422 protein-coding genes, 18 tRNA genes, 1 other RNA gene, 1 pseudogene and 1 riboswitch (2 of these 443 running past the window's edge) are annotated in these 461,373 nt (G+C 62.1%); of the genes and pseudogenes, 269 read left to right on the top strand and 173 right to left on the bottom strand.

What is annotated here, in order from left to right:
- The 5 genes in view from dxs to ACR9WD_RS10015 are tightly spaced (at most 55 nt apart) and all read left to right on the top strand, a layout consistent with a single transcriptional unit that may run on beyond the window.
- Positions 1 to 1,429: the 3' portion of a 1-deoxy-D-xylulose-5-phosphate synthase gene (dxs, locus tag ACR9WD_RS10035; RefSeq protein WP_038991906.1), read on the top strand. It extends 539 nt beyond the left edge of the window; only the last 1,429 of its 1,968 coding nucleotides appear in the window; the start codon falls outside the window, past its left edge; it ends in the stop codon at positions 1,427 to 1,429.
- Positions 1,426 to 2,016, top strand: coding sequence for a DUF402 domain-containing protein (locus ACR9WD_RS10030; protein WP_434922024.1), 591 nt, complete (start codon positions 1,426 to 1,428; stop codon positions 2,014 to 2,016). The genes dxs and ACR9WD_RS10030 overlap by 4 nt, the downstream gene beginning before the upstream one ends.
- Before the next feature lie 55 nt (positions 2,017 to 2,071).
- Positions 2,072 to 2,641, top strand: coding sequence for a hypothetical protein (locus ACR9WD_RS10025; protein ID WP_038991854.1), 570 nt, complete (start codon positions 2,072 to 2,074; stop codon positions 2,639 to 2,641).
- A 6-nt stretch (positions 2,642 to 2,647) separates the two neighbouring features.
- A complete protein-coding gene (locus ACR9WD_RS10020; RefSeq protein ID WP_121866992.1) occupies positions 2,648 to 3,139 on the top strand; it encodes a GNAT family N-acetyltransferase in 492 nt (163 codons plus the stop codon).
- Between the two features lie 21 nt (positions 3,140 to 3,160).
- Positions 3,161 to 3,496 (top strand): hypothetical protein, encoded by a 336-nt coding sequence (locus ACR9WD_RS10015; protein WP_121866991.1) that lies wholly within the window; start codon positions 3,161 to 3,163, stop codon positions 3,494 to 3,496.
- Here the strand turns inward: ACR9WD_RS10015 and ACR9WD_RS10010 are convergent.
- Positions 3,493 to 3,762, bottom strand: coding sequence for a hypothetical protein (locus ACR9WD_RS10010; protein ID WP_162989298.1), 270 nt, complete (start codon positions 3,760 to 3,762; stop codon positions 3,493 to 3,495). The genes ACR9WD_RS10015 and ACR9WD_RS10010 overlap by 4 nt on opposite strands.
- A gap of 173 nt (positions 3,763 to 3,935) precedes the next feature.
- Positions 3,936 to 5,363 carry an argininosuccinate synthase gene (gene argG / locus ACR9WD_RS10005; RefSeq protein ID WP_038991851.1) on the bottom strand — a complete coding sequence of 476 codons (1,428 nt, stop codon included), beginning with the start codon at positions 5,361 to 5,363 and terminating at the stop codon, positions 3,936 to 3,938.
- Positions 5,364 to 5,498: 135 nt separating this feature from the next.
- Here argG and ACR9WD_RS10000 point away from each other — a divergent pair, with 135 nt between their 5' ends.
- Positions 5,499 to 6,473 carry an aldo/keto reductase gene (locus ACR9WD_RS10000; protein WP_121866988.1) on the top strand — a complete coding sequence of 325 codons (975 nt, stop codon included), beginning with the start codon at positions 5,499 to 5,501 and terminating at the stop codon, positions 6,471 to 6,473.
- 73 nt (positions 6,474 to 6,546) lie between these two features.
- On the opposite strand, the gene ACR9WD_RS09995 is transcribed toward ACR9WD_RS10000, so the two are convergent.
- A complete protein-coding gene (locus ACR9WD_RS09995) occupies positions 6,547 to 7,020 on the bottom strand; it encodes a Rieske (2Fe-2S) protein (protein WP_434922023.1) in 474 nt (157 codons plus the stop codon).
- A gap of 995 nt (positions 7,021 to 8,015) precedes the next feature.
- Here ACR9WD_RS09995 and ACR9WD_RS09990 point away from each other — a divergent pair.
- Positions 8,016 to 9,707, top strand: a complete 1,692-nt coding sequence (locus ACR9WD_RS09990; protein ID WP_066144462.1) for a sodium:solute symporter family protein — start codon at positions 8,016 to 8,018, stop codon at positions 9,705 to 9,707.
- Positions 9,707 to 9,838 carry a putative transporter small subunit gene (locus ACR9WD_RS09985; protein WP_038991847.1) on the top strand — a complete coding sequence of 44 codons (132 nt, stop codon included), beginning with the start codon at positions 9,707 to 9,709 and terminating at the stop codon, positions 9,836 to 9,838. The genes ACR9WD_RS09990 and ACR9WD_RS09985 overlap by 1 nt, the downstream gene beginning before the upstream one ends.
- Positions 9,839 to 10,023: 185 nt before the next feature.
- On the opposite strand, the gene ACR9WD_RS09980 is transcribed toward ACR9WD_RS09985, so the two are convergent.
- The 8 genes from ACR9WD_RS09980 to msrB form a co-directional block, all read right to left on the bottom strand.
- Entirely contained in the window at positions 10,024 to 12,147 is a 2,124-nt protein-coding gene (locus tag ACR9WD_RS09980) for a 3-hydroxyacyl-CoA dehydrogenase NAD-binding domain-containing protein (RefSeq protein ID WP_434922022.1), read from the bottom strand.
- 10 nt (positions 12,148 to 12,157) lie between these two features.
- Complete coding sequence (locus ACR9WD_RS09975; protein ID WP_434922021.1) at positions 12,158 to 13,408, bottom strand: thiolase family protein; 1,251 nt, start codon at positions 13,406 to 13,408, stop codon at positions 12,158 to 12,160.
- Positions 13,409 to 13,567: 159 nt separating this feature from the next.
- Entirely contained in the window at positions 13,568 to 14,818 is a 1,251-nt protein-coding gene (locus ACR9WD_RS09970; protein ID WP_038991842.1) for a ribonuclease D, read from the bottom strand.
- A gap of 46 nt (positions 14,819 to 14,864) precedes the next feature.
- Positions 14,865 to 15,503 carry a DUF3000 domain-containing protein gene (locus tag ACR9WD_RS09965; protein ID WP_038991840.1) on the bottom strand — a complete coding sequence of 213 codons (639 nt, stop codon included), beginning with the start codon at positions 15,501 to 15,503 and terminating at the stop codon, positions 14,865 to 14,867.
- Between the two features lie 61 nt (positions 15,504 to 15,564).
- A complete protein-coding gene (locus tag ACR9WD_RS09960; RefSeq protein ID WP_073706059.1) occupies positions 15,565 to 16,626 on the bottom strand; it encodes a threonine aldolase family protein in 1,062 nt (353 codons plus the stop codon).
- 81 nt (positions 16,627 to 16,707) lie between these two features.
- Positions 16,708 to 17,412, bottom strand: coding sequence for an SDR family NAD(P)-dependent oxidoreductase (locus ACR9WD_RS09955; protein WP_233125264.1), 705 nt, complete (start codon positions 17,410 to 17,412; stop codon positions 16,708 to 16,710).
- A gap of 22 nt (positions 17,413 to 17,434) precedes the next feature.
- Positions 17,435 to 18,820, bottom strand: a complete 1,386-nt coding sequence (locus ACR9WD_RS09950; protein ID WP_038991835.1) for a DUF6421 family protein — start codon at positions 18,818 to 18,820, stop codon at positions 17,435 to 17,437.
- Between the two features lie 151 nt (positions 18,821 to 18,971).
- Positions 18,972 to 19,415: a peptide-methionine (R)-S-oxide reductase MsrB gene (gene msrB / locus ACR9WD_RS09945; RefSeq protein WP_073706060.1), complete on the bottom strand. Its 444-nt coding sequence runs from the start codon at positions 19,413 to 19,415 to the stop codon at positions 18,972 to 18,974.
- Between the two features lie 62 nt (positions 19,416 to 19,477).
- On the opposite strand from msrB, the gene ACR9WD_RS09940 reads away from it, so the two are divergent.
- Entirely contained in the window at positions 19,478 to 20,701 is a 1,224-nt protein-coding gene (locus tag ACR9WD_RS09940) for an alpha/beta hydrolase family protein (protein ID WP_038991831.1), read from the top strand.
- Positions 20,702 to 20,792: 91 nt separating this feature from the next.
- Here the strand turns inward: ACR9WD_RS09940 and ybaK are convergent, their stop codons facing one another.
- The 3 genes from ybaK to ACR9WD_RS09925 are packed head-to-tail and all read right to left on the bottom strand — an operon-like array spanning position 20,793 to position 22,706.
- The gene (gene ybaK / locus ACR9WD_RS09935) at positions 20,793 to 21,296 is read right to left on the bottom strand and encodes a Cys-tRNA(Pro) deacylase (protein WP_434922020.1); all 504 of its coding nucleotides are present in this window, start codon (positions 21,294 to 21,296) and stop codon (positions 20,793 to 20,795) included.
- 58 nt (positions 21,297 to 21,354) lie between these two features.
- On the bottom strand, positions 21,355 to 21,795 hold the full coding sequence (locus tag ACR9WD_RS09930; RefSeq protein WP_121866983.1) for a SufE family protein: 441 nt from the start codon (positions 21,793 to 21,795) through the stop codon (positions 21,355 to 21,357).
- A complete protein-coding gene (locus tag ACR9WD_RS09925; protein ID WP_073706062.1) occupies positions 21,792 to 22,706 on the bottom strand; it encodes a sulfurtransferase in 915 nt (304 codons plus the stop codon). The genes ACR9WD_RS09930 and ACR9WD_RS09925 overlap by 4 nt, the downstream gene beginning before the upstream one ends.
- A 215-nt stretch (positions 22,707 to 22,921) precedes the next feature.
- Here ACR9WD_RS09925 and zapE (ACR9WD_RS09920) point away from each other — a divergent pair, with 215 nt between their 5' ends.
- Positions 22,922 to 23,962, top strand: a complete 1,041-nt coding sequence (gene zapE, locus ACR9WD_RS09920) for a cell division protein ZapE (protein WP_141358309.1) — start codon at positions 22,922 to 22,924, stop codon at positions 23,960 to 23,962.
- Positions 23,963 to 23,986: 24 nt separating this feature from the next.
- Here the strand turns inward: zapE (ACR9WD_RS09920) and ACR9WD_RS09915 are convergent, their stop codons facing one another.
- The 9 genes from ACR9WD_RS09915 to ACR9WD_RS09875 form a co-directional block, all read right to left on the bottom strand.
- On the bottom strand, positions 23,987 to 25,174 hold the full coding sequence (locus tag ACR9WD_RS09915) for a benzoate/H(+) symporter BenE family transporter (protein ID WP_434922019.1): 1,188 nt from the start codon (positions 25,172 to 25,174) through the stop codon (positions 23,987 to 23,989).
- A 157-nt stretch (positions 25,175 to 25,331) separates the two neighbouring features.
- Positions 25,332 to 25,541: an antitoxin gene (locus ACR9WD_RS09910; RefSeq protein ID WP_038991825.1), complete on the bottom strand. Its 210-nt coding sequence runs from the start codon at positions 25,539 to 25,541 to the stop codon at positions 25,332 to 25,334.
- A gap of 240 nt (positions 25,542 to 25,781) precedes the next feature.
- Positions 25,782 to 25,854: transfer RNA gene (locus ACR9WD_RS09905), tRNA-Gly, on the bottom strand.
- Between the two features lie 15 nt (positions 25,855 to 25,869).
- Positions 25,870 to 25,945: transfer RNA gene (locus ACR9WD_RS09900), tRNA-Gly, on the bottom strand.
- Positions 25,946 to 25,990: 45 nt separating this feature from the next.
- Positions 25,991 to 26,062: transfer RNA gene (locus ACR9WD_RS09895), tRNA-Val, on the bottom strand.
- Positions 26,063 to 26,116: 54 nt separating this feature from the next.
- Positions 26,117 to 26,189 (bottom strand) — tRNA-Gly (locus ACR9WD_RS09890).
- Between the two features lie 45 nt (positions 26,190 to 26,234).
- Positions 26,235 to 26,306: transfer RNA gene (locus tag ACR9WD_RS09885), tRNA-Val, on the bottom strand.
- A gap of 27 nt (positions 26,307 to 26,333) precedes the next feature.
- Positions 26,334 to 26,404, bottom strand: a tRNA-Cys gene (locus ACR9WD_RS09880).
- Positions 26,405 to 26,458: 54 nt separating this feature from the next.
- A tRNA-Gly gene (locus ACR9WD_RS09875) sits at positions 26,459 to 26,531 on the bottom strand.
- Between the two features lie 191 nt (positions 26,532 to 26,722).
- On the opposite strand from ACR9WD_RS09875, the gene ACR9WD_RS09870 reads away from it, so the two are divergent.
- The 13 genes from ACR9WD_RS09870 (at position 26,723) to hisF (ending at position 37,971) form a co-directional block, all read left to right on the top strand.
- On the top strand, positions 26,723 to 27,565 hold the full coding sequence (locus ACR9WD_RS09870) for a cytochrome (RefSeq protein ID WP_246857049.1): 843 nt from the start codon (positions 26,723 to 26,725) through the stop codon (positions 27,563 to 27,565).
- Positions 27,566 to 27,658: 93 nt separating this feature from the next.
- On the top strand, positions 27,659 to 28,222 hold the full coding sequence (gene def / locus ACR9WD_RS09865) for a peptide deformylase (RefSeq protein ID WP_190263712.1): 564 nt from the start codon (positions 27,659 to 27,661) through the stop codon (positions 28,220 to 28,222).
- 3 nt (positions 28,223 to 28,225) lie between these two features.
- Positions 28,226 to 29,158, top strand: a complete 933-nt coding sequence (fmt, locus tag ACR9WD_RS09860) for a methionyl-tRNA formyltransferase (RefSeq protein ID WP_434922018.1) — start codon at positions 28,226 to 28,228, stop codon at positions 29,156 to 29,158.
- Complete coding sequence (locus ACR9WD_RS09855) at positions 29,155 to 30,678, top strand: RsmB/NOP family class I SAM-dependent RNA methyltransferase (protein ID WP_434922017.1); 1,524 nt, start codon at positions 29,155 to 29,157, stop codon at positions 30,676 to 30,678. The genes fmt and ACR9WD_RS09855 overlap by 4 nt, the downstream gene beginning before the upstream one ends.
- 29 nt (positions 30,679 to 30,707) lie before the next feature.
- Positions 30,708 to 31,370 (top strand): ribulose-phosphate 3-epimerase, encoded by a 663-nt coding sequence (gene rpe / locus ACR9WD_RS09850; protein ID WP_434922016.1) that lies wholly within the window; start codon positions 30,708 to 30,710, stop codon positions 31,368 to 31,370.
- Positions 31,371 to 31,411: 41 nt separating this feature from the next.
- A riboswitch (FMN riboswitch) is annotated at positions 31,412 to 31,549 on the top strand.
- 115 nt (positions 31,550 to 31,664) lie between these two features.
- A complete protein-coding gene (pnuC, locus tag ACR9WD_RS09845; RefSeq protein ID WP_038991902.1) occupies positions 31,665 to 32,366 on the top strand; it encodes a nicotinamide riboside transporter PnuC in 702 nt (233 codons plus the stop codon).
- Between the two features lie 13 nt (positions 32,367 to 32,379).
- Entirely contained in the window at positions 32,380 to 33,420 is a 1,041-nt protein-coding gene (ribD, locus tag ACR9WD_RS09840; protein WP_038991817.1) for a bifunctional diaminohydroxyphosphoribosylaminopyrimidine deaminase/5-amino-6-(5-phosphoribosylamino)uracil reductase RibD, read from the top strand.
- A 34-nt stretch (positions 33,421 to 33,454) separates the two neighbouring features.
- Complete coding sequence (locus ACR9WD_RS09835; RefSeq protein WP_121866975.1) at positions 33,455 to 34,078, top strand: riboflavin synthase; 624 nt, start codon at positions 33,455 to 33,457, stop codon at positions 34,076 to 34,078.
- On the top strand, positions 34,078 to 35,325 hold the full coding sequence (locus ACR9WD_RS09830; RefSeq protein WP_066138870.1) for a bifunctional 3,4-dihydroxy-2-butanone-4-phosphate synthase/GTP cyclohydrolase II: 1,248 nt from the start codon (positions 34,078 to 34,080) through the stop codon (positions 35,323 to 35,325). The genes ACR9WD_RS09835 and ACR9WD_RS09830 overlap by 1 nt, the downstream gene beginning before the upstream one ends.
- A gap of 35 nt (positions 35,326 to 35,360) precedes the next feature.
- Positions 35,361 to 35,852 carry a 6,7-dimethyl-8-ribityllumazine synthase gene (ribH, locus tag ACR9WD_RS09825; RefSeq protein ID WP_066138867.1) on the top strand — a complete coding sequence of 164 codons (492 nt, stop codon included), beginning with the start codon at positions 35,361 to 35,363 and terminating at the stop codon, positions 35,850 to 35,852.
- A gap of 72 nt (positions 35,853 to 35,924) precedes the next feature.
- Entirely contained in the window at positions 35,925 to 36,188 is a 264-nt protein-coding gene (locus ACR9WD_RS09820; protein WP_038991810.1) for a phosphoribosyl-ATP diphosphatase, read from the top strand.
- A 142-nt stretch (positions 36,189 to 36,330) separates the two neighbouring features.
- Entirely contained in the window at positions 36,331 to 37,179 is an 849-nt protein-coding gene (hisG, locus tag ACR9WD_RS09815; protein WP_038991809.1) for an ATP phosphoribosyltransferase, read from the top strand.
- 21 nt (positions 37,180 to 37,200) lie between these two features.
- Complete coding sequence (hisF, locus tag ACR9WD_RS09810) at positions 37,201 to 37,971, top strand: imidazole glycerol phosphate synthase subunit HisF (RefSeq protein WP_121866973.1); 771 nt, start codon at positions 37,201 to 37,203, stop codon at positions 37,969 to 37,971.
- A gap of 54 nt (positions 37,972 to 38,025) precedes the next feature.
- On the opposite strand, the gene ACR9WD_RS09805 is transcribed toward hisF, so the two are convergent.
- The 4 genes from ACR9WD_RS09805 to ACR9WD_RS09790 form a co-directional block, all read right to left on the bottom strand.
- Positions 38,026 to 38,940: a hypothetical protein gene (locus ACR9WD_RS09805; protein ID WP_190263708.1), complete on the bottom strand. Its 915-nt coding sequence runs from the start codon at positions 38,938 to 38,940 to the stop codon at positions 38,026 to 38,028.
- Positions 38,940 to 39,578, bottom strand: a complete 639-nt coding sequence (locus tag ACR9WD_RS09800; RefSeq protein WP_285672990.1) for a DUF6318 family protein — start codon at positions 39,576 to 39,578, stop codon at positions 38,940 to 38,942. Before ACR9WD_RS09800 ends, ACR9WD_RS09805 begins: the two co-directional genes overlap by 1 nt.
- Before the next feature lie 242 nt (positions 39,579 to 39,820).
- Positions 39,821 to 40,456, bottom strand: a complete 636-nt coding sequence (locus ACR9WD_RS09795) for a hypothetical protein (protein ID WP_434922015.1) — start codon at positions 40,454 to 40,456, stop codon at positions 39,821 to 39,823.
- Positions 40,457 to 40,558: 102 nt separating this feature from the next.
- Positions 40,559 to 41,200 (bottom strand): TIGR03085 family metal-binding protein, encoded by a 642-nt coding sequence (locus tag ACR9WD_RS09790; protein WP_038991805.1) that lies wholly within the window; start codon positions 41,198 to 41,200, stop codon positions 40,559 to 40,561.
- Between the two features lie 134 nt (positions 41,201 to 41,334).
- Here ACR9WD_RS09790 and hisI point away from each other — a divergent pair, with 134 nt between their 5' ends.
- The 12 genes from hisI (at position 41,335) to pyk (ending at position 56,722) form a co-directional block, all read left to right on the top strand.
- Complete coding sequence (hisI, locus tag ACR9WD_RS09785; RefSeq protein ID WP_038991804.1) at positions 41,335 to 41,736, top strand: phosphoribosyl-AMP cyclohydrolase; 402 nt, start codon at positions 41,335 to 41,337, stop codon at positions 41,734 to 41,736.
- A gap of 103 nt (positions 41,737 to 41,839) precedes the next feature.
- A complete protein-coding gene (locus ACR9WD_RS09780) occupies positions 41,840 to 43,411 on the top strand; it encodes an anthranilate synthase component I (RefSeq protein ID WP_073706070.1) in 1,572 nt (523 codons plus the stop codon).
- Positions 43,408 to 43,998, top strand: a complete 591-nt coding sequence (locus tag ACR9WD_RS09775) for a Trp biosynthesis-associated membrane protein (RefSeq protein ID WP_066138853.1) — start codon at positions 43,408 to 43,410, stop codon at positions 43,996 to 43,998. Before ACR9WD_RS09780 ends, ACR9WD_RS09775 begins: the two co-directional genes overlap by 4 nt.
- A 158-nt stretch (positions 43,999 to 44,156) precedes the next feature.
- Positions 44,157 to 44,405: an HGxxPAAW family protein gene (locus ACR9WD_RS09770; protein ID WP_066138850.1), complete on the top strand. Its 249-nt coding sequence runs from the start codon at positions 44,157 to 44,159 to the stop codon at positions 44,403 to 44,405.
- 1 nt (position 44,406) lies between these two features.
- Entirely contained in the window at positions 44,407 to 45,231 is an 825-nt protein-coding gene (gene trpC / locus ACR9WD_RS09765; protein ID WP_066138847.1) for an indole-3-glycerol phosphate synthase TrpC, read from the top strand.
- A gap of 110 nt (positions 45,232 to 45,341) precedes the next feature.
- Complete coding sequence (trpB, locus tag ACR9WD_RS09760; RefSeq protein WP_038991799.1) at positions 45,342 to 46,673, top strand: tryptophan synthase subunit beta; 1,332 nt, start codon at positions 45,342 to 45,344, stop codon at positions 46,671 to 46,673.
- On the top strand, positions 46,674 to 47,456 hold the full coding sequence (gene trpA, locus ACR9WD_RS09755) for a tryptophan synthase subunit alpha (protein WP_038991798.1): 783 nt from the start codon (positions 46,674 to 46,676) through the stop codon (positions 47,454 to 47,456).
- The gene (gene lgt / locus ACR9WD_RS09750; RefSeq protein ID WP_434922014.1) at positions 47,456 to 48,472 is read left to right on the top strand and encodes a prolipoprotein diacylglyceryl transferase; all 1,017 of its coding nucleotides are present in this window, start codon (positions 47,456 to 47,458) and stop codon (positions 48,470 to 48,472) included. Before trpA ends, lgt begins: the two co-directional genes overlap by 1 nt.
- A 121-nt stretch (positions 48,473 to 48,593) precedes the next feature.
- On the top strand, positions 48,594 to 48,806 hold the full coding sequence (locus tag ACR9WD_RS09745; RefSeq protein ID WP_149597043.1) for a hypothetical protein: 213 nt from the start codon (positions 48,594 to 48,596) through the stop codon (positions 48,804 to 48,806).
- A gap of 236 nt (positions 48,807 to 49,042) precedes the next feature.
- Positions 49,043 to 53,662 (top strand): glutamate synthase large subunit, encoded by a 4,620-nt coding sequence (gltB, locus tag ACR9WD_RS09740; RefSeq protein ID WP_369826758.1) that lies wholly within the window; start codon positions 49,043 to 49,045, stop codon positions 53,660 to 53,662.
- Positions 53,655 to 55,124, top strand: coding sequence for a glutamate synthase subunit beta (locus ACR9WD_RS09735; RefSeq protein ID WP_073706074.1), 1,470 nt, complete (start codon positions 53,655 to 53,657; stop codon positions 55,122 to 55,124). The genes gltB and ACR9WD_RS09735 overlap by 8 nt, the downstream gene beginning before the upstream one ends.
- An 86-nt stretch (positions 55,125 to 55,210) precedes the next feature.
- Positions 55,211 to 56,722 (top strand): pyruvate kinase, encoded by a 1,512-nt coding sequence (gene pyk, locus ACR9WD_RS09730; RefSeq protein ID WP_128470122.1) that lies wholly within the window; start codon positions 55,211 to 55,213, stop codon positions 56,720 to 56,722.
- 185 nt (positions 56,723 to 56,907) lie between these two features.
- Here the strand turns inward: pyk and ACR9WD_RS09725 are convergent.
- Positions 56,908 to 56,992: transfer RNA gene (locus tag ACR9WD_RS09725), tRNA-Leu, on the bottom strand.
- Positions 56,993 to 57,181: 189 nt separating this feature from the next.
- On the opposite strand from ACR9WD_RS09725, the gene ACR9WD_RS09720 reads away from it, so the two are divergent.
- The 4 genes from ACR9WD_RS09720 to ACR9WD_RS09705 all read left to right on the top strand — a co-directional run bounded on the left by ACR9WD_RS09720 (position 57,182) and on the right by ACR9WD_RS09705 (position 60,206).
- The gene (locus ACR9WD_RS09720; RefSeq protein ID WP_052253823.1) at positions 57,182 to 57,799 is read left to right on the top strand and encodes an ANTAR domain-containing response regulator; all 618 of its coding nucleotides are present in this window, start codon (positions 57,182 to 57,184) and stop codon (positions 57,797 to 57,799) included.
- Between the two features lie 290 nt (positions 57,800 to 58,089).
- Positions 58,090 to 59,322, top strand: a complete 1,233-nt coding sequence (locus ACR9WD_RS09715) for an inorganic phosphate transporter (RefSeq protein WP_038991795.1) — start codon at positions 58,090 to 58,092, stop codon at positions 59,320 to 59,322.
- Positions 59,319 to 59,567, top strand: coding sequence for a hypothetical protein (locus ACR9WD_RS09710; RefSeq protein WP_073706076.1), 249 nt, complete (start codon positions 59,319 to 59,321; stop codon positions 59,565 to 59,567). Before ACR9WD_RS09715 ends, ACR9WD_RS09710 begins: the two co-directional genes overlap by 4 nt.
- Before the next feature lie 93 nt (positions 59,568 to 59,660).
- Positions 59,661 to 60,206 carry a dihydrofolate reductase family protein gene (locus ACR9WD_RS09705; RefSeq protein ID WP_434922013.1) on the top strand — a complete coding sequence of 182 codons (546 nt, stop codon included), beginning with the start codon at positions 59,661 to 59,663 and terminating at the stop codon, positions 60,204 to 60,206.
- A 79-nt stretch (positions 60,207 to 60,285) separates the two neighbouring features.
- Here the strand turns inward: ACR9WD_RS09705 and ACR9WD_RS09700 are convergent, their stop codons facing one another.
- Complete coding sequence (locus ACR9WD_RS09700; protein ID WP_149597041.1) at positions 60,286 to 60,768, bottom strand: hotdog fold thioesterase; 483 nt, start codon at positions 60,766 to 60,768, stop codon at positions 60,286 to 60,288.
- A gap of 85 nt (positions 60,769 to 60,853) precedes the next feature.
- On the opposite strand from ACR9WD_RS09700, the gene polA reads away from it, so the two are divergent.
- The 5 genes from polA to ACR9WD_RS09675 all read left to right on the top strand — a co-directional run bounded on the left by polA (position 60,854) and on the right by ACR9WD_RS09675 (position 69,090).
- Positions 60,854 to 63,466 (top strand): DNA polymerase I, encoded by a 2,613-nt coding sequence (gene polA / locus ACR9WD_RS09695; protein ID WP_434923207.1) that lies wholly within the window; start codon positions 60,854 to 60,856, stop codon positions 63,464 to 63,466.
- Between the two features lie 68 nt (positions 63,467 to 63,534).
- Complete coding sequence (locus tag ACR9WD_RS09690; RefSeq protein ID WP_244213627.1) at positions 63,535 to 64,443, top strand: polysaccharide deacetylase family protein; 909 nt, start codon at positions 63,535 to 63,537, stop codon at positions 64,441 to 64,443.
- Between the two features lie 70 nt (positions 64,444 to 64,513).
- Positions 64,514 to 65,827 (top strand): GNAT family N-acetyltransferase, encoded by a 1,314-nt coding sequence (locus ACR9WD_RS09685; RefSeq protein WP_434922012.1) that lies wholly within the window; start codon positions 64,514 to 64,516, stop codon positions 65,825 to 65,827.
- Between the two features lie 219 nt (positions 65,828 to 66,046).
- Positions 66,047 to 67,522, top strand: coding sequence for a 30S ribosomal protein S1 (rpsA, locus tag ACR9WD_RS09680; protein ID WP_038990737.1), 1,476 nt, complete (start codon positions 66,047 to 66,049; stop codon positions 67,520 to 67,522).
- A 383-nt stretch (positions 67,523 to 67,905) separates the two neighbouring features.
- Positions 67,906 to 69,090: a hypothetical protein gene (locus tag ACR9WD_RS09675; RefSeq protein ID WP_434922011.1), complete on the top strand. Its 1,185-nt coding sequence runs from the start codon at positions 67,906 to 67,908 to the stop codon at positions 69,088 to 69,090.
- A gap of 28 nt (positions 69,091 to 69,118) precedes the next feature.
- Here ACR9WD_RS09675 and ACR9WD_RS09670 read toward each other — a convergent pair whose 3' ends face one another.
- The 3 genes from ACR9WD_RS09670 to ACR9WD_RS09660 all read right to left on the bottom strand — a co-directional run bounded on the left by ACR9WD_RS09670 (position 69,119) and on the right by ACR9WD_RS09660 (position 72,733).
- On the bottom strand, positions 69,119 to 70,819 hold the full coding sequence (locus ACR9WD_RS09670) for an HNH endonuclease signature motif containing protein (protein WP_434922010.1): 1,701 nt from the start codon (positions 70,817 to 70,819) through the stop codon (positions 69,119 to 69,121).
- Positions 70,820 to 70,880: 61 nt separating this feature from the next.
- Positions 70,881 to 72,062: a class I SAM-dependent methyltransferase gene (locus ACR9WD_RS09665; RefSeq protein WP_434922009.1), complete on the bottom strand. Its 1,182-nt coding sequence runs from the start codon at positions 72,060 to 72,062 to the stop codon at positions 70,881 to 70,883.
- Positions 72,059 to 72,733 carry an IMPACT family protein gene (locus tag ACR9WD_RS09660; RefSeq protein ID WP_121866961.1) on the bottom strand — a complete coding sequence of 225 codons (675 nt, stop codon included), beginning with the start codon at positions 72,731 to 72,733 and terminating at the stop codon, positions 72,059 to 72,061. Before ACR9WD_RS09660 ends, ACR9WD_RS09665 begins: the two co-directional genes overlap by 4 nt.
- 25 nt (positions 72,734 to 72,758) lie before the next feature.
- On the opposite strand from ACR9WD_RS09660, the gene coaE reads away from it, so the two are divergent.
- From coaE to ACR9WD_RS09635, 5 genes are all read left to right on the top strand, one after another.
- Complete coding sequence (coaE, locus tag ACR9WD_RS09655) at positions 72,759 to 73,355, top strand: dephospho-CoA kinase (protein ID WP_083515455.1); 597 nt, start codon at positions 72,759 to 72,761, stop codon at positions 73,353 to 73,355.
- Positions 73,356 to 73,357: 2 nt separating this feature from the next.
- A complete protein-coding gene (locus ACR9WD_RS09650; RefSeq protein ID WP_038990743.1) occupies positions 73,358 to 73,606 on the top strand; it encodes a hypothetical protein in 249 nt (82 codons plus the stop codon).
- A 72-nt stretch (positions 73,607 to 73,678) separates the two neighbouring features.
- A complete protein-coding gene (gene uvrB / locus ACR9WD_RS09645; protein ID WP_434922008.1) occupies positions 73,679 to 75,766 on the top strand; it encodes an excinuclease ABC subunit UvrB in 2,088 nt (695 codons plus the stop codon).
- Positions 75,767 to 76,012: 246 nt separating this feature from the next.
- Positions 76,013 to 77,044, top strand: coding sequence for a TerC/Alx family metal homeostasis membrane protein (locus ACR9WD_RS09640; protein WP_223308732.1), 1,032 nt, complete (start codon positions 76,013 to 76,015; stop codon positions 77,042 to 77,044).
- Between the two features lie 110 nt (positions 77,045 to 77,154).
- Positions 77,155 to 77,622 (top strand): MarR family winged helix-turn-helix transcriptional regulator, encoded by a 468-nt coding sequence (locus tag ACR9WD_RS09635; protein ID WP_121866959.1) that lies wholly within the window; start codon positions 77,155 to 77,157, stop codon positions 77,620 to 77,622.
- Positions 77,623 to 77,702: 80 nt separating this feature from the next.
- On the opposite strand, the gene ACR9WD_RS09630 is transcribed toward ACR9WD_RS09635, so the two are convergent.
- On the bottom strand, positions 77,703 to 78,989 hold the full coding sequence (locus ACR9WD_RS09630) for an alpha/beta fold hydrolase (protein ID WP_434922007.1): 1,287 nt from the start codon (positions 78,987 to 78,989) through the stop codon (positions 77,703 to 77,705).
- Complete coding sequence (locus ACR9WD_RS09625) at positions 78,989 to 79,477, bottom strand: GNAT family N-acetyltransferase (protein WP_038990749.1); 489 nt, start codon at positions 79,475 to 79,477, stop codon at positions 78,989 to 78,991. Before ACR9WD_RS09625 ends, ACR9WD_RS09630 begins: the two co-directional genes overlap by 1 nt.
- Before the next feature lie 62 nt (positions 79,478 to 79,539).
- On the opposite strand from ACR9WD_RS09625, the gene ACR9WD_RS09620 reads away from it, so the two are divergent.
- Together ACR9WD_RS09620 and ACR9WD_RS09615 are read left to right on the top strand one after the other, a co-directional pair.
- On the top strand, positions 79,540 to 80,292 hold the full coding sequence (locus ACR9WD_RS09620) for a metal-dependent hydrolase (protein ID WP_434922006.1): 753 nt from the start codon (positions 79,540 to 79,542) through the stop codon (positions 80,290 to 80,292).
- A gap of 51 nt (positions 80,293 to 80,343) precedes the next feature.
- Positions 80,344 to 81,294, top strand: coding sequence for a phosphotransferase (locus ACR9WD_RS09615; RefSeq protein WP_083586596.1), 951 nt, complete (start codon positions 80,344 to 80,346; stop codon positions 81,292 to 81,294).
- A gap of 15 nt (positions 81,295 to 81,309) precedes the next feature.
- Here the strand turns inward: ACR9WD_RS09615 and ACR9WD_RS09610 are convergent, their stop codons facing one another.
- The 3 genes from ACR9WD_RS09610 to ACR9WD_RS09600 all read right to left on the bottom strand — a co-directional run bounded on the left by ACR9WD_RS09610 (position 81,310) and on the right by ACR9WD_RS09600 (position 84,563).
- Entirely contained in the window at positions 81,310 to 81,501 is a 192-nt protein-coding gene (locus tag ACR9WD_RS09610) for a hypothetical protein (protein WP_434922005.1), read from the bottom strand.
- A gap of 72 nt (positions 81,502 to 81,573) precedes the next feature.
- Positions 81,574 to 82,029 carry an NUDIX domain-containing protein gene (locus ACR9WD_RS09605; RefSeq protein WP_434922004.1) on the bottom strand — a complete coding sequence of 152 codons (456 nt, stop codon included), beginning with the start codon at positions 82,027 to 82,029 and terminating at the stop codon, positions 81,574 to 81,576.
- A 2-nt stretch (positions 82,030 to 82,031) separates the two neighbouring features.
- Positions 82,032 to 84,563 carry a DEAD/DEAH box helicase gene (locus ACR9WD_RS09600; protein WP_434922003.1) on the bottom strand — a complete coding sequence of 844 codons (2,532 nt, stop codon included), beginning with the start codon at positions 84,561 to 84,563 and terminating at the stop codon, positions 82,032 to 82,034.
- Between the two features lie 77 nt (positions 84,564 to 84,640).
- Here ACR9WD_RS09600 and ACR9WD_RS09595 point away from each other — a divergent pair, with 77 nt between their 5' ends.
- Positions 84,641 to 85,432, top strand: coding sequence for a methyltransferase domain-containing protein (locus ACR9WD_RS09595; RefSeq protein ID WP_121866953.1), 792 nt, complete (start codon positions 84,641 to 84,643; stop codon positions 85,430 to 85,432).
- A gap of 114 nt (positions 85,433 to 85,546) precedes the next feature.
- The gene (locus ACR9WD_RS09590; protein ID WP_073706088.1) at positions 85,547 to 85,984 is read left to right on the top strand and encodes a GNAT family N-acetyltransferase; all 438 of its coding nucleotides are present in this window, start codon (positions 85,547 to 85,549) and stop codon (positions 85,982 to 85,984) included.
- A gap of 23 nt (positions 85,985 to 86,007) precedes the next feature.
- On the opposite strand, the gene ACR9WD_RS09585 is transcribed toward ACR9WD_RS09590, so the two are convergent.
- Positions 86,008 to 86,667, bottom strand: coding sequence for an MBL fold metallo-hydrolase (locus ACR9WD_RS09585; RefSeq protein WP_434922002.1), 660 nt, complete (start codon positions 86,665 to 86,667; stop codon positions 86,008 to 86,010).
- A gap of 79 nt (positions 86,668 to 86,746) precedes the next feature.
- Between ACR9WD_RS09585 and ACR9WD_RS09580 the strand changes: the two genes are divergently transcribed.
- The 15 genes from ACR9WD_RS09580 (at position 86,747) to secG (ending at position 102,283) form a co-directional block, all read left to right on the top strand.
- Positions 86,747 to 87,124, top strand: a complete 378-nt coding sequence (locus ACR9WD_RS09580; RefSeq protein ID WP_038990756.1) for a GntR family transcriptional regulator — start codon at positions 86,747 to 86,749, stop codon at positions 87,122 to 87,124.
- A gap of 305 nt (positions 87,125 to 87,429) precedes the next feature.
- Positions 87,430 to 87,693, top strand: coding sequence for a hypothetical protein (locus ACR9WD_RS09575; RefSeq protein ID WP_434922001.1), 264 nt, complete (start codon positions 87,430 to 87,432; stop codon positions 87,691 to 87,693).
- Positions 87,694 to 87,820: 127 nt separating this feature from the next.
- The gene (locus ACR9WD_RS09570) at positions 87,821 to 88,555 is read left to right on the top strand and encodes a hypothetical protein (RefSeq protein ID WP_434922000.1); all 735 of its coding nucleotides are present in this window, start codon (positions 87,821 to 87,823) and stop codon (positions 88,553 to 88,555) included.
- A 285-nt stretch (positions 88,556 to 88,840) separates the two neighbouring features.
- Complete coding sequence (gene uvrA / locus ACR9WD_RS09565) at positions 88,841 to 91,711, top strand: excinuclease ABC subunit UvrA (protein ID WP_434921999.1); 2,871 nt, start codon at positions 88,841 to 88,843, stop codon at positions 91,709 to 91,711.
- Between the two features lie 86 nt (positions 91,712 to 91,797).
- On the top strand, positions 91,798 to 92,502 hold the full coding sequence (locus ACR9WD_RS09560) for an HAD hydrolase-like protein (RefSeq protein ID WP_223308731.1): 705 nt from the start codon (positions 91,798 to 91,800) through the stop codon (positions 92,500 to 92,502).
- Complete coding sequence (locus tag ACR9WD_RS09555) at positions 92,503 to 93,174, top strand: lysophospholipid acyltransferase family protein (RefSeq protein ID WP_038990762.1); 672 nt, start codon at positions 92,503 to 92,505, stop codon at positions 93,172 to 93,174.
- A 3-nt stretch (positions 93,175 to 93,177) separates the two neighbouring features.
- A complete protein-coding gene (uvrC, locus tag ACR9WD_RS09550; RefSeq protein WP_434921998.1) occupies positions 93,178 to 95,121 on the top strand; it encodes an excinuclease ABC subunit UvrC in 1,944 nt (647 codons plus the stop codon).
- A gap of 9 nt (positions 95,122 to 95,130) precedes the next feature.
- Positions 95,131 to 96,024 (top strand): RNase adapter RapZ, encoded by an 894-nt coding sequence (gene rapZ, locus ACR9WD_RS09545; RefSeq protein WP_038990765.1) that lies wholly within the window; start codon positions 95,131 to 95,133, stop codon positions 96,022 to 96,024.
- A 5-nt stretch (positions 96,025 to 96,029) separates the two neighbouring features.
- A complete protein-coding gene (locus ACR9WD_RS09540; protein WP_073706096.1) occupies positions 96,030 to 97,055 on the top strand; it encodes a gluconeogenesis factor YvcK family protein in 1,026 nt (341 codons plus the stop codon).
- Between the two features lie 27 nt (positions 97,056 to 97,082).
- A complete protein-coding gene (whiA, locus tag ACR9WD_RS09535) occupies positions 97,083 to 98,063 on the top strand; it encodes a DNA-binding protein WhiA (RefSeq protein ID WP_038990767.1) in 981 nt (326 codons plus the stop codon).
- A gap of 61 nt (positions 98,064 to 98,124) precedes the next feature.
- Entirely contained in the window at positions 98,125 to 98,754 is a 630-nt protein-coding gene (locus ACR9WD_RS09530) for a superoxide dismutase (protein WP_038990769.1), read from the top strand.
- 183 nt (positions 98,755 to 98,937) lie between these two features.
- The gene (gene gap, locus ACR9WD_RS09525; protein ID WP_423298902.1) at positions 98,938 to 99,945 is read left to right on the top strand and encodes a type I glyceraldehyde-3-phosphate dehydrogenase; all 1,008 of its coding nucleotides are present in this window, start codon (positions 98,938 to 98,940) and stop codon (positions 99,943 to 99,945) included.
- Positions 99,946 to 99,961: 16 nt separating this feature from the next.
- The gene (locus ACR9WD_RS09520; protein ID WP_141357748.1) at positions 99,962 to 101,191 is read left to right on the top strand and encodes a phosphoglycerate kinase; all 1,230 of its coding nucleotides are present in this window, start codon (positions 99,962 to 99,964) and stop codon (positions 101,189 to 101,191) included.
- 2 nt (positions 101,192 to 101,193) lie between these two features.
- Positions 101,194 to 102,009, top strand: coding sequence for a triose-phosphate isomerase (tpiA, locus tag ACR9WD_RS09515; protein ID WP_423298901.1), 816 nt, complete (start codon positions 101,194 to 101,196; stop codon positions 102,007 to 102,009).
- Between the two features lie 22 nt (positions 102,010 to 102,031).
- Complete coding sequence (gene secG, locus ACR9WD_RS09510) at positions 102,032 to 102,283, top strand: preprotein translocase subunit SecG (RefSeq protein ID WP_038990774.1); 252 nt, start codon at positions 102,032 to 102,034, stop codon at positions 102,281 to 102,283.
- A gap of 67 nt (positions 102,284 to 102,350) precedes the next feature.
- Here the strand turns inward: secG and ACR9WD_RS09505 are convergent, their stop codons facing one another.
- From ACR9WD_RS09505 to tkt, 9 genes are all read right to left on the bottom strand, one after another.
- Positions 102,351 to 103,046 (bottom strand): potassium channel family protein, encoded by a 696-nt coding sequence (locus ACR9WD_RS09505; RefSeq protein WP_210416629.1) that lies wholly within the window; start codon positions 103,044 to 103,046, stop codon positions 102,351 to 102,353.
- Positions 103,039 to 104,400 (bottom strand): TrkH family potassium uptake protein, encoded by a 1,362-nt coding sequence (locus ACR9WD_RS09500; protein WP_149597018.1) that lies wholly within the window; start codon positions 104,398 to 104,400, stop codon positions 103,039 to 103,041. Before ACR9WD_RS09500 ends, ACR9WD_RS09505 begins: the two co-directional genes overlap by 8 nt.
- 193 nt (positions 104,401 to 104,593) lie before the next feature.
- Positions 104,594 to 105,574: an NAD(P)/FAD-dependent oxidoreductase gene (locus ACR9WD_RS09495; protein ID WP_434921997.1), complete on the bottom strand. Its 981-nt coding sequence runs from the start codon at positions 105,572 to 105,574 to the stop codon at positions 104,594 to 104,596.
- Between the two features lie 93 nt (positions 105,575 to 105,667).
- Positions 105,668 to 106,408, bottom strand: coding sequence for a 6-phosphogluconolactonase (gene pgl, locus ACR9WD_RS09490; protein ID WP_038990777.1), 741 nt, complete (start codon positions 106,406 to 106,408; stop codon positions 105,668 to 105,670).
- Positions 106,398 to 107,339, bottom strand: a complete 942-nt coding sequence (locus tag ACR9WD_RS09485) for a glucose-6-phosphate dehydrogenase assembly protein OpcA (RefSeq protein WP_434923206.1) — start codon at positions 107,337 to 107,339, stop codon at positions 106,398 to 106,400. The genes pgl and ACR9WD_RS09485 overlap by 11 nt, the downstream gene beginning before the upstream one ends.
- Complete coding sequence (gene zwf, locus ACR9WD_RS09480) at positions 107,336 to 108,856, bottom strand: glucose-6-phosphate dehydrogenase (RefSeq protein ID WP_434921996.1); 1,521 nt, start codon at positions 108,854 to 108,856, stop codon at positions 107,336 to 107,338. Before zwf ends, ACR9WD_RS09485 begins: the two co-directional genes overlap by 4 nt.
- Positions 108,857 to 108,863: 7 nt before the next feature.
- Complete coding sequence (locus ACR9WD_RS09475; RefSeq protein ID WP_121866942.1) at positions 108,864 to 110,438, bottom strand: glucose-6-phosphate isomerase; 1,575 nt, start codon at positions 110,436 to 110,438, stop codon at positions 108,864 to 108,866.
- Positions 110,439 to 111,542, bottom strand: coding sequence for a transaldolase (gene tal / locus ACR9WD_RS09470; protein ID WP_149597016.1), 1,104 nt, complete (start codon positions 111,540 to 111,542; stop codon positions 110,439 to 110,441). It lies immediately after the preceding gene.
- A gap of 18 nt (positions 111,543 to 111,560) precedes the next feature.
- Complete coding sequence (gene tkt, locus ACR9WD_RS09465) at positions 111,561 to 113,675, bottom strand: transketolase (RefSeq protein WP_434921995.1); 2,115 nt, start codon at positions 113,673 to 113,675, stop codon at positions 111,561 to 111,563.
- Between the two features lie 802 nt (positions 113,676 to 114,477).
- On the opposite strand from tkt, the gene ACR9WD_RS09460 reads away from it, so the two are divergent.
- Entirely contained in the window at positions 114,478 to 115,425 is a 948-nt protein-coding gene (locus tag ACR9WD_RS09460) for a heme o synthase (RefSeq protein ID WP_434921994.1), read from the top strand.
- An 811-nt stretch (positions 115,426 to 116,236) separates the two neighbouring features.
- On the opposite strand, the gene ACR9WD_RS09455 is transcribed toward ACR9WD_RS09460, so the two are convergent.
- The 3 genes from ACR9WD_RS09455 to ACR9WD_RS09445 all read right to left on the bottom strand — a co-directional run bounded on the left by ACR9WD_RS09455 (position 116,237) and on the right by ACR9WD_RS09445 (position 118,920).
- A complete protein-coding gene (locus ACR9WD_RS09455) occupies positions 116,237 to 117,088 on the bottom strand; it encodes a COX15/CtaA family protein (protein WP_434921993.1) in 852 nt (283 codons plus the stop codon).
- A 117-nt stretch (positions 117,089 to 117,205) separates the two neighbouring features.
- Positions 117,206 to 117,970, bottom strand: a complete 765-nt coding sequence (locus ACR9WD_RS09450; protein ID WP_434921992.1) for an ABC transporter permease — start codon at positions 117,968 to 117,970, stop codon at positions 117,206 to 117,208.
- Positions 117,967 to 118,920: an ABC transporter ATP-binding protein gene (locus ACR9WD_RS09445; protein WP_149597013.1), complete on the bottom strand. Its 954-nt coding sequence runs from the start codon at positions 118,918 to 118,920 to the stop codon at positions 117,967 to 117,969. Before ACR9WD_RS09445 ends, ACR9WD_RS09450 begins: the two co-directional genes overlap by 4 nt.
- A 190-nt stretch (positions 118,921 to 119,110) precedes the next feature.
- On the opposite strand from ACR9WD_RS09445, the gene ACR9WD_RS09440 reads away from it, so the two are divergent.
- From ACR9WD_RS09440 to ACR9WD_RS09415, 6 genes are all read left to right on the top strand, one after another.
- Complete coding sequence (locus ACR9WD_RS09440) at positions 119,111 to 119,896, top strand: helix-turn-helix transcriptional regulator (RefSeq protein ID WP_434921991.1); 786 nt, start codon at positions 119,111 to 119,113, stop codon at positions 119,894 to 119,896.
- Entirely contained in the window at positions 119,893 to 121,353 is a 1,461-nt protein-coding gene (sufB, locus tag ACR9WD_RS09435) for a Fe-S cluster assembly protein SufB (protein WP_038990787.1), read from the top strand. The genes ACR9WD_RS09440 and sufB overlap by 4 nt, the downstream gene beginning before the upstream one ends.
- A gap of 2 nt (positions 121,354 to 121,355) precedes the next feature.
- Entirely contained in the window at positions 121,356 to 122,636 is a 1,281-nt protein-coding gene (sufD, locus tag ACR9WD_RS09430; RefSeq protein WP_083515452.1) for a Fe-S cluster assembly protein SufD, read from the top strand.
- A 61-nt stretch (positions 122,637 to 122,697) separates the two neighbouring features.
- A complete protein-coding gene (sufC, locus tag ACR9WD_RS09425) occupies positions 122,698 to 123,456 on the top strand; it encodes a Fe-S cluster assembly ATPase SufC (protein WP_038990788.1) in 759 nt (252 codons plus the stop codon).
- A gap of 10 nt (positions 123,457 to 123,466) precedes the next feature.
- Positions 123,467 to 123,811: a metal-sulfur cluster assembly factor gene (locus ACR9WD_RS09420; protein ID WP_038990789.1), complete on the top strand. Its 345-nt coding sequence runs from the start codon at positions 123,467 to 123,469 to the stop codon at positions 123,809 to 123,811.
- 183 nt (positions 123,812 to 123,994) lie between these two features.
- A complete protein-coding gene (locus tag ACR9WD_RS09415) occupies positions 123,995 to 124,339 on the top strand; it encodes a metal-sulfur cluster assembly factor (RefSeq protein WP_434923205.1) in 345 nt (114 codons plus the stop codon).
- Position 124,340: 1 nt separating this feature from the next.
- On the opposite strand, the gene ACR9WD_RS09410 is transcribed toward ACR9WD_RS09415, so the two are convergent.
- The 6 genes from ACR9WD_RS09410 to ACR9WD_RS09385 form a co-directional block, all read right to left on the bottom strand.
- On the bottom strand, positions 124,341 to 125,522 hold the full coding sequence (locus ACR9WD_RS09410) for a thiolase family protein (protein ID WP_434921990.1): 1,182 nt from the start codon (positions 125,520 to 125,522) through the stop codon (positions 124,341 to 124,343).
- Positions 125,519 to 126,961: a class I adenylate-forming enzyme family protein gene (locus tag ACR9WD_RS09405; protein ID WP_434921989.1), complete on the bottom strand. Its 1,443-nt coding sequence runs from the start codon at positions 126,959 to 126,961 to the stop codon at positions 125,519 to 125,521. Before ACR9WD_RS09405 ends, ACR9WD_RS09410 begins: the two co-directional genes overlap by 4 nt.
- A 4-nt stretch (positions 126,962 to 126,965) precedes the next feature.
- The gene (locus tag ACR9WD_RS09400; RefSeq protein WP_038990792.1) at positions 126,966 to 127,547 is read right to left on the bottom strand and encodes a biotin transporter BioY; all 582 of its coding nucleotides are present in this window, start codon (positions 127,545 to 127,547) and stop codon (positions 126,966 to 126,968) included.
- Between the two features lie 43 nt (positions 127,548 to 127,590).
- Positions 127,591 to 128,196, bottom strand: coding sequence for an energy-coupling factor transporter transmembrane component T family protein (locus ACR9WD_RS09395; RefSeq protein ID WP_038990793.1), 606 nt, complete (start codon positions 128,194 to 128,196; stop codon positions 127,591 to 127,593).
- Positions 128,193 to 128,882, bottom strand: a complete 690-nt coding sequence (locus tag ACR9WD_RS09390; protein ID WP_038990794.1) for an energy-coupling factor ABC transporter ATP-binding protein — start codon at positions 128,880 to 128,882, stop codon at positions 128,193 to 128,195. The genes ACR9WD_RS09395 and ACR9WD_RS09390 overlap by 4 nt, the downstream gene beginning before the upstream one ends.
- Before the next feature lie 149 nt (positions 128,883 to 129,031).
- Complete coding sequence (locus ACR9WD_RS09385) at positions 129,032 to 129,748, bottom strand: LysE family translocator (RefSeq protein WP_073706111.1); 717 nt, start codon at positions 129,746 to 129,748, stop codon at positions 129,032 to 129,034.
- A gap of 156 nt (positions 129,749 to 129,904) precedes the next feature.
- Between ACR9WD_RS09385 and ACR9WD_RS09380 the strand changes: the two genes are divergently transcribed.
- Positions 129,905 to 130,351, top strand: a complete 447-nt coding sequence (locus ACR9WD_RS09380; RefSeq protein ID WP_038990796.1) for an Lrp/AsnC family transcriptional regulator — start codon at positions 129,905 to 129,907, stop codon at positions 130,349 to 130,351.
- Here the strand turns inward: ACR9WD_RS09380 and ACR9WD_RS09375 are convergent.
- Positions 130,348 to 131,565, bottom strand: coding sequence for an MFS transporter (locus ACR9WD_RS09375; protein WP_434921988.1), 1,218 nt, complete (start codon positions 131,563 to 131,565; stop codon positions 130,348 to 130,350). The two genes, ACR9WD_RS09380 and ACR9WD_RS09375, sit on opposite strands and share 4 nt — an antisense overlap.
- Before the next feature lie 288 nt (positions 131,566 to 131,853).
- Between ACR9WD_RS09375 and ACR9WD_RS09370 the strand changes: the two genes are divergently transcribed.
- Positions 131,854 to 133,536, top strand: coding sequence for an FAD-binding dehydrogenase (locus tag ACR9WD_RS09370; protein WP_434921987.1), 1,683 nt, complete (start codon positions 131,854 to 131,856; stop codon positions 133,534 to 133,536).
- Positions 133,537 to 133,641: 105 nt separating this feature from the next.
- On the opposite strand, the gene ACR9WD_RS09365 is transcribed toward ACR9WD_RS09370, so the two are convergent.
- Positions 133,642 to 133,715 (bottom strand) — tRNA-Arg (locus tag ACR9WD_RS09365).
- A gap of 159 nt (positions 133,716 to 133,874) precedes the next feature.
- Between ACR9WD_RS09365 and ACR9WD_RS09360 the strand changes: the two genes are divergently transcribed.
- The 3 genes from ACR9WD_RS09360 to ettA all read left to right on the top strand — a co-directional run bounded on the left by ACR9WD_RS09360 (position 133,875) and on the right by ettA (position 137,053).
- Positions 133,875 to 134,717 carry a CPBP family intramembrane glutamic endopeptidase gene (locus ACR9WD_RS09360; RefSeq protein ID WP_434921986.1) on the top strand — a complete coding sequence of 281 codons (843 nt, stop codon included), beginning with the start codon at positions 133,875 to 133,877 and terminating at the stop codon, positions 134,715 to 134,717.
- Between the two features lie 90 nt (positions 134,718 to 134,807).
- Positions 134,808 to 135,257, top strand: a complete 450-nt coding sequence (locus ACR9WD_RS09355) for a single-stranded DNA-binding protein (RefSeq protein ID WP_066138692.1) — start codon at positions 134,808 to 134,810, stop codon at positions 135,255 to 135,257.
- A gap of 113 nt (positions 135,258 to 135,370) precedes the next feature.
- Entirely contained in the window at positions 135,371 to 137,053 is a 1,683-nt protein-coding gene (gene ettA, locus ACR9WD_RS09350; protein ID WP_038990800.1) for an energy-dependent translational throttle protein EttA, read from the top strand.
- Positions 137,054 to 137,121: 68 nt separating this feature from the next.
- Here ettA and ACR9WD_RS09345 read toward each other — a convergent pair whose 3' ends face one another.
- Positions 137,122 to 137,628, bottom strand: coding sequence for a flavin reductase family protein (locus ACR9WD_RS09345; RefSeq protein WP_073706114.1), 507 nt, complete (start codon positions 137,626 to 137,628; stop codon positions 137,122 to 137,124).
- A 133-nt stretch (positions 137,629 to 137,761) separates the two neighbouring features.
- Between ACR9WD_RS09345 and soxR the strand changes: the two genes are divergently transcribed.
- Positions 137,762 to 138,268 (top strand): redox-sensitive transcriptional activator SoxR, encoded by a 507-nt coding sequence (gene soxR, locus ACR9WD_RS09340; RefSeq protein WP_121866922.1) that lies wholly within the window; start codon positions 137,762 to 137,764, stop codon positions 138,266 to 138,268.
- Between the two features lie 111 nt (positions 138,269 to 138,379).
- Positions 138,380 to 140,116, top strand: a complete 1,737-nt coding sequence (locus ACR9WD_RS09335) for an MOSC domain-containing protein (protein WP_254590035.1) — start codon at positions 138,380 to 138,382, stop codon at positions 140,114 to 140,116.
- Between the two features lie 31 nt (positions 140,117 to 140,147).
- Here ACR9WD_RS09335 and ACR9WD_RS09330 read toward each other — a convergent pair whose 3' ends face one another.
- Complete coding sequence (locus tag ACR9WD_RS09330) at positions 140,148 to 141,041, bottom strand: acyl-CoA thioesterase (protein WP_038990804.1); 894 nt, start codon at positions 141,039 to 141,041, stop codon at positions 140,148 to 140,150.
- Positions 141,042 to 141,230: 189 nt separating this feature from the next.
- Between ACR9WD_RS09330 and ACR9WD_RS09325 the strand changes: the two genes are divergently transcribed.
- Positions 141,231 to 141,875, top strand: coding sequence for a hypothetical protein (locus ACR9WD_RS09325; RefSeq protein ID WP_038990861.1), 645 nt, complete (start codon positions 141,231 to 141,233; stop codon positions 141,873 to 141,875).
- A 56-nt stretch (positions 141,876 to 141,931) separates the two neighbouring features.
- Here the strand turns inward: ACR9WD_RS09325 and ACR9WD_RS09320 are convergent, their stop codons facing one another.
- From ACR9WD_RS09320 to pepN (ACR9WD_RS09310), 3 genes are all read right to left on the bottom strand, one after another.
- Positions 141,932 to 142,450, bottom strand: coding sequence for a globin (locus tag ACR9WD_RS09320; protein WP_302487377.1), 519 nt, complete (start codon positions 142,448 to 142,450; stop codon positions 141,932 to 141,934).
- A gap of 12 nt (positions 142,451 to 142,462) precedes the next feature.
- Positions 142,463 to 142,939, bottom strand: a complete 477-nt coding sequence (locus ACR9WD_RS09315; protein ID WP_038990805.1) for an OsmC family protein — start codon at positions 142,937 to 142,939, stop codon at positions 142,463 to 142,465.
- 78 nt (positions 142,940 to 143,017) lie between these two features.
- Positions 143,018 to 145,573, bottom strand: a complete 2,556-nt coding sequence (gene pepN / locus ACR9WD_RS09310) for an aminopeptidase N (protein ID WP_434921985.1) — start codon at positions 145,571 to 145,573, stop codon at positions 143,018 to 143,020.
- Between the two features lie 289 nt (positions 145,574 to 145,862).
- On the opposite strand from pepN (ACR9WD_RS09310), the gene ACR9WD_RS09305 reads away from it, so the two are divergent.
- From ACR9WD_RS09305 to ACR9WD_RS09245, 13 genes are all read left to right on the top strand, one after another.
- Complete coding sequence (locus tag ACR9WD_RS09305) at positions 145,863 to 146,336, top strand: ribose-5-phosphate isomerase (RefSeq protein ID WP_038990807.1); 474 nt, start codon at positions 145,863 to 145,865, stop codon at positions 146,334 to 146,336.
- Positions 146,337 to 146,338: 2 nt separating this feature from the next.
- Complete coding sequence (locus tag ACR9WD_RS09300; protein ID WP_434921984.1) at positions 146,339 to 147,307, top strand: Fpg/Nei family DNA glycosylase; 969 nt, start codon at positions 146,339 to 146,341, stop codon at positions 147,305 to 147,307.
- A 186-nt stretch (positions 147,308 to 147,493) separates the two neighbouring features.
- Positions 147,494 to 147,564: transfer RNA gene (locus ACR9WD_RS09295), tRNA-Gly, on the top strand.
- Between the two features lie 662 nt (positions 147,565 to 148,226).
- Positions 148,227 to 148,301, top strand: a tRNA-Pro gene (locus ACR9WD_RS09290).
- 142 nt (positions 148,302 to 148,443) lie between these two features.
- Positions 148,444 to 148,518, top strand: a tRNA-Pro gene (locus ACR9WD_RS09285).
- Positions 148,519 to 148,660: 142 nt separating this feature from the next.
- Positions 148,661 to 148,735: transfer RNA gene (locus ACR9WD_RS09280), tRNA-Pro, on the top strand.
- A 156-nt stretch (positions 148,736 to 148,891) separates the two neighbouring features.
- A tRNA-Pro gene (locus ACR9WD_RS09275) sits at positions 148,892 to 148,966 on the top strand.
- An 86-nt stretch (positions 148,967 to 149,052) separates the two neighbouring features.
- Complete coding sequence (tig, locus tag ACR9WD_RS09270) at positions 149,053 to 150,384, top strand: trigger factor (protein ID WP_038990810.1); 1,332 nt, start codon at positions 149,053 to 149,055, stop codon at positions 150,382 to 150,384.
- Positions 150,385 to 150,607: 223 nt separating this feature from the next.
- Positions 150,608 to 151,231: an ATP-dependent Clp protease proteolytic subunit gene (locus ACR9WD_RS09265; protein ID WP_255209556.1), complete on the top strand. Its 624-nt coding sequence runs from the start codon at positions 150,608 to 150,610 to the stop codon at positions 151,229 to 151,231.
- Between the two features lie 47 nt (positions 151,232 to 151,278).
- Entirely contained in the window at positions 151,279 to 151,938 is a 660-nt protein-coding gene (locus ACR9WD_RS09260; RefSeq protein ID WP_038990812.1) for an ATP-dependent Clp protease proteolytic subunit, read from the top strand.
- Positions 151,939 to 152,107: 169 nt separating this feature from the next.
- Positions 152,108 to 153,400, top strand: a complete 1,293-nt coding sequence (gene clpX, locus ACR9WD_RS09255; RefSeq protein ID WP_038990813.1) for an ATP-dependent Clp protease ATP-binding subunit ClpX — start codon at positions 152,108 to 152,110, stop codon at positions 153,398 to 153,400.
- A 42-nt stretch (positions 153,401 to 153,442) separates the two neighbouring features.
- Complete coding sequence (locus ACR9WD_RS09250; protein WP_434921983.1) at positions 153,443 to 154,051, top strand: mycothiol-dependent nitroreductase Rv2466c family protein; 609 nt, start codon at positions 153,443 to 153,445, stop codon at positions 154,049 to 154,051.
- A 927-nt stretch (positions 154,052 to 154,978) separates the two neighbouring features.
- Entirely contained in the window at positions 154,979 to 155,986 is a 1,008-nt protein-coding gene (locus ACR9WD_RS09245; RefSeq protein ID WP_141355209.1) for a trypsin-like serine peptidase, read from the top strand.
- 319 nt (positions 155,987 to 156,305) lie between these two features.
- On the opposite strand, the gene valS is transcribed toward ACR9WD_RS09245, so the two are convergent.
- Positions 156,306 to 158,924, bottom strand: a complete 2,619-nt coding sequence (gene valS, locus ACR9WD_RS09240; protein ID WP_434921982.1) for a valine--tRNA ligase — start codon at positions 158,922 to 158,924, stop codon at positions 156,306 to 156,308.
- Between the two features lie 144 nt (positions 158,925 to 159,068).
- Here valS and ACR9WD_RS09235 point away from each other — a divergent pair, with 144 nt between their 5' ends.
- The 12 genes from ACR9WD_RS09235 (at position 159,069) to ACR9WD_RS09180 (ending at position 170,713) form a co-directional block, all read left to right on the top strand.
- On the top strand, positions 159,069 to 159,500 hold the full coding sequence (locus ACR9WD_RS09235; protein ID WP_223308728.1) for a methyltransferase family protein: 432 nt from the start codon (positions 159,069 to 159,071) through the stop codon (positions 159,498 to 159,500).
- Between the two features lie 58 nt (positions 159,501 to 159,558).
- Entirely contained in the window at positions 159,559 to 160,323 is a 765-nt protein-coding gene (locus tag ACR9WD_RS09230) for an SDR family oxidoreductase (protein WP_434921981.1), read from the top strand.
- 30 nt (positions 160,324 to 160,353) lie between these two features.
- Positions 160,354 to 161,094: a sirohydrochlorin chelatase gene (locus ACR9WD_RS09225; protein ID WP_434921980.1), complete on the top strand. Its 741-nt coding sequence runs from the start codon at positions 160,354 to 160,356 to the stop codon at positions 161,092 to 161,094.
- A gap of 67 nt (positions 161,095 to 161,161) precedes the next feature.
- The gene (locus ACR9WD_RS09220; RefSeq protein ID WP_434921979.1) at positions 161,162 to 162,862 is read left to right on the top strand and encodes a nitrite/sulfite reductase; all 1,701 of its coding nucleotides are present in this window, start codon (positions 161,162 to 161,164) and stop codon (positions 162,860 to 162,862) included.
- Positions 162,859 to 163,581, top strand: a complete 723-nt coding sequence (locus tag ACR9WD_RS09215) for a phosphoadenylyl-sulfate reductase (RefSeq protein WP_434921978.1) — start codon at positions 162,859 to 162,861, stop codon at positions 163,579 to 163,581. Before ACR9WD_RS09220 ends, ACR9WD_RS09215 begins: the two co-directional genes overlap by 4 nt.
- An 11-nt stretch (positions 163,582 to 163,592) precedes the next feature.
- Complete coding sequence (gene cysD, locus ACR9WD_RS09210; RefSeq protein ID WP_434921977.1) at positions 163,593 to 164,516, top strand: sulfate adenylyltransferase subunit CysD; 924 nt, start codon at positions 163,593 to 163,595, stop codon at positions 164,514 to 164,516.
- 1 nt (position 164,517) lies between these two features.
- Positions 164,518 to 165,813: a sulfate adenylyltransferase subunit 1 gene (locus ACR9WD_RS09205; RefSeq protein WP_434921976.1), complete on the top strand. Its 1,296-nt coding sequence runs from the start codon at positions 164,518 to 164,520 to the stop codon at positions 165,811 to 165,813.
- The gene (locus ACR9WD_RS09200) at positions 165,800 to 166,897 is read left to right on the top strand and encodes an ABC transporter substrate-binding protein (protein WP_434921975.1); all 1,098 of its coding nucleotides are present in this window, start codon (positions 165,800 to 165,802) and stop codon (positions 166,895 to 166,897) included. Before ACR9WD_RS09205 ends, ACR9WD_RS09200 begins: the two co-directional genes overlap by 14 nt.
- On the top strand, positions 166,897 to 167,640 hold the full coding sequence (locus ACR9WD_RS09195; RefSeq protein ID WP_038990827.1) for an ABC transporter ATP-binding protein: 744 nt from the start codon (positions 166,897 to 166,899) through the stop codon (positions 167,638 to 167,640). The genes ACR9WD_RS09200 and ACR9WD_RS09195 overlap by 1 nt, the downstream gene beginning before the upstream one ends.
- On the top strand, positions 167,612 to 168,469 hold the full coding sequence (locus tag ACR9WD_RS09190; RefSeq protein WP_038990828.1) for an ABC transporter permease: 858 nt from the start codon (positions 167,612 to 167,614) through the stop codon (positions 168,467 to 168,469). The genes ACR9WD_RS09195 and ACR9WD_RS09190 overlap by 29 nt, the downstream gene beginning before the upstream one ends.
- Positions 168,462 to 169,241: a uroporphyrinogen-III C-methyltransferase gene (gene cobA, locus ACR9WD_RS09185; protein ID WP_434921974.1), complete on the top strand. Its 780-nt coding sequence runs from the start codon at positions 168,462 to 168,464 to the stop codon at positions 169,239 to 169,241. Before ACR9WD_RS09190 ends, cobA begins: the two co-directional genes overlap by 8 nt.
- A gap of 17 nt (positions 169,242 to 169,258) precedes the next feature.
- A complete protein-coding gene (locus ACR9WD_RS09180) occupies positions 169,259 to 170,713 on the top strand; it encodes an FAD-dependent oxidoreductase (protein WP_073706128.1) in 1,455 nt (484 codons plus the stop codon).
- A gap of 231 nt (positions 170,714 to 170,944) precedes the next feature.
- Here ACR9WD_RS09180 and ACR9WD_RS09175 read toward each other — a convergent pair whose 3' ends face one another.
- The 5 genes from ACR9WD_RS09175 to helR form a co-directional block, all read right to left on the bottom strand.
- Positions 170,945 to 171,397: a DUF2871 domain-containing protein gene (locus ACR9WD_RS09175; RefSeq protein ID WP_038990831.1), complete on the bottom strand. Its 453-nt coding sequence runs from the start codon at positions 171,395 to 171,397 to the stop codon at positions 170,945 to 170,947.
- A complete protein-coding gene (locus ACR9WD_RS09170; RefSeq protein WP_434921973.1) occupies positions 171,390 to 173,492 on the bottom strand; it encodes an MMPL family transporter in 2,103 nt (700 codons plus the stop codon). The genes ACR9WD_RS09175 and ACR9WD_RS09170 overlap by 8 nt, the downstream gene beginning before the upstream one ends.
- A 111-nt stretch (positions 173,493 to 173,603) precedes the next feature.
- The gene (locus ACR9WD_RS09165; protein ID WP_434923204.1) at positions 173,604 to 174,224 is read right to left on the bottom strand and encodes a response regulator; all 621 of its coding nucleotides are present in this window, start codon (positions 174,222 to 174,224) and stop codon (positions 173,604 to 173,606) included.
- Positions 174,218 to 175,465, bottom strand: coding sequence for a sensor histidine kinase (locus ACR9WD_RS09160; RefSeq protein WP_073706131.1), 1,248 nt, complete (start codon positions 175,463 to 175,465; stop codon positions 174,218 to 174,220). The genes ACR9WD_RS09165 and ACR9WD_RS09160 overlap by 7 nt, the downstream gene beginning before the upstream one ends.
- 31 nt (positions 175,466 to 175,496) lie before the next feature.
- A complete protein-coding gene (gene helR, locus ACR9WD_RS09155) occupies positions 175,497 to 177,656 on the bottom strand; it encodes an RNA polymerase recycling motor ATPase HelR (protein ID WP_434921972.1) in 2,160 nt (719 codons plus the stop codon).
- A 449-nt stretch (positions 177,657 to 178,105) separates the two neighbouring features.
- Between helR and ileS the strand changes: the two genes are divergently transcribed.
- The 4 genes from ileS to ndk are packed head-to-tail and all read left to right on the top strand — an operon-like array spanning position 178,106 to position 183,606.
- Positions 178,106 to 181,366: an isoleucine--tRNA ligase gene (gene ileS, locus ACR9WD_RS09150; RefSeq protein WP_434921971.1), complete on the top strand. Its 3,261-nt coding sequence runs from the start codon at positions 178,106 to 178,108 to the stop codon at positions 181,364 to 181,366.
- Positions 181,367 to 181,422: 56 nt separating this feature from the next.
- Positions 181,423 to 182,718, top strand: a complete 1,296-nt coding sequence (locus ACR9WD_RS09145) for a bifunctional folylpolyglutamate synthase/dihydrofolate synthase (RefSeq protein ID WP_434923203.1) — start codon at positions 181,423 to 181,425, stop codon at positions 182,716 to 182,718.
- On the top strand, positions 182,718 to 183,149 hold the full coding sequence (locus ACR9WD_RS09140; RefSeq protein ID WP_038990837.1) for a DUF4233 domain-containing protein: 432 nt from the start codon (positions 182,718 to 182,720) through the stop codon (positions 183,147 to 183,149). Before ACR9WD_RS09145 ends, ACR9WD_RS09140 begins: the two co-directional genes overlap by 1 nt.
- A 40-nt stretch (positions 183,150 to 183,189) precedes the next feature.
- Positions 183,190 to 183,606, top strand: coding sequence for a nucleoside-diphosphate kinase (gene ndk, locus ACR9WD_RS09135; RefSeq protein ID WP_038990838.1), 417 nt, complete (start codon positions 183,190 to 183,192; stop codon positions 183,604 to 183,606).
- Positions 183,607 to 183,669: 63 nt separating this feature from the next.
- Here the strand turns inward: ndk and ACR9WD_RS09130 are convergent, their stop codons facing one another.
- The 4 genes from ACR9WD_RS09130 to ACR9WD_RS09115 form a co-directional block, all read right to left on the bottom strand.
- Positions 183,670 to 183,861: a hypothetical protein gene (locus ACR9WD_RS09130; protein ID WP_038990840.1), complete on the bottom strand. Its 192-nt coding sequence runs from the start codon at positions 183,859 to 183,861 to the stop codon at positions 183,670 to 183,672.
- 353 nt (positions 183,862 to 184,214) lie between these two features.
- Complete coding sequence (locus tag ACR9WD_RS09125; protein WP_121866906.1) at positions 184,215 to 185,516, bottom strand: AI-2E family transporter; 1,302 nt, start codon at positions 185,514 to 185,516, stop codon at positions 184,215 to 184,217.
- A 254-nt stretch (positions 185,517 to 185,770) separates the two neighbouring features.
- A complete protein-coding gene (locus ACR9WD_RS09120) occupies positions 185,771 to 186,358 on the bottom strand; it encodes a GNAT family N-acetyltransferase (RefSeq protein ID WP_073706135.1) in 588 nt (195 codons plus the stop codon).
- 269 nt (positions 186,359 to 186,627) lie between these two features.
- Complete coding sequence (locus ACR9WD_RS09115) at positions 186,628 to 187,251, bottom strand: vitamin K epoxide reductase family protein (RefSeq protein ID WP_190263625.1); 624 nt, start codon at positions 187,249 to 187,251, stop codon at positions 186,628 to 186,630.
- Positions 187,252 to 187,857: 606 nt separating this feature from the next.
- Between ACR9WD_RS09115 and ACR9WD_RS09110 the strand changes: the two genes are divergently transcribed.
- From ACR9WD_RS09110 to ACR9WD_RS09040, 15 genes are all read left to right on the top strand, one after another.
- Complete coding sequence (locus ACR9WD_RS09110; protein ID WP_434921970.1) at positions 187,858 to 190,695, top strand: Rne/Rng family ribonuclease; 2,838 nt, start codon at positions 187,858 to 187,860, stop codon at positions 190,693 to 190,695.
- A gap of 227 nt (positions 190,696 to 190,922) precedes the next feature.
- Complete coding sequence (gene rplU, locus ACR9WD_RS09105; protein ID WP_073706138.1) at positions 190,923 to 191,231, top strand: 50S ribosomal protein L21; 309 nt, start codon at positions 190,923 to 190,925, stop codon at positions 191,229 to 191,231.
- A 49-nt stretch (positions 191,232 to 191,280) separates the two neighbouring features.
- On the top strand, positions 191,281 to 191,535 hold the full coding sequence (gene rpmA, locus ACR9WD_RS09100; protein ID WP_013349162.1) for a 50S ribosomal protein L27: 255 nt from the start codon (positions 191,281 to 191,283) through the stop codon (positions 191,533 to 191,535).
- A 124-nt stretch (positions 191,536 to 191,659) separates the two neighbouring features.
- Positions 191,660 to 193,249, top strand: coding sequence for a GTPase ObgE (gene obgE, locus ACR9WD_RS09095; RefSeq protein ID WP_073706139.1), 1,590 nt, complete (start codon positions 191,660 to 191,662; stop codon positions 193,247 to 193,249).
- 3 nt (positions 193,250 to 193,252) lie between these two features.
- Positions 193,253 to 194,410, top strand: coding sequence for a glutamate 5-kinase (gene proB / locus ACR9WD_RS09090; protein ID WP_038990846.1), 1,158 nt, complete (start codon positions 193,253 to 193,255; stop codon positions 194,408 to 194,410).
- A gap of 16 nt (positions 194,411 to 194,426) precedes the next feature.
- Positions 194,427 to 195,713 carry a glutamate-5-semialdehyde dehydrogenase gene (locus tag ACR9WD_RS09085; RefSeq protein WP_038990847.1) on the top strand — a complete coding sequence of 429 codons (1,287 nt, stop codon included), beginning with the start codon at positions 194,427 to 194,429 and terminating at the stop codon, positions 195,711 to 195,713.
- A 118-nt stretch (positions 195,714 to 195,831) separates the two neighbouring features.
- A complete protein-coding gene (locus tag ACR9WD_RS09080) occupies positions 195,832 to 196,044 on the top strand; it encodes a hypothetical protein (protein ID WP_038990848.1) in 213 nt (70 codons plus the stop codon).
- A 2-nt stretch (positions 196,045 to 196,046) separates the two neighbouring features.
- Positions 196,047 to 196,652, top strand: coding sequence for a nicotinate-nucleotide adenylyltransferase (gene nadD / locus ACR9WD_RS09075; protein ID WP_073706141.1), 606 nt, complete (start codon positions 196,047 to 196,049; stop codon positions 196,650 to 196,652).
- A gap of 82 nt (positions 196,653 to 196,734) precedes the next feature.
- Positions 196,735 to 198,117: a hypothetical protein gene (locus ACR9WD_RS09070; protein ID WP_434921969.1), complete on the top strand. Its 1,383-nt coding sequence runs from the start codon at positions 196,735 to 196,737 to the stop codon at positions 198,115 to 198,117.
- A gap of 57 nt (positions 198,118 to 198,174) precedes the next feature.
- Entirely contained in the window at positions 198,175 to 198,555 is a 381-nt protein-coding gene (gene rsfS, locus ACR9WD_RS09065; protein ID WP_121866901.1) for a ribosome silencing factor, read from the top strand.
- 72 nt (positions 198,556 to 198,627) lie between these two features.
- Positions 198,628 to 198,700 (top strand) — tRNA-Ala (locus tag ACR9WD_RS09060).
- Between the two features lie 109 nt (positions 198,701 to 198,809).
- Complete coding sequence (locus tag ACR9WD_RS09055; RefSeq protein ID WP_434921968.1) at positions 198,810 to 200,540, top strand: HNH endonuclease signature motif containing protein; 1,731 nt, start codon at positions 198,810 to 198,812, stop codon at positions 200,538 to 200,540.
- A gap of 179 nt (positions 200,541 to 200,719) precedes the next feature.
- Positions 200,720 to 201,739, top strand: a complete 1,020-nt coding sequence (locus ACR9WD_RS09050) for a magnesium and cobalt transport protein CorA (protein ID WP_337445787.1) — start codon at positions 200,720 to 200,722, stop codon at positions 201,737 to 201,739.
- Positions 201,740 to 201,761: 22 nt separating this feature from the next.
- Positions 201,762 to 202,403 (top strand): GyrI-like domain-containing protein, encoded by a 642-nt coding sequence (locus tag ACR9WD_RS09045; RefSeq protein ID WP_434921967.1) that lies wholly within the window; start codon positions 201,762 to 201,764, stop codon positions 202,401 to 202,403.
- A complete protein-coding gene (locus ACR9WD_RS09040) occupies positions 202,394 to 203,068 on the top strand; it encodes a DNA alkylation repair protein (protein ID WP_434921966.1) in 675 nt (224 codons plus the stop codon). The genes ACR9WD_RS09045 and ACR9WD_RS09040 overlap by 10 nt, the downstream gene beginning before the upstream one ends.
- A gap of 37 nt (positions 203,069 to 203,105) precedes the next feature.
- Here the strand turns inward: ACR9WD_RS09040 and ACR9WD_RS09035 are convergent, their stop codons facing one another.
- The 3 genes from ACR9WD_RS09035 to ACR9WD_RS09025 all read right to left on the bottom strand — a co-directional run bounded on the left by ACR9WD_RS09035 (position 203,106) and on the right by ACR9WD_RS09025 (position 206,260).
- Entirely contained in the window at positions 203,106 to 204,482 is a 1,377-nt protein-coding gene (locus ACR9WD_RS09035; RefSeq protein ID WP_434921965.1) for an amino acid permease, read from the bottom strand.
- Positions 204,479 to 205,543: a histidinol-phosphate transaminase gene (gene hisC, locus ACR9WD_RS09030; RefSeq protein WP_190263616.1), complete on the bottom strand. Its 1,065-nt coding sequence runs from the start codon at positions 205,541 to 205,543 to the stop codon at positions 204,479 to 204,481. The genes ACR9WD_RS09035 and hisC overlap by 4 nt, the downstream gene beginning before the upstream one ends.
- Before the next feature lie 207 nt (positions 205,544 to 205,750).
- Positions 205,751 to 206,260, bottom strand: a complete 510-nt coding sequence (locus ACR9WD_RS09025; RefSeq protein WP_073706152.1) for an Lrp/AsnC family transcriptional regulator — start codon at positions 206,258 to 206,260, stop codon at positions 205,751 to 205,753.
- 135 nt (positions 206,261 to 206,395) lie between these two features.
- Between ACR9WD_RS09025 and ACR9WD_RS09020 the strand changes: the two genes are divergently transcribed.
- From ACR9WD_RS09020 to ACR9WD_RS09005, 4 genes are all read left to right on the top strand, one after another.
- Positions 206,396 to 207,244: an SDR family NAD(P)-dependent oxidoreductase gene (locus ACR9WD_RS09020; RefSeq protein WP_434921964.1), complete on the top strand. Its 849-nt coding sequence runs from the start codon at positions 206,396 to 206,398 to the stop codon at positions 207,242 to 207,244.
- Positions 207,245 to 207,319: 75 nt separating this feature from the next.
- Positions 207,320 to 208,195: a VOC family protein gene (locus ACR9WD_RS09015; RefSeq protein WP_434921963.1), complete on the top strand. Its 876-nt coding sequence runs from the start codon at positions 207,320 to 207,322 to the stop codon at positions 208,193 to 208,195.
- A 9-nt stretch (positions 208,196 to 208,204) separates the two neighbouring features.
- A complete protein-coding gene (locus ACR9WD_RS09010) occupies positions 208,205 to 209,203 on the top strand; it encodes an epimerase (protein ID WP_434921962.1) in 999 nt (332 codons plus the stop codon).
- A gap of 9 nt (positions 209,204 to 209,212) precedes the next feature.
- Positions 209,213 to 209,839 (top strand): pentapeptide repeat-containing protein, encoded by a 627-nt coding sequence (locus ACR9WD_RS09005; RefSeq protein WP_141355240.1) that lies wholly within the window; start codon positions 209,213 to 209,215, stop codon positions 209,837 to 209,839.
- On the opposite strand, the gene ACR9WD_RS09000 is transcribed toward ACR9WD_RS09005, so the two are convergent.
- Positions 209,823 to 210,743 (bottom strand): LysR family transcriptional regulator, encoded by a 921-nt coding sequence (locus tag ACR9WD_RS09000; protein ID WP_073706157.1) that lies wholly within the window; start codon positions 210,741 to 210,743, stop codon positions 209,823 to 209,825. The genes ACR9WD_RS09005 and ACR9WD_RS09000 overlap by 17 nt on opposite strands.
- A 78-nt stretch (positions 210,744 to 210,821) precedes the next feature.
- On the opposite strand from ACR9WD_RS09000, the gene ACR9WD_RS08995 reads away from it, so the two are divergent.
- The gene (locus ACR9WD_RS08995; RefSeq protein ID WP_434921961.1) at positions 210,822 to 212,549 is read left to right on the top strand and encodes an FAD-dependent oxidoreductase; all 1,728 of its coding nucleotides are present in this window, start codon (positions 210,822 to 210,824) and stop codon (positions 212,547 to 212,549) included.
- Positions 212,550 to 212,666: 117 nt separating this feature from the next.
- On the top strand, positions 212,667 to 213,299 hold the full coding sequence (locus ACR9WD_RS08990) for an AmiS/UreI family transporter (protein WP_121866889.1): 633 nt from the start codon (positions 212,667 to 212,669) through the stop codon (positions 213,297 to 213,299).
- Here ACR9WD_RS08990 and ACR9WD_RS08985 read toward each other — a convergent pair.
- The gene (locus tag ACR9WD_RS08985) at positions 213,296 to 214,978 is read right to left on the bottom strand and encodes an ABC-F family ATP-binding cassette domain-containing protein (protein ID WP_121866888.1); all 1,683 of its coding nucleotides are present in this window, start codon (positions 214,976 to 214,978) and stop codon (positions 213,296 to 213,298) included. The two genes, ACR9WD_RS08990 and ACR9WD_RS08985, sit on opposite strands and share 4 nt — an antisense overlap.
- Before the next feature lie 70 nt (positions 214,979 to 215,048).
- On the opposite strand from ACR9WD_RS08985, the gene ACR9WD_RS08980 reads away from it, so the two are divergent.
- Complete coding sequence (locus ACR9WD_RS08980; RefSeq protein ID WP_434921960.1) at positions 215,049 to 215,951, top strand: hypothetical protein; 903 nt, start codon at positions 215,049 to 215,051, stop codon at positions 215,949 to 215,951.
- A 151-nt stretch (positions 215,952 to 216,102) separates the two neighbouring features.
- Positions 216,103 to 218,655, top strand: coding sequence for an esterase-like activity of phytase family protein (locus ACR9WD_RS08975; protein ID WP_434921959.1), 2,553 nt, complete (start codon positions 216,103 to 216,105; stop codon positions 218,653 to 218,655).
- Between the two features lie 67 nt (positions 218,656 to 218,722).
- Here the strand turns inward: ACR9WD_RS08975 and ACR9WD_RS08970 are convergent, their stop codons facing one another.
- Together ACR9WD_RS08970 and ACR9WD_RS08965 are read right to left on the bottom strand one after the other, a co-directional pair.
- Entirely contained in the window at positions 218,723 to 219,070 is a 348-nt protein-coding gene (locus ACR9WD_RS08970) for a hypothetical protein (protein WP_038991245.1), read from the bottom strand.
- 116 nt (positions 219,071 to 219,186) lie between these two features.
- Positions 219,187 to 219,969 carry a hypothetical protein gene (locus tag ACR9WD_RS08965; RefSeq protein ID WP_143181009.1) on the bottom strand — a complete coding sequence of 261 codons (783 nt, stop codon included), beginning with the start codon at positions 219,967 to 219,969 and terminating at the stop codon, positions 219,187 to 219,189.
- 59 nt (positions 219,970 to 220,028) lie between these two features.
- Here ACR9WD_RS08965 and ACR9WD_RS08960 point away from each other — a divergent pair, with 59 nt between their 5' ends.
- Entirely contained in the window at positions 220,029 to 221,090 is a 1,062-nt protein-coding gene (locus ACR9WD_RS08960; protein WP_121866884.1) for a PLP-dependent cysteine synthase family protein, read from the top strand.
- Here ACR9WD_RS08960 and ACR9WD_RS08955 read toward each other — a convergent pair.
- Entirely contained in the window at positions 221,087 to 221,443 is a 357-nt protein-coding gene (locus ACR9WD_RS08955) for a cupin domain-containing protein (RefSeq protein ID WP_073706164.1), read from the bottom strand. The two genes, ACR9WD_RS08960 and ACR9WD_RS08955, sit on opposite strands and share 4 nt — an antisense overlap.
- A 119-nt stretch (positions 221,444 to 221,562) precedes the next feature.
- Here ACR9WD_RS08955 and ACR9WD_RS08950 point away from each other — a divergent pair, with 119 nt between their 5' ends.
- The 7 genes from ACR9WD_RS08950 (at position 221,563) to nrdF (ending at position 229,617) form a co-directional block, all read left to right on the top strand.
- Positions 221,563 to 222,324, top strand: coding sequence for a YggS family pyridoxal phosphate-dependent enzyme (locus ACR9WD_RS08950; protein ID WP_434921958.1), 762 nt, complete (start codon positions 221,563 to 221,565; stop codon positions 222,322 to 222,324).
- A 160-nt stretch (positions 222,325 to 222,484) separates the two neighbouring features.
- Complete coding sequence (poxB, locus tag ACR9WD_RS08945) at positions 222,485 to 224,209, top strand: ubiquinone-dependent pyruvate dehydrogenase (protein ID WP_121866883.1); 1,725 nt, start codon at positions 222,485 to 222,487, stop codon at positions 224,207 to 224,209.
- Positions 224,210 to 224,283: 74 nt separating this feature from the next.
- On the top strand, positions 224,284 to 225,021 hold the full coding sequence (locus ACR9WD_RS08940) for a YggS family pyridoxal phosphate-dependent enzyme (RefSeq protein ID WP_038991236.1): 738 nt from the start codon (positions 224,284 to 224,286) through the stop codon (positions 225,019 to 225,021).
- A 512-nt stretch (positions 225,022 to 225,533) separates the two neighbouring features.
- Positions 225,534 to 225,764 (top strand): glutaredoxin-like protein NrdH, encoded by a 231-nt coding sequence (gene nrdH, locus ACR9WD_RS08935; protein ID WP_013349130.1) that lies wholly within the window; start codon positions 225,534 to 225,536, stop codon positions 225,762 to 225,764.
- 43 nt (positions 225,765 to 225,807) lie between these two features.
- Positions 225,808 to 226,293, top strand: coding sequence for a class Ib ribonucleoside-diphosphate reductase assembly flavoprotein NrdI (gene nrdI / locus ACR9WD_RS08930; protein WP_073706167.1), 486 nt, complete (start codon positions 225,808 to 225,810; stop codon positions 226,291 to 226,293).
- Entirely contained in the window at positions 226,290 to 228,428 is a 2,139-nt protein-coding gene (gene nrdE, locus ACR9WD_RS08925) for a class 1b ribonucleoside-diphosphate reductase subunit alpha (protein WP_038991232.1), read from the top strand. The genes nrdI and nrdE overlap by 4 nt, the downstream gene beginning before the upstream one ends.
- Positions 228,429 to 228,642: 214 nt before the next feature.
- Positions 228,643 to 229,617: a class 1b ribonucleoside-diphosphate reductase subunit beta gene (nrdF, locus tag ACR9WD_RS08920; protein ID WP_073706168.1), complete on the top strand. Its 975-nt coding sequence runs from the start codon at positions 228,643 to 228,645 to the stop codon at positions 229,615 to 229,617.
- Positions 229,618 to 229,741: 124 nt separating this feature from the next.
- Here the strand turns inward: nrdF and ACR9WD_RS08915 are convergent, their stop codons facing one another.
- Complete coding sequence (locus tag ACR9WD_RS08915) at positions 229,742 to 231,133, bottom strand: IS30 family transposase (protein ID WP_434921957.1); 1,392 nt, start codon at positions 231,131 to 231,133, stop codon at positions 229,742 to 229,744.
- Here ACR9WD_RS08915 and ACR9WD_RS08910 point away from each other — a divergent pair.
- Positions 231,091 to 232,521: an MFS transporter gene (locus ACR9WD_RS08910; RefSeq protein ID WP_434921956.1), complete on the top strand. Its 1,431-nt coding sequence runs from the start codon at positions 231,091 to 231,093 to the stop codon at positions 232,519 to 232,521. The two genes, ACR9WD_RS08915 and ACR9WD_RS08910, sit on opposite strands and share 43 nt — an antisense overlap.
- Positions 232,522 to 232,572: 51 nt before the next feature.
- Positions 232,573 to 233,787, top strand: coding sequence for an FAD-dependent oxidoreductase (locus ACR9WD_RS08905; RefSeq protein ID WP_434921955.1), 1,215 nt, complete (start codon positions 232,573 to 232,575; stop codon positions 233,785 to 233,787).
- A 68-nt stretch (positions 233,788 to 233,855) separates the two neighbouring features.
- Here the strand turns inward: ACR9WD_RS08905 and ACR9WD_RS08900 are convergent, their stop codons facing one another.
- Positions 233,856 to 234,059 carry a cold-shock protein gene (locus ACR9WD_RS08900; protein ID WP_013349123.1) on the bottom strand — a complete coding sequence of 68 codons (204 nt, stop codon included), beginning with the start codon at positions 234,057 to 234,059 and terminating at the stop codon, positions 233,856 to 233,858.
- Positions 234,060 to 234,735: 676 nt separating this feature from the next.
- Positions 234,736 to 235,671 (bottom strand): NAD(P)/FAD-dependent oxidoreductase, encoded by a 936-nt coding sequence (locus ACR9WD_RS08895; RefSeq protein ID WP_434921954.1) that lies wholly within the window; start codon positions 235,669 to 235,671, stop codon positions 234,736 to 234,738.
- Positions 235,672 to 235,764: 93 nt separating this feature from the next.
- On the opposite strand from ACR9WD_RS08895, the gene ACR9WD_RS08890 reads away from it, so the two are divergent.
- Together ACR9WD_RS08890 and ACR9WD_RS08885 are read left to right on the top strand one after the other, a co-directional pair.
- A complete protein-coding gene (locus ACR9WD_RS08890) occupies positions 235,765 to 236,322 on the top strand; it encodes a helix-turn-helix domain-containing protein (protein ID WP_367651317.1) in 558 nt (185 codons plus the stop codon).
- A 72-nt stretch (positions 236,323 to 236,394) separates the two neighbouring features.
- Positions 236,395 to 237,213: a thioesterase family protein gene (locus ACR9WD_RS08885; RefSeq protein ID WP_073706172.1), complete on the top strand. Its 819-nt coding sequence runs from the start codon at positions 236,395 to 236,397 to the stop codon at positions 237,211 to 237,213.
- Here the strand turns inward: ACR9WD_RS08885 and ACR9WD_RS08880 are convergent.
- Positions 237,210 to 237,878: a uridine kinase family protein gene (locus ACR9WD_RS08880; protein WP_073706173.1), complete on the bottom strand. Its 669-nt coding sequence runs from the start codon at positions 237,876 to 237,878 to the stop codon at positions 237,210 to 237,212. The two genes, ACR9WD_RS08885 and ACR9WD_RS08880, sit on opposite strands and share 4 nt — an antisense overlap.
- Positions 237,879 to 237,919: 41 nt before the next feature.
- Here ACR9WD_RS08880 and ACR9WD_RS08875 point away from each other — a divergent pair, with 41 nt between their 5' ends.
- A complete protein-coding gene (locus tag ACR9WD_RS08875; protein WP_434921953.1) occupies positions 237,920 to 238,657 on the top strand; it encodes a lipoate--protein ligase family protein in 738 nt (245 codons plus the stop codon).
- 62 nt (positions 238,658 to 238,719) lie between these two features.
- Here ACR9WD_RS08875 and ACR9WD_RS08870 read toward each other — a convergent pair whose 3' ends face one another.
- Positions 238,720 to 238,998: a mycoredoxin gene (locus tag ACR9WD_RS08870; RefSeq protein ID WP_038991221.1), complete on the bottom strand. Its 279-nt coding sequence runs from the start codon at positions 238,996 to 238,998 to the stop codon at positions 238,720 to 238,722.
- 126 nt (positions 238,999 to 239,124) lie between these two features.
- On the opposite strand from ACR9WD_RS08870, the gene ACR9WD_RS08865 reads away from it, so the two are divergent.
- Entirely contained in the window at positions 239,125 to 239,853 is a 729-nt protein-coding gene (locus ACR9WD_RS08865) for an SOS response-associated peptidase (RefSeq protein WP_073706176.1), read from the top strand.
- Here the strand turns inward: ACR9WD_RS08865 and ACR9WD_RS08860 are convergent.
- The 3 genes from ACR9WD_RS08860 to ACR9WD_RS08850 form a co-directional block, all read right to left on the bottom strand.
- Complete coding sequence (locus tag ACR9WD_RS08860) at positions 239,850 to 240,374, bottom strand: hypothetical protein (RefSeq protein ID WP_073706177.1); 525 nt, start codon at positions 240,372 to 240,374, stop codon at positions 239,850 to 239,852. The genes ACR9WD_RS08865 and ACR9WD_RS08860 overlap by 4 nt on opposite strands.
- 100 nt (positions 240,375 to 240,474) lie before the next feature.
- Positions 240,475 to 241,104 (bottom strand): MBL fold metallo-hydrolase, encoded by a 630-nt coding sequence (locus ACR9WD_RS08855; protein WP_038991218.1) that lies wholly within the window; start codon positions 241,102 to 241,104, stop codon positions 240,475 to 240,477.
- Complete coding sequence (locus ACR9WD_RS08850; RefSeq protein ID WP_038991217.1) at positions 241,104 to 242,189, bottom strand: S-(hydroxymethyl)mycothiol dehydrogenase; 1,086 nt, start codon at positions 242,187 to 242,189, stop codon at positions 241,104 to 241,106. Before ACR9WD_RS08850 ends, ACR9WD_RS08855 begins: the two co-directional genes overlap by 1 nt.
- A 587-nt stretch (positions 242,190 to 242,776) precedes the next feature.
- On the opposite strand from ACR9WD_RS08850, the gene ACR9WD_RS08845 reads away from it, so the two are divergent.
- The 3 genes from ACR9WD_RS08845 (at position 242,777) to ACR9WD_RS08835 (ending at position 247,269) form a co-directional block, all read left to right on the top strand.
- Positions 242,777 to 243,085 (top strand): DUF6504 family protein, encoded by a 309-nt coding sequence (locus ACR9WD_RS08845; RefSeq protein ID WP_233125289.1) that lies wholly within the window; start codon positions 242,777 to 242,779, stop codon positions 243,083 to 243,085.
- Positions 243,086 to 243,121: 36 nt separating this feature from the next.
- A complete protein-coding gene (locus tag ACR9WD_RS08840; RefSeq protein WP_434921952.1) occupies positions 243,122 to 246,577 on the top strand; it encodes a DNA polymerase III subunit alpha in 3,456 nt (1,151 codons plus the stop codon).
- 83 nt (positions 246,578 to 246,660) lie between these two features.
- Complete coding sequence (locus tag ACR9WD_RS08835; RefSeq protein ID WP_038991214.1) at positions 246,661 to 247,269, top strand: nucleotidyltransferase family protein; 609 nt, start codon at positions 246,661 to 246,663, stop codon at positions 247,267 to 247,269.
- A gap of 6 nt (positions 247,270 to 247,275) precedes the next feature.
- On the opposite strand, the gene ACR9WD_RS08830 is transcribed toward ACR9WD_RS08835, so the two are convergent.
- Together ACR9WD_RS08830 and ACR9WD_RS08825 are read right to left on the bottom strand one after the other, a co-directional pair.
- Positions 247,276 to 247,716: a VOC family protein gene (locus tag ACR9WD_RS08830; RefSeq protein WP_038991213.1), complete on the bottom strand. Its 441-nt coding sequence runs from the start codon at positions 247,714 to 247,716 to the stop codon at positions 247,276 to 247,278.
- A gap of 239 nt (positions 247,717 to 247,955) precedes the next feature.
- Positions 247,956 to 249,533: an MFS transporter gene (locus ACR9WD_RS08825; RefSeq protein WP_434921951.1), complete on the bottom strand. Its 1,578-nt coding sequence runs from the start codon at positions 249,531 to 249,533 to the stop codon at positions 247,956 to 247,958.
- 79 nt (positions 249,534 to 249,612) lie between these two features.
- On the opposite strand from ACR9WD_RS08825, the gene ACR9WD_RS08820 reads away from it, so the two are divergent.
- The 6 genes from ACR9WD_RS08820 (at position 249,613) to ACR9WD_RS08795 (ending at position 256,349) form a co-directional block, all read left to right on the top strand.
- Complete coding sequence (locus tag ACR9WD_RS08820) at positions 249,613 to 250,260, top strand: winged helix-turn-helix domain-containing protein (RefSeq protein WP_073706182.1); 648 nt, start codon at positions 249,613 to 249,615, stop codon at positions 250,258 to 250,260.
- A gap of 108 nt (positions 250,261 to 250,368) precedes the next feature.
- Complete coding sequence (gene thrS / locus ACR9WD_RS08815) at positions 250,369 to 252,384, top strand: threonine--tRNA ligase (RefSeq protein ID WP_190263601.1); 2,016 nt, start codon at positions 250,369 to 250,371, stop codon at positions 252,382 to 252,384.
- 23 nt (positions 252,385 to 252,407) lie between these two features.
- Positions 252,408 to 252,974 (top strand): HIT family protein, encoded by a 567-nt coding sequence (locus ACR9WD_RS08810; protein ID WP_121866869.1) that lies wholly within the window; start codon positions 252,408 to 252,410, stop codon positions 252,972 to 252,974.
- A gap of 820 nt (positions 252,975 to 253,794) precedes the next feature.
- A complete protein-coding gene (gene pdxS / locus ACR9WD_RS08805; protein WP_066138509.1) occupies positions 253,795 to 254,697 on the top strand; it encodes a pyridoxal 5'-phosphate synthase lyase subunit PdxS in 903 nt (300 codons plus the stop codon).
- A gap of 182 nt (positions 254,698 to 254,879) precedes the next feature.
- Positions 254,880 to 255,761 (top strand): class II glutamine amidotransferase, encoded by an 882-nt coding sequence (locus tag ACR9WD_RS08800; protein WP_434921950.1) that lies wholly within the window; start codon positions 254,880 to 254,882, stop codon positions 255,759 to 255,761.
- A gap of 27 nt (positions 255,762 to 255,788) precedes the next feature.
- Positions 255,789 to 256,349: a dihydrofolate reductase family protein gene (locus ACR9WD_RS08795; RefSeq protein WP_434921949.1), complete on the top strand. Its 561-nt coding sequence runs from the start codon at positions 255,789 to 255,791 to the stop codon at positions 256,347 to 256,349.
- Positions 256,350 to 256,422: 73 nt separating this feature from the next.
- Here the strand turns inward: ACR9WD_RS08795 and ACR9WD_RS08790 are convergent, their stop codons facing one another.
- Positions 256,423 to 257,190 (bottom strand): GNAT family N-acetyltransferase, encoded by a 768-nt coding sequence (locus tag ACR9WD_RS08790; RefSeq protein ID WP_038991188.1) that lies wholly within the window; start codon positions 257,188 to 257,190, stop codon positions 256,423 to 256,425.
- A complete protein-coding gene (locus tag ACR9WD_RS08785) occupies positions 257,190 to 259,202 on the bottom strand; it encodes a M3 family metallopeptidase (protein WP_254590101.1) in 2,013 nt (670 codons plus the stop codon). The genes ACR9WD_RS08790 and ACR9WD_RS08785 overlap by 1 nt, the downstream gene beginning before the upstream one ends.
- 283 nt (positions 259,203 to 259,485) lie before the next feature.
- Between ACR9WD_RS08785 and ACR9WD_RS08780 the strand changes: the two genes are divergently transcribed.
- Complete coding sequence (locus tag ACR9WD_RS08780; RefSeq protein WP_434921948.1) at positions 259,486 to 260,484, top strand: CapA family protein; 999 nt, start codon at positions 259,486 to 259,488, stop codon at positions 260,482 to 260,484.
- A gap of 5 nt (positions 260,485 to 260,489) precedes the next feature.
- On the opposite strand, the gene ACR9WD_RS08775 is transcribed toward ACR9WD_RS08780, so the two are convergent.
- Positions 260,490 to 261,125, bottom strand: a complete 636-nt coding sequence (locus ACR9WD_RS08775) for a DUF6226 family protein (protein ID WP_434921947.1) — start codon at positions 261,123 to 261,125, stop codon at positions 260,490 to 260,492.
- Between the two features lie 41 nt (positions 261,126 to 261,166).
- Positions 261,167 to 262,000 (bottom strand): aldo/keto reductase, encoded by an 834-nt coding sequence (locus ACR9WD_RS08770; protein WP_434921946.1) that lies wholly within the window; start codon positions 261,998 to 262,000, stop codon positions 261,167 to 261,169.
- A 158-nt stretch (positions 262,001 to 262,158) separates the two neighbouring features.
- Between ACR9WD_RS08770 and pdxT the strand changes: the two genes are divergently transcribed.
- The 9 genes from pdxT (at position 262,159) to ACR9WD_RS08725 (ending at position 271,805) form a co-directional block, all read left to right on the top strand.
- Positions 262,159 to 262,770 carry a pyridoxal 5'-phosphate synthase glutaminase subunit PdxT gene (pdxT, locus tag ACR9WD_RS08765; protein ID WP_121866860.1) on the top strand — a complete coding sequence of 204 codons (612 nt, stop codon included), beginning with the start codon at positions 262,159 to 262,161 and terminating at the stop codon, positions 262,768 to 262,770.
- 3 nt (positions 262,771 to 262,773) lie between these two features.
- The gene (locus ACR9WD_RS08760) at positions 262,774 to 263,532 is read left to right on the top strand and encodes a YebC/PmpR family DNA-binding transcriptional regulator (RefSeq protein ID WP_121866859.1); all 759 of its coding nucleotides are present in this window, start codon (positions 262,774 to 262,776) and stop codon (positions 263,530 to 263,532) included.
- A gap of 3 nt (positions 263,533 to 263,535) precedes the next feature.
- Positions 263,536 to 264,135 (top strand): crossover junction endodeoxyribonuclease RuvC, encoded by a 600-nt coding sequence (ruvC, locus tag ACR9WD_RS08755; protein ID WP_434921945.1) that lies wholly within the window; start codon positions 263,536 to 263,538, stop codon positions 264,133 to 264,135.
- A gap of 107 nt (positions 264,136 to 264,242) precedes the next feature.
- Positions 264,243 to 264,860: a Holliday junction branch migration protein RuvA gene (gene ruvA, locus ACR9WD_RS08750; RefSeq protein ID WP_190263592.1), complete on the top strand. Its 618-nt coding sequence runs from the start codon at positions 264,243 to 264,245 to the stop codon at positions 264,858 to 264,860.
- Positions 264,861 to 264,886: 26 nt separating this feature from the next.
- Positions 264,887 to 265,936: a Holliday junction branch migration DNA helicase RuvB gene (gene ruvB, locus ACR9WD_RS08745; protein ID WP_434921944.1), complete on the top strand. Its 1,050-nt coding sequence runs from the start codon at positions 264,887 to 264,889 to the stop codon at positions 265,934 to 265,936.
- Between the two features lie 187 nt (positions 265,937 to 266,123).
- Complete coding sequence (gene yajC / locus ACR9WD_RS08740) at positions 266,124 to 266,534, top strand: preprotein translocase subunit YajC (protein WP_223308723.1); 411 nt, start codon at positions 266,124 to 266,126, stop codon at positions 266,532 to 266,534.
- A 60-nt stretch (positions 266,535 to 266,594) separates the two neighbouring features.
- Positions 266,595 to 268,337 carry a protein translocase subunit SecD gene (gene secD / locus ACR9WD_RS08735; RefSeq protein WP_434921943.1) on the top strand — a complete coding sequence of 581 codons (1,743 nt, stop codon included), beginning with the start codon at positions 266,595 to 266,597 and terminating at the stop codon, positions 268,335 to 268,337.
- Positions 268,330 to 269,298 (top strand): protein translocase subunit SecF, encoded by a 969-nt coding sequence (gene secF / locus ACR9WD_RS08730; protein ID WP_038991171.1) that lies wholly within the window; start codon positions 268,330 to 268,332, stop codon positions 269,296 to 269,298. The genes secD and secF overlap by 8 nt, the downstream gene beginning before the upstream one ends.
- Before the next feature lie 239 nt (positions 269,299 to 269,537).
- On the top strand, positions 269,538 to 271,805 hold the full coding sequence (locus ACR9WD_RS08725; RefSeq protein WP_038991313.1) for a RelA/SpoT family protein: 2,268 nt from the start codon (positions 269,538 to 269,540) through the stop codon (positions 271,803 to 271,805).
- A 27-nt stretch (positions 271,806 to 271,832) separates the two neighbouring features.
- On the opposite strand, the gene ACR9WD_RS08720 is transcribed toward ACR9WD_RS08725, so the two are convergent.
- On the bottom strand, positions 271,833 to 272,456 hold the full coding sequence (locus ACR9WD_RS08720) for a hypothetical protein (RefSeq protein ID WP_434921942.1): 624 nt from the start codon (positions 272,454 to 272,456) through the stop codon (positions 271,833 to 271,835).
- Between the two features lie 60 nt (positions 272,457 to 272,516).
- Positions 272,517 to 273,875, bottom strand: a complete 1,359-nt coding sequence (locus ACR9WD_RS08715) for a DUF349 domain-containing protein (RefSeq protein WP_073706199.1) — start codon at positions 273,873 to 273,875, stop codon at positions 272,517 to 272,519.
- 143 nt (positions 273,876 to 274,018) lie between these two features.
- Here ACR9WD_RS08715 and hisS point away from each other — a divergent pair, with 143 nt between their 5' ends.
- The 4 genes from hisS (at position 274,019) to ACR9WD_RS08695 (ending at position 278,817) form a co-directional block, all read left to right on the top strand.
- Positions 274,019 to 275,341 (top strand): histidine--tRNA ligase, encoded by a 1,323-nt coding sequence (hisS, locus tag ACR9WD_RS08710; protein WP_434921941.1) that lies wholly within the window; start codon positions 274,019 to 274,021, stop codon positions 275,339 to 275,341.
- Positions 275,342 to 275,430: 89 nt separating this feature from the next.
- Positions 275,431 to 277,230, top strand: a complete 1,800-nt coding sequence (gene aspS / locus ACR9WD_RS08705) for an aspartate--tRNA ligase (protein ID WP_121866854.1) — start codon at positions 275,431 to 275,433, stop codon at positions 277,228 to 277,230.
- A gap of 146 nt (positions 277,231 to 277,376) precedes the next feature.
- Positions 277,377 to 278,495 carry a hypothetical protein gene (locus ACR9WD_RS08700; protein WP_434921940.1) on the top strand — a complete coding sequence of 373 codons (1,119 nt, stop codon included), beginning with the start codon at positions 277,377 to 277,379 and terminating at the stop codon, positions 278,493 to 278,495.
- Positions 278,488 to 278,817 carry a PadR family transcriptional regulator gene (locus ACR9WD_RS08695; protein WP_434921939.1) on the top strand — a complete coding sequence of 110 codons (330 nt, stop codon included), beginning with the start codon at positions 278,488 to 278,490 and terminating at the stop codon, positions 278,815 to 278,817. Before ACR9WD_RS08700 ends, ACR9WD_RS08695 begins: the two co-directional genes overlap by 8 nt.
- Here ACR9WD_RS08695 and dtd read toward each other — a convergent pair.
- Positions 278,814 to 279,251, bottom strand: a complete 438-nt coding sequence (gene dtd, locus ACR9WD_RS08690) for a D-aminoacyl-tRNA deacylase (RefSeq protein WP_073706204.1) — start codon at positions 279,249 to 279,251, stop codon at positions 278,814 to 278,816. The genes ACR9WD_RS08695 and dtd overlap by 4 nt on opposite strands.
- An 89-nt stretch (positions 279,252 to 279,340) precedes the next feature.
- On the opposite strand from dtd, the gene ACR9WD_RS08685 reads away from it, so the two are divergent.
- The 28 genes from ACR9WD_RS08685 (at position 279,341) to ACR9WD_RS08550 (ending at position 307,877) form a co-directional block, all read left to right on the top strand.
- Positions 279,341 to 280,747 (top strand): replication-associated recombination protein A, encoded by a 1,407-nt coding sequence (locus tag ACR9WD_RS08685; RefSeq protein ID WP_022875202.1) that lies wholly within the window; start codon positions 279,341 to 279,343, stop codon positions 280,745 to 280,747.
- Between the two features lie 187 nt (positions 280,748 to 280,934).
- Positions 280,935 to 281,558, top strand: a complete 624-nt coding sequence (gene rpsD, locus ACR9WD_RS08680) for a 30S ribosomal protein S4 (RefSeq protein ID WP_038991153.1) — start codon at positions 280,935 to 280,937, stop codon at positions 281,556 to 281,558.
- Positions 281,559 to 281,683: 125 nt separating this feature from the next.
- A complete protein-coding gene (locus ACR9WD_RS08675; RefSeq protein WP_038991152.1) occupies positions 281,684 to 282,055 on the top strand; it encodes a DUF948 domain-containing protein in 372 nt (123 codons plus the stop codon).
- A gap of 80 nt (positions 282,056 to 282,135) precedes the next feature.
- A complete protein-coding gene (locus ACR9WD_RS08670; protein ID WP_038991150.1) occupies positions 282,136 to 282,345 on the top strand; it encodes a hypothetical protein in 210 nt (69 codons plus the stop codon).
- A gap of 19 nt (positions 282,346 to 282,364) precedes the next feature.
- Positions 282,365 to 285,055 carry an alanine--tRNA ligase gene (alaS, locus tag ACR9WD_RS08665; RefSeq protein ID WP_434921938.1) on the top strand — a complete coding sequence of 897 codons (2,691 nt, stop codon included), beginning with the start codon at positions 282,365 to 282,367 and terminating at the stop codon, positions 285,053 to 285,055.
- Entirely contained in the window at positions 285,048 to 285,521 is a 474-nt protein-coding gene (gene ruvX / locus ACR9WD_RS08660) for a Holliday junction resolvase RuvX (protein WP_190263585.1), read from the top strand. Before alaS ends, ruvX begins: the two co-directional genes overlap by 8 nt.
- 45 nt (positions 285,522 to 285,566) lie before the next feature.
- Complete coding sequence (gene mltG / locus ACR9WD_RS08655; protein ID WP_434921937.1) at positions 285,567 to 286,988, top strand: endolytic transglycosylase MltG; 1,422 nt, start codon at positions 285,567 to 285,569, stop codon at positions 286,986 to 286,988.
- A gap of 65 nt (positions 286,989 to 287,053) precedes the next feature.
- Positions 287,054 to 287,902, top strand: coding sequence for a shikimate dehydrogenase family protein (locus ACR9WD_RS08650; RefSeq protein ID WP_434921936.1), 849 nt, complete (start codon positions 287,054 to 287,056; stop codon positions 287,900 to 287,902).
- 29 nt (positions 287,903 to 287,931) lie between these two features.
- Positions 287,932 to 289,131, top strand: coding sequence for a chorismate synthase (gene aroC, locus ACR9WD_RS08645; protein WP_038991142.1), 1,200 nt, complete (start codon positions 287,932 to 287,934; stop codon positions 289,129 to 289,131).
- 13 nt (positions 289,132 to 289,144) lie between these two features.
- Positions 289,145 to 289,633, top strand: coding sequence for a shikimate kinase (locus ACR9WD_RS08640; RefSeq protein WP_038991140.1), 489 nt, complete (start codon positions 289,145 to 289,147; stop codon positions 289,631 to 289,633).
- Between the two features lie 80 nt (positions 289,634 to 289,713).
- Entirely contained in the window at positions 289,714 to 290,805 is a 1,092-nt protein-coding gene (gene aroB, locus ACR9WD_RS08635) for a 3-dehydroquinate synthase (RefSeq protein ID WP_066138477.1), read from the top strand.
- A 4-nt stretch (positions 290,806 to 290,809) separates the two neighbouring features.
- The gene (locus tag ACR9WD_RS08630; protein ID WP_038991136.1) at positions 290,810 to 291,340 is read left to right on the top strand and encodes a tetratricopeptide repeat protein; all 531 of its coding nucleotides are present in this window, start codon (positions 290,810 to 290,812) and stop codon (positions 291,338 to 291,340) included.
- Positions 291,341 to 291,450: 110 nt separating this feature from the next.
- Positions 291,451 to 292,011, top strand: coding sequence for an elongation factor P (gene efp / locus ACR9WD_RS08625; protein WP_038991131.1), 561 nt, complete (start codon positions 291,451 to 291,453; stop codon positions 292,009 to 292,011).
- Positions 292,011 to 292,421 (top strand): transcription antitermination factor NusB, encoded by a 411-nt coding sequence (nusB, locus tag ACR9WD_RS08620; RefSeq protein ID WP_434921935.1) that lies wholly within the window; start codon positions 292,011 to 292,013, stop codon positions 292,419 to 292,421. The genes efp and nusB overlap by 1 nt, the downstream gene beginning before the upstream one ends.
- A 110-nt stretch (positions 292,422 to 292,531) precedes the next feature.
- Positions 292,532 to 293,122, top strand: a complete 591-nt coding sequence (locus ACR9WD_RS08615) for a DUF664 domain-containing protein (RefSeq protein ID WP_434921934.1) — start codon at positions 292,532 to 292,534, stop codon at positions 293,120 to 293,122.
- Positions 293,123 to 293,356: 234 nt separating this feature from the next.
- Positions 293,357 to 293,926 carry a bifunctional pyr operon transcriptional regulator/uracil phosphoribosyltransferase PyrR gene (gene pyrR / locus ACR9WD_RS08610; RefSeq protein WP_198934341.1) on the top strand — a complete coding sequence of 190 codons (570 nt, stop codon included), beginning with the start codon at positions 293,357 to 293,359 and terminating at the stop codon, positions 293,924 to 293,926.
- The gene (locus tag ACR9WD_RS08605; RefSeq protein ID WP_204722202.1) at positions 293,923 to 294,885 is read left to right on the top strand and encodes an aspartate carbamoyltransferase catalytic subunit; all 963 of its coding nucleotides are present in this window, start codon (positions 293,923 to 293,925) and stop codon (positions 294,883 to 294,885) included. The genes pyrR and ACR9WD_RS08605 overlap by 4 nt, the downstream gene beginning before the upstream one ends.
- Before the next feature lie 11 nt (positions 294,886 to 294,896).
- Entirely contained in the window at positions 294,897 to 296,201 is a 1,305-nt protein-coding gene (locus tag ACR9WD_RS08600) for a dihydroorotase (RefSeq protein WP_434921933.1), read from the top strand.
- Positions 296,194 to 296,700, top strand: a complete 507-nt coding sequence (locus tag ACR9WD_RS08595) for a hypothetical protein (RefSeq protein WP_083586605.1) — start codon at positions 296,194 to 296,196, stop codon at positions 296,698 to 296,700. Before ACR9WD_RS08600 ends, ACR9WD_RS08595 begins: the two co-directional genes overlap by 8 nt.
- Positions 296,701 to 297,870 carry a glutamine-hydrolyzing carbamoyl-phosphate synthase small subunit gene (carA, locus tag ACR9WD_RS08590; RefSeq protein ID WP_066138470.1) on the top strand — a complete coding sequence of 390 codons (1,170 nt, stop codon included), beginning with the start codon at positions 296,701 to 296,703 and terminating at the stop codon, positions 297,868 to 297,870. It begins immediately after the preceding gene.
- Positions 297,870 to 301,148, top strand: coding sequence for a carbamoyl-phosphate synthase large subunit (gene carB / locus ACR9WD_RS08585; RefSeq protein ID WP_038991121.1), 3,279 nt, complete (start codon positions 297,870 to 297,872; stop codon positions 301,146 to 301,148). The genes carA and carB overlap by 1 nt, the downstream gene beginning before the upstream one ends.
- Entirely contained in the window at positions 301,141 to 301,983 is an 843-nt protein-coding gene (gene pyrF, locus ACR9WD_RS08580; protein WP_073706210.1) for an orotidine-5'-phosphate decarboxylase, read from the top strand. The genes carB and pyrF overlap by 8 nt, the downstream gene beginning before the upstream one ends.
- Positions 301,984 to 302,130: 147 nt before the next feature.
- Positions 302,131 to 302,466, top strand: a complete 336-nt coding sequence (gene mihF, locus ACR9WD_RS08575) for an integration host factor, actinobacterial type (protein ID WP_013349055.1) — start codon at positions 302,131 to 302,133, stop codon at positions 302,464 to 302,466.
- Positions 302,467 to 302,469: 3 nt separating this feature from the next.
- Positions 302,470 to 303,036: a guanylate kinase gene (gmk, locus tag ACR9WD_RS08570; RefSeq protein ID WP_038991117.1), complete on the top strand. Its 567-nt coding sequence runs from the start codon at positions 302,470 to 302,472 to the stop codon at positions 303,034 to 303,036.
- A gap of 8 nt (positions 303,037 to 303,044) precedes the next feature.
- Positions 303,045 to 303,305, top strand: a complete 261-nt coding sequence (rpoZ, locus tag ACR9WD_RS08565) for a DNA-directed RNA polymerase subunit omega (protein ID WP_038991115.1) — start codon at positions 303,045 to 303,047, stop codon at positions 303,303 to 303,305.
- Positions 303,306 to 303,401: 96 nt separating this feature from the next.
- Positions 303,402 to 304,628, top strand: a complete 1,227-nt coding sequence (gene coaBC, locus ACR9WD_RS08560) for a bifunctional phosphopantothenoylcysteine decarboxylase/phosphopantothenate--cysteine ligase CoaBC (protein WP_038991114.1) — start codon at positions 303,402 to 303,404, stop codon at positions 304,626 to 304,628.
- A gap of 76 nt (positions 304,629 to 304,704) precedes the next feature.
- The gene (gene metK / locus ACR9WD_RS08555; protein ID WP_038991113.1) at positions 304,705 to 305,910 is read left to right on the top strand and encodes a methionine adenosyltransferase; all 1,206 of its coding nucleotides are present in this window, start codon (positions 304,705 to 304,707) and stop codon (positions 305,908 to 305,910) included.
- 5 nt (positions 305,911 to 305,915) lie between these two features.
- Entirely contained in the window at positions 305,916 to 307,877 is a 1,962-nt protein-coding gene (locus tag ACR9WD_RS08550; protein WP_190263579.1) for a primosomal protein PriA, read from the top strand.
- Between the two features lie 15 nt (positions 307,878 to 307,892).
- Here ACR9WD_RS08550 and ACR9WD_RS08545 read toward each other — a convergent pair whose 3' ends face one another.
- On the bottom strand, positions 307,893 to 308,768 hold the full coding sequence (locus ACR9WD_RS08545; RefSeq protein WP_073706212.1) for an alpha/beta fold hydrolase: 876 nt from the start codon (positions 308,766 to 308,768) through the stop codon (positions 307,893 to 307,895).
- A 10-nt stretch (positions 308,769 to 308,778) separates the two neighbouring features.
- Positions 308,779 to 309,786 carry a sugar-binding transcriptional regulator gene (locus ACR9WD_RS08540; RefSeq protein WP_073706213.1) on the bottom strand — a complete coding sequence of 336 codons (1,008 nt, stop codon included), beginning with the start codon at positions 309,784 to 309,786 and terminating at the stop codon, positions 308,779 to 308,781.
- 106 nt (positions 309,787 to 309,892) lie between these two features.
- Here ACR9WD_RS08540 and ACR9WD_RS08535 point away from each other — a divergent pair, with 106 nt between their 5' ends.
- The 3 genes from ACR9WD_RS08535 to glpK are packed head-to-tail and all read left to right on the top strand — an operon-like array spanning position 309,893 to position 313,898.
- Positions 309,893 to 311,572 carry a glycerol-3-phosphate dehydrogenase/oxidase gene (locus ACR9WD_RS08535; RefSeq protein WP_190263578.1) on the top strand — a complete coding sequence of 560 codons (1,680 nt, stop codon included), beginning with the start codon at positions 309,893 to 309,895 and terminating at the stop codon, positions 311,570 to 311,572.
- Positions 311,573 to 311,631: 59 nt separating this feature from the next.
- Complete coding sequence (locus tag ACR9WD_RS08530) at positions 311,632 to 312,360, top strand: MIP/aquaporin family protein (RefSeq protein ID WP_038991305.1); 729 nt, start codon at positions 311,632 to 311,634, stop codon at positions 312,358 to 312,360.
- Positions 312,361 to 312,377: 17 nt separating this feature from the next.
- Positions 312,378 to 313,898 carry a glycerol kinase GlpK gene (gene glpK, locus ACR9WD_RS08525; protein WP_073706215.1) on the top strand — a complete coding sequence of 507 codons (1,521 nt, stop codon included), beginning with the start codon at positions 312,378 to 312,380 and terminating at the stop codon, positions 313,896 to 313,898.
- A 113-nt stretch (positions 313,899 to 314,011) separates the two neighbouring features.
- Here glpK and ACR9WD_RS08520 read toward each other — a convergent pair whose 3' ends face one another.
- Positions 314,012 to 315,886, bottom strand: coding sequence for an HNH endonuclease signature motif containing protein (locus tag ACR9WD_RS08520; protein WP_190265134.1), 1,875 nt, complete (start codon positions 315,884 to 315,886; stop codon positions 314,012 to 314,014).
- A gap of 287 nt (positions 315,887 to 316,173) precedes the next feature.
- Here ACR9WD_RS08520 and leuS point away from each other — a divergent pair, with 287 nt between their 5' ends.
- From leuS to holA, 5 genes are read left to right on the top strand one after another with little or no spacing between them, the layout of a single operon-like run.
- A complete protein-coding gene (gene leuS, locus ACR9WD_RS08515) occupies positions 316,174 to 318,663 on the top strand; it encodes a leucine--tRNA ligase (protein WP_121866838.1) in 2,490 nt (829 codons plus the stop codon).
- A 9-nt stretch (positions 318,664 to 318,672) separates the two neighbouring features.
- Entirely contained in the window at positions 318,673 to 319,611 is a 939-nt protein-coding gene (locus ACR9WD_RS08510; RefSeq protein WP_434921932.1) for a DegV family protein, read from the top strand.
- A gap of 15 nt (positions 319,612 to 319,626) precedes the next feature.
- Positions 319,627 to 320,274, top strand: coding sequence for a helix-hairpin-helix domain-containing protein (locus ACR9WD_RS08505; protein ID WP_434921931.1), 648 nt, complete (start codon positions 319,627 to 319,629; stop codon positions 320,272 to 320,274).
- Positions 320,271 to 322,538, top strand: coding sequence for a ComEC/Rec2 family competence protein (locus tag ACR9WD_RS08500; RefSeq protein WP_434921930.1), 2,268 nt, complete (start codon positions 320,271 to 320,273; stop codon positions 322,536 to 322,538). The genes ACR9WD_RS08505 and ACR9WD_RS08500 overlap by 4 nt, the downstream gene beginning before the upstream one ends.
- Before the next feature lie 34 nt (positions 322,539 to 322,572).
- Positions 322,573 to 323,565 (top strand): DNA polymerase III subunit delta, encoded by a 993-nt coding sequence (holA, locus tag ACR9WD_RS08495; protein WP_434921929.1) that lies wholly within the window; start codon positions 322,573 to 322,575, stop codon positions 323,563 to 323,565.
- A gap of 177 nt (positions 323,566 to 323,742) precedes the next feature.
- Here holA and rpsT read toward each other — a convergent pair whose 3' ends face one another.
- On the bottom strand, positions 323,743 to 324,003 hold the full coding sequence (gene rpsT, locus ACR9WD_RS08490; protein WP_038991103.1) for a 30S ribosomal protein S20: 261 nt from the start codon (positions 324,001 to 324,003) through the stop codon (positions 323,743 to 323,745).
- 170 nt (positions 324,004 to 324,173) lie between these two features.
- Entirely contained in the window at positions 324,174 to 324,743 is a 570-nt protein-coding gene (locus tag ACR9WD_RS08485) for a type II toxin-antitoxin system PemK/MazF family toxin (protein WP_434921928.1), read from the bottom strand.
- Between the two features lie 112 nt (positions 324,744 to 324,855).
- Here ACR9WD_RS08485 and lepA point away from each other — a divergent pair, with 112 nt between their 5' ends.
- Positions 324,856 to 326,703: a translation elongation factor 4 gene (gene lepA / locus ACR9WD_RS08480; protein ID WP_038991100.1), complete on the top strand. Its 1,848-nt coding sequence runs from the start codon at positions 324,856 to 324,858 to the stop codon at positions 326,701 to 326,703.
- Positions 326,704 to 327,933: a radical SAM family heme chaperone HemW gene (gene hemW, locus ACR9WD_RS08475; RefSeq protein WP_434921927.1), complete on the top strand. Its 1,230-nt coding sequence runs from the start codon at positions 326,704 to 326,706 to the stop codon at positions 327,931 to 327,933.
- A gap of 16 nt (positions 327,934 to 327,949) precedes the next feature.
- Here hemW and ACR9WD_RS08470 read toward each other — a convergent pair whose 3' ends face one another.
- Positions 327,950 to 328,351 carry a DUF4870 domain-containing protein gene (locus ACR9WD_RS08470; RefSeq protein ID WP_434921926.1) on the bottom strand — a complete coding sequence of 134 codons (402 nt, stop codon included), beginning with the start codon at positions 328,349 to 328,351 and terminating at the stop codon, positions 327,950 to 327,952.
- A gap of 91 nt (positions 328,352 to 328,442) precedes the next feature.
- Complete coding sequence (locus ACR9WD_RS08465) at positions 328,443 to 329,312, bottom strand: DUF3097 domain-containing protein (RefSeq protein ID WP_434921925.1); 870 nt, start codon at positions 329,310 to 329,312, stop codon at positions 328,443 to 328,445.
- Positions 329,313 to 329,439: 127 nt separating this feature from the next.
- On the opposite strand from ACR9WD_RS08465, the gene hrcA reads away from it, so the two are divergent.
- From hrcA to ACR9WD_RS08450, 3 genes are all read left to right on the top strand, one after another.
- Positions 329,440 to 330,453: a heat-inducible transcriptional repressor HrcA gene (gene hrcA, locus ACR9WD_RS08460; protein WP_038991095.1), complete on the top strand. Its 1,014-nt coding sequence runs from the start codon at positions 329,440 to 329,442 to the stop codon at positions 330,451 to 330,453.
- Between the two features lie 66 nt (positions 330,454 to 330,519).
- Positions 330,520 to 331,644 carry a molecular chaperone DnaJ gene (dnaJ, locus tag ACR9WD_RS08455; RefSeq protein ID WP_038991094.1) on the top strand — a complete coding sequence of 375 codons (1,125 nt, stop codon included), beginning with the start codon at positions 330,520 to 330,522 and terminating at the stop codon, positions 331,642 to 331,644.
- Between the two features lie 3 nt (positions 331,645 to 331,647).
- Positions 331,648 to 332,421 (top strand): 16S rRNA (uracil(1498)-N(3))-methyltransferase, encoded by a 774-nt coding sequence (locus ACR9WD_RS08450; RefSeq protein WP_434921924.1) that lies wholly within the window; start codon positions 331,648 to 331,650, stop codon positions 332,419 to 332,421.
- Between the two features lie 352 nt (positions 332,422 to 332,773).
- Here ACR9WD_RS08450 and ACR9WD_RS08445 read toward each other — a convergent pair whose 3' ends face one another.
- Positions 332,774 to 333,685, bottom strand: coding sequence for a GerMN domain-containing protein (locus ACR9WD_RS08445; RefSeq protein WP_141355314.1), 912 nt, complete (start codon positions 333,683 to 333,685; stop codon positions 332,774 to 332,776).
- A gap of 310 nt (positions 333,686 to 333,995) precedes the next feature.
- Between ACR9WD_RS08445 and ACR9WD_RS08440 the strand changes: the two genes are divergently transcribed.
- The 4 genes from ACR9WD_RS08440 to era are packed head-to-tail and all read left to right on the top strand — an operon-like array spanning position 333,996 to position 337,740.
- Positions 333,996 to 335,024, top strand: a complete 1,029-nt coding sequence (locus tag ACR9WD_RS08440) for a PhoH family protein (protein ID WP_038991092.1) — start codon at positions 333,996 to 333,998, stop codon at positions 335,022 to 335,024.
- Positions 335,021 to 335,494: an rRNA maturation RNase YbeY gene (gene ybeY / locus ACR9WD_RS08435; protein ID WP_434921923.1), complete on the top strand. Its 474-nt coding sequence runs from the start codon at positions 335,021 to 335,023 to the stop codon at positions 335,492 to 335,494. Before ACR9WD_RS08440 ends, ybeY begins: the two co-directional genes overlap by 4 nt.
- Before the next feature lie 4 nt (positions 335,495 to 335,498).
- On the top strand, positions 335,499 to 336,785 hold the full coding sequence (locus ACR9WD_RS08430) for a hemolysin family protein (protein ID WP_434921922.1): 1,287 nt from the start codon (positions 335,499 to 335,501) through the stop codon (positions 336,783 to 336,785).
- The gene (gene era / locus ACR9WD_RS08425; protein ID WP_073706229.1) at positions 336,778 to 337,740 is read left to right on the top strand and encodes a GTPase Era; all 963 of its coding nucleotides are present in this window, start codon (positions 336,778 to 336,780) and stop codon (positions 337,738 to 337,740) included. Before ACR9WD_RS08430 ends, era begins: the two co-directional genes overlap by 8 nt.
- A gap of 84 nt (positions 337,741 to 337,824) precedes the next feature.
- On the opposite strand, the gene ACR9WD_RS08420 is transcribed toward era, so the two are convergent.
- Complete coding sequence (locus ACR9WD_RS08420; protein WP_434921921.1) at positions 337,825 to 338,997, bottom strand: FAD-dependent monooxygenase; 1,173 nt, start codon at positions 338,995 to 338,997, stop codon at positions 337,825 to 337,827.
- Positions 338,998 to 339,295: 298 nt separating this feature from the next.
- Between ACR9WD_RS08420 and leuA the strand changes: the two genes are divergently transcribed.
- The 3 genes from leuA to ACR9WD_RS08405 all read left to right on the top strand — a co-directional run bounded on the left by leuA (position 339,296) and on the right by ACR9WD_RS08405 (position 342,838).
- Entirely contained in the window at positions 339,296 to 341,038 is a 1,743-nt protein-coding gene (gene leuA / locus ACR9WD_RS08415) for a 2-isopropylmalate synthase (protein WP_066138379.1), read from the top strand.
- A 247-nt stretch (positions 341,039 to 341,285) separates the two neighbouring features.
- The gene (gene recO / locus ACR9WD_RS08410; protein WP_066138376.1) at positions 341,286 to 342,035 is read left to right on the top strand and encodes a DNA repair protein RecO; all 750 of its coding nucleotides are present in this window, start codon (positions 341,286 to 341,288) and stop codon (positions 342,033 to 342,035) included.
- Complete coding sequence (locus ACR9WD_RS08405) at positions 342,032 to 342,838, top strand: isoprenyl transferase (RefSeq protein ID WP_073706233.1); 807 nt, start codon at positions 342,032 to 342,034, stop codon at positions 342,836 to 342,838. Before recO ends, ACR9WD_RS08405 begins: the two co-directional genes overlap by 4 nt.
- 5 nt (positions 342,839 to 342,843) lie before the next feature.
- Here the strand turns inward: ACR9WD_RS08405 and ACR9WD_RS08400 are convergent, their stop codons facing one another.
- Positions 342,844 to 343,971 carry an alpha/beta hydrolase gene (locus ACR9WD_RS08400; RefSeq protein ID WP_434921920.1) on the bottom strand — a complete coding sequence of 376 codons (1,128 nt, stop codon included), beginning with the start codon at positions 343,969 to 343,971 and terminating at the stop codon, positions 342,844 to 342,846.
- On the opposite strand from ACR9WD_RS08400, the gene ACR9WD_RS08395 reads away from it, so the two are divergent.
- Positions 343,942 to 345,006, top strand: coding sequence for a quinone-dependent dihydroorotate dehydrogenase (locus ACR9WD_RS08395; protein WP_073706234.1), 1,065 nt, complete (start codon positions 343,942 to 343,944; stop codon positions 345,004 to 345,006). The genes ACR9WD_RS08400 and ACR9WD_RS08395 overlap by 30 nt on opposite strands.
- A gap of 405 nt (positions 345,007 to 345,411) precedes the next feature.
- Here ACR9WD_RS08395 and ACR9WD_RS08390 read toward each other — a convergent pair whose 3' ends face one another.
- The gene (locus ACR9WD_RS08390; RefSeq protein WP_038991084.1) at positions 345,412 to 346,005 is read right to left on the bottom strand and encodes a DUF3043 domain-containing protein; all 594 of its coding nucleotides are present in this window, start codon (positions 346,003 to 346,005) and stop codon (positions 345,412 to 345,414) included.
- A 69-nt stretch (positions 346,006 to 346,074) separates the two neighbouring features.
- Here ACR9WD_RS08390 and ACR9WD_RS08385 point away from each other — a divergent pair, with 69 nt between their 5' ends.
- The 6 genes from ACR9WD_RS08385 to ACR9WD_RS08360 all read left to right on the top strand — a co-directional run bounded on the left by ACR9WD_RS08385 (position 346,075) and on the right by ACR9WD_RS08360 (position 352,109).
- Complete coding sequence (locus ACR9WD_RS08385; RefSeq protein WP_434921919.1) at positions 346,075 to 347,484, top strand: M20/M25/M40 family metallo-hydrolase; 1,410 nt, start codon at positions 346,075 to 346,077, stop codon at positions 347,482 to 347,484.
- Positions 347,485 to 347,617: 133 nt separating this feature from the next.
- Positions 347,618 to 347,992 carry a HesB/IscA family protein gene (locus tag ACR9WD_RS08380; RefSeq protein ID WP_038991082.1) on the top strand — a complete coding sequence of 125 codons (375 nt, stop codon included), beginning with the start codon at positions 347,618 to 347,620 and terminating at the stop codon, positions 347,990 to 347,992.
- A 214-nt stretch (positions 347,993 to 348,206) separates the two neighbouring features.
- On the top strand, positions 348,207 to 349,088 hold the full coding sequence (gene ctaC / locus ACR9WD_RS08375; protein WP_434923202.1) for an aa3-type cytochrome oxidase subunit II: 882 nt from the start codon (positions 348,207 to 348,209) through the stop codon (positions 349,086 to 349,088).
- A gap of 2 nt (positions 349,089 to 349,090) precedes the next feature.
- Positions 349,091 to 350,809, top strand: a complete 1,719-nt coding sequence (gene ctaD / locus ACR9WD_RS08370; protein ID WP_434921918.1) for an aa3-type cytochrome oxidase subunit I — start codon at positions 349,091 to 349,093, stop codon at positions 350,807 to 350,809.
- Positions 350,810 to 350,811: 2 nt separating this feature from the next.
- Positions 350,812 to 351,213, top strand: coding sequence for a cytochrome c oxidase subunit 4 (locus tag ACR9WD_RS08365; RefSeq protein WP_038991079.1), 402 nt, complete (start codon positions 350,812 to 350,814; stop codon positions 351,211 to 351,213).
- A 113-nt stretch (positions 351,214 to 351,326) separates the two neighbouring features.
- Positions 351,327 to 352,109 (top strand): GntR family transcriptional regulator, encoded by a 783-nt coding sequence (locus tag ACR9WD_RS08360; RefSeq protein ID WP_038991078.1) that lies wholly within the window; start codon positions 351,327 to 351,329, stop codon positions 352,107 to 352,109.
- 739 nt (positions 352,110 to 352,848) lie between these two features.
- Here ACR9WD_RS08360 and qcrB read toward each other — a convergent pair.
- From qcrB to ctaE, 4 genes are all read right to left on the bottom strand, one after another.
- Positions 352,849 to 354,516 (bottom strand): cytochrome bc1 complex cytochrome b subunit, encoded by a 1,668-nt coding sequence (qcrB, locus tag ACR9WD_RS08355; RefSeq protein ID WP_121866823.1) that lies wholly within the window; start codon positions 354,514 to 354,516, stop codon positions 352,849 to 352,851.
- A gap of 2 nt (positions 354,517 to 354,518) precedes the next feature.
- Positions 354,519 to 355,568, bottom strand: coding sequence for a cytochrome bc1 complex Rieske iron-sulfur subunit (gene qcrA, locus ACR9WD_RS08350; RefSeq protein ID WP_066138349.1), 1,050 nt, complete (start codon positions 355,566 to 355,568; stop codon positions 354,519 to 354,521).
- Between the two features lie 70 nt (positions 355,569 to 355,638).
- Entirely contained in the window at positions 355,639 to 356,433 is a 795-nt protein-coding gene (qcrC, locus tag ACR9WD_RS08345; RefSeq protein ID WP_073706237.1) for a cytochrome bc1 complex diheme cytochrome c subunit, read from the bottom strand.
- 76 nt (positions 356,434 to 356,509) lie between these two features.
- On the bottom strand, positions 356,510 to 357,148 hold the full coding sequence (gene ctaE, locus ACR9WD_RS08340) for an aa3-type cytochrome oxidase subunit III (RefSeq protein WP_038991074.1): 639 nt from the start codon (positions 357,146 to 357,148) through the stop codon (positions 356,510 to 356,512).
- Positions 357,149 to 357,435: 287 nt separating this feature from the next.
- Here ctaE and trpD point away from each other — a divergent pair, with 287 nt between their 5' ends.
- A complete protein-coding gene (trpD, locus tag ACR9WD_RS08335; RefSeq protein WP_434921917.1) occupies positions 357,436 to 358,503 on the top strand; it encodes an anthranilate phosphoribosyltransferase in 1,068 nt (355 codons plus the stop codon).
- An 84-nt stretch (positions 358,504 to 358,587) separates the two neighbouring features.
- Here the strand turns inward: trpD and ACR9WD_RS08330 are convergent, their stop codons facing one another.
- A complete protein-coding gene (locus tag ACR9WD_RS08330) occupies positions 358,588 to 358,869 on the bottom strand; it encodes an Lrp/AsnC family transcriptional regulator (RefSeq protein WP_066138340.1) in 282 nt (93 codons plus the stop codon).
- A 164-nt stretch (positions 358,870 to 359,033) separates the two neighbouring features.
- On the opposite strand from ACR9WD_RS08330, the gene ACR9WD_RS08325 reads away from it, so the two are divergent.
- Positions 359,034 to 359,630, top strand: a complete 597-nt coding sequence (locus tag ACR9WD_RS08325; protein WP_038991298.1) for a sigma factor-like helix-turn-helix DNA-binding protein — start codon at positions 359,034 to 359,036, stop codon at positions 359,628 to 359,630.
- Positions 359,631 to 360,173 (top strand): hypothetical protein, encoded by a 543-nt coding sequence (locus ACR9WD_RS08320; RefSeq protein WP_434921916.1) that lies wholly within the window; start codon positions 359,631 to 359,633, stop codon positions 360,171 to 360,173.
- Here the strand turns inward: ACR9WD_RS08320 and ACR9WD_RS08315 are convergent.
- On the bottom strand, positions 360,162 to 360,536 hold the full coding sequence (locus ACR9WD_RS08315; RefSeq protein ID WP_434921915.1) for a DUF3054 domain-containing protein: 375 nt from the start codon (positions 360,534 to 360,536) through the stop codon (positions 360,162 to 360,164). The two genes, ACR9WD_RS08320 and ACR9WD_RS08315, sit on opposite strands and share 12 nt — an antisense overlap.
- 149 nt (positions 360,537 to 360,685) lie before the next feature.
- On the opposite strand from ACR9WD_RS08315, the gene ACR9WD_RS08310 reads away from it, so the two are divergent.
- Positions 360,686 to 361,666: an arsenic resistance protein gene (locus ACR9WD_RS08310; RefSeq protein WP_434921914.1), complete on the top strand. Its 981-nt coding sequence runs from the start codon at positions 360,686 to 360,688 to the stop codon at positions 361,664 to 361,666.
- A 334-nt stretch (positions 361,667 to 362,000) separates the two neighbouring features.
- Here the strand turns inward: ACR9WD_RS08310 and ACR9WD_RS08305 are convergent, their stop codons facing one another.
- Both ACR9WD_RS08305 and ACR9WD_RS08300 read right to left on the bottom strand, forming a co-directional pair.
- The gene (locus tag ACR9WD_RS08305) at positions 362,001 to 362,495 is read right to left on the bottom strand and encodes an SRPBCC domain-containing protein (RefSeq protein ID WP_434921913.1); all 495 of its coding nucleotides are present in this window, start codon (positions 362,493 to 362,495) and stop codon (positions 362,001 to 362,003) included.
- Positions 362,496 to 362,666: 171 nt separating this feature from the next.
- On the bottom strand, positions 362,667 to 363,029 hold the full coding sequence (locus ACR9WD_RS08300) for an ArsR/SmtB family transcription factor (RefSeq protein WP_073706241.1): 363 nt from the start codon (positions 363,027 to 363,029) through the stop codon (positions 362,667 to 362,669).
- A 319-nt stretch (positions 363,030 to 363,348) separates the two neighbouring features.
- On the opposite strand from ACR9WD_RS08300, the gene zapE (ACR9WD_RS08295) reads away from it, so the two are divergent.
- From zapE (ACR9WD_RS08295) to ACR9WD_RS08270, 6 genes are all read left to right on the top strand, one after another.
- Entirely contained in the window at positions 363,349 to 364,401 is a 1,053-nt protein-coding gene (zapE, locus tag ACR9WD_RS08295; RefSeq protein ID WP_434921912.1) for a cell division protein ZapE, read from the top strand.
- Positions 364,398 to 365,039, top strand: a complete 642-nt coding sequence (gene def / locus ACR9WD_RS08290; protein ID WP_038991065.1) for a peptide deformylase — start codon at positions 364,398 to 364,400, stop codon at positions 365,037 to 365,039. Before zapE (ACR9WD_RS08295) ends, def (ACR9WD_RS08290) begins: the two co-directional genes overlap by 4 nt.
- Complete coding sequence (locus ACR9WD_RS08285; protein ID WP_434921911.1) at positions 365,039 to 365,890, top strand: putative RNA methyltransferase; 852 nt, start codon at positions 365,039 to 365,041, stop codon at positions 365,888 to 365,890. The genes def (ACR9WD_RS08290) and ACR9WD_RS08285 overlap by 1 nt, the downstream gene beginning before the upstream one ends.
- A gap of 104 nt (positions 365,891 to 365,994) precedes the next feature.
- Complete coding sequence (locus tag ACR9WD_RS08280) at positions 365,995 to 366,471, top strand: NfeD family protein (protein ID WP_038991063.1); 477 nt, start codon at positions 365,995 to 365,997, stop codon at positions 366,469 to 366,471.
- A gap of 53 nt (positions 366,472 to 366,524) precedes the next feature.
- Positions 366,525 to 367,463 carry an SPFH domain-containing protein gene (locus tag ACR9WD_RS08275; protein WP_073706243.1) on the top strand — a complete coding sequence of 313 codons (939 nt, stop codon included), beginning with the start codon at positions 366,525 to 366,527 and terminating at the stop codon, positions 367,461 to 367,463.
- Positions 367,464 to 367,647: 184 nt separating this feature from the next.
- A complete protein-coding gene (locus tag ACR9WD_RS08270) occupies positions 367,648 to 367,995 on the top strand; it encodes an RNA polymerase-binding protein RbpA (protein WP_038991059.1) in 348 nt (115 codons plus the stop codon).
- 255 nt (positions 367,996 to 368,250) lie between these two features.
- Here ACR9WD_RS08270 and ACR9WD_RS08265 read toward each other — a convergent pair whose 3' ends face one another.
- From ACR9WD_RS08265 to ACR9WD_RS08190, 16 genes are all read right to left on the bottom strand, one after another.
- On the bottom strand, positions 368,251 to 368,979 hold the full coding sequence (locus tag ACR9WD_RS08265; RefSeq protein ID WP_121866819.1) for a polyprenol monophosphomannose synthase: 729 nt from the start codon (positions 368,977 to 368,979) through the stop codon (positions 368,251 to 368,253).
- 410 nt (positions 368,980 to 369,389) lie between these two features.
- Positions 369,390 to 370,994, bottom strand: coding sequence for an amidohydrolase (locus ACR9WD_RS08260; RefSeq protein WP_038991056.1), 1,605 nt, complete (start codon positions 370,992 to 370,994; stop codon positions 369,390 to 369,392).
- A 55-nt stretch (positions 370,995 to 371,049) separates the two neighbouring features.
- The gene (locus ACR9WD_RS08255; RefSeq protein ID WP_073706245.1) at positions 371,050 to 373,848 is read right to left on the bottom strand and encodes a DEAD/DEAH box helicase; all 2,799 of its coding nucleotides are present in this window, start codon (positions 373,846 to 373,848) and stop codon (positions 371,050 to 371,052) included.
- A 28-nt stretch (positions 373,849 to 373,876) separates the two neighbouring features.
- Positions 373,877 to 374,743: a twin-arginine translocase subunit TatC gene (tatC, locus tag ACR9WD_RS08250; protein ID WP_038991052.1), complete on the bottom strand. Its 867-nt coding sequence runs from the start codon at positions 374,741 to 374,743 to the stop codon at positions 373,877 to 373,879.
- A gap of 9 nt (positions 374,744 to 374,752) precedes the next feature.
- Positions 374,753 to 374,968 (bottom strand): Sec-independent protein translocase subunit TatA, encoded by a 216-nt coding sequence (tatA, locus tag ACR9WD_RS08245; protein WP_022875116.1) that lies wholly within the window; start codon positions 374,966 to 374,968, stop codon positions 374,753 to 374,755.
- A gap of 31 nt (positions 374,969 to 374,999) precedes the next feature.
- The gene (locus tag ACR9WD_RS08240) at positions 375,000 to 375,314 is read right to left on the bottom strand and encodes a hypothetical protein (RefSeq protein WP_143181014.1); all 315 of its coding nucleotides are present in this window, start codon (positions 375,312 to 375,314) and stop codon (positions 375,000 to 375,002) included.
- 45 nt (positions 375,315 to 375,359) lie between these two features.
- On the bottom strand, positions 375,360 to 377,366 hold the full coding sequence (locus tag ACR9WD_RS08235) for a helix-turn-helix transcriptional regulator (RefSeq protein WP_434923183.1): 2,007 nt from the start codon (positions 377,364 to 377,366) through the stop codon (positions 375,360 to 375,362).
- Between the two features lie 93 nt (positions 377,367 to 377,459).
- The gene (locus ACR9WD_RS08230) at positions 377,460 to 377,855 is read right to left on the bottom strand and encodes an FKBP-type peptidyl-prolyl cis-trans isomerase (protein WP_066138294.1); all 396 of its coding nucleotides are present in this window, start codon (positions 377,853 to 377,855) and stop codon (positions 377,460 to 377,462) included.
- 16 nt (positions 377,856 to 377,871) lie between these two features.
- Entirely contained in the window at positions 377,872 to 378,807 is a 936-nt protein-coding gene (locus ACR9WD_RS08225) for an FKBP-type peptidyl-prolyl cis-trans isomerase (protein WP_158024652.1), read from the bottom strand.
- A gap of 121 nt (positions 378,808 to 378,928) precedes the next feature.
- Positions 378,929 to 380,302 (bottom strand): Pup--protein ligase, encoded by a 1,374-nt coding sequence (gene pafA, locus ACR9WD_RS08220; RefSeq protein ID WP_073706248.1) that lies wholly within the window; start codon positions 380,300 to 380,302, stop codon positions 378,929 to 378,931.
- A gap of 78 nt (positions 380,303 to 380,380) precedes the next feature.
- Complete coding sequence (locus ACR9WD_RS08215; RefSeq protein WP_038991046.1) at positions 380,381 to 380,566, bottom strand: ubiquitin-like protein Pup; 186 nt, start codon at positions 380,564 to 380,566, stop codon at positions 380,381 to 380,383.
- Between the two features lie 67 nt (positions 380,567 to 380,633).
- The gene (gene dop, locus ACR9WD_RS08210; protein WP_073706249.1) at positions 380,634 to 382,250 is read right to left on the bottom strand and encodes a depupylase/deamidase Dop; all 1,617 of its coding nucleotides are present in this window, start codon (positions 382,248 to 382,250) and stop codon (positions 380,634 to 380,636) included.
- On the bottom strand, positions 382,247 to 383,956 hold the full coding sequence (arc, locus tag ACR9WD_RS08205; protein WP_369826762.1) for a proteasome ATPase: 1,710 nt from the start codon (positions 383,954 to 383,956) through the stop codon (positions 382,247 to 382,249). The genes dop and arc overlap by 4 nt, the downstream gene beginning before the upstream one ends.
- A 148-nt stretch (positions 383,957 to 384,104) precedes the next feature.
- Entirely contained in the window at positions 384,105 to 385,163 is a 1,059-nt protein-coding gene (locus ACR9WD_RS08200) for a tRNA (adenine-N1)-methyltransferase (RefSeq protein ID WP_038991044.1), read from the bottom strand.
- 42 nt (positions 385,164 to 385,205) lie between these two features.
- On the bottom strand, positions 385,206 to 386,333 hold the full coding sequence (locus tag ACR9WD_RS08195; protein WP_121866810.1) for a site-2 protease family protein: 1,128 nt from the start codon (positions 386,331 to 386,333) through the stop codon (positions 385,206 to 385,208).
- Positions 386,330 to 387,043 carry an HAD family hydrolase gene (locus tag ACR9WD_RS08190; protein ID WP_434923182.1) on the bottom strand — a complete coding sequence of 238 codons (714 nt, stop codon included), beginning with the start codon at positions 387,041 to 387,043 and terminating at the stop codon, positions 386,330 to 386,332. The genes ACR9WD_RS08195 and ACR9WD_RS08190 overlap by 4 nt, the downstream gene beginning before the upstream one ends.
- Before the next feature lie 83 nt (positions 387,044 to 387,126).
- Between ACR9WD_RS08190 and ACR9WD_RS08185 the strand changes: the two genes are divergently transcribed.
- The gene (locus tag ACR9WD_RS08185) at positions 387,127 to 388,035 is read left to right on the top strand and encodes a proteasome assembly chaperone family protein (protein WP_434923181.1); all 909 of its coding nucleotides are present in this window, start codon (positions 387,127 to 387,129) and stop codon (positions 388,033 to 388,035) included.
- 32 nt (positions 388,036 to 388,067) lie between these two features.
- Here ACR9WD_RS08185 and mshC read toward each other — a convergent pair whose 3' ends face one another.
- The 3 genes from mshC to ACR9WD_RS08170 all read right to left on the bottom strand — a co-directional run bounded on the left by mshC (position 388,068) and on the right by ACR9WD_RS08170 (position 390,570).
- Positions 388,068 to 389,330 carry a cysteine--1-D-myo-inosityl 2-amino-2-deoxy-alpha-D-glucopyranoside ligase gene (gene mshC / locus ACR9WD_RS08180; protein WP_434923180.1) on the bottom strand — a complete coding sequence of 421 codons (1,263 nt, stop codon included), beginning with the start codon at positions 389,328 to 389,330 and terminating at the stop codon, positions 388,068 to 388,070.
- Between the two features lie 127 nt (positions 389,331 to 389,457).
- Positions 389,458 to 390,282: an undecaprenyl-diphosphate phosphatase gene (locus tag ACR9WD_RS08175; RefSeq protein WP_073706253.1), complete on the bottom strand. Its 825-nt coding sequence runs from the start codon at positions 390,280 to 390,282 to the stop codon at positions 389,458 to 389,460.
- Positions 390,283 to 390,360: 78 nt separating this feature from the next.
- Entirely contained in the window at positions 390,361 to 390,570 is a 210-nt protein-coding gene (locus tag ACR9WD_RS08170; protein ID WP_423300087.1) for a hypothetical protein, read from the bottom strand.
- 44 nt (positions 390,571 to 390,614) lie between these two features.
- Here ACR9WD_RS08170 and ACR9WD_RS08165 point away from each other — a divergent pair, with 44 nt between their 5' ends.
- A complete protein-coding gene (locus ACR9WD_RS08165) occupies positions 390,615 to 390,848 on the top strand; it encodes a DUF5703 family protein (protein WP_038991036.1) in 234 nt (77 codons plus the stop codon).
- A gap of 33 nt (positions 390,849 to 390,881) precedes the next feature.
- On the opposite strand, the gene ACR9WD_RS08160 is transcribed toward ACR9WD_RS08165, so the two are convergent.
- From ACR9WD_RS08160 to ACR9WD_RS08140, 5 genes are all read right to left on the bottom strand, one after another.
- Positions 390,882 to 392,021, bottom strand: coding sequence for an acyl-CoA dehydrogenase family protein (locus ACR9WD_RS08160; RefSeq protein WP_434923179.1), 1,140 nt, complete (start codon positions 392,019 to 392,021; stop codon positions 390,882 to 390,884).
- A 47-nt stretch (positions 392,022 to 392,068) separates the two neighbouring features.
- Positions 392,069 to 393,385, bottom strand: coding sequence for a M20/M25/M40 family metallo-hydrolase (locus ACR9WD_RS08155; protein ID WP_423300085.1), 1,317 nt, complete (start codon positions 393,383 to 393,385; stop codon positions 392,069 to 392,071).
- An 84-nt stretch (positions 393,386 to 393,469) separates the two neighbouring features.
- Positions 393,470 to 394,444 (bottom strand): TAXI family TRAP transporter solute-binding subunit, encoded by a 975-nt coding sequence (locus ACR9WD_RS08150; protein WP_434923178.1) that lies wholly within the window; start codon positions 394,442 to 394,444, stop codon positions 393,470 to 393,472.
- On the bottom strand, positions 394,434 to 395,870 hold the full coding sequence (locus ACR9WD_RS08145) for a sensor histidine kinase (RefSeq protein ID WP_434923177.1): 1,437 nt from the start codon (positions 395,868 to 395,870) through the stop codon (positions 394,434 to 394,436). Before ACR9WD_RS08145 ends, ACR9WD_RS08150 begins: the two co-directional genes overlap by 11 nt.
- On the bottom strand, positions 395,867 to 396,535 hold the full coding sequence (locus ACR9WD_RS08140) for a response regulator transcription factor (RefSeq protein WP_434923201.1): 669 nt from the start codon (positions 396,533 to 396,535) through the stop codon (positions 395,867 to 395,869). Before ACR9WD_RS08140 ends, ACR9WD_RS08145 begins: the two co-directional genes overlap by 4 nt.
- Positions 396,536 to 396,777: 242 nt before the next feature.
- Between ACR9WD_RS08140 and ACR9WD_RS08135 the strand changes: the two genes are divergently transcribed.
- From ACR9WD_RS08135 to ACR9WD_RS08115, 5 genes are all read left to right on the top strand, one after another.
- Positions 396,778 to 398,058 carry an Nramp family divalent metal transporter gene (locus ACR9WD_RS08135; protein WP_423300082.1) on the top strand — a complete coding sequence of 427 codons (1,281 nt, stop codon included), beginning with the start codon at positions 396,778 to 396,780 and terminating at the stop codon, positions 398,056 to 398,058.
- An 80-nt stretch (positions 398,059 to 398,138) separates the two neighbouring features.
- Positions 398,139 to 398,780 (top strand): NADPH-dependent F420 reductase, encoded by a 642-nt coding sequence (locus ACR9WD_RS08130; RefSeq protein WP_423300081.1) that lies wholly within the window; start codon positions 398,139 to 398,141, stop codon positions 398,778 to 398,780.
- A 111-nt stretch (positions 398,781 to 398,891) separates the two neighbouring features.
- Positions 398,892 to 399,056: an FAD-binding protein gene (locus ACR9WD_RS08125; protein ID WP_434923176.1), complete on the top strand. Its 165-nt coding sequence runs from the start codon at positions 398,892 to 398,894 to the stop codon at positions 399,054 to 399,056.
- A gap of 15 nt (positions 399,057 to 399,071) precedes the next feature.
- Positions 399,072 to 399,230: a hypothetical protein gene (locus tag ACR9WD_RS08120; protein ID WP_434923175.1), complete on the top strand. Its 159-nt coding sequence runs from the start codon at positions 399,072 to 399,074 to the stop codon at positions 399,228 to 399,230.
- A 3-nt stretch (positions 399,231 to 399,233) separates the two neighbouring features.
- The gene (locus ACR9WD_RS08115) at positions 399,234 to 400,394 is read left to right on the top strand and encodes an FAD-dependent oxidoreductase (RefSeq protein ID WP_434923174.1); all 1,161 of its coding nucleotides are present in this window, start codon (positions 399,234 to 399,236) and stop codon (positions 400,392 to 400,394) included.
- A gap of 78 nt (positions 400,395 to 400,472) precedes the next feature.
- On the opposite strand, the gene ACR9WD_RS08110 is transcribed toward ACR9WD_RS08115, so the two are convergent.
- Positions 400,473 to 400,557, bottom strand: a tRNA-Leu gene (locus ACR9WD_RS08110).
- 510 nt (positions 400,558 to 401,067) lie between these two features.
- Here ACR9WD_RS08110 and ACR9WD_RS08105 point away from each other — a divergent pair.
- The 3 genes from ACR9WD_RS08105 (at position 401,068) to ACR9WD_RS08095 (ending at position 403,942) form a co-directional block, all read left to right on the top strand.
- Positions 401,068 to 401,589 (top strand): DUF2127 domain-containing protein, encoded by a 522-nt coding sequence (locus tag ACR9WD_RS08105; RefSeq protein WP_434923173.1) that lies wholly within the window; start codon positions 401,068 to 401,070, stop codon positions 401,587 to 401,589.
- A 114-nt stretch (positions 401,590 to 401,703) separates the two neighbouring features.
- Positions 401,704 to 402,684 (top strand): alpha/beta fold hydrolase, encoded by a 981-nt coding sequence (locus ACR9WD_RS08100; protein ID WP_434923172.1) that lies wholly within the window; start codon positions 401,704 to 401,706, stop codon positions 402,682 to 402,684.
- Between the two features lie 64 nt (positions 402,685 to 402,748).
- A complete protein-coding gene (locus ACR9WD_RS08095; protein ID WP_434923171.1) occupies positions 402,749 to 403,942 on the top strand; it encodes a glycosyltransferase in 1,194 nt (397 codons plus the stop codon).
- A gap of 74 nt (positions 403,943 to 404,016) precedes the next feature.
- Here ACR9WD_RS08095 and ACR9WD_RS08090 read toward each other — a convergent pair whose 3' ends face one another.
- The 3 genes from ACR9WD_RS08090 to ACR9WD_RS08080 are packed head-to-tail and all read right to left on the bottom strand — an operon-like array spanning position 404,017 to position 407,505.
- The gene (locus ACR9WD_RS08090) at positions 404,017 to 404,871 is read right to left on the bottom strand and encodes a MaoC family dehydratase (RefSeq protein WP_073706263.1); all 855 of its coding nucleotides are present in this window, start codon (positions 404,869 to 404,871) and stop codon (positions 404,017 to 404,019) included.
- Between the two features lies 1 nt (position 404,872).
- On the bottom strand, positions 404,873 to 406,210 hold the full coding sequence (locus ACR9WD_RS08085; protein WP_434923170.1) for a 3-oxoacyl-ACP reductase: 1,338 nt from the start codon (positions 406,208 to 406,210) through the stop codon (positions 404,873 to 404,875).
- Positions 406,210 to 407,505, bottom strand: coding sequence for an acetyl-CoA C-acetyltransferase (locus ACR9WD_RS08080; protein WP_434923169.1), 1,296 nt, complete (start codon positions 407,503 to 407,505; stop codon positions 406,210 to 406,212). The genes ACR9WD_RS08085 and ACR9WD_RS08080 overlap by 1 nt, the downstream gene beginning before the upstream one ends.
- Positions 407,506 to 407,580: 75 nt before the next feature.
- Between ACR9WD_RS08080 and ACR9WD_RS08075 the strand changes: the two genes are divergently transcribed.
- Positions 407,581 to 408,240: a TetR/AcrR family transcriptional regulator gene (locus ACR9WD_RS08075; protein ID WP_121866796.1), complete on the top strand. Its 660-nt coding sequence runs from the start codon at positions 407,581 to 407,583 to the stop codon at positions 408,238 to 408,240.
- A 51-nt stretch (positions 408,241 to 408,291) separates the two neighbouring features.
- Positions 408,292 to 410,307, top strand: coding sequence for an acyl-CoA dehydrogenase family protein (locus ACR9WD_RS08070; RefSeq protein ID WP_434923168.1), 2,016 nt, complete (start codon positions 408,292 to 408,294; stop codon positions 410,305 to 410,307).
- A 93-nt stretch (positions 410,308 to 410,400) separates the two neighbouring features.
- Here ACR9WD_RS08070 and ACR9WD_RS08065 read toward each other — a convergent pair whose 3' ends face one another.
- A complete protein-coding gene (locus tag ACR9WD_RS08065; protein WP_233125271.1) occupies positions 410,401 to 410,877 on the bottom strand; it encodes a VOC family protein in 477 nt (158 codons plus the stop codon).
- A 59-nt stretch (positions 410,878 to 410,936) separates the two neighbouring features.
- Here ACR9WD_RS08065 and ACR9WD_RS08060 point away from each other — a divergent pair, with 59 nt between their 5' ends.
- The gene (locus ACR9WD_RS08060) at positions 410,937 to 411,506 is read left to right on the top strand and encodes a GNAT family N-acetyltransferase (protein ID WP_434923167.1); all 570 of its coding nucleotides are present in this window, start codon (positions 410,937 to 410,939) and stop codon (positions 411,504 to 411,506) included.
- Here ACR9WD_RS08060 and ACR9WD_RS08055 read toward each other — a convergent pair.
- Positions 411,503 to 412,437 (bottom strand): annotated as a pseudogene (locus tag ACR9WD_RS08055) (dihydrodipicolinate synthase family protein). The gene ACR9WD_RS08060 and the pseudogene ACR9WD_RS08055 overlap by 4 nt on opposite strands.
- Positions 412,438 to 412,729: 292 nt before the next feature.
- Positions 412,730 to 413,290 (bottom strand): hypothetical protein, encoded by a 561-nt coding sequence (locus ACR9WD_RS08050; protein ID WP_434923166.1) that lies wholly within the window; start codon positions 413,288 to 413,290, stop codon positions 412,730 to 412,732.
- A gap of 126 nt (positions 413,291 to 413,416) precedes the next feature.
- Between ACR9WD_RS08050 and pepN (ACR9WD_RS08045) the strand changes: the two genes are divergently transcribed.
- Positions 413,417 to 416,065, top strand: coding sequence for an aminopeptidase N (gene pepN / locus ACR9WD_RS08045; RefSeq protein WP_434923165.1), 2,649 nt, complete (start codon positions 413,417 to 413,419; stop codon positions 416,063 to 416,065).
- Positions 416,066 to 416,195: 130 nt separating this feature from the next.
- Here the strand turns inward: pepN (ACR9WD_RS08045) and ACR9WD_RS08040 are convergent, their stop codons facing one another.
- Complete coding sequence (locus ACR9WD_RS08040) at positions 416,196 to 417,251, bottom strand: lipoate--protein ligase family protein (RefSeq protein ID WP_434923164.1); 1,056 nt, start codon at positions 417,249 to 417,251, stop codon at positions 416,196 to 416,198.
- 170 nt (positions 417,252 to 417,421) lie between these two features.
- Here ACR9WD_RS08040 and ACR9WD_RS08035 point away from each other — a divergent pair, with 170 nt between their 5' ends.
- Positions 417,422 to 419,020, top strand: coding sequence for a DUF222 domain-containing protein (locus ACR9WD_RS08035; RefSeq protein ID WP_434923163.1), 1,599 nt, complete (start codon positions 417,422 to 417,424; stop codon positions 419,018 to 419,020).
- A gap of 431 nt (positions 419,021 to 419,451) precedes the next feature.
- On the opposite strand, the gene ACR9WD_RS08030 is transcribed toward ACR9WD_RS08035, so the two are convergent.
- The gene (locus ACR9WD_RS08030; protein WP_038991006.1) at positions 419,452 to 419,709 is read right to left on the bottom strand and encodes a type B 50S ribosomal protein L31; all 258 of its coding nucleotides are present in this window, start codon (positions 419,707 to 419,709) and stop codon (positions 419,452 to 419,454) included.
- A gap of 146 nt (positions 419,710 to 419,855) precedes the next feature.
- A complete protein-coding gene (locus tag ACR9WD_RS08025; RefSeq protein WP_434923162.1) occupies positions 419,856 to 420,287 on the bottom strand; it encodes a TrmH family RNA methyltransferase in 432 nt (143 codons plus the stop codon).
- 200 nt (positions 420,288 to 420,487) lie between these two features.
- Here ACR9WD_RS08025 and ACR9WD_RS08020 point away from each other — a divergent pair, with 200 nt between their 5' ends.
- The 6 genes from ACR9WD_RS08020 to ACR9WD_RS07995 all read left to right on the top strand — a co-directional run bounded on the left by ACR9WD_RS08020 (position 420,488) and on the right by ACR9WD_RS07995 (position 429,081).
- Positions 420,488 to 421,078 (top strand): recombinase family protein, encoded by a 591-nt coding sequence (locus tag ACR9WD_RS08020; RefSeq protein ID WP_434923161.1) that lies wholly within the window; start codon positions 420,488 to 420,490, stop codon positions 421,076 to 421,078.
- A 47-nt stretch (positions 421,079 to 421,125) separates the two neighbouring features.
- Complete coding sequence (locus ACR9WD_RS08015; RefSeq protein WP_434923160.1) at positions 421,126 to 422,670, top strand: N-6 DNA methylase; 1,545 nt, start codon at positions 421,126 to 421,128, stop codon at positions 422,668 to 422,670.
- Complete coding sequence (locus ACR9WD_RS08010; protein WP_434923159.1) at positions 422,667 to 424,160, top strand: type I restriction-modification system subunit M; 1,494 nt, start codon at positions 422,667 to 422,669, stop codon at positions 424,158 to 424,160. Before ACR9WD_RS08015 ends, ACR9WD_RS08010 begins: the two co-directional genes overlap by 4 nt.
- Entirely contained in the window at positions 424,157 to 425,326 is a 1,170-nt protein-coding gene (locus ACR9WD_RS08005) for a restriction endonuclease subunit S (RefSeq protein ID WP_434923158.1), read from the top strand. The genes ACR9WD_RS08010 and ACR9WD_RS08005 overlap by 4 nt, the downstream gene beginning before the upstream one ends.
- The gene (locus ACR9WD_RS08000) at positions 425,326 to 428,262 is read left to right on the top strand and encodes a type I restriction endonuclease subunit R (RefSeq protein WP_434923157.1); all 2,937 of its coding nucleotides are present in this window, start codon (positions 425,326 to 425,328) and stop codon (positions 428,260 to 428,262) included. Before ACR9WD_RS08005 ends, ACR9WD_RS08000 begins: the two co-directional genes overlap by 1 nt.
- A 141-nt stretch (positions 428,263 to 428,403) precedes the next feature.
- Entirely contained in the window at positions 428,404 to 429,081 is a 678-nt protein-coding gene (locus ACR9WD_RS07995; protein WP_434923156.1) for a hypothetical protein, read from the top strand.
- A 610-nt stretch (positions 429,082 to 429,691) separates the two neighbouring features.
- On the opposite strand, the gene ACR9WD_RS07990 is transcribed toward ACR9WD_RS07995, so the two are convergent.
- From ACR9WD_RS07990 to ACR9WD_RS07965, 6 genes are all read right to left on the bottom strand, one after another.
- The gene (locus tag ACR9WD_RS07990; protein ID WP_434923155.1) at positions 429,692 to 430,672 is read right to left on the bottom strand and encodes a caspase family protein; all 981 of its coding nucleotides are present in this window, start codon (positions 430,670 to 430,672) and stop codon (positions 429,692 to 429,694) included.
- Positions 430,673 to 430,683: 11 nt separating this feature from the next.
- Positions 430,684 to 431,055, bottom strand: coding sequence for a TIR domain-containing protein (locus ACR9WD_RS07985; RefSeq protein ID WP_434923154.1), 372 nt, complete (start codon positions 431,053 to 431,055; stop codon positions 430,684 to 430,686).
- A gap of 177 nt (positions 431,056 to 431,232) precedes the next feature.
- On the bottom strand, positions 431,233 to 433,467 hold the full coding sequence (locus ACR9WD_RS07980; RefSeq protein WP_434923153.1) for an AAA family ATPase: 2,235 nt from the start codon (positions 433,465 to 433,467) through the stop codon (positions 431,233 to 431,235).
- Positions 433,468 to 433,624: 157 nt separating this feature from the next.
- Positions 433,625 to 434,542: a TrmH family RNA methyltransferase gene (locus ACR9WD_RS07975; RefSeq protein ID WP_434923152.1), complete on the bottom strand. Its 918-nt coding sequence runs from the start codon at positions 434,540 to 434,542 to the stop codon at positions 433,625 to 433,627.
- Between the two features lie 4 nt (positions 434,543 to 434,546).
- Complete coding sequence (locus ACR9WD_RS07970; protein WP_432651890.1) at positions 434,547 to 435,344, bottom strand: sulfite exporter TauE/SafE family protein; 798 nt, start codon at positions 435,342 to 435,344, stop codon at positions 434,547 to 434,549.
- A 28-nt stretch (positions 435,345 to 435,372) separates the two neighbouring features.
- Complete coding sequence (locus ACR9WD_RS07965; protein WP_434923151.1) at positions 435,373 to 436,158, bottom strand: ABC transporter ATP-binding protein; 786 nt, start codon at positions 436,156 to 436,158, stop codon at positions 435,373 to 435,375.
- Between the two features lie 189 nt (positions 436,159 to 436,347).
- On the opposite strand from ACR9WD_RS07965, the gene serB reads away from it, so the two are divergent.
- Together serB and ACR9WD_RS07955 are read left to right on the top strand one after the other, a co-directional pair.
- Entirely contained in the window at positions 436,348 to 437,268 is a 921-nt protein-coding gene (gene serB / locus ACR9WD_RS07960; protein ID WP_434923150.1) for a phosphoserine phosphatase SerB, read from the top strand.
- A 224-nt stretch (positions 437,269 to 437,492) separates the two neighbouring features.
- Positions 437,493 to 439,178, top strand: a complete 1,686-nt coding sequence (locus ACR9WD_RS07955; RefSeq protein ID WP_434923149.1) for a VanW family protein — start codon at positions 437,493 to 437,495, stop codon at positions 439,176 to 439,178.
- A 158-nt stretch (positions 439,179 to 439,336) separates the two neighbouring features.
- Here the strand turns inward: ACR9WD_RS07955 and ACR9WD_RS07950 are convergent, their stop codons facing one another.
- Together ACR9WD_RS07950 and ACR9WD_RS07945 are read right to left on the bottom strand one after the other, a co-directional pair.
- Positions 439,337 to 440,086 (bottom strand): SDR family oxidoreductase, encoded by a 750-nt coding sequence (locus ACR9WD_RS07950; protein WP_038991001.1) that lies wholly within the window; start codon positions 440,084 to 440,086, stop codon positions 439,337 to 439,339.
- Between the two features lie 34 nt (positions 440,087 to 440,120).
- Positions 440,121 to 440,879, bottom strand: coding sequence for a beta-ketoacyl-ACP reductase (locus ACR9WD_RS07945; protein ID WP_174520595.1), 759 nt, complete (start codon positions 440,877 to 440,879; stop codon positions 440,121 to 440,123).
- A 179-nt stretch (positions 440,880 to 441,058) separates the two neighbouring features.
- On the opposite strand from ACR9WD_RS07945, the gene ACR9WD_RS07940 reads away from it, so the two are divergent.
- From ACR9WD_RS07940 to ACR9WD_RS07930, 3 genes are read left to right on the top strand one after another with little or no spacing between them, the layout of a single operon-like run.
- Positions 441,059 to 441,475 carry a DUF3099 domain-containing protein gene (locus ACR9WD_RS07940; RefSeq protein ID WP_157801634.1) on the top strand — a complete coding sequence of 139 codons (417 nt, stop codon included), beginning with the start codon at positions 441,059 to 441,061 and terminating at the stop codon, positions 441,473 to 441,475.
- Positions 441,475 to 441,720, top strand: a complete 246-nt coding sequence (locus tag ACR9WD_RS07935; protein ID WP_038990998.1) for a hypothetical protein — start codon at positions 441,475 to 441,477, stop codon at positions 441,718 to 441,720. Before ACR9WD_RS07940 ends, ACR9WD_RS07935 begins: the two co-directional genes overlap by 1 nt.
- Positions 441,721 to 442,629 carry an SURF1 family cytochrome oxidase biogenesis protein gene (locus ACR9WD_RS07930; RefSeq protein WP_141355441.1) on the top strand — a complete coding sequence of 303 codons (909 nt, stop codon included), beginning with the start codon at positions 441,721 to 441,723 and terminating at the stop codon, positions 442,627 to 442,629.
- 75 nt (positions 442,630 to 442,704) lie between these two features.
- Here ACR9WD_RS07930 and ACR9WD_RS07925 read toward each other — a convergent pair whose 3' ends face one another.
- The 7 genes from ACR9WD_RS07925 to mptB (ACR9WD_RS07895) all read right to left on the bottom strand — a co-directional run bounded on the left by ACR9WD_RS07925 (position 442,705) and on the right by mptB (ACR9WD_RS07895) (position 451,229).
- Positions 442,705 to 443,151 (bottom strand): hypothetical protein, encoded by a 447-nt coding sequence (locus tag ACR9WD_RS07925; protein ID WP_434923148.1) that lies wholly within the window; start codon positions 443,149 to 443,151, stop codon positions 442,705 to 442,707.
- Between the two features lie 69 nt (positions 443,152 to 443,220).
- The gene (locus ACR9WD_RS07920; protein WP_038990995.1) at positions 443,221 to 444,822 is read right to left on the bottom strand and encodes an ABC-F family ATP-binding cassette domain-containing protein; all 1,602 of its coding nucleotides are present in this window, start codon (positions 444,820 to 444,822) and stop codon (positions 443,221 to 443,223) included.
- Between the two features lie 150 nt (positions 444,823 to 444,972).
- Positions 444,973 to 446,076 carry a GTP pyrophosphokinase gene (locus ACR9WD_RS07915; RefSeq protein ID WP_066138183.1) on the bottom strand — a complete coding sequence of 368 codons (1,104 nt, stop codon included), beginning with the start codon at positions 446,074 to 446,076 and terminating at the stop codon, positions 444,973 to 444,975.
- A gap of 82 nt (positions 446,077 to 446,158) precedes the next feature.
- Entirely contained in the window at positions 446,159 to 446,929 is a 771-nt protein-coding gene (locus tag ACR9WD_RS07910) for a DUF2637 domain-containing protein (RefSeq protein WP_052253742.1), read from the bottom strand.
- Positions 446,930 to 447,060: 131 nt separating this feature from the next.
- The gene (locus tag ACR9WD_RS07905) at positions 447,061 to 448,164 is read right to left on the bottom strand and encodes a VanZ family protein (RefSeq protein WP_434923147.1); all 1,104 of its coding nucleotides are present in this window, start codon (positions 448,162 to 448,164) and stop codon (positions 447,061 to 447,063) included.
- A gap of 57 nt (positions 448,165 to 448,221) precedes the next feature.
- Entirely contained in the window at positions 448,222 to 449,703 is a 1,482-nt protein-coding gene (mptB, locus tag ACR9WD_RS07900; protein ID WP_073706291.1) for a polyprenol phosphomannose-dependent alpha 1,6 mannosyltransferase MptB, read from the bottom strand.
- On the bottom strand, positions 449,703 to 451,229 hold the full coding sequence (mptB, locus tag ACR9WD_RS07895) for a polyprenol phosphomannose-dependent alpha 1,6 mannosyltransferase MptB (RefSeq protein ID WP_254590209.1): 1,527 nt from the start codon (positions 451,227 to 451,229) through the stop codon (positions 449,703 to 449,705). Before mptB (ACR9WD_RS07895) ends, mptB (ACR9WD_RS07900) begins: the two co-directional genes overlap by 1 nt.
- Before the next feature lie 212 nt (positions 451,230 to 451,441).
- Between mptB (ACR9WD_RS07895) and orn the strand changes: the two genes are divergently transcribed.
- Both orn and ACR9WD_RS07885 read left to right on the top strand, forming a co-directional pair.
- Complete coding sequence (gene orn / locus ACR9WD_RS07890) at positions 451,442 to 452,053, top strand: oligoribonuclease (protein WP_073706293.1); 612 nt, start codon at positions 451,442 to 451,444, stop codon at positions 452,051 to 452,053.
- Between the two features lie 159 nt (positions 452,054 to 452,212).
- Positions 452,213 to 452,288, top strand: a tRNA-His gene (locus ACR9WD_RS07885).
- An 83-nt stretch (positions 452,289 to 452,371) separates the two neighbouring features.
- Here ACR9WD_RS07885 and ACR9WD_RS07880 read toward each other — a convergent pair.
- Positions 452,372 to 452,935: a DapH/DapD/GlmU-related protein gene (locus tag ACR9WD_RS07880; protein WP_434923146.1), complete on the bottom strand. Its 564-nt coding sequence runs from the start codon at positions 452,933 to 452,935 to the stop codon at positions 452,372 to 452,374.
- A 331-nt stretch (positions 452,936 to 453,266) separates the two neighbouring features.
- On the opposite strand from ACR9WD_RS07880, the gene ACR9WD_RS07875 reads away from it, so the two are divergent.
- The 3 genes from ACR9WD_RS07875 (at position 453,267) to def (ACR9WD_RS07865) (ending at position 455,771) form a co-directional block, all read left to right on the top strand.
- A tRNA-His gene (locus ACR9WD_RS07875) sits at positions 453,267 to 453,342 on the top strand.
- Between the two features lie 683 nt (positions 453,343 to 454,025).
- Positions 454,026 to 455,174: an acyl-CoA dehydrogenase family protein gene (locus ACR9WD_RS07870; RefSeq protein ID WP_434923145.1), complete on the top strand. Its 1,149-nt coding sequence runs from the start codon at positions 454,026 to 454,028 to the stop codon at positions 455,172 to 455,174.
- A 24-nt stretch (positions 455,175 to 455,198) separates the two neighbouring features.
- The gene (gene def, locus ACR9WD_RS07865; RefSeq protein WP_434923144.1) at positions 455,199 to 455,771 is read left to right on the top strand and encodes a peptide deformylase; all 573 of its coding nucleotides are present in this window, start codon (positions 455,199 to 455,201) and stop codon (positions 455,769 to 455,771) included.
- A gap of 26 nt (positions 455,772 to 455,797) precedes the next feature.
- Here def (ACR9WD_RS07865) and ACR9WD_RS07860 read toward each other — a convergent pair whose 3' ends face one another.
- From ACR9WD_RS07860 to rnpB, 4 genes are all read right to left on the bottom strand, one after another.
- Complete coding sequence (locus tag ACR9WD_RS07860; RefSeq protein WP_434923143.1) at positions 455,798 to 456,844, bottom strand: winged helix DNA-binding domain-containing protein; 1,047 nt, start codon at positions 456,842 to 456,844, stop codon at positions 455,798 to 455,800.
- A 143-nt stretch (positions 456,845 to 456,987) separates the two neighbouring features.
- Positions 456,988 to 457,614 (bottom strand): hypothetical protein, encoded by a 627-nt coding sequence (locus ACR9WD_RS07855; RefSeq protein ID WP_434923142.1) that lies wholly within the window; start codon positions 457,612 to 457,614, stop codon positions 456,988 to 456,990.
- Positions 457,615 to 457,845: 231 nt separating this feature from the next.
- Positions 457,846 to 459,303, bottom strand: coding sequence for a glyceraldehyde-3-phosphate dehydrogenase (locus ACR9WD_RS07850; protein WP_432651888.1), 1,458 nt, complete (start codon positions 459,301 to 459,303; stop codon positions 457,846 to 457,848).
- A 234-nt stretch (positions 459,304 to 459,537) separates the two neighbouring features.
- Positions 459,538 to 459,893: RNase P RNA component class A (gene rnpB, locus ACR9WD_RS07845), an RNA gene on the bottom strand.
- Between the two features lie 133 nt (positions 459,894 to 460,026).
- Between rnpB and ACR9WD_RS07840 the strand changes: the two genes are divergently transcribed.
- Positions 460,027 to 460,815, top strand: a complete 789-nt coding sequence (locus ACR9WD_RS07840) for a YaaA family protein (RefSeq protein ID WP_285676025.1) — start codon at positions 460,027 to 460,029, stop codon at positions 460,813 to 460,815.
- 61 nt (positions 460,816 to 460,876) lie between these two features.
- Here the strand turns inward: ACR9WD_RS07840 and ACR9WD_RS07835 are convergent, their stop codons facing one another.
- Together ACR9WD_RS07835 and ACR9WD_RS07830 are read right to left on the bottom strand one after the other, a co-directional pair.
- Positions 460,877 to 461,263, bottom strand: coding sequence for a VOC family protein (locus tag ACR9WD_RS07835; RefSeq protein WP_149596867.1), 387 nt, complete (start codon positions 461,261 to 461,263; stop codon positions 460,877 to 460,879).
- A 12-nt stretch (positions 461,264 to 461,275) separates the two neighbouring features.
- On the bottom strand, positions 461,276 to 461,373 hold the 3' portion of the coding sequence (locus tag ACR9WD_RS07830) for a Nif3-like dinuclear metal center hexameric protein (protein ID WP_038990966.1). The gene runs 856 nt beyond the window's last position; only the last 98 of its 954 coding nucleotides appear in the window; the start codon falls outside the window, past its right edge — the gene reads right to left on this strand; the stop codon is at positions 461,276 to 461,278.

Below are 461,373 nucleotides of genomic sequence, written 5' to 3'. Positions count from 1 at the left end.
CCCGACCATCGGCGGCCTGGCCAACCAGCTTTCCGGCCTGCGCCAGCAGCTGGACAAGTTCCGCACCCACCCCGCGTACGAGAACGCCATGGACAAGCTCAAGGTCAAGCTCAAGGGTTCGGGTCCCATCGGCGACTTCACCTACAAGTCGCTGCACGCCACCAAGAAGGGCATCAAGGACTGGTGGGCACCGCAGGGATTGTTCGAAGACCTTGGCCTGAAGTACATCGGCCCCATCGATGGCCACAACCAGCGTGCCGTAGAAGAGGCGCTGCAGCAGGCGAAGCAGTACGCCGGCCCGGTGCTGGTGCACGCCCTGACCGAGAAGGGCCATGGCTACGCCCCGGCACGCGCCGATGAAGCCGACCAGTTCCACGCTGTTGGCGTAATCGATCCGGTCACCGGACTGCCAGTGTCCAAGCCCAGTGCGCAAAGCTGGACGAGCGTCTTCGGCGAGGAAATCGCCGCCGTGGCCAATGAGCGCGAGGACATCGTGGCGATCACCGGCGCCATGCTGCAGCCGGTGGGCCTGAAGAAAATGTCCCAAGAGCACCCCGACCGCGTGATCGACGTTGGCATCGCCGAACAGCACGCCATGACCACCGCGGCAGGCCTTGCCTTCGGCGGCCTGCATCCTGTCGTCTGCGTCTACGCGACCTTCTTGAACCGCGCCTTCGACCAGCTGCTGATGGACGTGGCCCTGCACAAGGCCGGAGTCACCATCGTGCTGGACCGTGCAGGAGTCACCGGCCCGGACGGCGCCAGCCACCATGGCATGTGGGATATGGCGCTGACCCAGATCGTGCCGAACCTGCACCTGGCCGCACCACGCGATGCGGACCGCCTGCGCGAAGAACTGCGCGAAGCCCTGGATATCGACGATGCGCCGAGCGTCGTGCGGTTCTCCAAGGGCTCGGTGGGAGAGCCGGTGGAAGCCGTGGATCGCCTGCCTGATGGCGTGGACGTGCTGGCCCGGCTGGGGGACCGGTCGGCGCCGGATGTCCTGATCGTTTCTGTCGGTGCCATGAGCGAGCTGTCGCTGGATGTTGCCCAGCGCCTGAACAGCCAGGGTGTGTCGGTCACCGTCGTCGACCCGCGCTGGGTTCTGCCGATGCCGAAGTCGGTGATTTCCCTGGCTGCCCGCCACCGCATCGTGGTGTGCATTGAGGACGGCGTGCGTGCCGGAGGCGTCGGTTCGCGCCTGCGCACCGAGATGCGTGCCGCAGGGGTGGACACCGCGTTGAACGAAGTGGGCCTGCCTACGGAATTCCTGGCTCACGGCACCCGTGGAGAGGTGCTTGAACGCGTCGGATTGACCGCCAAGCAGGTAGCCCGCGATACGCTCGCACAGGTGCTCGGTACCAAGGTGCCTTTCGCCCGCCCGCTGCCTGGCCAGGACCTTCCCACCGGACAGATCCCGAAGCTGTGAGCACCTTGAGAGGTTGCCCGGCAGATCTGCCCCGCAGCCCTGAGAACATCGGCTTCGGCGCGCTCGTTGTCGCGCGCGCGTGGAAGTTCGACGGGAGTCCGCACTGGGTTGTCCCGGGCTTCTACCTTGGACAGGACGAATTCGGCCACTGGCTGCATCAGCCAGCCGGTTCCCTGGTCGCCCGTCCAGGAACCGCCCACCTGGCTGCCACCAGTGCGTTGTGCCTGATCCCGCATCGCGGCGACTGGATTGCCACGATGTATTCGGATGCCGCAGAAGATTTCGACGTCTACATCGACCTTTCCAGCAATGTCGGTTGGCTGCAGATGAAATGCGATGCCTGGGAGGTCAATTCCATTGACCTGGATCTGGATGTCATCCGCTCGCGGAGCAAAGGCACGTTCCTTGACGACGAGGACGAATTCGCAGATCACGCGCTGTCGATGGGATATCCGCAAAAGCTCCAGGATTCAGTTCGCGATACCAGCGAGAAGCTCTTGGAATCCGTGGCGAAGAATTCGCCTCCGTTCAACCATGCACATCGGGAATCATGGTTAGCTAAAGTCGCGGACCTCGCGACAGCCTGAAGCTGTCCAAGAATTCCATACTTGAATGATTCACTGACCTGAAAAGGGAAAACCTATGGCGATTGTTCGCACCTACCGTTTGGATGAGAAGAACGTACTGCATTTCCGCGAAGCGTGGTTCCAGCAGTTCGAGAACGAAGAACTGGGCCAGTTCGTGATCAACCACGGCTCCGTTGGCCATATGTCGCAAACCAGCGATGTGCAGGACGTCGACAACGATCGCGCGGACGAGTTGTTCGCCGGCTTCATGGAAGCCTGCGCAGAAGCTGGCTACAAGGAAATCGAAGCGGAAGACCAGTCGTGGGTGATCGTCCAGTATGCGCTGAAGTCGGCCAACGGCACCGAGCGTGACCACTACCTTGAAAAGAAAGCCAAGGAAGCATTGACCGGCCACCTGGCCTGGCGCGGACTGGGCACCGTGGAATCCAGCGATTTCGGCAACCGCAAGCTGAACATCAGGGTACTCTCTCCAGCGCCAAAACTGGCAGTTGCGGCGATCAAGACGTGCATCCGCGAAGCGAAGCTGGACTTCACCAAGATGAGCATCGGCGTCGCACCCTACGCTGAAGTGAACAAGCTGAAGATGGCCCACCCAATGCCGTCAAAGCCCATGTCCATCGACTAGCCGCAGATGGGACTGGGCATTCCCGCGCCGCAACCGATGCGGGCAGTGGACTACCCGGCCATCCGCAGGCTGTCCCAAAGCTTGGGGCGCCATGCAGAACCTGAACTGTGGGGGAGCGGAGAGTGCCAGCTGGTCATCAAGAACCTGGATGGCCAACTGCTTGGCTGGTCCCGTGCCCATTGGTGGGAACCAGCTGATGCCACAGCTCCAGCTGGTTATTACCTGGCTGGGATCGAGGTTGCCCGCGGATGCCGGCACCGGGGAGCGGGTCGGAGCCTGACGGAAGCACGGCTGGACTGGATTGCCCAGCGCGCTTCGAGCGCATGGTGCGTGGTCAATGCGCAGAACGCCGCGTCATTGGCGCTCCACCGCTCCCTGGGCTTCGAGGAAGTGGCCCGGGCTGCGCAGCTGGGTACCGTGGTTTTCAGCGGCGGCAGCGGCGTGCTGCTGTCCAAGGATTTGGTGTCTTCGCGCAGTGCAGCGAAGGCGCAGGTTTGAACGAGCAGGATACAAGGAGAAATGATTCCACAAGAAGACCGGGACGAAACCCCTGGCGCTCAGCGTAAGGCGCCGCGGATGGGCGCAACCCGCACACCGCTGCACCTGGTGTTCCAGGCCTGCGTTGGCGTCATTATCGGCATCGGCATCACCTCGCTGTTCTCCGGGGCCGGCCACGCGCAGCTGGCTCTGGCTGGCGTCATCGTGGTGATCGCAGCCTGGATCGTCGAGCAGGGTTTCCGCCTGCCAGCACCGAACACCACTTCCGGCGCCCGCATCCGGCTGGTGCTGCGCCTGGTCTCGCTGGTCGGCTTCACCATCGCGGTCAGCCCGCTGCTGCAGCTGATCGAGGCCTAGCCTTGGGGCGTCGGGCGCTCCAAGCTCCAGCGCACGTTGCGTCCGATGCTGTGGCCTGCTGCCCAGGTGCTGATCGGGTTCGCTGCTGGGATCGTGCTGGCCAAGACGATGACGCAGCCCGAGGAGCAAATCGCGTTGATCGCCACCGTCATCACGCTGGTTACCTGGTTGACGGATGAAGCGGTGAAGCTGAGGGCCAAGGACACCCGTGTGGGAACTGTGGTGCACGGAATCCTCAGGTTCCTCCCGCTGGTCGGGTTCATCATGGCCCTGCACTCCCTGGCCGCGCCCAACGGCCTGGCCCCTCTAAGCCCCTGCCGCCCGGCTGCAAACCGGGCAGTGCTCTGGCCTCCTGCACAAGAAAAAGCTCGGGCGGATCCTTCCAGTCAAGGAAGGACCCGCCCGAGCTTTTCAGCGCTTGGGGCGTGAGCCCGCGAGCTTAGTCGGTGCCTGCGTCGAAGGCAGCAGACTCGATAGCGCGGTCGGTAGCCAGATCGTCGCTGTCGACCTGGGTAGCGTTCACGATCGCGTCGGCTCCGCCGGCTTCCAGCGAGCCGACCAGCTTGGCGGTGGTGCCGCCGACCAGTCCCATGTTGGCGTACTGTTCCAGGCGGCCTCGGGAGTCGGCGATGTCCAGGTTGCGCATGGTCAGCTGTCCGATGCGGTCAACCGGGCCGAAGGCTGCATCTCCTACGCGCTCCATGGACAGCTTGTCCGGGTGGTAGCTCAGGTTCTCGCCCTCGGTGTTGAGGATGGTGTAGTCGTCGCCGCGGCGCAAGCGGATGGTCACGGTACCGGTGATGGCCGAGCCGACCCAGCGCTGCAGCGATTCGCGCAGCATCAGGGCCTGCGGGTCCAGCCAGCGGCCTTCGTACATCAGGCGGCCCAGGCGGCGGCCTTCGTTGTGGTAGCTGGCCACGGTGTCTTCGTTGTGGATCGCGTTGACCAGGCGTTCGTAGGCGATGTACAGCAGCGCCATTGCAGGTGCTTCGTAGATGCCGCGGGACTTGGCCTCGATGATGCGGTTCTCGATCTGGTCGCTCATGCCCAGGCCATGGCGGCCACCGATGATGTTTGCTTCGTTGACCAGGGCCACCGGATCGGTGAATTCCTTGCCATTGATGGCCACCGGGCGGCCGGCGACGAAGGAAATCGAAACGTCTTCGGTCTTGATCTCGACGTTTTCGTCCCAGTACTTCACGCCCATGATCGGCTCAACGGATTCGATGGAGCTGTCGAGCAGTTCCAGGGTCTTCGCCTCATGCGTCGCGCCCCAGATATTGGCGTCGGTCGAGTAGGCCTTTTCAGCCGAGTCGCGGTATGGGAAACCGTGTTCCTGCAGCCATTCGGACATTTCCTGGCGGCCGCCGAGTTCTGCAACGAAGTTCGGATCCAGCCATGGCTTGTAGATGCGCAGCTTCGGGTTGGCCATCAAGCCGTAGCGGTAGAAGCGCTCGATGTCGTTGCCCTTGTAGGTCGAACCGTCGCCCCAGACGTCCACGCCATCTTCGCGCATGGCGCGAACCAGCAGGGTGCCGGTGACGGCGCGGCCCAGCGGGGTGGTGTTGAAGTAGGTCTTGCCGCCGGTGCGGATGTGGAAAGCGCCGCAGGCGAGTGCTGCGAAGCCTTCTTCAACCAAGGCAGGCTTGCAATCAACCAGGCGGGAGTTCTCTGCACCGTACTCCAGCGCACGGCCAGGTACTGCATCGATATCTGGCTCGTCGTACTGGCCGAGGTCGCCAGTGTAGGTGTAAGGAATGGCGCCCTTGTCGCGCATCCAGGCTACTGCGACCGAGGTGTCGAGGCCACCGGAGAACGCGATACCGACGCGCTCGCCTACAGGGAGATTGGTAAGAACTTTAGACATGTTTCCATCCTAATGGATAAATATGCAATGCAGTGAATTGTGCCGTGAAATGTTGAGCACATGTACCTACCAGATAGCCTAGGGGTATAACGTCGCTCAGTGAAGCGGATGAGCAAACCAACAGATGAGGTGTCCATGGAATTCCGTCAGCTAGGCCGCAGCGGCCTGAGCGTTTCCGTCGTCGGGCTAGGCTGCAACAACCTTGGCCGCGCAGGTACTGCAACGGAATCCCAGGAAGGAACCGACGCAGTGATCAAGGCGGCCCTCGATGCGGGCATCACGCTCTTCGACGTCGCGGACATCTATGGCAAGGAACCGGGGCTTTCCGAAATCCGCCTCGGCAAGGCGCTGGGTCCTGCACGCAAGGACATCGTGCTGGCCACCAAGTTCGGCATGGATATGCAGGGCGTGAACGGACCGGACTTCAACGCACGAGGCTCGCGCCGCTATATTGTCAGAGCGGTCGAAGCGTCGCTCAAGCGACTGGGAACTGACTACATCGACCTGTACCAGTTCCATACGCCGGATGCGAAGACCCCTATTGAGGAAACCTTGCGGGCCCTGGATGATCTGGTGTCTAGCGGCAAGGTTCGCTATATCGGCCATTCGAACCGCTCCGGCTGGCAAATTGCCCAGGCGGAGTACGTCGCCCGTGAGTTGGGAACCGAACGCTTCATTTCGGCGCAGAACCACTACAACCTGATTGACCGCCGCGCGGAACTCGAAGTGCTGCCGGCTGCTCGTGAATTCGACCTGGGTGTTTTGCCCTATTTCCCGCTCGCGAACGGGCTGCTGACCGGCAAGTACTCCAAGGGGCATGCCCCGGAGGGCACCCGCCTGACGCATGCTCGCCAGCACCTGGTGGAAACCAGCGATTTCGAGCAGCTGGACCGGTTCAATGCCTTCGCTGCCGAACGGGATCTGACGCCGGTCGAATTGGCGTTCTCGTGGCTGGCCGGGCAGTCGCCTGTGGCCTCGGTGATTGCGGGCGCTACTCGTCCCGAGCAGATACGCGCCAACGCCGCTGCCGTTCGCTGGGTTCCGACGGAGACCGAGCGGGCCCAGATGGACGAGCTCTTCCCGGGTCCGGAAAAGGTTGCCTTGTTCTAGCGGCATCTGGGCCAAGCGCGAAGGGCTGAACCCTGTGGGGTTCAGCCCTTCGCGCTTGATTAGAGCTGGGAAACTACTCTGCGGCGGTGACGTAGGCGATGATGTCGTCGCCTTGAATTGCCGCAGCGTATCGTGGCAAGGCAGCGATAGCTGGACCATCGGTTACGGTTCCGTCAGCGGGTGCAAATCGTGAGCCGTGGCAGGCGCAGTAGAAATCTTCTTTGCTGGATTTAGGGGTTACCGCGCAACCCTGATGGGTGCAAACGTTCGAGTACGCCAATACGGTCTTATCATCCTTGCGGAAAAGCAGAATGCCGACATCCTTTCCGGACGGATCCTTGGCCGGTGCCAAGGCGCGTGATCCAACGGGCAGATCCTTCGTCTTCATGAGCGCCTGTCCTTCGCCGGTTGGTTCCGGGATCGGCAATGCCTCGGGGGTGTCTGCTTCAGAATGTCCATCACCGCAGGCGGTCAAAAGAGCGGCGGAACCAAGTGCTGCCGAAGCGCACATGAATGTGCGGCGGGCTGGTCGGGCAATGTCAGTCATGATCCCATTCTGGCAGAGATCTCTGTGCTGGCGCTAAGTGCCGAACGCCCGTGCTTGGCGATCGCCGCGTTCGTGGAATGCAACCGGCAAAGGCGCTGTTCATTTGCCGTTCACCTATCCGGCTATCGAACCTTATGCATATTTATGCATCAGCGTCGAATTCACAGCGTGGGCCGTTGGGGGCCGGTCTCGTTGGATGCGGCTTGAGCCCTGTGTTAGGCCCATGGTTAGTAATCTAGGTGGGGTTTTCCTGCGCGTGGAGCTTCGTCGCAATGCCGCCTCGCAGTTGGGCTGGAAGTGGCCAAATCTAGATATTTTCCTGCTGAGGTTTCCTGTTTTTGTGCGCGACGTTACGCGCGAATGAACGCCGTCTGGTAATTGATGCAGGAGATGGATTGATTTGAATGGCTTGGTTCGCGCTTGGCGGGCTGGTCGGCTGGCTCACTGCCTGGCGGCTGATAGTTCGGATATCTTTGCATTCATGCTAATATTTGGATAGCTAGTTGAAGCTAACATTTTCGGAGAGTGCTTTAACTGTTCACCTGTCAGGCATATTGACGCCGACCGAGATACTCCGCGCGGTGATCGCGTGTTGAGTTCCAGGTAGCAGTCCTCCGATGGAAAACAGGCGGTATTCGCCAATGCGAATGCCACGCCTGTACTGACCCGAAGCGCCGTTACGCGCAAGGCTGGATAGCCGCAAGCGAGATGCAGGCGAGCCAGGGGTCTGGATTCACGTTGTGAAGCCAAAACACCAGGTTCTGGAGTGAATCCAGAAGGTGGTGCTCCCCGTTACCAGGGATGAACGATACGAATGAGAAACGAACGAAACTTGAGTGTAGGGAAGTGATTCATGGGCCCAGGGGCTTGTGCGCGTCAGCTGAAATTTACCCCTTGCGATGACATCTCGCGGGAAGACGTGCAGGACAAGTCGCCGGTTGAGCAAATAGCTCCCGGCGCGGATCTCATCACTGTCTAAAAGAGGGAGGTGGCGCGTGGATAACGAAATCGTGCAATTCAGCGCCCTAACTGTTGTCTTGCTTTTGGTGCTCTTCTACGGAGGAACCTTTTTAATTTCCACCCGGATCGGGAAAAAGAAGGAAAACGCCGACGATTACATGACGGCGGGAAATAAAATCGGATTCGGCATTTCTGCTGCGAGTATGACCGCGACGTGGATTTGGGCTTCGTCGATGTATGCCTCGGCCACGTCCGGCTACACCTACGGAATCTCCGGCCCCATCCACTACGGTCTCTGGGGTGCGTTGATGATTCTGTTCATCTACCCATTCGGCAAGCGGATCCGCAAGGTCGCGCCACGCGCGCACACCCTCGCCGAGGTCATGCACGCACGCCACGGCCGCTCCAGCCAGCTGATGCTGGCTGGATCCAATATTGTCGGTTCGGTCATCTCCCTGATGTCCAACTTCATTGCCGGCGGCGTATTGATCTCGATGCTCTCGCCCTTCAACTTCATCCAGGGCGTGCTGGCCGTCGCCGGTGGCGTTCTGCTCTACACCCTGTGGTCCGGGTTCCGTGCTTCGGTGCTGACCGACTTTCTCCAGGTCGTTGCGATGCTCGGCGCCGTGGCGATTATCGTGCCAGTCATCTTCTTTGCCGCAGGCTTTCCGGCCGCGTTCGAAACCGGCGCAAGCAACCTGACCCCGCAGCAGTCCAACTTCTTCTCTTCCGAAGCATTCCTGGGCCAGGGCGCACCGTATATTGCCGCGGTACTGGCCTACGCAATCGGCAACCAGACCATTGCCCAGCGTCTGTTCGCAGTGCGCGAGGACCTGATCAAGCCGACGTTCATCACCGCAACCGTCGGATACGGCGCGATGGTCATCGGCGTGGGCATGCTCGGTGTGCTGGCCCTGTACCTCGGATTCGAGCCTTCCGGTGGCGACATGAACAACCTCATTCCTGAGATGGCAGCCAGCTACCTGCCCGGTGTTCTGCTGGCGCTGTTCTTCATCATGATTATTGGTGCGCTGTCGTCCACAGCCGACTCTGACTTGGCGGCACTGTCTTCGATCATGATGGCTGACGTATACGGGCAGAACGTCGCCGGCAAGGACAAGGCTGATCCGAAGAAGATGCTGCTCATTGGACGTGCGACCATGGTCGTTGCCACGGCCCTGGCAGTCGCTTTCGCGAGCATGCAGCTGAATATCCTGGACCTGCTGGTCTTCGTTGGTGCCCTTTGGGGCGCACTGGTATTCCCGGTTTTGGCCAGCTTCTACTGGAAGAAGGTCACGAACAAGGCCTTCACCGTCTCGGTACTGGTTGCCCTGGCGATCTTCATCCCGGTTCGCTTCGAACTGATCCCAATCAACGGCATCACCGGATTCCTGATCGAGTTGCTCGCGGTGATTGGCATCGGCGTGGTCCTGGCATTGATGAGCTTCGGCTTCTTCGGCCTGCGCGTCGCCAAGATTGTCGGAGTCGTGGCCATCCTGGTCAGCGCTCCGTTCGCCTTCGGTTTCCTCCGCGATTACACCACCTTGAGCGCGTCGCTGGTGGCCTATTCGGTCAGTACCATTGTCTGCTACCTCATGTCCTTCAGATCCAAGATGGAATTCGACTTCGATGTGATCGCGATACGCACCGGCGACTTCGACGTAGTTGAGGCGCAAGCCGAAACCGCAGAAGCCGGACGCGACGCACAGAGCCTGGGAGGCAAATAATGACGGCGTTTTTCTTGAGCCTGTATGTGCTGGTATGGCCAGCGATCGTGGCAGGAGTGCTGTTCTTCATCAGCAGGGGTTTCATCCAGGAATGGCTGGAAGCCCGTCGCAACGGCGAGGACATCATCTAGCTGCTAGCAGGCGCAGCTCCTCAGAACGCGCGAACCCCGTACAGCGGATCCAGCTGTACGGGGTTCGCGCATCTTCAAGACAGCAAAGAGCCGAGACCAGCTTCCCGATGGGGAAGAGTCTCGGCTCCTTGCCTGGTTCCAGCGCCCAGGGAAAAGCGATGCAACCAAAAACGGCCGGTTGGGTACTAGCCGTTGAACTTCTTGCCGTTGACGCGTTCGGAGGCGCCAACCTGGTCAAGATACGGGGTAATGCCGCCCAGGTGCATCGGCCAGCCGGCACCGGTGATCATGCACAGGTCAACGTCGGCGGCTTCGGCAACGACGCCTTCATCCAGCAGCAGTCCGATTTCTTCGGCCAGCGCGTCCTGGACACGGGCCAGGATCTGTTCTCCGGTCGAGGGCTGATCGCCGAAGGACATCAGCTTTTCAGCTTCAGGGTTGAGCACCTGGTTGCCTGCCTCGTCCTTGACCCAGAGGGTTGTGATCTTTGCATCGATCAGCTTCTGCAGATTCTCCGAGATGGTGAAGCGATCGCCGAAAGCGGCGTTCAGCGACTCGTTGACGTGCTGCGCGACCGGCAGGCCCACCATGGCCAACAGGGTCAGCGGGGTCATCGGCAGGCCCATTGGGGCCAGTGCCGAGTCAGCTGTCTTCGCGTCGGTGCCCTCATCGAAAGCTGCCTGGACTTCGCTCATCAGGCGAAGCAGTACGCGGTTGACCACGAACGCGGCGGAATCCTTGGTTTTCACCGCGGTCTTCTTCAGCTTATTGCCCAGCACGAACGCGGTGGACAGCGCGGAATCGCTGGTCCATTCGGTAGCGGCGATTTCCAGCAGCGGCATCACTGCGACCGGGTTGAAGAAGTGGAAGCCGACCAGGCGTTCTGGGTGCTCAAGGTCGCGCCCCATCTCGGTGACCGAGAGCGAGGAGGTGTTGGTCGCCAGGATGCACTCGGGGGAGACCACTGCCTCTACCTCTGCGAAAACCTGCTTCTTCACGCTCAGTTCTTCGAAGACTGCCTCGATGACGAAATCGGCATCGGCGAATGCCTCCTTGGTGACCGAGCCGGTAACCAGGGCCTTGGTGCGGTTCACCGCATCCTGGCTCATCCGGCCCTTGGCGTGCAGCTTGTCGATCTCGCCGTGGATGTAGGCCAGTCCCTTGTCCACCCGCGATTGATCCAGATCGGTGATCACCACCGGCACGTTCAGCCGGCGGACGAACAGCAGGGCCAGCTGGCTGGCCATCAGGCCGGCGCCGACGACGCCCACCTTGGTGACCGGGCGGGCGAGCTTGGGATCCGGTGCGCCGGCCGGACGCTTTCCGCGCTTCTGGACCAGGTCCAGGAAGGCGTACACGGTGTTCTGGAACTGCGGGGTGCGCATCAGCCCGGTCAATGCCTCGACCTCAAGGGCGGCCGACTCCTGCTGCGAGATGGCCAGGCCCCGGCGGAAGACCTCAAGCACCTTGTACGGCGCGGGGGCCGCGCCGGAAAGCTTTGCGTCGACGAACTTCTCGGCGGCATCGGCCGCCTCAAGCCAGCGGCGGGCAACTTCGGGATCGCTGGGGTCAACGGCGTTGGGGCGCTTGACCTCGGTGGTTCCGGAGATGACGCCGTCAGCGAAGGCAATTGAATGCTCGATGAAGTCGGCCGATTCGAATAGGGCATCGGCAACGCCCATCTTCGCGGCGGCCGGACCGGAGAGCGTACGGTTGTTGTTTAGCGGGTTCTCGATCATGACCTTCAGCGCGTTCTCCGGGCCGACCAGGCGTGGCAGGCGGTAGACACCGGCCCAACCCGGGATCAGGCCGAGGAAGCCTTCCGGCAAGCCCAGTGCGCCGGCGGTGGTGCTGACCGTGCGGTAGTTGCAGGCCAGTGCGATTTCCAGGCCGCCGCCGAGCGCCAGGCCGTTGATGAAGGCGAAGGTGGGGACGCCCAAATCGGCAAGCAGCTCATAGGTGTAATGGCCCAGCGAAGCCATGGCCGTGGCCTGGCTCGGTTCGCTCAGGCGGGTGACGGCCGACAGGTCGGCGCCGGCGATCAGGAAGAATGGCTTGCCGGTGATCGCCAGTGCGTGGATCTCGCCGTTCTTCGCGCGTTCTGCCTGGACTTCAAGCGCAGCGCGCAATTCCAGCAGGCCGTTGGGCCCGAGCGTAGTCGGCTTCTTGTGGTCCAGCCCGTTGTCCAGGGTCAGCAGCGCCATGGTCTTGCCGCTGGGCAGTGCCACATCCTTCACGTAGGAGTGGGTGACGGTCTCGTCGTGCATCAGCTGCGCGACAGCCTGGAAATCTTTGCTCAATGCAGTCATTGTCTCTTCCTTATGCCTTGCTGCCGAAGTCCGCGTGGTTTGGATTTTCCCAGATCACTGTGCCGCCCATGCCCAGGCCGATGCACATCGTGGTGATGCCGTAGCGCACCGAGTGGTCCTCGGAGAACTGGCGGGCCAGCTGGGACATCAGGCGCACGCCGGAGGAGGCCAGCGGGTGGCCCACCGCGATGGCCCCGCCGTAGCGGTTCACCCGCTCATCGTCTTGGTCGATTCCGTAGTAGTCGAGGAAGGAGAGCACCTGGACGGCGAAGGCCTCGTTGATTTCGAACAGGCCGATGTCGTTGATGCCCAGGCCGGCCTTGGCCAGGGCTTTTTCGGTGGACGGAACCGGTCCGTAGCCCATCACATCCGGTTCCACTCCGGAGAAGGCGAAGGAGACCATGCGCATCTTCGGTTCCAAGCCCAGTTCGCGCACTGCGGCGCCACTGGCCAGCAGGGCGGCGGTGGCGCCGTCGTTCAGGCCGGCTGCGTTGCCTGCGGTCACGCGTCCGTGGGCGCGGAATGGGGTGCGCAATTCGGCCAGCGATTCCATGGTGGTTCCCGGCCGCGGAGGTTCGTCAACCGTGTTCACGGCCCAGCCTTCGCCCGGGCGCTTGGCGGCCACGGGGATCAGGTCCGCCTGGATCTGCTGGTTCTCGTAGGCCTTGGCCAGCTTTGCCTGGGATGCGACGGCGTAGCGGTCGGCGCGTTCCTTGGTGATCGCCGGGAAGCGGTCGTGCAGGTTCTCTGCGGTATTGCCCATGTTCAATGCCTGAGGGTCGACGATGCGCTCGGAGAGAAAACGCGGGTTCGGGTCGGCTCCGGCGCCCATGGGGTGGTTGCCCATGTGCTCCACGCCGCCGGCGACGACAACGTCGTAGGCGCCGAAGGCGATGCCGCCTGCGGTCGCGGTCACCGCTGTCATGGCCCCGGCACACATGCGGTCGATGGCGAAGCCGGGCACGGACTGGGGGATGCCGGAGAGCAGGCCGACGGTGCGGCCCAAGGTCAGGCCCTGGTCGCCGGTCTGCGTGGTTGCGGCGATGGAGATTTCGTCGATTTTCTCGGCGGGTACTTCAGGGTTGCGTTCCAGCAGGCCGAGTACCGCCTTGACGGCAAGGTCATCGGCGCGGGTACCGTGGTAGATTCCCTTGTCGCCGGCTTTGCCGAACGGGGTGCGTACCCCGTCGATGAAGACGACATCGCGGTCGTCGAGCGATGGGTGCGCGCTGTTGCGCACGGTCGAAGCGTTGGCAGTCACCGTCGGGCTCCTTGGGTTGGTTCATGCTGCCCGTGGAGTACAGGGCAGTGGCCAGCATCACTGTGACCTGAACCATACGTTACTCAGGAGTAACTTGAAGTGCAAGTTGCCGATCCCCGCGAATCGGTGAACCTTCGGCGAATTACTCTGTGGATCCGCTCAGGCCTGCTTCAATGCCGCGGCCAGCTTGTCCGAAAGCAGTTCACGCTGCCATTGGCGGGCACCGAGATTTTCCAGCATGTCCGCCACACTGGCTTCGCTGATCCGCGCCGGTGCATTCCAGCACACCTCGCGCAGGTACTTAGGAGTCAGCAGATTCTCGCCGGGGATGTTCCACTGCTCGCTCACGTCATTGACCACTTGCTTGGCAGCTTCCAAGCGGTTCGCGGCATCAGGGTTCTTCTCGGCCCAGGAGCGGGGGTGCGGCAGACCGTTTTTGGGTGCCCGCAGATCGGGCAGGTCGCGGGTGCTGTTGCCGCGCTGGATGGCATCGACCCAGCGCGCGGCATCGCGCTTGGCATTGCGTGTGTGGAACCCCGGAATCTGCAAGAGCGCCGGAACGCTGGTGGCGCGCTGCTCCACAGCTGCCATGATGGCGCGATCCGGGATCAGCCGGCCTGGGGCCACGTCGCGGCTCTGGGCCAGGGATTCGCGCGAGATCCACAGTTCGCGGGCTACCGCGAGGTTGCGGCGGCTCTTGAGCTTATGAATGCCGGATAATTTCCGCCACGGCGTTTCTGCCGGGACAGGGTCGGGCAACGTGCGCTCATGCTCGAATTCCTGTCGGGCGAACTCCAGCTTGCCCTGCTCTTCGAGCACCTGGGCGATGGCCTGGCGCAGCTCTTCGAGGACTTCCACATCCAGAGCGGCGTAATTAAGCCACGATTCGGGTAGCGGGCGGGTGGACCAGTCGACGGCCGAATGCTCCTTGGCCAACTGCAGCCCGAGCAATTCGCCGACCATCGTGCCCAGGGAAACTCTGGGGAATCCTGCGAGGCGGCCAGCCATCTCGGTGTCGAACAGCGAGGTCGGTGACATGCCCAATTCATGCAGGCAGGGCAAATCCTGGGTGGCGGCATGCAGGATCCAGGGCTGCTGGTTGACGAACTCGCGCAGCGGCGCCAAGTCATCCAAGGTCTCCGGATCGATCAGCCATGTTCCTGAGCCGTCTCGGCGGATCTGCAGCAGGAAGGCGCGCTGGCCATAGCGGAACCCGCTGGCTCTTTCGGTATCCACGGCCAAGTCGCCGGTGCCCGCTTCCAAGGCACGTACTGCACGGCGCAACGCTGGTGCGGTGTCGATGACTTCGGGGATCCCGTCGCGCGGTGCGGCCAGCGGTGTCAGAACCGGCGCGGCAGCCTCTGCGGCGGGAGTGGATGATGCGGGAGCGGAAGAGTCAGAATTCGGCATGATGCTTCCATTCTAGGACTAATCGGCGCCACCGCAGCGATGATCGCTAGCTCAGGCGGCGGTGGGGCAGTTGCTGCACACCTTCGGGCAAGGGCGGCAGTCCGGCAAAAGTGCAGACCATATCTGCCCACGCGCTCAGGTGCGCGCCGAGATGATCCGAGTCCGGCGACCATGAAGCGCGCAGCTCGATATCGATGTGGTCTTGTTCCCCGGCTAGATTGCCGAAGGACTCGGAAATCACGCGGGTCGCGGTGCCGCCTGCTGAATGGTAGGCGGCGTCGCGCTCGCGCAGAGCTTCTTCGAGCCACGACCACGCGACCGAAGCCAGCATGGAATCCTGGCCCATTTCATGATCCAGCCGGGCGCGAATATAGGTGACGATGCGGAACTGGCCATTCCATAGTTCTTGGCCCGCCGGGTCGAAAAGGAGAATGAAGCGACCGGTGGCAAGCTGCTCGGCTGGTTGCAGGAACGGGGTGCGGCCGATTTCCTGGCCCTGGGGTCCGTGTCCGGGGGCAACCACATCCATCACATCGCCGCTGAGCGCCAGCGCGAAAGGAGCCAGCCTGCCGGGGGCCGGGATTTCGGTGAATTTCAGTTCCTTGCGCACCTTGGCATGCGACAACTCGTCAAGGGCCTTGGCAAAGGCCTTCGGAATGGCGGAAGCAGGGCGATCATTGGTCACAATTTGAGTCTAAGCGTGCCGTACCCGCGCATGGGTACGGCACGCCGACCGGGACTGCATGCTATGCGGCGGCGTAGGCGCCCATCAGCTCGCGCAGCTTCGCGATGAACGCGGCAACATCTTCCTCGGTGGTGTCGAAAGAGCACATCCAGCGCACCTGGCCGGCCGCGCGGTCCCAGTCGTAGAAGCGGAAGTGCTCGCGCAGCTGATCGCTGACTTCGGTAGGCAGCTGGGCGAAGACGCCGTTGGCCTGGGTGGGGTAGACCAGCTGGACGCCATCAATTTCGTCGACTGCCTGCGAGAGCTTGGCGGCCATGGCATTGGAATGGCTCGCCAATTCGCGCCACAGATCGGTGCCGTAGAGCTCGATCAGCTGGGCGGAGATGAAACGCATTTTGGAACCCAGCTGCATGTTCATCTTGCGCAGGTACTTCAGATCCTTGGCCAGCTCGCTGCGCAGGGTCAGGATGCCCTCGCCGAGCAGGATGCCGTTCTTGGTGCCTCCGAGCGAGACGATATCCACGCCGGCATCCGTGGTCAGCGCGCGCAGCGGAACGCCCAGGGACGCCGCGGCGTTGGACAGGCGCGAGCCATCCAGATGCACCTTCATGCCCAGCTTGTGCGCATGGTCGGTGATGGCCTTGATCTCCTCGGGCGTGTACAGCGTGCCCAGCTCGGTGGCCTGGGTGATCGACACGGCCAGCGGCTGCGCGCGGTGCTCGTCGCCCCAGCCCCATGCTTCTTGGTCGATCAGCTCCGGGGTGAGCTTGCCGTCCGGGGTATCCACCTGCAGCAGCTTGAAGCCGCCGATGCGCTCGGGCGCACCGTTCTCGTCCACATTGATATGCGCCGACGATGCGCAAATGACCGCGCCCCAGCGCGGCAGCAACGACTGCAGCGCGATGACGTTGGCACCGGTGCCGTTGAACACCGGGAAGATCTGGGCTTCGGGGCCAAAAGTATTGCGGGCGACGTTGCCCAGTTCCTCGGTGTACTGGTCTTCGCCGTAGGAAATCTGGTGGCCGCCATTGGCGCGGGCAATGGCATCCATGATCCGCGGGTGCACGCCCGAGTAGTTATCCGAAGCGAATCCGCGAACCGAAGCGTCGTGGGTAAAAGTCATGCTGAGGTGGTCCTTAGTGGTTCAAGGGGTGAAGTGGTGTGCGATGCCAGGTCGCGCCTGGGTGCGTGTCCTGGCCAATCATCAGGCCTTGGGCAAGGCGATGCGGGCGCCATTGAACTCGCCGGCATCCTGCTCCAGCAGGTCCACGGCGGCCTGGGCGAGGAATTGCACCGGGGTATGCCCGGAAGGGGCTTCCTCAGGTGACTTGTCGCTCAATGCCTTGACGACCCAACTCACTGCGGCGGCGTTTTCGGCCTGCTTGGCGAACAGGCGGGCGATCGCATTGACCCAATGCTCCGCGGCGGCCTTGATGGCTCCGTAGTTGGCATTGGACGGGGTCGGGTTCAGCACCGCTTCGGCGCTCACGATGGCCAAGCGTCCTGCGGGGGAAGAGACCAGATCATCGACGAACGCGCGGGAAGTGTTGCGCAGGGTGGTCAGCACGCTGTGGTGCAGGAACTCCCAGTCCTCGTCACTTTGCCCGGTGATGGATTTGCCGCCGCGCCAGCCGCCGACCAGATGGATCAGCGCATCGATGCTGCCGTGCTCTTCATGGACCTGCAGTGCCAGTTGCTTGACCGCGGCGAAGTCGCCCAGATCGCATTCATAGCGTGCATGGACGAACGGCAGGCGCTCATCGAGCCGGTCTTGGTTGCTTCCTACCGCAAGCACCCGCGCTCCGGCATCAACCAGCGCGGTGGCGCTGGCAATGCCGGAGGCGGAAGTAGCGCCGGCAAGGAGCACTAATTTGGATGTCTCGTTCAAGGAGATGCTTTCTCTGCTCACATTTTCCAGCCTAGAGGAAAGGCTAGATTTTCGTTGCCCCGGTCATGCCCTTGGTCGATTCGATGACGGAGGCCATCTTCTTGTTCAGTGCTTCATAGAACATCGACAGCGGGAATTCGTCGTCCATGACCTGGTCCGTGATTTCGCGCAGCGGTGCGGTCAACGGCAGGGCCTCGGGGCCCTTGGCCCAGACCGAAGCGGGGTTCGGGGTAACGGTGGCAGAAACCAGTTCGTAGGCTGCAAGCCAGTGAGCCAGCTTCGGGCGGTCGATGGACTTCCAGTACAGTTCGTCGATCGCATCCCCCAAGGCTGCAACCACTTCGGGCACCTGATCCCAGTCAATGCTCAGCTTGGTGTCGGTCCAGTGCAGCACATGGTGCTGGTGCATCCAGGCGAACAGCAGCTGGCCGCCGAGGCCGTCGTAGTTGCGCACGCGCGAGCCGGTGATGGCGAAGCGGAAGATGCGGTCGAAGATCACCGCGTACTGCACGAGCTTGGCCATCTTGGCGCTTTTCTCATCCGAATCCGGATTCGCGGCGATCTTCATGCATTCGCGGAACGCGGTCAAATCGCAACGCAATTCTTCCAGCGAGTACAGGAAGAAGGGCATGCGCTGCTTGATCATGAACGGATCGAACGGCAGGTCGCCACGCATGTGGGTGCGGTCGTGGATCAGGTCCCACATGATGAAGGTTTCTTCGGTCAGGTGCTGGTCCTTGAGCAGCTCTGCTGCGTCCGCGGGCAACTCGAGGTTGGTGATGCGGCTGGCTTCCTGAAGGACCTTGCGGAAGCGCACTGCTTCACGATCCTGGAAGATTGCGCCCCAGGTGAATGACGGGGTCTCGCGGATCGCTACGGACTCCGGGAAGAGCACGGCGGAATTGGTGTTGTAGCCTTCGGTGAAGTCGATGAAGCGCAGCGGCACGAACAGCGCGTTGGTGTAGTCCTTGGCTTCCAGGTCGGCGATGAACTCGGGCCACATCACCTGCACCAGTACAGCTTCGAGGTGGCGGTTGGTGGAGCCGTTCTGTGTGTACATCGGGAAAAGCACCAGGTGCAGCAGGCCGTCGATGCGCTGGGTCTGCGGCTGGAACTGCATCAGCGAATCGAGGAAGTCGGGCACGCCGAAGCCGGCATCGGCCCACTGGCGCAGATCCGCGACCAGCTGCTCGAGGTATTCGGCATCGTGCTCGAAGTGCGGGCGCAGGGACTGGACCGACTCGATGATGGAATCAACGAGTTGGACGGCCTTCGGTGCGAAAGCGCTATCGGCCAAGGAACCGTCCTGAGCCTGCAGTCCCTGGAACTCGGTGGCGGCAGACTTCAGCTTCAGCCAAGCTTGCGAGTTTGCGATCTGCAGTACTTCTGCGTCGGTGGCCGGTACTGGCTTGGAGGAAATCTGAGTCATTTCATACACCTTCTTTTTCATGTTTTGGGGCAGCGTTCAAGTGCTTACCTTGAACGCTACGCCCAAACAACAGAAAAGGTGATGCTAAGATCTTAGTGAATAAGCAACTCTTGCTCTAAATGTGATCCACGCCTTGCCACCGTCAAGGGCATTAGCCCTGGGCCGGGCGCAGGGTCAGGCTCAAGGAGTTCATGCAGTAACGCAAATCAGTCGGGGTCTTGAATCCTTCGCCCTCGAAAACGTGGCCCATGTGCGAATCGCAATTGGCGCAGCGCACCTCAACTCGCTTCATGCCCAGGGACTCATCGCTGATGTAGCGCACCCGGTCCTCGGCCAAAGGCGCGAAGAAGGAGGGCCAGCCGCAGCCGGCATCGAATTTCGTGGTGCTCGCGAACAGTTCCGAACCGCAGGCCCGGCAGGAATACACGCCCTCGGTCGTGGTATCCCAGTACTCGCCGGTGAAGGGGCGCTCGGTCCCGGCTTGGCGCAGTACATGGAATTCCTCGGGAGAGAGGATCTGCTGCCACTGCACATCGCTGCGCGCGGCCACCTCATCTGGTGATGTTGCTGATTGGTTTACCGATTCATCGCTCATGCAATATAAAACGCTTGAGCAGGCTGGATGATTCCCGGGCCTGCTCATGGAAAGATGAAAACATGGCTCGGAACATCGTAGATACCTTGCAACCCCGCAGCGCAGTGCCTGCAACCCTGATTGGGGTGGGACTGGGACTGGGCGCCGGTTCCTTGGTCGCCGCCAGCGTCTCAGCGCTCGCCGGATACTTCGCCCGACGCGTAGTGACCCCGGAAGAACGCCGCACCGGCAACAGCATCATTCGTGAAGTCGTTACCGATGCCGAGGGCAAGCTCTGGCTGCATTTCACCAAGGATTCCGATACCAGCGAACCCGGGCCCTGCAGTTTCCTGACAGAATTCGATTCCTGCGCCCTGCGGCTTTCCGCGCCGGAACCGGTCCCGGGCAAACCTCGGCTGGTGGCGCGCAAGATCGAGAAGGTCTACCACGGCACCCTCCAAGGGGTGCGCCGCGGCAACCTGTCCGGTGCCATCTACGAGCATCCCTCCGACCTGGGCTTCGATGCCGAAGATGTCGTGGTGCCGTTGGAAGGGGGAGACGGGCCGGCCTGGCTGGTGCGCGGCTCCGCCAACGAGGACATCTGGGTAATTGGCGTGCACGGCCGTGGGGCCCGGCGCAATGAGACCATCCGTGCGCTGCCTGCCTTGGGCGAACTCGGGGTCACCACGTTGCTGATGAGCTACCGCAATGACGGCTTGGCTCCCGGCGCGCCAGATGGACGCTATGGTCTGGGTGATACCGAATGGCATGACGTGGAAGCGGGCATCCAATTCGCACTGGATAACGGAGCGAAGCGGATCATCCTGATGGGCTGGTCCATGGGCGGCGCCATCAGCCTGCAAACCGCCGATCGAAGCGAGCTCGCCCGCCATATCGATTCACTCATTCTGGTTGGCCCGGTCATCAATTGGGTCGATGTGCTTTCGCATCAGGCTCGGGCCAACAAGATCCCGCAATCCGTGGGCCTGTTCGGCCAGTGGCTGCTGTCCAACAAGGCGGGACGCTGGGTGACCGGACAAGCGGCGCCAGTCAATTTGCGCCGGCTGAATTGGGTGGAGCGTGCGGATGAATTGAAGCTGCCAACGCTGATCATGCACAGCCGTGATGACGAATTCGTTCCCAACGGCCCGAGCCTGAAGCTGGCGGCGCTGCGACCGGACCTGGTCACGCTCAAGACATTTTCCAAAGCCGGGCACACCCGGGAACCGAATGTGGATCCGCAGGGTTTCGCGCAGGCGATTACCGGTTTCCTGGGCAAGCGCATGGCATTGCTCGAAACCATTTAGCCGCAGATAGCCAAGGGCCCTGTCCGCGAGATGCGGACGATCAACGGATCGCCGGCTCGCAGGCAGGGCCCTTGGCTTGGCTAGCAAAACATCAGCTGGTGGCGATCGGCGCCCAAATGGCACCGGTCGCCTTCGCTGCATCCTGCGGAGCGATCTCCAGGCTGAAACCGCGACGACCTCCGGAAATGAAGATCGTCTCGAACTGCTGGGCGCTGGAATCAATGACGGTATCGGTTTTCTGGCGCTGCCCGAACGGGGAAATCCCGCCCAGGACATAGCCGCTGCGCCGCTGCGCGGCAGCCTTGTCGGCCATCTGGGCTTTCTTCGTGCCCAACGCGATGCCGATCGCCTTCAGATCCAGCTTCGAATCCACGGGAATCACCGCCACGGCCAGGTCCTGGGTGGCGTTGGCTCCGGTGGAAACCATCAGGGTCTTGAAGACCCGGTCGCCGCTGGCTCCCAATTGCTCGGCCGCTTCGGCGCCGTAGCTCTCGGCCGAGTCGCTATGCGTGTAGCTGTGCGCCACATAGCTGATACCTGCGGCGTCCAACGCGGCGGTCGCCGGGGTGGACGCGGCCTGCTTCTTCTTGCCCACGTGCCTGGGGATCCTTCTCTGTTGCTATTTGGTGCTGCGCGGCGCTTGGGATTCGCCCCTAGGCAGCCAGCTGCTCTGAAATCTGGCGCTTGATGCGGCCGAGCATGGCCGTCATGCCGCGCATGCGCAACGGCGACAGCGCACGGGTCAGACCCAGCTGCTGGGGCATGTCATCCGGGACTGCGAGAATCTCTGCTGCTTTGGCGCCATCCAGGCCCGCAGCCAGCACCGAAGCGAAGCCGCGGGTGGTGGGAGCTTCCGGGGGAGCGGAGAAGAACAGGCCTACCGGGTTATCGGCTTCGGCCGAGACCTCCACGACGAGGAACAGCGGGGACTGGCACTCGACGACCTGCTCGAAAAGCTCGGGATGATCAGCAAGGCGTGCCGGCAGCTCGGGCAGCTCGCGCGAATACTCCAGCAGCAGCTCCAAGCGGTCCGCCTCGGGAACCTCGGAGAATTCCTCGACGATCTCGTTCAATGCTTCGGGCAGCTGGCTCATGCGCGGGCTCCACGCTGTGCAGGCACTTCGCCGGCAGCTTCGCCGCGGACGATTGGCACACCCACCGCGTTGCCCCACTCCGTCCAGGAGCCGTCGTAGTTGCGCACGGTTTCGAAGCCGAGCAGGTGCTTGAGCACGAACCAGGTGTGGCTGGAGCGTTCGCCGATGCGGCAGTAGGCCACAACGTCATCGCCCGGCTTCAGGCCGGCGCCATCAAGGTAGATGGCTTCCAGTTCCTCGCGCGAGCGGAAGGTGCCGTCCTCGGCCGCCGCCTTGGCCCAGGGCACCGATGCGGCGGTGGGGATATGCCCGCCGCGCAGGGCGCCCTCTTCCGGGTAATTCGGCATGTGGGTGCGTTCGCCGGTGTATTCCTCGGGCGAACGCACGTCGATCAGCGGGTTGCCCAGGTGGTTCAGGACCTCCGGGAGGAACGCACGGATTTCCGAGTCGACACGCTCGATCACCGGGTATTCGGTGGCGGTGACGGCGGGCTTCTCGGTGCTCAGCTCGCGGCCTTCAGCGATCCACTTGTCGCGGCCGCCATCCATCAGGCGCACGTCTTCGTGGCCGAACAGGGTGAAGACCCACAGCGCGTAGGCTGCCCACCAGTTCGACTTGTCGCCGTAGATGACCACGGTCGAATCGCGGGTGATGCCCTTGGCGGACATCAGCTTCGCGAATCCCTCGCCGTCGACGTAGTCGCGGGTGACCTCGTCGTTCAGCTCGGTGTGCCAGTCGATCTTCAGCGCACCTGGCACGTGGCCGGTGGAATACAGCAAGATGTCTTCATCCGATTCCAGTACTACGAGATTCTCGGCTCCGAGGTTGTCAGCCACCCATTGGGTGGAAACCAGGCGTTCAGGGTGAGCGTACGCTGCATACTTCTCGTTGGACTCGACGGGCAACGACATTCCTAATCACGATCCTTGCGGGTGTCAGTTTTTGCCACGCTGGACACAGCGGGCAACGGGCGTTGCTTCTAGCCTAGTCCCCATCTATGGCGAACACAGTGTGGGCTACGACATTTTCGGCAATGTATCGCCGCGTTCAAGGTAAACTGGCCGATGGGCAAGCCACGGCTTCCCGACCATTTCCTGAGCAATCAACTGAAGGACTCCCACAGCCAATGGCGACGATCACCCACCTGAGCGAGACCAAGCCGAATCTTTCAATCGAAGAACTGCTGGCCGGTTTCCACCCGTCCTACCGCTTTGGTGAAGTATCCTTCAATACCTATCGCCCGGATCCCAACCAGCCGTCGCAGGCCGAAGCGGTCACCAAGCTGAAGGCCTTCGCCGAGTCCGTGGGCAAGAACAACTCCGGTTCGTTCCTCTCCAAGCTGTTCGGGAAGAAGAAGGAAACCAAGAACGGCATCTACCTCGATGGCGGCTTCGGCGTGGGCAAGACCCACCTGCTCGCTTCGCTGTGGCATGCGGCTCCCGGCCGCAAGGCCTTCGGCACCTTCGTCGAGTACACCAACCTGGTCGGTGCGCTGTCCTTCCGCCAGACCGTTGAAGTGCTGAGCCAATACTCGCTGGTCTGCATCGATGAGTTCGAGCTGGACGATCCCGGGGACACCGTGCTGATGTCCCGCCTCATGCGCGAGCTGTCCGACGCCGGCGTGAAGCTGGCTGCCACCTCCAACACCCTGCCCGGCGCACTGGGCGAGGGCCGCTTCGCGGCAGTGGACTTCCAGCGCGAGATCAAGACCCTGTCCGAGCAGTTCGACGTGCACCGCGTCGAAGGCGAGGACTTCCGCCACCGAGGCCTGCCCGATGCCCCCGAGCCGCTGGAAGATGCGCAGATCGAAGCCTTCGCCCAGGACCGCTACCCGGACAAGACCCTGGCCGTTGACAACTTCGATGATCTGGTGGCCCACCTCTCGAAGGTGCACCCGTCGCGCTACCGCCAGCTGGTGGCCGAAACCGATGTGCTGGTCCTGCACAACGTGGACACCATCACCGACCAGGCCATCGCCCTGCGCTTCGTGGTTCTTGCCGACCGCCTGTACGACAAGGACGTGCCGATCGTGGCCTCGGGCAAGCCGTTCAGCGAGCTGTTCACCCCGGAAATGATGTCCGGCGGCTACCAGAAGAAGTACTTCCGTGCCGTTTCCCGCCTGACTGCCTTGGCCCGCGAGGGCCAGGTCGGGGAACCAGCCATCTAGGCTGGAAAAGCTGCTCTTGCCACTTCATCGTCGAGCGTTGCGCTCGACGATGAAGTGCGTTAAAAGCCCTGCGACCAAGGCCCAGAAAGCTCCGCCGATCCCGAAGAGCGTGAGATTTCCGGCGGCGACCAGCACCGTGGCCAGTGCACTCAGCCGCCACGCGCTATCGGCCATCGCCCCGAGCAGGGCATTGGCGAGCGTGGCCAGCAAAGCCAAGCCGGCCGCCGCCTGGAACAGTCCCTCGGGCGAGGCGCTGGCCACAGAGACGATCAGTGCGCTCAAGGCCCCGAAGACCAGGTAGAACACCCCTGAACTCGCCGCGGCCCGCCAACGCAGCCGGGGATCTGCCCCGGCTTGCTCCCCGGCAGCCAGAGCCGCGGTGATGGCCGCCAGGTTAATTGCATGTCCGCCGAAGAGCGCCCCGCCTGCCGAGCCCAAGCCGGTCACCAGCATGGTGGATCGCCAAGGGGCCGTATACCCGAAGGAGCTGAGCACAGCCACTCCCGGGATGTTCTGCGACGCCATGGTCACCACGAACAGCGGAACGCTGATGCTGGCAATCGCCTGCCAGGAGAATTCGGGGCTGACCCACTGCAGCTGCGGCAACGCCTCGATCGAATCCCACGCCTCGGTGCGGCCAATGTGCCAAAGGCCGAAACCCACTGCGGCCAGCATGCTCAGCGCGACGGCAAATTTTGGAAGAATCCGAAGCCCGATGAAGAACACCAGCAAAATTCCCAGCGCGGGAAACGGGGTGCTGGCCACTGCAGTAAAGGGCTTCAGGCATAGCGGGATCAGGACTCCTGCAAGCATGCCGTGGGCAATCGGCACCGGAATCCGGGTGAGCAGCCGGTGCAAAGACGGCACCAACCCGGCCGACATGATGAGTATTCCGCCAACGATGAATGCCCCCACCGCCTGGTTGAACCCGAACTCCCCGGGCGCCAGCGCGGCGAGCATGGCCGCCCCGGGAGTGGACCAGGCGATGCTGATCGGCAGGCGATGGCGCCAGGACAGAGCAATGGTGCTCAATCCTACAGTGAGGGATAGGACGAGCAAGCCCGAGGCAGCTTGTTCGCGCGAGGCGCCGACCTGGAACAAACCGGCCAGAACGACTGCGAAGGATGCGACGAACCCCACCATCGTGGTAATCAATCCTGCAAGGACCGATTGGGAAAGGGCATTTCCAGTCGTGGGAGTTTGACGAGCCATACTCTTTTTCTACAGGGTGGCACCGGCCGGTCGAAAACCAGAGTGTATTAATTCCACGATATGACACTAAAGCGAAGGTTAAAGCAAAGAAGGTACCGACCTCAATCGGTACCTTCCATGGATGCTCGGGCAAGCCGAGGGGAGTACTGCGAGGGGATTAGCCCTCGTTGTTCTCGCCTTCGCCTCCACCAAGGCCGTTCAGGTAGTCGTTAGCGCCGTCCTGGACGCCGTCTACCTGCTCTGCGAACTTGCCGCCGGTCTTATCATCGATAAAATCGCCAGCCTGCTCGATACCCTGGGATACCTGCTCTGGGTTCTCTTTAGCGAATTCCTCTGCCTTGCCACGCAGATCATCAAATCCTGCCATGCTGCACCTCCATTCGTCTGTGGGAACCCCTTCAGCTCCACAACTACTAACCACCCTAGATGCTCTTGCCAATGCGTGGAAGCATAAAACGAAAATTTCCCCAGCTATCTAGATGTTTTGCTGGTGTCTGTCAGGCAGTGCACAGGTTGTCCGCTCACGCGGCATGCTGATGGTGGTGGCTGGAAAGGATGGTTAAAGCAAAGATGGGAATCACGAAAAGTGATTCCCATCTTTATCTTGAGCGGTCAACGAGGTTCGAACTCGCGACCTCAACCTTGGCAAGGTTGCGCTCTACCAGCTGAGCTATGACCGCATGTATTCAATTATTTGGAGCGGTCAACGAGGTTCGAACTCGCGACCTCAACCTTGGCAAGGTTGCGCTCTACCAGCTGAGCTATGACCGCATATATTCAATTATTAGATCCATGGTCTGGTGAACCATGAGTCCGTGCGCGATACTGGGATCGAACCAGTGACCTCTTCCGTGTCAGGGAAGCGCGCTACCGCTGCGCCAATCGCGCCGAAGATCCACAAGGAATCTCGACAGAATCCAAATTCAGAATTTGAATTCACAGAGCGGTCAACGAGGTTCGAACTCGCGACCTCAACCTTGGCAAGGTTGCGCTCTACCAGCTGAGCTATGACCGCATATATTCAATTATTAGATCCATGGTCTGGTGAACCATGAGTCCGTGCGCGATACTGGGATCGAACCAGTGACCTCTTCCGTGTCAGGGAAGCGCGCTACCGCTGCGCCAATCGCGCTAAAAAGATCAAGCAATCTTCATTGCGAGGTGGGGACGGGATTCGAACCCGCGTATACGGCTTTGCAGGCCGCTGCCTCGCCTCTCGGCCACCCCACCATACTGACCGGAGTCAGAATGACTAGTTTTACCTAGTCGGTGAATCTTTTTGCGAGCGGACAACGAGGTTCGAACTCGCGACCTCAACCTTGGCAAGGTTGCGCTCTACCAGCTGAGCTATGTCCGCAAAATGTGTTGTTTACTGAACGTTTCCGTTCGCTCCAACGAGTAAAAACTCTATACGAGTTTTCGCATCCCCACAAATCGAAACGCTGAGATCTGGTTCACACGCCCGAAATCCGCGGAACTACGCGGAAAATTCATTTTTCCGGTACGACTAGGAGCGAAGCAGGCCGAGCGCGTGCCATGATCGTGTGCATGACGTCACCAAAACTGGCTATTCAAACAGACCTGGGCCGCATGTACTGCCGACAAGTCGGAGGCGAAGCGATTGTCCCATCCATCACCACAGTCATCTCCATGGACAAGCTGGACCTGTCTGGTTGGGCCGGGTACATGGCGGCCAAGGCACTCTCGGACGATCATCGACTGGTGCACGCAGTGGGTGACCGTGGCCAGTTGCGTACCCTGATACGCGATGCCGCCGGTGCTGCCGAGGCCTATCGGGACTCCGCCGCGGCCCGCGGTGATCGAGTGCATAACTACGCTGAGCAGCGAGCACTGCGGGCGCTGGATCTGGAACATGATTTGGAAGCAGCCCAAGCCGCGCTCGAAGCGAACAACGAGTTGGGGTTCGCACGCCACTTTGACCAATGGTGGGATGACTACAATGTCCAGCCCATTGCCGCAGAGGTGACGGTATGGAATCACAGTGTCGGCTACGCGGGCACCATTGACCTGGTCGCAAAGATCGGCGGCCGAACCTGCCTCGTGGACTACAAGACCAAAAACACCGATCGGGACGGCTTCGTCAAGCGCCCCGATGACAAAGTCATCATGCAGCTGGCGGCCGCTTGCAAGGCAGAAGAGCAAGTCGTGGATGCCGAGCGCGGCGCATGGAAAGAGTGGGGATACGGCACCGACACGATGCTGCTCGCTGTGGCCCTTGGCGAGACCGGTTCGCGGACCTTCATGGCACCGCCGCCGGCATTGCCCGACTACTGGTCGAAGTTCTATGCTTTGCGGCGGAACTGGGAAGCTGCATTCAAGATTGCCCAGTCGCGTGCTTCACTGGTCGAAATCACGCCGCCAGCTCAGTAAAGCCCTCCCTTCACCGCGTAGACTGGAACGGTTAGCTTTCGGCATTGCGAAACCTAATACCAATATCCACGGCAGGGAAGGTACCAGCGGATTATGGCGATTTTGGGAATTCGGATCATCGGAGACCCCGTTCTACGCACCCCAGCGCAGGAGGTGACCGACTTTGGCCCGGAGCTCCAGAAGCTCGTCGAAGACATGGACCAGACGATGGAAAACGTCACAGGTGCAGGCCTCGCCGCGCCTCAAGTTGGCGTGTCCCTGCGCGTCTTCACCTACCAAATTGGCGAAGAACGCGGACATATCGTGAACCCGGTGCTGGAGCTCAGCGACGATTACCAGGACGACCAGGTAGAAGGCTGCCTGTCCATCCCGGGCATTGCAGCGCCAGTTCGACGACGGAGCCACGTCAAGGCGACCGGCTTCGACAAGTTCGGCAATCCGGTGGAAATCGAAGGTTCCGACATGCTCGCCCGCTGCTTCCAGCACGAAACTGATCACCTGGACGGCATTCTGTTCCTGGACCGGCTGGAACCAGAAGAAAAGAAAGCGGCGTGGCGCACCTTGCGGGCCAACAACTACTCGCAGACCGCCAACGCCACGGTGAAAAGACGATCAGGGGCCCTCGGCTCCAGCTTTGGCGCAGGATTGGGGTTCTAGCTCATGCGTATTTTGTTCGCCGGCACGCCACAGGTCGCTGTCACTTCCCTGGACTACCTGCACGAAGCCGGCTTTGAAATTGCCGCAGTGCTCACACGTCCCGATGCTCCGTTGGGTCGCAAACGCGTATTGACTCCTTCGCCGGTCGCTGCCCGAGCCGAAGAACTTGGCCTGCCGATCATCAAGGCCGCCAAGATCACCGAAGAAACTACGGCTGAACTTGCGGCGTTGGAACTTGAAGCCGCGGCCATCGTCGCCTACGGGGGACTAGTGCCAGAAGCGGCCTTGGCCGTCCCAACCCATGGTTGGATCAACCTGCACTTCTCGCTGTTGCCGCACTGGCGGGGCGCAGCTCCGGTGCAGCATTCCATTATCAACGGCGACGACATCACCGGCGCAGTCACCTTCCAGCTGGAAACCGGCCTTGATACCGGACCAGTCTTCGGGCAAGTCACCGAGAGCATCGGTGAGCTGGACACCGCAGGCATCATGCTCGAACGGCTCAGCCGTTCCGGGTCGACGCTGCTGGTGCAGACCCTGCAGGCATTGGCTTCAGGCCAGGCCGTTGCCGTTCCGCAGTCCGGATCGCACACCTACGCACCGAAGATTACCGACGTGGATGCGGAACTGGACTTCACCCGGACCGCCACCGAAATCCGCCGGCGCGCCCACGGAACCACTCCTGCCCCTGGTGCCTGGGTCAAGGTCGAGGACAAGCGTTTCAAGTTCGGCCCGCTGCGTGAGCACCGTGAGATCACCGACCTTGCACCGGGCGAAGTGCACATCGAACCGGGCAAGCAGCCGAAGGTTTACATCGGCACCGCCACCTGGGCCCTGCAACCCACCGAAATCCAGCCTCCGGGCAAGAAAATGATGAACGCCAGCGACTGGGCACGAGGAGTGCTCACCCAGGGAACGGAAGTGAGCTTCGCATGAGCGGGCAGGAACCTCGCGGTGGACACCGCGATAACGTACGCCGCAACGAGCAGGGACGTACCCGCAACCGCGGCCAGTCGGGCCCGCGCAAGTATTCAGCAGCCGCACCCGGGCAGCGCAAGCGCGCGGCCGACCCGGCACGCCTGGTAGCTTTCAAGACCCTGCGCGAAGTATCCAGTGCGGATGCCTACGCCAACCTGGTGCTGCCGAAGATGATCCGCGAATACCAGCTCGACCGCCGCGACGCGGGCTTCGCCACCGAACTGGCCTACGGGGCCCTGCGTGGCCAGGGCTTCTACGACGCGATCCTGGCCACCTTGGTCGACCGCCCGCTGGCCGAGCTGGATCCGGCGATCCTCGATGCGCTGCGCTTGGGCGCCCACCAGCTGCTGGCCATGCGCGTGCCCAAGCACGCAGCGTTGGATGAAACCGTGTCACTGGCTCGTGCGCAAATTGGCGCCGGCCCATCTGGCCTGATCAACGCGGTGCTGCGCCGCGTGTCCGCCCAGGAAGCCGCTGCATGGACCGAACAGCTGGGCAATGCCGCCGCATCGGATTCCGAGCGCCTGGCCATCGAGCACTCGCACCCGGACTGGATTGTCCGCGCCCTGCGTGGCGCACTGATCGCCCATGGCCGCGACGCGAGTGAACTTGAAGCCCTGCTGGAAGCGGACAACCTGGCCCCGGTGGTGAACCTCGTAGCCTTGCCCGGCCTGGGCGATCTGTCCGGAGCGCTGGAATCCGGCGCAGAGCGAGGCACCCTGCTCGCGGATTCTGCCACCTACAAGCACGGCGACGTCTCACGTGTGCCTGGTGTCAAGGAAGGCACCGTGCGCGTCCAAGACGCCGGCAGCCAGGTCATGGCCCGCGCCCTGGCTGCTATCGAATTGCCCGAAGCCGGCGAAGACCGCTACTGGCTGGATATGTGCGCAGGTCCAGGCGGCAAGGCTGCACTGCTCGCGGCGATCGCTGTGCAGCGCGACGCCCGCCTGACCGCCAATGAGCCGGCCCCGCACCGTGCCCGGCTGGTCGAGAACTCCTTGGATGCTGTGCCGCATGACTACTGGATGGTCACCGGCGAAGACGGACGCATCTTTGGCGGCGAGGATTATGCGGGGGACTACGACCGCATCATGGTCGACGCGCCATGCTCCGGACTGGGTGCACTGCGCCGCCGCCCGGAATCACGCTGGCGAAAGGCACCACGGGACATCCCTGAGCTGACCAAATTGCAAGGCGAGCTGCTCGACGCCGCCTTCAACGCGGTACGCGTCGGAGGAGTCATCGGCTTCGTCACCTGTTCGCCGCATCAGGCGGAAACCCGCCTCATTGTGGAAGACTTCTTGAAGCGCCACGAAAATGCTGCTCTGCTGGATACCAGTGCCGCCGTTTCCGCGGTGATGCATCAGGACGCCCGGCCGGCAGGACATGCGCTGGCCGAGGGCAGCACCGTGCAATTGTGGCCGCATGTGCACGGCACCGATGCCATGTTCATGGCAATCCTGACCAAAAAAGCCTAGCCAAGCCCCGAGTATTCCGAGGAGCATCCATGCCTAACGCGCGGATCAACCCGTCGATCCTGTCCGCAGATTTCGCGAACCTTGCCAGCGAGCTGGAACGCATCCACACCGCAGACGCGGTTCACGTGGATGTCATGGACAACCATTTCGTGCCCAACCTGACCCTCGGATTGCCGGTGGTTGATGCGCTGCGCAAGGTCAGCAAGCTGCCCATCGACGTGCACCTGATGATCGAGAACGCGGATCGCTGGGCGCCGGAATACGCGCAGCTCGGCGTGGACTCGGTAACTTTCCATGCCGAGGCATCGGCAGCCCCGATCCGCTTGGCCCGCGAACTGAGGTCGGCCGGCGCCAAGGCTTCCATGGCCCTGCGCCCGGCAACACCGATCGAACCCTACCTGGATATGCTCGGCGAGCTGGACATGGTTCTGCTGATGACCGTGGAACCAGGTTTCGGCGGGCAGAAGTTCCTGGATCTGGTCCTTCCGAAGATCAAGCGCGCCCGCGCAGCCATTGACGGCAGCGGCAAGCAGATTGCGCTGCAGGTCGATGGCGGCATTTCGCGCGACACGATCTTGCGTGCCGCCGAAGCCGGGGCGGATGTCTTTGTTGCCGGTTCCGCGGTGTACTCGGCAGAAGAGCCATCGGTGGAAATCGACGTATTACGCAATCTTGCGCTGGGTGGTCACTAGGACCACGCAAAGTGTGCCAGAATGTTTTCAGTAAACACGAATACGTGCTCCGGGGTCGGTGAAAGTCCGAACCGGCGGTCATAGTCCGCGACCCGCAACCAAAGCCACAAGCTGAGGGAACGGTTGAACTGGTGGAATTCCAGTACCGACAGTTAAAGTCTGGATGGGAGAAGCACGAATTTGATATGCCTTTTGGTACTGCCGGTAGCCCTCACAGGGGCTATCTTCTAAAGCAGAGCCACAGGCCCATCAAATGCACACCCCCGGAGCCGCCGCTTCGAGAAGGGTGGAATGATGGATTTCCTGCGGTGGCTCATTGAAGCTTTCAACTCACAAATCGCGATCGGCTCGTCGGCACTGCTGGTGCGCGAAGTCGTAGGCAATATCTTCGGCCTGGCAAGCGCCGTGGGCGGCATGCGCCGCAAAGTCTGGGCCTGGCCCATTGGCATAGTCGGCAACCTCCTGCTGCTGACGGTCTTCCTGGGCAGCATTTTCGATACCGGCTACACAGCCAATCTCTGGGGCCAAGCAGGCCGCCAAATCATGTTCATTGCCGTATCGGTCTTCGGCTGGTACCGCTGGAAGCAGGCCAAGGACGGCACCGGCAGCGCGGTGACCCCGCAATGGGCGTCCGGCAAGACCCGACTGGGCCTGATTGCCGTGCTGATCCTCGGCACCGTCGCACTGACCCCGATCTTCCGCATGCTCGGATCCTATGAGCCGGTCTGGGCGGATGCCTGGACCTTCGTCGGCTCGTTGCTCGCAACCTACGGCATGGCCAAGGGCTGGGTGGAATTCTGGCTGATCTGGGTTGCCGTCGACGCAGTGGGCGTGCCCCTGCTGTTCTCCGCCGGATACTACGCCAGCGCCTTCATGTACCTGTTCTACGGCGCATTCACTCTGGTCGGCTTCTTCGTCTGGGCCAATTCCAAGCGCGGTGCCAAACCCCAGATCGAAACCGAAATGCTCGATCCGACTATTTCGCGCAAACGCTGAAAGGAATAGCACCATGATCACGACCCAGCAGCTCGACGCGGCATTGCGCACTGCGCTGGAAACCGCCGGTCGGGGCCACCGCGGAGCGAACCCGCTGGTCGGCGCCTGCGTTTTGGATGCAGAGGGAAATATCATTGCCACCGGTTTCCATATCGGTGCCGGGCACCCGCACGCCGAGATCGACGCACTGCGCCGACTGGGCAAGATGCCTGCGGCCAAGGCCCGCGAGCTGACGATGGTAGTAACCCTCGAACCATGCAACCACACCGGCCGAACCGGTCCCTGCGCCCAGGCCATTGTGGAAGCCGGCATTGGCCACGTGTACTACGCTGTCCCCGACAACACCGCCGCCAGCGGAGGCGCCGACTACCTGCGCAGCCACGGAACCCAGGCCACCCAGCTGGCTGATTCTTCCGCCGCGAAGCAGCTGAACCACCGCTGGTTCATCGCCAAGGATGAGGGCCGGCCGTTCATCACCGTCAAGATCGCGCAGTCGCTCGACGGCCGGATCAACGCACCGGACGGGACGAGCCAGTGGATCACGTCCACGGCGTCGCGCAGTCACGCGCACGCCCTGCGCTCGCGAGTCGATGGCATTCTCGTCGGCACCAGCACCGCGATCATCGACAACCCGCGGTTGACCGCCCGAACCCCCGATGGCCAGTTGCATGAGCACCAGCCCTTCCGGCTGGTCATGGGCGAGCGGGATCTGCCGGCTGATCTGGCGCTCGCCCAGGGTGATGACTGGGCGCAGGTCCGCAGCCACGACGTGCACGAGGTTATCGCCCGGGCCAATGAGCTGGGCCTGGCCCATTTGCTGGTTGAAGGCGGCGCCACAGTCGCCTCGGCCTTCATCGCAGCCGATCTGGCCGACGAGATCTACTGCTACCAGGCGCCGCTGCTGATCGGCGCAGGCAGCTCATCGGTCAACATGCCGAACACCACCACGCTTGCCGATGCGCGGCGCTTCCGGCTGGATTCGGCCAGCAACGAGTCTTTGACCAGGCTGGGCGACGACATTGCCCTGCACCTGGAACCGCTGCCCCGTGACTGATCGCAGGCAACCCCAAAATTTTCAAGGAGTAAACATGTTCACCGGAATTGTCACCGGCCAAGGCGTCATCGAAGGCATCGAGACCTTCACCGGCAAGGACCTGGCAGTACTGACCCTGCGCGCCCCGGGCCACACCGACAACCTGGGCCTGGGCGGCTCACTGGCCGTCAACGGGGTCTGCCTGACCGCCACCGAGCTGGAAGGCGAGAAGCTCAGCGTCGACGTCATGGGCGAAACCCTGCGCCGCACCACCATCGGCGCCCTGAAAACCGGCGACCAGGTCAACCTGGAACGCTGCACCCCAGCCGGCGGCCGGCTCGACGGACACGTGGTGCAGGGCCACGTGGACACCGTCGGCACGGTGCTGGCCCGCGAAGACCACGGCCAGTGGACCACCTTCCGCATCGGCATCGACGACGCGTACGCGCCGCTGACCGCCGAAAAGGGCTCCATTGCGCTGGACGGCATTTCGCTGACCATCACCGCGGTCTCGCCGGCAGCGGATGCCGGCAACCACTGGGTCGAGGTCGGCATCATCCCGATCACCCTGGCCGAAACCACCATGGGCACCCGCCAGGTGGGCGACAAGATCAATATCGAGGTCGACGTGCTCGCCAAGTATGTGGCACGCCTGAATGAATTCGGAGGCCAGCAGTAATGGCTACGTCAACGCTTGATTCCATCCCAACCGCGCTGGCGGCCCTTGCCGCGGGTCGTGCAGTTGTCGTTGTCGACGACGAAGACCGCGAGAACGAAGGCGACATCATCTTCGCCGCCCAGCACGCCACGGCCGAACTGATGGCCTTCACCATCCGCTACACCTCGGGGGTGATCTGCGTGCCGCTCGGCGCCCAACGTGCCGACGCGCTGCGCCTGGCTCCGATGGTCGGCATCAACCAGGACGCCAAGGGAACCGCCTTCACCGTCACCTGCGATGCCGCCGAAGGCATCACCACCGGCATTTCAGCCGCCGATCGTGCGCTGACTAGCCGCCTGCTGGCCGACCCGGACACCCAGCCGTCCCAGCTCTCCCGACCGGGCCACATCTTCCCGCTGCGCGCCGCAGCCGGGGGAGTGCTCGAACGCCGGGGCCACACCGAAGCAGCAGTGGACCTGTGCCAGGCCGCCGGGCTGGAACCGGTGGGCGTGATCGGCGAGATCACCAAGGACGACGGCGAAATGATGCGCCTGGATGACCTGCGGGTCTTCGCCGCCGAACACGACCTGCCACTGATCTCCATTGACGACCTGGCCCGCTGGCGCCGGGTCAATGACGAGATCGAGCTGACCGACCCGATCAAGCTGCCTACCGCCTTCGGGGACTTCACCGCCAGAGCAGCCACCGCAGAGAACCACGAGCACATCGTGCTCAGCCATGAAGGTCCCAATGGCGGCGCGCCGGGTAACCTGGTGCGCATCCATTCGGAATGCCTCACCGGGGACATCTTCGGCTCGTACCGTTGCGACTGCGGCGAACAGCTTCATGCATCGTTGGAAGCCATCGCCCGCGAAGGCGGCCACATCATCTACATCCGCGGGCATGAAGGCCGCGGCATCGGGCTGGCCAACAAGCTGCGCGCCTACGCGTTGCAGGAAGACGGCATGGACACCCTGGACGCCAACTTGCATCTGGGATTCCCGGCCGACGCCCGCGAATACTTCGCCGTCGCCGCAATTCTCAAGGCAATGGGCCTGGACGAGATCCGCTTGCTGAGCAACAATCCGGACAAGCAGCAACAACTGAACGACGCGGGAATCAAGGTGGCCGAGCTGGTCGGCCTGCAGATCGCGCCGCGCGAGCAGAACTCCGCCTACCTGCGGACCAAGCAGATTCGCTTCGGCCACCATCTGGACCTGCCCGATACCGACGATGACCAGCAATCCGACGCCTACCACGGCGCCTGAACACGACGAATCCAGAAGAACCAAGGAGCATCAAGATGAGCAAGCATGGCGCACCAACCGACGTCAGCGAACAGCTGGCCGCCCTGGCCAGTGATGAGAAGTTCTCCCAGCTCAAGGTGGCCATCGTAGCCGCCAGCTGGCACGAAGTGATCATGAACGGACTGATTGACGGTGCCCAGCGCGCCGCCAAGGACGCCGGCCTGGAATCCAGCACCACCCTGATTCGGGTACCGGGCACTTTCGAGTTGCCGGTCGCGGCTTCCACCCTCGCAGGGGACTACGACGCGGTCATCGCGCTGGGTGTGGTCATCCGCGGCGGAACCCCGCACTTCGACTATGTCTGCATGGCAGCGACCAATGGCTTAACCAATGTGAGTGTGGACACCAAAACCCCTATTGGTTTCGGCGTGCTCACCTGCGATAACGAAGAGCAGGCCCTGGACCGCGCTGGCTTGGAGAACTCCAGTGAGGACAAGGGCTATGAAGCCTACTCGGCTGCCGTCATGACGGTAGCCGCACTGCCTTAGCCGCGGGGCGGCCCTGTCACAAAGGGCCACCAGAATACGGCACCGGAAAAGAAAACAGCTAGGATAAGTTCCGTGAAAACTTTTGACGAGCTCTTCAGCGAACTATCGCTCAAGGCACAATCCCGCCCGGAAGGCTCACGTACCGTCACCGAACTCGACTCTGGTGTCCACGGCATCGGCAAGAAGATCGTCGAGGAAGCCGCCGAAGTTTGGATGGCTGCGGAGTACGAAACCGATGAGGCCGCGGCGGAGGAAATCTCCCAGTTGCTGTACCACCTGCAGGTTCTCATGATCGCCAAGGGCATGACCTTAGCCGACGTTTACAAGCATCTATAGCCGTCGCGCGACTGCGGCCTGATCCATTGCCGATCAGGCCGCAGTCAACGCACGGCGGCAGAAACAACGGCCAACGAATTAATCCTTGGCGCTTGTTTATGGCTAATCGCCGCAGCGCCATTCATGACGAAACGAGTCAAAAATGCTCCGCGTAGCCCTACCCAACAAGGGTGCCTTGTCCGAAATCGCTTCCACCATGTTCAAGGAAGCTGGCTACCTCCAGCGCCGCGATTCCCGCGAACTGGTCCTGGTCGACGAGGACAACCAAGTCGAATTCTTCTATCTGCGTCCCCGCGATATCGCTGTCTATGTCGGCCGCGGAATCCTGGACGTAGGCATCACCGGCCGCGACCTGTACCTCGATGCAGATGTCGACGACGCTGTCGAAGAGCAGCTCTCGCTGGGCATCGGCAAGTCGACCTTCCGCTTCGCTGCCCCGGTTGGCGCATTCAACGATGCCCAGCAGCTCAATGGCAAGCGCATTGCCACCAGCTACGACGTGCTGCTGCGCCACTACCTCGAGAAGTCCGGCATCGAAGCTTCAATCGTTCGCCTTGATGGCGCCATCGAGTCCTCGGTCCGCCTCGGCGTAGCCGATGCCATTGCCGACGTCGTTGAAACTGGCAACACCATCAAGGCCGCCGGCATGGAGATCTTCGGCGATCCGCTGCTGAACTCCGAAGCGGTCATGATCGGCCGTGTCGGGCACAAGCCATCTGGCCTGGATGTGCTGATCCGCCGCCTCAATGGCGTGCTAGTTGCTCGCCAGTACGTCATGCTCGACTACGACGTACGCCGCGAGTTGGCCGACAAGGCCTGCGCACTGACACCAGGCCTGGAATCGCCAACCGTGTCGGACCTTGCCAACTCCGAGTGGGTCGCCGTGCGCGCCATGGTCAAGAAATCGCAGACGAACAACATAATGGATGAACTCTATGACGTTGGCGCACGTGCCATCTTGGTCAGCCAGATCCACGCCTGCCGCATCTAAGTAGACAAGGAAATTCCGCTGATGAGCGTTGCAATTCGTGTTATTCCTTGCCTCGACGTCGATGCCGGACGAGTCGTCAAGGGCGTCAACTTCGCGGGCCTTCGCGATGCTGGCGACCCAGTTGAGCTTGCCCGCCGCTACAATGACGCAGGTGCCGACGAGCTGACCTTCCTCGATGTCACCGCATCCAGTTCGGACCGTGAAACCACCTACGAAGTGGTCCGTCACACCGCAGAAGAAGTCTTCATCCCGCTGACCGTGGGCGGTGGCGTCCGCACTGCTGAAGACGTCGATCGGCTCCTACGCAACGGTGCCGACAAAGCCTCGATCAATACCGCGGCGGTGAACCGTCCCGAGGTCATCAACGAGATCACCCAGCGCTTCGGCTCCCAGGTACTCGTGCTGTCCCTGGACGCGCGCCGCACCGATGATCCGTCGATCGCATCGGGCTACGAGGTCACTACCCATGGCGGTCGTACGGGCACCGGCATGTGCGCCGTAGCCTGGGCGAAGGAAGCTGCCGAACGAGGCGTGGGGGAGATCCTGCTGAACTCGATCGATGCTGATGGCACCAAGGATGGTTTCGATCTGGAAATGATCCGTGCGGTTCGCGCCGAGGTCTCGGTTCCGCTGATCGCATCGGGTGGCGCGGGAAAGCCTGAGGACTTCCCTCCAGCGATCGAAGCGGGTGCCGACGCAGTATTGGCAGCCTCGATTTTCCACTTCGGACCGAAGGACATGATCGCCAAGGTTAAGCAAGCGATCCGCGAAGCTGGTTACCCAGTTCGCTAGGATCCAAGCATGAGGCCCAGCACCACATGGCGCTGGGCCTCATGCTGTACTTGGCTAATCGTTGGCAATGAGCTCCTTCTCAGTGCGCCAAACGTCGATTTCAATCGGTGTGCTTACGACGGCGGCTTGACCGGGTATGGCCTGCCATGGGCCTCCATCGACGCTGAATTCTCCTCGGTAGAGGGTGGTAACCCCGACCTTGAACTTGCCAGTCTCACCATAAGAATGACTCGTGGGGGTTTCATCTCTCAATGTATGGTTTGGCGCCGGTTCTCCAGGGAAATCTAAATTCCGAGTGGTCCCGTCACCATAGTTCCAATTCCATTGAATCGGAATCGCCTTTATTCGAACGGTGGATCCAGATAAATTTGAATTGAATGTTTGATTTTCCGCAGTCGCCCATAGATGAGTGTTTCCATTCCGTAGGGAAAACTCATTAGGTTCGCTCTTAATAGTGGATGCCTTGATTGGATAAGATCTGAACCGCTCGATGTCAATTAAGATTTCTGGAACCAGTTGATCTTTAGGGATCTCAAATTGGGGAGGATCGCCCGGACAAAAACGATATTGTCTTACGAATCGTCCTTCGTCATCGACGAGTTGGCGTGTGATCGGATAAGTTCCGTCATCACAACGGGCTTGATCGGGATTGCTGTCACAACTATTGACAGACTCTTGACCGGGTATGCAGGCCTCAAAATCACGGTACATGAATTTCTTATTCTTGGGGATTTTCTCAAGATCATATTCGTCGTGTTTTTCGCGATCTTTCCGGTTATTTATATTGTTCCTAGGCGCATCATCGGGGGAGTTCCTTTCCGTATACCTTTCTTCGATTTCATCGTTGTTGAAAAACACCTGATCCTTGTCAGAAGCGGACTTTTCGGTGAGTATGACAGTATTTGAGAGTAAAGTAATGCCAAGGGAAACTGCAAGAAGTGTGATTGACAATTCTGCTCTGAGCCTCATCAGTCTTCCACTCCGGCAATCGAGTAAATTTTCCACTGTTTATCGAATTCTAATCCTAGTGCAGTCTCTGTGGCTCCAAGTTCAGAGAGTTCTGAATCGATTTCATTTGGAACTAAGTAATATTGGGCGGCGTCAGCGGTGTATCGAACTGTAACAATTGCGAGATTCTTGCCAGAAATATACGAGTCGATTACTTCAGGATGGTATTTTCCGCCAACTTGCCATTTTCCGCTTATTTCTGCTCTGGATGCAGGGTCAATAGTAGATTCTTTGCAGACAGTGCAGTCTGAGGTTGTTACCTTCCTAATTAAGTCCGGGTCACGAGTTTCGATTGTGTAATTGACCAAATCGAAGTAGTACTCCGCAAAGGCAGCAGCCCCGTCTTCAGAATTCTTTTTGGCTGCAGCTGGCATTTTGGGGACAGGGACATTTTTGGCTGGGCCATTCGCCGATGCTGGTTCATATTTATCAGTTTCACTCGCCGAGGGGGCAATTGACTTAGGCGATGACGCCGAGGGGACGGCTTCGACAAGCGACGCTGAGCTGGTTGGTTCCTCAGCGTTCCCTGTGCTGCAGCCTGATAGTGCGAGTGCAACTGCGGCAACCGACGCGACAACTGCAATTTTCGGCGTGTCCATTCGAACTCTCCATGATCATTGGGAATGCGAGGTTGTGCGCCATCCTATGCCTGTGTTTCAGGAAAGTGGAGAGTTTTCGATGAATCTGTGGAAAACTTGCCACGCCTTATCTCGGAATCACTGTGAACTCTCACGACGATTGATTCAGATCAGACGTGCAGACGCGAAACTTTTGACCGTCGGATGCGGCATTGGCTTCAGGGCAGAACTGAGCAGTGTAACTGGTTTGAATGTACCCAGTTTCAAGTGTCGCGCCGCGTTGCTGAACGTGGATTATCAAGTGAGACGTCCGAGACTTTCCACCCGGTGTCGGTATATTCAAGTCCTACGGTGATCTCACCCAGATTTTGTTCTTCGAAGAATATGACTTCCTGATCTGGTCGTAGCAGGGAGCGTGGGGACAAGGTGAGCTCTCCCATCAGGTAGGCCTGGTTTCCGTCGAACTGGACGATGTAGTCCGTGCGGAGATAGTGGTAGCCACCGATCTGGCTGTCTTCTGGCCCTTTTCTCAGTTCGTCTTGATCTTGGAACGTTTTCCAGCATTGCTCCAATTCGCATTTGCCAGTAACTATCGGCGCGAAATCGGCGGGGGAGCGATAGAGGATTTCGTAATCGAGAAATCGGAAGAAGCGCCGTGCAGCTTCGAGCGCCCCGTAATCCGATTTTCCATACAGAAGGCTTGCCGAGTTTGGAGGATCCGGTTCGCTGGGTGGCGTCGCTTCTGCGGTGTAAGATCCCGTCGGCGATGAAGCCGAAGATTCGGCCTCGGCCGGTGCTACGGACATGATCAGCGCTGATGCCAGGGCAACCAGGACGAAAGCGGGGACCGCAGCGATAGCAGCACTAGAGTAACGGCGAACGATTTTCTGGGTATTCATGTTCAAGCTCCGAAGCCGTTGGATATCGATTGCTCGAAATCCTAGGCTGGTGCGAAACGAACATGGACGGCCCACCCACGAATGTGGATAACCGGGGGAGTGCTACAGCCCCGGCTTGAATCCCTTGACGATTTCCAATGCGGTTTCGCCGCCCTCGAACAAAACGAGGCTCTGGTCGATGCGGCCGAACGAATACATCATCAGCTCGGTAACCGGTCCGGTAATGGACACAGCGTTCGGCGCCTTCTTGGCAACATGGCGCTGGCCATCGGGACGCGTGAGAATAATGCCGATGGGCGCGTGGCGGAACAGCAGCCGGGACATGCGGGTCAGCGACTGCCAGAGCAGTTCTGTGTACTCCTTGTCCAGCACCCGCGGAGCCCATTGGCCGCGGGCCCGGCGAACATCCTCGGTATGGATGAAGAACTCCGAGAGGTTCGCCGACTGGTTGACCTTGTCGATGGCGAATGGCGAGAACGCGGGCGGACCCGAGCGGAAGCTGCGGACCAATTTCGCGTAGCCTTCCGGGGTCTGCGCCGCGACCACCATCTGGTTCAGTTTCGCTTCAAGCTTCTTGGAAAGCGGCTTGAAGAACGTGCCGGCGGAAAGCAGCGAGCTTTCGCGCAACACGAGGTGCGCGGCGAGATGGCGGGTTTGCCAACCGTCGCAAAGGGTGTCGGCGGTAGGTCCTGCCGCAAGCAGGGTCTCGGCCAACGCAAGTCTGGAAGCCTGAACTAAGTGCATCACTTCCGAAACTAGCACGCTGCAACTGACTAATTGTGCAAGGCGAGAGAGGTGTCGCCCAGTCGGCATGGCGCGTCGACGAGCGGTACGTCACAGGTCTCAGGATTCCGCGGAAAACCAGTATGCTAATGGGGATGCCTACTTCTAACGACGGCTCGATTCCGAGCCCTGAATCCCACAGCCTCGACCCGGAGATCGCCTCTCGCCTCAAGCGCGATGCCAATGGCCTGTTTGCCGCCATCGCGCAGCAGTACGATTCCGGTAAGGTCTTGATGCTCGGCTGGATGGACGATGAAGCGCTGCACCGCACGCTGACCACCGGCCGGGTCACCTTCTATTCGCGTTCCCGCCAGGAATACTGGCGCAAGGGCGACACCTCCGGCCACTACCAGTTCGTGAAGTCCGTGGCTCTCGACTGCGACGGCGACGCGCTGCTCGTCCAGGTCGACCAGGTGGGCGCCGCTTGCCACACCGGCACCGAATCCTGCTTCACCGATCGCGAATTGCCGGCCGTGGTGGGCCACCGTCCCGAGTAGGACTGCCGACGCACCGGCACCAGCAGCAGGCGGGCGCCGCGAATTCCGCACCCAGCTGCGCGTTGCAGCACCGGCTCGAAGAACACGTAGAAGAAGAACATTGATGAAAACCCTTGGCAAGATTTCCCCGTCCCGCGAGTCCTTCCGCGCCATGGCCGCGAACCGCCGCGTCATCCCGGTCACCATCACCGTGCTGGCCGACTCGCTCACGCCGATCGGCCTGTATCGCACGCTGGCACAGGGGCGGCCCGGAACCTTCCTGATGGAGTCGGCGGCCCCGGGCGGCGTCTGGAGCCGCTACTCGTTCATCGGGGTGAACTCTCCGGCCACGCTGAGTACCCGCGGGGGTGAAGCCTACTGGCAGGGGCACGCTCCTGACGGCCTGCCCACCGGCGGGGCGGGCGTGGAGGTGCTGCGCGACACCGTGCGTGCGCTGAAAACCGAACCGGTTCCCGGCATGCCTCCGCTGACTGGCGGCATGGTCGGCTTCATCGGCTGGGAATGCGTGCGCCATTGGGAGAAGCTGCCGAACCCTCCGGCGGACGACCTGAACCTGCCGGAGCTGAGCATGAACCTGGTCGCCGACATGGCGGCCCATGATGCGGCCGAGGGCACGGTCACGCTGATCGCCAACGCCATCAACTTCGATGGCAGCGACGAGAACGTCGATGCGGCCTACGACAGCGCCGTCGCCCGCCTGCAGGCGATGCTCGACCAGCTCGCGGTGCCGGTGGATTCGGCCGCGGCGGTGCTCACCGGCACCGATGTGCCGCGCGAAACCCTGATGGACGCAGTCACCCATTCCTGGGACGAGAACGAATACCTGGCGGCGCTGGCCAAGTCCAAGACCGCGATCGTGGACGGAGAGGTCTTCCAGATCGTAGTTTCGCGCCGCTTCGAGCTGGAAACCCAGGCCGACGCGCTGGATGTCTACCGGGTGCTGCGCGCAACCAATCCGAGCCCGTACATGTACCTGTTCAACTTCGTCAACGAGGACGGCGAACGCTTCGAGATCGTCGGCTCCTCGCCAGAAGCGCTGGTCACGGTGAACGACTCGCACGTGGTCACGCACCCGATCGCTGGCTCCCGGCCGCGCGGGGCCAACTACGAGGACGACCAGCTGCATGAGAAGTCGCTGGTCAACGACGAGAAGGAACGCGCCGAGCACCTGATGCTCGTGGATCTCTCGCGCAACGACCTCTCGCGGGTGTGCAAGGCCGGCACCGTGGAAGTCACCCAGTTCATGGAGGTCGAGCGCTTCAGCCACATCATGCACCTGGTCTCCAACGTGGTCGGCAAGACCCGCGACGACGTGGACGCCTACGACGTGCTCGCCGCGACCTTCCCGGCCGGCACGCTCTCCGGAGCGCCGAAGCCCCGCGCCCTGCAGCTGCTCGACGAGTACGAGCCGTACCGCCGCGGCATCTATGGCGGCGTGGTCGGCTACCTGGACTTCGCCGGCGACATGGACATGGCCATCGCCATCCGCTCCGCCCTGCTCAAGGGGGATCGCGCCTACGTGCAGGCCGGCGGCGGCATCGTGAACGACTCGAAGTTCGCCGACGAGGCACTGGAAACCGTGAACAAGGCGGCCGCCCCGCTGCGCGCCGTCTGGGCCGCGCAGTCCATGCGTGCCGCCCACACCATCAACACCGAATCAGGTGAAGCGAAGTGAAGAAATTGACCAGCGCCCGCAGCCTTGCACTTTTCGGCCTGGCCGGCGCACTGATCGGCCTCTGGTCGGCCACCCGGACCTGGATCACCGTTGATGTGGCCTCCAGCTCCGTGCAGATCCCGCAGATTGTCGTTGACGGGGCGACCGCGGCCGCCTCGGTCACCGCGGTCTGCGTGGTGGTGCTGGCCGGTTCGCTGGCGCTGCTGATCGCCGGGAAGATCGCCCGCTACATCATCGCGGCGATCTGCCTGCTCGCCGGCGCCACGGTGATCACCGCCGGCATTGGCGCGCTGCGCGACCCGCAGGCCGTGGCCTCCACCGCCGTGGCCGAAGCCACCGGCCTGGCCCAGAACGCCGGCGAGTACGCGCTCACCGCGTGGCCGGCGGTAGCGGTGATTGCTGGCGTGCTGATCGTGCTGCAGGCGGTGCTGGTGCTGGTCTTTGCCGGACGCTGGCCCGCGAAGGCCAGCAAGTACGACCGGCAAGCGGCCAAGGCCAGCGTGGAGCCCAAGGACCAGTCCTCGCGCAATATCGCCAGCTGGGAGCAGCTCTCGCAGGGCGAAGACCCGACCGCTGGCGGGAAATAGCCCAGGGCCGAGCGTGATTCGCACCACCGGCGCGCAACGAAGGCCCCTGGAATAGGAGGTTCTCGCGCGCAGGTGGCAGAATGGAACCTGAAGACCAACGTCCTTCGGCAGCAACGCCCTGCCGGGGCGCAGCATCACAACATGAGGAGACATCGAACATGTCGCAGAACACCGAGATCGATCCGGTTTACACCGAAGAGATTGGCCACGGCAACTCCATCGCAGCGTGGGCCTGCGTGCTGACCATGATTGTCGGTGCAATCGTGGCAGGCATCGCCTTCGCCTACCTCGCCTGGTCCATCGTCTGGGTCGGTTGCGGCATCGTCGTAGTCGGCCTGTTGCTGGGCTGGATCCTGAAGGCAGCCGGTTTCGGCGTCGGTGGCGCTCGCAGTGGAGCATCGCACTAAATTGACTGTTCTTGATGACATCATCGCGGGCGTCCGGGAAGACCTGGGCGCCCGTCGCGCAATCACCAGCCTGGAAGCGATCAAGCAGGCAGCGGCGGCAGCCGCCCCTGCACGTGATGCGTTCGCCGCGCTGGGCGGCCACACCGATCAGGCCGCCCGCGACACCACGCTGCGTGTAATCTCCGAGGTAAAGCGCAAGTCCCCGTCCAAGGGCGCGCTGGCCGATATCCCGGAGCCCGCCGTCCTGGCCGCCGAGTACGAAGCCGGTGGCGCCTCGGTGATTTCCGTGCTGACCGAAGCGCGCCGCTTCGGCGGTTCGCTCCAGGATCTCGATGCGGTGCGCGCCGCCGTGCAGATCCCGGTGCTGCGCAAGGATTTCACGGTCGACGAGTACCAGATCTATGAAGCCCGCGCGCACGGCGCTGACCTCGTGTTGCTCATTGTTGCGGCGCTGAATGATGAATTACTGGCATCTTTCCTAGAATTGACTCACCAGCTGGGAATGAACGCCCTGGTGGAAACCCACACCGAGGAAGAGATCGCCCGCGCCATCAAGGCCGGGGCGAAGATCATCGGCGTGAATGTGCGCAACCTGAAGACGCTGGACGTCGATCCGGCCACCTTCGGCAAGCTCGCACCGCTGCTGCCGTCCGAGGCGGTGATCGTCGCCGAATCCGGTGTGGAATCCACCGAGCAGGTTGCCCAGTACGGTGCGGCCGGCGCCGACGCGATCCTCGTGGGCGAGGCGCTGGTGAAGCACGCCGATCCGCGCGCTTCGGTCGCCGCGTTCATCCAGGCCGGCACCGACGCCAAGCCGCAGCGCTAGCCGCGCACGGCAGCGTCGGACCCAGAATTGCATTTCGTGCCCCGCAGGAGCTTCCGGCGGGGCACGAGACTTACCACGAATCAAGCTTCGTACGAGAAAAGAGGGAATCGATGAGCACTCCGGAGAACTCCGAGCACAGCCAGTCGATCGATGCACAGTCGCTGAGGCACGCAAGCGGCCCGTACTTCGGAGCGTATGGCGGACGATGGATGCCCGAGTCCCTCATGGCCGCCATGGACGAGCTGAACGAGACCTTCGAGGCGGCCAAGAACGACCCCGAGTTCATCGCGCAGGTCAAGGACCTGAACAAGAACTACTCCGGACGCCCCTCGCTGCTTACCGAAGCCAAGCGCTTCTCCGAGCAGTACTGCGGAGGGGTGCGGATCTTCCTCAAGCGCGAAGACCTGAACCACACCGGCAGCCACAAGATCAACAACGTGCTCGGCCAGGCGCTGCTGGCCAAGCGCATGGGCAAGACCCGCATCATCGCCGAGACCGGCGCCGGCCAGCACGGCGTCGCCTCGGCCACCGCCGCGGCCCTGATGGGCCTGGAGTGCGTGGTCTACATGGGCGCCGAGGACACCCGCCGCCAGGCGCTGAACGTGGCGCGCATGCGCCTGCTCGGCGCCACCGTGATCCCGGTGACCGTCGGCTCCCAGACGCTGAAGGACGCGATCAACGAGGCGCTGCGCGACTGGGTCGCCAACGTCGAGACCACCCACTACCTGCTGGGCACCGCCGCCGGCGGCGCGCCGTTCCCGGCGATGGTCCGCTACTTCCACGAGGTCATCGGCGACGAGGCGCGCGAGCAGATCCTGGCCCAGGCCGGGCGCCTGCCCGACGCCGTGACCGCATGCATCGGCGGCGGCTCCAATGCGATCGGCATCTTCCACGGGTTCCTCGACGACCCGTCGGTCGAGATCTACGGATTCGAGGCTGGCGGCGACGGCGTGGACACCGACCGCCACGCCGCGACCATCACCTTGGGCCGCCCGGGCGTGCTGCACGGCGCGAAGAGCTACCTGATGCAGGACGAGGACGGGCAGACCGTCGAGTCGCACTCGATCTCCGCCGGCCTGGACTACCCGGGTGTCGGCCCCGAGCACGCCTACCTGGCCGACATCGGCCGCGTCACCTACGAGCCGGTCACCGACACCGAGGCGATGGACGCGTTCAAGGCGCTGTGCCGCACCGAGGGCATCCTGCCGGCGATCGAGTCCGCGCACGCGCTGGCCGGCACCATCCGGTTGGCCGCCCGCAAGATCGCCGAGGGCGCTGTGCCGCAGGAGACGATCATCATCGCGAACCTCTCCGGTCGCGGGGACAAGGACGTGGGCACCGCCGCCGCCTGGTTCAACATGATCGACGAAAAGGACGCCGAGGCCGAAATCAGCGCGGCCAACGCGCAGAACTCCGGCTCGCAGAACTCCGAGGAGAAGTAGATGACCCGCGTCACCAGCGCCCAGAAGATCGCCGCAGCCCGCGCCGAGGGCCGTCCGGCCCTCATCGGCTACCTGCCTGCCGGCTACCCGGACGTCGCCACCAGCATCGAGGCCGCCGTGGCGCTGGCCGAGAACGGCGTGGATGTCATCGAGATCGGCATCCCGTACTCCGACCCGGTCATGGACGGCCAGGTCATCCAGGAAGCTACCGTGCAGGCGCTGGCGAACGGCTTCAAGGTCCCGCAGATCTTCGAGATCGTGCGCGGGATCACCGAACGCACCGACGCGGCCGTGATGGTCATGACCTACTGGAACCCGGTGCTGCGCCTGGGCGTGGACGAATTCGCCCGGCGCTTCGCAGAGGCCGGCGGAGCCGGGCTGATCACCCCCGACCTGGTGCCCGATGAGGCCGCCGAGTGGATGGAAGCCAGCGAGAAGCACGGCCTGGAGCGCGTGTTCCTCATCGCCCCGTCCTCGACCGAAGCCCGCGTGCAGCGCACCGTTGATGCTTCCTCCGGGTTCGTCTACTGCGTGTCGCTGATGGGCGTCACCGGCGCCCGTTCCGAGGTGTCCTCCGCCGCGCAGGCAGTGGTCGACGCCGCCCACAACGCCGGCGCCGAGAACGCCTGCGTGGGCCTGGGCGTCTCGCGCCGAGAGCACGTGGAAGAAATCGGCGCCTACGCGGACGGCGTGATCGTCGGCACCGCGCTGGTCGCCGCTTTGCGCGACGGGGGAGTGCCGGCAGTCGGCGCCCTGGCCGCCGAGCTGAGCGGACGCGCCTGATGGCTTTCGCCACGCAGCTGGCCCTGGCCCTGCCGGCTTCGATCCCGTCTCCGCCGCCGGAGTTCTCGAAGATCTCGCTGGGCCCGCTGACAATCCACGCCTACGCGCTGTGCATCCTCGCGGGCATCCTGATCGCGCTGTGGCTGACCAACAAGCGGCTTTCCGCCCGCGGCGGGAACTCCGACATGCTCTGGGACATCGCGATCTGGACGATCCCCTTCGGCATCGTCGGCGGACGCCTCTACCATGTGCTGATCACCGACCCGATGTACTACTTCGGGCTCGGCGGGCAGAGTGCGCATCTGGCTGAGATCCCGCAGATCTGGCTCGGCGGGCTGGGCATCATGGGCGCGGTGTCGCTCGGCGCGCTCGGAGCCTGGATCGGCTGCCGGAGGGCCGGCATCCGGCTTTCTGCATTCGTCGACGCCGCCGTGCCCGGCCTGCTGCTGGCGCAGGCGGCCGGACGCTGGGGCAACTGGTTCAACCAGGAGCTCTTCGGTGCGCCGACCGACCTGCCGTGGGGCCTGGAGATCGACCCGGACAGCTACAACTTCCCGGCCGGGCTGCCCGCGGACACGCTTTTCCACCCGACCTTCCTGTACGAGTCGCTGTGGAACGTGCTCGGTGCCTTCGTGCTGATCGCGCTGGATCGGAAGTTCAGGCTGCGCCGTGGTGCGCTGTTCTGCTGCTACATGATCTGGTACGGGATCGGCCGCACCTTCACCGAATCGCTGCGCCTGGATGCGGCCGAGGTCATCGCCATCGGGCCGCTGGCCCTGCGCGTGCACCAGTGGCTGGCGATCGGCATGGTCATCGCCGGCATCCTCGCGCTGATCCTGGTCCTCGGCAAGCTGCGCGGCCAGCAGGCCGATGCGTTCTACCTGCCAGGAACGGCGCCCGCGCCGGCCCCGGCAGAAGGCGGCAAGCCAGCTGAAGGCACCGGTGCCCAGGACACGTCCGAATCGGAAACCGCGTCCGAAAAGGGAACCGGCGCTGATCCGCAGAACGAGAAGTAGCGGCAGCGAATCCATAGCCCCATTGCGGTGGCCGGCAAGCATTCATGCTTGCCGGCCACCGCTGGTTTAACCCGTCCCGCGGCCTCCGGGATCGGCTTCCATGACGAGCCAGGGACCCAATATGGCGAAGAAGCGCGAAAAATTTGGCGGGATGCCGACGCGTGTGCGCAACATGCTTGAAACATTGGGCGGCTTTCAAAATCGGCTGGCGAAAACGGTTTTCGGGCGTTTTCCACCAAAAAACCTGCTTTTTCCGCGGGAACTGGGACAAAAGTTTTTAACATTGCGGAAACAGAAGCACGCGCATGGGAGAAACAAAACCTGCGTAACGTGAGATCCACGCACCGAACTGGTTGATCGACCCCTGGAACGGCCTGCCGGTGCAGCACCACAACGAGGTGGGAAATGTTCGTCCCCGAAACCTCGATGCGCAAGCAGACCCCGCTTAGCACTGTCGAAAAGTTTCAGCTAGATGAAACATCCAGGCGGCCGGAAGTCCTTGCGAAGAATTAGCCCTTTACCGGGGGCTGCCGCGCGCCTATCCTGCATGAACCACAGAAAGGCACGCTCATGAGCATGACCGGAGTCCAGATGAACGCCTCGCCAGGTTTTGGCGAGGAAGTCCCCTCGCCCTACACTCGTTTCTCCGCGCTGCCCGGCGCGCAGGGGCTGTACGATCCGGCGGCCGAGAAGGACGCCTGCGGCCTGGCGATGATTGCGTCCCTGAAGAACGAAGCCAGCCACGGCATTGTCGCCCATGCGCTGACCGCCCTGCGCCGTCTGGAGCACCGAGGCGCCATCGGCGCCGACGAGGGCACCGGCGACGGTGCCGGCATCCTGCTGCACCTGCCTGATGCATTCCTGCGCAGCGTCACCGCATTCGATCTTCCCGCCGCCGGCTCCTACGCCGTGGGCATGGGCTTCCTCCCGGCCGACTCCGGCGAACGTGCCTTCGCCCAAGAAGAGCTGGAAACCATGGCCGCCGAGGAAAACCTCGCGGTGCTCGGCTGGCGCGAGGTACCGGTCAACGCCGACGTGCTCGGCGCCTCTGCCCGCAAGGTGATGCCCTGCATCACCCAATTCTTCATCGCCGCCCCTGCCGGCGCCCCGGCCGCCACCAGCCGCGAGCTGGACGCCGCCGCCTGGCGCATCCGCCGCCGCGCGCACAACAAGATGGGCGTGTACTTCGCCTCGTTCTCCTCGCAGTCCATCGTCTACAAGGGCATGGTCTCCACCGCGCAGCTTGAGCCCTTCTACCCGGACCTGTCCGATAGCCGCTTCGCCAGCCGCTGCGCGATCGTGCACTCGCGTTTCTCCACCAACACCTTCCCGTCCTGGCCGCTGGCCCAGCCGTTCCGCACCATCGCGCACAACGGCGAGATCAACACGGTCAAGGGCAACCGCAACTGGATGCGCGCCCGCCAGTCCACCCTCGCCTCGCCGCTGCTCGGCGAGGTGCCCGAGGAACTGTTCCCGATCTGCACCGCCGGCGCCTCCGACTCGGCCTCCTTCGACGAGGTCGCCGAAATGCTCATGCTCTCGGGGCGCAACGTCGCCGAGACGATCATGATGATGATCCCGCAGCCGTGGGAAAACGACGACCAGATGGACGCGGATTTGCGCGCCTTCTACCAGTACCAGTCCATGCTCATCGAGCCGTGGGACGGCCCGGCAGCTGTCTGCTTCACCGACGGCCAGATGGCCGGCGCCGTGCTTGACCGCAACGGCCTGCGCCCGGCCCGCTGGTGGGTCACCGACGACGGCCTGGTGGTGCTTGCCAGCGAGGTCGGCGTGATCGACACCGACGAAGAGCACATCGTGGCCAAGGGCCGTGTCGCCCCGGGCAAGATGTTCGCGGTGGATCTGGCCGGCCAGCGCATCGTCGAAGATGCCGAAATCAAGGCTGAAGTGGCCGCCTCCAAGCCATGGCGCGACTGGGTGGCGCAGAACCTGAAGACCCTGGACGACTTCCCGGATCTGGAGCATGTTCGCCACAATTCGGCTTCCGTGGCCCTGCGCCAGCTGACCTTCGGCTACACCACCGAGGAGCTGCGCGTGCTGCTGGCCCCGATGGCCGCCGCCGGCGCCGAGCCGCTGGCCGCCATGGGCACTGACACCCCGATCGCCGCCCTCTCGCAGCGCCCGCGGCTGCTGTTCGACTACTTCACCCAGTCCTTCGCCCAGGTCACCAACCCGCCGCTGGATGCGATCCGCGAAGAGCTGGTCACCTCCATGGGCACCGCGATCGGCCCGGACGGGAACCTGCTGTCCCTGGACCGCGTCGAGCAGACCCAGATCGCGCTGGACTACCCGGTGCTGACCAACGACCAGCTGGCCAAGATCGCGAACCTGCGCGACGAATCCGGCGCCAAGTACACGCTGAAGGTGCGCGGGCTGTACCGCCCGGCCGGCGGCGAATCCGAGCTGCGCGCCCGGCTGCAGGAAATCTGCGAGAAGGTCTCCGCGGCGGTGAACCGCGGGGTGCGCTACATCGTGCTCTCGGACCGCGACTCCTCGGCCGCCTGGGCGCCGATCCCGTCCCTGCTGCTGACTTCCGCGGTGCACCACCATCTGCTCAAGAGCTCGAACCGCACCCGCGTCTCGCTGATCATCGAGTCCGGCGACGCCCGCGAAGTGCACCACATCGCGCTGCTCATCGGCTACGGCGCCAGCGCGATCAACCCCTACCTCGCCCTGGAATCGGTCGAGCAGATGGCCGAGAACGGCGAGCTGCCCGGCGTCGACGGAAGCCAGGCCAGCGCCAACCTGATCAAGGCGCTGGGCAAGGGCGTGCTGAAGATCATGTCCAAGATGGGCATCTCTACGGTCTCCAGCTACTGCGGCGCGCAGACCTTCGAAGCCGTCGGCCTGTCCCAGCGCGTGGTCGACCAGTACTTCACCGGCACCGCCACGAAGCTCTCGGGCATCGAGCTGGACGTGGTGGCCGCCGAAGCCGCCGCCCGCCATGCGCGCGCCTACCCGGAGATCGACGGCGGCGCCCAGCCGCTGGAATTGGAGACCGGGGGAGAGTACCAGTGGCGCCGCGAAGGCCCGCCGCACCTGTTCAACCCGGAAACCGTCTTCCGCCTGCAGCATTCCACCCGCACCCGCCGCTACGACGTGTTCAAGGAGTACACGAAGGCGGTGGACGACCAGGCCGCGCAGCTGAAGACCCTGCGCGGGCTGCTGAAGTTCAAGACCGAGGGCATCACCCCGATCAGCATCGACGAGGTGGAACCGGTCTCCTCGATCGTCAAGCGGTTCTCCACCGGCGCGATGAGCTACGGCTCGATCTCCGCCGAGGCGCATGAGACCCTGGCCATCGCGATGAACCGGCTGGGCGCCAAGTCCAACACCGGCGAGGGCGGCGAGGACCCCGAGCGCCTGCTCGACCCCGAGCGGCGCAGCGCCATCAAGCAGATCGCTTCGGGGCGCTTCGGCGTGACCAGCCTGTACCTGACCAATGCGGATGACATCCAGATCAAGATGGCGCAGGGCGCCAAGCCCGGCGAGGGCGGCCAGCTAATGAGCGAGAAGCTCTACCCGTGGATCGCCAAGACCCGGCACTCCACCCCGGGCGTCGGGCTGATCTCCCCGCCGCCGCACCACGACATCTACTCGATCGAGGACCTGGCCCAGCTGATCCACGACGCGAAGTGCGCCAACCCGTCGGCCCGCGTGCACGTGAAGCTGGTCTCCGAGTCCGGCATCGGCACCGTCGCGGCCGGCGTGGCCAAGGCCAAGGCGGACGTGGTGCTGGTCTCCGGGCACGATGGCGGCACCGGCGCCTCGCCGATGAACTCGCTGAAGCATGCCGGCACCCCGTGGGAGATCGGCCTGGCCGAAGCGCAGCAGACGCTGATCCTCAACGGGCTGCGCGACCGCGTCACCGTGCAGGTCGACGGCCAGCTGAAGACCGGCCGCGACGTGCTGATCGGTGCGCTGCTCGGGGCCGAGGAGTTCGGCTTCGCCACCGCCCCGCTGGTGGTTTCCGGCTGCATCATGATGCGCGTATGCCACCTGGACACCTGCCCGGTGGGGGTGGCCACGCAGAACCCCACGCTGCGCGAACGCTTCACCGGAAAGGCCGAATTCGTGGTGAACTTCTTCGAGTTCATCGCCCAGGAGGTGCGCGAACTGCTCGCCGCGCTGGGGGCCCGCACCCTGGACGAGGTGATCGGCAAGGTCGAGCTGCTGGACACCGATGCCGACCAGATCACCGCCCACGACAAGGTGGCAGGGCTGGCCCTGGATGCGATCACCCATGTCCCCGACGTCGAGCTGGCCGCGCGCCGCCGGCGCATCGGCCAGGACCACGGGCTGGACACGCACCTGGACCAGCAGCTGCTCGCCGCCGCCGCGCCGGCGCTGGCAGACCGCCTGCCGGTGAGCATCGACGCGAAGATCGTGAATACCGACCGCTCCACCGGCACGCTGCTGGGCCACCACGTGACCAAGACCTTCGGGGTGCAGACCCTGGAGCAGGACACCATCAAGGTGAACCTTTCCGGCCGCGCCGGCCAGTCCCTGGGCGCGTTCCTTCCCGAAGGGATCACGCTGAAGCTCTCCGGCGACGCGAACGACTACGTGGGCAAGGGCCTGTCCGGCGGCCGGATCGCGATCCACCCGCCGCACACCACCCTGTCCAAGCCCGAAGAGCAGGTCATCGCTGGCAACGTGGTCGGCTACGGCGCCACCAGCGGCCAGCTGTTCATCAACGGCATGGTCGGCGAACGCTTCGCGGTGCGCAACTCCGGGGCGAGCATCGTCACCGAGGGCATCGGCGAGCACGGCTGCGAGTACATGACCGGGGGACAGGTGCTGATCCTGGGCGCCACCGGCCGGAACTTCGGCGCCGGATTCTCCGGCGGCACCGCCTGGGTGCTGGACTTCGATCCGGCCAAGCTGAACCCGCTGGCCGCCGAGCATGGCGACCTGCTGGTCGCCCCGGTCAGCGACGCGGAAGCCGAACGCATCCGCGAGCTGCTCACCGAGCACATCGCGTTGACCGCGTCCCCGCTGGCCTCCCGCCTGCTGCTGGACTGGGAGAACACCCGCGGCCGGCTGACCAGCATCACCCCGCGCGACTTCGCCGCCGTGCAGCAGCTGCGCAGCGATGCGGTGGCCAGCGGGCAGAACCCGGACTCGCCGCAGGTATGGAACAAGATTTTGGAGGTGACCCGTGGCTGATCCACGCGGATTCCTGAAGGTGGCCGAACGCGTCACCCAGCCCAAGCGCCCGGTCCCGGTGCGTCTGATGGACTACAAGGAGGTGCTGGAGCGCCAAAAAGCCGGCACCCTGAAGGAGCAGGCCGGCCGTTGCATGGACTGCGGCGTGCCGTTCTGCCACAACGGCTGCCCGCTGGGCAACCTGATCCCGGAGTTCAACGACCTGACCTACAAGGGCCGGATGGACGACGCGGCAGCCCGGCTGCTTTCCACCAACAACTTCCCGGAGCTGACCGGCAAGCTGTGCCCGGCCCCCTGCGAGGCCTCCTGCGTGCTGGGGATCAACCAGCCCGCGGTGACCATCAAGCAGGTCGAGGCGGAGCTGGCCGGGCACCTGATGGATGCCGGCGGCTTCGAGCCGCAGCCGCCAGCCAGGCACACCGAGCACCGAGTGGCGATCGTCGGCTCGGGGCCGGCCGGCCTGGCCGCCGCCCAGCAGCTGACCCGCGCAGGGCACACCGTGGCGGTGTACGAGCGCGACGAGGCCATCGGCGGCCTGCTGCGCTTCGGCATCCCGGATTTCAAGCTGGAAAAGCAGGTCATCGACCGCCGCCTGGAGCAGATGGAAGCGGAAGGCACGATCTTCCGCACCGGCATCGAGATCGGCAAGGACATCAGTTGGAAGCAGCTGCGCCGCGACTACGACGCGGTCATCGTGGCCACCGGCGCGACCGTGCCGCGCGAGCTGCCAGTGCCGGGCAACCACCTCGACGGCGTGCACCACGCCATGGAGTTCCTCACCGATAACAACCGCGTGGTGGCGGGGCTGAAGTCCGAGCGCTCGATCGACGCCAAGGGCAAGCACGTGATCGTCCTCGGTGGCGGCGACACCGGTTCGGACTGCATCGGCACTGCTCTGCGCCAAGGCGCCGCCAGCGTCACCACGCTGGCCATCGGCAAGCAGCCGGGCACCGAACGCCGCGAGGACCAGCCGTGGCCGATGATGCCGGTGCTGTTCGAGGTGCAGACCTCCCATGAGGAAGGAGGCGAGCGGACCTACCTGGCCTCGACCGTCAACTTCATCTCCGGCGAGGGAACTGAGCAAAACAAGGTGATCGGTGTTACAGTTGCAGAGACAGAATTTGTTGCTGGCAAGCGCCTCCCGAAGCCTGGAACCGAACGCGTAATCAAAGCGGATCTGGTCCTGCTTGCCCTCGGGTTCACCGGTCCGGAAGTTTCCGGATTGGACGAACAGGTCAGTATCGAATTCGACAACCGGGGCAACGTCGCCCGAGATGGCTACTACATGACGAACACCGAGTCGGTATTCGTCGCCGGAGACGCCGGTCGGGGACAGTCGCTGATCGTGTGGGCTATCGCCGAAGGACGCGCTTGCGCGGCCGCGGTCGACAAGTTCCTCACGGGTTCGACTACTCTCCCTGCACCGGTTGCTCCAACTGATAGGGCCATCAGCATCATTTGAGTGACATAGGCTTGAATGCGGCGCACCCGGAAACCGGGTGGGCCGCATTTTGCCTATGTGAACATGAAAGGCATTTGGCTGACGGAATGAGACGCGCAAAGATTGTGGCAACCTGGGGCCCGGCCCTGGCAAGTTATGAAAACACTGTAGCGGTATTGAAGGCGGGCGTGGACGTCGCCCGCTTGAACATGAGCCATGGAGACCACTCCATGCACGCGCAATCCCTTGCGAATGTGCGCAATGCGGCCGCAGAGGTAGGCCGTGCTGTCGGCATCTTCGCCGACCTGCAGGGTCCGAAGATCCGCCTCGGCCGCTTCAAGGACAACGCCAAGTACATCCTCGAGGCCGGTGAGGAATTCACCATCACCATCGAGGACATCGAAGGCACCCGGAACCTGTGCTCGACCACCTTCAAGGGACTTCCTACCGACGTGCAGCCAGGGGACTTCCTGCTGATCAACGACGGCAAGGTCAAGCTCAAGGCCATTGCGGTCGACGAGAAGACCGTGCGCTCCGAGGTCGTCGTGGGCGGCGAAGTGTCCAACAACAAGGGCATCAACCTGCCTGGCGTGGCCGTGAACGTGCCTGCGCTGAGCGAAAAGGATGAGGACGACCTGCGCTGGGCCATCCGTGCCGGCATCGACATGGTCGCCCTGTCCTTCGTGCGCAACGCCGAGGACATCGAGCGTGTCCACGAGATCATGGATGAAGAAGGCCGCCGTGTGCCGGTCATCGCTAAGATCGAGAAGCCGCAGGCTGTGGCCGCGCTGGAGGAAATCGTCAACGCCTTCGACGCGATCATGGTCGCCCGTGGCGACTTGGGCGTCGAGTTGCCATTGGAAGAAGTTCCACTGGTGCAGAAGCGTGCGGTCGAGCTGGCTCGCCGCTGGGCGAAGCCGGTCATCGTCGCCACCCAGGTGCTTGAATCGATGATCGAATCGCCAACCCCGACCCGTGCCGAGGCTTCGGACTGCGCCAACGCGGTGCTCGACGGTGCCGACGCGGTCATGCTCTCGGGAGAGACCTCCGTAGGCGAGTACGCGGTGGAAACGGTGGAGACCATGTCGCGGATCATCTCTTCGACCGAAGAGCACGGACTGGATCGCATTCCACGCCTGGGCTCCAAGCCGAAGACCCGCGGCGGTGCGATCACCCGCGCCGCAGTGGAAATCGCCGATCAGCTCGATGCGAAGTACATCGTGGCCTTCACCCAGTCCGGCGACTCGGCGCGGCGCCTGTCGCGGCTGCGCCCGAAGAAGCCGGTGCTGGCCTTCACCCCGCTGCAGCAGACCTACAACATCATGACCCTGATGTGGGGTGTGCAGGCACGCTTGGTGGCCTACGCCGATCACACCGACAAGATGACTGCCCAGGTGGACGAAGCTTTGCTCTCCGAGGGACTGGCTGACCTCAACGACCTGGTCTGCATCGCAGCCGGTTCCCCTCCGGGGCAGGCCGGCTCGACCAACTCGCTGCGCGTGCACAAGATCGGCGACCTGGCAGATGCCGGCCAGCTGGTCGATGGCAAGCCGATGCCTGCACGCGAGAAGGTTGGTCCGTGGGATCCGGAGAACGTCTCGGCTCCGAAGAACCTGTAGTCGCCGCTACCCTCTAGCCCAAGCGTATCGATCCGTCCTGTCCCAGAAGCTGGGGCAGGGCGGACTCTGCTTGGGTCGGCGAATGCGGGTTGTGAACTCGAGCACAGCCGATCGACAACCCATCGGCCGGGGGCGCGAAAAAGGCCGTTGGACCGGAAATATTTCCGGCCCAACGGCCTTGAAGCTGGTGCCCAAGGTGGGACTCGAACCCACACATCTTTCGATACCGCATTTTGAGTGCGGCGCGTCTACCGATTCCGCCACTTGGGCTGGCACTTTGACTACTTTACTAGAGGTTTTCCAGATTTCCTAATCAGGATCCTCGCGTCTTCGCCTGAACAAGAGTACATGCCAGTAGGCTTAGAAGTGAAACCGAGGCAACGTGGCTTCGCTGAACCTAAACCACCTAGATGCCGCCCGCGCAGCGGGCAGGAACTCTGACCATGGAGGAAGGCGCCAATGAGCGAACTACCTGAAATCACCCGCATCCCATCCGAGGTGCAAACCACTCCGCGTCGCGTGGTCGTTGCCGAGGACGAAACCCTGATCCGCCTGGACATCGTCGAAATCCTCCGCTCCGAGGGCTACGACGTCGTCGCCGAAGCCGACAACGGCCAGACGGCTCTGGAAAAGGCGCGCGAGCTGAAGCCCGACCTGGTGCTCATGGACGTGAAGATGCCGGTCATGGACGGCATTACCGCCGCCGAAGCCATCGTCAAGGAACGCATCGCCCCGGTGGTCCTGCTGACCGCCTTCAGCCAGAAGGAACTGGTGGAGCGCGCCCGCGAAGCCGGGGCCATGGCCTACGTGGTCAAGCCGTTCACCCCTGCAGACCTCACCCCGGCAATCGAAATCGCGATTTCCCGCAATGACGAACTGCGCGCGCTGGAAGAAGAAGTCAGCAACCTGGCCGAGCAGTTCGAAACCCGCAAGCTGGTGGACCGCGCCAAGTCGCTGCTCATCACCAAGATGGGCCTGACCGAGCCGGAAGCGTTCCGCTGGATCCAGAAAACCTCCATGGATCGCCGCTTGAGCATGCGCCAGGTCGCCGAGACGGTCGTCGACCAGGTCAAGTAGGCACCGCCAGCCACAAGAGTGTGCGCCAAACCACGTATGGTTTGGCGCACATTTTTTATGCCCTCGACCGACTGGAACGGCGTTCGACTGGGCGTTCACCGTTCCGTAACCTTTTGTTCACCCTTTTTTCCGCTGAATGGGGTTGCAATCCTGGATTGACGTACTGCGTGGTAGGCCTAAGATGGAAATTGCGCCGAGAACGAAGACCCGCACGCCATTACCCTCCGCAGGACCCTTCTTCATGGCCCGTTCACTTTTCCTTGCCGTTCGACCCCTCAGGCTGGTATTCAATGGATTTGACGCTTATCGTCGTCCTGGTCATTGCCTTGGCGTTGTTTTTCGACTTCACCAATGGTTTCCATGACACGGCCAATGCGATGGCCACTCCAATCGCAACCGGAGCAATTTCCCCTAAGAAGGCTGTTGCCCTCGCCGCAATTCTGAACCTCGTCGGCGCTTTCCTCTCCACCGAGGTAGCGAAGACCATTTCAGGTGGCATCATCAACGAAGACCCGACCACGGGCGTAGCGATCGGCCCGGCGATGATCTTCGCGGGCCTGATGGGTGCCGTGATCTGGAACCTGTTCACCTGGCTGCTGGGCCTGCCATCGAGCTCTTCCCACGCACTGTTCGGCGGCCTCGTTGGCGCCGCGATCGTCGGTGCGGGGTTCGCATCGGTGAACTACAGCGTGCTGCTGTCCAAGGTGCTGCTCCCGGCCATCTGCGCGCCGCTGATCGCGGGCATCTCCGCGTACCTGTGCACCAAGCTGGCGTACGCCATCACCAAGCGTGAAAACGGCGCCTCGCCGAAGCGTGGCGGTTTCCGCTACGGCCAGATCTTCTCCTCCTCGCTCGTTGCACTCTCGCACGGCACCAACGATGCGCAGAAGACCATGGGCATCATCACCCTGACCCTGGTGGCTTCGGGCCTGCAGGATTCCGACTCCGGAGTGCAGTTCTGGGTGGTCGCCACTTGCGCCTTCGCCATCGCACTGGGCACCTACACCGGCGGCTGGCGCATCATCGCCACCATGGGATCGGGCCTGACCGACGTGAAGCCTGCGCAGGGCTTCGCCGCCGAGATGTCCACCGCTTCGGCTATCCTGACCTCCTCGCACCTGGGCTTCGCGCTGTCGACCACCCAGGTGGCTTCCGGCTCGGTGATCGGTTCGGGCATGGGCCGCAAGGGCGGCGAAGTCCGCTGGGGCACCGCCGGCCGAATCGCCCTGGGCTGGCTGTTCACCCTGCCGGCTGCCGGCATCGTCGGCGGCATCGCCGCCGCCATCACCCACCTGGGCAACATCGGCATCGTGATCGTCGCTGTCGCTGGTACCGGTGCGATGCTGGCCATCTGGTTCATCTCGCGCAAGCAGCCACATGACCACGAGTCGAACATCTCCGACATCGACAACTCCGGTGCAGCCGTGAACATCCTGTCCAAGAAGGAACGCCGTGCCAAGGCCAAGGCGGAAGCCAAGCAGGCCAAGGCCGCCGCCGCGCAGAAGGAAGCTGATAATTCATGATCGACTGGACAGCATTCCTGGTCGTTGCCGTCGTCACGTGGGTTGCCGCGTTGGCGATTGTGGCAGCCTACTCCTTCGGAGTCCGCCTGCTTGCCGTTGCCAAGGATGGCGGCCGCAGCCAAGGCGTGAGCAAGGCCGGCGCCTACGCCTGCTTCGTGGTGTGCGGACTGATCGTCGCCTTGGGCGTCGTGCTGATCGTGCCGCAGCTGAGCGAGGCCATCCTGGGCATCTCCTCAAGCCACTAGAGCCGCGCTCGGCATCCGGCGGATCCGACACGAATCCGGGCTCCCCGGCCAACTTGATATCGCCTTCGATGGAGGCACCCCTAGACTGGAGCCATGACTAGCTTCAAGTACTACGTGGGTGCCTCCATCGATGGTTTTATCGCCGATCGCAACGGCAGCGTGCAATGGTTCACGCCCTATGCCTCGCAGCCGGGAGTGAAAAAGCATTTCGACGAGTTCTTCGAGACCGTCGGCGCCGTAGTGATTGGCGGCAAGACCTATGAGAACATCGTCCGCGACGCCACAGAGGGATCCGTGCCGTTGGTGTTCGGCGACAAGCCGGTATGGGTCTTCACCCACCATGAACTGCCGACACTACCCGGAGCGGACCTGACCTTCATCCGCGGCGAGGTGGGCTTCTGGAGCCAGGACATCGCCCAAAGCGCAGGGGCTGGCGACGTGTGGGTGGTCGGCGGAGCCGACCTGGCCGGTGCCTTCGTCGAGGCCGATGCGCTCGATGAGCTGCTGCTGGTCACCGTTCCGGAAGTGCTCGGCGGCGGGGCGAATCTCTTCGGCCGCGCGATCAGCACGCAGCTCTCCTCCCTGGAGGTCACCGACCTGGGAGCGGACATCGTCCTCTCGCGCTACGCGATCGGCTAGGCGGCGCCGGAGCCCGGCCGAAAACGCGGCGGCACTCCAGGAACGCACGGCTTGCCCGGAGCGCCGCTTGCACGGATTGCTAGTCGACGGGCAGCAGCATGTTGGTGATGCGGGCGGTGGCTACCCGCTGGCCCTGCTCATCGCTGATCACGATCTCATGGCAGGTGCTGCTGCGGCCCAGATGCACCGGGGTGCATACCCCGGTGACAACCCCCGAACGGCCGGCCTTGTGGTGGGTGATGTTCAAATCAACGCCGACCGGGTTGGCGCGGCCGGCGCCATGCAACGCGGCAGCCATCGAACCTAGGGTTTCGGCCAGCGCTGCGGACGCCCCGCCATGCAGGATCCCATAGACCTGGGTATTGCCCGCCACCGGCATCGTGGCCGCCACGCGCTGGGTTTCGAACTCGGTGAAGACGATGTCCATTTTCTCCACCAGCTCGCCCACGCCATTTTGCCGCAGATGGGGCCACATGCTTTCGGGGATGCCATGGCGCGATAGCTGCGCGGCAAACGGATGTGCCGAAGATTGCGTGGTTTGAGAAGTGAAATTGTCGCTCATGGCAACTAGGCTTTCAGGTGTGAGCGAAACAACCAAACCGACTGCTTCGTCGGACAAGAGACTGCTGATCATCGACGGACACTCCATGGCATTCCGCGCGTTCTATGCGCTGCCTGCAGAGAACTTCGCAACAAGCACCGGCCAGCACACCAATGCAGTGCACGGGTTCGTGTCGATGCTGCTGACGATGATCCGCCAGCAAAAGCCCAGCCACGTTGCGGTGGCCTTCGACTTGGACACCCCGACGTTCCGCTCGCTGGAGTACACCGAGTACAAGGGCGGACGCAATAAGACCCCCGAAGAGTTCTACGGGCAGATCGACCTGATCAAAGAGGTCATGAAGGCGATGAACATCCCTTCGATCACCTTGGAAAGCTTCGAGGCCGACGACATCCTGGCCACGCTGGCCACCCAGGGCGAAGAAGCCGGGTTCAACGTGCTGGTGGTTTCCGGCGACCGCGACGCCTTCCAGCTGATCACCGACAAGACCCTGGTGCTGTACCCGAAAAAGGGCATCAGCGATATCCCGCCGATGGATGCCGCCGCGGTGGAAGCCAAGTACTTCGTGCGCCCTGAGCGCTACTCGGATTTGGCCGCGCTAGTGGGCGAAACCGCCGACAACCTGCCAGGCGTGCCGGGCGTGGGACCGAAGACCGCCGCGAAATGGATCAACCTCTACGGGGACCTCGCCGGGATCCTGGAGAACATCGAGAACATCAAGGGCAAGGTCGGCGACTCCCTGCGCGAGCATGTGGACAATGTGACCCGCAACCGCCGGTTGAACCAGCTCAAGCACGACCTGGAACTGCCGGTCACGCTCGATGAGATGGAACTCGAAGCCCCGAACCGCGAAGAGATCGAGAACCTGTTCGACGCGCTGGAATTCAACACCCTGCGCAAGCGGCTGTTCGACCTGTTCGCGGCCCAGGAAGAGGAAGCGGCGCCAGAGGTTGCCGAATTCTCCCGGGTGCTCGACGCCGATGCCGACGCGCTGCGCGGATTCATCGAGGCCGGGAAGGGCGCGGCCATCGCGATCCAGCCCGCCGTGGCTGGCGGCGAAGCCGTGGGCCTGGCCCTGTTCCGCGGCGCCGAAGCCCTCTGGCTGGAACTGGCACACCTCGATCAGGCCACCGAGGCCGTGCTGGCGCAGTTCCTCGCCGATGAGAACGCCCCGAAGCTCTTCCACGACGCCAAGGCCGCCATGCACCTGCTCATCGAGCGCGGGCTGGAGATCGCCGGCATCAGGGACGACACCCTGATCAGCGCCTACCTGATCCAGCCCGATCGCCGCAGCCACGACCTGGTCGACGTGGTGCAGTACCACCTGAAGTACACGGTGCCGGTACACCAGGCCAAGAAGGGTGAACTGGATCTGGGACTGGCCTCCGAGCTGGCCGAACCGGCCCTGGCCCAGGCGCAGGCCATCCACGACCTCTCCGCCTACCTGGCCTCCAAGCTGGCGGAGAAGCACGCAGACAAGCTGGCCGCCGAGATGGAGCTGCCGCTGATTCCGGTGCTCTTCGAGATGGAACGCGCCGGCGTCGCGGTGGACGTGGACAGGCTCAACGAGCTGCGCGCCCACTTCACCGAACAGGTGGACCAGGCGACCAATGACGCGTTTACCGCGATCGGCCACGAGGTCAACCTCTCCAGCCCGAAGCAGCTGCAGGTGGTCCTGTTCGAGGAACTGGATTTGCCGCGCACCAAGAAAATCAAGACCGGTTTCACCACGGATGCCGAGTCGCTGCAGGATCTGCTGGTCAAGACCGGGCACCCGTTCCTGGTCGCGCTGATGGCCTACCGCGATGCGATCAAGCTGCGCCAGACCGTCGACGGCTTGCTCAAGGCCACCCACGACGATGGCCGGATCCACACCACCTATGCGCAGACCGTGGCCGCGACCGGGCGCCTGTCCAGCCTGAACCCGAACCTGCAGAACATTCCCGTGCGTTCGGAAGAAGGCCGGCGCATCCGCGACGTGTTCATGGTCGGCGGGGGCTACCAGAGCCTGCTGACCGTGGACTACTCGCAGATCGAAATGCGCATCATGGCCCACCTCTCCGAGGATGCAGGGCTGATCGAGGCCTACCAGAACGGCGAAGACCTGCACCGCTACGTCGGTTCGCGCGTGTTCAACGTCGAGCCGGAAGACGTCACCAGTGAGATGCGCTCCAAGGTGAAGGCGATGAGCTACGGCCTGGCCTACGGGCTGAGCAGCTTCGGGCTCTCCAAGCAGCTGAAGATCGGCGTGGACGAGGCCCGCAAGCTCATGAAGGACTACTTCGACCGCTTTGGCGCCGTGCGCACCTACCTGCGCTCGGTGGTCGACCAGGCCCGCAAGGACGGCTACACCGAAACCATCTTCGGCCGCCGGCGCTACCTGCCGGAGCTGAACAGCTCCGATCGCCGGCTGCGCGATATTGCCGAGCGTGCCGCGCTGAACGCCCCGATCCAGGGATCGGCCGCCGACCTGGTCAAGGTGGCCATGCTGCGCATCGCCGAAGGCCTGGAAGACGGCGGGTACAAGTCCCGGATGCTTTTGCAGGTGCATGACGAACTCATCCTGGAGATCGCCGAGGGCGAGCTGGAACCGGTGCAGGAGCTGGTGACCCGCGAAATGGGGCAGGCAGCAGACCTGCTGGTGCCGCTGGATGTCCAGCCGGGCATCGGCCGGACCTGGCACGACGCCGCGCACTAGCGCGCTGCAACCAGCAGGGCAGGAGCACCGCGTCGTGCTCCTGCCCTTTGGCATGACCCAAAGGCTTGATGAAAGAGGCGGACGTGGAGCAGTACTCGCGGCGTTGGGCGCTGAAAACCGGCAGCCTGGGGCTCGGCGCGTTGGCCGCCGGGCTGATCTCCGGTTGCAGCGCAGTTGCCCCCGAACAGCGGTCCACGGCCCCGGCAGCCTCGGCAACCCCACCGCCTTCCGCCGCGGCTTCGTCCCAGCCAGCGTCCGCCTTTCCTGCGGCATACCCGAGCCGGAACCAGGTGATCGAAAAGTTCAAGGAGGTTCCGGCCGGGCAGTTCGGGCTGGATATCCCGGGCATCGAGCTGGGCTTGCCTAAGGGCAGCGAATTCGCGGCGTTGACCTTCGATGCCTGCGGGGGACCAAACGGCTCCGGCGCGGACGAAACCCTGCTGGATGCCTTGCGCGAGTTGCAGGTGCCGGCAACCCTGTTCGTGAACCAGCGGTGGGCTCGGGCCAATGCGCGGCTGCTGGCCGAACTGGCCAGCGACGAGCTGTTCGAGATCGCCAACCACGGTACCAGCCATGCCCCGCTGGCCACCGGGGGCCAGAGCGCCTACGGCATCATGGGTACTGGATCGATCGCCCAGGCCTACGACGAAGTGATGGGCAACCAGCTGTACCTGGCAGAGCGGTTCGGCATCACCGCGCAGTTCTTCCGCTCCGGCACCGCCCACATGGACGAAGCCGGCGCGGCGCTGTGCCGCGAACTGGGCGTGCTGCCGATGAACTTCACAGTCAACCTGGACGCCGGGGCGAGCTTCGACGCGACGACCGTCGCCGCGCAGGTTAGCCAGCTGCGCGCCGGGGATGTCGGCATCGGGCACTTCAACCAGCCAGCTTCGGGCACGGCGAAGGGCCTGGCACTTGGGCTGGTCCAGGCGCTGGATTCAGGCCTGCGATTCGCCAAGCTCTCCGATGCCTGGTGAGGCCTTCCCCTTGCAACAGGCCGGCAGGGGCATAGACTGTGACCAGCCGACTTCCACGCCAAGGAGCACGATGAGACCAGAGCCCCAGCCGCAGCTGGAAACCCGGACCTTCCAGGCCGATGCGCGAAGCGGGGAACTCGACGAAGCGATCAAGCTGTTCCATCGGGCCACCGGGATCGGCTTCTACGAGCAGCTGCCGGACGAGCCCAACTGGAAGAACTACCTGGACCTGACCTACGCGCAGAAAATGCGCTTCTGCCTCGTGTTCGACCCGCACGCCGAACCGCACTCGCGCCATGCAACCGAACCGGTGCACACCTACGGGGCATTTCCCGGGCTGCTCAATGCCGGAGGCGGCGAACCGGTACCGGCGCACAAGATCACTTCGGTCACCGTGGCCCCGAGCTATCGGCGGCGCGGCGTGCTGGGCAGGCAGATTACTGCCGATCTGGCCTATGCCCAGCAGGAAGGATTCCCGCTGGCCGCGTTGACCGCATCGGAAGCGACGATCTATGGGCGGTACGGTTTCGAACCGGCCACCTTCCAATGCCGTTTCACGCTCAAATGCGCCGGCGGGTTGAAGCTGCGAGTCCAGCTGCCGGGCAAGGTGGTGGATGCCGATCCTGCCCGCCTCGAAGCTGACTACTCCGCGCTGGCCGTCCGCGCGTTCGAGCGGACCTTCGGCTCCGTGGACAGCACCGAGTACGACAATGGCTACGCCCTGGGCCGCTGGGACAACTGGGAGACCTTGGACAAGCCGAAGAACCTGCGCTTTGCCGCCTACTACGACGATGCCGGCCAGCTCGGCGGGTTCGCCACCTACAAGTTCGGCGGCTGGGACGAACCAAAGGCGAAGCTCGTGGTGCACAAGCTGATCGCCACCAGCGATGCCGCCCGGATCAAGCTCTTCGAATATCTGGGCAACCATGATCTGGTGGAGGAAGTGCATGGCCAAGGTCCGGTGGCCGATCCGCTGCGCCAGGTGCTGGACAACGTGCGGGACTACCACGTGCGTTCCATCGACGATTCGCTATGGCTGCGCGTGCTGGATGTTGCCGCCGCTTTCCAGGTTCGCGGTTACCAGCATGATGCCCGGTTCCTGTTGCGCGTGAACGACCGGATGGATTTGATTTCCGGGACCTACCTCTTCGACGTGGCCGATGCCCGCGCCACGGTGACCCGAATCGACGAAGGACAGTCCGATCCCGACCTGCCGCTGGTCGCGCTCTCTGAAAGGGAGGTGGCTGGCCTCTATCTCGGGACAGTGCAACTTGATCAATTGCTGGATTCCGGCCGTGCAGAACTGGTCGGCGGGGCAGGCGCAGGGAACTGGCGGCGCGCGTTCAGCGTGGCGCGCGAGGGATTCACGCCACACGGTTTCTAGCGGGATGGGGGGGCGAAAACCGGATATTATGACGAAGTTCACAAAATGCTGGCGTGGATGTTAGCGGGTTACGCTTTGACCCGCGGTGTGGTAGGCGCGTAGACTTGAACAGCGTGCCATGGCTTTGCCGTGTCCGCAATCAAGTTTTACCCCCTTCGAAATTCCGGGACTTCCGGGGTTTCGACTGATCAAATCTATCCACATCGGAGTCCCTACTACATGACCATCACCTCGAACGAGAACAACAGCGCACCAGTCGTCGCAATCAACGACATTGGATCTGCTGAGGACTTCTTGGCCGCAGTCGACGCCACCATCAAGTACTTCAACGATGGTGACCTCGTCGAAGGCACCGTCGTCAAGGTTGACCACGACGAAGTTCTGCTCGACATCGGTTACAAGACCGAAGGTGTCATCCCTTCCCGCGAGCTTTCCATCAAGCACGACGTCGACCCAGGTGAAGTTGTCACCGTTGGCGACAGCGTCGAAGCCTTGGTCCTGACCAAGGAAGACAAGGAAGGCCGCCTGATCCTGTCCAAGAAGCGTGCACAGTACGAGCGCGCTTGGGGCGACATCGAAAAGATCAAGGAAGAGGACGGCGTCGTTACCGGTACCGTCATCGAGGTTGTCAAGGGTGGCCTCATCCTGGACATCGGCCTGCGTGGCTTCCTGCCAGCATCGCTCGTCGAGATGCGCCGTGTGCGCGACCTGGCTCCATACATCGGCCAGGAAATCGAAGCCAAGATCATCGAGCTGGACAAGAACCGCAACAACGTTGTGCTCTCCCGCCGTGCATGGCTCGAGCAGACCCAGTCCGAGGTCCGCTCGACCTTCCTCAACAAGCTGGAAAAGGGCCAGGTTCGTCCGGGCGTTGTTTCCTCCATCGTCAACTTCGGTGCCTTCGTGGACCTGGGCGGCGTAGACGGCCTGGTACACGTTTCCGAGCTGTCCTGGAAGCACATCGACCACCCATCCGAGGTTGTCGAGGTTGGCCAGGAAGTCACCGTCGAGGTTCTGGAAGTCGATCTGGACCGCGAGCGCGTTTCCCTGTCGCTGAAGGCTACCCAGGAAGATCCATGGCAGACCTTCGCCCGCACCCACGCACTGGGTCAGGTTGTACCGGGCAAGGTTACCAAGCTGGTTCCATTCGGTGCGTTCGTACGCGTCGAAGACGGCATCGAAGGCCTGGTTCACATCTCCGAGCTGGCAGTTCGCCACGTTGAACTGGCCGAGCAGGTTGTCTCCGTGGGCGACGAGCTGTTCGTCAAGGTCATCGACATCGACCTGGAGCGCCGCCGCATCTCGCTGTCGCTCAAGCAGGCTAACGAAGGTGTTGACCCAGAGGGCACCGAGTTCGACCCAGCACTCTACGGCATGGCCGCAGAGTACGACGAGGCCGGCAACTACAAGTACCCAGAGGGCTTCGACCCAGAGTCGAACGAATGGCTCGAGGGCTTCGACGCTCAGCGCGCTGCATGGGAAGCACAGTACGCTGCTGCCCAGGAGCGTTGGGAAGCACACAAGAAGCAGGTTGCTGCCGCAATCGCCGCCGATGCAGAAGCAGAGCCTGCTGCTGCCGGTGGTTCCGAGCCAGCTCCAGCTTCCTACTCCTCGGAGGCACCAGCCACCGATGCAGGCACCCTGGCTTCGGACGAAGCACTGGCTGCACTGCGCGAGAAGCTGACCGGCAACTAATTCCGGCTTCTGCCACGTGCGGAAATCGTGATTAGCTTTAGCTGATCTACGAAGGTCCAACCCTGCAAGGGTTGGACCTTCGTTCGTTAACCCGTGGATATGTCCGGTTTATCGCTGCGGCCAGTCTTCTTCGTAATTATTTATGCTGACGGTGGCCGGCCAGAAATAGCTCCCGAGGAGCACTGAAATTAATACCTGCTGACGCTAGACTAAAAGTGTACCGATCAAGTAGATTCGCAAACGACAGGTATATGCACATGGCAACGGCAAGGAATTCGCAGGCAGGCTACGCGGCAGGTACCGTTGCCGGGCGTCAGATCCCGATGCGCCAGGTCAGCCACGAAGAATGGGCGTCCGTTCCACGCACCATTCCCAATTTCTGGGTGGCGGCAGCCGCCTGGCTTCCACTGGTTGCTTTAGTGGTCCTCGTCCGTCAAGATCTTCTGCATTCGCCGTACCTCGACCAGGGTTTCTGGCATATCGCGTCCTTTTCGATGATCGCTACCGTCCTCGCCATGATCTTCGGCGGCGGCCGGCAAGCACCGTGGATGGGATTGGGTGTAGCAGCTGGAGTTTATTTGCTGCTGGCCCCTGCCGGGGATCTGCAACGGATGCTGATGCTGTCGATGGCCTATTTCCTTCTGCTCTCCCTGACCGTAGGCATCCTCGATGCCCGGCTCAGACGCCAGCTGAAATCCTGGAAACGTGAAGCAACAGGCGGCATCGAACTGGCCGCGGGTCAGGAACGCGATTTCGGAATCACCAAGCAAATGCCGCCCACGGTCTGGAAACTGGCGTTCGGCGCCCTGGCTTATCCAATTCTCCGGCTGGGCTGGGAACTGATCAGCACAGAAGTGCATTCGTTGCATGACTTGGATGAAGGATACCGGCTTGACGTGTTGGCTGCGGTAATCCTGTTGGGCATCAGCTTGCTGATCAGCGTATTGCGCTGGATGCACCTGCAAGCAATGGGCCTTTTCGCACTCGAAGTGCCAGCGGATCACCGGATCGGCCCAACCTCTTTACGGGCCTGCGGAAACGCGATCCTCATCGACACGGATGAAACCGCGAATTGCCTGTGCCGGAACGACGACATGAACGGATCCAAGACGGAATTCGAAGATCCGCGATTCATTTTCTGTTCCGAGGTTTGCCCCGAGCACGGGGTGCATGCGGTCAATCAGCTCTCCCACGAGGAGTTCCTGGGCATTGCGGCCCAGCCCTGGGTCTACGGGGAGAACCTGAATGGGAAACTGCTTGAAGGAACCGGCCAGCGTTTGGTCATCGCGGGATTAAGCGGTTGGGGCTCGCGCCCGATTGCCGTGCGGGCATCCTGGCTCTATGGGGGAGGGAAACAGGCGAGCGCCTACTACTCTCCGGAATCCGCACGCGAACCGCTGAACCGCAGCAAACGACGCCTGGCGGTTAAGACGCCGAATGGCGACTCAGTTCTTGGCGATGACTTCGACAATAACAAGCGGGCCGAGATCGACCGGATCGACCTGCATCCCATAGGTATCAACGCCCATGCAGTGCGCGTGCACGGTGGGCGCCCATTCTTGATCTAACCTGGTATGGATGCCGTAGGACCGCGAACTAGGCGGCCGCTGCCATGTGGTAGTTGTTGCGTACCGGTTGCTGGGCAGGATCGATGAAGCTGGGCAGGATGACCTTGGGCACCCCGCCATCGGGAATGACCTTGATCAGTCCGGCATGCACGTCATGATGATGCGTGTCGCAGAGCATCGCGCTCCAATAGACCGCGGTGACACCGCCCTCGGACCAGAACCAGATGTGGTGGATGTTGCAGCGCTCGGGATCCATGGTGCACCCGGGCACAATGCAGCCGCGATCGCGCACGGCGATACCCAGCCGCATGTATCCCGGATGCTTGCGTTGGCTGCGGCCGATATCCAGCAGCTCGCCCTTGCCGCCGAGCACCATCGGGATGATGCGTGCCCTGGCGAGGGTCTGGCGCAGGTCGGTAGCGTTGAGCTTGAATCCATGCTGGGTGATGCCGTGGGTTCGTGCCCGGCCTTCCAGCTCATCCAAGGTCAGCATTACCACGATTTTCGGCGTGATGGCGGGGACCTTGACGGAGCCGTCAGCAAGATCTTCGGTGCCCTGTCCGGATTCTCCGTTCTGCACTGCGTGGAGCAGCTCCTGCAAGCGTTTCGAATTGATCTCCAGTAAATTCATCAGGCCGTTGAGACGGCGTGCCGCGGGAGAAAGTGGCTCAGGGCCAGGTTCTTCGCTGGCCGCGGCTTCTTCATCGGTGACGAAGTCCGGATGGGTTCCACTGCCTGGCTGGTAGAAAGTGCCGTCTCCAGTGTCTTGCCCTGGATCGTCTTGCAGCGGATCGGTGAAAGCTTGGCGCGCGGCCTGGCCCGGTGCAGAGCGTGGATTGTCGATTTGCGAGATGCCCGACTCGAAGAGCTCCGCACGGGTGGGGCGCAGGGCGAGATCGTAATGGACCAGCCCGTCGCGTTCACCTCGCCGGAACACCCCTTCCAGCGCTTCGGGCCGCTTCTTGCCGAGTCGTTCCTTCTGGGCCTTGAGGAAGTTGCCGACCAAGCGGCGGCGGGTGCCCGGATCAGGCTCATCCAAGTGCTCATCGACGACGGATTCAAGCAGCTCGCCGTCTTCGCTGAGCGCCGAGGCAGTGGCCGGTGCGGCGAATTCGTCCAGAGTGGGTTCCAGCGCGGCCAGGCGCCGGGCCGCGCTGAGCACTTCGGCTGGCGGCTGGTGCGGGTCATTGAAGCGCTCGGCCAGCAGCGGGAACTGTGCAGGGTGCCTCTGGTGCTGGTAGTCGTATTGCGCGTAGACGTGGTGGGCGGCATGGACGCGGCGTTTGGCCTCGAAAGGCTCGGTACGCAGCCAGGAAGCCAACAGCGTCGCGGGCCCGGGGGAGCCGGTCCGTGCTCCGGTGCGCGTGGCGGGAATGCTGAAATCGCTCCGGTTCTCGCGGGCCGCGGCCAGCTCTTCCGGGATGAGGGTGTGGGCGGCGGTGTCCTCGATGAGGTGGGCCGCGTAGATCTGCAGGCGCTGTCCCTGGTGGGTTGTTGCCTCGGCGGCGGTGGCCAAGGCCAGGGCATAGCGCGGGTCGTGCAGGTAGTGCGGCACGGAGCCGGCGGACGGAACATCGGAGGGCTGGGTGGACGAAGTGTCCGGGAGCAGGGTCTGCTGCAGGCGGGGGAGGAACGTGGCCAAGGCCAGTGCGTCGTCGACGTTGAGGGCCGGCGTGTCCTCGATTGCTTGTGCCAGCCCGGCGAGGGCTTGGCTGATTGTTCCGCTCATGGACCCAGCATGCGGCTGGTCGCGCGCGGCGTGCCGGGGCGGGACGCGGGCTGTGGAAAAGCTAGCGCGCGCGGGTGGATGCGGTGACGGTGAAGGTCTTGTCGCGGGCCAGCTGCCTGGTGGGGCCGACCCGGCGAACCAGTTCGCTGCGGTAGCGCAGGTGCGAGTTGAACACGCACAGCAAGGTGCCGCCGGGGGCGAGCACGCGGGCGGCGTCGTCGATCAGCTTGAACGCGATGTCGGCAGTGACGGTGTTGCCGATGTGGAAGGGCGGGTTCAGCGTGATGAGTGTGGCGCTGGCGTCGGGCAGGCGGCTCAGGGCATCATCCTGCACGGCGGTGATGCGGCCGGCCAGCTGGTTGCGCTGCGCGGCGGCCAGCGTGGAGGCGACGGCGGAAGCCGAATGGTCCGAGGCGTCCACGCGCAGCTGCGGATTGCGCAGGGCGGCGAAGATGCCGATCGAGCCGTTGCCGCAGGCCAAATCGACGAGCGTGCTGTGTTCGGACAGATCCGGCAGGTTTTCCAACAGCAGCCGGGTACCCGGGTCCAGCCGCGCGTTGCCGAAGGTCCCGGCACCGGCATGCAGGGTGAAGCTGGTGCCGCGCACCTGGTGGGTGGCGGTGGCCGGAAAGCTGCTGGAGGGCTGCTCGGCGCGCGGGCTGCTGGCTGTGAGCACCCGGGACTTCTGCCGGGCCAGCGAGACGTCGACGCGCTCGAAATGCGCCGCGAGCACCTCGTTCATGGAACGGCTCATGTGCTTGATCCGGCCGCCGGCGAACAGCCGTGCACCGGGGGCGGCCACGGCGGCCACCGCGGCGGCCTGCTCGCCAAGCACGTCCAATCCGCGGGGCAGGGCCAGCAGGACGACGCTGGCCTGTGCAGCGACCTGCTGGAGCGGGAAGAAGTCGAGGCGCTCGGCCGCTTCGGGCATCAGCCGGGCCAGGTTGGCCTCGATGGCGCGGCGGGCGGTGAGCGAATCGGTGTGCACGCGCACGCTCGTGCTGCCAAGCGCCAGCGAGCCCAGTGCCAGCGCGCCGTGGTGGTCGCCGATCACCGCGATGGATGCCGGCCAGGAGCCGGTTCCGGACGCGGCGGCGCAGGAGTCAAGGATGAGCCGGTCCGAGGCATCGGCGGCGAAGAGGTTCGGCGCTTCGACATCGGGCCAGCGGCGCAGCGCGGGAAGCAGGACCTGCAGCGCGCTGGCGCCCTCGTCGGCGTCGTGGGAATCAGCGGCAGTGTTCAAATCAGGTCAACCCATTGCGTGTTGGCGGCGGCCAGTTCTCCGGCGCCGGAAGTGAGCGTGGCGATACGGGTGCGCAGCTGGTCGGCGGCTTCCGGGGTGTCCGGGACGCCGACCTGCACGATCGCGGCATCGGCCTGCCAGGCGGTCGGCTCGATTTGGTAGCCGGCGGCGCGCAGGTCGTTCTCGTAGCGGGCCGCGTCGGCGTGGGAGGCGGCGAAGGTGTGGATCCGCATGCGCTGGCGCAGGTGCAGCTGCGCCTGGTCCAGTGCGGAGGACACCGCCTCGGAGTAGGCGCGGACCAGCCCGCCGGCGCCGAGCTTGATCCCGCCGAAGTAGCGGACCACCACGGCCAGCACGTCCGAGAGCACGCTGCCGTCGGCGATTTCGCGCTTGGCCAGGGCATCGAGCATCGGAATGCCGGCGGTGCCCGAGGGCTCGCCGTCGTCGTTGGAGCGCTGCGCCATCCGATCGGGGCCCAGGATGAACGCGCTGCAGTGGTGGCGGGCATCGAAGTGGCTCTTGCGCAGTGCGGCAATATGCTCGCGGGCGGCCGCCTCGGTCTCGACCCGGTAGAGGTAGGTGATGAAGCGCGAACGCTTGATTTCCAGCTCGTGCACGCAATCGCTGGTCAAAGTCGTGTACCGGGTCGCGGCCGAGTCGTTGGTGTTCATCCCCCTTAGTTTATAGGGTGGAAGCATGAAGCATGTGGGACTGACCGGGGGAGTGGCCTCCGGAAAATCGGCGGTCGCGGCCAAACTGGCATCATTGGGCGCCGTCGTCATCGATGCCGACGCATTAGCCCGCCAGGTCGTGGAACCCGGCACGCCCGGGCTGGCTGCGATCAAGGACACCTTCGGCGAGGGGATTCTGCTGCCCGACGGGTCGTTGGACCGGCCCGCCTTAGGCGCGATCGTATTCTCCGATGCGGCGCAGCGGGCCAAGCTCAACGAGATCGTGCACCCGCTGGTGCGCGAGCAGGCAGAGGCCCTGCGCGAGGCCGCGGCACCCGGTGCGCTGGTGGTGGAGGACATCCCGCTGCTGGTCGAGTCCGGGCAGGCGGACCGCTTCGATGCCGTGATCGTCGTCCAGGCCCCGCATGATGAACGCATCCGCCGCATGGTCCAGGACCGCGGCTGGAGCCGCGACGACGCCGAAGCCCGGATGGCCGCTCAGGCCACGGACGAGCAGCGGGCGGCAGTGGCCGACTACCTGCTGGATAATTCCGGCAGCCTGGAAGAACTCGAGGCCCAGGTCGCCTCCCTCTACCGCCAATTGGCCCCAGCACAGGAGTAGCAATGTACAAGATCTGCAAGTGGACCACCCTGATCGCCTTTGCCGCAGCACTGGTGCTGTGGCTGGGATTCGGCGGCCGCGAGGAATTCGTCGCCAGCGAATCCGGACCGTATTCGCCGGTGGTCTACATTTCCGGCTGGCTGGGCCTGATCGGCCTGGCCGCCGCGACCGTCATGACCGTCGGCTTCTTCGGCAGCAGCATCCAGCGCACCGTCAAGCGCAATGCGATCCGTTACGGGATGCGCAAGTAGCACCCGGGCATTAAGCTGAAAGCTGGCTCGGGCGAGCGGCCATCGGCCGGTGCAAGTGGATATGCTGGAAGCATGAGTCTTGCACAGCCCATCAAGCGCGTGGTCGCCCCTTTCGAAGTCATCAGCGAGTACGAGCCTGCCGGCGACCAGCCGCAGGCCATCAAGGAGCTGACCGAGCGGATCAACGCCGGCGAGAAGGACATCGTGCTGCTCGGCGCCACCGGCACCGGCAAGTCCGCGACCACCGCCTGGCTGGTCGAGCAGGTGCAGCGCCCCACCCTGGTGCTGGTGCAGAACAAGACCCTGGCCGCCCAGTTGGCCAACGAATTCCGCGAGCTGCTGCCGAACAATGCGGTGGAGTACTTCGTCTCCTACTACGACTACTACCAGCCCGAGGCCTACGTCCCGCAAACCGATACCTTCATCGAGAAGGACTCCTCGATCAACGAGGAGGTCGAACGGCTGCGCCACTCGGCCACCAACTCGCTGCTCACCCGCCGCGACACGATCGTCGTCGCCACCGTCTCCTGCATCTATGGCCTGGGCACCCCCGAGGAATACGTGGCCGGAATGGTCACCGTGCGCCAGGGCGAGGAACTGGACCGCGACGCGATGCTGCGCCAGTTCGTCGCCATGCAGTACACCCGCAACGACATGGACTTCCACCGCGGCACCTTCCGGGTGCGCGGCGACACCGTGGAGATCATCCCGATGTACGAGGAGCAGGCGGTGCGCATCGAGTTCTTCGGCGACGAGGTGGAGGCCATCTACACGCTGCACCCGGTCACCGGCGAGGTGATCCGCGAGGAAACCGAGATGTACATTTTCCCGGCCAGCCACTATGTGGCCGGCGCCGAGCGGATGGGCAAGGCCATCAAGTCCATCGAGGACGAGCTGGCGGTGCGGCTGAAGGAGCTGGAGTCGCAGAACAAGCTGGTCGAGGCCCAGCGGCTGCGCATGCGCACCACCTATGACCTGGAAATGATGGAGCAGATGGGATTCTGCAACGGCATCGAGAACTACTCGCGGCATATTGACGGCCGAGAGGCAGGTTCCGCACCGCACTGCCTGCTGGACTACTTCCCGGACGACTTCCTGCTGGTCATCGACGAGTCGCATGTGACCGTGCCGCAGATCGGCGCCATGTACGAGGGCGACATGTCGCGCAAACGCACCCTGGTGGAGCACGGCTTCCGCCTGCCATCGGCGATGGACAACCGCCCGCTGAAGTGGGACGAGTTCCTGGAGCGCATTGGGCAGACGGTGTACCTCTCGGCCACCCCGGGCAAGTACGAGCTGGGCAAGTCCGACGGCTTTGTCGAGCAGATCATCCGCCCGACCGGCCTGGTCGACCCGGAGATCATCGTCAAGCCGACCAAGGGGCAGATCGACGACCTGCTCGACGAGATCCGCACCCGGGTGGACCGCGACGAGCGCGTGCTGGTCACCACACTGACCAAGCGCATGGCCGAGGATCTGACCGATTATCTGACCGAGCAGCAGGTCCGGGTGCAGTACCTGCACTCGGACGTGGACACCATCCGCCGCGTGGAGCTGCTGCGCGAGCTGCGCATGGGCTCCTTCGACGTGCTGGTCGGCATCAACCTGCTGCGCGAGGGCCTGGATTTGCCCGAGGTGTCGCTGGTGGCGATCCTGGATGCCGACAAGCAGGGCTTCCTGCGCTCGGCCACCTCGCTGATCCAGACCATCGGCCGTGCCGCGCGCAACGTGTCCGGCCAGGTCATCATGTATGCGGACAAGATCACCGATGCGATGGACCAGGCAATCGAGGAGACCAACCGCCGCCGGGCGATCCAGGAAGCGCACAACAAGGAGCACGGGATCGACCCGATGCCGCTGCGCAAGAAGATCGCCGACATCACCGACCAGCTGGCGCGCGAAGATGCCGATACCCAGGAGCTGCTGAACAACAACCGCTTGGCGAAGAATGCCAAGCGCAGCAAGGCCTCCCCGGCGGTGCGCAAGGATGGCCTGGCCGCGGCTCCGGCCGAGGACCTGCTGGGCCAGATCGAGGAAATGACCGAGCAGATGCACGCAGCGGCCGCCGAACTGCAGTTCGAGCTCGCTGCCCGCATTCGCGACGAAGTGTCCGAGCTGAAGAAGGAACTGCGCCAGATGCAGGCCGCCGGCCACGCGTAACCAGGGTGCTGTTCAGCGCAGTGTGGCGACATCCACTGACCCTGTGCGGTTCCTGTGCGCTACACTTGATCACTGGACGTAGGGGAGTATCCCAATGCTGTGAACGTCAACACGCGGACCAATGATGTTCCGCCGGGCGCAGCAGCCGACCAGCACTACGGGTGCCACGAGATTTCGGGCACCGTGCAGGCGGCGGAGAGACTTGCGGCGATTTTGACATACCCTCCAACGAAAGGTCGCTCGTCCGTGGGCACTTCTGGAATTAGCCTTCAATTCGAGATCATCGCACTGGTAGTCCTGTGCGTGGTCTTGGCCGCTGACTTACTGTACGTAACGAAGCGTCCGCACATTCCTTCCATGAAGGAAGCTGGCATCTTCGTCAGCATCTACATCGGCTTGGCTATCGCCTTCGGCGGCTTGATCTGGTGGCAGGCCGGCCCGCAGCTCGGCCAGGAATTCTACGCCGGCTGGATCACCGAATACGCGTTGTCGGTGGACAACCTGTTCGTCTTCATCATCATCATGGCCCGCTTCTCGGTACCGCGAAAGTACCAGCAGGAAGTGCTGATGTTCGGCATCATCATCGCGCTGATCCTGCGCGCGATCTTCATCGTGCTCGGTGCCGCAATCATCGAGCAGTGGTCGTGGGTCTTCTACATCTTCGGCGCCTTCCTGCTGTGGACCGCATGGAACCAGCTCAAGGACGAGGACGAGGACGAGGAAAGCGGCCTGGTCAGCAAGCTGACCAGCAAGCTGCCGATCTCCAAGGACTTCGATGGCGCCAAGCTGCGCACCGTGGTCGACGGCAAGAAGCTGTTCACCCCGATGGTGCTGGTCTTCGTGACCATCGGCATGACCGACCTGCTGTTCGCCTTCGACTCGATTCCGGCGATCTTCGGCCTGACCAAGTCCGCGTTCATCGTCTTCACCGCGAACATCTTCGCGCTGATGGGCCTGCGCCAGCTGTACTTCCTGCTCGGCGGGCTGATGAACCGCCTGGTCTTCCTGAAGCACGCACTGAGCTTCATCCTGGCCTTCATCGGCGTGAAGCTGGTCTTCCACGCCCTGCACGAGAACCAGGTGCCGTTCATCAACGGCGGCGAACCGCTTCACTACGCGTGGCTGGACATCTCCGTTGGCCTCTCGCTGCTGGTGATCCTCGGCGCGATCGTCATCGCCACCGTGCTCTCGCTGTGGAGCCCGTGGGGCAAGCGCGCAGCCGCGAACGCCGAAGCCGCCGCAGTGGCCGACGCCGCTGAGCTCGCGAAGCACGACTAACCCCGGGTAGCGCGAATAACAGCCCGCCGGGACCGGTTCATTTGAACTGGTCCTGGCGGGTTTTGCGTACCCGGATAGTGTGCCTATGCAGTTCTGCTAAGGTGATTCCCATGAGCGATCCATCAACAGAAGCCAGCGATATTGCCACCGGCGTGGCACTCGCCTCGGGCACCATGTCGCGGCTGCTTGGACGCGCGGCAGGGCAGGGCCGATCGGTCACCGCGTGGCGGGTGCTTTCCACCTTGGACCGCTTGGGTCCGCAGCGCGTGGGAGACCTTGCTGTTGAGCAGCGTGTTGCGCAGCCGACCATGACCGGCCTGGTCATCCGCATGGAGAATGACGGGTTGGTGCAGCGCCAGCCGGACCCGAAGGACGGCCGAGCCAGCTTGGTCAGCCTGACTGGCGAGGGCAAGGAAGCGATCGAAGCCTACCGGCAGCGCGCGATCGCTTCGCTGGCAGGCGGCATCGATTCCTTCAGCGCCGAGGAGCGGCAGGTTATGGCGCAGGCGGTGCCGCTGCTGCAACGGCTCAATGGCCAGGTCGCCGCGCAGCTGGACACCCACGGACAGCAGGCTTAATCGGCAACGCGCTTGAATCCTCGGCGGGATTCAAGCGCGTTGCCTGTTTGCCATCTCAGCTGACGGATCGGCTCCCTTGTCTAGTCGTCGTTGGACGCGGCCTGGGGTTCCTCGCCATTAGCCATGGCCAGCAGGCGGCGGAAGATCGCCGGGCCGTCATCGCCGATGCCGTCATGGTGGTAGTCCTCGGTCACCCACACCTGCAATCCTGCCACCTGCGAGGCCGTGCGCAGCGAAAGCTCGCGGTCCACATAGACATCGTCGTGGTAAACCGCCGCGGCCACCGGCACCTTGTTCTTGGCCAGCACGTCCAGGTCGTACAACGGGCCGAAGCCCTCGTGCTCGGCCAGGATGCGGGCCACATCCTCCAAGGGACGCAAGGCAGGATCCTCGGAGAAATGCCAGCTGTAGATCATCTCGCCGGTCAGCAACGGGGTCGCCGCGTGGTATGTGAAATCCGGGAACTCCGGCAAGACCTGTTCCGCGGCGAAATTGGTCGCCTCGCCTTGCGCGTAAATGGTTTCGTGCATCAGCGCATAGAGCGGGTTCGATGCGAACGAGGACTGCGCGTTCAGCGCTTCGAGGAAGGCGTCCGAGAGGCGTTCGCCGCCCGGGGTATCGCTGAAGGCCTCCTCGAAGATGTGGTGCAGCAGGTGCACCCGGGTGTTGCCGCCCAGGTACATGCCCAGCATCTGCACCAGCGGGACGGTGACGCGCTGGCCGTTGGGCAGGCGCTCATCGTCATTGGTGCGCACATGCTCGTAGATCCTGTGCAGCGTCTCATAGTCCTCGGGATACCAGGAGAAGTACTCGCGGTTGCGTTCGGCCATGCGCTGGTAGGTGGCACGGTAGACGGTCTTCGCATCGGCATCCAGCGAGGCCAGCCCACCGGTGACCAGGCAGCGGGTGAGCGACTGCGGGAAGAGCGAGAGGTAGGTCAGGGTGCAGAACCCGCCGTAGCTTTGGCCCAGGGTGCTCCATTGCGCGATGCCCAGGTGCTCGCGCAGCGCCTCGGCATCGCGCACGATCGAATCGGCCCGGAAATGCGTGAGGTAGCGTGCCTGGGCCGCCGAGTCCCCGCGCAACGGAAGGGTCTTGCGGTTGGCCGGGGTGGACAGCCCGGTGCCGCGCTGGTCCAGCAGCAGCACGCGGAAGTGCTTGGTGGCTTCGGCCAGCCACCCGGAGAGAGACCCCGGGCGTGGGGACTTGCCGCCTGGCCCGCCCTGCAGGAACAGCAGCCAGGGCTTTGATGAGTCGGTGCTGATCTCGCGGGCGAAGATCGAGATCTTCTCGCCCTGCGGGTCTGCATGGTCCAGCGGGACCTCGATGCGATGGTCGGTGACGTCCATGCCGCGGTAATGCCGCATTAGTTTGCTCCTCGAGTGCCAAGTGCGTGCAGTGCTTCGCCGTCCAGGCGGCGTGTGGTCCAGCCGTCCATGGAACCAGCGCCGATCGCGTCGTAGAACTTGATCGCCGGTTCATTCCAATCCAGCACCGACCATTCCAGGCGCTTGTAGCCGCGCTGGACGCAGATCTGCGCCAGGGTGCGCAGCAACGCGGTTCCGGTGCCCGAACCGCGTCGCGCTTCGCGCACGTAGAGGTCTTCCAGGTGGATGCCGTGCCGGCCTTCCCAGGTGGAGTAGGTCAGGAACCACAGGGCCATGCCCTTCAGCTCGCCGGATTCATCCTCGGCCACGTGGGCGAAAACTTGGGGATTGGGGCCGAAGAGGTGCTCTTGCAGATCAGCTACGGTGTTGTGCACCGCATCTGGTTCCTTCTCGTAGTCGGCCAATTCCTGGATCATCTCCAAGATCTGCGGGCAGTCGCCCGGAACAGCTTCACGCACAATACTCATGTGTTCCAGCTTACCTCCGTCGCACCGCTAAAACGTCGGTGACCAGACCTAAGGTTGAATGCATGATGGGTGGACACCACGCGGTGAGCGGCGCAGCCGCATGGTTGGCGATAACGACTCCGGTCACCGTGGGATCGGTGAACCTGGGGCTGGGCACCTTCCAAATGGACCGCTGGGAAACCCTGGCCGGAGCGATCGTGTGCGCAGGTGCCGCCCTGCTGCCCGACGCCGATCACCATTCGGCCACGATCGCCCGTTCACTGCCGCCAATTTCCAGCATCTTCACCCGGATCATCGGTTCTGCTTCCGGCGGGCACCGCAATGGCACCCATTCGCTGATCGGCATCGCCTTCTTCATCTTCCTGGCCTGGCTGGCCAACGGCTGGGATGTGCAAACCGCGGCCCTGGGGACGGTCTATCCGGCGGCGGCGCTGTTCGCGATCCTGCTGATCTCCTTCGCGGTGAAGACCATGAAGTTCATGCCGCCGCTCTTGTGCTGGATTATCGCCCTGGCCGCCGGCACCTTCGTGGGGATGAACACTCCGGCGGAGAACCAGTGGTTCCTGCTGGCGGTGGCCATCGGCGTGATCGCGCATGTGCTGGGCGACATGCTGACCATCGGAGGCTGCAATCTGCTGTGGCCGATCAAGATCGGCTCCCCGCGCTGGTTCCGCCGGATGCCGGTATTCGGCGGCTGCTGGAAGTCCAACGGCCGGGTGGCGCTGCCGATTCTGGGCGAAACCGGCTCCACCTCCGAATGGCTGCTGGCCACGGGACTGACCACCTATGTGGGCATCGCGCTAATCGTCGCCTAGCTGCCCGCAGGCACTCCAGAACATTTTTGGGAGATGGCCTAAGGCCATGGCATGATCCAAACCATGGTGATCCACTACACGCAGCGCATCAGCTGGCCAGATCTTCCTGCCGAACTGCGCGAACTGATTGAATCGCACTTGGGATCGCAAGTCATCACGGCGCATAGCCAATACGGCGGGTTCTCTGCGGGCAGCGCCGACCGGCTGCTCACCGCCGCAGGGCAGAAGGTGTTCGCCAAAGCTGTCAGCCACGGGCTGAATGGCCCGGGCGCCGCCCTGCATGCGCGAGAGGCGGATATTGCAGCGATGCTCCCGGCTTCGATGCCGGTTCCGAAATTCCTGGGACGGATTCGCTGGGATGACTGGGAGGCGTTGATTTTCGACCAAGCGCCAGGGGGTAACCCGCAGCTTCCCTGGGGTGCCGACGAGCTTATCCGGGTGCTGGACACGCTCGCGCAGCTGGCGGATCAGCAGCCAGCTGGAATCACCAGCTTGCTTCCTGCCCTCGAAGTAGATCTGCGCGAGGACGCCAGCGGTTTTGCTCGGATCATGGCTGATGAATGGATTCCTGCAGACCCTTGGTTGGCGCAAAACCTGGAAGCACTCCATGAACTGGCCATCGAAGGAATTGGGGCGCTGGCCGGAAACCAGCTGGTGCACACCGATCTGCGCTCGGACAACATCTTGCTGGGCGAAGATGGGGGCGTGCTTCTGGTCGACTGGCCGTGGGCTTCGCGTGGAGCCGCGTGGTATGACGCGTTGACGGTGCTGGTTGAGGCCAGGATTTTCGATCCGGCACTGGATGCGGACGCCATTGCATCATCCCACCGGATTTTCGCCTCGGCGAGCTCCGATGCTCTGACTGGAGTGCTGGCTGGTTTGGCTGCCTACTATGTTGATGCCGCGCGCAGGCCAGAAGTTCCGGGGCTGCCCACCCTGCGCAGCTATCACGCCAAGCAGGCAACGGCCTGCGTAGCCTGGCTCAAAGCCCGATTGGGGTAATGCTAAGACCTGTTGCTAGCCGGACCCGGGCATCTCGGCGTTCTCCCCGCGGTAGATCAGGGCAAGGCCGAGGAATATCAGGCCGAGTTGGAAAACGGTCGCGACCCATGCGCCGGAAGCAAAGAGTTCCGACCAACCGCTGAGCAGCCCTATCAGGACCAGCAGCAATATGCCTGCTCCAAGCAGGCGCAGCTTGAATCCATTCATGGCCACACCCTACGACAATGCCCGCAACATTGCTACCGGTTTCCGGCAGGATGTTGCGGGCATTGTGTGCGACTAGTCCAGACGTTGGGGCTGGGGCGTTTCCGTGCCGAATCCCATGGAAAGGATCGGCGGCAGGTCGGAATCCAGCCTGGAAAGTACCAGATCTTCCTGTTCAACGAGGTTATCCGGAAGGGCATCCAGCGGGAACCAACGCAGCTGCGCGGCTCGCTCCGGCTCCATAAGTCTCGGTACACCATCCCACTGGCTGGTGCGGAAGAAGAAATCCACGTAGCTGCCAGCTTGCTGGTTACGATGCACCGTGCACAACGGCTGAAGCTGTGCCGGATCGATGTGGATTCCCAGCTCTTCGCCGGCTTCACGCACGGCGGCGGCCTGGGCAGCTTCGCCGGGCTCAACATGCCCGGCGGCCGCAGTGCTCCAGTGCCCGTCCATGTAGCCGGTTCCTTGGCGCAGCTGCAGCAAAACCTCATCGCGGTGTTGCAAGATGACGTAGCTGATCGCCTTCATGCCTAGTCCAGACGGCCCACGGAGGTCACGGTAACCACCGGTTCGCCTACCTCGTCCGAGTCATCCAGCGAGATGGTCGCGGAAATACCCCAGTCGTGGTGCTCGGAAGGATCAGCGAAGACCTGGCGTACTTCCCAGATGCGGTTAGGCAGTTCCTTGACGATGAACAGCTTGGAGCTGCGTCCAACCGGACCGTCATCGATGTCATCGTGCTCATCGAAGTAGCCATCCATCGCATCGGCCCAGGCATCCGCGTCGAATCCGTTGTGCTCATCGAGTTCGCCCAGCGCCTTGTCTTGCTCGTCAGCGAAGAGCTTCACGCGGCGGAACATCTCGTTGCGGACCATCACCCGGAAGGCCCGCACATTGCTGGTCAGCTTTTCCGGTGCCGGAGGCGGTGCGGTTTCGGTTTCCTCGTGCAGCTCGCCGCGGGAGAGCTCTTCCCACTCGTCGAGCAGCGAGGAGTCGATCTGGCGGATCATTTCGCCCAGCCACTCGATGAGGTCTTCGAGATCCTCGCGCAGAGCATCCTGCGGGACGGTCTGGCGCAGAGCCTTGTACGCGTCAGTGAGGTAGCGCAGCAGCACGCCCTCGGAGCGGGCCAACTGGTAGTACTGGACGAAATCGGAGAAGCCCATGGCGCGTTCGTACATGTCGCGGACGACCGACTTGGGCGCCAGCTCGAAATCGGCCAGCCACGGCGCACCGGAGCGGTACTGCTCGAACGCGCTCTCCAGCTTCTCCGCCAGCGGCATCGGGTAGGTGACCTCATCCAGCGCGTTCATGCGGTCGTTGTAGTCCATTCCTTCGGCCTTCATCGCGGCAATAGCCTCGCCGCGGGCCTTCTTCTCCTGGCCGGAGAGCACCTGGCGCGGCTTTTCCAAAGTAGCCTCGATCACCGAAACCACATCCAGCGCATAGCTGGCCGAATCCGGGTCCAGCAGGTCCAAGGCGGCCAGCGCGAAGGGCGAAAGCGGCTGGTTCAGCGCGAAGTTCTGCTGCAGGTGCACGGTCAGCTCATACCAGTTGCCGTATTCGTCGGGCTGCTCCCGGCGCACCACCACCTCGGTGGCGATCAGCTCGCGCAGGATGCCGATGGCGCGCTTCTTGAGCTTGCGCTGCGCGGCCGGGGTCTCGTGGTTTTCGCTGAGCAGGCGCACAGCGGCCTCGAACGCGTTATCTTCGCGTTCGAGCAGGTTCAGCAGCATCGAGTGCGAGACCTGGAAGGAGGACTTCAGCGTTTCGGGGGCGGCCTCGACGATCTTCTCGAAAGTCTTCTCGCCCCAGGTCACGAAGTTCTGCGGCGGCTTCTTCTTTGGGATCTGCTTGAGCTTGGACGAGCCCTCGCCATGCTTCTTCAGGGCCTTTTCCATGGCCTTGTGGTTCTCGATCGCATGCTCCGGGGCCTGCACCAGCACGGTGCCTGCAGTATCGAACCCGGCGCGTCCGGCGCGGCCGGCAATCTGGTGGAATTCGCGGGCATTGACGATGCGGGTGCGGGTGCCATCGAATTTGGACAGGGCGGTGATCACCACGGTGCGGATCGGCACGTTGATGCCCACGCCCAGGGTGTCGGTGCCGCAGATGACCTTGAGCAGGCCTGCCTGGGCCAGTTGTTCGACCAGACGGCGGTACTTGGGCAGCATGCCGGCGTGGTGGATGCCAATGCCGTGGCGGACCAGGCGGTTCAGCGTCTTGCCGAATCCTGCGGCGAAGCGGAAGCCGCCGATCATCTCGGAGATCTTTTCCTTCTCCTCGCGCGTGGCCACATTCACGCTCATCAGCCCGGTCGCGCGGTCGATGGCATCGAGCTGGGAAAAGTGCACGATGTAGATCGGGACCTGCTTGGTCTTGATCAGTTCCTCCACGGCTTCCTGCACCGGCTCCATGGAGTAGTAGAAGTGCAATGGGATCGGACGCTCGGTGTGCGCGACCGTGACCGTGGTCTTGCCGGTGCGTTCTTCGAGTTCCTTCTCGAAACGGGTGACGTCGCCCAGGGTTGCGCTCATCAGCAGGAACTGCGCCTGCGGCAGCTCGATCAGCGGAACCTGCCAGGCCCAGCCACGCTGCGGATCGGCGTAGAAGTGGAATTCGTCCATGATCACGCAGCCCACGTCGGCCTTGGAGCCTTCGCGCAGGGCGATGTTCGCCAGGATCTCTGCGGTGCAGCAGATGATCGGGGCGTCGGCGTTCACCGAGGAGTCGCCGGTGACCATGCCGACGTTCTCCGCGCCGAAGATCTTGCACAAGTCGAAGAACTTCTCGGAGACCAGGGCCTTGATCGGCGCAGTGTAGAAGCTGATCTGGTCTCGGGCCATGGCATAGAAGTGCGCAGCGATGGCAACCATGGACTTCCCCGACCCGGTGGGGGTGGCCAGGATGACATTGTTGCCGCCGGCCAGCGCCATCGACGCTTCGTCCTGTGCGGGGTAGAGGCTGATGCCGCGCGTCGCCACCCACTGGCCGAAAGCCTCGTAGATTTCGTCGTCGGATACGTTCTTGGTGTCTGCTGGCAGATAATCGGTGAGCAACATGATGTTCCTAGCCTATCGGTTGAGAACTACGACTGGGGGCTGGATGTTGCCTGCGCCTCGGGTTTAGGCTCAGGAACATGAAATGGGATCCGACGAAATACACTGAATTCTCCGACTACCGCGGCCGCCCATACAAGGATTTGCTGGGACAGCTGGCAGGGGTCGAGGCGTCGAAGATCATCGATCTGGGCTGCGGCCCGGGAAATATGACCCGGCTGCTGGCCCAGCGCTGGCCGCAGGCGAAGGTCACCGGACTGGATTCCTCGCCAGAGATGATCGCGCGGGCTTCGCAGAGCGAGCACGAGGAGAATCTGGGCTTCGCACTGGCCGACGCCACGCAGTGGATCCCTGACGCCGATACGGACCTGTTGTTCTCCAACGCCATGCTGCAGTGGCTTCCTGGGCATCGCGAGTTGCTGGCAGGATGGCTGGTCAACCTGAGGCCCGGTGCGAACGTGGCTATCCAGGTCCCGGGCAATTTCGGTTCACCTTCGCATGCGGTAATGCGCGCAGTCGCCGACAGCCCGAAGTGGTCCGGCAAGCTGGCAGGGGTGCTGCGCCATGACGACGTGGTCGGCGAGCCGGATGAATACCAGCGGATCTTCCTGGACGCGGGGTTCCAGGCAAATGTCTGGGAGACCACGTACCACCAGCTGCTCGCAGGCGAGGACCCGATCCTGAACTGGGTTCGCGGTACCGCGTTGCTGCCCGTTCGGCACGCGCTCAGCGACGAAGACTATCGGGAGTTCGAAAACGACTACCGGGCCGAAGTCTCCGTCCACTACCCTTCATTCACCTCGCAGGACGGAACCATCTTGACGAACTTCCCGTTCCGCCGGATCTTCATGGTCGGCCACAAGCTCGGCTGACACCGCTCATCCTGGACGCTGCGGGGCTGCAGGCTCTGGCGTCCACGGAGCCAAACGGAGCGTACTTTCTGCACGCACGCGTACGATGCCTTTCTTGCGGGACCGGAGCACAGCCTGAACCTGGCCCGCTTGCAAGCGGACTTCAATCGGGAATTCGATTCGCCATGCCCACCGGTTGCGATGGTTGCACGGCGCTTGGAGGCCATGCTGGCAGGAGACCAGTGTTTCGCTATCGTCGCGGGGAATGGGCGCGGCTTGGTCGGGCATGCCCTGGTCACGCTGCGACCCACAATCTATTTCGACGGGCCGCTGGCCGTGCTTGACGAACTCTACGTGCAACCCGCATTGCGTGGCCGGGGCATCGGCTCGGCCCTCGTCAACTGCCTGCTGCAGGAACTGGCGCTGCGCGGAAGCCTGGAACTGCATATCAACGTGGACGAGGACGACACCGCAACTCGGCGCTTCTACGAACGCCACGGGTTCGCCAACAACTTTCCGGGAAGCGACTGGCGGATGCTGTTGTACTACCAGGAGCTGCCGCCGACTAAATAGCCGGCGGCAGCTGCTGCAAGCTCCTACCAGCCGCGCTCCAGCCACTCGGGCAGCGAGGGGCGTTCGGCGCCCAGCGTGGTGCCATCACCATGGCCCGGAAGGATCACCGTCTCATCCGGGAACCGGTCGAAGATGCGGGAGGTGACATCGGCATAGAGCGACGCGAAACGCTCTGGATCCTTCCATGTGTTCCCTACGCCTCCGGGGAAAAGACTGTCCCCAGTGACGATGATGTGCTGTCCGGAAGAATCCGCGAGCGCGAATGCAATGGAGCCAGGGGTGTGGCCACGCAGGTGGATTGCTTCGAGCGTGACCTCGCCCAACTGGATTTGATCGCCATGGGAGAGCGGGTGCGCCACCTGCACTCCGGATTCCTCCAGGATGCCGGCGACATCATCGGCCCCCGCATAGGTAGGGACCGGGTAGGCGGCCACCGCGTCGGACAGGGCGCGCACGTGGTCCCAGTGCTGATGGGTCGTGGCGATCGTGGCGACCTGCACTTCGCCCTTCGGCGTGTCGGCCGCAGCCGCTGCCAGCAAGTCCTGGATGGCCGGGAAGTCATCCGCGGCGTCGATCAATATTTGCTGTCCGCTGGCCTTGTCGGTCACGACGTACACGTTGTTGGACATGTCCGAAACCGAAATCCAGCGAACACTGAAGTCATCTAGCTGTAGTTCATTCATTCCTCCAGACTACGGTGAAACCGGTCCGCCACACGATAGGCTCAAGAGACATGAAGCACACGACGAAACGGAACATCGCATGACCGAGTTGCCCTTCCTGCGCGTGGACACGGAATCCACGGTGGCCCCGTACCAGCAAGTCCGCGAGCAAATCCTGACGGCAGTGGCCGAGGGCAAGCTTGCTCCGGGCACCAAGCTTCCCTCGGTGCGCGCGCTCGCCGGCACCCTCGGTTTGGCGGTCAATACCGTGGCCAAGGTGTACAAGGAGCTCGAACTCCAGGGTGCGGTCGTCACCCGCGGACGCCACGGCACGGTCATCCAGGCCGCCGAGGACCGGGCCGAGCAGGAAGTCAGCGATGCCGCCGCAGACCTGGCGCGGATCGCGCAGCAATGGTCGGTGGATGAGGAAACCGCGGTGAAGTACCTCAGGGCAGCTTTCAGCTCGCTGCCCCAATAACACGTCCGCATCGACCGGATCCCAGCAGCGATTCTGGTCGACTGCACGCAACACAACGCACATCACGCGTCCGCACCTGAGAATGAGCTCAGGATATTCGGGAGTTCGCCCATGAGCACTTTCAACACCGCACACCGCCAGCGCCAGATCGGCGCCACTCTGGGTGCCGCCCTGCTCTTGGGCGCCCTGGCCGGATGTTCCGCCACTGAGACCGAACAGCCCGTGCAGCATCTGGGGCAGGAGCAAGTGCGGACCGCAAGGACAAGCTGCTCTCCGAAGCCCACGTCGACGAGGCTGGGAATGTCGTGCTTGCCGACACCCTGGTGGGCAAAACTCCCTATCTCGTAGCCCGGGACCTGGCCACCGGGGAAGAAGTCTGGAAGCGGAAGTCCGAAGTCGGCAACACGCAGTCCGGCATTGCCTTCGAGGTCAGCGTAGTGGAAAACAACGGCAAGAAATACGTGTCGTTGCTGCAGCTGGTGGAGAAGGATAAGCTGCGGCCCGCGGTGCTCGATCTGGAAACCGGGCAACGCGTCTCCAAAGGATCCAGGATCCCTCTACGACATTGACCGCCCCAGCAAATGCGGCAATACCTGGTGCATGTTGGCAGCAAGCCCTGACACGGGAGGTAACGTCGACTACTACTACTACGACTGGCCTTCGAACAGCTGGAAGAAGGCAAGGAAGCCCATCGAAATGCCTGATCCGAAGAAAAACCTCGAGGACTACTACCTCGGTGAAGGGCTTTCCATCTCCAGCGACCAGGAATCCGGCAGGTCGGTCCTGAGCTATGCCCATGAGGGGGCTCTGGCGTGGAACAAGGACTGCGAAGAAATCGATGATGAGCACTACTCCACGGGCGGCGGCTGGGCTTGGGAGACCTTCGATGGGGAACGAAGTACATTGGTGGGCTCCGGCAATCGCGCCTTCTACCAGTTTGAACTCGGCGGGAGGGAGTTCGAGTGGGATATGGCAACGGATTCCATGCTGGTGGGGCTTGACCCGCAGACCGGCGATGGCCGTTGGTCGTTGCCCGGCGCGGATTATTCCTGCTTGGGCATCATCGATCTGCACGGCGTTCACACCGACAGCACCCTGGTGACCTGCCAGATCAATTCCGGTACTGCCGAGGCTAATGCCCAAGATGATGGCACTGCCAAGCTCGGCGGCATCAAGAATTTCGAGGGAAATTTCGTCGGCATCGAGCAAGGGTTGGGGCAGACCGTGTTGTGCACCATGGAACTTGACGGCGTCGACGCGCAACGCTCGGGCAATGACAAGGACATCGCGAACCTGTTGCCGGCAACGGCAGTCCAGTCCTGCGACCGCGATACTCGCACGAAGAGCGATCAATTGCCGTTGTTCGCCGAATTCCAGCGGGCCGGCTACCAGGAAGGCGCCACCGTGGTCCTGGAAGGCGAAAGGGCTTGACCGCTTACACCATGCCGTCTGCCACCGATCCAGCCCCGGAATCCGTCGATAACTAGTGTCCAAGGCGCCGTGCTTGGGATGCCGAATGGAGGTGGCGAACTGCCCGCGAGCGAACAGCCCAGCAGTCATTCGCGGGCAGTGCCTTGTTGGCAGTCCAGCGCCTGGACTTGTTTAGGCGGTGGCGCGGCGCCCTCTCCAAGCACCGGATCAGGGGTTTCCAGATTTAACTGTGAGATGCATCCATTCGTACATGTATTCGAAGCAGTTTTCGATTAGTATTGCTTCGTGGCTATTACTGCAGAGAGCAAGAGAACAGATCTGACTCGCCTGGTCGTCAAGGGGGCCCGCGAGCACAACCTGAAGAACGTGGACATTGATCTGCCGCGTGACGCGATGATCGTCTTCACCGGCCTGTCCGGTTCGGGCAAGTCCTCCTTGGCCTTCGACACCATCTTCGCCGAAGGCCAGCGCCGCTACGTCGAATCGCTCTCCGCCTACGCCCGCATGTTCCTCGGCCAGGTGGACAAGCCCGATGTGGATTTCATCGAGGGCCTGTCGCCAGCGGTGTCCATCGACCAGAAATCGACCAGCCGCAACCCGCGCTCCACCGTGGGCACGATTACCGAAGTGTACGACTACATGCGCCTGCTCTGGGCGCGTGTGGGCCGTCCACATTGCCCGATCTGCCACGAACCGATCTCCAAGCAGACTCCGCAGCAGATCGTCGACCAGCTGATGGAGCTTCCGGAGAAGACCCGTTTCCAGATCCTCGCCCCGGTGGTGCGCTCGCGCAAGGGCGAATTCGTCGACCTGTTCGCCGAGCTTTCCTCCAAGGGCTTCGCCCGTGCCCGGGTGGACGGTGAAACCATCCAGCTGAACGATCCGCCGAAGCTGGCCAAGCAGGTCAAGCACACCATCGAGGTGGTGGTGGACCGCCTGGCCATCAAGGAAGACGCCCGCCAGCGCCTGACCGACTCCATCGAAACCGCCCTGGGCATTGCCGAAGGCCGCGTGCTGGCCGACTTCGTCGACCTGGACGCCGATGACCCGAAGCGCGTGCGCGCGTTCTCCGAGAACCTGGCCTGCCCTAATGAGCACCCGCTGGCCATCGACGAGATCGAACCGCGCACATTCTCCTTCAATAACCCGTTCGGTGCCTGCTCGGCCTGCTCCGGCATCGGCACCAAGCTGGAAGTCGACGAGCACCTGATCGTACCGGACACCGAGGTCACCCTGGCCGAGGGCGCGATCGCCCCATGGTCGCTGGGCAAGGCCACCACCGAATACTGGAACCGGCTGATCGAGGGCCTGGGCAATGAGCTCGGCTTCACCATGGACACCCGCTGGCAGGACCTGCCGGCCGCCGCCCGCGAAGCGATCCTCAACGGCAAGGACCACAAGGTGGTCGTGCAGTACAAGAACCGCTTCGGCCGCGAACGCAAGTACTCCACCGGCTTCGAGGGCGTTATCTCCTATGTGCACCGCAAGCACCAGGAGACCGAATCCGACCACGCCCGCGACCGCTACGAGCAGTACATGCGTCAGATCCCGTGCCCTACCTGCGGCGGCGCGCGCCTGAACCCGGCATCGCTCTCGGTCCTGGTGGGCGGACGTTCCATCGCCGAGGTCTCCGCCATGGACCTGCGCAGCGCCGCGGAATTCCTCTCCTCGATCGAGCTCAGTGCACGCGAGGCGCAAATCGCCGCGCAGGTGCTCAAGGAAATCGACGCGCGAATGAAGTTCCTGCTGGACGTCGGGCTGGAATACCTGACCCTGGAACGCGCCGCCGGTACCCTGTCAGGCGGCGAAGCGCAGCGCATCCGCCTGGCCACCCAGATCGGCTCCGGCCTGGTGGGCGTGCTCTACGTCCTGGACGAGCCGTCCATCGGCCTGCACCAGCGCGACAACCGCCGGCTCATCGATACCCTGCTGCACCTGCGTTCGCTGGGCAACACCCTGATCGTGGTGGAGCACGACGAGGACACCATCGCCGAAGCCGACTGGATCGTGGACATCGGCCCGGGCGCCGGCGAGCACGGTGGCGAAGTGGTGCATTCCGGTTCTCTGGAAGACCTGAAGCAGAACACCAAGTCGCTGACCGGCGACTACCTTTCGGGCCGCAAGCAGATCGACATCCCAGCCAAGCGCCGCAAGGTCGACAAGGACCGCAAGCTCAAGGTGGTCGGAGCCAGCGAGAACAACCTGCAGAACATCTCGGTCGAATTCCCCCTGGGCGTGCTGACCGCGGTGACCGGCGTGTCCGGCTCGGGCAAGTCCACCCTGGTCAACGACATCCTCTACAAGGTGCTAGCCAATAAGCTCAATGGCGCCAAGCAGGTGCCGGGCCGGCACACCCGCGTGCAGGGCCTGGAGCACCTGGACAAGGTGGTCCACGTGGACCAGTCGCCGATCGGCCGCACCCCGCGATCGAACCCTGCCACCTACACGGGCGTTTTCGACCACATCCGCAAGCTGTTCGCAGAGACCAATGAGGCGAAGCTGCGCGGATACCAGCCGGGCCGCTTCTCCTTCAACGTCAAGGGCGGGCGCTGCGAGGCCTGCTCGGGCGACGGCACGCTGAAGATCGAGATGAACTTCCTTCCCGACGTGTATGTGCCTTGCGAGGTCTGCCATGGTGCCCGCTACAACCGCGAGACCCTGCAGGTGCTGTACAAGGGCAAGAACATTGCCGACGTGCTGGACATGCCGATTGCCGAAGGCGCCGAATTCTTCAGCGCGTTCACCCCGATCGCCCGCCACCTGCGCACGCTCGTGGACGTGGGCCTGGGCTATGTGCGCCTGGGGCAGCCGGCCACCACGCTCTCGGGCGGCGAAGCCCAGCGCGTGAAGCTCGCTGCCGAGCTGCAGAAGCGGTCCAATGGCCGCTCGATCTACGTCCTGGATGAGCCGACCACCGGCCTTCACTTCGAAGATATCCGCAAGCTGCTCAAGGTGCTGCAGGGGCTGGTCGACAAGGGCAATACCGTGCTGACCATCGAGCACAACCTGGATGTGATCAAGTCGGCGGACTGGGTGATCGACTTGGGTCCGGAAGGCGGTTCGGGCGGTGGCACGATTTTGGCCACTGGCACCCCGGAGAAGGTGGCCAAGGTGGCCGATTCGCACACCGGAAAGTTCCTCGCCGAGATCCTGTAATGCCTCGCGGAGAATGTTCGACATATGCAATTTCAGTTATGGATTGCTAACCCGCGTCCGCTTCATGGGAAGATGGCTAGGTGAATATGTCGGTAACAAGCGTGCTCTTTGATCTGGATGGGACCCTCGTGGACCCTGCCGGTGCCATAACTTCGGGTATCCGCCACGCGGTGACCTCCCATGGTTTGGCCGATCCGGGCGAAGCCCGGGTCGAGGCGCTGGTGGGCCCGCCCCTGCAAATCGGCTTGCGTACGCTCGACGGGGTGACCGACGAGAACATCGGCTCCATAATTGCCGCCTACCGCGCCCGGTATGCGGATACGGGCATGGCCGAATCGGTGATCTACCCGGGCATGGTGGCGCTTTTGGACGCATTGCGATCGGCCGGGATCCACGTCGCGGTGACCACTGCCAAGCCGATCAACATCGCGCGCCAGCTCATCGCCCGAAAAGGGCTGGATGCGCATCTCGACGCGATTCACGGCAATGCGGACGAACACGGGAGCATGGGTTCGAGCAAGACGCACATCGTCGCCGAGGCTTTGGAACACGGCCAGCTGGACCCGGAGCGCAGCGTCGTGGTGGGGGACCGGCACTATGATTGGGATGCTGCCCGCGAGAATTCGGTGGCATCCATCGGTGTCGCCTGGGGCTTTGCCCAGGGCGATGAACTGCAGCAGGCGGACGCCATAGCCGTGACCGCCCGGGATCTGGCCGTGCTGCTGCTCGGCGCGGAACGGGCAAACACCATTAACTTCGACGAAGACTTCATGCAGGAAGGTGCAAAGTAGATGAGCATCTACACCATGACCCGTTCGTCGATTCGGGGCATCATCCACGGCGTCTGCCGTGCGGAAGTGACCGGGCTGGAGAACGTCCCGAAGGAAGGTGGCTTCATTGTCGCCTCCAACCACCTGTCTTTTTTCGACTCCTTGATCATCCAGGCGCTGACCCCGCGCGACGTGGCGTTCTTCGCGAAGGCTGAATACTTCACCACTCCTGGCCTGAAGGGCAAGATGATGAAGACCTTCTTCGAATCCGTGGGATCCATCCCGGTGCAGCGTGGCGAGCAGGCGGCCTCCGTGGCGGCGCTCGACTCGCTGGTGGAAATCATCGAGGGCGGCTCCGGCATCGGAATCTACCCGGAAGGCACCCGTTCGCGCGACGGCAAGCTGTACCGGGGACGCACCGGCGTGGGCTGGCTGGCGCTGACCACCGGTGTGCCAGTGGTCCCGGTCGGGCTGATCGGCACGGAGAAGTTGCAGCCTGCTGGCTCCAAGGGCTTCAAGCCCGCCAAATTCCAGATCCACTATGGCGAGCCGCTGTACTTCGACCAGCTGGGACGCAAGCACCCGTTGCCGCAGCGCCGCCAGGCCACAGACCGGATCGTGGATGCGATCGCCGAACTGTCCGGCCAGGAACGCGTCGATTCCTACAACCAGCTGCCGCCGGACGCGAAATAGGCCATGGCTGATCCGGCAAGCTACCGTCCGAAGACCTCGGACATCCCCACGAAACCGGGCGTGTACCGTTTCCGCGACGAACACGGCCGGGTCATCTACGTCGGCAAAGCCAAGGTCCTGCGCAACCGCTTGACCTCCTACTTCGCCAACCCAGATCGGCTCACGCCGAAAACCCGGGCGATGGTCTTCACTGCCGGGTCTGTGGAATGGACCGTGGTGGGGTCCGAGCTGGAAGCGCTGCAGCTGGAGTATTCCTGGATCAAGGAATACAACCCCCGGTTCAATATCGTTTTCCGCGACGACAAGACCTACCCGTACCTGGCAGTCACGCTCAATGAGAAGTACCCGCGCGCCCTGGTGATGCGGGGTGACAAGCGCAAGGGCGTGAAGTATTTCGGCCCGTTCTATCCGGCTAAGGCCATCCGCGAAACCCTCGATACGCTGCTGCGGGTCTTTCCCGTGCGCAGCTGTGCACCCGGCGTGTTCAAGCGTGCCGAAGCCTCGGGCCGTCCGTGCCTCTTGGGCTACATCGACAAGTGCTCAGCTCCCTGCGTCGGACGGATCAGCGAGGAAGACCATCGCCAACTGGCCGATGACCTCTGCACCTTCATGGGCGGCGAGGCGACCAAGTTCACCAAGGCGCTGACCGTGAAGATGCAGGAAGCCGTCGCGGAGCTCGAATACGAGAAGGCCGCCCGCTATCGCGATGACATCGCTGCCTTGAACCGGGTCTTCGAACGCAACGCAGTGGTCCTTGACGACCGGACCGAAGCCGACATCTTCGGCATCCATGGCGATGAGCTGGAGGCCGCCGTGCAGGTCTTCCATGTCCGCGACGGCCGCATCCGCTCGCAGCGCGGCTGGGTCGTTGAAAAGGTCGCAGATACCACCGACGCAGAATTCGTCGAGCAGCTGCTCACCCAGATTTACGCCGATCACGCAGACCGGATTCCCAAGGAAATCCTGGTTCCGGCGCTGCCTGAAGACATCGAGGATGTCACCACCTGGCTTACCGAGCTGCGCGGATCCAAGGTCTCCCTGCGCGTCGCCCAGCGGGGCGACAAGGCGGCTTTGGCAGCCACCGTTGTGGAGAACGCGGAACAAGCGCTGCGTCTGCACAAATCGAAGCGCGCAGGCGATATCACCACGCGATCGCTGGCCATGCAGGAACTGCAGGATGCCCTGGGAGCGGAGCAGGCGCTGCTGCGCATCGAATGCTATGACGCGTCGCATACCCAGGGAACCAACGTGGTCGCTTCCATGGTGGTCTTCGAAGACGGGTTGCCCAAGAAGAGCGAGTACCGCAAGTTCTCCATCACCGGGGACGCCGCACGCGACGATACCGCCAGCATGTACGACGTGATCTACCGCCGCTTCAGCCGCTACCTGAAGGAGAAGATCGACCCGACGAGCTTCGCCACCGGGCAAGTGGATGAAGCCACCGGCGAGCAGGAAAAGAAGAAATTCTCCTACCCGCCTTCCCTGGTGATCGTCGATGGCGGCCCGCCGCAGGTGGCCGCCGCGCAAAAGGCCATGGACGATCTGGGAATCGATGATATTCCCGTCGTCGGTCTGGCCAAGCGCCTGGAGGAACTGTGGCTGCCGGATGATCCGTTCCCGGTGATCCTGCCGCGAGCTTCCGCCTCGCTGTATCTGGTCCAGCGGCTTCGTGACGAGGCCCACCGTTTCGCGATCACCTTCCATCGGGCCAAGCGGGCCAAATCGATGATCGCTTCCGATCTGGATGCGATCCCGGGCCTGGGCAAGGCCAAGCAGGCCGCCCTGCGCAAGCACTTCGGGTCGATGAAGAAGATCCGGGCCGCAAGCGTCGCCGAACTGATGGAAGTGCCCGGCGTCGGTGAAAAACTTGCTACTTCCATCAAAGAGTCCCTAGAAGACGCTTCATTAACCGGTGTGAATATGACTACCGGCGAAATTGTCGACTAGCCTTGTGATATGACCGCTGAGTATGAAGCAGTAAAACCCCCTGAGTCCGAACTCGTGATCGTGACAGGCATGTCAGGTGCCGGTCGCACCACCGTCGCGCATGCTCTGGAAGACCAGGGCTGGTACGTGGTGGAGAACCTTCCACCGGCCATGCTCGGACCCCTGACCGAGATGATGAGCCGCTCGCAGGGTTCTATCCCGAAGATGGCTGTCGTGATGGACGTGCGCTCCAAGGAAATGTTCCCGGAGATCCGCGACGCGTTGGCGAACCTGACGGCCAGCGGAGTGAAATTCCGGCTGGTCTACCTGGATGCCAGCGACGAGGTGCTGATTCGCCGCTTCGAGCAGGGACGCCGTCCGCACCCGCTGCAGGACGACGGCCGCATCGTCGACGGCATCAAGCGCGAACGCGGAATCACCGACCAATTGCGCGAAGCCGCCGAAATCATCCTGGACTCCACGACCATGTCGGTGCACGACCTGGCGCGTGCAGTCAATGAGCTGTTCAGCGAATCCGGGCCGATCATCCTGCGCATCAACGTCATGAGCTTCGGCTTCAAGTACGGCTTGCCGGCAGACGCCAACTACGTGGCAGACGTCCGCTTCATTCCCAACCCCCACTGGGTTCCTGAACTGCGCCCGCAGACGGGCAAGGACAAGGAAGTCTCGGACTATGTCCTCAGTCAGGAAGGCACCAGCGAGTTCATCACGAACTACCTGAAGGCGCTTGAACCAGTCTTCGAGGGCTACCGCCGCGAGAATAAGCATTACGCGACCATCGCCGTGGGCTGCACCGGCGGCAAGCACCGCTCGGTGGCAACCACCATCGAGCTGGGCCGGCGGCTGGCACAGTTCCCGAACGTACGGGTGAACATCAGCCACCGAGATCTGGGGCGTGAGTAGGAGCAATGGCCTTTGCCACAGGTCCGATCCCGATCCAGGGACTGACGCGAAGCGATGATTACCGCAACCCATCGGTGGTTGCCTTGGGCGGGGGACATGGCTTGTCCTCCTCGCTTTCTGCCCTGCGTCGCCTGACTACCGACCTCACCGCCATCGTTACGGTGGCCGATGACGGCGGCAGCTCCGGGCGCCTTCGGGGCTCGTTCGATGTGCTGCCCCCGGGCGACTTGCGCATGGCCTTGGCCGCGCTGTGCGATGACAACGACTGGGGTCGGACCTGGCGCGATGTCATGCAGTACCGCTTCGAATCGACCGAAAACATCGAAGAGCCCTTGAACGGCCATGCCGTTGGCAACCTGCTGATCCTGGCCCTCTGGGAGTTGCTCGACAACCCGGTAGCTGGGCTGCGCTGGGCCGGAGCGCTGCTCGGTGCCCGCGGCCAGGTCCTGCCGATGAGCACCGTTCCGCTGTCCATCCATGGCGAGGTACTCGAATCGGACCCGGTGAACGACACCTTGGTGCGCCGCCGCATCGATGGGCAGGCCAAGCTGGCCCGCGCCGGTTCTGGCGGTCTGGTCACCAATGTCTATCTGGAGCCATCCGACGCGCCGGCCTGCTCCGAAGCGCTGGAATCCATCGATCTGGCGGACTGGGTGATTCTTGGTCCCGGATCCTGGTACACCTCGGTGCTGCCGCATCTGCTGCTGCCAGATATGCGCCAGGCTCTGGCATCGACAACAGCCAAGAAGCTGCTGACCATGAATCTGGCTTTCGACACCGCCGAGACCGCCGGGATGGATGCCGCCGCGCACTTGGAGGTGCTGGTCCGCTACGCACCCGAGATCAAGTTCGATGCGATTATTGCCGACGAATCCAAGATTCGTAACAAAGAGCGATTTGAGCTGGCAGCGCAAAAACTCGGCGCGCGGGTCTTTTTTAGTACAGTAGGAGTATCTGACGGTCGTGCCGTGCACGACCCGTTGCGACTAGCGGCGGCCTATCATGAGGTGTTTACCGCGATCGGATCTTAGGAAGATCCAAGTAAGGGAGTTTGATTCATGGCATTGACGGCTTCCGTCAAAGACGAGCTGTCGCGGGTAGAGATTCGCAAGCCGTCGGTCCGCAAGGCCGAGGTTTCGACCATGCTGCGCTTCAGCGGCGGACTGCATATTGTCTCCGGGCGAATTGTCATCGAAGCAGAAGTGGATCTGGCAGCGACCGCCCGGCGGTTGAAGATCGCTATTGGCGAGCTGTACGGGCACGATGCCGAGATCGTAATGGTTTCCGGTTCTGGCATCCGCAAGGGGAGCCGCTACATCGTGCGCGTGTCCAAGGATGGAGAAGTGCTGGCCCGCCAGACTGGCCTGCTTGATCAGCGCGGCCGGCCGGTACGCGGCCTGCCCTCGGTCATCGTCAACGGTTCCACCGCCGACGCCGAAGCGGTATGGCGAGGCGCATTCCTGTCCCATGGTTCGCTGACCGAACCAGGACGCAGTTCCGCATTGGAAATTACCTGCCCTGGACCGGAAGCAGCATTGGCCCTGGTCGGTGCGGCTCGCCGCCTGGGTCTAACGGTCAAGGCCCGCGAGGTGCGCGGCGTTGACCGCGTAGTGATCCGTGATGGCGATGCCATCGCCCAGCTGCTCACCCGCATGGGCGCCCACGATGCGCTGATGGTCTGGGAAGAACGCCGCATGCGCAAGGAAGTGCGCGCCACCGCCAACCGCCTGGCGAACTTCGACGACGCCAACCTGCGGCGCAGTGCCCAGGCGGCGGTCGCTGCCGGGGCGCGCGTCGAGCGTGCGCTGGGAATCTTGGGCGACGAGGTTCCAGAGCACCTGCGCTATGCGGGGCTGCTGCGCCTGGAGCACAAGCAAGCCTCCTTGGATGAGCTCGGCCGGATGGCCGAACCGCCAATGACCAAGGACGCCATCGCTGGCCGAATTCGCCGCCTCTTGGCTATGGCGGATAAAAAGGCGAGCGATCTGGGAATACCAGGTACGGAGTCCAGCGTTCCAGGAGAAGAACTGGAACACTAAAAATGTCCCCGCGGGAGCCCTCCCGTGGAGATTCAACCAATTGAGAAGATTGAGGAGAATCATGGCTGTTTATTCACTGCCAGAACTGCAGTACGACTACGCCGCACTGGAGCCGAACATCTCGGCTCGCATCATGGAACTGCACCACTCCAAGCACCACGCAACCTACGTTGCAGGCGCAAACTCGGCACTGGAGCAGTTGGCTGAAGCTCGCGAAAAGGGCGAATTCGGCAACATCCCGAAACTGTCCAAGGACTTGGCTTTCCACCTGGGCGGCCACACCAACCACTCGATCTTCTGGAACAACCTGTCCCCAGAAGGCGGCGACAAGCCTGAGGGCGAGCTGGCAGCTGCCATTGACGACTTCTTCGGTTCGTTCGACGCATTCCGCGGCCACTTCACTGCTGCTGCCATGAGCCTGCAGGGCTCGGGCTGGGCAGTCCTGGCCTACGACGCACTGGGCGGCCAGCTGGTCATCGAGCAGCTGTACGATCAGCAGGGCAACATCCCAGTGGCAACCACCCCGCTGCTGATGCTGGACATGTGGGAGCACGCCTTCTACCTGGACTACGTCAACGTCAAGGCAGACTACGTCAAGGCCTTCTGGAACATCGTGAACTGGGCAGATGTCCAGGCGCGTTTCGAAGCCGCACGCAACGGTGCAGCATCGCTGATCGTACCAGGCAAGTAATACTTATCTGGTAAGTTAGCTCACATTCTCCGCTGATATAGCGTAGTATGTTTCTAGTGTGTTGCGGATCCCAGCTCCGGCTGGGATCCGCAAGCACGGCACAACGGAGTGTCCTCTTAAAGAAGGCCACCTCCGCTAGTGCGCGGTCGTGGCATCATCATCCCATTTAGAGGAGATAGTCACGTGACAACTCGTGTTGGAATCAATGGTTTCGGTCGCATCGGACGCAACTTCCTGCGTGCAGTACTGGCCCATAAGGCAGATATTGAAATCGTCGCCGTCAATGACCTTGGTTCAATCGATTCGCTTGCTCACCTGGTGAAGTTCGATTCCGTGCTCGGCCCAGTGGGCGAGCCGGTATCCGTAGACGGCGATACCATCGTCGTGGGAGAACGCCGCATCAAGGTTCTGTCCGAGCGCGAGCCGGCCAACCTGCCCTGGGGCGAATTGAAGGTTGATGTCGTAATTGAGTCGACCGGATTCTTCACCAACGCAGAAGACGCCAAGAAGCACGTAGCTGCTGGCGCGAAGAAGGTCATCATCTCGGCTCCAGCCAAGAATGAAGACATCACCATTGTGATGGGCGTCAATCAGGACAAGTACGATCCTGCAAACCACGCCATCATCTCGAACGCATCCTGCACCACCAACTGCCTGGCTCCAGTGGCCAAGGTGCTGAACGACGAATTCGGCATTGTTGACGGCCTGATGACCACCATCCACGCCTACACCGCCGATCAGCGCCTGCAGGACGCGCCGCACAGCGATCCGCGCCGTGCCCGCGCCGCAGCGCTGAACGTCATCCCTACCTCCACCGGTGCCGCCAAGGCCATCGGCGTGGTGCTCCCAGAACTGAAGGGCAAGCTGCACGGTTACGCTATGCGCGTACCAGTTCCCACCGGCTCGGCCACCGACCTGACCGTGAACCTGGCCCGCACCGCAACTGTGGAAGAAATCAACGCGGCCTTCGAGAAGGCTGCCGCCGAAGGCCCATTGAGCGAATACCTTGAGTACTCAACCGATCCGCTGGTTTCCTCGGACATCGTGACCAATTCCCACTCGGCAATTTTCGACTCCGGCCTGACCACCGTAATGGGCAACAGTGTCAAGGTCGTCGCGTGGTACGACAACGAGTGGGGTTACTCATCTCGGCTCGTCGATCTCGTTGAATTCGTGGGATCCAGCCTCTAGTCGATAACCTAGAGACATGTCTTCTCACACCATTGACGAATTGATCGCTGACAACGGCGTCCGCGGACGGTACGTTCTGGTCCGCAGTGACCTGAACGTGCCGCTCGACGGTGCAACTGTGACCGATGATGGCCGCGTCCGCGCGTCGCTGCCAGTCATCAGCAAGCTGGCCGAGGCCGGCGCAAAGGTCATCGTGATGGCCCACCTGGGACGCCCCAAGGGCCAGGTCGATGCCAAGTACTCCATCGCTCCAGCAGCGAACCGCCTGAACGAACTGGCTGACTTCGACGTAATTGTCGCCGAAGACGTGGTGGGCGACTCTGCCCGCCAGGCTGCGGCAAACCTCGAAGAAGGCTCGGTTCTGGTTCTGGAGAACGTCCGCTTCGATGCCCGCGAAACGTCCAAGGACGATGCGCAGCGCGCAGAGTTCGCCAAGGAGCTGGCTGCGCTGACCGGCGAGAACGGCGCCTACGTGAACGACGCTTTCGGCGCCGTGCACCGCAAGCACGCTTCGGTCTACGACATTGCCAGCCTGCTGCCGAGCTACCAGGGCGACCTGGTGGCTACCGAGGTCAAGGTCCTCAAGACCCTGACCGAGGCGCCGAAGCGCCCCTACGTGGTGGTGCTTGGCGGGTCCAAGGTCTCGGACAAGCTCGCTGTCATCGACAACCTGCTGGGCAAGGCTGATCAGCTGCTGATCGGCGGCGGCATGGCGTTCACCTTCCTCAAGGCGCAGGGCCACGCCATTGGCGGCTCGCTGCTTGAAGAAGACCAGATCGCCACCTGCCAGGAGTACCTGAAGCGGGCCGAGCAGCTCGGCTGCGACATCATCGTGCCTAGCGATGTCGTTGTGGCAAGCAAGTTCGGTGCCGATGCTGAGCATGAGGTGCTGGCGGCAGACAAGATCGAGGAAGCCAGCTTCGGCTCCAACGGCCTTGGGCTGGACATCGGTCCGAAGTCCGCTGAACTGTTCGCAAGCTACATCACCAGCGCCAACACCGTGTTCTGGAACGGCCCAATGGGCGTCTTCGAGATTCCTGCTTTCGCTGAAGGTACCCGTACCGTCGCGCAGGCTCTGGCGGACTCGGAAGCGTTCAGCGTGGTAGGCGGTGGCGATTCGGCCGCGGCTGTCCGCGCGCTGGGCTTCTCGGAGGATGACTTCGGCCATATCTCCACCGGCGGCGGTGCTTCGCTGGAGTACCTCGAAGGCAAGACCCTGCCGGGTGTTGCCGCATTGGAAGGCTAGGAATGACCATTTCGCAGAACGGCGCTTTTGTGCGCCAGCCGCTGATTGCCGGCAACTGGAAGATGAACATGGACCACGTCCAGGGGATCACCCTGGTGCAGAAGCTGGCGTGGACCCTGAAGGACCACGAACACGATTACGATCGTGCCGAGGTCGCTGTGTTCCCTCCGTTCACCGACATTCGCGGCGTGCAGACACTGACCCTGGGCGACAAGCTGGACATCGTCTACGGTGCCCAGGATCTGTCGGCGCAGGATTCAGGCGCGTACACCGGTGAAATCTCGGGCCAGTTCCTCAAGAAGCTCGGTTGCACGTACGTTTTGGTAGGCCACTCCGAGCGTCGCGAGTACCACAACGAGACCAACCAGGTGATCGCCGCCAAGCTGGCTGCCGCGTACCGCCACGAGCTGACCCCGGTGCTCTGCGTCGGCGAAGGCCTGGAAGTGCGCAAGGCCGGCGAGCACGTGGCTTTCACCTTGGAACAGTTGGCGCAGTCGCTGGAAGGCGTTACCGCTGAGCAGGCCGCAAACCTGGTCATCGCCTACGAGCCGGTGTGGGCCATCGGTACCGGTGAAGTTGCGGGACCGGCCGACGCGCAGGAAATGTGCGCCGCTATTCGCGGTGCGCTGGCCGAGCGCTTTGGAGCGGAGATTGCCGAGAAGACGCAACTGCTCTATGGCGGTAGTGTTAAGGCAGCAAATGCCGCATCGATCATGCGCGAACGCGATGTCGATGGCGTGTTGGTTGGCGGTGCCAGCCTGGATGCCGAGGAATTTGCTAATATTGTCAGGTTCGAGCATCATCTCGTCACCGACTGAATCTAGCTAAGGAACCGTCGACTTGGATATTATCAAGATCATTCTGCAGGTATTGCTGGGCATCACAAGCGTCCTGCTCACCCTTTTGATCCTTTTGCACAAGGGTCGTGGTGGCGGTATGTCCGACATGTTCGGCGGTGGCATGACCAGCTCCATGGGATCTTCAGGTGTTGCCGAGCGCAACCTGAACCGGATCACCATCGTTCTCGGTCTGATCTGGGGTGCCGTGATCATCGGCCTTGCCCTGGTGCTTCGATTCAGCGTCGAAGCCTAGGCGGCACCCTTCCGCAGCAGCCAAGAGGCGCCTTCCACATCACGTGGAGGGCGCCTCTTGCGCGTCATCAGGCCAGTTGCCCGAATTTCTCCGTATCGGCAATCGAGCCGAGCACGAGAATCTTGTCTCCGGTGCTAAGGACGGTGTTGCCGTCGGTGTTCTGCCATTCGCCGGCAGCATTGGTCGTGGCCGCGATGGTCACCCGGTACTTGTTGCGCACCGCCGCATCGCTGAGCTTCACCCCATGCAACGTGGATGGCGCGCTCATTTTGACCATGGCATAGCCTGGATCGACCTCCAGGTAGTCCATCATGGATCCGCGCACCAGGTGGGCAACACGCTTGCCCATGTCTTTCTCCGGGTAGACGATGTGATGGACCCCTAGCTGCTCCAGGATCAGTCCATGCCGATCATCTTGCGCCTTGGCCCAGATCTGCGGGATCCCCATGCTGACCAAGAGCGAGCAGCACAGGATGGATGACTGCAGGTGGCTGCCCACGGCCACCACCACACGGTCGAATTCGTGGATCGATAGCTGTTCCAGGACTTCGCGGCTTGATGCGTCGGCACGGACCACCTGGGTCAATTCGCCATTCAGCGACTGGACGTTGTTCTCGTGCACGTCGATGCCCAGAACTTGGGTGCCTGACTTCATTAGTTCCAGGGCAAGGGATTCTCCGAAGCGCCCGAGCCCGATCACCGCCACGGAGTGAGCTTTGGGCAGTCCCTTGGCATCATTGCGAAAATTCAGTAGCTTAGCCAATTGAAGGCCTTTCCTTGGGGAGTTCATAGAGCGCTTTTCGATCGCGCAGGGCAAGCGCGGAACCCAGCGAGAGGACACCGACGCGGCCGAGGTACATCAACGCGATGAGAATGCCTTTGGCGGGATCCGGCAAGTCCGGGGTAATGCCCGTGGACAGCCCGACGGTGCCGAAGGCCGAGGTGGCTTCGAAGAGACAGCGGTCCAGGGAATAGTTGGTGAGCAGCAGCAGGCCCATCGTGCCGGCGAACACCGCCGCGACGCCCAGCAGCGCCACCGTGATGGCTTGGCGGTGCACCGAGCGGGAGAGCCGCCTGCCCAGGACGTTGACTGCGGTCTCGCCGCGCAGCTCGGTCATGATGATGAACAGCAGGATCGCGGCCGTGGTGATCTTGATGCCGCCGGCGGTGCCGGCCGGTCCGCCGCCGATGAACATCAGCACATCCATGCCCAGCCAGGAGGCTGGATGCATCGCGCCGATGTCGATGGAGTTGAAGCCCGCGGTGCGCGTCTGCACAGATTGGAAGAATCCGGCCAGGATCCGCTGCGCAGGTTCGAGCTCGCCGAGCGTCTTCGGATTGGACCATTCCATAGCGGTGATGAAGATGGTGCCGCCAACGAGCAGCAATGCGGTCATCAGAAGAACCAGACGGGTGTTCATGCTCCATTTCAGCGTGTTCCGCCAGTGCTGCCTCAGCTGGACCAGGACCGGGAAGCCCAGGCCGCCAAGGATGATGGCGAGGCTGATAGGGATGCAGAGCCACGGGTCAGCGACGAAGTCCATCAGGTTATTCGAATACAGGGCGAAGCCCGCGTTATTAAAGGCCGAGACTGCATGGAATGCGCCATGCCAGATCGCACCGGCTGGATCGTCGCCGTAGGCCAGCCCGAAGCGGATGGCTAAGATGGCCGCCACGACGGATTCGATGGCCAGCGACAGCTTGATGATCATCAATGCGGCGGTGCGCACATCTTCGCCTGATACCGCGGAGCTTTCGCGTTGGGTGGATAGCCGGGTGAGGTAGCCAATGCGGCCGATGACCAGCATGCTCAGCAGCGAGGCAATCAGCATCAGGCCCAGGCCGCCGGCTTGGATCAGGATGAGGATGACGAGCTTGCCGAAGAGGGTGTAGTGGGTTGCGGTGTCCAAGACAGTCAGGCCGGTCACGCACACCGCTGACGTGGCAGTGAAGATCCCGTCGACCAAGGATGTGAAGACGCCTTGGGTATTGGCTGCCGGGGAGGACAGGAGCAATCCGCCAACGAGAATCGCACCGGCGAAGGCAAATGCTACTGCGCGTGCCGGTTTGGCCAGCACGCTGTGCTGCGCGGCCGGCCGGGGTGCGGGAAAATTCATGGAGATCGCAATCGTAGGAATAACGTCTCGCGAAACCGTGGGACGAGGAGTACGAGGGAAATACTACGCCCGGAAAAACGGGTGTCAATGGTGATTCCCGTCACCGATGGCGGTGCCGGCCAGGCCGCCGCGGGAGAGCTTGAACCGGCGGCCGCGCAGTATCTGCGCGGCTGCCGGCAAGCCGAGGGCATCGCTAGCTGCCGAGCAGTTCCACGACGCGCTGCGCGGTGCCCCAGGACAGGGTCACGCCGGCGCCTCCATGGCCGTAGGCGGCAATGACGGGCACCGCATGCCCCTCGATGCGCTCCAGGCGGATCGTCTCGCGGGCCGGACGCAACCCGACCTTGTGCTCCAGGATTTCGCAGCCGGCCAGCTCGGGGACCAGGCCGGTGGCGCGGTCGAGCATGTCGGCGGCGGTCTGCGGGTCGGCTTCGAGGTTGAAGTCGTGGTCCACGTCGGTGCCGCCAACGATGATGTCATCGCGGCGCGGAATGATGTAGCTGACGCCTTGCGGATGCTCGTCGTAGCAGAGCCAGTCGGACAGTCCTGCGGTGTTGGCCAGGCGGATCACCTGGCCGCGGATGGGGTAGACGCTCTGGTCGTCGCCGGTGAGCTCGCCGCCTCGCAGGCCGGCTGCCAGCACGACGACGTCGGCATCGTCCTGCAGCTCGTCGAAGGATTCGACCGTGCGCCAGATGAACTGCACGCCCAAGGCCGCGGCCTGGTCCTGCAGCCAGGACAGGTAGGTGGGCATGGTGATCACCGGAACCGTGGCATGCATTCCGGCGGCCGCAATCGGCGGGATCGCTTCTGCCGGTGCTTCGGCGGCGTTGGTGACGATCTTCGCCCAGGAGCGGTCCTCGTCCGCCGAGCCCTCCAGGTTCAGTCCGTAGCGCAGATCGATGCCGGTTTCCGCGATGCCCGACAGCTGCTCGAAGCGTGCCAAGGAACGGGCGAGCAGCAGGTCGGCAGCTTCGGAGTTCTCCGAGTGGTAGGGGAACCAGATGGCGGCGGCCACCGCGGAGACCGTCTGCTGCGGCTGCTGGTCGGCGATCACGGTGACCTCGTGGCCGGCGGCGGCCAGCTCGTGGGCGGTGGACAGGCCGATGACCCCGGCACCGATCACGTTGACCTTGCGGGGCTGCGCTGCTTCGCGCAACGGTGCGGAAAGCATGGAATCCTCTCGGGCAGATGGTGCTGGAAAAGCGAAGGCCGGTGCCGCGAGCCCGCCATCGGCAGGATCGCGGCACCGGCGATGAGGTGTTGGCTAGAGCAAGGTGGCCGCGGCGCGGTCGATGATCCAGCGGGTAGCTTCGGTGCCGTGCACGGCCGAAGCCGGGACGGCAACCTCGTTTACCTCGTGCTGCGCGGCGGCCAGTGCCGGGGCCTTCTCGGCGCCGGCCACGAGCAGCCACACCTCTTTGGCGGTGTTGATCGTGCCCATGGTGAGCGTAACGCGGTCCGCCGGCGGCTTGGGGGAGTCGTGGACTGCGATGACTCCTGGCTCATCCGACCGGGTGTGGTTGGGGAAGAGCGAGGCGACATGCGAGTCCGGGCCCATGCCGAGCATCAGCACATCGAAGGCCGGATTCAGCGCGCCTTCTTCGGCTTCCTCGGCCAGCTCCCGGGCGTAGGCTGCGGCGGCCTGCTCTGCTGTCCCGTACTGGTCGCTGGCGCCCATGGCGTGCACGGTGGCCCGGTCCAGCCCCAGGGTGTCCAGCGCCTCGAACAGGGCGGCCGCCTGGCGCACATTGCGGTCAGCCGAATCGGAGGCGACGAAGCGCTCGTCGCCCCACCAGAAGTGCACCTGCGACCAATTGACCGAGGTCTTGGCGGGGTTGGCCGCGACGGCTTCCAGGGCGGCGATGCCCAGCGAACCGCCGGTGACCACCACATGGGCGACACCGCGGGCCGCCAGCGCATCGGCGATCGTGGTGATCAGCCGGGCGGCGATGGCGTGGGCGGTAGCCTGTGCATCCTCGTGGATGAGAATCTGCCTAGCGATCACTGGATCTGATGCTCCTCAGGTTGGTCAGGGCCAGGCCCTTCGTGATGACCTCGCCGAAGACGTCGTCGGCGTCCAGGCGGCGCATCTCCTCGGCCAGGCATTCTGCCACCGAACGCCGCGGCAGCGAGATGCGCTGCGGCGCGCTGCCGGGCAGGTACAGGTGGGCAACCGCGCCGGAGGGGCGCGAGAGCTCCACGTCGCCGTCTTCGCGGGCGAGCCGGACGCTGGAGAGCCCGCCGTTGGACTTGTCCGCGGCGATGGTTACCGGGACGTCCAGGCACAGGGTCAGCCAGGCCGCCAGCAGGGTGGTGGACGGCGAATTGTCCGAGCCTTTCACGGTGATGGCGGTCAGCCCGTCGGTGCCGATCAAGTCGAGGATGCTTGCCAGCTGGGCACGCCACAGGGTCAGCCGGGTCCAAGCCAGGTCGGTGTCTCCGGCCCGGTAGGTGGCAATGCGGCTGAACAGCGCGGCGGTCGGGTCCTCAGTCTCCGCCGAATCCGTGATGCGGCGGTGCGCCAGCCTGCCCAGTGCGGTGCCGGCCGGATCCTGCGGCACCCCATGTGGCCACCAGGCCACGATCGGTGCATCGGGCAGCAGCAGCGCGGAGATCAGCGCCTCGTCGGCCACGACATCCGGGCCGTAGGTGCGCATCACGATCACTTCGGAGGCGCCGGCGTCCCCGCCCACGCGGATCTGCACGTCCAGGCGGTTGGCCTCGGACTTGTTGCCGCGCACCACCACGATGATCCGGCAGGGGTGCTCGCGGCTGGCCAGGTTGGCCGCCTCGATCGCGTTCTCGGCGAAGCCCTCGCGGGTGATGACCACCAGGGTCAGCACGCGGGACAGCGCCACCACGCCGTGGGTGCGGCGCGAGGAGATCAGCTTCTTGGCCACCTTGGAGGTGGTGGTGTTGGGAAGATCGATCATCATGGTCGTCGCCACGTCCTTCCATCCTTGGCCATCAGCTCGTCGCTGCTTTCAGGTCCCCAGGAGCCCGGAGCGTAGGGATCCGGCTGGGTGGGCAGGGCGGCCCAGTACTCCTCGAAAGGATCCAGGATGCGCCAGGACTGCTCGACTTCCTCGTGACGCGGGAACAACGGAGGTTCGCCGAGCAGCACGTCGAGGATCAGCCGTTCATAGGCTTCGGGGGAGGACTCGGTGAAGGCGTTGCCGTAGCCGAAGTCCATGGTCACGTCGCGGATCTCCATCTGGGTGCCGGGCACCTTGGAGGAGAAGCGGATGGTCGCGCCCTCATCGGGCTGCACGCGGATCACGAAGGCGTTCTGGCCGAACTCGTCGTCCTCATGGTCGGTGAACAGCAGGTTCGGGGCCTTCTTGAACACCACCGCGATCTCGGTGACGCGCCGCCCCAGGCGCTTGCCGGCACGCAGGTAGAACGGTACGCCGGACCAGCGGCGGGTGTTGATCTCCAGCTTGACCGCGGCATAGGTCTCGGTGTTGGACTTCGGGTTGAAGCCCTCCTCGTCGAGGAAGCCGACGACCTCTTCGGCGCCCTGCCAGCCGGAGGTGTACTGGCCGCGGGCGCTGGCCGCCCCCAGGTCCTCGGGCAGCTTCACCGCGGTGAGCACCTTTTCCTTCTCGCTGCGCAGGTGGTCGGCGTCGAAGGAGATGGGCTCCTCCATTGCAGTCAGCGCCAGCAGCTGGAGCAGGTGGTTCTGGATGACGTCGCGGGCGGCGCCCACACCGTCGTAGTAGCTGGCCCGGCCGCCGATGCCGATGTCCTCGGCCATGGTGATCTGCACGTGGTCCACGTACTTGTTGTTCCACAGCGGCTCGAACATCTGGTTGCCGAAGCGCAGCGCCAGCAGGTTCTGCACCGTTTCCTTGCCCAGGTAGTGGTCGATGCGGAACACCGCATCCGGCGGGAACACCGACTCGACGATGGAGTTCAGCTCGCGCGCGCTGGCCAGGTCGTGGCCGAAGGGCTTCTCGATGACCACGCGTTCCCAGCCGGGGTTCTTGTCCTGGGCCAGCTTGTGCTCCGAGAGCTTCTGGCAGACGACCTCGAACCAGCTTGGCGGGATCGAGAGGTAGAAGGCGTGGTTGCGGCCGGTGGAGCGCGATTCGGCCAGCTCGTCCAGGGTGGCGGCAAGCTGCTCGTACGCGCCGTCATCGTCGAAGGCGCCGGAGATGAATCGCATGCCGGCCGCCAGCTGGGCGAAGACAGTTTCGTTGAAGGGGGTGCGGGCGCTGGCCAGGATCCATTCGCGGGCCTGGTCGGCGAAGTCCTGCGCCGTCCAGTCGCGGCGGCCGAAGCCGACGATCGCGAAGTTCGGGGGCAGCAGGCCGCGGTTGGCCAGGTCGTAGACCGCTGGCATGAGCTTCTTGCGGGCAAGATCGCCGGTGATTCCGAAGAACACCAGCGCGCCCGGACCGGCAATGCGGTTAAGCCGCCGGTCGCGGGCGTCGCGTAGTGGATTGCTCATTCGTGCCTTACTTCGCTGCCTCTAGCAGGGCGGCGATTCCCGCCGCGCGGTCCGTGAGGTTCACGCGCAGCACCGGACGGTTGTGCTCGGCGTCGGCCAGCACCGCGCCGTCGCCGATCGCCTGGGCGGTGATCAGCCCGCCGAAGGTGTACGGACGGCCAGGAATCTCAAGGTCTTCCTGGTGATCCGCGGTGACCTGCAGGAACACGCCCTGTGCCGGGCCGCCCTTGTGGTACTGGCCGGTGGAGTGCAAGAAGCGCGGGCCCCAGCCGAAGGTGACCGGACGGCCGGTCTTCTCAGCCAGAGCATCGCGCAGCGCTTCGAGCTGCTGGTCGGCGGTGCGATCCAGGTAGGCCTGGATGGCGAGGTAGCCATCGTCCGGCAGCTGTGCGGTGAGCGCATCCAGGGCTGCTTCCAGGTTCGCGGCCTCGGTGCCGTAGAGCTCGACCGGGCCGTCCACGGCATCCGGTGCGCTCTGCGCCGGCGCTTCGAGCATGGAACGCGCGGCCACCTTCGCGGCCTCGACATCCGGCTGGTCGAACGGGCTGATGCCCAGCAGGTAGCCGGCCACGGCGGTGGCGTACTCGAAGATCATGAACGCGGTGCCCAGCGGCGCGCTGAAGTGCACGGCGGTGGAGTCCTCGTCGATTTCCTCCGGCAGCTGCTCGTAGATGAACAGCGGCAGCACATCCTGCGCAGGGTTCTGCAGCTCGGGCGCATCCACATGGGCGGCAACCGGCAGCACGCCCTTGCCGTCCTTGCCGGTGGATTCGGCGATCAGCTGCTCGGCCCAGTCGCCGAAGCCCGGCAGGGCATCGCCCACGCAGGCGATGAGCAGCTTGTCGCGGCCGGCGGTGGCCATGGCCGCCCCCAGGTGCAGCGCGAGGTTGTCCTCGTCGTCCATTGCCAGCACGTCGTTGATCAGTCCGGATTCTTCCACCAGCGCTTCGATGTCGGCGCCGGCCAGGCCCGAGGGAACCAGGCCGAAGGCGGTCAGCGCCGAGTAGCGGCCGCCCACATTCGGGTCGGCGTTGAAGACCGCGCGCACTCCATCCGGGTTGTCCATCGGCGAACCCGGGTCGGTCACCAGCACCAGGCGGGTGGCCGGGTCGATGCCGGCCGCCTCGAAGGCTGCGGTGAACGCACGGCGCTGCGAATCGGTCTCCACCGTGGAGCCGGACTTGGAGGCGACCACCACGACGGTGTGCTCCAGATCGGTTTCCACGATGCCCTTGACCATCGACGGATCGGTGGTGTCGCAGATGACCAGGTCCACCTCGTCGTGCGCGGTGATGACCTCAGGGGCCAGCGAGGATCCGCCCATGCCGCACAGCACGATGCGGGTCAGTCCCTCCTCCTGCAGCTCGTCGCGCAGATCCAGGATCTGCGGGATCAGCTTGCCGGCCGCCTCGAAGGGGTTGACCCAGCCCAGGCGGATGGAGGATTCGGCCTCGGCCGCCGGACCCCAGATGGTGGGATCCTGCGCGGCAATGCGGCTGCCGATTTTCGCGTCGATCAGCTGCGGCAGCAGCGCATCGACGGAGGCCAGAGCCTGTCCGGAAGTTACCAGGCCAAGTTCCATCTATTTGGCTCCCTTCAGGGCCTCGGCCATGTCCTGGAGCAGCTCGTTCCAGGCGACGTCGAACTTCTGCACGCCCTCGACCTCAAGCAGGTTCACGACCTCGTTGTAGTCGATGCCCAGGGCGGCGAGCTTGTCCAGCACGCGGTTGGCGGCATCGTAGCCGCCGGCGATCGCGTTGCCGCGGATCTCGGCTTCGGCCGCGGTGGCATCCAGGGTCTTCTCCGGCATGGTGTTCACCGTCTGCGGGGCGACCAGTTCGGTCACGTACAGGGTCGACGGGTAGGCGGGGTCCTTCACGCCGGTCGAAGCCCACAGCGGGCGCTGCACGTTGGCGCCGGCAGCGCTCAGCACCTCGTAGCGGGCCGAAGCGAAGGACTCCTCGAAGACCTGGTAGGCCAGGCGGGCGTTGGCCACGCCGGCCTGTCCGCGCACGGCGGCCGCGGCTTCTGTGCCGATGGCATCCAGGCGCTTGTCGATCTCGGTGTCCACGCGGGAGACGAAGAAGGACGCGACCGAGTGGATCTTGGACAGGTCCAGGCCGGCGGCATGGGCCTTCTCCAGACCCAGCAGGTAGGCGTTGATGACCTCGCGGTAGCGTTCCAGCGAGAAGATCAGGGTCACGTTCACCGAAATGCCGGCGGCAATGGTTTCGGTGATGGCTTCCAGGCCTTCGATGGTGGCAGGGATCTTTATCAGCACGTTTTCACGGTTCACGCGCTCGTACAAGGCCTTCGCCTGGGCGATGGTCGGTGCGGTCTCGTGCGCCAGGCGGGGGTCCACCTCGATGGACACGCGGCCGTCGAAGCCGTTGGAGGACTCGTAGATGCCCTTGAACAGGTCGCAGGCCGCTGCCACGTCGTCGCTGGTGATTTCCGTGATCGCGTCCTCGACGGAGCGGTGCTTCTGCTCGGCGATCGCCTCGCCGTACACCTCTGCCTTGGACAGCGACGCGGCGAAGATTGCCGGGTTGGTGGTGACGCCGACGACGTTCTTCTCTTCGATCAGCTTGGCCAGGGAGCCGCTGGTCAGGCGCTCGCGCGAAAGGTCGTCCAGCCAGATGGAGACGCCGGCGTCGGACAGGGCCTGAGTATTCGGGTTGCTCATGATATGTACTTCAGTTCCTTAATTGGCAGCGTTGTTGATGGAGGTTTCGGCGGCAGCGATCACTGCCTCGGTGGTGATGCCGAATTCCGAGTACAGCTTCTTGTAGTCGGCGGACGCGCCGAAGTGGTCCAGCGAGATGATTTCGCCGTGGGCGCCAACCAGTTCGCGCCAGCCCTGGGCCACGCCGGCCTCCACCGAAACGCGTGCGGTGATCGCTGCCGGAAGGACCTCTTCGCGGTAGGCGGCATCCTGCTTGGCGAACCATTCCAGCGACGGCAGCGAGACGACGCGCGCCGCGATGTCCTTGGCCGCCAGCGCTTCGCGGGCCTCGACGGCGAGCTCGACCTCGGAGCCGGTGGCCAGCAGGATGACATCCGGCGTGGTCTCGGCGCCGTCGCGCACGGCCTCGGCCAGGATGTAGCCGCCCTTCAGCGTGCCTTCGGCGCCGCGGAAGCCGGTAGCCGAACGGTCGTAGATCGGCAGGTTCTGGCGCGAGAGCACGATGCCCGATGGGGTGGTGGACAGTTCCAGCATTCCGCGCCAGGCGTAGGCGACCTCGTTGGCATCCGCCGGGCGGACAACGTCGAAGTTCGGGATGATGCGCAGCGAGGCGAGCTGCTCCACCGGCTGGTGGGTCGGGCCGTCTTCGCCCAGGCCGATGGAGTCGTGGGTCCAGACGAAGATCGACGGGACGCCCATCAGCGCGGCCAGGCGGATGGCCGGACGCTGGTAGTCGGAGAAGATCAGGAAGGTGCCGGAGAACGCGCGGGTCGGGCTGGAGAGCACGATGCCGTTGACGATCGACGCGGCGGCGTGCTCGCGGATGCCGAAGTGCAGCACACGGCCGTACGGGCTGGCCGACCAGGAATCGGTGGAGCGGCGCTCGGGAGCGAAGGACTTCGCGGTCTCGATGGTGGTGTTGTTCGAACCGGCCAGGTCGGCGGAGCCGCCCCAGAGTTCTGGCAGCTCATCGGCGATCGCGTTGATGACCTTGCCCGACGCGGCGCGGGTGGCCATGGTGGAACCAGGCTCGAAGGTAGGAAGCTTCTCGGTCCAGCCTTCTGGCAGCTCGCCAGCCTGCAGGCGTTCCAGCAGGGCGGCCTCTTCCGGGTTTGCAGATTTCCAGGCGTTGAAGGTCTCGTTCCAAGAGGCGTGCAGCTGCGCTCCGCGGGTTGCGACTTCGCGGGCGTGGGCCAGCACGTCATCCTCGATCTGGAAGTTCTTCTCCGGGTCGAAGCCCAGCACCTTCTTCAGGCCGGCAACTTCCTCGGCACCCAGCTTCGAGCCGTGGATGCCGCCGGTGTTCTGCTTGGTTGGCGATGGCCAGCCGATGATGGTGCGCAGCGAGATGATCGACGGGCGCGAGGTCTCGGCCTTGGCGGCGCGGATGGCGGCATCCAGTGCGGCCATGTCCTCGACGTATTCGCCGGTGGCGGTCCAGTCAACGCGCTGGGTGTGCCAGCCGTAGGACTCGTAGCGGCCCAGCACGTCCTCGGTGAAGGCGATGTCGGTGTCGTTCTCGATGGAGATCTTGTTGTCATCGTAGATCACCACAAGGTTGCCCAGTTCCTGGTGGCCGGCCAGCGAGGAAGCTTCGGAGGTGACGCCTTCCTGCAGGTCGCCATCGGAAGCGATGACGTAGACAGTGTGGTCGAAGGGGCTGGTTCCGGTTTCGGCGGCTGGATCCAGCAGGCCGCGCATGCGGCGCTGGGCGTAGGCGAAGCCAACGGCGGAGGCCAGGCCCTGGCCCAGTGGGCCGGTGGTGATCTCGACGCCGGCGGTGTGGCCGTACTCAGGGTGGCCAGGGGTCTTCGCGCCCCAGGTGCGCAGCGCTTCGATGTCTTGCATTTCCAAGCCGTAGCCGGAGAGGAACAGCTGCAGGTACAGGGTCAGCGAGGTGTGGCCTGGGGAAAGCACGAAACGGTCGCGGCCGATCCAGTTCGGATCCTTCGGGTCGTGGCGCAGGTGCTTCTGGAAAATCAAGTAGGCGGCAGGAGCCAAGCTCATTGCGGTACCGGGGTGGCCATTGCCAACCTTTTCGACGGCGTCGGCTGCCAGGACACGGGTGGTGTCGATGGCCTTACGGTCCAACTCGGTCAGTGAGAATTCTTCAACTAAGGATTCAGTCGCCACAGCGGCGTTCCTTCCATTCAGGCTTGGACGGGAGATGCCTCCCGCTGACACGCAATACGCCGTCGCCTCCCCATGCCTCCGATATTGCTTAAGTTAGAGGAATGCAGGTCGCGACGGCGCAATCTGAGTCAACTCTATCGCGAAACGGCGCCTTCGGGCGCTGGATTTAGCAAGATGACACATAATTATTCGGTTTGCGCAGGGGTGCGACCCGATGTGACCTTTCATGCCTTGGCCTGAGCCAAGCGCTCAGTCATTCTGCGCAATGGTGCACAGGTCGTTGCAGGTGTGTCCCGGATGGCTGTGTACCCGGAGTTGCTGACGCGTTGCCCTGGGGAGGTGTACAAAAAATGAATCTTGTTTCCAGGTTGCTTACCGCTTGTGGAATTTGTCTTGGTGCTGCGGGTGCCAAGAATATCTGACGTCCATTAAAGGCCGAGGTCCTGTGGCCGCTGCCTCGGAGGCTGCCGCCTGTGCAAGTGGCCGGTGCGTGAACGGGCGGGGCTCTTGGCCCCCGCCTGCTGAACTGGAGGTAATCGCTGTTTTGAGTGAAGGACCGGCCCGGATAGCCGATTCGAACGCCGGAGATCGATCTGAGCACCCATTGGGTGCGGCGCTTGGTACGTAGCCGGTTTGGGCATTGCAACTATTTAAATTGAGCCAAATCACCCTTTTTGAATGTGATCCTCTCCGTGGGGAGTTTCAATCAATTTCTATCCAGCGTAGAATGAATGTGTCTGTCTTGTACCCGTGAAGAACTGAGTGCGTTTAATTGAAGACTCAAAGTGTCGCCGCAGCATCAGTGCCACGCGCATCGCGTCAGCCTGATGAAACTGCCGGCGACTTTCTGAAGCGCAAGGCCAATGCGTATGTGGCGTTGACGAAGCCTCGCGTTATCGAGTTGCTGCTAGTGAGCACCCTTCCGACCATGATCTTTGCCGAGCGGGGCTTTCCTTCCGTCTGGCTGATGATTTCCACCCTCGTTGGTGGAGCTATGGCCGCAGGCGCATCCGGAGCATTCAACTGCTATATCGATCGCGATATGGACAAGTTGATGAAGCGTACCAAGGGGCGCCCTTTGGTGACTGGTGACCTGACCCCGAAGGAAGCCTTGGTCTTCTCTTGGGCCCTGGCAATCGCATCCTTGGTGATTCTCTGGGTTGGCACGAATCCGCTGACGACCGCGTTGGGCCTGGCGGCCATTCTGCTCTACGTGGTGTTCTACACTTTGATCCTCAAGCGACGGACAGCTCAGAATATTGTGTGGGGTGGCATCGCCGGCTGCATGCCAGTACTGATCGCTTGGGCTGCGGTGACCAACACAATTGAGTGGCCAGCGGTCATCCTGTTCCTGGTGATCTTCCTCTGGACACCGCCGCATTACTGGCCGCTGTCCATGAAGTACGCGGATGACTACAACGCGGCTTCGGTGCCAATGCTTGGCGCGATCGCCAACGCCCGCCGCGTTTCGGTGCAGGTCGTGCTTTATGCCTGGGCCACCGTCGTTTGCTCGATGCTGTTGGTTCCACTGGGTGGCGCCGGCATCGTGTATACCGCAATCGCGGGCGGCGCAGGTTTGTGGTTCGTCTACGAGTCTCACGTGCTTTACCGCGAGGCGCAGAATGACCACAAGCCGGCTGAGATCAACCGCAAGGCCATGAAGGTTTTCCACATCTCCATTACCTACTTGTCCATCGTGTTCTTGGCATTGGCCATTGATCCCTTCGTGGGCAGCCCGCTGTTCGGCTGAGTTCAACTCCGCAACGAAGCTTCACAAGCGCCTTGCTTGGAACCCGAATACGTTTGGATTCCAAGCAAGGCGCTTTTCTTTAGCTTATGCACGCCGGTCTCTAGAGCATTGGATGCATCTGGGCCATTCATTCAACCGGAGCAGAAACTGGGCCCTTTGATAATTCTGGCTTAGGCAACGCAACTCCCGTTTGTGCCTGTCCAGCACCAAAGAAGTCATTACCCGCCATTCACTGGCGGGCTGCCGACCTCTATGCGCTCGGTTCCAAAACGGACAGTGATGAATGCGGCACGGAACTTGCTGCAACCTTTGATCTCCTGGAGGGTAACTCCGTTGCGGGAGCTCGTATTCTCTGTTTGCGGCGATGATCAACAGCGGATTGCTGGATACCCGTCGCTCGATGAACTCACCGCCAGAGGCACGTGATTTCTCAGAAGTCCATCAAGCTATCAGGCGAGAAATGTGGCAACGTCAGGGTAGCGGTATAGGTTATTGAAGACGGCGAGGCTTTGGCAGCAGAGCGCTGTGAAAAAGAAGGACGGGAGCGGCAAGTCGAGGATGGCGTGCCGTTGCCGGTTTGATGAAGCGAGAATGCAGTTGCAAGCTGATTCGAATTGCCAGGGGCACCAGCTTGCTTTCGATGGCGGAGATCTTGGGTGCGGGTCGTTTGCTGACCGGAGCTGCCTACCTTTAGGACTCACTGGATTGCTGGGGTCGTAGACCTCGGAATAACAAGAAGATAGTTAAAGCGATTCGGGGGTTGCCGTGCACTTTGAGTGCAGGGCAACCCCCGAAACGTTTACGCAGAATGCTATGAAGCGATGACCCTGTATCCCGGAAGGATAGCGGCCCGGTCCCAGACGTTTGCAGAAGCTGAGAGCAACAAGCTGGCGCCGAGCATGTGAGAGAGAACCAGGGCAACCGGCAGGCCATTGAAGTGCTGGATGTATCCGATAGCTGCCTGAATCGCGATAGCGGCCACGAGCCACCAAATGGCGTTGCGAAGCTGGCTGTTTCCGCCTTGCTTGTAGGCCAGGATGAGAACAACAACGGTGGCGGCGACCAGCAAGTACACCGGAGCCGTGTGCAGCCGGGTCACGAACAGTGGATCGAACAGGTGACGAGGAGCATCGGCATCACCAGCGTGCGGTCCGGTGCCTGTTACGACAGTTCCGAACGCGACAGCGAGCAGCGAGAAGATCCATGCGGCAAATGAAATCTGGCCGATGGACTTGGTGCTCCGCGGAATCTCCCGGCTTTTCAGTTCCTTGGCCGTACGGTTGACCTGGAACGTGGCCATGATGACCAGAGCCCCGGAAATCAGGAAATGCACCGACACAACCCAGGCATTCAGGCCAGTCCATACGGTGATGGCGCCGACAAGGGCCTGAAGTGCGATGCCGGCGAGCAAGCCGACGGCCAGTTTGTACAAGGTACGGTGCGTCGGGCGCATCTTCCAGATGGAGACCAGGAAAGCAACGGCGATAACCAGCAGGACGAAGGTCAGCAGGCGGTTGCCGAACTCGATGATGCCGTGGATACCCATTTCCGGAACAGGAGTCATCGAGCCGGGGACGCAGTTGGGCCAATGTGAGCAACCGAGTCCCGACTCGGTAAGCCTTACGGCCCCTCCGGTGACGATAATGCCAATCTGCGAGATCAAGGATGCGATCGCCAGACCATGCACGAGGCGGTTTACCTTCGTGGGCAACTTATCGGCCCAGCTCTGTTTGGCTTGGACTGGAGTCAAGGAAATCTCCCTCTTGGAATTGAGTGGTGGTTAGCTCCATTTGAACAGCTTGATGGCTGCAAAGGAGCCGGATGCTGCCCAGAGGATCAAGAAGATCAGTCCAGCGATGCTGAACTGGCCATGGATGAGGGCATCGCGCATGGCATCGCCCAGCGCTGCCGAAGGCAGTGCATTCAGTGTCGGTTGTGCCCAATCTGGGGCCATGCTCAAGGGATACAGGACACCGCCGGCGCCGGCCAGCAGGATCCAGGCAAGGTTGGTGATGGCCAACGTCGCTTCAGGGCGAACGGTGCCAGCAATGAGCAGGCCCAGCGCGGTAAACGCCGCTGCACCCAAGAGCAGGAAGAGGATACCCGGGAGGATTCCCCAGGGGTTCGGATGCCAATCCAGGAACAGCAGCGCGACTGAGCAGATCAAGACGACCTGGATCAACAAGACGGACAGCACTGCGATGACTTTGCCGAAAATCAGTCCGGTTTTCCCCAATGGGGTCGTTGAGAACATGGTCAGCACGCCGTAGCGGCGGTCAAAACCTGTCCCGATTCCCTGTCCGGTGAAAGCCGTTGAAATGACGCACAGGGCGAGCACGCCGGGTACAGCTGCATCAATGCTTCGGTCGGCCACGTCATTGACGAGATCGGTGAGGGTAAGCACGAACAGCGCAATGAGCGGCATGACAACAGCGAGAATGAGTTGCTCGCCATTGCTGAGCATCTGGATGGATTCGTATCTGCCTTGGTTCAGGATTCTGCGCAGTGGCGAGGCAGCATTGGAGCGCGTGAGTGCTTGGCTCATGCTTTTTCCTCCTTGATCGCGATTTCGAGGAAAACGTCTTCGAGGCTTCGAGACTGGAGATTAAGCTCGATTGGCAAGATGCTTTCCTTCAGCCACCACTGCGTGAGCCAGTTCAAGTGTTCGGGGGAGTTGACCCCGTCGAGGCGGTACTGGCCGGAGGCGGTTTCTTCCAGACGCAATCCTGCCGGCGGTTCAGGCAGACGCAGGCCAGCTGGGGCCGAGAAAGAGACCGGGCGGGTGTCCGGGTCTTCGGCAGCGCGGGCAGTCAGCTCTGCAACGGTGCCCTGCGCCACGGTGCAGCCCTTGTCGATGATGTAGACATAGTCGCTGAGGCGTTGTGCATCGTCCATGAGATGGGTCGTCAAGATGATGGCCTTGCCAGCATCGCGAAGTTCGGCAATGAGGTCGAAAACCACCTGGCGCGACTGCGGGTCCAATCCGGCGCTTGGCTCATCGAGGAAAAGCACTTCCGGATCTCCGGCCAACGCGACTGCCAATGCGACGCGCTGTTTTTGGCCGCCGGATAGACGCCGGATCGTGCGGGTGCCGAATGACTCGAGATCAAGGCGTGTGATTAACGCATCAATGTCAATGGGCTTCTGATAGAGGGAAGCGACATGCCGCAAGAGCGGAATCGGGCGCATTGACGGAGGCAAACCGCCATCCTGGAGCATGACTCCGACGCGGGAGCGCAATTCGGGGTTGTCGCCGAAGGGATTCTGGCCCAGGAGTTCGACTGTGCCGCCTTCGGGCTGAAGCAGCCCCTGGGCACAGGCCAGAGTCGTGGACTTGCCGGCTCCGTTAGCTCCTAAAAGCGTGGTGACCTGACCGGGAAAAGCTTTTAGGGACACCGACTCCAGGACTCGCAGCATGCGATTGTCCAAGGCGGGGACTGGACCTAAATCTTTGGCCAGCTCGTTGATGACGAGGCTGGGGGATACAGAAGACACTAGAACATTCTACGACATGTCGAACTGGCTGAGTTGAGTGGTTGGTCACCAAGCCTCGAGTTCCGCTTAAGGGGGCGAGACAATGGAAGTGCAAGAGGTTTGAGGCAGGCAACGCCGTAGTCGGGCTAGCTTGCCCTTAGTAAGTCCTTCCTTACTAGACCTAGAGTAAAAATTTACGCATGATTGTGTTGTGTATTCATCAAATTCAGAATCAGCTAGTGGCTCCGCTGCCGCGACGGTTGGCGCAGTTGGGGATACCGAGGAGCGCACGCGTGACCGCGTCCTATACGCAGTATTAGAGGACGGACCGGTCAGTGCCGCCGAGCTTGGAAACAAGCTGGGCTTCACGCCTGCTGCGGTCCGCCGCCACCTGGACGCGCTCTCGAAATCGGGACTCGTCGAGGTAAAACTGGTAGCCAACCAGAAGACCGGTGCTGGACGCCCGTCTCGCCGCTACGTGCTTTCGCACCGCGGTCAGACGAAGCTGGGCAACGACTACTTGGAGATCGCTTCCGATGCATTGAAGATGCTCGGGGATGCGGCTGGCGAGGACGCGATTCGCAAGTTTGCGCGTAATCGATTCGCATACATGGAGGAGCGGTACGCCAAAGCACTGATCGGCGTTGAAGGTTTGGAAGCACGAGCCGAAGTGTTGGGCAACCTGCTCAGTGCCGATGGATTCGTCGGATACACCCGAAAAGTGGATACCAAAGTGGCATCTGCTCTGATGCATAGCGTGCAGCTATGCCAGGGGCACTGCCCGATACAAGACTTGGCACGAGAGTTTCCGGTGTTTTGCGACATGGAAACTGAAATGTTCGCCCGCTTGCTGGGCGTCGACGTTCGACGACTGTCGACACTGGCCGGCGGAGGACACGTGTGCACGACCCACATCCCTGTGGGGCGTGAAAAGGCGCCAATGCGCGCCGAGAAGAGAACTCGAATTCAGTTCACGAAGCAGGAGAGGCCGCGATGACGGATCAGATTGCACAGGAGTCTGCCGACCCGGGTGTAATTTCCGAGATTCTGGAGAAGAACCCCGAACTCCACGGAATCGGCAATTACGAGTACGGCTGGTCAGATAAGAACGACGCGGGTGCAAATGCGCGCCGTGGCGTTGACAAGGACGTAGTGGCGAATATTTCTGCCCTGAAGTCCGAGCCAGAATGGATGCTGGAGCGTCGCCAGAAGGCGCTGAAGTACTTCGATCGCAAGCCAATGCCTACTTGGGGTCCAGACCTCTCGGGTATTGATTTCGACAACATCAAGTACTTTGTGCGTTCCACCGAGAAGCAGGCAACCTCGTGGGAAGATCTTCCAGAAGACATCAAGAACACCTACGACAAACTGGGCATCCCCGAGGCTGAAAAGCAACGCCTGGTTTCCGGTGTTGCCGCCCAGTACGAGTCCGAGGTCGTCTACCACCAGCTGCGTGAGGACCTTGAAGCACAGGGCGTCATCTTCCTTGACACCGATACCGGTCTGAAGGAACACCCGGAGATCTTCCAGGAGTACTTCGGCTCGGTCATTCCAGCAGGCGACAACAAGTTCGCTTCGCTGAACACCGCCGTATGGTCCGGCGGCTCGTTCGTGTACGTCCCGAAGGGCGTCCACGTGGAAATCCCGCTGCAGGCTTACTTCCGTATCAACACGGAAAACATGGGCCAGTTCGAACGTACCCTGATCATCGCCGATGAGGGCTCATACGTGCACTACATCGAGGGTTGCACCGCGCCGATCTACCAGTCGGACTCGCTGCACTCGGCTGTTGTGGAAATCATCGTGAAGAAGAACGCCCGCGTTCGCTACACGACGATCCAGAACTGGTCCAACAACGTGTACAACCTGGTGACCAAGCGTGCTATCTGTGAAGAAGGCGCCACCATGGAATGGGTCGATGGCAACATCGGCTCAAAGGTCACCATGAAGTACCCGGCTGTCTACCTGGTGGGCGAGCACGCCAAGGGCGAGACCCTGTCCATCGCCTTCGCCGGCGAAGGCCAGCACCAGGACACCGGATCCAAGATGGTCCACATTGCACCGAACACCTCCTCGGCAATTGTTGCCAAGTCGGTAGCCCGCAATGGCGGCCGTTCGGCCTACCGTGGCCTGGTACAGGTCCAGGAAGGCGCCAAGGGCACCAAGAACTCGGTGGTCTGCGACGCATTGCTGGTTGACCAGATCTCGCGTTCGGATACCTACCCATACATCGACGTCCGCGAGGACGACGTGACCATGGGCCACGAGGCAACGGTTTCCCGCGTGTCCGAGGAACAGCTGTTCTACCTGCAGTCCCGCGGCCTGGCCGAGGACGAGGCCATGGCAATGATCGTGCGCGGTTTCGTCGAGCCAATTGCACGCGAGCTGCCGATGGAGTACGCGCTGGAACTGAACCGCCTTATTGAACTTCAGATGGAAGGATCGGTCGGCTAAGAATGTCGGAGACCACCACCCATATCCCAGAAGAGAAGGCGCGCATCGGCGCACCATCGATTCCTGGTTTCACCGAAGAGGGCGAAGACCTTTCGCCGATCAACGACAACGGCGGCTCGCCGCTGGCTGGCGCCTCCACCAAGGCGCACAGCCATGGCGGCGGCGTTGGCGTTCCGGATTCGTCGCGTGCTGGTCGACTGACCAGCACCAACGTTGATGATTTCGCCAAGCTGACCGGCCGTGAAGAGGACTGGCGCTTCACCCCGCTCAAGCGCCTCAAGGGCCTTCACACCGATGAGCTCACCGGCGCAGCTCCGAAGATCGAGCTGACCGGCAACGACATCGCCAAGCTGTCGGTTGTTGCGGCTGACGATGCCCTGAACGGCGTTGCGCACACCCCGGATGACCGCGTGTCGGCAAACGCCTGGAAGTACGCTTCCGAGACCCACGTGGTTACCATCCCGAAGAATGCCGAGGGTGCCAAGGCAACTCTGCGCATCACCGGCGAGTCGCTGGCAGCGGCAGCCCAGCACGTGATCGTTGTCGCCGAGGAGAACTCCGAAGCTACCGTCGTGCTGGATCACGTAGGTTCGGCAGTGCTGGCCCAGAACGTCGAGTTCGACGTCCAGGCCAACGCGCGCCTGACCGTGATCTCGCTGCAGGCTTGGGAAGATGACGCAGTCCACGCGTCCTCGCAGCAGGCACTTGTTGCAGCTGGCGCTTCCTTCAAGCACATCGCAGTGTCCTTCGGTGGCGACCTGGTTCGTGTGAACCCATCGGCCCGCTTCACCGGCGAACGCGCTGAGATCGAGCTCTATGGCCTGTACTTCGCTGATGCCGGCCAGCACCTGGAGCACCGTCTGTTCGTTGACCACGCTGTGGCCAACTGCAAGTCGAACGTGCTGTACAAGGGTGCATTGCAGGGCAAGGACGCGCACACCGTCTGGGTTGGCGATGTGCTGATCCAGAAGGCTGCTGTGGGCACCGACTCCTACGAAGCCAACCGCAACCTGGTTCTGACCGATGGCGCCCGCGCCGACTCGGTTCCAAACCTGGAAATCGAAACCGGCTTGATCGATGGTGCTGGCCACGCATCGACCACCGGCCGCTTCGACGACGAGCACCTCTTCTACTTGATGGCTCGCGGTATCGATGAAAAGACCGCTCGCCGCCTGGTAGTGCGCGGATTCCTGAACGAAATTGTTCAGCAGATTGGCGATGAGGCTCTGCAGGAGCGTCTGACCGAAACCATCGAAGAAGAATTGGCTGCAACTAGCAACTAGCTAGTGCCTGCTTCACCAGCTTTTTAGCCTTAGCGCTTTTTAGAAAGAAACGGAACGACGTATGTCTACTCTGGAAATCAAGGACCTGCACGTCTCGATTGACACCGAGCAGGGCGAGAAGGAAATTCTCAAGGGTGTAACCCTGACCATCAAGACCGGCGAAACCCACGCAATCATGGGCCCCAACGGCTCGGGCAAGTCGACCCTGGCATCGACCATCGCTGGCCACCCGCGCTACAACGTCACCTCCGGCTCCATCACCCTCGACGGTGAAGATGTCCTGGAGATGAGCGTTGACGAGCGTGCAAAGGCTGGACTGTTCCTGGCTATGCAGTACCCGGTAGAGGTGCCAGGCGTAACCATGACCAACTTCCTGCGTACCGCAAAAACCGCAATCGACGGCGAAGCTCCTAAGCTGCGTACCTGGACCAAGGACGTCAAGGAAGCGATGACCAAGCTGAAGATCGATGCCGACTTCGCGCAGCGCAACGTGAACGAAGGCTTCTCCGGTGGTGAGAAGAAGCGTGTCGAAATCCTGCAGCTGGAACTGTTCAAGCCTAAGTTCGCAGTGCTGGACGAGACCGACTCAGGCCTAGATGTCGACGCTCTGAAGGTTGTCTCCGAGGGCGTCAACCGCGCGCAGGCCGAGAACGAGATGGGCACCCTGCTGATCACCCACTACACCCGCATTCTGCGCTACATCAAGCCAGAGTTCGTGCACGTGTTCGTTGACGGCAAGGTAGCCGAAGAGGGCGGCCCAGAGCTGGCTGACCGTCTGGAAGAAGAAGGCTACGACCGTTACCTGAACGTCAAGGCCTAAGGGTACAGTCATGAGCGAATCGACCGAACAGAGCACGGGAGCCGCTACGACTCCTCTGGAAGACGTTGAGGAAGCGCTCAAGGACGTCATTGACCCGGAATTGGGTGTCAACATTGTCGACCTGGGCTTGCTATATGGCCTGAAGTACGCTGATGACGGTGTGCTTTTGCTGGACCTCACGTTGACCACTGCCGCCTGCCCGCTCACCGATATCATCGAAGAGCAGGTTGCCAAGGCGCTGGAGAGCGTTGTAGACGACCACCGTCTGAACTGGGTCTGGATGCCGCCTTGGGGTCCAGAACGAATCACCGATGACGGTCGCGATCAGATGCGAGCCCTGGGCTTCAACATCTAATCACGCCTGAAGAGAACAGAACCGCGTATCACCGAAAGGGTACGCGGTTTTGTTCGTTAATGCTGAGCCTCTGCTGTATTCGCCCTGAGCATCCTGCTGAAAGGGTCGAAAAATCAGAAAAACGTGCGTAAAGTTGCGTTTAATTAAATTAGGCATACCTCTAGGAGGATTGAGATGTCCAGCATGACTGGAACAGCACCAGATGCGAGTGCCCACGCAGCACGTCCGCTAGGAGAAATCGAAGAGGCGCTCAAGGACGTAATTGACCCCGAGCTGGGAGTCAATATCGTTGATTTGGGCCTGCTCTACGGGTTGCGTTTTAGCGACGACTCCGTTCTGGACATTGACCTGACATTGACAACTCCTGCGTGCCCGCTGACCGAGATTCTTGAAGCGCAGATCGATGAAGCACTGAAAGATCTCGTCGAGAATCACATTATTACTTGGGTTTGGACGCCGCCGTGGGGTCCGGGGCGCATCACCGATGATGGTCGGGATCAAATGAGAGCGCTAGGGTTCAATATCTAACTTAACAGTCATCCAAATCCAGATGAAGGGTTGATTCGAATGCAAGGGCGCTTCCGGTACCACCGGCAGCAGCCATGAGGGCTATGGCTTGCTGGCCATCCACTTGGGCCTGCTGCGACTGCCAAAACAAGCGTGTAGTCAGAATTGCACCGCTGGCACCGTATGGATGGCCCAATGCCAAGGCTCCGCCATTGAGATTCACGTTTTGCTCTGGAATTCCCAATTCATCGAGGCATGCGAGCGCCTGAACGGCAAAGGCTTCATTGAATTCAATGAGGGGAGTGCCGGATGCGGTGGCAGACGGCAAGAGACTGATCAGCTTTCGGTAAGCCGGCACTGCCGCCATTCCAAGAATCTCGGGATCGCAGGCACCGTGCGCTGAGGCCAGATATCGCAGTGCAAAGTTCGCTTTCAGCGCCCGGCGCATTTGTCCGCTGACCAAGATCACCGCGGCCGCCCCGTCATTGATCGGGCAGGAGTTTCCCGCCGTGACCGTGCCACCGGGTACGAAGGCGGGCTTGAGTGCTGCGAGCTTTCGGAGTGTCAGCCCGGACCTGGGGCAGGTGTCAGACGCGATTAGTCCGTTACTCGTGCCGATGGAAACGAGCTCATCCGCGAAGAGTCCGGCAGATTGAGCGCGCAGGGCACGTCGATGGCTGCGCAAAGCGAACTCGTCTTGACGTTCCTGGGTAATCGCCTTGGACTGGGCAATGGCGTCCGCGGCAACGCCCATGTCGGGATCTGGATCGGGAGCCGGGGTGAATCGCGCACGCGAGTATAGCCTTGGCGGATCGACAACGGATGATTGCTTTTCGACGCGCCACGGAGCCGTACTCACGGACTCCACTCCGCCTGCCACAACAACATGGGCTTCACCGCAGCGGATCATTCGGGCACCGGCTGCAATGGCGTCCAATCCACTAGCGCATTGGGCATCAATGCTCGTCGCGCCGACAGTGTTCGGCAGTACCGATGCCAACGCAGACACGCGGGCAATATTTCCTCCCGGACCAGCCGCGTTTCCGGCAAACACATGGTCGACTTGAGCAGGAGAAATTCCGGTTCGTTCCAATAGCGTATTGATCACCTGCGCAAGCAGATGATCAGCACCAACCCGGGAGAATTCTTTGCCTGCCCTGACGATCGGGGTACGTGCCGCGTCAATGATGTATGCCTTGTTCATCTGAGCCAGTCGCTCCGTTCGATGTCCAAGTCCTGGTCATTCAACGCCGCGGTATTCAATTTGCCGCTGAAGGTTTCCGGCCACGATCTCAGGTACGTAATCCGGTGAGGGATCTTGTATCGCGACAAATGTTGCCCGAGGCTGGAGAGAAGCGTGGACCGACTGCGTGGTGGCGAAACGGTGTACGCCACCATTTGGGGTTCAGGACCCGATTCATCTAGTCGTACGATGGCGTTGGGCAGTCCGACGGATTCCAGTGCTGTGCTGACTTCACCGGGGTGGATATTGTTGCCGTTGTGATTCATCATCTCGTCGTTGCGGCGAGCGAGCACGACGCGGGCTGAACCCGACGCCAGCATCGCACGATCTCCGATGCCGATCGACTTGCCGCATCGGGAAACGGACGCTTCCGAGCTGGCATCGTAGCCTTTGGCATTGAAAGGGCTATCGATATAGAGCAGGCCGAAACCGGTAGCAGAATCTTTGCCATGGATGTGTGCCCGAACTCCTGGAAACAACTGGCCTTCGAAATATGGTGATGCGGGCTGGTCGGGTTTGCGTTCGCGATAGGCGATGAGACTGTGTTCGCTGCTTCCGAAGTATTCAACGCAACGTGCCATAGGGGCGATCTCATGAAGCAATTGCACTGTTTCCTGGTGCAGCGCCTCGCCGCCACTGACAACTACTAGCAGGTTGGACAGCGTGGTCGGTTCGGCCAGCTCAAGCACCCTCCTGAGAATTGTCGGGACACTGACGATGCGGGTGCAACTGGACTGAGAGAGCAACGACCTCACGCCGTTCAGATCCCATTTTCCGGTAGCCAAGAATGTGCCGCCAGAATGAACGGATTCGACCATCGCGTACAGTCCCAGGCCATGGGATATTGGACTCGGGCAGAGCGTGGCCTGATCGAGCGAAGCGCCCAGGATTCGGGAACCTGCACTCAAGGATTCTTCCCAGGAGCCAACCGTCCGGACTACCGGTTTGGGCCGCGATGAGCTTCCCGAAGTGCATATGACTAGCAAGTCTCGGGAACCGGATAAGTTTGCCGCGGACGCGACGTAGTCGTCGTCCGCCGGCGACTCTGGAAATGCCGTGAGCCTTGATACCCCGGGCAATGTCGTCAAATTGGGAGATTCAATCATGTACTTGCAGTGAAGGCTCGCTGCCATCGTGCTTGCCAAATTCTCGGGCCAAGCGGGGTCAATGACAACCAACGTTTTGCCACTGGCCGCAATGGCGTAGAAGGCGATGGCCATTTCTATTGGGTCGCTGGTACGCGCACCAATGCGAGTGCTCTGCAATGAATCCAGCTGCCGGGCGATAGCGCTGCTTCTCCTCTTTAGCTGCCCGTAGGTCAGCTGTCTTCCAGGAGTCAGCACGGCAAGGCGATCCGGTTGTTGGTCGGCCCACCTCGCCAGCGACTGCCACAGTTCCACGGAACTAGCCCATCAACCCGCGGTAGCTGCGATGCACGGTCAATGCCACCAATGTCGTCACGACAGCCTTGAAGACGTCCCCTGGCAGGAAGCCGAGCGAGCCCAGCAGCGAAGTTCCCAGACCAAGCCCGGTAGTAGCCGCGGTCCACGGAACTCCGAACAAGTAGATGACAACGACGCCCCCGAGGAGCACCGAGATCAGTCCGGACACGAATCGGACACCCTTATTTTCATTGCGCAGGACCCAGTATTTGAAGAGTGCTCCGATAACGAGGGAGCCGAAAATCCAGCCAACGAGGTAACCTCCGGTCGGCCCGAAGAGGACGCCGAGCCCTCCGCGTCCACCTGATAACAGGGGCAATCCTGCCAATGACAGGACAACCACCACAAGTGAGGCCAATGCTCCGCGCCACGGCCCAAGCAACGCACCGGCCAGCATGACACCGAGAGTTTGCAGGGTAATCGGCACAGGGATGATTCCCAGCGTTATGGGCGGGAGGAGCCCCATAGCGGCGATCATTGCGGCAAAGACCGCTACATAGACAGTGTTGCGCGTCTGCGATGTTGAGTCGGTTTTCGTTGGCATAAGAATTCCTTGTCAGTGCGAGTGAGGTTGAAGGACAAATGGACTAGCGTCGGTATGGAGCTGAATCGTAGCCGCGGGCATCGAGCGCCTCAGCTGTTTCGTCTGCGATTTTTAGTGACCTGATCACTAGCGGAACGCTCACGGCCAACGGGTTGTTGCCCAGGCCACGAGCATGCTGTGCCTCGCGAACTTCCAGATATACCTTTTTCAGTTCCGGAATGAAGCGAATAGTCATGGATAAACCCAAGGCGATTTGCGCAGGATTCGCCCCGATGAAACGTAGGGGAGATGCAACCTGCTGGAACAGTTCCAGCATGGCGTCGAAGCTTGTGGTCAGGCTGACAGAATACGCAAACAAGCACATGGTCAGGAGCCGCAGAACCGAAACTATGGCATTGCCCCAATCGGTTTGCAATCCCAGGAGAACAAACACCACGCTGAGGATCATGGCCAACGACATCAATGGCATGCGCAGTTGCTTGAACCCAACCTTGGCCGACAACAGCAGGACAATGCTCAGTATGAATGACAGCAACAAGAGTTGCCACGAGTCAATCAAATAAAGGCTGATGCTCAGTACCAATAGGGCTCCGAATTTCCACCCGGGTTTTATGCGAGCTAGGTACGATGAATTTTTGGAAGCGATCATGCGTGGCTCCATTGGCGGTAATTCGCGATCGCTTCATCAGGTCGACCATCGAATGCGATTCGGCCATCGGTGACAACGAGGACTCTGTCGAAATCCTCGAGGATTTCCAAATCGTGCGTCACCACTATCGCGCGTTGCTCCAATTTCGCGATCTCACGTTGGAAGGCAAGGCGGTTGCGCAGATCCAGCATCGTGGTGGGTTCATCGAACACAATGGTTCGAGGCTGCATGGCCAAGACGGAAGCGAGCGCAACCATTTGCTGCTCACCGCCCGAAAGCGTGTGGCTTTCACGGTCCGCAAGATGAGAGATGTTCAGCTCTGCCAGAGTCTCGTGTACACGCTTCTGCCTTTCGGCTTTTGGAAGCTGCAGATTCTTCAGGCCGAATGCGATGTCCTCTGAAACCAGAGGCATGATGATTTGATTTGCCGGATTCTGAAAGACGAAACCCACATCGCGACGTATTTGCTTTGCATGCTTTTGCGTATCCCGGTCGCCAACAAACACGGCTCCTTGCGTGGGCAGTACAAGTCCATTGATGAGCCGCGACAGCGTACTCTTTCCAGCGCCGTTTGCCCCGATAATTCCAATGCGTTGCTCGTTGAGCGTAAGGCTGACATCTTTGAGCACGTCGCGCTCTTCAAAGCTGACCGTGACGTTTTCGAATCGTATTGGCGGTAGTTCCACGAATGCTCCAGCGCGAGGATCATAGCTTGAACATCTGATTCGTTGAATGGGCAGTAGTTCATGCTTGCGTTATCGATGACCGGAGTGCCATCGATAACGAGCATACTTGATCACCGTTCAATTGTCTTGATCAGTGTTCAATATATTTCCTATGCGACGAAGAATTGCTCGTAGATCAGGCCTGCGGAAAGGAGGATCATGATGATTCCGGAACACAGTGTTACCACGCGGGCCGCCATCGGCCGTGAGCGGAGCAGTGCGCTCGCGGCCAATGCGACGAGGAAGTAGACGGGGATTGAAACCGAGAAATGCGTCAGTCCAAGCAGGCCTGTTTGCAAGGACAGCGGAAGCGGCTGGGACGAATCCAAGTACTGGGGTATGAGGGCCACATACAGCAATAGGGCCTTGGGATTGGTGCCACTGGTGAGCAGGCCTTTAATGAATTGGCTGCGAGGCGACCGTTGTTCAACTTTATCGAGCAGGGCCACAGACCCCTTGGACGGTTGAGGCAAGGATTGAGAAGAATTTCCGGTCAGCGCTTCAGGTTCTGGGAGTGAAGCCGCATCAGGATTAAAGAATCTCGCGGTCTTGCAAGAACGCAGAGTCGCGACTCCCAGCCACAGCAAATAGAGCGATCCGGCCGCGGTCAGCCACAAGAGAATGGATGGGGAACTCGCTACCAAGGCAGCAATTCCACACACCAAGAGGGCTGTATGAACCAAGTAACCTGCGAGTAATCCCCATACGGCTGGGCGAAAGCCCGCTTTACCAAGTGCCGAGGAAATGATGTATGCCCAGTCTGCGCCGGGCGTGCAGGCCAAGGTAACTGATACCAGGAGGAATCCGGCGAACTGTGCGAGGTCCAATGCTTCTCCAAAAATCCATATTTCAGTGATGTGGCAACCTTAGGCAAAAATTTGTGAAATGTGCTTGCTGAATTTCTGGGGATATCCGTCCGCAAAGCAAGAAAAATAGTACCTGAATGAGTTCTGCGCAAATTATTTGTGCAGTATTCTGAATTCATGGATGATTTAGATCGAGCGATTTTGGCCGAACTGCAGAACGACGGGCGCATGAGCGCGACTGCCGTAGCGGCGAAAGTCGGACTTTCTGTGGCTCCCTGCCATCGACGGATCAGAGAACTTGAACGCACGGGGGTGATCAGCGGATACCAGGCGGTAATTGACCCCGAGCTCATAGGTCTGGGGTTCGAAGCTCTGGTTTTCGTCACCTTGAAAGACCGAGCGCAGCTGAAGCACTTTGAATCAGCCGTAGAGCGTGAGGAGCTAATAGTTGATGCTCAACGCCTTTTCGGCGAACCAGATTTCTTGCTACGTGTCTTCGCCACTGACCTGCCGCATTACCAGCGGGTATACGACGAGGTGCTTGTGGAGTTGCCTGGGGTGGAAAAGCTGACAAGCACCATCGTCATGCGGAATATCAAGGAGCGAGCCATGCTGCCGGTTTAAGAGTTCTTGTCCGCCGGCTTGCCAATGCGAGTTACCGCAGGCGTCAACAGCAGAGAAGTAATGAGCACAATCGCGCAGATCCATAGTGCCTGAGGCAGCTTCAGCGTATCGACGACGAAGCCGATAAAAGGCGGCCCACCTAGCATCGCGCCATAGCCAAAGGCGCTCACGATGCTCACAGCCTTGGGTCCAAGCCGTTCACCGCGGGAAGCGGCAATGCTCATTCCAAGGGGGAATCCCAGTGAACTGCCCAAGCCCCACATCATTGAGCCGAGGCCCACGAGGTACGGGTTTGTTCCGGTGATGAACAGGGCAACACCGAGCAGGCCGATAAGTCCCATGATGAGGAGAGTGTTCTTCGTACCGAGCCGGTCCACTAGTCGACCACCGACAAAGCGTCCCAGCGTCATTGCGGCGACGAATAGGGTGAACATGAGCGCACCGATTCCATGTTCGAAGCCGTGTCCGTCAACTGAAGTTACGGCGATCCAATCATTGGCCGCACCTTCTGTGAAGCTCAGTCCGGCAACCATTACACCCAGTAATAGCAATAGCCAGTTCTTCCTGGTGGCCTGCGCCGGACCTTGGCGGGCATCTTGGTTGCTAGGAACGAAGTTCTCGTTTTCCCAGCAGGTGACGCCCCTATGGGCAATGTAGGCGAGAATGGCAATGAGTACTGAAACTAGGGAAAAGTGCCAGACGCTAGGAATGTGCATCGAGATGGTTGCAGTTGCCAGACCGGCACCTAGTAGTGTTCCCAAGCTGAAGAAGCCGTGAAGGGAAGGCATGATGCTACGCCCCACTCGTCGCTCTACCTGCGCTCCGCTGACATTCATCATGATGTCCAGGCAGCCAAAGGTGATCCCGTATAAGAAGAGTGCAATGTAGGCAAGCGAGGCATTCGCCGTTATGGAGATAGCTATGCCGAGCATGACTAGGCATGCTGCGAGTCCAATGGGTAGGCAGCACAATAATCGTCGCGTCGGTACAAATTTGCTGATAGTTGGAATGAGAGAGATGCCGAGCAGCGTGCCGACGGTGCTGCAGATCAAGAACGACCCAAGGCTTAGGCCAGAGAAGTCGAAAACGGTATCGATGATCGATAGGCGGCCCGCCCAAGTCGCAAAAGATAATCCTGCAAGAAGGAATATTAGGTTGATGCTGGTACGTTCCGTGATTCGCTGTCGCGCGAGGTGGGCGACCAGTTGGACCATCAGAGACTATCCCTTTCGATATCTACAATTCCTAGAGTTTATCTCAAAATAGCGGGATAAGTTACTGTTCAGTCCGGATTCCGTTTGATTATGCGCCGTTGCACCGCTGGTGGTCATGAGATTCACAGAATCGAGGGCCAGCACAGGGCAAAGGAATTGGTTCTCGGGAAGCAATCTGCGCCAGGTGCATGGGGACGGAGCGTATAGCCATGGTGACTTTGCTCACCAGCAAGTAGGCTCTAGGTAAATAATCGTTCACTACATACCATCCGAGGTGGCAATAATCCGATGGGGTCAGAATTTGGCAGTGTACTGATAATCGGTGCGGGGCTGGCTGGATTGGTGGTTGCAGCCGAAGCACTTGATGCCGGTCTAAAAGTCCGGATCCTAGATCAGGAAAACTCGGCGAATCTTGGCGGCCAGGCCTACTGGTCTTTCGGTGGATTGTTTTTGGTTGACACCCCGGAACAACGTCGTTTAGGTGTCCGAGATTCATTTGATCTTGCGTGGTCGGATTGGCAACATAGCGCTCAATTCGACCGCCTGGGAAATGAGGATGTGTGGGCGCATCGGTGGGCGAAAGCTTTTGTCGAGTTCGCGGCCACTGAAAAGCGATCTTGGATCAAGCGAAAAGGTATTGATCTGACACCAGTAGTGGGCTGGGCTGAGCGCGGCGACGGTCGTGCCGAGGGCCATGGGAATTCGGTACCGCGATTTCACATCGCGTGGGGAACCGGGACTGGCGTATCAGAACCATTCGCCGACAGGATGCGCGAAGGACTGCGCATGGGGCAAGTTCAATTGCTCAATCGCCATCGAGTCACCGAGCTGGTGACTACTGGCCGCTCGGTCACCGGTGTTCGTGGCGAGGTCCTGTCGCCAGATGACGCTCCGCGGGGACAGGGTTCCACCAGAACCGTCCTGGGCCAATTCGAATTTTCGGCTGAGGCAGTGGTCGTTGCGACTGGTGGAATTGGTGGGAACCACGACCTGGTGCGAAAATTCTGGCCCACTAGGCTTGGCGATGCACCAGAACACATGATCACCGGGGTTCCGGAATACGTTGATGGAAGCGGCATCGAGCTAGCGCAGGCATCTGGTGCACGTTGGGCCAATCGGGATCGAATGTGGCATTACACCGAGGGAATTCAGAATTGGAACTCGATTTGGCCGTCACACGGAATACGAATCCTGCCTGGTCCCAGTTCCATGTGGTTCGACGCAGAGGGAAACCGGCTCAAAGCGCCATGTCTTCCGGGGCATGACACCCTGGGCACGCTGAAGTATCTTCGAACGGATCCAATTGCGCGAAAGTACGACTACTCATGGTTCGTGCTGAACCAGCGAATAGTCGAGAAAGAATTCGCTCTGTCCGGCTCGGAACAGAATCCGGACCTGACTAATCGGGACAAGGCCGGGGTTGTGAAAGACCGGATCTTCGGCAAAGGGGCGCCGGCGCCGGTTCGAGACTTCTTGGACAAAGGCGCTGACTTCGTTTCGGCTACTACCGTGGAAGAACTTGCTACGAAGATGAATTCCATAGCGCCAGAAGCATTTGTTGAGCCGGAGCGTCTCCGCCAGCATTTGCTTGTTCGGGATTCACAAATTGAGAACTCATTCAGCAAGGATCAGCAAATTCAGTCGATCCGCAATGCGCGCAAGTACATTGGCGACCGTCTCACCCGGGCGGTAGCTCCTCACAGGATTCTTGATCCTGCTGCCGGGCCGTTAATTGCAGTGAAGTTGCATATTCTGACGCGAAAATCCCTAGGGGGATTGCAGACGGACCTTTCCGGAAGGGTTCTCAAGGAAGATGGAAGCCTTTTTGACGGACTCTATGCAGCCGGTGAAGCCTCTGGGTTCGGTGGGGGTGGGATGCATGGATATAACGCGCTCGAGGGCACTTTTTTGGGAGGGTGTTTGTTCAGTGGACGTCAAGTAGGTCGAGCCCTGGTAGGAGCGCTGCAATAAGGAATGGAAACTGTGGTCAAACTATGGTCAAAAACCTGTTTCCGAGTAAACAAAAAGAAACCGCAGTTCACTTGTTTGACCAAGTGAACGGCGGTTTCTTGTCCGTGCCCCCGGCGCGACTCGAACGCGCGACCTAGAGATTAGAAGGCTCTTGCTCTATCCAGCTGAGCTACGGAGGCATAACCGAAAATAGTTTAGCTCATTGTTCCCCAAAAATACGACTTGAGGCCGTTAGGCTGGTGAGATGTACGCGCATCATCATCTGATCTGGGGTAGTTAAGTTGCCGAAATTGAGAATCGGTGGCATTTTGAGCATAGTTTGCTTCTGTGTACTCAGCATGGCGCTGGCCTGGGCGGTTGCACTTCCACTTTGGCGAGGAGATGGCATTAACGATGCCAGGTTGCCGGGCATCGCCACGGCCATGATGTTTACCCCGACAGTAGCTGCTCTAATGATCGCAATTGCAGAGCGACGGGTGAAGAGCTTCCCCGCGGATGTCGGGCTGTGGCCTATCAAGCGACCTGGAAAGTTCCTAATTGCTCTGGTGCTGTCTTACATGATTCCGCTAGCTCTCATTCTCCAGGCGCCGCTCGTCGGAACGTGGCTAGGCGTATTCCCCGGGGATCTGGAGAGCTTTACAGTTCTGCACTTCGTTTCCGGCGAGGCCGGACCAGCCAAGTACCTCCTAGGGCAAGCCGGGGTGATAGTTATCGCCAGTCTCTTCAACACGCTGTTCGCCTTAGGCGAGGAGATCGGGTGGCGTGGTTGGCTTTGGGTTCGGTTGCAATCGTACGGACAGCTCCCTGCCATCTTGATATCCGGCGCTATCTGGGGCGCTTGGCATGCGCCACTGGTTCTGTTGGGGTACAACTATCCGATGGCGACGGGGCCATGGGGTGTCCTGGCCATGTGCGGCATGTGCATCGTATTTGGTGCATTCCTTGGTTGGTTGCGAACTTACAGCGATTCCGTGTGGCCAACGGCCTTAGCACACGGCGCATTCAATGCGAGCGCCGGACTCGTCTCGCTATTCATGGTGCTGGGAGTACCACTGGATGCAACAAAGGGATCTATTTTAGGGTGGTCCGGCTGGATACTCCCAGGTCTGGTCATAGCAGTAATGATTCCGTTCGGGGCTTTCAAGCAGCAAAGAACAAAGAACTTATCCCCACTCCGCTGATTCCAATACCATCGTCACTTTTAGTGGGCCACCATCAGATTCAATGGCAGAAAAAGTTTCTGGCATTCGGGTCAAGAAGGAGACAGGTTCATGAGTGACCTTGTGACAATCCGAGGCATTGTTGGAACGGAGCCTCAACTCAGCATTACGCCGAAGGGCGTTTCAATCCTGAAATTCCGCGTAGCTACACATGAGCGTAAACGCGACCTTGAAACCGGGCAGTGGGCTGATGGGCCGACCAATTGGTATGCCGTCTCGGCCTTCCGCACGCTGGGGGAGAACTCCATGGAATCGTTGGCGCAAGGCGACCACGTTATGATTTTTGGAAAACTGCAGATCCGGGACTTTGAACGCGCCGATGGAACTCGCGGAATCAGCGCAGACATCGAAGCGTATTCAATTGGTCACGATCTTCGTTTCGGGACCAGCTCATTCAGCCGAGTGCGGGCAGACACTGGCGAAATCGATCGAGTTCAGCATCCATCACGCTCGGCGGACACCGAAGGAAGCTGGCAAAACGATGATGGGGAAGCGGCCTAAACAAGCACGCTTTGGTGGTGTTCGATGGTTTCGTGTGAATCCGGGCACCACCAACTCAAAATAGTGGTGTGTGGATTCGGAAATGACCACGGTAACCGACTAGCCTTAAAGGTATGGCGGAATTCATTTACACGATGACCAAGGCCCGCAAGGCCGTTGGTGACAAAGTCATCCTTGACAATGTCAGCATGTCGTTCTTCCCCGGTGCCAAAATTGGTGTCGTGGGCCCAAACGGCGCTGGTAAGTCAACGATCCTGAAGATCATGGCGGGACTCGATACCCCGTCGAACGGTGAAGCACGTCTTTCACCCGGCTACTCGGTAGGCATCCTCCTGCAGGAACCACCACTAAATGAAGAAAAGACCGTTCTGGGCAACGTCCAGGAAGGCGTCGGAGAAATCTACGAAAAGATCACCCGATTCAACGAGATCTCTGAAGAGATGGCTCAGGAAGGCGCCGATTTCGACGCGCTCCTGGAAGAGATGGGGAAGCTGCAGGAAGCGATCGACGCAGCCGACGCATGGGACATCGACAACCAGCTAGAGCAGGCAATGGACGCCCTGCGCTGCCCACCGGGCGACGAGAAAGTCACCCATCTCTCCGGTGGTGAACGTCGACGCGTAGCATTGTGCAAGCTTCTGCTGCAGAAGCCGGATCTGCTGCTGCTCGATGAGCCCACTAACCACTTGGATGCCGAGTCCGTCCTGTGGCTGGAACAGCACCTGGCATCGTACCCAGGTGCCGTATTGGCCGTAACCCACGACCGCTACTTCCTGGACCATGTCGCCGAATGGATCTGTGAAGTTGATCGTGGTCGCCTGCACCCATACGAGGGCAACTACTCCACTTACCTGGAGAAGAAGCGCGAACGCATGGAAGTACAGGGCAAGAAGGACCAGAAGCTTGCTAAGCGCCTGGCAGAAGAGCTTGAATGGGTTCGTTCGAATGCCAAGGGCCGTCAGACCAAGTCCAAGGCCCGTTTGGCACGATACGAAGAAATGGCAGCGGAGGCCGAGCGCACCCGCAAGCTGGACTTCGAGGAAATTCAGATCCCACCAGGCCCGCGTCTTGGCCAGGTAGTCATCGAGGCCGAGAACTTGAAGAAGGGCTTCGGCGATCGTGTGCTGATCGATGGCCTGTCGTTCTCTCTTCCTCGTAACGGCATCGTTGGTGTCATCGGTCCTAACGGTGTTGGCAAGTCGACTCTCTTCAAGACCATTGTTGGACTTGAAGAGCTTGACGGCGGAACGCTCAAGATCGGCGACACCGTCAAGATCTCCTACGTCGACCAGAACCGCGAGAATATTGACCCTGAGAAGTCGTTGTGGGAAGTAGTCTCGGATGGTCTTGACTACATCAACGTCGGACAGGTTGAGATGCCGTCGCGTGCTTACGTTTCGGCCTTCGGCTTTAAGGGTCCAGACCAGCAGAAGAAGGCAGGTGTGCTCTCCGGCGGTGAGCGCAACCGACTCAACCTGGCCTTGACCCTTAAGCAGGGCGGCAATCTGTTGCTGCTCGATGAGCCTACTAACGACTTGGATGTCGAAACTCTTTCGTCGTTGGAAAACGCATTGCTCGAGTTCCCGGGTTGCGCTGTCGTGGTCTCGCACGATCGTTGGTTCCTGGACCGAGTCGCGACCCACATCCTGGCCTACGAGGGCACTGAGGAAGATCCGGCGAACTGGTACTGGTTCGAGGGCAACTTTGACTCCTACGAGAGCAACAAGGTTGAACGACTGGGCGCCGATGCGGCCAAGCCGCACCGCGTCACCCATCGCCGCCTGACCCGTGATTAATAGCAGGGCATAAAATTAGCCGCCACGAATGTGGCGGCTAATTTTATGCCCTGTGTGGCCCGCATCTGTTAATTCGATGCGGAAGCAGCACGCAATTCGGAGAGCTTCAGATACTCTCGATCCTGGTAGACCAAGTGTTGCTGCAGCCGTTGACCGTGGAGGACTTCGTGGACTTCAGCCGCGATCAGTCGGGAACCTCCAATGCTGATCGAAGAATGAATGCTGGCCCGAAAGGCAACCGGTGCTTCAATAAAGTGCGGTTCACCGGTCGGGAGGATCCGGAAGTTTTGATCACGCGTGAATCGCGGGGCACCGGGCTGGGCAAAGTTGCCAGCCAACTCTTGCTGGTCTTCTCCAAGTAAGTGGATGACGAAGCTTTGTGCAGCAAGTACGGCGCCGGCGGCTCCTGATTCTTTGGCCAGCGAAAACGAAACGGCAACTGGATCGATTGACAGCGACGCCAGAGAAGAGATCGTTAAGCCGTAATATGCCTGGTCGATGGTTGCTGTTATTAGTGCTACTCCAGCCGGGTGGTGACGGAAGGCTGTGCGGAAGTCACTTGATAATTCGCTCACTGAGTACCTCCTTTGCCTGAAGTTAGAGTGCCAACCCCAGTAACTGATGCAAAAGCCCGAGCCTTTGCCAACAACTTTGAATACCTCTACCCTAAGACCTCAAGTAAACTTGAGGTCAAGAAAGGGGCAGGTGATGCTTCACACAGCGGAACATGGCGATTGTGCAAATGAATATCCCGGGCAAGAGCTGCTCAGTATCGGTCAAGTCAGTGACCGCACTGGCGTGGCCAGGTCCGCTCTGCACTACTACGAAGAAATTGGCCTGATCGCGGCTACACGAACGGCTGGAAATCAGCGACGCTTTCCCCGCCACCTGTTGCGGCGGATCTCTTTGATCACTGTGGGCAGCAAATTAGGTATTCCACTCAGCGACATCAAACGTGCCTTGGCGCCAGTGCCTATGGGGAAAATCCCTACAGAAAACGATTGGTTGCGGGCAACTGAAGAGTGGAAGAAAGTTCTCGAAGCGCGGCGACGTGCTATTGAGGAACTAGAAGATCGGCTTATGGGGTGCATCGGATGCGGCTGCCTATCGATGCAGGCCTGCAGCCTGCTGAATCCGGAAGACCAATTAGCGCATGAGGGCGCGGGAGCGCGGCGATTGGAAACTCCTGGAGCTGTTGCGAACGAATCGGAATAGCAGCAGGCCAGGCCTTGAAGCTGGCTCGAAATTTCCATGAATGCGGGGTTGACTTCGATGCGACCCGTTCCGAATTCTCGCAATGAACCCAGATCTAGCTAGAATGCCACCATGAGGATTGCTCAAATATTCCGTTTCCCTATTAAGGGGTTGCCGGGCGAAAAAATTGACTCGGCGGCCGTGAGAAAAGGAAGCGGTCTGGAAGGCGACCGTCGTGTTGCCTTTGGCAATGGCACCATTATGCATCGCGAAGACCAGTGGGAGAGCTGCCTTAGCTTCACGATCCTAAAGAACAACAAGAGCTTGCAAAAGTGGCGGGTCCATTCTCGGCCTCCGCTGATCACCATGACAGCCCCTGCTTCGACCGGTGCGGCGCCTCTCAGCTTTGACGTGAATAACCAAGCTGACATGGATGCTGCTCGTGCGTACCTGTCGAAATACTTGCCACCGCAGGGACCTATTCCGCGGAAATTAGTGTCGGCCCCGCAAGGAATGTTCGACTCCCGTCTGTCTGGCATTTCGATCATTAACCCAAATACGGTTGCGGAACTATCGAGAGTATCAGGTGTGCACATGGATCCGCGCCGGTACCGGGGGAACCTGTTGATTGAGGGGGTGCCGGCCTATGCCGAGTACGGGCTAATTGGAAAAGTGCTGCGCATAGGTGATGTCCGTATTGCTATCACCAAGTCGATCGCTCGTTGCTCAGCGACATCTGTAAATCCGGTGTCGACCGAAGTGGATACGAATGGACCACGTTTGCTGGCGACTTACTTTGGCCATATCCACTGTGGCATTTACGGAACTGTCTTGGAACCAGGCGTCTTGGAGACTGGCGCTGAGATTCAAATAGAAGACGATCCATCCGGAGCTGAAGAACTCGTGCCATCCAAGGTTTCGCCACGGTTCATGACCGTATTGCGGAATCAGGAGTTGGGTGCCGGAGTGGTCGAACTCCTGCTTGAGGATCCCTTCGGATGGATTGACGGGCACTATGAAGCCGGGATGCACTTGAGGGTTCACCTGCCGGACCCTCTGTGGAGAAATTACACCATTACATCCGTGGCTGGCTCGAGGATTGCTATCGATGTACGTGTCCAGGGCGAAGCCTCAAGCAAAATCGCACAATTGAATGAGGGCGAGCAAGTTCTTGTTTCGGGGCCTTACGGGGTCTTGACCTCGACCAAGGTCCTGGGAGCCTGCACCGCGATTGTCAGCGGAGGCATTGGCATTACCCCTGCCTTGGGGTTGCTCGGCGATGCGGCCGCGGCCAATGACAGCCGCAAGTTGCGGATCATTCATGTTGAACGTGGAAGAGCCAGCGCTCTGTACTCCCGTTTGGAGCAGATGGCTTCTGAACTGAAATCGTCAATCTGCCTGAACCGAATCGACACAACTGAGGGCAGGCCCGGGCCTGCTGAGATGGCGCAGTATCTACAGGGTTGTGACAGCGTAGTGGTGTGCGGACCGGAAAAATTCACCAGTATGGTTTTTGAGGCATGCGAACGAGCGGGAATTCCGGCTTCGCAGATTCACCGTGAAGTCTTCGCCTCGCCCACTACTGATCTGGACAGGCTATTCGAGGACTATCCATCCGCGGAGGTCACTTGTCGTGACAGCCGAAGGTCATTTACTTGGAGTGCCAAAGACGGCGTATTGCTCGAAGCACTCGAAGATCAAGGCGTTGAACCTGCAAGCCTTTGCCGTTCGGGTTCGTGCGGCGAGTGCGCTGTGAAGCTTCTGAGGGGCAGAGTCTCGTACCCGTTAGAGCCAAGCGCCCGCGTGGAACAAGACCAGATCCTCACCTGCATGGCTGTGCCAGCGGGCGACATTGAATTAGGAGCATGAACTGCACGGGCGCTGCGCTTCAGATAAGTAACTAGTGTCCGTCCGAGAACTCGGGCAGGCGAATCATGCCTTCTTGGGCGACGGTAGCGACCAGCTCGCCGGCTTTGTTGTAGAACTTTCCAGTTCCAAGCCCACGGGCTGAAGACGCCGATGGAGAATGAAGTACGTAGAGCAGCCATTCATCAACACGGAAATCTCGATGCCACCACATCGCGTGGTCGAGGCTGGCGATGCTCAACCCGCGATGAACCCACGGCACACCATGGGCTCTCAGGGCGGGTTCAAGCAACATGTAGTCGCTGGCATACGCCAAAGCTGCGCGGTGAAGCGACAAGTCATCTGGCATTGCCGACGTAGTGCGGAGCCAGACCGCGCTATCGGCGATCTTGCTCGAATTGCCGGGTAGATAAATCGGTTCGGAAACATGACGTACGTCGAAGGGCCGTTCGAATGCCCATTCCTTGGCTACCGGATGGTCAAAGTGGCCCACGAGATCCGCTGTCGTCGGAAGCGACTCCGGCTCTGGGACATCGATGGGCATCGGATCATGATGCTCCAAGCCGATGGCAGGCTCTTGGAACGAGGTGATCATCGACAAGATCGGTTCGCCGTTTTGGTAAGCGTGCACTCTGCGAGCGGAGAATGAGCGGCCATCGCGCAAGCGCTGTACGCCGAAGGTAATGGTCTGGTTCGGGTCTCCCGGCCGCAAGAAGTATCCGTGCAGGGAATGGATGGCACGGGTCGGCTCGATGGTGCGCGTGGCAGCGATTATGGACTGGGCTAGAACCTGTCCTCCGAAAACGCGGGGTCGATTCTGAGCAGGGGTATGACCGATGAAGATATCCTCATCTGTGCGCGCCTGGTCTTCTCCATCCAGGTTCAATAGATCCAGCAGGATCTGGGTGGTGCCTAAGTCTTCGGTCACTGTGCGGGCTCCTCGTCATGCGCTAATGGAACTGAACCAGGGTCAATGTTACTTGAAAGTAACATTTTCTCATGGAAATTCGGTCTCATAGGAAAACTATACGTATCCTCGGTCGATATCACGCCATGAGCAAACTCGCCGCACATCGCTGTGGCTACGTGAGATTATGAATGTATGGCGAGTGATGCAGTGAATTTCGACGACAGCAATTCAGTAAGCGACTTAGCGAACTTTATTAGCCGCGCGAAGACGATTGAGGATGGCGCGGCCCAATTCGTCGCCCGAAAGACGGCTTTAGCAGTCTATGTACCGATTCTTGTCCCTGCTGATCTAGGGCAGGGTGGTTACACCATTCTCGGGATGCGCGTGCATCGCCTGGCCCAGCCTGCGGAAGTCAATGCCAGTTACTCTCTGGCTTCCATTCAAGATCGCCTTGCCCGCATGGGGGAGACGTCCGTTGAATTCTCCCTCCCGCCGGTTGAAGAGAATCCAAAATGGGCCGGGATCTCAGTTCCCGTTTCCGGTTGGGAAGACGCTGGGGCCGTAGCGAACGACACATTGTCGTCCTCAGCTCAAAGCGGCATCGACGCCGTGGCCCAGGCGTTGCCCGAAAACCCTGGATTGCCGGTGCTAGTGCAGGTGCGCCAGCGAATCTGGTCGACACAGGTGCCAGACGTGGGAATGGAAATTCCGATGGGCGCTGCATTTGCCATGCATGCGCTGGGATTCTTGATTCCTGGCGGACAGTGCCGAGTACTTCGCAACGGCAGCTGGACTCGACTGAGCAACGAACGAGGGCACGTCCTGGTGCGCAAGGCTTCACTGCTCGTCTAAGCCGAATTAGAGAAATGGGCTAGAATTCGCCGTTTGGCGGTTCTAGTCCATATTTTCTAGAGCAGGCTCTGGTGTCCGTCCGGAGTGTTCAGCAGCGAGTGGGCTGCGCGCTCAAAATAATCGCGCAAAGTATCTGCTTGCAGCATCGGCAGCTCGAGTTGGTCGATAGCCTTATTCATGTGGCCCAGCCACACGTCACGATAGTGGCTGTTCACTGGGTAGTTGGCATGGCGCATGCGCAGTCGCGGGTGACCACGATGCTCGGAGAAAGTCGTTGGACCGCCCCAGTATTGTTCCAGGAACAGCTGGAGTCGAACCTGTGCAGCATGAAGTTCCTTTTCCGGATACATCCGCCGGAAGTCTGCATCTTCGGCAACTGAACTATAGAAATTCTTCGTTAACCGCGCGAATACCTCACGGCCGCCGACTTCTGCATAAAAGGTTCCCGGGAAGTCGGCAACATCAATCGGTGCCTCTGCGGCATCCAAGAACTCTTGGCTGGAGCGGCCTAGAACCAACGGATTGCTGAAGGGATCCTTCTTGCGGTCGGAGGCCGTGGGCTGGTTTTCAGTCATTCGTAAATTTCCTCAGGAGGCGCTAGGGGCAACCGGCTCGTGGAGAACCGGGAAGTTGACAGACCGGGCGATGAAGCAAACCTTGTTTGCTTGGGCGTGGAGCGAATCGGCAAGCTCGCGCTGGGATTCATCGGCAAGATGGACTGTGGGCCGCAGCATGACCTGGGTGAACTCACCGCTGTTATCTCGGTTAAGGCGCAAAGTTCCATAGGCATCATCCGTGTAAGCGGTCACATTCACGCCATGGGTGACTGCTACATGGAGGTACGAGAGCATGTGGCATTGGCTCAGGGCAGCTAGCAAAAGCTGTTCTGGATTCCAGCGATCGCGATCCCCGTGGAAGGTTGGATCCGCGGTGCCTGGCAATTCTGGCAACCCCGATGCACGCAATACATGGTCGCGACCGTAGCTTCGGTAGCTTTCGGTTCCGGTTCCACGATTGCCGGTCCATTCGAGGCCCACCCGGTATTCATGTTGCGAGAGGTCCATGAATCCATTCTCCCACTTTTAACCACAAGGTGGTGGCTACTTCCGCATTGAGCGGAAGAAGCCACCACCTGAACGACCCTAGATTCCTGGAACCAACGCATCGGCCTTGCGTGCGGCTAGCGCGCGGACGACGTCGGCACGCGACTCCACCAGCAATCGGCGCATCGCGGCGTGCTTGGAGCCCAAGGACTCCAGGAATTCATCCGTCTGCTTCAAGGTTTCCTCCGAAACGTTGGAGCTAGGGTAGAAGCCCAGCAGGATCTGCTTGGCCATCTCGTGGGAGTAGGATTCCCAGGCATTGACGAGCAACCCGAAGTACTCCTCTGCGTAGCCGGCGATCAGCGTGTTGTCGTGCACGTTGTTGAAACCGGTAATAACTGCGCTTTGCTGATCGTTGGACAGGGTGGCTGCGGTTGCAGCCGCGAATGCCTCTGCTTTCGATTCAGCAGTGGGTCGGGAAGCCCGCGCTGTGTACCACGACGCCTTGCCCTTGGCGGTATCGTCGTTGGCCAGAACGGCGTCGAGATCGGCATCGCTCATGTAGCCGCCAGCACTCAGCGCAATGGCCAAGGACCAACGCAAATCGGTGTCCACTACGAGGCCTGCCAAGCTTGCCGAGCCGTCGAACAGGCTTTTGACCTGGTCCAGCTGCGCGGTGGTGCGCGAGCGGTGAGCAAAGGCCTTTACGAACTGCAGCTGTGCGTCCGAACCGGATTCAGCCTCGGAGGCAAGTTGCCACAGACGGTCTGCAGCCTGAACCGAAAGCTCTTCGCTGTGTTCGGGCGCGACGTAGAGGTCCAGTGATGTGTTCAGCTGGCGCAGCAGCACCATGATCACGGTGGAATCTACTTCGTGGCCAATGTTGTTCAGCAGCAATTGGACGTAGGTGCTCGCAGGCGCTTCGGCATCGCGCACAGAATCCCAGGCCGCAGACCAGACCAAGGTCCGGGGCAGCGACTCTTCGAAGTCCTTCAGATGCTCGGTGGCAGTAGCCAAGGAAACTTCATCCAAGCGAATCTTGGCATACGTCAGGTCATCGTCGTTGAGCAGGACCAAATCTGGACGTTGCCGGCCTACAAGCGCTGGAACTTCGGTGAGTTCGCCATCGATATCAAGTTCCTTGCGGTGCACTCGCTGCAGCACGCCAGCCTCGTCCAGCGAGTAGAAGCCTACGGCTAGACGATGCTGGCGCAGGGTCGGATACTCCGCCACTGCGGACTGGCGGATGGCGAAGGAAGTGATGGCACCGTCTTCATCGATAGCCATCTCCGCCTTGAGCGTGTTCACTCCAGCAGTTTCCAGCCATTGAGCGCCCCAACCGCTCAGATCGCGGCCGCTGGCTGCTTCCAATTCCCTGAGCAGATCTGGCAGCTCGGTGTTTGACCAGGCGTGCTTGGAGAAGTACTCGCGCACGCCTGACATGAATTCTTCCTGGCCCACGAAAGCTACCAGCTGTCGCAGAACGCTAGCGCCCTTGGCGTAGGTGATGCCGTCGAAATTGACCTCGACGTCTTCCAGATCATTGATCGGGGCGACGATTGGGTGGGTGGATGGCAGCTGGTCCTGGCGGTAGGCCCAGTTCTTCTCCAAGGTGTTGAAGGTGGTCCAGGCACTGGTGAACTCGGTGTTCTGCGCTGCGGCCAGCGTGGACATGAACTCGGCGAATGATTCGTTCAGCCACAGATCGTTCCACCACTTCATGGTGACCAGGTCCCCGAACCACATGTGGGCCAGTTCGTGCAGGATGGTGATTGCGCGGCGTTCCACCATGGCGCCGGTGGGCCGGGACCGGAAGACGTATTCTTCGAGGAAGGTCACCGCTCCCGCGTTCTCCATGGCTCCGGCGTTGAACTCCGGCACGAAAAGCTGGTCGTACTTCTCAAACGGGTACGGAGTGCCGAAGTTCTTCTCATAGAACTCGAAGCCCTGTCGGGTGATGGTCACGATGTTCTCTACGTCCAGGTATTGCATCATTGATGCGCGGGCGAAGACGCCGAGCTCAATGGTGCGTCCGCTGGAGGAAACCAAGGAATCGCGGGCCACTTGGTAGGGGCCAGCAATCAGGGCGGTGATGTAGCAGGAGATGCGCTGGGTCGGCGCAAAGTCCCAGGTAGCGGAATCGCCGTTTTCGATTGGCTCGGGAGTAGGTGCGTTGGAGACTACGTTCCAGTATTTTGGTGCGGTTACCGAGAACTGGAAAGTGGCTTTCAAATCGGGTTGTTCGAAGACAGCAAACATGCGCCGGCAGTCCGCAACCTCGAACTGGGTATACAGGTATACCTCCTGGTCCACTGGGTCAACGAATCGATGCAGACCCTCGCCGGTGTTCATGTACAGCGCGTCTGCGTCAATCACCAGCAGGTTTTCTGCAGCGAGGTTCGGCAATTGAATGCGGATGCCATCGGAATGCTCGGCAGGGTCCAGCTCTACTCCGTTGAGATTGATCGAGCGTACCGAATCGGTGACTGCATCAATGAAGGTCGACGCGCCGGCAGTGGCGGTGAAGCGAACAATAGTTTTTGAAGAAAAGACGCGCTCACCCTGAGTGAGATCCAGGCTTACCTCGTAGCTGTCAACGTTGAGCAGATTCGCGCGTTCGCTGGCCTCCGCGCGAGTGAGGTTCATTCCTGGCATGGGTTCTCCAATTCTTGGTGATGGTTATCCATCAGCGGAAGTTGTGAAACGAATATTGAATATCTGTCCATTGTGTCACCTGCGACGGGGCATTGCGCAAGTCATTGGGCCGAACAATTTACTCAATTTTCCAATAACTCCCGTAAATTGCGTGCTTTGGGACGAGCGCAAGACTTATTGGGTTAATACTCCAAGGTGTGAGGCTGCGAAGTAGCGAGAGTGTGTGCTGCGGTCGCTATCCTAGATAGGACAGTAAAAGACCCCTCCCAAGTAAATGAGGCAATAGATTATGCGCGTGCATATCGCCACTGACCATGCAGGACTCGAGCTCAGCGACTACCTGGTGAAGCACCTGACGGCCAAGGGCTACGAAATGGTCAACCATGGGCCGAAGTCTTACGACCCAGAGGATGACTACCCGGCGTTCTGCATCAACGCTGCCTTAGCGGTCGTCGAAGATCAGCGTGCCGGCGTGGACGCGCTGGGCATCGTTTTGGGTGGATCGGGAAATGGCGAACAGATTGCGGCTAACAAGGTCGAGGGTATCCGTGCTGCACTGGCATGGAACTTGGACACCGCCAAGCTCGCCCGTGAACACAACAATGCAAATGTCATCGCTGTAGGCGGGCGCCAGCACTCGGTGGAAGAAGCAGCAGAACTTATCGAGGCCTTCCTTGCGGAGCCATTCAGCGAAGCTGAACGCCATGTACGCCGCATCAGCAAGATCGCAGCATACGAGACTACCGGCGAGGTCATCGAGTAGTCGTGCCGGAAGGACATTCCCTTCACCGCCTTGCCCGCCAATTCGACGATGTCTTTGGCGGGCAAACGGTTCTCGTCTCGTCCCCGCAAGGCCGTTTCAGTTCTGATGCGGAACGAATCGATGGCCACCAGCTAGAGCACGCCTTTGCCAAAGGCAAGCAACTGTTCTGCCGTTTTTCCAACGATTTGTATCTTCGCGTGCATTTAGGACTCTATGGTGCTTTCAGCTTCGGCGGCGATCAGCACTTTACTGGTGCCTCGTCGATCGGTGCGCCACGGAAGATTGGCGAAAGCGAAACAGGCACCACTTCCGACGCTGAATCGTACAACGGGCCGCCTGCGCCGGTTGGCGCAGTACGGGTACGAGTCGTTTCCGAGCATGGTTGGGCGGATTTGCGTGGGCCGACGGCGTGCGAGGTGTTGGATCATGACCGGGTTCAAGCACACCTGAATAAGCTGGGGCCGGATCCATTGATTGGTTCTGCGGTTCGGTTTAGAGCTGCCAAGGGCCACGCGGACATCGCGGACTCCGAAACATTGCTTGAAGCAGGGCGCAAAGAATTTCGTGCCAATCTGTTGAAGACGAAGACTCCCATCGGCGTCGCGCTAATGAATCAGTCTGTCATCTCCGGCGTTGGGAACATTTACCGTGCCGAAGCGTTATTCCGGAATCGTATTTCTCCGGCGCTGCCAGCGAATGAGCTAAGTGCTCAGAAAACCAAGAAACTTTGGTGGGACATCGTCTCCGTCATGGAAGACGGTGTTCGCGATGGCAAGATCATTACTACCTTGCCCGAGGACCGGGACCCTCAGGGCGTGATTTGGCCGGACAACGCGTATTACGTTTACCAACGGCAAGGCATGCAGTGCCGTAAATGCTCGGCCCGGATTTCCCTGGCTGAAGTCGCGGCTCGGAAGTTGTATTGGTGCCCACGCTGTCAGAAGAGGCCTCGTCAACGACACTCGACTTAGTCGGTAAGTGCCACGATGAGACGGATGGAATTCTTTTCGTTCCGACTTATCGGCGTGTTTTGCCGGCCAGTCCTTCGTACGGGTGCTAGGGGAGAGGACCCAAGTGAGACGTGGAATCCTCGATTTGCAAAGCAAGAGTTTTATGGTCTAGACTGAATCTTGTTCGAAGCGCAGGTGCTTCGAAATGGGGATGTAGCTTAATGGTAAAGCCTTAGTCTTCCAAACTAATGACGCGGGTTCGATTCCCGTCATCCCCTCCGTTTGAAAAGGTTCCGCTGTGCGGGACCTTTTCGCACACCCGGCAGAAAATCGGTTCTTCCAAACTTTTTATTCTGAGGTGCCGGTTGTTTTAAACGGACTGCCCTTATCCGATCGACGTCTCCAAATGATCGGCCCTGGATGTTGCTTCGCGGTTTTTCTGGCGAGGTTATCCATCGACTGCTTAAAATACGCTTTCGATTGCTTGAGCATTTTGCCGGTTTGCCAGATTGCGAACCGGGAATCACCAACGTGCCTCGGTGCACGGCAGTTGCCCATGGTTACTGCCGGCTTTTTTGAAGGCGCAGCGTACGTGCACAAATCTCTGGAATATCGATTTGGCTATGCCTATGGCTCTGGCAGTGGGTTCCCTTGAGGGATCTCGGTGTCCGTTGACCCGGGAACGAGGATTCCGGAGGTTGAGAATACACTTGTAATTCAACTCACGAATATGCGATTTCTGGAACGAATCCGGCAGGTGAAATGGGGAAAACCGCGGAATTACGCGGATGTCATTGTGCTACTTGCAAAATCCTCGATTTTGCTTTTGGTTCGAACCCGTGTAACTTAGTTTCTTGTGATCAGCACGGGAAACAAAAAATTCCCGAGCCGATTACAAAGCGGTTTGTCCAGATGAAACAAGCTTTCTTCTGAACTTCACCGGGGTGTAGCTCAGCTTGGCTAGAGCGCGCGCTTTGGGAGCGTGAGGTCGCAGGTTCGAATCCTGTCACCCCGACTTTATGACTGGAGGAGTCTGGTCATGGAATTGAGATTTGAGAAATCAAGTCTCGTGAGTAATGGCGATTGAGAAATCTTCACTATTCAAGCAACACGGTTAGTTGGAAGCAGTCATCCTAGGATGCAGCTTCCTGGCTAATCGGGGTGTAGCTCAGCTTGGCTAGAGCGCGCGCTTTGGGAGCGTGAGGTCGCAGGTTCGAATCCTGTCACCCCGACTTTATGACTGGAGGAGTCTGGTCATGGAATTGAGATTTGAGAAATCAAGTCTCGTGAGTAATGGCGATTGAGAAATCTTCACTATTCAAGCAACACGGTTAGTTGGAAGCAGTCATCCTAGGATGCAGCTTCCTGGCTAATCGGGGTGTAGCTCAGCTTGGCTAGAGCGCGCGCTTTGGGAGCGTGAGGTCGCAGGTTCGAATCCTGTCACCCCGACTTTGCGAGTGGATATCTTCGGATGGAGCCCGTGAAAATTGAGAGCTAAATATAATTTAGATCTTGTGATCACTAAGAACCGCAAAAGGTAACTAGTAAGCATCACAAACGATTAGTGGATACAGGATGACTCGGGTTAGACTGTTCACTGCTAATCGGGGTGTAGCTCAGCTTGGCTAGAGCGCGCGCTTTGGGAGCGTGAGGTCGCAGGTTCGAATCCTGTCACCCCGACTCTGTCGAACAACCCCGCAACGCCACCATGTTGCGGGGTTTTTGCAGATTAGACCTAATATTAGACAACTCAGGAGTACAACGCTGTGAAGAGCGCCGTCGAAAACGTCAACCCGACCCGGGTTAAGCTGACCGTTGAAGTTCCTTATGAGGAACTGAAGCCCCGCGTCGATGAGGCGTACAAGACCATCGCTCAGCAGATCCAGATCCCCGGCTTCCGCAAGGGTAAAGTTCCTGCAAAGCTGATCGACCAGCGCGTCGGCCGTGGCCACGTCATCGAGACCGCTGTTAACGAAGGTCTGAACGAGTACTACCAGAAGGCAATGGTTGAGAACGAACTCACCCCATTGTCCCGCCCAGAGGTAGACATCACCGAACTGCCATCCCTCGAAAAGGAAGGCGAAGGCCAGCTGGTCTTCACCCTTGAGGTAGACGTACGTCCGAAGGTTGAACTTCCGGACTACAAGGGCATCGAGGTTTCTGTTGAAGCCAAGGAAGTTGCTGACGAGGACATCGAGAAGGCTCTCGACGACCTGCGCGGCCGTTTCGGCACCCTGAAGGAAGTTGAAGCTCCAGCAGCTGCAGACTCCTTCGTAACCATCGACCTGACTGCTTCCGTTGAAGGCGAAGAAGTCGACTCCGCACAGGGCCTGTCCTACCAGATCGGTTCCGGCAACATGCTTGAGGGCATGGACGAAGCCGTTACCGGCCTGTCCGCTGGCGAAGACGCAACCTTCGAAACCACCCTGGCTGGCGGCGAGCACGCTGGCAAGTCCGCAACCGTCAAGGTCGTAGTCAACGCTGTGAAGCAGCGTGAACTGCCAGAAGCTAACGACGACTTCGCTCAGCTGGCTTCGGAATTCGACACCATCGCCGAACTGCGCGAGAACCTGGCAAAGGACGCCGCAGAGGGCAAGGTCGTCGAGCAGGGCGTAGAGGCTCGTGAGCTGGTTCTGGACAAGCTGGTTGAGCTGGTTGAGGTCCCTGTTCCTGCTTCGGTTATCGACGAGCAGATCGAGCAGCACTTCAACGCTCCGAACTCCGAAGAGGGCCACGACACCGAGGAGCACCGTGCAGAGGTTCGCGAGAACACCGAGCGTGCCTTCAAGAACGAAATCATCCTGGACGCAGTTGCAGATGCTGAAGAAGTTGGCGTCGAGCAGTCCGAGCTGATCGACTACATCGTCCAGACCGCAGGCCAATACGGCATGGAGCCAAACCAGTTCGCACAGATGCTGGACGGCGCAGGCCAGGTTCCGATGCTCATGGGCGAAGTTCGCCGCCGCAAGGCACTGGCAAAGGTTCTCGAGTTCGCTACGGTCACTGATTCCAACGGTGCCGCAGTTGACCTGACCTCCTTCGTCAAGCCAGCCGGTGAAGAAGAGGCAGCTGAGGTTGAAACCGAAGAAGCCAAGTAGTCTTCACTAAACTCTGATGGCCGTCGGCCGCTTGTTCAACGCAAGCCGCCGATGGCCATTTTTGTTCGCTTCAGGCGTGCATCATGCGCCGTGAGCGAAACAGGGGCATGAAACGGCCCAAGATCGCCTTGAAGTAAGTAATCTCAAAGTAACCAGTTGCAGCTATGGGATTAGAAACAGAGATTCCAGAAACTGATCTACACGTTTGGAAGAGGTAGAGAACATGTCAAATGATTCGCGCACTCCCACTATGGCAGCCGCAGAGCCGGCCGGCCGTGATGACTACATCTACAACCGCCTGCTCAAGGAGCGCATCATCTGGCTGGGCTCCGACGTCCGCGACGACAATGCGAATGCCATTTGCTCGCAGTTGCTGCTGCTCTCGGCAGAGGATCCTGAGAAGGACATCTACCTGTACATCAACTCGCCAGGCGGCTCGATCACCGCTGGCATGGCCATCTACGACACCATGAACTTCATCCCGAATGACGTGGTGACCGTAGCTACCGGCCTGGCAGCATCGATGGGCCAGTTCCTGCTGTCCTCGGGCACCCCAGGCAAGCGTTTCGCCACTCCGAACGCACGCATTCTGATGCACCAGCCATCGGGCGGCATCGGCGGTACCGCCTCGGACATCAAGATCCAGGCTGAACTGATCATGCACATGAAGAAGGTCATGAGCGAGCTGACTGCAGAACAGACCGGTCAGACCGTGGAGCAGATCCTCATCGACAACCAGCGTGATAAGTGGTTCACCGCAGAAGAAGGCCTGAAGTACGGCTTCTTCGATCAGATCGCAACCCACGCAGGCTCGGTCACCGGTGTTGTAGGCGACGACGACAAGTAGTCGTACCGCACCGCTTGATACCCAAAGATTTGTCCAAGGAGAAAACCATGAACTTCAATCCGGAAGCCGTTAGCGGCCAGATGCCGTCGGCCCGCTACATCCTGCCACAGTTCGAAGAGCGCACCCCATACGGTTTCAAGCGCCAGGACCCTTACGCAAAGCTGTTCGAGGATCGCATCATTTTCCTCGGCGCCCAGGTCGATGACGCATCGGCTGACGACGTCATGGCCCAGCTGCTGGTCCTGGAATCCATGGACCCAGAGCGCGACGTCACCCTTTACATCAACTCGCCAGGTGGTTCCTTCACCGCGATGACTGCAATCTACGACACGATTCAGTTCATCCGCCCAGAGGTCCAGACCGTCTGCCTCGGCCAGGCGGCATCAGCAGCAGCAGTACTGCTCGCAGCTGGCACCCCGGGCAAGCGTTTAGCACTGCCTAACGCCCGCGTGCTGATCCACCAGCCAGCAATGGGTGGCGGCGAACGCGGTACCGCGACCGACCTGCAGATCCAGGCCGAGGAAGTCATGCGCATGCGCAGCTGGCTGGAAGAGACCATTGCGTCCCACTCCGGCCAGAAAGTTGAGAAGGTCCGCGACGACGTGGAGCGCGACCTGTTCATGACGGCGAGCGAAGCGAAGGCCTACGGCATCGTCGATGAGGTATTGACTCCTCGCAAGCTGAACCGCGCCCAGCTGGGAAGCTAGCGAATACGTGGAATAATCCAGGATGAATGGCGGTTTACCTAGTTGCCGGTCTGTCCAAAGGCAGATAGGGCGCAACACAGGTAAACCGCCATATTCATCTAATTTGGGGGACAACTAGCCTAGAATTGAGTAAGTCCACAGCTACTCAAGTAAACGGGAGAATGGTGCGATGGGACGCATGGGTGAAGGCTCGGATCTGTTGAAATGCTCTTTCTGCGGGAAGAGCCAGAAGCAGGTTAAGAAGCTAATAGCAGGCCATGGTGTCTACATTTGTACTGAATGCATCGAACTCTGCAACGAAATCATCGCCGAAGAGTTTGCCGAAGAGCAGGTGCATGAAGAGTTCTCCCTGGCCAAGCCACGCGAGATCTTTGATTCGCTGCAGGAATACGTCATCGGCCAAGAGAACGCCAAGCGGGCGCTCTCGGTCGCTGTCTACAACCATTACAAACGCATCCACGGCAACCAGGACCACGGTCCCGTTGCTGCGCTGACTAACGAAGACCCACTGGATGATGTGGAAGTCTCGAAGTCCAACATCATGCTTATCGGTCCTACTGGATGCGGCAAAACCTATCTGGCTCAGTCGTTGGCGAAGAAGCTGAATGTTCCATTCGCAGTCGCCGACGCAACGAGCCTTACCGAAGCTGGCTACGTGGGAGAAGACGTGGAGAACATTCTCCTCAAGCTCCTCCAGGCCGCCGATTATGACGTCAAGAAGGCTGAAACCGGCATCATCTACATTGACGAGATCGACAAGATTTCCCGCAAGAGCGAGAACCCCTCGATCACGCGCGATGTTTCAGGCGAAGGTGTCCAGCAGGCACTGCTGAAGATTCTTGAAGGTACAGTTGCAGCCGTGCCACCTCAGGGTGGCCGCAAGCACCCGCATCAGGATTTCATTCAGCTCGATACCACCAACATTCTTTTCATTGTTGCCGGCGCCTTTGCAGGCTTGGAAGAGATCATTTCTTCTCGCGCAGGACAGAAAGGCATTGGCTTTGGGGCCCCGCTGACCGCGCTGAAGTCCGAAACTGCTTCCTATTCGGATGTTCGGCCTGAGGACCTGCTCAAGTTCGGACTGATTCCAGAATTCATTGGACGCCTCCCGGTGATCACTACGGTGGAGCACCTGGACAAGGATGCGTTGGTTCGAGTGCTGACCGAGCCGAAGAATGCACTGCTCAAGCAGTACCAGAAGATGTTCCAGATGGACGGCGTAGCATTGAGTTTCGACCGGTCGGCCCTCGACGCCATCGCGGAACTGGCTATTGCACGTGAGACGGGCGCACGTGGCCTGCGTTCGATTCTTGAAGAAACCCTTGGCGGTGTGATGTTCGATTTGCCAAGCCGCGACGATGTAGCTGAAGTGGTAATCACTCGCGCCACCGTAATCGATCGCGAAGAGCCCACGCTGCTGTCGCACGCGATGGTCGCCAAGCGCGACAAGAAGTCTGCATAGACCACGTCCATAAAATTTTTTTCGGAAGAAAGTTGGTAGTTCATGGCTGAACGTCAGCAAGTTGATTTCTGGTTCGATCCAATCTGCCCATTCGCATGGGCGACGAGCCGCTGGATCAAGGAGGTAGAAAAGGTTCGCAGCATCGATGTGACCTGGCATGTCATGAGCCTTTCGATGCTTAACGAAGGACGGGATCTTCCCGCTGACTACCGTGCGATGATGGACAACTCATGGGGACCGGTACGTGTGATCACCCGTGCCGCCCAGGAGCACGGCGATGACGTTAAAGACAGCCTGTACACGGCAATGGGCGAGTTGTTCCATTACGAAAAGATCGAAGATCGTGGGGAAGTGATTTCCAAGGCCCTGGCGAAGGTCGGACTCCCAGCAGACCTCGCTGAGGCGGCGGATACCGACGCCAATGACGAGGCCTTGCGTGCCAGCCACGAGGTTGGAATTGGCAAAGTGGGTCAGGATGTCGGAACACCAATCCTCGCCGTTGACGGCGTTGCCTTCTTCGGGCCGGTTATCACTCGCATTCCAACCGGAGAAGATGCAGGCAAGATGTTTGATGCGGCAGCGCAACTCGCATCGTTCCCATACTTCTTTGAAATGAAGCGTACCCGCACCGAAAGCCCAATTTTCGATTAAACGAAAATTCATTTCCCGAAGGACGTTGTCTCATGGAGAGACAACGTCCTTTGTGCTTAGCAGGGAACTCAGCGGCAGCGTCAGCGTGGATCTACCGACCTTCCGCGCTTCGATTGATGCAGTTATCCATCCGATGTGCTCCTTGTGCGGCGGAGAATTGGCCACACTGTCCTGAGGGGTTGCGTCGATCATTTCACCGGATCTTCGTGGAGCGCGGAAACTGGCTCACACATTGCCGGCGAAAATGATTCCCGGCAGCCATTCTCATTGGCCGGCGCTCGCTAACGGATGCTTCAGGTAATCGGCGCGCGAGGTTCGACGGATTGCTTGGGATGATCTCGCCAAAAGTAGCGGACGGCCGATGACTTAGGCCATGCGCCCATCGTCTTGGTGGTGAGCCCGAGATGCCCCTGCAGGGACCTGCGAACGCAGAACGCGGTGTCGCAGGGAGGCCACTGGTGATCCAGGCGTTGGTTCCGTGTTGTGCTCAGACGCGTGAATAAGTCCATTTTCGACATCTAATTAACTCATATTTTTTTCCTTCTGCCCAGCCGTCGTACTGCCGAAAAGTACCTGTTACCGAAGTTTCCGTTTCATATATTCGCGGTTGCTGGCCTGCCGTTGAAAGATGAATCCTGGAGATCCAATAGTGATTTGATTCACAAGTAATTTTGGGGTCGAGCCGAAACCGGCTGATCTGGCTGGGCTATCAGCGCGGGAGCGGGCAACGTGCGCGGACGAATTAAAGTATCTGTTCCAGGCTAACTTCGCTTCACAAATTGAGCGCCGCAGGCGAATCACGACACGGTCGACGGAGGGAAAGATTCCTGTAGAAAATGCTTGAAGTGTGTGTTTGACTATTTCCCACGAGTGCAACCGCACCCCCATCGATAGTGGCAAAGAAGCCACTGGACAAGGAGTTAAATCGTGCAAATTCGTTCTCTAATTACGGATTCATCCAAGGGCAGAGGGCGCCGCAAGCTGGCAGGCGCCGCAGTCCTTGCGAGCGCACTGATGCTTAGCGCGGCCCCAATGGCCTCGGCAACGCCGACGACAACGGGCGGAGAGATCGAGTCGATCACGATCTCTCAGCAGAAGGCTGAAGCTGCGGTGGACTACTGGACCGCAGACCGGATGAAGGCCGCAAAGAACGCAGATTCACTCGTTGCTGGAAAGTCGGGCTCGGCCGCCAAGGTCGAAATCGGCAAGCCTGCCAAGGTGGCTGGCCATGGAGCTGACGTTGCCGCGGGCAAGCAGACGCAGAAGAAGGGTGGCAAGACCCGCGCGACCCAGGAAACTCCGGTCTCGCACATCGGCAAGGTCTTCTTCACCCTTGGTGGATCAGACTATGTCTGCTCCGGCAATGCTGTGGTCTCCGCCAATGAGTCGACCGTCTCCACTGCAGGGCACTGCCTGAACGAAGGACCGGGCGCATTCGCCACCCGTTGGGTATTCGTCCCGGCCTATGAGAATGGCAACGCACCGTACGGCTCCTTCGCAGCGACCGAGCTGGTGGCGCCAACCGAATGGTCCAACGGCGGTGACATCTCCTATGACACCGGCTTCGCAGTCGTCAGCACGAGCGGTGGTTCGACCCTGACAGATGCCGTCGGCGCATCCGGCGTTGCATTCAACCAGGCACGCGGCGAGCAGTACACCGCGTACGGCTACCCAGCTGCCTCGCCATTCAACGGCGAGACCCTGCAGTCATGCACCGGCTACGCGAGCGACGATCCCTTTGGCCAGTCGCAGTCCCAGGGCATTCCATGCAACATGACCGGCGGCTCCTCGGGCGGACCATGGTTCCTGGGCAGCGGTTCGGACGGCTACCAGAACTCGGTGAACAGCTTCGGATACAGCTCCGTGCGCGACACCATGTTCGGGCCATACTGGGGTTCGGTGATCCAGCAGGCTTACCAGAACGCGCAGAACTAAACGCTCACTCGCCGGCGGCTGGACATTGATGGGGATCCAGCCGTTGGCATGGAGCAGAAGGGAAAGATGATGGCCAATGGAGATTCGCCAGCTGACCGGTCCAAGACTCCGCTCCAGAGGCATCGTCTTGAGAACAGCGCCGAAGACCAGCTGAAATACTTCACCGACCAACGTCGACGCGCAGCTCGTCCCATAGAAAAAACCCTTGAATCTCCACTGCAGAAGGATCGTCCAGATCCGGGGGAGAAAGAGGAATAGAAACGGAAAAACCGGTTGCCATCCCGTTGAGGGGATGGCAACCGGTCCTGTTTATTGGCGCTTATGCCTCTTCGGCCGGAGCCAATTCGACGTTGGCGACAGTCAGTTCGCCTTCGGCTTCAACCAAGGACAACTCGCGGGCATTGGCTGCGGACTTCAAGTCCTCGAAGCCTGCCTTGAGCTGGGCAACCTGGGCTGCAGGCGCGTGGATCTCGCCCGAGAGCACCTCGGTGCGCTGCTTGACCTTTGCATCGGACTTGGCCTTGCGGATTCCCGAAAGGGCTACGCCAACCAGCGGCAGTACTGCAGGGTCGGCGCCCTCGACTGCTGCCGACAGGTGCTCGGTGCTTGGCCACTGGGTCAGGTGCACCGACCCGTTGCGCCACCAGCCCCACACTTCTTCGGTGGCGAAGGGGAGGAACGGAGCGAACAAACGCAGCACCGAATCCAAGGTGGTGGCCAAGGCAGCCAGAACAGAAGCCTGCTCGGCTTCTCCATGGCCACCGTATGCGCGGTCCTTGACCAGTTCCACGAAGTCGTCGGTGAACGACCAGAAGAACGACTCGGTGATATCCAGAGCTCGAGCATAGTCGTAGTTGTCGAAAGCGCGCTTGGCATCTTCGATAACGGTCGACAGGCGGGCGAGCAGCGAGCGGTCAAGGCCGTTGGTGACTACCGAAGCATCATCGGTCAGCACATTGGCCTCGGTGGCACCCAAGTTCAGCACGAACTTCGAAGCGTTCAGGATCTTGATGGCCAGGCGGCGGCCGATCTTCATCTGGTTCACTTCATAGGCGGTGTCGGCACCGAGCTTGGCACTAGCGGCCCAGTAGCGGACGGCGTCCGCACCGAACTTGTCCAGGACTTCGTTCGGAACCACCACGTTGCCCTTTGACTTGGACATCTTCTTGCGGTCCGGGTCCAGGATCCAGCCCGAAATGGCGGCGTGCTTCCACGGAGCGTTGCCATGCAGGGAATCTGCACGCACCGCGGTGGAGAACAACCAGGTGCGGATGATGTCGTGGCCCTGGGGGCGCAGGTCGAACGGGTAGACCTTCGCGAAGAACTCGTCGTCGCGGCCCCAACGGCCCACGATCTGCGGGGTCAGCGAGCTGGTTGCCCAGGTGTCCAGCACGTCGGCATCGCCAATGAAGCCGTTGGCCGCCCCACGCTGGTCCTCGGTGTAGCCGGTAGGCGCGTCGGCCGCCGGATCAACCGGAAGCTGGTCGATGGTCGGCAGCAGCGGTGCATCGTAGTTCGGTTCGCCGTGCTCATCGACTTGGTACCACACCGGTACCGGTACGCCGAAGAACCGCTGGCGGGATACCAGCCAGTCCCCGTTCAGGCCCGACACCCAATTCTCGTAGCGCGAACGCATGAACGACGGGTGGAAATCAATTTCCTGGCCGCGGGCGATCATCTGGTTGCGGCGCTCTTCGTCGCGGCCGCCGTTGCGGATGTACCACTGGCGCGAGGTCACGATCTCCAGCGGCTTGTCGCCCTTTTCGAAGAAGTTCACCGGACGGGAGATCTTCTTCGGCTCGCCATCGAGCAGCCCGGCTTCGGAAAGCATCTCAACGACGGTTTCCTTGGCGGAGAACACGGTCTTTGCCGAAATCTGGGCGTAGGCTTCCTTGCCGGCCTCGGTGGTGATCCACTCCGGGGTCTCGGCCAGGACGCGTCCGTCGCGTCCGATGATCGGACGGGTTGGCAGCTGCAGTTCGCGCCACCAGGTCACGTCGGTCAGGTCGCCGAAGGTGCAGACCATGGCAATGCCCGAACCCTTGTCGGCCTGGGCCAACGGGTGCGGGTGCACGGTGACTGGAACGCCGAAGAGCGGCGAGGTCACGGTCTTGCCGAACAGGTGCTGGTAGCGTTCGTCATCCGGGTGCGCCACCAGGGCGGCGCATGCTGCCAGCAGTTCCGGGCGGGTCGTCTCGATGAAGACCTGCTCGCCGTTGTCCGCAGAGAATGCGTAGCGGTAGTAGGCGCCCGGCATTTCACGGTCTTCGAGTTCGGCCTGGGCCACGGCGGTACGGAAGGTCACGTCCCACAGGGTTGGGGCCTCGGCCATGTAGGCGTCGCCCTTGGCCAGATTCTCCAGGAACGCACGCTGCGAGGCCGCACGCGAGTTGTCGTCGATGGTGCGGTAGGTCATGCGCCAGTCAACCGAAAGGCCCAGGGTGGTGAACAGCTGCTCGAAGACCTTCTCGTCCTCGACCGCGAGCTCTTCGCAGATCTCGATGAAGTTCTTGCGGCTGATGACGTCCCAGTCGCGCTGGTTCTTCGCCGGCTTTTCTGGTGGACGGTAGCCCTCGATGTAAGGCTTGGTCGGGTCGCAACGGACACCGAAGTAGTTCTGCACGCGGCGCTCGGTCGGCAGCCCGTTATCATCCCAACCCAGTGGGTAGAAAACGTTCTTGCCGTTCATGCGCTGGTAGCGGGCCAGTACGTCGGTCTGCGTGTAGGAGAACATGTGTCCTACGTGCAGCGAACCCGAAGCAGTTGGCGGGGGAGTGTCGATGGAGTACACGGCTTCGCGAGTCGTATCCTCATTGAAGTGATAGGTGCCCTCGGTGCGCCACCGGGACGAAAGACGTTCCTCCAAGCCTTCCAATGCTGGCTTGTCAGGAACGGAAACCGTTGCGGGCGTGTCTGTGCCCAAGTTTTCTTCTGCCATGCCTCTATTCTTTCATGTTTTGCCCGGTGCCAAGACATTGTTGCCCATGGCTTGCACCACGCGGCGCCCGTGGCGAGTACCATCTTGTGCATGGAGCGACGAAGAGCACCTCGAATGCCGCCACCGGCCATTGCAGCAGCCGCGATGGCTGCACAACGGCTGCTGGTTCCCGAGGTGCGTTCATCAACCTGGTTAAAACTCATGGCCGGGCTCTTGGCCATTGGCGGTGCTGGCCTTGCCCTAGGCGCAGGACTCTCTTTCCATGCCGCCAAGACCACCGCGAACCCGCGGCGTCCGGAGAACAGCACCGCTTTGGTCACGACGGGACTCTTTGCCCGCACCCGCAATCCGATGTACCTGGGAATGGTTGCCGTATCCACTAGTTATGCCATGTGGCGGGGCTCGCTACTGGGGCTTGTTCCCAGCGTCGCGCTCGCCTGCTGGCTCGACCAGTTCCAGATACCCGCTGAAGAAGATGCCCTGGCGCAGAAATACGGACAGGCGTATTGGCAGTACCAGCGGGCGGTGCCGCGCTGGATTCCTTCCACTGAGCGCGGCAAAACCCATGCCAGATGAAACGTAAGAGAAATTCATGCCTTACCAACTGGTAATCATCTAGTTCTACAGTTGTTGCATGACTACCACTAATAGCACTTCATCCCGTTCGGCCGTCGTGACCGGAGCTTCCAGCGGAATCGGGCAGGCAACCGTACGCGCTCTGCGCGCTCAAGGGTGGACCGTCTTCGCGGTGGCCCGCCGTGCAGAACGTTTGGAAAGCCTCGCTGCCGAATGCGGCGCGATCGCCGTTCCAGCAGATGTCAGCGTGCAGGCTGATGTCGACTCGTTGGCGGAAACCGTGCTCGCCCAGGGCGGCGTCGACACGCTGGTCAACTGCGCTGGCGGTGCCCGGGGAACGGAGACCTGGGCGGATGCGATTGACGAGAACTGGGAATTCATGTGGCAAGCCAATGTAATGGGAACCATGCGCCTGACCCGTGCCCTGCTGCCGCAGCTGCGCGAGGCGCGCGGCACCGTCCTGAACGTCACGTCCACGGCGGCACTGGCCAGCTACGAAGGCGGCAGCGGCTACAACGCAGCGAAAGCTGCAGAACGGGCCATGACCCAGGCTCTGCGCCTGGAAGAAGTCGAGAACGGCTTGCGCGTTATCGAGATCCTGCCTGGCCTCGTGCAGACAGAAGAGTTCTCCCTGCGCCGGTTGGGCAGCCAGAGCGCTGCCGATAACGTCTATGCTGGCGTGGATCATCCGCTGTCCGCCGAAGACGTTGCCGAGGTGATCCGCTATGCGGTGAGCGCCCCGGCCCATGTGAATCTCGATGAGATTGTCATCCGCCCGCAGGCGCAAGCCGCAAACCACAAGCTAATCCGCAATGCCAAATAGGCGCCCAACTTCATCCATGAGGACCAAATCATGAGCCAAAAGACCCAGCAGACGATCCATATCGTGGCCACATCCCATGGCACGGACAACCCCCACGGGCAGCAGCTGATCCACGACCTGCGTGGCGATCTTGAACGCATGAGCGCACAGCAATTCCCGGGGCAGCTTCTCTGGCACGAAGCCTATGTGGATGTCCAGGAACCCCGGCTCGAATCGGTCATCGCGGCACTGCCCGAAGGCGAGCCGGCAGTGGTCCTGCCATTGCTGGTCTCAGACGGGGTGCATACGACCGACGATATTGCGCAGGCTGTCGCTTCACGTCCGGGCACCTTAGCCGCACCGCCATTGGGCCCGCTGCCAGAACTGGCCCAAGTTCTGGCGCAGCGTGCCGCCGGGCACCTGGAGAAAGACACGCTGGTCATCGTGGCCGCCGCGGGCACACGATTGGAAGTCGGCCAAAACCAGGTCGAGAACCTGGCCGAGCAGGTCGCGGGCCTGCTGGAGCGCGAAGTGCTGGTGGGATATTGCGCGGGCGCGCAACCGCGGATCGTTGAGCTCGTGGGCGGCGCGGCCGGTCGTCCGGTGCTGGTGCTCAGCGCGTTGCTCGCCGACGGATACTTCCAGCAGAAGCTGGCTAGCACAGGCGCCGACGTGGTGACAAGCCCACTGCTGCCTGACGTCATGATCACTCAATGTTTCCTTGTGCGACTGCAAAAGGCCCTTCAAGAAGGGCTTTTCATGTCTCCAGATGACGAACTCCTAACCCGTTAGTCAACGCGTAGCCATGTGACATCAGCAGGTTGCTGACCCCCTGGGGGCAGTTCCTAGGCTGATGGGCATGACGCAGACAACCACACCAGTTCGCCCCAAAAGAGCGGCCAAGCCCAACGGCCAATGGAAGGTCGATGGCACTACGCCGCTGAACGCCAACGAGGAAATGAAGGCCGCCGACAACGGCCTGAACGTGCGCCAGCGGATCGAAGAGATCTACTCCGTGCAGGGCTTCGACTCCATCGACCCGGATGACCTGCACGGGCGTTTTCGCTGGTGGGGCCTGTACACCCAGCGTGCCCAGGGCATTCCCGGCGGCAAGACCGCCACGCTGAGCCCTGAAGAGCTCGAGGACCGCTACTTCATGCTTCGCGTGCGCATCGACGGCGGGGCGCTGACCACCGAGCAGCTGCGCGTCATCGGCCAGATCTCGAAGGACTTCGCCCGCGACACGGCAGACCTCACAGACCGCCAGAACGTGCAGCTGCACTGGGTGGACGTCGTCGATGTTCCAGAAATCTGGCGCCGCCTCGAAAGCGTGGGGCTGCACACCACCGAAGCCTGCGGCGATGTCCCGCGCGTCATCCTCGGTTCCCCGGTAGCTGGGATCGCCAAGGACGAGATCATCGATCCCACCCCGGTGATTGCCGAGATTTCCCGCCGCTACATTGGCAATCCGGAGTTCTCCAATCTTCCGCGCAAGTACAAGACCGCGATCACCGGCCACCCCAGCCAGGACGTAGTCCACGAGATCAACGACTTCGCCCTGATCGCGGCCATCCACCCGGAGCTCGGCCCCGGCTACGACCTGTGGGTCGGCGGGGGACTGTCGGCCAACCCGCGGCTCGGCGAGCGCCTTGGCGCCTTCGTCTCCCAGGAACAGGCCGCCGACGTATGGGAGGGCGTCACCTCGATCTTCCGCGATTACGGGTACCGCCGGCTGCGCAACCGCGCCCGCCTGAAGTTCCTGCTGGCCGACTGGGGCACCGAGAAGTTCCGCCAGGTGCTGCAGGACGAGTACCTGGGCTACGCGCTGCCTGATTGCGAACTGCCGGCCCAGCCCACCTCGGCAGGTGACCACAGCGGCGTGCACGAGCAGAAAGACGGCCGTTTCTACGTCGGCCTGACCGCCCCGGCAGGACGCGTCTCGGGCAGCACGCTCGTGGCCCTCGCCGACCTGGTCGAGGCGCACGGCTCCACCAGGCTGCGGACCACGCCGCACCAGAAGATCCTTGCGCTGGATATCGCCGAGGACCAGGTCAAGGAATTTGTCGGCGCAGCGCGCGCCCTCGGACTGGAAGCTTACCCCGGACTGCTCAAGCGGTCGGCTATTGCCTGCACCGGCATCGAATTCTGCAAGCTGGCCATCGTGGATACCAAGGACACCATGATCGACGCGGTAGCGAAGATCGAGGAACGCCTGGCCGATCACCAGGGCAAGCTGCCCCGGGCGTTGGCGCTGCACGTCAACGGCTGCCCGAACTCCTGCGCCCGCATCCAGACCGCAGACCTCGGGTTCAAGGGCCAGCTGATCACCAATGAGGCCGGCGAGCAGGTGCCAGGTTTCCAGGTTCACCTGGGCGGCACCCTGGCCGGCCGGGAAAACGGCGAAGCGACCATGGGCCGTACCGTGCGCGGCTTGAAGGTGGCTGCCGATGAATTGCCCGACTACGTTGAGCGGGTTGTGAAGAACTATTCGGCCTCCGCGGACGACGGTGAATCCTTCGCGGCCTGGGCCCACCGAGCTGAAGAGGACGAACTGAAATGAGCGAGCAGAACCCCGTGCGAACCCGCAGCGAAGCCGAACTGCGGCGGATCGCCAAGCTCGGCGCCGATGAGCTGGGCTGGGAGGCCACGGCAGAGCAGGTCGTCGCCTTCGCCGCCGAGCACCTGGGCGCCGATGAGGTGGCGGTGGCCTGCTCGATGGCCGACGCAGTGCTGCCGCACCTGGTCGCCGCGCAGCTGCCGAAGGTCGACGTGCTGTTCCTGGAGACCGGATACCACTTTGCCGAAACCCATGTCACGCGCGACGAGGTAGCCCGCACCCTGGACGTGAACGTCGTGGATGTGCTGCCTGAGCTGAGCGTTGCCGAACAGGATGAGAAGTTCGGCAAGGCCCTGTTTTCCCGGGATCCGGCCGCCTGCTGCCAGCTGCGCAAGATGGACCCGCTGGCTCGTTCGCTGTCCGGATACAGCGCATGGTTCACCGGGGTGCGCCGCGACGAGGCGCCGACCCGCAGCAACACCCCGCTGGTCGTTTTCGATGAGAAGCACGGACTGGTCAAGTTCAATCCGGTCGCCCCCTGGAATTTCGACCAGCTGATCGGCTACGCCACCGAGCACCAGGTGCCGGTGAACCTGCTGCTGTCCAACGGCTACCCATCCATCGGCTGCCAGCCGTGCACCCGCCCGGTGGCCGAGGGCGAAGACCCCCGGGCCGGCCGCTGGGCCGGCTTGAGCAAGACCGAATGCGGAATCCACGTCTAAAGGAGCGAATCATGACCATTACCGCTAACGCCCCCGCCGGCACCCAGCGCAGCGTCCTGGACGCCCTGGAAGCCGAATCCATCCACATCATCCGCGAAGTGCTCGCAGAGTTCGACAAGCCCGGGCTGCTGTTCTCCGGCGGGAAGGACTCCGTCGTGGTGCTGCACCTGCTGGCCAAGGCCGTCTACCCCAGCCGCGTTCCCATCCCCGTGGTGCACATTGACACCGGCCACAACTTCGCCGAAGTCCTGAACTTCCGCGACGCAGTGGTGGAAAAGTACGGCCTGAACCTGGTGGTCGGCTCCGTGCAGGAGTACATCGACCGCGGGGAGCTTGCCGAGCTGCCCGACGGCACCCGCAACCGACTGCAGACCCGGGTGCTGCTGGACACCATTGAGGCCAACGGCTTCGACGCGGTGTTCGGCGGGGCCCGCCGCGATGAGGACAAGGCCCGCGCCAAGGAGCGCATCCTGTCGCTGCGCGACGAGTTCGGCGTCTGGGATCCGCGCAACCAGCGCCCGGAAATCTGGAACCTGTACAACGGGCGCCACGAGCCGGGCTGGCACGTGCGCGCCTTCCCGATCTCCAACTGGACCGAACGCGACATCTGGGCCTACATCCAGCGCGAGAACATCGAGCTGCCGCCGATCTACTTCGCGCACTGCCGCCAGGTGTTCGAGCGCGACGGCATGTGGCGGGCGCTGACCCCCGTCAGCCAGCCCACCGCTGATGAGCCGGTGGTGATCAAGCAGGTGCGCTACCGCACCGTGGGCGATGCCAGCTGCACCGGCGCGGTGCTCTCCGCCGCCGACACCGTGGCGAAGGTGCTGGACGAGCTGGCCGTCGCCACCATCACCGAACGTGGCGCCACCCGTGCCGATGACCGAATTTCCGCCGCGGGCATGGAAGACCGCAAAACCGAAGGGTACTTCTAAGATGACCACCACACTTTTGCGCATCGCCACCGCCGGCTCGGTCGATGACGGGAAATCCACCCTTGTCGGCCGCCTGCTCCACGACGCCAAGGCCATCCTCGCCGATTCGCTGGACGACCTGGCGCGCACCAGCGCCGAACGCGGCTTCGGCGGGGCGGCCGGAACCCTGGACCTGGCGCTGGTCACCGACGGGCTGCGCGCCGAACGCGAGCAGGGCATCACCATCGATGTGGCCTACCGCTACTTCTCCACCGGCAAGCGCTCCTTCATCCTGGCCGATTGCCCCGGGCACGTGCAGTACACCCGCAACACTGTCACCGGCGCCTCCACCGCCGATGCGGCCATCGTGCTGGTCGACGCGCGGCACGGGGTGCTGGAGCAGACCCGCCGCCACCTGGGCGTGCTCGCGCTGCTGCGGGTGCCCCAGCTGGTCATTGCGGTGAACAAGATGGACCTGATCGACTGGGACGAGGAGGCCTTCAGCAAGATCGAGGCAGAAGTGCTGGCGCTCGCCGAGCAGCTGGGTGTGCAAGCCACCACCGTCATCCCGGTCTCCGCCCTGCAGGGGGACAATGTCGTCGAGCCTTCGGCCAGCGCCGACTGGTACGCCGGCCCGACCTTGCTCGGACTGCTCGAAGACCTGAAGCCGGCGTTGCCGAAGGGCACCGCCCGCCTGGATGTGCAGTACGTGCTGCGCCCGCAGGGAGCGCTGGCACCGGGGCTAGACCCGGAAGCGTTCCGCGACTACCGCGGCTACGCGGGAACCCTGGTGGACGGGACCCTGAACGTGGGAGACCAGGTGCAGGTGCTGTCCAACGGGCAACCGCTGGTCACCCGCATCAAGTCCATCAGCACGCCGGCCGGCAGCACCGCCCGGGCGCAGCCCGGAGACGCGATTGCCGTGGAACTGGAGGACGAGTTGGACATTGCGCGCGGCGACACGCTGGTCGCCGGCGAGCTGCCCGAAGCCCAACGGGAGTTCCAGGCAAATATCTGCGTGCTGGATCCAGTGCAGCTGGGCAAGGGCCAGCGGGTGCTGGTCAAGCACGGCACCAAGATCGCCGCCGCGAAGCTCGCCGACATCAACTACGTCATTGATATTGCCGACTACTCGCAGCTGCCAGCCGACAGCCTTGGGCTCAACGATCTGGGACGGATCACCGTGCGCAGCTCGGCCGCGGTAGCCATCGAGCAGTACAGCACCTCGCGCACCGGCGGCAGCTTCCTGCTGATCGACCCCGCCACCGGCCGCACGCTGGCGGCCGGGATCATCGAGGCCGAGCATGCAGCGGCCTGATCCTGGCACCCGGATCAGCCACGGGGCACGAATCCGCCTGGCAGCAGCCAGTCCGGCGACCGGGTTCCGCGGGAGGATCGCCGGCCTGGCCGGGGTTGCTGCGCTCGCCGCGCTGGCGGTGCTCACCACCGTGGTGCCCGGACCAGGCCAGGCCCCGGCGCAGGCGGCGGACCTCGGCCCGGCAGCTGAGCTCAAGCTGGGCTATTTCGCCAACCTGACCCACGCCCCGGCCCTGATTTCCACGGGCCAGGGCTTGCTTGCAGACCAGCTTGAGGCTGATGGCACGAGCCTGGAAACCCAGCTGTTCAATGCCGGTCCGGCAGCGATCGAGGCCTTGAACTCCGGTGCCATCGATGCGGCCTACCTGGGCCCCAGTCCGGCGCTGAACAGCTACCTGGCCAGCGGGGGGACGTCACTGAAAATCGTCGCCGGCGCCTCATCCGGCGGTGCAAGCCTGGTCGTGTCCCCGGATATTTCCGAGCCCGGCCAATTGGCTGGCACCGAGCTGGCCACCCCGCAATTCGGCGGAACCCAAGACGTGGCGCTGCGCCATTATCTGGCCGAGCACGGGCTGGATCAGCAAGCCACGGTGACGCCCAGCTCCAATGCCACCCTCACCCAGCTGTTCGGGCGGGGCGCCATTGACGGGGCGTGGGTTCCCGAGCCCTACGCCTCCTTGCTGGTGGATAACTACGGGGGTCATCGATTAGTGGACGAATCCACGTTGTGGGAGAACGGGAAATTCCCTACGACCGTTCTGGTCGTCTCCCAGGACTACCTCACCGAGCATCCGCGAACCGTGGAAAAGCTCGTGGCCGCGAACTCCGAAGCCATTGGATGGCTGAACTCGGCAGATCAGCAGCACAAGGTCGCGGCAGTCCAGGAGGCCCTGGCCGCAGCGAACGGCAGCTCCTTCGATGAGACGGTCATTGCCGCTGCACTGGAAGAAGTTTCCTTCGACGAGGACCCGCTGGCCGATACCTACCAGACGCTGATCGACCATGCGGCGCAGGTTGGCATCGGGCAGACCGGTTCGGTTGACGGCTTGGTGGACACCCGTTTCCTTGCAACGCAGGAGCACTGATGGGCGTATTAATCAATGAAGTCTCGCTGAGCTATCCGGGCACCGGGCTGGTGATCGACCGGCTGAGTACTGAGATCGACGACGGCGAATTCATCGCGGTGCTGGGTGCCTCGGGATGCGGGAAGTCATCGTTGCTGAACATGATCGCCGGGCTGCTGGCCCCAAGCTCCGGCTGGTTGGAAGTCCCGCACGACGGGGCGGCATTCATGTTCCAGGATTCCAATCTGCTTCCGTGGCTGACCGCCGGGCAGAACGTGGATTTGGCGCTCAAGCTCGCCGGCTATCCGGCGGCCCAGCGGACCGCGCGCACCACCGAACTGCTGCAGCTGGTTCAGCTGGGGCACGCCATCGGGAAGAAGCCTCATGAGCTCTCCGGCGGCATGCGGCAGCGCGTCGCCCTGGCCAGGGCTCTGGCGCAGGACCGCCAGGTCTTGCTGATGGACGAGCCGTTCGCCGCCTTGGACGCAATCACCCGGGACATGCTCCACGAGCAGCTGCGCGCCCTGTGGGAGCAAACCGGCAAGACGATCATCTTCGTCACCCACAACGTCCGCGAGGCGATCCGGCTTGCCGGCAGGATCCTGGTGCTTTCCTCGCACCCCGGCAGGATCCTGGAAACCCGTCAGATCACCGATCACCTGCGCAACGATCCGGCGCAATCAGCCGCACTGGCCAACGAACTGACCGCGATACTGCGAAAGGAGCAGCGAAAGCATGAGCTCACTGACCCAAGCGCCGGCTAAGGCCGCAACGCCGGCACAGGCGAAGAAGCGCACCCGCAGCAAGCTTGATGCCGTCGTCGCTCCGATTCTTACCGTCCTGGTGCTGCTCAGCCTGTGGCAAATTGCCTCGTGGGCCAGCCCCTTGCGCGAAGACCTGTTTCCCGGACCGGTCGCCGTGGCCGGCAGGCTGCCTCAGCTGCTGGCCGACGGTTCACTGGTCCAGGCCGTAGGCACCTCGCTGTTCCGCGCCGTGAGCGGATTCGGGATCGCGGTGCTGATTGCGACTCCGCTGGCGCTCTTGCTGGCCCACCAGCCGCTCTTGCGCCAAGGGGTTGGACCGCTGGTGTCGGCCATGCAGGTCCTGCCGTCCATTGCCTGGGTGCCAGCGGCGATCATCCTCTTCGGGCTCTCCGACGCGACGATTTATACCGTCCTGCTCCTGGGCGCGATCCCGTCGATCATCAACGGCCTGCTCTCGGGAATCGACATGATCCCGACACAGTACAAGGCGCTGTCCAAGGTGCTCGGCGCCTCCCGGCGCGAGCACATCCTGTACATCGAACTGCCCGCTGCTTTGCCCGGTTACGTGGCAGGCCTGCGCCAAGGCTGGGCTTTCGCCTGGCGCTCCTTGATGGCGGCCGAACTGATTGCTGTCGGCGGCTCGCTGGCCTTGGGCGTAGGCTCGCTGCTCCAGCGCGGCCGGGACCTCGCCGATCTGCCGCTGGTGATGTTGGTCATATTGACCATCTTGCTGGTTGGCGTACTTATCGAACTTCTATTCTTCGCCCCGATCGAACGCAAGCTGATGGCCGATCGAGGAATGACCCGGACTGGAGAGAACAATGGCTGATGGCCGCATCACACTGATTGGCGGTGGGCCGGGGGATCCCGAGCTGATCACCGTCGCCGGATACAAGGCCTTGATGGCCGCAGACGTCGTCCTGGCCGACAAGCTGGGCCCCACCGCGCTGCTGGCCGAGCTGCCTGAGGACGTGCTGGTTATCGATGTGGGCAAGTCGCCTGGATGCCATGTCAAAACCCAGGATGAAACCAATGAATTACTGGTCAAATACGCTTTGGAAGGCAAGTGGGTGGTCCGCCTGAAGGGCGGCGATCCGTTCGTGCTGGGCCGCGGCGGCGAGGAAATGCTCTACGTCGCGGAATATGGCATTCCTGTACGCGTGATTCCAGGCATTACCAGTGCCGTCTCGGTGCCCATGGCTGCCGGCATTCCCGTCACCCATCGGGGCATTGCTGCCGGGTTCACCGTGGTCAGCGGGCACGGGGAACTTGCTGATGTGCCGATCCGGTCCGATCACACCTTGGCGGTGCTGATGGGAGTATCGAATTTGCCGCAAATTGTTGAGACATTGCTTACCCGTGGTTTACCGTCAAGTACCCCAATTGCGATAGTTGAGCGAGGTTACTCACAGACGCAGCGCACAACTATCGGTACGCTAGAAGGGATTGTAAAGCGCGCCCGCAAGGCCGCAGTGGCGAATCCGGCCGTTATCGTTATAGGTGACGTCGTTCGGCTAGCCCCGGAAGCCTCCGACCAACTGGTAGACCTCCTGCCGCTAGTGAATGCCGAAGCCACCGCGCCGGCCTCATTCGTTGACTAAGAAAGAGAAGTTGTTTGATGAGTGAAATTACCGTCCCTGAGCACCTCACTTCCCGGGCGCTGCGTGTTGCCATCGTTGGTGCCGGTCCAGCTGGCATCTACGCCGCCGACCTGCTGAACAAGAGCCAGCCAGTCGCCTCCGGCGAACTGAAGCTGCACGTTGACCTCTTCGACGAGCTGCCGACTCCCTTCGGATTGATCCGCTACGGCGTTTCGCCTGACCACCCACGCATCAAGGGCATCATCAATGCCCTGCACAAGGTGCTCGACAACGACTGGATCGACTTCTACGGCAACGTCGGCCTGGGTCGGGACATCTCGCTGGAGGACCTGCGCACCCGCTACGATGCAGTGATCATCTCGACCGGCGCCCAGAAGGACGCCGACCTGAATATTCCGGGCATCGATCTTGACGGCTCCTTCGGCGGCGCCGACTTCGTTTCCTGGTACGACGCGCACCCGGATGCCGACAAGAACTGGGACCTCTCGGCCAAGGAAGTTGCCGTCATCGGCAACGGCAACGTCGCCTTGGACGTCGCCCGCATTCTCTCAAAGCACGCTGACCAGCTGCTGGAAACCGAAATCCCGGAGCACATCTACGAGCAGCTGAACGACTCGGCCGTCACCGACGTGCACGTCTTCGGCCGCCGCGGTCCGGCACAGGTCAAGTTCACCCCGCTGGAACTGCGCGAACTCTCGCACTCCAAGGACGTGGACATCGTGCTGTACCCGGAGGACTTCGAATTCGACAAGGCCTCGGACGAAGCCATGAAGACCAATAACCAGACCAAGACCATGGTCTCCACGCTGACCAACTGGCTGATCGAGCAGGAAGAACGCGAAGAAGCTCCAAGCGCCTCGCGTCGCCTGCACCTGCACTTCCTGCAGTCCCCGGTCGAGGTTCTGGGTGAGGATGGCAAGGTTTCCGGTCTGAAGGTTGAGCGCAATGAGCTTGACGGCAATGGTGGCGCACGCGGTACCGGTGAATTCATCGAGTACCCGCTGCAGGCCATCTACCGTGCAGTCGGCTACTTCGGCTCAGCGGTCAATGACATTGAATACGACGGTGCCAAGGGCGTGCTGCCAAACGCTGAAGGCCGTGTGCTGGATGCTTCGGGCAATCACGTTCCTGGCCTGTACGCCACCGGCTGGATCAAGCGCGGCCCTATCGGCCTGATTGGCCACACCAAGGGCGACGCCTTGGAGACGATCACCCACCTGCTTGAAGATCTCACCAAGCTGGCACAGCCGGATTCTTCCCAGAAGATCGCCGAGCTGCTGGAAAGCCGCGGCGTGAACTTCTCCAACTGGGAGGGCTGGAAGAACCTGGATGCCCACGAGAAGGAGCTGGGCGCTGCGGCCGGCACCGTTTCGACCCGTTTCGGCGAGATCACCCGCGACCGCATCAAGGTTGTTGAGCGCGAAGCGATGATGGAATTCTCTTCGGCAAAAAAATTGGTTGAGAGCCTGTAAGTTTCACCCCGGGCTCTAGCACGCAATGGGCAGGGTCCCTCGGCAAATCTGCTGAGGGACCCTGCCCATTGGTGTTTTCAGCCCGCAACTTCTTCGACTTGCTACCGGCCGAATCAGTATCAGCTGCCATGAGCAGCGCTGCTGCCAGGGCCACCGCGCGATGTTCAGACCCGCCCAGCCAGCCAGTTCACCGGCCAGCCGGGAACGGCAAATCGACGACGGGCCGATTGCCTAGCCCTCGACTGCCCGCTTCCGTGGGGCCTTCTGTTGATCACCGGCGCCGACACTGCGGCGGAGCATGATGAACAGCAGGATCATGCCTGCAGTGATCGACATGTGTCCAAGGCCCGCGATGCCGGAGACCATCTTGGAGGACTCGATGCCCAGCACGGTCATGATGCCGTGGGTGAGCTGCATGCCCGCAGTGAGGAGCACACCCGCGTTGTAGGTTCCCATGAACCATGCGAAGAGCTTGCGATGCTGGCTCAGGACGAAGGCCTTCTCCAGCAGGAGCACCAGCAGCAGGATGATGAAGCCGAGGACGAGCAGATGGGTATGGACTACCGATAGCTGGGTCCACGCTCCCTCCGGGAAACCGTTCATCTTGGTGAATTCCCGGTAGAAGAGACCAGAGGCGACTCCGAGGATCATGTAGGTGAAGGAGAAATTGACGAGCTTACGCATTGATGTTGCTTTCTTTCTGAGTGGTTAGTTCTGCAGATGCTTCCGCAGGGGAGGAAACGTGGCCGAAGACCGGGCGCTTGGCCGAACCCAGGACCGCGAACAGCGCGGGCAGCAGCAAGGTCCGAACAACGAATGTGTCCAGCAGGACGCCGAGTCCGACGATCAGGCCGAGCTGGCCCAGGACGGTCAGCGGCAAGGTCGCCAGGGCGGCGAATACTCCGGCGAGCACGAGCCCGGCACTGGTGATGACTGATCCGGTGCGGCTTGCTGCCAAGGCAACTGCTTCATGCAGTTCCAGCGCCTGTGCATCCTGGCGCACGCGCTGGGTCAGGAAGATCGTGTAGTCCACGCCGAGCGCTACCAGGAAGACGAAGGCCAACAGCGGCACTTGGACATCCAGCGCGTCAGCCTCGAAGACGACTGAGGAAACCAGCGAACCCAATCCGACAGCAGCTGCAGCACTGAGCAGGTTCACCACTCCCAGAGCCAGGGCAGTGCGCCATGAACGGGTGAGCCAGCCGAGCATCACGAAGCAGATCATCATGATCAGCGGCGCAATCACGTAGAGGTCTCGCAGGTGCATTTGATGTGAATCCAGTTGTTCTGCGCTCTGTCCGCCAATCAGCACCTGGCCGTCGCCTCCACGGGCTGCGGCATCACGCAGCTGCTGCACAAGATCCTGGGCCTTCGCCGAGTTGGGATCAACGTCGGGAATCACCGAGAACTCCTGCCACGCGGTAGTGCCGAGCTGGCTTGCCTCGCCGACGCGTTTCACGTTCTCAAGGCGAGCGAATTCATCTCGCAATGGGCCAGTCCCTGCACCCTGCGCCAAGACGGTGACCGGCTGGGTTTCCCCGGCGGGGAAATGCTCTGCCAGCAGGTCCATGGCGCTGGAGGATTCGGTTGCCGTTCGGAATTGCTGGGTTTGATCCAGGCCAATACGCGTACCGGTGAGTGCTCCGGCAAGCACCAGAAGCAATAGTGCCATCGCGGTGAGGTTCAGTCCCGGACGGTTCATCACGGAGCGAGCTGCACGGCCGAAGAAGTTGTCCGTCTTGGCTTCCTGTCCTGGACGGGGAATCAATGGCCAGAAGGCGTTGCGGCCGCACATGGCCAGGATCGGGGGTAAGAGGAACAACGCGAAGATCGCCGCGATCAGCAAGCCGACGGCGCAAACGATACCCAATCCGCGCGTATCGTCCATGACTGCCAGGCCCAGGGTGAGCAGAGCCAAGACCACGGTCAGGTTTGAAGTGAGAATGGCCTCGAAGCTGGATGCCCAGGCTTTGGCCAGCGCCTGGCGGTGATCAGCATGCTTATGCAACTCATCGCGGTACCTGGAGATCAGCAGCAGGGCGTAGTTGGTGCCTGCGCCGAAAACCAGGACGCTGAGCACGCCGGAATCGAAGTGCAGGTCGAAGGCATTGCCCAGCAGGTTGGCCACCAGAGAGGCGCTGCGGTCGGCGATGGCAACGACCGCCAACGGGATCAGCCAGAGCACCGGCGATCGGTAGGTCAAGATCAGCAAGACAGCCACGATTGCCACGGTGACTGCCAAGAGGGTGAAGTCGGCACCGGCAAATGCATTGGTGACATCGACTGCAAAGGCGGTAGGCCCGGTGACCTGAAGCTGCAAATCTGCTGATGGATGATCCTGGATCCAGCTTCGAATCGACTTGAGTGTTTCCCGGTCGGCCGCATCGGACACGGTATTCCAGGAGAGCGGAACCATGGCTGCCTGCTGATCCTCGCTGGCCATGGTGCGGCCAGCGGTGACGTTCGCTGCGTGACCCAAGGCGTCTGCCTGGCGATCAATCATTGCGCGGTCGTTGTCGCTGAGCGCGTTGCCGTCGCCACGGCTGGCCACCAGCAGGGGCGTGGTTTCGGACTCGTTGGAGTTCGCATCGATGAGCTGGGCGACCTTGGCCGAATCCGAATCGCCAACCAGCGAGCTCGCAGACCGGGCCGGAGCCTGGACGCTGCTCAGCGCGCCAAAGAGGACGAGAATTGCTGCGACGATGCCGACGGCCCACAGGCGAGCGCCGCGCCGGCTGGTCAGCGAATCGCCGACCCGGGAAATTACTGGAACTTTCATAGTTCCAGTTAATGATTTTTTGCAGGCCAATCCATCGTGGAAAAGGGCGAATAAAAGTTCAACCGAAAGGTTGAGGCGGTTACCGGCGTGTCTTCCGAATGCCGGTAGAACCTAGAGCAAGCCGTGGTCTTTCGCCTTGTTGATGGCATCTGTGCGACTGGATGCTTGAAGCTTGTCGAAGATATGCACCAGATGGGTCTTCACCGTTGCCTCAGACACGAACAGCGCCTTGGCGATCTGCTTGTTTCCGGCACCCGTAGCCAGTTGGGCCAGCACGTCTTTCTCGCGTGCAGTCAGCTCGATCTTTGGCCGACGCATGCCCTCGACAACCCGCTGGGCCATCTCCGGGGCCAGCACCATGTGGCCGGCTGCGGCTTGGCGAATGGAATCCACGATGGTTTGCGCACTGACGTCCTTGAGCAGATAGCCGGCGGCTCCGGCTTCGATGCAGGCCAAGATTTCCGAGTCCTTGTCGAACGTGGTCAGGATCAACACGTGGGGAGGCTTGGATAGCTTGCGGATGGCTACCGTGGTCTGCGCGCCGTTCATCCCGGCACCGAGGCGCAGATCGCACAGCACGACATCAACCGGGTTGTCCTTGACGAACGCTAGCGCTTCCTCGCCGCTGGAGGCCTCGCCGATCACTGCGATGTCTCCGAAGTTCTCAAAAAGCGCCCGCAACCCGGTGCGAACGATGGGATGGTCATCGACTAAGAGGATGCGGATCACGATTTGTCCTTTGCGACGTTGATCGGAAGATGCGCGCACAGTGCTGTGCCTTCGCCTGGGGAGCTTTCGATGTCCAGTCCGCCGCCGAGCTCCCGCAGCCGCTGGTTCATGGCTTTCAGGCCGAACCCGCCAGCCTCGGTGCTGGTTTGCGCGGGACCGGAATTCGGCGTGAACCCAACACCGTCATCCACGATATCCAGGCGGACTTCGTCGCCACTGCTGCTCAAGCTGATAGCAACGATTGAAGCGTGGGCATGGCGAAGGACGTTAGAGAGCGCCGACTGCGCGGTGCGCAGCAAGGCAATCTGCACGCTGGGCTCCAGGGCGGGCAAACCCGGCTCGATGTCCAGCCGGGTGCCGACGTTCGAATCAGCTTCGAAATTCTCCAGTATCCGGTTCAATGCGCCGGCCAGTGCCTGCGAATCCAGTTCAGCGGGTGCGAGCGCGGCGATAATGCGGCGCAAATCGGTCAGCGCCTGTCCGGAAAGCTCATCAATGCGAACCAGTGCTTTCTCGGCTGCGTCCGGTTCCTTGGAGGCCTCTGCCGCCTTGGCATGCAGGCCGATGGAGGACAGCTGCTGTGCGACGGTGTCATGGATTTCGCGGGCCAGGCGCGTGCGTTCCGTGGCGATGCCCGCCTCGTGCTGCGACCTCGCAAGTTCCTCTTGGAGGTCGGCCATTTCATGCTGGGCGCGGACCAGGGAATTCACGAGCGAGGTGCGCACTTGGGCATCGCGTTCCATCTGCAGGTAACCGCGGGAAATGCCCCAAGCGAACAAGCCGCCGACTAATGGACCGGCTATGGCCGCAATGCTCAGTCGCCCATGGTGCAGATACGGAGCAAGCAGCGTAAAGGCGTAGACGACCACCGACCACAAGATTGAGGGTAGGAACGGCAGCTGGTGGCCCAAGAGCAGCCACAGGCTGAAGGCGAGCCACATGAATTCGGCCGAAACGAAGAGGCTTGCTACCCAGATCCCGAGCAGCAGTGCCAGCCACCATGCGCGCACCGCGAAGGCGCCAGCCTTGGAATGGGCAATGAAGCCTGCGCTGTACCAGCCAGCGAAAAGCACTGAGACGAGGATGGCAGGCAACGCGGCATCCTGAGTTGCTAGCTGTCGCAGCAGCGCAATGGCAAGGAGAATCGCCGTGACCAAATGCTGGCCCCAACGCAGCACGCTTGGTGAGGCGAAGGCGTGCTGTTGATTCCGGGTTTCCAACCGTTGCGGTTCGGCAGTGCTCATGGAAGCCAGCCTACTAAAGGCTGCCCGATGGTCATTGCTCGGCCAATATGACCAATTGAGCTGTCGCTCGGGTCATGGCCACGTACCGGCGTACTGCGCCGCGCCGGGTCTGGCCGAAGTTCTCAGGTTGGCAGACGAGCACCAGATCGAATTCCAGTCCCTTGGCGTGTTCAGGAGTCAGCACGCTGACTCGTTCGGAGGCGGGGAAACCCGGAAGCCCAATCACCGCAGCGGTGCCTTCATTATTTTCGGCCAGCCATTGGTCGAGAATCTTCTTGAGGTGTGAAGGATGGGCGTAGCGTACCGGTGCACCGTTTGCTCGCAGCGATTGCGGCACGTTGGCCTCCGGCATCTCCGGCAGGATCTGCGCTGCTGCGGCTTCCATGATCTGTGCGGTGCTGCGGTAGTTGACCCGCAACCGGGAGATGGAGATGTCGTGAATGCCAATGCTTGCTAGCCGCTGTTCCCATGACGTGCTGAGACCGTCAACGGCCTGGGCCCTGTCGCCGACAATCGTCAGGCTGCCCGACGGGCAACGGCGTTGGATCATTGCCCATTGGGCATCGGTCAGGTCTTGGGCTTCATCGACGACGACATGCGAGAAGGGCCCGTCGAAACTTTCCTTCGCCAACGGGGTCTCCAAGCTATGGCTGAGCAGATGCTCCTGGAGATCGTGGTGCATGAGCTGAGATGCCAGGTCTTCCTTGTCATCAGCCGAGGCCATCAGATCGTCTATGACGTTCGTCCATCGGTTTCGCTCTGCATGGATTCGAGACTGCTCGTCACGATGGCTGGTCTCGCTGTCCTGGTCTCCGATCAGATAGCGGGAATAATCGATCAACGGAATATCTGATGTCGTCCATGCGACTGGACGTGGGTCGGACAGCAACTTCTCGATCTGGTCGTCAGTGAGTTCCGAGCCGCTGTACCGAAGCAATGCGGGCGTCGAAAACAAAGCCTTCAGGAGATTCAGCGGATCCAGGATGGGCCAGTATTCATTGAGCAGCGCTCCGAGTGCAGAACTTCGTGCCGCATCGGCGCGAAGTTGCGGTTCAGGGGCATTGCTGCCTCCTAGCTGGGGGAGCAGCAGGTCAACCAGAGCTTCGCGCAATTGGATGCGCGCTTCGTTGTGCGGGGTCTCGGAGTCGATCATGCCCACCGCGTCGCGCCATAGTTGCGCAGTAGCCGTGGCTTGGAATTCACCGATATCGAGCACCACCTCGGTGGCGGGCGGCTCTTCAAAGACCTCGACTGCTTTCTTCAGCGCACTCAGCATGGCGGCACTGGATTTAATGCGCTGGACTTCGGGATCTTGTTCGGCAGGGAGATCTTGCCCTATCGAAACTATGTTCGAAAGAGTGGCAATGAGAACATCATCCTCTCCCAAATTCGGCAGGATATCAGAGACATAGGAGGAGTAGGCTTCATGCGGACTCACGACCAGCACCTTGCCTCCTTGGCTGCGCAGGCGCTGATCCGCGTAGAGCAAGTACGCGGCGCGGTGCAGGGCGACGACCGTCTTGCCGGTGCCTGGCCCGCCGTCAACCACCAGTGCTCCGCGCGAGCTGCTGCGGATGATCGCGTCCTGATCGGACTGGATCGTCGAGAGGACGTCCTGCATTTTCGGTGTGCGCTTGCTGCCAAGCGACGCGAGAAACGATGAGTGGTCATCCAGGCGGGTATGGGATTGCAGCTGGGAGGAATCGAATACTTCGTCCCAGTAGTCGGAAATGCGCTGGCGGCGCCAGCGGTAGCGGCGACGCATCGACAGCCCGTAGCTCTCTTCATGCGTGGCAGCGAAGAATGGTTCGGCCGCCGGGGTGCGCCAGTCCACCATCAGCTGCTTGCCTTGGGCATCGCTCAAGCCGGCTCGTCCGATGTAGAGGCGCTCGCCGGTCTGGGCGAATTGCATGTACCCCAGGCAGGCGTATGGTCCCATGAGGTCCAGCTGGCGCAGGCGCTTAGCCAGTTCGTTGAGCTCGACATCGCGCTGCAGGGATTGCTGGAGGGTGCCGGCCCGGTCCTTGCCGCGTGCAGCGATGCGCTCAACCGCTTCGGAGCGGAGCTGCTTGATGCGCGCGGCGATCTCTTCCAGCCGTTGCTGGTCCTGCGCGATGTCTTTCGCGAGTTCGGGTGTGGCATGTTCGTGGATGGAATCGAAGTAGCTGGTGATTGAAGTTGCAGCAGGCACGCAGGCTCCCTGGTCTGGATGGTTCTCGTGGGGAAGGTATCGATTATGGGCCATGGGTGGGGCCTTGCGGCAAGGCCCCCTCAACGCGCTATCCTGAAAATGCAGGCAACGGAGATTCCCCTGCATCAGCCCCTTTCCTCGGTGCTTGGGCCACAAGGCTGTGAGCCTGAACTCATTGCCATCTTGGGTGATCTGGGAATTTTCACCACGCGCATCACGCGGTACGATATAAGGACTGCGACTTCGATCCGGCTATCACCGGTGAGTCTTCGGAAGAACCGCGAACCTCGGGTTTGCCAAGTAGAACCGAACGGGACCAGCCCGTCACAGCTGATGATAAGTGGTTCTCCGCGATTTAGGTGGGGGATAAGCGGGGTGGTACCGCGGCATTATCGCCGTCCTCGTAGGCAAGGATTTATCGACCCTACGCTTGAAGGACGGCCCATTCGATGAGCTTCTACCCGAAGGTCACTACAGACCCAACCGGTTCGACCCCGGCTTCACCGCGATTCCCAGAACTTGAGAAGCGCGTCCTCGAATACTGGAAGAACGACAACACGTTCCAGGCCTCCATCGACCAGCGCGAAGGCGAAGAGTTCGTCTTCTACGATGGCCCTCCCTTCGCCAACGGCCTGCCGCACTACGGCCACCTGCTCACCGGCTATGTCAAGGACCTCGTCGCTCGCTACCAGACCCAGCGCGGCAAGCGCGTCGAGCGCCGCTTCGGCTGGGACACCCACGGCCTGCCAGCCGAGCTGGAAGCCATGAAGCAGCTGGGCATGACCGACAAGAAGCAGATCGAAGCCATGGGCATCGACAAGTTCAACGACGCCTGCCGCACCTCGGTGATGAAGTACGCCGACGAGTGGAAAGAGTACGTGAACCGCCAGGCTCGCTGGGTCGACTTCGAAAACGACTACAAGACCCTGAACGTCGAGTTCATGGAATCGGTCATCTGGGCCTTCAAGCAGCTGTCCGACAAGGGGCTGACCTACCAGGGCTTCCGTGTGCTCCCGTATTGCTGGAAGGACGAGACGCCGCTGTCCAACCACGAGCTGCGCATGGACGACGACGTCTACAAGAACCGCCAGGACCAGACCGTTACCGTCGGCTTCACCATCCTTGCCGGCGAAACCGAGGCCTCCAAGGCCCTGGCCGGCGTGCAGGCCCTGGCCTGGACCACCACCCCGTGGACCCTGCCGACCAACGAGGCGCTGGCCGTGCACCCGGACATCGAGTACGTCGTTCTCCCAGCCGGCGAAGCTGGCGTGAAGGCCTCTGCCGCCGCCGGCCCATTCCTGCTGGCCCGCGACCTGCTCGGCTCCTATGCCAAGGACCTGGGCTACAAAGACGCCAAGGAAGCCGCCGCCGCGGTCACCGCCAGCTACACCGGCGCCGACCTGGCCGGCGTGCGCTACGCCCCGCTGTGGGACACCTACACCGACACCGAGAAGTACGGCACCGAAAACGCCTGGCAGATCGTCACCGCCGACTATGTCACCGTGGCCGACGGCACCGGCATCGTGCACCAGGCTCCGGCCTACGGCGAGGATGACCAGAAGGTCTGCGAAGAGCACGGCATCCCGGTGATCCTCTCGGTGGACGAGGGCGCCAAGTTCCTGCCGGTTTTCGCCGGCGGGCCGCTGGCCGACATCGTCGGCGTGCAGGTCTTCGATGCGAACAAGACCATCACCAATGTGCTCAAGGACGAGGCCAAGCTGGTCAAGCAGGCTTCCTACGAGCACTCCTACCCGCACTGCTGGCGCTGCCGCACCCCGCTGATCTACCGCGCGATCTCCTCGTGGTACGTCGAGGTCTCCAAGTTCAAGGACCGCATGGTCGAGCTGAACGAGCAGATCAACTGGATCCCGGGCAACGTGAAGCACGGCCAGTTCGGCAAGTGGCTGGAAAACGCCCGCGACTGGTCGATCTCGCGCAACCGCTACTGGGGTTCGCCGATCCCGGTCTGGGAATGCTCGGGCGCCGAGTGCACCCACCGCGAGGTCTTCGGGTCGCTGGCCGAGCTGAAGGACTTCTTCGGCCGCCTGCCGGTGAACCACGAAGGCCAGCCGGATCTGCATCGCCCGTTCATCGACGAGCTGACCCGCGCCCACGAAGGCTGTGCCGAAGGCGGCACGCTGACCCGCGTGGAAGACGTGCTCGACGTCTGGTTCGACTCCGGCTCGATGCCCTACGCCCAGGTGCACTACCCGTTCGACAACCAGGAATGGTTCGATTCCGGCCACCATCCGGCGGACTTCATCGTCGAGTACATCGGCCAGACCCGTGGCTGGTTCTACACCATGCACGTGCTGTCCACCGCGCTGTTCGACCGCCCGGCCTACACCAACGTGATCTCCCACGGCATCGTGCTCGGCTCGGACGGGCAGAAGATGTCCAAGTCTCTGCGCAACTACCCGGATGTCACCGAGGTCCTGGACCGCGACGGCTCGGATGCGATGCGCTGGTTCCTGATGGCTAGCCCGATCCTGCGCGGCGGCAACCTGGTGGTCACCGAGCAGGGCATCCGCGATGGCGTGCGCCAGGTGCTGCTGCCGCTGTGGAACGTCTGGCACTTCTTCAACCTGTACACCAACTCCGCCAACAACTCAGCCGGCTACGAGGCCAAGTTCACCACCGCTTCCACCGACCCGCTGGATGCGTACATGCTGGCCGCCACCGGCCAGCTGGTGCGCGAGGTCACCGAGGCGCTGGATTCCTACGAGGTTTCCGATGCCACCGAGGCGGTGCGCCACTACATGGACACGCTGACCAACTGGTACGTGCGCCGCTCGCGCCAGCGCTTCTTCGACGAGGACACCCAGGCCTTCGACACCCTGTACACCGCGCTGGAAACCCTGGTGAAGGTCACCGCGTCGCTGCTGCCGCTGGCCAGCGAGGAGATCTTCCGCGGGCTGACCGGGCAGCGCTCGGTGCACCTGGCCGACTGGCCGGATGCCGAGCAGTTCCCGGCCGACGCCGCGTTGCTGGAAACCATGGAAACCACCCGCAAGATCTGCTCGGTGGGCTCCTCGCTGCGCAAGGCCAAGAACCTGCGCGTGCGCCTGCCGCTGGCCGAGCTGAAGGTCGTGCTCACCGATGCCGCCCGCCTGGAGGGCACCTACGCATCGATCATCAAGGACGAGCTGAACCTGAAGGCAGTGACCCTGATCGACGCCGAGGGCGTGGACGCTGCCAGCTACGGCATCAGCCAGCAGCTGGTGGTCAACGCCCGTGCCGCCGGCCCGCGCCTGGGCAAGAACGTGCAGCAGGCGATCAAGGGCGCCAAGTCCGGGGACTGGTCCGTCGCCAACGGTGTTGTCACCGCCGGCGGCCTGGAACTGGCCGAGGGCGAATACACCCTGGACACCGTGGTGGATGCGGCCGGCGAGATCGCCGCGGCGGTCATCGATGGCGGCTTCCTGGTGCTGGATACCGAGGTCACCGAGGCGCTGGCCGCCGAGGGCACCGCCCGCGACATGATCCGCTCCATCCAGTCCGCCCGCAAGGACGCGGACCTGCAGGTTTCGGACCGCATCCGCACCGTGATCACCGCCAGCGCGGCCACGATCGCGGCGCTGGAAGCCAACCGCGAGCTGGTGGCCGGCGAAACCCTGAGCGCGCAGCTGGAGCTCGTCGCCGACGATTCGGCCCAGGGCGAGCAGGTTGCCGTGGCCAAGCTGGATTCCGGCAAAGTCGAGGCCAACTAGTGAGCGAACTGGACCGCGTCTACGCGCAATTGCTGTCCCGGGCCCCGGAGAACAAGATGGAGCCGCGCATGGCTCCGATGTTCCGGGCCATGGAGATCCTCGGCGAGCCCAACAAGGCCTGCCCGGTCATCCACATCACCGGCACCAACGGCAAGACCTCGACCGCACGCATGATCGAATCGCTGCTGATGGCGCACGATCTGCGCACCGGCCGCTACTCCTCGCCGCACCTGATTTCGGTCACCGAGCGCATCGCCATTGACGGTGCGCCGGTGGAGGACGATTCCTTCGTGCGCGTATGGGATGAGATCAGCCCGTTCCTTGAGATCGTGGACGCCGAGCTCGTCGAGCGCGGGGAAAACAAGCTGACCTACTTCGAGGCTGTCACCATCCTCGCCTTCGCGGTCTTCGCCGAGGTCCCGGTGGATGTGGTGGTGCTCGAAGTGGGCCTGGGCGGCATCACCGATGCCACCAACGTGGCCGATGCCGATGTTTCGGTGATCACCCCGATCTCGCTGGACCACACCGACCTGCTCGGGGATACCCCGGGGGAGATCGCCGAGGAAAAGGTCGGCATCCTCAAGCCCGGAGGCTATCTGGTCTCCTCGGTGCAGCCGGTGGACGCGGCCGACGTGCTGCTGGCCCGTGCCCGGGAGCTCGACGTGCCGGCGGCCTTCGACACCCTGGACTTCAAGCTGCTGGATCGCCAGCATGGCGTGGGCGGGCAGCTGCTGTCCATCCAGGGCCAGGCTGCCCGCTACGACGAGATCTTCCTGCCGCTGTTCGGCGCCCACCAGGCGCAGAACGCCACCGTGGCCTTGGCCGCGGTGGAGGCATTCCTCGGCGGCGGACAGCGCGAGCTGAACGCCGACCTGGTCCGCGACGGCTTCGCCGCGGCGACGAGCCCGGGCCGGCTGGAACTGCTGCGTGCGGCCCCGAGCATCCTGGTGGATGCCGGGCACAACCCGGACGGCATCCGCGTCACCGCGGAAGCGATCAAGGAATCCTTCGGCTTCACGCGTCTGGTCCTGATGGTCGGCATCCTGCAGGAGAAGGACGCCGAGGCGATGCTCTACACCCTGCGCGAGGAATACGGGGACATGGTCGAGGACATCTGCATCACCCAGTCCTCCTCGCCGCGAGCAATTCCCGCCGGCGAGCTGTCCACCCTGGCCATCGATGCCGGCTGGCCGGAAGCTGACATCCACGTCACCGAAAACCTGGAAGACGCCATCGAGTGGTCCGTTGGCCGTGCGGAGGCAGGCAACGACCTGTCCGGCGGAGTGCTGGTCACCGGTTCGATTACACTGGTGGGCGAGATTTCACTATTGCTCAAGGGAGGCAAGTCCTAATGGCAAAACTCACCCGTGCCCAGCGCGAGTGGCGACCTGGGATGAAGAAGAAGCAGCGTTCCACGAAGATGATGTTCGCATCAACCGTGCTGGTCTGCGAGGCGCTGCTGGCGGTGTTCGTCACCCTCGCGGCCTTCGGGCTCAAGCGCGGCGAACCCGCAGTGGTGCTCAGCCTCGGCGCTGCCGTGGCGCTGCTGTGCATCTTCAACTGCGCCCTGCTGGGCAAGAAGATCGGCTACATCATCGGCTGGATCCTGCAGGTAGTGTTCTTCCTGAGCGGCTTCATCCTGGTGGACATGTTCTACCTGGCCGCGGCGTTCGCCCTGTGCTGGTGGTTTGCGCTGTCCAAGGGCGAGGAAATCGACGTGGAAAACAAGCGCCGTGCCGCCGCCCAGGAAGCCTGGGAAAAAGCCAACCCCGAGCAAGCCTAAGATTCCAAGAAGTACATCAACGATACGAAGAGGTAGTCACATGACTGAACGTACCCTGATCCTGGTCAAGCCAGATGGCGTCAAGCGCGGCCTGACCGGACAGATCCTTGCCCGCATTGAAGCCAAGGGCTACACCATTGCCAAGCTGCAGCAGCTGGAAGCTACTCGAGAGCTGCTCGCCGAGCACTATGCAGAGCACGAAGGCAAGCCGTTCTACGAGCCGCTGGTGGAGTTCATGCTCTCCGGTCCAGTGGTGGCGATCGTGGCTGAAGGCCAGAGCGTCATTGCAGGCTTCCGTTCGCTGGCCGGCACCACCGACCCGACCACCGCAGCCCCAGGCACCATTCGTGGCGACTTCGGCCGCGACTGGGGCCTGAAGGTCCAGCAGAACCTGGTCCACGGCTCGGACTCCGTTGAGTCCGCAGAGCGCGAGATCGGCATCTGGTTCGGCAAGTAAGCTGATACGCAAAAATCCCGGCAGCCATGGGCTGCCGGGATTTTTGATACCTGAAAGCGGAACCTAGAACCAGTCATCCAAACTGTCCTGGGCGAGCGCGGACGGTTGCTGTACCGAACTTCCGGACGCCTGCGCGGCCGAGTCCAGTGGCAGCTGCTCCGCGGCACCGATCCTGACCACCTGATGGCGGTCGGCGATCGGGCCGACGGTCAGCGAAAAATACTTATCTGCTCCGTCATTGCTGGATTCCAGCACGTGGATACCTCCCAGTCTTCAGTACGCGTTAGCGCATTGATTGCGGGCGAAGCATGGCGCGGGATTCTCCCTGTTGGGGAAAACGAAGACATGCAGCAAGACTTCTCAAGGTGCTTGCGCATCCCGCGTCGCTCCACTTCCATCACTTCAGTCACATTAAACACAGAAACAACACGCACGGCAACGCGGGATTAGCCATCCACGCTCTGCTCGCAGCGTGAAAACCCTGGAAATTCAGGGCTGGGAGGGCGCATGAACTCCTTGAGAATTATTTGGAAATAATTCGAACGACAGCATTAAGTGGCGTAAGAAAGGGGCGCCCCTGCAATGCAGGAGCGCCCCACTGGCGACAATTACGCAGAATCCTGAGGGGATTCCATGTGCTGTTCCCTGTGCTTCTCCTTGGCTTCGAGCTTTTCGATAGCCGCGTCCTCTTCGCTGATCTCAACTTCGGACTTGATGTCTTCACTGGCTTCAGCCACCGCATCGGACTTGTCGCGCCCGGTCCACACCTTGATCACCGCCCACGCTGCCGCAACCAGCGGCACCGCCAGGACGGCGCCAACGATGCCAGCCAGGACGGTGCCAGCGGTCAGCGCCATCAAGACGACCAGCGCATGCAGGCTCAAGGCATTGGCCATGACGACCGGCTGGAGGAAGTTGCCCTCCAGCTGATTCACCAAGATCACCGCGGCAAGCACGATTAGCGCAATCACTGGACCGTTGGTCACCAAGGCGATCAGCGTGGCCAGGATTCCGGCAACCGTAGCACCGACCATCGGGACGAAGGATCCGAGGAAGACGATGACACCTAGCGGGATGGCCAAGGGCACCTGCACGATCAGCAATGTTGCGGTGATGCCCAAGGCATCTACCGCGGCCACGGTGGCAGTACCGCGGATGTAGCCGCCGAAGGTGCGCAGGGCCCGATCGCCGGAGAGAATCCACTTGTTGCGGTAGTGGCGTGGAGTCCACGACACGGCAAAGGCCCAGATCTTGTCACCGTCCTTCAGGAAGAAGAACAGGATCACCAGAAGCAGGATCAAGCCAGTGACGAAGCTGCCGGCGGCGCTCAGCGTGTTCAATGCACCGGTGCCAAACTGGGAACTGGTCAAGAATCCGGTGATTGTTTCAACGACGCTATCGATCTGGCTCTGGTCGATGTTGAACGGCATCGTGCCGATGAAGCCCTGGACCATCTCATTGAGCTGGTTGAAACCCTCGACAGCTTGGTCAACGAGCTTTGGCCATTCCCTGATGACCGAGAAGACCAGGCCGGTGCCGATGCCTCCTAGGATCAAGAGCGAACCGAGGAATACGATCCATGCTGCCAGCATCGGTGAAACGATTTTGCGCAGTTTGACGACAAGTGGCCATAGCGCGCAGGAAATGATGACGGCCAGCAATGTCGGGATCACGATCATGGTCAAGCGGAGCATGCCGATGATGAGGAACGTTGCCAGAGCGCCAACGATCAATAGCTGCGCGCTGCGGATGCCCAGTCGGCCTAGCAAGTCGGTCCACAAGCTGGTGACAGTGAATTCTAGTTTGGCGTCCTTGGCCGGAACGCGGTGGTGCTCGGCAGGTGTCGGCTTGTCATCTTGAGACTGGTTCTTCGACAACGCGGCGAGCCTGACCTTACGGAAAAAAGCCATAGTCGCTCCTTGTAGCTGGTTCTGATAGCTCTAACAATAGGCTAACGACTTGACAAGGTTCCGGGGCAACACCGCAAGACTGATTATTTAGTGTTGGCTAGGCCAATAGAACCTGCTTCTGCACCATTAAGCCGAAGATTCCTGCAACTATTGGCTGATTTTACAAGCGCTCTGGAGGCAAGCTCATGCAAAGCAACGGGGCCGCGCGCTGCGCGGCCCCGTTGCTTTCAAATCTTGTTCGCTGCCTCTCCGGGCTATTTGGCGCTGAAGTATTCCTTGGCCAGCAGCCCCATGATGATCTTGTCGTGGAACGAGCCGTCGTGGAATCCGGCTTGGCGCACCCTGCCCTCTTCACGGAATCCTGCGCGGTTGAAGGTGCGTAGCGCGCGCTCGTTGTATGCCCAGACGTTCAGGCCGATGCGGTTCAACCCCATTTCGCGGAAGCCGTAATCGATGATCATCTTGATGGCCATTGTGCCGTAGCCCTGGCCAACATTGGATCCGCCGATCATGATCATCAGCTCGGCAGAACGCGCTGGAGCGTTGTATTCGTACAATGCTGTGTGACCAATCAGCGTATCGTCGGGAAGCGTGATCGACAGTCCAACGCCGTCGGTGGTGCCCCGGTTGATGCTCCGGGACTTAAAGAGTTCTGCGGCCTCGGTGACCGGGTGGGGAAGTACCAGGTTGCCTTGCAGGGCCATGAACTCCGGACTGTTCCACCATTGGGTGAGGAATGCAAGATCTTCCTCTTGCAGTTCACGCAGCCGTATGTGTTCGGAAATTAGCAGATTAATTCCGTAGTCTTGGGCATTTTCTGTGTTCCATATGTCACTTGCCATGCATCCAATCTACCGGGTCTAGCTGAGCGGTGCCCGGAAAATCGTTGTTGGCGAAGCCGTGCAGGCGCCGCCATGTGTCCAATAAGCGCTAGTCGCAGCGGGAATTGGGATTCCTTTGCGCATTGGCGCGCCGGGGGCAACGAGAAGTGGTACAAGGTCTGGACATGACCTATTTGGCCGGCGGGGTGGGGCGGAGTGCCGGGAACAGCACTGCGGGGCCGTCACCGAAGTGGCGGCCCCGCAGGTACGTGAGGAGATCTGGAGTTGTTCTAGCCGAAGAAGGCGTGCGGGAAACGCAGGACGACCGATGCGGCGAGGAGCACCCAGATGATAGCGGTGATGATCCAGCTCCACTCGCTGAAGAACTTCTTCACGCCGGGGCCTGCGGGAATCACGCCGGTGAGCACATTGCGTGCGGTAGTGAAGACGAACAATGGAATCGTCATGACCCAGACGACCATGCAGTATGGGCACAGTGCATTGATTTCGTAGAGGGCCTGGGACCAGAACCAGATCACCAACCCCATGGCCGCCGTCACGCCCAGCTGGAAGCTCAGCCAGAACCAGCGCTTCAGGTTGCTTGCGCCGGCGAGCAGGGCGAAGCCGATCGTGATTACCACTGCGAAACAGACAATCCCGAAAAAGGGGTTGGGGAAACCGAAAATGCCTGCTTGCTCGGATTTCATCACGGTGCCACAAGAGATCCAGGGATTAACATCGCAACTGGTGATGTAGTCGGGGTTCTTGTAGAGCTCCAAGCGTTCCAGAACCAGGATTCCGGCGGCGAGCCAAGAGACCAACCCGGTAACGATGATGAACAGACCGAAGCCGCGTTCCTTAGCCCACCAGGGCAACACGCCCGAGCCGCGGCTATTTTCTAGTGATGAAACCATGTTTTGACTATTCCATAAGTTCATAGGAAAGCGGGTAATTCCGCCGTGGGCTTTTTCATCCTAGGAAGCGTTTCTGTGCAACAGGTGAGAAGCAATGAACAAGGCGTGAACGAAATATGAGAGAATGTAAATGGTTGTTCGCGGATCCACAGTCTGCTTTCAACCCGACGACAGACTTTTGAAACGACAGATCGACAGGCGATGCATCGCTTCGGTTGAGTGCCCAATATGTGCGCCTCCCGAGGGAATACCGCGGATCGTAGGGCTGCAAAGGAAAGCAGCCGGTTTTCTTAGGCCACGTTGATCCGCAGGATTTGCGCATGGTTCAGAATTTTGGACCTGCGTTGAACCCGCGGAAAATAGCGAGCTTTTGTGTCCGGCCTACTGGAAGTCAGGTAGGCCAAGCGACACGTGATGATTGTAGTTTCAGCGACGGCGCCGTCTGTGGAGGATGCCGAAGCGGGACATAGTAGGAGTACGCGAATTTAAATGAGCGCAGCAAATCAACGAAAGGGTGGAGCGCAAGGTAATAAGCGGGGCAACCGTTCAACTCGAGCCCGCCGTACCAGTGTTTCAACCACGCCTGCGCGGCCACTGCGTCGCGCCATGACCTTGGCCGAACTCAATGCCGCTGCCGGTGTCGAGGAAAGCCCATACCGCTGGCGGGCCACCCGCCGCACCCAGGTTTCCACGCCTGATTCCACCAAGCGGGCCAGCCGCCAAGCAGAACGCCGTGCCCAGGCGTCACGCGATACCGCCAATGACGCGGCCGTCGAGCTTGCCGCAGCCAAGCATGAAGACGCACAGGCGCAGAACGCCGAAGCAACCGAAGCCGCCGAGCAGGAAGCTGCCCCGGTGGAAGAGGCGAACGACGTTGACCAGACCGGCATGCTGCTGGCCGAACACGGTAGTAGCATGATCCTCAATCCGTTTGCCGTGCCGGAAACCGCCCAGGCTGTGCTGGCCGCAGCCGTCGCGAAGAAGCAGGAACCTGCCCGCCGTGCCGCTGCCTCGAATTCCGCTGAAGACGCCGATTCCGACGACGTGACCTCGCGTCGCCGTCGCCGCCGTCGCCGTGGCGACGTGGACCTGGAGCTCGAAGGCGGCTCGCAGGATGATCCGCCGAACACCGTCACCCGCGTACGTGCTCCGCGTGGAAGCATCGAGAGCCACAGCTCGGTCAACAACAAGGTCGCCTCGGTGCGCGGTTCCACCCGCCTGGAAGCCAAGCGCCAGCGCCGCCGCGAATCGCGCGAAACCGGACGCCGCCGCCAGGTGATCACCGAGGCCGAGTTCCTGGCCCGCCGCGAGTCCGTCGAGCGCAAGATGATCGTGCGCCAGCGCGAAGACCGCATCCAGATCGGCGTGCTGGAAGACGGCGTGCTCGCAGAGCACTTCGTCTCCAAGACCCAGCAGGATTCGCTGATCGGCAACGTGTACGTCGGCAAGGTGCAGAATGTGCTGCCCTCCATGGAAGCCGCTTTCGTGGATATCGGACGCGGCCGCAACGCCGTGCTGTACGCAGGCGAAGTCAACTGGGATGTGGCAGCGCTCGAAGGCGCGCCACGCCGCATCGAGAACGCATTGAAGGCCGGCGACTCGGTCCTTGTCCAGGTCACCAAGGACCCGGTAGGCCACAAGGGTGCCCGCCTGACCAGCCAGATCTCGCTGCCGGGCCGCTACCTGGTCTACGTGCCGGGCGGTTCGATGACCGGCATCTCGCGCAAGCTGCCCGATGTTGAGCGCCAGCGCCTGAAGAAGATCCTCAAGGACCACCTGCCGGAAAACGCTGGCGTCATCGTGCGCACCGCCGCCGAAGGCGCCTCCGAGGAGGAGCTGACCAACGATATCAACCGGCTGCGCGCGCAGTGGGAAGGCATCGAGGAACAGGCGAACTCCACCAAGACCCTGGCTCCGGAACTGCTGTACTCGGAACCGGACCTGACCATCAAGGTAGTCCGCGACGTCTTCAACGAGGACTTCACCAAGCTGATCGTCTCGGGCGAGCACGCCTGGGACACCATCGAGGCCTATGTCATGTACGTGGCCCCGGACCTGATGGGACGCCTGGAGAAGTGGGAAGCCGAAGAGGACATCTTCGCCAATTTCCGCGTGGACGAGCAGATCGCCAAGGCACTGGACCGCAAGGTCTTCCTGCCTTCGGGCGGCTCGCTGGTCATCGACCGCACCGAGGCGATGACTGTCATCGACGTCAACACCGGCAAGTTCACCGGTTCGGGCGGCAACCTCGAAGAGACCGTGACCAAGAACAACTTGGAAGCGGCCGAGGAAGTCGTGCGCCAGCTGCGCCTGCGCGACATCGGCGGCATTATCGTCATCGACTTCATCGACATGGTGCTTGAGTCGAACCGCGACTTGGTGCTGCGCCGCCTGGTCGAGTGCCTGGGCCGCGACCGGACCAAGCACCAGGTGGCCGAAGTGACCTCGCTGGGCCTGGTGCAGATGACCCGCAAGCGCATGGGCACCGGACTGCTCGAAGTCTTCGGCGAAGAGTGCGAGCACTGCGCTGGTGCTGGCGTCATCACCCACGACGAGCCGGTCGAATCGCGCAAGTCCTTCAACTCGCATGGCGAAGCGCATGGCAAGAAGTTCAACGACAAGCCAAGCCGCAATTCCCGCCGCCGTCGCGGCGGCGAGAAGGACGAGCAGAAGCCGGTTGAGAAGCAGGACCAGGCAGCAGGGGAGAAGGACGAAGCCACGCGCAACGCCCTGGCCAGCATCGCCGCCGCCTCGCACCTTGACGGCCCTGCTGATAACGCAGTGAGCATCGAGGGCGAGCAGATTCCGGTGACGAAGTCCGTGGTCCCCGCACAGGCCACCGCGGCCCCTGCGCAGGCCGCCGAGGCTTCGGTGACCCTGGAGGCCCTGGAAGCCGCCTTGCCTGGCAAGGAAGAGTCCAGCGAAGAGCACGATGGCAGCCGCAAGCCGCGCCGCCGTTCGCGCTCCCGCGGACGCAACCGCAACCAGGCCGAGGAAAGCGCTTCGACCAACGAGGACGCACAGGCCAGCCAGGAACAGCAAGCTGCTCCTGAACCTGTTGCTGCCCCGAAGTCCGAAGAGCAGCCTCGCAAGCGTTCGCGCCGTGCATCGCGTCCGCAGGAGTCGGCGCAGCAGGACCAGCCGGTGCTTACCGGCCTGGCCATGCCAGCTGCCAGTGCTCCTGCCGCTGCAACTGCACCTGCTTCCGCTCCGGCTGCCGCCACGGCAACCCCGCAGATTTCCACGAAGCCAAAGCGCCGCAGTCGTCGGGCCACCTCGGTCCAGGGCGATGCGACGGCAGAGGTCCTCGTGGCAGAGGTATCCGCCGCTACCGGTTCGGTAGTCCAGATGGATGCCTCCGGTTCGAAGAAGGAAAAACCAGCTGAACCTGCCGGGAATCCGGTCATGCTCGGTGTGGGTGTTCCGGTACGCGAACTGAAATAGATGAACTTGATCACGCTTCCCACGCTGGGGCAGTTTGTATTTGCTCCAGCGGTGGGGACTAGCGTAATCTAGTTGATCGGTGCTAAACGCCAAGATCACGGACTTTTGGTCCGCTCGGCGTCAAGGCACAAGCGCATGAGATCCCCGGATCGCATCCACTATGTGGGTGTTCGGGTCGATATCTGCGCCGGTAAGACAATAAACGTCGAGTAGAAGTGAGTACCCACGTGGTGTACGCAATTGTCCGCGCAGGCGGCCACCAGGAGAAGGTTTCCGTAGGAGACCTCATCACCGTTGACCGTCTTCAGGCTGCCCCAGGCAGCTCCATCGAGCTTCCAGCTTTGCTGTTGGTAGATGGCGAGAAGGTAACTTCCGCAGCTGCCGATCTGGCTAATGTCAAGGTCACCGCTGAGGTTGTAGAAAACCTTCGCGGCGAGAAGATCGTTATCCAGAAGTACAAGAACAAGACCGGTTACAAGAAGCGCCAGGGCTTCCGTGCCGCTCTGACCAAGGTCAAGGTCACCTCGATCGCCTAATTCAGGCAATCGTAGAATCCATTTTTTGTAGCGAAAGAGGCTAAAAGGCATGGCACATAAGAAAGGTGCGAGTTCCACTCGCAACGGTCGCGATTCCAACGCACAGTACCTAGGCGTAAAGCGCTACGGTGGTCAGGAAGTCAAGGCAGGCGAAATCATCGTTCGCCAGCGTGGCACCCACTTCCACCCAGGCGCCGGCGTAGGCCGTGGCAAGGATGACACCCTGTTCGCATTGGCTGCTGGCGCAGTCGAGTTCGGCACCCGTCGTGGTCGCCGCGTGGTGAACATTGTGGCTGCTGCCTAATTCAGGTATCAGGCAAATTTTTTAGTACACAAGGGGTGGGCCGATTTCGGTCCGCCCCTTGCGTGCATAGTTAGACTTTTAAGCGAGTATCCCTCGCAACCCCGTACTAGGAGTAGATGGCCCCGTGGCTGCATTCGTTGATCGCGTAACCCTTCATGTCACCGCAGGTAATGGTGGCCACGGTTGTGTGTCCATCAAGCGTGAGAAGTTCAAGCCGCTTGGCGGTCCCGACGGCGGCAACGGAGGCAAGGGCGGAGACATCATCCTGCGCGTCGACCCCCAGGTCACCACGCTGCTGGACTTCCACCACCTGCCACACCGCAAGGCCGGCAACGGAGAACCGGGCAAGGGCAGCCTGCACCCGGGCAAAAGCGGCGAGGATCTGGTCCTCGGCGTACCTGCCGGCACCGTCATCAAGACCAAGGACGGCGACATCCTCGGCGACCTGGTCAATCCGGGCGACGAATACATCGCAGCCATCGGCGGCATGGGCGGCCTGGGCAACGCAGCCATCGCCTCGGATAAGCGCAAGGCCCCGGGCTTCGCATTGCTGGGCATCCCTGGCACCAGCCAGGACATCGTCCTGGAACTGAAGTCCATGGCCGATATCGCCCTCGTGGGCTACCCCTCGGCCGGCAAGTCCTCGCTGATCGCCGCCCTGTCCGCGGCTCGCCCGAAGATCGCCGACTACCCCTTCACCACGCTGGTGCCCAACCTGGGAGTGGTCGAAGCTGGCGAAACCCGCTTCACCGTCGCCGACGTGCCTGGCCTGATCCCGGGCGCTTCCGAAGGCAAGGGGCTGGGCCACGAGTTCCTGCGCCACGTCGAGCGCTGCGCGGCGATTGTGCACGTGCTGGATTGCGCCTCGCTGGAATCGGACCGCGACCCGATCAGCGACCTGGAGATCATCGAGTCGGAGCTGGCCAATTACGAGGCTGATTCCACCTTCGCCGGCACCGATGGCACCATCGTGCCACTGATCGACCGCCCGAAACTGATCGCGCTGAACAAGGTCGACATGCCGGACGGCGCTGACATGGCCGAATTCGTTCGCCCGGAATTGGAGAAGCGCGGCTACCGCGTCTTCGAGATCTCCGCGCTCTCGCGTAATGGATTACGCGATCTGTCCTTCGCTATGGCTGAATTGGTAGAGCAGGCCCGTGCCGAACAGGTGGTTGAAGCCCCTGTCGTCGAGGTGCCTGTGATCCGTCCGCGCGCAGCCAAGCGCGTCGAATTCACCATCCGCCGCGAGGAGCAGAACCTTGAGCCGATGTGGCGGGTGATTGGCGAGAAGCCGGAACGCTGGATCATGCAGACCGACTTCCGCAACGATGAAGCCGTAGGCTACCTGGCCGACCGCCTGGCCAAGCTGGGCGTCGAGACCCAGCTGTTCAAGTCCGGCGCCAAGCCGGGCGACGCGGTGATCATCGGCGCGGAGGACGACGCAGTGGTCTTCGACTGGGAGCCGACCATGGCTGCCGGTGCCGAACTGCTCGGCGGCAGCCGGCGCGGCGAGGATATCCGCCTCGAGGAGCGCGGCGATCGCAAGACCCGCGAGGAGAAGCGCGCCGAGCACGAGGAGCGCAAGGCCGCCAAGGCGGCCGCCCGCGCCGAGCTGGAAGCCGAGCGCAAGGCCGGCATCTGGACCGAATCCGTGGACGCCAAGTACGGACGCAAAACTGCTGAACCAAAGGCAAATCAGGAGGAAAATTAAAGTATGAGTGAAAGCGCCACTAAGACAATTTCAGCCATTACCTCGCCCCACCAGCTGCCGCAAGCCAAGCGGCTGGTCATCAAAGTGGGATCCAGCTCGTTGACCACGGTCAGCGGCGGGATATCGCACGAGCGGCTGAAGTTCCTGGTGGACACGCTCGCTGAAACCTTGCGCAACGGTACCGAGGTCATCCTCGTTTCCTCCGGCGCCATCGCCGCCGGCCTGGCCCCGCTCGGGTTGGCCAAGCGTCCCAAGGACCTGGCCACCCAGCAGGCCGCCGCCGCCGTCGGCCAGGGCCTGCTGCTGGCTCAGTACACCCAGCTGTTCGACGAGTACGACCAGCGCGTGGGCCAGGTGCTGCTGACCGCCGATGACCTGATGCGCCGCTCGTCCTACACCAACGCGCTGCGTTCCCTGGTCCGCCTGCTGAACCTGGGTGTGCTGCCCATCGTGAACGAAAATGACGCGGTAGCCACCCGCGAAATCCGCTTCGGCGACAACGACCGGCTCGCCTCGCTGGTAGCCCACCTGGTCAAGGCCGACGCACTGCTGCTCTTCTCCGACGTGGACTCCGTCTACGACGCGCACCCGGACGACGGCGGCAGCCGCATCACCACCATCGAGCACCCCGACGAGCTCGAAGCCGTGGACCTGGGCACCCCGGGTGCGGCCGGGGTGGGCACCGGCGGCATGATCACCAAGGTCGACGCCGCGACCCTCAGCTCCTCGGCAGGCATCCCGACGCTGGTGACCAGCACCGACAATGCGGCCAAGGCGCTGCGCGGAGAGGACGTGGGCACCTGGTTCGCCGCCCGCAACTCCCGGCGCTCGGCCCGCGACGTCTGGCTCGCCTACCTGGCCAACATCGAAGGCAAGCTGATCCTGGATGCCGGCGCGGTCAAGGCCATCGCCAGCGGCACCAACTCGCTGCTGGCCGCCGGCATCACCGCGGTGCGCGGGGAATTCGAAGCCGGCGACGCCGTCGAAATCTGCGATGCCAAGGGGACTCCTTTCGCCCGCGGGCTGGTGAATTTCGACTCCCACGAACTGCCCGACATGCTGGGTCACAGCACCACAGAGCTGGTGGAAGAACTCGGCGCAGGTTACGACAGGTCGGTAGTGCATGTCGATGATCTGGCTTTGATCGAACCCATTTTCTAGAATGAGGAGCATGAGTATGGACGCCGTAAACACCGAAGCAACGACCACCGACGTCACCACCTCGGTCCATCAGCTGGCCGATCGCGCACGCCGCGCCTCGCGGATCCTCAAGCGCGCCAACCGCGACTGGAAAGACCGCGCCCTGGCCGCCATGGCCGCGCGCATCGACGAGAACCGCTCGATGATCCTGCGCGCCAACGAGCAGGACTTGGCCTCGGGCCGCGCCAATGGCACCTCCGAAGCACTGCTTGACCGGCTGAAGCTCGATGGCCCGCGCATCGACGGCCTGATCGCCGCGCTGCATGAGCTCGCCGGGCTGCCCGACCCGGTAGGCCGCGTGGTGCGCGGCGAAACCCTGCCCAACGGCCTGCGCATGCGCCAGGTCAACGTGCCGCTGGGCGTCATCGGCACCATCTACGAAGCCCGTCCCAACGTCACCGTGGACATTGCCGGCCTGGCGCTGAAGAGCGGCAACGCCGTGCTGCTGCGTGGCGGCTCGGCCGCGCTGAACTCCAACCAGGCGCTGGTCGCGGTGATCCGCGATGCGCTGGAGTCCGTCTCCCTGCCGCGCGACATCGTGATCTCGGTCGACGAGTTCGGCCGTGCCGGCGCCGACGCCATGATGGGCGCGCGCGGAAAGATCGACGTGCTCATCCCGCGCGGCGGCCGCGAGCTCATCCAGCGCGTGGTCACCACCGCCAAGGTCCCGGTCATCGAAACCGGCGAGGGCAATGTGCACATCTTCCTCGACGCGAGCGCCGACGAGGAAATGGCGGTGGACATCCTGCTCAACGCGAAGACCCACCGTCCCAGCGTCTGCAACACCGTGGAAACCCTGCTGGTCCACAAGGATGCCGCCGCCGCCCCGGCAGTGCTGCAGGCCCTGTCCGCTGCCGGCGTGAGATTGCACACTGACGATCGTGCCGCCGCACTGGTTCCGCAGCTGCAGACCATCGCCGCGGGGGAGGAGGACTGGGGCAACGAGTACCTGGACCTGGACATCGCGGTGAAGGTCGTCGACGGCATGGACCAGGCCCTGGAGCACATCCGCGCCTACTCCACCGGCCACACCGAGGCGATTGTCACCTCTTCGCTGGCCGCCTCCGAGCAGTTCGTCGCGGAGATCGACTCGGCCGCCGTGATCGTCAACGCCTCCACCCGGTTCACGGACGGCGGGCAACTGGGCCTGGGCGCCGAAGTGGGCATCTCGACCCAGAAGATGCACGCCCGCGGCCCGATGGGCCTGGCCGAACTGACCACGACCAAGTGGATCGTCCAAGGCGACGGACATATCCGGAAATAGTTTCTGACCGCCCTTTTCGGTACGATGTAGAAGAAACGTACCGTTACTTTTCGAGCCGCTGCTCCAGCCGCCCCGGCTGGTGGCACAGCGGGCTCGTGAAAACGACTGGAGAATTATCTTGAACGCGCTGATTTTGGCTTCCGAAGCCGCTTCCACCGGCATGGACCCTCACACTTTCGCTGTGATCATCGGTGGTGGCATCTTCGCAGCACTGATGATCCTGCTGTTGATCACCGTGTCCTACACCAACGTAGGCAACCGCCACGACGCCAAGCCTGAGCCAGAGGACACCCACCGCCAGTTCAAGACTCACGTTCCGCATAGCCACTAGTCTTGGCAGAGCAAAAGCCTCAAGACCGCCCATTGCGCCTCGGCGTGATGGGCGGTACTTTTGATCCCATCCACAATGGCCACTTGGTCGCCGCCAGCGAGGTAGCTGCCGAATACGACCTGGATGAGGTTGTTTTCGTACCCACCGGCCAACCATGGCAGAAGGCCGATCGCCAAGTCACCAGCGCCGAGCACCGCTACCTGATGACGGTGATCGCCACCGCGTCGAACCCGCGCTTCACCGTAAGCCGCGTCGACATCGACCGCGAAGGCGCCACCTACACGCGGGACACCTTGCTCGATCTGCGTGCCCTGCGCCCGGACGCGGAGCTGTTCTTCATTACCGGTGCCGACGCGATGAGCCAGATCATGAGCTGGCGCGACATCGACCAGGTCTTCGACCTCGCCCACTTCGTTGGCGTGAGCCGTCCTGGTTACGTCATCGCGGATCTGGGCCGCGACAACGTCTCGCAATTGGAGATTCCCGCTCTGGCAATTTCCTCCACCGATTGCCGGGAACGTGTCGCCGCAGATAAGCCGGTTTGGTATCTGGTGCCGGACGGTGTGGTGCAGTACATTGCAAAATATGGGCTGTATACCGAGTCGTAACCTCACATAGGGTGGGGTAACACGGCATAATCTCTAGGTAAGGGTGACGGTATTTGTCTATGCGGTCGGGAGAAGTATCAGGATGAGCGATAACTCGCAGCCGGTTTCAAGCAGGCGAGCTCTGCGCGAAAAACGACGTGCTGAGATGGAAGCATTGCTGGCCAGCAGCAAGGCCGAACAGGAAGCCAAGGAACTCGCGTCGAAGGACGAGGGCAAGGCCGAGGATTCGGCGAAGCCAGCGAAAAGCGACGCGGCCCCGCAAGCCAAGCCGGCACCCAAGGCAGAGCCTGCAAAATCGGCGCCGGCCAAGGAGCAGGCACCCAAGCCTGCCGCCAAGGAGTCCGGCGCCAAGCCGGAAGCGGCCAAGCCTGCCCCGCAGGCACCTGCCGCCAACGCCGTTCAGGCCAAGCCGCAAGCGGCGAAGTCCGCTCCGGCCAAGGCTCCCAGCGCCAAGCCCGCAGCCAAGCCGGCTGGTGCACCGCAGGCCGAAGAACCTCTGGGTGAGCGCGCATCGTTGCGCCGTGCCCGCGACCGTGAGGCATTGCGCGAGCGTCGCCGTCTTGAAGAAGAAGTCGGCGCGCTGACCACCAACATTCCAACCGTTGCCCCGGCCGAGGAGCCGAAGCCGCTGACCCGCCGCCAGCTGCGCCTGCAGGCGTTGGCTGATCAGGGCAAGGCCGAGCAGGAACCCGCCGCCGCGAAGAAGCCTGCGCCAAAGGACGACGCCCCGGAGACTACCGTCATGAGCGTCGAGCAGGCGTTGGCCGCACGCCGCGCCCACGCGCCCAAGGCTCCGGTTGATCCGAACCTGCTGGGGGAGGACGACTCCGAGATCGATCTCGAGGTTCTCGCCCACCAGCGTGAAATGGCCGCTCGCGCAGCCATCATTTCCCGCCGTGCCGCGGAGCGCGAACGACTGCGCGTGCAGAACGCCAACCAGGGCAAGGATGACCAGGCTTCCGACCCGTTCACCGGAGCCATGGGCAACATCCGCGAGGTCGAGGACCGCATCGCCAAGACCGGCGTGCAGGGCCCGAAGACGCAAAGCGTCTCGCTGGACTTCACCGCAGGATCCAAGAAGGACGAAGCGGCGCCAGCAGCCAAGAAGCCGATGGCCAAGCCGGCACCCAAGCCGGCGGCTAAGGCTCCAGCGAAGCCTGCTGCCAAGGCCCCGGCTAAGCCGGCTCCCAAGCCAGCGCCCAAGGCACCAGCCAAGCCCGTTGCAAAACCGGCAGCCAAGCCAGCGCCGGAGGCGCCGGCCAAGCCCAAGACCCAGGCCGAGCAACCAGCTGCTGACGTCGACATGCCACGCATCGACGCGGTCAACGCGCAGGGTCTGCAGCCGCTTGACGTGCAGGCCCACGGTCTTCGCCGAGCCAACAACATGCTGATCGCGATGATCGTCGCCCTCAGTGTGGGCGGTGCCGCGTTGGTCGCTGGCCTGATCATGTTGCTTGGCAACTAGTTTTCGTAGGACAATTAGGTTCTCGATCTACACCTCTATAAGGAGACACTCCACTCAATGGGAGCACACGCAGAATCAATCGCCCTCGTGAAGGTCGCCGCGCATGCGGCTTCCGAAAAGCTGGCAGAAAACATGGTCGCGCTGGATGTTGCCGACCGCCTGGGCGTCACCGACGCTTTCTTGATTGTTTCTGGTGGGTCAGAACCTCAGGTGAACGCGATCGTCGACGAAATCGTTGCCGAGGTGCTCGACAAGTACAGCATGCGCCCGATCCGCCGCGAAGGCTTCGGCCTGGGCCGCTGGGTACTGCTGGACTACGGCGACGTCGTCGTCCACGTCCAGCACCAGGAAGACCGCATCTTCTACGCGCTTGAACGCCTTTGGGCCGACTGCCCAGTCATCGAGCTGCCTGCCGAAAACCCTGAAAACCAGAAGTAGCCCTCAATTTGCATCCTGATCAGGTAGTCATCTATGATTATGGAGTTGCCTGATCAGGGCAGCAATCCTTTTGGGGGTATGGCGCAGTTGGTAGCGCGTCTGCATGGCATGCAGAAGGTCAGGGGTTCGAATCCCCTTACCTCCACAAATTAAAATCCTGCGAGTCGGCTCGGGCCGAATCGCAGGATTTTTACTTTTCCGCAGTCTGGCCGAGCCCGCCTTTGTGCACTCTGGATTCGGTGCAAGCTGTATCCATGACCACCGAGACCGCCAAAGCACTGCAACAGCTCGCTGAAGCCTTCGAGCTCATCGGCGCAGCCACCGCTGTGCTTGGTGCGGGCAATCTTCCCGCCGGCCATGCTGCCTGCTACGCCAAATTAATCGAGCGTATCGCCCAGCAAACGTCCCGAGCCCAGATTCGCGCGGCGCACGCGTTGCGCCGCACCGGGGCCCACAAGCTCGACCAGTCTTCCTTCCAGGCTATCGAAGAAGCCACCGGGCACCCGACGCTGCAGAACATCGAAGATGCAGCCGGCTGCACCATTACCGGCCGGACCCACTTCAGGAACACGCGTGGAATGATGCGCGACTGGCTGGATATCCCGCTGGGCACCGCCAGTGAACGGCTCATCCTTGCTGGCTGCTTGCTTGGCAGCGTCGATGAGGCAGGACTGCCGACGCCCCCGTGGCTGCCCCAGCTTGCGACCGAGTTCAATGATCCTGCGTCAGACCCACGTCTGGTCCTTGCTGCCAGCAAGAAACTGCATTCGGCACGCAAGGACTTGGGCGAGGGGGAGGCCGGTCAGGCCAAGAAGGCGCAGCTTGAACGAGATTCCTTGGCATTCATGCATGCAGAGCCCAAATCGGCCCGAAAGCATATCAGCGACTTGGTGGCGCAGGTGAAGGCCGGTAAGCGTTCGATCAAGGCGCTGCTGGAAAGCATCGGAATCTTCAAAAAGGGACTTCGCCATGGCCTCATCGAATATGTGTTGAAGGCGTTGCCTTCCCAAGCAGCGTATATCGAGGCGTTCTTCGCTTCGCTGGACAACCCGGCGACCGTGGCGGGCAACCGCGAGGGCTTGAAGGATGCCGAAGCGCAATTCACGGGAGAAGTAGCCCGCGATTGGGACGATAAGCAGTCCATGCCCGATTGGGCTCAAGATCATGCCGAAGGCACCGAATCCGATGACGACGATGCACAAGCGGACACCGAGGCACCCGAAGCCACGGACCCAGACGATGCAACAGGTGCCGAAACCGCGAATGAGCATGAAACTACGGAACACCAGCAGGAACCAGGCACCGAATCGGCCCCTTGGGAAGATCTGAAACCTGAACGCCGGAGGCTTATCGGGTTCATGGCACTGCTGATGAGCGATCGAACGGCAAGCCCGCCGGACATGCAACCGGGACTAGCTACTCCGCAGGTGAGCATCATCCTGAATTACGAGCGGATGCTGGCACAGGCATCTGATTTCGCGGTCACTTCTTCGGGAATTCAGCTATCGCCGGGCGAAGCCAGGGCAGCGTTGTGCCATGCGGGGATCTATCCTGTGGTGTTGAACGGCAAGAGTCTGCCTCTCGACTTGGGCCGGACGCAACGGTTGTACTCCAAGGCCCAACGCCGGGCGATACGGGCAGCCTACCGCGGCTGTTCCTATCCGGGGTGCAGCATGCCTGCCGAACGGTGCGAACTCGATCATCTGGACGCCTGGGAACAGGGCGGACGCACGGATATCAAGAATGCGGCCTTGAGTTGCGTATTCCATCACACGGCCCGTCATTGCGGACTGTTCCATGCGGTGAAGATCCCGCAAAGCAGACCCATGGTGCTGCTTTCACCCGAATTGGATCCCGAGCAGAAATTGCGAATCAATACTTATTTCATGACACCGGCAGAGGCGTTGGAAGCTGAAGCGTTGGCCGATGAGACCACGGCCCAGTGGCGTGCCGGAAAGCTGGATGCAGAAATCGTCGCCCCCTAGGCTTCGGCCGCCAAGAATCGGCAGTCGAAAAGCCGGAGAACTGATCAACGCCGAAATGCGTTCGCGACTTGCCATACTTGAATGAACGAAGATCATTCAGGAGCAAAATGTCACGAGTTCAACGCCGGGCAGCGAACGCCAGAGCAGCCTATGGAATCCATCAGTCATCACATGCCTCGATGGCAGTGCGTTATATTGACGACGGCACCGTGGAATCCGCACCGGAAGGCACCAGCGCAGCCGACGCGCTGGCTTTCGGCCAATCCGGACCCCAGCGGATCGCGCTGTCGCTCTATCCGACCCCGGATAAGGCTGACATCCAAGAACTTACCGAGGCGTGGGACCTGCACCCGGTGCTCGTCGAAGACCTCGTCCACGCCCGCCAGCGGCCGAAGCTCGAACGCTACGGCGAGGTGCTTCTGCTCGTTGTGCGTTCGGCTCTGTACCTGGACGAAACCGAAGAAGTGGAGCTGTCCGAGTTCCACATCTTGGTCCGCAAAGGCGCTGTAGCTGTCCTCTGCCAGGACCGCCGATGGATCGATGGCACCGACGGCGAAGGGTTCGTCGAGTCCATCAGGAACGGGCGCCTGCGCAAGGACCAGTTGCTGCTCAAGGACCCGGAACTGCTCCGTCTGGGCGCTGAGGCAGTCCTGTACCGGATTCTGGATGAGATCGTCGATGGGTACGTCCCGGTGCTCCACGGGCTGGGCATCGACAAGGAGCAGATCGAACGCCAAGTCTTCAGCGGGGACGCTGCGGTCACCGAACGCATCTACCGATTGAGCCAAGAAGTCATCGACATGCAGCACGCGACAGCCTCGTTGCTGGAAGTGGTGCAATCGCTCGATGACGGATTCAAGAAGTACCCGGTGCCCGAAGAACTGGAAACCTACCTCCAGGATGTCACCGACCACCTCACCCGTGCGCACACCCAAGCCGTGGAATACAGGGATGCGCTCTCGCAGATCTTGAACGTGAACTCTACCCTCGTGGCACAGCGGCAGAACGAGGACATGAAGAAGATCTCGGGTTGGGCAGCCATCCTGTTCGCACCGACGCTGATCGCAGCCATCTACGGGATGAATTTCGATAACATGCCTGAACTTCACTGGTCATTCGGCTACCCGGTGGCTGTCTGCCTCATGCTCGGCTTTGCCGCAGCCCTGTATGGTGTATTCAAATGGCGTAAATGGTTCTAGGCGGAAGGCTTCAGGCAAATCCTTGCCGGACAAAATTGACTTCAAGAAATCACTGGACGAATACCGGTCGAAAGCCGGGGAATTCCGTGTCCTGCAGGTGCCAGCAGCACAGTACCTGATGATCGACGGGGCCGGGGATCCAAACACCAGCGACGCGTACCAGCAAGCCTTGCAAACTCTGTATCCCGTCGCCTACAAGCTCAAATTCGCGAGCAAGGCCCAGGGACGGGACTACGTCGTCCCGCCATTGGAAGGACTCTGGTGGGCCGAGGACATGGCAGTGTTTACCGAGCGGCGGGACAAATCGAAATGGAGCTGGACGATGATGCTCATGGCCCCTGCATGGCTCACTGGGGCCGACTTCGCGCAAGCCTTGGAAGCCGCACAGGAAAAGAAGCAGCTGCCATGCCCCGAACGCATCCGCTTCGAGACGCTCCTTGAAGGCCAATGCGTGCAGACACTGCACATCGGGCCCTACGATGACGAAGCCGGAATTCTGGCCACGATGCACCACGAATTCATTCCGGCGCAGGGTTTGCGCATGACCGGCAAGCACCACGAAATCTACCTCGGCGACCCGCGCAAGGTGGCACCGGAAAAGCTTCGCACCATCCTGCGCCAGCCCGTTGAACCGCTTCAGCAGAAGGAAGACACATGGAACTGACACCGCAGAGCACCGTTGCCGACGTGCAGCAGGCCTTGGCCGAACTTGAAGACCCCAAGCACCGGGCAGTCAATGAGAAGCATGGCGACGATTTTGGCGTGAATCTGGGCAAGCTCAGGGCACTGGCCAAGGCGTTGAAAAGCAACCAGGAACTTGCCAACGAGCTCTGGGCGACGGGGGACACCGCAACCCGGCTGGTCGCGCTGCTGATCGCCAAGCCACGCAGTTTTTCACTCGACCAGCTGCAGGCCTGGAGCAAGGACGCCACCACTCCCAAGGTCCAAGCCTGGTTCCTGAGCTACATCGTCAAGAAATCCAAGCTGCTCGAAGAACTCCGCGTGCTGCTCATGGGGGAGTCCGACCCGATGCAACAGGCTGCCGCGTGGGAATTGACCGCGCACCAGGTCGTGAAGGCCCCGGAACAGCTGAATCTGGAGCAACTGCTGGACACCATCGAATCCGAGATGCGTACCGCACCGGACCGCTTGCAATGGGCGATGAATACGACGCTGGCACAGATCGGCATCGAGCATGAGCGGCTGCGCCCGCGCGCGCTGGCGATCGGCGAGTCGCTGCAGGTGCTGGCGGACTATCCGACCTCTGCCGGGTGCATTTCCCCCTTCGCGCCAATTTGGATCACCGAAATGGCAAAGAGAAAAGCCTAGGCCCAGCAATTGCTGGACCTAGGCTTCACGGAGATGTTCAGGCGTCCGCCGAATTCCCGCTCTCATCGCGCAGCGCGATCTTGGAGATCACCCAGATCGCGGCGGTCAGCCCGCCGGTGAGCAGCAGCTGGGTGCGTGCGGCGGGATCGGTCATCGCAATGGCGACAATCGCTGCCAAGAGGACGATCGTCGCGATCGACAAGCCCGGGAAACCCCACAGGCGCAACGGCAGGTGCGCACCGTCGCGGTCCGCACGACGACGCAGGATCAGCTGCGTGACGGCAATGAACGCCCAGATGACGATGATGGTCGAACCGACCACGTTCAGCAGGATCGGCATGACCGCATCCGGCCAGATCCAGTTCAGGCCCACAGCCAGGAACGAGAACGATACCGAGCTGATGACGGACTTCGCCGGCACGCCCTTGCCGGTCACGTGGGTGACGGCGCGCGGGGCGAGCTTGCGCTGGCCCAGGGAGTACAGCATGCGCGAGGAACCATAGATGTTCGCGTTCATCGCCGAAAGCAGCGCGACCACGACCACGGCGTTCATCATGAAGCCCACGCCCGGAATGTGCATGACATCCAGCGCGGCGGCAAATGGCCCTTCGGCGACGGCCGGGTCATTCCATGGCACCAGGGCGACAATCACCAGGATCGAACCGAGGTAGAAGAACAGGATGCGCAGCATCACCGACTTGACCACGCGCTTGATGTTGCCCGCCGGGTCCTTGGACTCGGCGGCCGCGATCGAGACGACTTCGGTGCCGCCGAAGGAGAAGATGACGATCAGCACGGCCGCGGCAATCCCTGCCATGCCGCCGGGGGCGAAGCCTCCGTGGGCGGCCAGGTTGGCAAAGCCCACCGGTTCAGGGGTGGGAATCACGCCCGCCAGTACCAGTGCGCCGAAGGCCAGGAAGGCGATGATCGCCGCCACCTTGATCACGGCGAACCAGTATTCGAAACGGCCGTAGTTGCGCACGCCGAGCAGATTCGCCCCAGTGAGGATCACCACGAAGCTGAGCACCCATGCCCACTGCGGGAATGCGGGCGCCCACCCGGCGGTAATGGCGGCGGCCCCGGTGGCTTCGGCGGCGATCACCACGACCAGCTGGACCCAGTACAGCCAGCCCAGCGTGGAGCCGGCGCTGCGGCCCATGGCCTGGCCGGCGAAGGTCGAGAACGCACCCGAGGAGGGGTTCGCGGCAACCATTTCGGCAAGCATCGCCATGATCACGATGATCACAGTGCCGGCGATCAGGTAGGAGACCAGCACCGCCGGTCCGGCAATGGAGATCGCCTGGCCGGACCCGACGAACAGGCCAGCGCCGATCGCGCCACCCAGGCCCATCATGGAGATCTGGCGCTGGGTTAGCCCGGCATGCAGCTGCTCGGGGGCTTTGACAGCGCTCACGCGGTGGCCTCCTGCACGGCTGGCAGGGCGGCGAGCACGCGGTCGACATCTTCCGCGGTGCCCGAAGAGATCCGCAACCCGTCACCGGGGAAGGCACGAACCACCACGCCGCCGGCTGCCAGTTTGGCTTCAAGCTCCACGGTCGCCTCGCCGGCGTCCACCCAGACGAAATTCGCCTGCGACTTCACGACCGGGTATCCGGCGGCGGCCAGGGCATCGTGCATGCGTTCGCGCTGGGCGACGACTTCCTCGATGCGCACCGACAGTTCGTCGATGGCGGCCAGCGAGGCCACCGCCGCGCGCTGGGCCAGATCGGTGACGCCGAATGGCACGGCGACCTTGCGCAGGTTCGCAGCGACTTCCAGCGGGCTGATCGCGTATCCCACGCGCAATCCGGCCAGCCCGTAGGCCTTGGAGAAGGTGTGCAGCACTGCCACATGCGGGTATTTGCGGAACAGCTCGATCCCGTCGGCTCGCACGGCCGAACGGTCGAAATGCACGTAGGCTTCGTCCACGACGACCAGCACATTGCGCGGCACGGCGTTGATGAAGGCGTCCAGGGCCTCGGCCTGCACCACGGTGCCGGTCGGGTTGTTCGGGTTGCAGATGAAGATCAGCCGGGTCTTCTCGGTGATGGCGTCCAGCATGGCTGGAAGATCGTGTCGGCATTCGGCATCCAGCGGCACCTCGACGGGGGTGGCCCCGGCGATGCGCACCAGCGAGGGGTAGGCCTCGAAGGAGCGCCACGCGTACATGACCTCGTCGCCTTCGGCGGCCACTGCATGGATGATCTGGGCCGCGACCTCGACCGATCCGGCACCCAGGGTGATGTGCTCGGCCGGGATGCCGAACTGCGCGCTGAGCGCGCCGGTCAGTTCGGGTGCCGCAATGCTCGGGTAGCGGTGGATGGTGGCCAGGCCGTCCTGGATGCTGTCCAGCACCGATGGCAACGGCGCATGCGGCGACTCGTTGGATGAAAGTTTCGAGGCTCCAGCGGCTGCGGGCTTGCCTTGCTTGTAAGCGGGCACATCCTGCAAGGAGGGGCGCTGGTGAAGGGTCATGAGGTTCCTCTCTGACTGCCAGAGCTGCACGAGGCCGGCAATCGTTCGTATGGCAAAGCCCGTGGTGCGTGGTCAGCGGTGGCCCTGCTCATATCCTCGCGTGTCGCGATTCACAAGCATCGACTGTAGGTTGATTGAATCTGCCGGCGCAATCGCGACCCCTGTTCCTATGCAGGCTGCATAGCGTTCTCCGCCAAGTAGCCCATTTTACTGGTCAATCTGCCCACCCTTTTCCACATCGGCCTCGCTCCTAGCGCACGCTGCGACCAGTGGCAGGGTTCTCCCCTGGAAATGCTCGTGCAGGGCGAAAGACGATGAGGTCCTTGCCACACCTGGCACCTTGTTGATCCGGTTGAAGATTTCCTGCAGGTCCTCGGGGGTCCGGGCCACCACGCGCAACTGCAAATCCGAGCTGCCGGTCACGGTGTACATGTCGACGATCTCCGGGATGGATTCCTCCAGCGCGGTCGCCACCGGGTCATGCCCATAGCGCTGGATGATCTCCACCTGGCAGAACGCGACCAGCGTGTAGCCGAACCCGGCAGGCTTGATCCGCGGGATGATGCCCTGGATGACGCCGGCCTCGTGGAGCCGGGCCAGCCGGCTGCTGATCGTGCCGCGGGCAACACCCAGGCGCCGGGCGCACTCCATCACTGGCAGCATCGGCGATTCGGTGAGCAGTTCGATCAAATCCGCGTCCAAGCGGTCAATGCGCACGGTCGTCCTTTCGACAAGTCGGTCCAATGCTCCAAGGCTAGCGGTGAATGCTGGGCGCACTCGATGAAAATAGCCCAATTGTTAGCCGCGACACAGGCTAGGCTGATGCCATACGGATCCTGAAGGAGTACAGATATGGGCAAGACGCCTCTTGAATCGGTAGCCGGTTTGCATGTCTTGATCACCGGGGCGGCGCAGGGGATGGGCTTGCTCTTCGCCAAGCAGGCCTGCCGCGAAGGCGCGGCGCGCGTGGTCATCTGGGATATCGACACGGCAAGGCTCGACGCGGCCGCAGAAGAATTGCGCGGGCTCGGCGGCACTGTCGAGGCGTACGTGGTGGACCTTGCCGACCCGGCCCAGATCCATCACTACGCAGCCGAAGCGGTTGAGAGCGGGGGAATCGACGTGCTGGTCAACAACGCCGGGGTGGTAACCGGCACGTCCTTCGCGAAACACCGCACCGCGCAGATCACCGCGACCATGCAGGTCAACGCACTGGCCCCGATGTACTTGACCCACGCCCTGCTTCCGCAGCTGGGGCGGCGAGGCAAGGGCCGGGTGCTGACCATGGCGTCGGCGGCCGCATTGGTGTCCAACCCGAACATGAGCGTCTACGCCGCTTCCAAGGCCGCGGCTCTGTCCTTCAGCGATTCGCTGCGCCTCGAACTGGAGGACAACGACCAGATCGCCGTGAGCACGATTTGCCCGACCTATATCAGCACCGGCATGTTCGCCGGCGCCAAGTCGATGCTGCTGACCCCGATCCTCGAACCGGAAGCGGTGGTGGACCGCGCGTGGCGGGCGATGCTAGCGGGCACCCCGCTGGTGCTGATGCCGTGGACCAGCAAGCTGGGCCAGCTGCTGCGCGGCGTGCTGCCCCGAGCGGCGTGGGATTTCGTGGCCGGCAAGGTCATCGGCGTGTACCACTCGATGGACGAGTTCACCGGTCGAACATCGCGGGACGCGCAGGTGAATCCGGGCTGAAAATTCACTGTTCCACCTGTTGCCAGCGGGCCAGAAGGGGTAGCTTGGGAACATCGCCCAGCTAGGAGGTTCGTCATGCAAAATCTCGTTGTCAATCTATGGATGCAAGGCAATGGCGAGGAGGCGGGGGAGTTCTACGCCCGTGCCTTGCCCGAGGCAACGACCGAAATCGAATCGCGCTACCCGAGCGAGGGACTGCTGGAATTCCAGCAGCCCCTTGCCGGCAAGCCGCTGACCGTGTCCCTGTGGGTGCGCGGAACGAAAATCACGCTGATCAACGCGGGCCAGGAATTCAAGCCCAATCCCTCCATCTCGATCATCCTGGTCTTCAACACCGGCCAGCGCGAGTCGCTCGACGCCACCTGGTCCGCGCTGATGGAAGGCGGCACCGCGCTGATGCCGCTGGATGCCTACCCGTTCAGCACACGCTACGGCTGGGTGAGCGACAAATACGGCGTTTCCTGGCAGCTGATGGAAACCAGCGAACCGGTCGAGCCCCGCGCGTCGGTGATTCCCTCGCTGATGTTCGGCGGTGCCGCCCAAAACCGGGCGGCCGAGGCCATCGAGTTCTACGGGCAGGTGCTCGGCGCGAAGCTGGACAGCGCCTACCCGTACGGGGAGCCGACAGAATCCGCCACCGCCGAAGCGCTGATGTACGCCCAATTCACCCTGGGCGAGGATTGCGTGGCGGCCATGGACTCGGGGGTGCCTCAGGATTTCACCTTCACCCCCGGCGTCTCGCTGGAATGGCACTGCGACGGGCAGGCCGAGATCGACCGCGTCTGGGATGCGATGTCGGCGGTGCCCGAAGCCGAGGCCTGCGGCTGGCTCACGGACAAATTCGGGGTGAGCTGGCAGATCGTCCCGTCGAACATGGGCGAGTTGATGGAGCGGCCCGGCGCTTTCGAGAATATGCTGAAGATGAAGAAACTGGTGATCAACGACTTCTAGCGGGGAACAATGGGCGGCGCTGCACGGCGGGCGGTAGTGGCAGGAGCCAGCGGGTACATCGGCGTGCGGCTGATAGCGCAGCTGCGCGAGGGCGGATACGAAGTGGCGGTGATCGGCCGCGGCGAGAAGTCCGATGCCCAGTGGGGCGATGGCCCAGGGCTGGAGGCACTGGTCGACGGCGCGGATCTGCTGGTGAACCTGGCCGGGAAGAATGTCGGCTGCCGCTATCACGATGCGGCCCGAAACGAGATCCTCGCTTCGCGGGTGGACACGACCCGTGCGCTGCACGAAGCGGTTAGCCGGGCCGCGAATCCGCCGCAGCTGTGGCTGAATGCGTCAACCGCGACCATCTACCGGCACAGCATGGATGCGCCGAACACCGAGGCCAACGGCCGGATCGGCGAAGGCTTCTCGGTGGATGTGGCGCGCAACTGGGAACGCGAGTTCTTCCGCGGCCAGCTGCCCACGCGCCGGGTGGCCCTGCGCATGGCGATCGTGCTCGGCAATGGCCCAGCCACGCGCAAGCTGCTGGCCATTGCGCGGCTGTGGCTTGGCGGGGCGCAGCACGATGGCTGGTGGCCGGCGCATCGGCGGTACCGCGGCATCGGGGAAGACCCGAGCGGATCCGAACGCAGCGGCTGGCATCGCACGCGCGGGAACCAACGCTTCAGCTGGATCCACGTGGATGATGCGCTCGGCGCGATCAGGCATATCATCGAGCACCCCGAAATCTCCGGGCCGGTCAATCTCAGCTCGCCGTACCCGGTAGCCAATCGGGAACTGATGGCCTCGCTGCGCCGCGCCGCAGGCAGGAAATTCGGGTTGCCCGCGTATCGTTGGATGCTGGAACCGGCCATGTTCGTGCTGCGCGTGGAACCCGAAATGCTGCTGAAGTCCCGTTGGGTGCTGCCCGGGGTGCTGCAGGACAGCGGCTACGAATTCCGCTGGCCGCACCTGGACGTGGCACTGGAAGACGTCGCCGGGAATCTGGCCGGAAAACAACTTTAAGGACGCGCATTGGCACCGAGGATCCGCCGCTTCACCCTGCCCGAGCTGGCCCGCGGCTACCGCGGAGACCTGGGAGACGACTACATTGAACTGCTGCACTTCCGGGATTTCGATGCACCGCTGGCGGCCGATGGCGCGCGGCTGGAGGAATGCCGGTTCAGTTCCGTGCAGATCGAGTCCGTGCGCAACGCCCGGCTGATCCAGTGCGAGCTCGAGCAGGCCGGGGCACCGGCGCTGCAGGCTGCCGGGGTGTTCCTCAACGACGTGCGGGTCAACCACAGCCGCTTCGGCTCCGCGGATTTCGCTGAGGCACAGCTTGATGGCGTGGTGTTCGAGAACTGCAAATTCGGCTGGCTGAACCTGCGCGGCGCCACGGTGCGGGACGTGCTCTTCCGCAATTGCCAGTTCGAGGAGATCGATCTGGGCGGACGGATCCAGCGCCTGGGCTTCGCCGATTCGCGGGCAGGGCAGATCAACTGCCATGGTGCGCAACTGCGCGAGGTGGATTTGCAGGGGCTGGATTTTGCTGATGTGGAAGGCGTCGATGGGTTGCGCGGCGCGCAGATCAGCTCGCTGCAGCTGGGCCTGCTGGGCGAGGCGATGGCCAGCCACCTGGGGATCAAGCTAGGTAGCTGATTTGCCCGTGCCTGGCCGCCAGCTGCGCGGCCGTTTCGGACAGCAGGTGCTGCATGGCCGCGGCCGCGCGGGTCAATGAGACATCGCGCCGGTGCGCCAGTCCGATGGTGCGGGCCAGCGGTTCGCGCAGGGCAATGGAGCGCACGCCTGGGGCGTCCAGCGCCACCGTCGCCGGAACCACGGCGACGCCGAGCCCGCGCTGCACGAAGCGCAGCACCGCGTCCATTTCCCCGCCCTCCACGACGATATTCGGCACCAGGCCGGCCAACTTGTATGCCGCAGCGGTGCTGGCGCGCAGGTCGTAGCTGTGCGCGAAAGCCAGCTGCGGCACTGGCGCCAACGCGCGCAGGTCGAGTTCGCTGCCGGCCAGATGCGGGTGCTCCAGCGAGTCGATGACCACCAATTGTTCTTCCAGCAGCGGCAGGTTCTCCAGATGGCTGCCGTTCACCGCGTGCTCCGAGGTCACGATGAGCGCCAGATCCAGCGCGCCGCCGTCGAGCTGCTCCAGCAGCTTGTGTGATCCTGCTTCGAACATTTGCAGCTGCACCCCGGGGTAGCGGGTGCGGAAGATCGACAGCGCTTCGGCCACCAGCGATACGCACAGTGACGGAGGCGCGCCCAGGCGAACCCGGCCGCGGCGCAGCCCTGCCAGATCAGCCATTTCGGTGCGGATGGATTCCTCGTCGGCCAGCATCCGGCGTGCACGGGGCAGCAAGGCCTGTCCGGCGGCGGTGAGCGTGATGTTGCCGCGGGCGCGGTGGAACAGCTCGGAGCCCAGCTCCTGCTCCAGCGTGGCGATCTGCCGGCTCAGTGAGGGCTGGGTCAGATGCAGCTGCTCAGCGGCACGGGTGAAGTGCCCCACATCGGCGATGGCGGTGAAGCCGCGCAATTGCTCTAGGTTCATGATGCATAGCCTACTGCTATGGACATCATGCCAATAATTCATTGGACGTATTCTTGGGGTGGGTCGATGCTGGAAAACATGAGAAATGAACAGCAGATATCCACTTCCGTACTGGTCATCGGCACCGGCGGTTCCGGCTTGCGCGCGGCCATCGAGCTGGCCGAGGCGGGCACCGATGTGCTGGCCGTGGGCAAGCGCCCGCGCCACGATGCGCACACCGCGCTGGCCGCCGGCGGCATCAACGCGGCGCTGGGCACGATGGACGCCGAGGACAGCTGGCAGCAACATGCGGCGGACACCATCAAGGAGAGCTACTTCCTGGCCGATCCGCGCACCGTGCAGGTGGTCGCCGAGGGCGCGGCCCGCGGCATCGAGGACCTGGAACGCTACGGCATGAACTTCGCCCGCGAAACCGACGGCCGCATCTCGCAGCGCTTCTTCGGCGCCCACAAGTTCCGCCGCACCGCCTTCGCCGGGGACTACACCGGGCTGGAAATCCAGCGCACCCTCATCAAACGGGCTGAGCAGCTACAGGTCCCGATCCTCGACACCGTCTACGTCACCGAACTGCTCACCGCCGAAGGCCGGATTTTCGGCGCCTACGGCTTCGACGTCAACGACGGCACCGGCTACCTCATCCACGCCGACGCGGTCATCCTGGCCGCCGGCGGGCACAACCGCATCTGGCGCCGCAGCAGCTCGCGCCGCGACGAGAACACCGGCGACTCGTTTCGCCTGGCCGTTCAGGCCGGCGCCCGATTGCGTGACCCGGAACTGGTGCAGTTCCACCCCTCGGGCATCATCGAACCAGAAAGCGACGCCGGAACCCTGGTCTCCGAGGCCGCGCGCGGCGAAGGTGGCATCCTCACCAATGCGCTGGGCGAACGCTTCATGGCCCGCTATGATGCGAAGCGCATGGAGCTGTCCACCCGCGACCGCGTCGCACTGGCCGCCTACACCGAAATCCGCGAGGGCCGCGGCACCGAAAACGGCGGAGTCTGGCTGGACGTGTCGCACCTGGACCGCGAGGTCATCATGAAACGCCTGCCGCGGGTCTACCAGACCATGATGGAACTGCAGATGCTGGACATCACCGAGCAGAAGATGGAGATCGCCCCGACCGCGCACTACTCCATGGGCGGGGTGTGGGTGGATCCGCTGACGCATGCCACCGAGGTTCCCGGGCTCTACGCCATCGGCGAGGCCTCCTCCGGGCTGCACGGAGCCAACCGGCTGGGCGGCAACTCGCTGATCGAACTGCTGGTCTTCGGGCGCATCGTGGGGCAGCACGCGGCGCAGTATTCCGCCTCGCTGGCCGCCCAGCCGCGCTCGGCCCAGGCCGTCGCCGACGCCCGCGCCCGCATCGCCGAGCTGCTCGGATCCCGGGGCCAGGAAAACGTGCGCAACCTGCAGCGCGCCATTCGGGACCTGATGACTGAGCATGCCGGGGTGGTGCGTGATGAAGCGGGATTGCTGGCAGGCCTGGCGAAGCTGGAGAGAATCGAGAAGCGCATGGAGAACGTGGGAATCCACCCGGACATCGCCGGCTACCAGGACCTGGCGCACGCCTTCGACCTGAAGTCCTCGGCGTTGGCCGCCCGCGCCACGATGGAAGCAGCGCTCGAACGCCGCGAAACCCGCGGCTGCCACAACCGCAGCGACTACCCGGCCATGGACCCGGCCCTGCAGGTGAACCTGGTCTGGTCGCTGAGCACCGGGATCACCCGCGAAGCGATTCCCGAGGTCCCGGAGCAGATCGCGGAACTGATCACTGAAGTCTCCCAGGAGGGCAAGCTGGTCGAGTAACGATTTCACCCGAATTTGCCAGCCGGGCATCGGTACCTGAAACTGTCGTTAGCGGCAGGACACGGGTCCGGTTCCCGGATCCGCATCCGGGGGTGCGCCGCGCGAGTGGAGGAATCAATGGCCCACGTCGGGCTGGTCTTCGTAGGCCTGATCTTGTTCATCAACGGGCTGGTGTCCCTGGGCCGAATTCCGGCCCATTCGGCCGCAGTGCTCAACCTCATGGTGGGCGGCGTGCAAATCCTGCTGCCTACGCTGATCATGGTCCAGGCCGGCAGCGACACCCTGATGGTCAATGGCGCCTGGCCGAGCTACCTGTTCGGAATGACCTATCTTCTGGTGGGCCTGAATACGCTCTGCGGCTTCGATACCGGCGCCTTCGGCTGGTTCAGCGCCTTCGTGGCGGTGATCGCCGTGTACAAGGCGGTGATGTCCCTGAGCACGGATCCCATCTTCGCGGTGATTTGGCTGTCGTGGGCGCTGATGTGGTTGTGCCTGTTCCTGCAGCATGCGCTGGGGGTGCAACGGCTAGGTGGCATCGAGCTGCAGCGCTTCGCCGGCTGGCTGCTGGTCAGCGCCGGAATCCCGTCCAGCACGGTGCCGGCGCTGTTCGCCCAGAACGGGATCTGGACGACCGCCCCGGCTGCCGGCCTTGCGGCGTTGGCGGCTCTGGCGGTGTCACTGGGCTTCAGCGCCTGGCAGGGGCTTCGCTCGGACAGAACGCTGGAGGCGCGCCAGAACCTCGCGGCCTAGCGGTCGCGCTGCACCCGGGCCTCGTCCCACACCGGCGTGTCGGACTCGTAGACTTTGCCGTCGGAGCCGAAGACCAGGAAGCGGTCGAAGCCACGGGCGAACCAGCGGTCGTGGGTGACTGCCAGGACGGTGCCCTCGAACGCGTCGATGGCGCGTTCCAGCGCCTCGCCCGAATGCAGGTCCAGGTTGTCGGTGGGCTCATCGAGCAGCAGCAGCGTCGCCCCGGAGAGCTGCAGCAGCAGGATCTGGAAACGTGCCTGCTGGCCGCCGGAGAGCGAGTCGAACTTCTGCTCCGACTGGCCGGCCAGGCCGTAGCCATCCAGCGCGCCGGCGGCCGCCTCGCGCGGCAGGCCCGAGCGGTGCTCGTCGCCGCGGTGCAGGATTTCCAGCAGCGTGCGGCCGAACAGGTCCGGGCGCGAATGGGTCTGCGCGAAGTAGCCGGGGCGGATGCGCGCCCCGAGCTTCACCGTGCCGGCGTGTTCCACCGGCTCGATGACCACGTCGGAGACCGGCAGGTGCTCGCGCTCCGGGTCGGTGCCGCCGGAGGCCAGCAGGCGCAGGAAGTGCGATTTGCCCGAGCCGTTGGATCCCAGGATGCCGACGCGGTCGCCGAACCAGATCTCGGTATTGAAGGGCTTCATGAGGTTGGTTAGCTCAAGCTTCTCGGCGACGATCGCGCGCTTGGCGGTGCGACCGCCCTTCAGCCGCATCTGCACGTTCTGCTCCAGCGGGATGGCCTGCGGTGGGCCGGCTTCCAGGAACTTCTCCAGCCGGGTGGTGGCCGCCTGGTAGCGGTTGGCCATGTCGGAGCGGAACGCGGCCTTGGTCTTGTACATGTTCACCAGCTCCTTGAGCTTGGCATGCTCCTCGTCCCAGCGCTTGCGCAGCTCCTCGAAGCGCTCGTTGCGCTCCTTGCGGGCGTCCACATAGGAACCGAACGCCCCTCCGTGCACCCAGGCGGTCGCCCCGCCATGGCCCGGCTCCAGGGTGACGATGCGGGTAGCGGCGTTGTTCAGCAGCTCGCGATCGTGGCTGATGAACAGCACGGTCTTGTTGGAGCGGGACATCGTCTCCTCCAGCCAGCGCTTGCCCGGCACGTCCAGGTAGTTGTCCGGCTCGTCCAGCAGCAGCAGCTCGTCGTTGCCCTCGAACAGCGCTTCGAGCACCAGGCGCTTTTGCTCGCCGCCGGACAGGGTGCGCGCCAGCCGGTCCCCGGCCTTGTCGAAGCCGACACCCAAGGCGGCCATGCAGACCTTGTCCCAGGTGGTTTCCAGCTCGTAGCCGCCGGCGTCGCCCCATTCGATGATCGCCTCGGCGTAGCGCATGTGGACTTTCTCGTCCTCGCTGGTGAGCATCTTCGCCTCGTACTCGGCGACCTTGGCGGCGGCCTGGGCCAGCGCCGGGGCGGCGGTGGACAGCAGCAGGTCCTTCACCGTCGACTCGTCGCGCACCTGCCCGACGAACTGGCGCATGATGCCCAGGGTGCCGGTGCGGTTAATGGAGCCTTCGTCGGCCTTCAGATCTCCTGCGATGATCTTGAACAGGGTGGTCTTGCCGGTGCCGTTGGGTCCGATCAGCGCGGTCTTTGAACCGGCGGTGACTTTGAACGCCACCCCGCCCAGCAACTGGGTGCCGTCGGAAAGGAAATACTGGATGTCTGTTACGTCGATATGGGCCACTTGGCAATCCTATCGGGCTTTGGCCGGTTCGTTCCCGCCGCGGCAACCCGCGCTAGGCTAGCGTAGTGCCATGCAGATCGAATTGGACATCTCCGGCGCGCTTCATGCCTGCTGCCATCCGGGCTTCGCAGTGGGCGAGAAGGTGCTCTGGGAGATCGCGCGGCTGCGCTACCCGGATGGCACCGTGGTCTACGAGCTGAATGACCACGACACGTTCAGCGAATCCGGGATGCCGGTGAGTCCGGTGCACGGCATAGTGGCGGACATCCACTACATCGACCACCACTACGAGCCGGCCATCGGCGATCCCGGAGTGCTGCAGCCCTCCGGGGAACCGGCCAGGATCACCCCGACCACCAGCGTCCCTGCGGGCACGGACTTCAATCACGATCTCATCCACGTCATCCTGGAACTTCTCGACCCAAACCAGCTGCCGCAGATCTGCGACTGGGATCCGCAATTGGACTGCCCGTCGGATCCCTCAGCGCGCGAAGACGCCGCTCGCGCGCAGTTCGAGCTCAGCAGCGCAAGCGTCCACTTGCGTGAACTCGCTGAGGAACTGGCGAAGCGCTACGGCCACTTGGCCCAGGTGCGCTCCGATAGCCTAGGCCAGATCTCGATGCTGCCGCGGGCCGCCGGCGCCGCCGAAGTGCACTGGCGGCTGGATTTCAGCGATGTACCCACGCAGCTGGTGCTCACCGTGGCCGGCGCCGAGTGGACCTGGCCAGCTGATGCGGCATCGATCGGGCAGCTGGCGCAGATCGTGGAAGCGGTCGCCGCCGGGCGCCTTGAAGAACAGCGGCAGGCAACCGGCGCCAGCATGGTCCTTGCGATGAGCATCGAGCTGGCCGATGGCACCACACTGATCCAGCGCGACACGGTCCACGGATTCGGTGGGCAGGATGCATTTGCGGTTATCGGTCCCTTGGGCGACCGGTTGACCCGAACTGGCGAGTTCACGCCCTGGGCCTAGCGGCCGCTTGCCTGCTGGATCAGTTGCGTCGAAAGCGACGTCCAGCGGACACCCGGGCGTCACCTGGTGTTCGCCTGCCGGCCTCAAAGGCTTGCGAATCTTGGGAGGTCATCTCAAGCAAACGCCAAGCAATTTTCGGGGGACTACCGACGTGAATCGAACCGCACAGAGGTCAGCGGGCATCCTTGCCGCGCTGGCATTGGGGGCCGGGAGCCTCGCACCGCTGGCACTGGCCGCAGGGGCCAACGCGGAGAGCGGAAGCTATTTCGAGCGCACCGCCACCTACCCGGTGCACCAGAACCATCCCGAGGGCGCCGCGGCGCAGACCGCCGCGGAAATCTCCACCGTCTCGGCCGATGGGCAGACGCTGATCTACACCGATGCGCTCTCGCGCCAGATCGGCTTCGTCGACATTTCCGACGCCGCGAAGCCGGTGGGCCTGGGCACCCTGCCGCTGCACCAGCTGGGCAGCGCCCAGGACGAGCCGACCAGCGTCGCCGCCTTCGGCGAGTACGTGATGGTGGTCGTCAACACCTCCACCAGCTACAGCGATCCCTCGGGCCGCGTGGACGTGGTGCGCATTGCCGACCGCACGCTGGTGCACAGCATCGCGTTGCCGGGCCAGCCCGATTCCATTGCGCTGTCCGCCGACGGCGCCTATGCGGCGATCGCCATCGAGAACGAACGCGACGAGGATGCCGGCGACGGAGGGCTGCCGCAGGCCCCTGCCGGTTCGGTGGCGATCCTCGACACGGTGGGCGAGTCCCCGGCGGACTGGTCTCTGCGCGAGGTGCCGCTGGCCGGCGGAACGCGCGAGAACCCCGAAGCGCTGGATGAGCTGTCGCAGGCAGGGCTGGACACCCCGCAGGATCCGGAACCCGAATACGTGAGCATCAACTCGCGCAACCAGGCGGCGGTCACCCTCCAGGAAAACAACGGCATCGTGCTGATCGACCTGCCGAGCGGCACCATCACCAAGGCCTTCAGCGCCGGCACCGTGGACCTGGAAGGCATCGATACCGACGAGGACGGAAGACTCGACCCCGCAGGCTCGCTGCAGGGCGTGCCGCGCGAACCGGATGCCATTGGCTGGATCCAGGACCGCTACCTGGCCACCGCGAACGAGGGCGACTGGAAGGGCGGCAGCCGCGGCTTCACCGTCTTCGATACGGGCACCGGCGAACCGGTGTGGGATGCGGGAAGCAGCTTCGAGCATCTCGCGCTGTCCCAGGGGCTGTTCCCCGAAAGCCGGGCAGGGAAGAAGGGCACCGAACCGGAGGGCCTGGCCATCGGCGAATACCAGGGCACCGACTACGCCTTCGTCGCCGCCGAACGCGGGAACTTCGTTGCGGTCTACGATATGACCGACCCGCGCGCGCCGAAGTACCTGCAGACCCTGCCCACCACCAACGGGCCGGAAGGCATCCTGCCGATCCCGGGCCGCGAGCTGCTCGCCGTCTCCTCGGAAACCGACGAGGCCGAGAACGGGGTGCGTTCGGCGCTGAACCTGTTCAGCTTCGGTGCCGCCGCGCCGCAATTCCCGCAGCTGTCCTCGGACCCGGCCGATCCGGTGCCGTTCGGCGCGCTCAGCGGGCTGTCGGCCAACCCGGCCGATGCCTCGCAGCTCTTCGCGGTCAGCGACAACGCGTACCAGCCGCGCATCTACACCCTGGAAGCCGGAACCCCGGCCACCGTCGAATCCTCGATGGAGGTCACCGAGGCCAGTGTCGAACTGGACCTGGAAGGCCTTGCCGCGCGCGCCGACGGCGGATTCTGGGCAGCCCATGAAGGGGAAAGCGGGGCGGAGAACCTGCTGGTGCGCATCGACGCGGAAGGCGTGGTGCAGGAGGAGATCGCGCTGCCTGAATTGGCGGAGCTGGGCAAGCACGGGCTGGAAGGCATCGCCGCCACCGGCTCAGGCGAAAAGGAAGAAGTGGTGTTCGCGGTGCAGCGCGAGCTGCCCGGAGAGGATTACGTCCGCCTGGGCAAGTACCTGCCGGCCACCGGCGAATTCAGCTGGTACGGCTACCAGCTGGAAGCGGCCGCGGACGGCGCCTGGAACGGCTTGTCGGAAATCACCGCCCTGCCCGTTGGCTCCTACGCGGTGATCGAGCGCGATAACCAGGCGGGGCCTGACGCCGCGCACAAGAAGATCTACCAGGTCCGGCTTCCGGACGCTGCGGCCGGGGAGATGCCGCTGGTGGAGAAGACGCTGGCGGCCGATGTGCTGCCGGCGCTGCAGGAAACCAGCGGATGGACCCAGGAGAAGCTCGAGGGCCTGGCCGTTGCCGATGGCGAGGTCTACGTGGTGACCGACAACGATGCGGTGGAGGACGCCACCGGCGAGACCGTGTTCGCGCACCTGGGTGCGGCCGATGAGGTGTTCGACCTGGCCGGCCCGGAACCGAGCACGGAACCGAGCGACGAGCCAAGCCAGCAGCCGGGCGAGCAGCCAAGCGAGGAACAGAGCGAAGCTCCGGTTGCGGAACCAACGGCGAGCCCTTCGCAGTCCCCGCAGCGGGAATCCGGACAGCCCCAGGCGCCTACGGATGCGCCGCAGCAGTCGCGGCCAGCCGAGCCTGAAGCCGGAGAAAACCTCGCTGACACCGGCGCCAACAGCTTCTGGCTGATCCCGGTGGGCGCGGTGATGGCGCTGCTCGGCGCGGCGGCGGCGATCAAGAGCTCACGGGCCCGCGCCAAGTAGCCGGAGGGTCCCCGGGCACAGCGAAGGCGTGGCACCTGCACGGGTGCCACGCCTTCGCGGATTAAAGCTAGTTCTTCTTCTGCGAGATCACGACCGCTGCCACGGCGGCGATGACCAGCGAGATGAGCAGGAACTTGCCGCCCTTGCCGGACTTCTTCTCCGGAGCGGAGAGGCTCTTCTGGGCCGCCTGCACGGCGTTCTCCACGGAGGCGCGAGCCCGCTTGGCGGCCTTGGAGTTCCCGCCGACATTCTCGATCAGGTTTGCGCCGGCCTTGCTGATGGCATCGGTGTTGACGCCGGCGACGGCCTCGTTCCAGCTGCCGCGGATTTCCTTGGGCAGCTCTTCCTTGGCGGTCTTGGCGAGTTTCGCCAGCGACTTCTCAACTTGCTTCAAGCTCTTGGCAGTTTTCGACATGTTGTTCCTCTCTGGTGGACCTGGAGTCGGGTAGACCTTGAGGTCTCGGTTCCAGCCTAGCCAGCCGGAGGTTGGCGCTCAAGGACGCGCCGTTGCGCTCACTGCGAACTGGGAACTTACTGGGAGGGCCGGCGCAGCGCGCGGATCCGGGTGCGCAGTGCGCTGAACAGGCACAGCAGCATCAGGATCGCGGCGACCGAGAGCACCGTCGCGAACCCTGGCGAGGTGGACTGCCCGGTATAGCGGTCGGCGATGATCCAGCCGATCACCCACAGCGCACCGGCGTTCAGGTAGATCCCCATCGGGTTCTTGAAGCTGACCGCGCTGAGGAACAGCGCCAGCAGCAGCACCGCGAGGGCGCAGGCGCCCTTGAACATCAGCGAGCCGGCGTCCGCGCCGGAGTGCGCGGTGACGGCGACGGTTTCGGCCAGCACGATCACCGAGAGCCACCCGGCGAACAAACCGAAGCTGGCGCGGGTGATCCACCGGTCCACCTGCCGCAGCGCCGCGGTCCTGCCGACCATTACCACAATGCGGATCAGCAGAGCCAGCAGGAGCAGGCCGAAGGCCAGCGAGACGCCGATGCGGTCGCGCTCCAGGAATGCCACCCACAGCGCATTGCACAGCACCGCGCCGAGCACCCAGGGCCGCAACCGGTGGTGCAGCCCGGTGCGTTCTTGCGGCAGGCACTGCCAGATCGCGTAGAACGCCACCGCGGCCATCAGTCCGAACCAGGGCAGCTGCCCGATGCGCGGAACGGAGGCGACGGTGGCATCCTGGCCCAGCCAGCCGCCGGCGAGATCTTCCAGCCCGGCGGCCGAAAGCACCGCCCATGCCGCCCAGCCCAAGCCGAGCAGGATGGCGGCCGCATAGCCCACGGTAACCAGCCTTGTCTTCACGATTCCGAACGTACCACGGCCCGGGGACCAAAACGGTTCGCCACGGCTAGAGTGGAAGCATGACTGAGCCTTGGGTACGACGTGCCATTTCCCTGCTCGACGCTGACGCGAACCGCAGCGCCGACACCCACCTGCATCGCTTCGAGCTCCCCGGCCACTGGGGGATCGAGCTCTACCTGAAGGACGAGTCGGTGCACCCCACCGGCTCGCTCAAGCACCGGCTGGCCCGCTCGCTGATCCTCTACGGGCTGGTCAACGGGAAGATCTCCGAAGGCACCACGCTGGTGGAAGCCTCCAGCGGGTCCACCGCGGTCTCCGAAGCCTACTTCGCGCGGATGCTGGGGCTGGAGTTCATTGCGGTGGTGCCCAGGTCCACCAGCGCGGAGAAGATCGAGCTCATCGAGTTCTACGGCGGCCGCTGCCACCTGGTGGATGCGGCCGGAGAGGTCGACGCGGCGGCCCGCGAGCTGGCCGCCGGCACCGGGGGCTACTACCTGGACCAGTTCACCTATGCCGAGCGGGCCACCGACTGGCGCGGGAACAACAACATCGCCGAGTCGGTGTACGCGCAGATGGCTGCCGAAGCGCATCCGATTCCCAGCTGGATCGTCGTCGGCGCCGGGACCGGCGGCACCAGCGCCACGTTCGGGCGCTATGCGCGCTACAAGCGGCATGAGACCCGGATCTGCGTGGGCGACCCGGAAGGCTCGTCATTCTATGAGGGCTGGCGCACCGGGGACCTGGGCTACGCCACGGGCCGCGGATCGCGCATCGAGGGGATCGGCCGGCCCAGCGTGGAGCCGAGCTTTGTCCCCGGGGTGATCGACCGCATGGTGCAGGTGCCCGACGCCGCCTCGCTGGCCGCCATGCACTTCCTGCGCGCCAAGACCCGCTATTTCGCCGGCGGTTCCACCGGAACCAACCTCTATGCGGCCTTTACGATCATCGCGCAGATGCTGCAGCGCGGCGAGCAGGGCTCGGTGGTGACGCTGATCTGCGACTCCGGCGAGCGCTACGCGAAGACCTACTACAACCCCGACTGGGTGGCCGGGCAGGGCCTGGACCTGGCGCCCTATCAAGCGCAGCTCGAGCGCTTCCTCGAAACGGGAGCCTGGGACTAGCTGCGCAGGCTGGGCATCAGCCCGGCATTGTGCTTGCGCTGGTGCACCGAGAAGTAGCCCAAGCCGGCGTCGCCTGCCACGAACTGCCGCTGGGAGCGGGCGGGCAAGTAGATGATGTCGCCGATGGCCAGCTCGATGGATCCGCTGGCCGTGCGCAGCACCCCGGAACCTGCAAAGACGTGCAGCAGCACGTCGAGCTCCGGGCCCTGGTGCTGCCCGATCTCCTCGCCCGGGGCCAGGGAGATGACGTTGGCGTCCAGGTCGCGCTGCTCGGGTTCCAGCTTCCAGATCGCTCCGTTGGATTTTCCGGCGGCCAGTTCGGTGGTGTTGGCCATGCGGCGCGGTTCGGGCATTGTCTCTCCTTGAAGTGCTGTGCTGCTGCTTCCAGCCTAGCCAATCCCGCAGGGCGCCGGAGCGGCGGCAGGTGCGGATGCAGGCGATTGGTGCCTAGGATGAGAGCCAAGGAGGGACGATGACTGAAAGTCCAGCGGCGCGGCACGCGAGCACCCAAGCGGATTTCGCAGCGAACCTGGCTTCCATCCGCGCGCGGATTGCCGCGGCGGAGGCCAAGGCCGGTCGGGCGGCGGGCAGCGTGCGGCTGCTGCCGGTGACCAAGACCGTCCCGGTCGAACGGCTGCGTCTGGCGATCGCGGCCGGGGTCCACTGGCTGGGGGAGAACAAGGTGCAGGAAGCGTGGGAGAAATCCCAGGCGCTGGCGGACCTGCCGCAGCTGAAGTACTCGGTGATCGGGCACCTGCAAACCAACAAGGCCAAGTACGTGGCCCGGCTCGCCGACGAGTTCCAGGCCCTGGATAATCTGCGCCAGGCACAGGCGTTGGAGCGCCGGCTGGAGATCGAGGACCGCACCCTTGAAGTGTTCATCCAGGTGAACACGTCGTCAGAAGAATCCAAGTTCGGGCTGGAACCTGGCCAGGCTCCGGAATTCCTCAGGCAGTTGCAGGGCTTCGAGCGGCTGCAGGTTAAGGGATTGATGACCTTGGCGGTGTTCTCGCCACAGCAGGAACTGGTCCGCGCCTGCTTCCGGAAGCTGGTTGCCGTGCGCGAAGAGCTTCGCCAATTGAATCTGGGCAGCGTGGAAGAGCTGTCCATGGGGATGAGCGGGGACTTCGAGCTGGCCATTGCCGAAGGAGCCACGGTGGTGCGCGTGGGCCAGGGCCTATTCGGTGCACGGGCCTTGCCTGATTCGCACTATTGGCCAGGGTTCGCCGGCTAGTTTCCGGCGGCGTGGGAGGCCGGTCTGCGCTTGTTCGTCCTGTCACAGGCCGGTGTGCTGGGAAGAACTTGAAGTTGCGGCGTATGCCCATGACAGCAGCCGGTCGGCGCAGTAGGCTGAAGAGCAGACCCACTGGAACATTGTGTGCAGGAGGAATGTTTTGCCTACCGTAGCCGACCACCTGATTGAACAGCTCGATACCCAGGGAGTGCGCCGCATCTACGGCATCCCGGGCGATTCCCTGAACGGCTTAACCGATTCCCTGCGGGAGAACGGGCGGATCGAATGGGTCCACCACCGCCATGAGGAAGCCGCCGCCTTCGCGGCAGCGGCGGAGGCGGAAATCACCGGCGAGCTGACCGTCTGCGTCGGCTCGTGTGGACCGGGCAACCTGCACTTGATCAACGGGCTGTACGACGCGAACCGCTCGCGCGTCCCGGTACTGGCGATCGCCGCGCACATCCCTACCGGGGAGATCGGCTCCAACTATTTCCAGGAGACCCACCCGGTCGAAGTCTTCCGCGAATGCTCCGTCTATGCCGAACAGGTTTCCGATCCGAAGCAGATGCCCCGGATGCTGCGCATTGCGATGCGCGAGGCTATCGAGAAGCGCGGTGTGGCGGTGCTGGTGATTTCCGGCGATGTGGCGCTGGCGGAGATGGAACGCACGCCAACGCAGAAGATCATCAAGACCAATCCGCGGGTGCTGCCCAATGAAGAGGAGCTCGAGCGCGCCGCAGAGGTCCTCGAAAGCTCGCGCAAGGTCACCATTCTCGCCGGCGCAGGTGTGGCCGGAGCGCATGAGGAGGTCATCGAGCTGGCTGGCAAGCTCGCTGCGCCGATCGTGCATGCCATGCGCGGCAAGGAGCATATCGAATACGACAACCCGTACGATGTGGGCATGACCGGCCTGCTGGGCTTCGCTTCGGGTGCCAAGGCGATCGCCGAATGCGATGTGCTGCTGATGCTGGGCACCGATTTCCCCTACCAGCAGTTCTACCCGCAGGATGCGACCATTATCCAGGTGGATATCCGCGGCGAGCAGATCGGCAAGCGCACCCGGGTGGACATCCCGCTGGTCGGCACGGTGAAGGACACGGCCGCGGCACTGGCCGCCGTGCTCCCGGTGCAGACCCACCGCAAGCACCTGGAGGCCGCGGTGGAGCACTACCGCAAGACCCGTACGAAGCTCGACGAGCTGGCGACGCCCTCCAAGCCCGGTGCCGCAATCCACCCGCAGTACTTGGCCCGGCTGATCGACCAGCACGCAGATGAAGATGCGATCTTCACCGCCGACGTGGGTTCCCCGGTGATCTGGGCGGCCCGCTACCTGTCGATGACCGGCAAGCGCCGGGTGCTGGGCTCCTTCAACCACGGTTCTATGGCCAACGCGCTGTGCCACGCCCTGGGAGCCCAGGCAATTGACCGGAAGCGCCAGGTGATCGCCTTCGCCGGGGATGGCGGATTGGCCATGATGCTCGGCGAGCTGCTCACTGCCACGCAGAACAAGCTGCCGGTCAAGATCGTCGTGTTCAACAACTCCTCGCTGAATTTCGTGGAACTGGAGATGAAGGCCGCCGGGTTCGTCACCTACGCCACCGATCTGCACAATCCCGACTTCGGAGCCGTGGCCACCGCCTCCGGGCTCAAGGGCTACCGGGTGGATGATTCGGCGCAGCTCGAAGCCACGGTGGAAGAATTCCTGGCTCATGACGGTCCGGCGCTGCTGGATGTGGCGACCGACCGCCAGGAGATGTCGATGCCGCCGGAAATCAAGCTGGAGCAGGCCAAGGGCTTTGCCTTGTATGCCCTGAGGACCGTGCTCTCCGGACGCGGCGACGAGCTGCTGGATCTGGCGAAAACCAACTGGCGCCAACTGTTCTAGCGGATTTGTGCCTATGCTTGTTGCTGGTGCCCTTGGCACCAGCAACACGTTTGTGACATCAGAAAGTTGGCGCTTTGGCTTCGCAACCTGCCGCTCTGCATGCGGCCACCATCGAGGATTTCACCCGCAACCTGGCAACTGTCAACCAGAAGATCGCCGCGGCGGCAACGGCTGCGGGCCGGGACGCCGGCTCGGTCCGGCTGCTTCCGGTGACCAAGACCATCGATACCGACCGCTTGGCCTTGGCGATCGCCGCCGGTGTGGACACGCTGGGGGAGAACAAGGTCCAAGAGGCGCAGGGCAAGTACGAGCATTTCTGCGAGAAGTTCCCGCACCTGCGCTATGCGATCATTGGTCCGCTGCAGACGAACAAGGCGAAGTTCGTGGCGAAGTTCGCTGATGAATTCCATGCGCTGGACTCGCTGAAACTCGCCGAGACCTTGCAACGCCGACTGGAGCTCGAAGATCGGACGCTGGAGGTCTTCATCCAGGTCAATACCTCCGGGGAGGAAAGCAAATCCGGAATCCAGGCTGATGAGGCAGCCGGGTTGCTTGCCGGTTTGGCGCCGCTGGACCGATTGAAGCCGGTGGGCCTGATGACCATGGCGGCGAATACCACCGATGAAGCATCCATCCGCGGCAGCTTCTCCTTGCTGCGCGAGACCCGTGACCAATTGCAGCAGGTTGCTCCTGACAGCTTCCAGCACCTGTCCATGGGAATGAGCGGCGACTACGAGCTGGCCATCGCCGAAGGAGCCACTGTTGTGCGCGTGGGCCAGGGAATCTTTGGTGCCCGCACCTACCCGGCCTAGAAGACTTCTGCATCGTTTCCGAGCTTCGCGACCAGGGGCAGCTGATATTTCTTAGCTGCCCCTGTTTGGCGTTCTCCACAATCGGTCGTGCGGCTCCCAAACTGTCGGTTCAGAGGCTGACACTACATGTAGGGGTGCACGATGTGCACCCGGAACTGGATAGGGGAAGCGAAACACGCCGACGAACATCTCACAGAAGAATTTTTAACCCACAATGGAGTTCTGCCAACCTGTGGACAAAGGAGCCGGGTCCGCTAGAAATCGCGGTTTAAACGGGGGTTAATATCCACAGATCCTGTGGACGTCATCGTGGATGAATGACATACTTGTAATACATCATGTTGTGGCCGCTTGACCGGCCAAACACAAGATGTAGTATTGAACCCGTTGGTGCGGCTCGCACCAGAAGCACCTCGAAGCAGTGGTTTCGAGGCATCCGAGAGGATGGCTAGGTACTTTCCGAGAATCCGGGAACCTAGCCGAAAATAGACTTTCCAAAGGGGATCAGGGACATGGCCATCACGGTTTACACGAAGCCTTCCTGCGTTCAGTGCAACGCTACTTACCGCGCGCTGGATAAGAAGGGTGTCGAGTACAACAAGGTAGACATCTCTCAGGATGCGGCAGCCTTGGAGCACGTTCGTGGCTTGGGCTACATGCAGGCACCTGTCGTAATCACCGATGACGATCACTGGTCGGGTTTCCGCCCAGACAAGATCGAGTTGCTGGCACCAGCCAACTAATTCAGAACTCCATCCGCTATCTTCTAGTGGAGGCGAAAAAATAATGGCACCTGCAGCACTTGCCGACAGGCAAAATGCTGAGGCCCAGGAACCGCTGGAATTCACCGATTCGAACCTGATTTACTTCTCATCGGTTTCGGAGAACACGAAGCGTTTCGTGGAGAAGCTCGAGATGGATGCCGCGAGGATTCCGGTCTACGCGACCGAACCGCAGCTCATCTCGACAGCCCCGTACGTGCTGCTCATACCCACTTATGGCGGAGAGCAAGGCAAGCGTTCAATCATGCCGCAGATCATGAAGTTCCTGCGGCATGATGTGAACCGGGCGAATCTTCGCGGCGTGATCGGTGCGGGGAATACAAACTTCGGCGAGTACTACTGCATTGCGGCCAAGCGCATTGCCGAGAAATGCAACGTACCCGTGCTTTATACATTCGAAATTATGGGAACCTCAGAAGACGTTCTCAACGTCAAAGAAGGGCTTGAAACCTTTTGGACACCAGCGTCGCAGAACCGGCAGCAACGATGAAGAGCTCAAAGGAGCTCCCAGCCCAGTTCCAGGGCTTGAGCTACAACGACTTGAACGCCATGCTGAACCTCTACGGTCCAGATGGAAAGATCCAGTTCGAGGTAGACCGCTATGCGGCTCGCCAGTATTTCTTGGATCACGTGAACAACAACACCGTGTTCTTCCACGATCTGGACGAGAAGCTTGAATACCTCGTCAAGCACGAGTACTACGAACGCGAAACCCTCGACCAGTACTCGATGAACTTCATCCGGGATCTGTTCAAGCACGCCTTCGGCAAGAAGTTCCGCTTCGAAACCTTCTTGGGCGCCTTCAAGTTCTACACTTCGTACACTTTGAAGACCTTCGACGGAAAGCGCTACCTGGAACGCTATGAAGACCGCGTCTGCATGGTGGCCCTGCACCTGGCACGCGGCGACGAGAAGCTGGCCCGGCATCTGGTCGACGAGATCATCGAAGGCCGCTTCCAGCCTGCTACCCCAACCTTCCTGAATGCCGGCAAGGCGCAGCGCGGCGAACTGGTCTCCTGCTTCCTGCTTCGCATCGAAGACAACATGGAGTCCATCGCCCGGGCGGTGAACTCGTCGCTGCAGCTTTCCAAGCGCGGCGGTGGTGTTGCCCTGTCGCTGACCAACCTGCGTGAGCATGGTGCCCCGATCAAGCAGATCGAGAACCAGTCTTCCGGTGTCATCCCGGTCATGAAGCTTCTTGAAGATTCCTTCTCCTACGCGAACCAGCTCGGTGCACGCCAGGGCGCCGGTGCCGTCTACTTGAACGCGCACCACCCGGATATCTACCGCTTCTTGGATACCAAGCGCGAAAACGCTGATGAGAAGATCCGCATCAAGACCCTGTCCCTGGGTGTTGTCATTCCGGATGTCACCTTCGAACTGGCGCGCAAGAACGAAGACATGTACCTGTTCAGCCCGTACGACGTCGAGCGCGTCTACGGCCAGCCGTTCAGCGAAATCTCCGTCACCGAGAAGTACTACGACATGGTCGACGATGCGCGCATCAAGAAGACCAAGATCAACGCCCGCGAGTTCTTCCAGACTCTGGCCGAGATCCAGTTCGAGTCCGGTTACCCGTACATCATGTTCGAGGACACCGTGAACAAGGCAAATCCAATTGCCGGCCGCATCACCATGTCCAACCTGTGCTCGGAAATCCTCCAGGTTTCTTCCGCTTCGGAATTTGCTGACGACCTGAGCTACAAGACCGTCGGCAAGGACATCTCCTGCAACCTCGGTTCGATGAACATCGCCAAGGCCATGGACGGCAAGGATCTGGCTACCTCGGTAGAGATCGCCATCCGTGCGCTGAGCGCCGTTTCGGACATGTCGGACATCGCTTCGGTTCCTTCGATTGCCGATGGCAACCGCAAGTCGCACGCCATTGGCCTGGGCCAGATGAACCTGCATGGCTTCCTCGCTCGCGAGCACATCTACTATGGCTCCGAAGAAGGCATCGACTTCACGAACATCTACTTCTACACGATCCTTTTCCACGCGCTGACTGCTTCGAACAAGATCGCGATGGAACGCGGCGAGACCTTCGACAACTTCGAGAACTCGAAGTACGCCTCCGGCGAGTTCTTCGACAAGTACACCGAGCAGGAATGGGCACCAGCTACCGAGCGCGTCCGCGAACTGTTCGAAGGCATGCACATTCCTACCCAGGAAGACTGGAAGGCGCTGAAGGCTTCGGTCATGGAGCACGGCATCTACAACCAGAACCTCCAGGCAGTTCCTCCAACCGGTTCGATCTCGTACATCAACAACTCGACCTCCTCGATCCACCCGGTCGCAGCGAAGATCGAAATCCGCAAGGAAGGTAAGATCGGCCGCGTTTACTACCCGGCTCCTTACATGAACAACGAGAACATCGACTTCTACGAAGACGCTTACGAAATCGGCTACGAGAAGATCATTGACACCTACGCCGCTGCAACCCAGCACGTCGACCAGGGCTTGTCGCTGACCTTGTTCTTCAAGGACACCGTCACTACTCGTGACATCAACAAGGCCCAGATCTACGCATGGCGCAAGGGTATCAAGAGCCTGTACTACATCCGCCTGCGCCAGCTCGCGCTGGAAGGCACCGAGGTTGAAGGTTGCGTCTCCTGCGCACTGTAAAACCTTGAGCCATTGACCGGTTAGCCGGTCCATGGCATCACGCAACAGCTGCCGCAGGGCTCCGCCCAGCGGCAGCTGTTGCACATCAAAACCACTTCAGATCGTGTCAACGATCCGACATGAACTCGGGACCTTGCTGCACCGGCACCGTTCGAAAGAACGGTAGAGTTGTAGGCAAAGTTCTTAACACGATTTAGCTTTTCGATGAGGGGCAATGACCGAGAAGATTCAGCTCACCAACAAGGTTGAAGCAATCAACTGGAACCGTATCCAGGACGATAAGGACGTGGAGGTCTGGAACCGACTCGTCAATAACTTCTGGCTTCCGGAGAAGGTGCCGCTGTCCAACGACATCCAGTCCTGGGCCACCCTGACCGAAGACGAAAAGCTGCTGACCATGCGTGTCTTCACCGGCCTGACCCTGCTGGACACCTTGCAGGGCACCGTAGGCGCCGTCTCGCTGATTCCGGATGCACTGACCCCGCACGAAGAAGCCGTGTACACCAACATTGCCTTCATGGAGTCGGTGCACGCCAAGAGCTACTCCTCGATCTTCTCGACCCTGGCCTCCACCAAGGAAATCGATGAAGCCTTCCGCTGGTCCACCGAGAACGTGAACCTGCAGAAGAAGGCCCAGATCATCGAGAGCTACTACCACGGCGAAGATCCGCTCAAGCGCAAGATCGCTTCGACCCTGCTCGAATCGTTCCTGTTCTACTCGGGCTTCTACCTGCCAATGCACTGGTCCTCGCATGCCAAGCTGACCAACACTGCTGACTTGATTCGCCTGATCATCCGTGACGAAGCGGTCCACGGCTACTACATCGGCTACAAGTTCCAGAAGGGTCTGGAAGACGCCAGCGAGGAACGCAAGCAGGAGCTGAAGGACTACACCTTCGAGCTGATGTACGAACTGTACGAAAATGAAGTCCAGTACACCCATGACCTCTACGATCCGGTTGGCCTTTCCGAGGACGTTAAGAAGTTCTTGCACTACAACGCCAACAAGGCTCTGATGAACCTGGGCTACGAGGCCATGTTCCCATCCACCGTGACCGACGTATCCCCAGCGATCTTGGCCGCGTTGAGCCCGAACGCTGATGAGAACCATGACTTCTTCTCCGGTTCCGGTTCCTCCTATGTCATCGGCAAGGCAGTAAATACCGAAGACGAGGACTGGGACTTCTAGTACCTAGCTTTTCCGACACTGGCCCCACCAATTTGGTGGGGCCTTTGTCATGAGCGGCGCTATACGCAACGCACAGCGGCAATTGGTAGATACTTGGAAAGTACGAGTTGCTATCAAGGCGAGTTCAACCAGTCGTTGCAACACCGAGCTGTTGAATTGAGTGTAGCTGCTCTTCGAACACCTCGGCAGGAGTACGCCAGCCAAGTACTTTTCGGGGCCTGTTGTTGAGTGCGAGGGCGACGGCTTCGAGGTCCGCAACTGTCCAGCGAGCGAGGTCTGTGCCTTTCGGGAAGTATTGGCGCAGCAACCCGTTGGTGTTCTCGTTCGTGGGCCTCTGCCAGGGTGAGTGCGGGTCAGCGAAGAAGACTTTCGTTCCAGTGTCGATCGTGAACTGGGCATGTCCGGAGAGCTCCTTGCCTCGATCCCAGGTCAGTGTTTTGCGGAGCTGTTCGGGTAGGCGCGTCATCGATGTGGTCAGGGCGAGGTTCATCGCATCGGCACCGTATCCTCCCAGCGATGGGCCGTGCTTCACTGGTGGGCTCATGCCCCACCCTTCGAGCCGCGGCAGGTGCACCAGCAGGGTGGATCGACTGTGGCGTTCGATGACCGTGCCGATCGCTGATCGGCCTGTGCCGATGATCAGGTCACCCTCCCAGTGACCGGGAACCGTGCGGTCGGCGGCTTCTGCCGGACGCTGGCTGAGGACGACATCGGCGGTGACATGCCCCTGCGGCTTGTTCTGCGACCGCGCCCGCGGCTTGCGCAATGCGCGTCCGGTGCGCAGACAAGCGACCAGCTCGCGCTTGAGCGCGCCACGGCCCTCAATGAACAATGACTGGTAGATCGCTTCGTGACTGATGCGCATGGACTGATCATCGGGGAAGTCGATCCGCAGCCGGTGAGAGATCTGCTCCGGACTCCACGCCGTAGTCCATCGACGATCCTGCCGGTGCGGCTTGTTGCGGCCCTTCCAGTGCGTCGTCGCCGGCCCAGCGACGACGGTTCCGTCTGCGCGGGTCACTGATCCATCGAGGCGTTCTTGGACGTACTCACGAAGTCGATCGTTGGCGACGAGCTTGGCGACTTTCGGTCGCTTGGCCGACTGCTGCGCCTTCCACTGAGCGACCGTGGCACGGTACTCGAGTGTGCCGGCACGAGAGGCAGCGTTCCGACGCAACTCTCGTGAAATCGTCCCCGGATCCCGCCCCAGAGTGCGGGCGATCTGCCGGACTCCGGTTTCTTTGGCGCGCAGGATCGCGATCTGCTCTCGCTCCTCGAAAGACAGGTAGCGTCCAGACGGTTCTGCCATATTGATCGGTGCCATGCCGCCAGCATGACGAAACCAGCGCGTCCCCACAGGAACCGACACGCCGACCGCTAACGACGCTTCCGCTGTCGTAAGACCCGTCGCGATCGTCCGCCAGAACTGGCGCTGCACCACCCGAGAGGGATCCGGCCTCCCCGGAGAACGCATTGCCGGTCGAAGCGCACGATCTGCGCGCCACTGCCGCCGCATACCCGCCGGAACGTCACTGGTCTTCCTACTCCAGTCCCCTGTCGCCATTGCTGAACACCTCCATGGTTAGGGTGTTGCGACGACCGATAGAATTCGCCCAATGCGCGGGAGTCAATGTGCAGATCGAATCCACTTCGGATGAACAAAGTTCATTGGACGACCAGCAAATTCAGCGGATTCGACGCAAATCCATTTCTGTCCTCGCCGCAGGACAGATTCTTGGTGGCTTGGGCAGTGGCGCAACCCTGACCTTGGGGTCGCTGCTGATTGTGAATGTTTCCGGGCTCGATGAACTGGCCGGCATGGCGGCAACCATGAATACACTGGGTGCCGCCGTCATGGCACTGCCGCTGGCGATGCTCGCTCAGAAATTCGGCCGGCGTGTTTCGCTATCAACAGGTGCCTTGCTGGCGGCCAGCGGCGTCACCATCATCATTGCCTCAGCATTCCTGAGATATTGGCCGCTGCTGCTGCTCGGCATGCTGGTTCTAGGAACCGGCTCGGCAATGAATCTCCAATCCCGATTCGCTGCCACGGATTTGTCCAGCAAATCCACTCGCGGCCGTGATCTCTCCGTCGTCGTATGGTCGACAACCATCGGCGCAGTAATTGGTCCCAACTTGTTCGAGCCTGGCGAAGAACTCGCTCGGTTCATAAGTCTCCCATCGTTTACCGGAGGCTTTCTCATCGCCATGTGCGCGCAACTGATCGGCGTGCTGGTTTACTGGGTTGGCTTGCGTCCCGACCCTTTGCAGATTGCACAGCAACGAGCTGCTGTCCACACGCAAAAAGCCCAGCTTCGCCGCAGTGGCTGGAACATCCTGAAAAACATTCCCGCAGCTCGACGCGCGGTGCTCACCGTGGCTTTGACCCACCTCTACATGGTGTCCATGATGTCAATGACTCCAATCCACATGCAGCATCAAGGGGCAAATCTGACGCTCATCGGCATCACGATTTCAATTCATGTTGCCGGGATGTACGCATTGTCGCCGGTATTCGGCTGGCTCACGGACAAGGCAGGAGCGCGGACGATCATCTTCGCAGGGCAAGCATTGCTGATCACGGCAAGCATACTCGTGTGGATCGATTCAGAGAGCCACACCGTGACAACCTTTGCTTTGCTGAGCCTGGGACTCGGCTGGTCTGCGGCCACAGTTGCCGGGGCAACAATGATTTCCGGGGCGGTTGGTATTTCAGAACGTCCACAACTGCAGGGCACCTCGGATCTCTGCATGAATCTTGCCGGTGTGCTTGGAGGGCTTAGCGCTGGCCCGGTCCTGGGAGCCGTCGGGTTCCAAGGGCTGGCCGTGGTGCTGTTGATCTTCGCGATGCTCATGATTGCTGTGAATTTGAAGCCAAACAGCTCGGATGCTGTCTACGATTAGCGGATAGTGCCAAGCTGGAAGCCGGTTACTTCACACGGAAGGTACGGGCTCATGGCAGAAGATACACGGTGCGTCATTGTTGGGGGAGGGCCGGCCGGAATGGTGGCCGGTTTGCTGCTTGCCCGCAGCGGTGTGCCAGTAACGGTTCTTGAGAAGCACGCAGATTTCCTCAGGGATTTTCGTGGCGACACCATCCACCCCTCAACGCTGCAGTTGCTTGATGAAATCGGGCTGATAAGCGAGTTCGAAAAGATCAATTTCAGCAAGGTTGCTCAAGCGAGCATCCCCGCCAGGGATGGCTCGCCAGCTACAGTTCTCGACCTGTCGCGGTTGGAGCATCCATTTCCGTTCATCGCCATGGCGCCGCAGTGGGATTTCCTCAACTTGTTGGCTCGTGCAGGTGAAGCCGAACCGAATTTCGAGCTGAGGATGAGTACCTCGGTAACTGACGTTGTCACCGAAGGAGGCCGCATAATTGGCGTCAAATATGAAGACTCGGCCGGCGGCGGTGAAATGCGTGCATTGCTCACTATTGCGGCAGACGGCAGGTGGTCCCGTGTCAGAGAAGCAGCCGCACTGCCGATGAGGGAATTCTCCGTACCGATTGATGTGTGGTGGTTCAAGATTCCAAGCAACGTCGATCGAAAGAACGAACTGACTCCAGCATTTGCCAAGGATCGATCTTTTGTCCTGATTCCGCGCGAGGGATATGTGCAGGCAGCCATGCTTTTGCCGAAGGGGCACGATGCCCGGCTACGCGCAGAAGGCGTCCAGTCATGGAGGAGGTCAATCATCCAGGCCGCTCCCGAGCTGGCAGACGGCGTACAAAGTTTGGCCCTTGATGATGCGAAGCTTCTGGACGTCAAGCTAAATCGCGCGAAACAGTGGTGGCGGAGAGGCCTGCTGTGCATTGGGGATTCTGCCCATGCCATGAGTCCAGTTGGGGGAATCGGCATCAACTTGGCTGTGCAGGATGCTGTAGCAGCTGCACGGATCTTGGCGCGGCCTCTTCGGGAAGGGACGATTTCTGATCATGATGTGGCAGCAGTACAACGCCGCCGAACCGTCCCGACAGTTGCTACACAGCTGGTTCAACGAGTTATGCATCGCGGGCTAACCCGCGTCATGCAGGCCAGCGGCGAATTCCGGGTGCCGATGCCGGTAGCTTCCGCTTTTCGCTTGTTCCCGAAGCTCACGACATTGCCAGCTCGTCTGCTTGGTGTAGGGGTTCTTCGCGAACGACCTCCGGTCGAAGCCTGCCGGTAGAAAACAGTTAAAAGCAGCAAAGGCGCAGTTCCATCCTTGCGGGGAACTGCACCTTTGAAGAAAGTCTCTTAGCGAGCCTGGATGTTGGTAGCCTGTGGGCCCTTTGGACCAGCTTCCAGGGTGTACTCAACGGTCTGGCCCTCTTCGAGGCTACGGAAACCGAAGCTCTGGATTGCGCTGTAGTGTGCGAAGACGTCAGCCGATCCATCCGAAGGAGCGATGAAGCCGAAGCCCTTTTCAGCGTTGAACCATTTTACGGTGCCAGTGGCCATAGTGTTATTTCCTTATTTATTGATGGCCACGATGTGGCCTGGTTGCCGATCCGAAGTTTCGAATCGGAAAATTTAGGGGTTACCTCGCGCAGAGCTGCCGAGAACGATTCGCCTGCCGTCGATACGGAGCATCGAATACTGATTTTGCCGGTATCGGCCAAAACGGGGGTCGCTGCACGTGCTTAGACATCATCGGTTTCCAGGCTGCTAACGGGTAATGACCCCACGCTAACGGAGTAGAACAAGGAAGCCACAGAAAAGTGACGCACGGAGACGTCGAGATGTTTTATCTGCAGTGAAGAAGAGAAGATGAAGAATTCGTTTCGATAGGAGTTCATTCAATCTGAAGATCGATGAACCGATTTGCAAAGCACAGACGATTTGTTGGCTGTGCTACAAATCCTACTGCTAACAATTGCTGGCGGGGACTCACACCTGCAACCGTTGAGGTAACGAATAAAGCCTACCATTGATCGCCGGCCGGTGGGGCGTGACGTGTGATACGTGGGTAATCTGCCGAGGAAAATCACACCATCGGAGTTCACGACTTGTCGATTGACTAGTACGTTAGCAAGATGTAATTCTCTGCAGAATTGATGAGCATTATTCTCGCGCCCATCGGGTGGCCGCAGCACGGCCCCCTGGAAATTAGTGCGCCAGGGGGCAGGGGCAGCAGCTACGGTTTCGCTGGCGCTGGGGCCTTAGCCAACCGACTGCCCAGCAGATCAGCATTGATGGCAGCTCCTGCGACCGTTCCAGATGCTGCCGCGGCCATGACCATCGCGCCCAGGTTACTGGCGTTTCCCGCGGCGTATACTCCGGGCAGAGCGGTAGCGCCCATTTCATTGACTTGGATGAAGGTGCCAAGCGGATTTTCGGCAAGCTGCCCGCCGAGCGACAGGTAAAGCGAGGCTTGCGCGTTCATCTGGCTTGCCACTACCAGTGCCTGCGCGTTGACCTTTCGGCCGTCTGCAAGGGTCACTGAATCCAGATTCCCCTGAGCATCGAAATCGATCGCTTGCACTGCTTGCTCGATGACCGGTATTTCCAAGGCGGCAAGTGTTGCGCGATTCTCGTCGTTCAATGCGGCCGGGGTGTGGTTGATGAAGGTGACGTTAGGGCTTAGCTGGCTGAACATCATCGCTTGATGGGTGCTCATAGGTCCGATACCGAGAACCAGGATTTCCTGGTCGCGGACTTCCCAGCCATGGCAGTAAGCGCAGTGGACCGCGGTATCGCCCCATGCGCGGGCCAAGCCTGGAATCGCAGGCAAGTCATCGATCAGACCCGTCGCCAGCACGATGCGGTCTCCGCTGAATGCTTGGCCGGACATCGTGACGCGGAACCCGGTTTCCATCGATCCGCTGAGGCCGTCGACTGCACCTTGGATAATTTGCACTCCGTAGTTCATGGCCTCCTGCCGTCCGCGGGACAAGAAGTCAAGGGGATTGATGCCTTCGTTTCCCAGGATGTTATGCGCATGCTGCGCTGCAGCGTTTCGCGGCTTTCCTTCATCGATAACCAGCACAGTGCGCCGCGAACGGCCTAGCGCGATGGCGGCCGCGAGTCCCGCACTGCCGCCGCCGATGACGATTGCTTCGTAATGTTCCATGTCCCTCTCCTTGCTGCGTTCGGTGTACTGTCCACGGTATCGACGACTTGCGCGAAAGGGTGTACCGTTTTGCGCATGACGCAAGAAATCGATGTGGATCAGATTATCCGGCAACGTATCAGGACGCTTCGGCAGAATCTCGGATGGTCATTGGAATCATTGGCGAGCAAGGCATCCCTCAGCGTTTCCACGCTCAGCAGGATCGAAACAGGAAGCCGTCGTATTGCCCTTGACCAGCTGATACCCATAGCCAAGGCGCTGAACACCAGTTTGGACGAGCTCGCGTCAACCTCTGAGGCCGAGATCATTATCCGCCCGGAGCCGATTTCGATGCCGGGGGTCACCATGTGGAAGCTGTCCACCGATGACGCGGTGAACGGTGTGAATGTTTCGAAAATGCGCTTCGATCCTTCGCAGGCGCCCGCTCCCACCGAGCTGCGCATCCATCCGGGCAAGGAATGGTTCACAGTGCTCCTCGGCGAGATCCAGCTGAAGCTGGGGGATCGAACCTACCATGTGAAGGCAGGTCAATCCGCCCAGTTCGACACCATGACTCCTCATGCGATGTGGGCGGTCAATGGTGTTGCCGAGGTGCTCGGAATCATGGATCATGCCGGCCAGCGAGCCCATGAGCACGACACAGCCGGCTAGTTTAGTGAATTCAATTACTCTTGGATAGCCTGAGGGCAGAGTATTGAACACCGCGATGCCAGGAGGGCAACGATGACGCACCAGCTCAACGAAGAGCTAGAACAGACCCTAGCTGATGGCGATTTCTATTTTGAAGCTCTTGGCGATGGGCGCTATCGCTCGTCATGGCATTCCCAGGGTGCGTGGAATCCGCATGAGCAGCATATGGCTCCCGCCTCGGGAATCTTGGCTTATGCCTTGGAAAATTTCCAGCCACGCGCAGACATGCGCATCGCACGGATCAGCTACGAAATCCACGGTCTGATCCATGCCGGGGAATTCGAGATCTCAACGCGAATGGTCCGTCCCGGCCGGACGATCGAATTGATTGAGGCCGAGATGACTGCCAAGGGCCGCACCAGCATCGTTGCGCGCGCCTGGCGAGTCATCCAGAGCGACACCAGTGCGGTAGCAGGGATCGAAGACAAGGAAATCCCGGGTCCAGATGCCTGCTCGGTCCGGGACATCAGCGAGAAATGGCCTGGTGGCTACATCAAATCCATCGAGATGCGTGCCAATGATGAACTGCGCCCAGGTCGGGGCTTCGCATGGCTGCGTACTCCTTATGTGCTGGTCGACACGGGAGACGCTACTGCGTTATCCAGCCTGGTGGGAATGATCGACACGGCAAACGGCGTGGTGCCACGTGTGGATCCGGGTGAAGGGACCTGGATCTACCCGAACGTGGATCTCCAGATCCACATGTATCGCATGCCGGTAGGCGAGTGGCTGGGGCTGGATGTCCAGCAGAGCTTCGGCACCGACGGCATCGGACTGACCTCAACGGTTTTGCACGATGAAACTGGCCCTTTCGGCCGGGCCGAGCAGATCCTGACGGTCCGTTCGCGCTAGTTCGATGCGCCGGCTGAAAGCTTGGCCAGCAGCTTCTTGAGCTCTGGCTTGGACTTCAGCGTGAACTGCCGCTGGCGGTACTTTTCCCGGTCTGCGCTGTGGGCCTGGAAAAGTGCATAGCCGCGCTTGGCCAGGAATAAGATCGGCTTCCGGCGCTGTGCCACGTCGCGAACGAATCTCCGAAGAGCGGTGACCAAGGCCGGTTCGTCGACATAGTACGCCTGGACATTGATGCCCTTGGCACGCAGCGGCTCAAGGATTTCGTAGAGGAAGATGCCTTCGGCGACGATCGGTCCTCCGGCGCACGTGATTTCGCGATGCCCGTTGTAGCTCGAGGTTGCGATTGAGTAGTTGGGGACCATGGTGGTACCGCGCTGGAGCAAATCATCGATTGCCTGCAGCGCGGCTTCCTGATTCCAGGTAGCCGAATCGTCCCAGTCGATTTCGCCGTAGCCGGTGCGGGGGAACTCAACAGGATTCCCGTCTTCACTGATCTGGCGGTAGAACTCGTCCAGCGGCAGATGAGGCTGGCCGAATTTCGACGCGAGATAGGACTTGCCGGATCCGGACGGCCCGGCAATCAGGATGACAGGGGTTGAAGAATTTGGCACGCCTTTTATTATGGCCCAGAAATGCCGGCCTTCGGCAACCAGCTGCTGTGACATCTACTCCACCTGAATCGATTTGCTGAATTAGACTCAGTTCCATGAGTTTGTGGAATGCCCAGTCAGATGCGCCGTTATCCGTGGAAATCGAAGTTCCAAGCGGAGACCCGGCAACTGACCTAGAACGCGGAGTGCAGTTGCTGCGCGATGTCCAGTCGGGCGAGAGGGGTTCTTTGCTACGGCTCTATCGTCCGGACCCGACTCTGGCCTTTGGCCAGCGTGATGTGCGTCTGGACGGCTATGAGGAGGCGCGGGAGGTGGCGCAGCAGCTCGGCTTTGCGCCATTGGTGCGCAAAGCCGGTGGCCGAGCCGCGGCATATCACCGGGGCACATTAATCGTTGACCACATTGAGCCCGAAGCTGAGGCAGTGATGCGCCAGCAAAGCCGCTTCGAGGTATTTGCCCGCGTCTATGCCAACGCCTTCCAGCGCCTTGGCGTAAATGCGCAGGTCGGGCCAATCCCGGGGGAGTACTGCCCCGGCGATCATTCGGTACATGGTCTCCCTGACGGGAACTCGCCGCGCAACTATCCAGTGAAGCTGGTAGGAACGGCTCAGCGTGTGGTTTCCGGCGCATGGCTGTTCTCTTCAGTCTTTGTTGTCGAGGATTCTTCGTCCTTGCGCCAGGTCCTTGATGGGGTCTACCAGGCAATGGGTGTTCCGATGGATCCGACAACGGTAGGCGCAGCGAACGATTTGCTCGCCGGTGTCACCACTGAAGCATTTGTTTCCGCGTTGCTCGTGGAATACCGCGAGCACGCAACGCTGCACGGTGCATAGCGCAGCTTAAAAAAGCATCGGCACCTGCTAGGGGGTGCCGATGCCTGGTCTTGCGAGTGGAACTATGCGCCGACGCGCTCAACAACCTCGTCGATGCGCGGGTTGGTGGCTGCGGTTCCATCCGGGAAAATCAGAGTTGGAACGGTCTGGTTGCCGTTGTTGAACGACTCGACGATCTCCGCGGTGCCTTCAACTTCTTCGATATTCACCTCGGTGTAGGCGACACCCTTCTGGTCCATCAGGCGCTTGAGGTTGCGGCAGTAGCCGCACCAGCTGGTGGTGAACATGGTGACTCCGCCGGCAGCGGGAACGTACTGGTCAAGGTTCAATTCATTGCTCATAGTTGGTGTAACGGCACGCATGTTGACTTTGTTCCCGGCTGGCCGGAAAAAGTTCGCTGAATTCTCGGACGCTGCTCGCTAGACTGGGGAGCAGATTTTCCTTGAGGCCGGACTAGGGGGCAAGCGATGTGCGGACGATATGTGATGGCCAAAGCTATCGGCGATCTGGTGGCGGAGGCCGAGGCCGAAGCTGACGACAACCTGGAATTGCGCCAGTCATGGAACGTTGCGCCAACCACCGATGTGCCGATTGTGCTCGAGCGGCTGATCGGCGATGATCTGCACCGCCAGGTCCATGTCGCCCGGTGGGGGCTGGTGCCAGGCTGGGCGAAGGAGCTTTCGGTCGGGGTGCGTGCCTTCAACGCGCGCAGCGAGACGGCCAGCACCAAGCCGACCTTCCGCTCAGCAGTGAAGAAGCGCCGAGCCGTCGTCCCGGTGGAAGGCTACTACGAGTGGAAGAAGGAGGGCAGCAAGAAACGCCCCTTCTACGTGCACCGCGAGGATGGAAAGCTGATCTTCTTCGCCGGCCTCTATGAATGGTGGAAGGACGAGGACGGATCCTGGATTCTTTCCACCTCGATCATGACCATGGACTCGCCTTCGGCTGAAGAACCAGGGGTGCTTGGCGAACTTGCCGGCCTGCACGACCGCTTGCCCATTCCGCTGGGCAAGGAGATGATGGGCCGTTGGATGAACCCTGCCGAGGAAGATGGCGAAGGGCTGATCGAGCAGATTCGTGCAGAAGCGTTCGATGTGGCCTCAGAATGGACCATGCATGAGGTCGACACCGCTGTCGGCAATGTGCGCAACAACTCTCCGGAGCTGATCGAGGCGCACAGCAACTCGCTGTTCTAGCGCTGGTGCCGGGCGGCGTGCTGCACCATCCAGGCGCCGTTGGCCATGGCGAATACTGCCAGCCCCAGTCCCATCAGCCGCCGCGCGGCAACGCCCGCCGGGGACGTGGCCAGCGAGGACAGCTGTGCGTGCGTCAGCGGCTCGTAGGCGAACCAGCCCAAAGGCACCGGTTGCAGCGTATCCCAGATCTTCAACCCGGCCCCTGCCAGGAACAAGGCCAAGGCGAGCGCGGCCAGGATCCAGGGCACGGCTCTGAGGGGGCGCACCGCCAGGATGCGGCGCATCAGGAGGATCCCGGCAGCCAAGCAGAGGGTGACGACGCCGAAGAACACCAGCGCTCCTGCGGCAAGGAGCACTGGGCTCGGCGACTGCGAGATCGCTCCGGCGGCCGAGGAGAAGCTATCTGCGGCGGTGGCCACAGGTTGGCGGCCGTCGTGCCAGATCAAGACGAGGCCGCAGAGCAGGGCGGCAAGGCCGCCATAGCCTGCCGTTCTCTGGATCCGCAAATGCGTTTCAGGCATGGATTCATTATTCCATCGATGGTGCGGGAAACAAGGATGGCGGCGGCAGCCGGCCCGCAGGCCGGCTGCCGCCGCCATTTGGTGGAATCGCTGTCGCGGGTCAGTGCCCGCGCTTGATCCATTCATCCAGGTTCGGCGCTTCGGCACCGATGGAAGTGGCATCGCCGTGACCGGTATTGACCACCGTTTCGGCTGGCAGCACCAGCAGCTTGGTGCGGATCGATTCAATGATCGTCTCGAAGCTGGAGTAGCTGCGCCCGGTAGCACCCGGTCCGCCGTTGAACAGGGTGTCGCCGCTGAACAGCACGCCGAGGTCTTCCGCATAGAAGCAGGTTGAACCTGGCGAGTGCCCCGGGGTGTGCAGCGCGGTCAGCGAGGTGCCGGCGATGGTGAATGAATCGCCTTCGCTGATTTCCGCGTCCACGTCGCGCTCCGGGTAGACAGCTTCCCAGAGCATGCGGTCTTCCGGGTTCAAGAACAACGGTGCATCAACGGCGTCGGCGAATTCGCCGGCGGCGCGGATGTGGTCGTCGTGCCCGTGGGTCAGCAGCACGGCCATGACTTCGCGCTCGCCCACGGCTTCGCGGATCTTGGCAACATCGTGTGCCGGGTCGATCACCATGACCTCGGAATCATCGCCGATGATCCAGACGTTGTTATCGACATCCCAGGTGCCGCCATCCAGCGAGAAAGTGCCGGAGGTGACGACGTTCTCGATGCGGGCAGCCATTAGAGCTCCACCACCGAACGCAGCACGGTGCCTTCATGCATCTTCTTGAACGCCTCTTCGATTTCATCGATCTTGATGCGTTCCGTGACGAAGGAGTCCAGATCCAGCCGGCCGAGCTTGTACTGCTCGACAAGCATCGGGAAGTCGTGGCTTGGCAGGCAGTCGCCGTACCACGAGCTCTTCAGCGAGCCGCCTCGGCCGAAGACGTCCAGCAGCGGCAGCTCGAGCTTCATCTCCGGGGTCGGGACGCCCACCAGCACCACGCGGCCTGCAAGATCGCGGGCGTAGAAGGCCTGCTTGTAGGTTTCCGGACGGCCTACAGCATCGATCACCACATCGGCGCCGAAGCCGCCGGTCAGTTCCTGGATGGCTTCCACGGCGTCGACCTTGGCGGAATCCACGGTGTGGGTGGCGCCGAAGGTCTTCGCGGTTTCCAGCTTGTCAGGGTTGACGTCCACCGCGATGATGGTGGTCGCGCCGGCCAGCTGCGCGCCGGCGATGGCGGCGGCGCCGACGCCACCGCAACCGATCACGGCAACCGACTCGCCGCGCTTGATTTCACCGGTGTTGATTGCCGCGCCGATGCCGGCCATGATGCCGCAGCCGAGCAGGCCGACGGCTGCCGGATCCGCTTCTTCATCCACGATGGTGCACTGGCCGGAGTGGACCAGGGTCTTCTCGGCGAAGGAGCCGATGCCCAGGGCAGCCGACAGCTCGGTGCCGTCCTCGAGGGTCATCTTCTGGGTGGCATTGAACGTGTTGAAGCAGTACTTCGGCTCGCCCTTGGCACAAGCGCGGCACTGGCCGCAGACTGCACGCCAGTTCAGGATCACGCGGTCGCCGACCTTCACGTTGGTGACGTTCTCGCCGATCTGGCTGACGACTGCGGTGGACTCGTGGCCCAGCAGGTAGGGGTACTCGTCGCCGATGCCGCCGAGCTTGTAGTGCAAGTCGGTGTGGCAGACACCGGTGGTGAGCACGTCGACGACTACTTCTCCGGGACCCGGGTCCGGAACGATGATGTCGACGACCTCTACCGGCGCATCCTTGGCGCGGGAAACAACGGCTTTGACCTTATGAGGCATGGGATTTAGCTCCTGGAACGATTGACTGTTGCTGTCTCGATGCTATCGGTGTCCTCGGCGCTTATGGAACATTCGTGACACAATGACGCAGGCTGTTTCGCCCAGAGCCAATTTGCGCAGGTGCACCACGAGTTTCCCGGAACGTATGTGACGGCGCAAGGGCTGCGCCTCGGGCTCAGGCTCCGCTGAGCAGGAGGACGGCACCGAGGGCGGAAACCAGTGCCCGCGCCGAATTGGCCTTGATCCACTGTGGTGCATAGAGCTCCCAAGCCAGCGACCTGCTGCTCCAGCCGCCGATTGAGCGGAACGTTGGCTCCGAGGGTGAGCGGGGCACCGTTCCCATCGGGCTACATCGCCAAACTGCGCCTGGCCTTGGCCCATGATGCGCTGCTTGCCTGCGATGTCGGATGTTCCTCGCCCTTTCGTTTATCGCGGCCTTTCGCAGGGCCTATTCAGCCAGCTCATCGACGCTGCGAGCCGCTGCGCTCGGCTAACCCAAACTGTCGGTCGCGCTGACTAGTGTAACTGTCATTCGAACACGTGTTCGAATAGAATGGTTCTACTAGGTAAGGAGTGCGCACGTGGGGATGTTCACCGAGTCGATCGAGGTGGCTCGCGCAGCGAATGGGATGCCGTTGCGCGTGACCTGGCAGGGGCAGGACTACCGCTTGGTGGCTGAACCGCAGCGCTGGTTCGAGCGCCGCAAATGGTGGGATGAGAACCTGCGGATTCCCCGCGGAGCCGGTGCGGGGATTGCCGACTACGAGATGTGGCGCCTGCAGCTGGTCGCCGTGCGTGGATCCCGCCAAGTGCACAGCGTCGATGTGAGTTTTGATGCGCAAACTGAACGGTGGCGCCTGGTGCGCGTGCATGACTCGCTGGCCCGCAGCGCCTGATGTGCCGGCAGGGGAACATATTTTCGAAGGACATCCATGAGCTTCACCCATCTGAACGTCAGTTCTTCATACAGCGCCCATTACGGCGTCTCGCACCCAAAGCAGCTGGCCCAGGCGGCCAAGGCGCAGGGGGCGCAGATGCTCGCGCTGACTGACCGGGATGGGCTGTATGGGACGGTCAAGCATGTGGCAGCCTGCATGGCAGAAGGGCTGCACCCGATTCTCGGGGTGAACCTTGCGGTGCTCGATAGCCACGGGGAAACCCAGGGGCGGATTGTCCTGCTGGCCCGCGGGCGCTGCAACGGTGCGGGATATGCAGCGCTGTGCCGGGCCATCACCCTCGCGCATGGCACTGCGCACGGCGTTCCGGGGCTGGAAGCCGGGCAGTTGGCGCATCTGGGCGCCGGCGGAAATCTGATGATCCTGCTCGGCGGGGAGTCGGACGTGTCTCGCGCAATCCTCAAGGGAAACTACGCTCACGCCCGGGCGCTGCTTTCCAACTGGAAGAAGCGGCTGGGAAAGATGCTGCGCGTGGAGATCACCACGCACCTTTCCAGTCCCGGATCGCGCTACAGCCTCGGCGAAGCAGGCCGCATGCTGCGCTACGCCCACGAGCGGGGGGTCAAAGCAGTCCTCACCAACGCCGTCCGCTACGTGGACCCCGACGGGGCGGTCACCGCAGACATCCTGGACTCGGCGCGCGCCCTGCACAGCCTGAAGAACCTGGACTCCTGCCAACCCAACGGCCAAGGATGGCTGAAAACCCCGCAAGAGATGCGCCAGCTGGCCAAGGAAATCGGTTATGCCACCGAAAGAAGCTGGGCGCACCAGCTGCTGCGGGAAACCGAAGCGCTTGCCGAATGGGCTGCGGCCGACCCGGTGGCTGATCTCGGATGGAAGAAGCCGGTCATCCCCGAGGCCAAGGTCCTCGGCCTGGACCGCCCGGCCATGCAAGAGCTCACCAGCCGCGTCTACGGCGCGGTGCCAGGGCTCTTGCCGCACGCCAAACCCAGCCTCATTGAAAAACAGCTGGCTCTGGAACTCGGGGTGATCGACCGGCTGGACTTCGCCGGGTATTTCCTGACCGTCGCCGAAACCGTCAAGCTGATCACCGGCATGGGAATCCGCGTGGCCGCCCGCGGCTCCGGCGCCTCCTCGCTGGTGAACTACCTGCTGGGCATCAGCCAGGTGAACCCGCTAACCCATGACCTGGTGTTCGAACGCTTCCTCTCCGATACCCGCACCACCTTGCCGGACATCGATATCGATGTGGAGTCCGCACGCCGCCACGAGATCTACCGGGAGATCTTCGCCAACTTCGGCGAAGAGCGCGTGAGCCTGATGAGCATGCAGAACGCCTACCGTGCCCGCGGCGCGGTCCGCGATGCAGGAGCCGCCCTCGGGGTGGAGCAGGAACAGGTCGACGAGATCGCCAAGCAGCTCTGGCGCTTCTCCGCGTCCTCTTTCCGCGAAGCGCTCACCGAGAAGCCGGAACTGGCGGCATTGGCCGAACGCATTACCGATGACACCCAGCTCGATATCCTCATCGACGCCACCGAACGCCTGGACCGGCTGCCGCGCCATATCTCCATGCACCCCTGCGGAGTGATCCTCTCCGACGCGAGCCTGCTGGACCGCACCCCGGTCCAGTCGTCGGGCATCGGGCTGCAGATGAGCCAGTTCGACAAGCACGACATGGACCTGATGGGGCTGATCAAGCTCGACGTGCTTGGGGTGCGCATGCAATCAGCCATCGCCTACACCCTGGAAGAGATCGCCCGCATGCACCCGGACAAGCAGTCGGTCGCGCGCGCCGGAGGGCATGTGGATGACAGCTATATCTCCGCTGCCGGAGCGATCGACCTGTCCCGGGTGCCGCTGGATGACGAACCCACATTCGAATTGATCCGCTCAACCCATACCCTGGGCTGCTTCCAGATCGAATCCCCGGGCCAGCGCGAGCTGATCGGCAAGCTCGCCCCGCGCGAATTCAACGACCTGATCATCGACATCTCGCTGTTCCGCCCTGGCCCCATGCAATCGAATATGGTCAAGCCCTACCTGGAGCACCGCCACGGCTTCGCCCCGGCCCAATACCTGCACTCGGACCTGATTCCAGCGCTCGCCGAAACCCATGGGGTCACCGTCTTCCATGAACAGGTGCTGCGCATCCTGGATGTGATGACCGGTTGCGGGCTGGGCATGGCCGATGTCTACCGCCGGCTGCTGGGGAATCCGGACAAGGAACCAGCCGTAGAACGCTATGTGCGCACCGAAGCAACCAAGCGCGGCTACAGCCAGGAGACGATCGACAAGGTCTGGGAAGTGCTCTCCGGTTTCGGGTCCTTCGGCTTCTGCAAAGCCCACGGGGCGGCCTTCGCCGTGCCCACCTACCACTCGGCCTGGCTCAAGGCCCACCACCCCGAAGCCTTCCTCGCCGGCATCTGGGAGCACGACCCGGGCATGTACCCCAAGCGGCTGCTGGTCTCCGAAGCGCGGCGCATGGGCATCCCCATCCTGCCGCTGGACATCAACCGCTCCACCGGACACTACCGAGTCGAACGAGTATTCGAATCCGCTCCAGCGAAGCTCCCGGTGGTGCCACGCGCGCCCAGCTCGCTGCGCCCTGGACGCTACGGGGTCCGCCTGGCCTTCCGCGACATCCACCAGATGAGCGAACGCGAAGTCGAACGCCTGGTCGCCGGCCAACCCTATGAGCACCTTGCAGATGTCCGCGCCCGCGCGGGGCTCTCGCGCCGCACCTACCAGAACCTCGCGGCCCTCGGCGTCTTCGACTCCCTGCTCGCCGGGACCTCGCGTGCCGACACCATCGCCCACACGCAATCGATGGCACACAGCTCCCTTCCGCCCAAATACCGGCCTGGGCCCGGGCAGCTGGCGCTTGACCTCGGGAAAATCGAACACATCAAGGCCACGGGAACCGAGCTGAAACCTGCCGAAGTGGTGCGTACCGAGCTGGACCTGATGCACCTGGATGCCAGCGAGCACCTGATCTCTTCCTACCGGCAACGCCTGGCGCACCTGCCTATTACCCAAGCGGCCGAGCTGCTGCAGTTGCGCAACGGAACCGAGGTCCTCGTCGCTGGAGTGCGCGTGGCCACCCAGACTCCTCCCATGCGTGGAGGCAAGCGAGTGGTCTTCATTTCCGTGGACGACGGGACAGGCTGCATCGATGCGACCTTCTTCGACGACACCCAGCAACGCACCGGGCCGTTGCTTTTCTCTACCCGCATGCTGCTCATCCATGGCGTCACCCGGCGCACCGGACCACGTGGCATCTCGCTGCAGGCGCTGAACGCCTGGGACCTGCATCAGCCCGAAACCTTGCCCGCTGCGGGGTACCTTGAAGAGCAGGGCCGCCCGCAAATCAGCTACCGGCCAAAGCTCGGCGAAGGTGCTCGCAGCATCGAGAGCGTCGGTGAGCTGGCCAAGCGGATGGAAGCCGAAGGGCTGGACCAGAGAGGGGCATGATGCGCTGGTTCGCTGACAGGGTTTTGCCCAGCATGTACATTGGCTCCAAAGGAACAAGTACTTGACGCGAGGGGCAAAGGAACGTGAATGCACAGGATGAACAATTCTTTCTCAAGTGCGTTCAGGCAAACCCCGTCAACCAGCAAATCCTCCACCTCGCCCCGCAGCTAGGTGTTTCGGACTGGTGGCTCACTGCAGGCGCACTATTCCAAACGGTATGGAACGTGCTTGAGGGCAAGGAGCCGCAAAACGGAATTCGCGACTACGACCTCTTCTACTTCGATGAGGACACGTCCTATGAGGCAGAAGACGCAGTCATACGCCGGGCCAAAAAACTCTTCAAAGGCATCGACGCAGAAATCGAAGTCCGCAATGAAGCACGCGTCCACATGTGGTACGAAGAGCACTTCGGGGTGCCAGCCATTCCCTTCACCAGCTCCACGGATGCCATCGATCATTTTGCGGCGAAGACCTGCTGCTTTGCGGTCACCCGTGATGCGCATGGGCAAATAGCCACCTACGCCCCGCATGGATTTGCAGATCTATTCGCCCGGAAGATCGTTCCGAACCCAGTGCTTGCCCCGCGGGAAGTCTACGAAGCCAAGATCAAAAGGTGGTTATCCCAGTGGCCCTCGCTGAGCGCTGACCCCTGGCCCGAGTCGAAAGCATCGACGAACATCACCGAAGGCTGAAAAACCTCACACCGAAGACACGTGCCCGTCCGCGTCGATCACGAAGGACGGATTGTGCACGAAATCCCAGCGGAACCCGTCCGGGTCGGCCACGCAGGCACTCTTGCCGCCCCAAGGCTGAACCGTCGGTTCGGTGACCGACGTTGCTCCAGCATCAAGCGCTCGCCGGTAGAACCGTTCGACTTCCTCATCGGTGTGCACGTTATGTCCCAGGGAAACAGGGGGAGCTTTCTCGCCGTGCCCGATATCGCCATACTCGCTGGGCATCTGCGTAATATCCCACAAAGCCAGCATCAAGGAATGCCCGGCACGTACAAAGGCAATCTCCGGGTGGGCTGGCTGCACCAGCTCGAAACCCAGTCCCTCGGTATAGAACCTGGTTGAAGCACCGACATCACGCACGCCGAGGGTGATCGCGCTGATGGTCGGCGGGGCCGACTTGTTCATGTAACCAGCCTAGGGTGCCCTGATCTCGATTGATAGGCCTGGAAGGTGCACACCTCATGGCGTGGGGAAGGTTTTGCGCGAGCGCGTTCGTTGCGAGTACTGCGTCTCTCTACTTCTATACCTCAGGAGGGCTCGTCACTGCCGCAGGGGGAGTTGCGCTATTCGCGGTGCTGGTTATTGGGGTCGTCCGCATAGTGCGAGCTTCAGGGAAAACTGCAGGCAGTTCAACTTCTGGCTGACTACAGATGGATCCACTGTTCGTTGCGAGGCGACGACAGGTCGCGCTCACGCTGGGCGCGGAGTTCCAGGTCGACGCGGCTCGGCAGGTGATGGTTGCGCTGTACGCTGCTGGGAGTGCGGCGCAAGCCAAGCCGCCGGGACGAAACGGATGAGTTTGATGCTGGATAGTTTTTCATGCTCGGTTCTCCTTGAACCTGCGTCGGCTCGTCTTCTGCAGAAACCAAACCTGCAGATTCCTTCGCCTCGACTTCGATCTGAGAATTTGCGCTCGCCGGTTCGCTGGACCACTGATCCGGGTGCGGGATGCCGCGCACGTGCCGTGAGCACCAGGCGGCGATAGCTGCAACGATCACCAGTGAGCCGAAGAACAGCAATGTCGGTCCCATGCCCAGCCATTGCAGGCCGAGCCCGGTGAGGAACGGCGCCAGCGGCAGAGCCGACAGGGCCATGAACAAGATCAGGGAATTGGCTCGTCCTGCCATTTCCCGCGGGACTACTGCCATGAAGTAGCCTCCGACCGACGCGTTCAACGCAGGAACGCTCAGGTAGGCCACCAGCAGCATGGCACCCAGCCAGAGCAGATTTGTGTTGAAGCCCATTAGCAGCATCGCTCCGCCCAGAACGCTCAAGCAGCTGCAGGCCAGCACGCCCGTCCGGAATTTCTCGATCAAGCGTCCGGCGAACAGCGAACCGGCGAATATGCCCAGGCCCATGAATGTGGATACCAGGCCGATTACCCATGGGGTTTCGCCGCGTTGCTGCAACCCATAGATCAACGTCGTGTTCAGTCCGTTGGTTCCGATATTGATGACGGTGATCAGGATGAGCAGGCTGCGCAGCTGCGGCCTGGCGAAGCACCATCGCATGCCCGCCGCGATGCCGGGCGAGACCGGACGGCTGCCGGCCGGGGAGTGCTCCATGGGCTTTGACATGGCTTCGGCTGCGCGCAATGGTCCGCGCAGCGCGAACCCCGAAGCGGCGGCGAGCAGCTGCAGGAAACTGACAGCCAACAGGGCAAACCCTGCTCCGAATCCGAGCAGGAGCCCGCCCAGCGGAGCCGCGCCCAGCATGAGCACCGAATCGCGTCCCTGATTTGCCGCCATGGCTCGTCCCAACTGCTTGGGATGGACCACGTCCTTGAGTGCGGCATTCGTGACGGCACCGAAATAGCCTGAACGCAGTTCCATGAGCACGTGGGCCAAGCAGAGCACTGCTACGCTCAGCGAGCCGCTCATGCTGGCCACTGCCAGTGCCAAGGTGAGTGTCGCACCGCAAATCCCTCCGGTGAGCATCATGCGTGCCCTGTCGGAACGGTCGGCCACGGAGCCGCCAAGCAGCGTCAAGCTGGCCCGCGCGGCCAGTCCCAGGGCGGCCAGCGTGCCGGCCTGCACCGTCGAACCGGCCAGTCCCAGCAGGATCAGCGGCAGCACGAAGGAGTAGATGCCGCCAGCCAGCAAGGCCGTGGTGTCGGCGACCCACCAGATGCGGTAGCTGCGCTGGTAATGCAATGCCGGCAGCAGTTGTGCGCCGGCAGCGGTTGCCTGCGGCTGAATCAGGGGAGTCTGGTCCATGGTCATGCATCAACCATAGACCCGCAAATAAACTTGCGCAATAGAATTTGCGCAACTTAATTTGGGCAATTGCTATGCTGATCCCATGACCCAAGCACAGTCGAATGTCACGTTCACCACGCCAATGCTCAAGGCCATGGCCAACCCGTTGCGTAGGCAGATCTTCGATGCATTGGCGGCGATGGGCACCGGGCGTGCCTCCGATATCGGCGAACTGCTGGGTCTGGCCCCGAACAAGGTCAGCTTCCACCTGCGCGAGCTGGCCAAGGCCGAGATGATCGAGGAGGCTCCCGAGCTGGCGCGCGACAAGCGCGACCGCGTCTGGCGTCCGGCGGCTACCGGCTACACCACGGGCCAGCCCGCGGACCGCACCGGGGATGGTTCGGCCACCGCCATGAACGCCTACCTCGGGCAGGTCATGCACGACGAGCAGCGGCGCTTGGAAGCCGCCTTGGCCCACGCCCAGCGCTGGTACGGAGCCAGCGATTCCAGGCCGGACCTGGCGCAGCTGAGCACCAGCAACCTGATGCTCACCGAAGATGAACGCCAGGAGCTGCAACGTCGTTTGGATGCGGTGATCCCCGCCTTCCGCAAGGACCAGCAGAGCGGGAAGATCGCAAGTTCGCAACCAGCCTCTCAGCGCAAGCTGTGGCACTACTCCGGGCTGCTGTCGGCCGACGAGCTGTTGAACGGGTCACACTCGGGCGAACAATCGGCACAAAACCCGAAGTGAACCGGTTGCGCGACGCAATGCTGAACTAAACTGGATTCTGGCTGGCTGTGGCCAAGGTATGCCACAAGCTATGAAGCCATCACAGATTGAAAGGTAGAACCCGATCTCATGAGCGAGCAGCTGACTCTCACCATTGACGGCGAGCAGGTACAGGTGGACGCGGGAACGACCGGTCTGCAGCATTTCGCCAATGACAAGGACGTGGTTGTCATGCACGTCGATGGCGTACTGCGCGACCTGGCCCGCGAACTGGAAGCCGGAACCACTGTCACCCGCGTAACCATCAACGATCCAGAAGGATTGGAGGTGCTGCGCCACTCGACCGCCCACGTGATGGCCCAGGCTGTGCAGCAGCTGCGCCCGGATTCCAAGCTGGGCATCGGCCCGTACATCACCGATGGTTTCTACTTCGACTTCGATGTCGAAGATCCGTTCACCCCGGAAGACCTCAAGCAGCTGGAAAAGATGATGCAGAAGATCATCAACCAGAACCAGCTCTTCGTCCGCCGCGAAGTGTCCCCAGCGGAAGCCAAGGCCGAGATGGCCAACGAGCCATACAAGTGCGAGCTGCTGGCGAAGGCCGACTCCGCCGACACCTCCGGCGAAGGCGTGACCGTGGAGGTCGCCGCCGGCGAGACCACCATCTACGACAATGTCGACCGCAAGTCCGGCGACACCGTCTGGAAGGATTTGTGCCGCGGCCCGCACCTGCCGAACACCAAGCTGATCAAGAATGCGTTCGCACTGACCCGCTCGGCCGCCGCCTACTGGCTGGGCAGCGAGAAGAACAAGCAGCTGCAGCGCATCTACGGCACCGCCTGGCCAACCAAGGAAGACCTGAAGGCCTACCAGGAGCGACTGGCCGAGGCCGAGCGCCGCGACCACCGCAAGCTCGGCGCCGAGCTGGACTTGTTCTCCTTCCCCGACGAGCTGGGCTCGGGCCTGCCGGTGTTCCACCCCAAGGGCGGCATCATCAAGCGCGAGATGGAAGACTACGTGCGCGACCGCCACGTCGAAGAGGGCTTCCAGTACGTGGGCACCCCGCACATCTCCAAGGACGGGCTGTTCCACACCTCGGGCCACCTGCCGTACTACGCGGACACCATGTTCCCGGCGCTGCACATCGACGAAGAGCGCGACGAAGATGGCAACATCACCAAGCAGGGCCAGGAATACCGGCTGAAGGCGATGAACTGCCCGATGCACAACCTGATCTTCCGCGGCCGCGGACGTTCCTATCGCGAACTGCCGCTGCGCCTGTTCGAATTCGGCCACGTCTACCGCTACGAGAAGTCGGGCGTGGTGCACGGCCTGACCCGCGTGCGCGGCTTCGCCCAGGACGATTCGCACTCCTACGTCACCAAGGAGCAGGCACCGGCCGAGGTCGAGCACCTGCTGAACTTCATGCTCTCCTTGCTCAAGGACTTCGGCATGGACGACTTCTACCTGGAGCTGTCCACCCGTGATCCGGAGTCGGACAAGTTCATCGGCACCGATGAGCAGTGGGCGGAAGCCACCGCCGTGCTTGAGCGCGTTGCCACCGAATCCGGCGTCGAGCTGGTGGCCGACCCAGGTGGAGCTGCCTTCTACGGCCCGAAGATCTCTGTCCAGGCCAAGGACGCCATCGGCCGCACCTGGCAGATGGGCACCGTGCAGTACGACTTCAACCAGCCGGCGCGCTTCGGGCTGGAGTACCAGGCTGCCGACGGAACCCGCCAGGAACCGGTGATGATCCACGCCGCGAAGTTCGGCTCCATCGAACGCTTCCTGGGCGTGCTCACCGAGCACTACGCCGGAGCCTTCCCGGCATGGCTCTCCCCGGTGCAGGTGCGCGCGATCCCCGTGGCCGAAGCCTTCAACGGCTACCTCGAAGAGGTTGTCGCCAAGCTCAAGGCCGAAGGCGTGCGCGTGGAACTGGATGACTCCTCGGACCGCTTCCCGAAGAAGATCCGCAACGCGTCCAAGGACAAGATTCCATTCGTGCTCATCGCCGGCGGCGAAGATGCTGATGCGAACGCCGTGTCCTTCCGCTTCCGCGACGGCAGCCAGGAAAACCAGGTGCCCATCGATGATGCGGTAGCCCGCATCGTTGAAGCCATCAAGAGCCGCGACAACAACAACTAGTTCGGACAGGGAGTCCATTGAGCATGCAGGAACACGCAGACCAGTCCGTCACCGACGACTTCGAACTCGCCGGAGTGCCGGATTCGTTCCAGCGGCTTTGGACTCCCTACCGGATGGCCTATATCAAGGGCGGGCAGGACCAGGTCAAGGACGAGGCCAGCTGCCCATTTTGCGCCGGTCCCGGCCGTACCGACGAGGAGGCGCTGATTGTCCACCGTGGCAAAACCTGCTATGTGATCCTGAACCTGTTCCCGTACAACCCCGGCCACCTGCTGGTCTGCCCGTATCGCCATGTGCCGAACTACACCGACATCACGGTCGAGGAAACGGCGGAAATGGCGGCGCTGGCGCAGCAGTCCATGCGCGTGCTGCGCAAGGTGTCCAATCCTGCCGGTTTCAACCTGGGGATGAACCAGGGTGAAGCCGGGGGAGCAGGTATCGCCGCCCACCTGCACCAGCACATCGTGCCCCGGTGGAATGGCGACGGGAACTTCTTCCCGATCATCGCGCAGACCAAGGCCATCCCGCAGACCCTGTCGGAGGTTCGCAGCGCGATTGCCGGGGCATGGGACAGTGAAACGCCGAGCTAGGCATTAGCGGGCAAGTACAACGCGCTGCGCATCAAAGGAGAAATCCTGCGGTGCGCAGCGCGTTTTTCGTTGCACGCAAGCGCTGGTTGTCCTGCCCCTTCATTGACCGGCCGCAACCTCTTGCCCGCGCCGAGGCACCGGTGCCAGCTCCCAGGGCGCCGCAGATCCACGGGTGCTGGCCACGGGGAGCTTGGGTTTCTGGCCAGCAATGCTCACCTGCTCGGGATCCAGTTGCTGCTGAACGGGTTTCTGCCGCGCTGGGGCACTGCGATTACCTGGACAGTGTACGGACTATCGATGCTGGCCGCCATGTCCGGCAGCCTGTTCTCGCTGCCACCTGAAGCCATCAAGGCCACGCCCTTCGGCGCAATTGCCAGGGTTCCCGCGGAGGACTTCACCTGAGATGCGCAAGTTGTGCTGCTGGTGGCCGCACTCGCCACAGGGTTGCTCGCGATGCTGCGCTTCACCCAGCGCGATATCGCCGTTTAGTAGTCCGCGCATAAAAACGGCTGCATGGAACGCGAAGCCGAATCCGGGTACTGGATGCCATGGAGTAGACAAGTCATCCCACGATGGCGGGCCGCGTAACATTGCCGCCAAAAGCGGTTCTGGCTAATAGAAACGCGAAGAGGGAATTATTACGCTACAACCATCATCGAGATGACTTGTCTCCTAGTCTCTGAATGTGACGCAACACAGGGGGTAATAAACTAGGTCGATCCTACGATAAGTGGGTACTAACTAGTCACCGCCGCCTTGGAAGACGCATTCGCTCCAGGCCGGAGGGGCATCTCGCAGTGTCGAAAGGAACCATTCCTCCATGTCTACGAACAATCAGAACTCCGTCGTCGGTTCGGACCGCGTCAAGCGCGGCATGGCCGAAATGCTCAAGGGCGGCGTCATCATGGACGTGGTCACCCCGGAGCAGGCACGTATCGCAGAAGACGCCGGAGCCGTGGCAGTCATGGCCCTCGAACGCGTCCCGGCAGATATCCGTGCCCAGGGCGGCGTCTCGCGCATGAGCGACCCTGACATGATCGACGGGATCATCAACGAGGTCTCGATTCCCGTGATGGCCAAGGCTCGCATCGGCCACTTCGTCGAGGCGCAGATCCTGCAGTCCCTGGGTGTCGACTACATCGACGAGTCCGAGGTGCTTTCGCCAGCGGATTACGAGAACCACATCGACAAGCAGCCGTTCACCGTGCCGTTCGTCTGCGGTGCCACCAACCTGGGCGAGGCACTGCGCCGCATCAACGAAGGCGCTGCGATGATCCGCTCCAAGGGCGAGGCGGGCACCGGCGACGTCTCCAACGCCACCGGGCACATGCGCAAGATCCGTGCAGAGATCGCGAAGCTCTCCGCCCTGCCAGAGGATGAGCTGTACGTCGCCGCCAAGGAACTGCAGGCTCCATACGAACTGGTCAAGGAAGTTGCAGCCAACGGCAAGCTTCCGGTCGTGCTGTTCACCGCGGGCGGCATCGCTACTCCGGCCGACGCCGCGATGATGATGCAGCTGGGCGCCGACGGTGTGTTCGTCGGCTCGGGTATCTTCAAGTCCGGCAACCCGGTGCAGCGCGCCGAAGCCATCGTGAAGGCCACCACCTTCTTCGACAACCCGGATGAGCTGGCCAAGATCTCCCGCGGCTTGGGCGAGGCCATGGTTGGCATCAACGTAGCCGATGTCCCAGTGCCTCACCGCCTGGCTGAGCGCGGCTGGTAATCGCTCACGCATTAGCATTGAGGCCCACGCCACCGAGATTCTGGTGGCGTGGGTCTCTGTCTTTAGTGGCCGAATGATGGCTATTGCCGTGATTCAAAGTCTGCCTGCGAAGCCTTGCCGTTGGATGCCGCCGGGCGTAGGTTGGTGGAACCCGGAATTCGCGCTGACCCCAAGAAGATGACATGTGCCGCTGGCTTGCCTGTCTCGGCTCCCCGATCGACATCGCCGATATCCTGGTGCGCCCCACGCATTCGCTGATCGACCAGAGTTTGCACGCCCGGCAGCTCTACCTGCCCCAGGAAGAGCTGGCCTCCGGCTTCGCGGACCATGCCTTCCCGACCAACGGCGACGGGTTCGGCATGGCCTGGGCCGGGCGTTCGGGAAAACTCGGGCAGTACCGGCAGATCGGCCCGGCCTGGGACAGCCAGAATCTGCGGCACTTGGCGGCGCAGATCGCGTCAGGATGCATCCTGGCGCATGTGCGCGCGGCGCCGGGCGGGACCATTGCCGAGCAGAACTGCCACCCTTTCGTCGATGAGAGATGGATGTTCCAGCACAACGGAACGGTCCCGGAATTCGCAATACTCAAGCGCGAACTGACCTTCGAAGTGGATCCGGCGCGCTACCCGATGATTCTGGGCAACGCCGATACCGAGGTCTGCTTCTACCTCGCCCTGTCCTACGGCCTGGACCGGGACCCGGTGGCGGGCCTGTCGCGGATGGTGGCCCGGGTGGAGCGGGCCCGCGCCGAGCACGGTATCGAAGCCCCATTCCGCGCTACGATGTGCGCCTCGGACGGGCAGCAGCTCGTGGTGCTGCGCCGGGCCAGCCCAGAGGTGTCGGGCGCGATGGCGCCCTCGCTCTACTATGCGGCAGGACCTGCCATGCTGCTCACCCGAGACGGCCGCGAGGACCAACTGCCGCAGGACGCGCAACTGGTCGTTTCCGAGCCGCTGGAACTGCATTGGAGCAGCCAGACCTGGCACGAGGTTCCTTCGGGTACCATCGGGGTGCTGCGTACCGGCCAGACGCCGGCCTTTGCGCCTGTGGATCTGCACCTATAGCGCTCCGGACATGGCACACTAGGGAGCATGGGCAAGATAATTTTCGACGCAGCAGTCACTCTCAACGGCTATCTGGCAGATGAGAACCACAGCCTGCAGTGGCTCTTCGATGTGCCAGGGGCCCACGAACCCGACCCGGACCTGCTACCCAAAAATGTCGGCGTGCATGTCGAAGGCGCGAATACCTACATGTGGCTGATTGAGAACGAAGGGTTCATCGAGAACCCGCAGAAATGGCAAGAATACTATCGGGGGATCACCACGTATGTTTTCACCTCGCGGGACCTGCCAATTCCCGAGGGCGCTGATGTCCGCCTAGTCAATGGCTCGGTCGAAGAATATTTGCCTGAAATCCGGGAGACGGCGGGGGAGAAGAACATTTGGGTCCTCGGCGGAGGCGAGCTGCTGGGACAGTTCCTGGACATCGACGCACTTGATTCCTTGGCGTTGACTGTTGCTCCAGCAGCGCTGCCTGCAGGCGCCGCCTTGCTACCGCGCAATATCGGCAGTGATCGGCTGGAACTGGCCGAAGCGCGGAAAGCCGGGCCGTTTGCCCGCCTCGTCTACCGAGTCCTCCCAACCACGTGAACAAGTTCTAGAGGACTCGACCGGCCACCGGAATCCCCGGGGCCGGTCGAGTTCCTGCCGTCCTAGCTGTTCGTTATTGGTTCCACGAGCGCAAGACCATGTGGCGTCCACGCCCAAGAAGCTTGAGCCCGTTCGCGCTGAAGAAGTCGGCACTGGACGGCGTGGCCGCGGCAAGCAGCTCCTGCGGCACTTCGTCGTCTGGTGGCGACAACGGATTGATCATGGAACGCGACAGGCCGTGCAGCAAGGCGGTGCCAATGCCATGGCGGCGATGTTCCTTGCCTACCGCCAAGGCATGCACCATCAGCTGCCCGTTCAGGCCCTGCTGCGCAAAGCCCCGGCCGACAATCTCTCCTTCGTCGGTGCGGGCCAAGGCATGCTCGACGCGACGCAGAGCAGGGTGACCGCTGGAAAGCTGGGTGCTGGTTTCGCGCCACAGGTTCGTCACGTTCAGTTCGGCGGCATCAGCACCCGTGGCCTCAGGGACGTTATTGCCCAAGCGGATCTTGCCGTTCCAGCGATCCATTGGAATGGCCAACGGGCCTGCATGCCAGGACACTTGGGCGTTGTCGGAGAATCCTGCTGCTTTCAACTCATCTGCGTGGGCTCCTGAGTTGACCCAGGCTTCCACGCGCCGGGCACCGAGCCGGTGGCCTTCGGCCAGCGCAGGTCGCAGGCCCGCCTGCTCCGGATGCTCAGGGAACAACAGGATCAGGCGCTTGCGGACCGGCTGCCAAGCCCAGGAGCATCCGTGGGTGGTAAAGATCTTGCCGCCGGTGGCTACTGCAAGTGCCTGATGCCAGTGGCTTAGCGCTTCCTGTGCGGAGGCAATAGTGGTCATTATTCTGCGTTCACCAATCCTCGACGGCGCAGCAACGGTTCAACCACTGCGGTGCGGCCGCGGAATAATTCGTAGGACTCAAGGGGATCGCGCGTATTGCCGCGCGACAGCAGTTCCTCGCGGAACCGATTACCATTTTCGCGCATTAAGCCCCCTTTTTCCTCGAACCACTGCACAGTGTCGGCATCGAGCACCTCACTCCAGATGTAGGAGTAGTAGCCAGCGGAGTACCCATTGGCGAAAATGTGCTGGAAATAACCGGTGCGGTAACGGGGCGGAATCATTTCGGTATCGAAGCCGGCTTGCTGAAGCACGTCTTGTTCAAACTGCAGAGGATCGGCGATAACTGTCCCGGCGTTGATGGTATGCCAGGCCCAGTCGAGCACGCTGGCGGCCAGGTACTCGGTGGTTGCGAAGCCCTGGCCCCACAGTGAAGCGGCACGGATCTTCTCGATCAGCGCATCACCCAGTGCTTCGCCGCTCTGGTGGTGGACGGCATAACCGGTGACAACATCCTCGTGGAGCATCCACATCTCGTTGACCTGCGATGGGAACTCCACGAAGTCGCGGGGGACCGAGGTGCCGGCAAGCGACGCGTACTTTCCGCTGGAGAACATGCCGTGCAGCGCATGGCCGAACTCGTGGAATAGCGTATTCGCCTCATCCATGGACAGCAGGATTGGATCACCAGGCGCAGGCGGGGTGATGTTCAAGGTGTTGGTGACGATCGGTCGTTCTTCCAGGAATGAAGCGGCATCGCGCAGGCTGGTCATCCACGCGCCGCCCTTCTTCGTGTCCCGGGCCAGATAGTCTCCGGTGTAGAGCGCCAAAGGCTTGCCATCGGCGTCGAAGACTTCGAAGACCCGAACGTCCGGGTGGTAGGCAGGCAGGTCAAACCGCTCGCTGAAGGTGATGCCGAACAGCTTGGTAGCCGTCGCGAAGACCCCATCGATGAGCACCCGGTCCAGCTCGAAGTAGTTGCGCAGTTCCTCGGAATCCACCGAATACTGATCACGCAAGACCTGATTGGAGAAATACTTCCAATCCCACGCGTTGATTTCAGCACCGGCAATCTTGCCCAGTACTTCAGCTTCTTTGCGCGCGTTTGCGGTGGCCGCTTGGGTCAGTTCTGCCAGGCGCTCTTCCACCGCCGCGGTGGAGGGAGCGGTGGCTTGGGCAAGCACGGTTTCAGCATGGTTGGCGAATCCGAGCAGCGCGGCGCGTTCGGCGCGAAGCTGAGCCATTTCGGCGGCAACGTGAATTGTCGCATTCTCCCCGGTGCCACGGCTAATTGATGCGTTGAACACCTTGCGGCGGGATTCACTTGAGGCCAGCGACTCCAGAACCGGTTGCTGAGTTGGCGAAACCAACGTCAGAAGGTAGCCCGACGCGTGGCCTGCTTGCTTCGCCGCCTGTGCTGCTGACTCGATGGCTGGACCAGACAGGCCGTCGAGTTCTGCAGCATTCTCGAAGTGCACCGCATGGGCGTTCTGATTCTTCAGCACGAGGTCAGCGAACTGCGTTGAAAGTTCGGCCAGCTTCGCGTTCAGTACCTTCAGGCGATCCTTTTCGGCTTCGCCCAAACCTGCACCGGCCAACTGGAAATTCTTCAACGTTTGATTCGCTAAGCGGGCGTCTTCACCCCGGAGTTCCGCGCAATCCAAGGCTTGTAAACGGGAATACAAGGTTTGGCTTAGGTAGATCTCATCTTCTTGTTCGGACCAGATCGATGAAATCTCAGACTGGATCGCCCGCAGATCTTCCGTGCCATGGGCAGAAATCACCGAGAAGTAGGTCATGAGCGCACGGCGCAGGGTCTGCCCGCTGGCTTCCAAAGCGAGGAAGGTGTTCTCGAAAGTCGGCTCCTGCGTATCGTCAATAATGCGCTGCAGCTCTTCGCGTTGCTCGGCTGCCCCGAGACGAACTGCCTCCACGTAATGCTCTGCAGTGAGCTGGTCGAAGGCTGGCCACTGATAGGGCCTGGTACTGGGAGTCAGAAGAGGGTTTTGCATAGGCCTAGGTTTTCATGGAAAAAGTGATTCAGCTTGCATTTACACCCCGCATATCAAGCTGGGCTAGGCTCGATGCATGCCCCAACGTGCTCCGTCCGTAATACTTCCGCTTGGATCAACGCTCATGGCCGCGTTGCTGATTGGCGGCTGCTCTGCAATCCCGAGCAGCAATCAAGAACCAGCAACCCCGCAGTCTTCCGTTCAGTCCTCATCGGATCCGGCTTCAAGTCCAACCACGGAGGATAGCTCTGCCGCACCGTCGAGTCCCGAAGAACTCTCGCTGATGGTCACTGGAGACGTCTTGCTGCATCCTCAGCTATTGGATGAAGCCGAGAAGGCAGCTGGCGCACAATCGGGCAATGGCGAGGACTACGATTTCAGCCCATTGCTGGCGGGCCTGGCTCCCTATGTCCAGGACGCAGATGTGGCGCTTTGCAATCTGGAGACACCAATTGGTATCCCTCCGTATTCCGGGTATCCGCGGTTCACCGTCCCGGAACAAATCCTCACCGATCTCGAAGCCATTGGCTACGACGGATGCACCACTGCCACCAATCACACGGTCGATGCCGGTACGGCCGGAGTCGAACGAACACTCGATGCGCTGGAGTCCGATGGGCTGTTTGCGACAGGCTCCTACCGCAATGAAAAGGACTCCGAAAAACCGTCCATCCTGGAAACAAACGGGGTGAAGCTCGGGGTAGTAACCAGCACCTATTCGCTTAACGGACTGCCGGAAGCAGCTCACTGGCAGGTCGATACCGGAGTGGATGCGCAGGAGCTGATTACCCGGGGCAAGGAAACACGCAAGGCCGGAGCGGACATCGTGGTGGCAGCCGTGCACGATGGAGCTGAATACACCACCGAGCCGACCGCCTCGCAAAGAAAACTCGGCCAGGCCCTGGCAGAATCTGGCGTCTTCGATTTCATCTACATGCACCACACCCACTCGGTCCTGCCCATTGAGAAGCACGACGGAACCTGGATCGTCTACGGTTTGGGAAACTCTGTGGCCAAGCATGCAACGCCGACCATTCTCAACCGCGAAGGCATCAGCGTGAAGGCAACATTCACCCAGGACGAACCTGGCGAATGGGAGGTCAGCAACTTGCGGTGGGTTCCGCACCAGTTGTCGAACGGGCCGGTAGCGTGGTGCCAAGTCTTCAACGCTGATGGATGCGTTCCGGAAGCTGATGGGCAAGCGTCCCTGAAGCGCAGTGAAGCCACCGTGAATGCCTATGGCGCCTTTGAGGATGGACTGCAGGCGTGGACGCTGGACTGAGCTAGCTAGCGTCTGTGCCACGCTTCCCATGCACCGTTTGGAGGCAGAATCGCTTGCGCCTTGGCCAGCTGGGCCGGCGATATGTCATCGAGGCCGCCGGATTGCTCACTGAATCCCGTCTCCTTGGCAACGAAACGATGCACGAGGCGGCCAGCGCCGATATCCAAGGACTCGCGAAACGCGCCGGACACGGCTGCCCCCACCTGGGCTTCCAGTTCCTCGATCATCTCGGGAACGTGTTCATCGCAGGCGTCGCAACCGCAGGTCGGGAAAACCGCGTGGTAAAGCGCACCGAGCTCCAGATGCACCCCGGGAAAGGTCGTAAGGATCATGCCCAATGGAGCGCAGCGCGAATTCAGCGGAAGGATCCGGACAGAACTCACCACGGTGTCCGGCGGAATCCGCAGTTCGGCGGCCAGTCCGGGATCATCGAAGCAGCGCACCTCGAATTGCTCCTGCATCCAGCTCAGCAACGCCCGGGCTACTTGCTGCACGGGAGCAAAACGTTCCGGATGTTCGGTCACCGAATAGCTTTCACTATCCGGCTCCCTATACCAACGCTCGCCATAGGGGATTGGGGTGTCGAGCTCGTCGAGGTACTCCGCGAATTTAATGTCTGGCCGCTTATAGCCCCTGAGCATGCTCGGTTCCTCCTGTTGCGTCAAACCATGGCAGAAAGGGCTTAATGCCCGAATTCATCTGAATCCGTGAAGGGGCCGACTCCGGTATCCATGGCATCGATGGTGGCCATGTCCTCCGGGCTGAGCTGGAAGCCGAAAATGTCCAGGTTCTCACTTTGCCGGCGCGGATCGGCCGATTTCGGTGCCGCGGCTCGTCCGGACTGGACATGCCAGCGCAGGGTCACCTGGGCGGTGCTCTTCCCATGCGCTCGGGCAATCCGTGCCAGGGCGGGATCCGAAAGGAACCCGGACTTCTTGCGTCCCAAGGGGGAATAGGCCTCGGTGCGCACCCCATGTTCGGTATTGAATGCTTGCCAATCGACGCTTTGCCGCTCAGGGTCCACCTGGATCTGGTTCAGTGCCGGCACGAGCCCGGCATCGAGGACCTTCTGCAACTGGTAAGGCTTGAAATTCGAGACGCCGGCGGCCCGGATCTTGCCCTCGGCAACGAGCTTGTCCAGCTCAATGAAGGCTTCCACGTAGGTGTTCTGCTGCGGGTTTGGCCAATGGATCAGGAACAGGTCCACATAGTCGAGGCCAAGGCGGGACAGGGAGTTGTCCAACGCCTGACGTACGCCCTGGGCCGAATGCCACATCTTGTTGAACTTGGTAGTGACGAACAATGCATCGCGGTCAAGCCCGCTTAGCGCCAAGGCCTGGCCTACGGCATCCTCGTTCTCATAGTTCTCCGCCGTGTCCACGCGGCGGTAACCCGTATCCAGGGCCGAACGGACCGCGGCAACCACCTCCTGGCCGCGCAGGGGCCACGTGCCCAAGCCAATGGAAGGCATGCTCACGCCACCGGCAAGTTCGAGGGAAGAAATATCAGCAGTCATGTTCCCGAACCTACCAAGCTTCACGGGCTGCCGGGAGATTGCACCGAAGAATCCGCGACACACCGGGAAACAAAACCGGCGCACGGGGTCCATGGGTTTAACGTTGTTTCGGCGCATTTCCGTGTTGCCAGCCACCGAACACCATGAAGGTTACAACCATGCCGAAAATAGGCGTCCTCGCTCTCCAAGGGGACTTCCGTGAACATCTTGCTTCTCTGGAGCGGCTTGGGCAACCTGCTCAGATGGTGCGCACTGTCGAGGATTTGGCGCAGGTCGACGCGCTGGTGCTTCCCGGTGGCGAGTCCTCGGTGATCGACCGGCTCTCCCGCAACTACGGGCTGGCCGATCCCATCAAGGAACGCATCGCCGACGGCATGCCGGTCTACGGCTCCTGCGCTGGAATGATCATGCTCGCCGATCGCATTGAGAATCCTGCAATCGCGCGGGATGGCGCGGTGCAGCAAAGCTTCGGAGGCATCGACATGACGGTGAAGCGCAATGCCTTCGGGCGCCAGGTCGACTCGTTCGAGCACCAGCTGGACTTCAACGGTCACACTCTCGAAGCGGTGTTCATCCGCGCCCCGGAAGCCGTGCAAATCGGCCCGGACGTCGAGGTGATCAGCACCGTTCAAGCCGGGCCGAATGACGGACAGGGTAGAATTGTTGCAGTACGCCAGGGAAAATTGTTGGCAACCAGCTTTCACCCGGAAGTCACCGGCAGCACAGCTATCCATCAATTTTTCATCAATCTCACGCGAGGAGACGCTTAAAGCATGTCAGGCCACTCCAAATGGGCAACTACCAAGCACAAGAAGGCTGCGATCGACGCCAAGCGCGCCAAGGCCTTCGCGAAATTCATCAAGGGCATTGAAGTTGCCGCCCGCGCCGGCGGAGCCGACATGGCCGGCAACCCGGCACTGGAACTTGCTGTCAGCAAGGCCAAGAAGAACTCCGTGCCGATCAACAATATCGACCGCGCAATCAAGCGTGGCGCTGGCCTGACCGGTGAGGTCGTCGACTACACCGAGATCATCTACGAAGCACGCGGCCCGCAGGGCTCGGCGCTGCTGATCGAGTGCCTGACCGACAACAAGAACCGCGCAGCCTCCGAGGTCCGCGTGGGCATCACCCGCAATGGCGGCACCGTCGCCGACCCGGGATCGGTGGCCTACCTGTTCAACCGCCAGGGCGTAGTGCGCCTGCCCAAGGGCGAGCTGACCGAAGATGACCTGCTGATGATCGTGCTGGATGCCGGTGCCGACGAGATCCTGGACGAGGACGAGAACTTCGCCATCGTGTGCGATCCTTCGGACCTGCGCGCGGTCGCAGCGGCGCTGGACGAGAACGATATCGCCTACGAATCCGACGAAATGGAATTCCTGCCGTCGATGAAGGTGGAACTGGATGTCGACGGAGCACGCAAGTTCCTGAAGCTCTACGACGCGCTGGAAGAACTGGACGACGTCCAAGGCATCTACACCAACGCCGACCTGTCCGATGAGGTTCGCGCCGCATTGGACGAAGAGCAGTAGGGCTTGGCCTTACGTGTTGTCGGCGTCGACCCCGGCCTGACGCGTTGCGGTCTTGCCGTGGTCGACGTCGCTGCAAACAGGCAAGTTTCACTGGTGGACGTCACCGTCGCCGGCACCCCGCCGGGCACCCCGCTCGACGCCCGGCTCTTGACGATCGCTAACGCGATCGAGGCGTGGCTGGACCAGCACCGGCCCGACGTGCTCGCCCTGGAACGCGTGTTCGCTTCGGCGAACGTCTCCACGGTGATCGGCACCGCCCAGGTCACCGGCGTGGTAATCACCGCCGCGGCACGACGCGGCATCCCCGTCGCGCTGCATACGCCGACCGAGGTGAAGGCGGCGGTGACCGGTTCCGGCCAGGCGACCAAGGCGGCGATCGGCAAGATGATTGCCAAGATCTGCCGGCTTGATGAACCGCCCAAGCCTGCCGACGCCGCTGACGCGGTGGCCCTGGCGATCACCCACGGCTGGCGCGGAGCGGCCACCGGCTCGAACGCCTCGGCCTCTGCGGTGCATGCCGGCGGGTCCTCGCAGCTGACAGGTGCTCAGCAGGCATGGATCGCCGCCGAAGCGTCAGCCAAGCGCCGAGCGGTGCGCCGCTAGCCGGCGGCCGGGAAATGACCTCGACCCACCGGGAAACACGGCGGATCGATATTCGTAGGTATCTTCGATAAACTGGGTTCGATCGAACATACATCCCAAGGAGTGGCATGATCAGCTCATTGACCGGCACCGTGCAGGCGGTTGCACTGAACACCGCGGTAATCGACGTTAACGGCTTCGGAATGCTGGTCAACGCCACCCCCGGAACGCTGTCCGGCCTGCATCAAGGGCGCGAGGCGACGGTCTTCACCTCCATGGTGGTGCGCGAGGATTCCATGACCCTCTTCGGCTTCGCCACCGCGGAGGAGCGGGATGTCTTCGAGGTCCTGATCTCCGTATCGGGCATCGGGCCGCGCACCGGCCTGGCCATCCTGGCCGTGCATTCTCCCGAAGAAGTGCGCATCGCGGCGAACACGAAGGACACCGCCGCATTCACCAAGGTGTCCGGCATCGGCCCCAAGGGCGCCAGCCGCATCGTGCTGGAACTGAACGGCAAGCTGGTCCCGACCGGCGCGCCAGTGGCGCCGGTGCCCGGCGGAGGTACCGCCAGCGTCTGGGAACCGCAGGTGATCGAGGCGCTGACCGGGCTGGGCTGGAGCGAAAAGGATGCAACCAGCACCCTGAAATCGCTGTCCAAGGCCGATCCGGATGTTGTGGCCACCGGCAACGTCGCTGAAATCCTGCGTGCCGCGCTGCGCAGCATGTCCAGCGGAACCCGCGTCTAAGCGGTCTGCGAGAGGATCGACTTTTCATGAATGACTCCACCGGGCTCACGAGCGCCGGCAGCGAACCCGAAGAACGGGTTATCGAAGCTGCCCTGCGCCCGCGGAATCTCGACGACTTCGTCGGCCAATCCCGGGTGCGCCAGCAGCTCTCGCTGGTGCTCGAAGCGGCCAAGATCCGCGAACGCACCGCGGACCATGTACTGCTCTCGGGCCCGCCCGGGCTGGGCAAGACCACCTTGTCGATGATTATCGCCGCCGAGATGAACGCGCCATTGCGCATCTCTTCCGGCCCGGCCATCCAGCACGCCGGCGACCTGGCCGCGATCCTCTCCTCACTGACCGAGGGCGAGGTGCTGTTCCTCGATGAAATCCACCGCATGTCCCGGCCCGCCGAGGAAATGCTCTACATGGCAATGGAAGACTTCCGCGTAGACATCGTCGTCGGCAAGGGAGCCGGCGCTACCGCGATTCCCCTGGAGCTGCCGCCCTTCACGCTCGTCGGGGCCACCACGCGCGCGGGCCTGCTGCCCGGACCGCTGCGCGACCGCTTCGGCTTCACCGGGCACCTGGAGTTCTACGCGGTCAAGGAACTCGAGCTGGTACTGCGCCGTTCGGCAATGATGCTGGATCTGAGCGTCACCTCAGCTGCATTCACCGAGATCGCCGGGCGCTCCCGCGGCACCCCGCGTATCGCCAACCGCCTGCTGCGCCGCGTGCGGGACTGGGCCCTGGTGCACAAGCTCGAAGAGATCGATGCCAAGGCTGCGGCTGCCGCCCTGGACATGTACGAGGTCGATGCGCGTGGACTGGATCGCCTGGACCGCGGTGTGCTGGAAGCATTGTGCACGAAATTCGGCGGGGGACCGGTGGGCCTGTCGACCCTGGCTATCGCCGTGGGCGAAGAAACCGAAACCGTCGAAACCGTCGCCGAGCCATACCTGGTGCGCGAAGGATTGATGGGCCGGACTCCGCGAGGGCGTATCGCCATGCCCGGAGCCTGGGAGCATCTGGGATTAACCATGCCCAAGGATGCCATCTTCGCCAGTGCGCAAAGCTATGAAAACGATGAGGATTAGGCAAGCATTACTTCACTGCCCGCGTAAATGGCCTGCCGGTTCACCGTGACCCATTAGACTAAAGACGCCCGACCTGTGCCCACTTCAGGGTAAGGTGGGGCGTCTTTGCTGTTTCGCGCCAGAAAATGGCGCAGCGGCATCCCAGAACTCCAGACCAAATCGCAACGAATCGTTAGCAGGTAAATACGTGAATCCTCTCGTAATCGCACAGGCCGCTGGTGGCGGCTTCAACCCTTCGCTGATCCTGATGGTCGCCCTGTTTGCAGTGCTGATCTTCATGATGTTCCGTGGCCGCAAGAAGCAGGCCGCCCAGCAGGAGAAGCTGAAGAACAACACCGTGCCAGGCGCCAAGGTGATGACCAACTCGGGAATCTTCGGCACCGTCGTCGGTGTAGACGCAGAGGATCGCGTACAGGTTGAGGTTTCGCCAGGCGTGGTGCTGACCCTGCACCGCCAGGCCATCGCCACCTTCCTGGACAAGGATGCGGCAGCCCCGGCCGCTGCCGACGAACCAGCAGCACCCTCCAACGCAACCGAAACCCCGGAAGAGTCCCTGCGTCGCTTGAACGACGAGGGCAAGGACGAGCGCAACGCCTAAGTCCCGGGCAGCATAGCGGTGGCCTGAAGGCCAAGCCACCCGAACCAGAAAGCACAATAGATGTCATCAATCAGACCTGTTAAACAGGCGCGCAAAGCGTTGCTGTGGTTGCTGGTCGTCTTCATCATCGCAACCGGAGTGTTGGTGGGTGGTGCGGTGAACGGCAAAACCGGGTGGGGACCGAAGCTGGCCCTCGACCTCGAAGGCGGCACCGAGATGATCCTGGCCCCTCGGGTTCAGGGCGACGAGGCGATCAACCAAGAGCAGCTGGACCAAGCGGTGGAGATCATCCGCCAGCGCGTGGACGGTTCCGGTGTCACCGAATCGGAAATCACCACCCAGTCCGGACGCAACGTCGTGGTCTCGATGCCCGGTACCCCGGACCAGACCACCCGCGATTTGATCCAGGCCTCGGCCAACATGGAATTCCGCCCGGTGCTGATCACCGGTGGTTTCGCAGCCACTCCGAAGGAAGACCGCACCCCCAAGGAAGACCTGCCAAAGCCTAGCGGCAAGCCAGAGAACCCATCGGATACCAACTGGATCACCCCAGAGCTGTTCCAGGAGTTCGAAGGCTACGACTGCGAGGTAGAGCTCAAGGATCGCGGTGGCGAAGCCGCCGACCCAGACAAGCCTATGATCTCCTGCGACCACAGTAGGGGTGTCAAGTACATCCTCGGCCCGCAGGAAATCTCCGGAGACATGATCAAGGACGCCTACGCCCAGTTGGCCCGCGGCGTCAATGGATCGGTGACCGGCGAATGGGTCGTCGTTATCGAGTTCAACGCCGAAGGCACCAAGCTCTTCGCGGATACCACCCAGCGTCTGATTGCCCTGCGGGGCTCGCAGAACCAGTTCGCGATCGTGCTTGATGGCGAAACCATTTCGGCGCCAACCACCAATGCAGTGATTTCCGATGGCCGTCCGCAGATTTCCGGCGGTTTCACCCAGGAAAGCTCGCAGGCGTTGGCCGAGCAGCTGAAGTACGGCGCGCTGCCAATCAGCTTCGACATCCAGTCCGAGCGCCAGGTTTCCGCAACCCTGGGCGCTGACCAGCTCACCGCTGGCCTCATCGCCGGCATCATCGGCCTGGTTCTGGTCTTCATCTACTCGCTGTTCCAGTACCGAGCCCTGGGCCTGGTGACCATCGCGTCGCTGCTGGTTTCCGGCGTGCTCACCTACCTGGCGCTGGTGCTGCTGGGCTGGGGCATGAACTACCGCCTGTCGCTGGCAGGCGTCGCCGGCCTGATCGTCGCCATCGGCCTCATCGCCGACTCGTTCATCGTGTACTTCGAGCGCGTGCGCGATGAGCTGCGCGAAGGCAGGCCGCTGGCAAGCGCCGTGGATATCGGCTGGAAGCGCGCCAAGCGCACCATTCTGGCATCCAAGGCAGTGAACGTGCTGGCCGCAATCGTGCTCTACATCGTTGCCGTGGGCAACGTGCGAGGCTTCGCCTTCACCCTGGGCCTGACCGCCATCATCGACCTTATCGTCGTGTACGGCCTGACCCACCCGACCTTGGTGCTGCTGGCACGCACCAAGTTCTTCGCCAACGGCCACCCGATGTCGGGCATGGATCCATCGTTGCTTGGCGTCAAGCCGCTGTACCAGGGCGCGGGCAAGGTTCGCCGCTTCGATGAGAATGTTGCGGCAAATCGCGGCAAGAAGAATGCGAAGGCATCGGCTGAGGCAGCGAAGCGCATGACCATTGCCGAACGCCGCCGCGCACAGGCCGAGCAGTCCGCTGGCTCGAACGCGTCTGGCAGCACGCAGGCCAAGGCTCAGGAGGAGAACAATGAATAAGCTAGTCACTTGGGGCAACGAGCTCTACACCGGCAAGCGTTCCTACCCGTTCACCTCCAAGCACCGCTTGTGGTTCCTGATCGCCGGCATCCTGGTGATCCTGTCCATCCTGATCCCGGTGGTCAAGGGCGGCTTCAATCTGGGTATCGACTTCCGCGGCGGTTCTGAATTCACCGTTTCGGATGTGCAGAACACGGATATCTCGATTGGCGAAGAGACGGTCAGCTCAGTGGCTTCGGGATCTGAGGCAACGGTGACCAATATTGCTCCGGGCACCATGCGCGTGCAGACCGAGCGTTTGAGCGATGACCAGACCCTGGCCATTGCCGATCAGCTCGCGAAGAACTACGGCGTCAGCAGCGACGAAGTGACCAGCAACTTCATCGGCCCGACCTGGGGCGAAGACGTTTCACGCCAGGCACTGTTTGGCCTGGTCGTATTCGTGGTCCTGGTGGGCTTGCTGATGGCAGCATACTTCCGCACCTGGAAGATGTCGCTGGCAGCGATCGTCGGCCTGATGGCAGTGGTGATCGTGACTGCGGGCATCTACTCGCTGACCGGTTTCGAAATCACGCCGAGCGCGATCATCGGCTTCCTGACCATCCTGAGCTACTCGCTGTATGACACCGTGGTGGTTTTCGACAAGGTCCGCGAAAACACCAAGGACTACACCCAGCAGACCAAGCGCACCTTCGAGCAGCTGGTCAACCTCGCTGTGAACCAGACCTTGGTCCGCTCGATCAACACCTCGGTTGTGGCCGTGCTGCCTGTGGCCGCGATCCTGTTCATCGGCTCCTACCTGCTGGGAGCCGGTACGCTCAAGGACCTTTCCTTGGCGCTGTTCGTCGGCATCATCGTCTCGGCCCTGTCGACCCTGTTCGTCCAGGCACCGATGTTCCACTGGCTGCGCCACAAGGACGAGGACGTGGTTGCGCACGACAAGAAGATGGCAGCGCTCTAACGCGATCTGAAGTCTAGGATATGGTGCCCCCGGCAGATGGCCGGGGGCACCATTTCGCTTATGCTGGAAGATGCGTAATTAGTTGTCACCGCGCGAACGTGCTATAACGTTTGAACTAAAGAAGGTGTTTTTCAAGTGCACGGCCACCGGTGATCTGGCGGCCCGAAACTACCGATGGATTTGACCTGGCTCCATTCAGGCTTCGGGACAATTCCAACGGCAACGGGAAGGAGCGGGGCATGGCGAATACGCCTAACCTGAACAATTCGAAACGACGCTCTATCTCTCGTTTGGTGCGCTTTGCAGGCCGGGGGAGCACTCCGAGCACATCGCCGACTCTCGAACCGCTGCTGCGCACGGTCAAGTCCAAGCATCCGAAGGCGGATCTGGATTTGCTGGTCCGTGCCTACGAGGTCGCAGAAAAATATCATGAGGGCCAAAAGCGCAAGAGCGGCGACCCCTACATCACGCACCCTGTCGCGGTCGCCACGATCTTGGCAGAAATGGGCATGACCGGTTCGATTCTCGCCGCTGCCTTGCTGCACGACACGGTCGAAGACACCGAGTACTCCCTCGAGTCGGTGAAGAAGGAATTCTCCGAAGAAATCGCCATGCTGGTGGACGGCGTGACCAAGCTGGACAAGGTCACCTACGGCGATGCCGCCCCCGCCGAAACCGTGCGCAAAATGGTCGTCGCAATGTCCCGCGACATCCGCGTGCTGCTGATCAAGCTGGCGGACCGCCTGCACAATGCACGCACCTGGCGCTACGTCTCGCCGGAATCCTCCTCCCGCAAGGCGAAGGAAACCCTGGAAATCTTCGCTCCGCTGGCTCACCGCCTGGGCATGAACACGGTCAAATGGGAGCTGGAGGACCTGTCCTTCGCCGCTTTGCATCCCAAGGTCTACCAGGAGATCGTCCGCATGGTCGGCGACCGCACCCCTGAGCGCGAAAAGTACCTTTCATCAATCCGCCAGACCCTTTCGCACGATCTGGGAGATGTGGCCATCCACGCCTCGGTATCCGGCCGGCCCAAGCACTACTATTCGATCTACCAGAAGATGATCGTGCGCGGCAAGGACTTCGACGACATCCACGACCTGATGGGCGTGCGGATCCTGGTCGACACCGTCAAGGACTGCTACGGCGCGCTGGGCGTCGTGCACGCGGAGTGGAATCCGCTGCCCAACCGCTTCAAGGACTACATCGCCATCCCGAAGCTGAATCTCTACCAGTCGCTGCACACCACGGTGATGGGTCCCGAGGGCAAGCCCGTGGAAATCCAGATCCGCACCCATGACATGCATGTGCGCGCTGAATACGGCGTCGCCGCGCATTTCCAGTACAAACATGGCCAGACCGACAACTCCATGCTCTCTCCGGAGCAGAACATGGATTGGCTGCGCTCCCTGATGGAATGGCAAGCCGACACCGCCGACTCCGAAGAATTCCTGGACGGGCTGCGCTACACCATCAGCTCCGCCGAGGTCTACGTGTTCACCCCGAAGGGCGACATCATGTCCCTGCCGGTGGGGGCAACACCGGTGGACTTCGCCTACTCGATCCACACCGACGTAGGGCACCGAACCATCGGTTCGCGCGTCAACGGCAAGCTCGTGCCTCTGCATACCGAACTCAAGCAGGGCGATGTGGTGGAGGTCTTCACCTCCAAGGCCGAGGGCGCCGGCCCATCCCAGGATTGGCAGAATTTCGTCAAGTCGCCGCGGGCCAAGGCGAAGATCCGCGGCTACTTCTCCAAGGAGCGCCGCGAAGAGGCCATCGAAAAGGGCAAGGAGCTGCTGACCAAGGAACTGCGACGCAACCAGCTGCCGTTGCAGAAGCTGATGACGCACGATTTGCTCACCGCGGTAGCCAACGAGTTGCACCACACTGACATTTCTGCCCTGTACCAGTCGGTGGGCGACGGCCATACCAGTGCGCAAAACGTCATCGAGCATCTAACGGCTCTGATCGGCCCGCCAGAAGCCGAACAGGTCGATGAGGAAGCGGTTATCCACCCGGTCGCTCCTAGCCCGTCTACGGGCAATGAGGCCGGTGTGATCGTCGAAGGCCTGGGTGACGTGCTGGTCAAGCTGGCGCGTTGCTGCACCCCCGTGCCGCCAGACGAGATCCAGGGCTTCGTCACCCGTGGCGCCGGCGTCTCGGTGCACCGCACGGATTGCCTGAACCTGACGCAGCTCGCTGAGCAGCCCGATCGGCTCGTCAACGTCACGTGGGCCACCAAGCACCATGGCGTGTTCCTGGTCGAAATCCAGGTCGAGGCGCTGGATCGCAAGTCGCTGCTGTCCGACGTGACCCGGATCCTTTCCGAAAGCCACCTGAACATCCTCTCCGCCAGTGTGCAGACCAGCAAGGACCGTGTTGCCATTTCGCGCTTCGCCTTCGAAATGGGCGACCCGAAGTTCCTGAGCCACGTGCTGAACCAGGTGCGGCGGATTGATGGCGTCTACGATGTCTACCGCACTACTGCGGGATCCCGCCGGTAACTTGCCTGGCCTGTCCGGCCGCGCGGCCTATGCTGCCTGTGCCGTGCCGGAGAAGGACTGCACCAGGCGCAGCGCCCTGGATCGTTCAGGTGACGGATCCTCGCTATCCAGCGCGTGCCGGATCAGATCCAAGTTCAGGTAGGGGTCTGCCAGGGATATGACGGTGCCCAGCATCCGGCTGGCAATGGGCAATGGATCATATTTGGCGCAATCGCAGGCGCTGCGCAATGCCGTGGTGACCTTGAGTCGGCTGCGGAACACCATCTGCGTATCCGGCACCTGCATCTGGGCGAATTCGGCCTTCAGGCCGTGCCCGGGATAAAAGGGCCGATGGTAGTTCTTGGTGTAGATGCACAAGGTGAAGACCGAGGGCAAGAGCCCGTGGATCCAGGCCGCGGTCTGCCGCGCCAGCACGGCATCGCGGTCCAGTTCCCGGCCGCAGGCGAAGCCCGCAATGCGGGCACGCACCGAGGCGTTGACCTGGATGCTGCTGGGCAGGAAGTAGTCACCAAGCACCTCGCGCAATAAGCCGTTGGAAGCCATGGCGTCCAATTCATTGCGGGTGAACATCTCGCCGGCGATCCAGAGATCCTCGGGAATGCGCAACGCGGCGGCGCGGGGCCCGGTAGCTGCGGAATTTCTCGTTTCCATAGAGCTACTGAACCAGTCCGCACCGCCGCGTTGGCGGGTTGCAAGCGATCTGTGGATTACTTACTGGAAGTCGGCTGCCGACTTCTCCAAGGTGCTCAGCCACATGCGGCGTGCATCCAGGGCTTCCTGGGCTGCCGCGATCTGCTTGGCATTGCCCTTGGCCTGCGCTGCTGCCAGATCATCTTCCAGAGCGGCGATGGTGTCCTGCAGCTGCGAGAGCATGGAGTTGGAACGGGCCTTGGTCTCCGGGTTGGAACGGCGCCACTGCTCGTCTTCGGCGCCCTTGACCGCGTCCTCGACCTGGCGCAGTGCCGACTCGATGCGCTGCAGGTCGTTGCGCGGCACCTTGCCGGCTTCTTCCCAGCGGGTGCGGATCGAATCCAGCTCCTTCTTGGCGGTAGCCAGGTCCTTGATCGGAAGCAGCGCGCGGGCTTCTTCCAGCAGCGCTTCTTTCACCACGAGGTTCTGGGCGTACTCTTCATCGATCTTGGCGTTGGCCGCGGCGCGAGCCTGGAAGAAGACATCCTGGGCGGCGCGGAAGCGGCTCCACAGCTGGTCGTCATCCTTGCGCGAGGCGCGGCGCGACTTCTTCCACTCATCCATGAGCTTGCGGTACTCGGCGGCCGTGGCAGCCCAGTCGGTCGAACCCTGCAGCGCCTCGGCGCGGGCGATCAGTTCTTCCTTGACTTCCTTGGCGGCCGCGTTGGTCGAATCCAGCTGCGAGAAGTATGCGCGGCGGTGGCGGTCGAAGGTGGTGCGGGCCGAACGGAACCGCTTCCACAGCGCATCCTCAGTGGCGCGCGGCAGGCGGACCGAGGAACGCTGCGCACCCTTCCAGGCATCGAACAGCTCGTTCATGGTGGCCGAGGCGGTCTTCCACTGGATCTGCTCCGGGCGCTTGGCGGCCAGCGCCTCGGCCTGCTCGACAATGGCTTCGCGGGCAGCGAGCTGCTCGGCACGAGCCTCGTCGTTGGCCTTGCGCTGTTCGCTGGCCAATGCCTCGACGGCGACGCGGACATCTTCCAGGCGGGATTCCAGTGCCGGGATGTCGCCGACCATATGGCGTTCTGCGACGGTGGCCGACAGCGCCTGCACAGCCTTGCTGAGCTCGCCGGCCGGGGCCTTGGCAACAACACGCTGCTCCAGCAGCATCAGCTGCGAGAGCGCGTCGTCGTATTTGCGCACGAAGTAGCCCAGGGCTTCTTCCTGCGTTGCGTCCGGGTACTGGCCCACGGGGGACTCGGCGCCGTCGATGATCACGAAGACGTGGCCGTCCTCGGTCACGCGGGCGAACTTGGCCGCTTCATCGAGGGGAGTGGTGTGTGCGACGCTTGGCGCTACAACCGGCTTTGCGGCAGGCTTCTGCGCCTGAGGCAAGGGGGTCTTCTGGCTGTCGTCGGATTGCTGACTGGTGGTCACCGCTGAAACTCTTTCACTTTACGAGCACTTGCTTTACCCAACTCTACCTGTGACCTCCGCTTCTTAGTAAGCCGACGTGCACAGGTTTCTCGGGTTTCGGGCTATAAGATGGGTAGGTAGCCCAATTTGCACTAAGGAGTTTCATGGCACGCAAGGCCTCACTATCAGGTTTCCCGGAATGGCTTCCAGCCGAACGGGCTGTCGAACAGCACGTGCTGGACACCTTGCGCCATGTCTTCGAACTGCATGGATTCGCCAATATCGAGACCCGTGCCGTGGAAACCCGCGCGCAGCTGCTGCGCAAGGGCGAAATCGACAAGGAAGTCTACGGACTGTCGCGCCTGGCCGCCGAGGATGACAAGAACGATCCGAACGCCCTGGCCCTGCACTTCGACCTCACCGTGCCTTTCGCCCGCTACGTGGTGGAGAACGCCGGACACCTGGCCTTCCCGTTCCGCCGCTACCAGATGCAGAAGGTGTGGCGCGGCGAACGCCCGCAGGATGGCCGTTTCCGCGAATTCACCCAGGCAGATATCGACGTCGTGGGCGATGGCGCCCTGCCCTTCAGCTACGACGTGGAACTGGCGCTGACCATCGCAGATGCGCTTTCCGCCCTGCCGATCGGAGATTTCCGCCTGCGCGTGAACAACCGCAAGCTGGCCGAGGGCTTCTACCGCGGTCTGGGCCTGGAGGATCCGGACGCCGTGTTGCGCGCCATCGACAAGCTGGAGAAGATCGGCGATGACGCAGTCGCCAAGATCCTCGTCGAAGAAGTCGGCGCCACCGCCGAGCAGGCCGCCGCCGCCCTGGCCCTGGCCAAGATCCGCACCCTGGACACCTCCTTCACTGAGCAGGTCCGCGCCCTGGGCGTGGCGCACGAGCTGCTGGACACCGGCCTGGATGAGCTCTCGCAGGTCATCGACGCCGCGTCCAAGCGCGCACCGGGCAAGGTCATGGCCGACCTGTCCATCGCCCGCGGCCTGGACTACTACACCGGCACCGTGTACGAGACCGTGCTGGTGGGCCATGAGTCGCTGGGTTCGATCTGCTCGGGAGGCCGCTACGAATCATTAGCTTCCAAGGGGAAGAAGAACTACCCGGGCGTGGGCCTGTCCATCGGCGTCACCCGCCTGGTCTCGCGCATCCTGGCCGAAGAGGTGGTAACCGCGAGCCGTTCGGTGCCTTCGGTGGTATATGTCACCTTGGCCAACGAGGACTCCTGGCACGAAGCTCAGGATGTCGCTGCGCAGTTGCGCGAGCGCGGCATTGCCTGCGAGGTCGCGGCCAGCGCGGAGAAGTTCGGCAAGCAGATCAAATACGCTGATCGCCGCGGGATTCCGTTCGTATGGTTCACCCACGCCGACGGCACCCACGAGGTCAAGGACATCCGCTCCGGCGAGCAGGTGCCAGCCGATCCGGCCACTTGGACGCCGGCCGAATCAGATCTTAAGATCGCCATCAGCTAGTTTCAGGGCTTTGCCGCCCGCCCGCGCACCAGCAATGGTGCACTAAACTTCATGGGAAGAAACTTTCCACACAAACCGAAAGGATCGTAGTGCTACGCACTCATCAGCTGGGCGTCCTGAACGCCGAGCACATTGGACAGCAAGTCACCCTCACCGGCTGGGTCGCACGCCGCCGTGACCACGGCGGAGTCGCCTTCCTGGATTTGCGCGACGCGTCGGGCGTGGCCCAGGTCGTCGTGCGCGATGAAGAGGACTTCCATCCGCTGCGCAATGAGTTCGTCCTGCAGATCACCGGCAATGTCGAGCGCCGCCCGGAAGGCAACGAGAACCCGAACCTGCCAACCGGCGAGATCGAGGTCATCGCGGACACCGTGACCGTGCTGAACACCGCCGCTCCGCTGCCGTTCCAGGTCGATGAGCACGTCGAGGTCGGCGAAGAGGCGCGCCTGCGCCACCGCTACCTGGATCTGCGCCGCCCGACCCCGGCACGCAACATCCGCCTGCGCTCCGAAGCCAACCGCGTCGCACGCAACCTGCTGCACGATGAGGGGTTCATTGAAATCGAAACCCCGACGCTGACCCGCTCCACCCCGGAAGGCGCCCGCGACTTCGTCGTGCCTGCACGCCTGACCCCGGGCTCCTGGTACGCGCTGCCGCAGTCCCCGCAGCTGTTCAAGCAGCTGCTGCAGGTCGGCGGCTTCGAGAAGTACTACCAGATCGCCCGCTGCTACCGCGACGAGGACTTCCGCGCGGACCGCCAGCCGGAGTTCACCCAGCTGGACATCGAGGCATCGTTCGTCGAGGAAGACGACATCATCGCGCTCGGCGAGAAGCTGGTCAAGGAGCTGTGGAGCCTGATCGACGTCCAGGTGCCGACCCCGATCCGCCGCATGGCCTACTCCGAGGCGATGGCCAAGTACGGTTCGGACAAGCCGGACCTGCGCTTCGGCCTGGAACTGACGGAGATGACCGAGTACTTCGCGAACACCTCCTTCAAGGTGTTCCAGTCCGAGTACGTCGGTGCCGTCGTCATGCCTGGCGGCGCATCCCAGCCACGCCGCACCCTGGATGCCTGGCAGGAATTCGCCAAGCAGCGCGGTGCCAAGGGCCTGGCCTATGTGCTGATCAAGGAAGATGGCGAGCTGGCAGGCCCAGTGGCCAAGAACCTGTCCGACGAGGAGAAGGCCGGCCTGGCCGCGGCCACCGGCGCCTCTGCCGGCGACTGCATCTTCTTCTCCGCCGGCAAGAAGAACGAATCCCGCGCGCTGCTCGGCTCGGTTCGTGTGGAGATCGGCCACCGCACCGGCCTGATCAAGGATGGCGACTGGGCCTTCGTCTGGATCGTCGATGCACCGATGTTCGAAGCCGCTTCCGACGCTGTCGCTTCCGGCGACGTGGCAGTGGGAGCCGGTGCCTGGACCGCTGTGCACCACGCGTTCACCAGCCCGAAGCCTGAGTTCATGGATACCTTTGACACCGATCCTGGCTCGGCCCTGTCCTATGCCTACGACATTGTCTGCAACGGCAATGAAATCGGCGGCGGCTCGATACGTATCCATCAGCGCGACGTGCAGGAGCGTGTCTTCAAGGTCATGGGCGTGACCCAGGAGCAGGCCGACACCCAGTTCGGCTTCCTGCTCGAGGGCTTCAAGTACGGCGCCCCACCGCATGGCGGCATCGCCCTGGGCTGGGACCGCGTGCTGCAGCTGCTGACCAACTCGGAGTCCATCCGCGACGTCATCGCCTTCCCGAAGACCGGTGGCGGCTTCGATCCGCTGACCCAGGCTCCTGCGCCAATTACCCCGCAGCAGCGCAAGGAAGCCGGCATCGACTTCAAGCCGGAGAAGAAGAAAGCTGAAGAGGGCGAAGCTAAGGCTGAAGCCAAGTAGGCATTCGCTGTTCAGGGAAGCCGGGTGGAACGCATTTCATGTGTTCCATCCGGCTTCTTTTGCGTATTTGTTGGCCAAGCAATGGATTAATGACGATTTTAATACTAGGTTGGTTTTCAACCTAGTTTTCGATCCCAGGAGAACCCGTGTCGTTAGTGCTTCCCGACGACGTTATTGAGCTCTACCCAGAAAGCGACCGCGAATGGGCGCGGGACTTCAACATTGCTCTGTGGTGGAAGGACTTGAATGATTCCCAGTGCGCAGCGGAACTGGGGAAGGTCTTGGATGCCATCCGCGACAGTGGGCAGAGCGCGGAAGAACTCTTCGGTGATCCCGCCGAATTCGGCGAAGTCCGCGCTTATGCGCGCTTGACCCCTCAGCAACTGGCTGATTCGGAGCTGCCGGTCAGTAATAGCTGGGGGCTGATTGCTGGTGCCGGCTTGGTCGTCGGGCTGCTATGCGCAGGGTTCGGTATTTGGATCGGATTCAGAGATGGATGGGCCGCGACATCGTGGCATTATTGGCAGCTGGCGGCTTTGTCCGCCGGGGCCGGCTTGGCAGTATCTGGACACCTGTGGTGGTTGCATCGGGTCAGGGGCAAATTCGCTCTATCCTGGATACTCGGCCTTGCCGCAGCCACTGCTGCCACCGCTGTAGCCGTGCTGATCGCAGTACTCGGCGCGGAGGAAGCGATGCCGCTGCCCAACTGGCTGGTGCCGATCATCGGCGTTGCACTGGTTGTCAGCGTTTTTTGGTTGCCGTTCACAGAGGAATCTGGCGCGAAACGAGAAGCGGTCTGCGTGGATGTGGATCCTGAGTCCTGGTTTGCCGAGGTTTCGCGTTTACTACGCGGGCGCTATGGAATGCGGAGCAAAGAGGCGGACTTCGCCCTTGAATCTGCCCGCGAACACTGGTCTGCCCTGCACAGGGAGGACGGCAATGCCAGAATTTCCGATGAGTTCGGCACGCCGATCGAATTCGCCATCGGGCTGTCGGTCAACACCGGCAAAGCGTTAAAGCGGCGCTGGTTGCTTCGTCGCCTGTTTCCGCTAGCCGTCGTGGGTCTGTACAGCATCAGCCTTGTTCCGGCAGTGATCGCTCCAGAACGCAGCGGTTGGGATATCTTCTTCGCTGTCTGCATGCTGATTTTTGCTGCAGGGACACTCTATGAGCTGCGTCCTGCGAACCGGGCAAGCTATGTCGAGGACAGGCTGGCCGAAAGCCGTGCCCAGTCCCGCGGGCTGGAAGAAGGAAAAGATGGGTAAAGATGCGCCATTTCCCGGTAGCTGGCAACGCGCGATACTGCCCATGCTGCTTCTTGCAGAGCTCTCCAGCAGCCCGGCTCATGGTTATGCGCTGTCCAAATCCCTGCAGGAACGGGGTTTCGGTCCGATCAAGGGTGCCACGCTCTATCCCGCATTGTCCAAGCTTGAGGCCGCGGGCTTCGTGGACACGCGGTGGGAAGAAGGCCAGGGTGGTCCTGGACGGAAGGTCTACGGGCTATCTGCCGCCGGTCGCGCCGAACTGGGCCGCCAGCGCGACAGTTTCGATAAGCTGGCAGCACTGGTTCAATCCACCGGAACCTAGGCCAGATCGGCCGAATCCACGATCACCGTGAACGGCCCGGAATTCACCAGCGACACATTCATCATCGCCCCGAACTTCCCGGTCTCCACGTGGGCCCCCAGCTCCCGCAGGTAGGACACGAAGTACTCGTAGAGCGGTTCGCTCACCGGGCCCGGCGCGGCATTGGACCAGGACGGGCGCCGGCCCTTGCGCACCGAGCCGTAGAGCGTGAACTGGCTGATCACCAGCAGTGGAGCGGCAGTGGACTCTGCACTGGATTCGTCCTTCAAGATCCGCAGCCGCCAGATCTTCTCCGCAACCTTGCGCGCCGTTGCTTCATCATCGTCATGGGTGACCCCCAGCAGGATCACCAGCCCGGGGGAAGCGAGACGGCCTACGATCTCCCCTTCGATTTCGACGTGGGCGGTGCTGGCGACCTGGACGACGGCGCGCATGGAGCAAGTCCTTTCAAGAGGCGGTGTGTGAGTGCGACGACGTGTTGGCTTGCGCCGCGCGACTACCAGAGTATCGGTAGGCTTAGGGGGTGAGCGATTTGTTCGATTCCTTGTCCGATGATCAGCACGATGGGAGCACCTCCCAAGTCAACCGGCCGCGTCCGCCGCTGGCGGTTCGCATGCGCCCTCGATCCCTGGACGAGCTGGTTGGCCAGCAGCACCTCTTGGGTCCCGGCTCTCCGCTGCGCCAGCTCGCCGAGCATCCGGAAACCGGCCTGGCAGGCCCGGCCAGCGTGATCCTCTACGGCCCTCCGGGGATCGGCAAAACCACCATCGCCCACGTGATCGCCCGCGCCACCGACCGCAAGTTCGTCGAGCTCTCCGCGATCACCGCAGGCGTCAAGGACGTGCGCCGGGTCATCGAACAGGCGAAGGACGACCGAGATCTGCGCGGGATCACCACCGTCTTGTTCCTCGATGAGATCCACCGCTTCAACAAGGCCCAGCAGGATGCCCTGCTGCCCGGCGTGGAGAACCGTGTTGTCGTCCTAGTAGCCGCGACGACCGAAAACCCTTCCTTCTCGGTGATTTCTCCGTTGCTCTCGCGCTCCTTGCTGCTGACCTTGCGCCCGCTGACCGACGGCGACCTGTCCACCTTGCTCGAGCGTGCTGTAGCCGACGAGCGCGGCTTCGATGGACAAGTGATCCTGGACGACGAGCAGCGCGAGGCGATTGTCCGCCTGGCCCAGGGCGATGCGCGCCGCTCGCTCACCGTGCTGGAGGCCGCCGGCGCGGTCGCCTGGAACGCCGCCGGGAAGGATGTCGCACCGCCGGTGCACATCACCGCAGGCCATGTGCAGCTGGCCATGGACCAGGCGGTACAGCGCTACGACAAGGATGGCGACCAGCATTACGACATCATCTCCGCGTTCATCAAGTCCATCCGCGGCTCGGATGTGGACGCTGCCCTGCACTATCTGGCCCGCATGCTCTCCGCAGGGGAGGACCCCCGCTTCATCGCCCGCCGGCTGATGATCTCGGCCTCGGAAGACATCGGCATGGCCGATCCCACCGCGCTCCCGCTCGCGGTCGCCGCCGCCCAGTCGGTTCAGCTCACCGGCATGCCCGAAGCGCGGATCATGCTTGGCCAGGCGACAGTGCATCTGGCCACCGCTCCGAAGTCCAACGCCTCCTACAACGCGATCAACGCCGCCCTGGCCGATGTGTCCGAAGGCAAGGGCTCGCTGGTACCCGACCACCTGCGCGACGCGCACTATCCAGGTGCCAAATCGCTGGGCCACGGGGTGGGCTACATCTACTCGCACGATGCGCCGCATTCCATCGCCACCCAGCAGTACCTGCCCGATGACCTGGTGGGCACCAACTACTACACGCCCACCAATAACGGTGCCGAAAAGACCCTTGGGTCCCGCCTGGCCCGCTTGCGCGAGATCATCCGAGGCAAGGATCCGCTGCGCTCCAAGGGCAAGCGCTAAGTGTGCGCTAGGACTCAGCGAAAGCAACGGCGGTTTCGTGTAAACTTGATCTTTGGCTGGCAAGCCTTGCCTGTGCATTCGAGTGATCGGCTGCACAGCGAGGTTGAAGTGAAGCAGGGACGCGACGCCCACACACTCTCCCTCCTGGAGGCCAGTAGATACCGTCGCTAATCGAAAGGGACACACCATGGCTAACGCCCGTGCCCGCCGTACCGTACGCCTCTCGCGTGCGCTCGGCCTTGCATTGACTCCAAAAGCTGAAAAGTACATGGAGCGCCGTCCATACGGTCCAGGCCAGCACGGCCGCGCCCGTAAGAAGCAGGACAGCGACTACGCAGTACGTCTGCGCGAAAAGCAGCGTCTGCGTGCCCAGTACGGCATCCGCGAAGCTCAGATGCTGAGCGCCTTCAAGGAAGCTAAGCGCCTCGGCGGCGAAACCGGCGGCAACCTGCTGGCTCTGCTCGAGTCCCGTCTGGATGCCCTGGTTCTGCGTGCAGGCTTCGCCCGCACCATCCAGCAGGCTCGCCAGATGGTTGTACACCGCCACATCCTGGTCAACGGCCAGCGTGTAGACCGTCCGTCCTTCAAGGTGCAGCCGGGTCAGCTGATCCACGTGCACGAGAAGAGCGAGAAGATGGTTCCATTCCAGATGGCTGCAGCCGGCGAGCACGCAAAGGTGCTGCCAGCTGTTCCTGCTTACCTGGACGTGAAGCTGGAAGCCCTCCAGGCGACCTTCGTGCGCACCCCAGAGCGCGCCGAAATCCCAGTGACCTGCGAAGAGAACCTCGTGGTCGAGTACTACGCACGCTAAATCCGTGCGCTAGTTCCAAGCCCGCAGCCGGAAACGGTTGCGGGCTTGTCGCTTAACTACCTATCTATGCTCTGACTTCGATAAGGTGGACTGGCACCAAAAACCCAAAGCAGAAGAGGAAGCACATGTCGGGTTCGGATATTGCAGGGCTCATCGCCGCCGGCGCGTTTGTCGTACTAGTTGTGCTGCTGGCAGTGCCGATCATCAAGTTGGGCAAGGTGTTCGACGAGCTGCGCAAATCGATCAAGGACCTGGCTGACGGAACCACTCCGTTGATCGGCGAAGTTGCGACCACCGTTGCGACCACCAATGACCAGCTCAAGAAGGTCGACGTCATCACCAGCAACGTTTCTGACACCACCGCCAACGTTTCCGCGCTGTCCTCGCTGATAGCAGCCACCGTCGGCAAGCCGCTGATCAAGGTTGCAGCATTCACCGAAGGCGTGAAGGCTGCCATGAACACCAAGCCAAGCGGCAAGGCACGCCGCAGCCGCTAAGCAGGCAACGCTGTTTGATCGAACACGTATCGGCGTGCTGAATAGGATACGGCCATCTGGTGGCCGCCAAGGAGACTAGAATGAAAAAGCTCTTGTGGGTTTCGATTGGAGTGGGCGTTGGCGTGCTCGCGTCCAAGAAATACGCTGAAGTTTCGTCCGGGGCGGCGCTGAACCGCCAGGTCGGCAAGTACGCCGACCGCGCCTCGGAATATTGGGAAGCCTTCCGCCAGGGAATGAGCTCCCGCGAAGAAGAATTGCGTTCCGCCTTGGGCGTGGACGCCGCTAAGTGAAGGGATCATCCGTAACACGATGAAAACGCAGGAAATTGCCCGTCGTTGGGTCGACTTTTTCGTCTCGAAGGGCCATGCCGCGGTGCCGAGCGCCTCGCTGGTCTCGGCCGACCCTTCGCTGTTGTTCACGGTGGCCGGCATGGTTCCGTTCATCCCTTACCTCACCGCGCGCGAAGAGCCGCCATACTCCCGTGCCACCTCGGTGCAGAAGTGCATCCGCACCGGTGACATCGAAGAGGTCGGCAAGACCGCCCGCCATGGCACCTTCTTCCAGATGTGCGGCAACTTCTCCTTCGGCGACTACTTCAAGAAGGAAGCCATCCACTTCGCCTGGGAGCTGCTGACCAGTTCCGTCGAGGACGGCGGCTACGGCCTGGACAAGGACCGCCTGTGGGTCACCGTCTACGAAGACGGCGACGAGAAGGACCTCGAGGCCCGCCGCATCTGGGAAGAAGAGATCGGCATGCCTACCGAGCGCGTTGTCGGCACCGGCAAGGAAGACAATTACTGGAACACCGGCCAGCCAGGTCCGGGCGGACCATGCTCGGAGATCTACTACGACCGCGGCCCGGCCTACGGCGTCGAAGGCGGCCCCGCCGTCGACGAGACCCGCTACGTGGAAATCTGGAACCTGGTGTTCATGCAGTACCGCCTCTCGGCAGTACGCTCCAAGACCGACTTCGACGTTGCCGGCGAACTGCCCAAGCGCAACATCGATACCGGCCTGGGCCTGGAGCGCCTGGCGATGATCCTGCAGGGCGTCGAGAACATGTACGAGACCGACCAGGTCCGTCCGGTGCTCGACAAGGCAGCCGAACTGGCCGGCGTCACCTACACCTCCACCGAGGATCCTGCCGACCCGAACCACGCCACCGACGTGCGCCTGCGCATGATCGCCGACCACATCCGCTCCTCGCTGATGCTGATCTCCGACCAGGTCACCCCGGGCAACGAAGGCCGCGGCTACGTGCTGCGCCGGCTGATCCGCCGCGCCGTGCGCGCCATGCGCCTGATGGGCGTGGACACCGAGGTGCTCCCTGAGCTGCTTCCGGTCTCGCGCGACGCCATGAAGGGCGTCTACCCGGAAGTCGAGGCCGATTTCGAGCGCATCGCCCGCATCGCCTACGCCGAGGAACGCGCCTTCCGACGCACCATCGCTTCGGGCACCACCCGCCTGGACGAGGCGCTGAGCCACGCCAAGGAGGAAGGCAAGAACCTCTCCGGCGACGACGCCTTCACCCTGCACGACACCTACGGCTTCCCGATCGACCTGACCCTGGAGATCGCCGCCGAGGCTGGCCTGTCCGTCGACGAGTCGCGCTTCCGCGAACTGATGAACGAGCAGCGCACCCGCGCCCAGAAGGACGCCAAGGCCAAGAAGGCCGGCCACGCCGACCTGTCGGTGTACAACAAGCTGGCCGAGGCCGGCAACGTGCACTTCACCGGCTACGACACCCTCGAAGGCGAATCCTCCATCCGCGGCATCATCCGCGATGGCCAGGTCGTGCCGTTCGCCGAGCAGGGCCAGGAAATCGACCTGGTGCTCAACGAAACCCCGTTCTACGCCGAATCCGGCGGCCAGGCAGGTGACAGCGGCCTGATCACCGGCGACGGATTCGTGTTGGAAGTCACCGATGTGCAGGCCCCGGTCAAGGGCCTGAGCGTCCACAAGGTCATCGTGCGCGAAGGCGAACTGCCTGCCGAGGCGCTGGTGCGCACCCAGGTCGACGCCGTGCGCCGCCGCTCCGGAGAGCAGGCGCACTCGGCTACCCACCTGGTGCATGCCGCCCTGCGCGAGCTGCTTGGCCCTACCGCCACGCAGGCCGGCTCCTTCAACAAGGCAGGGTACCTGCGCTTCGACTTCTCCTGGGCCGAGGCGCTGTCCGCTGCCGCGCGCAGCGAGGTCGAAGAGGTCGTCAACCTTGCCATCGCCGCCAACCACCAGGTCATCACCAACGAGATGGCGCTGTCCGAGGCGAAGAAGCTGGGCGCGATGAGCCTGTTCGGCGAGAAGTACGCCAACGACGTGCGCGTGGTGGAGATGAACGGCGCCTGGTCGCGCGAGCTGTGCGGCGGCACCCACGTGGATACCACCGCCCGCATCGGCCAGCTGACCCTGCTCTCCGAGGCTTCGGTGGGTTCGGGCAACCGCCGCGTCGAGGCGCTGGTGGGCATGGAAGCCTTCCGCCACGGCGCTGCCGAGCGCGCCCTGGTCTCCGAGCTCTCCGGCCTGTTCCGCGTGCCATCCAGCCAGGTCTCCGAGCGCGTCAACGACACCGTCGCAAAGCTCAAGGCCGCTGAGAAGCAGATTGCCGAACTCAAGAACCAGGCAATGCTGGCCCAGTCCGCAGCACTGCTGCAGAAGGTCGTCACCATTGGCGGCACCCGCCTGCTGGCCCACAACGCCGGAGAGGTCGACTCCGCCGATGCGCTGCGCACCATGGCGCTGGATTTGCGCGGCAAGCTGGGCTCCGAAGCGGCAGTGATCGTGCTGATCGGCGTGTCCAACGGCCGTCCGCTGGTGCTGGCGGTGACCAACGACGAGGCCCGCGCCAACGGCTTCAAGGCCGGCGCCTTGGTCCGCACCGCAACCGGCGTGCTCGGCGGCGGTGGCGGCGGCAAGGACGACATGGCCCAGGGCGGCGGCCAGGACGCATCGAAGATCGATGACGCGCTGGCTGCCATCCAGGCGGCACTGGCCAATGGCTAATGCCGCTCTCGGCGTCGACGTGGGCCTTGCCCGCGTCGGCGTCGCCGCATCCGATCCCTCGGGAATCCTCGCCACCCCGGTGATGACCCTGCGCAGGGATGCGAAGAAGAATTCGGATCTGCGGATGCTCTTGCGCATCATTGCCGATCGCGGCGTCACCGAGGTCTTCATCGGGGAGCCGAAATCGCTGGCCGGCAACTCGACCGAATCCACCAAAATGGCACGTGACTACGCGATTGCCTTGGCGGAAGAAGCCGCAAGCGCTAATATCGAGCTTGAGGTTTTCCTGGTCGACGAACGCCTGAGCACCGTCAACGCGCATCGGTCGTTGCACGCCTCGGGCAAGAAGATGGCAGAGCACCGCAAGGTCGTCGACCAGGTCGCAGCCACCGAGATCCTGCAGCAAGTGCTGGAAATGCGGCGCAACAACGTCCGCGTGCAAGCCAGCCGGATTGTGCTGCGCTAGCCCACCACCGCTAGTGCTCCACAACGACCCGAGAGATGAGAGTTGATGCGAGAAGAAGCCCGCCACGAACGGCAACGCGAAACGCATCGCGCGCTATATGAACGCTTTGCCGCCGGAACTGGCGTGCCGATCGCACAACCCTCTGAACCGGAACTGGCCGGCGCCGAGCACTACCGCGAATCGCTAGCGGCCACCGCAGAACCCGGCGCTTCGGGCGGGGAAGACACCCACACCAGTTTCCTCCCCGCCCAAGCGGCCGCTGACCCCGAAATGCAGGAATCCGACGATCCTGCAGACGCCCAGGATGAGGACTACACCGGGGAAACGCACGCCGTACAGCCGGCAGTTGTCTTCGGCGACGAACCCCAGGACCCGCAGGCAGCCGCCTACAAGGCCCAGCGGCGCAAGCGCACCAAGCGCAAGCGCAACCTGGTGATGCTGGCCACCGTGCTGATCTTCGCGCTGGTGGTCTCCGGCTCGGTCTTCTTCGTCAAGTCCGTGCTCAAGCAGTTCAACCCCGACGATTACCCGGGCCCGGGCGGGGCCACCGTGGAATTCACCGTGGAAGATGGCTGGGGCGTGAACATCATTTCGCGCAAGCTCGAAGAGCTCGACGTCGTCTCCGACGATGGCCTGTTCTCCGACGCCGTCGCCAACTCCGAAGCCGAGAACAAGCTCATCCACCCCGGCACCTACCTGCTCAAGAAGCAGATGCCAGCAGCCGACGCGGCCGAGATCCTCATCAACCAGCGTCCGGACAAGGTCTTCTACATCGCGTTGAAGGCCAATATGCGCATGGATGCCGCGATCAAGGAGATCGCCAAGGGCTCGGGCCTGAAGGAGAAGGACCTGCAGGCGCTGGCCACCAAGCCGCAGGAGTTCGGCCTGCCCGACTCGGTGACCAACCTCGAGGGCTGGCTGCACCCGGGGGAGTACCGCTTCCCGCTGGAAACCAGCGCCAAGGAAGTGCTGGCCGAGCTGGTCAAGGCCACCAAGGTTTCCCTCGAGCAGGCGGGCATTACCGACCTCGACGAGGGCTACCGCATCTTGAAGATCGCCTCGATCCTGCAGGCGGAGGCGCGCACCCCGGACTACGCCACGGTCGCCGGAGCGATCGAGAACCGGCTGGATCCGGGCAACCGCGAGACGCACGGGCTGCTGCAGGTCGACTCCGCGGTGATCTACGGGCTGGGCCGCTACTCGCTGCAGTTCAGCGCGCAGGAGAAGCAGGACGCGTCGAACAAATACAACACCTACGTGCACAAGGGCCTGACGCCAACTCCGATCGGCTCGCCAGCGAATCCTGCGATCGAGGCCGCCGCCAATCCGGAAGACAACGGCTACTACTACTGGGTGACCGTCAACATCGAAACCGGCGAGACCAAGTTCGCCTCGACCTACGAAGAGCACCAGCGGTACAAGGCCGAATTCGACGCCTGGTGCGACGAGCATCCAGACGTCTGCTAGCGCAAGCCCGCGAACGAAAGACGCGTTGCCGCCCCCAGGGCCGGGCAATTACCAGCAGGAAGTCCATGAAGAAAATGAAGCAGGCAGCCGTCCTCGGCCACCCCATCAGCCACTCCAAATCGCCGGTGCTGCACCGCGCCGCCTACCAGCTGCTCGGCGCGCCGATCAGCTACAGCGCGATCGACATGGAACCGGGCCAGGCTGCCGGGCATGCAGCCGCGCTGCGCGCAGGCAACTGGGCCGGCTGCTCGGTGACCATGCCGCTGAAGGACGCATTCGTGCCATTGATGGATGACCTGTCCGCACGCGTGCAGCGCCTCGGCGCGCTGAACACCATCGTGGTCCGCGACGACGGCACCCTCTACGGGGAAAACACCGACGTCGACGGCCTGGTCCAGGCCCTCGCCGATTTCGGGCTCGCCCAGTGCGCGCAGGCGATGATCCTGGGCTCTGGCAACACCGCGCTGGCAGCCATCGAGGCCGCGGCTGAAGTCGGCGTGAGCCAGCTGGCACTTGTCGTGCGCAGCGCCGCGCGGGCCTCCCAGGCCGTCGATATGGCCCACCAGCTCGGGATGGAAACGACCGTCCACGAGATTTCGGGAATCGACCAGGCGCTGGCCGCGACACTGAACGATATCCCGCTCGTGTTCTCCACGCTGCCGCCGCGTGCCGCCGACGATTGGGTGCCGGTGATCGGCGCAGGCAGCGGCATCCTGCTGGATGTGGCCTACGACCCCTGGCCCTCTGCCTTGGCGCAAGCATGGCAAGGCACCGTAATCTCCGGTATCCACATGCTAGTGCACCAAGCCGTGGAACAAGTGCGATTCTTCAGTGCCGGAGCCTGGCAGGAATCGCGCCGCGCGGACGTCACAAATGCGATGTATGACTCTTTGGGTCTGGCCCGACACCAGTAATCAGTTCGTGTCATGGCAAAATAGATGACATGTTGCGTTGGTTGACCGCGGGCGAATCGCATGGCCCGGCACTCGTTGGAATTCTTGAAGGCCTACCCGCCGGAGTATCGGTGGATAGCGAAGCAGTGCGGGAGGCACTGGCACGCCGCCGTCTCGGCTATGGCCGCGGCGCGCGCATGAAATTTGAAAAGGACCAGGTCACCTTCCTCGGTGGCGTCCGCCATGGCAAGACACAGGGCGGCCCGGTAGCCATCGAAATCGGCAACACCGAATGGCCGAAGTGGGAACGCGTGATGAACGCCGACCCGGTGGATCTGGATGAGCTGGCCTCGCTGGCGCGCAACGCGCCGCTGACCCGCCCGCGTCCGGGCCACGCCGATTTCACCGGCATGCAGAAGTACGGCTTCGAGGACGCCCGCCCGATCCTCGAGCGCGCCAGCGCCCGCGAAACAGCGGCCCGCGTCGCACTGGGCACGGTGGCCTCGCGTTTCCTCAATGATTTGGGCATCCAGCTCGTCTCGCACACCACGGCTGTTGGCGCCGTGGCCGCACCGGCCGATGCACCGCTGCCCACCGCAGCCGATGTCGCCGCCCTGGACGCCGACCCGCTGCGCTGCTTCCACCCCGAGACCAGCGTAGCCATGGTCGCCGAGGTCGACGACGCCCACAAGGCAGGGGAGACCCTGGGCGGCGTCGTCGAGGTCCTCGCCTACAACCTGCCTCCGGGCATCGGTTCCTACGTGCACTGGGACCGCCGCCTGGACGCGCGCCTGGCCGCCGCCCTGATGGGCATCCAGGCCATCAAGGGCGTCGAGGTCGGCGACGGCTTTGCCACCGCCGCGCGCCGCGGTTCGGCCGCGCACGATGAGATCGTGCACGCGGAAGACGGCAGCATCAAGCGCAACTCGAACCGCGCCGGCGGCATCGAGGGCGGCATGAGCATCGGCGAGGTGCTGCGCGTGCGCGCCGCCATGAAGCCGATCGCCACCGTGCCCCGCGCCCTGCGCACCGTGGACACCGCCACCGGCGAGGACACCACCGCGCACCACCAGCGCTCGGATGTCTGCGCCGTGCCGGCCGCCGGCGTGGTCGCCGAGGCCATGGTCGCCTTGGTGCTGGCCCAGTCCCTGCTGGAGAAGTTCGGCGGCGATTCGGTGGCCGAGACCAAGCGCAATATCGAGTCCTACCTGGCCAGCATCCCGGGCAATCTGGGTTCGACCGGCGTCTAGGAAGCACGCTTCAATGATCTACCTCATTGGTCCGATGGCCAGTGGCAAGTCCACCGTGGGCAAGTCACTGGCCACGGCCCTTTCTACCAGCTTCGCGGATTCCGACGCGGCCATCGTCGCCCACCACGGAACCATCGCGCAGATCTTCGCCGAACATGGCGAAGCGCATTTCCGCGACCTGGAAGTCCAGGCGCTGTGCCGGCTGCGCACCGGCGTGGTCGCCACCGGTGGCGGCGCGGTGCTGCGCGAGGAGAACCAGCAGCTGCTCTCGCGCGGCACGGTAATCTACCTGGAACTCGGCGAACAGGCTGCCGCCGAGCGCATCAAGGGCGACGGGCACCGCCCGCTGCTGGCTGGTGACGAAGCCCTCAAGAGCTGGATCGCCGTCTACGAAAAGCGCCGCCCGATTTATGAAATGCTCGCTGACGTGCATGTTCTCGTGGATGGAAAGTCCGTTTCGCAAATTCTCGACGAGGTATTGCCGCAGCTGGAACAGCTGTGATTAGCCTCACGAGATGCAACTTCTGGCCGGGCTCACGCGTACGCTAGAAAAATCACCACCATCAGGAGGAAGCTAGACTGATGCCTATCGCACCGACCACCATGAAGGTCACCGGAAGCACCCCCGCGGAGTCGTACCCCGTCATGGTCGGCAACGGCCTCTTGGGCCAACTGCCCGACCTGCTTGGTCCCGCGGTCAAGAAGGTCCTGGTCATCCACCCGCGAGCACTGCGCGCCACCGGCGACGTGGTTCGCGACGAACTGGCGAAGTTCGGCCTGGAGGCATTGACCGCGGAAATTCCGGATGCCGAAGAAGGCAAGCACATCCAGGTTGCCTCCTTCTGCTGGGAAGTGCTGGGCAAGAACGACTTCACCCGCTCCGATGCAGTCATTTCCGTGGGCGGCGGGGCCGTCACCGACGTGGCAGGATTCGTTGCTGCCACCTGGCTGCGCGGCGTGAAGGTCATCCATATTCCTACCTCCCTGCTGGCCATGGTCGACGCTGCCGTGGGCGGCAAGACCGGAATCAACACCGCCGAGGGCAAGAACCTCGTCGGCGCCTTCCACCCGCCGGCCGCTGTGCTCGCCGACCTCGACGCGCTGGCCACCTTGCCGAAGAACGAGCTGGTGACCGGCATGGCTGAAATCGTCAAGTGCGGCTTCATCGCAGACGAGCGCATCCTGGAACTGATCGAAGAGGATCCGGCCGATGCCGTCGATCCCGCCAGCGACCGCCTGCGCGAGCTGGTCGAGCGCACCATCGCCGTGAAGATCGACGTGGTCTCGCGCGACTTGAAGGAATCCGGCGACCGTGAATTCCTGAACTACGGCCACACCCTGGCCCACGCCATCGAGCTGGCCGAGCGCTACCAGATGCGCCATGGCGCAGCCGTGTCCATCGGCCTGGCTTTCGCCGCCGAACTGGGCCGCTCGGTGGGCTACACCTCCGACGCCGTGGCCGACCGCCACGTCGCGATCCTGAAGTCCCTCGGGTTGCCGACCACCTACCGCAACGACCGCTGGGCGGCGCTGCTCGACGGCATGAAGCGCGACAAGAAGGCCCGCGGCAGCCAGCTGCGCTTCGTCGTGCTGGAAGAAATCGGCAAGCCGCGCATCTACGAAGTGCCCGATAACTCGCTGCTCTTCGCCGCCTACCAGGAAATCGGGGAGTAGGCACATGGTCGACTACACCGCATACGCCATTGACGTCGCATCGGTAAACCGCGAAGGTGTCGGCACAGCTGTTGAAGGCGTGCTGATCGATCCCGAGACGCTCAAGCCCTACATCGCCGACGAGGCGGCCGCCGAGCAGCAGCTGCTGGTGGGTTCGCCCACCGACCAGGTAATGGTGCTGCTCGCCCGGGGCGAGCTGGCCAAGGCCGGCGAGCTGATCGCGGAATCGCGTTTCGTTGATCCGACCAACGCCCATCTGCGCGTCCTGGACACCGAGCTGACCCGCATGCAGGGCGACTTCGATCGCGCGATCAACCGCCTGCGCAAGCTGGCCGAGGAATTCGCCGGCACCGCGTACGAGCCGCTGATGCACTACCATGCAGGCCTGTCCTTCTTCGCAAAGGGCGATTACAAGGCGGCGGCCACGCGATTCCGCAAGGCCCTGGAGCTGCGCATCGAGTTGGACGACGACGCATACCTGGTCAACGCGGCCAGCACCTGCATGCATATTGCCGAAGAGCGCGCCGCGCAGTAATGCGCGCCACCGCGTCCAACCCTTTGTGCCCCATGGCGCGTAGGGTAAACTTGAACATGGATTTTTGATAATGCCGGCTGCAGCTGGCGAAAATAGAGGATTGAGGAAACGTGGCGGATACAACTGACATCAAGAATGGACAGGTCATCAAGATCGATGGCCAGCTCTGGACCATCATCGACTTCCAGCACGTCAAGCCAGGCAAGGGCGGCGCATTCGTGCGCACCAAGATGCGCAACGTCATCTCCGGCAAGGTCCTGGACAAGACCTACAACGCAGGCACCAAGATCGAACTGGCCACCGTTGACCGCCGCGATTACCAGTACCTCTACCAGGATGGCGAAGACTACGTCTTCATGAACCTGGAAGACTACGACCAGCTCACCGTTCCCGGCGCCACCGTTGGCGATGCCGCCGGCTTCCTGCTGGAGAACCAGAACCTGACCATCGCCATGTACGACGGCAGCCCGCTGTACCTGGAACTGCCGGCATCGGTCGTTCTGGAAATCACCTACACCGAGCCGGGCCTGCAGGGCGACCGCTCGTCGGCTGGCACCAAGCCGGCAACCCTGGAAACCGGCAAGGAAATCCAGGTGCCGCTGTTCGTCGAGCAGAACACCAAGGTGAAGGTTGACACCCGTACCGGCGATTACCTGGGTCGTGTCAACTAGTGAGAGCCCGCGCCAAAGCCCGCCGCCGAGCCCTTGAGTTCCTGTTCGAAGCCGAGGCCCGCGATGCAGATCCGCTGGCCGTAGCCATCGCACGACGGGAAAACTCGGACATCGTACTCAACGAGTACTCGCTGGCGATCATCGAAGGCGTGACCGCCCATCTGGCCCGCATTGACGAAGTTCTCGAAAGCTACGTCAAGGACTGGACCATCGAGCGCATGCCAGCTGTTGACCGCAGCGCACTGCGCATCGGCGTGTGGGAGCTGCTGTACAACGATGACGTTCCCGACGCTGTCGCCGTGGCCGAAGCCGTGGTGAACGTGCGGGAATTGTCCACCGGTGAATCGCCGGAGTTCGTCAATGGCGTTTTGGGCCGCATCCAGAGCGTCAAGGACACCCTGGTCGACTAATTCGATCCTCACGTTTCCGAGCCCGGGCCGGAACCCTTTTGCGGGGTTCCGGCCCGGGCTTTTTTGTGCAGCCATTGCCCGCGGGGCGTGCGACGGCGAGGCTAGGGTGCATGAACCAGAAGCCCGAACGCTGGAGCGAATCGGTGATCGTGGCGAACATGTGGCTTGATCCCGACCAGGATCCGCGGGAAGCAGGGGACGACCCGGTAGGGGAGCGGGCCACCTGCGAACGCTACCTGCGCGACTACCGGCTCACCATCGAACTCAAATGCCAGGGCCTGGACGCGGCCCAGATGGCCTCGCGCCCGGTCCCGCCCTCCACGCTCAGCCTGCTGGGCCTGTTGCGCCACCTCGGCGAAGTGGAGCGGGACTGGCGCAACTGGATCACCGCGGGCGAGCCTGCCGGCAGGATCTACTGGCCGGCGGGATCCGATTTCGAGGAGGTGCGCCCGGATCCCGCCCAGGTATCCCAGGCGCTGCGCATCCTGCATGAAGAGCAAGACGCCACCGACCGCCTGCTGGCCGGCTTCGAGGACCTCGGCCAGCGCGCGGGACGCGAGCAGGTGGTCATCCGCGACCTGATGGTCCACCGCATCGAGGAGTACGCCAGGCACAGCGGGCATGCAGACCTGCTGCGCGAATGCTTCGACGGACGGGTGGGCCAATGGCGCAGCACACTTCCAACGGTCCTGGCCGCTTAGTGCGTGTGTCGATCGCAACACCTGCCGTACCTGCGGCAGAGTCGGTTCACGGGATCTGCGTGATTCTGCCCCTCGGCGAGAACCGCCAGCTGCATCCTTGTGACCGATCCCACGCCCTATTCAGTGTCATGCATAGGTTTCCGCTAGGGAATCGCCTCGCGCTCGTGATAATTTGAGTTAGCAATATTCCTTTAAATCCCGTCCCGTGAGGCGGAGAAGGGAGAGGTGCACAGCATGGATGAGAATCCAGTGCCAGATGCCGCGCGCACGGTATTAACCGGCGACGACATCGAACGTGTACTCACTCGCGTAGCCTACGAAATCATCGAGGCCAACAAGGGCACCGACGACCTGGTCCTCCTTGGCATTCCCAGCCGCGGATTCCCGCTGGCCCAGCGCCTGGCCACCCGCATCGCAGCCACCGCCGACGGCAATCTCGACCCGGCATCGCTGGTCGGCCAGCTCGACATCACCATGTACCGCGACGATCTGCGCCACTCCACCACCCGCACCCCGGCGCCGACGCGCCTTCCAGCAGGCGGCATCGAGGGCAAGGTTGTCGTCCTGGTCGACGACGTGCTCTATTCCGGTCGCACCATCCGCGCCGCCCTGGACGCACTGGCCGACTGGGGACGCCCGCGCATCGTGCGCCTGGCCGTGCTGGTTGACCGCGGGCATCGCGAACTGCCGATCCGCGCCGATCATGTGGGCAAGAACCTGCCGACCGCGAAGAGCGAAAAGGTGCGCGTGCACCTGGCAGAAATCGATGGCACCAACGAAGTAGTGATCGAGGGCGCCGCATGAAGCACCTGCTCTCCACCGCGGATCTGACCCGCGACGAAGCCATCGCCATCCTGGATGTCGCCGAAGAGATGCGTGAATCGGGAACCCGCCAGATCAAGAAGCTGCCGGCCCTGCGCGGACGCACCGTGGTGAATCTGTTCTTCGAGGACTCCACCCGCACCCGGATTTCCTTCGAGGCCGCCGCCAAGCGCCTGAGCGCCGACGTCATCAACTTCTCGGCCAAGGGATCGAGCGTATCCAAGGGCGAGTCGCTGAAGGACACCGCGCAGACCCTGCTGGCCATCGGCGCCGACGCGGTGGTCATCCGCCACCCGGATTCCGGTGCCCCGGCCCGGCTGGCGGCCACCGACTGGATCGGGCTGCCGATCGTCAACGCCGGCGACGGCACGCATGAGCACCCCACCCAGGCGCTGCTCGACGCCTTCACCCTGCGCCGCCAGGTGGCGCTGCGCGAGGGCACCAGCCCGGCAGGCCGCGGCCTGGACGGGCTGAAGGTCGCGATCGTCGGCGACATCCTGCACAGCCGTGTCGCCCGCTCCAACCTGTGGCTGCTGAACACCCTCGGTGCCGAAGTCACGATGGTCGCCCCTCCGACCCTGCTGCCGGTCGGCGCCGGATCCTGGCCGTGCACCATCAGCTACGACCTGGACGAGGTGATCGCCAAGGGCGTCGACGCGCTGATGATGCTGCGCGTGCAGGGCGAGCGGATGAATGCCGCCTACTTCCCGAACCCCCGCGAATACTCGCGCTACTGGGGACTGGACGATGCGCGCCTGGCGGAATTGGACGCTTCGGGCGCCGAAACCCTGATCATGCACCCGGGTCCGATGAACCGCGGCCTGGAGATCTCCTCGGCCGCCGCGGACTCGCCGCGCTCCACCGTGCTCGACCAGGTCACCAATGGCGTGGCCGTGCGCATGGCCAGCCTCTACATGCTCCTCTCCGGCGACCTGATCTGAAGGAAGAAACCATGAACTACTTGATCAAGCAGGCCTCCATCCTCGGCGGCGAACCTGCCGACGTGCTGATCGCCGACGACAAGATCGCCCAGCTGGGCACCATCGCCGACGCCGGCGACGCGCAGGTGATCGATGCGACGGACCTGGTGCTGCTGCCGGGCCTGGTCGACACCCACACCCACCTGCGCGAACCGGGCCGCGAAGACGCCGAAACCGTGGAAACCGGTTCGCAGGCAGCCGCCCGCGGCGGCTACACCGCCGTGCACGCGATGGCCAACTCCACCCCGGTGGCCGACACCGCCGGCGTCGTCGAGCAGGTCTACGAATTGGGCCGCAAGGCCGGCTGGGTGGATGTCCGCCCGGTCGGTGCGGTCACCGTCGGCCTGGCCGGCAAGCAGCTGAGCGAAATCGGCGCGATGGCCGATTCCCGTGCCGCGGTGAAGATGTTCTCCGACGACGGCATCTGCGTCTTCGACCCGCTGCTGATGCGCCGCGCCCTGGAATACGTGAAGGCCTTCGACGGGGTCATCGCCCAGCACGCCCAGGAACCGCGGCTGACCGAAGGCGCCCAGATGAACGAGGGCGAAGTCTCCTCGATCCTGGGCATGCCCGGCTGGCCTGCGGTCGCCGAGGAATCGATCATCGCCCGCGATGTGCTGCTGGCCGAGCATGTCGGCGCGCGGCTGCACATCTGCCATGTGTCCACTGCCGGCTCGGTGGAGATCATCCGCTGGGCCAAGGCCCGCGGCATCCAGGTCACCGCGGAGGTCACCCCGCACCACCTGCTGCTCACCGACGAGAAAGTCCGCACCTACGACCCGGTGTTCAAGGTCAACCCGCCGCTGCGCCGCGAGGAAGACGTGATGGCGCTGCGCGCCGGCGTCGCCGACGGCACCATCGACGTGATCGGCACCGACCACGCCCCTCACCCGTCCGAAGCCAAGGACTGCGAGTGGGGCGCGGCGGCCATGGGCATGACCGGGCTGGAGACCGCGCTGTCGATCGTGCAGCACACGCTGGTCGACACCGGCTTGATGGGCTGGGCTGACGTCGCGCGCATCACCTCCGAGGTGCCCGCGCAGATCGGCCGCGTCGCCGACCAGGGCCGCCCGATCGCGGTGGGCGAGCCGGCCAACCTCACCCTGGTGGATCCGGCAGCCCGCTGGATCGTCGACCCGGCAGCCATGGCCACCAAGGGCCGCAACTCGCCATTCGCCGGCATGGAGCTGCCCGGATCGGTGCGCGCCACCTTCTTCCACGGGCACGCCACCGTGCTCGATGGCCAGCTGGCAACCCCGAGGTCGATCAATGCCTGAGGGAGCACTTCAGCCGCTCATCTGGACGATCGTCGCGGTCGTCGCTGCCGTGACGCTGATCCTGCTGGGCTGGCGCAACCTCAAGGCCCGGCAATCGGCGATTCCCGAGCCGTATGAGGAGTTCGCCGACCAGGTGGAGCACAGCTTCGAGGGCATGTACGTGGTCACCACGAAATTCGACGACTGGCTGGACCGCATTGCCGTGCATGAGCTCGGCGTGCGTACCAACGCCACCTTGGAACTGGGCAGCGAAGGCGTGCACCTGATCCGTTCCGGAGCGCGCGACGTGCACATCCCGTGGGAGCGCTACGAACAGGTCAAGCGCAGCAGCGGGATGATCGGCAAGGTCGTGGAGAAGAACGGCCTGATCGTCATCACCTGGAACAAGGACGGCTTCACCTTCGACACCGGATTCCGTCCCCGCTACCACGAGGACACCCCCAAGATTTATCAGTTGCTGGCGTCGCACGACGACGTAAGCCGAGCAGGAGACAAATAAGTGAATTCCCTGAGCAACCTACCAGCCGTGTTGGTACTCGAAGATGGCCGCATCTTCCGCGGACGCAGCTATGGCGCCGTGGGCACCACCCTGGGTGAAGCAGTCTTCACCACCGGCATGACCGGCTACCAGGAAACCCTGACTGACCCGTCCTACGCGCACCAGATCATCGTGCAGACCTTCCCGCACATCGGCAACACCGGCGTGAACTCCGAGGATCCGGAATCCACCCGCATGTGGGCCGCCGGCTACGTGGTCCGCGACGCCGCCCGCCGTCCAAGCAACTGGCGCAGCGAGCGCACCCTGGACGAGGACCTGGTCGAGTACGGCATCGTCGGCATCCAGGGCGTGGACACCCGCGCGCTGACCCGGCACCTGCGCGACGCCGGCGCCATGAAGTCCGGCATTTTCTCCGGCGATGACGCCGCGAAGTCCGACGCCGAACTGGTGGAACTGGTCAAGGCGCAGCCGTCGATGGCCGGGCGCAACATCTCCGCCGAGGTCTCGGTTGACACCGCCTACATCGTCGAGCCGGCCGACCACGGCTACACCGGCGAGCCCAAGCGCACCGTCGCCGCCATCGACCTGGGCATGAAGTCGATGACCCCGCACCGCCTGGCCGAGCGCGGCCTGCGCGTGCACGTGCTGCCGTACAACGCCACCCTTGAGGACATCAAGGCCACCGGCGCCGAAGGCGTCTTCTTCTCCAACGGCCCGGGCGACCCCGCCACCGCCACCGCGCAGGTGGAACTGGTGCGCTCGGTGCTCGATGCCGGCATGCCGTACTTCGGCATCTGCTTCGGCAACCAGATCCTGGGCCGCGCGCTGGGCTTCGACACCTACAAGCTGCGCTTCGGCCACCGCGGCATCAACCAGCCGGTGATGGACAAGGCCACCGGCCGCGTGGAAATCACCAGCCAGAACCACGGCTTCGCCGTCGACGCGCCGATCGAAGGCACCGTCACCGCGCCGGTCGAGCGCTTCGGCAAGGTCGAGGTCTCGCACTACTCGCTGAACGACCACGTGGTCGAGGGCCTGTCCTGCCTGGACATCCCGGCCTTCTCCGTGCAGTACCACCCAGAGGCCGCATCCGGCCCCCACGATGCCGCCTACCTCTTTGACCGCTTCATGACCGCGTTGGATTCCGCCGCAGAAAAGGACAGCAAGTAATGCCTAAGCGCACCGATCTGAAATCAGTTCTCGTCATCGGTTCGGGTCCGATCGTCATCGGCCAGGCCGCCGAGTTCGACTACTCCGGCACCCAGGCCCTGCGCGTGCTGAAGGAGGAGGGCCTGCGGGTCATCCTGGTCAACTCCAACCCGGCCACCATCATGACCGACCCGGAATTCGCCGACGCCACCTACGTCGAGCCGATCACCCCCGAGGTCGTCGAGAAGATCATTGCCAAGGAACGCCCGGATGCGATCCTGCCGACCCTGGGCGGGCAGACCGCGCTGAACACCGCGATCGCGCTGGACAAGTCCGGCGCCCTCCAGAAGTACGACGTCGAGCTGATCGGCGCGAACATCGAAGCCATCGAGCTGGGCGAGGACCGCGAGAAGTTCAAGGGCGTCGTCGAGCGCTGCGGCGCCGAATCGGCCCGCTCGGTCATCGTGCACACCCTGGACGAGGCCTTCGCCGCCGTCGAGGAGCTGAACTACCCGGTGGTCGTGCGCCCGTCGTTCACCATGGGCGGCCTGGGCTCGGGCATGGCCTACAACCCGGAGGACCTGCGCCGCATCGCCGGCGCCGGCCTGCAGTACTCGCCAACCACCGAGGTGCTCCTGGAGGAGTCGATCCTGGGCTGGAAGGAGTACGAGCTGGAGATGATGCGCGACAAGAACGACAACGTCGTGGTCGTGTGCTCCATCGAGAACTTCGACCCGGTCGGCGTGCACACCGGCGACTCGATCACCGTCGCCCCGGCGATGACCCTGACCGACCGCGAATACCAGAAGCTGCGCGACATCTCCATCGCGGTCATCCGCGAAGTCGGCGTGGACACCGGCGGCTGCAACATCCAGTTCGCCATCGACCCGGCCACCGGCCGCGTCGTGGTCATCGAGATGAACCCGCGCGTTTCGCGTTCCTCCGCGCTGGCTTCCAAGGCCACCGGCTTCGCGATCGCGAAGATCGCCACCAAGCTGGCCGTGGGCTACACCCTGGATGAGATCCCGAACGACATCACCCAGAAGACCCCGGCTTCCTTCGAGCCGGCCCTGGACTACGTGGTCGTGAAGGTCCCGCGCTTCGCCTTCGAGAAGTTCCCGGCCGCGGACAAGACCCTGACCACCACCATGAAGTCGGTCGGCGAAGCGATGGCCCTGGGCCGCAATTTCACCGAAGCCCTGCAGAAGGCGCTGCGCTCCCTGGAGCAGAAGGGCTCCGAGCTGTCCTTCGAGCCGATCCCGGAAGCCGAGCACGAAGCAGTGCTGGCCTCGATCGTGAAGGGCTCGACCGAACGCCTCTCGCTGGTCCAGCGCCTGCTGTTCTCCGGCGTGTCCATCGAGAAGCTGTTCGAGACCACCGCGATCGACCCCTGGTACCTGGACCAGCTGCAGCTGATCAACGAGGTCGCGCAGCTGGTGGCCGCGAACAAGCACCTGCCCGAGCACGTGCTGCGCGAAGCCAAGCGCCACGGCTTCTCCGATGCGCAGCTGGCCCAGCTCACCGGCAAGTCCGAGTCGGTGATCCGCGGCATCCGCCACGCGCTGGGCGTGCGCCCGGTCTACAAGACCGTTGACACCTGCGCCGCCGAGTTCGAGGCCTTCACCCCGTACATGTACTCCTCGTACGACGAGGAGACCGAGGTGGCGGCCCACGAGAAGAAGTCGGTCATCATCCTCGGCTCGGGTCCGAACCGCATCGGCCAGGGCATCGAGTTCGACTACTCCTGCGTGCACGCGGTGATGGCGCTGCGCGCCGAGGGCTACGAGACCGTGATGGTCAACTGCAACCCGGAGACCGTCTCCACCGACTACGACATCTCCGACCGCCTCTACTTCGAGCCGCTGACCCTGGAAGACGTGCTCGAGGTCATCCACGCCGAAGAGGAAACCGGCGGCGTGCTGGGCGTATTCGTCCAGCTCGGCGGCCAGACCCCGCTGAAGCTCGCCGCCGAGCTGAAGGCCGCCGGCGTGCCGATCCTGGGCACCTCGCCGGAAGCCATCGACCTGGCCGAGCACCGCGGCGCCTTCCAGCAGGTGCTGGACAACGCCGGGCTCGTCGCGCCGAAGAACGGCACCGCCGTGTCCTTCGCCGAGGCCAAGGCCATCGCCGACTCCATCGGCTACCCGGTGCTGGTCCGCCCGTCCTACGTGCTGGGCGGCCGCGGCATGGAGATCGTGTACGACGAGGCCAACCTCGAGCGCTACATCACCAACGCCACCGAGATCACCGTGGACCACCCGGTCCTGGTCGACCGCTTCCTGGAAGACGCGATCGAGATCGACGTCGACGCCCTGTTCGACGGCACCGACCTGTACGTCGGCGGCATCATGGAGCACATCGAGGAAGCCGGCATCCACTCGGGCGACTCGGCCTGCACCCTGCCTCCGATCACCCTGGGCCCTGACGTGCGCGAGCGCGTGAAGCAGGCCACCCGGGCGATCGCCGAAGGCGTGGGCGTGCGCGGCCTGATCAACATCCAGTTCGCGCTGGCCAGCGACATCCTGTACGTGATCGAGGCGAACCCGCGTGCTTCGCGCACCGTGCCGTTCACCTCGAAGGCCACCGGCGTGCAGCTGTCCAAGGTCGCCGCGCTGATCGGCGTCGGCAAGACCCTGGCCGAGCTGCGCGGCAGCTACCTGCCGGCCACCGGCGACGGCGCGCACCTGCCGGAAGCCGCGGCCATCGCCGTGAAGGAAGCGGTCATGCCGTTCGCCCGCTTCCGCACCCCGGAAGGCAAGGTCGTCGACTCGCTGCTCGGCCCTGAAATGCGCTCCACCGGCGAGGTCATGGGCTTCGACAAGTACTTCGACACCGCCTTCGCCAAGTCGCAAGCCGCGGCGAACAACCCGCTGCCCACCGCCGGCAAGGTCTTCGTCTCGGTCACCAACCGCGACAAGCGCTCGATCGTGATGCCGGTCAAGCACCTGTCCGACAACGGCTTCGAGATCATCTCCACCGGCGGCACCGCCGAGGTGCTGCGCCGCAACGGCATCCCGACCCAGGTGGTGGGCAAGCTGCACGAAGGCGGGGAGTCCATCGTCGACCTGATCGTGGCCGGCCAGATCGGCCTGATCCTGAACACCCCGTCGGGTTCGGATGCGCGTGGCGACGGCTACGAGATCCGCGCCGCCGCGACCTCGGTCGGCACCCCGGTGATCACCACCGTTGCGGAATTCAACGCCTCCGTCCAGGCAATCGATGCCCTGCGCGAGTACGAGTGGGATGTCACCAGCTTGCAGGTGCACGACGCCAACCTGAACGCGGCACGCAATGCCTGAGCCGATTCCATTCGGCCAGCGGCTTCGTTCGGCCATGCAGGCTTCCGGCCCGCTGTGCGTGGGGATTGATCCGCACCCGGCGCTGCTGGAAGCCTGGGGGCTGGAGAATACCGCCGATGGCGTGCGATCTTTCTCACTGGCAGTCGTGGAAGCGATGGCCGGTGCGGCGGCAATCCTCAAGCCCCAGGTCGCCCTGTACGAGCGCTTCGGGTCCAAGGGATTTGCCGCGCTGGAGGACACCTTGAGCGCCGCGAAGGCCGCCGGGCTGCTCACGTTGGCCGACGCCAAGCGCGGGGATATCGGTTCGACCATGGCCGCGTACGCGACCGCATGGCTCGATGACGCTTCCCCGCTGGCCTCAGACGCGGTGACCTTAAGCCCATACCTGGGCTACGAGTCGCTGCGCCCGGCACTGGATTTGGCTGCTGCCACCGGCCGGGGAGTGTTCGTTCTCGGACTGACTTCCAACCCGGAGGGGCCGTCGGTGCAGCATGTCGGCGGTGAAAACTCTGTTGCTAAAACGATTATTGACCAAGTCACTGCGGAAAATTCAGGTGCAGAAGATTTAGGTCATGTCGGTTTGGTCGTCGGCGCCACCATCGGCGATGCGCCGGCCAAGCTCGGAATCGATCTAGCGACCTCCAAGGCTCCGCTGCTCACACCGGGACTTGGCGCGCAAGGCGCCACGGCAGCTGATATTGCCAAGTCATTCGCCTCCAGCTACGGCCAAGTGCTGGGCACGAGCAGCCGGGACATCCTCAAAGCGGGGCCGGACAAGACCGCGCTCCGCGACAAGGCCCTGAGGGTCCGGGACGAATTGCTGGCAGCTAGCTAGCAAAAAATTCGAATAAGTGGCATAGGCGCGTTGTGGCTATTAGAGTTTCTAGTAGCCACAACGCGTTTAGTCTTGCAAAAGCAGCGTTACCTCGCTATGTTTCTCAACATAAGCCTTAGTCCACTACAACTGAAGGATGGCTGAACGATGGTACTGCGAGAACTCTCTGACGAAGATCGTATCCGGGCCCGCGCCAAGGCACTCGCCGCACGCACTCGTCGTGCAGAAATCAAGGCGGAGTTCAGTGCCGGAAAAATTTCCATCACCGAGGTACTAGACTTGGTATACGAAGATGAAGCCGTGGGACGCATGCGTGTCATGGACCTTCTGGAATCGGTACCGGGCGTAGGTGAAGTACGTGCGGCAAACTTGCTGGAGCGACTTGGCATTTCCCCATCACGCCGTCTGCGCGGACTGGGACGCAAGCAGCGCACCGCAATCACCGAGCACTTCAAGCAAAGCCCGCCAAAAACGAAAGTGTAGTCAATGACCGCAGCGTCGGTAACTGTTCTAGCCGGCCCCACGGCAGTAGGCAAGGGCACCGTCTCTACCTACATCCGCGATAACTATCCAGATGTCTGGCTCTCGGTGTCGGCAACGACCCGCAACGCCCGGCCGGGGGAGCAGGATGGAGTCCACTACTTCTTCGTGGGCCCCGAGCGCTTCCAAACCCTGGTTGAGGAAGGCCAGATGCTGGAATGGGCTGTCGTCCATGGCCAGAACAGCTACGGCACGATTCGCTCCACGGTTGAAAATGCAGTGGCACAGGGCAAGAAGGTCCTGCTGGAAATCGATCTGCAGGGTGCGCGCCAGGTCAAGGAGTCGATGCCCGAGGCAAAATTCGTCTTTCTCGCCCCGCCATCGTGGGACGAATTGGTGCGCCGGCTTGTGGGACGCGGCACTGAAACCGCCGAGGAACAGCAGCGCCGCCTGGAAACCGCTAAACTAGAACTTGCAGCGGAATCAGAATTCGACGTGACCATCGTCAACGACGATGTCGCACGTGCCGCCGAAGAGCTTGTAGCCCTCATGGGGCTAAAGAACGACAAATAGGGAGTCCTGTGTCCAACCCAGAGGGAATCATCAACCCATCGATCGACTCGTTGCTTGAGACCAACGACTCGAAGTACGCCATCGTGCTGAACTCGGCCAAGCGCGCACGCCAGATCAACGCCTACTACGCGCAGCTCAACGAAGGCCTGTTCGAGTACGTCGGCCCGCTGGTGGAAACTAAGCTGAACGAGAAGCCCCTGACCATCGCCTTGCGCGAGCTGGATGACAGCCTGCTGAAGGTCACTCCGGCCGAGGCCATCGAGGACTAATCGAAAAGTCGGCGCCCCGCAGCGGGCGCCTTCTTTTTCGTTAAGCTCCTTTTCCACCCACCTCATCACCGCACCGAATCCTCGAGGAAGTACTTCGTGAAGCGAATTGTCCTAGGCGTCTCGGCTGGCATCGCCGCCTACAAGTCCGTGCTCCTGCTGCGCTTGCTGCGCGAAGCCGGCCACCATGTCGATGTGATCCCCACCCAGAACGTCGCGAACTTCGTGGGCAATGCCACCTGGGAGGCCCTGTCCGGAAATCCGGTGACCTCGAATGTGTTCGAAGCGGTCGATACCGTCAACCACGTGCGCCTTGGCCAGCAGGCCGATCTGGTATTGATTGTTCCGGCTACCGCCGATGTGCTGGCCAAGGCCGCCGCAGGGCTGGCCGACGACCTGCTCACCGGCACCTTGCTGGCCACCCGGGCTCCGGTTGTGATGGCCCCGGCCATGCACACCGAAATGTGGCAGCACCCGGCCACCGTCGCGAACGTGCAGACCCTGCGCGATCGCGGCGTGCGGGTGATCGAACCTGCCTCGGGGCGGCTTACCGGAAAGGATTCGGGACCGGGCCGGCTTCCGGAACCAGATGAGATCTTCGCGGCAGTCCAGGACCTGCTCTCCGAGCCGGTGCTCGCTGGTTCCAAGGTCCTGATCACCGCCGGGGGCACCCGCGAACCGCTGGACCCGGTGCGCTTCTTGGGCAACCGCTCCTCGGGCCGCCAGGGTGTCGCGCTGGCGCAGGCCGCCCGTGATGCCGGGGCCGAGGTCACGCTGATCGCCACCCATCTGGAAGTTCCCGCGCCGCATGGCGTGAAGCTGGTGCACGCTTCAAGCGCGCTGGAGCTGCGCGAGGCGGTCTTCGAGAACGCTCCGGGCCAGGACGTGCTGATCATGAACGCGGCGGTCGCCGATTTCCGTCCGGCACGCATCGAGAACTCGAAGATCAAGAAGCGCGACGAGCATTCGGCACCGGTCATCGAGTTGGTGCGCAACCCGGATATCCTCGCCGAACTGGTTTCCGCCCGCAGCCAGAACCCGGACCTGCCGGAGTTCATCGTCGGCTTTGCCGCCGAGACCGGCGACGAGCAGGGCAGCGTGCTCGAGTACGGGCAGGCCAAGCTGGAGCGCAAGGGCTGCGAAATGCTCGTGGTCAATGAGGTGGGCGCGACGCTGACCTTCGGGCAGGAAACCAACAGCATCCACGTCCTCTTCGCCGATCACGCCGAAGCGGTGCAAGCCTCGGGCAGCAAGCTGGAGGTGGCCCGCGTGGTCATCGAGCAGATTTCGAATGCCACAAAAAGTCATGCAGCTGTAACAAAGTGAGCCGCGCCATGTGGTGCTTGTTCACGAAATGTCCTAGTTCTGCTTACCGGTCCCAGAGACCAGATAGAGTTATACGGTGACTTCAACAACCCCTGAACTTCGTCTTTTCACCTCGGAATCCGTGACCGAGGGCCACCCCGACAAGATCTGCGACCAGATCTCGGACGCGATCCTCGACGCCATGCTGGCCCAGGATCCGGACTCGAAGGTCGCCGTCGAGACGCTGACCACCACCGGCCTGGTGCACGTGGCCGGCGAGGTGACCACCAACGGCTATGTGGAGATCCCTGAGATCGTCCGCAAGACCATTTTGGACATCGGCTACGACTCCTCGGCCAACGGCTTCGACGGGGCGCGCTGCGGCGTGTCCGTGTCCATCGGCCAGCAGTCCCAGGAAATCCACGACGGCGTCTTCAACTCGCTGGAGTCCCGCGAAGGCACCGCCAAGGACCCGCGCGACATGCAGGGCGCCGGCGACCAAGGCCTGATGTTCGGCTACGCCTCGGATGAAACCGATTCGCTGATGCCTACCTCGATCTTCCTGGCGCACCGCCTGTCCGAACGGCTGACCCAGGTCCGCAAGAACGGCCGCATGCCGCTGCTGCGCCCGGACGGCAAGACCCAGGTCACCATCGGCTACGACGGCGACAAGCCGGTCTCCGTGGACACCGTGGTCGTTTCCAGCCAGCACGCCGCCGAATACGAGCTGGCCACGCTGAAGGCCGACCTGCACGAAGAGGTCGTCACCCCGATCCTGGAGCGTTCGGGCCTGGATACCTCGAACACGAAGATCATCCTGAATCCTTCGGGCCCGTTCATCATCGGCGGCCCCGTCGGCGATGCCGGGTTGACCGGACGCAAGATCATCGTCGATACCTACGGCGGCTTCGCCCGCCACGGCGGCGGCGCGTTCTCCGGCAAGGATCCATCGAAGGTCGACCGCTCCGCAGCCTACGCCATGCGCTGGGTGGCCAAGAATGTGGTCGCCGCCGGCCTGGCCCGCCGCGCCGAGGTCCAGGTGGCCTACGCGATCGGCGTGGCCCGTCCGGTGGGCCTGTACGTGGAGACCTTCGGCACCGAGACCGTTGACCCGGCGAAGATCACCAAGGCCATCAACGAGGTGTTCGACCTGCGTCCGCTGGGCATCATCGAGGACCTGGACCTCAAGCGCCCGATCTACCGCAAGACCGCTGCCCACGGCCATTTCGGCCGCGAGGACAACGACTTCACCTGGGAGAAGCTGGACCGCGTCGACGCCCTGCGCAGCTGGTTCAACGCCTAGCCACCGTGCAGCAAGACGCCCTGATCTCAGCACCCGAGCCGGCCCGCATCAAGCGGGTTGCCCGGGTGCTGATTGATTCTTCGGTCCCGCACCTGGACCGCTTCTTCGACTACGAGATCCCGCCCTCGATGGCGGAGGATGCGGTGGCCGGAGTCCGCGTGAAGGTGCACTTCGGCCCGCAGCTGCTCTCCGGGTTCATCGTTGCCGTGCTTGAGGACTACGCCCCGGAAATGAAGCTGAGGCCGCTGGCCAAGCTGGTCAGCTCCCAGGTGGCGCTGTACCCGGCGATCGTGGACGCCGCGCAGGAGGTCGCCACCCGCTACGCCGGCACCCTGTGGGATGTGGTGCGCCTGGCCGTTCCCGCCCGCGCCGCCAAGGTCGAAAATGAGGAACTGGCCACCGTCGCCCCAAAGCTGCCCGAGGCGCCGAACCAGCTGCTCCACTACGAGCACGGGGAGCGGGCACTGGCGGCCTGGGGCAGTGGCGAAACCCTGCGGGCAGTGGCCACCTGGGTGCCGAATTTCCACGGTGCCTGGCCCGGCTTCCTGATGGATGCCGCCCGTCCGGTGATCGAGCGCGGCCAGCGGGTGCTGCTGATCGTGCCCGATGCCCGCGACCTGCGCCTGCTGGGCGGCTACCTCGACGAGCACTTCGGGGCCGAATCTTATGCCCGGCTGCAGGCCGACGACGGGCCGACACCGCGCTACCGCAACTTCCTGCGCGCCATCGGCGGGCACGTGCAGATCGTCATCGGCACCCGCTCGGCGGCGCTGTGCCACGTTCCGGGGCTGGAACTGATGATCGTGTGGCAGGACGCGGACCACTCGCACCGCGAACAGCGCGCGCCCTACCAGCACAGCCGCGAAGTGGCCTTGCTGCGCAGCGCGCAGGCAGGCATCTCCCTGCTGATCGCCGCGCCATCGCGCTCGGTCGAAGCCCAGCGCCTGGTGGACACCGGCTGGGCCATCGAGCTGAAGGTGCCGCGCGAGCTGCTGCGTGCGCACACGGCCCGCGTCGTGGCCACCACCAATGATTTCGAGCTGGAGCGCGACCCGGTGCTGGCTAGGGCCCGCATCCCGTCGCTGGCTTGGCGCGAAGCCACCAAGGCGCTGGAAACCGGTCCGGTGCTGGTGCAGGTGGCGCGCACCGGGTTCATGCCTGCCCTGGCCTGCCAGGATTGCCGGACCGCTGCGCGCTGCCCCGCCTGCCAGGGCCCGCTGCACATTGCCGGCAAGGGCTCGCATGTGGCCTGCCGCTGGTGCGGCGAGCAGTACCACGACTACCGCTGCGCGCACTGCGCCTCGCCGCGGATCCGGGCCGCCAGCATCGGCGCCGACCGCACCGCCGAAGAACTCGGCCTGGCCTTTCCCAAGGTCAGCGTTATTTCTTCCACCGGAGCAAAGCCGGTGGACAGGATCGGCGACAAGCCGGCGCTGGTCGTCGCAACCCCTGGGGTCGAACCGTTTGCCGAATCCGGGTACGCCGCGGTGCTGCTGCTCGATGCCGACAGGATGATGGCCCACGATTCGCTGCGCAACGCCGAGGAAGTCATCGCCCGATGGTTCACCGCCGCCTCCATGGCGCGGGCTGACGGAGTCGTGGTGCTGACCGGCAATCCGAGCCCTGCCGGGGCCGCGCTGGTGCGCTACGACCCGGCGAGCTTTGCCGAACGCGAATTGGCCGAGCGCCGCGAGGTGGGGCTGCCTCCGGCGGTGCGCAGCGCGGTCATTTCGGGTCTGGGAGCCGAACGGCTGGTCGCCAACCTGGATCCCGAGACCCGTGCGCGCGTGCAGATCCATGGTCCGACGGTGATTGACGGGCCGCCGGCCCAGCACCGCTACGTGCTCTTCTTCTCCTACGCCGACGGAACCGCGGTGACCACGGCGCTGCGCCACCTGCGCGCAACCATGTCCGCGGCCAAGGACCCGGTCGTGGCGATCGCCATCGATCCGGACGACGCGCTCTAGGAACGTGCCGCGGCGCTAGTGTCGGCCAGCTGCCAGCTGCTGCAGGAAGCGGTCGATGGCCTTCGCGGTTTCCGGGGCCTTTTCATAGTGGATCAGGTGCCCGACGTTCTCGAGCATCACCAGCTGCGCGTCGGCGAAGCTTGCCCGCAGCGTTTCCTGCGTCTGCGGGGTGCCCAATTCGTCTTCCCTGCCGGCGACCAGTAGCGTGGGCAGTCCCAGGGCAGGGGAGTAGTCCCCGACGGTCGAGCTGATCGACGCGCGGTAGGACTGGGCCAGGGTCGCGCGCGAATGGAAGCCGCCGAAATAGGCGCGGTGCTGCTCGCGCACGTAGGCCCGGATGTCCGGGTCCTTGCTCTTGGTCATCACCAGGCTCATCGCATCGCTGAACAGCCTGGATCGCAGCAGCGCTTCGCCGATGCCCGCCGGAATCCTGGCGCATGCCTCGTAGTAGCCGCTGGCCAGCTTGGACAGCAGCGCCTGGTCGGATTCCAAGGCAAGCTCCGAGATCGGATTCAGCAAGAGCAACGAGGCGAAGCTGCGCACGGTGGCCAGCTTGGCGGCCACGATCGATCCGAAGGAATGCCCCAGCAGGTGCACCGAAGGACCCAGCTGCAGTTCTTCGGCCAGCTGGTTGAGCACCGCCGCATACCCGTCGACATCGTGGTCCAGATCCAGCATCGACGTCGAGGAGCCGAAACCCGGCAGGTCGGGGACGACCACCGTGTAGTGCGGCAGATGCGAGACGATGCGCGCCAGCCCGTGGTGGTCGCCGCGGAATCCGTGCACCGCGTAGATCACGCCGCGCGAGGGCTTCTGGGCCGGGTGGGTGTAGACGCGGATTTCGGCGCCGTTGAAATGGTGGGTGGTCGCTAGCTGCTGTCGGGGGGCCATGGCTTTAACCCTACCCGTCCAGCAGCGCCAGGGCCGTGCCCTCGTCGATCACCAGATCGGTGATCAGCCCGCCTTTAAGCGCACCGCGCACCGCCTGCAGCTTGCCGCGCCCTGCAACCACGCAGAACCGTGTCGGCACCTTGCGCAGTGCATCGAGGGCTGGCCCGGTGGAACGGGCATTGAGCGAAATATTCGAGCTGGTGCCGTTCTTGTCGAAGAACACCGTGGCCACGTCGCCGACCACACCGATCTCGTTCAGTTCCTGGGCTTCGTCTTTGGTCAAGTAGCCGCCGCGGTACACCTGCGAGACGACAGCGGAACCGGCCGAGCCCAGCGAGAACACCGCGAGGTTCATCTCCTTCTGCACCTGCAGCACCCGTTGGATCGACGTCTCCTGCCACATGGCTTCGCGGGTGGATGCCCGGTCGAAGAAGGCCGGGACCGGGAACTGCTCGGTGCGTGCGGTGAAGGCCTGGCCGAAACGCGTGAGGATGTCGCTGGCGTAGCGCACTCCGCTGGTTACCGGGTTTGCCGCACCATTGAGCTGCACGATTTTCGTGTCATGGGTGGGGTGCGAGCCCAGGGCCATGGACACCGCCTGCATCGTCGACCCCCATGCGACGCCCACGGTCATCGAGGAGGAGACCATGCCGCCGAGCAGATAGGCGGCGTGCGCAGCGACGCGGGAAAGCAATTCGGAGTCGTCCATGTTGCCGTCGGTGGGCACGACGTTGAAGCTTATCCCGTAGTGCTCGGAGAGCTGGTTGCCCAGCAGCGCCGACATGTTGGCGCTGGGCGAGATGCTGATCGAGACCATGCCGGTGCGCTTAGCGTGGGAGAGCAAGCGGGAGACCGTCGAACGCGAGGTTCCCAGCTCTTTGGCGATCGCTTCCATCTTCATGTCCTGCAGGTAGTACAGCTGGGCGGCGCGCAGCGCGTCCTTGGCCTTGGGAGTGCTGTGCACGGATGTGCCATTCGTTGCCCGCTTGTAGGTGCCCCGGGGGGAGGATTTCATCATGATTTAGACCACTTCTGCACGTTTGTGCATTTTGTTTGACCGCTTTGCCGTTCTGTAACAAGACTAGCTTCAGACTCATCCATTTATTACACAAGGGGCACAAATCGTGATTCGGGAACAGCTAGCCAAACTGCGTGAACGTTCGCAGGCGCAGGTTCTGGTTGTTGGCGGCGGCATCAACGGCGTCGCCACTTTCCGCTACCTAGCCATGCAGGGGATCGATGTCGCCCTGGTCGAGCGCGGCGATTACTGCCAGGGCGCCTCCGGTGCCAGCTCCCACATGATCCACGGCGGAATCCGCTACCTGGAGAACGGCGAGTTCCGCCTGGTCCACGAATCCGTGCAGGAACGCAACTCGCTGCTCCAGATCGCGCCGCACTACGTCAAGCCGCTGCAGACCACCATCCCCATTTTCTCCACGTTCTCCGGCATGCTCAGCGCGCCAATGCGCTTCTTGACCCACAAGTCGGGCAAGCCCACAGAGCGCGGCGCCGCGCTGATCAAAGCCGGCTTGATCATGTACGACGTGTTCGCCGGCATCGGCGGACGCAACACCCCATGGCACAACTTCAAGGCAGGCAAGGCTGCCCGCAAGGACCTGCCCGCGCTGCGCGATGACGTGAAGTACACCGCCACCTACTTCGACGCTTCGGTGCACAACCCGGAGCGCCTGACCCTGGACGTGCTTCAGGAAGGCCTGAGCGCCAACAGCGCTGCCCGCGCCAGCAACTACGTCGAACTGACAGGCGTCGACGGCGGCACCGCGAAGCTGCGCGATGTGCTCACCGGCGAAAGCTTCGACTTCGAGGCCGAGGTCATCATCAACGCCACCGGCGCGTGGGTGGATATGACCAATAAAGATCTGGGCCGCGAAACCAAGTGGACCGGCGGCACCAAGGGCTCGCACATCGTGCTCGACCACCCAGAGCTGCTGGCCGCCACCGGCGGGCGTGAAATCTTCTTCGAGCACGAAGACGGCCGCATCGTATTGATCTACCCTATGCTCGGCCGGGTGCTGGTAGGCACCACCGATCTCGAGCACGACATGAACGAGCCAGCGGTTTGCACCGATGAGGAAGTCGACTACTTCTTCGAGCTGGTGCACCATGTCTTCCCGGGCATCCGCGTGAGCGAAGAACAGATCGTCTACAAGTTCTCCGGCGTCCGACCGCTGCCGAATCACGATGACACCGCACCGGGCTTCGTCTCCCGCGACTACCAGGTCAAGGAAACCCGCCTGACCGACAAGACCACGATGCTCTCGCTTATCGGCGGCAAATGGACCACCTTCCGGGCGCTGAGCGAGAACTTGGGCGGCAAAGCGCTTGAATTCCTGGGTGAGCGCGAGACCGCGAGCACCGTGGGCGTAGCCATCGGCGGAGGCAAGAACTTCCCGAAGAATGAGGGCGAGCTGGCCGCCTGGTTTGCGGCCCGCGAGCACCTGGCCGGACGCGAGCGCCTGCGTGTGCTCCTGGAGCGCTACGGCACCGGCGCAGATGCAGTGCTCGAAGCGCTCGGGAGCAGCGAAACCATGCTCGAGCACACCAACGAGCTGTCCTGCCAGGAACTGGCCTACATGGCCAAGCATGAGCAGGTGGGTCGCCTGATCGACGTCTTCATCCGACGCACCAACCTGGCCTTCCGCGGCCTGGTCACGAAGAATTTGGTGATCGAGGCAGCTAATTGCCTCGCTAACCCGATGGAATGGGATAAGTCCCAGATCCAAGCCGAGATCGACCATTCGCTCTCGGTCCTCGCAGAAGCCCACGGTGTCACCCTGGTCTAAGCTGCATCTTGGCCGGCGGCAAGTCGCCGCCGGCAATCGAAACCACTAAGAGGTCAACGTTGTCCACTCACGTGTTTCTCGCCGAATTAGCCGGCACTTTCATACTCCTGCTCATGGGCGGCGGCGTCTGCGCCAACGTCGCCCTGAAAGGCACCCTCGGCAGCGCAGCGGGCTGGGTAGCCATCAGCTTCGGCTGGGGCTTTGCCGTCTACTGCGGCGTCTGGATCGCCGGAATTTCCGGAGCCCACCTGAACCCGGCAGTCACCCTCGGCCTGCTGGTCAACCCGGATGCCGCCGAATACGCCCCAGGGGTCGCCAAGACCTTCGCCAACACGATGCTGTATTTCCTGGCGCAGTTCATTGGCGCCTTCCTCGGTGCCGTGGGAACCTGGCTTGCCTACAAGAAGCATCTGGACGATCCGCAGAACGCGGGCCAGCAGCTGGGTGTCTTCTCCACCGGACCGGCCATCCGCTCCTATGGCTGGAACCTGGTCACGGAGATCTTCGGCACCTTTGTCCTGGTGTTCGTGATCGCCGGGTTGGGCCACACCCCGCATGAGCTCGGCCCGTTGGCCGTGGCCCTGCTGGTTGTCGCCATCGGCCTGTCCCTGGGCGGTGCCACCGGCTACGCCATCAACCCGTTCCGCGACCTGGGTCCACGCGTCGCCCACGCCATCCTGCCGATCAAGGGCAAGGGCTCTTCCGACTGGTCCTATTCGTGGGTTCCGTTGGTCGGTCCAGCTATCGGCGGTATCCTTGGCGGACTTGCCGCCGCGCCAATGTTCTAGAAAGAGAGCAGTGAATCATGAGTGAAAAATTCGTCATCGCCATTGACCAAGGCACCACCAGTTCCCGTGCAATCGTCTTCAACCATGCCGGAGAGGTGCACTCGGTAGGCCAGAAGGAGCACGAGCAGATCTTCCCGGCCGCCGGATGGGTCGAACATGATCCAGCCGAAATCTGGACCAATGTGCGCGAAGTGATCGGCCAGGCCTTGTCCAAGGCCAACCTGACCCGTCACGACATCGAGGTCGTCGGCATCACCAACCAGCGCGAAACCACGGTGGTGTGGGACAAGAACACCGGCGAAGCCGTTTACAACGCGATTGTCTGGCAGGACACCCGTACCCAGGACATCGTCGACGAGCTGGCGGGTGATGGCGGCCTGGAACGCTACAAGCAGACCGTCGGCTTGCCGCTGGCAACCTACTTCTCGGGCACCAAGATCAAGTGGATCCTGGACAATGTCGAAGGCGCGAGGGAACGTGCAGAAGCAGGAGACCTGCTGTTCGGCACCACCGACAGCTGGGTGCTGTGGAACCTGACCGGCGGCGTGGACGGCGGTGTGCACGTTACCGACGTGACCAACGCGTCGCGCACGCTGTTCATGGACCTGAAGACCCTCCAATGGGACGAGAAGATCCTGGCCGATTTCGGCGTGCCGCTGTCCATGATGCCGGAGATCCGTTCGTCTTCGGAGGTGTACGGCACGGTGCACACGAACCAGTTGCTGCGCGAGGTGCCGGTTGCCGGTATCCTGGGCGACCAGCAGGCTGCAACCTTCGGCCAGGCCGCATTCACCGCGGGCACCGCGAAGAATACCTATGGCACCGGCTGCTTCCTGATCTTCAACACCGGCACGGAGATCGTGAATTCGTCCAATGGCCTGCTGACCACGATGGCGTACAAGCTGGGCGAGAGCGCACCGGTGTATGCCCTGGAAGGTTCCATCGCCGTTGCCGGTTCCCTGATCCAGTGGCTGCGCGACAACATCGGCATGATCGCCACAGCCCCGGAGGTCGAACAGCTGGCGGCCCAGGTTGAGGATAACGGCGGCGTATATATCGTTCCGGCTTTCTCCGGCTTGTTCGCTCCCTATTGGCGTTCGGATGCCCGGGGCGCGATCGTCGGCCTGACCCGCTATGCGAACAAGAACCACATTGCCCGTGCGGCGCTCGAGTCCACCGCATTCCAGACGCGAGAAGTACTGGATGCGGTCAACGCCGACGCTGAGGTTCCGTTGACCGAACTGAAGGTCGACGGCGGCATGGTGGCCAACGAAGCCCTGATGCAGTTCCAGGCCGACATCCTCGGCGTGCCAGTGGTTCGCCCGCAGGTCACCGAGACCACCGCGCTGGGTGCGGCTTACGCCGCTGGCCTCGCCGTTGGCTTCTGGAAGGACCTTGGCGAGCTGGAGCAGAACTGGGCCGAGGACAAGCGTTGGGAGCCGACCATGGATGAGGCATCGCGCGAGCGCAGCCTGCGCCTGTGGAAGAAGGCTGTCACGCGCACCTTCGACTGGGTCGACGAGGATACCAAGGCCTGAGCCCGACTGCGGCTTGGCCGGAACCGTTCCGGACACCGGCAGCGCCCGAACCGCCCATTGGCGTGGTTCGGGCGCCGCCCGTTTAAGACGGCCCTGTCAACACCTTGGGCCGCTCAGGTTTCCCGCCCTGCATCAGGGGTTTCTTCCTTGCCCGGCGGCTCGGGGTCCGGTGCGGCAGGTGCGTGGCGGGTGGGGGATTCGCCTGCCTGCCGGGCACCCCAATAGGTATTGCGGCGCGGAATTCGTTCCGGATCGACATGCTCCGGCATGAGCACGTGCGGCAGCCCGTCGACATCGATCACCGTGATCTGCCCGGCGTGGCGCTTGTGGTGATCGCCCGTGCACAGTCCGGCCCCTGACCAGACGCTGGTTTCCCCGCCGTCAGACCAGGGTTTCAGGTAGTGGTCGGTTTCGACCTGGTCCGGGGGCGCGGTGCAGTCAGGCACGATGCAGCCTCGGTCCCGGGCCATGATGGCTTCGCGGATCGCACCCTTGTGATAGCGCATCTTGCGCCCCATATCCAGCACTTGGCTGTTGCCTCCGAGCACGATCGGGATGATGTTCGCCCTGGCCAGTTGCCGCCGCAGCTCGCCGGGCGGGATATCGACGCCGTTGGCGGTCATGCCATGCGCATCGGCCAGGTTTTGCAAGTCTGCGAGCCACAGGTAGACCACGAATTTCGGGGTGACGACCTTCCTTTTTCCGCCGGTGAAGGGGGCCCGCAGCAACGCCATGAATGCATTCAGCCGGCGGCGGTGCAGATCCGGCTGTTCGGTGGCCTCGTCGCTTCGCAGCTCGTCGTGTGCCGCATCGCCATCTGCATGCGCTTCGGTGTTTCCGGGCTCCGGAGCACACCCGTTGCCGGGTTCTGCTTCGTCTTCGGCCCACGGCGGCATGGGGTGTTCGCTGCGCAGCCAGAAAGGCGCCTGCGGTGCAGTTTCTGGTTCAGTTGATGGCTGCGGCTCGGCACCCGAGTCCTGGCTGGCCGTGGAATCGTGGCCGGCCTGGGGTTCCTGATCCTGGTCATCGGGGTTTCCGGTGCCGGAGCCCGATTCCGGCGTGCGCTGCTGTTCGGCTTCGCGGTCGGCGCGGCCTGACTTGGTCCGCGGATTTCCGGCCTGGGCAGCCATCGAATTCAGCAGCTGCGCGTCGCTGGCATCGGTGCGAAGCGAGAAGAAATGCACGCCGTCCTTCACAGGGCCGATGAAGAAGCCCAGTCGCGGCGGCAGCTTTTTGCCATGCAGTTCCTTGTAGGTCCTGATCTCGGCGCTGATCCGCTTCTGCGCTGCCCGTGGGCCCAGGTCGCCCAGCGCTTCGGCCGCGGATTCATCCAGGGTGCGGCCATCGGTGCCGTAGGCTTGCAATTTCAGGGGCACGCCGTCAAAGGTGGTGTCCTGCGGTTCGAGCCGGTCGAGGCGCCGTGCGGCCGAGGCGATGGCCCGGCGGTCGCCAGTGCCCTTGGCATAGAGCCCTGCCAGTTGGGGGAAGCGCGGCGCGCAGATGCCGCCATCGGGGGCGCGGCGCCCGATGAGCAGGTGCGCGTCGGCCAGGCGCTGCCGGGCTTCGAAGTAGCCCAGCCCCAGCCAGGCGGCCAGCAGCTCAGCGGTGTCCTTGTAGCAGCAGCGCCCCGGCACGATGCCCGGCTCCCCGGCAAACAGGTCATCGCTGATGGCTTCGGGATCATCGGCGGGCACCCGCAGCGCGGCATAGCCCTCCAGGGACAACGCGTGGGCGCCGGTGGCTTCGGCCTGCAGCGCGCCTGATAGCTGGTCGCCATGGACCTGCTGGGCGAAGCGTTCGGCCAGCTGCAGATGCGCCAGGACCAGGCGCGGGTCGCCCGAGCCGTGCACCAGCTTGCCCAGCGCCGTGTACAGGGCCAGGCAGAGGTAGCCCAGGCGCAGCAGCATGGCGCCGGATAATGCAGGTCCGAGGTGCAGCGGGACCTGGCATGCGGTGCGCAGAGCGGCGATCAGGGCAGGGGCGTTCATGGCTCCATGATCGGGCGCTGGATCGGCCTGCGCGTCGGCGTAGCCGCCAACTGTGGATAAGCGCGGGCGGCCCGTTGGCGGTTGTGAACAATCTTGCGCTTCACCGATGCGCTGGTGGGCAGGACAGATGCGATAGAATCGCGATATGAATCCTCAGCGCAACCTAGTGTAAGCGCGGCCCGATGGCCGTGCCCCCGAGTGGAAATTTGGGGGCTTTTGTTGTGTCTGGAACCAAGAGCAAATTTTTCTATCGGAAATTTTTCCGCAAAGCGTGTGAGAAGAGCAGCGTGACATCATCGACGAACGAACCCAGGACCTACGACTTCAAGGACATCGAGTCCAAGTGGCTTCCGGTGTGGGACGAGCTACAGGTGTTCAAGCCCGCCGATGACGGCAGCCGCGAACGCCGCTACGTGCTGGACATGTTCCCGTACCCCTCGGGCGATTTGCACATGGGCCACGCCGAGGCCTTCGCCATGGGCGACGTCGTCGCACGCTACTGGCGCCTGCGCGGCTATGACGTGATGCACCCGATCGGCTGGGACTCGTTCGGCCTTCCGGCGGAGAACGCCGCGATCAAGCGCAATGCGCACCCTGCGGAGTGGACCTACAAGAACATCGACACCCAGGCCGCCAGCTTCAAGCGCTACGCGATTTCCGCGGACTGGTCGCGCCGCCTGCACACCTCCGATCCGGAGTACTACCGCTGGACCCAGTGGCTGTTCAACAAGTTCTACGAGAAGGGCCTGGCCTACCGCAAGGACCACCCGGTGAACTGGTGCCCGAAGGACCAGACCGTGCTGGCCAACGAGCAGGTCGTCAACGGCGCGTGCGAACGCTGCGGCACCGCAGTGACCAAGAAGTCGCTGAACCAGTGGTACTTCAAGATCACCGACTACGCCGACCGCCTGCTTGAGGACATGGACCAGCTCAAGGGCCACTGGCCCGAGCGCGTGCTGCTGATGCAGAAGAACTGGATCGGCCGCTCCGAAGGCGCCGAGGTCACCTTCGAGATCGAGGCGCACGAGGATCAGCCGGCGGTGAAGATCCCGGTGTTCACCACCCGCCCGGACACCCTGTACGGCGCGACCTTCATGGTCGTCGCCGCCGATGCCGACCTGGCCGGAGAGTTGGTCACCGCTGAGCACCGCGAAGCGCTGGAAGCCTACCAGGAGCAGGTCAAGGCGCTGAGCGAAATCGAGCGCCAGTCCACCGAGCGCGAGAAGACCGGCGTGTTCACCGGCCGCTACGGGATCAACCCGCTGTCGGGGGAGAAGCTGCCGATCTGGGCCGCCGACTACGTGCTGGCCGACTACGGCACCGGCGCGATCATGGCCGTGCCCGCGCACGACCAGCGCGACCTGGACTTCGCCCGCACCTTCGATTTGCCGGTGCGCGTGGTCGTCGACACCGGGGAAGAGGACCCGAACGCCACCGGCATCGCCACCGCCGGCGAGGGCCAGCTGGTGAACTCCGGGCAGCTGGACGGGCTGGGCAAGGCCGAAGCGATCGCCCGCGCCATCGAAATCGTGGAAGCTGCCGGCACCGGCAAGCACACCGTGAACTTCCGCCTGCGCGACTGGCTGCTGAGCCGCCAGCGCTTCTGGGGCACCCCGATCCCGATCATCCACTGCGCGGACTGCGGCGAGGTGCCGGTTCCCGAGGACCAGCTGCCGGTGCGCCTGCCGGATAATCTGCGCGGCGAGCAGCTCGCCCCGAAGGGCACCAGCCCGCTGGCCGCCGCCGAGGAATGGGTCAACGTTCCCTGCCCGAAGTGCGGGGGAGCGGCCAAGCGCGACACCGACACCATGGACACCTTCGTGGATTCGTCCTGGTACTTCCTGCGCTTCGTCTCCCCGAACTATGCCGAAGGGCCGTTCGACCCGAAGGCGGTGCGCGACTGGATGCCGGTCGGCCAATATGTCGGCGGCGTCGAGCATGCGATCCTGCACCTGCTCTACTCGCGCTTCTTCACCAAGGTCATCCACGATTTGGGCCTGATCGACGCGACCGAGCCGTTCAGCGCGCTGCTGAACCAGGGCCAGGTGCTCAACGGCGGCAAGGCGATGAGCAAGTCGCTGGGCAACGGCGTGGATCTGGGCGAGCAGCTGGACAAGTTCGGCGTCGACGCGGTGCGCCTGACCATGGTGTTCGCCTCCCCTCCGGAGGACGACGTGGACTGGGCCGACGTCTCGCCATCGGGCTCGCAGAAGTTCCTGGCCCGCGCCTGGCGCATTGCCCAGGACGTGGCCAGCGAACCAGGCGTGGACTACGCGGCAGGGGACAAGGCGCTGCGCCAGGTCACCCACCGCACCGTGCACGAGGCCGCGCAGCTGCTGGACTCGGGCAAGTTCAACGTGGTGATCGCCAAGGCCATGGAGCTGGTCAACGCCACCCGCAAGACCATCGACTCCGGTGCCGGCGCGGCCGACCCGGCAGTGCGCGAGGCCGCTACGGTTCTCGCCCAGCTGCTGAGCATGTTCGCCCCGTACACCGCCGAGGACATGTGGGAAGCGCTGGGCTACGCCCCGAGCGTGGTCACCAGCGCGTGGCCGCAGGTCGATGAGTCCCTGCTGGTCGATGACACCATCACCGCGGTCGTGCAGATCAAGGGCAAGGTGCGCGCGCGCCTGGAAGTGCCCGTGGACATTACCGAGGATGAGCTGCGCGAACAGGCGCTGGCCCACGAGTCGGTGATCCGGATGCTCGATGGCAAGGACCCGCTGAAGGTCATCGTGCGTGCGCCGAAGCTGGTGAACGTGGTCCCCGCCCCGTAAGCTCGGCTCATGACTGAACGCCAGAAAAGCTCGCGCGCGGGCTGGCTGCCCAAGTGGCTGGCCCCGCGCGGGCTTTCGCGTACCCGCATCGGGGTGGTCTCCGATTCGGCCTCCTGCCTGCCCGAGGCCTTCGCGCGGCATGCCGATTTCATCCAGGTGCCGATCCCGATCATCGTGGACAACCATGTGCAGGGCGAAGACCTGCAGGCGCTGATGATGGGCCTGGCCATGGGCAAGGCGGTGAAGACCTCCCGCCCCGCACCAGGCGAGTTCGAACGCGCCTACCGGCAGCTGCTGGAGGCCGGGTGCGAATCGGTCATCTCGATCCACATGTCCGGGGCGCTGTCGGGCACCGTGGATGCCGCCCGCTTGGCCGCGCGCGGCTTCGACGCGCCGATCGCCGTGGTCGACACGCGTACCGTCTGCCTGCCCCAGGGCTTCGCCGTGGCCGATGTGCTGGCTGCGCGCGACGCCGGCGCCCCGCTGGAAATGCTCGAGCAGATCGCCGGCACCGCCACCGCCAATTCCGTGTACTTCGCGGTGCCCAGCCTGGAGCAGCTGCGCCGCGGCGGCCGGATCAGCGCACTGTCCTCGGTTCTCGGCAGCCTGCTGAACTTCAAGCCGATCCTCGGTATTGCCGATGGCGCGATCGCCGCCCTGGAAAAGCCCCGCTCCTTCGCGCGCGCCACCGCGCGGCTGGTCTCGCTGGCCTTGCGCGATGCCCGTGGCGCGAAGGGCGAGGTGCGCCTGGGGGTGATGCATTTCGGCGCCGAGGAACTGGCCGAGGAGATCGCCACCGAACTGGCCCCGTTCAGCGCTGCGCCGGTCGTGGTCGAGTCGCTTCCCGCGGTGCTGGCCGCGCATACCGGCATGGGCGTGATCGCGGTGTGCGTCGCGCCGCTGAATCCACAGCCGGAATCGATCCTGGGCAACCCGCCGGCGCCATAGCCCAGACTGTGGCCCATGGGCCGCCACGACTTCTTCAGCAAGTACGCGCCACGTCCCGGCCGCTTGAGGTTTGCGATCTCGCGCGTGGCCGTGCTGGTGCTGGTCATCGTGGTGCTCGCCTGGATCGCCATTTCCATCCTGCTGGCGCCACCGCCGGTAGCCCAGGAGCTTGAAACGGTTCCGCTTGTGTCCGATCCCTCCGCGTCGGCTCCGGGGGACCAGCTGTCCCCGAGCCCCGCCGGTCCCGAGGTCACGGTCCATGTGGTCGGCGCGGTGAAGAAGCCCGGCGTCTACACGCTGCCCGCGGATTCGCGGATCACCGATGCGGTCGAGGCCGCCGGCGGGCTGGCCAAGGGCGCCCAGGCGCAGCTGGTGAACCTGGCCGCCAAGCTGGTCGACGGCCAGCAGGTCATCCTTCCCGGCACCGAGACCGGCAGGGACTTCCCAGCCGCCCCGAGCGCCACGGCCGGAGGGAAGATCTCGCTGAACACCGCCGATGCGCAGACCCTGCAGGAGCTTCCGGGGATCGGCCCGGCCCTGGCCGGCAGGATCATCGACTTCCGCACCGAGAACGGCCCCTTCACCTCCGTAGAGGAGCTGGACGCGGTCTCCGGCATCGGCCCGGCGCTGCTGGGGCAGCTGAGCGAGCTGGTGGTCCCGTGAACACCGATTTCCGGGGCCTGTGGCTGCTGGCCGGTGCCTGGACCGCCGCCTATTTCAGCCTCCCGGCCTGGCTGCTGTGGCTGCTGTCGGCGCTGCTCGCCTTTCTGCTGTTCCTCCTCCTGCGTCCCCGGCACGACCGCGCCTACGCCGCACCGTGGTTCACCGGTCCGATCATCCTGCTGCTGGGAATGGTCGCGGTCAGCAGCCTGTCGTTCACCGACCCCCAATGCCAGCTGCCCGGCGCTCCCGAGCAGCAGCGGCGCGCGGTCGTGCGTTTCGAGGACCTGGCCAGCGCGCAGGGCCAGGGAAGCACCGCGGGCCGGGCGGAAATCCAGCGCTACTGGGACGATGGCCAATGGGTGGCATGCCAGGTGCCGGTCTACCTGAGCGTGGATTTCGGGCTGCCTGCCAACGCCGGGCAGTTCGAGGCCATCCTCGATCTGGACGCCGCGGATGCCGGATCCTTCGACTGGTGGGCGCAGGCCGCCAGCGAGCCGCAGGTCAGTTCGTGGGCGGAACCGACTGCCGCCGACCTGCTTAAGGAACGCTTCACCCTCAGCCTGCGCGACCTGCCCGGCAATGCGCAGGCGCTGCTGCCCGGCATGCTCTACGGCGACCGCTCCGGGCAGGATGAAGCGCTGGGCGAGGCGATGAGATCCAGCGGGCTGAGTCATCTCACCGCCGTGAGCGGCTCGAATATCGCCCTGATCGGGGCCATCGTGCTGGTGCTGTTCCGGCTGTTCTCGGTTCCGCGCGTCCCCAGCGCGATCCTGATGATTGGCGTGGTCGGGCTTTTCGCCTGGTTCGCCGGGCCGGATCCCAGCGTGCTGCGCGCCAGCCTGATGGGCAGCATTGCGGCGGTTTCGGTACTGCTCGGCCGCGGCCAGGGCTCATTGGGGATCCTGTGCCTGAGTGGCACAGCCTTGCTGGCCATCGATCGAAGCCTGGGCGCCGAACCGGCTTTTGCCCTGTCGGTGCTGGCAACCTTGGGCATCATCATGCTCTCGCCGGCGCTGACCGAAATCTTGCTCCACATCATGCCGGCCTGGCTGGCGCAGCTGACCGCCATCTGCTGTGCCGCGCAATTCACCTGCCTGCCGGTGGTGATCGCATTGAATTCGGATTTCAGCCTGTACTCGCTGCCCGCGAATCTACTGGTGGCGCCGTTGCTGCCGTTGATTACCGCGCTCGGAATGATCTGCCTGCTGCTGTGCACCCCATGGCCGGGATTCGAATCGGTGCTGATCTGGGTGCCCGGACTTCCAGCCGAAGCCATCGGCAAGGTTGCCCATGCCGTCTCCGGGCTGCCGGGTGCTGACCGTCCATGGCCCGCAGGGCTGCCGGGAATCCTGCTGGCGGTCATGCTGTCGCTTGCGCTGTGCTCGCTGCTGGTGCTGGGCCGCGAAACCGAGCGGCTGCGCGTGCGCCAGGTCTCGCTCGGCGTGCTGGGCGCGATCATGGTCTTCGCCGTGGCGCTCATTGTGCCTGCAACCCTGTTCTATCGGGAAGATGTTGCCACGGATTGGAGCATCGCCATGTGCGATGTGGGGCAGGGCGATGCGTTCGTCATCAACCTGGGGGATGCGGAAGGCTGGCTGATCGATACCGGGCCGCCGGATAGCGGTTTGCTGCTGTGCCTGGAGCGGCTGGGCATCACCACGCTGGGCAAGGTCTTCATCACGCATACGCACAGCGACCATTTCGGCGCCATCCGGGAACTGGAGGAGTCGAAAGTTCGGATCGGGGACCGCCTGGTCTCGACCGGATTCGATCTGGAACTCTGGCCCGGGGCTCGGGTGCTGGAGCCTGGTACGCGGCAGACTGCGGGGGAGGTGAGCTTCGAAGTCGTGGGTCCCGAGGCGCGTTACGCGCAATACGCCGAGCCCAACGACACGTCGCTGGTCATCCGGTTCAGCTTTTCCACCCCGAGTGGTGCCGTCGATTTCTTTGCCGCCGGGGATATGGAGACCGAAGCCATGGATCGCCTGCTGCGGCTGCGTCCGCAAGGCCAGGCAGCGATCTTGAAGGCTTCGCACCATGGAGCACGCAACGGAGGCACGGAGATCATTGAGCAGATCCATCCGCAGATCCTGCTGGTCTCCGCCGGGAAGGACAATTCCTATGGCCACCCGCACCCGGAAACATTGGAAATGGCGAAGCGGATCGACGCGACAGTGCTGCGCACCGACCAATCCGGTACCGTACTGCTCACATTTACCGGCCAGGGCATCCGTGGTACCTCCCTTGGTACTCCGGTTCGGTAGGATCAATATATCGACCGATGCACTAAGGAGTTCGATGGCACGCGCCCAAGCAAATCCGGGTATCTCATGGCGGGAACTGCGCCCGCAACCGCTGATCCTGCTGACCGGTTCAGAAGATTACCTCGCTTCGCGCGCCTTCGAGCTGCTGCGCTCCCAAGCCGGCCAGCGGGACGACATCCAGCACACGCGTCTTGATGCGGCCAAGTACGAGCCGGGAGAGCTGCTCATGGCCACCAGCTCTTCGCTGTTCTCCACCGCCAATCTGGTCGAGGTCCACGAACTGGCGCACATGAATGAGTACTTCCTCAAGGACGCGATGGCCTATCTGAAGGACCAGGCGCCCGAGAATGTGCTGATCATGCACTATTCGGGCGGTACCCGCGGCAAGAAGCTGATCGACGCGATCAAGGCCGCCGGCGCGGTGGTCGTCAACTGCCAGCCGGTGAAGAAGGACTCCGAGAAGATCGACTTCGTCCAGTCCGAATTCAAGGCAGCCAAGCGCCGGATTACCAATGACGCGGTCAAGGCCCTCGTTGCCGCAGTCGGCAATTCGCTGGCAGAGCTCGGTTCGAGCTGCTCCCAGCTGATCGCCGACACCACGGGAACGATTGACCAGGATACCGTTGACAAGTACTACGGGGGCCGGGTCGAAGCGACCGCGTTCAAGGTGGCCGATGCGGCGATTTCGGGCAATGCCCAGCTGGCGCTGCGCACCTTGCGCCACGCGCTGGGTACCGGAACCGACCCGATTCCCGTTGTTGCCACCTTGGCGATGAAGGTCCGCCAGATCGCCAAGGTCGCGGGCGTGAATGAACCTGCTGCTGCCCTGGCCTCCGAATTGGGGATGGCTCCGTGGCAGGTGCAGCAGGCGCAGCAGCAGGCTCGCGGCTGGAAGCGCGGCGATCTGGCCCTGTGCGTCGAGGAAATCGCGAATACCGACCGCATGGTCAAGGGCGGCAGCCGTTCACCCGGATATGCCTTGGAACACGCCATCATGTTTATTGCCGGCAAGGCACCTGGACGCTGAGCCCGTTCAGATCCAGTGGGTGCGCGCACGATGCATTCGTGCACGCCTCCACTGCGGCCGCTTCCGCGAAGCCTGCCACGCGTCCCTGATCCGGGAAAGCCGCGAAAAGCAGTTTTGGGCAAAACAAAACCCCCGCACTCGATGAGCGCGGGGGAGTTGATGAAGTCTGAGCTCGGCTTAGAGGGCGTTAACCTTCTTGGCGATGGCCGACTTGCGGTTAGCAGCGTTGTTCTTGTGCAGAACACCCTTGCTTACAGCCTTGTCGAGCTTCTTGCCAGCCAGGCGCAGCGCCTCGGTTGCCTTGTCCTTGTCGCCGGCGGCGATTGCCTCGTTGACGTTGCGGATCACGGTCTTGACCTCGGAACGGACAGCTACGTTACGCAGACGTGCCTTCTCGTTGGTCAGGTTACGCTTCTTCTGGGACTTGATGTTAGCCACTTTAATAAACTCTCTCGTTTATCGTTTTATACGGTCGGTAGAGGGTTCATCCTCCAGGCCATCGACTGAGCGGTGTGGGGCACCTATGGCGACCCGAAGGGGGCGTGTTGCCCAACCTGCGCAACACACAAGGATTAACTCTATCAGATACAGACCCCGGCAACGAGTGCCTACGCGAGTTCGTTTAGGGCGTTCACCACATTCGAGAAGCGTTCGCGGTCCAGAATGGCGCCTTCGCGGCGAACACCCCGTTCGTCTACTCGAATGATGCGATCAAGCTTGACATCACTAGGGCGACGCTCGCGGTCCCAGTCCCCGGTACCAATATCCATGTAATTCCGATCGCGGTGACCCGGATTATTCCGGTCCTTGCTGGTTAGCATGAGCCCGAGCAGCCAACCGCTATCGCGTCCAACAATCAGCACCGGTCGATCTTTGCCTCTCGAATAGTCTTCTTCATAAGGAACCCAGGTCCAAACGATCTCGCCTGGATCAGCATTGCCATCCTTGGACGGGTTGTACTCGTAGTGAACCTTGCCACGGTAATCGCCCGGGTATCCGGCAGCCCTTGGCACATGCTGCACGGTGGATGCTGCTGGAGATTCTCCACTAGCACTCCGAGTCCAACCGTTCGGGCGGTTGCGAGCTGGGGAACTGCCGGTCGAATTCGCGCGGATCTTGTTGATTTCCTTGATCGCGCGCATGACGATGCTAAATATCTTCTGCGGATTCAGTGCCATGCACGACAAACTACCAGTTCGAGGCTGTCGAAATATGTGATGACGCGGAAATCATGACAGAATGGAAGCTAATCCAACTATGTCTTTTAGTCAGCTAGTGAGGTCTGTTTAGGTGTCTCCATTGGCCCGCACCGCCCAGGTGCCTGCCGCGACCGATCCGTCGCTCATCCGTAATTTCTGCATTATTGCCCATATCGACCACGGCAAGTCGACCCTGGCCGACCGGATGCTGCAGCTGACCGGCGTTGTTGCTGCCCGCGACATGAAGGCCCAGTACCTCGACCGCATGGACATCGAGCGCGAACGCGGCATCACCATCAAGTCCCAGGCCGTGCGCATGCCCTGGGCCGCCGAGGACGGCACGACGTACGCGCTGAATATGATCGATACCCCGGGGCACGTCGACTTCACCTATGAAGTCTCGCGTTCGCTGGCCGCCTGCGAAGGCGCGATCCTGCTGGTCGACGCCGCCCAGGGCATCGAAGCCCAGACCCTGGCGAATCTGTATCTGGCCATTGAGGGCGATCTGACGATCATCCCGGTGCTGAACAAGATCGACCTGCCTAACGCGCAGCCGGAGAAGTACGCCGCCGAGATCGCCAACCTGATCGGTTGCGAGCCCGAAGACGTGCTGAAGGTTTCAGGCAAGACCGGCGAAGGCGTCGAGGCGCTGCTCGACGAAGTCATCAAGCAGCTGCCGCCGCCGGTCGGCGAAGCCGACGCACCGGCCCGTGCGATGATCTTCGACTCCGTCTATGACACCTACCGCGGCGTGGTCACTTACGTCCGAGTGGTCGACGGCAAGCTCACTCCTCGCGAGAAGATCCAGATGATGTCCACCGGCACCACCCACGAACTGCTGGAAATCGGCGTATCCTCGCCGAACCCCGAGCCCACCAAGGGCCTGGGCGTCGGCGAGGTAGGCTACCTGATCACCGGCGTGAAGGACGTGCGCCAGTCCAAGGTCGGCGATACCGTCACCAACTCGCTCAAGCCTGCCAGCGAATCCCTGGGCGGCTACGAAGAAGCCAAGCCGATGGTCTTCTCCGGCCTGTACCCGATGGACGGGACCGACTACCCGGCACTGCGTGATGCGCTGGACAAGCTGCAGCTCAACGATGCCGCACTGACCTACGAGCCGGAAACGTCCGTCGCACTGGGCTTCGGCTTCCGCGTGGGCTTCCTGGGCCTGCTGCACCTGGAAATCACCCGCCAGCGCCTGGAATCCGAATTCAACCTGGACCTGATCTCCACCGCGCCGAACGTGGTGTACGAGGTCATGGGCGAAGACAAGCAGATGATGACGGTGACCAACCCTTCGGAATTCCCCGATGGGAAGATCCTCGAGGTGCATGAGCCGATGGTCGCCGCCACCATCCTGGCGCCGAGCGAATTCATTGGTGCGGTCATGGAGCTGTGCCAGTCCCGCCGCGGCACCATGCGAGGGATGGACTACCTCTCCGAGGACCGCGTGGAAATGCGCTACCACCTGCCGCTGGCCGAGATCGTGTTCGACTTCTTCGACCAGCTCAAGTCCAAGACCCGCGGCTACGCTTCGCTGGATTGGAAGGCCGACGGCGAGCAGGTGGCAGACCTGGTCAAGGTCGACATCCTGCTCCAGGGCGACCAGGTGGACGCATTCTCCGCGATCACCCACCGCGACAAGGCCTACGCCTACGGCACCATGATGACCACGAAGCTGCGCGAGCTGATCCCGCGCCAGCAGTTCGAAGTGCCGATCCAGGCCGCGATCGGTTCGCGCATCATTGCCCGCGAGAACATCCGCGCCATCCGCAAGGACGTGCTCGCCAAGTGCTACGGCGGCGACATCAGCCGCAAGCGCAAGCTGCTGGAAAAGCAGAAGGAAGGCAAGAAGCGCATGAAGATGGTCGGCCGCGTGGAGGTCCCGCAAGAGGCCTTCATTGCAGCGCTGTCCACCGACGAGCCGAAAAAGAAGTAAATGCCATCAGTTCTGCCTGACGGCGATCCGGCTCCGGCCGATGGTCTGCTCCCTGCCTCATGCGCGCATGAGGCACAGGAGCGGACCATGTCCTTTTATGTGCATATCCCGTTTTGCACCGTCCGTTGCGGCTACTGCGATTTCAACACCTACACCGCCACGGAGCTGGGCTCCGGTTCCAGCCAAGCGACCTACGCTGCCACCGTCAGCAAGGAAATCAGCTTCGCCCGCGAGGTGATGGACCGTTCGGGCCAGCCGGATCGCGAAATCGAGACCATCTTCTTCGGAGGCGGCACTCCCACATTGCTGCCCGCCGGCGACCTGGTTTCGGTGCTCGGCAGGATCCGCGACGAATTCGGCCTGAAGCCAGGTGCAGAAATCACCACCGAGGCCAACCCTGATTCGGTAACCCGCGAGAGCCTGCAGGAGCTGGCCGATGGCGGTTTCACCCGGGTGTCCTTCGGCATGCAGTCGGCGGTGCCGCATGTGCTCAAGGTGCTGGAGCGCACCCATGATCCGAAGCGGGTTCCGCAAGCGGTTGCCTGGGCGCGCGAGGCCGGCCTGGATGTCAGTGTCGATCTGATTTATGGCACCCCGGGGGAGAGCCTTGAGGATTGGCGCACCAGCATTGAAGCCGCGCTGAGCTACGAGCCTGATCATATTTCGGCCTACGCGCTGATCATCGAGGAGGGCACCAAGCTCGCGGCCCAGATCCGCCGCGGCCAGGTGCCGAACATCGACGATGACGATCATGCCGAAAAGTACCAGATGGCCGATGAGATGTTTGCCGCGGCCGGTTTCTCCTGGTACGAGGTCAGCAATTGGGCCAAGTCTCCGGCCAATGCGTGCCAGCACAACATCGCCTACTGGAAGGGCGGCGACTGGTGGGGTGCAGGCCCCGGCGCGCATTCGCACGTTGGCGGACTGCGCTGGTGGAATGTGAAGCATCCAGCCGCCTATCAGCAGCGGATCGACGCCGGAATTTCACCGGGACACGGCCGCGAGTACCCGGATGCCCAAGCCGTGCAGCTGGAACGCACCATGCTGCTCACCCGCTTGAGCTCTGGAATGCAGATCAGCGAGCTCGATGAGACCGGGCGCAAGAAGATTGCCGGATTGATCGCAGACGAGCTGATTGATGCCAAGGCAGCATTCTCCGGGACCTTGGTGTTAACGCAGCGAGGCCGGCTCCTGGCCGACCTCGTGGTGCGTGAACTGCTTGATTTCTGAGACTGGGTAGCTGGCGCTACTTCATCAGCCTCAGATTGAATCGATAGCGGTAGGGGCGTCCCTTGTTGGCCTGGATGGCGGCAAGGGCGCCGGAGACCGTCATGTAGACCCACAGGGCCACGGCCAGAACTGCAAAAAGCCAGCCGATCACCGGCAAGATCATCAGCACGTTGAACACGATGGCCAGAATGGTCAGCGGGAACGTGAAATTGAACGCTTCCTTGGATTCCTGTGCCGTGAATGGGCCGCGGTCACGGAATACGGCGAAGACGATTGCCGATGGAACACAACCCAAGATGGCGCCGAAGTGGGCCATCGTGGCCCACTGGCGGTCTTCTGAAGGAGTCAGCGGCAGCGCAGAGGTCCGGGAACCTTCGAAGCGGGAATCCTCCGATGGCTTCGTCTGGCGTGATGTCACTATTAATCCTTGTCTTGCTTAAGTGTGGTTCCTCTAATCATAGCGACCGCGGCTGAGCGGACGGGGAGATTCGCCGACTAATCTCCAACTATTAGTCAATCGTTAGGAAACCGTAATCTTCGGTCGTGAGAAAATCGATCAATTCTTCTATTCGGCCCAGCAGCTGCGGTTCAAGCTGCCCGTAATGCTGCACCGTGGACAGCAGCCGTTGCCATCCGATGCCGATATCCTCTGCCGTAGCGTGCGGCCAGCCAAAGGCCTTGAGCACTCCGGTTTTCCAGTCGACCCCCTTGGGGATGACCGGCCACGCCTTGATGCCCAGGGTCGCAGGCTTTATCGCCTGCCACACGTCAACGTAGGGGTGGCCGAGGATCAGCACGTTATCGGCGGCACCGGGAACCTGCATCGCCTCGGCGACAATACGCGATTCCTTGCTGCCAGCGACGAGGTGGTCGACCAGGATTCCCAGACGACGCTGCGGCGACGGGGCGAAGTCGCGGATGGCTCCGGCCAGATCGTCAACGCCATGCAGCGGTTCGACGACAATGCCTTCGACACGCAAGTCGTGTCCCCAGACTTTTTCAACCAGCTCGGCATCGTGCTTGCCTTCAACCCAGATGCGGCTGGCCCTGGCCTCCCGGGCCTTCAGCCCCGCTACGGCACGCGAACCCGAAGCGGAAACCAGGTTCTTCGGCGGCGCGGCCTTGGCGACGGGCTCGACAATTTCCACCGGTTCGCCTTCGAGGAGGAACCCGAAGCCCGCTTGGAAGGAACGGCTCTTGCCGTGGCGGTCTTCGAGCATGATCACGCGCATGCCGCCGGACTTTTCGGTACGGATGACTTCTCCCACCCAACCTGAGGTGGCATCTTCCAGGATCATGCCACGTTCCACGGGGACCTGGCGGAGTTTTCGAGGTGCCGGTGCACTGAGATCTCGTGGTCCCCAGGAGTAATTAGCCACGTACTGCCTTTCGCTGTGATCGAATACGCTCGAAATCCAATGCTAGCAACAGCTGAACGTATTAGACTTGGCACTTGACAGGTTAGAGTGCCAAGGCTGGGCACAGGGAATCCAAGGAGGTGCTGTCATGTCGGAGCCACGACGCTTGGACGTTCTGCGTGCCATCGTGGAGGACTACGTCCAATCCCGTGAGCCGGTGGGTTCCAAAGCGCTCCTCGACCGCCACAACCTCGGCGTCAGCGCCGCGACGATCCGCAATGACATGGCTTTGCTGGAAGAGGAGGGGCTGATTGCCGCTCCGCATACTTCCTCCGGACGCATCCCCACCGAAAAGGGCTACCGCCGCTTCGTGGACGAGATCGGCGAACTGAAGCCGCTGTCGCGGGCCGAACGCGACGCCATCAACAAGATCCTGGATAACTCCACGGACCTCGACGAGATGCTCAAGAGCACCGTGCGCCTGCTGTCACGATTGACCAACCAGGTGGCGATGATCCAGGTGCCGCACTATGACACCGCGTCATTGAAGAACCTCGAACTGGTGGGCTTGGGCCCAACCCAGGTGCTGATGGTGATGATCGCCTCCAACGGCACGGTGGACCAGCGGATGATGCCGGTCAAGCGTTCCTACAGCGATGACGAGCTGGGCGAGCTGAAGTCGTGGCTGCTGAATAATTTCGGGGGAGTGCAGCTGGCGGAGCTGGCCGGCCGGCTCGGCCGCATGGAGCTCAGCCCGGCACAGCAGGCCGACCCGTTGGTGGAGCATGTGATCGGCGCGCTGGAAGAAATGGCCCAAGCAGCCAATGCCCAGCGCATCATCATGGCCGGCACCGCCAACCTCGCCCGCGTGGAGGGGGACTTCCCGCTGAGCATCACCCCGGTGCTCGAGGCGCTCGAAGAGCAGGTGGTGCTGCTCAAGCTCTTCTCCGAGCTGGAAGCCGATTCTCGCGGGGTGGCCGTGGCGATCGGCACCGAGCACCACTATGGCCAGCTCTCGGATGCAGCAGTGGTCGCGACGACCTATGGCGCCGATGTGCGCAACAAGCTCGGGGTCCTGGGCCCCACCCGGATGAACTATCCGACCTCCATGGCCTCGGTTCGTGCGGTGGCACGGTACCTGTCGAAGATTTTGGCTAGCTAGCCTCGCTGGGCGCCAGCCCGGCACGAATGAAGTTTAAGAGTCTTAGGAAAGGACACGGCGAATAACGTGAGCTCGCATTACGAGACCCTGGGTGTAGCCAAGGACGCGACCCCGCAGGAAATCAAGAGTGCCTACCGGAAGCTGGCACGTAAGCTGCACCCGGATGTGAACCCGAGCGATGAAGCTGCAGAGCAGTTCAAGCTGGTCACCCGAGCCTATGAAGTACTTTCCGACCAGACCAAGCGCGCCAACTACGACGCCACCGGCGATGAGAACGGCAACGGCCACCCGGGCTTCGGTGGCGGCGGCCAGGGCTTTGGCGGCTTCGGCGACATCTTCGAGCAGTTCTTCGGCGGCGGCCAGGCCCAGGGCCCGGCATCGCGCACCCAGCCGGGCCGCGACGCGCTGATCACCATCACCATCGACCTGGAGGACGCGGTCAAGGGCACCGTGTACCCGCTGGAGATGGAAACCGCCGTCACCTGCAAGACCTGCAACGGCTCGTGCACCCGCGAGGGCACCAGCCCGGTCACCTGCGACATCTGCCATGGCGCAGGCCAGGTGCAGCGTCCGGTGCGTTCCTTCCTGGGCCAGATGATGACCGTGGAAACCTGCGCCGCCTGCCGCGGTTTCGGCACCACCATCCCGGACCCCTGCCTGGAGTGCAACGGCGAAGGCCGCGTGCGCGAGCATGTCTCCAAGTCGCTGAACGTTCCTGCAGGTGTCGATTCCGGCACTCGCATCCAGCTGCGCGGCCAGGGCGAGGCCGGCCCGGGCGGCGGCCCGAACGGCAACCTGTTCGTCGAGGTCGACGTGCGCCGCCACAAGGTGTTCGAACGCTCCGGCACCGACCTGCACGCCAAGATGAGCCTGCCGATGACCGCCGCGGCCCTGGGCTGCGAGCTGAAGCTGGAAACCTTCGACGGCGAGCAGGCCATCAATGTCGAGCCGGGCGCCCAGGATGGCGACACCGTGACCCTGCCGGGCCTCGGCGTGCCGCGCCTGCGCGGAGGCAAGCGCGGGGACATCATCGTGCACCTGCAGGTGGAGACCCCGACAAAGCTGGACTCTGCGCAGCGCGAGCTGCTCGAGCAGCTGGCCAAGCTGCGTGGCGAGGAAATGACGGCCGGCCGTGTCGAGCATTCCGGCGGCATGTTCTCCCGCCTGCGCGACAAGCTGAACCAGCGCTAGGCCATGAGCAACCACAGCTTCGTCATCGACGCCCAGCAGGGCCAGGATGCCTCTGTCGGCGATGTTCTCGAACTCGACGGCCCTGAGGCGCACCACGCGGTCACCGTCAAGCGGGCCGCCGCCGGCGAGCACCTGGACCTGCTCGATGGCAAGGGGCTGCGCCTGACCGTGGAGGTCGTCGCCACCGCCAAGGATCTGCTGCGCGTCAAGGTCCTGCGGCGCACCGAGGAAGCCGTCAGCGATCACCCGGTCACCCTGGTCCAGGCCCTGTCCAAGGGTGACCGCGACCTGCAGGCCGTTGAGGCCGCCGTCGAGCTTGGCGCCCTGGCTGTGCGCCCCTGGCAGGCCGACCGGTCGATCGTGCGCTGGAACGCGGCGAAGGTCGAGAAGGCCATGGCCAAGTGGCGTGCGCAGGTGCGTTCTGCGCAGAAGCAGTCGCGCCGCGCCTATGAGCCAGAGGTATTGAACCCGATGGGTTCCAAGGAACTGGCCAAGGCCATTGCCGCTGATGCCGATCGCGGCGCTCTGGTGCTGGTCCTGCATGAGCAGGCTGTGGATTCGGTCGCGCGGCACGTGCAGTCGTGGCTCGCCGAGGCGCAGGCCGGCCAGGAGGTCATCATGATCGTCGGTCCGGAAGGCGGCATCTCGGACGCGGAGCTGCAGTCCTTCGTGGATGCGGGTGCGCATGCAGCCCTGCTCGGCCAGCACGTGCTGCGCGCTTCGACCGCCGGTCCGTCGGCACTAGTCTTGATCCGCCATCTGATCGGCGAGATCTAGCTTCATGCAATCTTGCGAGCATCGAAAGTGCTCCGTGCAAGCCTAGGGTGCGCCTGCGCGCTCGGCTTGTGCGGAGCACTTCTGCTTTTCGCGGGCACGCAAGTTTCTTGCACCTCGACCTGGCATGGCCCAGGCGACTGCCATCCGGCTCGACGCGCAGGATCTTCGTTCGCCGCAGCGCATCCCATGGTTGTGAAGTCAGTTTCGCGGGCAGCCTGAAGCGGGAAAATTCGGCGCTATCGCGCCATTAGTTGCTGTTCGCGGGACAGGGATCGTTGCCTTTCGAGGTCTTTTGCAACCACGTCAGGCCGTTGCAGGAAACCGGGAACCGGCCGGCAACAGTGGCGGTACGCTACTCGACGCGGAAGTCGCTGATGACCTTGCCGGCCAGATGCTCTGATCCGGTTTCAAGTCCCCAGAAAGTCAGCCGGTAGGATCCTGCACGCAGATCGGTGGTCAGGGTGAAGGAACCGTCGTCCTTGATCTGTCCGGGATTGACCTGCTTCTGGGCGGTGATCACCGTGAGCTTGCCGTCGGCGTCCTTGCGCTGCAGGGAGTAGAAGGTGCCGATGTCGAACTGCGTGGTTCGGCCATTGATCTTGATCGAGCCGCTTTTCAAGGTTGCGCCGAATTGCGGATCAATAATCCAGATCGGTGCAATGAACTCGGCATCGCGTGCGTAGACATCCTTGAGCCGGAAGCCGTCGAAGACCGTTGCGTTGGCTTGTCCGTCCACCAGGATGCGGACCGTTGGGGCGGTGTCGCCGACAACCAGGCCAGAGTTGGCGGCGGCTGCCGTGGCGGTGAACACGAGCTGCTGGATGGCCCGTTCGGAAAGTCCCTGATCCAGGCGGGCGCTGAACACCTTAGCCGGAAGATCCAACGTGATGACATTCGCGTTGCTGATGGAAACGCCGATTTCATCGGTTGGCTTCAGGTGGGTATAGCGCTTCGGCTTCATCGGGTCTGCCGTGAGCAGCGTCCAGATCGCATCACCAATGGGTTCCTGATGGCGGGTGTCCTGGATGTATTCGCGGTACAGGTACACGCCGGTGTCCGTGTTTTCCAGCCAGTAGACCGGCAGGCTGGCGGCCATGCCGACATCCTCGCCAGCGTCGGTGGCGCTCGGCAGGTTCAGCGATGCGGCCGCGGGGGTCGAAGGCATCTCATAGGAGCTCTCGCGATTCGTCAAACCGCAGCCTGCGGCGACGACGAGAGCGGCGGTGATTCCCAAAACGCCGAATCGACGTGGAATCTTCCGCAAGATCCTTGATTGCACTGCGAACCAATCCGTGGTGATTTATTGCTGTTTCGGTCCGCGGCAGTTGCGGAACCGCTCTCAAGCTTGCCATATTCGAGGCGGCTAACTGGCTAAAAATGCCCCAACTTACTAATCCGTAATCAAATCTATATGTTCACCACTTGCTCTTATTAGCATCATTCAAGAGTACTTTCAGGTATTCCTGCTTACGCTGAGACCTGAATTTTCTCCGGATTGGCCTGCGACTCGATAGAATGGCAAGCACAACAATTCTCGAACACTACGAAGCTCGCAAAGGGGCGCCGCGCACTGCATGCAGGTTGAACAGAATAAAGCGACAACGGAGAACGGATCCGCGTCGCTCACCATCAGTTTTGATACGGCTGAGCTCATGATTGCCACGCTGGGCCCCAATGACGAGCTATTGCGGATCCTCTCCGGGGCCTACCCGCAGGTCAGCTTCCGCCCCAACGGCCAAGCCCTGGCCCTGGTCGGCGACCCGCAGCAAGTCCGCAAGGCCCAGCGAGTCACCGAGGAAGCGCGGTCGCTGGCCACCCGCGGCTCGCGCATGAGCGCCGAAACCATCGAGCAGATCATCAAGATGCTCAGCGCCGGCAACCCGGATGCGCCCACCGACGTCCTGGGCTTGAAGATCCTCTCGGGACGCGGACGCTCCATCCGGCCCAAGACCGTGAACCAGAAGAGCTATGTCGACGCCATCGAGGATTCGACCATCACCTTCGGCATCGGCCCGGCCGGCACCGGAAAGACCTTCCTGGCCATGGCCATGGCCGTCGCCGCCCTGCAGGACAAGCAGGTCAACCGCATCATCCTGACCCGTCCTGCGGTTGAGGCGGGGGAGAAGCTGGGCTTCTTGCCCGGCTCGTTGACCGAGAAGATCGACCCGTACCTGCGTCCGCTCTACGACGCCCTGCACGACATGGTCAATCCGGAAACCATTCCGCAGCTGCTGGAAGCCGGAACCATCGAGGTCGCTCCGCTGGCCTATATGCGCGGCCGCACGCTCAATGACGCCTTCGTGATCCTGGACGAAGCGCAGAACACCACCACCGAGCAGATGAAGATGTTCCTCACCCGCCTGGGGTTCGGCTCGAAGATGGTAGTGACCGGCGATGTCACCCAGGTGGATCTGCCGAACAATGCCACCTCCGGGTTGCGCATGGCCAGCGATGTCCTCGACGGCATCGACGACATCAGCATCTGCCGGCTCGACTCTTCGGATGTGGTGCGCCACCGCCTGATTGCCGACATCGTCACAGCCTACGACCGTTGGGATGACACCCGACGCAAAGAACACAACCGGGGACGCCGCAGCAAATGAGCATCGAAGTAAATAACGAAACCGAGTACGACGTCGATCTCAAGGACGTCAACGCCTTGGCCGAATCGGTGATGCGGGCCATGTTCCTGCACCCGGAAACCGAAGTGTCCATCGTTTTCATCGACGAGGACGCCATGAGCGCCCTGCATGTCGAGTGGATGGACCTCGAAGGCCCTACCGACGTAATGAGCTTCCCGATGGATGAGCTGCGTCCCGGCACCGCCGGCGCGCCAGGGGAGAACGGCATCCTTGGCGACATCGTGATCTGCCCTTCGGTCGCCGAAGCGCAGGCCAAGGCCGGCGGGCACAGCACGCACGTCGAGATCCTGCTGCTGACCACCCACGGCCTGCTGCACCTGATGGGCTTCGACCACATGGAACCAGCAGAAAAGGAAGAGATGTTCGCACTGCAGCGCAAGCTGCTGGAGTCCTACACCGGCCGCCCAGCACCGAAGGAAACGGTGGAATAGCCCGGTGGAAATCGTCTTGCTGGTCCTGGCCCTGGTTTTCATGGCCTTCTCGGCAGTGCTGACCGCGGTCGACTCGGCCTTCTATGCGTTATCCCGGCACGCGGCCGAACGCCTGCGCGCCGAATCGAACTCCAAGGCGCTTTCCGCGATCCTGGATGAGGCAGAAAGCCATGCCCAGGCGGTGAAGTTCTGGCGCATCTGGTTCGAGACCGCTTCGGCGGTCGCCGTGGCCCTGCTCGTTTCGCAGTGGATCGAGAATGTGTGGCTGATCGGGATGATCTCGACGATTGCCATGGCTGCCCTGGGCTTCGTCCTGGTCAGCGTGTCCCCGCGGCGCTATGGGCGCTCCAACGCGCAGACGGTCGTTCAGTCCACGGCCACACTGGTTCGCTTCCTGCGCTTGGTCCTGGGTCCGATCACCAACTGGCTGGCATCCATCGCCAAGGCGCTGAGCCCCGGCGGCGCGGACGGCGAAGGCTACCTGGGCAAGGAACGCCTGCGCGATCTGGTGGATCGCGCCTCCGAAGGCGAGGATCTGGACGAGGAATCGGCCGAACTGATCTCCTCGGTGATCGACCTGGAGGAGACCAGCGTCCGCTCGGTGATGGTGCCGCGCACCGACATGGTGGTGCTGGACGCTGACCATTCATTCCACAGCGCCATGGACCTGTTCATCGCCTCCGGCTTCTCCCGCATCCCGCTGATCGGCGAGGATACCGATGACATTCAGGGCATCATCTACCTCAAGGACCTGATCCGCGAGATCCACGGCCTGCAGCAGGCGCAGTCCCTGGCCGACCTGGCGCGCAAGGTCCGCTTCGTTCCCGAATCGAAGTCCGCGGCAGAGCTGATGCAGGAACTGCAGCAGGAGTCCATCCACCTGGCAGTCGTCATCGACGAATACGGCGGCACCGCGGGCCTGGTGACCCTCGAGGACCTGCTCGAGGAAATCGTGGGCGAGATCGACGACGAGTATGATCGTTCCCGGGCCGAACTGATCGAGAACCCCGACGGTTCGATCTTCGCCGTGGCCGCCGCATCCATTGACGATGTGGCCGACCACTTCGGCATGCACATTGAGGAAGAGGACGTCGATACCGTCGCCGGCCTGCTCTCCAAGGCCCTGGAATCGGTGCCGGTACTCGGTTCCACCGCTGATGTGCACGGCCTGCGCCTGACCGTGGTGGCCCTCGCCGGCCGCCGCAACCGTATCGGCAAAATCCATGTAGAGCGCCTGGAAACAGACGCATCCGACCATATTGAGAACGACGAGGATTCCTCAGATGAGTGAAAACCAGAACCTGCTCGCCTCCAGCGGATGGCCCGAGGGCTTCCGCTCCGGCTTCACCTCCTTCGTGGGCCGCCCGAACGCCGGCAAGTCCACGCTGACCAACGCGCTGGTGGGCCAGAAGGTGGCCATCACCTCCGCCAAGCCGCAGACGACCCGCCACACCATCCGCGGCATCGTGCACCGCGAGGACGCGCAGCTGATCCTGGTCGACACCCCCGGCCTGCACCGTCCGCGCACCCTGCTCGGCCAGCGCCTGAACGACCTGGTCGCCGAGACCCTCTCCGAGGTGGACGCGATCGGCTTCTGCATCCCGGCCAACGAGAAGATCGGCCCGGGCGACCGCTACATCGCCACGCAGCTGGCGCAGCTGCAGCGCAAGCCGATCATCGCGCTGGTCACCAAGGCCGACCTGGTGGACCGCGAGCAGCTCGCGCAGCAGCTGATCGCCGTCGCCGAAATGGGCACGCAGAACTTCGGCGAACAGGGGTTCGCCGCGATCGTGCCAGTCTCCGCGGTCAAGGAATTCCAGGTCGAAGAGGTGGCCAATGTGCTGGTCGAGCACCTGCCGGCAGGCCCTCCGCTGTACCCGGATGGCGAGCTGACCGACGAGCCGGAAGCCAAGATGGTTGCCGAGCTGATCCGCGAAGCCGCGCTGGAAGGCGTGCGCGACGAATTGCCGCACTCGCTGGCAGTGGTCGTCGAGGAAATGGTGCCGCGCGAAGGACGCAGCGAGAACAACCCGCTGATCGACATCCACGTTTCGCTGTTCGTCGAGCGCTCCAGCCAGAAGGCCATCATCATCGGCCGTGGCGGTTCGCGGCTGCGCGAGGTCGGAACCAATGCCCGCCGCGGCATCGAGAAGCTGCTGGGCACCAAGGTCTACCTTGACCTGCATGTGAAGGTCGCCAAGGATTGGCAGCGCGACCCGAAGCAGCTCGGGCGCCTGGGCTTCTAGGCCGCGCGCCGCCGCACCGGGCCAACGCCCAACTTCGTCCCCAGGACCGCGCCGGTCTTGGGGACGCGCTGGATAGGCAGCCTCCTACTTGGCCAGGCGGTTGACGATCTGGCGGGCCACCAGCCGATCCACGCCGGGCAGACGCGTGGAGTTGATAATGAATCTCCGCATCCGCAGGGCCAGCTGGTTGCGCGGCAGGAAGCTGTTGGCCGCACGCCGCCCCGAAGCCTGGGCCGTGTCGATCTTCGGCCGCATCGCCTTCTCGTACCGTGCGAGGGCGGGCGGCAACTGCCCCGGTTCGGTGGCACTGCCCACCGCATCGCCCAGGGCGGCCGCGGCGCACACGGCCATCGCCCCGCCCTGGCCGGCCAGCAGCGAGACCGAGGCCGCCGCATCCCCGATCAGCACCACCGGGCCGGCATGCCAGGAATCCATCACCACCTGCGCGACGGCATCGTCATAGGGGTCATCCGGGCATTGCATCAGCAGCCGGTCCACCTGCGCGCCGCAACCGGCGAAAATGCTGCGCAGCCGATCGCGGGCCGGCCCGAGGGGCGCCCCGTGTTCATGGCGATAGACCAGGAAAGATGCCACCTCGTCGCTGCGCAGCCCATAGATTCCCGCGGTGCGGTCAACCGTATCGGTGAGCACGAAGCGGTTCTTGAAGCGCCGGTTCAGCTCGGGATCCCGGATGATGAAGGCTGCCGCCCGCATACCCAAGGGGCGCAGGAACGCCCCTTCCGGACCGAAGAACCTTGCCCGGACCGTTGAATGGATGCCGTCGGCCCCGACCAGCAGATCCGCAAGCTCCGGCTGGTTCTGCCCCTTAATGCGGATCTGGACCCGCTGGCCATGGATGTCCAGCTGGTCGATATGAACCCCGTAGCGCAGCTGGACCCGCGACGGATCGGCATCCTGGAGCGCGGCTCGCGCGGCCGCTTCCATGTCCGGGCGCAGCAAGGTGAGCACCCTGCCGCCGGCGAGTTCGGAGAACTTCGAATAATCCAGCGACGCTGTCGGCTTGCCCCGAGGATCCACATATTGCGCGGCCTGCACGCGGTAGGCGGCCTCGGCGAGATAGGGCAGCAGTCCGATGCGCTCGGACGCTTCAATGCCCGGACCGAAGAAGTCCATCATGTAGCCGTCCGGGCGCGGGGCGGCAGACCGCTCGAGCACCAGCACCTCCCAGCCGACCAAGCCCAATTGCCTGGCCGCGACCAGTCCGGCGATTCCAGCGCCAACGATAATCGCCCTCATCAACCAACCTCCTTTGGCGTGTGGTGTGGTGGAACCCATTCTTCGCCGGCGCCATCATCCTGTCCACCGCAGCGCACCAGCGGCCTGTCCAATATGTGACACGGAGGTGACACAAGTTTCACCTGCCTGCACAGCGTGGTGCTATGCTCATCTCGTGCATTTCGAGCTTCTACTACTACTCAGCCGCTGCGAGGATCCAAAGGACCGCTAGTGGTCTACAGGCCGACCCCTCGTCGCGGAGTAGCTCTTGTCTGGCCCCACAAAGTAAGCACTATTTTTGTCTAGGGGACCCAAAGAAATGCAGAACATGCAGAAATCTTCGAACATGCCAATCCACAAGTATGTTCCATTCCAGGACCAGATCGAGGTCAATCTGCCCGATCGCACCTGGCCTGACAAGTACATCACCAAGGCCCCGCGCTGGTGCGCAGTCGACCTGCGCGACGGCAACCAGGCGCTGATCGACCCGATGAGCCCCGAACGCAAGCACAAGATGTTCGACCTGCTGGTGCAGATGGGCTTCAAGGAGATCGAGGTCGGCTTCCCGTCCGCCTCGCAGACCGACTTCGACTTCGTGCGCCAGCTCATCGAGCAGAACCGCATCCCCGAGGACGTCACCATCCAGGTGCTCACCCAGTCGCGCGAACACCTGATCGAGCGCACCTACCAGGCGCTGGAAGGCGCCAAGCAGGCCATCGTGCACCTGTACAACTCCACCTCGATCCTGCAGCGCGAGGTCGTCTTCCGCCAGGACGAGGACGGCATCGTGGACATCGCCGTCAACGGCGCGCGGCTGTGCAAGAAGTACGAGGAACAGCTGACCGGCACCAAGATCACCTACGAGTACTCGCCGGAGTCCTACACCGGCACCGAGCTGGAATTCGCCAAGCGCATCTCCGAGGCGGTCGCCGAAGTGCTGGAGGCCAGCCCGGAGAACAAGATGATCCTGAACCTGCCGGCCACCGTGGAAATGGCCACCCCGAACGTGTACGCCGACTCGATCGAGTGGATGCACCGCAATCTGGCCAACCGCGACTCGATCATCCTCTCGCTGCACCCGCACAATGACCGCGGCACCGGCGTGGCCGCCGCAGAGCTGGGCTACCTGGCCGGCGCGGACCGCATCGAAGGCTGCCTGTTCGGCAACGGCGAACGCACCGGCAACGTGGACCTGGTGACCCTGGGCATGAACATGTTCGGCCAGGGCGTGGACCCGCAGATCGACTTCTCCGACATGGACCACATCCGCCGCACCGTCGAGTACTGCAACCAGCTGCCAGTGCCCGAGCGCAGCCCATATGGCGGCGACCTGGTCTTCACCGCCTTCTCCGGCTCGCACCAGGATGCGATCAAGAAGGGCCTGGAAGCGATGGAAGCCAAGGCTTCGGCTGAAGGCAAGGACATCAATGACCTGGTCTGGGCTGTTCCGTACCTGCCTGTCGATCCGAAGGATATCGGCCGCTCCTACGAAGCAGTGATCCGGGTCAATTCGCAATCCGGCAAGGGCGGCGTGGCCTACTTGCTGAAGAACGACTACAACCTGGATCTGCCGCGCCGCGCGCAGATCGAGTTCTCCGGCGTCATCCAGCGCAAGACGGATACCGAGGGCGGCGAGATCTCCTCGCAGCATATCTGGGATGTCTTCCAGGACGAGTACCTGCCGGTCAGCGAGGATTCGGGAATGAACTCGTGGGGCTACTACCAGATCGCTTCGGCCACCGCGGCTTCGGCAGAGGATGGCAGCTTCCGCCTGGATACCAAGCTGATCATCGACGGCGTGGCCCATGAGCGCAGCGCCCAGGGCAACGGTCCGGTCTCCGCACTGGTCAAGCTGCTCAACGACGATGGCGTGGATCTGCGCGTGCTGGACTACTCCGAGCATGCCATGAGTGAAGGCGGCAACGCCCGCGCCGCGGCCTTCGTCGAATGCGCCGTGGGCGACCGCATCCTCTGGGGCATCGGCCTGGACACCAATACCAACATCGCGGCGCTGAAGGCCGTGGTCTCTGCGGTCAACCGCGCAATCCGCGACAGCAAGTAGGCAGCCTGCAGAACCTGCCGCCAGCAAAACGCCACGGCCAGCCCACTCAGCTGGCCGTGGCGTTTAGTCCTGCACGGCATTCTCGGCCTTTCTGCCCGGTTCAAGTCGAGGAGTGCCTCGAACCCTTTGGATTCGGGCCCGGTAGATGCCGGTTTGCTCGTGCAACTGCCATGTCCGCCGGCGAATCGGAACTTCTGGTATTCAAGCGATTCAGAACTTTGGCAGTTGAAGTGGGAGAATACTGTCTGTGTCCAGATCAGGTTTCGCTTCCAAGAGCTACCACACCCGTGGTCTGGTCTTGCGCACCCATAAGCTGGGTGAAGCCGACCGGATCATCACGCTGCTGACCCCCAACGGAATTGTCCGTGCCGTGGCCAAGGGCGTACGCCGGACCTCGTCGAGGATGGGCGCAACGCTGGAACCTTTCATGGAAGTCAATGCCCTGCTGGTGATGGGCCGGAACCTCGATATCGTCTCGCAGGCCCAGCTGCGCAACCCCTACGGCCAGCTGCTGGTCATGGATTACCCGAGCTATACGGTAGCCAACGCCATGTCGGAGATCGCCGAAAGGCTGCTCGAGACGGACAGCGATTCAACGCTCCAGCAATATCAGCTCTTCCACGGTGCGATCGCGCTGCTCTCCAAGCAGAGGGTCGATTCCGGGGCCGTGCTCGATTCCTATATTCTGCGGGCGCTGTCGGTCGCTGGTTGGGCACCGTCATTCACCAATTGCGTGCGCTGCGGCAAGCCTGGCCCGCATCAAGCACTGCACGTCCAGCTTGGCGGCGTGGTTTGCCCCGAATGCCGCCCTTCCGGGTCATTATCCCCGCACCCCATCACCATCGAATATCTGCAGGCCCTATTGGAGGGGGACTGGTCCACCGTGGCACAGGCAGGACCCCGTGCGCGCAAGCAGGCAGCAGATATCGTGGCCAATTACTTGCAATGGCACCTAGAGCGTGCAGTGAATTCCCTACGTCTTGTGGAGAGAAATTGAAGAAGCTTCCAAAGATCACCGGCCGCCGAGGCCCCGTTGCTCCCTTTGCGCACCCGGAGAATCCACAGGTGCCGGCCATTCCCCAGGAGCTCATCCCTGAGCACGTGGCGATTGTCATGGACGGCAATGGGCGGTGGGCCAACCAGCGCGGACTGCCGCGTACCGAGGGGCATCGTGCAGGCGAAGCCGCGCTGCTCGATGTGATGGCAGGCGCCGTGGAGTTGGGTGTCAAATATGTTTCGGTCTATGCGTTCTCTACGGAAAACTGGAAGCGCAGCCCAGAGGAAGTCCGCTTCCTGATGGGCTTTTCGCGTGATGTCCTGCGCCGCCAACGCGATACGTTGAATTCTTGGGGCGTGCGCATTCGCTGGTCGGGCCGGGAGCCCAAGCTCTGGAAGTCAGTGATCAACGAGCTCAAAGAAGCCGAAGAGCTGACCAAGGACAACTTGGGATGCCAGCTGACCATGTGCGTGAACTATGGCGGTCGGGCAGAACTTGGCGACGCAGTCAGCCAAATTGCCCAAGATGTCGCTGCCGGCAAGCTTCGCGCCAGTTCCGTTGGCGAAAAGACCATTGCCAAGTACCTGCATGCGCCAGAACTCCCAGATGTGGATCTCTTCCTGCGGACCAGTGGCGAGCAGCGCACCAGCAACTTCCTGCTGTGGCAGTCGGCCTACGCGGAGATGGTCTTCCTGGACCAGTTGTGGCCGGATGTCGACCGGCGGACGCTGTATGCCGCGGTGGAAGAATACGCAAAGCGCGATCGCCGCTACGGCGGAGCCGTCGACAAGCCCCAGGGGTAGGACGTTCAGCGCGCTGTGCCCACCATCCGCAGCCAAAGGCTCAAGTCGCGATACGCCGCGGCTCTGGCCGGTTCAGCGGAGGTGAACACATCGTGCATTGCTCCGGGAATTTCGGACAGGGTGACGAAACTTCCCAGCTTCATCGCCCGCAGGCGAGTCTGCTGAACGTCCAGTACCGAATCGCAATGCTGCATATCGGGGGAGTAGGTCGTGCCGATGTGGGTCCGGTCCGAGGTGAGCACGAAGATCGGCTGCTGGAGTTTCAGCCCTTTGGCTACTAGTGCATGGCCATCGAAGATCGTTTTCAGCCATCCCGCGGTATTCGGAAAAGCGACTCTTGGCCGCCACAGTCGATGAACATCCCACTGGCCGTGGCTGTCGGTACTCAGTGATTGCCAGTAATGGTCGAATTCTGGCCCGCTGAGCTTCCGGCGCGGATTCGTGCGGGTGATCGCTTCCATCAGGCCATGAATGGGAATGCGCAAGAAGGCTGTTCCCTGGAATTCGAGCCATGGAGCATTCAGCACCAGAGCCTTGATCTCTGGTTGCCGGCGCGCAATCCACAAGCTAAGAATCAGTCCGCCGGTCGAGTGCCCTTGGGCCACTACTGGCAGGCTCGGATGCTCCTTGCGCAGCAGTTCCAAAGTCGCTTCAAACTCTTCGTCGAAGTCCGCCAAGTCGTCAACGTATCCGGGCAAGGCATGTTCTGCCCTCAAGCTGCGACCATGCCTGCGCAGATCCAGTGCGTAGAAGTGGTATCCGTGGTGATGCCAGAAAGCAGCCAGTTCACGGTTGTAGAAATAGTCGCTCCAGCCGTGCACGCTCAGCACGATTCCCTGCGCCTTGCGCCCGAGACGTTGCCGGAATCCTGCCGGGCGGTACCGAATCAGCGTTGCCACCGCCGGGCCTTCGGCATCGGTTCCGAAATCCAGGGTTTGGTGCTCGAAATCGGGCCCCAGCGGATCTTCAACCCATTGCCCCGGGCAGGTGGAAGACATGAAGTCGGGCCAGTTGCTGCTTTCTGGGACGACGAAGTGCTTCATATCTTGAATACTACCCACCTCAAGTTGTCTGTTTCGGCCTCTTCGCGGGAAAATGGGTCTATGCGCATATACCCACTGGTCTTCAAGCACGTCTTCACCAAGATGGATCCTGAACAGGCTCACCATTTTGCCTTCAACGCGATCAAGATTGCGCAACGTGCAGGGCTCACCAAGGCAGCACGCAAATTCTTCGCCCCGGCACCCAAACTGAATCGCACCGTCATGGGTATCGACTTCCCATCGCCATTTGGATTGGCTGCCGGTTTCGACAAGGGAGCCACCGGCATCTTGGCGTTGAGCGACATAGGTTTCGGCCATGTTGAAATCGGAACGGTTACCGGACAGGCCCAGCCCGGCAATCCGCAACCAAGGCTTTTCCGTCTGGTTGACGACCGCGCGGTTATCAACCGCATGGGCTTCAACAATGAAGGTGCCGAGCGCGTGGCTGCGCGCGTCGCCGGTGCCCGCCAGGAGCTCAAGTCTGATTACGCTGGAACCCGTCCGGTGATTGGCGTGAATATCGGCAAGACCAAGGTCGTGGAGTTGGAGGATGCGGTCGCGGATTACCTGTCGTCCACTCGCCAGCTGGCGATCCACGCGGATTACCTGGTGGTGAACGTTTCAAGCCCGAACACCCCAGGACTTCGCCTGCTGCAGAGCGTCGATTCTCTTCGCCCGCTGCTTTCGGAAGTTGGCCAGCTGGCTGACAAGGTTGCAGGCCGGCACATCCCGCTGCTGGTTAAGATCGCTCCCGACTTGAGCGATGAGGACGTTGCCGATGTCGCGCGCTTGGCCATCGAACTTGAACTCGATGGCATCATTGCCACCAACACGACTATCGGTCGTGAGAACTTGAATAGCGATGCCGCCAAAGTTGAAGAAATTGGTGCCGGCGGACTATCAGGGGCTCCGCTCAAGCAGCGATCGCTTGAGGTTCTTCGCCAGCTGCGTTCATTGGTTCCTGCCGAAATGGCGTTGATTTCCGTCGGCGGCGTGGAAAATGCCACGGATGTGAAGGAACGCCTGGACGCGGGCGCGGACTTGGTGCAGGGCTACACTGCATTCCTCTACGAGGGTCCGTTCTGGGCACGTTCCATCAACAAGGATCTGGAGCGCATGCTCTAGAGCGTTGGGCGGGCAAGCCCCTCATCACTCTGGTACGGCCTCGATTTTCACAATCGGGGCCGTACAGCTTTAAGCTCGTTCAGCTACTGCGAAGCTGGCCCGACAATGACCTCGTGTGCTATCTCGCGCACGTGGTGAATCCAGAGCCAGGGAGACAGGGGAGAAGCTGGCAATTTAGAGCGACAGGCTCCAGGAATCCTTGTATCCGCGTCCACAAGCACGAGACTCACCTCCAGATACAAGGCTGTATGGAAAATTTCCTGCTGGAACTACCCGGTAGATGAAGATCTCCATTCTTCTTGTATTCACGTTCACAAAGTTATAACCCTGTACCACATGGAGGAATTCGATTAGAAAAGGGGCAAGCTCATGCGAGCTTGCCCCTCAGTGGTCTAGCTGGATCGACTAGTCGATAATTTCGCCGCGCTTCACCTGCGGCTTCGGCAGGCGCAATTTGCGGAACTGCATGCCGCGCATCGCAGCGTACATGCGTACGCCCTTCTCCATGTGGCCGAACTTGGCAGTCAAGCGCTTCTTCAAGATTATGGAAGTCACGATGGCCTCGACGATGATCAATGCGATCACGACCCACAGGGCCAGCTGCACGAACATCTGGACCTGCAGATTGCTCTGGAATACCAGCGAGATGACCAAGAAGGCCAGGATGATGAACATCATGAACTCGCCGAACATCCAGCGGGAGTCAATAAAATTCCGGGTGTAGCGCTTCTGCTCGCCCTTATCGCGCGGCATCAGGTAGCGTTCATCGCCAGTTTCGTTCGCCAAGCGTAAACGGTTCTGGGCTTCGATGCGTCGTTGACGTTCAGCCTCTTTCGCGGCCTTGCGATCAGTAGGAACCAACGGGCGTTGCCGGTTCGCCTGCTGCGCACTGCGCTTGGGCGTTGGACCGGTCTTGCGGCCGTCGGTGGATTCCGGGGCCTGCTGAGCAGGCTCCACATTTACGGGGGATTGAGGTTCATCCTTCTTACGTCCAAACACCCCTCCATCTTAGCCGGGATTCGACAACGGCGTGACATTCGATACCCGTGGAATTGCTAGGCTGAAGACATGACCGAAAATACTACCTTCGACGCCGCTGCTAACGGTGTCGATATTGCCGCGCTCAAGAGCCACATCGAAACGAACTTCGAGAAGATCCTCGAAGAGCTCACCTCCCTAGTCGCGATCCCAAGCATCGCATGGGAATCCTTCGACCCGCAGAACCTGGAAAAATCAGCTGCTGCCGCTGCCGAATTGGCGAAGTCGGCTGGCATGGAGACCGTGGAAATCCTGCGCGAACCAGCGCAGAATGGCGCTATGGGCGCACCTGCCGTTGTCGCGCAGCGCAAGGCGGCCCCCGGGAAGCCGACCGTGCTGCTCTACGCGCACCACGACGTCCAGCCCCCAGGCAACGAGGCAGACTGGAATACCCCGGTCTTCGAAGCCACGAGGGTAGGGGACCGGCTGTTCGGACGCGGCGCCGCCGACGACAAGGCGGGCATCATGGTGCACATCGCTGCGATGCGCGCCGTGCTGGATCTCGTCAGCGACTTCGGCGTTGGCGTAACCTACTTCTTCGAAGGCGAAGAAGAAGCAGGCTCCCCATCCTTCCGCAACTTCTTGGAAGCGCATCAGGAAAAGCTGGCGGCAGACGTTATCGTCGTTGCCGACTCGTCCAACTGGTCAGTTGGAACTCCGGCGCTGACCAGTTCATTGCGCGGCATGTGCGCGGCAGAGATCACCGTCCGCTCGCTGAACCATGCGGTCCATTCTGGCATGTTCGGCGGCCCAGTTCTCGATGGCCCCATCCTGGCTGCCAAGCTGATTTCCAGTTTCCACAATGACGATGGCTCCGTGGCCGTTGCGGGATTGGTCGCCAACGACGCTGCCGAAGTCGATTTCGATGAAGCCGAGTTCCGCAAGGATTCCGGCGTACTGGATTCCTTCAAGCTCGCTGGATCCGGGAAAATCACGGACCGCTTATGGAATAAACCAGCGCTGAGCGTGATTGGAATGGATATACCAAGCGTTGACCACTCATCGAATACCTTGCTGCCGGCAACTCGATTCAAGGTATCGATGCGGCTGGCGCCAGGGCAGGACCCGGCCGATGCGCTCAAGGCCCTTGAATCACATGTCAAGAGCATTGACCTGCGTGGCGCCGAAGTTGAATTTGTGGCTACGGAAGCGGGCAACGCCTACAAGGCCGATTTGGATGCTTCAGCTAATGACACTGCGCGCTGGGCACTGGAACAAGCTTGGGGTGTTGTACCAGTGAATATGGGGCTGGGTGGATCAATTCCATTCATTGCAGATTTGCTGGAAGTCTTCCCGCAGGCCCAGATTCTCGTCACTGGCGTCGAGGATCCTGATTCGCGCGCGCATTCAGCCAACGAGTCGCTGCACCTGGGCGACTTCAAGCACGCCATTGAAGCTGAAGCACTGATGCTGGCAAGGATCAACGCCGAGGGACTATGAAGCGTGTCATACGGAGAGACGCAAGGGGAGAAATCTTCAGCGTAGCGACGTAGGATAGAAGCAAGAACAGAGGTGCCAGCTCCAGAACAAATCTGGGGCTTGGTACCGCATCGAGCAGTATGGGAGGAAAATCATGACTGCATCTGTTGACCAGACCAAGGGCGACCCAACCGAGGTTCCAACCCACGAGGTAGAAATTTCCGACGTGGCAGCGGCCAAAGTTCGCTCGCTTCTGGAGCAGGAAGGTCGGGATGATCTTCGTCTCCGCATCGCAGTGCAGCCAGGAGGCTGCTCGGGCCTGATCTACCAGCTTTATTTCGATGAGCGCATGCTCGAAGGCGACGCTGTGCGCGACTTCGACGGCGTTGAAGTCATCGTCGACAAGATGAGCGTGCCTTACCTTGCTGGCGCATCCATTGATTTCGAGGACACCATCTCGAAGCAGGGCTTCACCATCGACAACCCCGCCGCATCCGGCTCCTGCGCGTGCGGAGATTCCTTCCACTAGGCCGTAGGGAACTAACGCCGCTGTTCAAACGTTGAAGAAATTTCTCGTTAGTACAGCGGCGTTTTTCGGCATTCTGACCCCAAAGAGGGTAAGCTCTACATTAAGTAGTAAAACTATGTTTCCCTTCGTGAGCCACCTCACCGTGCAACTCGTTTAAACCACGAGGTGACTTATGAAGACCACATTCTGCACCAACAAAGAGGAAGGGCCGTCTGTGAGTTCGCAAGACCGAACCGGCAGTCGCGGGTCCGCTAAAGCCAAAGTACTGGCTTTAGTCGGCACTGGCGCATTGCTGTTGACGGGATGTACAGCGGAGGCAAAACGCGGTTGGCTCCCAAACGTGGAGCGCGATACCACCAACCACACCGGGGCAATCCAGGATTTCTGGGTTAACTCGTGGATCGCTGTTATTGTCATCGGCGTATTGACCTGGGGATTGATGCTCTGGTGCGTCATTGCCTACCGTCGCCGCAAGAACGATACGGGTTACCCGCGTCAGCTGAGCTACAACCTGCCATTGGAGATCTTCTACACGGCCATTCCTTTGGTCCTTGTTCTAGTCTTCTTCAGCTTCAACAACAACCTGGAAAAGCAGATCAACGCTCCTGTTGATTCTGAGGTTGTAGTGGACGTCCGAGCCAAGCAATGGGCCTGGGACTTCAACTACAGCTACCAGGGCACCGAGAAGTACTTTGCCGGCAAACAGGCTCACTTGAACACCGATGGCTCGGAAGGCGTTCGCGAAGAACTGCCAACCTTGTACCTGCCAGCAGGCAAGTCGGTAACCCTTGAGCTCAATAGCCGCGATGTCATCCACTCCTTCTGGGTCCCAGCCTTCTTGCAGAAGCTGGACATGATCCCAGGCAAGACCAACTACATCTACCTGACTCCGCAGGTTGAAGGCAGCTACGACGGCAAGTGCGCCGAGCTTTGCGGCGAGTACCACTCGGAGATGCTCTTCAACGTCGAGGTTGTCAGCGAGTCCGAGTTCAAGGCTCAGCTGGCGAAGATGGAAGATGGCCACATTGGTGAAGAATACGACCGTCAGCCAAATGCTGTAAACAGCGTAGTAGTAGAGCACGGGGAAGGAGAGTAATCATGACAACGTTCGAATATGCGACTGACGACGTAAAGTCGATTGCCCCAGCCGTAGTGCCGAAGTCTAAGGGTCGTCTGTTCGTCGACTACATCACTTCGACCGACCACAAGAAGATCGGGTACATGTACCTGATCAGCTCGTTCATCCTGTTCTGCGTCGGCGGCCTGATGGCGCTGCTGATTCGTGCAGAGCTGTTCGAACCAGGCATGCAGATCCTGCAGACCAAGGAACAGTACAACCAGCTGTTCACCATGCACGGCACCGTCATGCTCCTGATGTTCGCAACCCCGCTGTTCGCTGGTTTCGCCAACGTCATGATGCCTCTGCAGATCGGCTCGCCGGATGTGGCCTTCCCACGTCTGAACGCCTTGGCATTCTGGTTCTTCTCGCTGGGCTCGATTATCGCCCTGGCCGGCTACCTCACCCCTCAGGGTGCAGCTAGCTTCGGTTGGTTCGCGTACGCACCGCTGTCGAACACCACCTTCTCGCCAGGCATCGGCGGCGACCTCTGGGTCTTCGGCCTTGCACTGTCGGGCTTCGGTACCATCCTTGGCGCCGTCAACTTCATCACCACCATCATCTGCCTGCGCGCGCCTGGCATGACCATGTGGCGCATGTCGATCTTCTCGTGGAACACCCTGATCACCTCGTTGCTGGTCCTGATGGCCTTCCCGCCGCTGGCAGCTGCCCTGTTCGCACTGGGTGCAGACCGCCGCTTCGGCGCTCACATCTTCGACCCAGACAATGGCGGAGCCGTACTCTGGCAGCACCTGTTCTGGTTCTTCGGCCACCCTGAGGTATACATCATTGCCTTGCCGTTCTTCGGCATCGTCTCTGAGATCTTCCCAGTGTTCTCCCGCAAGCCGATCTTCGGCTACAAGGGCCTGGTCTTCGCGACCATCGCAATTGCCGCCCTGTCGGTTTCCGTGTGGGCACACCACATGTACGTCACCGGCTCGGTCATGCTGCCATTCTTCGGCTTCATGACCATGCTGATCGCGGTTCCAACCGGTGTGAAGTTCTTCAACTGGATCGGTACCCTGTGGCGCGGCTCGATCACCTTCGAAACCCCCATGCTCTGGAGCATGGGCTTCATGATCACCTTCCTGTTCGGCGGCCTGACCGGCATCATCCTGTCGGCTCCGTCCCTGGACTTCCACGTATCGGATACCTACTTCGTCGTGGCCCACTTCCACTACGTAGTCTTCGGTACCGTCGTGTTCGCGATGTTCGCTGGCTTCTACTTCTGGTGGCCAAAGTGGACCGGCAAGATGCTCAACGAGCGCCTTGGTAAGATCCACTTCTGGATGCTGTTCATCGGCTTCCACGGCACCTTCCTGATCCAGCACTGGCTGGGCGTCATGGGCATGCCACGTCGCTACGCCGACTACATGCCTGAAGATGGCTTCACCACCATGAACCAGGTATCGACCGTCTTCGCATTCATCCTGGGTGCGTCGATGATTCCATTCTTCTGGAACGTGTGGGTAACCCACCGAAACGCCAAGAAGGTTGAAGTTGACGATCCATGGGGCTTCGGCGCATCGCTGGAGTGGGCAACCTCTTGCCCTCCACCACGCCACAACTTCCACTCCATCCCTCGCATCCGTTCGGAGCGTCCAGCACTGGATCTGCACCACCCGGAACTGAGCGGACGGGTTACCCCCGAAACTCCGGTTGCGAAGATCTTCGGCTCGGCTGACCAGAAGGACGTATAACGATGAAAGTTGAATCCTGGATTTTCCTGGGTGGCGTCTTCTTCTTCACCCCGGTAGCAATTGTCTACGGTTACATGACCAACTGGGAAGAATGGGTCGGATTGCTGGCCTTGATCATGCTGGTTGGACTCTCGGCAATGGTAGGCGGCTACTTGCTGTTCACCGCTAAGCGCGTTGGCAACCGCCCGGAGGACCGTGTGGATGGCGAAATCCACGAGAACGCGGGCGATATCGGAATGTTCTCCCCATGGAGCTGGTGGCCATTGGTCCTGGCATCCGCGGCAGCTGTTGGCTTCCTTGGCCTGGCTGTCGGCTGGTGGGTCTTCTTCATCGGCGCCGGCTTGGCCGTCGTTGGTGTGACCGGCTGGGTTTACGAATACAGCCGTGGCGATCACGCTCACTAAGCAGTAACCCTGACGGGGTGGCAAGCACTTTTGCTTGCCACCCCGTTAGTCTTTTAATAACAGTTCTTCGAAGGCAATTGGCCCTCGGGATATCCAGTTCGAGGAGATGCAGCATGCGCCACGCACCGCAACCACACGTTCAGGCGCACCTTGATCCGCAGAGCAAGCAAAGCAAGTACCGGCAGATCCGCGAGATTCTCAAGACCCATGCGCGCGAAGCCTGCAAACCCGGCTACAAGCTGCCACCCGAACGCGTGCTGGCTGAGCACTTCGGCGTGGCCCGCAAAACCATCCGGCAAGCCATCGACGCGCTGGTCGATGAACAGGTGCTCAAGCGGGTAGTCGGAATTGGGACCTTCGTCGTGCCCGAGAAACTGGATCTCCGTGTCCGCCTCCACTCCTACTCCGAGGACATGATGCGCCGCGGCATGGTTCCCGATGCCCACGTACTCGAATTCGCGGAGATCAAGGCCAACGCCAGCCTTGCGGCGCAGCTGATGGTGGAAGAGGGCACAGCAGTCGTCCAGTTCAAGCGCCTGCTGCTCGCCGATGGCATTCCCATGAGCCTGGACGAGAACTATATGCCCGCTGATCTCGTGCCGGGTTTCGTGGACGGCGAGCCGCCGTCCAAGCTATATCAAGCCTTGCACGAGCGCTACGGCATCTTGCTTGAATGGGGCGAGGATCAAGTGGAAAGCACTGCAGCCAGCAAGAGGCAAGCGGTGCTCTTGGGCGTAGACCCCGGCTTCCCGCTCCTGCAGATCACGCGCTACGCCTACATCGGCGATCGGTTGGCCGACTATTCTGTCTCGCTCTACCGGTCGGACCGCTACAAGCTGTTCGTTCCATTGCAGCGAGTCGGTACTCGCACGCCACGCTACACGGACACCTTCTGAGCCTAGGCTTGCGACCCGGGTGTCAAGGAAATTGGTTTCTGCCCAACAGCGGCCATGAATAATGCCCACTGATGGCCAACAAAACTGCACGTTGTCGGTCAGCAGCACCACTGCACACTGGCCTATCCGCGCAAGCATGGCGGCGACCGTCATCCATCGCAACAACCCAACCTCCAAAACGCCATCTTCAGGTCCTCATCAACTATTCCAACGACGGTGCCGGCCTTGATCTCTTGAAAGTGTTTCAGGGGAGAGACGCAGCAAGTTGGCTGCTGCAGGGAATAGGCCTAGATCGCTTCCTGGAGCTGGACTCTTGTCTGGGCAGCAACCAGCTTGAGCAACCACAGTCGTGAGCGGCTCCGATCCGGAATTGCGGCTGGCTGCTGGCCTCCCAGATTCATCTGCAGACGGCATTCCGCTTCCTCGCGGGTGAAGAGCAATGGAGCCTACGCGCACAGGTTGAATCAACCATCGCTGCAGGTTCTTGGCGGCACCCGGTAACCCAACGCCTTTTGCGAACCTGGCGGGGGAGCAAGGCCTTGCTGGCCCCGGCATCGCATGCTGGCACAGCGCCAGAAGCCCTTCTAATCGACTGGGAGATCCGTGGATGGCCCCGACCTCATGTTCGCGGCATTGACTGACGCTCTGGTGCACACAAGGCCGCAGGAAAGATGGGTTAACGAAGGGAGGGACACACCTTACGGTGTGTCCCTCCCTTTGTGACTAACTCGAGTCGCTATTACTTAGTGATCGAGTCCTGCTTGTCGCCTTCGACCTCATGGTGGCCGTGGGCTGCATGAGCAGCTTCCAGCTCCGATGGGGTTACCGGGGCGACGCGGTCTTCGAAGAAGAACTTCGACAGTGCCGCACGACGCTTCTCCGAACCGGAGACGTGTCCTGCTGCATCAGGCTGAGCCGGGATGTACTGGCGATCAACGTAGTTGGTCAGCAGGTAACGCTTGTAGACATCAATTTCCTCGTGCTTCTCCGAGAAGCCACCCTCAGGCGACATCTGGATGATGCCCGCTTCGCGGCCGTGCAAGACGATCTCGCGATCCTTGCGCTGCAGCGACAGGCAAATGCGGCGGGTCAGCCAGAAGCCCAGGATCGGGCCGAGGAAGAACAGCGCGCGCAACCAGTAGGTCACGTCATTCAGCGCCACGTGGAAGTGCGTTGCGATCAAGTCAGAGGATGCAGCTGCCCACATCACGCTGTAGAAGATCACACCGGCAACACCCATAGCCGTACGGAATGGAGCGTTGCGTGGACGGTCGAGCAGGTGGTGCTCGCGGTCATCCTTGGTGACCCAGCGTTCGATCCATGGCCAGGCGAACATTACTGCGAACAGTGCGCCGGCGGGAACCAATGCTGGCAGCAGGACGGACAGCACCAGGGTGTTGTCGCCCCATGGGAATGGAATGATCCATTCGAAGCTGAAGTTGCCAAGCACACCAGGCATCAGGCGCAGAGCGCCATCAACGAAGCCGATGTACCAGTCCGGCTGGGTACCAGCCGAAACAGGGGATGGGTCGTAAGGCCCGTAGTTCCATACCGGGTTGATCTGGAACAGGCCAGCAATCAATGCCACGATGCCGAAGACGATGAAGAAGAATCCACCGGCCTTCGCTGCGTAGACCGGGCCAACAGGGAAGCCAACAACGTTGTCGTTGGTGCGGCCTGGGCCTGGGTACTGGGTGTGCTTGTGGGTCACAACCATGAACAGGTGGATCACAATCAGCAGGATGATGATCGCAGGAACGATCATGATGTGCAGCGAGTACAGACGCGGGATCACCGTATCGCCTGGGAACTCTCCGCCGAAGAAGAACATCGACAGGTAGGTGCCCACGATTGGCAGAGCCTTCATGACGCCATCGATAATGCGCAGGCCGTTACCGGACAGCAGGTCATCCGGCAGGGAATAGCCGGTGAAACCGGCAGCCAGACCCATGATCAGCAGCACGCCGCCAACAACCCAGTTCAGTTCACGTGGGCGACGGAATGCGCCGGTGAAGAATACGCGCAGCATGTGCACGGAGAGGGAAGCAACAAACAGCAGTGCCGACCAGTGGTGCACCTGGCGCATAAACAGGCCGCCGCGCACGTCGAAGGAGATCTCCATGGTCGAGGCCATAGCCGTCGACATGCCGATGCCCTTCATGGGTACATACGAACCGTTGTAGGTGACGTGCGCCATCGACGGATCGAAGAAGAAGGTCAGGAAGGTGCCGGAGAGCAGCAGCAGCACGAAGGTGTACATCGCCACTTCACCGAACATGAACGACCAGTGGTCAGGGAAGATCTTGCGACCGAATTCCTTGACGATGCCCGACGCGCCAACGCGGGAGTCCACGAAGTTCGCGATGCGACCGGTAGCGGTCGATGCTTGGTACTCGTTAGTAGCCATGATTAACCACGCTCCCAGTACGATGGGCCAACTGGCTCGTGGAAGTCACTCTGGGCGACCAGGTAGCCCTCGGAGTCCACGGTGATTGGCAGCTGCGGCAGTGCGTGGCCAGCCGGGCCGAAGATGACCTTGCATTCCTGCGTCAGGTCAAAGGTCGACTGGTGGCATGGGCACAGCAAGTGGTGGGTGTGCTGCTCGTACAGAGCAATCGGGCAACCAACGTGGGTGCAAATCTTGGAGTACGCGACGATGCCGTCGACGTTCCAGGTTTCACGCCCCTCGGAGATCTGCATTTCCGCTGGATCCATGCGCATCAGCAGAACGACGGCCTTGGCCTTTTCGTTCAGCGGGTGCTCGGCCTCGTTCAGGCCTTCTGGGATCACGTGGAAAGCAGAACCGATCTGCACGTCCGAAGCCTTGATCGGGGTACCGGATGGGTCGCGGGTCAGACGGACGCCCTTGTCCCACATGGTGTGGCGCAGGGAATCGATCATCTGGCTCGCGGTGTTGCCGGTGCGATCCAGGTCGCGGAACATGAAGATTGCCGGGATTGGAGCCAAGGCAATGGCGCCGATCAGGGTATTGCGGATCAGCGGACGACGCTTGATGCCCGATTCCTCGATAACGGTATCGATGATCTCGACGGCATCCTGGCGATCTTCTTCCGAGCGGATCTCGTGGCGCATTTCCATGAGCTCGTGATCCGGCATCAGGGTCTTGGCCCAGTGAACAATACCCACACCGATACCAAGCATCGCGAAGGCGGTGCCCAGTCCCAGTGCAGCGTTCTGCACACGCAGTTCAGCGAAGGTCATCTCGCCCAGGCGGCCCAGGACGAAGTAGGCCACGAAGAAGAAGAGCGTGCCGATGATGGAGATGGTAAATAGGAGCGCTACTTGACGCTCATGTCGCTTGGCTGCGCGCGGATCGCGGTCTGCGAGACGCGGACGATGCGGTGGTAGGCCCGGATCTGGGAAACGATCCTGAGCTACATCGTCAGCCTTAGCAACGGTGCCCGAGTTTTCGGGACTGCCGTGACTATGGTCGCCCATGTTTCTCTCTCATCCTTCTGTTAGGAATTTATGTACGTAGTGATGGTTACGGCCGTGGCCGTGGTTTGCCTTAGGAAGGACGCGAGGTCAACCAAATGGTGAAGGCAATGATGATACCCAGACCTGCGGTCCAGGTGAACAGGCCTTCAGCAACTGGACCCAGGGAGCCCAGGGCTGCACCGCCAGCGGAACCATTGGCTTCAATGGTCTTCAGGAAGGTGATGACATCACGCTTCTCTTCTGGGGTGATGTTCGAGTCGTTGAACACTGGCATGTTCTGTGGGCCGGTAGCCATCGCTTCGTAGATGTGCTTTTCGGATACACCGGTCAGGGTTGGTGCGAACTTGCCGCGGGTCAGCGCACCACCGGCAGCAGCCGCGTTGTGGCACATCGCGCAGTTCACACGGAAGACGGTGCCACCGTGGGCGGCGTCGCCCTGGGTGGTATCCAAGTATTCCTCATCAGGGATCGCTGGGCCTGCACCCAGGCTTGCAACGTATGCTGCCAGCTGGGAGATCTGCTCGTCGTCGAACTGCACCGGCTTGACCTGGGCCTGTGGTCCCTGCATCTGCATCGGCATGCGGCCGGTGCCGACCTGGAAGTCCACGGATGCCGCGCCAACGCCAATCAGCGATGGACCGGAATCAGAGCCTTCGGCATTCATGCCGTGGCAAGTAGCGCAGTTGGCGACGAAAAGCTTCTGACCTTCTTCTACATCGGCCTGCGACGCAGTAGTGGTCTCAGCTGCCTTCGCTTCGCTGATGTTACCGGCTGCAGTGTAGAGACTGCCGGTAATCAGCAATCCGAACAGAAGCAGGGCCACAGCGGCGAGCGGGTGGCGGCGCTTTTTCGAAAGAGCCTTCACTTGCTGGTTCCTCACTTAGTTTCTTTGGTGTGGTGTTGCCGTACTTCTTGTTGAGGCAACTAATGAATTTAAGCTGCTACTTCAAGAAGTAGATGATCGCGAACAGGGCGATCCAAACAACGTCAACGAAGTGCCAGTAGTAGGACACCACGATGGAGCCGGTTGCTTCGAAGTGACCAAACTTCTTAGCCAGCATCGCACGACCAATGATCAGCAAGAATGCGATCAGACCACCAGCGACGTGGATGCCGTGGAAGCCGGTCGTAATGTAGAAGGCCGAAGCGTAGGAGTTCGAGTTGATGGCCACGCCCTCGCTAACGAGGACAGCGTATTCGTAGGCCTGGACCGAAACGAAGATCGCACCAAGGATGAAGGTGAGAATGAACCATTCAATCATTCCCCATTCCTTGAAGTTGAACAGCCCGCCAGAGCGGCGAGGCTTGAATTCTTCGGCACGGAACACGCCTAGCTGGCAGGAGAACGAGCTGGACACCAGGATGATGGTGTTAGCCAGCGCGAACGGCACGTTGAGCTTGGCAGTTTCAGTCGCCCATAGTTCGGGCGCGGCAGCCCGGAGGCTGAAGTACATGGCGAAGAGGGCGGCGAAGAACATGAGCTCGCTGGAGAGCCACACCATCGTTCCCACCGACACCATGTTTGGGCGGTTCGGCGCATGTGGCGCCGTCGTATTTGGGGCATGAGTCGCAGTTGTCACACTGACATTATGTCTCTAAATGGCCCTCAGATACCAATGCAAAAGCGGGTTCGCGGAGGTTTGTTGCGCCACATCACGGCAACATCCGCGGAAACATGCGGAAGTACGGAGAAAACTCTTTCTACAATTCGTAGAGCTTCATTCGGCGCGTCTCACGAAACAATCATTTATGCAACGAAAGTCTTGCGTATTTAACCTTGGAAACTAGGCGATTTTAGCGACTTGAGCCACATCATTTAGCGACATGAATTGGGTGGCGCGGCCAGTGTCTCGATAGGCTTTCTCATGTGTCAACGAGCCTTGTAAACGAAAAGTTCCCGACGTGGCCAGATCTATTGGCCACCCTGATCGACGGTGGCGATCTCAGCCGCGAACAGGCCGCTTGGGCCATGAATGAGATCATGTCCGGCGAGGCGAGCGACGTGCAGATCGCCGGCTTCCTGGTTGCACTGCGCTCCAAAGGCGAAACCGTGGCCGAATTGACCGGCCTAGTGGACTCCATGGTGGCCAACGCGCGCCCATTGACCATTGACGCACAAACCTTGGACATTGTCGGCACGGGCGGCGATCGCCAGAACACGGTCAATATCTCCACGATGTCCACGTTGGTCTGCGCTGGTGCCGGCGTGAGCATAGTTAAGCACGGCAACCGCGCGTCCTCTTCATCCTCAGGATCGGCCGACGTGCTCGAAGCACTAGGGGTCCGCCTGGAGGTACCAATCGAGCGCCTTGTAGAGGTGTACGACAAGGTTGGGATAGCGTTCTGCTTCGCCAATGTCTTCCACCCCTCAATGCGCCACGTTGCCGGAGCACGACGTCAATTGCGGATACCTACCGCCTTCAACTTCATGGGCCCGTTGACCAATCCCGCCTTGCCAACCGCATCCGCCATCGGATGCTCCGACCTGGTCATGGCACCAATCATGGCTGGCGTGCTTGCAAGCCGTGGCGTGCGCGGCCTGGTCTTCCGCGGAGACGACGGACTGGATGAACTAACGACCACGGCTGCCAACCGAGTATGGGAAGTTCGCAATGGCCAAGTGACCGAGTTCACGTTCGACGCCAAAGATGTTGGACTCGCCCGGGCGACGCTCGATGATCTCCGCGGTGGGGATGCGCAACACAACGCAGGGGTTGTACTCGATGTCATCTCGGGAGCGACCGGCCCTGTTCGGGACGCAGTTCTCCTCAACGCGGCCGCAGGAATGGTTGCGTACAGCGATACTGCTGAGGGCAGTTTCGAAGATCGCATGCGGGCCGCCATTGAAAAGGCAGCACATTCGATCGATTCCGGTGCGGCGAAGTCCGCCCTGGACGCTTGGTCGTCAACGACCCAGGCGATCGTAGGGGAGTAGCTCCTGCAGGCAGCGACAAAGCCGGCCTTTGGTTCACGACTTTACAATCAGTGAACCAGAGACCGGCTTTGTTTTCGATACCGCTTAGTCGTCTAGACCGAGGGAAAAAGCTGCTTCGAGGTCATGCTCGGAGTAAGCGCGGAAAGCGATGTGGGTCTGGGTGCCGCGGATGCCTGGAATCTTGGAAAGCTTATTAGCGATGACTTCGGCGAGATCCTCGTGCTTGTTGACCCGTGCAATGGCAATCAAGTCCCAGTCGCCTGCGACGGAGTAGACTTCACTGATGCCCGAGATTGCCGAGATCTGCTGTGCGCACTCGGGGATACTGTCAGTTGCAGTCTGGATCATGACGAATGCGGTGACCATCACTATGCCTTTCGGTTCAAACTTGCCGCCTGGCAAGAGGCGGTTGATCTGGAATCAACTGTAGTCGAAAAGCCGAGAATGGCAGGCATGGCTGCATCACCAGACTTAGCAAAGTACAAGAATTTTAATTTGTAGATATGATTACAAAGTTTTATGATTGTTCCATGATTGTCTTGACTATTGACCAGCGACGTTCCCGATCCACCGAAGACAAGGTGGAAGCACTAGTCAAGCAAGCTAATGCTACCGTCCCTGTGGTCCGCCCGTTCCAGCGAACCGCCGGCGATGAGGTTCAGGCTGTCTTGGATGATGCCAATGAAGCAATTCGCTTGGCAGTGATGATGGCGGCGTCAGGGGACTGGAGCGTTGGCCTTGGTTTCGGACAGGTCGAAACGCCGTTGCCGGAAGAGACCCGGGCTGGCCGAGGACCGGCCTTTGAATATGCCCGTGTTGCCGTGGAACGCGCGAAGAACACCAACGCACATATCGCTGTTCACGGGCCATCGCATGAAGCCACCCGTCTGGAAGCTGAGCTCCAGTTAACTGCCTGCATCGTTTCCAAGCGAAGGGCCACAGCTTGGGAAGCCGGCACATTGGCTGACGAGGGCATGACCCAGCAACAGATTGCCAAGAAACTTGGAATCACTCAGCAAGCCGTCTCTTCTCGGCTGTCGGCCGCACTATGGTTTGAAGCGAATCGGATGATGGATGAAGCTGCGAAATCGCTAACCCGTCAGCTCAAGATGTTAAAGGAGCAGTAAATGCTTTGGATCGCGTGGGGGAGTCTTTGCCTAGCGGCATTCGTCTCGTGCATATCCTCCTACTTCGGTCATGCCATGGGCAAACGAGCTCGCGTTCGTGACTGGCTCGTAGTTGGTTCTGGCTTGTTCGCACTGCTTTCGGCACTGCTGGCTGCAGTCTCCCAAACATCGATGCAGACGCAAGGGATTCCACCGGTTTACGCTATTGTCCTGAGTTCCATCTTTGCCATTAGTTTCGGCGGCCCTTTTACGGAGCTGATTTTCCGGCTTGCTGCCAAGAATGACGTCGAGCTCCAAAAGGAAGAGTCCGACCCTTCACCGCTTCGTGGCGGACTTTGGATCGGACTTCTGGAACGGACGGCAATTGTCGGAAGCCTCTGGGCTGGTTGGCCAGAAGGCATTGCGGTCGTTCTGGCGGTTAAGGGTCTCGGGCGGTTCTCGGAACTGAAAGATCATCGCGCCGCTGAACAGTTCATCCTGGGGACTTTCGCCAGCGGCCTTGTTGCCGCAGGTTCCTACGGGCTTGGACTGCTATTTATCTAAGCGCTTGGCCACCAACGAAGTTAACAGCCTACGCCCCATCAAGAACAGGCCCAGGACCAGCGAAGCAACGATAATGAATGGGACAGCTGCGGTGGAACCAAAAGCGATGCGCAGCGCTAGCCCAGCTGCTACGGTCCCTACCCAGACCAGTACGCCTGCAGGGAAGAGCTTTTTGATCGTGAACCATGGCCTGGACAGCAAGGTCATCACCACATAGGCGATCAAGAACGGCAGGGCTGTCATCAAGATGCCACTAAAGCTCAAGGCATGTTCATGTTCACGCCTGCCGAGCAGGGCGAAGAGAACAATCAGAACAACGTCGACAGCCATCCACAATGGCCACATACGAATAGATTCCTTCATGTACTCATCATAGGTTTACCCTGCGGACCATGAATAATCTGGTGCTGTTTCGAGCGATCTCGGTTCAGACACACGCGTGCCTGATGAAGGCTCGCCACGAATGCCCTGGCATTCCTTCCTGATGCAAGGTCTGCTCTAGCATTAGTCCCATGAAGACGTGGCCTGGCAATGCATGGATGCAAGCTCACCAGATCGCTCTCTATCTCACCGCGATCGCGGCCGGATGCGTCTTCGGCCTGGTTTTGCCTTCAGCCAGCAAGGCGCTTGAATTCACGGTCAATCCAATCTTGGGTCTGCTGCTCTACGCTACTTTCCTGAGCATGCCGCTAACACGTTTGCCCCAGGCCTTCCGGGACATCCGGTTCATGGGTGCACTGTGCACCATCAACTTTGTCGTAGTGCCGATCGTGGCGTTCGGCTTATCGCGTCTCGTGGCGGGGGAACAGCCTCTGCTCTTCGGGGTTCTCCTGGTCCTGCTGGCACCCTGCATCGACTACGTCATCGTGTTTACCGGCTTAGCTGGGGGAGACAGCCAAAGGCTGCTGGCCGCCACACCCCTCTTGCTGATTTTACAGATGGTGCTTGTGCCGGCATACCTCTACTTGTTTGCTGGCCCTTCTGCAATCAGCATGATCGTTCCAGGGCCTTTCCTGATGGCGTTGCTGGGGCTCATTACGCTTCCCTTGCTCGCAGCAGCACTCACCCAAGCACTGTCAACGCGCTTTGCACGGATGGTGTGCATCGGCGATTGGGCCGACTACCTCATGGTTCCCTTGATGATGGGAACGCTGTTTTGCGTGGTCGGTTCGCAGATCTACACGGTGCAGTCCAGCTTTGCCCAATTGGCGCTGGCCATCCTTGTTTTTGTCCTTTTTATCGGCCTGATGAACATCCTTGGATACTCTGCAGGAAAACTCTTCCAGCTACCCATGGCCTCACTGCGGGCCGCGACATTCAGCGGCGTCACCCGAAATTCACTGGTAGTGCTTCCACTGGCCCTGGCCCTGCCGGCGGAGCTGGAATTAGCCTCTGCCGTAGTCGTGAGCCAGACCTTGGTAGAGCTGCTTGGCATGTTGGTGATGGTTCGCTTCACGCCGAAACAAAGCACCACATTGCAATCCAAACTATAAGCAATACATCTCGAATATGATGATGCACCGTCGTTGGGGTCATTGAAATGAGCGGGTGGGGGATGCCCATCCTGCACGACCAGAGCGGCAATTGCGCCACCAGACACAATATTAATCGATCGTTGAATCAATCCGATGAGCACTGACTTCGTCGCCTATCCCTCCAGGAAGAAAGCGCCGAGATGGCCGAGATTAAAACCAGCAGACCACCAATCGCGGCCCTGCACGGCGAAGGCGAGGTGAGCATCAGCTTCGTCTCAGGTGGTGTTTCTGCACGGTCATGCAAACCGTCCGCAAAGTCTAGAGAAATCGGAACCACCTGTCGGCAAAAAGATTAGGGGAGAGGTGCAGGCGAATCGCCCAAACTCTCATATATCTCCCGATATAGATCCCAAAATTGATCCATCGACTGCGGCGCTCCGAGCAAGACAGACTCCAGATAGGTTAGATGCGTTTCCCACCCAGCCAAGTAAGTTGCGACGTCAACGCTGATATTTGAGTGGGTGAGCACGAGTTCGACTCCGATCGGGACGGACCGCAGAATCCAACTAACCTTCGATTCCGATTCTTCTGGAAACTTCCAGGACATCTCAAGGGCCGTCGCTGGATCAATCCGCTCAATCAGGCTTTCGCAGATATAGCCTTCCGCATGTTCGATTTTCACAGTCGAACCCACGGCAAGGTTGCCAGCGCGGTGGGTACCCAGCCAGAGTGGCAAGGCCTGGCAGCCAGTCAGCACATTCCAGAGTCGGTCAGCCGATACGTTGAAACACCATCGAAGAACTACCGAACCCGACGAATCGTCCGCGAACTTTCGGATGAGTGGCATATGAAGACACTACGTCGATACTTTGACGTCGCCAAGGGGAATAGAGCACTGAAACCCGAATCGGGGACGCCTAGATTTCCACTACTTTACATAATGTAGATTATCGGCTTATCAGAAATTCGGCTGGAAGTGGCTGCATTCGTCCCATTGGCCATGCATTTCCACAGTTGCTTATTGGTCTTCCTCTAGGCGCGCATCCTGCAGATCAAGCCGATGCTTCGCGAAGTCCAAGGTCTGCCGGATGAACTCCCGCGATCGCTCGTCGTGCATCGAGTAAATTACGTGACGTCCGGACTTCCTTGTTTGAAGCACACCCGCGGCCCGCAACCTGGACAGCAACTGGCTGGCGACCGTTGGGCTGACGCCAATCAACTGGGCCAGATCAGACAGAGATAGGTCCTCCATGGACAACGCCCAGAGCATCTGAAGTCTTGCCGGATCAGACAAGGTCTTGAGCACGGTTACCGACATGTCCAAGAGATCACTGGAGACGATCCCGTCTTCAGTCGTTGGGACAATGAATTCGCTGGTCATCTCACGCACTCCCTCTCCGCCATTCGCCCGCCCTGGCCTGATCCAACCATTGCGGTCCAGCCCTATGGGTGTGTCCATTATGGCCACGGATCGCGATAAAGCGATAGATACGCAAAAAATTCACATGGCTTGCGCGGTTTCATGGTCAAAACCGTGAGCACTCCCCTGCTTAAATCATCCATTTAGTTATACACGGCATAACCGGTGACTAGTAGTTTTGACCAGAATTTCCTAGCACAAAGCTTTCGTGCCGTCTCCAAAGGTGGCGATTGCATCACAGAAGATTGGTCGTATCAGTGCCCGGTGGCAAAATTTAGATATGGCTAAACCGCTGCTAGGCATTCCCCACAGGAATAAGTACGCTCGTCGGATCCGTGAATCGCTCAAGCTGCAACATATCGAAGCTGATACGGTCCAGAGTGAACTGATCGACCTTCTTGAACGCACTCTGCGCGCGCAGTCGCCCGCCAAACACCCCGGTGTCTATATTTACGGCCCTCCAGGCCGCGGCAAGACACTCATCATGAACACCCTGGTCTCCGTCTTGCCAAACGCCACCACGGCGCGCTTCCATTTCCACGAGTTCTTCCAGCGTTTGAATTCGCCGGTCAACCGCGTCCCTGGACAGCCACTGGGGGCGATCTTCGCGCAAGGGCTTGAGCGCGAACTTGCTGGAATCGAAGTCCTGGTTTTCGATGAATTCCATTGCACCGAACCCGGAGATGCGATGTTCATGGCAAAACTCATCCGGCATTGCACGGAGCATGGAATCCAACTGTTCACCACGTCGAACTACGGTCCGGAGAACCTGTTGGATGATGACACGTTCCATCACCTGGTGCAGCCAACCATTGACCGGATTCAACGGGACTTCATCGTTTTTTCCCTGGATCATTCAGTTGATTATCGCCAGCTCGCATCCGATCCAGGGCTCGCTCCTGACGGGTATCGGAAAGGCTCACTGAATCTTTTCGAGACGCCAGACGACATGCCACTTCACGATACGATGGTCGAGATCGGCTACGACGAAATCGGTCCTGCGCACTTGAGGGCGGATGAAATCTGGATCAGCTTCGATCAAATCTGCCGAACCCGCCGCAATACTGCCGACTATCTGGAGCTGGCAAGCCGGTATTCGTGCTGGCATATAACTTCCATCCCAGCGAGCTCCACCTTGCCGATGGATGAGGAACGTCGACTAGCGAATCTCATCGATATCTTCTATGACAAGAACGTGGAAGTGCACCTGTACGCCGCGGACAATCTCGGCGATCTTGGCCATATGCTGCATGACACCGAAAGGGATCGACTCACTTCGCGGCTGGCCCAACTGCAGCTCAACGAGTACGAACGGACTTGCGTTTCCCGATGAACACCCCATACACCGCCCAGGACATCGAGATTTTGGTTCGAGAAGTCCTGGACACGGCCAACGATGATCTCGTTTTGCCAATCGTCCAGCTAGGTCATCCAGTTCTCCGCCAGCAGGCCGAAGCCTACGACCACCAGCTGCCACAGGAATTGCTCGAAGAACTGCTCGATGCGATGCGCCAGACCATGTACGATGCTCCTGGCGTAGGCCTCGCAGCGCCTCAGGTGGGTATCCCCCTGCAGATCGCGGTACTCGAAGATCTCTATCCAGTTCCAGAGGAAATTGCTGCGCAACGAGAGCGTGAACCGCTGGATTACTTCGAGATCTTCAACCCTGCTTATGCTGCCGCCACGGATCGTGAAGCAGTGTTCTATGAAGGCTGCCTGTCCTTCGAGGGATTCCAAGGCGTAGTCACCCGCCCCGCCGATATCACCGCAAATTACCAAGACCGCGACGGCCAGAAAATCACGCGCAACTTCTCCGGCTGGCAGGCCCGCATTTTCCAGCACGAAACCGATCACCTGTCGGGCACCGTCTACATCGACAAGGCCGTAACCCGCTCCTTGATCAACGAGTCCGAACTGTGGCGCCATGAAAGCATGGACGTCGCAACTGCACAAAAGGTACTGAAATTCTAATGTCCTCCGGCGCTACCAGCGTTACCTGTCCGGTATGCGAGCAACCCCTAGGCTACACAGGAACCCCGGGCAAAACCCTGAGCTGCGATGCAGGGCACCGCTTCGATGCCGCAAAACAGGGCTACTTCAATTTCTTGACTGGCAAGGGAACCAATTTCCTCGAAGACACCTCGGCCATGGTTCAGGCCCGTGATGCGTTCCAAGCCAAGGGGCATTACGAGCCTCTGGCGCTCGCGCTGTCCCAGCTGTTCAATAGTCATCACCACGGAAGTTCTCTCGACGTGCTGGATGCGGGCGCAGGTACTGGCTACTACCTAGCAAGAATCCTGGAACACTCCCCCGCTGACGAACGTGATGCGTTGGCCTTGGACATCTCGCGCTTTGCAATGCGTCGAGCCGCGAAAGTTCCCAGCACGCTCGCCGTGGTCTGGGATGTCTGGCGAAAATTGCCCACGGCTGATCGATCACGCGATGTGGTGCTCAACTGCTTCGCTCCGCATAACCCCGCCGAGTTCCAGCGCGTGCTCCGTCCCGGTGGGATATGCATTGTGGTGACCGGTGAACCAGAACATCTGAACGAAGTCATCGAGCCGCTGGGCATGCTCTCCGTCGCTCCAGGCAAGCAAGCAGCCCTGATTGAAAAATTTGATGCCGAAGGATTCCGCCATCTCGAATCCACGAAGCTGTCCTATCGAATGAATTTGAATACGGATGATCTCTTTCAACTGGCATTCATGGGTCCATCCGGTCACCACCTCTCCCCCGAATTGCTGCATCAGCAAGCTGTCGAACTGGGTGACCAGGCGGTAACCGCCTCCTTCGGAGTACACGCATTCGTCACGCAGGGCTAGAAAATACCCATAAATGACTACACTCTTTACCCGACATCTACGGCAGAATGTAGGAAAGACCAGTTACGGCTGGTCAGGGTCCTAACAGAATTTAGGTGAATGCCATGACAACCGCCGAATGGATCATCAGCAACGCTTGGGTGATCTGGCTGGCACTGTTCTTGCTGCTGGCGATCATCGAGATGCTATCTCTTGATCTCTACTTCATCATGCTCGGCGTCGGGGCCCTAGGTGGCGTAGCGGTCGCACTGCTCAGTGGACCCATATGGCTGCAGGTTCTCGTATTCTGCGTTATTTCATTGTTGATGATCTTCTTGGTTCGACCAATCGCGGTCAAGCATCTACGGAAATCACCCGAGGGATTCCGCACGAACATCGAGCGGCTCATTGGTGCGGATGCACTAATTCTTGAACCGACCTCGCGCATGTCGGGTTCGGCCAAGATCCATGGAGAGATTTGGACTGCCCGCGCTGATTCGAGCGTTCCGACCATGAATCCCGGTACGTATGCCGTGGTTTCCCGTATCGACGGGGCAACTGCGTACCTGACCGCGAAGTCCCCGGACCCCGCAAACGGCTAAATAGCCTGACGCCCCAAATTCATCACTACTGCACAAAGAAAGAGAGTACGACCATGAATTCAGATGGTTTTGGCTTGACTATTGTGCTTGTCGTTCTGGCAATCTTCGTGATTGTCGTCCTGTTGCGCAGCGTGCGTATCGTGCCACAGGCACGTGCTGGCATCGTTGAGCGGCTCGGCAAGTACAACCGAACCCTAAACCCCGGCCTGACGATCTTGATACCCTTTGTGGATCGCTTGCTGCCCCTGCTGGACCTCCGTGAACAGGTTGTTTCCTTCCCGCCACAGCCAGTCATCACCGAAGACAACCTGGTCGTTTCGATTGACACCGTGGTCTACTTCCAGATCACCGAGCCACGCGCGGCCACCTATGAAATCGCCAACTACATCCAAGCTGTCGAACAGCTGACCACCACGACGCTTCGTAACGTCGTAGGTGGCCTGAATCTGGAAGAGGCCTTGACCAGCCGCGACCAGATCAATGGCCAGCTGCGCGGCGTGCTCGACGAGGCCACCGGCAAATGGGGCATCCGTGTTTCCCGTGTCGAGCTGAAGGCCATTGATCCACCGCTGTCGATCCAGGACTCGATGGAGAAGCAGATGCGTGCCGAGCGTGACCGCCGTGCGGCCATCTTGACCGCTGAGGGCACCAAGCAGTCCGATATCCTCACCGCCGAGGGTGAGCGCCAGGCAGCGATTCTCAAAGCCGAAGGTGACGCACAGGCAGCCATCCTGCGCGCGGATGGCGAGTCCCAAGCTATCCAGAAGGTCTTCGACGCAATTCACGCAGGACGCCCGGACCACGAGTTGCTGGCCTACCAGTACCTGCAGACCCTCCCGAAGCTTGCCGAAGGCACTTCGAACACCCTGTGGGTCATTCCGAGTGAACTGACCGAAGCGCTCAAGGGCATCGGCGGAGCACTGGGCGGCAACGGTTCAAGCAGCAAACCTGCGGCTCCGGAATCGCCATCAGCTCCCGACAGCAACCTCTAGCGACAACCGGTTTAGAACCGAATAGCCGTCTGCGGCGAGGTGCATACGATGCACCTCGCCGCAGACGCGTATAATGGATGTTTTGGCACCAAGAATTATCTTCACCTCTAGTCGGAGGGAATGATTTCAGAATGCCAAACGTTGGTACGTGTAGCGAATTCTTCAAACATCGCGGAGGGAAAACATGAGCGATCGCAGCCTACGAGGCATGCGCCTGGGTGCACAGAGCATGGAATCTGAGGCAGGTGTGGAGCCGGCTGCCCGTCAGCGCGTGGAATACCGTACCGAAGAGGGCGAGACCGTCTTCGTCGTCTTCGCTGCAGAAGCTGAAATTCCAGCGACCTGGCACACCAAGACCGGTAAGGAAGCCAAGCTCGTCCATGGCGAAGCCAAGGCCGAAGAACCAGGCAATGAGAAGCCTGTCCGTACCCACTGGGACATGCTTCTCGAGCGCCGTTCCGAGGAAGAACTGGAAAAGACTCTGGCTGACCGCCTCCAGCAGCTGCGTGCTGCGCGTGGAGAAGCCGTCTAATCTCCCCCACTGCCGGTTGGATGCCGTTTTGGCAAGTCCGCAAGGGTTTTAGTCGAGGGCCCGGTTTGACAGCATTATTGCTGTCAAACCGGGCCCTCGAACTTGTACCCGAATGGCTTGAGCCCAAACGCCGATGGTGATGCGTAATTTGCGGACGCTGTAAGGCGGATGCTTGAAGCTTTCCGATACTTCTGGGTTAAAGGGAACTGGCGTGCAACGATTCTTCGTTGCACGCCAGTTCCCTATGCCAAGTATTTACTTCTTGGAAGTCAGCTTCTTCCACCGGGCGCCCAAGCCCCAGCGGGTGACATTCCACATTGCTTCGAATACGATGTTGCCACTCATCTTCGAGGCGCCCAGTTCGCGCTCTACGAAGGTGACCGGAACTTCAACGATCTTCTTGCGCAGCATGGCCACGCGGAAGGTCATATCCACCTGGAAGCCGTAGCCCCGCGACTCAACTGCATCGAAGTCGATGGCTTCCAAGGTTTCGCGCTTGAAGGCACGGTAGCCTGCGGTGATGTCACGCAGCGGCAAGCCCAGCATGGTACGCGAGTAGAAGCTGCCGCCGCGGGAAATGATCTTGCGCAGCAACGGCCAGTTAACTACTTCGCCGCCTTTGACCCAGCGCGAACCGATCACGAGATCCGCACCTGCAGCGCTTGCCTCCAGAAGGCGTGGAAGCTGCTCTGGCATATGCGAGCCGTCAGCGTCCATCTCAACCAGCACGTCGTAGTCGCGTGCCAGGGCCCATTCGAAACCTGCGATGTATGCGGCGCCTAGGCCATCCTTGCCGGTACGGTGCAACACATGGATACTCGAGTCCTCAGCAGCCATCTTGTCTGCCAGTTCTCCGGTGCCGTCGGGCGAGTTATCATCGACGATCAATACATCCGAGTCAGGAACTGCGGTACGCAAGCGTCCTACGGTCAGCGGAAGCGACTCCAGTTCGTTGTAAGTCGGAATGATTGTAATGACGCGCACGCGGCGGCACCTTTCTTGGTATTCGACACAAAGCTTGTTGCCTGCTCGGCTTCGGCCCATGGCTTCAGCAGGAATCTAGGCCAACAAGAGTTAATCCAAACTCAAATTATAGTCATCAATTGCAAGCCAGCGATCTTCGGACACCGTGTTAACGAACGATCCTCAGTGACTTCGGCCCTATTCTCTACGTCGAAAAGCACAGAGAATGTTATCTAAGGTCACTGAGGATCGTTGTATAAATTGCGTCGTTTCCAACGCAATGAATGTGCATCTCGAAGAGGCGCTTAGTCCAGCCTAGTGCGTACCCCACCTAGCCTGTCAACCATCAAATGACTTCACTCTTTATCTAGACAGCACTAGTCAGAATAAAATTCGTGAAATTATTCCACTTATTGAGCAACTGTTTCGCTTTAGGCTAATTCCGCTGGTTCGAGCGCATTGAAAAGCGTGACTCCAGCGCGTACTGTACGCAGGCACTGTGGAATCTCCTCATCAACCACCGGGAGCATCGGAGTCCCAGCACGGGCGTCAGTGCTCCAAGAACTAATTCGGACATCCGGGGTTTGCACAGCAAGTTCAGAGGCAGTCCACACCGCAAAGGTCGCCGGTGCACCGATCACGAGCTGCCCGGCAAATGGGTTCATCTCGCCCATGGCTCGATAGGTGGATCGAGTCTGCGCCAGGAAGGCCGCACGTGCAGAGATTCGCGCGTCGGCATTCGCCATGTTCATGCCGGCGCGCACAACCTGCCAGCCGTCGACCTCGGTGACCGGGGCATCAGAACCAAGCACCAGTGGGACACCGGCGGAGAGCATGGCCGAGAGGTTGTTCATTGAGCTTGCGCGCTCCCCCAGGCGCTGCGCATACATGCCGTTCGAACCGCCCCACGCCTGGTCGAAGACCGGCTGCATGGAAACCATGATGGCGTACTTCAGCAAACGGGCCCGCGAAGCGTCATCAACCATCTCGACGTGTTCCAGACGGTGGCGGCACATCTGCAGCTTGGCTACGCCAATCTGCTCGGCGGCCAGATCGAAACCTGCCAAGACCTCGTCCAGGGCGCCATCGCCGATGACATGGAATGCTGCCTGGATTCCCCGGGAACTGCACGCAACCAGATGGGCCGCGATCTCCTCGCGCTTCAGGTACAGGCAGCCACGTTCACCTGCCAGATCGCTATACTCCTCACGCAGGTATGCCGTGTGGCTGCCCAGCGAACCATCCACGCGAAGGTCGCCTCCCAAGCCCAGCAGCTTGCCTTGCGGGAACGACGCGACTATTTCCTGGGCGATGTCCGGATCGCTGACCAGTTCACCCCAGTAGGCATGCACCTGCGGCAGCTCAGGGTTGTCGATGGACAGCAGCTGTTCCAGTGCCTCGCGGCCTTCGATATGCGGGGCCGCCATCTCCACAACGCTGGCGAATCCACGCGAGGCATAGTGCTCCAGTGCCAGGCGCTGGTATTCCTGTTCGGCTTTCTGCGCGCCGGCCAGTGCTTCACGCACCGCGTCGTGATCCGCACCGGCAACGATGCCGGAGACAAGGTGCCCCAGATCCAGCAAATCCAGCAGTTCCCGATTCACCAATGCGCTATGCACATCCCGGCGGGCCAGATAGTAGCCACGGCCTCCAGCGGCACTGGTCAGGTCGGTTTCCGCAGGCAGTTCCTGGTTGGCCCACGCGGAGTTGTCCCAGCCCTGGGCCAGTACCAGCTTGGTAGACTTCTGCGCCTGCTCGGCTACGAGGGACAGCAGCGACGAACCCGAGGTAGCTGCCCCCAGGTCGGCGCCCGACAGGGTCCGGCCCAGTGCGGCAAGGTGGGTATGGGATTCGACGAAGGCGGGGGTGACCAGGCCGCCCTTCAGGTCGATCACTTCGTCGACGGCCGCCGCGTGGCGTTCAGCCGCGTCCTCGCCGCCCAACCAAGAAATGGTGTCGCCGTCCACCACCATGGCGGTCGCGAATGGATCGGCCGCCGAATAGATGGACCCGTTTCGGTAGAGTGATTTTGCCATCAGCGTCTCCCTTTTCTCCTGCACTGGCTAATAAGTATTCGACTGGACGACCTGGCTAGTCCAGCACATTCGAGTAGGCCACGACGCCGCGCTTGATCTGGTCCACTGCCTTGTAGGCGTTGCGCACCAGCAAGGGCGGAAGGTCGGAATTCTTGGCGAACTGGTCCAGCGTATCGATGACCTGCTTGGCCCAGCGCACGAAGTCGCCCGGTGCCAGATCGGTACCGCGCAACGCGCTGTTCAGGCTCGAGCCCCGCGCCCACTTGTATATCGGCCAGATCAAGCCGGATTCCGGCGGAGCGGTCGGGTCGAGGTTCAACGCCTCTTCAGCATCCGAGAGTTCGCCCCAGATCTTGATGGTGGTGTTCCAGATGTCATCAATCTTGCCCGTGGGCATTTTCGGATCGGCACGATCCATGTCCCGGCGCGCCTGGTAGACCAGGCTGGCCACCACTGCGCAAAGTTCTTCGGACTTGAGCTGGGTCAATTTTCCGGTCTCCAGGATCTGGCTGGTGAGCAGGTCGCGGTCGCCATAAATCCGGCGCAACCGGCGGCCCGAGTCGGTCAGCACGAAATCTTCGCCGCCGTCGGATGGAACAAGGTATTCGAACTGCTCCAGCACCTTGCAGACCTTGTCGAACTGTGTGGCAATGGTATTGGTCCGTCCGCGGATGGCGCGACGGGCCTTGTCCGTATCCTTCTTCAGCTTCCAGTACCTGTCGGCCCAGCGCATGTGCTGGTCCTTCTCCGAGCAGGCGTGGCAAGGATGGTCCTTGAGCTCAAGGCGCAGCGCATTGATTTCACGTTCGAAAGAATCCGATCCTTCGAAATCGAAGCTCTGGGCATCCTGGCGCGGAGGACGCGACTCGTAGATCGCGTTGCGCAGGGACGAAGCGAGGTCCCGGCGCTCCTTCGGCGTACGCCCGCTGAAGCCCTTGGGAATCTTGATCCTCGAGATGATCTGGACTGGTCCGTTGAGGTCTTCTACCGAGAGCCGGCGAAGCTGCGCTTCTTCGGTCAGGACCGTATGGCGGGGGTTGTACATTGCCTTATCAAGCTCGACGACCACGGCACGGCCAAAGCGGCGTCCGCCGGGCAAGTCAACCACATCTCCGCGGATCACTGCCTGCAAGGACTGCTCTGCTGCCGAACGGCGCTGGTGGCGGCGGTCCTTGGCAGCATTCTTCTCTACTTGCGCCAGATTCCGCTGCAGTTTCAGGTACTCCGTGAAATCACCGAGATGGCATTCCATCGACTTCGCGTAGCCAGCCAGGGATTCCTCCTTGGAACGAACCTGGCGGGCCATCCCCACCACGGAACGGTCCGCCTGGTACTGGGCAAAGGACGACTCGAGAATCTGCCGGGTCTGCTCACGGCCAAACTGCGCCAGCAAATTGGTCGACATGTTGTAGGTCGGGCGGAACGAAGAATTCAGCGGATAGGTGCGCTTCGAAGCGAGGCCTGCCAAGGACTCCGGCTCCAGATCAGGGTTCCAGAGGACAATTGAATGGCCCTCAACGTCAATGCCACGTCGCCCCGCACGCCCGGTGAGCTGGGTGTACTCCCCCGAGGAGATCTGCACATGGGATTCGCCGTTGAATTTCACCAGCTTCTCCAGCACAACCGAACGAGCCGGCATGTTCACGCCCAGCGCGAGGGTTTCTGTCGCGAACACCACCTTGATCAGGTTCCGCGCAAAGAGGTCCTCGACGATTTCCTTGAAGATCGGCAGCAGGCCTGCGTGGTGCGAGGCAAATCCGCGAACCAGTCCATCGCGCCAAGACCAGAATTCGAGAACGTCCAGGTCTTCGCTGGGGATCCGGTAGGCAACTTCATCCAGAGCCTGGGCAATCTCGGCCGCTTCTTCATTGGTCGTCAGGCGCAGGTCCGCCATGGCGCACTGCTGGACCGCCATATCGCAGCCCTTGCGCGAAAAAATGAAGAAAATCGCTGGAAGCAAAGCGGCACGGTCGAGCTTGCCGATCACCGCAGGGCGGCTGATGCGATGCCCCATCCCGGATCCACGCTGGGGTCCGCGGCCGCCACGGCCTCGGCCGCCGTTTCCGCGGCCGCGCTGCACGCGTCCTCCAGGACTGTGCGAGCGGACGAGCTTGCGCAGTTCGGGGTTGACCGAGGCTTTTGATTCGTCTTCGGCGACCTTGTCGAAGGCCACATCCTCGGCAAACAAGTCCACCACATTGGGGCCGACCATGACATGCTGGAACAGCGGCACCGGACGATGCTCGGAAACGATGATGTCGGTCTGGCCACGGACGGTATCCAGCCAGCCGCCGAATTCTTCGGCGTTGGATACGGTAGCCGAGAGCGAAATGATCTGCACGTTGGACGGCAGATGGATGATGACTTCTTCCCAGACGGCGCCGCGGAATTTATCCGCAAGGTAGTGGACCTCGTCCATGATCACGTAACCCAAGCCGTCGAGGGTCTGGGAATCCGCATAGAGCATGTTGCGCAGCACTTCGGTAGTCATCACGACGATCTGCGCCTCGGAGTTGATCGACGTGTCGCCGGTCAGCAATCCGACCTTCTGGGCACCGTAGCGGTTGACCAGTTCCGAATACTTCTGGTTGCTCAACGCCTTGATCGGCGTGGTATAGAAAGCTTTGCGGTTCTCAGCCAGCGCCTGGTAGATGGCGTATTCGCCAACTACGGTCTTGCCGGCGCCGGTGGGTGCGGCGACCAGGACGCTGTGCCCTTCTGCGACCTTCTGGCAGGCTTCGGCCTGGAACGGATCCAGGTCGAAGGAGATGCTGGCTCGGAATTCCGGAAGTGCAGTGCCGTTTTCGACCTGCCGTGCCTTGGAAATCGCGTAGCGTTCCGCGGGTGAAGTCACTTGTGGTCGTTCACTTTCTCGCCCTGGATCAGAGCTGGGATTTCGGTTCGTCAATCGGGCTTGGGGTATCAATGCCAGAAGTTTCGCCACTGGCCAAGCGCTCATTCTCGGCTTCCTGCGCCGCCAGCTTCTTCGCGCGCTTCTTGTCATTGAAGTGGCAGATCAAGGTAGCCACCGCGAAGGTGATGAACAATGGCCCAGCCAACGCGAACATCGTGATCGCATCGCCACCCGGTGCAGCCATGGCGGCCACCAGCGCAATAAGGAAGACGGTGATGCGCCAGTGCTTCAAGATGAGCTTGGCTGGCAGGATGCCCACCATGTTCAGGCCGACCATCAGCACGGGCACCAGCATGGCAAGGCCGAATGCCAGCAGCAGGCGGAAGATGAAGGGCAGGTACTCTGAAATGTTCAGCAGGTTATCGGAGTTCTCCGGCGACAGGCTGATGAAGAATTCCAGTGCGAAAGGCAGAACGAAGTACGCCATCGCGACGCCGCCAAGGAACAGCGGCACCGCAGCGGCGACGAAACTGTAGCTCAACCGGCGCTCGTTCTTCTTCAGCCCCGGGACGATAAATGCCCACAACTGGTAGAGCCATACCGGGGAGGAAACGATGAGGCCAACGAAGAGCGCTACCTTGATCATGATGTCGAAGGGCGACATCACTGCGGTGAATACTACCGAGCCGCCTGCATCTTTCACAGGTGCAATCAGCAAGGCAAGCAGCCAGTCGTAAACGAAGAAGCCGGCAACCGTACCCAAGGTCAGCGCAATGAGCGACTTGAATAACCGGTTGCGCGCTTCAATCAGATGCTCTTTAAGAGCCATCCGACCTTCGTCGTTCTTGACCCGCTTCTTCTTGCCGCGCGGGTTCTTGTCTTTATTTGTTGCCACTGAAGAGGTCTACGAGTTGTTCTTTTCGTTGGGGTTCGGTTCATTGACGGTGCCATCAACGGTTTCCGATTTAGGATCGTCGTCCTTCATCTGGCGAACCTCGGACTTGAAAATGCGCAACGACTGACCCATCGAGCGAGCCAAGCCTGGAAGCTTTGGAGCGCCGAACAGCAGAAGCGCCAGCACGATAATGATGACCAGATGCCATCCCTGTAAGCCACCCATGTGGATTCCCTTCTCTTTCTTTAAGTCTACGTCAGAACAGGCGCAGATCACGCATGTTCTGAGCTTGGCCGCGCTGTGCGCGACGTGCGACACGTCGTACTCGACGCGCCTCGATTCTTTCGGCTCTCCCCTGATCGCGAAGCGCTTTGATCATCTCCGGATCCCCATGCGTCGCATCGGTTCCGTGCGGGTAGCGACGCGGGTTCGCAGCGTATTCGACGACGCTGCCTTCTTGGCTTAAACCGGCACTGATGTGATCAGCCGCGTCGCCAAGGCCCTCAACGACCGCCATGCCTCGTTTGAATAAACGGAAGCCGGCAATCACTGCTGCAAGTACTGTTGCCAAAACGAGTACAGTCCACAAAAGGACCCAGAACCACCAAGGAAGCATCTACTTATCCTCATACATTGCGATAGCCTCGTCCAACCAACCCACTACATGTTCGCGCGTAGCGTCAGGAGAGACCACAGTCAGTTTACCGCTATGGCGAGCCACCAGCGGCGCAGCTACTTGGTGATCCGAGAACTGGACCTTGGCCAAATATCCCGCACCGATCCTTCCCGTAGACCAGGATGACGGATGGAATGCTTCGATAACCGGCAAGATTTCCGCGTCAACATGGACAATGACCTGTAGATCCTCGTCGCTGGACTCGTAGCGGATCTGGACATCCTGCTGGTCTTCATGCCGGGATTCCAGCTCGAAGTGTTCACCGATAGTTTCCACGCTTAACATCCGGTCCACCCTGAAAGTTAATACGCTGTGTCGTTTTCGGCACCATGCGCGCAGATACTGCACTGCGCCATCTTCAATGAGCCGGATCGGTTCCACATCGCGAAGCTGGTGCGTGCGCGAACTGGCCGAGTAGTAGTCGATGCGCACGACGTCCTGGGACCGTATTGCCTGGACCAGCTGCTGCGGAATGTCGTTCTCCCGCGCCTTGGAGAGCGCGAAGCCCAGCGCCCCGCTCCAGCCGTCAAAGCGGGCCACGGCGGAGTTGACCTTGGCCAGCGCGGCATCGAGCACCTGCTGGTGCTCGAACTCGGGAATGCTCGCCAGGGCATTGAGCCCGCCGAGCACGGCCACTGCCTCCAGCGGTGCCAGCTTCTGCGGCTCGGCGAGCAGTGCCGCATTGGAGATCGTCACGGTATCGGACTCGACGTCTCCGTCGTTGACGTTGATCAGCTCATCGTGCTGGCCGTTTGGCACGCCGCACATCATGATCATGGCCAATTCTTCGCGCACCTTGGCAACGCTCATGGCGTAGCGTTCGGCCAGCTCCCCGATTTCCACTACACCGTGGGCGTGCACATATTGGATCATGTCGATATTCCGCATGACCTGGGTCGTGGTGGTGCCACGGCCGGTGGCGCGATGCGGACGGAATTTCACGTCTGCAAAGTCGCCCTCGGTGCCCTGGCTGCTCTGGGCGGTGCGTGCGTCGCGCAGAATCTGCTGCACCTGCGTTACGAGTTCGGCCGGCGCCAGGACTTTGGCTGCCGGACCGTAGGCGGCCAGCTGCCGGGCAAATGAATGCGGATCCGCATAGCCGATCTGCAGCTCATCCTGGTCGCTGCGTCCATTCACTGCTTGGGCACGCAGCGGAATGGCGTCATCGCCCAGGAGCAGCACCGTTGCCATCAGCCCCGGATGCTGCAGGTCGAAGTCCTGCAGCACCCGGGTCATGTCGAAATCTGCCGGGCGGGCACGATACTGCCCGTTGGACCCAGCACCGCCATGCCGGAAGTTGGCGAACTTGCCCTGCACCCGCGAAAGGCGGAAGACGCGGGTGTCGTCCCGCGTATGGTCGTAGCCGGTGAAGTACCAGTTACCGTAGCGCTGGCCGATCCCCCACACATCGACGATGCGGTCGCTGCGCGTTCCGTTGGAGGACGTGTAAGCGAACTTCAACGTGTTGCGGTTGAAGACGGCCAGGGCGCATTCCCGGAAGTTCGGTTCATCCATGGACAGGCGCAGAACCAGTGAGCCGGCCAACGGGGCGACCGGAGCGGCATCGCCTTCAAGCCCGGTGACCCGGGCGGCTGCGTTGAGCCCGAGCGTCTGCAGCTTGGTGTCTTTCCAGAGGCTCGCGGCCAAGGCGACGAGGCCGGCTTCCGCGGGGCTGAATTCCACCGGCGGCAAGAACCAATCGGTCGTATCGATGCTGTAGTACGTGACATCGTCGATCACTTCCTTGTCCAGCTGCAGCCCGAAGTCATTTCGGATGTCATCCTTGAGGCGATCCAGTGCCTTCTCGCGGGTTTCCTTGCTGCCTTCCGGCACCAGGTATGATCCAATGCGCTCGGCGTTGAACTTCCGTGATTTGGTAGCCAGCGCATAGATGAGGCTGGTCAGGCGTTCTGCCTTGCTGGGTCCAGGAGTTTGCTTTGTGCTCACGTGCCTACAGTAACCAATTTTCACTTGCAAAGATGACTTTTAAGACAGCAACGGCCCCGATTCGTGAATCGGGGCCGTTGCCAGCACATGGAATTACTTCGTGCCCATCAAATCGACAACGAAGATCAGCGCTTCATTAGGACCGATGGCACCCGGGGCGCCACGCTCGCCGTAGGCCAGGTGCGATGGGATGTCCAGGCGGCGGCGGCCTCCGACCTTCATGCCCAGCAGGCCCTGGTCCCAGCCCTGGATGACCATTCCGACGCCCACTGGGAAGTCGAGGGTCTGCCCGCGGCCCCAGGAGGAGTCGAATTCCTCGCCGGTTGACCAGGCGACGCCTACGTAGTGCGCCTGGACGGTGGTGCCTGGGGTGACCTCAGCGCCGGTTCCCTCGATCAGGTCGGTGATGACCAGTTCTTCAGGAGCGTCGGTGCCCGGGAAATCGATCTCCGGCTTGGTGCGGTCGTAGTTGCGTTCTCCGAACGACATGCTCACGGCCTTTCTGTTACTTGCTTTCGCTTACCTTGTCTAATTCTACGTAGAAGACCAGTGGGCCTGCAGGCCGGCCCTGGGCTTCAGCGTTTTCGCCGTAGGCCAAGTCGGTCGGGATGGTCAGCAAGACCTTGCTGCCTTCCTTCAGGCCCTGGAAGCCCTGCAGCCAGCCCTCGATCACGCCTCCGGCCATATCGGCCTCGAAGCCTTCTTCGCTGTCGAAGTTGCCGTCGAACTTCTTGCCGTCTTCCCAGCGCACGCCGTGGTAGTGGGCGGTGACCTTCGAGGTTTCGCCAACGGCTGGCCCGTCTCCTTCTTCAAGGACGTCCACGGCCAGCCCTTCAGGAGCCTCGGTGTCCTTCGGGATGGTGATCTGCGGATCGCCCTTGCCGGTCTTCACGGTGGGGAGCTTGCCCTCGTCCTTGAGCTTCTTGACCTCGTCCTGGCCCAGGGTCTGGCTAGGGCTCTTGGAATCGGCGATCTTGATCACGATCAGCCGTTCGGCACGCGAGCCCTCGGCCGGTTCGGCCACGGAACCATCTGCCTGCTGCACGCCTTCAATCGCCGCATAGGCGATCCAGTCGCCAATCTGGGACTTCAACAGGGTGTCGTACAGCTCGGGCATCTGCTCCTTGAGCGTCTCGTCAACCTTCATCGGCGACGGATCGGCGGTGAAGTTCTCATTGGTCAGCAGGCCGTCAATGGTCTTGTAGAGGCCCGACTGGATCTGGATGGTGTCGCCTTCCTTGACGTCCGCTCCCTCGCCCTCCACCACGGTGACAGCTTCTGCCTTCTCGGTCAGCAACGGGGCATCGAACTTGACCTCCGGTGCGGTCTTGTCATCTGCTGCTGGCTTGACGTCGATGTCGCTCAGGGCTGACGAACCCGAACCGCAGGACGCCAGGGCAAGGATGGACGCGGTGGCGCATACTGCCAAAACTTTTCGCACGAATCTTCTTTCCGGTTGGATTAGCTGGTCTTGCATTGCGGGCTTGCCTGAAGGGCATGGCTCGAAATGGCCTGCGTCCAGCATAGATGTTTTTGCTGTGTAAATACTTGTTTCCAGCTTGCTATTGCTGCTGGCCCATCAGCTCGATGAGCTCGTCGATCTGCGGATTGCTGGCAGCGAACGGGTCCTTGCACAGCACGATGCCGCCCGGACCGTCCTCGTACTTCATGTGCACCCAGTCCGCGCTGTAGCGCCGTCCGTTGGCCCGTGCGGCACGAATGAATTTGCTGCGCAGCGCCGCGCGTGTCGTGGCCGGCGGGTTGTTCACCGCCTGCAGGATTTCGGCATCGGAGACCACCGAGCTGGCCAGGCCGCGGCGCTTGAGCAGGTGGAACAGCCCGCGCTGCGGATCGATGTCGTGATAGGTCAGGTTCAGCTGCGCGAGCCGTGGCGCCGAGAGCTTCAGCGAGTTCTTCTGCGCATAACCCATCAGCAGCTTGTGCTTGATGGCCCAGTCGATGTCCTTGTCGATCAGCGAGAAGTCCTGGCTCTCTACGGCGTTCAGGGTGCGTTCCCATAATTCCAGGACGGTGTCGACCTGGTCGTGGTGCGCGCCGTGGCGGGCGATGAATTCCTTGACCGATTCGAAGAGGATCCATTGGATCTGCAGTGCGGTGGGCTCGTCGCCTCCCATCAGCCGCACCACGGTCTGGCCGGTGAAGTCATGGGAGATCTGGCGGATCGAGCGGATCGGGTTTTCCAGCCGCAAATCGTGGTAGATCTCCCCCGATTCGATCAGCCGCAGCACCAGGTCGGTGGCGCCGATCTTGAGCAGCTGGGTGGTTTCGCTCATTGTCGAATCGCCCACGATGACATGCAGCCGGCGGTGGTACTCGGCATCCGCATGCGGCTCGTCGCGGGTGTTGATGATCGGCCTCGAGCGCGTCGTGGCCGAGGAGACCCCTTCCCACATGTGGTCGGCGCGCTGGGAGAAGACGTACTTGGTTTCCCCCTCATCGGTGATCAGATGCCCTGCACCGCACAAGAGTTGGCGGGTGACGAGGAAGGGGATGAGCATGTCGGCCAGGCGCTTGAACTCGATCTTGCGCGGGATGAGGTAATTCTCGTGGCACCCGTAGGAGTTGCCGGCGGAGTCCACATTGTTCTTGAACATGTAGATCCGGCCTTCGTGGCCTTCTTCGGCCAGCTGGTCTTCGGCCTGGTCGACGAGGTCGAGCATGAAGACTTCGCCTGCGCGGTCATGGGCGATCAACTGCTTGAGCTGGTCGCATTCGGCGGTGGCGTACTCGGGGTGCGAGCCGACATCCAGGTAGAGGCGCGAGCCGTTCTCCAGGAAGACATTCGAGCTGCGCCCCCAGCTGACCACCGGCTTGAACAGGTGCCGTGCGGCATCTTCCGGGGTGAGCCGCCGCCCATCGGACGGGACATAATTCAGTCCGAACTCAGTTTCCAGACCAAAAATTCTGCGATCCACGCGAAGCTACTTCCCCTCAACTGCGGTTCTGCGCCGGGTGGCAGAACACGACGTCCAAAGCCGAAAGCCCGCGGGGGCTTACTGGCCGCCCTTTTGCACGAATCCGCGCACGAACTCCTCGGCGTTGGATTCAAGCACCGAGTCGATCTCGTCCAGCAGGTCGTCCACGCCGGCGGACTGGCCGGTGGTGTTCACCTGGACCTGCTCGGCTTCGGCCTGCTGGTCATGGGTGTTGCGGCGGGACGAGAAGCTTTCCTGTGTCATCGTTTTCTCCTGACATAGTCGCGAATCCCGGAATTACGCACCGGGACTCATACCTATTCTGCGCCGATTAGCGGCGCCGCGCCAATTCGTCGATAAATTCCGCAATCTCCAACTCGGCCTCGAACAGCTCGCCCACCTGCGCCCGGGTTCCGGCCAGCGGCTCGGGCATGTGGAAACGGCTGATCTTGCGCGCCCCGGGCACGGCGAAGGACAGCGCATCCCAGTTCGCCGCGACCACATACGGCGCATAGCGCTGCAGGGTCATGCCACGCAGGTAGGCGCGGGTATTCTCGGGCGGCGCGCTGACCGCCTGGTTGATCTCCTGCTGGCTGAACAGCGTCTGGATGGCTCCGCGTTCGGCCAGCCGGTAGTACAGCCCCTTGTTTGTGCGCAGATCCGCCCATTGCAGATCTAGCATCGCCACGCGCGGATCCGACAGCTCCACTCCGTGGCGCTGGGCAAACCCGTTGACCAGCTGGTATTTGGCGATCCAGTCGATCTGATCGGCAGCGTCCATCGGGTCGCGCTCGAGCAGATCCAGCATCTGCGCCCAACGGGTGAGGATCTCGGTGGTATCCGGATCCGCAATCCCCCGTGCCGCGCAGTAGCTTAACGCCGCGTGCAGGTAATGGCGCTGGATCTCGATGGCGGTCAGCTGCACCCCGCCGCGCAATCCCACCTTGGCCTTCAGCGTCGGATCGTGGCTGATCTGCTGCAAGGCCAGGACCGGCTCGGCCAGTTCCAGCTGCGGGGCCATGCCCGCTTCGATCAGCGAGAGCACCAGGTTGGTGGTGCCCACGCGCAGCAGGGTGGAGATCTGTCCGAGGTTCGCATCCCCGATGATCACGTGCAGCCGCCGGTACTTGTCCCAGTTCGCGTGCGGTTCATCGCGGGTGTTGATGATCGGGCGGTTGATCGTGGTTTCCAGCCCCACTTCGGCTTCGAAGAAGTCGGCGCGCTGGGAGATCTGGAAGGCGGCCCGTTCGTTGAGCATGCCCTGGCCTACCCGCCCGGCACCGCAGAAGATCTGGCGGCTGGCGAAGAACGGGGTGAGCCCGCTGGCAATGGCGGAGAACTCGATGCCGCGCGGCATCAGGTAGTTCTCATGAGAACCGTAGGAGACCGACTTGTTGTCGGTGTTGTTCTTGTAGAGCAGCAGTTCCCCGCTGCCCAGGCGCGCGGCGGCCTGGGCGGCGCGGCGCATCACCTCATCGCCGGCCTGATCCCAGAGCACCGCGTCGCGCGGCGTCATCGTTTCCGGGCTGGAGTATTCCGGGTGGGCGTGGTCCACGTACAGGCGTGCGCCGTTGCCCAGCACCATATTCATCACTACATCTGTGGAGTCCTTCTCCTGGTAGAGCGTGGATCCCACATGCGCGTCATTGCCATCGAGCGCAATGGACTCGGCGGTCCAGATGCCCTCGTCCTCCAGCCCCGGTTCCACGTCGGTCAGCTGGCTCGGGTGCGCCTGCGCGCGGTCCATGGCGAAGCCGCGCGCATCCTGCAGCGGGGATTCGTCGGAATAGTCCCAGCGCGCGGCCTTGGCCGCCGAGTCCTGCTCGGCCACCAGTTGCGCGTAGGCGTCGACGATCTGCGCCGAGAGCACCGTCGCGTTGGCCTTGGGCATGTTCGGGCGGATGATCCCGTATTCGGTTTCCAGGCCGACCAGCCGACGGGCGCTCATTTGCCGGCCTGCTGGTTGACCAGGGAACGGATGTTGCTGATCCGCTCGCCCTTGCGCCCGGAAATCCGCGCCCAGTCATCGGGGTTGGTGGTGTTGGGCATGTCTTCGTGCTCGGCGAATTCCTCGCGGACCGCGCGCAGCAGGTACTCGGTTTTCAGGCCGCGTTCGTTGTCCGTGATCAGCGCCTTGATGGCGTGCTTCTTGGCGCGGTCCACGATGTTGTGGATGACCGCGCCGGAGGCGAAGTCCTTGAAATACAGCACCTCGGTATCGCCGGTGACATAGGTGACTTCGAGGAATTCGTTGATCCGTTCGGTGGAGTACATGGCCTTCACCGCCTCGCGGATCATCCGGGCGATGGTGGCGGAGGCATCGCCGGCATCGGCCGCGAGCTCATCGGCGTGCAGCGGCAGCTGCGTGGTCAGGTACTTGCTGAAGATTTCCGCGGCGCCCTCGGCGTCGGGACGGCGGATCTTGATCTTGACATCCAGGCGTCCGGGCCGCAGGATCGCCGGGTCGATCATGTCCTCGCGGTTCGAGGCACCGATGACGATCACGTTGTCCAGCCGCTCCACGCCATCGATTTCGGCCAGCAGCTGCGGCACGATGGTGGTTTCGACATCCGAGGAGACGCCGGTGCCGCGGGTGCGGAACAGCGCTTCCATCTCGTCGAAGAACACCACGACCGGATCGCCGTGCAGCGCCTTTTCGCGGGCGCGGGCGAAGATCAGCCGGATGTGGCGTTCGGTTTCGCCCACGTACTTGTCCAGCAGCTCCGGGCCCTTGATGTTCAGGAAATAGCTGCGGTTGCTGGTGCCTTCCTTGCGCTCGGCGACCCGCTGGGCCAGCGAGTGGGCCACGGCCTTGGCGATCAGCGTCTTGCCGCAGCCCGGAGGGCCGTAGAGCAGGATCCCCTTGGGCGCGCTCAGCCCGTGCTCGCGGTACAGTTCCGGATGGGTGAAGGGCAGTTCCACCGAATCCTTGATGGCTTCGATCTGCGAGTTCAGCCCGCCGATATCTGAGTAGGCGATGTCCGGCACTTCTTCGAGCACCAGGGATTGCATGTCGGTGAGCTGGACGCGGGAGACCGCCATGCCCGAGCGGGAATCAATGGACAGCTGGTCGCCGACGCGCAGGTGCATCTCGCGCAGCGGTCCGGCCAGCTCGATCACGCGCTGGTCATCGGCCCGGGCCATGACCACTGCGTGGTGGTTTTCCAGCAGTTCCTTGACCGTGACCAGTTCCCCGGTTTCCTCGAAGCCCAGGGCGGCAACGATCACCAGTGCTTCGTTGAGCAGCACCTGCTGGCCGATGACCAGCTTCTCGAAGTCCAGCAGCGGGCTGACCGCCACGCGCATCTTGCGCCCGGAGTAGATCACGTCGGCCGCCTGCGCGCCGGTGGATTCGATGCCCAGGCCCGGTTCGGGATGCTTGCGCGGGTGCTTGGCCACGATGGTGCCGTGGCTGAAGGGGGTGTCGCCGTCTTTTTCCAGCGCGGCCTTCAGGTTGATGATCTGCTCGCGCGTGGTTTCCAGCAGGGCGACCAGCCGCTTGTTGTTCCCGCTGATTCCTGCCAGCTGCTTGTCGAGGTTGCGGTTCTTGTCGCGCAGCACGTTGACCTGGCGTTCGGTCATCTGCAGCCGCTCGGCCAATTGTTCTGCTTCGCGATTATCGTTCACGTTCCAACCTCCAACATCCAACGCCATCCGGGCCCGTTCTGGGAGCCTGATGAAGTTTTTCCAGTGCATGGCGCACCGGCTTGCTTCCATCCTAGGAACTGAAGGCCCCGAGTGCAGAACACCCGGGGCCTGAATCCGCATAATGAGACGTTGTGTCTCAGTATGCGGATGCTGCTCAGGCGCCGCCGGCGCCTTCGGCGTTTTCCTCAGCTGCGCGCACGCGCACCGACTGGTTGGCGTCGCGCGCGGCACGGCGCAGCTTCTTGTCCGACAGGCCGCGCTCGCCCAGGGCTTCTGCCGTCCATTCGTCCTCAGCGTGATCGCGGGTCCAGGCGCTGAGGTCCTCGTCCGAGTAGGAGTGCTCCTTGATCCGCTTGGCCTTCGGGATGCCGTCAGCCGAGTCGGCCAGCCGGCGGCAGGTGATCAGGAAGGCGGTATGCGCGACCATGCGGTGGTCCGGGCGCACCGCGAGGCCGTCGACGTGCCAGCCGCGGACCAGGGTTTCGAAGCATTCGGGCTCGGTGAACTGGCCGGAGGCGCGAATCGCCTCGACCACCCGGGACATCTGGGTCACTGAGGAGACGTAGTTGGTCCACACCCCGCCCGGCGCTAGCACGGTGGCTACCGCGTCAAGGCATTCCCAGGGGCTGAGCATGTCCAGCACCACGCGGTCGATGCTGCCTGGCTCTTCGAGCTCCACAACCTTGTCCTGGAAGTCGCCGATGGAGATCTGCCAGGACGGGTGGTCTCCGCCGAAGACGGTAGAGACGTTGCCGCGGGCGATGTCGGCGAATTCCTCGCGGCGCTCGAAGGAGTGCAGGAAGCCCTCGTCGCCCACCGCGCGCAGCAGCGAGATGGACAGCGCGCCGGAGCCGACGCCTGCCTCGACCACGCGGGCACCGGGGAAGATGTCGCCGAACTGCACGATCTGCGCCGCGTCCTTCGGGTAGACCACGGTAGCTCCGCGCGGCATGGAGAGCACGAAGTCCTTGGCCAGCGGGCGCAGGGCCTGGTAGCGGAAGCCGTCGGCATTCTCGATGACCGAGCCCTCGGGCAACCCGATGATGTCCTCGTGCGGCAGCACGCCCTTGTGCGTGTGGAATTCGCCACCGCGCTGCAGGGTGATGGTGTTGATCCGGCGCTTCTCGTCGGTCAGCTGCACGCGGTCCCCGACCCGGAAGGGGCCGCGGCGGGCTGCCGCTCCGTGGGGGGCCTGGCTGATGGCTTCGCTCACTGATGTGATCCTTTTCTTGGTGCTTTCAGTCTGTCTAGAAGTCTACTTGCGGCGTCCGGTGACGGCGTTGACGATCTGCCGCTGGTGCAGCAGGCCCACCACGTTTCCGGTGGAGCTGATCACCGCGTATTCGGCGCTCTCCACGCTGGCCAGGTAGTCGATCAGCGCGCGCCCGTCCGAATCCTCGGCGACGATCGCGCCTTGGCCCAGGGCGCGGGAGACCGCCAGCGCCGGAACCTGCGCCGCCTGGCTTCGATCCACCCGGGACAGTGCCTGCGCGTCGATGACCCCGACGGGCATCCCCTTCGGGTCGACCAGGATGATCTCTCCCCCGCGTGCCGCCTGGCGCGCCAGCACGTCGGCAACGCTGGCGTGCGAGACCATGGCCGAGGCCGGGCGCATCAGGTCGGTGGCGATTACCGTGGGCAGGTTCAGCATCATCTTGGAGTGCGCGATCAGCTGCGTGGTGGCCTGCCACATGAACATCGCCACCATGATGCCGACCACCACGGTGATGATCTGCGGCTGCTCGCCGCGAATGAGTGGATAGATGACGAAGTAGCCGATGAGGCCCACGGCGATCGCCCGGCCCACCCAGGACGAGGCGATGGTGCCCTTGAACTGGGACCCGGTGGCCTTCCAGACGATGGACTCGACCAGCCGCCCGCCATCGAGCGGAAGCCCGGGCAGGGCGTTGAACGCGCCGAGCAGCAGGTTGGCATAGACGAAGAAGTCAAGCAGCAGGTTCGGGTACACGCCCAGGGTGGCGTTTTGGATCACCAGCCAGCCCAATCCGGCCAGCACGAAGTTGGACAGCGGCCCGGAAAGCGCCACCCAGAGCGACGCGCCGGGCTTGGCCTTGAAGGAGCCGAACTGGGTGTGCCCGCCCATCAGGGTCAGCACAATGTGCGCATCGGGCCATTTGAAGGCGCGCGCGGTCATCGCGTGGGCCACCTCGTGGACCAGCACCGCCACGGCGATGGCCACGGCGCAGGCCAGGCCCATCAGGTAGGCGCTCAGCGGCGGGATAATGCCGCCGCGCGCCAGCTGGATGCCCACGCTGAAGGTGATCACCGCGGTGATGATGAACCACGAGCTGGAGAGGTAGACCGGGACGCCGCCGATGCGGCCCAGCTTGATTCCGGGGGACTTTTCCTGGGTATCGCTCACGCGCTGACCTGCACCAGCCAGCGGGACATTGCGGCCACATCCACTAAGGCCAGGGAGTCGATCCGGCGCCACTTGCCCTCGCCGGGGTCGGTGGCGTTGGGAACCAGCACCGCATGCAGCCCGGCCGCGGACGCCGAGGCGATGCCCGGCACCGAATCCTCGAAGCCGATGCACTGGGAGGCGGACAGCTGCTGGCCGGTGGCTTCGCCCAGCAGCCGCAGTCCGCGCAGGTAGGGCTCGGGGTGCGGCTTGCCCTGGGCCACCTCTTCGCCGGTCACGCTGGCCTGGAAGGTGCCTTCGGGGATGGCGAGCATCAGCTCGTCGACGATGCTGCGCTCGGACATGGTCACCAAGGCCTGCGGGATCCCTGCCTGCTTGCAGGCGGCCAGCAGCTCGCGCGCTCCAGGGCGCCAGGGGATTTCGCGGCGGATGCCGGCAACCACCCGGGCCGAGAGCCAGTCGATGATCTCGCGGATTTCCAGCTGCACCCCGGCCAGCTGCAGGGCGCGGGCGCCATCGGGCAACGCGTTGCCGACCAGGGCCAGGCCCTGCTCATGGCTCCAGGTTCCGCCATGGGAGACCACCAGCTCGGCTTCGGCAGCCAGCCAATAGGGCTCGGTGTCGATCAGCGTGCCGTCCATATCCCACAACACGGCTTGCGGGGTTGCGGGCTTGGTTCCGGCGGCAAAGTCAAAACTGGTGCTTGGCATGAGTCCATTCTAGATGGAAGAGTGGGGCTAAGCCGCCTCGGCGAGCCACGCCGGGTACATCGAGTGCTGCCAAGGAGTCGTCAATGAACGAGGAATACCACGCCCCGACGCTGGACAGCTATATCGCCAAGACCCAGCATGAGATTCGCCCCACCATTGTCCTGGCCGCCTTCGAGGGGTGGAACGACGCCGGCTCGGCGGCGACGGATGCCGTCCGCCTGCTGCTCGAATCCCACGAGTACGAGCATCTGGCCACGGTGGGCGAGGACGACTTCTACGACTACCAGTTCACCAGGCCCAAGACCCGGCGCACCGAGAGTGGACGCGTGGTGGAATGGCCGCGCACCGAGCTGTTCAAGATCGCGCTGCCGCAGGCGGCCGCCGACCTGCTGGTGGTCCTCGGGGTCGAGCCGACGTTCAAGTGGCAGGCGTTCTGCTCCCGGATCATCAAGGTGGCGCAGGAGCACAATGCCCATGCGGTGCTGAGCGTGGGCGCGTTGCTGGCCGACGTGCCGCATACCCGCCCGGTGCCGACCTCGCTGGCCAGCGACGATGCGCGCTTGCAGGAGCATCTGAAGATCAGCGCCTCCAGCTATGAGGGGCCCACCGGAATCCCCTCGGTGCTCGGTGTGGAGTTCGAACGCTACGGAGTCCCGAGCCTCTCGCTCTGGGCGCAGCTTTCCCACTATGTCGCCCAGTCCCCCAGCCCGCGGGTCCAGCTGGCCATCATCGAGCTGCTGGAGGAGATCCTCCCGGTCTCCGTGCGCGACCAGAAGCTGCGCGAGGATGCGCTGGCCTGGAAGCATGGGGTGGACGAGCTGGCCGCGGCGGATCCGGATGTCGCCAAGTATGTCGAGCAGCTGGAGCAGGCCACCGACACCAGCGAACTGCCCGAGGCCAGCGGCGAATCCATTGCCCGGGAGTTCGAGCGCTACCTGCGCCGCCGCGGAAAGTACCGCACGGACGGCCCGGGGTCCGACTACGATATCTGAGGCGGACCCCGGGTTGCGTGCGAAGCAGCGTGCTAGAGCTTGAGCCCGAGCAGCGCGTCGATGCCGTCGCGCAAGGCGTTGGCGCCCTCGCCATTCGAGCTGGCAGGCTGTGCGGCCCACCGGTCGATGGCATCCAGCGCGGAGGGCGCATCAAGGTCATTGGCCAGGTGCTTGCGGATCTGGGCCATCACGCTGGCCGCATCCTCGAGGCTGGCGCTGGCCAGCGCCTCACGCCAGGCCGCCACGCGCTGCTGCGCGGTGGCCAGCAGTTCATCGGTCCAGAACCAGTCGCTGCGGTAGTGCTGGGAGAGCAGCACGGCGCGGATCGCCACCGGCTCGACGCCGGCAGCGCGCAGCTTGGAGACCAGCACCAGGTTGCCCAGGGACTTGCTCATCTTCTCGCCGTCCAGGCCCACCATGCCGGTGTGCACGTAGGCCTGCGCGAGTTCGGCATGGTCGCCGGCGGCCGCGTGGGCCGCGGAGAATTCGTGGTGCGGGAAGATCAGGTCCGAGCCGCCGCCCTGGACGGTGAACGGAGCCGGCAGGGTCTTGCGGGCAATCACCGAGCATTCGATATGCCAGCCGGGGCGGCCTTCGCCCAGCGTGCCGCCATCCCACCGGGGCTCGCCCTCGCGGGCGGCACGCCACAACAGCGGATCCAGCGCGTCGCGCTTGCCTGCGCGGTCCGGGTCGCCGCCGCGTTCGGCGAAGAAGCCGAGCATGGTCTCGCGGTCGTAGTTGGAGACCGATCCCAGCGTCCAGGCATCGTTCTGCGCGGCCATGGTGTCGAAGTACACGTCGCCTTCGACCTCATCGGCACCGGCCGGCACGCGGTAGGCCAGGTCCGCGTCTAGCAGCTGCTCGACCACGGGGACCAGCCAGCCGATGGATTCCACGGCGCCGATGTAGTTCTGCGGCGGGATGACATTCAGCGCTTCCATGTCGTCGCGGAAGAGCTGGATCTGCGACTCGGCCAGTTCCCGCCAGTCGACGCCCGTAGCCGTTGCACGCTCCAGCAGCGGATCGTCCACGTCGGTGATGTTCTGGGTGTAGGCCACGGTTCGCCCGGCGTCGAGCCAGGTGCGCTGCACCAGGTCGAAGGTGACATATGTGGCGGCGTGGCCCATATGGGTGGCGTCATACGGGGTGATTCCGCAAACGTACATGCTTGCCGGCGCAAGAGCCTCATCCGCTGGCGCAGTGGCCTGCTGGGTACCGGTGGCGGTGTTGAAAAGTTCCAGTGTCGGTGCTGAACCAGCCACCTGAGGTACCTCAGGGTTTTTCCACGCGTGCACTTATGAACGTCCTTTCGCAGATGCGACGTATTTCTTCCTTTAAGTCCAAGTGAAGCAGGACAAGGTTTATTCCCGTTAACTGCAAGATGTCCGTGAAGCAGTCCACGGACATCTTTCATGGGATGAATCAGGCGGCCATCCAGCCCAATCCGAGAGCGACGAACAGCGCCAGGCCCAGCAGGATGCGGTACCAGACGAAGAAGCGGTAGGAGTGGGTGGAAACGAACTTCAGGAACCAGCCCACGATCAGGAAGCCGACGATGAAGGCGACGACGGTGGCGACACCAGTCTGCGCCAGGGTGTAGACCCCCGGCTCATCGAAGGACTTGGCCAGCTTGTAGAGTCCCGAGGCGAACACCGCAGGGATGGCCAGCAGGAACGAGTAGCGGGCCGCCGCCTCGCGGGTGTAGCCCATGAGCAGGCCCGCGGTGATGGTGCCGCCGGAGCGCGAGACACCCGGAATCAGGGCCATGGCCTGCGCGAAGCCGTAGAAGATGCCGTGCTTGACGGTCAGCTTCTCCAAGGTGCGCTGCTGCTTGCCGTAGTGGTCGGCGATGGCCAGGATCAGGCCGAAGACCACCAGGGTTGTCGCCACGATCCACAGCGAACGGAAGTTCGTATCGATGTAGTCTTCCAGCAGCAGGCCCAGGATCGCGATGGGCAGGGAGCCGACGATGATCAGCCAGCCCATCTTGGCATCCGGATCCGAATGCGGGATCTTGCCGGCCAAGGCCTTGCACCACGCACCGATGATGCGCACGATGTCACGCCAGAAGAAGACGATCACCGCGGTTTCGGTACCCAGCTGGGTAATGGCGGTAAAAGCCGCCCCGGGGTCTTGGGCGTTAGGCAAAAGTTCGCCAACGATGCGCAAGTGGGCGGAGGACGAGATCGGGAGGAACTCGGTCAGGCCCTGGATCAATCCTAGGAAAGCTGCTTCAAACCAATTCACCCCTCGACATTACTTCACGGATTGCGAGTATCCGGACTCAGAAACACGTAATGCGAAAAATTCACCCCGTGGTCGTACTCACGCATCATCCGAGGGTATGGTGAAGGGCAAAAGCTCGGAATACTGTTCATAGAGGGCGTCCTCATAGTCTTCGAAGGCATCGGCCAACGCGCCAAAGGCGGCGTCGACGGAAGCCTCGGCGGCACCGCGGCTCTGCGACACAATTGCCAGATGCTGCTCCAGGCGGGCAATAAGTGTTTGCAGTGCAAAACTCGGATCAGTACTCATAGCATGAGGCTACAACGCATGGCGTTCTTTAGATAGGGGGCAGGATGCTCGAAGAAAGAATTAAGCCGCCGCTGCATCATCCCGATGACCAGCGCTTCGAATACCTGGTCATCACCTCTTTCCCCGGCGAGCCGAAGAATGTAGCCCGGGCAGCCCTTCGCGAGCATGCGGATAACGGCAAATGGGAGCTGATGCGCACCTGCCGCTACGAGGGCGGCGCCTACAAGTATTGGCTGCGGCGCCGCGTGATGCGCATTCGCAGCACGCTGGCCCCCTGAACCGCCGCTAGGCAGGCTGCGCCGGGCCTCGGCCTAGCTGTCGAGCGGGCCGACCAGCCAGGAGGCCACCGTGTTGGCAGCCGAGGCCGCATTGGACGGGTGGTACCAGCTGGCCTGCACGTCGCGGTATAGCCGTTCGAATTCCGAGCCGCGGAAATACCCGCCGCCGCCCAGCAGCTGGCCGGCAACCTGGACGTTTTCCCGTGCGGTGTCCCCTGCAATGGTCCGCAGCGTCACCAGCTTCGGGAACCAGGCGCCCTGGTGGTCCGCCTTGGCTTCCAGGTCGCCGGCCACCGAGCGCTGGAGGGCATCCAGGGACAGCAGGCGCATGGCCGCCTCCGCCAGCAGGCCGCGGGCGCGGACATCCTGCGAATACTTGGTCCCGTCCTGGTGCACTCGATCAGTCAGCGCCTCCTGCGCCAGGGTCACCGCACGATCGGCGATGCCCACGTAGACGCTCGCGGTCAGGGTGAGGAAGGACGCGAAGATGCCGAAGATCAGCGGGTCCGCGTTCGGGCCGACCGGCAGCCGGCTATGCACCCAATCGCTGGGAGCCACCGCATCCTCCAGCTTCGTGGTGTGCGACTGGCTGGCCCGCATGCCCAGGGTGTTCCAGTCGTCCATCGACTGCACGCCTTCGCCGCGGGCGACGAAGCCGTGGACGAGCTCCCCGGAGTCCTGGTCCTTGCCGAACACCCCCAGACGGGTGAACGCCGGGGAAAGCGAGGTGAAGATCTTCACGCCGGTGAATGCCACCGAACCATCGGCAGCGGTGGCCGCACTGGTCTTGGAGTCGAAGAGCACCGCATCGTTGCCCGGTTCCGAAATCCCGAAGGCCATCACTTCGCCCTCGGCAATCCAATCGGCAACCATGTCCAAGCGCCGGTCCCCGCGGGCCTGCAGCAGATAGGCGACTCCTGCCCAGACCTGGTGCATGTTGATCGCCAGCGCCGTACCCGGCGCGGCAGTGGCAAGGCGGCGCTGCGCCAGCGCCAGGGTGTCGAAACTCCACCCCAGTCCCCCGCGATCCACCGGCACCAGCGCCTTGAGGTAGCCGAGTTCCACCAGCTCGTTGAAGTCCTCGATGGCGAACGCGTTCGCCTCGTCATAGCCAGCGGCCCGGCCGCGGAAGCGTTCAAGCAGCTCGTTGGTCAGTACTGATTCGATGGACAAGGATTCTTCTCCTGGTTTCTCTTGTGCTCGCTGGGAGGAGGATGTTTCTAGTAGTCCTGCAAGAGCTTCTGCAGGACCCGGACGCCGAATTTGACGGAGTCCACCGGCACCCGTTCATCGACGCCGTGGAACATTCCGGTGAAGTCCAGTTCGGCGGGAAGCTGCAGCGGCGCGAATCCGTAGCCGGTGATCCCCAGCTTGGCCAGCCATTTGTTATCGGTGCCGCCGGAGAGCATATAGGGCAGGACCACCGCATCCGGGTCCTCGGACAGCAGCGATTCGATCATCGAATCCACCAGCGCCCCGGCGAACGGCACCTCAAGGGAATCCTGCTCATGCACCATGGACAGCTCGACATGTTCCCCGGCCAATTCGCGCAGGGTCTGCACGGTGGCTTCGTGCTGCTCGGGCAAGGTGCGGCAGTCGATCAGGGCTTCAGCCTGGCCGGGAATGACGTTGTGCTTGTAGCCGGCGTCCAAGGCGGAAGGGTTCGCGGTATTCTGCAAGGTCGCGCCGACGAACCTCGAGACGTTGCCCATGGCCGAGAGCAGCGGGGCGGGATCTGCTTCATTGAAGTCCAGCCCGGACAGCTCGGCTACCTGTTCCAGCAGGGCGCGCGTGGTCTTGGTATAGGACAGCGGCCATTGATGCTCGCCGATGCGGTGCACGGCTCCTGCCAGATGGGTGACCGCATTGTCGCCGTTCAGCTGCGAACCGTGCCCGGCCATGCCCTGGGCGGTCAGCTTCAGCCAGGCGATGCCCTTTTCCGCGGTCTGCAGCATGTAGGCACGGCGGCCGTTGATCTCGACCGAGAACCCGCCGACTTCGCTGATCGCCTCGGTGGCGCCGGCAAAGAGCTCGGGATGGTTCTGCACCATCCAGCCTGCGCCATAGTCCCCGCCGGCTTCCTCATCGGCAAAGAAGGCGATGACCAGGTCGCGCCGTGGGATGATCTTTTCGCGCTGCAGATGGCGGATGGCGGCGATGATCATCGCATCCATGTTCTTCATGTCTACCGCGCCGCGTCCCCAGATCATCGAGTCGATGATCTCCGCACCGAAGGGATCCACGCTCCAGTCTTCGGCGATGGCCGGCACGACATCCAAATGGCCGTGCACCACCAGGGCCGGCAGCGCCGGGTCGGCACCCGGAATACGGGTGAGCACATTGGCCCGCCCGGGAGCAGATTCGTAGATCTTGGCGTCCAAGCCAACTTCCTGGAGCAAACCGGCAACATATTCGGCGGCCTCCAGCTCACCTGCACCCTTGTTGCCGCCGTAGTTCGTCGTGTCGACCTGGATCAGTTTCCGGCAAATCTCGACGGCTTCATTTTCCATGCGTGCAATGGCGTCGGCAGTGGGCATCGCAATTGATCCTCTCGTAGCAGTGCTCTGCCATACACACTAGTCGGCCAAGCCCCCGGCCGTCTCGTACCGGCGTGCGCGAGCTTATCCGTGCAGTTCCCGGTAGGCGGTGCGCGCACCCGGGTGCAACGGCAGGCCACCGGTGCTGATCAAGGTTTCAGTGGTCAGGAATTGTATGCCGGCGCTGGAGTCCGGGACCAGCTGGTCAGCGTGGTCGACCAGGAGCTTGACGATGGCTCCGGCCAGGTCATCAGCCATATCCGCGCGCGCCATCAACAAGTTGCCCACCCCGATTGTCTGGACGGACTTGACGCCGTGGTAGGTTCCCTCCGGGACGACAACCGCGTCGTACAGGTCCGGGTACCGCTCACGCAGCTGCGGCAGGACCCCCGACACGTCGAGCAGTTCCAGATCCATGCTGGACGCGAGTTCGCTCAGCGGCATCACCGGCAGGCCGCCGAAAAGGAAGAGCGCGTCAATGCTTCCGCGGCTCAGCGCGTCCAACCCTGCCGCGTACCCGAACTGCAGCTCCGTGGGCGCATTCGCGCTGTTCTTGAGCTTCGCCGCTTCAAGGATCCGCTGGCCGGTAACCCACGTACCGGATTCCGGGGCGCCGGTTCCGATGGTGCGTCCTGCCAGATCGTGCAGCGATTCAATGCCGGTTCCAGGACGGAGGATGCAATGGAAGTAGTTCTGGTAGACGCGGCCCAGGGCCAGCGGCTGGGTCTGCGAGCCATGATCCTTCCGATACTGGTCCGCCGTATCGGCCAGCGCCAGGGCCAGCTCGGCCTCGTTGCCTGCGAGCATCGCCAGGTTCTGGGCGCTAGCTTGGGTATTCAAGGCGTGCGACTGCTCGGCGACGCCGTTGGCCACCAACGCCTTGGAGAGCAAGGAGGCAAATTGGAAGTACATTCCCCCATCTTCACCTGACGCGATATCCAATCGGCCTGCACTGGCCCGCGAAGTGCAAGAACCCAAGGCCGGGATCGTGGCAGCCACCGGAAGCGCAAGCAGGTATTTGAGCAGTTTCCGCCGCGATGGCAATGGCTCAGGATTCATCGTGGACCTCTGATTCCTTGGTGTGCCGGGGGAGGCTTATTGTGGCTTTCAGCCCTTGGCCCGGAGAAGATTCCAGCGTGAGTCCACCGGCATTGACGCGTGCCAGGCGATCGACGATCGCCAGTCCCAACCCTGTTCCCGGGCGGTGCAGCACCTGTTCTGCACGCCAGAACCGATCTGCGGCGTTCTCCAGTTCAGCTGCGCTCATGCCGGGACCATGGTCTTGGATTTGAATCTCTATTGTTCGCTGGTGGAGCTCGAGGCCCATCACGATGCTGCTGCCGGGTGCGTATTTGAAGGCGTTCTCAACCAGTTCTGCGAGCATCTGCTGCAAATCGAAGCCGTTGCACCACGCGATGGCTTCCGGTTCCGAGGTGGCACTGGCATCGAGCACCAGCTGGTTGCCTAGCAGCCGGGCAGCTTCGGATTGCCGTTCGACTTCTTCGGCAAGCATCTGCCCGACGTCGATTTGCTGGCCGCGCACAGCTGCGTCGGGCAGCGCGTCCCCGGCCCTTTGCTCGGTCAGCCGATGCTCGGCGCTGGCCAAGCGCATGACGCCATCCAGCAGGGTCTCGACCCGATCCAGTTCGCTTTCCACGGCGTGCACTCCGGCGGGATCCGCCTGCTCGCCCAGGCGCATCTTCAGCAGATCCACGCGAAGCCTCAAGGCTGCTACCGGGTTGCGCAGCTGATGGGATGTCTCGGCGATGAGCTCTTGCTGCTGATCCAGGCTCTCGGCCATCGTTTGGGCCATGCGGCTCAGTGACCGGGACAGCTGGCGCAGCTCGGGAGGGCCTTGCTCTTCCAGATGCACCGGTGCCTGGTGCTGCGCAATGTCGTTGACCGCATCGTTGAGCCGGTGCACCGGGCGAAGCACCCAAGAGGTGAGGCGGTCGGCCAAGAGCAGCAGTCCGGCACCAAGGGAGATGACCATGAGCCAGAGCACGCTGGACTTTTCCAGCACCTTTGTGCGTGCAGTTTCCAGGTTCACTTGCATCGTGACCGAGCCGAGCACCTGGGCAGAATTACCGAAAGGCTGCGAAAGCAATGCAGTGGCATCGGAGAAGGGATCGATGGGCGGAAGCTGGAGGAGCCCGAGGTTCAGTTCGGCATTGCGCACGGCCTGCGCAACCTCGGGATCCTGCGGGTCGATGCTCCCCGAGACCAATTGCCGCTGGCCGAGATTGATCAGCAGTCCCTCGCCATACAGATCGCTATAGGTATCCATCTCCAGCTGGAGCAGCGACATGTCGCTGTTCAGGTCGGCATGGGTGGCAAGCTGGACAAAGCGGTTCAATGCCGAAATCCGGTTCAGCTGCAGGTCCGCGGTGGCATCGCGGCTCACGCTCTGCAACAGCATCGCGCTGGCGATGGCGACGATCGCCAGCAGCAGAGTGCCCAGGATTCCCAGTACGCGCAGCCTCACGGGTTTGGCGTTTCCAGCCGGTAGCCGACCCCGCGAACGTTCACGATCATCCCCGGCGCCGCGAGCTTGGAACGCAAGCCGGTGAGGTGGACATCCAAGGAACGCGAAACCGCAATGAATGCGTCGCCCCACAGGCGGTCAAGGATCCGCTCCCGGGTGACTACCGATCCGGCGTGCTGGGCCAGCAACGCCAGCAAGTCGAATTCCTTGGCGGTCAAATGCAGCGCCCGCCCGTCGAGTACCGCTTCGTGCTTGCCGGTATCCACGCGCAGCCCGCCGGCGATGAGCACGCCGTCGTTGTCGTCGGCAAGCACCTTGGCCCGGCGCGCCACCGCGTCAATACGGGCAAGGAGAACTGCCAGGCCGATGGGCTTGACCAGGAAATCGTCTGCGCCCTGGCGCAGCCCCCGGACCACGCTGCGCTCGTCATTGCGAGCCGAGAGGATGACGACGGGAACGTCGCTGATTTGGCGCAGCTTGCGCAGGACCTCAAGTCCGTCCATGTCCGGCAGGCCCAGGTCCAGCAGGATCATTTGTGCGTTGCGATGCTTCAACAGCGCGTCGGCACCGCGGCTGACATGCTCTGCCAGGTGGCCGGCCGCGCTCACCGCATCAATCAGGGCGCGGGCGACGGCCTCGTCGTCTTCGACGATCAACAGCTGCACGGCATCATCCTCGGTGATCAGATCCGGGCGCGAAGCCCGCAGGTAACTGGTCAATTCTAGCAATTCGGGTACGCAGTGTTTCTCACGTCACCCTCAAACTTAAGAAAGTGTTAGTAGTTGACTGTGAGTTTGCCAGTAAGAAAGATCACTACCAAGATTGAATACGATCTCACACCCCCGTGGTCCGCATCACCGTAGATGCGCTGCCGCGGCGGCATCGCATTGCGGCAAAGGAAAATCAAATGAGTGAAAACATCGAGGCGCAACGCGCCGATCTGGACGGTGGCGGCCCACCGCGCTGGAAGGTCATTGGCCCGGGCCTGGTCGTTGCGGCGACCGGCGTTGGCGCAGCCGACATGGTAGCCACCCTGGTAGCAGGCAGCCAGTATGGCTATGCCCTGCTGTGGGCAGTGATTGTCGGCGTGATCCTGAAAATTGTTCTGGTTGAAGGCGCCGGCCGCTACACCCTGGCCACCGGAAAGACCATTTTCGAAGGCTGGAGCACCCTGGGCAAGTGGACCACCTGGTACTTCGGTCCCTACATCATCCTCTGGGGCTTCGTCTACGGCGCTACCGCGATGAGCTCTGCCGCGTTGCCGCTGGCAGCCTTGATGCCGGCAGTGGACCTGAAAATCTGGGCAGTGCTCATGGGCCTGCTGGGCTTCGTGATGGTCTGGTTCGGCAAGTACAACTTCTTCGAGAAGATCACCGCCGTGCTGGTAGGCATCATGTTCGTGACCGTGGTGGGCTTGGCTTTCATCGCTGTGCCGAACATTCCGGAGATGCTCAAGGGCCTGATCCCGATGATCCCGCAGGGCGGCGTGGTCTACACCCTGGCCTTGGCCGGCGGCGTCGGCGGCACCATCACCTTGGCCGCCTACGGCTACTGGCTGCGCGAAAAGGGCTGGTACACCCCTAAGTGGATGCGCGTGATGCGCATCGACAACACCATGGCCTACGTCATGACCGGCATTTTCGTGCTCGCGATGCTGATCGTCGGCGCAGAAGTTGTTCGCGCCGCTGGCGTCACCATTTCCGGTGGCGACAAGGGACTGCTGGAACTGGGCGATGTGCTGAAGGCCGAGTACGGCGATGTTGTCGGCAACGGCTTCCTGGTAGGCTTCTGGGCCGCGTCCTTCTCGTCGATCATCGGCGTGTGGAACGGCGTTTCGCTGATGTTCGCTGACTTCTGGGGCCACATGCGCAAGAAGCCTGCAAACCACCCGGACACCATGACCGGCGGCAAGTACTTCAAGTTCTACGTCCTGTGGCTGACCTTCCCGCCAATGGTGCTGTTCCTGCTGGACAAGCCGATCGCCCTGATCCTGGCCTACGGCGTCCTCGGCGCACTGTTCATGCCGTTCCTGGCAGTCACCCTCTTGGGCCTGCTCAACGGCAAGCGCATCCCGAAGGAATGGGCGAACCGCTGGCACACCAATACGGCGCTGGCGATTACCGCGGTGCTGTTCATCATCTTGGGCGTGCAGCAGCTGATCAAGTCCCTGGCTCCGCTTTGGAGCTGACAAGCTTCCGCTAAGTTGAAGGCCGTGGTGGCATGCAATGAATTGCATGCCACTACGGCCTTCGCGTCTAGGCTGGAGCTATGAGCATCAAGCGGATTGGAATCCTGGGCGCAGGACGAGCTGGCACGGCATTGGCCCGGGCAGCGGCAGCTGCCGGCATCGAGGTACGCATCGCGGGCTCGCGGCCCCCGCGGATGATGAAATACCACTTGGCGCAGTATGCATCCCGGGCCACCGGCGTGCTGGCCGAGGAGATCGCCGAGGATGTCGACTTGGTGGTGCTCATGGTGCCGCAGGAAGAACTCGGCGACATCGATGTCTCCTCCTTAGCTGGCACCCTGCTGGTGGATGCGACCAACCGCTGGGAAGACGAGCCGCTTCCCGATTGGCTGGAAGCCTCGCTGGATGCCGGTCTGTCCAGTTCCGAGGGCATCGCGGCCCGCTTCAAGAGCTCGCGCGTAGTCAAGGCACTGAATCACATCAGCCATTGGGATATGGATGCGGATCGGGCAACTAAGCAATCTGCGCAGCGTGCCCTGGGCGTCGCCGCGGATAACGCGCAGGATGCCCAGATGGTTTCGGAACTCACCAAGGCATTGGGTTTCTCCCCGGTGCAGCTGCCCAGCTTGGCCGCCGGCCGGGTGCTGGAACCGCAGGGACCGGTCTTCAACCAGGTGCTGGATGCCGAGAGCCTGCGCCGGCTCAGCAGAACCCAAGGGTAGCTGGGCTCAAGGCACGACGGTTCCATCCAGTGGGACTGCTTCGCAGTGAATCGGCAGTGGACAGCTAATCTTCTGGATACTTTTTAGCCTATTTCGAGAGGATGCGCGCACATGTCCGAAAGCAGCTCGTTCAACATTTCAGCCAGCAGCATCAGCAACTGGGATTACGAGGCCGATGTGGTGGTTGCCGGCTACGGCATCGCCGGGGTGAGCGCCGCCATCGAGACTGCACGCGCCGGAGCCGAGGTGCTAGTGCTCGAACGTTCCGGAGGCTAGGGCGGCGCCGCCTCCATGGCCGGCGGCTTCGTCTATCTCGGCGGCGGCACTCCGCTGCAGCGGGCCCTGGGCTTCGAAGACACCGTCGAGAACATGAAGGCCGCCCTCGGCCCGGGGACCGACGATGCGAAGATCGATGCCTACTGCGAAGGCAGCGTGGATCATTACAACTAGCTGGTGGACGCGGGTGTCGTCTTCAAGGAATCGTTCTGGGGCCAGCCAGGCTGGGAACCTCCCCATGATGACGGGCTGATGTACTCCGGCGGCGAGAACGCAGCCCCGTTCAGCACCTCGATTTCCCCGGCTCCGCGCGGGCACGTTCCGCAGATGTCCGGCAAGAATACCGGCAAGCAGGGCGGCGGCTACATGCTCATGAAACCGCTGGTCGAGACCACGCAAGCCCTGGGCGTGCGCGCCGAATACGACCTGCGGGTGCAATCGTTGGTCGTCGAGTCCGATGGACGCGTGGTGGGCATCGACGCCACGCGCTATGGCAAGGATGTCTACGTAAAGGCACGTCGTGGCGTGGTCCTGGCCATGGGCAGCTTCGCTTTCAACGAAGAAATGGTCCGTGCCAATGCGCCGCGCATCCTGGGCCGCCCGGCGGCATCCATTGAGGCGCACGACGGGCGCGCCATCCAAATGGGCCAGTCGATTGGCGCCGCGACCGCCCACATGGACGCCACCGAGGACGCATTCTTCTGCGATCCGCAGTTGCTGGTGCGCGGCCTCCTGGTCAACGGCCGCGGCCAGCGCTACATTAATGAAGACACCTACCCGGGCCGGCTCGGCCAGGCGACGTTGTTCCACCAGGAGAACCAGGCATTCCTGGTCATCGACGAGGCTGCATTCGAAGAAGGCTCGGCCAGCGAAACCTCCAGTCCGGAACTGCTGATGCAGCCTACCTGGGTTGCCGACAACGCCGCCGAGCTGGAAGCCGAGATGGGACTGTCTGCAGGCAGCCTCCAGGCCACCATCGAGCAGTACAACCGCTTCGCGGCCGAGGGCACCGATCCCCTGCTGGGCAAGAACCCCAAGTGGGTCAAGCCACTGCACGGTGCGCTGGCGGCAATCGACCTGCGTGGCCGCACCGGAGGATTCACCCTGGGCGGGCCGAAGACCGATGCCGACTCACGGGTACTGCATGTTTCGGGCGCACCGATCCCGGGCTTGTTCGCGGCGGGACTCTGCACTTCGGGGGTCTGCGCCGGCGGCTACGCCAGCGGTACCAGCCTGGGCGATGGAAGCTTCTTTGGCCGCCGCGCCGGAATCAGCGCGGCACAGCAAGCAAAGTCCCCGGATGGCATCGCGATGGCGCAGGGAGCCGCGGCTCATTGAATCCGTCCCCAGCGGGCCAAGATTTCTGGCAGATGTGAAAAATCCCCGGTTGACCGAAGTCAACCGGGGATTTACCTGTGCGCGAAAGGGGACTTGAACCCCTACCCTCTATTCGAGGACCAGCACCTCAAGCTGGCGCGTCTACCTATTCCGCCACCCGCGCAGGTTGTTCGTTGTTCGCGTTGTTATCGCTGGCAACGAAGTAAAACTCTACCACCGCTTTCGCGTGAATTCCAATCGGCCACCAACTGCCCCGAAGTCGTCGAAACGCCCGTAAATTCGCGGAATATTCGGCCTTGAGTAGGAGGTTTCAGCATTTTCACTGCAATTTCGTGTCAAGGGTCACAAGATTTTCGGCAGAATTGCAAGTTTTCGGCGACCGTGATGCCAGTTGCCAGCGATTCGAGCAATCAACTGTACTCGCGCAGGCGTGCGAATGACGCGGGTGCCCACTGTCCTTCGTTGATCAATTAGGCGAAGCGACGGCTCACTGTCCTCGTGGCTTCGATCAGCGCCTGATCTCCCTACGACATTCCGGAACGAAAACTGATTGAAAATGAACATCGCTCGCCACGTGGAATCGAATTGGCAGCATGCCAGCGCTCAGATAGTCCATAGCGATTCGTCGCGCTTTGAGAAGTAAGCTCAGATCATCGTTAATGCTTGTCAAACAATGAAGAAAGTACAGCGGGCCATGAACCATCCGGAATCAGCACCAGGACAAGGCAAGCGCCGCAGATTGCTAGACCGAACTTTTTACGTGGGCCTGATCCTCAAGGGCATCACGGGCGTTTCGGAACTCGTGGCCGGCACCATATTTCTCTTTGCCGGGCCATCTCAGATCATGGTGTTCGTAAGTGCAGTGACTCACCACGAACTTTCCGAAGATCCGCAGGATTTCATCGCCCGCTTTCTGGTCAGTTTGGCTGAACGCCTAGATGTTTCTGCAACACTCTTTGCAGCGGCTTACCTGCTATTCCATGGGATAGTAAAGGTGGTGCTGGTGTGGGCAGTGCTGAGAAACCAATTGTGGGCTTATCCGTGGCTCATTGGATTCCTGATTGCATTCATCGTGTACCAGATCTACGAGCTGTTTATCAGCTTCAGCTGGGGACTCATCGGGCTCACAGTTTTCGACGCATTCATCGTTGTACTGACATGGCGCGAGTATCAACTTCATCGACGGACAGCTTGAACTCTCCAGCCGAGCTCCCCGCATTTTCAATGATGGCCGGCCAAGGAGATCCAGAAGAGCTGAAGCAACTTTCGATGAAGCCCTCGTTGGCCCGCTTTCCCGTAAAGTGCGTACATGACTGATTTTTCCCTCGGCAGCAATCCCATCCATCACGGGCTGATGCCGACCGACGATGGCCACCAGCTGTACTGGGAAGAGTTCGGACGCCGCGACGGAATCCCGGCACTGCATCTGCACGGCGGCCCGGGAGGAACGCTCGGCGCCAGCGGCTATCGAAACCGCTGGGACCTGTCCCGTACGCGCCTCGTCGGTTTCGAGCAGCGCGGTTGCGGCCGTTCCCTCCCCTCGGCTGCAGATGCAAACGTGGAGATGGAATCATTCACTACCCAGCGGCTCATTGCCGACATCGAAACGTTGCGCATCAGGCTGGGAATCGAGAAATGGATCCTCAATGGCGTGTCCTGGGGCTCGACCTTGGCGCTCGCCTACGCGCAGGCGCATCCCGAACGTGTTATCGGCATCGTGCTGTTCGCGGTGACGACAACCAGCCGTGAAGAAGTCCAATGGATCACCGAAACCGTCGGAGCGCTCTTTCCCGAGGCATGGGACCGGCTCGCGGGATTCGCCAGCAGGCATGTTCCTGCCTATGCGTCCGGAGAGTTGCGGCTGGTCGAGGCCTACGCGCAACTGCTCAGCTCCAGCGATCTTGAACTTCGCGACGCGGCCTCCCGCGAATGGGCTCTGTGGGAGGACACCCACATTTCCCTCGGCTCCGAGCAGGTGGTTCGGGATCCGCGCTGGGAAGGGCGCAGTTTTCGGCATTCGATGACCCGGATGACGACGCATTTCTGGGCCCACGACGGCTTCTGCCAGCCACCGATCCTCGAGAACATGGCCAAGATCCAGCATCTTCCGGCCGTCCTGATCCACGGACGCGCCGATGTTTCCGGCCCTGCAAGAACCGCATGGAAGCTGCACCAGCTCTGGCCGGCTTCCTCGCTGGTCATCTGCGAAAAAGACGGCCACGGAGGAGCGGACATGGTGGATCACTGGACATCCGCAAACGCGAAGATGCTCGACTTGGCTTATTGGTAGCATCAGAGGCGGAGTTTCGAACGAAAAATTCCGTCACCAGCACAGCACCTTGGGAGCACCGATCATGCGCATAGCCATGCTTTCCCTGCATACCTCGCCAATGCAGCAACCCGGCTCCGGCGATGCAGGCGGCATGAACGTGTATATCCAGAACCTTTCCTATGCGTTGGGCGCGCTGGGCCACGAAGTGCATATGCTCACGCGCACCGCCGGGGATTCAGAGTCGCTGCAGGTCAGTGAGGGCGTATGGATGCACCAGGTGCAGGTAGCCGCGAACCGGACCCTGGCCAAGGAGCAGCTGCCCGAAATCATCGACGAAGCCGCGGAAGAAATAGCCACCCACCTGCACGGCGTGAAGATCGATGTAATCCATGGCCACTATTGGCTCTCGGGAATGGTGGGGCTGCAGCTGGCCGCACGGTGGGACGCTCCCCTGCTGGTGTCGATGCACACCTCGGCCGCGGCCAAGGAGCACGAATCGGGCATCCCCGAGCCCGGGTACCGCAAGGAAGCCGAGCAGCAGCTGCTTGCCGAATGCGCGCGCATCATCGCCAACACCCCGGTGGAAGCGAAGCAGCTCGGGCACTTCTACGCCGTGGAATCGAAAAAACTCGACATCGTGCTGCCCGGCGTCAACCACCGAATCTTCCATCCGGACCAGGACAAGGTGCGCCGCCCGCTGGGCGAGGATGACCTGCATCTGGTCTATGCCGGACGGATGCAACCGCTGAAGGGAGCGCATCTGCTGCTCGAAGCCATGGGCATCGCGCGCCGCGAGGACCCCAGCCTGCGCATCACCGCATCACTCTTCGGCGCCCTGTCCGGGCAAACCAACTACGACCTGCCATCGCTCGTGCAACGCCACGGCCTTCAGGACGTCGTCCGCTTCTTCGATCCGCTCTCCCCCGAGAAATTGGCACTCGTCTTCGCCAACGCCGACGTGGTTGCAGTCCCTTCGCTCTCCGAGACCTTCGGCCTGGTAGCTGCCGAAGCGCAGGCCTGCGGCACTCCGGTTCTGGCCAATGCCGTGGGCGGTTTGGCGTACGCCGTGAACGACGGCGAATCAGGGTGGCTCATGGACGAGCCCGATGCCCAGCTGTGGGCCGAAAAATTGCTTGAGCTTGCCCGGGATCCTGAACAGATTACCGCCGCCGGCCATGGCGCACTGGAGCATTCGGGACTATTCACCTGGGAGCGCGCCGCTGTCGCTACATTGGCCAGCTATCGCATGGCCCAGTCCGAGCGCCACCGAGCCTAGTCAAGGACGCTGGCACCACAGTGCCCTGGCCGTCAACGCTACTGCGTCGATGACCAGGGCACTGGTGACTTCACCTAGCCGCGCACCAGCTCCATTTCGAAGTGGGGCTTGGATTTGCGCGCATTCCACGCCTGGATGGTGTAACCGTCGGCGTTCGGCTGGAAGGCCAGGTCTACCGAAGCCGGAAGCACCACCGGAGTCTTGAACTCGATGCTCCAGCGGTAGCTTCCGCCAGCAGGCTCGATCCCAGCCAGCGCACGTGCCGCCAGGTAGATGCCGTGGGCGATGGCCGCCGGCATGCCCAATGCCTTGGCGCTGAGCGCAGCCAGGTGGATCGGGTTGTAGTCCCCGGCGACCGCGGCCCAGCGGCGTCCGGTTCCAGCATCCAGTTTCCAGCTTGCGGTGCGCTGCGGTGCGGCAAAGTCAGGGCGCGCGCTTTTCTCCGGCGTGGTCCCATCGAGCCGCACGCCTTTGGCCAAGAACGTGCTGCGCAGCAGCATCCGGTCCTGCCCATCCACCACAATGCGCATCACCAGGTCGGCGGTCACCCCGTGCGGATGGGCCGCGAGGTTCTCGCTGTGCACCTCGATGTCGAATGCCTCGTCCTCCCCCAGCGGCTGCTGGACCTCCACCTGATTGACCAGGTGGATCATTCCCAGAAGCGGCAACGGGAAATCGTCGCGCACCATCAAGGACATCGCCAGCGGGAACGCCAAGGAGTGCACGTAGAGACTCGGCAGCACGCCGTTCATCGGTGCGTCCACGGCCTTGCGGAACTCGGCAAGCTTCGCCGGATCGGCCTTCGCGCCCTGGAACACCAGCACGGTTTCGGGCAGCACCGGGTTCTTCGGCTTGCGCTTCAGGGTCTTGACGGACTGGGCATAGACCGAGGCCATCGACGGAATTCCGGTAACGATCTGCGCACCCATCTCAGGCACCTACCAGCGATTGGCCGCAGACGCGCAGCACCTGGCCGTTCAGCCCGGCCGCGGCATCCGAGCCGAGGAAGCTGATGGCTTCGGCAACATCCACCGGCAGGCCGCCCTGCATCAGCGAGGGCAGGACCATGCGGGCCACGGTGCGGGTGCCCAGCGGGATCTTTGCGGTCATCTCGGTCTCGATGAATCCCGGGGCCACCGCGGCAATGGAGCCGCCATTCTCGGCGAACAGCTTGGCGCTGGCGTGCACCATGCCGATCACCCCGCCCTTGGAAGCCGCATAATTGGTCTGCCCGCGGTTCCCGGCGATCCCGGAGGTGGACGCCAGCGACACGATGCGCAGGCCCGGCAGCTTGGCCGCCAGGAAGGCCTCGTTCATGCGCAGCTGCGAGGCGATGTTCACGGCAATCACCGAATCCCAGCGGCCGGCATCCATGTTGGCCAACAGCTTGTCGCGGGTGATTCCGGCATTGTGGATCACCAGATCCAGCGAGCCATGCCGGCCGATCGCGTGATCCATGATCTGCTGCGCTGCATCTTCCGCGGTGACATCCAGCTGCAAGGTGGTGGCGCCGATGGAATTGGCCACCTTGGCCAGCGCTTCGCCGGCGGCCGGCATGTCCACCACGACCACCTGCGCCCCATCGCGGGACAGCGTTTTGGCGATGGCCGCGCCGATGCCGCGGGCGGCCCCGGTCACCACTGCCACCTTGCCGGCCAGCGGCTTGGCGAAGTCAGCCGGAAGCACGCCATCGTTGGTGCGCACGGTCAGGAATTGGCCGTCCACATAGGCGCTGCGCCCGGAGAAGAAGAAGCGCAAGGCGGCCAGCGCACTCGGGCTGGCCACGGTAGTGCCAGCTTCGAGCACGATGCCATTGGCGGTCGCGCCAGCGCGCATTTCGCGGCCCATCGAGCGCACCACGCCATCGATGCCCTGGCGCACAGCTGACAGCTGGGGCGCATCATCATCCCCGGCAGGCCGGGAGAAAGCGACCACGCGGCCGCCGGGAAGCAGCTTGCGCAGCGCCTGGCCGGCCGCCAGCATCAGCGGCGAAAGGTCCGTGGGACGCTCGAGCTCGTCGAGCAGCAGCACCAGGCCGCCGAGCTTGGCTTCCCCTGCGTCGTGGCGGCGCACATCCAGGCCCCAGGAGACCAAGGTGTCGCTCAATTCCTGCGCTTTGGCCGAAGCGCCGAGGATCAATACCGGGCCGGGCAGCAGCGCGGCATCCGGGCTGTAGCGGCGCAGCCGCGGCGGACGCGGCAGGCCCAGCATGGTGGCCAGCTTCTTGGTCAGGCCGGTGTTGACCAGTTCCATGTACTTGTCTGCCATTAGCTGCGAGCCTCCAGAATAGCGACGACGCCCTGGCCGCCTGCTGCGCAGACCGAAATCAGTGCGCGGCCCGAACCCTTTTCGTGCAGCATCTTCGCAGTGCTGGCGATAATGCGGCCGCCGGTGGCGGCAAATGGGTGTCCCGCTGCGAGCGAGGAGCCATTCACGTTAAGCTTCGACCGGTCGATGGCGCCCAACGGCGCATCCAGGCCAAGCTTCTCGCGGCAGAAGTCCTCGTCTTCCCACGCCTTGAGCGTGGAGAGCACGGTGCCGGCGAAGGCTTCGTGGATCTCGTAGAAATCAAAGTCCTGCAAGGTGAGGTTGTTGCGCTTGAGCATGCGGGCGGTGGCGTAGGCCGGGGCCATCAGCAGGCCTTCACCGCCGTGCACGAAGTCCACCGCGGCGGCTTCGAAGTCGACGAAGTTCGCCAGCATCGGCAGGTCGTTGGCTTGGGCGTACTCTTCGCTGCCCAGCAGCACCGTCGAGGCGCCGTCGGTCAGCGGGGTGGAGTTGCCAGCGGTCATGGTCGCTTCCTCGCCCAGGTTCTTGCCGAAGGCCGGCTTGAGCTTGGCGAGCTTTTCCATGCTGGAGTCGGCGCGCAGGTTGTTGTCCTTGGCCAGGCCGTTGAATGGGGTAATCAGGTCGTTGAAGAAACCGCGGTCATAGGCTGCAGCCAGGTTCTTGTGGCTGGCCAAGGCCAGTTCATCCTGTGCTTCGCGGGTGATGCCCCACTTCTTGGTGGTGATCGCCTGGTGGTCGCCCATGGACAGTCCGGTGCGTGGTTCGCCGGTACCTGGAGCCGCTGGGGCCAGGTGGCCTGGGCGCAGCTTGGACAACGCGGCCAACTTGGCCTTGGTGGTGCGGGCCCGGGACAGTTCCATCAGGATGCCGCGCAGCGAATCGGATACGGCGATGGGCGCGTCGGAGGTGGTGTCCACACCGCCGCCGATGGCCGAGTCGAGCTGGCCGAGCTTGATCTTGTTGGCCAGCGAGCCGATGGCTTCCATGCCGGTGGCGCACGCCATCTGCACATCGTAGGCCGGGGTGGCGTGATCCAGCGAGGAGCCGAGCACCGCTTCGCGGATCAGGTTGAAGTTCTTGGAGTGCTTGAGCACCGCACCGCCGGAGACTGCACCGATGCGCTGTCCCTGCAGTCCGTAGCGGGCAACCAGGCCCTCGAGTGCGGCGGTGAACATGTCCTGGTTGGACGCATTCACATAGGCGGTGTTGGAACGGGCGAAGGGAATGCGGTTGCCACCGATGATCACGGCGTTGCGCACAGAAGGCTGGCTCATTTTCGTTGAACTCCTGTAAATATTCTGGTGTGAGAAGTATTACTGTAACCAAGAGTACATGATACTCTGAGTTACGTGAACAAGATCACCGAAGAATTCGACCGCGAGACCGACGGCCGGGCAGCCCGCTGGGAAGCGCATCGCACCGCGCGCCACGAGGAGCTGCTCAAGCTGGCACGCAAGGCAGTGCACGAGCTCGGCCCGCAGGTCTCGATGGAAGACATCGCCGGGCACGCACGCACCTCCAAGCCCGTCTACTACCGGTACTTCGGAGACAAGGAAGGACTGCGCCAGGCGCTGAGCGCCATGGTGATCAACGACTTCCGCGAACGCGTCATCGCCGCGGGTCTGGCCAAGGAAGACGAAATCAGCGCGCTGCACGCGATGGTCTCCTCCTATCTGGGACTGGCCGACAACAGCCCCAACCTGTACTTCTTCGTGACCTCCGCCCCGCGCTCGGCCGATGACGAGTCGGCCGGGGCTCTGAACACCTTCTTCGAGGAGGCCTCCAGCTTGATGAGCGAACGCCTGCTCAAGCTCTACGACCAGCGCGCCACCGCCGCCACCCTCGATTTGTGGCCGCGTGCGGCCCTGGGCATGGTCCGCGCCGCCGGCGAGCAATGGCTGAGCCAGCCGCCCGGCGCCAACAAGCCGTCGCTGCAGTCGCTGGCCACCGAACTGACCAACTGGCTGGCCTACGGCATCGCCTCCACCCGGACACCGACAACCCGCTGAAGCACCTTGAGTGCATCCCAAACCCGACACCACCGAAATGAAAGGCACGCCATGAGCGAGAACCGCATCAACGTCACCGCCCTCTCCGAGCAGCTGCTCGGCCCCTACGCCGAAATCCGCAAGGCCTCGCGCGCCCGCGCCGCCAATCCGCAGCTGCAGCGCGACCCGCTGCTGGGCATGGACGAGCACCGCGAACGGGTGCTCGGCCAGCTGGGCATCCTCGTCGAGCAGGAGGCCGTGCAGCGTGCCTTCCCCAAGGAATTCGGCGGCTTCGATGACCACGGCGGCTCGCTGGCCGCCTTCGAGGAACTGGTGGCAGCCGACCCATCGCTGCAGATCAAGGCAGGGGTGCAGTGGGGCCTGTTCGCTGGAGCGATCCTGCACCTGGGCAGCGAAGAGCACCACGCCAAGTGGCTGCCGGATGCCATGAGCCTGAAGACCCCGGGCGCCTTCGCCATGACCGAGATCGGCCACGGCTCGGACGTCGCCTCCGTCGCCACCACTGCCACCTACGACGAAGCCACGGAGGAATTCGTCATCCACACCCCGTTCAAGGCCGCCTGGAAGGACTATCTGGGCAACGCCGCGCTGCACGGCAAGGCAGCCACCGTCTTCGCCCAGCTGGTCACCAAGGGCGTGAACCATGGCGTGCACTGCTTCTACGTGCCGATCCGCGACGAGGACGGCAACTTCCTGGAAGGCGTCGGCGGCGAGGACGACGGGCTCAAGGGCGGGCTGAACGGCATCGACAACGGCCGGCTGCACTTCACCAACGTGCGTGTTCCGCGCACCAACCTGCTCAACCGCTACGGCAACGTGGACGCCGACGGCACCTACTCCTCGCCGATCCCCTCGCCGGGCCGCCGCTTCTTCACCATGCTCGGCACCCTGGTCCAGGGCCGCGTCTCGCTGGATGGCGCCGCCACCAACGCCTCGAAGATCGCCCTGCAGATCGCCGTGACCTACGGCAACCAGCGCCGCCAGTTCAACTCCACCTCGGACACCGAGGAAACCACCCTGCTGGACTACCAGCGCCACCAGCGCCGGCTGATCGCCCGGCTGGCCCGCACCTATGCCTCCTCCTTCGCCCACGACGGCCTGCTGGACAAGTTCGATGCGGTGTTCTCCGGCCGCGCCGACAGCGACGACGACCGCCAGGACCTGGAAACCCTCGCCGCCGCGCTGAAGCCGCTGAGCACTTGGGACGCACTGGACACCATCCAGGAATGCCGCGAAGCCTGTGGCGGCGCCGGCTTCATCGCCAAGAACCGCTTCACCCAGCTCTACGCGGACCTGGATGTCTACGTGACCTTCGAGGGCGACAACAATGTGCTGCTGCAGCTGGTGGGCAAGCGCCTGCTCACCGACTATGCGGCCGAGTTCCGCAAGCTCGACACCGGCGCGATGGCGCTGTACGCGGCCAAGCAGGCAGGCACCACCGCACTGCACCGCTCCGGGCTGCGCAGCGTGGGCCAGGCCTTCGCGGACATCTCCGATGAGCGCAAGAGCGCCAACTTCTTCAAGGACCCGGAGAACCAGCGAGCCTTGCTTGCCGACCGCATCAATGCCAAGGTCGCCTCGGTGGCCAACGCCCTGCGCGCCGCCGGGAAGGACAAGGCCAAGGGCGCCGCCGCGTTCAACGAGAACCAGGACCTGCTGATCTCCGCGGCCCGCGATCACGGCCAGCTGCTGCGCTGGGAGGCATTCACCGCGGCCATCGAGAAGACCGGCGATCCGGCCACCACCGAGGTGCTGACCTGGCTGCGCGATGTCTTCGCGCTGTCGTTGATCGAGGACGACCTGGGCTGGTACCTGGCCAACGGCCTGCTCTCGATGCAGCGTGCCCGCACCCTGCCCGGCTACATCAACCGCCTGCTTGCCCGCCTGCGCCCGCACGCCCAGGACCTGGTGGACGCCTTCGGCTACACCCAGGACCACCTGCGTGCAGACATCTCCTCGGGCGGCGAAGCCGAACGCCAGGATGAGGCCATGGAGTACTTCCGCAAGCTGCGCGCCAGCGACAATGCGCCGATCAGCGAGAAGTCCTTGCAGAAGGCCAAGCGCTAGTACCTGCCTGAGGCCAGGTCACCGGTGCCCGGCCCCGGGGAAATTCCGCGGGGCCGAGCTCCGGCCGTTTAACAGTAGTCGCGGCTGCTGGGATTAATTGTCCAGCCGCTGGGCCAGCGCCACGGTCAGCCCTTCGGGACCGCGCACGTAGGCCATCTTCCACATGCCCTCGTATTCGCCTACCCCGCCGATCAGCCCATAGCCCTGGGTTTCAAGGCCGGTGAGCATCTCCTGGAGATCGTCGACCTCGAACGCGATCGAGCGCAGCCCGAGTTCATTGGCCATGGCGTGCGGGTTGCCCGGTTCGTGCGCGGGCTTCTCGAAGCTGGACAGCTCGATGCCGACGGAGGAATCCTCGGATTTGAGCATCACGATGTTCGTGCGCGAGTCCTTGACCCCGCACACGGTTTCCAGGAACTCGCCTTCCATCCCGTCGGCTCTCCCCTCGACATGCAGGCCCAGGCCAATGAAGAAGGCGGTCACCAGATCGAGGTCTGCAACGGTGATGCCGATATGGTCAAAACGGATTATTCGTGGCATGGTGGTGGGCACGCTTTCCTTGATCGACATCCAGTTAGCCACAGGGTACGCCCCACAGGCGCCCGGACCCAGTCCCCGAAGAAGACTTGATGGAACTAGAAATCTTGCCTGCAGATGCCTCGCGCTGGGATGGCCTGGCACTCATCTTCGGTGTGCGGGGCGATCCCTCGTGGTGCAAATGCCAGTACTTCATCGATGAGCAATGGAACCGCGGCGCGGCCAGCAATGATACTGCCCTGCGCGAACAGGTCAGCGGCCCCGGCATTCCCGCCGGCCTGCTCGCCTATGCCGATGGCCAGCCGGCAGGCTGGGTGCAGGTCGGGCCCAGCGGGCGGTACCCGCGCTTCCGCCCCCGCGGGCACCAGGCCGGCGAATCCATCTGGGTGCTGACTTGTTTCGTTATCCGCCCCGAATTCCGCCGCCAAGGCATTTCGGCCCAGCTGCTGGCCGCCGCAATCGAGCATGCCCGCGCGAACGGCGCAAGCGTGCTGCGCGCCCGCCCCACCGATACCAGCATCAATGCCAAGGACAGTGCCGGACTGTTTACCGGTGTCCTGGCAACTTTCGAAGCCGCCGGCTTCACTGTCATCAACCGCAACAGGAGCCTGGCCCTGGTGGAATTGGACCTGGCGGAACTGGATCTGGCTCCGACTCGCTAGAGACTTGCCAGCCCCAACCGGTCGAGCATCAGCGCTAGCTGGGCGCGCTGATCCGGTTTCAGCCCCTGGACCGGCAACGGCAGGCAATCGGGCGCAGCCAATCCCTGACGCTCGGCGATGGCGGCGCTGACGCGCAGGCTGCCGCACTGCACGATCAGCTCCCACAGAGGTTGCAGGTCTTCATTGAGAGCCAGCGCCTTCGCGGGCTCACCCGCCTGCACCGCACGGGTGATCCCAAGCATCGGTACCGGGATCGTCCCGCCCACCGCGGTAAACCATGTATCGCACCCGGCGATCAGCCCGGCTGCCCCGAACGCATCGCCGGAGACGCCAATGCCGACGTGCTCGGGAAGAACCGCCCTGATCGCGGCGACATGCGCCCGCGCTTCTTCCGGATCTGCCGGAACCCCGGGAATCTTGATGGAAATGATCCCGGGCAACTGCGCGATCCGCCCGTAGAGCTGGTTGCTGAAGGTGAAATGGGTGGTTGACGGATTATCGTAGACGACCACTGGCAGCTCGCTGCGCCCGGTGGCTGCCCGGAACAGCTCGAAGACCTCGTCATCATCCAGCCGCTGGTAGCCCACCGGGGCGAGCAGCACTCCGGCCGCGCCGGCGCCCCGGCATCATCAATATGCGCCAGCACGTGCTCTGTGCGCATGGCGCCGACGCCGGCCAGCACCGGTATCCCGGCAGCGTGCTGCACTGCCAATCGGATGACGCGCTCGCGCTCTGCACGATCAAGGTACATGTACGAACCGGTCGAGCCCAGTACGGTGATCGAATCCACCCCGGCGGCAACCAGGCGCTGCACCAGTCCGATGAAGGCGGTCTGATCGAGCTGGCCGTCTTTCAACGGGGTGAGCGGGAAAGCGCTGAGCCCGCTCAAGGCGGTCAATGGCCGCTTGCCGGTGCTATCTGGCGAAGTCATCATGGGAAGTCCTTTTCGCTATGCTGGTTCCTTGATCCTACGTCCAGAAGGGTCCAGTCGGTGGAGTACGCGATCGACGATGCCTCACGTGGCTGGCGCCCGCGCTGTCGTCAAAGCACAGGGATGTCCTTTGCCATAAAAATCTTCGCAAGATTATGAGTAATTGGGTTGCTCATGATTATTCGACTGTCTTCCGGCGGATTGCGAGGCAGTGCTCGCGCTAAAAAAGAACGGCGGCTGCGGTGTTGGGCAGAATCTCCCAAACACCGCAGCCGCCAGAATTCTTCGCCGGCTACAGCCCGTCGACCTCGACCAGGCCGCGACGCGTAGGCACCGGGGCCACGTGCGTGCCGTTGGCCGCCACCCGCTGCACCGACAGCAAGCGTGGTGCTGGTCCATCCGCGGTCTGCAGGATCCACGGGCCGACCATCAGGTAGCCGCGGTCCTTCTCGGCTTCGGTGACCACCCCGGTCACCACGAAATCGCCGTATGGTTCCTGGCTGAAGGAAGCCACCACCAGATCGCCATGCGACAGCTCGGAAACCTCGATGTCTTCCGGAGCGAAATCGCCTTCGAAGACAGCAGGGAAGGCGCGCACGTCCTTGTCAGGCTGGCGCTGCATGATCTCGCCGCCCTCGGCGTCCTTGGCTTTCTTCTTCGCCGCGGCCGCGTTCAACCCGCCGACCATCACGTCATCGAGCACGGTCGCGTGCGCGGCCCCGGTAATCAAGAAGTTGCCGAAACGTTCGGTCTTGTAGAGCACCGATAGGACATCGCCGCCCTGGACCTCGCCGAAGGCCGCTTTCATGCCAGCTACGTCGCGCTTGGAAGGGCCTTTGATAAAGACGTCCACGGTTTTCTCCATCCTCACAGGTGTTTGCACAGACCCATCAAGCCTAGCGCAGGAAGGCCTGGCGCCGGAGAACCGTGGAAATCCAGTAAAAAAACCCTAAAGCATTCGTTTCACAGCTAAGCTGGGATGGTGGACACACTTCAACGCTATGCACCCAATGAAAACCTCAGGCGCGACGAAGCGGCCTGGCGCGCACGGAATATCGAATGGCACTTCGCCGAAGTCCAGCTCGACCTGGCCAATGCCGCCGACCGCAACGCCACCAGCTTCACCTCGATCACCACGCTGAACTTCAGCTCCAGGGAACCGGCGACCTTCATCGACTTCATCCACGAATCGGTGGCCGAGGTGCTGGTCAACGGCACCGCGATCGACCTGGACACAGCCGTGCTCGATGCGCGCATCTACCTCGATAACCTGCGCACCGATGCGCCGAACACCGTGAAGATCACCGGCCAGGCCATCTACTCGCGCTCCGGCGAGGGCCTGCACCGCTTCGTGGACCCGCAGGACGGCGAAACCTACCTCTACACCCAGTTCGAGCCTTCCGAGGCGCGCCGCGTCTTCGCCTGCTTCGAGCAGCCGGATCTGAAGACCAGCTACCGCTTCACGCTCACCGGTCCGGCCGACTGGCACCTGGCCAGCAACCAGCCGATCGTCGATGAGGTCGTGAACGGGGACGGCACCAAGACCGTCGCCTGCTCCCCCACACCTAAGATCTCCTCCTACATCACCGCGGTGCTGGCCGGCCCGTACCACGTGGTGCGCGGCGAGCACGTGCAGAAGCTGGCCGACGGCGAAGAGCTGTCCATTCAGATGGCCGCCACCTGCCGCGCGTCACTGGCCGAGCACTTCGACGGCGAGGAAATCATCAAGCTGACCAGCCAGGGCCTTGACTACTACCACGAGCTGTTCGACTACCCCTACCCGTGGGGCAAGTACGACTCGGCGTTCGTCCCCGAGTACAACCTCGGCGCCATGGAGAACCCGGGCCTGGTCACCTTCACCGAACGCTACGTGTTCACCTCGCACGCCACCGAAGGCCAGTACGAGCAGCGCGGCAACACCCTGATGCACGAGATGGCGCACATGTGGTTCGGCGACCTGGTCACCATGAAGTGGTGGGACGACCTGTGGCTCAAGGAATCCTTCGCCGACTACATCGGCACCCTAGCCAACGACGAGGCCACCGACTTCACCACCGCCTGGACCACCTTCGCCGCGCGCCGCAAGGCCTGGGCCTACGTCGCGGACCAGATGCCCACCACTCACCCGATCGTCGCCGACATCCCCGATTTGCTGGCAGCGGACCAGAACTTCGACGGCATCACCTACGCCAAGGGCGCGTCCGTGCTCAAGCAGCTGGCTGCCTTCGTCGGCGCCGATGCCTTCCGCGACGCCGCCCGCGCCTACTTCCGCAAGCACGCTTACGGCAACACCTCGCTGGATGACTTCCTCGAAGCGCTGGAAGCCGCCAGCGGCCGCGACATGGGCCAGTGGGCCGACGCCTGGCTGAAGACCAGCGGCGTGCCGAAGCTGCACGTCCAGTACGACACCGACGAGTCGGGCACCATCACCTCGGCCTTGCTGATCCAGTCGGGCACCGACCCGGTTACCGCAGCGCCGATCGCCCGCCCTCATGTGCTCTCCGTGGGCGCCTATGAGCTGAAGGAGGGCAAGCTGCGGCGCACCGATTCGGTGCAGGTGGAGCTGGCAGGCGAACAGGTGGCCCTGGACTTCCTCATCGGACGCAAGGTCCCTGACCTGCTGCTGCCCAATGACGGGGACGAGACCTACGCGCTGATCGAATTCGATCCGGTCTCGCGCGCCACCTTGCTTGGCCACCTTTCGGGGCTGACCGACTCGCTGCCGCGCGCCACCTGCTGGGCATCGCTGTGGGATGCGGTGCGCTCGGCCACGCTCGACGCGCAGAGCTATGTGCAGGCCATCCTGGATCACGCGCACACCGTCACCGATGCCGGCGTCTTCGGGGTGCTCACCGACCAGCTGGCCACCTCGATCGCCAAGTACGTGGCTCCCGAGCTGCGCGCCGGGCTGCGCCAGCAGGCAGCCGCAACGCTCACCGGATGGCTGACCGAATTCGAGGCCGGCAGCGACCAGCAGACCACCACCGCGCGCACCCTGGTCCGCCTGGCCCGCTCCGGCGTGGCCCCCGAGGTGCTCGATGCGTTCCTCGGCGAGCAGCCCAACGCCTACCAGGTCACCGTCGACGAGCAGCTGCTCTGGGGTTCCTACATCGCGCTGTCCGCCGCCGGCCGGCTCGATGAAGCCGCCGAAGCACGCATGCACGAGGCCGCCAAGGCCAACCCCACCAGCGTCGCGCAGAACTCGGTACGCACCGCACTGGCCGCCCGCCCGGACCCGCAGGCCAAGGACACCGCCTTCGATACCGTGCTGATGGCCCGCGATGAGCAGGGCGAACTGTCCAACGACGCCCTCTCGGCTACCGCGCTGGGCTTCACCCTGGGTTCGGCCGCACTGCTGGCCCCATTCGAGGAGCGCTACTGGGCCGCGATCCTGCCGGTCTTCGAGACCATGGGCATGGAATTCGCCACCCGCGTGATCGAGGGACTGTATCCAGGCCACCAGGATCTTCAGGGCTCCATCGAGCAGAACAAGGCGCTGGCCACAGCCACCACCTGGCTCGAACGCCACGAGGGCGCCCCGGCCGCACTCAAGCGCATCCTGCTGGAGGAACGCGCCGAGCTGCAGCGCTCGCTGCGGGCCCAGGCCTACAGCCGCGCCAGCCGCTAGCCGATAGCCGCTGGCGCTCCAAGCCGGCCCGCTGCTTCATCAAGCAGAGGGCCGGCTTTTTGCCGCCTGAAACGAAGCAAGGGCCCGTTCTCGATGCGGAATCGAGAACGGGCCCTTGGATCCTGCCGTCTTATGGAACGCGTGCGGTCCACTGCTCGGTGGCGAATTTGGCGGCCGCCAGCTCCTGCGCCGCTTGGCAGGATTCGGCATCCAGCTGTGCCGGCTTGGCACCGGTGCGCTTGGCGAAGGTGTCCATCATGACCTTGATGATCTCCATGCGTTCCAGCTGGGTCTGCGACTTCAGCGGATCAACGCGCTTGACCGCCGAGGCGATGCCCTTGTCGGAAATCTTCTCGCGGCCGATCCGCAGCACCTCGGTCATCTTCTGCGCATCGATGTCGTAGCTCATCGTGACGTGGTGCAGCATCGCGCCATTGGCCAGGCGCTTCTGCGCGGCCCCGCCGATCTTTCCGGCCGGGGTGGCGATGTCGTTCAGCGGCTTGTAGTGCGCCTTCAGCCCGATGCTTTCCAGCGCTTCCATCACCCATGCGTCCAGGAACGGGTAGGAGTCGGCAAAACTCATGCCGTCGACCAGGGACTCGGGCGCGTACAGCGAGTAGGTGATGCAGTTGCCGGCTTCCATGAACATCGCCCCGCCACCGGAAATCCGCCGCACCACCTGGATGCCGTGCTTTTCGGCCTGCTCGATGTCCACTTCGTTCTTGAGCGACTGGAAGGAACCAATGACCACGGCGCCTTCGCTCCAATCCCAGAAGCGGATCGTCGGCTTGCGCGTGCCCTTGGCGATTTGCCGGGTCAGCACCTCATCCAGCGCCACCTGCTCGGTGATGGGGATGATCTCCGGACCTAGGATTTCCCATTCGTGGTCTTCCCACTTGGTGGCATGGCCCAGCGCACGACGTACTACGCGCGCAACGGCGTCCTCGTCGAATCCGAACATCACGGCGTCTTCACGCAGGTTCTCGATCACCGCCGTGCGAATGGTGCTGTGGCTGGCATCGGTTGGCAGGCCGCGGATCGCATCGTTCAGGTCGTCGAGCGCGTCGTCCGGCTCCAGGAAGAAGTCGCCATTCAAGGACACTTCGGTGATCACGCCGTCGGCGGTATCCAAATCTACAACGACTAATTTGCCACCGACTACCTTGTATTCACCATGATGCATCATGTTTTCATTCTATCCCCGGCCACCCGCGAGTCGAATCCGGGCAGCGGTGGACTCGACGGTTCCCGGTCGACGAACACCCCAACGATAACAATCGAATAAATTTTCGAAAAGGCGTCCACAATCCGCGGATTTCCGGGCCAAAATGTCCGACCCCAGCCAGAGAATTAACTATGGCTATACCCGACTTCATCCAAGACGACGATGATGAGCATCGTCTGCCGCTGCTCCCGGCCGGCACCCGCACAGAATCCCACAAGGATTCTTTCTTCAGCGATCGCATCGAACATCAATTGTTCTATGGTCCTGTGAAACGCATGGCCGATGAGCTTTACGACGCGGGGCCGCTCAATGGCCCTCGCGACGCCCTTGAACGGCTGACAATGATCCAGCGCCTGCAGAGCAGCCTTGATGCGCTGACCTCAGTGCTGCTGGCCGACTCAGCCGAACAAGTCAGTGAATCTTTGGCCGATACCATTGCCACGCAGGACTCGAACACCGAGGAGGAGGAACGCGAAGCGCGACGAAGCGCAGAATACTACGGCATCGACCGTGGCAGCGATCAGGTGATCAACTCCAACCTCATCGCGGAAGCGTCCGTCGCCCTGCGCGAGAGCCCGCGCAAGGTAGCCAAACGCATGTTCCATGCCAAGGGACTCCGCTACGTTTGCAAGGACACTCTCATGGCCCTGGCCGCAGGCGAGATCACCGTTAAGGCTGCTCACGACATTGTGAAGTACGCACAAGACTTGCTCCCAGAGCAGATCAGCCAGATGCAACACCTCTTATTGCCCATGGCCAAGACAGCGTCGGATGACGCTATATACCAACGCGCGCGCCGATTCCATGACCGGATGCGCCCCGAGTCTGCCGAGCAAAGGCGCAAGAAGTCCGAGGAGCATCGCAGGCTTACGTTGCAGGATGACGAGAACGGAATGTCCACGCTCAAGTACTGCAACAGCGCCGCTGTGGTTCATTCAATCAAGAACTCCGTGAAATGGGTGGCTGACCAGCACAACGATCCGGAGGATCCCCGTACCCGGGAGCAAATAGAAGCCGATGCCTTTGCCGACATCATCCTCAATGGCTGGCCAGGCCATGAAGGCACACCCCTGAAACCTCGCGTATCCATTACTATTCCCGCGGTCGAGATGCTGGCAGATCCTTCCAGGACCGTGGCCGATCTGGAAGGCTACGGTCCCATTCCGCTGGGCGCCGCGCTGCAGTTGGCCAAGGATGCGCCTTCGTTCCAGCGAGTATTGACCGACCCGTGGACTGGCGCCGCAATAGATGTAGAGCGCAGGAGCTACCGCCCGTCCCAGGGCCTCAAGGATCTGCTGAGGAATCGAGATGAGCATTGCTGCTTCCCTGCCTGCCGCCGTCCAGCAGATCGCTCCGAGATTGACCATATTGACGACTGGGCCCATGGAGGGCACACGATCAGGGAGAATACCCAACTCCTGTGCAAGCAGCATCAAATGTTCAAACACGCATTGGGCTGGAAAGTTGTTGCTCGGCCCGATGGGTCAAAAATGTGGGTGACACCGCATGGCCTGAATTCCATTGTGGTTCCGGGCAGCGTAAAGCGCGTAGATCAGTTCGATCATGTGAGCGATCATTGCCCGGAGCGTCCCAGGGTCATCCCCTTGCCTCATGTCCGATTGACGCCCGAAGTGCGCAGGGTACTCGGGCTCAAGCCGCACATCGACATTCCGGAAAAGAGTCCAGTCACCGAACCCCCGCACATGGGCGGACAACGGGAAACAGGCTGAGTGCCCTAGCCCGGATGATCGATCTTGGGTGACAAACTTTTTCAGTCACCAGCAGCACCACACCACCCATGAACACCCTTCAGGCAGCCGCAATGGAGCCGGTTGCCCAGCTCGATGCGGCCAAAATCGATTCTTCGAGAGGCCAGCGCACACTTTTGCTGTCGCAGCCAGTAGACCTCTACGGCCTTCGCCTCATGAAGCGCCCTGCCTTCGCCACTGACAGAATTCTTCAGTCAGTCGCGTCTTCACCTGGCGATCAAGACACCTGGCGCGTCGCACGTTGCGTTCAACGGAGTCCCGCCGATTTTTCAGTGAGAACTTTTTTCAGTCATTGCAGGTCCGGCATCCGGTGATGGCCAGTCCGTTAAAGCAGCGACGGCGTGTTTCCAGAAACTGGAAACACGCCGCGAAAGCTTGCTAGGGGCGAAGTATTACTTCTTGCCGCCGAAGCCCTTGAAGCGGGCGTTGAAGCGCTCGACACGACCAGCGGTGTCCATGATGCGCTGCTTGCCGGTGTAGAACGGGTGCGAAGCTGCCGAGATTTCGACGTCGATTACTGGGTAGGTGTTGCCATCTTCCCATTCGATGGTCTTGTCCGACTTAGCGGTCGAACGGGTCAGGAACTTTTCGCCGGATGCCAGGTCGTTGAAGACAACTGGGCCGTACTGCGGATGGATATCAGCCTTCATAGCTATACACCTTTTTGTTTATGGCCACTGGATTTTGCCAGCAGCTACTTACTCGGAAATTGTGTCCCGCATTCAGGGCTCCACGTAGAAACCTCAAAGCACAGACAGTCCATCCTATCGCAAAATCGATGACTGCAGAAACGTTCTCAGCGTGGCGCGGAGCACAAATGCCAGAACGCAATTGCGCTTGCGGCACCAACATTCAGTGAATCCACATCACGGTGCATCGGGATGATGACGGCCCGGTCAACGGCGGCGAGAGCTTCATCGGTGACTCCCCTGCCTTCATTGCCCAATATCATCGCGACCTTCTGCCCAGCCTTGATCTCCACTTCGTTCAACGGGATCGCGTCATCGGTCAGTTCCATGGCGAGCATCTCATAGCCATGGTTCTTCAGCGTCTGGAGATCTTCTGGCCAGGACTGCATTCGTACCCAAGGAAGGTCGAAGACCGTACCCATCGAGACACGCGCGCTGCGCCGGTACCAAGGGTCAACGCATTTAGGGGTGAGCAGCACTGCGTCTACCCCGAGGCCTGAGGCCGAGCGGATAATTGCGCCGAGATTGGCGATGGTCATGAACCCTTCCGCACTAATCCACACCTATTGAGTGGGCCCACCATCATCCGCGCATCACCACGAGCACTAAATGTTTTCACAGGTCACACTGCATTGCAGTTCCCAAACAGTGGCCGACGCGGCCTATATGGTGTTCAATGAACCCATGCGCCACACCGCTCTTCCGTCGGACCTTGTTATCGGCAGGGGAGCTACTGAGAATGGCTCGTATCGGTCTCCTCCGCATTGGCGATGACCCCCACGATGTTCGATTACAGAAGGAAGCACTCGCTCCCCTTTGTTCAGACATCGTCGAGGAACCGGCATCCCGCCGACGACTCGTGCAGAATCGACCCGAGCTCCTCGCCGCACTGGCCAAGGTCGGCTCCGACGACATGCTCGTCGTCACCCGCACCCACAGCCTCGCCCAGCACACCGATGATGGCCTCGCAGTCCTCATCGACATCGTAGACCGCGGAATCACCGTCAAGGTCCTCACCGGCATCGCCGCCGGAGAATACACACGGGACTCCCTCGCCCTCGACTTATTCCGTGAACTCACCCTACTTCGCCGAGAGTTCCGGAGCCAACGCGTTAAAGCTGGCATCACGTCAGCCCGAAAACGGGGAAAGCACCATGGTCGGCCACGCACGATCAGTGATGAGAGTAGGCTTGAGATCAAGAGGCGACATGAACATGGCGAATCGATTCGCGCCATCGCTAAAGACGTCGGTGCGTCAATCGGAACCGTCCATAAGGTGCTGTCACATAGAATTAATCGCGGCAACCGTATCTACTCAGCCAAGAGCTGAGCGAAAATGGTTTCCGCGGCGCACTAGAACAATAATTGAGGAGACAGATGACCGAGGAAGAGGCGCGCGCAGCGGCGCTAGCGATGATGCCGCAGGGCGACCCCTTGACCCTTGCTGAGCTGGAGCAGTACCTCGCCGCTGCCGCCGACCTACTGCGCGGCAGCATCGACCAGGCCGACTTCAAGGCATACATCTTCCCACTCATGTTCTTCAAGCGAATCAGTGATGTCTACCTCGAGGAGTATGCCCAAGCGCTTGACGAGTCCGGTGGCGACCACGAGTTTGCCCTGTTCGCGGAGAATCACCGCTTCACAATCCCGCCAGGGAGCCTCTGGGACGACGTACGCGCCCACACCGCGAACATCGGCACGGCCCTTCAGACTGCCTTCCGCGAGATTGAGAAGGCCAACTCCGAGACGCTGTACGGCATCTTCGGCAACGCAAGCTGGACCAACAAGGATAAGCTGCCCGATCGCAAGCTCGCCGATCTCATTGAGCACTTCTCGAGTAAGGCGCTGACCAACGCCACTGTGCCGCCCGACGTGTTTGGCAACGCATACGAGTACCTCATAAAGAGGTTCGCCGACCAGTCGAACAAGAAGGCAGGTGAGTACTACACCCCTCGCTCGGTGGTCGGTCTACTCGTCAACATCCTCGACCCCACAGAGAGCGAAACCGTCTACGACCCGGCCTGCGGCACCGGTGGCATGCTGATCGAAGTAATCGAGCATGTGAAGGCCAACGGCGGCAGCCCCAAGACCCTGTGGGGCAAGCTCTACGGCCAGGAGAAGGTGCTCGCCACCTCTGCGATCGCACGGATGAACCTGCTGCTCCACGGCGTCGAAGACTTCAAGATCGTCCGCGAGGACACATTGCGCAGCCCCGCCTATTACACGGGAAACAACCTCGCGCAGTTCGACTGCGTGGTCGCGAATCCACCATTCTCGCTCAAGAACTGGGGCGAAGCTGAGTGGGTGTCCGACAAGTGGGGTCGGCACACGCTTGGTGGTGTCCCGCCTAAGGGGTATGCAGACTGGGCCTGGGTGCAGCACATGCTCACCTCGGCGAAGCCAAAGACGGGCCGTGTCGCGGTCGTTCTACCGCAGGGCGCGCTCTTCCGGCAAGGCGCTGAGGGAAGGATCCGCACCCACGTGCTGAAGGCGGACCTCGTCGACGCCGTCATTGGACTGGCACCTAATCTCTTCTACGGCACGGGCCTCGCCGCCTGCTTCCTGGTCCTTCGACAGGAGAAGCCCACGAACGAAAAGGGCAAAGTGCTCTTCATCAACGGCGAGGACCTGTTCAAGCGCGGACGCAACCAGAACACCCTCGAGCCCGAACACGCCCAGCAGATCCTCGAAGCCTATGAGCTCTACTCCGAGGTCGAGGGTCGCTCCCGTGTCGTCGACATGGCCGAGATCGAGAGCAACGACTACAACCTGAACATCCCGCTCTACGTGGCCCCACCCGACACCGGTAAGAAGCTCACGCTCACGGACGCTCTCACAAATCTCGAAACTGCTCACTACGAGTCGACTAAAACGCGTGCTGCGCTGGAGGCCGAGTTATCGAAATGGGGGCTGTCTGTATGAGCACCCGAATCACGCAGCGCGAGTTGGAGAATTACCTGTGGGGCGCAGCGATCGTACTCCGTGGTCTGATCGACGCCGGCGACTACAAGCAGTACATCTTCCCGCTTGTCTTCTTGAAGCGAATCTCCGACGTCTACGACGAGGAGCACGCCGCCGCAATGGAGGTGTACGACGACGAGGAGCTCGCCGGCCTGCCGGAGAACCACCGTTTCGCCATCCCTGACGGCTGCCACTGGGACGACATCCGCGGCGTGACGCAGAACATCGGCGCGGCACTCCTGCACGCCATGCGGGCCATCGAGAAGGCCAACCCCGACACTTTGCCCGGCGTCTTTGGCGACGGAGACTGGGGCAACAAGGACCTGCTCCCGGACTCGACGCTGGCCGACCTCATCGAGCACTTCTCCACCAAGACGCTCTCGATCGCCAACCTGCCCGAGGACGAGCTCGGCAACGGTTACGAATACCTGATCAAGAAATTCGCGGACGACTCCGGTCACACCGCGCAGGAGTTCTACACCAACCGCACACTCGTGCACCTGATGACGATGATGCTCGAGCCCCAGCCGGGTGAGTCGGTCTACGACCCCACATGCGGCACAGGCGGCATGCTCATCTCCACCGCCGCCGAGCTGAAGCGGCAGGGCAAGGAGTGGCGGAATTTGCGCCTCTACGGCCAGGAGCTCAATTACGGGACCTCGGCCATCGCGCGGATGAACCTGTTCCTGCACGGCATCACAGACGGCCACATCGCCCACGGTGACACCCTCAGCCGGCCGGCGTTCCTCGACGGCGCGGGCCATCTGCAGACGTTCGACGTCGTGCTGGCAAACCCGCCCTACTCCATCAAGGCCTGGAACCGTGCTGCATTCGCCAAGGACCGCTATGGCCGGAACGTCTGGGGCGTCCCGCCACAGGGACGTGCCGACTACGCGTTCTTCCAGCACATCGCCAAGAGTCTCGACCCCGATACGGGCCGCGCCGCGATCCTCTTCCCCCACGGGGTGCTCTTCCGGCGTGAGGAGTCAGCCCTGCGTGAAGCACTGGTGAAGTCCGACCTGATCGAATGCGTTCTCGGGCTCGGTGCCGGGCTGTTCTACAACAGCCCTATGGAGGCCGTGGTCGTCACGCTCCGCGCCACCAAACCCACCGAGCACCAGGGCAAGGTGCTGTTCATTAACGCCGTCAACGAGGTCGCTCGCGAACAGGCGCAATCGTTCCTCCGTGAGTCGCACCAACAGAAGATCCTGGACGCCTATCGCGCTTTCGGGCTACAGGACGGGTTCGCAGCAGTCGCCACTCTCGACCAGATCGCTGAGAAAAGCTACAGTCTCGCGCTTCCGTTGTACGTCGCCGGCGAATCCGCCAAGGAAGCAGACGGGCAATTTGACGTCAACGATGCGGTGACGCAGTGGCGAGCTGCCGCGCAGGTGTCGGATGAGGCAGTCGCTGACGTTCTCGCGCTGTTGCGATCGGAGGTGACCGCGTGAGGCTCAACCTCGACAAATCGCATTGGAAGCGGGTCGCCTTCGGCGACGTTGTTCGCAACGTCAGTGAGACCGTCCGTGATCTCGAAGCGGCCGGCATCGACCGCGTCATCGCGATGGAGCACATGGGCCCAGGCGAGCTGAAAATCAGCCGCTGGGGTTCAACAGAGGACGGCACCACCTTCACACGACGGGTGAAGCCCGGCCAAACGCTCTTCGGCAAGCGCCGCGCATACCAGCGCAAGGTCGCCTACGCCGAGTTCGACGCCATCTGCTCTGGTGACATCTACACCTTCGAGGCGGATGAGGCGCAGCTTCGCGGAGACCTGCTTCCGTTCCTAGTACAGTCGGACGGCTTCTTCGAGCATGCACTCGGCACATCAGCCGGCTCGCTGTCACCGCGTACGAACTGGCGTGACCTGAAGGACTTCGAGTTCGATCTCCCAGCACTCGACGAGCAGAAGCGTATCGCCGACCTCCTGTGGGCTGTCGAGCGAGCGGCGAACGCGCAGGTTGAACGGCGCGTCGCACTGAGCGGCGCACGACAGGCGTGGCTTGACCGCCAGATCGCTCAATTCGTGGCGTCCAGGACAGTCAATTTCGCCGAGGCATGGGCCCGGTCGCCTGAGAGCGGATACTCGTCGGCCCCGGTCGGCGAGGTCACCGGGCGCTATGTCCTTTCACTCTCCGCGCTCGGGCCCGAGGGCTACCGACCGGGGAACCTGAAGAACGTCCCGGACAGCGAGAGGGGCCGGGCTGCAGTACTTCGGCGCGGCGACCTCCTTGTGTCCCGAGCGAACACTGTGGATGCCGTCGGTAGGGTCGGCATCTACTCCGAGCATCGAGATGACGTTTCGTTCCCCGACACAATGATGCGACTGAGTCTTCGGGACGACGTCGCACCAGAGTTCGCTGCCGCCGTCATCGGTAGTACCCATGGACGGGCTCACATGCGTCGCTCAGCAGCAGGGAGCGCGACCAGCATGGTGAAGATCAACAGGACATCGCTTGGCCGCTTGCCGTTCCCCATCGTGGCAGTCGGGGAGCAAAGGATATTGCTAGAGCGCTTGTCCGTACTCGATAGAGGGATCGACACGGTGGACTCAGAAGTCCACCGGCTTTCGAACTTGAAGGCTGCGCTCCTCGCCGACGTATTCGGAGGCAACTAATGGCACAATTCAACGAAGCGAACTCGGTCCGCGACTTCATCCGCGACTTAGTCCAGTCTGTCGATGTCCCGTTCGTGCCGGGAAACGAGCTGCCGCGTCGTACCGACGAGGTGTTGCTGGAAGGCATGCTCAAGGGTGCGTTGATCCGCCTCAACCCGGAAATCGAGGCGGATCCGGCGAAAGCAGACGAAGTCATTTACAACCTCCGCGCGATCCTGATTGCGGCCCGCAACAGCCCGCATCCGGTGGTTGCCAACGAGGAGTTTATGACGTGGCTGACCGGGCAGAAGTCGATGCCGTTCGGTTCGAACGGTGAACACACCACGGTTCGGCTTATCGACTTCGACCATCCCGATGAGGACTCGTCGAACCAGTGGATCGTCTCGACCGAAGTGACGTTCAAGCAGGGGCGGCTGGAGAAACGGTTCGATCTGGTGCTGTGGTGCAACGGGCTGCCGCTGGTGGTTGGTGAGGCGAAGACGCCGATCCGGCCGGCGTACACCTGGATCGACGCGGCCGCGCAGATCCACGACGACTACGAGCAGAGCGTCCCGCAGTTCTTCGTGCCCAACGTGTTCTCGTTCGCGACCGAGGGTAAGGACTTCCGATACGGAACCATCGGTATGCCGATCGAACTATGGGGTCCCTGGAGGGAAGACCCAACAGCTGAAGATGCGCCGGCAAAGATCGGACTCGTCGCCGTCCAGGAGGCTGTCGAAGGTGTCCTCACTCCCCGAGCGGTGCTGGACTTCCTGCGGTTCTTCACGCTCTACGCGACAGACAAGAAGCACCGCAAGATCAAGATCATCGCGCGCTTCCAGCAGTTCCAGGCGACCAATCTGATCGTCGACCGAGTACTGCTCGGCAAGGTTAAACAGGGTCTGATCTGGCACTTCCAGGGATCGGGCAAGTCGCTCTTGATGGTCTTCACTGCGCTCAAGTTGCGTTCAATGGCCGAACTGACGAACCCGACAATCCTGATCGTGGTCGACCGCATCGACCTCGACACCCAGATCACGGGCACATTCAACGCCTCCGACGTTCCCGGACTGGTGTCCACGGACTCTCGTGCTCAGCTCCAGACGTTGCTGAGCCAGGGAGCACGGAAGATAATCATCACCACGATCCATAAATTCGGCGAGGCACCCGGTGTTCTCGACGCTCGGCAGAACATCATCGCGATGGTCGACGAAGCCCATCGCTCGCAGGAAGGCGACTACGGGCAGAAGATGCGTGAGGCCCTTCCGAACGCATACCTGTTCGGTCTGACCGGTACGCCGATCAACCGGCGCGACCGCAACACCTTCAAGTGGTTCGGCTCGCCTGAGGACGAGGGCGGCTACCTGTCTCGGTACTCCTTCCACGATTCGATCCGTGACGGCGCGACTCTCCCCCTGCACTTCGAACCCCGACTGTCGGAGATCCACATCGACCAGGAAGCGATCGACGCAGCCTTTGAGGAGCTCGCTGCCGACCGTGATCTGACCGAAAGCGACAAGATCACGCTGTCGAAGAAGGCTGCCTCAATCGAGGTACTGATCAAAACGCCCTCACGCATCGCGAAGATCGCCGCCGATATCGCCACGCACTTCCAGGAGAAGGTCGAACCGCAGGGTTTCAAAGCCCAGGTCGTCGCCTACGACAAGGCATCCTGCGTCGCCTACAAGAACGAGCTCGACAAGCACCTCGGGCCCGAGGCATCGACCATCGTCATGTCGAAATCCCGGGCGGACTCCCCGGACTGGGCTCAGTGGACTCCGGACGCCGACGAGGTGGAGCGGATCGTCGCGCGGTTCAATGACCCGACCGACCCACTCAAGATCATCATCGTGACGGCGAAGCTGCTGACCGGGTTCGATGCGCCGATCCTGTACTGTCAGTACCTCGACAAGCCGCTGAAGGAGCACACGCTGCTCCAAGCGATCACTCGCACGAACCGCGTGTATCCGCCCAACAAAACCCACGGGCTGATCGTCGATTACCTCGGCATATTCGACGACGTCGCCAAGTCGCTTACGTTCGACGAGCACAACGTGCAGCAGGTCGTCTCCAACATCGAGGACCTCAAGAAGCAGCTCGCCCCCGCGATGGCCACCGCAATCGCCTTCTTCCCCGGCGTCGACCGCACCGTTGGCGGGTACGAAGGCCTCGTCCAGGCACAGTCGGCCATCGCCGACGATGTTACTAAGGACGCGTTCGGAACGGCGTACAGCGTGGTGTCTCAGCTGTGGGAGGCCCTCAGCCCCGACCCGATGCTGGGCGAGTATCGCGATGACTACCGCTGGCTATCGGATGTCTACGAGTCGGTGCGCCCCTCGGATATCACGGGACGACTCGTGTGGCACTCGCTCGGAGCCAAGACGATCGATCTGATCAACGAGCACGTCGCCGTCGAGATCCCGCAGGGTGCCGACACTATTGTTCTCGATGCGCAGACGATCGAGGACCTGATGACAGGTAAGCGGAAGGACATCCCGGTCGAGGAGATCGAGAAGCAGATCACTACTCGCATCGCGCGGCACCTTAACAATCCCGTCTTCATCGAGCTCGGCCAACGGCTCAACGATCTGCGTGAGCGCTACGCCGACATCCAGCAGTCCAGCCTTGAGTTCCTACGCGAGCTGCTCGATCTCGCCCGAGACACCGTCGCGGCGGAAAAAGCAGCCGACGAGGTGCCCCGCGAAGAACAGGGCAAAGCAGCTCTCACCGAACTGTTCGATGCGCTTAGGGGCGACGAGACCCCGATCATCGTTGCGAACGTCGTCAACCGGGTTGACGAAGTCGTCTGTGGGGTTCGTTTTGAGGGCTGGCAGTCCACGATCCGCGGCGACCAAGAGGTCCGCAAGGCGCTTCGTAAGACTCTCTATGTCCAGTTCAAGATTCGCGACAACGACGTCTTCGAGAAGGCCCTCGGCTACGTCCGAGAGTACTACTGATGTTTGAACCTCCAGCATGCTCATCAAGCACGGACAGCCGGCGCTAATAGTTAATGTCCGTGAGCAACAGATGGGCCATCGCGAGCTCTATATGGTGCGAGCTGAATCTTCTCAATTCTGCAATGAAATGGAGTCTTAATCGTGAGTAACATTTCCGGTGCGAAGACAAGCCGCGAAGAAGAGATCGCGTTCTTAGCGATGGAGCAGGTTCTTGGCGTCGAAATCACCCTTGCGGATGCTGGCGGCGGCAGCAAGATGCCCGACGGTTCTTGGGAAACCCATACGGGAAGATGCATCGTGGAGGTGACCTCACCTCCTGCCACAGCTCTGATGGCTGAGTGGGCGCGAGCCAAGAAAGAGGGCAGGCCCCAGATAGAAAACGGGTCCATGCCAGTTCGCATGAACGATCTCGCTGCAGTCTGTAATGAACTGCTGGAATCCACATGGGCAATTGAGAACATCACGAAGCTCAGGGCCCAGCCAGCGAAGGAGCGGCACCTCTTCCTGTTCGCACGGAGCTACGACGTGGGCGACTACTTCTACCGTCTCTCCAACTCATATGAGGATGGGGCGATGGAGCAGGTTGAGGACATCACCCTCCCTGAGGGCATCTCAGACGTCTGGTTCCGTGGCCAGGCTCGTCGCGGCTCGGCCCAACAGCCGCATGCGACCTCTCTGTGGATAGCGCGGTTTCAAGCCGGGGTCGGATGGCATCGACATGTAGTAGTCATCGACGAGTTAGATCTGCCGTCTCCGGCTCCTGGAATAGCCGATGACCCCGTGCCAGCTGAGTTGCGGCATCCGAAAGACCGCACATAATCGCCGGTCGTTGTGGCGCGAGACAATTCGGTGTCTACGTGCGGTGACGACTCACCCGTCCCCTCGGTTCCGAGGATCAACACCAGGAGCTCATGTTCCTTGAGTTCGACGTCGTCAACGGATCTGGCCTCACTTGTCGCATTAAGCGCCGCAAAAGTGAATCCGGCCTCGCACAGGGCTGCAACAGCAGCGTCCCACTGGCCCAGCGGAATCCACCGCACCACGTTGAAGCGAATAAATGCGGCTCGTTTCAGACCGGACGACCTAAATGGAACCGACATGTTTCGTCATCAACGAGTTCCACTTCGGGACCATCGACACGAGCTTCACAAATGGGCCAGTAAGTCGATGATGCTGGGCAGGTACTTGCGCACTTGCTCCCGGTCGCTCTCTTTCTCCTGCTCGGACAATTCGTCATACGGCGTCTCGATCTGAGATTCCCACCGCGCTACCAGTTCCGCGGGTACGATTAGTGATCCGTCTTCCCGCCGCTCGCACTGCTGATGCACGTACCTTTGCCAGTGTGCCCACCGCTCGTGCTCGATCTCAGAAAGCCTATCCACCGCATGTTTACTCTCGAGGACCTCTCGGATCCGGATAAGTGAGCACATCAGATCAGGCCCTGCTTCACGAGGGACCAGTAGTGCTGGCCGAGGACGGTCAGCTCGCACTCCTTTGATTCCATCGCTGCGTGCCACATGTGAGGCGCTCCGACCGGGCGAACAAGGTTCACCTTCACCAACGCCTGCAGCACCGAGAAGTCCGCGGTCTTGGCAGGGTCAGGTGGTGGAGTTGAGGCTGGTTCCTTGCCCGACCGTTCGGGCTCATAGCCGGGATCGAGATGAAGCCGCGTGATGGGATCCTCGAACAGTACCGTGAGCTTCTGCAAGTGCGCTAGCTCGATCGGTGAGTCAGCCGTCCTGAGCGAGACGAACTTCTTAACGTTCGTCTTGAACACCGGCCGCTGCGCCCAGGGTCCAAGCGACTGGTCGATGTGCGCGTAGATGCTTCCGGGCGTCACCTCGCCAACGAGGTTGGCTGCCGCGCCGTTGAGTGCATCCACGAGCAAACTCGTAAATACGCCCGAACCGCCCGTCTCCATGGCATATTGATCAGCCGTGGACGCAGTCAGAATTGTGACGCCTTCCTGGATCTCTGCAACCTGCGCGTCGATGGGGTTGCTACCGGCGATTCCGCTATGGCAACTGTCAAGGATAATCACCTTGTTCTTCGCAGGCGACCTGTTGGCGTACGTCATCACGTCTGACAGCGACAGCCCGTCATGCCCGTCCGCGCAGTCGCTTGCGCACAGGTAACCGCCGGCCCCGTCGACGTAGCCGTGCCCGGAGAAGTAGAACATCGAGATCTCCGCGTCATCTTTGAACAGCTCTTCGACGGCATCACGCAGCTGGGTGCGTTTGACCGTCGCTCCTGGGCCAGTGCCGGTCAGCAGCAGCGGCTGCGTGAAATTGAGCGTGCCATCCGCATGACGATCCAGTACGTTCTTGACGCTGTGGGCGTCGTTCACCGCGCCTCTGAGCGAATCGATCTGGTCGTAGTGGTCGATCCCGACGATAAGTGCCTTACGCATGTAGGTACACCTCAGAGAGAGTCGATGAAACCGGAGATGTTCGCGTCGCTCCACACGACCGTGCGCACCCCGGCTAGGGAAGTACGGTCGTTCGAATAGGCCCATACGCCAAGGAGTGGCTTGCCCTCCTCCTTAGCGCACTGGATCTCCCACTTCTCTCCGGACGAAGTGAGCGAGTTCTTGCTCAGGAGAGCGATCACGCCATGGGAGCGACGGATGCGGGTGCGGACTTTGTCCTTCCAACCATAGTCATATGGTTGCTTCACCGACATGTCCGTGAACTCGTACGGTGAACGCGGACCCAAGGACTGGCCCTTGAGGAAATCTCTCTGCCGTTCGTCTTCGATTGCAAATGCAACGAATACGACTTTCTTCTCAGCCATGTCTGGCCCTCCTCATGCTTTCGAGCCGCGACACAGATTAGTTCGCATCTAAACTCACCATGATGCTACCGAAAGGCACCGACACTTACTTCCCAGCACAGTACGCCGATCATTCGAGAAGCGCGGCCTGCAAGTCAGTCATTCGGTGCGCCAACCATTGTTTTAGTTTCGAGGTACTCAAGTAATATATTTCTGAGCTTCGCCCATCATCATTTCGTAGTGGCCCATATGCGCTCCATCCGACGTCCGCTCGAAGATCCGTTCGAAGGCGTCGAGCCAGTGATCATTTTGAGATAACGGTTGAGCAAATACTTCTGCGTCCACGATAGTGTGTGAGCCACTGTGCGACCATGCGATGAGCGCATCATGCAGAGCCTTCTCGGTGGGGTTCAGGTCCCGGCCGATTTCGTACAGGTTACCCTGCCCGCCAAGGGTCGAGAAGTAACTTTCGAGAATTCTCCGCAGGACATTGGGGAGCCAAGGCATCGGAGAACCAGGGCGCGTTCGCGCTGTGGCGACCTCGTCCCATAGTTCCTGATATGCGGAGCGAATCGGATTCTTTTGGCTACAATCGTCGACCTCATTGGGCTCCGGCGAGAACTTTCTGATGCGATAGAACTTCACCGATGGCGACTCCTCGCCCTTGTGTTCGTAGCTCACCTCGCTATGAAAGCGAGTATTGTGAGTCAACAGCACGATTTGGGATACTCGCCTATGTTCCTCTTTTCGGACACTCCGAATGAGATCGCGCGTCAACGCCGATACCACGAACATGATGTCGCCATCCAGACTAGAGATCGGATCATCGATCACCGCGCAGATCTTTTCGCTCTCCCCGTCCTGCCTGACTTCAGAGAGCGAGTGGTAAAAGTACAGGAACGTGATGAAGGTTCGCTCACCCTCGCTGAGCGTGTCGACATTCGCGGGCTGCCCATCGTCACGTATGATGCGGTATCCGCCCTTCGTCCGCTGTGCTTTCTCCAGTTTGAAGCTGTGGAATTGGCTCAGCTTCAGCATGTCGTTGATTGTCTGGATCGTAGCTTCGCTTGATGTGGTTTGCGCCCTCAGGTCCCGCAACTCAATTTCGCATTCCTGCAGGAAGCCTTTCTGCGACTCGATACCACGCCTCAGGCCATCAATCTTCTTGACAGTCAATTTTTCGTCTTTGAAGTAGGCGTTGATGAGATCATCCAGATGACCGCGAACAAACTCTCGCCAAGCGGCCTCCAGGATGGCCGGACGCTGCCCCTTCCGGTCGCGGACAATGGCGTTCGCGTCCTCGATGGATTGATTGGCTCGATCGACCACAGCCTTGAGTGCGGCATAGGACTCGACAGAAGCGACAGTATGCACGACGTCTGACGGCTTCAGCATTTTTTGCTCTGTGGATGTGATAGTTCCTTTGAGACCTACCTCGATCGCCGCGAACGCACGATCCACCTCGGTAGGCTCGACACAGCCCTTCAACACCTCGAGATTGCGCTCCTTATAGATTGCAATGGTTTCGGCAGCCCGTCTGATGGAACGCTGGAATGCTTCAATCGCCTCGCGCTTGGCCTGATAAATGTCGTCGAAGATGTTCGCGAGTTGATCCGCAAGTCCTTCTGGTGCGATCTGTTGACAGAACGGGCAGAGCACTGGCTCGGACTCCTGCCGATGGAGGTGCTCCGCGCCCTGCTGCACCCAATCCGAGATGTCCAGGCGTTCAATCATTTCGGACAGGGCGACGTCCGCGCTTCCGACGATCGGGGACATCAAAGCCGCCTGTAGGGCCGCGTCATCCCACGGGATCTCAGGAGCTTGCGGTACAGGGTCCGCTTCGCTGGTAGCTTTGGAGAACGCCACCTCGGCCTTCGGGATCAAAACTTCGAACGAGTCGTCACCCCTTTCAGGGAATGCGCGCGCCTTTTGTAGCGTGAGCTCGAGGCACTGGGTCTTCCCGCCGTTGAGCCCGGTCATCTCGCGCCTGATCACTTCAGGTATGACGCTCCGACGGTCCCAGACGGCTGCCGCGAGTACTTCCCTTTTGCCCACAAGCGATGATTCAGCCTCGATAATGAGTCTCTCGCGATCCTCGATTCTCTCTTTGGTCTTTTCGAGGTGCTTTTCTAGCTCCTTGATCCTTTCGAAAGTCTCGCGGCTGTCCTCGCCGAGGAGAAAGACGCCCCGCTCTTCACCATCGGCGTTAGTGAAGGCTTTGCGAACGTACCCTCGGTTATATACCTTCACTGTTTGTGGCTCGAACGTCCATGCGATGTGCGAATCATCTACGTCTAATGTCGCAAGGCTCTGGCTGATCGTCGTCTTACCGGACCCGTTCGGCCCGAAAACGTAGTTCACTGGGGCGAGGTCACCCAACGCCGCTTCCCCGCTGAAACATGGATAACCAGAGAGAAGAATCTTCTTGATCAAAACATCCTCCTTGACGTTCTCGCGACCAGCGCAGCGGTCGTCCCTTCGGTTTCCTTCGTGCATTCGAACTCGGACCCGCAAGCGATTCGGTTAGCGCATATAGACGCATGCCCGCCCCTACCCGCCGGTAGGTCTTTGACTAAGTATGCACGCATGGTTACCTGGTCGCGTACAGGGCAACAGCCGCAGAGGTCGCCACATTCAGGGAGTCCACGCCGCCCATCATCGGAATAGTGACGCGTCGATCGACCAGCGCTTCAGTTTCAGCAGTCAGTCCGTAACCTTCGTTACCGAACACCAGCGCGAGGTTCTGGTGGTCCTCGGCAACCAGTTCGTCGAGCGTGATCGCTCCCTCCCCCAGCGTCATGCCAGCGACGACGTAGCCACCATCTTTGAGTTGATCGATGCCCTCCGGCCATGATTCGACTCGGACCCATGGAACCTGGAAGACCGCCCCCATGGAAACCCGGACGGCACGCCGGTACAGCGGATCCACACACTGGGGCGTAATCAACACAGCATCGACGCCGATGGCCGCTGCACTACGGAACGCCGCACCAAGATTAGTATGATCTTGAATGTTCTCAAACACGGCGATGCGCGAGCGTTTCGGCTCGGCGTGAGCCTCAGACACGCCGGATATTTTGGAACACCTGACATTCGTATGGTCTGCGATGTCTTCCAAGATGGCAATCCGGGAACTGGCCTCAAGCACTTCGTCCAGATCCAGCGGTTCGGGACGATTCATCGCGGCCATGGCGCCGCGGTGCAGATGGAAGCCGACCAAGTCCTGAAGCTGCCGGTCGTCCCCGATGAATATCGGCGCGTCCGGGAAGCGGTTGAATTCCTCGGCCAGCTGATCCAGATGCTTTTCAGCGAGCAGGAAGCTGCGTGGCACATGGCCTGCATTGATCGCACGCTGGACAACTTTGGTGCTCTCGGCGATGTAGAGGCCATTTTCCACATCGGTGCGCATGCGCAGATGCGCCTCCGAGAGCCTGAGGTACTCATCGAGACGGGGATCCTCCAGATCCGCCACCTGCAAGATGCGTTCAGGATTAAGAATTTCTGCCACGAAGCTACACCAGCTTGTAGAGCATGTTGCCCAAGGCAATCAGCCCCAGAATGACGATGACGGCGCGCAGCCATCCCGGCGAGAGCTTGCGTCCCACCTTGGCACCGATGAAACCGCCGATCAGCGAGCCGACAGCAATCAGCAGCACGATGAGCCAGTGGATGCGCTCGGGCGCGATGATCAGGTACATCGCGGCCGCCACAAGGTTCACGATCAAGGAAAGGATCACCTTGATGGCGTTGGACTGCTGCAGCGAAGCGTGCAGGAAAACACCGAATACGGCCATCAGCAGCACGCCCTGCGCCGCGGTGAAGTAGCCGCCGTAGACACCGATCAGGAACACGAGGATATACAGCACCAATGGAATCGGCGCGCGGTCGGCATCATCCGGGTCGGTGCCGCCGGAGGCGGCCTGGCGGGTCTTCGCCCACTTGGAAAGCCGAGGCTGGAAGATCACCAAGACTAGCGCGCACACGAGCAGCACCGGCGCTACGATGCCGAAGACCGACTCCGGCAAATTCAAGAGCAGCAATGACCCGATCAACCCGCCGACCAGCGATACCGGCACGAGCTTGAGCAGAGTTTTCTTGACGCTGGCAGCTTCCCGACGGTACCCCCAGGCACCAGAGAATCCGCCGGCGACCAGGCCCATGGCGTTGGATACAACGGCATTCACCGGTGCCGTGCCCAACGCCACGAGAATGGGGAAAGTGACCAAGGTGCCCGACCCGACGACGGTGTTGATAGTTCCGGCCCAGAGTCCTCCAAGAAAGATCAGGGCTTCACGCCAAAATTCGATCACGTGGTGCTTTCCCCTTTAGTTGTTGCTGTTAGCTGCGTGCGAAAGCCGAATAGCGTCCACCTTCACGGCGCAGGCTCAGCGGCACGCCGTAGGTTGCTTCCAGGTTTTCTTCGTTGAGCGTGGAGTCGATCTCGCCAGCGGCGACCACTTCGCCGTCACTCATCATCAAGATGTGGGTGAATCCCGCTGGCACCTCTTCAAGGTGGTGGGTCACCAGAACCAGTGCTGGAGCATCCTCGTCGGCTGCCAGTTCAGCCAGTTTGCCAACCAGGTCTTCGCGACCGGCAAGATCCAGGCCAGCTGCCGGCTCATCGAGGATCAGCAGCTCGGGATCGGTCATCAAGGCACGGGCGATCAGCACGCGCTTGCGTTCGCCTTCGGAAAGCTTGCCGAAAGGGTGGTTCATGAAGGTCGACATGCCCCAGTTGTGCAGCAGGTGGAAAGCACGGCGCTCATCGAGCTTCTCGTACTTCTCGCGCCAGCGGCCGGTCATGCCGTAGGCGGCAGTGAGCACCACGTTCAACGCGGTTTCGTTGGCTGGAATGGAGTTGGCAACCAGGGCCGAGCTCAGGCCGATCAGCGGACGCAGATCGAAGACCGAAACCTTGCCCAAGCGTTCACCAAGAATATCCGCGGTACCGCGGGTGGGGTGCAGCCGAGTAGCTGCGATGTTCATCAAGGTCGACTTGCCGGCGCCATTGGGGCCGATCACAATCCACCGCTGTCCTTCTTTGACTTCCCAGGACACGTCCTTGAGCAGTTCTTTTCGCCCGCGTACAACGCTGACATCTTTGAAAGTTAGCACTTCGCTCATGGTATTCAAGATTAGACTTTCCACCCCTGTTTCACTAATCGGAAATGCCGTGCAAGACTCAAAAATCGGCGGATTGACCTGCATCGCCTCCTGTTGCAATGCCAGTTCACGCCCATCGGACCGGTGCCTGCGCCCGGGGCCAACACGTCATGTTTGGTCGTAATCACCGGGGCAATGAAAAATGGTTGCATGGCTTCATCATTGGTTTTCGCATCCCGCCCATCCCTTTCACGCACCGACTTCGCCGCTGTCCTGCAGCGGGCAACGGGAGCCGGACTGATTCCGGACGCCGACGAAAGCCGGATCAAAACCAAGGATGAGCGTTTGGTTGCCAAATTCCGCATCGAGCAGGCCGATCACGCTCAGTTGCAGCAGGCTGCCAAGCAATTCGTCGATATCCTGGTCGCCGAGGGGGCACTGGATTATGCGGACTTGTGCGTAGCTGCGGTTCCTGCCGGGCTTACCGAGGCGCCACAGCTCCTGCTGCTGATGGATGTCGATTCCACCTTGATCAAGCAGGAAGTCATCGAATTGCTCGCCGCCCACGCTGGTCGGGAAGAAGAAGTGGCTGCGGTGACCGAGGCCGCGATGCGCGGCGAATTGGACTTCGCCCAATCCTTGATCCAGCGCGTAGCTACTTTGAAGGATCTGCCAGTTGATGTCCTCGCCGAGGTTGGCCAGCGCATTATCTTCTCCGACGGCGCCGAATCCCTGGTCAAGCGGTTCCATGCGGCCGGGCACAAGGTCGGCGTAGTTTCCGGCGGGTTCCAGCAGATTCTGGATCCGCTGGCCGCCCACCTCGGACTGGACCATGCGCTGGCCAACACCTTGGGGATCACCGGAGGAATTCTTGACGGTACCGTTCACGGCCAGATTGTCGACCGTGAAATGAAGGAAACAATGCTGCGCGCTTGGGCGCAGGAGCACCAGATCCCGATGGCTGCAACGATCGCCGCCGGAGATGGCGCCAACGACCTCGCCATGGTTGCCGCCGCAGGGTTGGGGGTTGCTTTCAACGCGAAGCCCGCCCTGCGCGACGAAGCGGACGTGCGTCTGGACTTCTCGCGCTTGGATGCCATCGCCGACCTGGTTCTCGATGATTTGGCTTAGTGGAATCCAACAACTGCATAACGATTATGCGCTCACGGGCTATTGATATCTGGATCGGTTGTTCCAGCAGTTAGTATTTCTATTGATGCGTGCAACGGCTTGAGGCATTAGCCTTGGCCGCGCGCCGAGCCCCCATCGCTTTCGAAAGAGCTACTAGACCAGTGCAGACCCCCTCCCCGGACAGTTCCTCATCTACGCCTACTCACTCTCAGCAAGACAAGAAAATGCAGAAGGGCAAGGCCAAGCCTTGGATCATTGCCGGTTCTTGCGTGGCAGCCGTAGCCGCAGCATATTTCGGCGGAGCAGCCTTTGTCAGCTCCCAGGTCCCGGCCAACGCCTCCATTGCGGGTGTGAATATCGGTTCCATGAATAAGGACCAGGCTCGCGCCGAGCTGGAACGCGAGGTTCTCCCCCTGGCTGAGAAGCCAGTGGATGTCACTGTCAACGGTGAAAAGTACACACTGGATCCTGCCAAGGCCGGTCTGGAACTGAACGTTGAAGACACCGTCAATGAACTGACATCCTACGAAATCAACCCGGTCAAGCTCTACGAACGCCTCACCGGCGAGTTCCACGTCACCCCGGCTGTCGACGTGGACGAGGACAAGCTGGCCGCGCAGCTCGATGCACTGGCCCAGAAGGCCAACGCCGAGGTTGCCGAAGGAACCGTTGAATTCGGCGATGGCACCTCCAAGCTGACCAAGCCCGTTGACGGCGTCGCGCTGAAGACCGAGGAAGCCGCCGACTTGATCAGCGACGACTGGGAAATTGCCGGCCCTGCGATCGCCCTGCCAGCCGATGTCATCAAGCCGCAGATTTCTGCCGACACCCTGCAGGCCTTCTACGACAAGGACGTCAAGGCGCTGCTGAAGGACGAAGTCACCCTGGCCTCGGGCAAGAAGAAAGCAACCATCTCGGTCGCATCCATTGCCGCGGCAGCCAGCTACGCGCCCAAGGACGGTGCTCCGGCGATCGCCTTGGACGACAAGAAGCTCTACAAGGCGGCAACGAAGAACTCCGATCTTTCCAGCACCGCCAAGGATGCGCAGATCGTCTTGAAGGACGGCAAGCCTTCGATCATCAAGTCCTCCAAGGGCATCTCGCTGGAGACCAAGGGCCTGGGTGCCAAGGTCTTGGCCGCGACGGCCGCCAAGAACCGTACTGCCGAAGTCGAGATGACCGAGAAGGAAGCGGACTTCACCACCGCAGATGCGAAGAAGCTTGGCATCAAGGAACCGATCGTCACCTTCTCCACCCCGTACCCTGCCTCAGACACCGTGCGCACCAAGAACCTGCGTGCCGGTTCGGCTCGCGTCAACGGGGACATCATCAAGCCGGGCGAACGCTTCTCGCTGCTCGAAGCCCTGGGCCCGATCACCGTGGCCAACGGCTACTACAGCTCCGGGGTTGTGGAAAGCGGCTTCAGTACCGAAGCCGTTGGCGGCGGGCTCTCGCAGATCTCCACCCAGATGTACAACGTCGGCTTCCTGGCCGGCTACGACGACATCACCCACAAGCCGCATTCGCGCTGGTTCGAACGCTACCCTGCAGGACGCGAAGCTACCCTGTGGGAAGGCCAGATCGACATGATCTGGGAGAACAACACCCCCTACGGCGTGATGATCCAGGCATGGGTTTCGGGCGACAAGGTCAATACCCGCCTGTGGTCCACCAAGTACTGGGATGTCTCGCAGAAGAGCTCGGGGAAGTACAACCTGACCAACCCGGAAACCAAGTACAACCCGGCCGAGAAGTGCGTCTCGGAATCCGGTGGCAAAAAGGGCTTCAGCATCGATATCACCCGTTACCGGGAGACCATCGACGGCTCCAAGAAGCTGCCGGCCGAAACCAAGAGCTGGACCTACAGCCCATGGCATAAGATCGTCTGCGGCGAAAAGCCGAAGGACTAGATCACCGATTAGATCCAGCCGAATCGCCGGGCACCTCCTTTATGAGAGGTACCCGGCGATTTTTCGTGCCGGCTGTTGCGTCCACGGCACGAAAAAGCTGGAGGCCGGAACCCTGAAACAGGGTCCCGGCCGCCAGCTGCTGCAGGTTGCTGCGGGGCCTACTTGCCCGACTGCGTCAGGAAGTCGCCTGCGCCGCCAACCAGCTCGGTGTGGCCGGTCTCGACGTCGGCGAAGACCATCTTGGCTACCTCGGCACCGAACTCCTCAACGGAGTACAGCTTGCCGGCAGCTTCGCGGCGGGCGTCGATGGCACCTGGCTCCATGCGGTTGAGCAGGGTTGCGGTGATCGTGCCTTCGATCATGTCGCCGGAAACCACCACGAAGGTGATGTTCTTCTCGGCGAGCTCCGGGATCATTTCACGCAATGCATCTTCGCCGGCACGCTTCGACTTCGCTACGGCGTCGTAGGCATCCATGGTGCTGACTTCGTTGATGAAGTGCGCCTGGTGGCTGGTCACGAAGACCACACGGCCGCCCTCGCTGAGCTTGGGCAGCGCAGCCTGGAGCATCGCGACCTGCGCGTCGCGGTTCAGGCGCAGCGCGTAGTTCTCGCCCATGGAGGTTTCCATGCCGCCCGAAGCGTTCAGCACGACGACGTCCAGCGAACCGAAATTCTCCACGGCGGCGTCGACCAGAGCCTGCGGGCCCTCGGCCGAGGTCAGGTCTGCGCCGACGGCCACTGCCTTGCCGCCCTTTTCCTCAATGGCGGCGACAATCTTGTTGGCGCGTGGGGCCTTGGCGCGGTAGTTGACCACGACGCCAATGCCCTGCTCGGCCAGCAGCTGAGCGGTGACTGCACCGATGCCGCGGGAGGAACCGGTAACAACGGCACCCTTGAATTCACTCATGGTGATACTCCTTTAGATCTCTTGCTTAAAACTTCTAGTGGCCCATGCCCAGGCCGCCGTCAACCGGGATTACGGCACCGGAGATGTACGCTGCTTCATCGCTGGCGATCCAGCGGACGACGTTGGCAACTTCCTCTGGTTCAGCAAAGCGGTTGGCCGGAATGCTTTCGAGGTATCCCTTCTGGGTTTCCTCTGGCAAGACGGCGGTCATCTCGGTGTTGATGAAACCCGGAGCCACGACGTTGGCGGTGATTCCGCGCGAACCCAGTTCGCGGGTCAGCGAGCGGGCGATGCCGACCAGACCGGACTTCGAGGCCGCGTAGTTGATCTGGCCTGGCGAACCGTAGAGGCCCACGACCGAGGAAATCAGCACGACGCGGCCGCGCTTGAGCCGGATCATGCCCTTGGATGCGCGCTTGATAACGCGGAAGGCGCCGGTGAGGTTGGTGTCGATGACCGATGTGAAGTCGTCTTCGCTCATGCGCAGCAGCAAGGTGTCCTTGGTGACTCCTGCATTGGCGACAAGAACTTCCACTGGACCGTGCGCAGCTTCAACTTCCTTGAAGGCTGCGTCGATGGACTCGCTGTCGGTGACATCTGCCTTGACACCCAGCAGTCCGGCGGGAACCTCGCCGCTGCGGTAGGTGATGGCCACCTTGTCGCCGTTGGCTTCGAATGCGCGTGCAATAGCAAGTCCGATTCCGCGGTTGCCGCCGGTCACGAGGACGCTGCGGCCAGTGGTTGGTTCCGTAGTCAATGTATTTCTCCGTTCATGCGCTTGCGTTCCTGGCATGGAAAACCCTCCATGGGCCAGTCGAAAGCGCACTTTGCCTAGTTAAGTAGCTACTCCGTGAACAATCCTATTAGTTACTCACCAGTTTTACCGCTTCGACAGCGCGTAGAAATTACCCTCTGGGTGATACAAGTGCGACAATGGGAGCAGATCCCGTATTGCAAAGCGAAGTCTTTTACATGTCCTCACAGCCAATGAACCACGGTTCCGGCCAACCCGAAGTTCACCGCATTACCGAAGCGCGCCAGTCGCATACCGCCGAGCGCGATACCCGTGTGCGCAAATACACGATTTCAATGACCGTGCGCCTGGTCTGCTTCGTTCTCGCCTTCTTTTTCGACGGCTGGCTTCGCTGGGTCCTGCTGGTTGGCGCGGTGGTCCTGCCCTACATCGCTGTGGTGATCGCCAATGGAGGTGCGGATCTGACCAAGCGTGAACCGCCAGCCGAGTTCTACAGGGCGCCCGATGCCCATCAACTCGACGCGCCGAAGGACACCGCACAGCAGCAGGAGCGGGAACCAGAGGTGATTGACGGCAACTTTGCCGATGACGAGGAACCAGTGCAACACCCGACAACTTCCCCCAAGGAGGACTAGTGGATCTGCTAGGTTCGCTAGGCGGCCTCCCCGCTGCCGCCGAAATCCAGTGCTCGCGAAAGGGCTGCCGGCAAGGCGCCGACTACCAGTTGCTGTGGAACAATCCGAAAATCCATACCCCGGACCGGCGCAAAATCTGGCTGGCCTGCGAAGAGCATCGCGACTGGCTCGAAAATTACCTCAAGGAACGGCTGCTCTACAAGGAAACGCTGCCAATGCAGGGCAACGAAGGAGAAGGCAAGTAGATGTATCGTTTTCTGGCGAGCACCCGCTGGGTCGGGTGGCTGATACTGGTCGCCATCTTCGCCTCCGCGTGCATTGCCTTGGGCAATTGGCAGAATGACCGCCGCGATGCCGTCCTGGAAGGCATCGAACGGGTCAACCGCAACTACTTCGCTGAGCCGGCGACCGGCAAGCAGGCTCTGGAGAACTTCCACAACCTCGACGAAGACAAGACCTGGATGACCGCCGAGCTGACCGGCGAATACGTCGCCGAGGACACCATGATCGTGCGCAACCGGATCAAGGCCGGCCGGCCCGGCTACGAGGTACTGGTGCCGTTCAAGACCAGCGAGGGCGAAACTGTCATCGTCGACCGCGGCTACCTGCCGATCGGCAACGAGGAAAGCGGCCACCCGGATTCGGTTCCGGCACCGCCAGAGGGCAAGGTAACCGTGGATGTGCGCTTGAAGCCATCGGAAATCCGCTTGGACCGCGGTGCCCCGGACGGCCAGTTGGCCTCCATCCAGCTCGAAGACTACGCCAAGCAGCTGGATTATGAGATCGCACAGGGCGCCTACGGCCTGATGTATGGAGAGGACCCGGCTCCGGCCGAGGCACCTCAGCAGCTGGATCCACCGGACATGGACGAAGGCCCTCACCTCTCCTACGAGATCCAGTGGTACATCTTCGGCGTGCTGGCCTTCGTCGGCTTCTGGTACGCGGCCCGGCAGCAGAAGAAGCTGAACGCCGAGGAAGCCGCAGAGCGGGCCGAAGCCGAGGCATTGGGTTTGGAAGAGCCGATGCACAAGGTGCGCAAGATCCGGGCGAAGCAGGAGAAGAAGTTCCGCCGCGACGGCACGCTGACCGACGAGGCCATCGAGGATGCAATGCTCGATGAGGCGGAGAATACGCCAGGGGGCACCGCGAAGTAGCAGTGCGCAGCAAACGCAGACCGCGCGGCACGTGGGCATAGTCCAGGTGCCGCGCGGTTTCGCGTTCCATGGCGTTTAGCTTGGCGTGGCTGGCGGGCTCCAGCGGATTCCGCCGTCGCTGCAGTTGGGGGCCTGCTGTTCTGCCCGGTCGTGGCAGGAGGCATCAATCAGGACGCGGTCCCCCACCGGCTCGCCAAGCTCAAGCGTGTACGGCACCGTCTCGTTGCCCTGGCAGTTCTGCGCCTCGCCTTCCAGCGGTTCAACTGCAATGCCGATAGCGATCTTGCCATCTTCAAGGTCCACATGTGTGGCGGTGACGTCCCCGGTCTTGCCTGAAGCGCAGGCAAGGCCCATCACGCCGAGTTCCAGGCTGGTGCTCGACGCATTCACTCCAGCCGGGTCGATCAGCGCCCATTGGGCGTTGACTTCGTCGGGCACCTGGACTGCGCAACCGGCCAGCGTACTGGCAAGCAGCGTTGCGGCGCCTGCGAGCACCGGCAATCTGCGTCTTAAAACACTCATGGCTTGGCACATCCCCTTCACGGTGGTGATCTGCCAAGCCTACGAGAGTTCTTTGGTGTTGGTAAGGATCTAGGTCAGCGAGACCAATTCCAGGTAGTCCTCGCTGAACAGGTCCTCGTCGCCATCGGGCAGGATGACCACGCGCTCGGGCTTCAGCGCCATGACCGCGCCTTCATCGTGGGACACCATGACCACGGCACCCGGGAAGGTGGACAGCGCGCCGAGCACCTCGGCGCGCGAGGCAGGGTCCAGGTTGTTGGTCGGCTCATCGAGCAGCAGCACGTTGGCGCTGGAGGCCACGATGGTGGCCAGGGCCAGACGGGTCTTCTCGCCGCCGGACAGCACACCGGCCGGCTTGGTGACGTCGTCGCCGACGAACAGGAAGGAGCCGAGGATGGAACGCACGTCAGCATCGTTCAGGTGCTCCGGCGCGTTGCGGCGCATGTTCTCCAGCACGCTGGCATTCGGATCCAGGGTGTCATGCTCCTGGGCGAAGTAGCCGATCTTCAGGCCGTGGCCCGGAACGATTTTCCCGGTATCCGGTTCGGAGACGCCGGCGAGCATGCGCAGCAGGGTGGTCTTGCCGGCACCGTTCAGGCCCAGGATGACCACCTTCGAGCCGCGGTCGATGGCCAGCGAGACGTCGTTGAAGATTTCCAGCGAGCCATAGGCCTTGGACAGGCCTTCGGCCATGAGCGGGGTCTTGCCGCAGGGGGCAGGATCCGGGAAGCGCAGGGCCGCGACCTTGTCGGAGGCGCGCTCTTCCTGCAATCCCGCGAGCATGCGGTCCACGCGCTTGAGCATGGATTGCGCGGCCGAGGCGCCGGAGGCGCGGGCCTTCATCCTGTTCGCCTGGGTCAAGAGGACCGAAGCCTTCTTCTCGATGTTGGCGCGCTCGCGCTTGCGGGCGCGCTCATCGGTTTCGCGCTGGACCTTGTAGCGCTTCCAGTTCATGTTGTAGACATCGACCACGCCGCGGTTCGCGTCGAGGTTCAGCACCTTGTTCACGGTGGCTTCCATCAGCCCGGTGTCGTGGCTGATCATCAGCACGCCGCCGGGGTAGTTCTTGATGAAGTCGCGCAGCCACATGATCGAGTCGACGTCCAGGTGGTTGGTGGGCTCGTCGAGCAGCAGCGTCTCGGCATCCGAGTAGAGGATGCGGGCTAATTCCACGCGGCGGCGCTGGCCGCCAGAGAGGGTGCGCAGCGGCTGGTCCAGGATCCGGTCGGGCAGATCCAGGTTGGCGCAGATGGCCGCGGCCTCGGATTCGGCGGCGTAGCCGCCGGCGGCGATGAATTCAGCTTCCAGGCGGTCGTACTGGCGCAGGGCCTTGGCGGAGACCGCAGGATCCTCGCTGGCCATGTCCTCGCGGTTCTGGGCCAGCTTGGTGACTACCACATCCAGGCCACGGGCGCCGAGGATGCGGTTGCGCGCGAGCTGCTCCATGTCAGGGGTCTTGGGATCCTGCGGCAGGTAGCCGATGGATCCCTTGTGCGTGACTTCGCCAGCAGTTGGCTGGGTCTCTCCAGCGAGGACCTTGGTCATCGTGGTCTTTCCGGCACCGTTACGACCCACCAGTCCGATCTTGTCGCCCTTGTCGATGCGGAAGTTCACTTCGTCCATCAGCAGGCGGGCGCCGACGCGTAGCTCAAGGTTGGCTACGGAAATCATATGGTGTGGCCCTTTCACGCGGGTAATAAAGCTGTGCGGCCCAGAAATTGGGCAACTTGACTAGTCTACCGGCCAACGGCTCCGCGGCTGGCCGAACGTGCACAAACTAACAGTTCCGGGGTTGAGCTGGTTAAAGAATTCGATGCCCGGTCAGTTCCTGGCGCCCAGCTGCGAGCGGTAGTCCATCATCTGGATCAGGCGGCGGCGCAACGAGGCTTCGCGGCGCAGGTCTCCCCCGCTGGTCTTCTCAATGTGGTCCTTGCCGAAGCGCCAGAGCAGCACGTCGTCCAGCAGCCGGTCCGGGCCCGGCGAATAGCGGTGGTCCAGCGCGGCACGCACGTCCGTGACCACATTCGCGTCCAGCAGCTGCGCCAGCTGCCAGGTTTGGCCGATGCCGTGGGCGCCGAGCAGCTCCGCGGCCCAGGACCAGTCGTCATCGCGCTTGCGGTCAACATGCGGCAGCAGCGTCTGCCAGATTTCGCCGATCTTCTCCCCGGTCAGCGGCTCCGATCCGGCGCCCTGCTGATCGTGGTAGCCGTTGAGCCGGTGGTACAGCTCGTCGATGTCGGTGAAGTAGTCCTCGACCGTCTCCAGCATCGCCGCGGTCGCGGTGAAGTGGCGGTCGATCTGCGGATTCCAGGCGGCTTCGCCGGGATGCTTGAAGCGGATGTCATGTTCCATTTCGGACCAGGCATGCTGCAGCACAGTGCGGATCTGCACCTCGAAGACGAAGTTGCCGCTGGCCACCACCGGCTTGCCGAGGGCTTCCTGGAATTTGCGCACGACCGGCTCGCTGCGGGTCTTGAGCAGCAGGTGGCGCGAGGAGTAGCCGTAGGTTCCGGACTCCACCGAGCCGATGTCCTTCTCGCGGTCGCTGCGGCAGTCGAAGGAGTCGCGGTGCGACTTGATCAGGCTGGCTACCTGCTGGATCTCATGGGGCAGCATCACTATGATGCGGATGCCGACCATGTCGTGGATTTCGCGCAGCGGGTTGGGGAATTCGAGCACCGGGGCGGTCTCGGAATTCTCCTGCAGGCGGCGCGATGCCTTGGCCGCAAAGGATTGCGGCGATTTCACCCGGCCGGTGATGAACAGCGGCTGCACCTCGGAATTGGCGAAGAGCCGGCGGATCTTCGCCTTCATGGCAGACATGACGGTATTCAGTTCGCCGGTCACCGACTTGTACTGCTCAACGGCGGCCGCAATCTGCTCGGAGAACTCGTCGTGCCCCTGGCCCTGCGCCGGATCCATCATTGATGCCTCCTGGATGCTTCAGCTTCTGTTGAAATGCTGTCCTTCAGTTCGTGTTCACGCGCCAACCGGGTGCGGCTGGGTCCTATGGACGGGACAGGCGCTTGGCCATGTCGTCGAACAATGGAGCCTTGTCCTCGCCGTTCTTCTGCGCGGCGGCCTTGGTCTCCTTGGCTGGCTGCGCATTCTGCTTGATCGGGGTGACCTTCGAGTCCGATCGGCCTGCGGCGATGCCTTCGGCGCGGGCCCGGGCCAGCGCGTCCTGGTGCTCCTGCTCCAGGGCGGCCAGGCGTTCTTCCTCGGCGGTCTTGGTGTCGGCCAAGGCCGCGTTGTAGCCATCGTCATAGGCCACGCCGTACTTCTCGGCGTTTTCCTTTTCCTCGTCGTACTCCAGTTCGGCACGCAGCTTCGCGGCTTCGGACTTCTTCTGGTACATGTGCACGGTCAGGTGGGTGATGGCCAGCAGGACGATTGGCGGCATGGCGGCGACCAGCGCGGACACCAGCGGCGGCACGCCGTTCTCGATGGAGTCCACGGTCAGGATTGCATGGGTGGAGTTCGCCGCGGTGGAAACAATCGCGCCGAAGAACAGCAGCGACCACGGGTAGATCATGGCCTTGCGGTTGAAGCCGTTCAGGGCCACGATGGCCACGGTGGCGGCAACGATCATGCCGTCGATGATGATTGGCCAGATCCATGCCAGGCGCGGGCTGATGCCCGAGCGTTCTGCCAGGTCGGTCAACGCCGCGAATGAGAGCACGAATGCACCGACGGCAATGAGGACCGTCGCGCCTACGGCCGTGCCTAGGACGGCGCGGTGCGGTTCGGCCGGGACCTCTGGTTTGTTATCTTCCATGCTGCTGAGCAGACCTATCTTTTGAGATTAACGGTATGTCTTCAAACGCGAGTTGTGCTGGACCGCGCCGAAAGGCGCAGACCACCGCGTTCCATTTTAGCTTGCGCCCGGCATTGCCGGGGTGCCATGGGTCAAAGTGCGCGGCGGTCGATGAATCCGGTTCCGCTGATTTTTCCGGCCAGCCCCCGGTGATCTGCGTCGAAGATGAAGTAGAAGGCGCTGATCGCGATATAGATCACAGCAAGCATGTTCAGCAGCGGGTAGACGCTGATCTCGTCCATGCTGGTGGAAATCTGGAAAAGGAAGTTGATCCCGCCAAACCCGAGCAGGCTGCGCAGCAACGCCCTGCCTGCCGGGGACGGCCCGCCCTGCTTGCTGGCGACCATCAGCCAGGCGCAGCGCTGGCCGAGGGTGGCCCGCCCCGGGGCCAGGCTCGGCAGCCAGAAGACGAAGAAGACCACGATCAGCGGCAGCCAGAAGTTCATCCACTGTTTGCCGAATTCCATGCCGCCCAGTCGCTCCAGGAGTTCCAGCGCGGCGCTGATGACGAACAGCGCACCGGAGGTGAAGCCCGCATCGAAGACGTTGGCCAGTGCCCGGCGTGCCCGGGTGACCGGCCGCACCGGCGCCTGGGCGGCGTCGGCTTCTACGGGGCCCGAGAGGAAACGGAACATCGGCAGGTAGGCGATGACCGCGCCGAGCAGCGCGCCGGCGGTGTTGGTGATCAGGTCATCGACATCGGCCACGCGGTAGGCGCAGGTGTACAGCCCCCAGATGCCGGTGTATTGGGTCAGCTCGATGGCCAGCGAGGCGGCGAAGCCCAGCAGCACCCCGGTGATGATGTTGCCGCGCAGCCAGCGCACGGCCAAGATCCCCAGTGGCATGAACAGGATGATGTTGAACAGCACCTGCCACAGCGTGAAGCTGGTTGCGAATCCGCTGAGCCCGCGTTCCACGATAACCAGCTTGAAGTCGTCGAAGAACCGTCCTGGAACCAGCTGCGGGATGGCCACGCCCGGCCGGCAGAATTCGTCGCGCGAGGAGGGCAGCGGGAGCATGGTGTAGCTGAACAGCCCGAAGCCGTAGATCGCCGCGGTGGCTGTCGTTATGGTGCGGCGCCAGGACAGCCGTCCGTGGCGGCGGTATTGCACGGCCAGCAGGAAGATGCCGGCGGAGGCCAGGAAGAAGGCGCCGCCGAGGATCGCGATAGTCGCTGGCCAGAACATCGTTTGCATATTTCCATCTAAGCGGAATAATCCGTGAGGAAGCTGAGCTGCGGACTGTGAGCTTGGCTATGCTTCCGGCCCGCGCAGCACCCGCTTGGTGGCGGCATCGGCGGTGAAGAGCGCGGCGAACAGGCCCAGGACCACCACGCCGGCCAGCGACTTCATCAGCCAAGCCGAATGCCACTGCTCGATGGAAAGCTGGTCGACGAAGACCGCCACCAGGATGATGCTCGATGCGTGGATCATCAGCTTTTCCGATCCCCAGGCAACCCTGTGCGAAATGGCGAACAGCGCAATCAGCCACAGGATGTACCAGGGCTGGATGATCGGAGCGAGCAGCACCACCGCGGAAAGCGCCCAGGCCGCCAGGCGCACCGGACTGGAGGCGTCCTTGGCCAGCGCCAAGCGCGCGACGATCACCAGGGACAGCAGCTGGAAGATGGCCACCACGATGGTATTCACCAGCGAAATATCGGCACCGAACAGGCCTGCGAGGTTGCTCACCGACCAGCCAATCAGTCCGACCGGAGCATACGGGAACGCCGCGTCTCCCGCGGTGAACATGGCAGGCAGCCAGCCGAACCAGAGGTTGGTGACGGCGCCGATCAGCAGCAGCCAGGTCAGAGACATGGCCGCGACCTTGACCCAGATCTTCCAGCGTGCGCGCATCGTGCGGGTGCGGCCAAGCAGCACCAGTCCGATGAATGGCAGCACCAGCAGCACGATGGGCTTGACCGATACGGCGATGGCCAGGGCCATGGTGGCCGCCATCGGGCGGCGGTCATAGGCGTAGGCGAAGGCGCTGAAGACGCCGGCAATCATCAGCGCGTCGTTGTGGACTCCGCCGATCATGGTCAGCAGGAACAGCGGATTGCCCACGATCGCCCAGTTGGCCCAGTTGGGGCTCTGCCCCATTTTCGCTGCCAGCTTCGCGGTGTAGTGGTAGCAGCCCCAGACGCCGAGCACGGCGATGATGCGCAGCAGGCCCACGCCGACTTCGGGGATGCCGTTCGAGACGAAGTAGATGATGCGCGAGAGCACCAGGAAGAACGGCCCGTAGGGCGAGGGCGACTGCGCCCAGAGGCCGTCGGATCCCCCGTCGAACCAGCCGGGCAGCGCGGAGATGCCTTCGGCGTACGGGGACTTGTCGGCGTGCAGCATCCGGCCCTGCGCCAGATAGGAGTAGACATCGCGGCTGAGGATCGGGAAGCTGAGCATCAGCGGGGCGGACCACATGGCCAGCAGGCGGCTCAGTTCTTTCCGGGAGATCTCGCCTGCGCTCTGCACCCATGGCCGGGCGAGAATCCAGGTCCGGGTCAGCCAGACGATGCCCACGGCCATCAGCACGATGCAGATGATGACCCCCGGCGCATCGGTGCGGAACTCGATGAAGAAGCCGGTGCGGGCCAGCGGGGAAAGCTGGTTGCGCGGGAACCAGCCGATTCCCCAGGAGGCAACGGTGATCAGCGCCGAGGCGATGAACCCTTGCCAGGACAATGACCGCAGGCTTGCGCGTTGCGGTTCCAGCTTTCGCTCCTGCACTGCCACTAGGCCTTCTTGAGTTTCTTGAGCCAGTTCGTCGAGCTGAGCAGATCGGCGCAGATGTTCTTGGTCTTCGGATCGAAGAAGACCAGGTACACGGCGCAGGCAATCGAGATGCCCCAGGAAATCAGCTGGACGCGCGGAACCAGCGACTCCTGCAGGAACTGCCAGACGAAGATCTGGTCAGCGGCCTGGTAGGCGAGGAAGAAGATGGTGGTCAGGTGCAGCCACAGCATCTGCCAGTCGTCGCGCAGCCCGGTGACGGCGAAGAACGGCAGCAGCCACAGCAGGTACCACGGCTGGATCACCGGGGAGAGCACGACAATCGCGGTGAACGCAATGGCCATGCGCTGCACCAGGTGCGAATACTTGCCGCGGAACATCAGCACGAAGGCGATCACCACGCCGATCAAGCGTCCAGCGGTCTTGACCACATCGAGCACGCCGCCGGGATCCAGGCCGAAGGAATGGAAGATGTTCTGGATGCCCACGGTCGCCAGGCCCAGCGGAGCGTAGATCGAGAATCCGGCGCCGGTGTAGTTGAGCATGACCGAGAGCCAGCCGAACCAGTAGCCGTTGAGCCAGCCCACCAGGGTCATCAGCGCGAGGAACAGCATGCCGGTGTAGAACCAGTACAGGATGCGGCGCGGCCATCTGGCGTCCGGGCCTGCCCAGAGCAGGCCGATGAACGGCAGCAGCACCAGGGTGATCGGCTTGACGCCAACCGAGGCGGCGAGCACGACCACCGCCCAGAATCCGTGGCGCTTGCAGGCCAGGTAGACGGCCCATACGGCCAGGCCGGTCATCAGCGAGTCGTTATGCGCGCTGGCCACGAAGTTGACGAGGAACAGCGGGTTGGCCACGGTCATCCAGGTGGCCTTGGCTCCGGACACCGCGTGCAGTTCGGCCAGCTTCGGCACGAAGTGCAGGCACAGCAGCACGCCGATGAACGCGATGGCGCGGAAAGCCAGGATGGCCACGTCGGTGGAGCCGCCGACAATGTTGACCACAAGCCATTCGATGCTCAGGTACAGCGGGCCGTAGGGTGTTCCGTCCTGGGCCCACATCGTGTCGGTTCCCAGCTGGAACCAGTTGTTCAGCGAGGAAATGCCGTCAACGTAGGGATCCTGCCCGGCGTCGACCAAACGGCCCTGGCCGATGTAGGCGAACACGTCGCGGCTCATGATCGGCAGGGTGACGAGCATCGGGATGCTCCACAGCCAGACGGCGCGGCGGACCACCTTCAGCGACCCTTCGCCCCAGCCCTTGAGCTTCTGTCCCAGCCGCCACCACGAGCGGAAGAGCAGCCAGCAGCCCAGGGCCAGCAGGATCACGCACGCAATCACGCCGGCCGGTTCGGTGCGCAGCATGATGAAGAACGGGTCGCGGTTCAGCGGGGAGACGCTGGCCAGCCAGCCGGTGCCGAAGGATCCGAAGAGGATCAGGGAGGAACCGATGACGCCGCTGAGAAGGGTCCTGTTCACTCCAGCGTAGGGCGGGGAGCTCACTGCGGCTGGGTTGCTGGCTGACACGTTGGCACCTCGGGCTGTAACGGACATGAGTTCGAGAGTAATTAGGCCAGCGTCGCCTGCGCTTTGCCCTTGCGGGCGTGGCACGTCAACAGCCGGAAATCTCAGACGATTTTAGCATTCACCATGCCTTCGGTCCGGTTGGGACACTGTTCTTCCGCGCCGTTAAGAGGGTGCGCTCCCCCACAGCGTTCGCTGAAGTGTAGATTGGTTGCGTGGCTAGTAATTCAGAAAAAATTGTATGGATCGATTGCGAGATGACCGGATTGGATCTGGTTAATGACGCATTGATCGAAGTAGCGGTGCTCATTACCGACTCGGATCTGGAGATCGTCGATGAGGGCATCCAGGTTGTCATCAAGCCCGAGCCGGCGGCTCTGGCGCAGATGGATGACTTCGTGCGCAATATGCATGTGGCCAGCGGCCTGCTGCCCGAGCTGGAGAACGGCATTTCCATGGCCGAAGCCCAGCGCCTGGTGGTCGACTACATCAAGAAGCACGTTCCGGAGCCGAAGAAGGCGCTGCTCGGCGGCAACTCGGTGGGAACCGACAAGAACTTCTTGGCCCGCGATATGCCCGAGGTCATCGAGCACCTGCACTACCGCATTATCGATGTGTCGACCCTGAAGGAACTGAGCCGCCGCTGGTTCCCGAAGGCCCACTATGGCGCTCCGGCCAAGACCGGCAACCACCGGGCGCTGGGCGACATCCAGGACTCGATCAATGAGCTTCGCTACTACCGCCAAGCCATCATGGTTCCGGCTCCAGGCCCAACCTCCGACGAGGCCCGGAAGATCGCCACGGGGATCAGCCAGAGCGCCGGCTAGCTGCCAGGGATGAGCCCCTGGGGCATGGGTGATGCACTGCACAGTGGCCCAGGGGCTTTCCGATTGGCGTCCAAGCGGAAAATACGTGTATAGTATTTCTCGTTGCCCGATACGGAATCGATTCGCAAAAGCGTTCTGACTAGTATCGAAGCGAATATGGTGGGTATAGCTCAGTCGGTAGAGCGTCTGGTTGTGGTCCAGAAGGTCGCGGGTTCAAACCCCGTTACTCACCCCAGCAGTAAAGGCTCGATTCGGAATGGAAATTCCGAGTCGAGTCTTTTGCTTTCCCCGCACGCCAGATTGCACCGCCGCGCAGAATCAGACCGTGCGCACCACCCTGGCTGGCGATCCGACCACCACTGCACCAGCAGGAACATCCTTGGTTACCACCGAGGCAGCAGCAACCACAGCATTGTCGCCGATCGTCACGCCGGAAAGTATCGTCGCATTCGCGCCAACCCAGACATTGCGCCCAATGCTCACCGGGGCCGGAAGCATGTCAGCTCGACGGGCAGGATCGAGATCATGGTTGAGCGTAGCCACGACGACGTTATGGCCGACCAAGCACTCGTCCCCGATGCTGATGCCGCCCTGGTCCTGGAACTTGCACCCGGCATTGATGAAGACGCGCTTGCCCAGTTTGATATTGCGTCCAAAGTCCGAGTTGAACGGCGGGAACAACACCACCGAATCGTCAACATGCCTGCCGGTCAATTGCCGGAGGAGCTCGTGCACTTCATGTGGACTGCGGTAGCCGCTATTCAATTCCGCGCAGATGCGCAACGCGTCCTGGCTCGCGCTATGCATGAGAGCATGCAGCTCAGAACCGGCGGCAATTCGCTGGCCGGAATCCAGCACTTCCAAAAGATCATCAACGTCCACGACTCCCCCATCAGCGATTCGTGCCGTTAGGTCGAACTAGAGCGGCTTTCGTCCATCCTCATGGAGCCAGGTTATCCGCCTCACTTGCCATACCACTGTGGCACCAGGCGCCGCAGGCAAGGGCAACAGCATGGCACTGAACATCACCCGTTATGCCAGATCAGCAGCGCACGACAGGTTCCCAATCACGAATCATGAGCATCGCGTCACAATCCCATTGGCAGCACTGGGCGAATTGGTATTTCTGGCTCGAATGCGTGTATAGTAATTTTCGTTGCCCGGTACGAAATCTTGAGCGCTATTGCTTCTGACTAGTATCGAAGTAGACATGGTGGGTATAGCTCAGTCGGTAGAGCGTCTGGTTGTGGTCCAGAAGGTCGCGGGTTCAAACCCCGTTACTCACCCCAGTTCGAAAGATCTGGTTTGGAATGGAAATTCTGAACCAGATCTTTTTTGCTTCCAGCACTGTGGAGCTCCATGACCACGGCGGCACATTTCCTGGCTCAGTGTTCGACTTCATACCGCCGACAGCCATCGCATGAACCCGTGAGATACAAGGTCATGCCCAAGACGGGCAAAACGGTTTCACTGAACAGACGAGCTCCTCGTCACGCTGCCTCGCTGCTCCCCGCCCAGAGCGACCTGCAATCCGCCTATCAACCGTCCAAATGGAGCGTCAACCACACGGGGCACCCAGACGCATCGGGCTGCGCGCCACGCAAAGTCACGAGTCCAGGCACGGGCAAGACCGGCAAGCCCAGTCCATTACCGAGGCCAGCTGCAAGCACGATACGGAAGCGCCTAGATGAACAGGAAACTCGGCCCTACCGGCGAGCGCAACGCCGCCCAAATGAGGCATTAAGTCATATTTCGGCAGGTTGAAACACTGATTCGAAAGTATGTTCGAATGCTCGGCGTTTCGAGGTCTAACCCCGTGTTTTTCGAGACTTTTTGCGTTATTTGGTGACTTGAATCGTTGTTTGCCCTGGCGAATAGGCATGAATTGGCCTGAGCAACCATAATGGATCATGTACTTCGGCAAGCCAGTGAGCTACATGCCTTCGTTCTACCCACCGAAAGGTACTCCCCTGTGAAACGCGCGCTCTTTGAAGAGGACCACGAGCAGTTCCGTGAACTGGCTATGGAGTTCAATGCCCGGGAGATTTCCGGCAAATACGCCCAGTGGGAGAAGGAGCACCAGATCCCTCGTGAGGTGTGGCAGGCCGCCGGCGAAAACGGCCTGCTGGGTCTTGCCGTGCCCGAGGAGTTCGGTGGCATGGGGATCGATGACTACCGCTTCCGTGTAGTGCTTGACGAGGAGTTCGTGCGTGCCGGGCATCTGGCCGTGGCATTGGCATTCCACCTGCATGACGATCTGGTTCTGCCTTATCTGCTGTCCTACGGTTCTGCCGAGCTCAAGGACAAGTGGCTGCCGCGCATGGTCGATGGCTCCACCATTACCTCCTGCGCGTTTACCGAGCCTGGCGCGGGGTCCGACCTGCGTGCCGTACGCACCAAGGCGGTCCGAGATGGAGATGACTGGCTGATCAGCGGGCAGAAGACTTTCATCGGCAATGCGGCCTTCGGAGATGCCGCGCTGGTGCTGGCGCGTACCGATGGCGAAAGCGGACGGGCCACCGAGCAGTCCTTCTCGTTGTTCATGGTCGAGCGTTCCGAGGGGTACACCAATGGCAGCCCCTTCGACAAGATCGGGTTGCGCGCTTCTGATACCGCGGAGCTGTTCTTCGACGATGTCCGCGTTACGGCTGCCGATCTGGTTGGCGAAGTCGGCCAGGGCCTGTCCTACGTCAAGGCGCACCTCCCCCAGGCCCGCTTGGCCATTGCCGTAGCAGCGTCGGCGATCTGCACCGCGTCCTTCGAGCAGGCGCTGGAGCATGCGCAGAACCGCTCCACTTTCGGCCAGGCGCTGACCGAGTACCAGAACACCCGTTTCGAGCTGGCCAACCTGAAGACTGAGGCGCATGTCACCCAGAGCTTCGTGGATCGGGCTGTGCTGGCGTTCAACGATGGCGAGCTGGATCCTGCAGAGGCCGCGGAGGTCAAGCTTTGGGCTAGTGAGAGCGCCAAGAAGCTTTCCGACAAGGCGTTGCAGATCCATGGCGGCTACGGCTACATCATGGAGTACCCGATCGCCCAGTCGTTCACCGCCTCGCGCTTGCTGACCATTTTCGGTGGCACAAGTGAGATCATGCGTGAAACTATTGGACGAGCACTCTAAGCACTTTTGAAAGGAACTGATCACGTGCCTATTCGGCAGATCACTGTTTACGGAGAACCCGTACTTCACCAGCGTGCGGTGGAGGTCACCGAGTTCGACGACGCCTTGCGCGAGCTCGTTGCCGATATGCACGTCACCATGGATGAGGCGCACGGTGTCGGCTTGGCCGCTCCGCAGATCGGTTTGGGCCTGCGCATATTCACCTACGTCTTCGCGGACCAGGACGATGCTCCCGAGCGCGGTGTGGTGATCAATCCCAAGCTGACCCTTTCGAAGGTTTCGCAGGCTCCTGCCCATCCCGATGACCATTCGGAGGGCTGCTTGTCCGTACCGGGCTTGAACTACCCGCTGCAGCGCGCCGACTATGCGAAGGTGGAGGGTTTCGATGAGTTCGGCAAGCCGGTCGCCTTCGAGGCCCATGGCTGGTTCGCCCGCATCATGCAGCACGAGTACGACCATCTGGATGGCCTGCTGTACGTGGACAAGCTGCAGCCGCGCTGGGAAAAGAAGTGGAAGAAGGCCAAGAAGGCTCTTGGCTGGGGCGTACCGGGCAATACCTGGTTGCCGGGTACCGATGAGGATCCCTTCGGCCACTAGGCCAGTGTCGATTGCCAGGCAGCCGCCTACCGGGCGGTCTTGAAGTCCAGATACCGCTGATGCAGCGCCGCACCGAGTCGATCGGTCGGCGCTGCTTCTGCATTCCAGAGCCTTGCCGCCCTGCCTTGTTCAAGCCAGAAGGGCAGGAACATGCCATTCTTTCCCGGCAGGATCTGCTGGGCCATCTGCTCATCGGCTGCCAGCGCCCGATCCGCATAGCCCAGGTAGTACTCGTCAAAGGGACCCAGCAGGCGCAGCGGCAACCGGGTGGACTGCGGCGTTTCAAGCTCGCGGTGGGCCAGGCTTCCGGCAATGACCCAATAGTCTTCTCCTCGCTCATCGTTGCCTGCGCTGACCAGCACGTCACCAAGGGCTTGGGCAGCAGTTCTCATGGCAGAAAGCGTCTGCCCCGCGTACCAGGCTGCGTCGCGGATGGTGGCTGGCCCATGGGAGCTGAGATAGCGGCGCAATATTTCCGCCAGCGGATCCGCTGGTTCCCGGTGCCGTGCGATCCATTGATCGACGAGCACGAAGTCCTGGGCGATGAGCTTAGCAGCATCCGGTATGGGCCCGAGGCAGATCAAACCGTCCAGGGCAAGGACCTGCAGCAGGTGCAAGCCGCGTTGCTTGTCCGTCTCGATTCCGTGCCGGTTCAGCACGTTGAAGAGCCCGGTTCGGCTGGCCTGTCCGGACTCCTGCAAATGCGAGCTGATGACGCCGGCAGCCTGGTCAATGACCTGTGCGTCGATCTGCAGTCCGCGCAGGCGTGCGGCCGCTGAGCGCATGGTGCATTCACGGCTAGCCCGCACCAGCCACCGCGCGTCTTCGGCCACGCAGATGTGCAGCGTGCCTCGCATGGTCCATGACCGGACCAGTTGACCTTCGGCGAACAGCGCGTCGACTTGCTGGCGGGATTCTTGCGCTGCGGAGCGCTGGGCCAGCCCGTAGCGTCCTGCAGCGAAGTCCTGGGACTGGAAGGCGAGCATGTGCTCTGAGGCTTGCAGCGTGGATTCTGCCGGTTCCAGCAGAAGCTGGCTGGCCATGCGTGCTGCCAGTACCCTGGTCCTGTCCATCGGTCCACCTCGATCCCATCCCCGATGGCGTAGAGCCTAGCAGTCCGGCGCAGCGGATGCGCCTCCGGATCCGCAGCCTCCATGCCTCGCCTTGATGTGCAGATGGTCGTTGACGGAAGACCGCCGCAGCAACTGGCGACGCCTCACGTCAGCGGCGCGCGACTCCACTCTGCGAGCGCCTGCCTGAGCAGGGACCAGTTGGCGGCGGTTTCGAAGGAGGTTGCCAGGTGCGAATCGCCTAGCCGGTGCATGCAGTACCCAGCCCACGGCACCACGATGAGATCCGTCAACCCGCGCTCCCAGGCGGCGACCAGCACCGGCTGGACCTCCGTACTGCGCAGCACCGGTTCTGGATTCAATCCCAACCACGGATCGAACACCTGTTCCCATTGCTCGAACACGATGAGGTCGATCCCCTCGTCGCCGTACTGCTGGGTCCAGAAATCATTGCCGGTGGCTGAACCGGTTGCCGCGGTAGTTGCCGCCAGCCCGGGGATACGGTGGGCACCCTGCGCCTTTCCCACCCACGCGTTCGACCAGGTCTGGATCCACCGTTGCTCCCACAGGTCCCGGTCGGCTTCGTCCGGCAGGGCCGAGGATCCCGTCTCGGGAACCGGGCTGAGCTGGGGCAGCGCGAGATCTTCGGCTAGACCCCAGGCCTGCCGGATGAACAACAGCATCTGGATTGGCTGCGCGTGATCATCCATGGACAGCGACATGTCCGCGGGCCACCCGCCGTGGTTCAGGGCCGGATTCGTTGATCGCATCATGCCCCGAGCCTTGCACAGGGCACTTCCTCTGGCAATAGGTTCTGAGCGCAGGAAACAGGATAGCGACCCCCGGGAATACTGGACCCCCGTCCGGTCCTGCCCACGACGCGGAAAAGCGTGCATCAGGAAAACCCGGCAAGACCGTTCCTATCGCAGGCACAGAACCGAAGAAGGGACCATCCCAACGCGCAATGCGTTGGGATGGCCCCTTCAGCTGAAACCCTTGAGGTCCTAGACGGTGACGGCTTCTGCCTTCACTGAAGGCACTGCGGCTGGGTGGGTGCCGGCCATGGTTTCGATGACGCGGACTACCTGGCAGGAGTAGCCGAATTCGTTGTCGTACCAAACGTAGACGACAGCGTTCTTGCCGGACACGATGGTGGCCAGGCCGTCAACGATGCCAGCGCGGCGCGAGCCGACGAAGTCGGTGGAAACAACCTCAGGCGAATCGATGTAGTCGATCTGCTTGTGCAGGTTCGAGGTCAGCGAGGTCTCGCGCAGGTAGGCGTTCAGCTCTTCCTTGGTGGTCTCGTTCTCAAGGTTGAGGTTCAAGATCGCCATGGAGACATCCGGGGTAGGAACGCGGATGGCGTTGCCAGTCAGCTTGCCTTCGAACTCCGGCAGGGCCTTGGCAACAGCCTTGGCGGCACCGGTTTCGGTGATCACCATGTTCAGCGCTGCCGAGCGGCCGCGGCGTTCGCCCTTGTGGAAGTTGTCGATCAGGTTCTGGTCGTTGGTGAACGAGTGAACGGTCTCGACGTGTCCGTGGGTAACACCGAACTTCTCGTTCAGCGCCTTGAGCACAGGGGTGATGGCGTTGGTGGTGCACGATGCAGCGGTGACAATCTTGTCTTCTGCGGTGATCCACGAATCGTTGATGCCGTGAACGATGTTCTTCAGATCGCCCTTGCCGGGTGCGGTCAGCAGGACACGGGAAACGCCCTTGGCCTGCAGGTGCTGGGACAGGCCGGCCTCGTCGCGCCAGCGGCCGGTGTTGTCGACGACGATGGCGTTGTCGATGCCGTGCTCGGTGTAGTCAATGGTGGTCGGGTCATTCGAGTAGATGACCTTGATCAGGGTGCCGTTGGCGAGGATGGTGTTGTTTTCCTCGTCAACGGTGATCGAGCCGTCGAAGCGGCCGTGCACCGAGTCGCGGCGCAGCAGCGAGGCGCGCTTGACCAAGTCGTTCTCCGCGCCCTTGCGGACTACGATGGCACGCAGGCGCAGGCCGTAGCCGCCGCGCTCGATGAGGATGCGGGCCAGTAGGCGGCCGATGCGGCCGAAGCCGTACAGCACGACATCCTGCGGTTCTGCGTCGGTTGCGCCAGCCTGGCCAACCTTCTCGCCCAATTCATCAGCCAGGAAGGCGTTCAGATCAGCGGAACCGGACTCCTTGAACTTCTTGTTCATACGGCCGAGATCAACGGAGACCGAGCCGACATTCAGGGACTCGATGGCATCGAGGATCGCCTTGGTGTCGTTCAGGTCGAGCTCTTCGCCATCGATGCGGCGCACGACGCGGTGGGCCTTGATGATGTCGATGGCGGACTGGTTGATCAGCTTGCGGCCGTAGACGGAGGTCACCACATTGTTCTTGCGGTACAGACGTCCGATCAGTGGAATCATGGCCTCGGCGAGCTCTTCGCGCCCGCTCCATTCTTGCTGGGCAACGACAGACTGCTGGGTCACAGAAAATCCTTCCAATTCAGCCGACTCGCAGATCCATGAAGTCGGTTGGCACCGTGGGAAGCACCATTGCTTTTGCGGTGGCACGAGGTAACAGGATCATCCTCGTAAGTACATGATCCATTCTAGACCGTGCGCTGAAAAAGCGCGGATCGGGAACTGTGAATCATCTCACGAGCGGGCAAGGGCCGGGCGATGCGATCAGGAATGAAGGGCTGGATGCAGCGAAGGAATTAATGAATGGGATGGCCGATACGCCGGGTTTTGTCGCGCCGAAGCGGGACGGTCATCTATCTACGACTGCCGTTGCCGGCAGCCTCTAGCGGTCCACCCGACTGCATGGGGCGAACAGCCCTCATAACGCAGTCTGTCTGACCTTGCTCCGAGTGGGGTTTACCTAGCCACCCCAATCACTTGGGGTGCTGGTGGTCTCTTACACCACCGTTTCACCCTTACCAGGAAAACCTGGCGGTCTATTTTCTGTGGCACTAGCCTGCGGGTTACCCCGAGTGGGCGTTACCCACCACCCTGTTCTGTGGAGCCCGGACGTTCCTCGGGACAATTGCTTGCCACGCGACCGTCTGGCCATCCCATTCACTACCAGTCTAATCGGTTCAGGACAGCCTTCGGACCACTTTCGAACACTGGATCGCTCACAGCCGGAGTCGCCACGGCGGGGACATGGCCGGCGCAGAGCAGCAGGTGGACTCCGATAAGCTGGAGAGCGTGCTTATTTTGTTGCCGCCTTCCGAAGGCAAGACCGCCCACGCCGAAGGAGCTCCCTTCGAAATCGAAGATCTCTCTTTTCCGGAGCTCTCTGCCGAACGCCGCCTGGTGCTAGACGCCCTTGCAGAAGTCTCGGCAAGGGACGATGCCATGGACCTGCTGGGGGTCGGAGCTTCGCTGGCCAATGAGGTAGCACGGAATATCAACCTGCACACCGAGCCGGCCGCCAAGGCGCACGATATCTACTCGGGAGTGCTCTTCGAAGCCCTGGGCTACGCGAGCCTGGAAGAAGCCGCGCGGCGGCGTGCCGACGAATCCATCATCGTGATCTCCGCACTGTGGGGTGCCGTGCGATTTGGCGATCGCATTCCGCCCTACCGCTTGTCCATGTCGGTCAAGCTCGAGCCGCTGGGCAAGCTGGCCACCTGGTGGAAGAAGCGGCTGGCCCCGGTGCTCGATGAGGCGGCCGGCAGCCAGCTGATCGTTGACGCCCGGTCGAGCACCTACGCAGCCGCCTACAAGCCAGCCAGTGGCAACACCGTTGCGGTCAACGTCTTCCAGATGCGCAACGGAACGCCGAAAGTGGTCTCGCATTTCGCCAAGCACACCCGGGGCGAGGTCGCGCGCTTCCTGGTCGAGCAGCCGGTCGAACCAAAGAATCCTGGAGAATTGCTCGACCTGGTCCAAACCAAGTGGGAAGCGTCGCTGGTGGAAGACAAGAAAGGCCTGGCCCTGAACATCCTGCTGCCAGAAGACCACCAGTTCACCACCGTGAAGCACGCAGCCTGAGAGCGTTGCGAAGGAGAATGATGCCGTGCCAGCCGAGCAATTCCGCTAGGCCTGCATGGCATCATCGCTGCATTGCAACCAGTTCGACTTCGAATCCGGAAGCATCCTCCAAATAGGCCGCATAGTGCTGCGCTCCCCCGGCGTATGGGTGCAGATGCGCGAACATGAGGCTGAAACCGCGCTCCAGCGCTTCGGCGGCCAACGTGTCGACGGCCTGCCTGGTGCCGGCTTGGAAGGCCAAATGGTTCAGCCCTGGAGCCAGCCGGTCATGACGTTGCTTCTTCGCATCCGGACCTGATTCCAGGACGATATAGAAATCGCCGCAGGAATAGCTGATGCCGTTGGCCCATTGCGAATTGGCCGTGTAGCCCAGACGGGTCAGCAGCCAGCCCAGCGATGCTGTGCTGGCTGCCAAATCCTCCACCCAGATCTCTACGTGGTGCAGCATGCCAAACTCCGGCTATGGAGTCAGGACAAAGTCCCAAGGATCGGAATTCACCTGGGATACCTCGATTTCCACCGCATGTCCCAGATCGTTCAGCACATTGCCCAAGGCGC

This window comes from Glutamicibacter sp. PAEs-4 (assembly GCF_051161755.1).
In the GTDB taxonomy this organism is placed as follows: Bacteria; Actinomycetota; Actinomycetes; order Actinomycetales; family Micrococcaceae; genus Glutamicibacter; species Glutamicibacter nicotianae.
Note: the sequence above shows the minus strand (reverse complement) of the source record. Positions and strands in the feature narration are given on the sequence as shown.

Coding starts and splice junctions, on each gene's coding strand:
- ACR9WD_RS08040 (WP_434923164.1), bottom strand. CDS start 417,251: ATGATGCATCATGGTGAATACAAGGTAGTCGGTGGCAAATTAGTCGTT.
- ACR9WD_RS07940 (WP_157801634.1), top strand. CDS start 441,059: ATGTCCTCACAGCCAATGAACCACGGTTCCGGCCAACCCGAAGTTCAC.
- ACR9WD_RS08600 (WP_434921933.1), top strand. CDS start 294,897: ATGAACTACTTGATCAAGCAGGCCTCCATCCTCGGCGGCGAACCTGCC.
- ACR9WD_RS09320 (WP_302487377.1), bottom strand. CDS start 142,450: ATGACTGAAAACCAGCCCACGGCCTCCGACCGCAAGAAGGATCCCTTC.
- ACR9WD_RS09395 (WP_038990793.1), bottom strand. CDS start 128,196: ATGATCGCTTCCAAAAATTCATCGTACCTAGCTCGCATAAAACCCGGG.
- ACR9WD_RS09205 (WP_434921976.1), top strand. CDS start 164,518: ATGACCACCACACTTTTGCGCATCGCCACCGCCGGCTCGGTCGATGAC.
- ACR9WD_RS09585 (WP_434922002.1), bottom strand. CDS start 86,667: ATGAATGAACTACAGCTAGATGACTTCAGTGTTCGCTGGATTTCGGTT.
- ribH (WP_066138867.1), top strand. CDS start 35,361: ATGAGCAAGCATGGCGCACCAACCGACGTCAGCGAACAGCTGGCCGCC.
- ACR9WD_RS07930 (WP_141355441.1), top strand. CDS start 441,721: ATGTATCGTTTTCTGGCGAGCACCCGCTGGGTCGGGTGGCTGATACTG.
- ACR9WD_RS07835 (WP_149596867.1), bottom strand. CDS start 461,263: ATGCTGCACCACGTAGAGATCTGGGTGGAGGATTTGGCAGCCAGCACA.
- ACR9WD_RS09415 (WP_434923205.1), top strand. CDS start 123,995: ATGACTGGAACAGCACCAGATGCGAGTGCCCACGCAGCACGTCCGCTA.
- glpK (WP_073706215.1), top strand. CDS start 312,378: ATGAGTGAAAAATTCGTCATCGCCATTGACCAAGGCACCACCAGTTCC.
- ACR9WD_RS08280 (WP_038991063.1), top strand. CDS start 365,995: ATGACAACCGCCGAATGGATCATCAGCAACGCTTGGGTGATCTGGCTG.
- ACR9WD_RS08305 (WP_434921913.1), bottom strand. CDS start 362,495: ATGCCACTCATCCGAAAGTTCGCGGACGATTCGTCGGGTTCGGTAGTT.
- ACR9WD_RS09495 (WP_434921997.1), bottom strand. CDS start 105,574: ATGCTTTCCGCACCGTTGCGCGAAGCAGCGCAGCCCCGCAAGGTCAAC.
- ACR9WD_RS09570 (WP_434922000.1), top strand. CDS start 87,821: ATGCCTGATCCGAAGAAAAACCTCGAGGACTACTACCTCGGTGAAGGG.
- ACR9WD_RS08870 (WP_038991221.1), bottom strand. CDS start 238,998: ATGAGCAATGAATTGAACCTTGACCAGTACGTTCCCGCTGCCGGCGGA.
- ACR9WD_RS09375 (WP_434921988.1), bottom strand. CDS start 131,565: ATGGTCCAACTGGTCGCCCACCTCGCGCGACAGCGAATCACGGAACGT.
- ACR9WD_RS09175 (WP_038990831.1), bottom strand. CDS start 171,397: ATGCGTAAGCTCGTCAATTTCTCCTTCACCTACATGATCCTCGGAGTC.
- ACR9WD_RS08060 (WP_434923167.1), top strand. CDS start 410,937: ATGGAACTAGAAATCTTGCCTGCAGATGCCTCGCGCTGGGATGGCCTG.
- ACR9WD_RS10025 (WP_038991854.1), top strand. CDS start 2,072: ATGGCGATTGTTCGCACCTACCGTTTGGATGAGAAGAACGTACTGCAT.
- hrcA (WP_038991095.1), top strand. CDS start 329,440: ATGTCGGAGCCACGACGCTTGGACGTTCTGCGTGCCATCGTGGAGGAC.
- ACR9WD_RS08000 (WP_434923157.1), top strand. CDS start 425,326: ATGGCACAATTCAACGAAGCGAACTCGGTCCGCGACTTCATCCGCGAC.
- uvrC (WP_434921998.1), top strand. CDS start 93,178: ATGGCTGATCCGGCAAGCTACCGTCCGAAGACCTCGGACATCCCCACG.
- ruvB (WP_434921944.1), top strand. CDS start 264,887: ATGAATGACTCCACCGGGCTCACGAGCGCCGGCAGCGAACCCGAAGAA.
- ACR9WD_RS09215 (WP_434921978.1), top strand. CDS start 162,859: ATGAGCGAGCAGAACCCCGTGCGAACCCGCAGCGAAGCCGAACTGCGG.
- thrS (WP_190263601.1), top strand. CDS start 250,369: ATGAGCGAGCAGCTGACTCTCACCATTGACGGCGAGCAGGTACAGGTG.
- ACR9WD_RS08065 (WP_233125271.1), bottom strand. CDS start 410,877: ATGTCGATCAAGGAAAGCGTGCCCACCACCATGCCACGAATAATCCGT.
- ACR9WD_RS09540 (WP_073706096.1), top strand. CDS start 96,030: ATGGCCTTTGCCACAGGTCCGATCCCGATCCAGGGACTGACGCGAAGC.
- leuA (WP_066138379.1), top strand. CDS start 339,296: ATGCAGAACATGCAGAAATCTTCGAACATGCCAATCCACAAGTATGTT.
- ACR9WD_RS08865 (WP_073706176.1), top strand. CDS start 239,125: ATGTGCGGACGATATGTGATGGCCAAAGCTATCGGCGATCTGGTGGCG.
- ACR9WD_RS09055 (WP_434921968.1), top strand. CDS start 198,810: ATGACCACCGAGACCGCCAAAGCACTGCAACAGCTCGCTGAAGCCTTC.
- ACR9WD_RS09260 (WP_038990812.1), top strand. CDS start 151,279: ATGAACTTCAATCCGGAAGCCGTTAGCGGCCAGATGCCGTCGGCCCGC.
- gltB (WP_369826758.1), top strand. CDS start 49,043: ATGAGCATGACCGGAGTCCAGATGAACGCCTCGCCAGGTTTTGGCGAG.
- ACR9WD_RS09085 (WP_038990847.1), top strand. CDS start 194,427: ATGGACGCCGTAAACACCGAAGCAACGACCACCGACGTCACCACCTCG.
- ACR9WD_RS09915 (WP_434922019.1), bottom strand. CDS start 25,174: ATGGCTCGTCAAACTCCCACGACTGGAAATGCCCTTTCCCAATCGGTC.
- ACR9WD_RS08845 (WP_233125289.1), top strand. CDS start 242,777: ATGTTCACCGAGTCGATCGAGGTGGCTCGCGCAGCGAATGGGATGCCG.
- sufB (WP_038990787.1), top strand. CDS start 119,893: ATGACGGATCAGATTGCACAGGAGTCTGCCGACCCGGGTGTAATTTCC.
- ACR9WD_RS09595 (WP_121866953.1), top strand. CDS start 84,641: ATGAAATGGGATCCGACGAAATACACTGAATTCTCCGACTACCGCGGC.
- ACR9WD_RS08130 (WP_423300081.1), top strand. CDS start 398,139: ATGAGCATCAAGCGGATTGGAATCCTGGGCGCAGGACGAGCTGGCACG.
- rpmA (WP_013349162.1), top strand. CDS start 191,281: ATGGCACATAAGAAAGGTGCGAGTTCCACTCGCAACGGTCGCGATTCC.
- ACR9WD_RS08950 (WP_434921958.1), top strand. CDS start 221,563: ATGACTGAAAGTCCAGCGGCGCGGCACGCGAGCACCCAAGCGGATTTC.
- ndk (WP_038990838.1), top strand. CDS start 183,190: ATGACTGAACGTACCCTGATCCTGGTCAAGCCAGATGGCGTCAAGCGC.
- ruvX (WP_190263585.1), top strand. CDS start 285,048: ATGGCTAATGCCGCTCTCGGCGTCGACGTGGGCCTTGCCCGCGTCGGC.
- ACR9WD_RS09835 (WP_121866975.1), top strand. CDS start 33,455: ATGTTCACCGGAATTGTCACCGGCCAAGGCGTCATCGAAGGCATCGAG.
- ACR9WD_RS08875 (WP_434921953.1), top strand. CDS start 237,920: ATGAGTTTGTGGAATGCCCAGTCAGATGCGCCGTTATCCGTGGAAATC.
- ACR9WD_RS08365 (WP_038991079.1), top strand. CDS start 350,812: ATGAAAGTTGAATCCTGGATTTTCCTGGGTGGCGTCTTCTTCTTCACC.
- hisF (WP_121866973.1), top strand. CDS start 37,201: ATGAGCGTTGCAATTCGTGTTATTCCTTGCCTCGACGTCGATGCCGGA.
- ACR9WD_RS07860 (WP_434923143.1), bottom strand. CDS start 456,844: ATGGACAGGACCAGGGTACTGGCAGCACGCATGGCCAGCCAGCTTCTG.
- ACR9WD_RS09140 (WP_038990837.1), top strand. CDS start 182,718: ATGGCAAAACTCACCCGTGCCCAGCGCGAGTGGCGACCTGGGATGAAG.
- ACR9WD_RS09795 (WP_434922015.1), bottom strand. CDS start 40,456: ATGAATACCCAGAAAATCGTTCGCCGTTACTCTAGTGCTGCTATCGCT.
- ACR9WD_RS08125 (WP_434923176.1), top strand. CDS start 398,892: ATGTCCGAAAGCAGCTCGTTCAACATTTCAGCCAGCAGCATCAGCAAC.
- ACR9WD_RS08520 (WP_190265134.1), bottom strand. CDS start 315,886: ATGAACGCCCCTGCCCTGATCGCCGCTCTGCGCACCGCATGCCAGGTC.
- ACR9WD_RS09180 (WP_073706128.1), top strand. CDS start 169,259: ATGAGTGAAATTACCGTCCCTGAGCACCTCACTTCCCGGGCGCTGCGT.
- ACR9WD_RS08840 (WP_434921952.1), top strand. CDS start 243,122: ATGAGCTTCACCCATCTGAACGTCAGTTCTTCATACAGCGCCCATTAC.
- ACR9WD_RS09660 (WP_121866961.1), bottom strand. CDS start 72,733: ATGAACACCAACGACTCGGCCGCGACCCGGTACACGACTTTGACCAGC.
- ACR9WD_RS10000 (WP_121866988.1), top strand. CDS start 5,499: ATGGAATTCCGTCAGCTAGGCCGCAGCGGCCTGAGCGTTTCCGTCGTC.
- hisI (WP_038991804.1), top strand. CDS start 41,335: ATGCCTACTTCTAACGACGGCTCGATTCCGAGCCCTGAATCCCACAGC.
- ACR9WD_RS08010 (WP_434923159.1), top strand. CDS start 422,667: ATGAGCACCCGAATCACGCAGCGCGAGTTGGAGAATTACCTGTGGGGC.
- ACR9WD_RS09110 (WP_434921970.1), top strand. CDS start 187,858: ATGACCTTGGCCGAACTCAATGCCGCTGCCGGTGTCGAGGAAAGCCCA.
- ACR9WD_RS08300 (WP_073706241.1), bottom strand. CDS start 363,029: ATGACCAGCGAATTCATTGTCCCAACGACTGAAGACGGGATCGTCTCC.
- ACR9WD_RS09870 (WP_246857049.1), top strand. CDS start 26,723: ATGACGTCACCAAAACTGGCTATTCAAACAGACCTGGGCCGCATGTAC.
- ACR9WD_RS08615 (WP_434921934.1), top strand. CDS start 292,532: ATGAACCAGAAGCCCGAACGCTGGAGCGAATCGGTGATCGTGGCGAAC.
- pdxT (WP_121866860.1), top strand. CDS start 262,159: ATGCCGAAAATAGGCGTCCTCGCTCTCCAAGGGGACTTCCGTGAACAT.
- ACR9WD_RS08595 (WP_083586605.1), top strand. CDS start 296,194: ATGCCTGAGGGAGCACTTCAGCCGCTCATCTGGACGATCGTCGCGGTC.
- zwf (WP_434921996.1), bottom strand. CDS start 108,856: ATGAGCAATCCACTACGCGACGCCCGCGACCGGCGGCTTAACCGCATT.
- ACR9WD_RS08230 (WP_066138294.1), bottom strand. CDS start 377,855: ATGTCGTTCGGAGAACGCAACTACGACCGCACCAAGCCGGAGATCGAT.
- trpB (WP_038991799.1), top strand. CDS start 45,342: ATGAGCACTCCGGAGAACTCCGAGCACAGCCAGTCGATCGATGCACAG.
- trpA (WP_038991798.1), top strand. CDS start 46,674: ATGACCCGCGTCACCAGCGCCCAGAAGATCGCCGCAGCCCGCGCCGAG.
- alaS (WP_434921938.1), top strand. CDS start 282,365: ATGAAAACGCAGGAAATTGCCCGTCGTTGGGTCGACTTTTTCGTCTCG.
- zapE (WP_141358309.1), top strand. CDS start 22,922: ATGGCGACGATCACCCACCTGAGCGAGACCAAGCCGAATCTTTCAATC.
- ACR9WD_RS09315 (WP_038990805.1), bottom strand. CDS start 142,939: ATGGACCTCTCGCAACATGAATACCGGGTGGGCCTCGAATGGACCGGC.
- ACR9WD_RS08970 (WP_038991245.1), bottom strand. CDS start 219,070: ATGTCGAAAACTGCCAAGAGCTTGAAGCAAGTTGAGAAGTCGCTGGCG.
- era (WP_073706229.1), top strand. CDS start 336,778: ATGAGTGAAAACCAGAACCTGCTCGCCTCCAGCGGATGGCCCGAGGGC.
- ACR9WD_RS07915 (WP_066138183.1), bottom strand. CDS start 446,076: ATGATGGATCCGGCGCAGGGCCAGGGGCACGACGAGTTCTCCGAGCAG.
- tpiA (WP_423298901.1), top strand. CDS start 101,194: ATGACCATTTCGCAGAACGGCGCTTTTGTGCGCCAGCCGCTGATTGCC.
- qcrA (WP_066138349.1), bottom strand. CDS start 355,568: ATGGGCGACCATAGTCACGGCAGTCCCGAAAACTCGGGCACCGTTGCT.
- ACR9WD_RS08035 (WP_434923163.1), top strand. CDS start 417,422: ATGGCTATACCCGACTTCATCCAAGACGACGATGATGAGCATCGTCTG.
- ACR9WD_RS09960 (WP_073706059.1), bottom strand. CDS start 16,626: ATGACTTTTACCCACGACGCTTCGGTTCGCGGATTCGCTTCGGATAAC.
- hisC (WP_190263616.1), bottom strand. CDS start 205,543: ATGACCCTTCACCAGCGCCCCTCCTTGCAGGATGTGCCCGCTTACAAG.
- ACR9WD_RS08860 (WP_073706177.1), bottom strand. CDS start 240,374: ATGCCTGAAACGCATTTGCGGATCCAGAGAACGGCAGGCTATGGCGGC.
- ACR9WD_RS08770 (WP_434921946.1), bottom strand. CDS start 262,000: ATGACTGCTGATATTTCTTCCCTCGAACTTGCCGGTGGCGTGAGCATG.
- ACR9WD_RS08275 (WP_073706243.1), top strand. CDS start 366,525: ATGAATTCAGATGGTTTTGGCTTGACTATTGTGCTTGTCGTTCTGGCA.
- mltG (WP_434921937.1), top strand. CDS start 285,567: ATGCGAGAAGAAGCCCGCCACGAACGGCAACGCGAAACGCATCGCGCG.
- ACR9WD_RS09225 (WP_434921980.1), top strand. CDS start 160,354: ATGAGCCAAAAGACCCAGCAGACGATCCATATCGTGGCCACATCCCAT.
- ACR9WD_RS09745 (WP_149597043.1), top strand. CDS start 48,594: ATGGCGAAGAAGCGCGAAAAATTTGGCGGGATGCCGACGCGTGTGCGC.
- ACR9WD_RS07855 (WP_434923142.1), bottom strand. CDS start 457,614: ATGATGCGATCAACGAATCCGGCCCTGAACCACGGCGGGTGGCCCGCG.
- ACR9WD_RS08955 (WP_073706164.1), bottom strand. CDS start 221,443: ATGCCCGAACCGCGCCGCATGGCCAACACCACCGAACTGGCCGCCGGA.
- ACR9WD_RS08165 (WP_038991036.1), top strand. CDS start 390,615: ATGCTCGAAGAAAGAATTAAGCCGCCGCTGCATCATCCCGATGACCAG.
- ACR9WD_RS08450 (WP_434921924.1), top strand. CDS start 331,648: ATGAGCAACCACAGCTTCGTCATCGACGCCCAGCAGGGCCAGGATGCC.
- ACR9WD_RS08190 (WP_434923182.1), bottom strand. CDS start 387,043: ATGCCAAGCACCAGTTTTGACTTTGCCGCCGGAACCAAGCCCGCAACC.
- ACR9WD_RS09650 (WP_038990743.1), top strand. CDS start 73,358: ATGTACAAGATCTGCAAGTGGACCACCCTGATCGCCTTTGCCGCAGCA.
- ACR9WD_RS08640 (WP_038991140.1), top strand. CDS start 289,145: ATGATCTACCTCATTGGTCCGATGGCCAGTGGCAAGTCCACCGTGGGC.
- ACR9WD_RS08820 (WP_073706182.1), top strand. CDS start 249,613: ATGACCCAAGCACAGTCGAATGTCACGTTCACCACGCCAATGCTCAAG.
- msrB (WP_073706060.1), bottom strand. CDS start 19,415: ATGAGCGATGAATCGGTAAACCAATCAGCAACATCACCAGATGAGGTG.
- ACR9WD_RS09380 (WP_038990796.1), top strand. CDS start 129,905: ATGGATGATTTAGATCGAGCGATTTTGGCCGAACTGCAGAACGACGGG.
- ACR9WD_RS09580 (WP_038990756.1), top strand. CDS start 86,747: ATGACCGAGTTGCCCTTCCTGCGCGTGGACACGGAATCCACGGTGGCC.
- ACR9WD_RS08360 (WP_038991078.1), top strand. CDS start 351,327: ATGCGCCACGCACCGCAACCACACGTTCAGGCGCACCTTGATCCGCAG.
- ACR9WD_RS09485 (WP_434923206.1), bottom strand. CDS start 107,339: ATGATGATCGATCTTCCCAACACCACCACCTCCAAGGTGGCCAAGAAG.
- ACR9WD_RS09605 (WP_434922004.1), bottom strand. CDS start 82,029: ATGAAGGCGATCAGCTACGTCATCTTGCAACACCGCGATGAGGTTTTG.
- ACR9WD_RS08440 (WP_038991092.1), top strand. CDS start 333,996: ATGCAGGTTGAACAGAATAAAGCGACAACGGAGAACGGATCCGCGTCG.
- ettA (WP_038990800.1), top strand. CDS start 135,371: ATGGCGGAATTCATTTACACGATGACCAAGGCCCGCAAGGCCGTTGGT.
- ACR9WD_RS09685 (WP_434922012.1), top strand. CDS start 64,514: ATGAGACCAGAGCCCCAGCCGCAGCTGGAAACCCGGACCTTCCAGGCC.
- ACR9WD_RS10015 (WP_121866991.1), top strand. CDS start 3,161: ATGATTCCACAAGAAGACCGGGACGAAACCCCTGGCGCTCAGCGTAAG.
- rpsA (WP_038990737.1), top strand. CDS start 66,047: ATGACCATCACCTCGAACGAGAACAACAGCGCACCAGTCGTCGCAATC.
- ACR9WD_RS09560 (WP_223308731.1), top strand. CDS start 91,798: ATGTCGGTAACAAGCGTGCTCTTTGATCTGGATGGGACCCTCGTGGAC.
- def (WP_190263712.1), top strand. CDS start 27,659: ATGGCGATTTTGGGAATTCGGATCATCGGAGACCCCGTTCTACGCACC.
- ACR9WD_RS08260 (WP_038991056.1), bottom strand. CDS start 370,994: ATGGCAAAATCACTCTACCGAAACGGGTCCATCTATTCGGCGGCCGAT.
- ACR9WD_RS09950 (WP_038991835.1), bottom strand. CDS start 18,820: ATGACTCAGATTTCCTCCAAGCCAGTACCGGCCACCGACGCAGAAGTA.
- ACR9WD_RS09235 (WP_223308728.1), top strand. CDS start 159,069: ATGGCTGCACAACGGCTGCTGGTTCCCGAGGTGCGTTCATCAACCTGG.
- ACR9WD_RS09985 (WP_038991847.1), top strand. CDS start 9,707: ATGACGGCGTTTTTCTTGAGCCTGTATGTGCTGGTATGGCCAGCGATC.
- ACR9WD_RS09120 (WP_073706135.1), bottom strand. CDS start 186,358: ATGGCAAGTGACATATGGAACACAGAAAATGCCCAAGACTACGGAATT.
- ACR9WD_RS09000 (WP_073706157.1), bottom strand. CDS start 210,743: ATGAACCTAGAGCAATTGCGCGGCTTCACCGCCATCGCCGATGTGGGG.
- rapZ (WP_038990765.1), top strand. CDS start 95,131: ATGACCGCTGAGTATGAAGCAGTAAAACCCCCTGAGTCCGAACTCGTG.
- ribD (WP_038991817.1), top strand. CDS start 32,380: ATGATCACGACCCAGCAGCTCGACGCGGCATTGCGCACTGCGCTGGAA.
- ACR9WD_RS09780 (WP_073706070.1), top strand. CDS start 41,840: ATGAAAACCCTTGGCAAGATTTCCCCGTCCCGCGAGTCCTTCCGCGCC.
- ACR9WD_RS09710 (WP_073706076.1), top strand. CDS start 59,319: ATGATCGACTGGACAGCATTCCTGGTCGTTGCCGTCGTCACGTGGGTT.
- mihF (WP_013349055.1), top strand. CDS start 302,131: ATGGTACTGCGAGAACTCTCTGACGAAGATCGTATCCGGGCCCGCGCC.
- ACR9WD_RS09410 (WP_434921990.1), bottom strand. CDS start 125,522: ATGAACAAGGCATACATCATTGACGCGGCACGTACCCCGATCGTCAGG.
- ACR9WD_RS09635 (WP_121866959.1), top strand. CDS start 77,155: ATGAGCGATCCATCAACAGAAGCCAGCGATATTGCCACCGGCGTGGCA.
- ACR9WD_RS08895 (WP_434921954.1), bottom strand. CDS start 235,671: ATGGAACATTACGAAGCAATCGTCATCGGCGGCGGCAGTGCGGGACTC.
- ACR9WD_RS08775 (WP_434921947.1), bottom strand. CDS start 261,125: ATGCTCAGGGGCTATAAGCGGCCAGACATTAAATTCGCGGAGTACCTC.
- ACR9WD_RS10010 (WP_162989298.1), bottom strand. CDS start 3,762: ATGATGAACCCGACCAGCGGGAGGAACCTGAGGATTCCGTGCACCACA.
- ACR9WD_RS09930 (WP_121866983.1), bottom strand. CDS start 21,795: ATGAGCCAGCTGCCCGAAGCATTGAACGAGATCGTCGAGGAATTCTCC.
- ACR9WD_RS08505 (WP_434921931.1), top strand. CDS start 319,627: ATGGGCCGCCACGACTTCTTCAGCAAGTACGCGCCACGTCCCGGCCGC.
- ACR9WD_RS08080 (WP_434923169.1), bottom strand. CDS start 407,505: ATGAGCCAGCCTTCTGTGCGCAACGCCGTGATCATCGGTGGCAACCGC.
- ACR9WD_RS09555 (WP_038990762.1), top strand. CDS start 92,503: ATGAGCATCTACACCATGACCCGTTCGTCGATTCGGGGCATCATCCAC.
- ACR9WD_RS08825 (WP_434921951.1), bottom strand. CDS start 249,533: ATGACCATGGACCAGACTCCCCTGATTCAGCCGCAGGCAACCGCTGCC.
- ACR9WD_RS07945 (WP_174520595.1), bottom strand. CDS start 440,879: ATGCCAGGAACGCAAGCGCATGAACGGAGAAATACATTGACTACGGAA.
- ACR9WD_RS08885 (WP_073706172.1), top strand. CDS start 236,395: ATGACGCACCAGCTCAACGAAGAGCTAGAACAGACCCTAGCTGATGGC.
- ACR9WD_RS08630 (WP_038991136.1), top strand. CDS start 290,810: ATGGTCGACTACACCGCATACGCCATTGACGTCGCATCGGTAAACCGC.
- ACR9WD_RS08725 (WP_038991313.1), top strand. CDS start 269,538: ATGGCGAATACGCCTAACCTGAACAATTCGAAACGACGCTCTATCTCT.
- ACR9WD_RS08995 (WP_434921961.1), top strand. CDS start 210,822: ATGAGAAATGAACAGCAGATATCCACTTCCGTACTGGTCATCGGCACC.
- ACR9WD_RS08880 (WP_073706173.1), bottom strand. CDS start 237,878: ATGTCACAGCAGCTGGTTGCCGAAGGCCGGCATTTCTGGGCCATAATA.
- clpX (WP_038990813.1), top strand. CDS start 152,108: ATGGGACGCATGGGTGAAGGCTCGGATCTGTTGAAATGCTCTTTCTGC.
- ruvA (WP_190263592.1), top strand. CDS start 264,243: ATGATCAGCTCATTGACCGGCACCGTGCAGGCGGTTGCACTGAACACC.
- ACR9WD_RS09360 (WP_434921986.1), top strand. CDS start 133,875: ATGGCGCTGGCCTGGGCGGTTGCACTTCCACTTTGGCGAGGAGATGGC.
- pyk (WP_128470122.1), top strand. CDS start 55,211: ATGAGACGCGCAAAGATTGTGGCAACCTGGGGCCCGGCCCTGGCAAGT.
- ACR9WD_RS09370 (WP_434921987.1), top strand. CDS start 131,854: ATGGGGTCAGAATTTGGCAGTGTACTGATAATCGGTGCGGGGCTGGCT.
- ACR9WD_RS08085 (WP_434923170.1), bottom strand. CDS start 406,210: ATGGCAGACAAGTACATGGAACTGGTCAACACCGGCCTGACCAAGAAG.
- lgt (WP_434922014.1), top strand. CDS start 47,456: ATGGCTTTCGCCACGCAGCTGGCCCTGGCCCTGCCGGCTTCGATCCCG.
- ACR9WD_RS08150 (WP_434923178.1), bottom strand. CDS start 394,444: ATGAATCCTGAGCCATTGCCATCGCGGCGGAAACTGCTCAAATACCTG.
- ACR9WD_RS08185 (WP_434923181.1), top strand. CDS start 387,127: ATGAACGAGGAATACCACGCCCCGACGCTGGACAGCTATATCGCCAAG.
- ACR9WD_RS08980 (WP_434921960.1), top strand. CDS start 215,049: ATGCAGATCGAATTGGACATCTCCGGCGCGCTTCATGCCTGCTGCCAT.
- ACR9WD_RS09790 (WP_038991805.1), bottom strand. CDS start 41,200: ATGCACTTAGTTCAGGCTTCCAGACTTGCGTTGGCCGAGACCCTGCTT.
- ACR9WD_RS08105 (WP_434923173.1), top strand. CDS start 401,068: ATGAAGAAAGTACAGCGGGCCATGAACCATCCGGAATCAGCACCAGGA.
- ACR9WD_RS08095 (WP_434923171.1), top strand. CDS start 402,749: ATGCGCATAGCCATGCTTTCCCTGCATACCTCGCCAATGCAGCAACCC.
- ACR9WD_RS09995 (WP_434922023.1), bottom strand. CDS start 7,020: ATGACTGACATTGCCCGACCAGCCCGCCGCACATTCATGTGCGCTTCG.
- ACR9WD_RS09620 (WP_434922006.1), top strand. CDS start 79,540: ATGATGGGTGGACACCACGCGGTGAGCGGCGCAGCCGCATGGTTGGCG.
- ACR9WD_RS09700 (WP_149597041.1), bottom strand. CDS start 60,768: ATGAGCGACAATTTCACTTCTCAAACCACGCAATCTTCGGCACATCCG.
- ACR9WD_RS09855 (WP_434922017.1), top strand. CDS start 29,155: ATGAGCGGGCAGGAACCTCGCGGTGGACACCGCGATAACGTACGCCGC.
- sufC (WP_038990788.1), top strand. CDS start 122,698: ATGTCTACTCTGGAAATCAAGGACCTGCACGTCTCGATTGACACCGAG.
- rsfS (WP_121866901.1), top strand. CDS start 198,175: ATGGGAGCACACGCAGAATCAATCGCCCTCGTGAAGGTCGCCGCGCAT.
- gmk (WP_038991117.1), top strand. CDS start 302,470: ATGACCGCAGCGTCGGTAACTGTTCTAGCCGGCCCCACGGCAGTAGGC.
- fmt (WP_434922018.1), top strand. CDS start 28,226: ATGCGTATTTTGTTCGCCGGCACGCCACAGGTCGCTGTCACTTCCCTG.
- ACR9WD_RS08510 (WP_434921932.1), top strand. CDS start 318,673: ATGACTGAACGCCAGAAAAGCTCGCGCGCGGGCTGGCTGCCCAAGTGG.
- ACR9WD_RS09670 (WP_434922010.1), bottom strand. CDS start 70,819: ATGAGCGGAACAATCAGCCAAGCCCTCGCCGGGCTGGCACAAGCAATC.
- ACR9WD_RS08320 (WP_434921916.1), top strand. CDS start 359,631: ATGCTTTGGATCGCGTGGGGGAGTCTTTGCCTAGCGGCATTCGTCTCG.
- ACR9WD_RS07910 (WP_052253742.1), bottom strand. CDS start 446,929: ATGGAAGATAACAAACCAGAGGTCCCGGCCGAACCGCACCGCGCCGTC.
- ACR9WD_RS08170 (WP_423300087.1), bottom strand. CDS start 390,570: ATGAGTACTGATCCGAGTTTTGCACTGCAAACACTTATTGCCCGCCTG.
- ACR9WD_RS08780 (WP_434921948.1), top strand. CDS start 259,486: ATGGTCACTGGAGACGTCTTGCTGCATCCTCAGCTATTGGATGAAGCC.
- proB (WP_038990846.1), top strand. CDS start 193,253: ATGAGTGAAAGCGCCACTAAGACAATTTCAGCCATTACCTCGCCCCAC.
- ACR9WD_RS09125 (WP_121866906.1), bottom strand. CDS start 185,516: ATGGCTTTTTTCCGTAAGGTCAGGCTCGCCGCGTTGTCGAAGAACCAG.
- ACR9WD_RS08900 (WP_013349123.1), bottom strand. CDS start 234,059: ATGGCCACTGGCACCGTAAAATGGTTCAACGCTGAAAAGGGCTTCGGC.
- ACR9WD_RS09610 (WP_434922005.1), bottom strand. CDS start 81,501: ATGAATGGATTCAAGCTGCGCCTGCTTGGAGCAGGCATATTGCTGCTG.
- ACR9WD_RS08070 (WP_434923168.1), top strand. CDS start 408,292: ATGAGCGAGAACCGCATCAACGTCACCGCCCTCTCCGAGCAGCTGCTC.
- ACR9WD_RS08380 (WP_038991082.1), top strand. CDS start 347,618: ATGACTGCATCTGTTGACCAGACCAAGGGCGACCCAACCGAGGTTCCA.
- pepN (WP_434923165.1), top strand. CDS start 413,417: ATGGTGGACACACTTCAACGCTATGCACCCAATGAAAACCTCAGGCGC.
- aroB (WP_066138477.1), top strand. CDS start 289,714: ATGCCTATCGCACCGACCACCATGAAGGTCACCGGAAGCACCCCCGCG.
- ACR9WD_RS08020 (WP_434923161.1), top strand. CDS start 420,488: ATGGCTCGTATCGGTCTCCTCCGCATTGGCGATGACCCCCACGATGTT.
- qcrB (WP_121866823.1), bottom strand. CDS start 354,516: ATGGCTACTAACGAGTACCAAGCATCGACCGCTACCGGTCGCATCGCG.
- ACR9WD_RS08310 (WP_434921914.1), top strand. CDS start 360,686: ATGAAGACGTGGCCTGGCAATGCATGGATGCAAGCTCACCAGATCGCT.
- coaE (WP_083515455.1), top strand. CDS start 72,759: ATGAAGCATGTGGGACTGACCGGGGGAGTGGCCTCCGGAAAATCGGCG.
- valS (WP_434921982.1), bottom strand. CDS start 158,924: ATGGCAGAAGAAAACTTGGGCACAGACACGCCCGCAACGGTTTCCGTT.
- soxR (WP_121866922.1), top strand. CDS start 137,762: ATGCTTCACACAGCGGAACATGGCGATTGTGCAAATGAATATCCCGGG.
- ACR9WD_RS09615 (WP_083586596.1), top strand. CDS start 80,344: ATGATCCAAACCATGGTGATCCACTACACGCAGCGCATCAGCTGGCCA.
- ACR9WD_RS09770 (WP_066138850.1), top strand. CDS start 44,157: ATGTCGCAGAACACCGAGATCGATCCGGTTTACACCGAAGAGATTGGC.
- tal (WP_149597016.1), bottom strand. CDS start 111,542: ATGAGCAACCCGAATACTCAGGCCCTGTCCGACGCCGGCGTCTCCATC.
- ACR9WD_RS09720 (WP_052253823.1), top strand. CDS start 57,182: ATGAGCGAACTACCTGAAATCACCCGCATCCCATCCGAGGTGCAAACC.
- tatA (WP_022875116.1), bottom strand. CDS start 374,968: ATGGGTGGCTTACAGGGATGGCATCTGGTCATCATTATCGTGCTGGCG.
- ACR9WD_RS08100 (WP_434923172.1), top strand. CDS start 401,704: ATGACTGATTTTTCCCTCGGCAGCAATCCCATCCATCACGGGCTGATG.
- pyrR (WP_198934341.1), top strand. CDS start 293,357: ATGGATGAGAATCCAGTGCCAGATGCCGCGCGCACGGTATTAACCGGC.
- ACR9WD_RS09020 (WP_434921964.1), top strand. CDS start 206,396: ATGGGCAAGACGCCTCTTGAATCGGTAGCCGGTTTGCATGTCTTGATC.
- ACR9WD_RS08795 (WP_434921949.1), top strand. CDS start 255,789: ATGGGCAAGATAATTTTCGACGCAGCAGTCACTCTCAACGGCTATCTG.
- nrdH (WP_013349130.1), top strand. CDS start 225,534: ATGGCCATCACGGTTTACACGAAGCCTTCCTGCGTTCAGTGCAACGCT.
- ACR9WD_RS09115 (WP_190263625.1), bottom strand. CDS start 187,251: ATGGTTTCATCACTAGAAAATAGCCGCGGCTCGGGCGTGTTGCCCTGG.
- ACR9WD_RS09145 (WP_434923203.1), top strand. CDS start 181,423: ATGGAGCCGCGCATGGCTCCGATGTTCCGGGCCATGGAGATCCTCGGC.
- ACR9WD_RS09690 (WP_244213627.1), top strand. CDS start 63,535: ATGAAAGAGGCGGACGTGGAGCAGTACTCGCGGCGTTGGGCGCTGAAA.
- ACR9WD_RS09190 (WP_038990828.1), top strand. CDS start 167,612: ATGAGCTCACTGACCCAAGCGCCGGCTAAGGCCGCAACGCCGGCACAG.
- ACR9WD_RS07925 (WP_434923148.1), bottom strand. CDS start 443,151: ATGAGTGTTTTAAGACGCAGATTGCCGGTGCTCGCAGGCGCCGCAACG.
- ACR9WD_RS09830 (WP_066138870.1), top strand. CDS start 34,078: ATGGCTACGTCAACGCTTGATTCCATCCCAACCGCGCTGGCGGCCCTT.
- nrdE (WP_038991232.1), top strand. CDS start 226,290: ATGAAGAGCTCAAAGGAGCTCCCAGCCCAGTTCCAGGGCTTGAGCTAC.
- rpe (WP_434922016.1), top strand. CDS start 30,708: ATGCCTAACGCGCGGATCAACCCGTCGATCCTGTCCGCAGATTTCGCG.
- ACR9WD_RS09070 (WP_434921969.1), top strand. CDS start 196,735: ATGAGCGATAACTCGCAGCCGGTTTCAAGCAGGCGAGCTCTGCGCGAA.
- cysD (WP_434921977.1), top strand. CDS start 163,593: ATGACCATTACCGCTAACGCCCCCGCCGGCACCCAGCGCAGCGTCCTG.
- ACR9WD_RS08760 (WP_121866859.1), top strand. CDS start 262,774: ATGTCAGGCCACTCCAAATGGGCAACTACCAAGCACAAGAAGGCTGCG.
- ACR9WD_RS09970 (WP_038991842.1), bottom strand. CDS start 14,818: ATGCCGAATTCTGACTCTTCCGCTCCCGCATCATCCACTCCCGCCGCA.
- hisS (WP_434921941.1), top strand. CDS start 274,019: ATGGCACGCAAGGCCTCACTATCAGGTTTCCCGGAATGGCTTCCAGCC.
- ACR9WD_RS09160 (WP_073706131.1), bottom strand. CDS start 175,465: ATGAGCACTGCCGAACCGCAACGGTTGGAAACCCGGAATCAACAGCAC.
- ACR9WD_RS09910 (WP_038991825.1), bottom strand. CDS start 25,541: ATGGCAGGATTTGATGATCTGCGTGGCAAGGCAGAGGAATTCGCTAAA.
- ACR9WD_RS08090 (WP_073706263.1), bottom strand. CDS start 404,871: ATGGGTGCGCAGATCGTTACCGGAATTCCGTCGATGGCCTCGGTCTAT.
- pyrF (WP_073706210.1), top strand. CDS start 301,141: ATGCCTGAGCCGATTCCATTCGGCCAGCGGCTTCGTTCGGCCATGCAG.
- ACR9WD_RS09475 (WP_121866942.1), bottom strand. CDS start 110,438: ATGGAACTTGGCCTGGTAACTTCCGGACAGGCTCTGGCCTCCGTCGAT.
- ACR9WD_RS09200 (WP_434921975.1), top strand. CDS start 165,800: ATGCAGCGGCCTGATCCTGGCACCCGGATCAGCCACGGGGCACGAATC.
- ACR9WD_RS09705 (WP_434922013.1), top strand. CDS start 59,661: ATGACTAGCTTCAAGTACTACGTGGGTGCCTCCATCGATGGTTTTATC.
- ACR9WD_RS09450 (WP_434921992.1), bottom strand. CDS start 117,970: ATGAGCCAAGCACTCACGCGCTCCAATGCTGCCTCGCCACTGCGCAGA.
- argG (WP_038991851.1), bottom strand. CDS start 5,363: ATGTCTAAAGTTCTTACCAATCTCCCTGTAGGCGAGCGCGTCGGTATC.
- ACR9WD_RS08830 (WP_038991213.1), bottom strand. CDS start 247,716: ATGAACAAGTCGGCCCCGCCGACCATCAGCGCGATCACCCTCGGCGTG.
- ACR9WD_RS08790 (WP_038991188.1), bottom strand. CDS start 257,190: ATGACCACTATTGCCTCCGCACAGGAAGCGCTAAGCCACTGGCATCAG.
- ACR9WD_RS07955 (WP_434923149.1), top strand. CDS start 437,493: ATGCAGAAGGGCAAGGCCAAGCCTTGGATCATTGCCGGTTCTTGCGTG.
- ACR9WD_RS09305 (WP_038990807.1), top strand. CDS start 145,863: ATGCGCGTGCATATCGCCACTGACCATGCAGGACTCGAGCTCAGCGAC.
- ACR9WD_RS07950 (WP_038991001.1), bottom strand. CDS start 440,086: ATGAGTGAATTCAAGGGTGCCGTTGTTACCGGTTCCTCCCGCGGCATC.
- ACR9WD_RS08785 (WP_254590101.1), bottom strand. CDS start 259,202: ATGCAAAACCCTCTTCTGACTCCCAGTACCAGGCCCTATCAGTGGCCA.
- dtd (WP_073706204.1), bottom strand. CDS start 279,251: ATGCGCGCCGTCGTCCAGGTCGCCAGCACCGCCCACGTCGAAATCGAA.
- ACR9WD_RS09715 (WP_038991795.1), top strand. CDS start 58,090: ATGGATTTGACGCTTATCGTCGTCCTGGTCATTGCCTTGGCGTTGTTT.
- ACR9WD_RS07920 (WP_038990995.1), bottom strand. CDS start 444,822: ATGATTTCCGTAGCCAACCTTGAGCTACGCGTCGGCGCCCGCCTGCTG.
- ACR9WD_RS08315 (WP_434921915.1), bottom strand. CDS start 360,536: ATGAAGGAATCTATTCGTATGTGGCCATTGTGGATGGCTGTCGACGTT.
- uvrB (WP_434922008.1), top strand. CDS start 73,679: ATGAGTCTTGCACAGCCCATCAAGCGCGTGGTCGCCCCTTTCGAAGTC.
- ACR9WD_RS08675 (WP_038991152.1), top strand. CDS start 281,684: ATGTCGGGTTCGGATATTGCAGGGCTCATCGCCGCCGGCGCGTTTGTC.
- ACR9WD_RS08325 (WP_038991298.1), top strand. CDS start 359,034: ATGATTGTCTTGACTATTGACCAGCGACGTTCCCGATCCACCGAAGAC.
- ACR9WD_RS08850 (WP_038991217.1), bottom strand. CDS start 242,189: ATGCCTCATAAGGTCAAAGCCGTTGTTTCCCGCGCCAAGGATGCGCCG.
- ACR9WD_RS08800 (WP_434921950.1), top strand. CDS start 254,880: ATGTGCCGCTGGCTTGCCTGTCTCGGCTCCCCGATCGACATCGCCGAT.
- rpsD (WP_038991153.1), top strand. CDS start 280,935: ATGGCTAACGCCCGTGCCCGCCGTACCGTACGCCTCTCGCGTGCGCTC.
- ACR9WD_RS09355 (WP_066138692.1), top strand. CDS start 134,808: ATGAGTGACCTTGTGACAATCCGAGGCATTGTTGGAACGGAGCCTCAA.
- whiA (WP_038990767.1), top strand. CDS start 97,083: ATGGCATTGACGGCTTCCGTCAAAGACGAGCTGTCGCGGGTAGAGATT.
- zapE (WP_434921912.1), top strand. CDS start 363,349: ATGGCTAAACCGCTGCTAGGCATTCCCCACAGGAATAAGTACGCTCGT.
- ACR9WD_RS08855 (WP_038991218.1), bottom strand. CDS start 241,104: ATGGCTGCCCGCATCGAGAACGTCGTCACCTCCGGCACTTTCTCGCTG.
- ACR9WD_RS07990 (WP_434923155.1), bottom strand. CDS start 430,672: ATGCGTAAGGCACTTATCGTCGGGATCGACCACTACGACCAGATCGAT.
- ctaD (WP_434921918.1), top strand. CDS start 349,091: ATGACAACGTTCGAATATGCGACTGACGACGTAAAGTCGATTGCCCCA.
- ACR9WD_RS09050 (WP_337445787.1), top strand. CDS start 200,720: ATGGCAGTGCGTTATATTGACGACGGCACCGTGGAATCCGCACCGGAA.
- ACR9WD_RS09220 (WP_434921979.1), top strand. CDS start 161,162: ATGACGCAGACAACCACACCAGTTCGCCCCAAAAGAGCGGCCAAGCCC.
- ACR9WD_RS09195 (WP_038990827.1), top strand. CDS start 166,897: ATGGGCGTATTAATCAATGAAGTCTCGCTGAGCTATCCGGGCACCGGG.
- ACR9WD_RS09925 (WP_073706062.1), bottom strand. CDS start 22,706: ATGTCGTTGCCCGTCGAGTCCAACGAGAAGTATGCAGCGTACGCTCAC.
- ACR9WD_RS09400 (WP_038990792.1), bottom strand. CDS start 127,547: ATGCCAACGAAAACCGACTCAACATCGCAGACGCGCAACACTGTCTAT.
- secF (WP_038991171.1), top strand. CDS start 268,330: ATGAATAAGCTAGTCACTTGGGGCAACGAGCTCTACACCGGCAAGCGT.
- ACR9WD_RS08670 (WP_038991150.1), top strand. CDS start 282,136: ATGAAAAAGCTCTTGTGGGTTTCGATTGGAGTGGGCGTTGGCGTGCTC.
- ACR9WD_RS09335 (WP_254590035.1), top strand. CDS start 138,380: ATGAGGATTGCTCAAATATTCCGTTTCCCTATTAAGGGGTTGCCGGGC.
- pepN (WP_434921985.1), bottom strand. CDS start 145,573: ATGCCAGGAATGAACCTCACTCGCGCGGAGGCCAGCGAACGCGCGAAT.
- ACR9WD_RS09420 (WP_038990789.1), top strand. CDS start 123,467: ATGAGCGAATCGACCGAACAGAGCACGGGAGCCGCTACGACTCCTCTG.
- nrdF (WP_073706168.1), top strand. CDS start 228,643: ATGACCGAGAAGATTCAGCTCACCAACAAGGTTGAAGCAATCAACTGG.
- pdxS (WP_066138509.1), top strand. CDS start 253,795: ATGTCTACGAACAATCAGAACTCCGTCGTCGGTTCGGACCGCGTCAAG.
- ACR9WD_RS09625 (WP_038990749.1), bottom strand. CDS start 79,477: ATGAGTATTGTGCGTGAAGCTGTTCCGGGCGACTGCCCGCAGATCTTG.
- ACR9WD_RS08960 (WP_121866884.1), top strand. CDS start 220,029: ATGACTGAGCCTTGGGTACGACGTGCCATTTCCCTGCTCGACGCTGAC.
- dop (WP_073706249.1), bottom strand. CDS start 382,250: ATGAGCGCCCGTCGGCTGGTCGGCCTGGAAACCGAATACGGGATCATC.
- ACR9WD_RS08015 (WP_434923160.1), top strand. CDS start 421,126: ATGACCGAGGAAGAGGCGCGCGCAGCGGCGCTAGCGATGATGCCGCAG.
- polA (WP_434923207.1), top strand. CDS start 60,854: ATGGCATTCCGCGCGTTCTATGCGCTGCCTGCAGAGAACTTCGCAACA.
- ACR9WD_RS08215 (WP_038991046.1), bottom strand. CDS start 380,566: ATGACACAGGAAAGCTTCTCGTCCCGCCGCAACACCCATGACCAGCAG.
- ileS (WP_434921971.1), top strand. CDS start 178,106: ATGAGCTTCTACCCGAAGGTCACTACAGACCCAACCGGTTCGACCCCG.
- def (WP_038991065.1), top strand. CDS start 364,398: ATGAACACCCCATACACCGCCCAGGACATCGAGATTTTGGTTCGAGAA.
- aroC (WP_038991142.1), top strand. CDS start 287,932: ATGTTGCGTTGGTTGACCGCGGGCGAATCGCATGGCCCGGCACTCGTT.
- ACR9WD_RS08905 (WP_434921955.1), top strand. CDS start 232,573: ATGGCAGAAGATACACGGTGCGTCATTGTTGGGGGAGGGCCGGCCGGA.
- ACR9WD_RS08720 (WP_434921942.1), bottom strand. CDS start 272,456: ATGGAAACGAGAAATTCCGCAGCTACCGGGCCCCGCGCCGCCGCGTTG.
- ACR9WD_RS08990 (WP_121866889.1), top strand. CDS start 212,667: ATGGCCCACGTCGGGCTGGTCTTCGTAGGCCTGATCTTGTTCATCAAC.
- ACR9WD_RS09800 (WP_285672990.1), bottom strand. CDS start 39,578: ATGGACACGCCGAAAATTGCAGTTGTCGCGTCGGTTGCCGCAGTTGCA.
- ACR9WD_RS09940 (WP_038991831.1), top strand. CDS start 19,478: ATGGCTCGGAACATCGTAGATACCTTGCAACCCCGCAGCGCAGTGCCT.
- ACR9WD_RS07905 (WP_434923147.1), bottom strand. CDS start 448,164: ATGCAAACGATGTTCTGGCCAGCGACTATCGCGATCCTCGGCGGCGCC.
- ACR9WD_RS09265 (WP_255209556.1), top strand. CDS start 150,608: ATGTCAAATGATTCGCGCACTCCCACTATGGCAGCCGCAGAGCCGGCC.
- ACR9WD_RS09600 (WP_434922003.1), bottom strand. CDS start 84,563: ATGTTGCTCACCGATTATCTGCCAGCAGACACCAAGAACGTATCCGAC.
- ACR9WD_RS08330 (WP_066138340.1), bottom strand. CDS start 358,869: ATGGTCACCGCATTCGTCATGATCCAGACTGCAACTGACAGTATCCCC.
- ACR9WD_RS08810 (WP_121866869.1), top strand. CDS start 252,408: ATGCAGGAACACGCAGACCAGTCCGTCACCGACGACTTCGAACTCGCC.
- ACR9WD_RS08605 (WP_204722202.1), top strand. CDS start 293,923: ATGAAGCACCTGCTCTCCACCGCGGATCTGACCCGCGACGAAGCCATC.
- ACR9WD_RS08650 (WP_434921936.1), top strand. CDS start 287,054: ATGAAGAAAATGAAGCAGGCAGCCGTCCTCGGCCACCCCATCAGCCAC.
- nrdI (WP_073706167.1), top strand. CDS start 225,808: ATGGCACCTGCAGCACTTGCCGACAGGCAAAATGCTGAGGCCCAGGAA.
- carB (WP_038991121.1), top strand. CDS start 297,870: ATGCCTAAGCGCACCGATCTGAAATCAGTTCTCGTCATCGGTTCGGGT.
- ACR9WD_RS09250 (WP_434921983.1), top strand. CDS start 153,443: ATGGCTGAACGTCAGCAAGTTGATTTCTGGTTCGATCCAATCTGCCCA.
- cobA (WP_434921974.1), top strand. CDS start 168,462: ATGGCTGATGGCCGCATCACACTGATTGGCGGTGGGCCGGGGGATCCC.
- ACR9WD_RS08270 (WP_038991059.1), top strand. CDS start 367,648: ATGAGCGATCGCAGCCTACGAGGCATGCGCCTGGGTGCACAGAGCATG.
- ACR9WD_RS08025 (WP_434923162.1), bottom strand. CDS start 420,287: ATGACCATCGCCAATCTCGGCGCAATTATCCGCTCGGCCTCAGGCCTC.
- ACR9WD_RS09530 (WP_038990769.1), top strand. CDS start 98,125: ATGGCTGTTTATTCACTGCCAGAACTGCAGTACGACTACGCCGCACTG.
- ACR9WD_RS10020 (WP_121866992.1), top strand. CDS start 2,648: ATGGGACTGGGCATTCCCGCGCCGCAACCGATGCGGGCAGTGGACTAC.
- sufD (WP_083515452.1), top strand. CDS start 121,356: ATGTCGGAGACCACCACCCATATCCCAGAAGAGAAGGCGCGCATCGGC.
- ACR9WD_RS09015 (WP_434921963.1), top strand. CDS start 207,320: ATGCAAAATCTCGTTGTCAATCTATGGATGCAAGGCAATGGCGAGGAG.
- ACR9WD_RS08030 (WP_038991006.1), bottom strand. CDS start 419,709: ATGAAGGCTGATATCCATCCGCAGTACGGCCCAGTTGTCTTCAACGAC.
- ACR9WD_RS08120 (WP_434923175.1), top strand. CDS start 399,072: ATGGCCGGCGGCTTCGTCTATCTCGGCGGCGGCACTCCGCTGCAGCGG.
- ACR9WD_RS08395 (WP_073706234.1), top strand. CDS start 343,942: ATGCGCATATACCCACTGGTCTTCAAGCACGTCTTCACCAAGATGGAT.
- hemW (WP_434921927.1), top strand. CDS start 326,704: ATGCCATCAGTTCTGCCTGACGGCGATCCGGCTCCGGCCGATGGTCTG.
- ACR9WD_RS09805 (WP_190263708.1), bottom strand. CDS start 38,940: ATGAGGCTCAGAGCAGAATTGTCAATCACACTTCTTGCAGTTTCCCTT.
- ACR9WD_RS08545 (WP_073706212.1), bottom strand. CDS start 308,768: ATGGCCCCCCGACAGCAGCTAGCGACCACCCACCATTTCAACGGCGCC.
- ACR9WD_RS09500 (WP_149597018.1), bottom strand. CDS start 104,400: ATGAATTTTCCCGCACCCCGGCCGGCCGCGCAGCACAGCGTGCTGGCC.
- ACR9WD_RS07965 (WP_434923151.1), bottom strand. CDS start 436,158: ATGAGCGAAGTGCTAACTTTCAAAGATGTCAGCGTTGTACGCGGGCGA.
- ACR9WD_RS09520 (WP_141357748.1), top strand. CDS start 99,962: ATGTCTTCTCACACCATTGACGAATTGATCGCTGACAACGGCGTCCGC.
- ACR9WD_RS09630 (WP_434922007.1), bottom strand. CDS start 78,989: ATGCGGCATTACCGCGGCATGGACGTCACCGACCATCGCATCGAGGTC.
- ACR9WD_RS08155 (WP_423300085.1), bottom strand. CDS start 393,385: ATGCCCACTGCCGACGCCATTGCACGCATGGAAAATGAAGCCGTCGAG.
- ACR9WD_RS09980 (WP_434922022.1), bottom strand. CDS start 12,147: ATGACTGCATTGAGCAAAGATTTCCAGGCTGTCGCGCAGCTGATGCAC.
- ACR9WD_RS09170 (WP_434921973.1), bottom strand. CDS start 173,492: ATGAAAGTTCCAGTAATTTCCCGGGTCGGCGATTCGCTGACCAGCCGG.
- pnuC (WP_038991902.1), top strand. CDS start 31,665: ATGGATTTCCTGCGGTGGCTCATTGAAGCTTTCAACTCACAAATCGCG.
- ACR9WD_RS08485 (WP_434921928.1), bottom strand. CDS start 324,743: ATGGCACTGAATCCGCAGAAGATATTTAGCATCGTCATGCGCGCGATC.
- ACR9WD_RS08915 (WP_434921957.1), bottom strand. CDS start 231,133: ATGCGGCGGCAGTGGCGCGCAGATCGTGCGCTTCGACCGGCAATGCGT.
- ACR9WD_RS08385 (WP_434921919.1), top strand. CDS start 346,075: ATGACCGAAAATACTACCTTCGACGCCGCTGCTAACGGTGTCGATATT.
- ACR9WD_RS08135 (WP_423300082.1), top strand. CDS start 396,778: ATGAGTGAAAACATCGAGGCGCAACGCGCCGATCTGGACGGTGGCGGC.
- ACR9WD_RS08285 (WP_434921911.1), top strand. CDS start 365,039: ATGTCCTCCGGCGCTACCAGCGTTACCTGTCCGGTATGCGAGCAACCC.
- serB (WP_434923150.1), top strand. CDS start 436,348: ATGGCTTCATCATTGGTTTTCGCATCCCGCCCATCCCTTTCACGCACC.
- ACR9WD_RS08420 (WP_434921921.1), bottom strand. CDS start 338,997: ATGAGGGCGATTATCGTTGGCGCTGGAATCGCCGGACTGGTCGCGGCC.
- arc (WP_369826762.1), bottom strand. CDS start 383,956: ATGGCGTTGGATGTTGGAGGTTGGAACGTGAACGATAATCGCGAAGCA.
- ACR9WD_RS09010 (WP_434921962.1), top strand. CDS start 208,205: ATGGGCGGCGCTGCACGGCGGGCGGTAGTGGCAGGAGCCAGCGGGTAC.
- ACR9WD_RS07985 (WP_434923154.1), bottom strand. CDS start 431,055: ATGGCTGAGAAGAAAGTCGTATTCGTTGCATTTGCAATCGAAGACGAA.
- hisG (WP_038991809.1), top strand. CDS start 36,331: ATGCTCCGCGTAGCCCTACCCAACAAGGGTGCCTTGTCCGAAATCGCT.
- ACR9WD_RS09230 (WP_434921981.1), top strand. CDS start 159,559: ATGACTACCACTAATAGCACTTCATCCCGTTCGGCCGTCGTGACCGGA.
- secD (WP_434921943.1), top strand. CDS start 266,595: ATGTCATCAATCAGACCTGTTAAACAGGCGCGCAAAGCGTTGCTGTGG.
- ACR9WD_RS08695 (WP_434921939.1), top strand. CDS start 278,488: ATGGGTAAAGATGCGCCATTTCCCGGTAGCTGGCAACGCGCGATACTG.
- ACR9WD_RS09040 (WP_434921966.1), top strand. CDS start 202,394: ATGGAACTGACACCGCAGAGCACCGTTGCCGACGTGCAGCAGGCCTTG.
- holA (WP_434921929.1), top strand. CDS start 322,573: ATGGCACGCGCCCAAGCAAATCCGGGTATCTCATGGCGGGAACTGCGC.
- ACR9WD_RS08540 (WP_073706213.1), bottom strand. CDS start 309,786: ATGATGAAATCCTCCCCCCGGGGCACCTACAAGCGGGCAACGAATGGC.
- ybeY (WP_434921923.1), top strand. CDS start 335,021: ATGAGCATCGAAGTAAATAACGAAACCGAGTACGACGTCGATCTCAAG.